The following is a 461373-nucleotide window of genomic DNA, read 5'->3' as shown; positions in this document are numbered from 1 at the left end:
CCACCTGCATCATTATAAAAATGATCACATGGGCTTTGGTGTAAGCTCTACCTTATGGGATCATGTATTTGGCACCATGTTCGATCTTAAAAAAGAAAAAGAGGACAAGGAAAAGGTAAAAGAACTGATGTTTAAATAATAAAGCGGAGCATTAAAAAGTATAACGGTATGTACGGTGTGTTTTTTCTAACTGGGCACCTGTAGCATGATGAATGGCCAGCATTTTTTCGTTAAAATCTCCCACCCATGCCAGTTCCACTTCTGTAATAGTATTACGGGGCATTACTTCAACCTTCAGCAGGTAGATCAGGGAACTTTCCAGGCCTTTATTCTGGTAATGTTTTTTTACGCCCATTACAATTACCCTTATACGGTTGACTTTAGTGGTTTTGCTGTACCACAGGTATTTTAATTTACCCCAAAGATCGAGCTTACCGCTGAGGTATTTAAGCACCTGGTTGGTATCGGGCAGGCATATCACAAAGGCAACCGGCTCGTTGTTGTGATAGGCAAACCAGATGATCTTTTCATCCACAATAGGTTTCATGCGTTCAAACGTATCGGCAATAGAATCGGAAGTGATGGGTGCAAAGCCTTCAAAATCCTGCCAGGCATCATTATAAACCTCTTTAAAATCTTCAGAAAAGGTCTTGAAGTCCTTTTTTTCAAAATGCTTAAAACGGTATTCCGGCTTTTTTACCACCCATTGGGCAATTTTTTCAAAGCGCTCAGGCACAGGTTTGGTCAGATCGATAACATTAGTAAGCTGGTCGTATGATTTTTGCCAGCCAAAATTTTCGAACAGCTGCTGGTAATAAGGCGGATTGTAGTTCATACCCATAGAAGGTGGCCGGAAACCCTGTACCAGCAAGCCCCACCAGTTATCATTCTCACCAAAATTGATGGGCCCTTCCATGGTCTGCATGCCTTTTTGCTTCAGCCAGTCAATGGCTGTGCTGAATAATGTATTGGCTGCTTCCTGGTTGTTGATGCACTCAAAAAAACCAATACCACCTGTAGGCGTACCCGAAGCATGTGCTTTTTCAAGATTCACAAAGGCTGCAATACGGCCCACCAGTTTTTTATCCTGGTATAAAAGCCAGCGAACGCAGTCGCCATGCCGGAAAAAAGAATTGGTTGCAGGGTTAAAGATCTTTTTGATATCATTTAGTAATGGCGCTACAAATAAGGGATCTTTCCTGTACAGTACCAGCGGCAGGTTAATGAATTCGTTCTCGTTTGCACTGGTAACTTCAGCTATATTGAACATAATTTGGTTGAATAAGGATAAACAAAATTACCATTTTTCTTCATTGTCATCTGCAGAAGGTTTGGCAGAAAATTGTTTTTTAAAGTTTTGTTTTTGCAATAACCTTTCAATGATAAGTAAGGCAATTACATTTCCTGTATCATCGCCCGCCTTACCGGCTAAATGCGATCGTAGCTTTGCTTCGTCAATATCAATTTTATATAAGAGTGATACCAGCGCTTCAAAATTATTTTTGATAAGATGATCGATGTGTGCAGCAAGCAGGGCCTGAGCTTCTTCAAAAGAAACCCTGTCCGGCAGCTGCAGGGCAAAAGAATGGTTCAGCTCGTGAACAACAGTATGGTCTATGGCGCTCATGGGTAACCAGGTTTTTCCATTACACCTGTTCCAAATAAAGCAAAATCGTACTTCACCGGGTCGGCGGCATCTAAAGTTCGTAAATAAGCGGTTAATTCCAAAGCGGTATCCCAGTTGGTCTTATCGGTTTGCAGCAACCGCAGCTGCCGCGCCACCCTTGCCACATGCACATCAATAGGTATGATCAGTTGCGAAGGCGCTATCTTTTTCCATATACCGAAATCAACTGCTTTATCGTCGCTGCGGACCATCCATCGTAAAAACATATTCAGTCTTTTGCACGAAGACTTTTTCTCGGGCGTGGCAATATGCTTTTTGGTGCGTTCCGGAACATAAGGCAGCGAAAAAAAATAATCATAAAAACCTTTCAGCCCGTTCTCCACCGTAATATCTGTTTGTTGCATGCCCCGTGTAAAAGCGCTTTCGAGCGAATTGTTCTTAGCATAATGCATTTTAAAGAATTCAACACAATACAAAAGATCAGTACTATTGAAAGTGCGATGTTTAAAACGTTCCAGCTTTTTAAGGTCTTTTTTACCATGATGCTGTATAAAACCATACGGGTCCATATCCATCAACTGCATCAGCTCGTTGCTTTTGTTGATAATGGTAGTACGGTTGCCCCATGCAAAAATGGCGGCAAAAAAACCGGCGATCTCAATATCTTGTTGCCTGCTGAACTGGTGTGGAACAGATACAGGATCGCTGGCAATAAAAGAAGGTTGATTATAAAAATCAACCTTGCTGTTCAAAAAATCTTTTAGTTCACTATCATTCATGATATCAACTATCCAATTGCTTTATCCAGGTCGTCAATAAGGTCATCAGCATCTTCAATACCCACACTTAATCTTATCAGTCCGTCGCTGAGACCATTTTTAATTCTTTCTTCTCTCGGTATACTGGCATGCGTCATAGTAGCAGGATGATTGATCAGGCTTTCCACACCACCTAAACTTTCTGCCAGCGAAAATAAATGGGTGGATGATAAAACCCTTTTTACTTCAGCATCGCTGCCATCCTTCAATTCAAAACTGATCATACCGCCAAAACCACGCATTTGTTTTTTAGCAACAGCATAACCGGCGCTGTCTTCAAAACCGGGCCAGTATACTTTGGCTACTTTGCTGTTGTTACGCAGCCAGTGTGCTATTTTTTCCCCGTTCTCACAATGCGCTTTCATGCGTATGCCGAGTGTCTTAATACCTCTTAAAACCAAAAAGCAATCCTGCGGGCCTGGTACAGCACCGCAGCTTTTTTGTATGAAGTATAATTTTTCCCGGAGGTCTTTATCATTCATCATCAGGCAACCCTGTATCACATCACTGTGGCCGCCCAAATATTTGGTGGCGCTGTGCATCACAATATCAGCGCCCATATCCAAAGGGTTCTGCAGGTAAGGCGAAGCAAAAGTATTATCAACACAAAGCCATGCGCCCGCCTGTTTGGCAATAGCAGCCACCGCTTCAATGTCGGTGATGTTCATTAAAGGGTTGGTAGGAGTTTCCACCCAGATCAATTTTGTTTTTGCAGTAACTGCCGCTTTTACATTGGCTGCATCCGTTGTATCAACATATACAAATTTGATATTGTAACGTTCCCATACTTTGGTGAACAAGCGGTAACTGCCGCCATACATATCATTGGCGGCTATCACTTCATCGCCGGGGTTCAGTAATTTGATCACGCTGTCAGTAGCGGCCACACCACTGCTGAAGGCCAGTGCATATTTACCATTTTCAATAATGGCATAAGCATCCTCCAAAGCTTTACGGGTGGGGTTTTGGCTGCGTGCATATTCATAACCTTTATTTACACCCGGCGCTTCCTGCACATAGGTACTGGTTTGGTAAATGGGCGTCATAATAGCACCGGTAGAAGGATCGGGTTCGGCACCCGCATGTATCAATTTTGTAGCAAGTTTCATTTTTAATGTGTTGTTTTTGTCAGCTTATGCTGACCGTAATGCAAAATTCCTTTAAACAGGCATGCAAAGATGGTTAAATTATCTGAGCGGCAGATAAATATCTCCAGTCGAAATTATTATCTGCATGCGCCGCCCTGGGTTCGGATGGTTTGTTTAAAACGGAAGAACGTAATATCCGGGAGTTTACCAGTTTCTTTTTTGCTTCGTGTATATAATCCTGCAGTATCGTGTTTTCCATCCATGCCTGTTGCGGTGGTTCGTAACCTGTTTTATCTTTCCGCCAGGTAATTTCATCGGGCAGGCGCTTATCCATTGTTTTACGCAGCAACCACTTCATCCAGCCGTCATGTATCTTTAAATGCGAGGGGAGCGAAAAAACAAATTCCACCAACGTATGATCGAGGAAGGGCAATCTTACTTCTCTTCCAAAGGCCATACTATTCCTGTCGGCAAAGCGCAATAATTCCTCCAGCCCCAGTTCAGCAACATTAAAATGCAGGATGTCGTTGAGTTTGGTAACAACAGGTTTATGTATGCCTTCCCATTCTTTTCCCTTGAGGATCTTTAAAAACTCCGGACTAATATCCGGCTGGTGCATGCTTTTATTGTATTCCATTCTTTCTAAAAGCATGGCTGCATGCATAGGAAGAAAAGCAGCAAAATAATTTTTCAGTGTCCAGTTAAAAGGCACTTTGTTTTTTAATAAAGCGGCTTTTTGTTTTTGTGCAGCGCCCACTTTGTTCCTGCTCACTACTTCCTGCAAATACCATTGCACATATTTATGATAACCGGCCAGCAGTTCATCCGCACCCTGGCCATCCAGTAAAACGGTTACCTGCTGCTGTGCAGCCATTTCAAAAACTTTGAACTGCGCATAAATGCTGGAAGAAGGAAACGGTTCTTCCTGGTGATAACATAATTTTTCAAAATCATTCACCAAACCATCAGCAGTGGGCGTGGTTTTATAATTAGGCACACCCAACTTACCCGTAAGCAGGTTGATATAATTTGATTCGTCTTTTTCAAAACCGGGGAAAACTGCAGAGAATGTTTTAATGCCTTCGGCCTTTGTTCTCAATTCGTGCATGTTCAACAGGATGGAAGAACTGTCCAGCCCGCCGCTTAAACTGGTGCCCACTGGTACATCACTCCGCAGGCGCCGGTTTACAGATGAAGTGAGCATGAGGTTGAATTTTTCTATAGCATCATCGGCAGCAATATCGATCCGTATTTCTTTATCGAGGCGCCAGTATTTTTTTAAACTGAATTTTTGTGTTTGAGGCTGGTACAGGAAGAAATGTGCAGGCGGTAGCGAAAAGATATCCTTAAAAAAAGTCTGTTCTTTATTAGCAGGATTCTGCACATGCCCCAGCGCAAGATAATTGAGCAACATCTTTTCATCCACTACCTTGTCAACACCTACGGCCCACAAGGCTTTCATTTCGCTGGCAAAAAACAAATACCGTTCGTTCTCGTAATAATAAAATGGCTTTTCACCAAAGCGGTCCCTGGCTGCAAAAAGCTGCTGTTCTTTTTCATCCCAGATAGCAAATGCAAACATGCCGTCGAAGTAGCGCAGGCAATCTTCTTTCCACAGATCGTAAGCGGCCAGTATCACTTCGGTATCAGATCTTGAATTAAAAGAATAACCCTTATCAGTTAACAGCTGCCTAAGCTCAATGTAATTGTAGATCTCGCCATTGTGTACAATGCTGTAGCGGTGCAGGTAATGCATGGGTTGTGCAGCGGCGTCGCTCAGGTCGATCACCGACAGGCGGCGATGGCCCAGCAATACATTGCCTGCTTCATTCTGCCATACAGCTTCGCCATCCGGCCCCCTGTGTGCAAGGGCCTGGGTCATTTTTTTTAAATGAACCGGTGGTATTTGTTCCGATGAGGTGGCTAATATGCCTGCAATGCCGCACATTTTGTAAATATCAATAAAAATACCGAGGGCAGGCGCAGTGCAAAAAAGTTTCTTTACTGCTCAAAAGAAAGTGGCAGTACGGCTTTTACATTATCCCATGCCATCAGCAAACCGGCGCCTTTGTCCAGCTGCTGAAAAACCATGGTGAAGAATTCAATATTCCTTTCAGAACGCTGTACCGGTATCTCGAACTTGGCAATATCCTTGGCAGTATCCGGGTGCAGCCCCCAGGAAAAAAGATTGGTATTTAAAACAATGGTCCAGGTATTTTCTAAAGGAATGCAATAGATGATGTAGCGGCCCTTAGGTATTTTTTTACCCTGTATGATAGCGGGCCTGAAAAATTCGATCTCGCTGGCTTCATTTGCTCCCAGGCGCCAGTAAGCACCGTATTGCTGTACACATTTAGGCGGCGCTTCGCTGCCAAAAACCACCCGGCCATTTTTTTGTGGCCTGCTGTAGATCACCCTTGCCATTAAACTGCCACTGTCGTTCCCGCTCATCAATTGCGTAGGATAATTCACCGGGTAATAACTGATATCCATTGGTGATTTATCCACCGCAGCATAAGGATTCGGCGGCTCAATCACCGGCTTTATAATTTCAGGATTGTTGACGGTAGGCGCAGAACTGCAGGAAAATAAAGCCACTGTAATTGCAACCGTTAAAAGCTGGATGTATCCTTTTTTATTTTGGAGCATAGCATCGAATATCAAATTAAAAAACAATCGGCAAACTTACTTTTACATCATCCCATGCAATTACCAGGTTAGTTCCGGTAGCTGATTTTTCAAAAGCCATGGCAAACGCTTCTGTGATCTCAGTTTGTTTTTGCACAGGTACATCCATTCTTACAATATCTTTTTTCATATCATACTTAAAAGAACCCCAGGTATCATTTTCTTTATTGATGATGATGGTCCATTTATCGGTATAAGGGATGCAGTACATGGTGTAACGGCCCTTTTTGATCTTTACATTATTCACTTTTACATTCTGGTAAAACTCTATCTCTGTGGCTTCATTAGCGCCCAGCCTCCAAACCTTTCCGTATTCCAGCAGATCGCCAAAAACCACACGGCCATTTTTTTGCGGGCGGCTGTAGATCACTCTTGCCATTAAAGGATCAGTAGCCTTATCCTGAATTTTGGATACCGGGTAACCATTGGGATAATAACTCATGTCCATCGGTGATTTATCTACCGGGGGTAATTTGGTTTGTGCAGAAGCTACACCAACAGCAAAACAAAAAAAGCTGAACGCCACCAACATTTTCTTCATAAAAAATTTTTTTCAAAGATAAATGAATCACGCATTTAATAATTCTTCCAAATGATGTGCGGCAAATTTTTTAACATCGGGGTAAAAGATGCTGTAAAGCGATTGCATGGTTGGGTAATGCCGGTTGAATAATTCAAAGGCGCCATCACTTTCCAAAAGATAGCGGGACCTTCTTACCAGGCCGTTAAAACTATTCTGTATGCCCTGCCTTGTGCTGTACATATAAAACCAGTCCTGCTGTTTCATATAGGGCAGCATTCTTTTAAAGCCTGCAGGCAGTACTTCAAAATTATCTTCCAGTACTTGATAGGTGCCGGCGGCAAATTTTTTCAGTTCGTTACTACCAGGAAACTCCGTGGTATCGTTGGCCAAAAAATGATCGTACACCACATCGGCAAAAGTGCCTGCATACAAACGGTATTGCGGCCGGAAGATCTCTTTTAATTGCCGGGTGGCTGCATGTGTATCGGTAAAATTATCAATGGCACGGTGCAATAAAATGCCTTTATGTATCGCATCGGGGTAATCATACTGGTGCCTGCCCTTTACAAAATCACTGATCATATTTCCGGTGACTATGGAAGGGTGGTTAAAAGAAAGCCGGGCATGGGCCAGGAAATTCATTTGTATGAATTTAGATGAACTATAAAGATAAACCATCTGCCACTCAGCACCTGTTATAAAGCCGTATTTACTTTTTAACACTACCAATACAAGTTTTAGGATTTTGTTAAGAAAAAACTGCCAGACCGCCACCAGCAAGGGTTACAGGGAAAACAGCACCAACAATCTTTCTATACGCCTTACCGCTCATACATGCCTTAACATTGCTTAACGCTATCGGTAAAGTACTGCTTTTGCATAACGGAAGCGCATACTACTTTTGACTTGTCATTAAAAACAAACCGGCAGCCATGAAGCCGGTAATATTAAACCAAAAAAAAGTATAGTTATGAAACAGTTAAAAACAATCGTTGCAGCAGCCACATTGCTGTTTGCAACCAGCGCCTTTGCAAAAGGCCCAGAAAAAGTATCTTCAACAGTAAAAGCAGAATTTGCAAAAAGCTTTACGGAAGCATCCAATGTAAAATGGGAAAAGAATGCCGATTTTTATTTTGCTTCTTTTGTGATCAATGAAACCGATGCCTCCGCAGCGTATAACGAAAAAGGCGAACTGGTGGGCTTTTCAAGAGTGATCGCCAATGACCAGTTACCACTGAATGTTTCTCTCGCCATTGCCGGTAAATACCAGGGTTATACTGTAGCAAAAACCGCTACCGAATTAACCTACGAAGACCAGACAAGTTATTACATCAGTGTAGAGAACGACAAACAGTTATTAAAACTGCAGTGCAGTGCCAACGGCGATATTACCGTAAAAGAAAAACTTAAAAAATAGTTTGTTAGGGTTTTGGGCTGTTAAGACCTCCGTTTTGCGGAGGTCTTATTTTTTGCGTATACCCGTTGATGTTATTTGATAAATTTTACCGGTTGGATACAGCCGGCACTACCGGCAAACTTTCGTTGCCTGCTTCATTTACTGATTGTACTGCAAAAAAATAATTATCCTTACTATAGGGCAGCGTTACGGCAGTGGCAGCAACAAATATCTTTTTTTGCCAAACGGCGCTGGTAGTTTCTCTTACCAGTACATAATAGCCTTTTGCTGTTCCGTATTTTGGTTTATCCCAAAAAAGAGAAGTGGAATTACCGAGCCTTTTTACATCCATCTTTACCGAATCGGGCATGCCCGGCGCTTTGGCAAGGCTGGCCAGGTTGCAAAGGTTCATAGCGGTATTCTTTCTCAGGTATTCGTAATCGATATGTTTTTCCAGGTCGCCGTAATCAATACCGTTCTCCGTACGTATGTTCTGGTGCTGGCGGGTATAATTCTCATTCATTTCGGTGATCCTTACGGCGGCGTATCCACGCTGCACATAAGGTGTGTGATCACCCCCTCTTAAAAAACGGTCGTTGCGGTATATCATTACCACCTGCAGGTTCTCCACATAGCGCTCACCGATCTCTTTTACATAACGGGCCAGTTGGCGGCTCTTGCCATCGTTCTCCAAACCCAGTGTGCGGATATTGACCGCATTTTTTTCTGTTTCAAAACCCGGCAGGCCTTCGCTGAATACCCTCACCCTTGTATTATCAATGATATTGGTTTCGTTGCTGTTGTTGCTGCCCATGATATCATTGTTCAGCACGGCTTCAATATTCCAGCCGGCTTTCTTTGCTTTTTCGCTCATGAATACGGCGCCCAGCAGGCCCTGCTCTTCGCCGCTTACGGCTACAAATATGATGGTGGCAGGAAACTGGTGTTTGCTCATTACCCTGGCGCATTCAATTACAGCGGCGGTACCACTGCCATCGTCGTTGGCGCCAGGCGCATCACCAATGCTGTCGGTGGGGCTGCTGCGCATATTATCCAGGTGGCCGCTGATAATAAATATACGGTTGTCGGCAGGGTCGGTGCCTTTGAGTGTGGCTACCACGTTGCCCAGCAACACGGGCCTGTCTACCCTGCGGCCATCGGGAGGTAAAGTGGTGGTGTCGATAAAGCAGCTCAGCCTGCCGCCGGATTGTTTGGCAAATTCCTGGTATTTACGCAATACCCAGTTACGGGCTGCGGCAATGCCCCGGGTATTGGTGCTTTGATTACTTAAAGTGTTGCGGGTACCCAGCGCCACCAGGGCTTTTATATAAGATTGCATGGAATCGGGCGATACTTCCCGTACCATGCTTTCGATCTCGGGATCTTTCTGAATAATGGTTTGAGCAAACAGGCAGGGGCAGCAAAGTAAAAGTGCGGCAATAAAAAATAGTCTCATAATTCAAAGTATTGCCTAAATATACTACTCAAATCAGGGTGCGGTGCGTTTGGCGGGGTTATTTTTTATGATTTACGGTCACCTGGTTAAACCTATGGCTGTTTAAGCAGTCTGACGCAGCCGGGCAGGGAACATAGCAATGATAATCAACTGAATGGAATGTGAATTAATGATTATGTATTATTATGTTTTACAGCCGGCCGTTGCAAAAAGGGGCAGTTTTTTAATTAAAAAAGCAATAAAATTATATTTTTATATAATATCAATTAAAAAAATCTGGAGATAACGATAATTTTATTTTGATATTAGCTTTTTTGTAGTAAATTTACATCCTGAAACAGACCTATTAGAAGTCCTACTAGGCTTACCTTATTTGAGATTCGCCATCCGTGCCAAAACCACACTCGTTCAATATTTCGTGCTAAAAGCCACGTGTCCCCCCAGATAATTTATTTGTTAAGTTATTAACTCTAAAATCACGCAATATGGGAACTAGATTTCTTTTGTTTTCTTTTTTGGTTTGTTTACTGTTTTGTATATCCTGTACGCCTACTAATAAGATAGCATATTTTCAAAATGCTAAGGATACAACATACAGGCAGTCGCTTAAAGTAATTGATGCGCCTTTACAGAATAATGATTTTATCAGCATATCTATCAGCAGCGCCAATGCAGAGGCATCCGCGGCTTTTAACCCGATCAGCAATGCGGCAGGTGAAAAAACCGGCGCCGGTGCGGTAAAGGGTGGATTTCAATATGTGGGCTACCTGATCAACAGTGATGGAAAAATTGAGCTGCCTATTTTAGGATATATACAGGCGGCAGGCTTAACCAAAAAACAACTGAAGGAAAATATTACCAATACACTTTTAAAAAGACAACTGCTGATAGACCCTATCGTGGATATCAAGTTCCTCAATTTTGAAGTGACCATTATGGGTGAAGTTGCCGGCCCAACGGTGATAAATGTACCCAGCGAAAAAATTTCGCTGATAAAGGCTCTTGCTATGGCAGGTGACCTTACTATTTATGGCAGAAGGGATAATGTAATGTTGATAAGAGAAGAAGATGGTGTGAGAAAGACAACACATATCAACCTTACTTCGGCTGACTTTTTAAATTCGGAATACTATTACCTGAGGCCCAATGACATTGTGTATGTTGAGCCTAACAAGAATAAAGTTGCGCAATCCGGAAGGGGACAACAGATATTGCCACTGGTAATAACAAGTGTTTCTTTCTTATTCCTTATTCTTGATAAAGTAATTAAATAACGGGGCAAATGTTACAGGTGGAAAACAATAATAACAAGTACGTAGAAAAGGAAGAGCAGGACTCTAATATGGGTCAGCAGCTGATATCAAAGTTTGTACCTTATTGGCCGCTATTGATCCTGTTTGTGTTGCTGGCATTGTCAGGCGCTTATGTGTACCTGCGCTATGTAACGCCGATGTACGAAGCCGGGGCGAAGATCATTATCAAAGGCGCTAAAGGAGCAGAACCTACCAAGAGCGATGCGATGCAGTCCATGATGATCATTGCAGCGAATAAAGAAGTGGAGAACGAGATCGAAGTGCTTACTTCAAGAGCGATGATGGAAAATGTGGTAAAGCAACTTTCTTTATACGCACCCGTATCGCAGATGGGCCAGGTTAAAAAAGGAGATGCTTACCTGGTATCGCCGATAACCATTGAACTGCGCAACCCGGATTCTTTGATAGAAGTAGAAAAAGTTGATTTTACTTATGATAAGAACACCCAGACCGTAACACTGGAAAATAAAGACCGGTATAAAGTAGGGGAGTATGTAAATACAGCTTATGGCGTATTAAGGTTTATGCCCAATAAATATTACAGGCCGTTCCTGGAATCAAAAAGGCAGTTATCATTTGCGCTGCAGGACCCAAGAGAAGTGGCAGTGGGATATTTAAGAGGGTTGAAAGTTACAGGTGGACAGCAATCAGCATTGGTAGATCTTACTTTCAGGGATGCATTGCCACAAAGAGCGGTGGATATTTTAAACTCACTGATCTCGATCTATGAAGAGAAATCGGTGGATGAAAAAAAAGTATTATCCCGCAATACGCTGGCCTTCATCAACGAGAATATGGCGATCCTGAAAAAAGATATTGATTCAATTGAACAAAATATCAAGGTGTTCAGGGCGAATAATGACGCGGTGAATATCAGTGGCCAGGGACAGGAATGGTTGACCCAGGTAGCTTCAACCGGTCAGGAAGCCGGAAAAGTGAGCAATAAACTGGCCGTGCTTAACCAGGTGGAAAAATCGGTGAACAGCAGATCGGGTGATGATGCAATAATGCCATCGGTATTGGGAGTAGAGGATCCGGCACTTTCAGGATTGATGGATAAATATTACTCCGCCAAACTGGAATATGATAAACTGAGCAAAACAGTAGGTGCGGCTAACCCGATCTTACTGGCCAAGGGTGAGGAGCTGAAGAAAATGAAACCGGCGATACTGGATAATATCCATAATCAAAAACTGAACCTGGAAGTAACACAGAGTAGTTTGTATTCGCAGATGGGAACGGCAAAAGCTAAATTAAATTCCGTTCCGGGTAAAGAAAAAGCGTTGCTGGAAATAAGCCGCGAATACCAGACCAAGAATGACCAGTATACCAGCCTGGCGGTGAAAAAGCAGGAAGCGGAACTGACCATTACTTCGGTGGAATCGAGCAGCAGAACAGTAGATACGGCGCTGGCCAACAAACAGCCGGTGAGCCCTAAAAAGAAAATGATCTATATGATGGCGCTGGCAGCAGCTTGTGGCTTGTTTGCAGGTACCATTATTTTAAAAGATGTTTTTACCGGTAAAGTAAAATACAGGGCAGAAATTGAGAAGATGACCTCTTTACCGATCATTGGTGAAATAGCGTTTGAAAAAACGAAGAGCCCGATCGTGATTGAAAAAGGCACCAGGAGTTTTGTTGCAGAAGAGTTCAGGAAATTAAGGATCTCCCTGTCTTTCCTGGGTATTGACAATGCACATAAAAAACTGTTGCTTACATCAAGCATCTCCGGCGAAGGAAAAAGCTTTATTGCAGCTAATCTTGCGGTAAGCCTTTCGCTGACGGGTAAAAAAGTAGTGCTGGTGGATCTTGATCTGAATAATCCTACATTGTCCAAGATGTTCAACGTGGATTATGAAGATGGTTCTACCGAGTATTTGACAGGCGAAAAAACTGCGGCAGAAATAATCAACAAGCTGGATTCGTACGAGAACCTGCACTTTATTTCAGCGGGCAGTTTGCCGGAAAACCCAACAGAATTGCTGGCCAACGGCAGGGTAAAATCCCTGATCGATTACCTGGAAAGCAACTATGATATGGTGGTGATCGATACTTCTCCGGCTGTACTGGTAACAGATGCTTACATCTTATCCGGTATGTGCGATGCTACTTTGTACGTGGTAAGACATGATTACACGCCAAAGATGCTGATCAGGAGAATTGATGAAAACAACCAGATCAACCCTATACACAATCCCGCCATTGTGTTCAACGGTGTAAAAACCAGGGGTGTTTTCAAAAACAATTATGGCTACGGTTATGATTATGTTTATGGAAACAAAGACAGAGGCGGAAAAACAAAAAAAGCATCCTGATAAAAACTTTAAATATTAAAACTCTAAATCCAATAGCAATGAAAAATAACCAAACTAACTCGATCATAATTTACTGTGACTGAGATAGGCGAAGCCCTGCTTCATTATCAATTGAGCTCCATATCCATTTAATAACTGACTGTTCCAAATATCTGACTAACTATCCTCTCCATTATCCGATTAACTGCACATTTCTAATTTTTAAAAAATGGTTATGCAGAAAAATTGGTACGTTCTTTACACAAGACCGCAATGCGAAAAGAAGGTTGCAACCTTGCTGGCAAAGAAAAAAGTAGAAAATTTTATTCCTCTGGTTAGTGCAGAAGCACAGAAATCATGGAGGCACAGGTCCTCTTTCAGGCCCTTATTTAAATCCTACGTGTTCATCCACGCTACGGAACAGGACGCAACCTTATTGGCTCATGCCGATGGCGTTATCAACCTGTTGCACTGGTTGGGTAAACCGGCTGTTATTAACGAGACAGAAATCAATGCTATACGTGAGTTTACAGACGATTACCAAAACATCGACCTGGAGAAACTTGCAGTGAACAGTAATGTTATTGAACGCAACATTTACCGCTCTTCTTACGAGATGGATGGTAATATCCTTGCTGTAAAGAACAAAACAATAAAGATCAACCTTCCGTCGTTAGGTTATGCAATGATCGCTAAACTTAAGGAAGACAGTATCTTTGTTAAGGAACGTTCAATGTTACAAAACTATTCATTCGCTCAGTCATGATGAATTTGGGAGACAAGATCTACGTTGCTGGTCACAGGGGACTGGTAGGATCAGCAATTGTAAGGGTACTGAAGGCAAAAGGTTTTACCAACCTGGTGTACAGGAGTTCGAAAGAACTGGACCTGCGCAGCCAGGAACAGGTAGCGGCCTTTTTTGAACAGGAAAAACCGAAATACGTTTTTCTTGCGGCAGCAAAGGTGGGCGGCATTGTAGCCAATAACACTTACAGGGCCGACTTTTTGTACGATAACCTGATGATCGTTTCGAATATTGTACACGCTGCCTATAACAACCAGGTAACCAAACTGCTTTTTTTAGGAAGTTCGTGTATCTATCCTAAAATGGCGCCTCAGCCCATTAAGGAAGAATATCTTTTAACAGGACCGCTGGAGTATACCAACGAACCTTATGCCATTGCAAAAATTGCGGGCATTAAACTCTGCGAAAGTTTCCGTGATCAGTATGGTGCGAATTATATCAGCGTAATGCCCACCAACCTGTATGGCATCAATGATAATTATCATCCGGAGAATTCGCATGTACTTCCCGCCCTTATCAGGAGATTTCATGAGGCAAAGACGAACGGGCTGGACAAGGTAACGATATGGGGTACCGGAAATCCCAAGAGGGAATTTTTATTTGCAGATGACCTGGCTGAAGCCTGCCTGTTCTTAATGAACACCTACAATGAAAAAGAAATTGTGAATATCGGCTGCGGTGAGGATATCAGCATTAAAGAGCTGGCAGCAGCAGTGAAAGAGGTAACCGGCTTTGATGGCGAACTGGCATTTGATACCACAAGACCCGACGGCACACCACGCAAACTACTCGATGTATCCAGGATACATGCATTAGGATGGCATCATACCACCACATTACAGAAAGGACTTGAAATAGCTTACCAGGATTTTTTAACCAAACAAGAATTACCTTCGTTAGCCTGAGGGCAAATTCCAAAAAAATTACAATGAAGACTGCTTTAATTACTGGTGTAACCGGACAAGATGGTGCTTACCTGGCCGAATTTCTTTTAGACAAAGGTTACACAGTACACGGGATAAAAAGACGTTCGTCGCTGATCAATACCGACCGTATCGATCACCTTTACCAGGACAGGCATGATGCCAAGCTGCGTTTTATGATGCACTATGGCGACCTGACCGACAGCACGAACCTTATCCGCATCATTCAGGAAACCCAACCAGATGAAATATATAACCTGGCCGCAATGAGCCATGTAAAAGTAAGTTTTGATACACCGGAATATACTGCCAATGCAGACGGTATCGGAACCTTACGATTGATGGAAGCGTTGCGCATTTTAGGTATGGAAAAAAAGACCCGTATCTACCAGGCTTCTACCTCCGAACTGTACGGTTTGGTACAGGAAGTGCCACAAAAAGAAACTACCCCGTTTTATCCAAGAAGTCCTTATGCCGTTGCAAAATTGTATGCGTACTGGATAGTTGTTAACTACCGTGAGGCTTATGGCATGTACGCATGCAATGGTATTTTGTTTAACCACGAAAGTCCGCTACGCGGCGAAACCTTTGTAACCCGCAAGATTACAATGGCGGTTGCCGCTATAGCTACCGGTACACAAAACGCATTGTACCTGGGTAACATGGATGCACAGAGAGACTGGGGCCATGCCAAGGATTATGTGGAAGCCATGTGGATGATATTACAGCAGGAAAAACCAGAAGATTTTGTGATCGCCACCGGTGTTACCACCAGCGTAAGGGAATTTGTGAAGATGGCATTTGGCGAAGTGGGTATTGAACTGAACTTTACCGGCGAGAATGAAAATGAAAAAGCTACTGTAGCTGCCTGCAATAATCCCGAGTACCAGTTACCGTTAGGTAAAGTGGTGGTGGCAGTTGACCCTGCGTATTACCGCCCTACCGAAGTGGACCTGTTGATCGGTGATGCTTCAAAAGCAAAGGCAAAACTGGGCTGGAAGCCTAAGTATGACCTTGCAGGACTGGTAAAGGAAATGGTGGCAAATGATGTGCATAAGGCCAAAGCCAACAAAAAGCTGAAGTAATTCCTGTAATGGGTTGAATAAATTTTATTACAAGAAAAATACCTTTACAATTGCAACCTCAAGGCACAGAAAACTTAAAATCAAAAGCGTTATCTGGCTCTATCTGGTCGCTGATTGAAACCTTTTCCACCCAGATCGTTCAGTTTATAGTAGGTGTGATACTGGCCAGGATACTGGGCCCTAAAGATTACGGATTAATTGCACTGACCGGGATATTTACAGCAGTATCCATGGCCATTACCGATGCAGGATTTGAGAAAACGCTGGTGCAGAAGAAGGACCTGACATCGATACAGACTACCACTATCTTTTATATCAATATTCTGCTGGGGCTATTTATAACATTGGTGTTTGTATTGTTAGCCCCGTTCATAGCAACTTTTTTTAACGAGCCAAAATTAACAACCGTCTTACAGGTTGTTTCCACAGGAATTTTAATCACTGCATTTGGCCAGACTCAGCAGGCTCTTTTGATCAAAGAGCTGCAGTTAAAAAAAATATCCTACTCTAAGATTGCCAGTTCACTTGTAAGCGCTGTTGTAGGGCTTGTATTAGCTTACAACGGGTTTGGTGTTTGGGCATTGGTTTTTTCGGGGTTATCGTACCAGGTAGTGAATGTGTTGTTTTTCTGGATACAGGCAACATGGTACCCGCAATTAAAATTTTCGTATGCTTCTGTAAAAGCAATGATACCTTATGGGATGAATATACTGGCCAGCAGTATCTTCTTCTTCCTGAACCAGCAGTTCAACAATTTTATTGTAGGAAAATATTATACTAAAGAACAACTGGGTTTATTCAACAGGGGCAATAAATTTCCCGACCTGATAGTGAGCGTGATACAAAGTGTGGTGCTGAAAATGACGCTGCCGCTTTTTGCCAAACTACAGGATGAACCCGAAAGGCTGAGAGAAGCGGTAAAAAAAACCGATAAAGTAATAGCATTTGTAAGCTTTCCGCTGCTGATATTATTACTGGTAAAGGCCGAAGATGTAACGATCTTTTTATTTACAGAAAAATGGAGAGGGTCGATCATATTCCTGCAATTGTTTTGTGTAGTAAAATTGTTTGAGCCTTTTATCACCGTGCAGCGGGAACTGTTGCTGTCGCAGGGCAAGGCCAAATTGCTGCTGAAAATATTTGTAGTAACCTCGCTGGCAGAAATGGCACTGATCTTTGCCGTGATCCGGTTTGACATAATTTATGTGGTACTGGCGTCGTTAATAAGCCGTGCAGGCCAATACCTCACTTACCTCATCCTCGCTTCCAAACGGCTGAACGCTAACTGGCTGGATGAAATGAAATGGTTAAGGCCCTATATTTTTATTACAGCTGTAATGAGCGGAGTGGTATTACTGGCCGATTATGCTTTGCATTTATCCGGCATCCATATTCCCCTGTTTGTAAAACTGGCTGTTGAATTAGGTTTAGGAGTGGCATCGTATGCCTTTCTTGCCTATAAATTTAAAATAGATGAAGTGTCATTGGTAAATGCGGCGATAGAAATGGTGCTGAAAAAATTTAAAAAATAACTGATCCCGGTATGTCGTTTAAAAAGTTTTTGTATTCGAGGTTCTATGCTGCAGTATGCAAAATAAACCCGGCCAGGTTTTGTAAAATAAAAAATGATAACAGGCCGGTATCGCCTTATAAACTGGTTTTCTTTTGCGGCAGAACCGGTACAGAATATTTGAATGCATCACTGGCTTCGGTATATAAAAGCTGGGACACTATTCCCGAAGTGATCATTACTACCGACGGAACACCGGCTGATGTGATACAGCAAAAGCTGATGAAGTGGCCGCAAAAAGTAGAGATACTGACCTGGGATTTTTGCGCTACTGCTTTAAAAGAAAATGGCAGGGGCGACCTGTATGAATATGCAGCCAAAGATGTGTGGGGTAAAAAACTGGTGGGTATTTGTTACTGCGCCGGAAAATTTCCGATACTGTATTCTGATACGGATATCTTATGGTTCAGATCGCCGGTGCTGGAAGACCTTACCGGTAAAACAATGGTAAAGATGTGCGTGGATGTGGATCATAATTACAGCCAGCCTTTGCTTGAAGCCATGCACCAGACAGATATGCTGAAGATAGCGCCACTAAATGCCGGTTTGATCTATGCCGGTGGCGATTTTTCAAAATTCCCGCAGTGGAATGAGCTGTGTAAGTATTTATCCGAAAAGCCCGACCACAGAACAGAACAAACTTCTTTTGCTATTTTAAATAATTACCTGAACCAGGGTAATTCATTTGCAACAGAAGAAATATTCATCCAGGTGGATGATATGTACAGCTTTAAATACACTAAAAAATACAAACCCAATATCTGGGCAAGGCATTATGTGAATTTAAAGGGCACCAGTTTCTGGCGTGATTTTATTTACCTGTTAATGGGCAGGTAAACAATTAATAAACAACCTCTGCTAACCAATTAAAATACTGTGCTGAGTTTTTGAAGATGACAAAAGTGGTGCAAATACAATTTTCGATGGAGTCGGGAGCACGCTCTGCATTAAGATTGCAGAACGCTTTTGTCAAAAATGATATTGCATCAAAGATCGTGTCGCTGCAGCAAGGCGCCAATGTGCCCAATGTTACTTACCTGGGTAAAAAGGCAAGACTGGTTTCCCGCTTGGACGAAAAACTGCAACTGCGGCGTTTAAAAAATACCAAAAAAGAATTCGGTTTATTTTCTTATCCCATACTGGGCACCGATATTTCGCAACTGCCCGAACTGCAGGAAGCAGATGTGATCTACATTCACTGGGTGTGGAATGGTTTTTTGAATTTTACATCGCTGGATAAAATTGCGGCGTTGAATAAACCAGTGGTGATCGTGATGCATGATATGTGGAATATTTCCGGAGGCTGTCACTATAGCTTTACCTGCGATAAATATATTTCGGGTTGCCATAACTGCCAGGTGTTCACTACCGGTAAAGAAAACGATCTTTCGGCAAAAGGATTTAAAAAGAAACTCAAACTATACTCGAAGTACAACAACCTTTATTTTGTATCGCCCAGTAAATGGCTGTACAATTGTGCAAAGGAAGCGCTGCTTACCAAAAACAAGCCTGTATTTTATATACCCAATGCTTTGGATAATACTTTGTTCAAACCTTTTGATAAAGCCACTGCAAAGCAGATACTGAATATCGATCCCAACGAAAAAGTGATCGCATTCGGCGCCACTTCGGTAAACAATCCTTACAAAGGCTGGCCTTATCTTTTAAAGGCGCTGGAAATATTCAAGCAGGATGCTGCCGCTTCAGAAAATGTATCGGTATTGATATTTGGCAGCGGGCATAGTAAACAAATTGCAGACAGCATTCCCTTTAAGGCAAAGTTCATGGGCTTTTTGGGCGATGAATACTCCACCATGCTGGTGTATAATGCAGCGGATGTTTTTATTGTTCCTTCCATGGCCGATAACCAGCCTACTACTGTGCAGGAAAGTTTGTGTTGCGGTACGCCGGTGGTTGGTTTTAATGTGGGTGGTATACCCGATATGATTGCACATAAAGAGAACGGGTACCTGGCGAATTACAAGGATGCAGAAGATATTTCGAATGGCATTAAGTACTGCCTTCAAAGTAACATGAAAGGATACATGCTGCCGGATTTTTATCCTGCAGTAACGATCAATAAACACAAGGAATTATTCAATTACATAAAACAAAATGCAGCCGTGCAGTAATGCAGGCAGCTTTCGGTAAACCTACAGGAAATTGAGCATACAGGTAAATATGAACAGGGCCATGTTGTACAGGCAACGGAAAATGAACGTTTCTGTAAGCAGGCAATTTGAAGAACTGACGCTTTCTAAAAAGAAACAGAAAAGCATCAACCTGTTCTTTTGGGGATTGTTGTTAAACTGTCTCAGTTACCTTACTGCGATTACCAGCAACCCGGTGTTTAGTCCGCCGGTGTGCCAGGGTTTCCAGGCAATAGCATTGGCAATGGTCATCTCATCGAGCATCGACCTGATGAAATTCAAGTTTGATGATAAATACCTCGAGTCGATCTTTCCCATATTCATATTCTATTGTGTAGGCATCATATTCCGCGACCCCGGCATGGATTATAATACGTGGAAAAGGGTGTTGTTCGATCCGGGTTATGGTATGATGGGTTACCTGGTGCCATTGGTAATATTGTTCCCGAGGAATCTCTATTTATACAAGCGGGTATTTTACATGCTCATGATATTCGGGGCATTGTTTATTGTGTACGTGATCGCTTATTATGATGTGGTACACAACCCCAGCTGGACCGATCAGTTGGCCCTTGCCTATACAGAGAATTTCTTTGGTGTATTGTCTTTTCCGACAGGGTTTATACTATTAACGTTCGTGTACCATAAGAAAAAAGTGAACCGCTATATACTGGCGCTTTTTATATTCACTTTATATCTTCTCATTTTCCGGGCAAGGCGGGGTGCTATGTTACTGAGTTTAACAACCCTTGCTGCAACAGGAATGATGTACCTGATCTATACCAAGCAAAGAGGATTACTGATCGCATTGTCTGTTTTCTTTGCCATGTTGAGTACCGTATCTGTATCCAACATCAAACTGCCGGGCATGTTCGACTTCTTAATGTCGAGGGGCGATGAAGATACCCGTACCGGTATGGAAGTGTACATGAAGGCGGATATGAATACCACCGAATGGTTATTCGGGAAAGGCATCAACGGAAAATATTATTGCCCGGTTTTGATAGATCCTATGGACCTGTCGGGCAAAAGAGATATTATAGAAACGGGCTACCTGCAAATGGCATTGAAGGGCGGTTATATCTACCTGGGGTTATACCTGGCGATACTGATTCCCGCATTGTACAGGGGGTTCTTTAAATCGAAGAACATGCTGGCGAAGGGGGCGGCCATGCATATATTGCTTTCGTTGGTATACATTTATCCCACCATTGTAGAAGGGTTCGGTTTTTTCTACCTTATACTCTGGATGTCAGCGGGAATCTGCTATTCCAAAAAGATTAGAAATATGTCTGATATCACAATAAAGACATATCTGCAACGTTTAAAGTAACCACCTAATTTCTGAAACCCAAATGTTAATCAATTTGAAAATAAGCTAATGTCTTTACCAAAGGTTTTAATCATTGGCCAACCTTTTACCAATAACAGCGGCGGCGGCATTACACAGTCAAATCTTTTTGGCGGATGGGATAAAGATAAAATAGCAGTGGTTTGCACCAGTCATATGTTTAATAATTTAAACACGGACCTGTGCGACACCTATTATCTTTTAGGTAATGAAGAATACAAATGGGTTTTCCCGTTGAATTTAATACAGCGCAGTACGGCGTCCGGTGGTGTTAAGCTGGATGCAGGTAAAGCCAACACGGTATCATCCACACCCTTGGGCAATATCAAAGTGCCGCTGAGGGCGAGGTTAATAAATAATTATTTCTACCCGTTCCTGGAATATGCAGGGTTGTATCACTGCATTTCTAAAATCGTATTATCGGATAAGTTTCGTAAATGGCTGGACGAATATAATGCTGATACGATCTATGCGCAGGCTTCCTCGAGGGAGACTGTTTTGTTTTGCATAGCGGTGCAGGAATACACTAAAAAGCCGATGGTGTTTCACATGATGGATGACTGGCCGTCGACCATCAGTGAGAAAGGGCCCTTTAAAAAATTCTGGCGCAACAATATTGATAAGCACTTCAGGCGCTTGCAGGAAAGGAGTACTGTTTTGCTGAGCATCAGTGATTTTATGGCGCAGGAATACAAACGCCGGTATGGTGGCAAAGATTGGGTCACCTTTCATAACCCGATAGATGTTGGGTTCTGGAAAAGCCACCAACGTAATAATTATCAATTGAACGGGTCGCCTGCATTGTTATATGCAGGCAGGATCGGTTTAGGTATAACGGCATCGCTGGAAACCATTGCAAAAGCAATTGACCAGATGAACAGCCGGCAGGAAAAACAACTGCAGTTTGTGTTACAGACAGAACAGTTGCCGGAGTGGGTAAGCAATTATAAATGCGTAAAGCATAAATCAATGGTGCCGTATAAAGAGTTGCCAAAGGTTTTTGCAGAAGCCGACCTGCTGATACTGCCGTATGATTTTTCGGATGAATCGATCAAGTTCATTCGTTATTCAATGCCTACAAAGGCTCCGGAGTATATGATGAGTGGTACACCGATCATTGTGTATGCACCGGAAGTAACCGCCATTGTAAAAGATGCGGAAAAGAACGGATGGGCCAAGCTGGTTACCGAACATAATGTGGAAGAATTGTCGAAAGCAATAGAGCAGTTGTTTACCAGCGAAGCGGAAAGAAAAGCCATTGCAGCTAATGCGATCGCCATTGCAGAAACAAAGTTCAATGCAGTAACAGTGCGCAACAGGTTCAGGGATATCATTGCATCGATGGTGCAAAGATGAACCACAGAATAAAAGAAACAAACCTTTAAATAGTAATGAACAGCCGGGGGCTGTAAAAAACGTAAACTTTATTTTAAAACTAGATTATGAAAAAGAAAAATGTTTTAGTATGCGGCGCCGGTGGTTTTATTGGCAGCCATTTAGTCAGGAAATTAAAAGAAGAAGGATGCTGGGTTCGTGGTGTGGATCTGAAGCACCCGGAATTCTCTCCAACAGCCGCAGATGAATTTATCATTGGCGATCTTACCGATCCGGGTCTTTGCAAACTGGTAGTACAGGGAGGCATAGACGAAATATACCAGCTGGCTGCAGACATGGGTGGTGCAGGCTATATTTTTACCGGCGATAATGATGCCAATGTAATGCATAATTCTGCTACCATTAATCTTAATATCCTGGATGCGATGCACAAGATCGGTGTGAAAAGAGTTTTCTATTCATCATCTGCCTGTATGTATCCTGAACATAACCAGCTGGATCCTGATAATCCAAAATGCAGCGAAGAGTCAGCATACCCTGCTAACCCTGATAGTGAATACGGATGGGAGAAATTATTCAGCGAACGTTTATACCTGGCATACCAGCGTAACCATGGTATTGAAGCCCGTGTGGCAAGGTTCCACAATATTTTTGGACCAGAAGGTACCTGGAGAGGCGGTAAAGAAAAATCTCCTGCAGCATTGTGCCGTAAAGTGGCCGAAGCACAGGATGGTGGCAGCATTGAAGTATGGGGCGACGGTAAACAAACCCGTTCATTCCTGTACATTGACGAATGCGTGGAAGGTATTTTAAAATTAACCCGTTCAGATTTCAGCGGCCCGGTGAATGTTGGTTCCGATGAAATGATCTCTATCAATAACCTGGCTGCAATGGTGGCTGAAATTTCTGGTAAAAAGATCAGCATCAATAATATCCCTGGTCCTTTAGGTGTAAGGGGAAGGAATTCTGATAACAAACTGATCAAAGAAAAATTAGACTGGGCACCATCAGTACCATTGAAAGTAGGTATTACCAAAACATACAACTGGATATCAGAACAGGTTAAGAAAGCCGCAAAATAAAAGCAACAGCACAATGAATGTATTGGTAGTGGATTCGGTGGATTTTCCTTTTGGCGGTGCACATAGTGTGCATGTTACTTTATTTATGAAGGGCCTGAAGGAAAACGGCGAAAACGCATTTTTGGTAATTCCTTACGGTAAAAAAAGAGAAGCGCTGTCGAAAACCAAAAACAAGTATGGTCATTTTGATGGTGTGCCGTATTATTTTGTTGGAGAAAGCAAGCCCATGAGTAAGGGGCTGCGCTTTATTGACAATTTTATGGCCGTGATCAAAACGACAGGGCTTATACGCAAAAGGAATAAAAAGAAAAAAGTAGACGCAGTTATCATCGGTGGTATAGTGGATATTTTGAGAGATGCACCGGTAATTCTTACCTGCTTCTTCAGAAGGATACCACTGTATTTCTGGCTGGTGGAAAAAGCATCTTTGAATGAAGATCATCGCGGCTTTACCGGTTACCTGAATTACAAGAGCCAGCAATTATCCGAATGGCTTTTTCCAAAGTTTGCTTCAGGCCTTATAGTGATCTCTAAAAACCTGAAAACGTTTTATAGTAAATCACTGCCGGAAAATAAGATACTGATCAACCCGATACTGGTTTCTGATCATAGTTTCAAAACTGTGGAACAATCATTTGAAGCTGTGAAACAAAAGCTGGAAGCCAAGTTCAAAGGAAAGCGCATGCTGGTGTACAGCGGCACGTTTGGCGAAAAGGATGGTCTTTTTTATTTGGTGGAAGCATTTGCGGAGATCGTAAAAAAATATCCTGACACTGTTTTTGTAATGACGGGTAAAGGCTTTGGCGATGACCTGATGAACAAGAATCAAGAACCATATCAAGAAATTTGGTGTGGAAGATAAAGTGGATATGGTGGGCTTTGTAAATGCAGATGAACTGCTGTGGTATAATTCCAATGCCAATGCTTTATTCGTTTGCAGAAGCAATAGCCCTTATGCCAATCATGGTTTTCCATGGAAGCTGGGTGAGTATTGCATGACGGGCAAGCCCATTATTGCAACAGATGTAACAGATATCAAAGATTATTTTGTGGATGGCGAATCACTTTTTATAGTTGAGCCTAACAACCCGATGGCGATAGCAAAAAAGAATCGAATACATTTTTGAGCACTACGAAGAAGCATTGCAGATAGGCGCCAGGAGTAAAGAAGTAGCGAGGAAGAAATTTAATTATGTAGAGAAGGCAACCGAGGTGGCAGATTTTATAAGGGCAACAAAAAGAAAAAAATAGTTTTCACTAACCAGGAAACAAATAATGGAATGAATTTTATTTCTTTCATATTCCAGGATTGGAAAGCTAACAGCGGCAATACTAAAGGAAGGCTGGTGTTATTTTGTTTCCGGATAGCGAATGGATGTTCCAAAAGAAGCTATTTAAAATACATTGGTATTCTTTACCTGGTGTGGTACCGGTTTTTTGTGGAATGGATCATGGGTATTGAATTGCCGTGGAATTTAAAGGCCGGAAAAAATCTAAGGCTGTTTCATGGCCAGGCATTGGTGATCAATAATAATTCGGTGATCGGTGAAAACTGTGTTTTCAGGCACAGCACCACACTGGGTAATTCGAGTGCCACATCTGGCTGCCCGGTGATTGAAGATAATGTGGATGTGGGCGCCAACGTGGTGATCATTGGCGGCATTGTAGTAGGAAGGAATACCACTATTGGTGCAGGCAGCGTGATCACGAAAAGCATTCCGCCCAATTCTATTGTGGTGGGTAACCCTGCAAGGGTGATACGCACAAAAGAAGAAGACAAGGTCTGACGCCCCGTCTGACCTTGTGGAAACGGATGTTTGTGAAGAGTGTGTAGTATGAGGAGAGAAAGACCAGGCGCAGGCGCCAGGTAAGACACGGTCAGACGAGGGCGTCAGACCGTGTACAAAAAAGAACAACAGCATGAAAATATTATTTGGTATACATGGTGTAACGCATACTGAAATTGCACAATCGGAAATAAAAGAATTTCAGCAACTGGGTGTTGAAACAGCAGTGTGTACTTATGGCAACTGGGGTTCGGCAAGCGGGCTGGTCGGCAGCATGAAGCTGGTGATCAAAAATGCCCGGGAACTAAAAAGAAAAGCGGCAGAGCAGGGAAGCGATATGGTGTACCTGAATACGGGCCTGGATTTTAAAACACTGGTAAGGGATTCCATCACCCTCTTTATTTTAAGAAGGTACAGGAAAGACCTTAAGATAGTGCTGAAGATACATGGATCACAAAGCAGGTTCATTTTTTCGAAAACCAACCTGCTGAATAAATACGTTTTTAACAAGGCAAGCCAGTTGCTGGTATTGTCGAAAGAAGAACGGCAGAATTTTTTATCCATTGGCTTACCTGGAAATAAAGTGCAGGTAACCGCCAACGTTATAGACAAGCGTTTGTATAAAGCAGATCCGGACTTTAAACAAAAGGCCGGAATTGCAGCACCAACCACTTTGTTGCTATTTGTAGGCCGCTTTATGTCTGAAAAAGGTATTTTAGATTTAATAGAGGCCTGTAAATTAATGAAGGAAAAGAGCGGTAATTTTAAACTGGTTTGCCTGGGTAACGGGCCACTGTTTGATGAAGCGGCAAAGAAAGTGAGCGAGTACGGTTTAAAAGAGTACGTGGAACTGAAAGGGCATATTCCCGAAGGAGAAGCAACGAATTATTATGCTAATTGCGATATACTGGTGTTGCCTACTTACCACGAAGAGGGTTTCCCGATGGCGGTGTTCCAGGCGGTGGGTGCAGGTAAACCGGTGATCACAACACAGATAAGGGGAGCGGCAGATCACATGGTGGAATACGAGAACTGTTTGTGGGTGGAGGCAAAGAACCCGACACAAATAAGCAGGCAGGTGATGAATCTTGTAAATGACAAGCCTTTACAGGAAAAAATGGGACGGAATAATTTAATTCTGGCAGAGCAATTCAGGGCAAAAAAAATTGTGGCGAACCTGCTGGAATGTTTTAAACTTATATAAACTGCTGATTCACGGCGGCAGTTTGAAAGAATACCTTCTGAAACAAACACTGATGAAAAAGAAATTGACATTCAATTTTCATGTGCACACCTCTTATTCAGAAGATGGCTATAATACCTTTAGCCAGTTATATAAGCATGCCCAAAAAAATCATATCGATGTGTTGGCGATAACCGATCACGACACAATTGATGGCGCGGTTGACCTTGCAAAATGGATCAAAGCAAAGAACAAAAAAGAATTACAGATCATTGCGGGTGAAGAAGTGACCTGTGCAGATGGTACGCATATCATTGGCTTATTTTTAAAGAACAATATCATAGGCAAAGCAGCCGGTAAAGCGCCGATAGATGTGGTAAAAGAAATAAAAGCACAGGGCGCTTTCGTTTATTTCCCACATCCAGACAGGAAAGATGGCATCTTAAATTCTGAAGGGTTTGAAAAGGTGTTGCCCTTCGGTGATTTTTACGAATATTTCAATGCCAAGATCAATAATGATTTTAATGAGAGCGCTGTCAGCAAACTGGCGGCCTATACGCATTTAAAACCATTGGGTGGCAGCGATGCCCATTACAATTATGATATAAGAAAATGCAAATGCACGTTGCTGGAAGAAGGCGATTCTTTTTCAAACACTGCAGGCATACCAGCAATCGGGACAGATAAAAATCGAAGGAGTGAAGAAATGGGGTTCCAACAATTACCTGCCCGGTTATTACAAAGTAAAAAACAAGTTGCAATTGCCCGGTTTTGTAAAGGCGGCTGCAAAAAAAATATTTCCTTATTATAAAAATTATAAAGACAAAAAACAGGCCGTGGTATTTGATACCATACTGGATACAATGAAGAATTGATGCCCTTGTTTTTTGCTGCATAAAAAAAGTACGATGGTAATTTCAAAAAATAGTAAGATCAACCTGCTTTTTAAAGCCTATGGATTATGGCTTTTTAAAAAGAAGCTGGCGCACACGCAACATGATTCCGTGGAGAAGTTCAAAGAATTTCAATTGAAGGAAGTGCGTAAAACTTTGATCGCTGCCAAAAATGTGCCTTACTATAAAGCGTTGTTTGCTGAAATTAATTTTAACCCGGAAACGGATTTCAAACAATTGTCCGACCTGGAAAAGATCCCGGTGCTGACGAAGGATATCATCCGCAAGGAATATAAAAACCTGATCAACCCGAATTATAAAGGCATCGCTATTGAATATGCCACCAGCGGCTCTACCGGACAGCCGCAGAAAATGCTGCTGACACCTTATATGGTGGCGATGGATAAAGCGATGATCTTCCGTCATCATAGCTGGAGCACTAATAAAAGCAGGCCCACTATTTTTTCTTTAAGAAGCTATGTATTGAAAGATGCTAACGCACCTTTGTTCAAATACAATTCGGTAGAAAAGACCTATTATTTTTCTGCATACAATTTAAATCACGATAACGCGGCTTATTATATCCAGGAATTGATAAAGATCAACCCTGATATTTTAAGAGGCTACCCTTCTTCCATCAATTTTTTGTGTGATTACTTAACTGCAGCTGATGTTGCAAAGCTCACCAACTTAAAAGGTATCTATACTTCTTCTGAAACACTGAGTGATGAGGAAAGAACCAAGATAGAAGGTTTGTTTGGCAAACGATTGTTTAACTGGTATGGGATGACAGAGCCGGCGATCATCATCAAAGAAGGACCGGATCATGATGGTATGCACTTGTGCCTGGAGTATGGTTATCCTGAATTTGGTGATACAGAAACCGGCAACATAAAAAAACTGATCACTACATCTTTCTATAATTCTGTAATGCCATTCATCCGTTACGATACGGGTGACCTGGTTGAAGTGGACAGTTCACTGAAACAAAATGCCGATATCCAATTACCGAAAGTAAGAACGGTACTGGGAAGAAAAGATGATTTCATTGTTGGATTGAATGGCGGTAAACTGCCATCAATCAACTTTTATACTTTATTCAGGGAGTTTGCCAAAATAAAAGCTTTCCAGATAGTACAATATTCAACACTCGAAGTCTTGGTATTGATACGCACGATTGAAAGTTTAAGTATAGATGAAATGGCTTCATTGAAAAAAGGAATGGAACTGAGGGTTGGCCCTGGTATCCCTATTTCTATTGAGGAAAGAGAAAAATTCTTTACCAATGCCGACGGTAAAACACTGGTGATCGTAAAGAAACCGGGCAGCTATAAACTGGCCAGTTACGATGCATACTCTTTATCTACACAAAAAGCCTGGGATAATTTCAGAAAAGATACTGTGTCTTATAAATTAGACTGGAATGAGGCGGATGAAGTAGCTAACCAGGATGTGCTGGATTATATACAGGGTTTATACAAAAAAGATAATTTCCTGAAATGGTACCCGGAAGCAGACCATAAAATGTTGCTGGAAAAATTAAGAACCTTTAATGGTTTGGATTCCACCAATAAATTATTGCTGGCGCATGGTTCGGATAATGCATTGCGTATGATACTGCAGGTGTTCACACACCAGAGCAAGTGCATGGTACTGTTGCCCACTTACGACAATTTCAGGGCGCAGGCGGAATCATTTGGTAATAATGTGATCGGTATACCGGTGGCTGATTCTTCTGATGCCAGCATTGATAATATCATCAGCGAGATCGTAAAGATCCAGCCACGATTAGTGTACATCACCAATCCAAACAACCCGATCGGTTACCAGATTGAAAGTGATGGACTGAAGAAAATCCTGGCAGCAGCCAAATCCATCAGTTCTTTGGTGATCGTTGACGAAGCATACTACGAATTTTCGAGAGAGAGTGCTTTGCCTTTGATGAAAGAATTCAATAACCTGCTGATCATCCGTACTTTTTCCAAAGCTTTTGGATTAGCGGGTATCCGTTTGGGTTACCTTATTGCCAATGAAGAGATCGTGGATGAGCTGAAGAAAGTGTACAATCCAAAGGATGTGACCATGCTGAGCGCTTCGGTGGGAGAATACATGCTGAATAATTTTGACAAGATAGATAAATATGTAGACGAAGTGAACAGCAATAAGGAAGTGTTTTACAAGTATTGTGAAGAACGTGGTATCAAGTACTATCCTTCCAAAGCCAACTTTGTTTCGTACGAAGTGGATAATGCCAAGAACTACATTGATTTTATGGCAGATAATAAAGTGTACCTGCGTGACAGGAAGAGCTATTTCAACGGCGAATTTGTAAGGGCTACTATCGGCGCTGCAGAATCGTTCAATGCTTTTTTAAATGCAGACAAAGCGTATCGTAATAAATAAAAAATAAGAATACAACGATTGAACCTTGCGGTAAAGAATTTTAAAACCAAACAAAATGCAACAGCTAATACAGAATTTTAAAACCGGTGAATTGTATGTTGATGAAGTGCCGATGCCTTCTATTTCGAGTGGAATGGTATTGGTGGAAAACGAATTTTCACTGATCAGTGCAGGTACTGAACGCGGTACTGTAAAAGTGGCCAAGGCCAGCCTGATCGGTAAAGCAAAGCAACGTCCTGACCTTGTAGCACAGGTGCTGCAGAATATTAAAAAGGAAGGTCTTGCAGCTACGATCAATAAAGTAAAAACAAAACTGGATTCTTTAAAAGCATTAGGTTACAGCACCGCTGGCGTTGTAGTGGCGTCAATGGATACCAATGGCGTTTTTAAAACCGGTGACCGTGTTGCCTGTGCAGGACAGGATTATGCATCGCATGCAGAAGTGGTGGCGATACCACAAAACCTGGTAACCAAGATACCTGATAATGTAAGTTCTGAAGAAGCATCATTCACCACATTGGGCGCTATTGCATTGCAGGGTGTGCGCCAGGCAGAGCCAAGACTGGGCGAAAGGGTTTGTGTGATCGGTTTGGGTTTGCTGGGACAGATCACCTGCCAGTTATTGAAAGCCAATGGCTGTGCTGTTTTTGGTATTGACCTGAATGCCGGTTTGGTAAAATTGGCCAATGAGAGTGGCGCTGCTGATAAAGCATTGAACAGGGGCGACTCAAATTTAGTGAGTGTGTGTAATGATTTTACCAATGGACAGGGTTTTGATTCTATCATTATAACAGCTGCTGCACCTTCCAACGATCCAATTGAATTGTCTGCAGAAATAACAAGGAAAAAAGGAAAGATAGTGGTAGTGGGTGCAGTTAAAATGGATATACCACGTGACCCTCATTTTTACAGGAAAGAATTAGACTTAAGAATGTCTTGTTCTTATGGTCCGGGCCGTTACGATGTGAATTACGAAGATAAAGGGCAGGATTATCCTTTTGCGTATGTAAGATGGACCGAGCAACGTAATATGGAAGCATTTCTTGATCTGCTGTCAAGAAAAGCGATCAACATCAAACCTTTGATCACACATACATTTGAAATTGGAGATGCAGAAAAGGCTTATGATATTGTATTGGGTAAAACACCCGAACCACATATCGGCATACTTTTAAAATATTCAGATAATAAAGCCAAAAGGCAAACTGTTGTTACTGTAAAGAATGATCCCATCAAAAAGATCAACGTTGGATTTATTGGAGCGGGAAGTTTTGCGCAGAGTTATTTAATACCCAATGCAAAAGCTTATGGTGCATCGCTGGATGGTGTGGTAACTTCAAAAGGGATCACTTCAAAAAATGTGGCAGATAAATTCAAATTCAATTTCTGCTCTGCCGAAGCGAACGATGTGTTGGGCAACAATAATATCAATACCATTTTTATTGCAACACCACATAATTCTCATGCGGAACTTGCAGGAAGATCGCTGGAAGCAGGCAAAGCGGTTTTTGTTGAGAAACCTTTGGCCATCAATATCGACCAACTGAATGAAGTGATCGCCTTAAGAGAAAAATTCAAACAGCCATTGATGGTGGGCTTTAACAGGCGTTTTGCTCCCATCAGCGTGGCTATTAAAAAAGAATTCGCCAGCGTATCAGAACCTATCGTGGTGAACATTCGTGTGAATGCCGGTTTGATACAAAAGGAACACTGGACACAGCAACCTGAAATTGGCGGCGGAAGAATTGTGGGAGAGGTTTGTCACTTTATAGACCTGATGCAATACTTTACCGGTGCGGAACCTGTGAATGTGTATGCAGCATCAGTAAATACTGCCAATGATAAAATTACACCGGAAGATAATATTGCGGTCGTGGTAAAATTCAGCAATGGCTCTGTGGGTAATCTTACTTACCTGGCCAATGGTGATAAATCAATGCCGAAAGAACTGATCGAAGTTTTTGGCGCCGGCAATATTGGTGTGATCAATGATTTCCGTGAAGGCACTTTCCACAAAGGCAATAAAGTAACCAAACTGAAATCATCCGGTAAAGGCCATAAAGAAGAAGTGGATGCATTTTTAAATGCCATTAATAACGGCAACGAAAGCCCGATCAGCTTCAGGTCTATCTGCCTTACCACTTTAACAACATTCAAGATACTGGATAGTTTATATACAGGTAATTCACAGGAAATAAGTTTAAATGTATAACACGATACTTGATTCATTTAACCGCCTGAAGAATTACTGCGAACAGGAAGAATATAAAGGGTACGATCCTTATGATGGGCTGAACAGCAAATTGCTGAATGCAATGCCTTCGTTCATTTCCAAGAACAGGATAGTGCGTTTGGCATGGATACAAACCTTTAAGCGTTCACCCATTAACATGCGTAAGATAACGGGTGTTAAAAAAGAATACAATCCTAAAGCATTGGGTTTGTTTCTTTCCAGTTATTGCAGTTTGTATGTAACCGATCCGCAGCAGGAGTATTTAGATAAGATCTATTTTTTTGCTGCAAGGTTACAGGAGTTGAAGAATACCAACTGGAGCGGTGCATGCTGGGGATATAATTTTGATTGGCAGGCAAGGGCATTTTTTCAGCCCAAGCACACGCCAACCGTGGTGGCTTCGGTTTTTATCGGCAGTGCTTTTTTAGATGCGTACGAAATAACCAAAGATGAAGCATTGCTGAAAACTGCAAGAAGCACCTGCGATTTTATTTTAAAGGATCTGAACAGGACAACTGATAGTGAAGGCAATTTTTCTTTTTCTTATTCACCATTGGATAAGAGCGTGGTGTTCAACGCATCATTGTTAGGTAGCAGGCTTTTGGCAAGGGTGTACAGTTTTACCGGCGAAAAGAAACTGATTGAAGAAGCAAAGAAGTCAGTAGAATTTTGTTGCAGGTACCAGCAAGAAGATGGATCATGGGGATATGGCACATTGCCTTTTCACCAGTGGATCGATAACTTCCACACAGGTTATAATTTAGAATGTATTGCCGACTATATGAAGTATTCAGGCGATCATGCTTATGAAAGTAATGTTGCAAAAGGTTTTGACTATTATATCAAAACATTTTTTACAACAGAAGGGATACCGAAATATTACAGCAACTCTGTTTACCCGATAGATGTACATGCCCCCGCACAAATGGTGATAACGGTGGCAAAACTGGGAAAATTCAAAGAGCAAAAAGCGGTAACAGATAAAGTGCTGGGCTGGACAATAAAAAATATGCAGTCGAGCAAAGGATATTTTTATTACCAGCAGAACAAATATTTTTCATCTAAAATTTCATATATGCGCTGGGCGCAGGCATGGATGTTTTATGCCTTAACTACTTACATAAAATCAGAAAAAAGTGAGCAGAATTAACATTTGTAATATTCCCGTTGATGCATACACGATGCAGGAAACAGTTGGACTGATCGACAAAGCCATTGCCGAGAACAGGGCCATTCATCACGTAGTGATCAATGCCGCTAAAGTGGTGAATGCGCAAAAGGATGAAGCGTTGCGGGAATCGATCGTAAGCTGCGATATCATTAATGCAGATGGCCAGGCCATTGTTTGGGCATCCCGTATTTTGAACCGCCCTTTACCGGAAAGGGTGGCGGGCATCGACCTGATGAGCAACCTGGTAAAGCTGGCACACGAAAAAAATTACCGCATCTTCTTTTTAGGCGCTAAGGAAAACGTGGTAAAGGATGTGGTGGATTATTATTCAAAAACTTATTCGCCGGATATAATTGCGGGTTACCGTAACGGTTACTTTAAAAAAGAAGAAGAACCTGATGTAGCCAGACAGATCGCTGATTCCAATGCAAAAATTCTTTTTGTGGCAATGAGCTCACCCAAAAAAGAGATCTTTTTAAATACATACAAACACCTGATACAAACACCTTTCATCATGGGTGTGGGCGGAAGTTTTGACGTGGTGTCGGGCCTTGTAAAAAGAGCGCCCTTGTGGATGCAGAAATGGGGACTGGAATGGTTTTACAGGGTATTGCAGGAACCCAAGCGGATGTGGAAACGCTATCTCTTTGGTAATTCCGAATTTATCTGGCTGGTGACAAAAGAAAAATGGAATCAGACTTTTAAACGAAATAAAAAGTAATTATAATACGTTATTTAAAGCAAAAAACCTTATCAAAACTTTACGGCAATGAATATTACTCTGGTAGCAGGCGCACGTCCTAATTTTATGAAGATCGCCCCGATGATAAAAGCCATCCAGGCGGCTCAAAAGGCAGGCAAAAATATACAGTACAGGCTGGTACATACCGGTCAGCACTACGATAAAAAAATGAGCGCCGACTTTTTTGAACAGCTCGGTATTCCTGAACCACATACCAACCTGGAATGTGGCGGTGGTACACAGGCCGAACAGACTGCTGCCATTATGGTAAAGTTTGAACAGGAACTGATGGCCAACAAGCCCGACCTGGTATTGGTGGTGGGAGATGTTACCTCTACCATGGCCTGCACCATTACTGCAAAAAAACTGTGCATTGATGCTGCACACGTAGAAGCGGGTATCCGTTCGGGTGATATGACCATGCCAGAAGAGATCAACCGTATTGTTACCGATTCGCTGTGTGATTATTTTTTTACCACCAGCGAACAGGCCAATAAGCAATTACAAAAAGCCGGTGTTGCAGATAAAGCAATATTCTTTGTAGGCAACACCATGATCGATACTTTATTCCAGAATATTGAAAGGATCAAACAACCTGATTTCTGGAGTGGCTATAAACTGGAAGCGGGCAAATACTTTTTGGTAACACTGCACCGCCCTTCTAATGTGGATGATCCTAAAAAACTGGAAGCTATATTAGCCGCCATTGAAGAAGCATCACTGGATTATCCCATCGTTTTCCCGGTACATCCCCGTACAAGGAATATCATTGATAAATTCAACATCAGTGAAAAAAAGATATTGATGATCGATCCGCAGCCTTACCTGGAATTTATGTATCTGGTAAAAAATGCGAAAGGCATTATCACCGATTCGGGTGGCATTACAGAAGAAGCGACCGTATTACACATACCTTGTTTAACACTGCGCAATTCAACCGAAAGGCCTGAAACCGTAACCATTGGTACCAATGAACTGATCGGCGACGAGATCCATAAATTAAAACCATCGCTTAAAAAGATCATTGATGGAGAATGGAAAAAAGGTGCAGTGCCTCCTTTCTGGGATGGACATACTTCAGAAAGGATCGTAGATGCGCTGGTGAAACTGTACCCTTAAAAACAAAGGAAAATAATTTTTGAAACAACTTACACGCAATAGGAGTTTATTGATATGAACCGCCAGTTTGAACGATACCTGCAAATGACCCTGGTTATACTGGACCTGTTTGTAATTACCATTGGCTATTTTTTATGCAAGGTGGTACTTACAGAAAGTATACCGGTTGATTACTGGAGTGTTTACTTCCAGTACTGGACCATTTCGGTGGCAGCATGGTTATTGCTTTCTTTCTTTTTAAGAACCTATGCCGGTAAAGTGATACTGGTGTTTGAGTTCTTTACCAAAAGAACCACGCAGGTATACCTGCTCTGGATCATCTGCATGCTTTTTTACCTTTACTTCAGCAGGGAGTTAAGGATATCGAGAAAGTTCATCATTTTCAGTATGGTGGCATTTGGTGTGGGATTGCTGGGCAACCGCTTCCTGTACCTTGGTATAAAAAAATATTTCAAGAACAGTCATTACCTTATTAAAAAGGTGATCATACTCGGCTATAATGATACGGCAAAAAAACTTGCAAAATATTTTGAAGAGGATGGTATCAATACACAGCTGTTAGGATTTATTGAAGATGATAAGAATGTGCACGAGCTTTCGCATTATCCTATCATTACAGATGTAAGCCGTGCGCTGGAAGTAGCGAAGGAGTTTGATGTGGCGGAGATATTTTCCACCATTACACCGGAACAGAACAAAGATATTTACGACCTGATGTACCAGTCGGAAAAAGAATGTATCCGTTTTAAGATCGTTCCCAATCTTTCTGTCTTCATTACAAGAGATGTTCATATCGAATATTTTGGAGAGCTGCCGATATTGTCTTTGCGCAGCGAACCATTGGATGATGTGGGTAACCGTATAAAGAAAAGAGCGCTGGATATTACGGTGAGTCTTTTAGTGATCGTGTTTGTATTATCATGGCTGGTGCCGATATTGGGCTTACTGATATTGCTCGAATCAAGAGGACCGATATTCTTTAAGCAATTACGTACCGGGAAAAATAAAAAATCTTTTTACTGTTATAAATTCCGCAGTATGCGGAAGAATAAAGATTCCGATCTTAAACAGGCTACTAAAAATGATGCCCGTGTTACCAAGATCGGAAAATTTATACGCAGGACGAGTTTGGATGAATTTCCGCAATTCATCAATGTATTCAAAGGCGAGATGAGTCTGGTGGGCCCAAGACCGCACATGCTGAAACACACTTCCGATTATTCAAAATTTGTGGATGAATACATGATACGCCAGTTTTTAAAACCGGGTATCACGGGATGGGCGCAGGTAAACGGATACAGGGGAGAGATCACCAATCCTGACCAGATCAAAATGCGGGTGAATAAAGATCTGTGGTACCTGGAGAACTGGACATTGTGGCTGGATCTGCAAATACTTTTTTTAACTGTTTATCAGGTATTTAAAGGAGATAAGAATGCTTTTTAATACAATTTTAATTCTCAAATAAAAAACAATCAGAATACAGATTATATATTTAGGCAATTAATTTAACCGAACTAACAATGAAAATTTTAATTACAGGTGTGGCTGGATTTATTGGCTCAAACCTCGCAAAAAAACTGCTGGAAAAGGGTCACACCGTGATGGGGATCGACAACCTTAACTATGGATTTTTACGGAACATTGATTTTATAAAAGAGCGTAAGAATTTTGAATTTATCAGTGGTGATATTGCAAACCCGCTGATGCTGAAAGATGTAAAAGCGGATATCATTGTTCACCTGGCTTCTCAAAAAATTCCCCGGTACACCAACGCATTAAGAACACTGGAAGAGAATTACCTGATGCTGCGCAATGTGGTGCACAAATGTGTAATGGATAAATCGAAGATACTTTTTGCATCCACATCTGATGTGTATGGAAAAAATCCGAACATACCATTTGCAGAAACTTCTGACCTGGTGATGGGGCCTACAACAGTAAAACGCTGGGCCTATGCACTGTCAAAAATGTATGGCGAACAATATATCATTGCCAACCATGACGAGTATGGACTAAAGTATACGATTACACGCTTTTTTGGATCATACGGTATTAACCAGAACCTTACCTGGTGGGGTGGTCCGCAATCTGTGTTCATTGAAAAAGCTTTTAAGAAAGAAACGATCGATATACATGGCGACGGTTCTCAAACAAGAACATTCACTTATGTAGATGATACGGTGAATGCACTGGTGGCCTGTATTGAAAATGATAAGTCGGATAACGAGATATTCAACACCGGCCCTAAATCAGATGCAGAGATCTCCATCAAAGAACTCGCCATACTGATATGGAAACTGGTGAATGGTAAAGACTCCGAACCTCAATTGAATTATATCCCTTACTCTACTTTTGGTAATTACGAAGATGTAATGAGAAGGGTGCCTGATATCACCAAACTTTGCACCACGCTTGATTTTAAACCCGAGTGGGATCTGGAAGATGGCCTGAAGAAAACCATCGAATGGCAAAAGCAGTTCATTAGTTTTTAATTATCCCAACTACCCAAATTAACAGCAATGCAAGCAGAAAAATGCGGAATAGTTGGCGGCGGCATTATGGGTATGACCCTTGCTTTGCGCCTGGCGCAGCAGGGAAAAAAAGTAACCCTTTTTGAAGCAGCACCCGAACTCGGCGGTTTAACGGCATCGTGGAAGATGAATGATGTGGAGTGGGATAAATTTTATCATGTAATTCTTTTATCAGATTTCGGTACAAGAGGTATACTGAAAGAAATAGGACTGGAAGATAAAATTGAATGGGTGGAAACCAAAACGGGTTTCTACATGAATGGCAAGCTGTACTCTATGTCGGATACGATTGAGTTCTTAAAATTCCCCACACTTAATCTTATTGATAAATTCCGCTTAGGACTTACCATATTGGTTGCGTCAAAGATCAAGAACTGGAAGAAGCTGGAAAAAGTACCGGTTACCGACTGGTTGAAAAAATGGTCGGGCAATAATACTTTCAATAAAATATGGCTGCCATTACTGAGGGCAAAACTGGGAGACAGTTATACAAAAACATCCGCAGTATTCATCTGGGCTACCATACAACGTTTATATGGTGCAAGAAAAAGCGGATTAAAGAAAGAGATGTTTGGCTATGTGCCCGGTGGTTATAAAAGGATCGTTGAAGCATTCAAACAAAAGTTGCTGGAAGTGGGTGTGGAAATAAAGACCAGCTATGTAGCTACGGAAATTAAAGATGCAGGTGGCAAACCACAGATATATTTCACCGATGGATTGATGGAGCAGTTTGATAAAGTGATCTCTACTTTGCCATCGAGCCTTTCTGCAAAATTGTGCAGCGGCCTTACCGAAACGGAAGTACAGAAATTGAATAACATCAATTACCTGGGCGTTATTTGTGTAGCGGTACTGCTGGATAAGCCGATCAGTAATTTTTACGTTACCAATATCACCGACTCATGGGTGCCTTTTACCGGGGTGATAGAAATGAGTGCACTGGTAGATAAAAAACATTTTGGTAATAATCATTTGGTTTATTTGCCGAAATATGTAAGCCCTTCCGATCCATTATTTAATTTTTCGGATGAAGAGATAAAGAAATTTTACCTGGATAATTTTAAAAAAATGTACCCGGACCTTACCGATGATAATATAAAGTTTGCCGGTGTAGCAAGGGCAAGACACGTGATCACTGTATTGACAAAGAATTATTCGGATAACCTGCCGGGCGTTAAAACCTCCATACCCAATGTATCGATCATCAACACATCGTACATACTGGACGGCACACTGAATGTGAACGAAACGATAAGAGTGGCAGAAACCAAACTAAAAGAGATATCAGCATAAAATGGCAAAGAAAAAGATACCTGCAAGTATTTCACTCGACCTGGATGACCAATGGTCGTATATGAAAGTGCATGGCGACGAAGGTTGGGAAACTTTTCCCTCTTACCTGGATATTGTGGTGCCGATATTTTTAGATGTATTTGACAGGCTGGATATAAAGATCACTTTTTTTGTAGTGGGGCAGGATGCAGCAATTGAAAAGAACCACAAAGTATTGCGCAGCATTATTGAAAGAGGGCACGAGATCGGTAACCACTCCTTTCACCACGAAAGCTGGTTAAAGACCTATTCGCCGGAAAAAATCAATGAAGAAATAAAAATAGCAGAAGAAGCCATACTAAATGCTACGGGTACACGAACTAATATGTTCCGCGGACCGGGCTTTAGCTGGAGCGTGGACCTGTTGGAAGTGCTACAAAAACGTAATTATATTTTTGATGCTTCTACATTGCCCACTTATATTTCCCCTCTGTTACGGAAATATTATTTTGCCAAGTCAAGCTTGTCAAAAGAAGAGAAAGAGAACAGGAAAGAATTGTTTGGCTCTTTTAAGGAAGGTTTTTATCCTTTAAAACCTTACCGTTGGAAATTGCCCAGCAAGAACAAATTGCTGGAGATACCGGTAACCACGATGCCGGTGTTTAAATTACCATTTCACCAGAGTTATCTTTTATATATCAGCGGCGTATCAAAATTCTTAATGAAATTTTACCTGCGCTTTGCCATTATGATGTGCAAGATCACCAAAACACCGCCCAGCTATTTATTGCATCCGCTGGACCTGATCGGTGGTGATGATGTGCCGCAACTGGCATTCTTCCCCGGCATGAGCATTAAGAGTGAAAAGAAAATGGAAGTATTTGAAACAGCTATGAAGATGCTGAAAAAACATTTTGATGTAATGCCGATGGGGGAATTTGCCAAACATTTCAATGGCGACCTGAAGGAGTTAGAACCTAAGCAAACCACTTAACAATGAAGATTTTTTCTATAGTAGGTGCAAGGCCGCAATTCATTAAACTGGCTCCTTTATCTGCAGCGCTTGCGGCAGGCAAACACCAGGAATTTATTGTACATACCGGCCAGCATTATGATTATGCCATGTCTGAAAAAATATTCATCGACCTGGGCATACGCAAACCGGATATTCACCTGGAAGTGGGCGCCGGTAATCAAACAGTGCAGATAACAGAAATGATGTTGAAGCTGGAGGCCGCCATGCTGGAAAAAAAACCTGACCTGGTGATCGTATTTGGTGATACCAATTCCACGCTTGCCGGAGCATTGATAGCAGCCAAACAAAATATTCCCATTGTACATATTGAAGCCGGTTTAAGAAGTTTTAACAGGACGATGCCGGAAGAGATCAACCGCATTACCACGGATCACCTGGCGCAATATCTTTTTGCACCCACACAAACGGCTGTCAATAATCTTACTAAAGAAGGCTGTGCGGACATCACTTATTTTACCGGTGATATCATGGTGGATACGATGAAGGATAATCTTGCAATAGCGCTCGAAAAATCCACCATCATCAGTGACCTGGGATTACAGGATACCAATTTTAATTTATTGACATTACACCGTCACTACAATGTAGATGATGCCGGTATAATGGAACATATACTTACGCAGCTGGGCAGTTTGGGGGAGGAGATCATTTTTCCGGTTCATCCAAGAACTAAAAAAATGCTGCCGGCTTCTTTTACAGTTCCATCACATATCAGGATGATAGAACCGCAGGGCTATCTTGATTTTATCGCGTTGGAACATGCCTGTAAAAGGATCATCTCCGATTCGGGAGGCATACAAAAAGAGGCGTACATATTGCGCAAGCCCTGCATCACTTTACGCTCCGAAACAGAATGGGTGGAAACAGTGGCCGAGCAATGGAACCTGCTGATAAACCCTGCAGATAAAGAAATTGCTTCAAAGATCGCTGCATTTAAAGTACCCGAAGTACAGCACAACGTTTTTGGAGAACATGTTACCCAAAAGATGGTGGATATTATTAACAACATCAAATAAAAGGATGCTGCATTATTGCAGTGTCTGTCCTTAAAACACGATCAGTAAAAAAATGAACGACCAGGCCACGGATATGGAAATTCCTTTGGTTGCCGATCTCGACGGCTCGCTGATCAATACTGACCTGTTGTTTGAAGCATTGGTGTTGCTGCTCAAAAAAAATCCCTTGTATTTTTTTGTCTGCCCTTTCTGGTTGTTAAAAGGCAAATCATTTTTTAAACAACGTGTTTTTGAAAAGGCAATTTTACAATACGATTGCCTGCCTTTTAATGAACATGTAACAGGTTTTTTAAAAGAAGAATTCAATAAAGGAAGAAAGATAGTGTTGGCAACCGCATCGCCCTTAAGCGCTGCGGAAGAAATTGCAAAAGTGCAGCCTGTATTCAGCGAAGTATATGGTACGGGTGATACTGTGAATTTAAAAGGCGCCAATAAATTAAGCCTGTTGCTGGAAAAATATGGTGCCCGTGGTTTTGATTACATTGGTAATTCTTCTGCTGACCTGGTGATATTTGCACAATGCAGGAATGCTTACCTGGTAAACGGCAGTGCATCAGTTGAAAGTAAAGCAAAACAAAACGGTAACCTCAAAAATGTATGGGCGGGTAAGCGCACTTCTGTAAAAGATTTTATCAAAGCGATAAGGGCTTATCAATGGATCAAGAACCTGTTGCTTTTTGTACCGCTGGTCACTTCGCATTCACTAGGATCATTGAACCTGGTGTTGCTGAGTTTTTTTGGATTCTGTACTTTCAGCCTGGTGGCTTCCGCAGGTTATTTATTGAACGACCTGCTGGATATTAATGGCGACCGTAAACATCCCCGTAAAAAATTCAGGCCGGTGGCTTCGGGTAAAATAAGTATACCCACTGCCTTTATAATTGCAGTATTGTTTTTAGCAGGCGGGTTGATCTTTGCAGCCACGCTGGGGCTTTGGTTCTTTTGTATCGTACTGTTTTATTTCTGCACTTCATTCAGCTATTCGCTGTTCCTTAAAAAAATTGTGCTGTACGATGTGTTCATACTGGCGCTGCTGTATTCGGTAAGGGTTTTTGCAGGCGCCATTGTAATTGATGTGGTATTATCATTCTGGCTCATTGCCTTTTCAACTTTTATTTTCTTAAGCCTTGCTTTTGTAAAAAGATATTCGGAACTGATGCAGGTGGAAGACAGCGGTAACTTAAAGAACCGCGGTAGAGGATACATTGTACAGGACCTGACGGTATTATTGATGATGGGTGTGGTAAGTGGCTTTTTGGCCGTGGTGGTATTTTCGCTGTATATCAACAGTCCCGAGGTTACAGAATTATATTCAAAACCCAGGATATTGTGGGCCATCAGTTTTTTATTCTTGTTCTGGATAAGCCGCATGTGGCTGTTTACCACCAGGGGCAAAATGACAGATGACCCAATTGTATTTGCATTAAAAGATGTTACCAGTTATTTTGTGTTTGCTATTACCGGCGTACTCATTGTACTGGCATCTTTATAAAAAATAGTTTAGTTCATATACCCTTAAAAAACCAGCTATTCAACAGTTCGCCTGCCAGGTGCTAACTATTTAAACTTTATCAAAAAAAATGAAACACATCAAATTAATTTGGGTGATTATCTTTTTACTTGGCGTGGGTGTAAGGAGTACAAAACTTATTCATGCAGTTGACACAGAATCCTGGAGGGAAGGGGATATGTCGACCATTGCTAAAAATTTTTATGAGAAAAAAACGGATATCCTTCATCCGCAGATAGCATGGGATGGTTCAGGCCCCGGTTATACCGAAGGGGAATTCCAAATCTACACTTATCTTATTGCCACTTCGTATAAGATATTTGGTTTTTGGGAGCCTACAGGCAGGGTGATCTCCTTTATTTTTTCCATACTCACCATGCTGGTGTTTGTAAAATTGTGCAGGTACCTGATGGATGAGAAAGAAGCATTGGCCGCATTTTTCTTTTTTGCGGTCAGTCCCATACTGATGGTGATGGCCAATGCCATTCAGCCGGAATCCACCATGTTCTTCTTTTATGTGTGCGCCGGTTATACTTTCCTGCGCTGGCTGGATAGTGCTTCGCAAAAATATTTCTGGCTGGCGGTGGTTTCAACGGCACTGGCATTGCTTTGTAAAGTAACATCGGCCAATATCGGTCTCATGTTCCTGATCATGATGATCTATAAAAAAGGCTGGAAATTCCTCTTTAAGCCACAACTCATCCTGTTTGGTGTACTTACCGTATTACCGGCAGCGCTGTGGTATTACTATTGCCATAAATTCTATTTACAATACGGCAACTCATTGGGTCTTTCCAATGAATATGCATGGATAGGAATGGATTTCTTCACCAGCCCGCGGTTTATTTTGGGCATTATTCATAACGAAGACCACCATGTATGGACAAAAGCCGGGCCTTTTATCGCGATACTCGGCCTGCTGTTCACTGATCTGCGTAAAAAAGAAAGTACGGTGTTATCCATTGCCTGGCTGACGGCCGCCTTAGCGTTTTATTTAATGGCGGTAAGAACCACTTCGGACGATTGGGCTTATTATTACCACATTTTCTCCATACCGGCTGCGGCAATTTTGATGGGTTCGGCAGTGGTGGCATTGTACAACAGGTATATGCCGGTATTAAAAGCGGGCGCCAATAAAGCATTGGCTGTAAAAGGCTGGCTGATAATGGGAGCTTTTGCCCTGTTGAGCTGCTATTTTCTACTGGCCACAGGCAAATATGCGCTGAAAATAAAACCGCTGAGTTTTCAAACGTCGGAGTATTACAGTTGTAAGGACAGCCTGGCGCAGCTGGTGCCGCAGGGCTCGATGATATTGACCAATGGCGGGCTTTGCTCCGATTACCAGGGGCGCCCCAAAGCATACAATAATCCCTACTTTTTTTACTGGCTGAACCGGAAGGGGTATAATATTTGTGTGGGCGACCTGTCGTTCAATAATATCAAAGCATATAAAGCAAAAGGGGTAGAATTCTTTTTGGCAGAACGCAAAGTGATCAAGGATATCCCGGGTTTTGAAGACGAGCTGAGGCATAACCTTACGCCTGTTTTTGAGTGCAACGGATGCATCCTGTTTAAATTGTGACCAGATACTAAATGAGATACTAAACCGCCTTAATTTTCGTTTATATTTGTTAATATCAAAAACTATCTTAATACCCTTATATTTTTGTGGAAATTTGTGCTAATGCTGACAGTTTTGCCTTCAACCTTTAAAAACCGCCTTCCGCGGACCATTCTGAGTTGTACGCATCACTCCGGTATTATATAAATTCAAAAAAACTGACTGTATGATGAACATGAACCAAAAGCCTTTCCTGAGTGTTGTTGCACCTTGCTATAATGAAGAGGCTATCCTTGAGATAAATATTGAGACAGTTAAAAAATATTTAGAGAGCGATAAAAATAAATACGATTGGGAGATCGTGATCATTAACGATGGCAGTAAAGATAAAACTGCAGAAATTGCCGATGCCCTGGTGGATAAATATCCCAACAGGGTAAGGGCCATTCACCACCCCACCAACCTTAACCTGGGTAATGCCATTAAAACCGGTTTTAAAAATTCCAGGGGCGAGGTGATCGTTGTAATAGATATTGACCTGAGCTACGCAGAAAATTATATTGTTGAAATGACCGACAAGCTCATTGAAACAAGCGCTGATGTAGTGATGGCTTCTCCTTATATGAAAGGCGGTAAAGTAACTGCGGTGCCTTTTTTCAGGCGTATCATGAGCAGCTGGGTAAACCGCTTTATGCGCATGGCTGCACAGGATAAATACCACACTTTTACCGGCATGGTAAGGGCTTACCGCAAAGAGTTTGTTCAAACACTCAATCTTAAAACAAAGGATTACGAGATCAATCCGGAGATCATTTACAAAGGCATGATCTTAAGGGCAAAGATGGTGGAGATACCTGCGCACCTGGACTGGACGGAGCAAAACAAATTTGCCGGTAAAAGAACTTCGAGCCTGCGGGTATTGAGGAGTTTTTTTTCAGGATTGATGTCGGGCTTCATTTTCAGGCCTTATATCTTCTTTATAGGCATAGGCGCCATATTGATGTTACTATCACTATACGAACTGCTGTGGTTGTTCTATGATGTATTGTCAGACCTCGCACAATCCAGCTCTGTATTATTGCCCGGCGAAGAAAGATCTTTTTCGCACAGTCTTGCTGCCGAGTTCAAACAAAACCCGCAATCATTTTTGGTGGGCGGTATCACCTTTATAATTTCCATACAATTCCTCAGCCTGGGCTTCCTGTCGCTTCAAAGTAAGCGGTATTTTGAAGAATTGTTCCACCTGGGTACTTCCATTAAAAAACAAACTGTTAACCAAAATATTTCCTGATAAAATTCCATTGTTTCTGCTATCACAGAAGCTGTTTTAACCAAAAGCCGATATGAACTATAATGTTTTAATAAAGAATCTTAAAAAAGATTTTTCTTCTCTTAAAAAAATAAAAATAGCTGTACTGGGTGATTCAGCCACGCAGATGCTGGTAAAAGCATTAAGAGCTTATGGTTATGAAAGAGGGTATGACTTTACTATTTTTGAAGCAGATTACGACCAGATAGAAAGACAGGTATTTGATCCGGGATCTGAGCTATTTGAGTTCAAGCCGGATTATGTGATCATTTACTATTCTTCCAAAAAGCTCATCAAAAAATTCTATAACCTGCCTACCGAACAAAAAGGCGGCTTTGCAGATAAAAAGATCAATGATATTGCCAGCATTTATGAAGCGGTTAACTCCAGCCTTAAATGCAAGACCATCCTCTTTAATTTTACGGAGATCAATGACAGCGTGTTTGGCAACTTTGCCAACAAAACCACGCATTCATTCACTTACCAGGTACGTAAGATAAATTTTGAACTGATGGGCCTGGCACAGCGCTACAAGAATTTATTCATTAACGATATCAGCGCATTGTCTGCCAAATACGGGTCGGATTTTTCAAACGATCCAAAGATGTTCATCAATGCGGATATACATACCAGCCTTGATTTTTTACCCATACTTGCAAAGAATATTACAGAGATCATCCTGTCTATTGCAGGCAGCTTTAAAAAATGTGTGATCCTGGATCTTGATAATACCCTTTGGGGTGGTATCATTGGCGATGATGGATATGAAAACATACAGGTAGGCGACCTGGGTATCGGTAAAGCATTTACCGAACTGCAGCGCTGGATAAAACAATTAAAACAAAGAGGGATCATACTGGCGGTGTGCAGTAAAAATTTTGAGCATGTGGCACAGGAAGCATTTGAAAAAAATCCTGACATGATCCTGAAGCTGGATGATATTGCTGTGTTTGTTGCCAACTGGGATAACAAGGCAGATAATATCAGGCATATACAAAGCATCCTGAATATCGGTTTCGATTCGATGGTGTTCTTTGATGATAATCCTTTTGAAAGGAATATTGTAAGAGAAAATATCCCGGATATAACTGTACCGGAGTTACCCGAAGACCCTGCCGAATATTTACCTTACCTGCAATCGCTGAATTTATTTGAAACAGCATCGTATACCGAAGAAGATGAACAGCGCACGCAGCAATATAAGGAAGAGGCCAAAAGAACTGAAGTGCAAAAACAATTTGCCAATGAGGATGAGTTTTTGCAGAGTTTGAATATGGTATCGGCCGTAAAACCTTTTGATAAATTCAATACACCCAGGGTGGCGCAGTTAACACAGCGCTCCAACCAGTTCAACCTGCGCACTGTGCGGTATACAGAAAACGAAGTACAGGAAGTGGGTAACTCAGCCGGTCATTTTCCATTGAGTTTTACACTGGAAGATAAGTTTGGTGATAATGGGTTGATCAGCGTGGTGATATTAAAAAAAGACACAGCCGAAAAATTATTTGTAGACACCTGGATCATGAGTTGCCGCGTATTGAAAAGAGGCATGGAAAACTTTGTGCTGAACAATGTAATGGAAGTGGCCGCAAAAAATGGATTTAAAGAAGTGGTGGGCGAATATATTGCCACTGCAAAGAATGGTATGGTAAAAGAACATTACCAACGACTGGGCTTTACTACCGACCCTGCCAATGAGAACCGCTTTAGTTTAAAAGTAGCTGATTATAAAAATTTAAAAACCTTTATAAATACCAAGTAAAATGGAAATGAACGAAATATTGAAGCAGGTAAATGAAATATTCATTGATGTGCTGGATGAAGAGGGCATTGTATTAACAGAAAGCACAACTGCGGCAGATGTGGAAGATTGGGATTCGCTCAGCCATATACAATTGGTGGTGGCTATCGAAAAACATTTTAAAACAAAATTCACTGTGGCGGAGATACAATCCTGGGAAAATGTAGGGCAGATGTGCAGTGCGATACAAAAGCGTCTTGGATAAGTAGCGCAGGTTGCGGGTTCCGGTAGGTGGGGACACCGACCAGGGAACAGGTGCCGTTCGGTGGAGACACCGACCGGGGAACACCGGATCATTAGCCATGGTCGGTGTCTTCACCGAACATGGTAACGACAGATATCCACCATGATCGGCGTCACTATTAACCATGCAGACCAAACAAAACAAACTATAACTAACCAGTCCATAAACCCCCTGATACATGCTCTTTAACTCATTCGGGTTTGTTATTTTTTTTGCTGTGGTGGCAATCGTACATTTTATACTGCCGGCTAAAGCCCGGTGGGTATGGTTGCTGCTGTCCAGTACATTCTTTTACATGTATGCCAGCCCGGTTTATATATGGGTTCCGGCGCTTATCATACTGGTAAGTTACCTGGGCGGTATACAAATAGAAAAAGCTTCCTCACCCAAAAAAGCCCAACGCAATTTTGTATTATGCCTTATTGCCAACATAGGGGTACTGGTATTTTTTAAATACACCAATTTTTTAACCACGCAGGTTTTAGAACTCGCCAATTTTATCAATACTAAACTATTGCATTCCGGCACAGTAAAAACAGATTCGCTGCTGGTGGATATTGCAGCGCCGCTGGGTATTTCCTACATCACTTTCCAGGCAATCGGTTATTTGATAGAAATAAAAAGAGGCAACCATAAAGCCGAAAGAAATATTGGCCACTTTGCCAGCTTTATTTTATTCTTTCCTAAAATAATTTCCGGCCCAATAGAAAGAGCGCACAACTTTCTGCCGCAATTAAAAAAAGCCCCGGGCTTTGACCTGGACAGGATCAGCGAAGCGCTGAAGATAATTTTGTGGGGCTTTTTTAAAAAAGTGGTGATAGCCGACAGGCTGAGTATTTATACCAACGCTGTTTTTAATAACTACCAGTTTCATAACGGTAACACTTTATTTGTTGCCAGTATTTTTTATACCATACAGTTATACGCCGATTTTTCCGGTTATACTGATATGGCTGTTGGTGTATCCAAATTGCTGGGCTTCGATATCATCCAAAACTTCAACCGGCCCTTCTTTGCAAAATCCGTTTCGGAATTCTGGAGAAGATGGCATATCTCATTATCCACCTGGTTTGCCGAGTATTTTTATACGCCGCTTGCTATGTCAAAAAGAGACTGGGGCAACTGGAGCGTTCCTTATGCGTCGCTGGTAACATTTGTGGTGCTGGGTTTCTGGCATGGCGCTAACTGGACCTTTATTGTGTTTGGAGCTTTGCAGGGCGTTGTATTATCGCTGGAGTTTTTTACCAAGAAGTCAAGGAAGAAAATGCGCAAAAAGATCCCGGCATTCATCAACGACTGGGGCGGCATCTTCCTCACTTTCATGTTCATCAATTTTGCCGAAATATTCTTCCGTGCCGATAGTGTTACACAGGCATTGGTCATTATAAAAAAGAATCGCTTCTTTCAGCGGCTCTTTATTTTACGAAGGACCTTCTATGCTGATATTCTCCTTCTTTGGTATCCTGTTCCTTTTTATGGCAGAATTCAAAATGGAATATTACAACGACAAATTCTCACTTTATAATAATAAGAACTGGATCATACGGGTGCTTACTTATGCGTTCCTCATAATGCTGATATTATTGATCGGTGTTTTTGATGGTGGACAGTTCATTTATTTTCAATTTTAATAACAGCGGCCAATGATAAAAGAAGAGATCAATACAACGGGTAAAAAAGGGAGAACCAATTTTTTTGTAAAGCTGCTGCTGTTACTGGTGGTGGTGTTTGCACTCGACTATGGTATTGGCGCAGCATTGAAGCAATATTATTTTAAACAACAGAGCGGGCAATTATACCGCACCACCTATTCGATGGAACAAACACAGGCCGATGTACTGGTGTTTGGTTCCTCAAGGGCCAACCATCATTACGACCCGGATGTTTTTGAAAAAGGACTTAATCTTTCTTATTATAATGTGGGCAGGGATGGCAACTATATTTTTTATCATTGCGCCGTGCTTAAATCGGTCTTAAAAAGATACCATCCCAAAATTGTGGTGCTGGATTTTATGAACAGCGAATTCACTACCAATAAGGAGGCATACGACCGTATCTCTTCCCTGCTGCCTTATTATAAAACACATCCCGAGATACAATCCATCGTGAATTTAAAAAGCAGGTTCGAAAAGATCAAACTGCTTTCTTCCATTTACCCATATAATTCGCTGCTATTTACCATTGCAGCCGGCAACTCAGAGTTCAACAAACAAAGGGTAAGTGATATAAAAGGTTATGTGCCATTGAAGAATGTAAGCACCGAACCGGCCAGGGTAAGGGATTATGAGACCAATTACGAGATCGACAGCGTAAAAGTGAATACCTACGAAGATTTTATAAAAGCATGCGCAGCAGCCAATGTAAAGCTGTACGTGGTGTGCTCGCCGGGCCTGCAGATAACCACTACCGAAGACCATTCTGTAGCCATTGGTAAAGATATTGCCAGGGCGCACCAGGTTAGTTTTATTGATTTTACATGGGATAGTTCCTTTTATAATAATCACCAGTTGTTCTCAGATTTTGTTCACCTGAATGATAAAGGCGCCAGGATATTTTCGCAGAAACTGGTGGATTCGATCAAATTAAGACCTTGAAAAAGAAAAGGATAAACGGTATAAAACGTTTAAACATTGTTTATATTTTTAATAAAAGATTGCAGTAATTTGCAAATCCATTAAACCGGAGGTAATCATGGCGGGAGTTGTTAGCAGCAACAATACGAAGACGATAAAAGATGTTTCTTTCATTGCATTTATTTTGGTGTACACGGCTGCATTGATCTTTTTATGCCTTCGGTTAAATGTTTCCAACGACGAGATCTTTTCATTAGATACCACTTCCAATAATCTTGCAGGCGTAATCAGGCAATCCTACAACTTTGAGGGACAGCCACCAGCGTATTTTATTTTATTATCACTGTGGCGCAAGATCAGCTTCGATGTTTTTTTTGCAAGATTATTCTCAGTGATGTTTGTGGCGCTGTCGGCTTTTGTGTTCAGCAAATTTGTAAAACTCATGTCCGGCGAGCCTTGCTCCAGGTGGCTCATCATCATTTTTCTTTTAAATCCTTATACCGTTTGGACGGCATTGGAAGTACGCCTTTATTCCTTTGTATTATTCATTTCGCTCACTTCGGTTTATTACCTGCTGCGGTATTACATCAGCAAAAAAAATAAGTATCTCTACATTTTTGTTTTCACCTGCCTGGTAGGGCTGTATACGCAATATTTGTATGTATACCTCGTGGCTTCACTGGCGGTGCCGGTATTGTTATTCAAAGGCTGGAAAGAATTTTTTAAATACTGCCTTTTTACATTGCCGGTAGGGCTTTTGTTGCTGCACAACTTATGGATCACTACCGATCCTATGTCGCTGGCCTATATCAACTCTGTATCCAACACACTTACAGAAAGGATGATGTTGGTATTCCACTCGCCGCAAAACCTGGTGCTGGGCATGCACATGCTGGTGGTGGCAAGGATATTGCGCTGGGTCTTTTTATTATTGTTCCTGGCATTGGCAGGCTACACTTACATCAAATGGTTCCGTGAAAAAAAACTTACCAATACCATTTATTTTAAAAGCCTGAACGGGGTATTGATATCGGGCGCTATCATGATCGCTATCAACAGCGTTTTCTTTGCTGTTACCAAGCTGGATTATCATGATCGTTATCTTACCATTGCATTCCCCTTGTTCATGTCGCCTTTTATTTTATTCCAGGTTTATCCATTAGTAAAAAGAAGCATCATTTTTGGAACAATGTCGGTATTGTATGCCGCAATGCTGCTGGTACAATACAGGTACCAGGTAAAAGAATACGATACCAGGTCGCTCACCAAATACATTGGCGTAATTGAACGCAAAAGCGAGCCGATACTTTTTTATCATAAAGTATTGTCGCTGCAATTCAAATATAATTATACCGGCCAAAATCCATTGGTACCATTGCCTGATGGTTTAAGATTCGACAGCAGTTATCTTTCCAAGATACAGGATACGATAGGATTGCGAAATGCGATAGAACAGGCCAACCCTGTATCACCTTCCTATTTACTCATTACCGACAGATCGGAACCCATTTTTGAAAATGACCCGGATATCAAGATACTCAACAGTTATCTTCCTACCCGTTACAACGTTACACTTGATACTATCTTTGCCGGTAATAACGAATACTTCCCTTTACGGATAAGAAGGCTCGAAAAAAAATAATAGCAATACAGTTAAAATATATCCATGCACGTTAGCAATAACGTGCATTTTTTATTGCTGCAATTTTCATTTCATCCCCCGCTTTTTTCAATTCATTCACTGGCGCTTTGCAGCAGCATTTGCCGGCAATTACCTTAGCCGCCATGAAAAAGATCATCCTTTCCTGCCTGCTTGCGGGTATATGTATCGCATTGCAGGCGCAACAAACCTGCGATAAATGTTTGCAAAGAAGCATCACTGTTTTTGATGCAACCGTAAAGATCCCAGCTCCAGCCGGGGGTTATTCCTGGGAATATGAGCAACTTTCCTGGCCCATGAAATTTGCCAGCGGTTACCTGTATAATAATGATCCCTCGCACAATTGCTGGTTCTTTATTGATAAAAATTTTATGAACGGGGCGCTTACCACCGGCGAAGTACCGGCGCCACCGGATAACAGCACGCCCAGTGGCAAACTGGTAAGCGAAGAACTGGATTACCTGGTTACTTCCACCGTTACAGGCAACGGCGAAAAAAATACCATGGTAATGGAAATACAGGGCGCTTGCGACCGCAAGACCATTGCCCGCAGTGAAGTAACTTTTAGCTGGCACGATGATCCTGCGGCATTGCAAAAAGCCGGCGAACAGGCAGCGGCGCAGCTGATGCCTGTAAGCGAGAAGATCATGAACTATGCAAAAGAAATGCGGGAAACAGATATGCGCTATATGCTGAGCGGCAGTGGCGGACAATTGAAAATAAAACCTAAAAAAACAAAACTGGGCATTGGCGAAGAAACAGAAGTGGAGGTACAGGCCATTGATTGCGATGGTTATTTACTAAAGAACCGGCGCATATCATTTAAAAGAGAAATGCTGAATGGTTTTGCAATTAACGGTGCAGAAGGCGGCGTGATAACTCCCTCCGTGGTAACCACCGATGCACAGGGAAAAGCAAAAGTAAAATTCAGGTTAACCCGTACCGATGGCAACGCTGTGATACACGGGCACTTTATTGGTTTTAACCCTTCCGGATGTAATGATGTGTTATTCGGCACCGCATACATTGGTATCGTACCTGTAAAGATCGAGCTGTCTTATATGTTCCACGATCATGAAGAAGTGGTGGCCAATCCCAAACTGCTGAAGCAGGTGCAAACCAATTTAAATCTTCGCGGTTATGGTTACAAACGCCATTCAATGGAATTGCTTTATTATCCCAAACTGCCATTGAAGAATGATTTTACATTGACCATTCCTGCAGAAGAGGATGAACCGAGCGGTAAAGCAGTTTACCTGAAAGATGAAGGGGTTTATCTTACAAGGGAAATTGCCACCGGTAACCTGGCATCGCTTGCCATGGATGGATCACTCGATATGGCCGGGGATCGCCGCCGCATACATTCGGGTAATGCAGATTCGGCCAACCATACAAAGATCAAACTCGACTGGAATTTTACCGATATGGCCGAACTGCAATTAGAATTCAATTATGTACCCAAGGGCGACGATTTTTTGAATGACCCGGCAAAAGACAGTTATTTTTTCCGCCATACACCGGGCTCAAAATTTGAAATGAACAAGGTAACTGATAAGGATAGCCCGTATAAGTGGGAATACCTCATCACATTTGACCGGCAAGACAAGATAACAGATAATAATACGATGAATACGATCATGAGTTATGGCGGCAAACAAAGCGAACTGGTAAAGTTGCGGATACTATCTCCCTACGAATAACAGCTAAGCAATTTCATGATGCCAACAGCAAAACTTTAATAAGGTTTTGCTGTTTTTGTATAGAGAAATGCAGTACGCCTTATAATTTTATAAATACAATAAAGGCCATTCAAATAATTGCGGGTTTTACATACTGGAATTACGGCATTTTTTTACTAAATTTAAATATAAAGGCCTTTTTATAAGACCTTTATCTGTAATACATAACCTTATTTTAAAACAATTGGCTGTTTATGCCGCTCCGGCTAACTACAAAGCAAACTTTTACGGCTGTTATCCTGTTGACCCTGCTGGCATTTGGTGCGATCTTTATTATTTACTACAAGCAGTCGCAGCACGAAAAAGACACGGCCACTTCCATTACCAATACACAGGACCTGTTGTTTTATACCGAAAGGATATCGGCCACTGCAGCCGAAATTGAGACCAGTGCAAGGGGTTACTTATTGACGGGGCAGGACCAATTTTTACAAACCTATCAAAAGGCAAAAAACGAAATGCCCGGCGAAGTGGACCGGTTGAAACAACTGGCATCGCTCACCACTTACCGGCAGCAGCATATTGATTCATTACTGCAGTATGTAAATTCCAGGATACTCTTTTCGGACAGTATCATTAACAACAGGAAAAATATCAGTGCCGAACAGGCCATACAGCTGGTGGCTAACGGCGGGGGCAGAATATATTTAGACAATGTACGGCGCCTGGTATTCCGTATGCAGGAAGATGAAAAAGCATTGCTGGAAGTGAATAAAAAAGAAAGTGCGCAGGAATTATTTGTAGAGCGGCTGGTATTGTTCTCCGTAGCTGGTATAATGCTGTTGTTACTGGTATTGCTTTTCTGGCAGGAGAAACAACGCATAGAAGACAAAGAAAGAAGAAAGGCCAGGAACGAACTGGAATTTCTTTCGCTGCAGGTAAACCAGGCACATGATGCCATTTACGTAGTGGATAAAGATCTTAAAATAAAAAGCTGGAATAAAGGTGCAGAAAAACTATACGGCTTTTCGGCGGAGGAAGTAATGAACCGGAACCCCAATGATGTTTTGCAAACTGCTATCACCAGTGCCGAAATAGACCTGGCTTTACAAAAGATCAATGCAGAAGATTACTGGACGGGAGAATTAAAAAGGGTAACAAAAAACGGCGAAAGTATTTATGTGCGCTCTTCCACTACCACTATCCGGAATGAAGAGCAGGTGGTAACAGGCTATGTGGCTGTAAGCTTTGATATTACCGGGCAAAAGCAATTACGGGAACAGGTAGGGCATTTGGCCAACCTGGTGGAACAATCTTCCGAAGCCATCATTTCAATCGGGCTGGATGAATGTATACGCAGCTGGAACAGCGGTGCGGAACAACTATTCGGCTATAAAAAAGAAGAAGCGATCGGCAGGTCATCTTCCGAACTCGGTTATATCAAATTATCGGGCAGCGAACTTTTTTTGATTGAAAAAGATATGGCTGAAAAAGGCATGTGGGTGAGCGAAAGGGATTTTTATCATAAAGATGGTACGCCTTTTTTTGGATCGGTAACGGGCAACCGCATCGCCAATGAAAATGGCGAGACCACTTCCATGGTGTTCATCATTAAAGACATGAGCCTGCGCAGGCAGCTGGAAGAACAACTTACCCGGTCAAATGAAGAACTGGAAGAAAAAGTACGGCAACGCACAGACGAAATAAAGGCCAGCGAAAAAAAATATCGCTATCTTTTTGAGAACAATCCCATGCCCATGTGGGTGATCGATCTCAAGACCTTCCGCTTTTTGGATGTAAACAAAATGGCGGTACTGCAGTATGGCTACAGCCGGCAGGAATTTTTGTCGATGACAGCTACTGATATCCGGCCGGATGAAGACAAAGAACTTTTTGTTAGGTCCGATCATGCATTTACCACCAATGCGGCCAATTACAACCGCGGCACCTGGCGGCATAAAAAGAAAGATGGTACTATCATAACAGTGGAGATCATTGCACACGAAATAATATTTGATGGCGTACCGGCACGCTTTATACTTTCCAACGATATTACCGAAAAGAAAAAAGTAGAAGAAAAATTAAGGGCCAGCGAAGAACAGTTCCGCCAATCAATGGACAATATGCTGGAAGGTGTACAGATCATCGATTTTGACTGGCGCTATATCTACGTAAACGAATCGATGGCCAAACATGGCCGGTACACCAAGGAGCAACTGATAGGGCATACTGTAATGGAGATGTATCCCGGCATTGAAGAAGCGCCTATTTATCAAACCTATCTTAAATGCTTTAACGAAAGAGCCACCATTCACCTGGAGAATGAGTTCGTATTCCCCGACGGCACATCCGCCTGGTTCGAACTGAGTTTTCAACCGGTGCCCGAAGGCATTTTTATTTTGTCGGTAGATATCACCGACCGTAAAAAGGCCGAAGAGCAGCTGCAGTTCAATGAAAAACGTTTTAGAACTTTGATCGAGGATAACCACGACATCATAACATTGATGGATAGACGATTTAAGGTATTTTACCGCAGCCCTTCCGCTGCACGTATCACCGGCTGGAGCGATGAGGAAATGGAAGAGTCGAGCGGCAACAATAAATTCACGATCCATCCTGATGATTGGGACAGGGCCGACGAAGTGATGAAAGAATGCCTTGCCAATCCCGGCAAACCGGTTTATGCTATTTACCGCAATAAACACAAGGAGGGCCATTATATCTGGCTGGAAGGAACAGTTACCAATTTGCTCAATAATCCCTATGTAAGTGCAGTGCTCTTCAACTTCAGGGATGTAACAAAACGTATCGAATCGGAAGAAAAAATATTGTCCAGCGAAGTACGCTTCAGATCATTGATAGAAAATATTTCGGATGCCATTGTATTGAACGATGAACAGACCAATATCATTTATCAAAGCCCTTCAGTAGAACGTATATTGGGTTATAGTGCAGAAGAGAGAAAAGGTAAAAAGGTGATCGATTATATTCATCCCGATAACAGGCCCGATATCATTCGCCTGTACGAAGAATTAAAAACGGTAAAGAACAAACCACTTTCATTCCAGTACCGTTTTTTGCAGAAGAATGGTAAATATATCTGGCTGGAAGGCGTGGTGACCAACCTGATGGATAACCCCGCAGTAAATGCCTATGTAGCCAATTACAGGGACATCACAGAAAGAAAAGAAACAGAAATAAGGATAAGGAATTTAAATGCAGAGCTGGAAGAAAGAGTAGTGAAACGTACCGAACAGTTAAGAAAAACAAATGAAGAGCTGGAAGCATTTTCTTATTCCGTATCGCACGACCTTCGAGCGCCACTGCGGGCCATCATTGGTTTCTCGGCCATACTGGAAGAAGATTACAGCAGCAAACTGGATGAAGAGGCAAAACGTATAACGGCTATCATAAAGAACAATACGTTGAAGATGGGGAGCCTTATTGACGACCTGCTTGCTTTTTCCCGCATGGGCCGCCAGGATATTATTACCGCACCGGTACACATGCCCGAGCTGGTGCAGGAGGTAATAGACAATGAGGACCGGAAAGATCATGGGCTTCCCGTTCAATGGATAGTACACCCTTTACCGATCGTAAAAGCAGATATCAATACCCTGCGGCAGGTGTGGATCAACCTGGTATCAAATGCAGTAAAATACTCGGGCAACGAAGCGGCGCCGGTGATAGAAATAGGCTCCTTTACCGCCACTAACGGGCAGCTAGCCTTTTTTGTAAAGGATAATGGCGTAGGTTTTGATGAGAAATATAAAAACAAACTGTTCAAAGTATTTCAGCGGCTGCACAGTTCAGAAGAATTTGAAGGAACCGGCATAGGCCTTGCAATAGTAGAGAAGATCATCTCCAAACATGGAGGGAATGTATGGGCAGAATCGGCACCCGGGCAGGGCGCCTGCTTTTATTTTAGCCTGCCGGCCAATTAAAATAACCAAACCAGTATTTACCTTAAAACAAAAACAATATAGATTATGAACCTGAACTCAGTAGACGTATTACTTGTGGAAGACAATATCAATGATGCAGAGCTGGCCATACGGGAATTAAAAAAACACAATCTTTCCAACAATCTTTATCATGTAAAAGATGGAGAAGAAGCAATTGATTTTATTTTTGCAGCAGGCAAGTTTGCCGAAACACGCAGTGTGAACAACCCACCCAAGCTGGTATTGCTGGATATACAGATGCCCAAGGTGAACGGTATTGAAGCATTGCAAAAAATAAAATCGGATGAAGGGGCAAGACTGATACCAGTAGTGATGCTGACTTCATCCAAAGAAGATCCAGATATAAAAAAATGTTATGCGCTGGGCGCCAACAGTTATATTGTAAAACCGGTAAATTTTGAAGGCTTTGCCGAAGCGATCAAGAACCTGGGATTTTACTGGTTATTATTAAACCAACCACCGGCATGATGATATGGTAATGGACGAGCTGAAAATATTGATACTGGAGGATAACGAAGCAGATGCTGAAATGATACAGCGGGTGCTTAAAAAAACCGGCGGCCACTTTAGTTTTAAAGTGGTGATGACGGATAGCGCTTATACCAAAGCGCTGCAGGAGTTTAAACCCGATGTGATCCTTTCGGATAATGCCCTGCCGCAGTTCAGCGCCTCCGAAGCCCTGCAGCTTTTAAAACAACAGGCGCTGCGGATACCTTTTATACTGGTTACCGGTACCGTATCCGAAGAGTTTGCAGCCGGTATTATAAAAGCGGGTGCAGATGATTATCTTTTAAAAGACAGGATGGCCAGGCTGCCGGCCGCAATTGAAGCTGCATTAAAACAAAAACAGACAGAGATACAAAAAGAAGAAGCAGAGCATAAGATCATTAAAGTGAACCGGCTGTATTTTTTTATCAGCCAGGTAAACCAGATGATCGTAAGGACCACTAACGAAAAAACACTTTTTAAAGATGCGTGTAAAATAGCCGTTGAAGTGGGCATGTTCCGGATGGCGTGGATTGGTATGATAGAAGAATCGACCCAAAGGCTGCTACCGGTGATGCATGCAGGGGAAGAACTGGATTTCCTGGCTGGCCTGAATATACTCACGATGAATGACAGTCCCGAAGGCATTGGCCCCATGGCAAACGAGTTTATGAAAGGGAATTACATCATCTGTAATGATATTGAAACCGATCCGCGGATGGAGCCGTGGAAAGAACAGGCCCTGAGCAGGGGTTATCTTTCAGCAATGGGCATTCCGCTCACCCGGTTTGGAAAAGTAGTGGGCGTTTTTTGTTTTTATGCCAGCGAAAAGAATTTTTTTGATGCAGAAGAGATCACTTTGCTGGTGGAAGCAGCAGGAGATGTTTCTTTTGCACTGGAGATATTTGGCAAAGAAGTACTGCGTAAAAAAGCAGAAGAAGAAGTACTGGAAAGTGAAAGGCGCTACCAGACATTGGCCGAAGTTTCGCCGGTAGGGATTTTCCATACTGACGCTGACGGGTACACGACGTATGTAAATCCCCGCTGGTGCCAGATGTCGGGCCTTACACCTGCCTTGGCCGAAGGCAATGGCTGGCTGAATGCGGTTCACCCCGACGACAGGAAAAGATTATTTGAAGGATGGGAAGCAGCCACCAATGCAAAAACAAGTTCTGTATCGGAATACCGTTTTGTACGTAATGATAACACGGTTACCTGGGTAATGGGCCAGGCCATACCCGAAAGAAATACAGATAATGTCATCATTGGCTATGTAGGCACTATTACAGATATTACAGAACGTAAGCTGGCGGAAGAACAGATCGTGAACGAAAAAAATCTTTCCGACAAGATCATCAACAGCCTGCCCGGTATATTTTACCTGGCCGATCAAACACCGCGTTTGCTGCGCTGGAACGGTGCGCTGGAAGAAATATCCGGCTACAATGAGGCAGAGATAGAAGTGATGACACCGATCACACTTTTTGACCCTGAAGATCATACAGCACTGCGAAAAGGCCTTGAAAGATCTTACCGCGAAGGCATGGCCGATGTGGAAGTGAACCTGCTTACCAAATCGGGCAAAAAAATACCGTTTTATTTTACAGGGGTGGGTGTGGAATACAAAGGCAAGCCTGCAGTGCTGGGTATCGGTATCGATATCAGCGAAAGAAAAAAAGCGCAGGACGAGATCATCAAAGAAAAAAATATTTCGGACTCCATCATCAACAGCCTGCCCGGTATATTTTACCTGTACGATAAGCAGGGACAGTTCCTACGCTGGAACAATAATTTTGAAAAAGTTACCCTGTATGATGCGGATGAAATAAAACACCTGCACCCGCTGCAGCTTTTTGATGAAGATGAAAAAGAATTACTTACCGAAAAGATATCCAACGTTTTTGTGGTGGGCGAAGATAATGTGCAGGCCAACCTGATGATAAAAACAAAAGAAAAGATACCCTACTATTTCACCGGTATTGCCATCGATTACGAAGGAGATAAATGCCTGATGGGCGTGGGTATCGATTTCTCAGAAAGAAAAAAGGCGCAGGAAGAGATCAAAGAAACCTCCGAAAAGCTACGGCAGCTTACAGCGCATTTGCTCAATGTGCGGGAAGAAGAACGCAAGCGTATCGGCAGGGAAATTCATGATGAACTGGGACAGCAGTTAACGGCCATTAAAATGGACGTGGCGTGGATAGACAAAAAGATAGAACCCGGTGCAGAACTGATCAAGACCAAGCTGAAAAATATCATCACATTGCTGGATGGCAGCAACCAATCCATCCGCAGGATATTGGCCGAACTGCGCCCCGGCATACTGGACGATTATGGCCTGATAGAGGCCCTGGAATGGCAAAACCGCCAGTTTACCGCAAATACCGGCATTCCTGTTAATTTTGTAACTGCAGAAAGGGAATTGAAGCTGCCTGAGCCGGTATCTACCTGTATTTTCAGGATATACCAGGAGGCATTTACTAATATTACAAGATATGCACATGCCAGCAGGGTTACCACATCCATAATTTTAGAAACTGGTGTAATTGTTGTAATTATAAAGGATGATGGTATTGGATTTGATACACAGGCAGTGCAGAGTAAAAAGTCTTTCGGGGTGCTGGGCATGAAGGAAAGGGTCTTTTCGCTGGGGGGTACTTTTGAGTTGGAAACCACTCCGGGGAAGGGAACAACAATAACGATACGTTTACCTTATCATATTTAAAACTACAACCATGAAACGGATACTATTAGCAGACGATCATAGCTTTATACGGCTGGGCCTTGTACAGATACTTAAAGACGAATATCCCGCAGTGGAGATCAAGCAGGTGGGAGATGGGGAAGCCCTGGTAAAAGAAGTGATCAAAGAAGACTGGGACCTGGTGATCAGCGACCTGGATATGCCCGGCCGCAGCGGGCTGGAAGCACTGGAGCAGATAAAACTGATAAAGCCCAACCTACCGGTGCTGATACTGAGCATTTATACAGAAGACCTTTATGCCGTAAGGGTACTCAAAGCGGGCGCCGCCGGGTACCTCAATAAAAATTCTGCTCCGGACGAACTGGTAACAGCAGTGCAGCGCATATCCCTCGGCAAAAAATATATCACACCCGAAATTGCCGAAAAATTACTGGCCAGCACCGACGATGGTAAAAAGCCGCATGAACTCTTGACCAATAGAGAATTTGAGATATTCAAATTACTGGCCATGGGCAAAACTGTAACGCAGATAGCCGAATCACTTTCGCTGGCGTTAACTACGATCAGCACTTATCGCGGCCGCATAATGGAAAAACTGAACCTGTCCACCAATTCAGATCTTACCCGTTATGCCATTGCCAACCATATAATCTCTGATATTGAGCAATAACATACACTTCATCTTATTTTTTAACTTATAGTATAACTACTACCAGCGTCAATATTATTCTACTACTCCAATATGACCGCTCTCTCTATTAGGCGGGCTGTTGTTTTTTAGGTTCTTTGTGTTTCGAAATACAACCTTAAAACAATGACAGTCTTAATCGTAGAAAGCTCCCTGCTTATCAGCGGAAGGATGAGAAATCTCCTGCTGGAATCGGCGCATGCAAAAGCGGTTCACCAGTCTGTCTCGCACAATAAAGCCGAATTGATTTTTGAAGAGATAAAACCCCAGGTGGTATTGATCGATACCAGCCTGCCCGGCCGCACCTCCATTGATTTGTTGAAAAAAATAAAACAGGCAGCTGTTCCTGCAGCTGTTATTGCGCTTGTAAACCGCGAAGACAGCCAGAAGCAAATGAAATGCACTGCTGCTGGTGCCGATTTTATTTTAGATAAATACCACGAGTTTGAAAAAATTCCCGGCATACTCGATACCATCAAAAGCAAAAGGAATAATACCGCTTCTGGTGACGCACCAAAACATCAGCCTGAAATTGCCTGATACCATCATTAACTAAGAAGAAAATAAGTATATGTTACGAATATTAATTGCAGATGATCATACAGTAGTAAGAAAAGGACTAAGGCAAATATTAATTGACCAGTTTGGTAATCCTTTTATTGAAGAAGTGGCTGATGCCGAAGCATTGGTGGCAAAGGTGATTGCCGAACAATGGGATGTGGTGATATCCGATATCAATATGCCCGGCAGAAGCGGCCTGGATGCATTGAAACAGATCAGGAGCATTTTACCCGAACTGCCTGTACTGATGCTGAGCATGAACCCAGAAGAACATTATGCATTAAGGGCATTAAAAGCCGGCGCCTCCGGATACCTGTGCAAAGAATCTGCGAGCGATGAACTGATCATCGCCGTGCAAAAAGTACTGGCAGGCAAAAAATATTTTTCGCCAGCAGTAATAGAACATCTTGCCAACAATATCGATTCTGATATGCACCGGTCGGCACACGATTATTTAAGCAACCGCGAACTGGAAGTAATGAAGTTGCTGGCATCAGGAAAATCAGTTTCTGAAATTGCAGAAAAACTTTCTTTAAGTGTTACCACTATCAGTACGTACCGCTCAAGGGTATTGATAAAAACAGGTCTTAAATCCAATTCAGATCTTACAAAATATGCAATTGAGAACCGCCTCATTTAATACGTTGTGTTTTAATGTATAGTTATAGTTGACTGTTTAATGGTAAAAGGGTTTCATTTTTGAAACCCTTTTTTATTGTTCAAGTATGCCATTCACAATTAACCCGCCATTACTTCGCCAGCAGGGATAAAATTATGTGCAGCAAAAAAAGCGGGCTGTGCAGGAGTAATGCCCAACCGGCCAAAGATGGGAAACAAAGTATTTTGTGCAAACTCCATGCAGGCCTCCTTCGATTCCCATACATCCACTACGCACCAGCTGTTATCTTTTTGAAAAGCCACATGCGAAAGACAACCGGCGGCAGGTAATTTACCGGTATTGTTCAGCTCACTTAAAATCGCATCATACTCTTTATAAGTAGTGCCGGGTACTTCTGTTATCATTACAATTTTACTCATTGTTATTATTTTTTTAAGATGAATGATCATTTGGTAAAAGCCTGCAGTTCATCTGCACTGTCAACATAAGCGAAAAAGGCGCTTATCTTTTCGTTCTCGATGGTAAATTCCATCAGGGTGTCGTGCGCAAAAGATCTGCCGGTAGCTTTAACAGTGGCGGCATGAAATACTTTGGCAAATACCTTGTTGCCGGTAGCATAAAACTCTTTCGGCTCAAAAGCCGTGTAGTCCACTGTTTCGGCAAGGGTGCTGAAAAATTTTGCAACACCGCTCTTTCCTTTAAAGGTGGTGGAATAAGGTACCTGCGGATGATACCAGGAAGCCCAGTTCACATTTTCGGTGCAGGTGTCGATAATGGCGGCAATATTACCGCTGCCAAAATTGGCAAAACCTTCCTGGGCAATTTCGATGTTTGATTTGGTTGCTGTTACTGTTTGCATTTTTTTAAATTTTAATGATAGGTATTTTAGTTGTTTAATTGCTGAATGATATTTTGCCAGTCTACCACGTTCCAGTGTTCTTTAAAGCGGCCATCTTCCAGGCGGATGATATCCATCACTTCCATCACTACTTTTTTTCCCGTGGCGGGTATGCCCATAAAGCTGGCGGAATGAGTGGCATAAAACTTTTTGTGCGTGGTCACTGTATCGCCTTCCGCCACCTGTTGAAGGATGTCTACTTTAAGGTCGCTGAAGGCAGGTTTTAAAAAATGCTGGAAGAAATACAGCACTCCTTCGGGGTCTTTGGGCATACCTTCAGGCGCTGTTTGATTGATGAAACCAGGTGCAATGATCTCGTTAAAAGCAGCCATATTGCCCTTTTCAATAAACTCCCGGTTAAAACGTTGTACAATTTCTTTGTTAGCGGATGTGTTATGCATAAAAATGATTGTATTGGAATGAAATGGTACCAGGGTAAGGCAAAAACGGTCCCCGCCGCATGCTATGCAGCAATTTTTAAGGGATATTTTTTAAAGAGAAAGTTTTATAAATAGGGTACTCGTTGCCGGTAGTTTTTAAAATTTCACGTACCGTTCCGTAAGTTGTTTATCAATGCCTTTTTCTTTTGCTTTTTTGGCCTGCTTGCGCAATATGAATTCAAAAATGCTCATCCAGCCGGGCAGGTTACTTTCGCTGATCTCGAACAACCAGGCCAGTGCCAGTTTATCTTTAGGGAAGCCATTCTTTTTGCAAAGCCCGTCTGACGCCAACCCGTACCCGATCTGTAAAGATTGCTCAAAACCCCTGCTGGCGGGCCTTAGCTCTACAGTAAACCTGCTGGGCACACCACTGCGGTTCTTAAAAAGATGGTTGATATTTGGGGAAGCTGTGGCAGATTCACCGGCATGGAGCACAGTAACATCTTTGCCCAGCTGTACCTGCACCTGCCCACTGATGCAGTTGAATTTTTCAGCGTAGGTTTTATGGTAATGCAAACCTACACCGCCACCATCGGCCAGCTCCACTTCCACCAAAGTGTACTCGCCATTCGTTTCAGCATGGGTCTTTAAAAAAGTAACACTGTCTCTTTGTATGGGGTTGTAAATTTTTCTTTCCATATCTATACCTACACACAAAGAGTAAATATGGATTTAAAAAAAGAAAAAAATTATGCGGCAATTTTTTTGCGCTGTATCAATGCCTTTACATAACCTCCATCTGCAGAGGTAGAAGTGATGGTATGATGGGTATTGAAAGGTATATCCAGGTAATCGCCGGCCTTCAGGTGAATGATGGTACCGCCAATATCGCACCTGCAGGTGCCTTCGAGTATAAAAAAACTTTCGGCAAATTCATCGGCATGGTGTTCGTCTTCATCCAGTGTGCCGGTGAGCCATGCCACGCAAAGCTGAAATTCGGGTGTATCTTTTAAAAAATGCACTTTGATATGATCATAATCTTTATCAGCTGTAATGGATGCAACCGCTTCCTGCCATTCGGCCAGGTAACTGTTACGGTCAATAAAAGGTGGGTTACTGATATCAATACTATGCTCTGCAGGTAAATGATCCAGCGCCGAAAATATATTTTGCTTTAAAGAAGGCCTTGGAGTAGTGCCTGCATAACGGACCAGGCTGGTTTCCATTTCGTGGATGCCCTGCTGCAGTTGCGGAAACTGTTTTGCAGCCTGTTGCATTGCTGCAGCATCGGCTTCGCTTAATAGCCCCAGGCAATATTCTTCCAGTAGCGGTATGTATTTTTCAATGCCTGTCATATCAGTTTTTCAATTGTTCTTTTAGTAATTGCAATGCCATCCTTGTTCTTGTCTTTACCGTACCCAGCGGAAGGTTTAATTTCTCTGCCACTTCCTGCTGGGTATATCCCCAGAAGTATATCAGGTTGATAACCGTTTTATGTTTGTCATCCAGTTTACATACCAGCTTATCAATGCCAATATGGTCCGTTGGCACCGGTGCAGCAATTAACTCTTCGGTACTTACACCATTTTCGGCATCCGGGATTTTTGTTTTGGCAGTATTTTCGCCCGAACGTAAAAAATTTAAAGCGGTATTGCGGCAGATGGTGATCAGCCAGGTAAAAAGCCGGCCCTTATTGCTGTCGTACCGGTGAATATTGTTCCAGATCTTAATAAAAGCATCCTGTAAAAGATTCTCTGCCTCATCCATATCATTCACAATAGTATTGATAACGCCCAGCATGGCGCTGCTGTAATGATCGTACAGGCTGGCAAAAGCCTGGTGGCTGCGGGCCTGCAGCCCATCTATCAACTCTTCTTCAGATAAGGTTGTATTCGGGTTCAAAGTTTGCCTTTTTACAATACAAATGAAAAGTCTTTAATCATAGATCCTTTCTACGGCAGCCTTATATTTTTCCATTATCACCTTGCGTTTTAGTTTAAGCGTTGGCGTTAGTTCCCCGCTGTCTATTGTCCATTCGTTGGGCAGCAGTTCAAATTTTTTAACCTGTTCCACATGGTTAAAGAATTTATTGAAAGAGTCGATCAGCTCACGATAAAGGTCTAAAACCTTGGGGTTGTGCACCGCATCTTCAACAGTGGTGAATTTGATCCCTTTATGCTGCATCCATTCTTTTAAATTCGGTACAGAAGGAACGATCAGTGCGCCCACAAATTTCTGTTCGGCACCCACCACCATCATCTGCTCTACAAAAGGCGATTCCTTCATTTTGTTTTCAATAGGCTGTGGCGCCACGTATTTACCGCCGCTGGTCTTGAACAGTTCTTTCTTACGGTCGGTGATCTTTAAATATTTACCGTCTTCAAAAATACCGATATCACCCGTGTGCAGCCAGCCATCAATAATGGTTTCGGCAGTAAGGTCGGGGCGTTTGTAATAACCCATCATCACGCTCGGGCCTTTTACACAGATCTCGCCATCGGCTTCCAATCTTACTTCCTGTCCTTCTATCACCAGGCCAACGGTGCCGAATTTAGTACCACCTTTTTTCTGGCAGTTCACGCTTATCACCGGGCTGTTCTCGGTAGGGCCGTAGCCTTCGTAAATAGGGATTTTTGCAGCATTAAAAATGCGCAGCAGTCTTACCTGGCAGGCTGCGCCGCCGGTAATGATGCATTCAATATTATTGCCCAGCGCTTCTCTCCATTTGGTGAACACCAGTTTATTGGCCAGCGCCAGCTGCATATTGTACCAGGCGCCGCCGCTTTTTATATTATCGTATTTGCCCGCAAGGCTCACCGACCAATCAAATAATTTTCTTTTGATACCCGTAAGCGCAGCGCCTTTTTCCATGATCTTTTCGTACACTTTTTCCAACAGCCTTGGCACAGTGGTAAACAGGTTGGGCTTTACTTCCCTTAAATTATCTGCAATGGTTTCAAGGTTTTCGGCATAGTAAATAGAAATACCGCTGTAGATGTAGATATACGAAACCATCCTTTCAAAAATATGGTTCAGCGGCAAAAAACTCAGGGCCTTACCCGAAGGGTTATCCGCAAAAGGGAAGGTGTTTTTGGAATGAATGACATTGCTTACAATATTCCGGTGACTGAGCATTACGCCTTTGGGTGTGCCGGTGGTACCCGAAGTATAAATGATGGTAGCGCAATGTTCCTGCTTAATACCTGCTTTTATGGTTTCTACTTTTGCAAGATCTTCAGCACTGATATTTTCAAACAGTTTTTTCCAGTGATCAACACCATGCAACTCGTCAAAACTGAATACATTTTTGATGCTGCTGACCTTACTGCGGATATTATTTACTTTTTCTAAAATATCGTGCCCGCTCACAAAAACATATTTTACCGCGGCATCATTAAAAATAAATTCCAGTTCGTTAATGTTGGTGGTGGGATAGATAGGGCATAATGCAGCGCCTATTTGCTGGCAGGCCATATCCAGTAACAACCATTCGGGGCGGTTCTTCGATATCAGGGCTATCTTGTCCTGGCGCTCAATGGTCATATCATTTCCACTTACACCCAGTTGCAAAAGGCCGGCGCTTAATTTATTTACGGTATCCTGAACTTCTGTAGTGCTGTAGGTTTTCCATATGCCATTTTCCTTTGCGGCAAACATGTCTGTTTTGGGAAATTTGCCCAGCTGGTATTGGATACAATCAAAGATCCTGTCTTTTTCATTCATATACAATCGTTATTACTCCAACCATTATCATATAGCTTAATGGCCCGGATCGGTTTAAGTTTTATATTAAAGAAGAGGGCAGCAAAGACTGCTGTTGCCCGGTAAGTGATATTACTGCAGCACCCATCTTCCATACGGTTATTTTAAAACAAGATAACGAAAAAATCAGCAAAAAACCATCGTAGTCTAGTGGTAGTATTGCCCTGTGGGGATCCTGAAGATGCGGCCTTTTTGAAAGCGGGCCAGTTCGTTGTATTCAGTGGCATTCAAGGTTATCCAGTTTTGATAGGCAGGCAGGTTTTGTGCCGCGGTAAATATCCATTGGTTATAGGCATCAAACATACCTTCCTGCAAATATTGGCGCTGCTGTTCAAAAAGCCTGGAAGGATATTTGGTGGCGTTGGGGCTGTTATACCAGTCCAGTATGAACCTTGTTCTCACCATCGTCATCGATTCGGCAGTAATGCCTGAAGAAACAAGATTACTCTGTTTGTTCATGATTTGTAAATAGGCCTGTACAAAAGCATTCTTTTCGGGATTGTTTTTTTCATTCTCCAGGTTGGGTTCGGCAAAAAGCCTTTTATACCCTTCCAGTATAATGTTCTTTACAATGGGGGCAGAAGCGCTGGCGGGTTCGATATTTAAAAATATTTCGCCGTAAATGATGTTCCACACTTTTTCGGTGGTAAGCGCATAATAGTTGCAGGCATTATAGTAATTCTTCGAAAAACCGGGATCCACTTCAATACCTTTTTCCCATTGCTTAATGGCGGTATAATCTTTTTGCTGCCATAATACTTCGCCCAGTTCGTTGTACAAGGCGCCGCTTTTAGGCAGCAGTTTCAGCCCTTTGCGGTATACTTTTTCACTTTCTTTGGGATTATTGAGCGCCTGGTAAATATCACCGGCTACCTGGAAACACTGGTCATCGGCATCTGCCCTTTCCAGGATGGGTTTATAAACATCCAGCGCCTTGTTATAATCCTTTGCAAAATAATAGTTGAGGCCCAGGTCTTTAGCAATTTCTAAGTCTTTGGGATCCAGCGCAATAGCCCTGTTCAGTACCAGTATGGCATTGGGATAATCGCCCTGCAGCATAAAAGATCGTGCAGTTTCATGCAGTTCTTTGGCAGTTTGAGCGGATGCAGCAACTGCCACAAAAAATACAGCGAGGCAAAAAATGAACTTCTTTATCATTGATTAAAGGTATGGCTAAAGTAAATACACGAAAAGTTAATAGATGCTGTTTAAGCCTCTTCCGTTGCATCTATCAGGTGCGTCAGCAGCCCGTCTCTTAATTTAGGTTCAAACCAGGTGCTTTTGGGCGGCATTACATTACCACTGTCTGCAATATCAAACAACTGCTGAATGGTAACCGGGTGCAGGCTGAAGGCAACGGCCATTTCGCCACTGTTCACCCTTTTTTCCAGCTCGGCCAAACCGCGGATGCCTCCCACAAAATCAATACGCTTATCGGTACGCTGGTCTTTAATGCCCAGCAAAGGATCCAGCAGGTTATCAGAAAGAATGGTCACATCCAGCACACCGATAGGATCGGTGGTAAATGTTTTTTCCTTAGCAGTGAGTTTGTACCACTGGTTATCCAGGTACATACCAAACTCGTGCAGCTTGGCAGGTGCTAAAGCATCTTTTATTTTTTCAACCGTGAATTTATCTTTTATCTTTTCGATGAATTCAGCCGCAGTTAAACCATTCAGATCTTTTACCACCCGGTTATAATCCATGATGTATAATTGATCCGATGGAAATAAAGTGGTGAGAAAATAATCGGAACCACCGGTGGCCAGGTCGCCCAAAGCCTTTCGTACTTTGGCAGCAGAGGCGGCGCGGTGATGCCCGTCGGCAATATAACTTACCGGCACACGGGTTTTGAACAAGTCGCTGATCTTATCAATCACTTTGGCATCATTGATGGTCCAGATGCTGTGCTGTATACCATCATCTGCAACAAAGTCATATACCGGGCTGCGTTCTTTTTTCCAGTCGTTGATCAACGCATCAATGGCTTCCACATTTTTATACGCTAAAAAAACATTACCTGTTTGAGCACAGGTGGTTTTAATATGATTGATCCTGTCCTGTTCTTTTTCGGGCCGGGTGAATTCGTGTTTTTTTATCAGGTCATTTTCATAATCATCCACGCTGCTGCCGCATACCAAACCGGTTTGGCTTTTGCCATTCATTACCAGCTGATAAATATAATAGCAGGGTTTGCTTTCGCGGAATAATATATTGCGGCTGATAAAAGCATCCAGGTTCTCTTTTGCTTTAAGGTATACTTCCTGCGAATGGATGTCTGTATTTTCAGGCAGATCGATCTCGCTTTTGGTAACGTGTAAAAAACTGGCAGGATTTCCCTGCGCCTCTACCTTGGCTTCTTTACTGTTCAGTACATCATAGGGTCTTGATGCAACCTGTTTGGCAAACTGGGCTTCGGGCCTTAGTGCTTTAAAGGGGGCTATTGTTATCATCTTGTAATTATAATCTGTGCAAATATAAATTTTATTCCGTCACTTCCTTTAACGCATTTTTTACAGCATGCCAACGGCTTTTAACAATAAAGGGAACAGGCTTTGAATCAATCGATAAAAACGACTATTATGAAAAAAATTTTCCTCTTTTCTTTTATTGCGCTTGTATTTTCCTCCTGTTCTTTTAAAACCAATATTTATAAACCTGCTGATTTTGACAGCAAAACCAATGGCATTAAAACAATTGCAGTGTTGCCCTTTAAAATAACTACTATTGGATACCCGCCCCGGTATATATCCCCCGAAGAGGTAGCTATGAACAACGAAAAGCTGGCTTATAGTTTCCAGGAATCATTGTACAATTATTTAGTGCTGCATAACAGCGAAAAAAATAAGACCCAGGTTAAATCATTTCAGCCTTTACAAAAAACCATTGCATTGCTGCGGCAACATCATATCAGTGCTGCAGATATTTATCAAAAACAACCCGAAGAAATTGCGCAATTACTGGGTGTGGATGCCGTGATATTAACCAATGTGGAAGAACATAAGAACTGGGATGATAAAACAAACTATAAAAATTCGCCTGCAGCGCCGCATACCAATGAAGATAAAGTATGGGATGCCGCAAAAATGAATTGCTATATCTACAGCAGTGATCAAAGTGAATTGCTTTGGCAAACTACCTGCAATGGCGATACCCGCTTAGCGGATGATACCGCATCACTGATAGAATATTTCACCAGCTGGGTGGGCAAGCATTTTCCTTTTCATGGCTGATGAAGCATAAAAGCAATTATTTATTCAGAGAGGCAAATTCCTGCATGGCTTTTACCAGCACTTCCACGCTGCTTAATGGCAAAGCATTGTACAAAGAAGCCCGGAAACCACCTGATAAGCGATGGCCTTTGATGCCCACAATGCCCTGTTGTTTGGCAAAGCTTAAAAATGCATCTTCCAGCGAAGTATCATGCATTACAAAGCATACATTCATTTTGCTGCGGTCTTCGATAGCAATGGTTCCCCTGAATAAAGGATTGCTGTCGATCTCGTTATATAAGAGGGCCGCTTTTGCATCATTTATTTTTTCAATGGCGGCAACACCACCCTGTGCTTTTAACCAGCGTAAAGTAAGCAGGCAAACATATACCGCAAAAACAGGAGGTGTGTTCAGCATGCTGCCTTCTTTAATGTGATTGCGGTAATCCATGATGGTGGGGATGGCACGTTTTATTTTACCGAGTATATTTTTATTTACCACCACCACGTTCACACCAGCAGCGCCGATATTTTTTTGTGCACCTGCGTAAATAAGCCCAAAGGCATTAAAATCCATCTGACGGCTTAGAATATCACTGCTCATATCAGCTATCAACACATTGCTGGTGGCAGGAATTTTATGCCACTGGCTGCCGTAAATAGTGTTGTTGGTGGTAATGTGAAAATATTTGGCATCATTGGGCACTGCAAAATCTTTTGGTATGGCAGTATAATTATTTTCCTTACCACTGCAAACCACTTCGGCCTTGCCAAATAATTTTGCTTCCTTGATCGCTTTGCTGCTCCAAACACCTGTATCAGAATAGGCAGCAGTTTCTTTATCATCCAGCAAGTTCATCGGTACCTGCATGAATTGTGTGCTGGCGCCGCCGTGTAAAAACAACACTTCGTGATCATCATCCAGCTGCATCAGTTCTTTCAAAAGCGCTCTTGCTTCATCCATTACCGCCTGGAAGGTAGCAGTACGGTGCCCGGTTTCCAATATGGATAAACCGGTATTGTTATAATTCAATATTGCCTGAGAAGCTTCTGCAAAAACTGTTGGAGGTAAAATAGACGGCCCTGCATTAAAATTGTGTACCACTTGCACTTGATTTATTGATCAGAAAATGATGAAGTGCAAAAGTAACAAAACCCGCAGGAAGATAATTTTGAAATATTAACAAAAAGTAACTAAGTACAGGTATCAATCTTCCTGTTTGCCCAGCATTTTATCTGCATTCTTCCATTTATTATCTAGGGCTTCAAATTCTTTCATATCCTGCTCACTGAACTTTTTATCAACCAGGGGTTTCAGGTCGGGCTGGCCTGCATTTACCCATGCGGTGTACCAGAAACTTGCAATGGCAAATATGGATTGCCGCATCCTTCTTTCGATCATGCCATCCAGTTTTTTATTAAAGGCAATGGTAAAGGCGGATGAATATTGCCGGATGATCTTTCCATTACGTTCTTCAAAAGCATATTTTTTATCGGCGCTAAATTGGTTTGTGAGTTCTTTTTCAAAACGTAATACACTATCAGCAGCTTTGGCGCTTTCCAGTACCCGCTTCCATATAAAATCACCGGGGTTTTTAATGTATTCGGCTTTGCCGATAAAAAAATCAAATTCCTTATCGGCCAATAACTCCGGCACACGGCTTTCCCAAAAACCATGAATGCCCCGCTGATTGGTGAACTGGCCATTGTGATTGCTGTTGGCATGCAACGGCACATGTGCGTCGCCGATATAATGACCGATCTCGGCGCTTGTCTTCATTATCTTACTGAAATCTTTTTCCTTAAAAGCATTGGTGAGGCGCTGCAGCATAAATTGTACCTGCCAGGGTACAATGCCATAAGCTCTTAAACTGTCCTCGCTAAATTTTGCAACGGCATCATTCCATTTACGGGGCAGGCTATCGAAAGGATATGCGCCGTAATGATCAATATCAATATAATGGCGGGCGCCTTCATTGGCTACTGCATATCTTCTTTTATCAGGATCAACAGCGTGTTCGCTCAGGAATGCAATGTTGGGTTTGTACAACACCATCATTTCGGGCGGCAATAAAAAAACGGCGGAATAATTAATTTTCTGATGGCCGAAAAATCCCCAGCAGTAACTCTTGCAATGAATAATTGATAATGCAATAATGAATAATACCTTTTTCATAAAACGTTTTTTGTTTTTAAAAAAGGTCTTTCGTCGGGAAGGTTTAAGAGTTGCTTTCGTCATCCACATCGGTAATGCCACCGCTTACTGCAAATTTCATGGTTTGCGCTGCGCTGATATTGGTGATGGGTTTTACTCTTGTTTTGGGAATAACATATACATTACCTGCAACAGAATACGCCATCGGTATATACACCGTTACATAATCTTTCAGATCAAATTCTTCCATATCCTCACGGGTAATAAAACCAAAACGCCACACATCATTATCATCCACATTGGCCAGCACATTTTTGGTGAACTTTTTTTTATCACCTGCAAAAGCTTCAAAAAAATCACGGGTGGTACTGTAAATATATTTAATGCCGGGCGTACGCTCCAGTAATTTATCTACAAAACTTACTACGCGGCCGGTAATGAAAAAGGAGCTGAAATAACCGATCACGATCAATGCAGCAATAATAATTACAAAGCCGATACCGTAGTTCTGCACCTGTACATTACCCTGCTGATCTTTGTAAGTAAAGATCGGCAACAGGCTGTCGATAGAAGTCACCACCCAGAATATAGCATAAGCAGTAATGGCCAACGGGGCCAGTATCAGCAATCCCTGTAAAAAGTATTGCAACAGCTTTTTGTAGTGGAACGGCTTCTTCATTGTAGTTAATTTTATAACCAAAGATAATTAAATACCATTAGCTGCAATTTAATGGTGCGCCCATCTTTTTATTAAGTAATTTTGAAAAAAATAAACCGCCTGCATGGGTAAGATTTTAATTGTTGATGATGAAGAAAAGCTGCGATCGCTGATGGCGAGGATCATTGGCCTGGAAGGATTTGAAGTATTGCAGGCCGGCGATATAAAAAGTGCACAAAAAAAACTGGAGCAGCAGGAAGTAGATGTGTTGCTGTGCGATGTAAAATTGCCGGATGGTAACGGGGTGGAATTTTCGAAAAGTGTAAAAGAAAAATTCCCGCTGGTGGAGATCATTTTGCTGACGGCTTATGGCAATATACCTGATGGTGTACAGGCTATCAAGAACGGCGCTTTTGATTATATCACCAAGGCAGATGATAATAATAAGATCATTCCGCTGCTGTACAGGGCAATGGAAAAAGTTACATTAGCAAAAAGGGTACAGCAGCTGGAAAAACAACTTTCTAAAAAATATTCGTTTGAAAGTATACTAGGCCATTCTAAAAACATACAGGCCGCTATTGAACTGGCAAAAAAAGTTGCCGTAACAGATACGGCGGTATTGCTTACGGGAGAAACCGGGACCGGCAAGGAAGTTTTTGCGCAAGCCACTCATCATGCCAGCGCCAGGAATAATAAAACTTTTGTGGCCATCAATTGTGCGGCCATCAGTAAAGACCTGATGGAAAGTGAAATGTTTGGCCATAAGGCTGGCGCTTTTACCGGTGCAGTAAAAGATACCCGCGGCTTTATGGAAGAAGCGAATAATGGTACGCTGTTTTTAGATGAGATCGGTGAAATGCCGCTCGACCTGCAGGCGAAATTGTTAAGGGTACTCGAATCGGGCGAATTGATAAAAGTGGGCGAAACAAAACCGGTAAAGATCAACATCCGTTTAATAACCGCCACCAACCGCGACCTGCAAAAAGAAATTGAAGCAGGTAATTTTCGGCAGGATCTTTTTTACCGCATAGCAGTGTTTCAAATTGCATTGCCCTCGTTGCGGGAAAGGGTGATGGATATTGAAGAGCTGGCCAATCATTTTGCAAAGATCGTTGCAGCAAAAACCACCAAAAAAGTACAACCACTTTCTAAAGAACTGCTAGAAGTTTTAAAACAGCAGCCATGGAATGGCAATATCCGTGAATTGAAAAATGTGATCGAAAGAGCGGTGATATTAATGACAGGAGAAGAAGTTGCCATAGAAGATCTGCCTGCAGCATTTCAGCAACCCGCTGCAAAAAATGGTAAACAACTATCTGCTTTCGACCTGGCGAGTGCCGAAAAGATCCATATACAAAAAGTATTGAATTATACTAACGGTAATAAAACCGAAACTGCCAAACTACTCAATATCGCTCTCACTACCCTGTACCGCAAACTGGAAGAGTATAAACTGTAATTCCTTCTCCCGATAAAATTTACATAACCATACAACCTTTATTTAGGGTTCTTCCATCTTGTATGTAAAAGTGTGTTATGTATAAAGTAACAAAAGAACGGGTGGACTTATTATCGTACGAAATAATCGGCGCAGCCATTGAAGTGCATAAACAACTGGGTCCTGGCTTGCTGGAGAGCGTTTACCACGCCTGTATGATCGAAGAATTTAAATACCAGGAAATTCTTACAACATCTGAGATGATGATCCCAGTAGAGTACAGGAAAGAAGAAATTGACGCACATTTAAGATGCGATTTTTTTGTGGACGACCTGATAGTGCTGGAAATAAAATCAGTAGAAAAAATTTTACCCATTCATGAGGCGCAGGTAATAACTTATATGAAGTTGTTAAAGGCACCCAAGAGCATACTCATCAATTTTAATGTTACTAATATTTTTAAAGAAGGGCAGAAGACTTTCCTAAGCGAATACTACAGGATATTACCGGATTTTTAAAACCACATAGGCACATAGGACACATAGAAAAGACAAGAAAGCCCCCTTTTGTTTTGCCTATGTGTCCTATGTCTTCTATGTGCCTATGTGGTAAACATGCCCTCAAAGAATACGAAGTACCCTTTCAAAATGCTAGCATCACCCTTTCATTTTGAAAGGGTTTTTTATTGCCCATTATTATATGTTTTCCTGCAAAGCCCTTACTGGTAAAGGATTACAGCGCTTCCTGTATTACAGGCATACCAATTGAAATATCCCTGGCACACCAAAAATATCAACCATGTTACTATTCATTCTCATTGTGGCAGGCATTGCAGGTTTTGCCATTTTTTATCAATCCATAAAATTCTTCGAAAAAATATAACACCATGACAGCATTATTCATCATAGCCATCGCAGTATTCGTTTACATGTGCTATGTACTTATTAAACCAGAAAAGTTTTAAATCATGAACACAGAGATCACAGGCATTGTCCTTATGTTTATCCTGGTTGCGGCAATGGCCATTCCGCTGGGAAAATACATCGGCAAAATATTCAGCAACGAAAAAACCTGGCTAGATAAAATTTTTAATCCCATCGACAGAATTTTTTACCGGCTCAGTGGTATTGATATATCCCGCCAGATGAACTGGAAACAACACTTACTGGCATTACTGGTCATTAACCTGCTATGGTTTTTACTGGCCATGTTTGTGCTGACCAATATGAGCTGGCTGCCGCTTAATCCCGATGCCAATCCATCCATGAGCGCCGACCTTGCTTTCAACACTGCCGTTAGTTTTATTTCCAACACCAACCTGCAGCATTATTCCGGCGAAACAGGTATGTCCTACCTAGGTCAACTGGTATTGATGCTCTTCCAGTTCATCAGCGCCGGTTGTGGTATGGCCATTTGTGCAGTGGTGTTTTTCGCCATGAAAGAAAGAACAACAGACAAGCTGGGCAACTTTTATTTCTACTTTGTAAGAAGCTGTACCAGGGTATTATTCCCGCTTTCGTTGATAGTGGCAGTAATGCTTTTACTCAATGGTACACCTATGACCTTTAAAGGAAAAGATACCATTACAACATTACAGGGCGATACGGTGCAGGTGAGTCGTGGCCCCGTAGCAGGCTTTGTTGCTATCAAGCAGCTGGGCACCAATGGCGGTGGTTTTTATGGCCCCAACTCTGCGCACCCGTTGGAAAATCCCAATTATTTTACCAATATGGTAGAAACCATTTCTATCATACTCATACCCATGGCAATGATATTTGCACTGGGCTATATTTTAAAAAGAAAAAAACTGGCCTGGGTAATATTTAGTGTAATGCTAACCGGTATGTTGCTGTTGTTAATACCAACGGTTATCAATGAGATGAAAGGAAATCCTGCGATCGCCAAACTGAGCATACAGCAGGGCATGGGTAGTATGGAAGGAAAAGAAGTGCGTTTTGGTGCAGCAGCATCGGCCTATTGGGCCATCAACACCACCTGTACCAGCAATGGTTCTGTAAACGCCATGCACGACAGCCTTACACCACTCTCCGGCATGTTTGCCATGCTCGGTATGATGGTGAATGCATTCTTTGGAGGCGTAGGGGTGGGCTTTTTAAACTTTTACATCTTTATTATACTTGCCGTTTTCATAAGCGGCTTGATGGTGGGCCGCACACCGGAATTTTTAGGTAAAAAGATCGAGGCAAAGGAAATGAAGATCGCCATGATCATTGCATTGCTACACCCGCTGCTGATACTGGCAGGCACTGCTATTGCAAGCCATCTCTATGCACATGATCCAACAGCCTATGCTGCATGGCTCAATAATCCCGGCTATCATGGTTTTGGAGAAATGCTGTACGAATTCACATCCTCCAGCGCCAATAACGGCAGCGGTTTTGAAGGATTGGGTGATAATACGCCCTTCTGGAATATTGCCTGCGGTATTGTGATGTTGCTGGCACGTTACCTGCCCATTATCGGACCTGTTGCCATTGCTGGCATTTTATCCAATAAAAAATATGTACCCGAAAGTGCAGGCACACTCAAAACAGATACCGGCACATTTGGCTTGATGGTATTTGCCGTGATAGCAATTGTTGCAGCATTATCATTCTTCCCGGCATTGGCATTAGGACCAATAGCAGAACATTTTTTATTAAAATAAGATCAACCATGTCAAATCAAAATAGCAATAAACTCTTTCAAAGCAGCCTGGTAAAGCAGGCGCTGAAAGATGCATTCATTAAACTCAGTCCTGTAAAAATGTTCAGGAACCCGGTGATGTTTACCGTATGGATCGGCACACTCGTTATGACCTGCGTTTGTATATGGATCGGTACCGGCGAACAAAGCCAGGGAAGCCTTACCTATAACATAATTGTTACTGCAGTACTATTACTCACATTACTGTTTGCCAATTTTGCAGAAGCCATTGCTGAAGCAAGAGGTAAGGCGCAGGCCGATTCACTAAGAAAGACAAGAGAAGATACTCCAGCAAAATTGATACAGGTAATAGGCGAAATGTATGTGAACGAAATAAAGATCGTGCCCTCCTCTCAATTAAGTAAAGGTGATATGTTCCTGTGCGAAGCAGGTGATATTATACCAATGGATGGTGAGATCATTGAAGGATTGGCCACCATTGACGAAAGTGCTATTACCGGCGAAAGTGCGCCGGTAATAAGAGAAGCAGGTGGTGATAAATCTTCTGTAACAGGTGGAACCAAAGTATTGTCTGATAAAATAAAAGTAAAAGTGACCACCGAACTCGGCGAAAGTTTTTTAGATAAAATGATCGCATTGGTGGAAGGCGCTTCCAGGCAAAAAACACCCAACGAAATTGCACTCACCATTTTACTCGCAGGGTTTACGCTGGTGTTCATCATTGTAACGGTTACACTAAAACCATTTGCTGATTATGCCACCACACCAATTACGATAGCAGCATTTATTTCATTGTTCGTTTGCCTGATACCGACTACCATCGGCGGTTTATTATCTGCCATCGGTATCGCAGGTATGGACAGGGCTTTGCGTGCCAACGTAATCACTAAAAGCGGTAAAGCAGTGGAAACCGCAGGCGATATTGATGTATTACTGCTGGACAAGACCGGTACCATCACAATCGGCAACCGTAAAGCCACCAATTTTTATCCTGCCGCAGGCGTTGATGAAAAACATTTTATCAAATGCACCGTATTAAGCTCCATGGCAGATGAAACACCGGAAGGAAAATCGATCATTGAATTAGCAGGCATCAATCCGGCACAATACAAGATCGAGCATCCAAGATTTATAAAATTCACTGCGGAAACAAGAAGTTCGGGTATCGACTTTGATACTGTAAGAATAAGAAAAGGCGCTGCCGATGCCATTAAAGCACTCACTGAAAAAGCAGACAATATTTTTCCTGCCGAAACTGCGGAAAAAGTAAAAACCATTTCCAGCAATGGCGGAACACCATTGGTGGTGGCAGAAAATGAAAAAGTGTTAGGGGTAATTGAACTACAGGATATCATCAAGCCTGGTATCAGTGAACGTTTTGAAAGATTAAGAAAGATGGGTATCAAAACCGTAATGGTTACAGGCGATAATCCTTTAACAGCAAAATTCATTGCAGAAAAAGCTGGCGTGGATGATTTTATTGCCGAAGCAAAACCGGAAGATAAAATGAACTACATCAAAAAAGAGCAGGCTGCTGGCCGGTTGGTGGCAATGATGGGAGATGGCACCAATGATGCACCGGCGCTGGCACAGGCAGATGTAGGTGTGGCTATGAACAGTGGTACACAGGCAGCAAAAGAAGCGGGTAATATGGTGGACCTGGATAATGATCCTACCAAACTGATAGAAGTAGTGGAAATAGGCAAACAGTTATTAATGACAAGAGGTACACTCACTACTTTCAGTATTGCCAACGACGTGGCAAAATATTTTGCAATAGTACCAGCATTATTCATCGCCTCTATTCCTGCATTGCAAAGATTAAATATCATGCACCTGCACAGTCCTGAAAGCGCTATTTTATCAGCAGTGATATTCAACGCCATCATTATTCCCCTACTGATACCATTGGCATTAAAAGGAGTGGCATACAAACCTATTGGCGCTTCAGCCTTATTAAGAAGAAATCTTTTTATCTACGGATTAGGCGGTGTCATCGTGCCATTCATTGGTATCAAGAATCATTGACCTTCTAATTCAAAACTTAATTTAAAAATACTTCTATGTTCCCTCTGTGCCTATGTGGTTTAAAAAAGACCACATAAAATTTAAACAGTATTCTTTCATAGTAATAAAATCATTTTTTATGAAACAAAATATTTTTCCCGCCATACGCCTCACACTGGTTTGTTTGGTATTCTTTATTGTCATTTACCCTGCAATTGTTTGGGGCATTGCGCAGTTAACCCCCAACAAAGGCCAGGGCGATACCATCACCGTAAATGGTAAAACTTATTATACCAACATTGCACAAAATTTTTCTGATGATAAATATTTTTCATCAAGACCTTCAGCAGTAGCATACAATGCAGCAGGTGCTGGCGGCAGCAACAAAGGTCCTTCTAATCCTGATTATTTAAAAGACATACAATCAAGGATCGATACATTTTTAGTACATAATCCTGGTATACAAAAAAGCGAGATACCCTCCGACTTGGTAACCGCAAGCGGTGCAGGTTTGGATCCTGATATTTCGGTACAGGCCGCCAACGTGCAGGTAAAACGCATTGCTGCAATACGCAAAATGGATGAAGCCTCGATCAGGGGGCTTATCGATAAACAAACTGAAAAGCCATTGCTTGGTATGCTGGGCACAGCAAAGGTGAATGTATTAAAACTGAATATAGCACTCGATAATTTAAAATAGAAAATAAAGAAAGATGAAAAAGATAACGCTGTTGATGGTAACAGCAATTATAAGCCAGGCAATATGGGGACAAACTGCAGATTCTGCTAAAGAAGGTAAACTGGTGATTTCAGGATCCGCAGATGCGTATTACAGGTATAATTTTAACAATGCAAAAGATTCCATGCATACCAATAATTTAACGAGTTTTACCAATTCTCAAAATTCCTTTGAGCTGGGTATGGCATCTGTAAAAGCGGATTACAGTATTGGAAGAACGGAAGCTGTTCTGGATCTTGGTTTTGGAAGAAGGGCAGAAGAATTTTCTTATAATGACAAAGGAACATTGGCAGCCATTAAACAAGCTTATATTTCTTATGCCCCATCAGGTAAAGTGAAATTTACATTCGGAAAATGGTCTACACATATAGGCTACGAAATGCTGGACGCATATCTTAACCGCAATTACAGTATGGATTATATGTTCTCTTACGGACCATTCTTTCATACCGGGATAAAGGCAGATATAACGGTGAATAAAAATTTTGCGTTTATGCTGGGTGTGATCAATCCAACAGATATGTCGACCGCCAGTTTTGCCAAAAAATCTTTCGTTGCGCAGCTGCATGGCATTACATCCAACAATAAAATAAATGCCTACCTGAATTACCTGGGCGGAAAAGACATTGCCGATGCTTCCGTTAACCAGGCGGATGTGATGCTTACAGCAACGGTCAGCAATAAATTCAGTATTGGTTACAACGGTACGGTAAAGTCAGTTAAACCCAAAAATAGCAATACAAATTCCTGGTGGGCGTCTGCATTGTACCTGAACTACGACCCGGTAAAATTATTTGGAGTAACACTAAGAGGAGAATATTTTGATGATAAAAAAATGGTGGCAGGTCTTGGCACTAATATCTATGAGTTTACTTTGTCGGGCAATATTCACCTGGACAACCTCACCATCATTCCCGAATTCAGGTTAGACGGAGCGAAGGACCCATTGTTTTATAAAAATGCGGATACCTTTTCTCCCTCTGCAAAGAACACGGGTTCTTTTATACTGGCAGCAACCTATCATTTTTAAAAATTTAAAATCAAACAATGCCGGGCGAAAAAGAAAATAACGTGCAGCATTTTCTCGACATGATCAAAAGATCACGCCGCGGAAAATTTAAAATATACATTGGTATGAGCGCCGGTGTGGGCAAAACTTACCGTATGCTGCAGGAGGCCCGTTCTTTATTAAAAAATGGTATTGATGTAAAGATCGGTTATATAGAAACGCATAACCGTAAAGAAACACACGAGCTGCTGGAAGGGTTACCTGTGATACCCAGGCGTAAACTATTCTACAAAGGCAAAGAACTGGAAGAACTGGATGTGCAGGCAGTGATATCCTTACGACCCGAAGTGGTGATCGTTGATGAACTGGCACACACTAATATTGAAGGCAGCAAAAATGAAAAACGCTGGCAGGATGTAATGGAAATTATTGAAGCAGGTATTAATGTGATAAGTGCGGTGAATATTCAGCACATTGAAAGCCTGAATGAAGAAGTGAAGGAAATAACCGGGGTAGAAGTAAAGGAACGGATACCGGATAGTGTATTGGCGCAGGCAGATGAAGTGGTGAACATAGATCTTACAGCAGATGAGTTGATACTCCGTTTAAAGGAAGGTAAAATATACCAGGCAGAAAAAATTGAATCAGCGCTGAAGAACTTTTTTAAAAACGATCATATACTGCAATTGCGGGAACTGGCATTAAAGGAAGTTGCCAGCCAGGTGGAAAGAAAAGTGGAAACGGAAGTAACAAGGGTTAATGCCATAAAGCATGAACGCTTTTTAGCCTGCATCAGCAGTAATGAAGTTACTGCTAAAACAGTGATACGTAAAACGGCGCGGCTGGCAAACTATTACCATAGTAAATGGTATTTGCTTTATGTACAAACCCCGGCCGAAAGCCTGGATAAGATACCACTGGATAAACAGCGCCACCTCATCAATCATTTTAAGCTGGCAACAGAGCTGGGTGCTGAAATAATCAAAGTAGAAAATAAAAAAGTGGCAAAAGCCATTATTGAGCAATGCGAGCAAAGGAATATCACTACGATCTGTATTGGCAAGCCTCATTTAAATTTATTAAAAGTAATTTTGGCCACAAATGTGTTCAATGAGCTGTTAAAAAAACTGTCATTGAACGATATTGACCTCGTAATTTTAAGCTGAATAAAAGATCATGTACTTCCCACTGCCTGGCTGATGGCTGAACCTATATAAATTTTAAAAGATGAAGATCAAAACAAAGCTTATTCTCGGTATCGGCGCCATGTTTGTAATGGTGGTGCTGATCACCGTGATCGGCACTATATACATCAATAAACTGTCCGCGGATACTAAAAATATCCTGGTGGACAATTACAACACCGTGGATTATTCCCGCCAGATGCTGATAGCACTGAATGAAAATGGATTTACCAATGAAAGCATCAGTAAGTTTGAGACCAACCTCAAAAAACAACAAAATAATATTACCGAAAATGGTGAACAGCAACTGACCGACGAACTGGCTGCTAATTTCAACAGGCTTAAAAATAATCCTTCCGACTCATTATTGTTTTCTACGGTACATAATAACCTTACTGATATTATGCTACTGAATATGCAGGCGATAGAACGCAAAAGTGCTGTCGCAAAGAAAACGGCCGGCAATGCCACCTTATGGATGGAAATGGTGGGAGCCTGCTGCTTTTTAATTGCATTTGTGTTATTGCTCAACCTGCCCGGTAATGTAGCCAACCCGTTAAAAGAACTTACTGCAAGTATAAAAGAGATCGCTGCATTAAATTATTCCAAGCGATTACATTTTGAAAAGCAAAATGAATTCGGTGAGCTGGCAGGGGCATTCAATACCATGGCGCAAAAGCTGGAGGAGTACAGGATGAGCAACCTGGAAAAACTGATGATGGAAAAGAAACGGATTGAAACCCTCATCAATAATATTAAAGACCCGGTGATAGGGCTGGACGCAAAAAAGCGCATCTTGTTCATGAATGATGTAGCGCTGAAGATCTCGGGGCTTAAAGCAGAAGACACCATCGGCAAGCTAATACAGGATGTTGCAGTGCATAACGATTTAGTACGCTCACTGATACAGGAGCTTTTTACGGCCAACGGAGAACAATCCCCGGTAAAGAGTGAACCCATTAAGATATACGCCGATAATAAAGAAAGTTATTTTGATAAACAGGTAATACCAATAAAGATCACACCCACCGGCGAGCAGGAAGAAAAATTTGTAGGCAATGTGATCATGCTGCAAAATATCACCCCTTTCAAAGAACTGGATTTTGCAAAAACTAATTTTATTGCAACGGTATCGCATGAATTGAAAACGCCGATCTCTTCCATTAAAATGAGCCTGCAGTTATTGGAGAATGAACAGATCGGCGCCATCAACGAAGAGCAAAAGAACCTGGTGAACAGTATAAAAGATGATGCGAACCGCCTTTTGAAAATTACCGGCGAATTGCTCAATATGACACAGGTGGAAAGCGGGCATATAGAAATATCAGCTATTGCAACGGACGTACACGAGATATTACAATACGCAGTAGATGCTAATAGAGTGGCGGCAGATCAAAAAAATATTAAACTTACAGTAACAGCACCCGCCAGCCTGCCCGCTGTATTTGCAGATAAAGACAAAACAGCCTGGGTGCTTACCAATCTTATCTCCAACGCTATCCGTTACTCCTACGATGATGCAACAGTATATATAGAGGCAAAAACCAACGCTAATAAAATTGAATTTTCGGTAACAGATAGCGGCCAGGGCATTGCACCCCAGTACAAAGAAAAAATATTCGACCGCTATTTCCGGGTACCGGGTACTAAAAAGGAAGGGACAGGCCTCGGGCTTTCCATCAGTAAAGAATTTATTGAAGCACAGGGTGGTAGCATACAGGTGGATAGTGATTTTGGGCGGGGCAGTAAATTTACTGTCAGCTTAAATGCAGTACCAGTATAGGTTACAACAGGAACCGGCACAATTTTTCAATGCAGCTTTAGGCTGCATTTTTTGTTGTCGGCAACATGAATTTAATGTTAAGCGGCAAAAAAATATGATGGAAACTTTGGCAACTTGAAAAGTTTCCATAGTTTTGCCCCTGATTTAAGCATAAGAAAATTGAAAGACAGAATAAAACAAAAGGCCCACGACCTGTTCATGCAATACGGTGTACGCAGCGTAACCATGGATGAGATTGCAGTGCAGATGGGGGTTAGCAAGAAAACAATTTACCAGTATTATGCCGATAAGGACGAGCTGGTGGATGCCGTGATGGTGGATGTGATAAAGCATAACCAGGATTGTTGTATGAAGGACAGGGACAGTGCCAAAGATGCTGTTCACGAAGTATTCCTGGCCATTGATATGATGCAGGAGATGTTCCAGAACATGAACCCGATCATATTATTTGAACTGGAGAAATATTATCCCAAATCCTTTGAAAAATTCAAGCAACACAAATATTCTTTTTTGTATAAAGTGATGCGGGAGAATATTGACCGGGGCATTGCCGAAGAAATATACCGCAATGATCTTGATATAGACGTGCTGATAAAACTAAGGCTGGAAACGATGATGATGCCGTTTAACCAGCTGATATTTCCCAAGAATAAATACAATATGCTGAAAGTAGAAATAGAACTCACCCTGAATTTTATATTCGGCATGGCAACCGTAAAAGGACATAAGTTAATTACCAAATATCAACAAGACAGAACTAAAAAGACGAACACTAATGAAAAAATTTTGGCTCACTAACTCCGCTGTATTAACTATGGTGTTGGTATCTGCGAGCGCTATGGCGCAGCAGAAAAATGAATTCAGTATCAAGCAATGTATAGAATATGCCAACAAGAATTCGGCAACTGTAAAAAATGCATTGCTGGCAGTACAAAAACAGGAGCAGGCAAACAGGCAGGTTACCGCTGCTGCATACCCACAGGTAAGTGCCAGTGCTAGTACTACACATTATTTTAATATCCCTGTTACCACTTTACCTGATTTTATCAGTCCTGCCACTTACCAGGTATTGATCGATAAAGGCGTAAAAGACGGTAATGGTCAGCCTATCACCATGCCTGCAGGTGGCTTTGGAAGCATACCGGCACAGTTTGGTACTTCCTGGAATGCGAGCGGCACACTTGATGTAAGTCAATTGTTGTTCGACGGACAGGTATTTATTGGGCTGATGGCCCGTGATGCTGTTTTGAATTATTATAAAAAAACGGCAGAAGTTACCGAAGAGCAGATAAAAGTGAATATTTACAAGATATACTACCAGCTGGTGGTGGGTAAAAAGCAGGTCGGCTCTATCGATGCAAATATTGAATTGCTGGAAAAATTGCTGAGCGATACAAAAGAGATATTCAAGAATGGATTTGCAGAAAGACTTGACGTGGATAAAACAACTGTACAGCTTAATAATCTCCGTACAGAAAAAATAAAATTTGAAAGCTCGTTACAGGTGGGTAATTCAGGCCTTAAATTCCTGATGGGTATGCCGCAGGCGGAAGAGCTGGTATTGACTGACTCCATTAATGAAGATGAATTAAAAGCGAACATACTGGACAGCAGTTACAATTTCAATGACCGTAAAGAAATGCAGTTGCTGAATATTGCAGAAAAACTGGGTTCTTATAATGTAAGGCGTTACCAGTTAAGCAAATTACCAACACTGGCAGCATTTGCGAGCTATGGAAAAAATGCACAGCGTAATAGCTTCAGCTTTTTTGAAAAAGGCGACTGGTATACTACTTCCCTGGTAGGATTTAAATTATCTGTTCCTATTTTTTCGGGCTTTTCAAAAAATGCACAGATACAACAGGCCAGGATAGAACTGAAACAAACGCAGAACAGCATCGACCAGTTGAAATTGAATATTGACGCGGATGTGGAACAGAGCCGTATTAAAATGAAGACGGCAATGGCAACAGTGGATAATCAAAAACGCAATATTGAACTGGCAGAAAAAGTATATAACACCACCAAGAAAAAATATGAGCAGGGCCTGGGCAGTAACCTGGAAATAAATAACGCACAAACAGATTTAAAGGTGGCCCAGAATAATTATTACAGCAGTTTATACGATGCCATCAATGCAAAAATAGACTGGTTAAAAGCCGCAGGAAAATTATAAATCATCATTCACACAAAGTATCAAAACTATAATATGAAACAGGTAAAAGTATTAGGATTAATTATTACAATGGCTGTAGTAACAGCAAGCTGTGGTGGCAGTGGTAAAAAAGAAGGCGATGCAGCATTGAATGATAAGAAAGCACAGCTGGAAAAACTTAAAGGCGAAAAAGATAAGAACGATGCGCAGATCGCAAAACTGCAGGAAGAACTGTCAAAACTGGATACGAGCAATGCTAACCCGGCCAAAATAAAATTGGTGGCAACTACACCGATCGTGCTGGAAAATTTTTCGCATTATATAGAATTGCAAGGCAAGGTAGACGCTGAGAATATTTCTTATATAGCGCCCAGGAGCTCAGGTTTGGGTGCTGGCGGAGTGGTAAAAGCTGTTTTGGTAAAACAAGGAGACTTTGTAAAAAAGGGGCAATTACTTTTAAGACTGGACGATGCTTTGCTGCGCCAGCAGGTGGCAGCAACACAACAGCAAATGGCAGGTGTTAAAACACAATTAAGCCTTGCAAAAAGTTTATACGAAAGACAAAATAATTTATGGCAGCAGGGCATAGGAACAGAAGTACAATTGCTCACTGCTAAAACAAATATGACATCACTGGAAAACCAGTTGGCAACTATTGGCGAACAGGTAAAAGTGGCGCAGGAACAAATGAGTACCGCCAATGTATATAGTGATGTTTCAGGCGTAGCAGATGTAGTGAATATTCGTGTAGGCGAAATGTTTACTGGTAGTACTGCTGCAGGACCACAGATCAAAATTGTAAATACCAGCCAGCTTAAGGCAGTGAGTAATATCCCGGAAAATTACCTGGGTACTGTGGGCAAGGGCACAGCAGTTATAGTTTCATTTCCGGATCTTAATAAAACCATTAATACAACAGTAAGTTTTATTGGCGCCTCTATCGATCTTATCAATCGGGGCTTTGTGGTAGAAGCAAGACTGGCACAGGACCCTGCTTTAAAACCCAACCAGATCGCATTGATGAAGATAAGGGATTACAATGCACCGAGCACGATCGCAATTCCATTAAAGACCTTGCAGAATGATGAAAAAGGAAAATTTGTGATGATCGCCAGCACAGAAAATGGTAAACTGGTAGCAAGAAAACGCCCTGTAAATATCGGTATGTTGAATGGCGATATCCTGGAAATTAAAACCGGGCTTAAAGCAGGCGAAGCACTGATCACTGACGGTTATGCAGGCTTATACGAAGGGCAGCAATTAAAAACAGATGCAACAAAATAGTATCTCTTCTAAATTATAATTCAAGTTATTGCCTTAAACCGGCAATAAAATAATATTCATTTACAAAACAATTGTATGAGCGTAGTTCAAAATATAAGAGAGAAATTTAAAGAATTTGGGCCTACATCGTGGAGCGTAAAAAACAAGACTTCTATTTACCTGATGATGTTATTTGTAACATTGGCAGGTTTATACCAATTTACAACCCTACCAAAAGAGCAGTTTCCCGAGATCGTTATTCCTACTATTTATGTACAGACGGTATATGTAGGAAATTCACCAAAAGATATCGAGAACCTTGTAACAAGACCGATTGAAAAACAGATCAAGGGTATTACAGGCGCAAAGATCAAAAAATTTACCAGCACATCACAACAGGATTACTCTGCTATAGTAGTGGAGTTTGATACGGAAGTAAAAACAGATATTGCCCTGCAAAAAGTAAAAGATGCGATAGATAAAGCCAAACAGGATCTTCCCAATGACCTTACACAGGAGCCAACAGCGCTGGAAGTGAACCTCAGCGATCAGCCGATCATGTATGTGAACCTGAGCGGAGATTATGATATGGCAAAGCTGAAAAAAATTGCCGACGATATGAAAGACAAACTGGAAGAAATTCCACAGATCAATCGTATCGATATAGTAGGAGCACCGGAACGTGAATTCCAGATAAATGTTGATAATAACCGCATGCAGGCAGCCGGAGTTACATTTGATGATATCACTGGTGCTGTACAGAGAGAGAACCTCGATATATCCGGCGGTTTGCTGGATGTGGGAAGCATGAAAAGGAACCTGCAGTTGAAAGGCCAGTTCCATACAGCATTTGATATTGAAAAAGTACTGATACGCAACACTGGCGGCTTCCCCATTTATTTAAAAGATATTGCGGTGATAAAAGATACCACTAAGGATGCAGAAAGTTTTGCCCGCCTGGATGGTAAAAACGTGGTTACACTTAATATCATAAAACGAAGCGGCGAGAATCTGATTGAAACAAGTGATGCGGTTAAAAAAGTGGTGGAAGAAAACAGGGGTGTGATATATCCTGAAAATCTGAAAGCAGTAGTTACAGGTGATCAGAGTATAAAAACAAGAACATCTTTTACTGATCTTGTTAACTCTATTGTGATAGGCTTTATCCTGGTATTGATCGTACTCATGTTCTTTATGGGAGTCGTCAACGCATTCTTTGTTGCACTAAGTGTGCCGTTGAGTATGTTTGTAGCATTCGTTTTCCTCCCCGGGGCCGACCTTATTATTGGCTCTCATGTAACGCTCAACTTTATTGTGCTCTTTGCCCTTCTTTTCGGGCTGGGTATTATTGTGGATGATGCCATTGTGGTAATTGAAAATACACACCGCATTTTTACTGAAGGTAAAGGAAAATTAACCGTACAGTCTGCTACTAAGATGGCCGCAGGTGAAGTATTTGTTCCGGTATTGGCAGGAACCCTTACTACACTGGCTCCCTTCTTCCCGCTGCTTTTCTGGCCGGGTATCATCGGGCGCTTCATGGTGTACCTGCCTACGATGCTTATTTTTACTTTGGCAGCATCGTTAGTAGTGGCATTTATTATGAACCCTGTTTTTGCGGTTGATTTCATGAACCACCCCGAAGGAGAAAAAGAACCTAAATCTGCCATATTCAAAAAACCTAGCTTTTGGATCGTGATAGGAATAGGACTGCTGCTTGATCTTGGAGGCTTTACTTTCCTCGGTAACCTGCTGATCTTTTTTATGCTGCTTGTATTGCTCAACAGGTATGTGTTAGATGACGCCATTCACAAATTCCAGAATAAAGTATTGCCATGGATCATGAGCCATTACGAAAACCTGTTGCGTTGGGCATTGAAAGGATGGCGCCCTGTTCATTTATTACTCGGCACTGTAGTCTTACTCTTTTTATCGGTGTTCTTATTTATGGTCAACGTAAAAAGTGGCAGGGTAGGCGTTGAGTTCTTTCCAAAAGCAGATCCCAACCAGATATATGTATATCTTAAATTACCGGTAGGTACAAGCGTGGAATACACCGATTCTGTTACGAGAACATTGGAAGAAAAAGTGAATAAGGTTTTAGGGATTGATTATGCAACAGGTAAAAAGAATCCAATAGTAGAAAGCGTGATCAGTAATGTTGCTATTGGTGCAAGCGACCCTGCTGCTGGTGATAGAAGTACAAGGAGTGAACTGGGCCGGGTACAGGTATCCTTTGTTGAATTTGAAAAACGGCACGGTGTAAATACCAGGCCATACCTTGACCAGATTCGTGCAGCCATTACCGGTATACCGGGTGCAGAGATCAGTGTGGACCAGGAAAGCGGCGGACCTCCAACCGATCCCCCCATCAATATTGAAGTAGCGAGCGAAGATTTTGATAACCTGGTTAAAACAGCTGTAAACCTCAAAAACTACCTGGATTCAATACAGGTGCCGGGCGTGGAAGAATTAAAAATGGATGTGGATCTGAATAATCCTGAGATCACCTTGACGGTTGACCGTGAACGTGCGTTGATCCAGGGTGTTTCATCAGCACAGGTAGGACAGGCGATACGTACCGCATTGTTTGGTAAGGAAGTATCGAAGATCAAGGAAGGTAAAGATGAATACAAGATACAATTGCGTAATAATGAATTACAGCGTAAAGATCTGTCGAGTATTTTAAACATGCGTATTTCCTTCCGTGATATGGCCAGTGGCGGCGCAGTTAAAAATATACCGATCAGCTCGCTGGTTTCTATTGAGCCTACCAGCACTTTCGGTAGCGTAAAAAGAAAGAACCAGAAAAGGTTGATCACATTACGTTCCAATGTATTGACTACACAGGGTTATAATGCAACAGGCGTGAACCAGGTAATAGCAACGCATATCGCATCATTCACTAAAAAGGCAGACGGTGTTACGATCAAACAAACCGGTGAAGGGGAACAACAGGCAGAAACAGGTGCGTTCCTTGGTAAAGCGTTGATGATCGCATTGGGATTGATCTTACTTACACTTGTTCTGCAATTCAATTCGGTAAGTAAATCAGTGATCATTCTTACTGAAATTCTATTCAGTGTGATCGGTGTGCTGCTGGGTATTTCAATTACAGGTATGACAGCTTCTGTATTAATGACCGGTTTAGGTATTGTGGGGCTTGCGGGTATCGTGGTGAAGAACGGTATCCTGGTGATAGAGTTTGCAGAAGAACTGAGAGGAAGAGGCATGAAGACAAGAGAAGCAGTTATTGCTGCAGGTAAAACACGTATCATTCCTGTGTTGCTTACGGCATTAGCAGCGATACTCGGATTTATCCCGATAGCAGTAGGCTTTAATATTAATTTCGTTACGTTATTCTCCGAATTGAATCCGCATATCTTCTTTGGTGGTGATAACGTGGCATTCTGGAAACCGTTAAGTTGGACGATCATCTTTGGTTTGGCCTTTGCATTCTTTATGACATTGATCATTGTGCCATCCATGTACCTGATCGCAGAAAGATTAAGGCGCCCGATGAGAAGAATGTACGGTGGAAAATGGATCAGCTTTATGGGAATCCCTCCATTGATCTTCCTCTTTATTCCTTTAATGATCGTTACTATGATCGTTCATCGTATTGAAGTAAGCAAAAGAAGAAAGAGAATGAAGAATAAAGATGAGGTTATAGCCGGCAGCTGGCTGTAAAAAGGTAAAATTGAAGAACCCTTTATATAAATTTGCTTATCGTGATGGAACCGGGCTAAAAGCCCGGTTCTTTTTTTATTTAAAACCTATACACAATTCCGTTGGAGAAATTATAATAGAATTTAAAGATCGGCACCACCGGTTTGGAATCGTACAAACTGCTGAACGCCATTGCAAGATCGAAATGCCGTGCAAAAGAAACAGCAAACTTAACGCTGGTGGCTACACGATATTGTTGTAAAAAGTGCTCAAAAGGAGCCTGGTAAAAAACAATAAAAGAAAACGTGCTGCTGGGCGAGGTCTTTCCTTCGATCTTTACATAATTGTTTGATTTCAATAAACTGGTTACCTGGTTTTGCGGTACCTGGGGTTTCAAAGCAGAGTCAACCGCCCGGTAGTTCCAGGTTTCTGTTTCATACATTATGCCCGAAGCGGCGCTCAACTCCCAATTGTGTTTATGCCAGAAACTGTAGCGGGCATTTTCTCCTGTAATAAACCGGTGCAGCATGCCCCTTGCTTCATCCCATTGATATTGCACATAGGTTTCAGGTTGCCATTTATTTTTATAACCATGCCTCCAGCGCAGGTGCACAAAACCTGAATTTAAAAAATCCTGTCCGCCATCATAGGTAAAACGATAGCTGGAAGCCAGTATCAGCAATTCCTTATAATGCTGTAATTGAAAATTAAAAGCATTGCTGGCATCCAGCAATAATACCTGTTGTTTATCACCTTCCAGTGAAAGGGAGAGGTCTGCATTGCAAATAGTTTTACGGGTATAATCAGCCGTATCGGTATTATCAATAGTTAATATCTGCGCCTGCACAAAATGTACCGAACAGCAGGTAACAATAAAGAAGAATAGTTTTTTCAAAACAGGAAGCAATTGATCGGTTAAGTATTTTTATAAAAGCGCCGCCAGCCCTGTCCACCCCGTTTGATGCGAAGCACCAATACCATGTGATGTTTCTCCGTGAAAATGTTCGTAAAACAAAATAAGGTCTTCAAAATATTTGGTTTGATAGATATTGGAAGAACCATGTATCGGCCTGTTGCCATCTTCCGCAGGTATGAACATGTTGATCAGCCGGTTGGATAACTCATTTGCTCCGTCTGCAAGTGTGATCGGTATGCCAGAAAAATAAAAACTGATCTCGTTCTTATAAAAACCTGCGAATATTTTTAAAGAACGAACGATCAGGTAATTCAACGGCATCCATACCGGGCCGCGCCAGTTGCTGTTGCCACCATACATGCCGGTGTCACTTTCGCCGGGCATATATTTTAAACCATAATCGGTGCCATCCACTTCAAATAAAAATCCTTCTTCGTATACCTTACTTACAGAACGTATACCGCCCGCTGATAACATTTCATGCTCACTGAATAAAACAGGCAGCAAAGATTTTAATTGCGCCGGCGTTAATAAGGAAAGTAAAGTTACTCCTTTCTCTGGCACATCATCAACGATCTGGTAACGCTCGTTGCCGTTCTCAAAATTGTACAACAGCTTTTTTAAACGCGGCGCATATTTTAACTGCTCTTTACTGATACAAAGTACAGCAAACAAGGGAATAATGCCTGCAATGGACCGCAACTTAACAGGGATACTTCTGCCATCGGGCAGTTGCAGCACATCATAAAAAAAACCATCATCATACGCATCAGTATCAGCCCATACTTTGGCGATCTGTTGCAGCGATCCTGCTATCTGTACAAAATGATCAAAGAAAGTTAAACAATCATCCTCGTATTTTTTATCAATGGCACAAAGCTGTAAAGCGATCTCCAGCATATTTAAACTGAACAGCGCCATCCACGCAGTGCCATCCGCCTGGTCCAGTCTGCCGCCCTCGGGCAAACCATGACTGCGGTCGAATACACTGATATTATCCAGACCTAAAAAGCCGCCTTCAAAAACATTGTTGTTATTGGCATCTTCCCTGCTCAGCCACCAGTTATAATTTTTTAACAGCAAAGGAAAAATGGTTTGCAAAAAAGAAAGGTCCGCTTTGCCAAAACGTTCTTTATCTATCCTGCAGATCTCCAGCGCTGCCAAAGCCTGCACCGGGGGATTCACATCACTGAAATTCCATTCATAGGCAGGCAATTGTCCATCTGCTGCAATATAATTTTCGCCGAATAATAACAGCAATTGCTTTTTTGCAAAATTGCTGTCCACACCCGCAATGGCAATAGTATGAAATGCAAGATCCCAGGCGGCAAACCAGGGATATTCCCATTTATCCGGCATGCTGATAATATCAGCCGCTTTAAAATTCATCCAGTTTGCATTGCGGCCATTCCATCTTTGCTGCGGGGGAACGGGCTGCATGGCATCGCCCTGCAACCAGGTGGCCACGTCGTAGTAATAAAACTGTTTACTCCATAACATTCCGGCCAAAGCCTGCCTGCGCACTGCGGCATGTTGCGAAGATTCGTTTTCTTTGATCAATCCCTTGTAAAAAATATCCGCTTCTTTTTTCCGCTGATCAAAGCAAGCAGTAAAAGCATCATCAAAAGGTTGCTGTAATTGTTTAGTAGTAAGCCTTAAATGAACAACCGTACTTGCTCCTCCTGCTACATCTAAAATATATAAAGGCGCCGCTTTTGTACCTTCTGTTTTATGCGCTAAAAAATCCAGGTCATTTTGTATGAGTGCATAATGAAAAGCATTCTTTCCTGCAGGGATGTTTATCAGCATTGCCCCACAATAATTTTTTGTTGTTCTTGTTTTCGGTAAATACAACTTTATCCGCCTGCTGAAAATAAAAATAATAGTCCTCCAGTTTTTCGTGCTGTGTTTTGATTGAAACGCCATCATCCTGTAAAGCCATGGATACTTTTTCTTTGGTAAGGCCAAACTTCCAGGTATTGCGGAACCATAAAGTGGGCAATAAATGAAGCGTGGCTGCTTCATCTGCACGGTTGCAAATGGTAATGCGGATTAAAATATCATCTGTGTCTGCTTTGGCATATTCAGTAGTGATATCGAAATATTTATTTTCATTAAAGATACCCGTATCCAATAGTTCGTATTCTGGTTCCAGTTTGCTGCGGCCTGCGTTTACAGTTAACAGATCATTATAAGGAAAAGCTGCCTGCGGATATTTGTACAGGTACTTCATATAACTGTGCGTGGGGGTATTATCCAGGTAGTAATACAATTCTTTCACGTCTTCACCATGATTGCCCTCGCCATTGGTGAGGCCAAACAATCGTTCTTTTAAAATAGGATCTTTTCCATTCCACATGCATAAAGCAAAACAGAGGTACTGCTGTTCGTCACTGATACCGGCAATGCCATCTTCTCCCCAGCGGTACACCCTGCTGATGGCCTGGTGATGCGGAAAGTAATTCCATGCATCACCACCGGCGCTGTAATCCTCCCGCACCGTGCCCCATTGCCGCTCGCTTAAATAACAGCCCCATTGCAGCCAGTTCTTTTTGCCGGCATTGTATTCATTCAATCTTTGTTGTTCTTCATTCATCGTGTATGAATAACAGTTAGTAATGAATATTATTTAAAAAAAGAAATATTTAGATCTATTGTTCTGTATAATGGTATGCCAGACCACCATCCACATAATAAGTACTACCCGTAACATACCTGGCATCATCACTTGCTAAAAAAGCCATTACATTCGCCACATCTTCCGGTTCGCCTAAGCGGTGTAAAGAAATATTATTCTGCAAAGGGCCCAGTAACTCCGGTTTGCTTAAAAGATCGGCATTGATGGGTGTACGTATAGCGCCTGGTGCAACATTGTTCACCCTGATGTTCAGCGGCGCCAGTTCCACTGCAAGGTTACGCATTACCATTTGCATAGCGCCCTTGCTGGCGCAGTAGGCTGTAAAATTCGGGAAGGGCAGCTCTTCATGCACACTGCTGTTGTTTACGATCACACCGGGGCGATTGGTATTTTTTAAATGATTTACAAAAGCCTGCGTTAAAAAGAACATGCCTTTTAAATTCACATTCATCACAATATCGTATTGCTGTTCGGTCACTTCCCAAAATGGCGCATGAATTTCCACGCCGGCATTGTTGATGAGGATATCAATCTGACCAAATGCCTGTACAGCCTGCGCCACCAATGCCTGTACATTTTCCACCTTGCTGATGTCGGCCTGTATAAATACTGCTTTGGCGCCTGTTGCCTGCACCTGCGCCACACTTTCCTTAGCATTATCATCATCCCGCAGGTCGTTCACGATCACATTCGCTCCTTCCTGACCAAACTTTACCGCAATAGCACGGCCGATACCACGGCCACTGCCGGTTATTAAAGCTGTTTTACCAGAGAATTTTCCCATAAATATTTTTTATTGAAGTTCGGCAAATATGCAATAGGCTTACCGGGTTTTTGGTAAAGCAACCGTTAATGGGGTCGTGATAAGCTGTCCAACCCTTGCAGCTACCATTCGTGAAAATTGATGTAATTCGTGCCCACACCATTTGCAATAGAATTATATTTACAAAAAATATAACCATGCCAACAGCACACGAAATTGATTACAAAATTTACGGGGAAGAATTACAGTTTGTAGAAATAGAACTGGACCCGAATGAAACAGCCATTGCAGAAAGCGGCGCTTTTATGATGATGGACAACGGAATAGAAATGCAGACCATTTTTGGCGACGGCAGCCAGCAACGCGATAACAGTTTACTCGGAAAATTATTCAGCGCCGGTAAAAGGCTGCTGGTGGGTGAAAGTTTGTTTATGACCGCATTCACCAATGTAGGACAAGGCAAAAAGCGGGTGAGTTTTGCAGCGCCTTACACCGGTAAGATCATTACATTCGATCTGAGCCAGCTCGGAGGTAAGATCATTGCACAAAAAGATGCTTTTCTCTGCGCAGCAAAAGGCGTAAGCATCGGCATTGAATTTCAGCGCAGGCTGGGTACCGGCATTTTTGGCGGTGAAGGTTTTATTATGGAAAAACTGGAAGGAGACGGCCTGGCATTTGCGCATGCGGGTGGATACGTGATACAAAAAGAATTACAGGCAGGAGAAATTTTAAAAGTAGATACCGGTTGCGTGGTGGCCTACACTGCCGGAATTGATTTTGATATTGAAATGGTACGGGGCATCAAGAACTGGATGTTCGGTGGCGAAGGTTTGTTCTTTGCAAAAATGACCGGCCCGGGTAAAGTATGGCTGCAATCGTTGCCTATCAGCCGCCTGGCGGGCCGCATTATGCAATACGGCACCTATAACCGTAAGGAAGAAGGCAGTATTTTGGGCGGATTAGGTAACCTGCTGGATGGCAGGGAATAATATTAAAAGATATACGAGCAAGGCCCGGGGTTAAAACCACGGGCCTTTTTATTGTAAATAAATTTGGCGGTGTGATTTCTTTTATCGTATATTTGCGATATAAGATTAAAAAATGGCCATCAACAAAAAAGAAGCGTTTACACAAAAGGAGCAGGATCTGGCAGCATTTGCAAAAGCCATGGCGCACCCTGCACGTATAGCCATACTGAAGATACTGGCACAGCGCAACGAATGCATCTGTGGCGAAATAGTGGATGTGTTGCCATTAGCACAAAGCACCGTAAGCCAGCATTTAAAAGAATTGAAACAGGCAGGGCTGATAGACGGTACAATAGATGGACCACGCAATTGCTATTGCATCAACTGGAAGGCTTTTGAAAAATTTATGAACGAATTCAGTTTTCTATTCAACAAACTGAAAGTGCAGAACGAAAAAGCCTGTTGCTGAAAAATTATTTTTTAACCATAAAACAGAATAGCCATGAACACAAATGCAAAAGACCCCGGAAACGGCGGATGCTGCGGCGGCCTGGAAGGAATGGGCTGCTGCTAAAAATTAAACCGTGTAGCCTTAGGCTACACGGTTTTTATCATTTAAAAACACCACCATGCTGATACAAACCATGCTTGCAACACATTGGCCTGCTGTTAAAAAGATCTATGAAGAAGGAATTGCCACCGGCAACGCTACATTTCAAACAGCTGCACCGGAATGGACAGAATGGGACGAAGGGCATGTAAGAACGCCGAGATTGGTAGCAGTTGAAAATGACGAAGTATTGGGCTGGGCAGCACTTACACCTGTGAGCGGCCGCTGTGTATATGCAGGAGTAGGAGAAGTAAGTGTATACGTGGCTACAGCTGAAAGAGGAAAAGGTATTGGTAAAAAATTATTGGAAGCATTGATAACCGGGAGCGAAAAAAATAATTTCTGGACCTTGCAGGCGGGCATCTTTCCAGAAAATACCGGCAGCATAAAGGTCCATGAGGACTGTGGTTTTAGAATTATCGGCCGAAGAGAAAAGATCGGAAAGATGAACGGCATTTGGCGGGATACTTTATTATTAGAAAGAAGAAGCACCATAACAGGAGTATGAAAAAAATAAAATTATTGTTTGTCTGTATCGAAAACAGCAACCGTTCTCAAATGAGCCAGGCATTTGCAAAAATGGCTGGTGGCGAAAATGTGGAAGCATACAGCGCCGGCAGCAAACCCAGCGGTATTGTGAATCCAAAGGCCATTGCTGCAATGAAGGAGCTGGGCTATGATCTTTCTCAACATGAAAGCAAAAGCCTGGACGAAGTAAAAGCATTTGCACCCTTTGATGCAGTAGTAACGATGGGCTGCGGCGATGCCTGCCCCTGGATGCCTGCCAGGCAATTCATCGACTGGCAGATACCCGACCCCAAAAACATGGAACCGGCAGCATTCAATGAAGTAAGGGATCTGATACAACAAAAAGTAAAAGCATTGATCGAAACATTGCAATAAAAAAGAGGTTCAGCAATGAACCTCTTTTTTATTATTCTTTATTGTACGTTTAGTTCCTGCTGTTAAGCTTGCTCAGCAAACGCAGTATCTCTAAATACAACCAAACAATAGTAACGAGTAAACCGAATGCGCCGTACCATTCCATGTACTTTGGAGCACCCATTGCAGCACCTTGCTCAATCATATCAAAATCTAAAATAAGATTGAGTGCAGCAATAGCTACTACGAATAATGAAAAGCCAATACCCAAAGCGCTTCCTTCATGCAGGAAGGTCATGTTATCAAAACCAAACATCCGCATCACCCAAACGATCAGGTAAAAAATAGCGATACCCATGGTTGCAGTGATGATAACAGATTTGAATTTTTCAGTGGCCTTTATCACTCTAAAACTATACAGCAAATACATTGCTACAGCAGTACCAAGTGTCAAGCCTACAGCATTAATGATAATATTCGGCGCCTTTGCTGCAAAAGCTGCACTGTAATAAGCAGATATTGCACCAACAAACAAACCTTCAAATAAAGCATAAGCAGGGGCCAGGTAAGGACTCCATTCTTTTTTAAAAGAAACTACCAACGCCACGATCAAACCGCCAATTGCACCGGTCAGTATCAACGGCATTACACTTCCTCCTTCTGCAAACTCTTTCCAGGAATAAAAAGAAGTACCCAGTACCATGATCATTAAAAAACCAAACTTCTGCAAAGTACCTTTTACGGTCATTGCATTTTCGTGTGTTACCACATCATCTAAAACTGTATCCCTGAACCTCTTTTCTGATAAGGCAGGATTACCGGATTCAAATAAAGCCATAGTTGTAAAATTTAGATAGTAAAATTAATCAATTTGCCCCAGATTTCATAGCAATTCCGCCTGAACCATCTTCGCTAAAATACTCACCACTCACCACTGACTACTCATGTCTCACGCTCTATGGTTCAGGTCGCTAGGAGCGTCTCGACCCAGGTTACTCAGTCTTCAATCCCGGGTACTTGCTCACCATCTCAAAATTGTACTCGTTCTTCGCTTTCAGCTTTTTAATGAATTCATGCAATTCACAAGAGTCTGTAGCATCGGCATATACCTGGTCGTGTGCCAGTATCACCAGGTGGCCCGGGGTTTTTGTTTTGGCATGTGTGAACATACTGTCTACCTGCTGCAGCATTTCATCGCTGTTGTTCATCAAGGTAAGCGATGGATTGTAATGCCATTCCAGGTCCCAGCCCACTTCGGTAAAACCGGCTTTGTGCAAACTATCTGCCGCCGGTTTGCTTTGCGTAATATCGGTGCTGGTAATGTTTGCCGTGCGCCAGATATTCCTTCCCGGTGTGCGGATGATATTGGCCGTTAAATGTAAACTGTCGGCGCAACGTACAAAGTCTTTCAAAGCGCTGTCGGGCACTGTATAGAACTTTGCAAACTTGTTCTCAAAAGCATGGGTAAAACTGTGGTTGGCAATTTCAAAATACCGGCACGCCACCAGGCTGTCGAAAGTAGCGGTTTGTTCTTTGCTGCCATACACATGCTGGCCAACAATAAAAAGGGTAACAGGTACCTGTTCTTCCTCAACAATATGCATCATCTTACGGGTGCCTTTGTTGGGGCCATCATCAAAAGTGAGGTAAATGGTTTTACTTTTCTTTTTGGGTAAAGACGTTGTTACTACTTGAGTTTTGTTGGTAGAGTCGGGTAAAGAAAACTGGATAGTGGATACGGAGGCTGTTGTTTCGGTTTTGTAATAATTGCAGGCGGTAAAAACAACAGTAATAAAAGTGGTTCTTAAAATTTGTGAAGCGGCTTGCTCAGCTTCAGCGTCAGGGTCCATAAAGTTTTTGGTTAAAAAATTAATTGATACAGTAAATATATCAGTGCACCGGGGCGGTTTCCAAATCCGGCTTGTTAAATATTGTATAATACCGGTAACAGCATAAAAAAACAGCGGAAGAATTCTTCCGCTGTTTTAATTATTTAAAGAGATCTTTTATTGTTTCTCTATCTTGACTGTTTGTTTAACCTGGCTGTTAAAGTACACCGTTACAAAGTAAGTGCCTTTTGAAAGATTGCCCAGGTTCAGGTTTTCTTTAATGGTGTAAGCGCCCGGTACCAGTTTTTTCTGGTAAACCATTTTGCCATTCATATCAGTAATAGTTGCTAAAACTGCAGTATTAAAAGTGGTTGATTTGATGTCCAGGGTAGTATTGCTCACAACAGGGTTTGGATAAACTTTCACCGCATTCTGATCAGGAGCAACCACCATGTCCACCGTTACATTCACAGTGTCTTTACCTGTTGCACCCTTGTTGTCCGTCACGGTCAGTTCCAGTTTATAAGAGCCTAAGATCAGGTTGCTTAAAACAGTTACTGCGCTGTTGGGTGAAGTAAGTTTATCTGCAGGGCCAGATATCTGCCTCCATTTGTAACTCACCACGGTACCATCCACATCCGTTCCGCTACCATTCAATGTAACAGTGCTGTTTGGCAAAGTAGCGAATTGGTCAGGACCTGCATTGGCCACCGGCGGAATGTTTTCAGGGTTAACAGTTACCTGTACCAGGTCGGTAGCAGTAGCGCCGTTATTATCGGTTACCCTTAACTGGTATACATATACACCGGCAACGGTGTAACCGGTTACGTTGGTTACTGCTGCAGCAGGGTTGCTGATAGTACCAGAGTTGGCCGGGCCGGAAACTTTGATCCAGCTGTAAGCAATGATAGTTCCATCCACATCATTACCACTGCCCGAAAGCGTAGTAAAGTTGGTAGGCAAAGTGATCGACTGATCCAAACCTGCATTGGCAGTAGGCGGAATATTTGGTGCAAATACCACTACCTGTACCGTATCCACATCAGTAGCACCATTATTATCAGTAACTTTTAATTCAAATTTGTAGATACCCGCTGTAAAACCGGTAGCAGTGGTAACCGCACTGTTAGGATTGGTAATAACAGGTGCACCAGCAGGGCCGGATATTTTTGTCCATAAATAAGCTACAACAGTTCCGTCAGCATCTGTACCACTACCATTCAGTGTGGCAGAGTTGGTAGGCAGTGTGATAGAGATATCCGTACCTGCATTGGCAACAGGCGGAATATTCGGAGCAGGATTTACAGTTACCTGCATGGTATCAGTATCGGTAGCACCGCTGTTATCAGTAACTCTTAAAACAAAACTGTACACACCTTGTGTTAAACCGGTAACGGTTGTACTTGCAGCAGTTGCATTGCTGATAGTACCGCCGGCAGGTCCGGAGATCTTGGTCCACAAATAACCGGTGATAGTACCGTCAGCATCTGTACCGCTACCATTCAGCGTAACTGAGTTGGTAGGCAGGGTGATGGTAATATCGTTGCCTGCATTGGCAACAGGCGGAACATTCGGAGCCGGGTTAACAGTAACCTGCATGGTATCAGTAGCGGTCAAGCCACCGTTATCAGTAACTTTCAATTCAAATTTATAAACACCCTGTACCAGCCCGGTTGCAGTGGTAGCAGCAGCTGTTGCATTGGTGATAGTACCAGCTGTTGGACCAGATATTTTTGTCCAGGCGTAAGAAACAATCGTACCATCAGGATCATTACCACTACCGCTAAGGCTTACACTATTGGTAGGTAAAGTGATCACCTGGTCGGCACCTGCATTGGCAGTAGGCGCTACGTTAGGAGCAGGGTTAACAATCACCTGCATCGTATCCCTTCCCACAGCGCCGCTGTTATCAGTAACTTTCAGTTCAAATTTATAAGTACCCTGCGCCATACCGGTTACAGTAGTGGCAGCAGCTGCAGCATTGGTAATAGTACCTGCAGTTGGGCCTGATATCTTTGTCCAGGCGTAAGAAACAATCGTGCCATCCGGATCATTACCACTACCGCTAAGGCTTACACTATTTGTGGGTAAAGTAATCGCTTGATCAGGACCTGCATTGGCAGTAGGCGCAATATTCGGATCGGGATTTACAGTTACCTGCATGGTATCCCTTCCTACAGCACCGCTGTTATCAGTAACTTTTAATTCAAATTTATATACACCCTGTACTAAACCTGTTACAGTGGTGGCAGCCGCAGCTGCATTGGTGATAGTACCAGCTGTTGGGCCTGATATCTTGGTCCATGCATAAGCAGCGATGGTGCCATCAGGATCGTTACCGCTACCGCTAAGGCTTACAGTGCTGGTAGGTAAAGTAATGGTTTGATCAGGACCTGCATTGGCAGTAGGGGCTACGTTTGGCGCAGCGTTAACAATCACCTGCATGGTATCCCTTCCCACAGCACCACCGTTATCAGTAACTTTCAATTCAAATTTATAAGTACCCTGTACCATACCTGTTACAGTGGTGGCAGCCGCTGCTGCATTGGTGATAGTGCCTGCAGTTGGACCTGATACTTTTGTCCAGGCATAAGAAACAACTGTACCATCAGGGTCAGTACCACTACCGCTAAGGCTTACACTATTAGTTGGTAAGGTAATGGCCTGGTCCGGTCCCGCATTAGCGGTGGGGGGCACGTTTGGGTCAGGATTTACAGTTACCTGCATAGTATCCCTTCCTACAGCATTATTATTATCCGTAACCTTTAATTCAAATTTATATACACCCTGCACCAAACCGGTAACCGTAGTGGCTGCCAGTGCAGAGTTGGTAATAGTACCTGCAGTTGGCCCGGATATTTTGGTCCAGGTATAAGATGCAATAGTTCCATCAGGGTCAGTACCGCTACCGCTAAGGCTTACAGTACTGGTAGGTAAAGTAATGGTTTGATCTGCACCTGCATTGGCAGTAGGCGCAATATTACCGGAAGCGCCGGTTTCAGCATAACCAATATCAGGATTGTTGCCGTTAAAAGGCAGTCCCACATTTACACCGGCATCGATCAAAGGCGAACCTAAAAGCAGTGTGTACAACAATGCATACAGCGGTGTAACGGTAAGGTTGCTGCTGTAGGTATAAGCCGAAGGCTGCGTACCCACAAAATTGGTGATCAGCGTATACCCGTAAAAGTTATTATTGGTAACTGCCAAACCATTTAAACCTACTGAACCGCCATGGCGCAGCATGTTGTTGGCATTACCTTCATTATTGTTCTTAAAATCAAAATGACTGAAAGAACCGCTGGAAGTATAAGGAAAGTCAACACCAAAGTTGGGTTTGTTCAGCAAATTACCCACCATGGTATTGTTCAGTATCTTGATGCTGTCGAACACCAGGCCTGCATCACCATTGCTCATGGTAATAAAATAACCACCGTTGATATTGCTCATCAGGTTTTTCTGGATGGTAACATTTTTAACGGTATCATTAGGGCGTGGCGTAAAGATGATACCATTCCTGTAATTGGTCATGGTATTATTTTCAACGATCGCATATTCAGTATGAAACTCCAGTGTAACAGCGCTTTCACCAAAACCGGAAAGGTTGTTCAGCTGCAGGTCGTTATCATGTATCCATACGCTGTAAGCATAGTTGCCTTTGCGCTGGTGGTTACAATCGATACCACCATCACGGATGGTATTGTGATCAATTTCCAAACCGCTTTCATCAAACAGTTCAATACAAAAATCCCAGTTATAACCACCATTGCCGTTGGCCAGTGGTTTTTTGGTCAATATATTATTGTAGATCCTTCCGCCACGGATAAAGCCATTCAGGTAACCTTTAATAGGCCAGCCGTTGTAGCCTTCGGGCCTGCTGTTCTGTGTAATGGTGTTGTTATAGATCTGTATACCCATCTGTCCGCCAATGTTTAGGCAACCTGCACCATAATCCCTGCTGTGATCATACTCTGCACAGTTGATAACCGTATTGTTATAAAAACTGTTGCCGGTTGCATACACTGTTGGAGGATTGTTGGTGTTATCCGTACGTCCGCTGAAGATGATACCGCGGTTGATATAGTTGGTGATATAACAGTCATGGATAGCTACGTTCTTACGGCCTATCACTTTGATGCCCTGGTAGGTGATCATCTGCCCGTCAAATTTCAGGTTGCTGATCTGCTGGTTACCATCCGTACCTTCTGCAGCTGAATACAGGGAAAGTACTTCGGCAAACTCGGTGTTGATAGCTGTTGAAGTAATGTAAGAACCGGTGCCTTCACCTTCAATGCTTACACCTACAGCAAGATTACAACGCTGTGTTTCGTTATAGGTACCCGCAGTAACATGGATGATATTGCCTACACCGGTAACCGTATTGCAGGCTTTGTACAATGTTTTCCAGGGATTTGTAATAGTACCGGTACCGGTGGCGTCATTGCCACTCGGACTGATATAATACGTCGTTGCGTTTGTGGTAACAGCCAATAAGAAGCTAAAGGCTAGTAAGATTAGTTTCATAGGATTTTTGATAAGATGTTATTGGATATAAAATTGCTTCTATCGTTTCTGTAACGACTAAGCAGTAGTCTTTATTGTTCATAGAAATCTTTGGGTATATATTGATTGCTCAAATTAGGAATATTAGATTTTAATTCAGCGTTTAACAAATACTATGCTAGTTTTTATTTTTCAACACCATGTTTATAACATGTTGGCATTTTTTAACAAAAAAAATACAGTGCTGGCGGGCATTTTATAAATATTATTAAATATCAGCATGTTGTGATTTTCATGCTAAAAAAATGATGCAAAAACTGCTAGTTTTTTTAGATTTGAGTGTATTTTTTCAAAAAAACAAGGCTTTTGAGTTGATAATTAATGCAATTAGTAATTGTGTTTTCACAAAAAAATCTAAGTAAGGGGCGAAAAAATAAAATATATAATTTTTCCTAATAAATAGTATAAATTCTACATTAAAAAAATAAATCAACAATATTATATCGGTGAATGAGTTATTACTATATTTATTATGTTTAAACCCAAACCATAAACCTTTTTTCTCTTTAAGTGCCCTGATGGTGATATGAAAAGAAGAAACTTTATTATTTCCGCTGCTGTAGTAGCAATAGGCCTGCCTGTTGCTTATTATTTTAAGAAACGCTATACAAGAAAAGATCCACTGGTATTTTCTGATATGCTCGCCAGTTTCTGTAATGAATCAGAACTGCGTGCCATTGGCGCCAAATACCGCGAAATGGTGCCTGCGGAGAATGACCGCAGTAAACTATCAAACCTGCTGCTTACCGACAGCAATAATAAAAAGATAGGCAGTTCTGATGCGGATGCTGTGGCGGCGCTTTTAACTCAAAAGATCCACAACGAGTTTGTTGCCAATAATACCCTCATCATCAAAGGCTGGTTCATTGCTGTTACAGAAGCACGCCAGTGTGCACTTTTATCATTAAAACCCAACACGTAATAATATGCATATCGATGCAAGGCAAATGGATGATCATTCCGTAATAGAAGGCGATATCTGTATCGTTGGTACGGGCGCTGCGGGCATTAGTATAGCGCTGCAATGGATGAATACCCCTTATAAAGTGATACTGCTGGAAGGCGGCGGTTTTGAATACGATGATAAAGTACAGGAACTGTACAATGGTAAACTTACCGGGCAACCTTACTTTCCGATGAAGGCCAGCAGGCTGCACTATTTTGGCGGCAGCACCGGCCACTGGGGTGGTATGTGCTCCACCTTTGATGCACTGGATTTTGAAAAGCGGGATTGGGTGGCCAACAGCGGCTGGCCCATCAAGCCAAAAGATATTGAACCCTTCTATCCCCGTGCCCATCCTATACTGGACCTGGGTCCCTGCGAGTGGGATGTAAAATACTGGTTGCAGAAGAATCCTGCATTAAAGTCATTACCACTGGATGAGAATGTGATCTGGAATAAAATGTGGCAGTTCAGCCCGCCAACCCGGTTTGGTACCAAGTATAAAGATACCATGGTAGGTGCAACTAACGTTCACCTGTACACGTACGCCAATGTAGTGGATATTGTGGCCAACGAAAATGTGGGCGAAATAAAAGAAGTGGTGGTAAAGAACTACGCCGGCAAACAGCATACGGTAAAGGCGAAATATTTTGTAATGGCCTGCTGCTCCATACAAAACTCCAGGATATTGCTGGCCTGTAACAAACAGGCGCCCAAAGGCCTGGGCAATGATAACGATATTGTAGGAAGGTATTTCATGGAGCATCCGCATATAGAATCGGGCGAGCTGTGGCTCACCAATTCCGATACGCTGGACCTGTATAAAATGGGTAAGGGTATTACCGAAAGGGCAGAGCTGGCCGTATCTGCAAAAAAACAGATCGAACTGAAGATAATGAACGGCACCATTTCGCTTACGCCGCTGGAGTTTACCAAGAACAGGATGTCGAATATAAAAATGTGGTCGGCAGATGATCCACGTACCAGCCTTGACTCGTTCAACAAACGCAACAGTACCGATAAGAGAGGATTTTTTGAAAGGCATTTCATGGCCTCGAGAATATATAAAACTTATGGCCTCACCACCAGGATGGAACAGGTGCCCAACCCCGACTCACGGGTACAGCTAAGCGAAGAAAAAGATTCGCTGGGTATGCCAAGGGCCAACCTGAACTGGGAAATGTCGCCACCGGATAAAGTAACGGTAACCAAGATAACAGAATTGTTTGCACAGCAGATCGGTATTTCCGGTATCGGACGGGTACGGATACCCGATTTTATGCTGGATGAAAAAGATACCAGCGTACCTTCTTCATTGGTAAGCGGTGGCTGGCACCACATGGGCACCACCCGTATGAGCGATGATCCCAAACAGGGCGTAGTGGATGCCAATTGCAAAGTGCATGGCATCAATAACCTATATGTGGCGGGTGCTTCCTGTTTTCCTACAGGCGGTGCGGTAAATCCTACTTTTATGGTAGTGGCATTGAGCCTGCGCCTGGCCGATCATTTAAAAGACCGCATCAAGACAACTTAAATAACTGGTTTATTGAACCGGGGCAACCACTGCAGACCTTCTGCGGTGGTTTTTTCTTTTCTTCCATTGATAAAAACCGATCACAGCAGTTGCAATAACCACCAGGTAACAGCCTGTATTTACAAGGTAGTTATTCATAAAATATAAACTGGCCGAAATAATGGCTGATGCGATCATCCAGTACCAGGCTTCAAATTTTTTATTTACCAAAAGCCAGGTGCCGGTAAAGAAAGTGGCTTCGGCCAGTGCGCCGGCCCATGTATAAGACAATGCTCCAAAACTCTTTTTAAAATATTGCATCAGTATAAAAAGCATTGCAAAAGATGCGGCAAAGATAGCGGCCTGTATCAACCAGTCTTTACCCGCCGAAGAAGTAACACGTACAATGCGGTGTTTTTTGCGGTCCCGCTTCAGCCATAGCTTCCAGCCATAGGTACACAGCAGCAGGTAGCAAAGGTTTACACCAATTGCCCCGTTCATCTCCTGGTCAAAACCAATGAAGAGCATGATAGCTTTATATATCATGAACAGGGGAAAGAAATATACATTCTCCCTGCTGCAAAGAAAGAAGGCCACTATCAATGCGGCCATTGCAATAAGATCCAGCACGCTGCTATTCATCACTTCGTAATACACAGGACGTATTATGCGCTGCGTAAGATTGAATGAGGCATTGGAGCCGGAAAAACTGCTGCGGGTATTTTTCCGGAATGTATAATTGGTAGGTATGCCCCTGGTAAAAAACGGGTTATTACCATTACCATTACCCGAAAATGTATTGCCCTCTACCAGCATAGTATCAATTACAAATGCAGGGTTGGCCGTAATAGCTGCCACGCTGAAATTTTTAAGGGTGTTGTTGAGTATTTTAATGTTATTGGCAAAAGTTGCCCCGGCAAAGCCGATACCATAATAAGGTTTGGCAGTTTCGCTGGCAAGGAATTTATTGTTATCCACCACAAAATTATTGATGAAGTAGCTCTGCCCGCCACTGATGAAATTGATGGCATAGCCATGCTGGCTTTTATCTGCCACACCAATATTTTCGCAGGTATTGTTCCTTATCTGTATATCGCTGATGATACAGCCTTCCCGTGGAGTAAAGTAAATGGGCGTGGCCACATTTTTTATTTGATTGTGTTCAATAATAACACTTTCGCTTTCATACTCCATGGTAATGCCGTTCTCGAACCTGGGCTGCAGGCTGGCGGGGCCAATGATATTATCGTGTATGTAAACGCTGAACCGGTAATCGTTCTTTACCTGGTGGTTGATATCAATAGCACCCACAATCGTATTATTGTATATCTCCAGTCCTGATTCATTGAAGAGTTCAATTGCAAAATCCCAGCTAATGCCATCATAGGCTTCTTTAATGATAGTATTGTTGTAGATCTTACAGCCTCTTAAATAACCACCGTTGTAATATTTGATAGGCCAGCCATTGGCGCCACGGGCCCTGCCGGTTTGCGTTATCTTATTGTTGTAGATCAGCATACCTTCCTGTCCGCCAATGTTCAGGCAGCCTCTGCCGTAATTATCATACTTGGCGCAGTTGGTAACCGTGTTGTTATAAAAACTGTTGCCGGTGGCGTATATCTTTGGTGGCCCTTCTTCATTGTCTTCCCTGCCGGTCCACACCACACCACGATCCTGGAAATTGCGGATGATGCAATCATGTATGCTCATATTCTTTCTGCCCCTTATTTCTATAGCCCACGATGTAGTGGCATTATTACCATCCAGTGTTAAATTGCTGATATGCTGGTTGCCATCCACGCCTTCGTCCGAAAACGCGATGATGATGGCCACAAACTCTTCTGTAAGGCTGGATTGTATCACAGATTTTTCTCCTTCGCCTTCTATGCTTACGCCCGCTGCCAGTTTGCAGCGCACGATCTCGTTATAATTCCCGGGCAGTACATGAATGATGTCGCCGGCATTGGTAACGGAGGATGTTGCTTTGTTCAAACTGCGCCAGGGGCTGCCTGCGCTGCCATTGCCATGGTCATCGTTACCGTTCGGGCTGATGTAATAAGTATTGGCATTGCCATATTGAAGCAGCAGTAAAAAAAATAAGGTGGATAAAAGTTTAAAGGTGCTTTTCTGCATAAAGTTTTGGTGTGTTGTATAGTAACGGCATTACAAATAACGGGTACCCGTTGCTGTTATACCGGTAGTTTATTAAGCTGTTTTTAAAACCAGGTCCAGGTCGTTCAGTACTTTATCGCCCAGCACTTCGCGAAACAGTATCCTGTTATCGGCATTGCTCAATGCCTCCAGGTGCCGGTGATGGTGCAGGTCGGTGCCAACGAGCGGTGCCAGGTCATTATCTAAAATAAACCTTGCAGCCTTTTGCGCCCGCTTGCCATAATAACCGGCCAGCGATAAAATATTTACCTGTAAAATAAAACCCATTTCCTTCAGCTGCTGGTAGCCGCTAAGGTTTTGCTGAAAATAATGATAGCGTTCCGGGTGGGCCAGTATGGGTACATAGCCTGCAGCGGTAATGCCGTTCAGTATCTCGTCCAGGTTTTCGGGAGTGGAAGTGTAGGAAATTTCTGTAAGGATAATGTTGTCCTGTATGGTCAATAAGGGTTCGTTGTTGCGCAGCAGCTCCAGGAAATAATCATCCAGCATGTATTCTGCCGCGGCCGATAATTCGATATGAATACCTGCATTGGCACAGGCTTCTTTTAATTTTTCCAGCGCTGCAAAAATGGTGCTGGCGTTGTTGCGGTACATATCGCCGATGATATGCGGTGTGGCGATTGATCTGCGGATACCGAGATCGTATAAGCCCTGCACTAATTGTAAGGATGTATCAATATCGGGCGAACCATCATCAATGCCCGGTAAAATATGGGAATGTATATCGGTAGAAAAGGGCAGGAGGCCCGGTATGATATCTTTCTCTTTCTTCTTAAAAAAATTAAACATGGTGTAATGCTAAAATGAAATGAACCCGGAATGCTGCACCTGATCTACATTCTTTCCGCGGCCACTTTTTCAAGATTTTTCTTATCAATTACTGTTATCAGCTGCAGCCCCATGCTTTCAATTTTAACACTGGCACGGTTACCCGAAATATTCAATAAAATACCATGGTAGTTCATCAATACTCCCTGCTTTATCTTTACGGTGGCATTTACTTCCAGCAGGCCTTCCACCACTTCCACCGAATCAAACTCTTTTAAAAATTTACGGATGGTGGCGATCTCGCTTTCGCGGATCCTGGCCGGCTTGCCCAGCCAGGTCACATAATTCAGCACACCATTGATCTTGAGCAGCTCCCATTTTTTGTCTTCCGGCACGTGTACAAACACATACGACTTGAATAAGGGTTCCAGTACGGTCTTCTTCCGGTCGCTCCACTGCTTTACCACTTTATTGAGCGGGCAGTAAAATTCAATGCCTTTTTCTTCCAGCTGCGCCGCTACCTTTTTTTCCCACCTAGGTTTGGTATACACCGCATGCCACCAGGTATTATTCTCCTTCATGGTACAATTTCTTTGGGGTACCTAATTACCAGCCGGGTAATTAAATAATACATAAATATACAAAGATTAAAGCATGTGAGCTTTCAGGTGGAAAACATCATCTTTTTATAACCTGTGGCAGGGCCAGAAATACCCGTTCATCTTGGTAAAAAAAATTACATTTGCAGCCTTAATTATATGATATGAACAAAGGACCTGTTTCTGATTTTATTGAGCACCATTACCGCCACTTTAACGCGGCTGCTTTAATGGATGCTGCCAAAGGATATGTGACCCACCTGGATGAAGGGGGCAAAATGATGATCACCCTTGCCGGTGCTATGAGTACGGCCGAACTGGGCCTGAGCCTGGCCGAAATGATCCGCCAGGACAAGGTTTCCATCATCAGCTGCACGGGCGCCAACCTGGAAGAGGATATTATGAACCTGGTGGCGCACAGCCATTATAAAAGGGTGCCCAATTACCGCGACCTGAGCCCGCAGGAAGAGTGGGACCTGCTTGAAAATCATTACAATCGTGTTACCGATACCTGCATACCGGAAGAAGAAGCTTTCAGGCGTTTGCAACAGCATATTCATAAAATATGGGCGGAAGCAGATGCAAAAGGCGAAAGATATTTTCCGCATGAGTACATGTACAAAATGCTGCTGAGTGGTGTATTGGAACAGTACTACGAAATTGACCCGAAGAACAGCTGGATGCTGGCTGCAGCACAAAAAAATATTCCTATCGTGGTGCCGGGCTGGGAAGACAGTACCATGGGCAACATTTTTGCATCTTACGTAATTAAGAACGAGATAAAAGCCACCACCATGAAGAGTGGTATTGAATACATGGTATGGCTGGCAGATTGGTACCGCAACAATTCATCGGGTAAGGGCGTGGGCTTTTTCCAGATCGGTGGTGGTATTGCAGGCGATTTCCCTATCTGCGTGGTACCAATGATGTACCAGGACCTGGAATGGCATGATGTGCCTTTCTGGAGTTATTTCTGCCAGATCAGTGATTCCACTACTTCTTATGGTTCGTACAGCGGTGCGGTGCCTAATGAAAAGATCACCTGGGGTAAACTGGATATCCACACCCCTAAATTCATTGTAGAGAGTGATGCTACGATCGTGGCGCCGTTGATCTTTGCATGGATACTGGGTTGGTAATTTTTTATTTCTTTTTAAAATAGTATAAAATAAATGAACCGGCTTTTATGGGCCGGTTTTTTTGTGGGGTTATTAGTTATAATGGTTTGGTGAATTTGCAGCTTCTTTTATATTCGAAGTATGTTCTTTTTTGCTTGCCCAAAAAAGAACCAAAAAAATCCCGCCTGGGGCGGGACCGCAAAGGATTACATCCACTTCGACGGTTGGTACCCTGATTGGGCTTTAATACTACTGTAGCTTCAGCATTTGTTCCCTGATCTTTGGCGAAGAATTGTACATAGATATGGTCCTCTTTAAAATTGGTACAAAAAATAAGGACACTTGCATCCCTGGTTCGAGTTGCCACCAGTGGTTGTCGTGGTGCCTCTTTTGAACCTTTCGAAAAAATTTGCTGCGCATTTTTTCGAAAGGTGCAAAAGTAGCACCTAAGACAACCACGCCGCCCCACCGGCGGAGGAGGTGAAGGCAACAGGCTAAAAAGAATTAGCTAAAGAAAATTTAGGCTGATATTTTTTTTATTAAAGCCTTACTATCTTTTGTTACTACTGTAGTCTCAGCATTTGTTCCCTGTTATGGAACTCGAAAAATCTTTGTGCTCCTTCGTGCCTTCATGTCTTTGTGGTTTTTGGGTTTTATCCGTGTTAATTCGTGTAATCCGTGGCCAAAAACTATCTGCCGCAAGGCAGGTAAACGCTTTACCATCAGTGTATTTTTTTATAGCTGAAATTTTTTCTACCTTACTTTTAGTTATTCTTTATAAACCTTGTTAGTATGAAGCAATTGTTTTTAGTGGCGGCCTGCAGTATCTGCAGTGGCCTGCTGATGGCGCAAACCAGTTTGCCGGTACCGGTAAATATCCAGAAAGCTTTTGATAAAGGCACCCGATCGGTCGATGGTAAGCCGGGAAAAAATTACTGGCAGAACCATGCGGTATACAATATTGAGGTGAATTTTAATCCCGGTACCAGGATGATCCGGGGTACAGAAACGATCCGCTATACCAATAACAGCAAGGATACTTTAAAGCAGATCGTATTTAAACTCTATCCCAATATTTATAAAAAAGGTGCACCAAGGCTGATGGATATTGAACCTGCTGATGCAAGTGATGGCGTTGCCATAGAAAAAATGGTAGCCAATGACGTAACATTACCCGAAAGAAATTACCGTATTGATGCCACCAATATGAATGTGAACATAAAACCACTGGCACCGGGTCAAACCATCAACTTTACTATCGGTTTTTCTTATACGCTGAACAAGCGATCCCATATCCGCACCGGCGAAATTGAAGAAGGCGCTTATTTCATCGCTTATTTTTTTCCAAGGATAGCGGTGTACGATGATATTGATGGCTGGAACCGCAACCCTTACCTGGGCACACAGGAATTTTACAACGACTTCTGCGATTTCACCACTTCTATTACTGTACCTGCGGCTTATACCGTTTGGGCCACCGGCAACCTTACCAACAGCGCCGCCATTTTTAATGATAAGTACCTGCAACGCATACACGATGCTGAAACGGCTGACGGCTATGTGAACATTATTGACAGTGCAGATATTGCCGAAGGAAAGATCACGAAGTCAACTTCTTCCAACACCTGGATATTTGAAGCAAAGAATGTAACCGATGCGGTATTTGCTTTAAGCGATCATTATTTATGGCAGAGCAGCAGCCTGGTGGTAGATAAAAGCACCGGCCGCAGAACCAGGGTGGACGCGGCTTTCAACCCAAGGCATAAAGATTATTTTAACGTGGTGAAAGATGCCCGCAAAACGGTAGAAGCGATGAGCTATAATTTTCCAAAATGGCCCTATCCTTACCCACACGAAACTGTTTTTGACGGGCTGGACCAGATGGAATACCCCATGATGGTGAACGATAACCCGCTGGATGACCGTGCTGAAAGTATTGAGTTGACAGACCACGAGATCTTTCATACCATGTTCCCTTTTTATATGGGTATTAATGAAACCAAGTACGGCTGGATGGATGAAGGCTGGGCCACCATTGGGGAATGGCTGGTGTCGCCGATGATTGATAGTACTATTGTGGATGAATATGGTGTGGTGCCGGTGGAAAGATCGGCCGGTACGGAAGTGGACCTACCTGTTACCACGCTCACTACACAGCTGTTCGGTACTTCCATGTTCATCAACAGCTATCCCAAACCTGCAATGGGTTATTTATTTGTAAAAGATATGCTGGGCGACGAGCTGTTCTTTAAAGCGCTGCACAATTATATCCGCAACTGGAATGGCAAGCATCCTATTCCGTATGATTTTTTCTATAGCATGAATGCGGGTTGTGGTAAAAACCTTAACTGGTTCTGGAAGCGCTGGTTCTTTGACGATGGAGTGCCCGACCTGGCCATTACAAAAGTGGCCGGCCGCTTGATCACCATACAGTCCAAAGGAACCAAGCCAGTGCCCATCGATCTTACCATCACTTTTGCCGATGGTACCACCCGTAAGGTACACCGCAGTATTGAAGTATGGGAAAAGGGTAATACCAGTGTAACCGTTCCCGTTACTTTTGCCGGCCCTATCAGTAAAGTGGAATTGGGCAGTACTTATGTGCCGGATGTGAATAAGGAGGATAATGTGTTTATAGTTAAATAGCGGGAGGGGAATGTTGAATGTCGAATGGCGAATGTGGAGGGTACAGGGATGAGTCGCCTTTAGAACGGCTTAATTGTATGGATGAGTGCAGATAACTACGGCGCATCCTTCCATTTGTTACAGTATAAGTACAGTATAGTAAATTCAGGGCAGGTCATTAAAATAAATATATCTAAAACAGTGGGCCGATAACTTTAACTGCAATAATATGCAAAGATTGTTTCTTATACTGTTGTTTATAATTGCCTGTAACAGGACGACTGCTCAGCATATTTGCAAACTGGAATAATGTATATGCAATAAAAAAGCGACCTTTCATCTCTTTGTTTGAAATGCGGAAATGAGGCCACCAGGAAAAACGGCAGTAAAAGGGTCAGCGATAATATATCCCGGTTACTTGTGAAAGTGATACCTGGTAAATCATCATCATTGCGCTGTATGTTATTGTGTTTATACTGTTAAGAGTAAATGGCACACTATGCTTCATCGGTTTTAATGCTTATCTTCAATAGCAACAAAACACACAGCAGGTACAGTTATATTTTAAAGTATGAAACTAAGAACCGTTGATGTTGTTATTCTTTTATTACTGGCAATGCTTTGTATTGCAAGAGCTACCTGGGGATTATTTAAAGATGTTTATGTTAACCTGCCGGATGCAAGAGCGGTTACAGGAAAAGTAATTTATGCATCGATCGACCAGGTGGAAGAGGCCACTTTCAGGTCGCGACAATATGCTACTGTTTTTGTTATAAGGCTGGACAATTCCAATCAGCATTTTGCTATCAAAAGGGGAAGTGATGTTTGTAAATACCTGGAAGATAATATCCGGGTTGGCGATACCATCAGCTTGCTATACCGGCTCAGCACAGCAGATGATAATTCTTTTGTGTTCCAGGTGGAAAAAGGAAGTAAAGTTTTAGCCGGTTACAGCGATTACCGGAAAAAAGAAATTAAAATGATCGTTCTTGCATATACTATCGGGTCGCTTATACTTGCTGTATTGTTTACCTGGTATATAAGAAAGAAAAGACAAAACGTAAATCACCCATAAATCGATATTTATATGACGGTACAGGCACAGATAAAAGAATATATTGCCAGCCAACCGGAGGCCAAGCAGGCTGATTTACAGGCACTGCACAAGCTTACATTGAAAGCAATGCCCAAATGCAAATTATGGTTTGATAATGGTAAGAACAGTGAGAATAAAACTGTTGCCAATCCTACTATCGGATATGGATTACAAACTATACAATATGCGGATGGAAAGACCCGGGATTTTTTCCAGGTGGGTATCAGCGGCAATGCTACCGGTATTTCTGTGTACATACTCGGTATTAAAGATAAGGCCTACCTGGCCAAAGCCTATGGAAAAAAACTGGGCAAGGCAAAAGTGACCGGTTACTGTATCCGTTTTAAAGCAGTAAAAGATATTGACATGGGGGTACTGGAAGCAGCTATAAAATATGGGGCAGCGGCTACAGCGAAAAAATAATACAATACACTAACACTATTCATGAAACTGCCTGTTAAACATATCACAATCCTGCCGGCGTTAATTTTCTTTTGTTATAACTTTTGTGTTGCGCAAAAAGACAGCACAAAGACCAGGCACTCTATTTTAAAAGTTGCGAGACAGGTATCCAGGGGCAAAACTGTTGACCGGGGACCTGTTGGCTTTTCTGCGACATTGACCAAACAGTTTGACAGATTCATTTTCTTATGGAACAATGCCACCGACAATGAGCTGGTTGCGCTGACCAATTATAAAAGTGCTGTGGTAAGGGCTTATGCTTTTGAAATATTGGTTTTAAAAGGGTATAGCGGGGTAAAGACAATTTTGAACCAGCATATTGCTGATAATGCGGTGATCCATATCCGTAGTGGTTGTATAAACTCAACAGCGCCTGTTAATTTTTACTTTTTGCAGCTGCTGACACCGGGCATGAATGATAAGAACCTATCGGTCAAATTAACTACTGTTGAAGTAGAAGCAATAAAGAGAAAAATGATGGAGGCAAAAGCAATGAAATGAAAACGGGATAATATATGCCCGAAACGGAGTGACGATAAAATTTTGACCTTGAAGCATACACAATATGAAAACTATACTGTTATTGTTATTGACCCTAAACTGTTTTACCAGTAAAGGCCAGGTCGGGTTTAATAAAAAATATTTCGAGAATACGGCGTGGGCTTCCAAAAATTCAGATAGCTTATTTTTTAAAGCAGATACCATTACAATCATCAAAACTACCGGTAGGTTGAATTCACCGGGTATGAAGGAGTATTTTAAGAATAGCAATTTTGTAACTTTTAATCCCGGCAAAGCTGGCAGGATGAAATTCTTTATGCATTATGAGCATGAACGGGTAACAATAACGTTGATCGGAACATATAAATGGAATTTTGATAAAGCCAGCCAGGTGTTGAATTTATTTTATAATGATGTAAGTATCGGATGTTTTGTTGCTATCTCAGAAACAGCCACTGTAATTCCATCTGTGTCAATTGGCGTACCTGATCTTAAAACAACAGCGGTCCTTCTTAAAAGAGTAAACGAAACGGGTAGTAAGTGAAACTGAAGTAAATTATTATCAGGTATGAAAAACAAATACAATTTACCCTTCTGGCAAAAATGTTCCAATATAGCTGCTGTAGTTTGCTTTTTGCTGTTGTTTATATTATGCTTTTTTAAAACCGCCATCAAAGGGTTTTTTATACCTTTTTTTATTGCGGGTATATTGGCAGTATCTTTTTTTATAGTCTCGGAGCTGATGAAGTTTTTTATAAAGAGAAAAATAAACGGTAACACTCCAGGTAATAAAGATGTACGGTAAGCCCCGCATGTTCTGATTTATAACGACCCTTTCTCTTTTTAGTGCGTCAAAATATTGCAGCAGGATGCAACCGCCCTGCTAAAATTATCTACTCTTTAATATAGTACTTATCACTTCCTGTATACAAGCAGGAAATATCGGGTATGTCAAATTTTAAAGCGTAATAATTAAGTAAGCAGATAAATATTTTGATGATGGAAAAAAATAAAAAGATGCATGTTCAGGGTATAGACATCATTCTGTATGAAGATAATCGAAAGGATTTTATTTCCCTTACAGATATTGCCCGGTATAAAGACGCAGGAAATACCGACGATATTATTAAAAACTGGCTGCGGAACAGGAATACTATTGAACTACTGGGTTTTTGGGAAACTATTTACAATCCTGATTTTAAACCCGTCGAATTCGACGGGTTTAGAAAACACGCGGGCTTGAACAGCTTTGTAATGACACCCAAACGCTGGATAGAAAGTACCCATGCTATTGGTATTATTTCAAAATCGGGCAGGTATGGAGGCACTTTTGCTCATAAGGATATTGCGCTGGAGTTTGCTTCGTGGATATCCGTTGAGTTTAAATTGTATATCATCAAAGAATTCCAGCGCCTGAAAGAGGAGGAAAATAACCGGCTACGATTGGAATGGAACCTGCAACGTGCCATTTCGAAAATAAATTACCACATACATACTGATGCCATTAAGGAAAATCTTATACCCAAAGAAATTACCCGGCAACAGGCGAGCTTTATTTATGCCAATGAAGCGGATCTATTGAATGTGGCCCTTTTTGGAATTACTGCCAAAGAATGGAGGATTAACAACCCCGGTAAAAATGGTAATATCAGGGATGAGGCAACGCTGGAACAATTAGTAGTGTTGAGCAATATGGAAAGCATCAATTCTTTGCTTATCCAGCAAAATTTACCACAAAATGAGAGATTGATACAATTGAACAAAGTTGCTATAGCACAAATGACATCTTTGATCCAAAATAAAACAGTTAAGCAATTAAAGTAAACAATAAACACTAAGGCCCGGCAGAATAAATTTTAGATTTCGGATTGGCGATTGTAGATTTTTAACGCCAACACGTGATCTTATTGAAAAAGCCGGCAACTTATATTACTCCTTTCTCCTCCTTTGCTGCCTGTAATTGCTTGGCATCTTTTAAAGGACGTATCAGGTTTACTAAAATAATGATGCGTACAATGATGCCGCCAAAAATAGCCTGTGCAACATTAAGGCCATCGCCATACATTACATTGGTTACAATTACAAGCAGCCAATGCGCCAAAAATAAACAAAGGCCAATGATGATGGCGGTATAAGGTTTTTTCTTTGTCCAAATACCCAGTATCACAAAACCAATTACAAAGGGCAGCAGGTACAGCATGGGCTCAATATCAAAATCACCTTCGGCCCTGGCAATGGCAATGATCTGCCATATCACCAGCAGCCCAGCGGTCCAGAACAGTGCATTCCTTGCTTTTTTTACACCCAGTTCATACCCTTCCAGTTCTATCTGGCGTATGTCATCGTGGTATTCAGCTACCAGGTCGGGTTTAATTTCTTCCTGCGGATTGTCTTGATTTGTTTCCATATTGTTGGTTTTAAAAGCTAATATAATAAACCATTGCGGATAAAAAAACCGCCCGGTTAAGGGCGGTTAGTATTTTTATCTTGTTCCCATGTTCAGGGGTGTATCCCGTTTCAGCATGGCATCACGGTTGGCCATTAACCAGCCGGTGTGGAATATCATGCGTACCCGTTTTTCGTACAGGTCCCAGGTTATTTTATCTACGGTATCAGTTGGCTTGTGATAATCAGCCTTCAGCATACCATCGTAAAAGAATAAAATAGGCACTCCTTTGCGTGCAAAATTGTAGTGGTCGCTGCGGAAATAAATACGGTTAGGATCATTGGGATCATCGAATTTATAATCAAGCGTAAGATGTGTGAAGTTATTATTAGCTGCTTCGTTTATAATGGGCAGGTCGCTGCTCAATTTATCATGACCGATCACGTAAACATAATTCATGGTGTCGGCAGTTTTACGTTCGGTATCAATGCGGCCCACCATATCGGTATTCAGGTCCACACTGGTTTTTTCCAATGGTACCAATGGATGATCACTGTAATATTCACTGCCCCATAATCCTTTTTCTTCGCCACTCACCGTCATAAAGATGATGCTTCTTCTCGGGCGGTGACCTTCGGCTGCTGCTTTTGTAAAAGCTTCGGCCATTTGTATCACGGCACAAGTACCGCTGCCATCATCATCGGCGCCATAATATATTTTACCATCGTGTTTGCCTAAGTGATCGTAGTGACCGGTAAGGAAAACGTATTCGTCTTTTTTATCTGTGCCTTCCAACATGCCCAGTACATTGCTGGCATTGGTGGTGGTGCGGTATTTATCAAAGCTGAAAGCGGTTTTAATCCCAGTTTCAAAAGAATGTATCTGTAACAACTCGCTTGCTTTGGCAGATTTTAGGTAAGAATCAAAATTAAAACTCTGCCCTACTATGCTTCTCGCAAATTCGTGCGATATCATGGCATAGTTAATAGCCTTGGCACCCGGTGTGGTTGCCCTGGGAAAATATACGCCGGTCTTTTTGCCATTTTCTACAGCACGGGGACTAAAGCTTTCCTGGTTGGGGCTGATGACCAAAGCACCAATGGCGCCTTTGGCAGCAGCAGCAGCCAGTTTTTTAGTAATGCCGGGAAAGGTCCACTCACTGCCACGGGTAGCCGAACCGCTGATGATGTATTTGCCATCCTGCTTAGGCTCTCCCAAAAAGAAGATCACCACTTTGCCTTTTACATTCACATCTTTATAATCCGTGTACTTTTCATCATCAATGCCATAGCCCACAAATACAATTTTCTTTCCTTTGAATTTGCCTGTTTCGTTGGTATTGAGCGGGGCTAAAAAATCTTTACCATACACAGCGTCTTTGCCATCCAGTTTTAAAGTAGCGGCAACAAGACTGTCCTGGTACAGCGGATAAAACTGCTGGTAACCACCATTCAGGCCGGGTACAGGCTTTAAACCCATTGCTTTAAACTGCGATTCAATATAGGCTGCAGCTTTACGCTGGCCTTCGGTGCCGGTCTCACGGCCTTCAAATTCATCGCTGGCAATTATGCTCAGGTGTTTCTGAAGATTGGACCCTGTAATAACCGATGCGTATTTCGCCGCAACATCCGTCTGCGCCATCGCCTGTATGCTCAACAGCACGGCGCAGGAAAAAAACAATTTTCTCATGATTTAAGTTTAAGTTTTAAAAATACGATAACTGTGTGCGTGGAAAAATAAAAAATGATAAATGGTTAAGGAGTTAAAAGTTATAAGTTGAAAGTTATAAGTCGGGGGGTAGGGATGAGGGGAAAGGTCTCAATTTTACAGGCGAGGAAAGGAGTTTACGTAAGGAGGAACCGCTATGTTCAATAGCAGGAAAATGGCAGGCAATGTAATAAGATATTAGCAGGCGATCTTATCTACCCTGTTGGCATGGCGGCCGCCTTCAAAAGCGGTGTTCATGAATGTGTCGAGCATTTTTTCGGCGTCACCATCACGTACAAATCGGGCTGGTATGCAAATCACATTGGCATCATTGTGCTTGCGGGCCAGTTCGGCCAACTCTTCACCCCAGCAAATGGCTGCCCGTATGCCCTGGTGCTTATTGGCTGTAATGGCCACACCATTGGCGCTGCCGCATAGCAATACGCCAAATGCCGCCTCGCCCTTTTCCACCGCACTGGCAACAGGATGTGCAAAATCAGGATAGTCAACAGAATCTTTGCTGAAAGTGCCGTAATCTTTAAAGGCTATTCCTTCTCCTTCCAGGAAAGAGATCAGCTCTTCCTTGCAGTCGAAACCTGCATGATCGCATCCGATGGCTATGGGGAGTTTTAAATTGAAAGGAGACATGGTATAATGAATAATTTAATAATGACTAATGAATAATGCTCTTGCAAAATTAGCATATATAGCACTTGCAGCAGCGGAAGGAATGAATAATTTAACAACTATAATGAATAGCAAAGAATCTATTAGCCTGCTCTTATTATTCATTATTAATTAAAGCATTATTCATTAACAGCTAGCTCCATTCTTTTTCTTCTTTTGCTTTTTGTTTGTCTACCCTTGATACCAGCAAGATGCTGATCCAGTACAGCAGTAATAAGGGCAGGGCCACAATGATCTGGCTGGTCATGTCGGGAGAAGGGGTGATGATGGCAGCAACCAGTAAAATGATCACAAACGCATACTTGGAATATTTTTTTAAGAAGCTGGCAGTGATCAACCCTATTTTAGCCAGTACATAAGCCAGTATCGGCAATTCGAAAGCGATGCCGCAACCGAGTATCAGGTTGGTAAGACTATCAATATAATCATTCACACTGGGCTGGTACTGTATGGCGCCGGATTTACCCAATGTAAAAGTGGCCAGGAAGTTAAAAGTGAAGGGCGCCAGTAAATAATAACCAAATGCAGCACCGGCAAAAAAACACAGCGATACCCAGAAGATACTGCCCCTGGCATATTTTTTTTCTTTGGCAGAAAGGGCCGGTTTTATAAAACGCCACAGTTCGTAAAAAATATAAGGGAAACCAACTATCACGCCACCCACCATGGCAATATTGATGGCCGATGTGAAGGTGCCGTTGACTTCGGTAACCAAAAATTTGATCTTTACCGGCGGCATACATAAACTATCGCCCACACCCAGCCAGTGGCCAAACCTGCACAAAGCGCCGTAGGTAACAAAATTCTCGCTGCTGGGGGCCAGTATCACGTTATCATATATCCAGTCGATAAAAACAAAAATGGTGATAGCAGCAGCCAGCCACACGATCACCGACCGCATGATATGCCAGCGCAATGCCTCCAGGTGATCCATAAAGGTCATCTCGCCCTGTTCGGTCTCTGCATCTGTTCCTTTACGGAGCCGCTTAAAAAATAATTTTCTTTCAGAAGTTGCTGTGGCCACTATTTAAATTTTTCACCCCTTTGGTTTAAACCTTTCCGGCGGGGATTGCAAAGGTAAAGCACTGAGCGCTATTTTAGGTTGATAGTTCATTAAAACTGCGTGACTTTAAGTGGCTGAAACCTGTTTTACATTACCCGTACGCTTTAGCACGCCCCAGCCCTGCAATTCGCCTTTAATAGCCTTATTGAACGATTTAATGAGTATATAGTACATCAGCTGCCGGTATACCAGCCGCTGCGGTATCATCCACAATAGTTTTTTATAGGACTCTTTTTCAAAGGCAAAGGCCAGTGCGGCACCCGCAATATCCACCAGCGAAAAAATGAGGTAATAAAAAATGATATGATTCAAACTGGCCGGCACTATGCCAAAACCCGCTGCCACCAGGCTCAGTACCAGTATCAGGTCGGCCAGGGGCGCTAAAAATGGCAGTATCATCTGGAACACAAGGATATTAGGTAATGCCACCATACCCAGGTTCTTGTATTTGGGATTGAATACCGCATCGCGGTGTTTCCAGAAGCATTGCATTACGCCAAAGCTCCAGCGGAAACGTTGTTTCATGAACTGCTTCATACTTTCGGGCGCCTCGGTATAGGACAGGGCTTCGTTGCAGTTCCTTACCTCGTAATTGTTCCGGTGCAGGCGCATGGTAAGGTCGCAATCTTCGGCCAGTGTATCGCTGGTAAAACCACCTGATCTGATAACGGCATCCCTTCTAAAAGCGCCGATGGCGCCGGGCACCACGGTAATACAATTCAGAAGATCGAAAGCCCTGCGGTCGAAGTTTTGCGAAGTGGTGTATTCAATGCTCTGCCAGCGGGTGATCAAATTGATCTCGTTGCCCACTTTTACATTGCCCGCAACGGCGCCCACTTTTTCGCTGGTGAATTGCTGCATCAGCTGCATTACCGCATCGGGCTTTAATTGTGTATCGGCATCAATACATACTACAAATTCCGTGTCTGCCAGGTTGATGCCATAATTCAATGCAGATGCTTTACCGCCATTCGGTTTCGTATGGGCCTGCACGTTAGGTACGTCATCAAAAGCCTCGCTTACAATTTTAAAGGTGTTATCCTTACTGCCATCATCCACAAAAATGATCTGTAAAGAGGGATAGGTTTGTTGTAACAGGTTGTTGATAGTGCGCTCGATATTCACCTGCTCGTTATAAGCCGGTACAATGATGGATACTTTGGGGAAAGAAGTGGGCACAACAGGTGGTGTAAGACTTGCCCTTCTTTTTTCCCTGTTCATCTGTATGGTAGCCAGCAGCGCCATAATGGTCATTCTGCCCACAGAGAGAAAGATGCCGATGATGAAGAGGGCGAAGAGGATATGCCCCATCCAGTAATAGGCATTTGCTGTAAACCAGTTCAGGCTGTTCTTCCAGTCGTGTTTAATAGCGGGCATCACATCATTCTTTGTTTTGCCCATCAGGTCGGCAATGGTGGTAAACTTACAGCCGCGTTTTTTAAAGTATTCAATAATTCTTGGCAGGGCGTCTACTGTGGGCTGTCTTGTTTTGCCACCGGCATCGTGCAGTAAAATAATATTAGCATCATTTTCTTCGGCAAATCTTATAGTGCGGTTTACAATACTATCGGCATTCATTTTATCATCCCAGTCGTTAGGGTCGATACTCTCGCCCACAGCAATGTAATTATCTTTTTTACTGCGTGCCAGCGGTTCTATTTCTTCATAGCTCTGTGGTTCGCTATCCGCATTGTATGGTGCACGGAATAAAATAGTGCTGTGCCCCGTGATACATTCTATCAAAGTACGGGTGGTCTTCATTTCCAGTTCCGCTCTTTCGGGGTTCATCTTTGCCACATTGCCGTGTGTGAATGTATGATTGCCTATTTCGTATCCGTCGTTGTAAATACGCTGCAGCAATGGTATATTACTTTCTGCATTGATGCCCACCACAAAAAAAGTAGCGGGTACTTTTTCCCGTTCAAGAATGTTTAAAATTTTAGGGGTGAATTCTGCACTGGGGCCATCATCAAAAGTAAGAATGATCTTATGACCCGGTCCCATCGGTGTTTTATCTTCTGCAAATTTTTCGTATACATAACCGGAAGGCAACTGCAGGTAAGTTTGTTCTGCTATCAGCATTTCGCTGCTGTCAATTTCAATTTTAATACTGCCGGGCTGTGGTGAGTATAGTACGTTGATCAATTCTCCCTCACCTGTTGAAGTGGGTTTTGCATTCAGGTCGATCGGTATTTCGAACATAGAACTGAAATCGAAGGGGTTGCTTTGTAAAGAAGCAAGGCTCAGGTCGCGGTTATAAAAATTCCAGATGCGGGGATCTTCTCCACCAATATGCCACAGTGCTGTGCCTGCTGTTTGATAATCGTCGCTGAAGCGCAGGATATTGAACGTGGTGGCCGCATCGGTGAACCATATATCGTGTTTTGTTTCTGATGAACTGTCGGTTTCCTGTTCGGTATAAGTATAATGAAGGTTATAACTATCGTTGCTGAAACTGATAGTGGCATTGGCGATCTTTGCCTGGTCAATGGCATTGCGGTAAGTAATATCATCTACCTGTATCTCTCTTTTACCCTGTTCATTTTCTACATCGATCCAGTCCCGTGCATAACCTGCCACACCTAAAATGATCTTGGATGCATCGATCTTATCATCTATTTTATCCAGCTGTTTCTCTATCCATTTTTGCGAACTGATGGGGCCTGGTCCTGTATTATCATTATACTCGTCATAAGCCATCAGTATCACATAATCATTATAAGCAGCCAGGCTTTTATAATCATAATCATCATTGTCCGGCGACACATCAATAGTAACCAGCATGCCTTTAGGATGCAATGCATTGTATAATTCCTGTTGAAAGGCAGTAAGCGCTTCATTACCCGGCTCGTTCAGTTCTTCAAAGTCTACATTTAAACCCTGCAGGCTGTAGTGTGTAAGGGTGTCTACAATCTGTTGAATAATATGTCTTCTTTTTTCCTCATTATTTAAGATCACATGCGCCAATTTAGGATCAAAATAGCCGGAATCCCTGCCATCGCTGGCTTTGTGCGTGTAGAAATTATCAAAAATGGGTTGAATACTTAGATTGTTTTGTTTCATTACTGCCAGGCCAGCGCTGTCAATCCTTGTTTGCAGTGTATAAGTAAGTGTATCAATAAAAAACCATTCAGGATAAATAGTATTGAGTTTATTCGCATTCTTTTTAAGATCCGGTAATGCAGTATTGCTCCACGGCGTATAAAATGCAGATCGTATCAGTGATGCTGCAACTGTACTGTGGTTATTTTTTTTATCCTGTTTTCTTTTATACAGAAGGTCTTTAAATCCTTTGTACTTTTTATTTTGCTCTGTACTGAGTGTAAAACCAGCATTGGGATCAAGCTTGTTCTGGAAATATTTACTTTTCTCTAGCTGGTTAGGCAATGAAGGATTACGGCCATTGATAATGGCAAGTGTTACCACAACAATAAGGAAAAGCGCAACGAACAACAATATTCTGAAGGTCCATTTAAAGCTTCGCCAGCGTGAAGGGCTATTGGTTTGAAATATTTGGGATTGTCCGGGTGACATAGCAGTACAAAGTTATCGCAATCAAAGATAGTGTTCAGTTAACCAATAGTAAAGAGAAATACCTATAAAAGAGAAGCCCCTGTAGAAACAGGGGCCGTTTACCAAAACTAACTGCTTATGAGAAAATTTTAAAAATATCTTTGTTCTTGTGTGTTCTGTTATTAATTACGCAAATCAGGTGCCAAAAGTTTTACTGTCACTGTTAAGAGTTTCTTAATACCTTTTTTACCCTTAACCCTCACTACCTGATAACGATGAAAAGAACTTTTTATTTTTTAAGAAATCCGTTTTAACAATGCTGTAAAAAACGCTTTCTTTATATATCAGACACAAAGTTATTTATTTAGTTTAATCCAAAATAAAAAAGCATCGCTACAGGGCGATGCTTTAACAATATCTTAATCTTTGCTATTTTACAAAACCTTTTATCAGGTCCATTAACCCTCCACCACCATTTTGCTGCTGCTGGTTTTGAGCGCCACCTGCCAATTGAGATACAATATCCATCAATCCGCCTCCACCACTGGTACCACCGCCTGTAAACTGGCCGATAAGATCCTGGAAATTAAAACCGCTGTTACCTGCTGCCTGCTGTTGCTCTGCCACCTGTGTGCTTTGTCCGCCGGTAATAGAGTGTAGTATTTTTTCGATACTGAATGTACTGTTGTTGGGATCATTGGTATTGCTGATCAGGTTGCTGAGTACGTTTGGTATCAAACTGCTGGCAACACTGTTGGCCTGGTTACCACCCAGGTTAAATTTTGTCATCAGCTTACTGGCGAAATGTCCTATCATCATATTTACAATAGGATTGCTTAAAAGGCTTTGGCTGCTTTGCTGACCATTATTGTTATTACCGCCGAATAAAGAAAGGATATTCTGCAAACCACCGCCGGCTACCATATTGCGCAGGCCCGACGCAACTGTGTTGGTGGCTTCTGCTATCACTTCATTATTCTGGGCATTGGGTACATCAGGATTATTTACTACAGCATCACCTGCTGAGTTCTTTACCAGGTTGAACAGTTCTTCTAACATGATTTAGTTGTTTAATTGTGGAAGGATAAATTTCATCAAGCAAGATAGCAGAAAGCTTAAAATGGTTGCAACCTGCTGCATTAATTCTGTGTTGCCAGTTTTTCGGCATTTTCCGCAAACTGTAGTGCATCGATAAATTCCTGTACTTCGCCGTTCAAAACTGTATCCAGGTTGTATACCGTCAATCCTATCCTGTGGTCGGTAACACGGCCCTGCGGAAAATTATAAGTGCGTATCTTGGCACTACGGTCACCGGTGCTTACAAGGCTCTTACGAACGTGCGCAATGGCTTCCTCCGCTTTTTTCACTTCAGCTTCATATAATTTTGTACGCAGCATTTCCATGGCTTTTTCCCTGTTGCCCAGCTGGCTGCGTTCGGTTTGGCAAACTACCACGATACCCGTTGGCTTATGTGTAAGGAATACCTTGGTCTCTACTTTATTTACATTCTGTCCGCCGGCGCCACCGCTTCGGGCGGTTTCCATTTTTACATCGCTTTCCTTCAGTTCAAAATCCACTTCTTCTGCTTCGGGCATTACGGCCACCGTTGCGGCGCTGGTATGTACACGGCCGCTGGCTTCGGTATCAGGCACCCTTTGCACCCGGTGCACACCACTTTCAAATTTTAAAGTACCGTATACATCATCGCCTATCACTTCTATCTGTACTTCTTTATAGCCACCTACGGTGCCTTCGCTTTCGCTGAGCAGGGCGGTCTTCCAGCCTTTCTTTTCGCAATACTTCAGGTACATCCTCAGCAGGTCGCCGGCAAATAAAGAGGCTTCATCACCGCCGGTACCCGCACGTATCTCCAGTATGGCATTCTTTTCATCAAAGGGATCTTTGGGTATCAGCATCTGGCGCAGGCCCGCTTCCATCTGCACTTTCTTTTCTTCCAGTTCGGGCAATTCCTGCTTGGCAAGGCTGCGCATTTCTTCATCGTCGCTGCTTAATACTTCTTTATTGAATTCAATATCTTCCAGCAGGCGCACGTATTCATCCCTGGCCTTTACAATTTTTTCCAGGCTGCGGTATTCTTTACTGATGGCAGCAAACTGCTTGTTATCGCTTACAATTTCCGGATTGGTAAGTGATACGCCCAGGTTGTCGAACCTTCCTTTTATAGCATCTAATTTGTCTAACATATACCCCTATCCCCTGAAGGGAATTTATTGTGTTTTATGAATAATGTTGTTACAGGCTCTTTCAACTGCATACCTTTGCCAAACTTTAATTTTGTTTTGCACGGAGCTATAACAGCCGGCAAATTTACAATTTATCAAGCAATCATTTTGTACAGAAAATTTACAGCCGGGCATATATTCAATGGGCATACCATGCTGCCGGCAGGCCATGTTTTAATAACCGATGAAAAAGGTGTAGTTGACAACATTGTAAGCATCGAAGATGCAGGTGATGGTATTGAAGTGCTGGATGGCATACTCAGTCCCGGTTTTATCAATGCGCACTGCCACCTGGAATTATCACATTTAAAAGGGCGCATACCACAGCATACCGGCCTGGTGGATTTCGTTTTTAAGATCATTACCGAAAGGCATTTTGCTGAGGAAGAGATATTGGCAGCTATTGCTACCGCCGAAGATGAAATGATACGCAACGGTATTGTGGCAGTGGGGGATATCTGCAATAACACTTTAACCATCGCTCAAAAAAAGCTGCAACGGCTGCTGTATCATAATTTTATTGAAGTGGCGGGGTTTGTGCCCCTTCTTGCAAACGAACGTTTTGAAAAGGCCCAGGCTATATTGAAGGAGTTCCAGGAAAATGTTCAATTTTCAATGTTCAACGTTCAACTTTCAACTATAAGCCCGCATGCGCCGTACTCGGTGTCGGGGGAATTGTTTGGGCTGATCAATGCTGCTACGGAAAAAAATATTGTCACCATTCATAACCAGGAGACGGTTGCTGAAGAAGAGTTTATAAAAAGCAAGCAGGGCGATTTTTTACGGTTGTATGAAAAACTGGGTGTTGACATTTCTTTTTTTGCACCCACCGGCAAAAGCAGCCTGCAAAGCTGGTACCCACACTTGAATAAAGATCAATCCATCATCCATGTACATAATGTAACGACCACAGCGGCAGATATCAGCTTTGCAAAACTTTCAACTTTCAACTTTCAACTTTCAACTTTTTTTTGCCTTTGTCCCAATGCCAATCTCTACATCACCAACAGCCTGCCGGATGTAAACATGCTGGTACAGCAGCAATGCAATATCGTGCTGGGTACCGACAGTCTTGCTTCCAATCATCAACTGGATATTCTGGCAGAAATAAAAACACTGCATACCAATTTTCCTGGTCTGCCTTTGGAAATGCTGCTGCAATGGGCCACCATCAACGGCGCCAGGGCTTTGCAAATGGATAATGTACTGGGTAGTTTTGAGAAGGGAAAGCAGCCGGGAATTGTTTTAATAAAGCATACCGATGGAATGCAATTAGGCGATGCTGCTAATTCAATCCGCATATTGTGAAATCAAAAAATCCGTGGCCAAAAATATTCGCCTTTGGCGAATGTCTGCTCTTCGCCACAGGCGAGGACCTACAACACCTCGTGCAACACCATCAACGTTTTCATCTGCCCGAATTCAGGGATGTGCAGGGCATAATAATCCTGGTAATCCAGCAATAACTGCCGCCGGGTAATATGGTTCAGGTTGAACTCTTCCAGTTCGTGGGGCTGCATTACTTTTAATAACTGCGAGGTAAGCTGCGCTCTTTCGCCTTGTATAAAATGCGGGTGCACCGGTTGATGATCTGTAAATATGCCTTCCTGCAGATCGATAAAATTATTGCCGCTGCTGTAATTATCTTCCATGCGGAATCCAAAAAAATGCGTTAGGTGCAGGGCAAAGAATAAAGGAAAATTGGCGGCCACTTTTTTACTGCAGCTATCCAGCTCCACCAACGCTTCTTCACAAAAATTAAAAAGATCGGTATTGGTCTCGGGTTGTTTGAGGCATTTGAACAACAGCTCCACCATGTAGGATGCAATACTGTTCTTGATCACATCGCTTAACACATTCTGATAAAGAAAGGCCCAGCTGAATTCTTTGATGCGCTGCATGGGCTTGTGCTCGCCGTGGTATACAATAAGGTCCAGTATGGCGGCGGGTTGCAGGTAACTGGCTTTGGCGCCTGTTTTTTTGGCACTGCGTACCCCATTTACCATATAGGTCTGCACCCCGAACAATTCGGTAAAAATGGTCACCACCAGGCTGGTTTCGCCGTACTTGATGGTGCGTAGTACAATGCCTTTTGTTTTGTGCGTCATATTACCACGGGCTACTTGTGGAAAATCTTATACAGTGGCCCATTCTTCTGCCAAAAATACCAAACATTCACCCGTTTAGGCCCTCAATTACGTTCAAATTGGTTTTCTTTGCACATCGTAATCTAACAATCATTAAATCTGAAATCGAGATGTGGCAACGCTTAGGAAGTTTTGTAGTTAAGAACAGGCTGGTACTTTTGATCGTTTTATTTGCTTTAACAGGAGTGATGGGCTATTATGCCAGCCAGGTAAAACTGAGCTACGAATTTGCGAGGGCTATACCTACTGATAACCCCAAGTACCTGGACTATAAAGCTTTTCAACAGCGTTTTGGCGATGATGGTAATGTATTGGTGATCGGTGTTAAGACCGATGATATTTTTAAACCGGCTACATTTTCGGCGTACAACAACTTACATAAGTCGCTTAAAAAAGTGGAGTATGTGGAAGAGATACTGAGTATTCCCGCAGCGATCGGCCTGCAAAAAGATACGGCTACGGGCAAACTAGTGCCTGCAAAGATATTTTCTGATTCGGTGGTGGAACAGGGATTACTGGATTCGGCCAAAAATGTTTTCCTGAACCTTTCTTTTTATAAATACAAATTATACAATCCACAGGAACATGCTTACCTGATGGCGGTGAGGATCAATAAAGCGGCGCTTAACTCAGCAAAGCGTACCAAGATAGTAGCGGATATTACCAAAGAGGTTACGGCTTTTGAAAACAATACAAAAATTGAAGCACATTTAAGTGGACTGCCTTTGATAAGAACCGTTGTGGGCGACCGGATCAAAAAAGAAATGGGCTTTTTCTTAATTGGTTCGCTGGTATTGAGTGCGTTGATATTATTGATATTCTTCCGCTCCATCAGTACCACCATACTTTCTTTGCTGGTGGTGCTTTTTGGCGTGGTGTGGAGCCTGGGTGTTTTGCAGCTATGCGGTTATAAAATAAGCCTGTTAACTGCTTTGATACCACCGCTGGTGGTGGTGATTGGCATTCCCAACTGTATCTACTTCATCAATAAATACCACACTTCTTACCTGAAGAATAATGATAAAACCAATGCCTTGGTGGATATGGTGAGCAAGATGGGTGTGGTAACTTTGTTCTGCAATATTACAGCTGCTATTGGCTTTGCTGTGTTTGCCCTAACTAAAAGCGCCATTTTAAATGAGTTTGGCGTGGTGGCAGGCATCAGCATTATGGTCATCTTTTTTATCTCTTTTATTTTACTGCCTTCGGCGCTGAGTTATTTACCTGCGCCTAATGCTGCACAAACCAAATACCTGAATAACCGTTGGCTTACCTCCTTTTTATTAAGAATAGAACGATGGGTGGTGCTGCATAAAAAGTTTGTGTACGCAGTTACTGCAGTAGTGCTTATTTTTTCTGTTGTTGGCATTTTTAAACTCAAGAGCGTTGCTTACATCGTTGACGATCTGCCCAAAACCGATAAGATCTACACCGATCTTAAATTCTTTGAAAAGAACTTTAAAGGTGTAATGCCGCTGGAAGTGGTACTGGATACCAAAAAGCCCAAGGGCATTCTTAAATCAACCGTTGATATTAATAAACTGGCTTTTTTCCAGGATTCGTTCTTGGCCAAACAAGCCAGTCTTGCCAAGCCGCTTTCGGTTATTGATGGTATTAAATTCACTTACCAGGCCATGAGCGAGGGCCAGGGCGACTCTACCTATACCTTACCGGCCTTTGGCAACCCGCTGAAGGACCTGCATGATAAACTGCGCCAGGTAGATGTGCGCAAAGAAAATAATGAAATGACGGGTGCTGATTCTGCTACGGTCAAGCTAGTGGGCTCTTTTGTTGACTCCACCGAACAATACCTGCGCATCAGCATGAGCATGGAGGATATTGGTACGGCCGACCTGCCGCCCGTGGTGGATTCTATTAAACGCAATGCCAACCGCATTTTGAACAGTATTGACAGTATTGATGTAAAAGATACGCTGAACCCGGTATATAAAGTAACCGTGACCGGAACCAGCAGTACTTTTTTAGAAGGCAGCCATTTTATAGTTAACGGGTTGAAAGAGAGTATTTTCTGGGCTTTTTTACTCATCGCCTGCTGTATGTTGTACCTGTTCAAATCGGCCCGTATACTGGTTTGTTCGCTTATCCCCAATCTTATTCCGCTGGTGATCACTGCGGGGGTGATGGGCTGGGCCGGTGTGCCTTTAAAGCCATCCACCGTACTCGTGTTCAGTGTGGCGCTGGGTATTGCCATTGATATTACCATCCGCTTTTTAGTTAACTATAAACAGGAGCTGCCGGTGTATAATAACGACGTAAATGAAACGGTAAGCGCCACCATACGCAATACCGGCTTAAGTATCGTGTATACTTCGCTGGTATTGATAGCAGGGTTCGTTATTTTCTGCTTCAGCGGTTTTGGTGGTACCAAGGCCCTGGGCTGGCTTACTTCCATTACTTTATTTGTTGCCACATTAACAAATCTTATACTATTACCTGTATTACTGCTCGCAATGGCACCCCGTAAAAAAATGTAGTATAACTTCTCTTTTTAAGTAGAATAATCAACCATAATCCGCTACTGTGGCGGATTCAAGCAGCTTTATGGGCAATAAACTTGTCCGTTCAGTTAGATTATTATAACATTGTTAATTATCTTTGTATTAACATTAAAAAACTAATATGCAAATGAGAAAATTGATCTTAGCCTTGTCGGCTGCATTTTTGATTTGTCTGAATGCTGCTGCACAAAACATTGCTGTTTCTGGTAAGGTTACCAGCGACAAAAATGTAGCCCTGGAAGGCGTAACGGTTGCTTCCGTTGATGGCAAGTATGCCACCCAAACTGATAAAGACGGTAAATACAGTCTTTCTTTACCTACTACAGTAAAAACTCTGATCTTTTCACTGGTGAGCTACCAAACGGTTAACAGGCCGGTTAGAGGCGGTGTTTTGAACATCAGCCTTACACCTTCTGACGTAAAACTGGAAGAAGTGGTAGTGGTGGGTTATGGTGTACAACAGCGTAAAGCCTTCACAGGCTCTTCTGCTAAAGTGGGTACCGGCGAAATTGCACAATTGGTTACTCCGTCTATCGATAAAGAACTGGCGGGCCGTGCGGCTGGTGTTAACGTAAATGTGAGCAGCGGCCAGGTAAATGCACCTGCACGTATCCGCATCAGGGGTACCAACTCCTTTAACCAGAACAGGTCTCCATTGGTGGTAGTGGATGGTTCTCCTATTTCTACCGGTAATCTGGGTCTTATTTCCAATACCAACGCATTGGGTGATATTAACCCTGATGATGTTGCTTCTATTGAAGTTTTAAAAGATGGTTCTGCAACTGCTATTTATGGTTCAAGGGGTGCAAATGGTGTTATCATGATCACCACTAAAAAAGGTAGCCGTGGTAAGAACAGCATCGCTTACAGCGGTATTGTTGGCTTTAGCAGCCCGGTTCAGAAATTTGACCTGCTGAATGCAAGCCAGTTTGTTACCATCGCAAATGAAAAATTTGTAAATGCCGGCCAGTTACCACCTGCAAGGATTGACCCGGCAGGTACCAACACCGACTGGCAGAATAACATCTTTGTAAATAATGCACTGGCCAATAGCCATACTGTTTCATTGAGCGGCGGATCGGACAGGGCATTGTATTATATGAGTATGAACTATTCCAACAACAATGGTATCGTTCGTACCAATAAAACAACTGCTTACAGGGTGAGGGCAAATTTAGAAGTACAGGCTAATAAGTGGTTGAAAATGGGCAACAGCCTTTCTGCTTCCCGCCAGAATGACTTTGACCAGAACAACAGTACCAACGGTTTGAGTGGTGCGATTGTAGGCGCTATCAGGGCTTTGCCTAATGTGCCTATCTACAGCACAACACATGCTACAGGTTATAACATTTCTCCTACTGTAAACTCTTTAGGCCAGGGTGTTAACCTGCGTGGTATTGATGATAACTATACCAATATTGCTTTTGTACTGGATAATAATAAATACAACTCTGACCAATACAGGATACTGGATAACCTTTTTGCTGAAGTATCGCTGGCAAAAGGATTAAAATTCCGTAGCCAGGTAGGTATAGATTATTATACTGATAACAGCTTACAGGCATGGGATCCACGCCATGGTGATGGTGCTTCAGGCAATGGCTACCTGTACCAGGGTCAGCAAAATATCATGAACACCAATATTCAGAACTACCTGAACTATAATGCTACATTTAATCATGATCACAGTGTTTTTGTAACTGTTGGTCACGAGTTACAGCAAACTACTTCAAGGTACTTCAGGGCTTCAGGTACCGGTATCTCTGATCTTTTTTATGCTAAAGAAAATATCATCAGCGGTACTATCGCAACACCAAGTATTGCCGGTAGCCTTGCAAAATCTGCTATTGAATCTTTATTCGGAAGGATAAATTACGATTACAAAGGAAAATACTTTGTACAGGCTTCTATCCGCAGGGATGGTCAGTCTTCATTGGCAAAAGGTAATAAATATGGTGTGTTCCCGGGTGCAAGTATAGGATGGAGGCCATCAGAAGAAGCATTCTGGAAGAGCACCGGTATTGAAAAAGTGGTTTCTGATCTTAAATTAAGAGCTTCTTATGCTAATGTAGGTAACCGCTTAAGTGGTTTCCCTTACTTAAGCACTTATGGCAGCAGCCCTTATGCAAATACAGGTGGTCTGGCTCCGAACCTTGCCGGTAATGCTTCATTACAATGGGAAGAAAGTAAAAAATACGATTTCGGTGCTGATCTTTCTTTATTTAAAGGCAAGGCCAATATCACTTTTGATTATTTTAAAAATGATCTTGATAAACTGGTATTGGATGTACCTACTCCTTATTCAACCGGTATACCTAATAACACTATCAGCCAGAATATTGGCCGCGTTCAAAACAAAGGTTTTGAAATATCAATCGATGCAACTGTTTACCAGAAAAAAGATTTCCGTTGGGGTATCACTGCTAACTACACGCATGTTACCAACAAGATCATCTCTTTATTTGATGTAGGTGGTGTTCCAACTACTTCACTGGTACGTACCAACTATAATGTTGATAGCGTTGGTTTACCTATCAGCTCAATCTTTGGATATGAATTTGCCGGTGTTAACAGCGGTAACGGTAACCCTGTTTATTATAACGCAGCAAGGCAACTGGTACAACGTAACGTAAGCAACGGTACTTATTATTTTGCTAACTCTATGAGCGACCCAACTTTAGGTGCGGTTACTACTTTAAGTGTTGCGGATAAAAGGATATTGGGAAGTTCTCAACCTACAGGTTATGGTGCTTTCATCAACTCTTTCAGCTATAAAGCTTTAACACTGGATGTAATGTTCCGTTACCAGTATGGTAATAAGATCATCAACATCACCCGCCAGGAAATATTGCTGAACCAGAAATTTGCCAATGGTGGTAAAGAGCTGTTAAGCAGGTGGACCACTCCGGGCCAGGTAACTGATGTACCTAAATTATGGTATGCCCAGGATGCGATTGTTAACCAGAATGGTGAAGCAATTTCAAGGTTTGTTGAAAATGGTAACTTCTTAAAATTGCAGAACATTTCTTTGAGCTATGATTTTAGCGGTAAAAAAATACAGGAATTAACCAAGTCTACAATTAAAGCTGCCCGTTTATACATCCAGGCTCAAAACATTTACACCTGGACCAAATACCGTGGTATAGATCCGGAAGCTTACAGTGAAGATGCACAGGACAACGCGGTATCTCCGCAGGTAAGGAATGTTTCTGTAGGTGTTAACGTGACTTTTTAATCTAATTAAAATTTGTAACAAAGAAATTATCTAAAATGAAAAGAATATATTTTATAATAACGCTTGCAATGACCCTTTTCTTTATGGGTTGTTCAAAACAAATTGACCTGGCGCCGTACACTTCTATCGCCAGCAATACTGCTTTTCTTACTGCAGACAGGTGTTTGCTTGTATTAAATGGTGTTTATGATGCTGCACAAAGCGGTATCTATGATCCGTTAAATGGTACCGCCAACTCGGTAAGGGGTTATCCTTTTGGTGCTGCTGCTGTAGAGCAGGAAGAAATGCGTGGCGAAGACATGGTGAACGTAGCTACTTTTTATGCAGTAACTTACGCTAATACCTGTACGCCGCTTACACCTAACAACGTAAACATGTGGAAAGAGTGCTATGCTCTTATCAACAAAGCTAATATTGCTATCAATGGTTTTACAACTGCCGGTTCAACTGGTGTACTTTCCAGCAGTGTTGCCAATGATTATATTGGCCAGTGTCTTTTCTTAAGGGCAATGGCGCATCATGAATTACTGTTGCATTTTGCTAAGCCTTATGCTGATAATAATGGTGCTTCTTTAGGTATTCCTTACCGCAATTTCCCGATTGAATCACAGGTTTCAGTTGACCTGGCTAAAACATTGCCAAGAGAAACTGTAGCTGCTTGTTACACCAAAATACTGGCAGACCTTGACCAGGCAGAAACTTTTTTACAAACTGGTACAGCTGGTTTAGGTGGCTATAATACTTACTATGCTACTAAAGCTGCAGCTATTGCATTAAAAATGAGGGTTAAATTGCACAAAGGCGATTGGGCTGGTGTGATCACAGAAGGAAATAAACTGGTACCAACCACAACCATTAATCCTCAGAACTGGACCAGCGTAGTAAGCCCGATCGGTGGCTGGAAACTGACATCTGCTGTTGATGGCGCTTTTACCAATAATATTTCTGAAGAAAGCATCTTCTCTATCAAGAACGATGCATTGGATAACCCGGGCACCAACGCAAGTTTGGCCAGGATGTTTGGTGTTAGCAGCACTGCAACCGGTGGCAGGGGATTATGTTCTATCAGTCCTATATTATGGAATATGCCCGAATGGACCTGCTCTGATAAAAGAAGGACCATTTTATACATCAATGGTTCTGATAATACCGGTGCAACTAATAAATTCACTTTAAAGTATAAAGATCCGGTTAACCAAAGCGATGGTACTCCTTATATCCGTTATGCGGAAGTGTTGTTGACACTTGCTGAAGCTGAAGCATGGAATGCTGCCAGCGTAGCAGTTGCCACCAGGTCGATCGATCTTTTAAATACAGTAAGGAACAGGGCATTGGCAGCACCACTGACTGATGCTTATACTGTTGCTTCTTTCGCTACTAAGAATGCATTGATCAATGCTATCTTAAAAGAAAGAAGGATAGAATTTGCTGCAGAGGGTAAGCGTTGGGGTGATATTCACCGTTATGCTACTAATGCTACTTTTGGTTTTAATGGTGTTCCTGATAAAATGATCAGCGGCTTTAACGTTATTTCATCTTTTGTATGTGGTGGTATTGTGCCTGCAACCGGTACTCCTGCTATCCCTTACTCTGATTATCGTTTCTTATGGCCAATTCCTCAACAGGAAAGGAATACCAATCCTATTGTAGCACAAAACCCAGGATATTAATCATCACCCAAAATTTTAAATCTAATGATCAAGAATATCATCCTTTTTTCAAGCGTTGCAATAGTTGCTTTCAGCAGTTGCAAAAAAGAAGCCAGCGAAGTTACTTCCGGAGCGGTAGAAACCTCGGTATCTCTAACGAATGCAAACGGTAGTGCAAAAACAGTGAACTTTTTTGTAAATGGCACCCAGGTAAACCAGGTTGCAAGTGTTGCTGCCAACGGAACCATCACCGGTACTTATATCGGCCTGGGTACAAGTTCTACAAGCAATACACTTTCTGTTAAAGATGCTACTGCTACCACTACAGAATATTATAGCGGTACTTTAACAACAGAAGTTGGTAAAGCATATACTTTTATTGCGTACGATACTTTGATATCAGGTAAATTCAAAGGCATCCTGTTGTCATCTGACAGAACTGTGCCAACTGATAATGTTTCTACTGCAAATGTGCGCTTCTTAAACCTGTCACCTAAATCCCCAAGTATGGACCTGGTGATGGTAAGAAGTATAGGATCAGTAGCTACGGATAGCGTAACTATCAGTGGCCTGCCTTATTTAGGTTCTGTTGCTACACCGGATGTTGCTGCTTTGTCTAAATTCACTTCAATCAAATCAAGTGAAGTAGCAGGCTCTATCAGCGCAACTTCTGCTGCCACCACTTATGTTATCAGGTTAAAATTAACCGGTGTTGGTACCATTGTTTCTTCTACTGCTGCCACCAGCATTATTCCAGGAAGGAACTATACCATCTTTGCAAGAGGTACTTATCCAAGTTCGGCTGTAACATTGTTACTGAACAACTAATACCGAAAGGAATATAATTAAAAGAGCTGCTAATTATTTAGCAGCTCTTTTTTTATTAGAAGGGTTATCTTTTATTTCAACACTTCCTCCAGTTTATTCATCAGCTCATTACCTCTCAGCGACATGGCCAGTATCTTTCCCTGCGGATCTATTAAAACATTAAAGGGAATGCCTTCGATGCCATACAAAGGAACAGCAGCGCTTTTCCAGTATTTCAGGTCGCTGATATGCTGCCAGGCCAATCCATCGTCGCTGATGGCTTTTAACCAGCTGGCTTTATCCTGGTCGAGCGATACACCCAGGACAGTAAAGTTTTTATTCCTGAATTTATTGTAAGCAGCTACCACGTTAGGATTTTCTTCGCGGCAGGGGTGGCACCAGCTCGCCCAAAAGTCTACCAACACATATTTGCCCCGCAGCTGGCTTAAAGAGAATGGTTTGTCATTCACATCATTCATGGTAATTTCCGGGGCAGTGGCGCCCACCTGGATAGCAGCATTGGGTGGCGCCTGCTGCAGCATCTGCTGCTGTTTACTGTTCAGTTCGTTCTTTGCAAAATTGGTGACAGCCACAATACCATTATGGCCCGGGAAACGCTGCGCCAGTTTTTGCAGGGGCAATTGTATCTGCTCCAGGTTCACAGGCGGTGCAATGGCGGTAAATAAAGCCAGTGCAGGATTCTTTACCGAATCAGAATATTTAAGGTTGAATTTTAAGGAGTTTTCTTTTAAGTTATTAAAGTTGGTTTCGGCAACTATCATCACACTATCGCTTGATTTGGCGCCGTTCTGCTTTAACTGGTCCACAGCTGTGTAGGCTTCCCTCAGTTTCTTCATCATACTGTCGTTTACAGCAATAAAATTATTGAGTGAAGCATTGGTGGCAGTGGAAAAAGCATACCCATTAAAACCAGTGTTCTTAATATCAGCTGTAAAAGTAAGATTGCTGGTATCGTTGATAAAGATATAACTATGATCATCCTTATCTAACCGTAACCTGTATACGCCGTTTTCCGCAGCACTGCCGGACACAACGAATTTACCGTTCTTAACATCTGCAGTATCTATCACTTCGGGGTCCTGCCCGGTAAAGTACAATTCTTCCAGGTATACTTTCTGGTCGGGCAGGTTTTTTACCTGGCCGTTCACCGTAAATCTTCCCTTGCTGTTTGAATTGTTGCACGACAGCAACACGGCAACAACAGACATACCCAACAATAGTTTTTTCATTGATCAGGAGTTTAATTTTTCGTTTAGTAGCTTGTTTACGATCTGCATATCGGCCTTGCCCTTGCTGAGTTTTTTTACTTCGCCGGCAAATAAGCCTATCAATCCTTTTTTACCGCTTTTATAATCTTTTACTTTATCGGGCATATTAGCGATCACTTCATCCACCCAAGATGCCACAGAACCGCTGTCGCTTTCCTGCAGCAGGTTCAGGTCTGTAGCCGCTTGCAAAGCATCCTTTTGCGGATCGGCGATCAATGCAGCCAATACTTTGGTGGAAGCATTACTGAAGTTGAGTTTTCCTTCATCCACCAGTTTTATGAGTGCGGCGATCTTTTCAGCCGGTAAAACAAAATCTTTGATCTCGGCCTGTTGATCGTTCAGGTAACTTTTTACAGGACCCAGTAACCAGTTGGCAGCGGCTTTGTAATTAGCCGTATGTTGTACCAGGGTTTCAAAATAATGCACCGTTTCTTTATCACTGCAGATAACACCTGCATCATAAGCAGGCAACTGCAATTCTTCCCGGTATTTTTGTTCCAAAGTTTCGGGCAAAGCAGGCAATGCTTCTTTTACCTCTTTTAAAAATTCGTCCGAAATATGAAATGGGGTAAGGTCGGGTTCAGGAAAATAACGATAATCATCCGCTTCTTCTTTAGCACGTAATGAAAAAGTGGTATTGTTATCTGCATCAAAGCTGCGGGTTTCCTGTATTATCTTATTGCCGCTTTCAGTAATAGCGATCAGCCTTTCCACTTCTATCTCTATCGCTTTTTTTACATTGCGGATGCTGTTCAGGTTCTTTACTTCTACACGGGTGCCCAGTTTTGTTTCGCCTTTTAAACGGATGGAAATGTTGGCATCGCAACGCATACTGCCTTCTTCCATATTACCATCGCAGATATCCAGCCAGCGTACCAGCTTTCTTAATTCGGTAACATAAGCAAATGCTTCATCGCTGCTGTGCAGGTTGGGTTCGCTTACAATTTCCAACAGGCATACACCGGCACGGTTCAGGTCGATAGAAGTAAAATGTTCCTCCACATCGTGCAGGCTTTTACCCGCATCTTCTTCAATATGTATACGGTTGAGTAAAATATTCCGGGTGCCTTCGGCCGTTTTAATAGTTACATAACCATTGCTGCAAATGGGTGTGGTATGCTGACTAACCTGGTAGCCTTTGGGCAGATCAGGATAAAAATAATTTTTGCGGGCAAAATAATTATGCTGTGCAATATCGCAGTGCAGGGCAAGGCCCAATCTTGTAGCATATTCAATAGCCTTACGGTTCATTTTGGGCAATGTGCCGGGATGCGCCAGTGTAATAGGGCTGATATGTGTATTGGGGTCGCCGCCAAATGCAGCACTGTCGCCGCAGAATAATTTGCTTTTGGTTAAAAGCTGGGCGTGCACTTCAAGGCCTATCACCACCTGGTATTTATCAGAATTTTTCACGGGGCAAAGGTAGGCTGAAAGTTAAAAGTTGAAAGTTAAAAGTTGAAGGTTGCTGGAAAAAAAATTGCTCCCCAATTGTTGGGGAGCAATCACCTTTGTTTAACGATGGCTTTATAAATTGGCAGTTTTTAATTTCTTCGGGATCTTGATATCAAAGCTCATTTCGCTGCCGTTGCGTTTTGCCTTGATGGTGTAAGCAGATTTCTCTGCATTTTCCTGCAGCTGGTCTCTTGCTTCGTCGGTATTGGCAACCTTTTGGCCGCCTATTTCTGTTACTACATCGCCTTCTTTTAACCCGGCTTTTTCAGCAGGTGAATCTTTTTCAGTACTCAATACTTTCACGCCATTGCCTTCTTCGGTATCCTGAATCTTCAGGCCCAGCTTTTGCTGGCGGTGCATGTTAAAGCCGTTGATAGTAGCAAGGTTGTCAAAATTCATGGCATCATCGCCCCCCCAAATCTGGGTCCTGGGCATTTGTATACCACCCTGCGCCATTGGTGTGCGGGGTAATGTAAAGGAACGCACTTTACCGTTAGGACCAGAGAAGGCATAAGCCATAGCAGACCTGTTTTCGCCCAGTACTGCTTTAGAAGAATTTTCCTTACCATCTCTTTTATAATACACGGTCACTTCATCTTTTGGTTTGAAAGAGGTAACTGCTTCCGATAATGATTCGGGGCCTTCCACTTTTTTATCATTGATCTTTGTGATCACATCGCCTTCTTTAAGGCCGGCTTTTTCTGCTGCGCTACCCTTGGTTACATCGGTGATCACTGCACCGGCGATCTTTTTGTCATCATCTTCATTGTTGGCTTCTGTAGTTACGCCTAAAAATGCGCCGCTGCCCCTGTTAAAGCTGCCATTTAAAGGGCCTTTAAAATAAATATCCATATTATCCGGAGAGAAAGAGAAGTTATTATGGCCGTCCCACACTTTTATATCCCTTTTATTGATGGTGATATCGCCATCTTTGAATTCGCTGATAGGTTTGCCGTTGATAGTCACATCATCACCTTTGATCTCCACGGTTATCTTGGTATCCTTATCGCCTTTTTTGCGGATAATGATCTCCTGGGTTTCTTTCTTTTCGGTCTTCTCTGCTTTTTCAGCTTTTTCCTTTTTTTCTTTCTTTTCTTTTTTCTCCGGTGCATCATCCTGCGCCTGGGCTGAGTAGCTAAGCGTTGTAAAACCCACCACAGCAGCAAATAATAGTAACTTCTTCATGACTTTATGATTTATGTACGAAATGTTTAGTAGGTCAAATGTAGGGAGATTTTTTGTATTACGAAATCTTTCGCAGATAAATTTTTTGCTTTAACATTTTTTTGGATTTTGGAGTTGGCCCGCAGATTTCGGGGAAGCCGCAGAAAAATGGCTTTTGCCTTCGGCAAAAGGTGGCCACGGATTGCACAGATTTACACGGATTTTTTGTTTTATCTGTGAAAATTCGTGTAATCCGTGGCTGAAAACCAAGCCGCAGGCTTGTGTATTTATTTAGGGTTACTGATGCTGAAGGTTTTTACCGGGCAGTTGTCGATGGTTTCGTCTTTGAGGAACTGCATACCTGTTTTTTGCAGTATCTGCAACGAAGCAGTGTTGTCAACATGGGCACGGCCGGTGATGGTCTTTATATTAAGCTCGTTCAAACCATAATCAATGGTGTGCTGTGCTGCTTCGAGTGCATAACCATGGCCCCAGGCTGTTTTTTTAAGGCGGTAGCCAAGGTCGATCTCCTCCAGTTCGGGCCGGTATTTTAAGCCACACCAGCCAATGAATTCGTTGTTGTGTTTGGTATGTATGGCCCAGCGGCCGAGGTTGTGTTCGTATTGTGGCAATATGATATCGCTTAATACTTTGGTGGCCTGTGCTTCTGTTTCAAGCAAGGGTTCGTGTAAGTATTTTAATACTTCTGGATCGCTGTTGAGTTGTAATATCAATGGTGCATCATCTAAAGTAAAGCGACGCAGCAGGAGCCGGGGCGTTTGAAAAATAATATGCATGTTGTTTCTGTAAATTAATCCTGCTTTCTTCTTTTATAAATAAATAAACCCAACAATACTACTGCAAGCAATCCAACAGCACCGAAAATCATATACTGTTTTCGCTTTCTTTCTTCTTCTCTTTTTTGTTCCTGTTCGCTGAAATAATTAAAGCCTTCTTTTAAAATAGAAGCCGCAGTTTTTATTTTGTCTTCGTTATTCACGGGCAAAATTTTATCCAGGTAGTAAACACCGGTTTGCGGTACTGTTTGATGGTATTTTTTAAAGTAAGGGATCAGCGCTTCTTTTTTAGCAGCCAGTTGCAGCACGTTGTTCCTGTCGTAATCCATTCCTATGGAATACATCAGGTAAGCTCCTTCTATAGAAACACTGTCAGCAAGAAAATCAGCAAATTCCTGCAACACTTTTGCCATTATCATATCGGGTGCAGGTGTAAAGGGTATACGTTCCTGTAACTGGTAACTTATTTCATCAGCAACCTCATCACCGCTTTTTTTAATGCTGTAGATATCCAAAATGTTCTGGCCTGCTATCTTATCTTCCGGGATATGCTTCAGTTTGTATTCTAATATCTTTATATGAAACCATTCGCTGCCTTCATGAGAACCAGGATTAATACTCACCGATTTTTTGATCAACTGCAATGCTTCTTTATTCTTTCCCTGTAATTCATACAGCGTGCCCAGGTTTACGTTGATGCTGTAATCGGCAGGATATTGTTGCTGTAGTTCCAGCAATAGTTTTTCTGCTTCTTCATACCTGCCCAGTTTTATATACTGTACCGCAATATCATTTTTAATACTGCGGTCATCATCTTTGGTTGTAACCGGCAAACCCATGAGAGTTTTTAATTTGCTTTCAATTGCAGAAACGTCATGTCCTTTATAAAAAGTTAAATTACTGAGGGTAAAATTGCCGGAAGTGCGTTTGCCGTTTTTGGTTACATGTTCTTCATTTAAGCAGGCTGATCCGGTAGTATGCAGCAGTACTAATACACTTATTAAAAGGGATTTCATTTGCAGGCGTTTTAATAAAGATAAAAAAATACCCGGCTTAAACCGGGTAATATTTTTTTACAACAAACCTTTCACTTTTTCTATCACCGCTTTTAAATTACTCACATCCTGCCCGCCTGCGGTAGCCAATGTTTTTTGTCCACCACCGCCGCCTTTTATCAGGGGTGCAATATGCTCTTTGATGATCTTGCCGGCGTCTAAATTTTTTGCTGCCACCACGGTATCACTGATACCCACGGCTACAAATGGTTTACCATCTATATTGGCGCAAAGCACGGCAAGGTGATCGTGTAATTTATTTTTAAGATCGAAGCACAATTTCTTTAACGCATCGGCACTGCTTACTTCCACTACCGCACCAAGGAATGTTACGTTGTTAATGATCTCGTCTTTTTGTAATAATTCATTTCTTATAATTACTAACTGCCTTGCTTCCAATGCTTCAATATGTTTTTTAAGAGAAGCATTTTCGCCCTGCAGGTTCTCAATGGCTTTACCGGTATCTGCAGGATTTTTTAAATGCGCTTTCACAGCATTCAGTTCCGCCATCATTTTATTTACATACATTTCTGCAGCAAGACCGCAAACCGCTTCTATCCTGCGTACACCGGCCGCCACAGCGCCTTCGCTTTTTATTTTGAAAAGGCCCAGCTCGCCGGTATGGCCCACATGTGTACCGCCGCACAGTTCAATAGAATATGCAGGATCCATGATCACCACCCTTACTGTATCGCCATATTTTTCGCCAAACAATGCCATTGCACCTAACGCCACTGCATCATCCTTTTTCATTTCCTTTATTACAACCGGAATATTTTCTCTTATCTTTTCATTCACCAGTTTTTCCACGGCTGCAATTTCTTCATCGGTCATTTTTGCAAAATGCGAAAAATCGAAACGCAGGTATTCGTCGTTGTTCAAACTGCCTTTTTGTGCCACATGTGTGCCTAATACGTTGCGCAGTGCAGCGTGCATTAAATGCGTAACGCTGTGGTGTACGGTAACATGGCTTCTTCTCACCGCATCCACCGAAGCAGTAATTTCCCCGCTCATATCCGCAGCAATCTTTTCAGCAAAATGAATGATAAGATCGTTTTCTTTTTTTGTGTCAACAATTATTAATTGTTCATTATTAATTATTAATTGACCATTGTCGCCAACCTGGCCGCCGCTTTCGGCATAGAAGGGTGTTGTATCTAAAACTATCTGGTACAATTCTTTTCCTTTACCGCTTACCTTGCGGTACTTCACCACTTTGCTTTTTGTTTCCAGGCTATCGTAGCCTACAAATTTTGAAGAGGGGATATCGTTTACTATAGTCCAGTCTCCAGTGTCCAAAGCTGTAGCAGCACGTGAGCGATTTTTTTGCTGCTCCATTTCCTTTTTAAAACCATCTTCATCCACCGATAAATTATTTTCAGCAGCGATCAACCTGGTAAGGTCGATCGGAAAACCAAATGTATCCAGCAATTCAAAAGCAGCCACACCACTGATCGTTTTTGTTTGCTGCGATTGTTTCACGATCTCATCAATATTCTTCAAACCCTTATCCAGCGTTCTTAAAAAAGCTTCTTCCTCTTCCTTGATCACTTTACTTACAAAATCCAGTTGCTGGTTCAATTCAGGAAAAACATTTTCAAACTGCTTTGCAATTACCGGTAACAACTGGTGTAACAGCGGCTGCTTATAATCAAGATAAGAATAATAATATCTTACTGCACGGCGCAGAATACGGCGAATAACATAACCTGCGCCGGTGTTGGAGGGCAACTGTCCGTCAGCAATACAAAAACTAATAGCACGTATATGATCAGCAATTACACGAAATGTAATTGCCTTTTTACTATCACTGAAGTCGTATTTCTTTCCGGTTATTTTTTCTGTTGCTGCAATAGTTCCTGTAAAAACATCCGTATCATAGTTAGATGTTTTTTGTTGTATAACCCTTACCAGGCGTTCAAACCCCATTCCTGTATCTACGTGTTGTGCAGGAAGCTTGTCAAGTTTTGTAAACTCAGTGATCTTTGCCGCTCTTTCTTTTTTGTCAGGATCAGGATTTGCTTTGGTCCATTCATCAAACGACTGTTTATCGGACCATACCCTGTTGAACTGCATGAATACATTGTTCCAGATCTCAATCACCTGCGGGTGATCATTATTCACCAGTGTTTTTCCGTCCACCGCTTTTCTTTCTTCGGCTGTTCTGCAGTCCACATGTATTTCTGTGCAGGGTCCGCAGGGGCCGGTATCGCCCATTTCCCAGAAATTATCTTTTTTGTTGCCCAATAAAATGCGGTCTTCGGCGATCACTTTTTTCCATTCGTTATACGCTTCTTCATCTTTAGGTAAACCTTCTTTTGCATCACCCTCAAAAATGGTCACATACAGGCGGTCTTTGTCCAGCTTGTACACTTCGGTCAGTAATTCCCAGCTCCAGGCAATGGCATCCTTTTTAAAATAATCGCCAAAGCTCCAGTTGCCCAGCATTTCAAACATGGTGTGATGATAGGTGTCCACACCTACTTCTTCCAGGTCGTTGTGCTTACCGCTTACCCTTAGGCATTTCTGGGTATCTGCCGCCCTGTTATAAGGCGCTGTTTTATTGCCTAAAAAATAGTCTTTGAACTGGTTCATTCCGGCATTGGTGAACAGGAGGGTAGGGTCGTTTTTTATTACGATCGGGGCCGAAGGCACGATGGTATGGCCTTTGGAAGCGAAAAAATCGAGGAACTGTTGTCTTATCTCAGCACTTGTTATCATTTTCCAATCTATTTATTTTGGGTTGATTTTTGTTGTGTAACGGGCTATATTTGTGCACTTTTGTGCAATGGCTGCAAAGGTAATAAAAAAGATGCCCCCTCCGCCCCCTGAAGACAGACCAATGCGGAGACCCAAATGAAGATCGAAATATATAAAACAAACTAAATCGGTTTAAAGCAAAACTGGGCAATAGGATGGAGGCGAAAGACGTTTTAAAAGCTTATAACCTCAATGAAAAACAGCATATCAAACATGTCCTCCTTTTGGGGATAGGGGCGTATGAAAAAAATTAAATATTTCTATAACACTAATACGCTCCGCTACGAGAAGCTGGTTACCCCTTTACGGGTAAAATTGCTGCGGATATTTGGTTTCCTTTCTGCGCTGGCCGTTAGTTGCCTTATCATTATCAGTTTATATACCAAATTCTTTCCCAAAGCTGCCGATAAAATGGTGCAGCTGAAATATGATAATTTAAAAGATAATTACGCTGTACTGGGCGATAAAGTAAAAGTGCTGCAGTTGCAGATGGCCGAACTGGAAAAAAGGGATAATGAAGTTTACCGTTCCATTTTTGAGGCCATGCCTTTAACCGACAGTGCCCGTACCAAGATGATCGAGCAGAAAAAAGAACTGGAAAAGATCAACCTGAAGAACGAGGACGAATTGGGTACAGATATTGCCAAAACACTCAATAATATTACGGCACGTGTGGCTTACCAGTTTGAAAGCTATGGTGTAATTGAAAAACTCATCAACAACCAGGAAAATAAGCTGGCCAGCATCCCTGCCATTCAGCCCGTTAGCAATAAAGAACTGACCAGGATCGCCAGTGGTTTTGGTTACCGTATACATCCTATTTATGGTATTGCTAAAATGCACAATGGCCTTGATTTTACGGCACCACAAGGCACACCTATCTATGCCACCGGCGATGGTACGGTTACCACGGCCGGTATGGGTACGGGTACGGGTAACCACGTGGTGATCAATCATGGTTATGGCTACGAGACGGTGTATATGCACATGGTACGTATAAAGGCGCGGGACGGGCAAAAGGTAAAACGTGGTGAAGTAATAGGATGGGTGGGCAGCACCGGCGCCAGTACAGGGCCGCATTGCCATTACGAAGTACATATCAATGGTTCGCCGGTTGACCCCGTATACTTTTTCTTTAATGATCTGAATGCCGAGCAATACGACCGGGTGCTTAAAATTGCTGCCACTGGCAGTGCCAAAAGTTTTGATTAATTTTACTGCATGCCACTTAACCAGATAGCTTTTGATTTTGATGCAGCACCGGTTGAAAAAGAACCGGAAATGGAACCTGTTGTGGTAACGGCAGTAAATACTATGGAGCCAAGTGCCACCATAATAGATCTTACCGAAGTAGAAGAGATCAGTGAAGTAAGTGTTGCAATAATTCCTAAAAAGACCAATAAAAAAACCACCCGTGGCCGCATGAGCCTGAAAGATATGGAAGCGGGAGTGGACCTTATTGAAGTGCCGGAAGATGAGGTGTTGTTTGAAAAAATGTATTACCCCATTGGTACTGTGGCGGAGATGTTCAAAGTGAACCAGAGCCTGGTGCGTTTTTGGGAAAATGAATTTGATATCTTAAAACCTAAAAAGAACGGCAAAGGCGACCGCCTGTTCAGGCCGGAAGATGTAAAGAATTTAAAACTCATTTATCATTTACTGCGGGAAAGAAAATATACCATTGAAGGCGCCAAGGAATTTTTAAAGAATAATAAAAAGGCAGACGAAAAATTTGCCATGATAGAATCACTGAAAAAATTAAAAGGATTTTTAAATGAATTAAAAGCAAACCTCTGATCCTTACCAGGCCTTCTTTCTTCATTTACCTTACCTTATTTTCAAAAAAATAATTATCAACGGATGAAATTTATAACAGCATTTTTGTTTTGCAGCATTATAGCCGGCAATGTACATGCGCAGGCCCAGTACGAATTGAGCAGCGACGAAAAACACCCGGAACAGCATGTGATGCGGGGGTTCATCAATAAATACCTGGTGCAGAATGATACATCGTACAAATGGTACGGCAGCAGCCAGGGGTATTATAAACCCGATACTGCAACGCTGAATGCATTTGAAAGAACAAAAAATAAAGTGCAATTCGTAGTATTCGGTGGCACCTGGTGTGAGGATACCCAGTTCATAATACCCAAGTTCTTCAAGCTGCAGGAAATGGGTGGCGTTGCCGATACAGCCATTACATTTTTTGGGGTGAACCGGGCCAAAAAATCATTGGGCAGCATTGCCGATGCATTCAATATAGTGAATGTGCCTACCATTATTGTGATGAAGGATGGGAAAGAAGCAGGCCGTGTAGTGGAATATGGTAAAACCGGCAAGTGGGATAAAGAATTAGCAGAGATACTAAACACTTTATAACTCCTATGGATATACTAACAAAAAAGCAGGAAAGTTTTTGCGAAAATGTGGGCCTGTTCGGCGTACTGATTTCCGGCGCCTGCCTTATTCAGCAACTTATACTGATGAATGAACACTGGATAAATTTCATCGTGTTTGGTGTATATATTCTCTGCATTACCGGTTTTGTTTTACTCATGAAAAAATCTACAACAGCTTCCATATTGCTTTTGATAGGCGGTATATTGGTTTTTTTACTGGAAGCATACATGATACTCAGTCTTACCTATTCGCTGGTGTTGCTGGTGTTACTGGTATACATGGTGATAGTGGTTACCCTGCTGTATATGGACGGCATAGAAAAACAACTGAAAAGAAATGATGCTGCAAAGAAAGCAGAAGCAGCAAAATGGGACAGGGTTGTGTGATCATTCTGCAGCAGCGGGTGGCTTGCTAATAAAATCCTCCGGCGTATAACTGTTGCTCATGGCCACTTTATTTTCCTCCAGTACTTTTTTTATAAAGAAGTAATAATTTTCCCGCAGCGATACAAAATCTTCCATGGTAACAGGATGCGTAAAGTATTCTGCCTTGATGATGTTGCCCGACTTATTGATCTCGGTAAGATGCACGGTGCAGGAAGTGATATGATCTGTATCGGCCATCATTTTTTCTTTAATGATGTTGATCACCGTTTGTATGGCGGCTGCTGAAGTGGTTGCTGCCAGCTCCAGCTTTATTTCTGCACGGCGGTGGGTGCGCATGCTCCAGTTGTCTACAATACTGTCCACCATTTGTTTATTGGGTACAGTAACCAAAGTTTTATCGCCGGTGCGTATACGGGTGCTGCGCAAGCCAATTTTTTCTACGGTGCCCGATACATCATTTACTTTTAAAGTGTCGCCTGCTGTAAAGGGCTTATCAAAAAATATGATGAAAGAAGCGATGAGATTTTCCAGGCTTTCTTTTGCAGCCAGTGCAACAGCAGCGCCCACAATACTTAAACTGGTAAGCAGGTTGCCAATGGGTTGATTGAAACAGGCTTTTATCAGCATCAGTAAACCAATGATGCCCACCACCACTTTTAAAAAATCGCGGAAAAAGAATCACGAGTTGATCATGTGCTTTATCGGGTGTAATGCTGGCGTTCTGTTCCAGTACCAATGCAATAAAATCTATCACCCGTAATAAAAATCTTGTAAAAGCAACGATGATGATGCCAATGCCTAGCCTGGTAAGTATATCATCAATAGCATGACCATATATTTTATATTGCCATTCCGCGGGAAAATTTAATTTATCGATGGCGAATACGGCTATCAGCAGCACCAGCAGCCATTCCAGCGGCTCCACCACCAGGTCAATAAAATTTTGTTTGGCTACGCCTTTCCACAGATTTTGAAAAATGCGGTACAATACAGCGGCAATGTAGCGGGAAAAATAACGCTTTAACAGCAGCATCACTAAAATAGTGCCTGCAACAATGCAATAACTCCGGATGGTATTGTCTAAAATGATCTTGTCTAAAAAATCCATGCAATAAAGGTAGAAAAAAAGTCAGGAGTTATAAGTGATGAGTTATGAGTTTTGTGAATTAGGGTAATGAAAATGGCGGAACGTGAGACGTGAGAAATTTTAGGATTGCAAGATACAAAGCTTTTGTAAACTTAAGAGCTGCCACTCACTATTGACCACTCACCACTCACTTTACAAGGTAGATATAAATGCCATCCTCTTTAAGCAAATATACTTTTCCATTACTGGCTTTAATAGCAGAATAGCCTTTAAAGAAAGCGGGCAGGCGATATTGTTTCAATGTAAAAGAGTTCAGTTCGTAGCTCAGCAGTTTGTTGTCGGTAAAGCCGTACATATTTTTTTCGGATACGGCAACATTGGTCCAGTTTAAAAAAGGCAGGCGGTTTTTGAAAGAGCCGTAATAATCAAAAATGTAAAACCCTTTGGCGGTATCGTAGAGGTAAACAAAATTTTCTTTGTCGGTTATCTGAATCGGCGCCGGCACCGAGTCGAACAACATCCTGAAGTCGGTGGTCTCCAACAGGGTGCTGCCATCCTCATCTATCTTTTTCAGTTTATAATTCTGTTCATCAAATAACCAGATATTGTTATCGTAAGAGGTAGAAATAGTACTGACAGAAAAAATATTCTTTTTACGAAAGTTGATGGTGTTGCGGATATTCAGGAACCGGTCTAAAACCACCAGCGTTGAAAAATTCTTGTAGTATAACAGGAGCTTTAAGGGATTGGTAACGTCAATGGACGAAAGTGTGCCGTAACGTTTTACATCATTGTACACGCCTACCGAATCGCCATTACCGTTTATTTTTTTTAATTGATTATTATCATTAATGAGATAAACATTATCAAGATTGTCCACGGCAAAATCTACAAATTTGCCTTTGATGGTCTTTACATAAGCAAAGGAAGAATCGCTTTGTGCATGCGTTACCTTGGCTGTAATGCAGCAAATTAAGGCGATTGATATGAATCTTTATTCTTTTCAAATCTGTTTTTTAGTCTTCTCCATTTTCCCCTTTAGGAAGTTGGAGTATAATATTTCAGTTCCAGGTTGTTGCCATCAAACACAGCATAGCTGTCGTACTTTATCCAGTCGCCTAAATTAATGTAAAGGCTGCCTCCGGGTAAGTTAAAATTTATAGGCAAATGCCGGTGACCAAAAATAAAAAAATCGTAGTGTTCTTTTTGTAAAACTTCTTTGCAGTAAATGATCAGCCATTCTTTTTCTTCGCCTAAAAATTTTTCATCCGTGTTGCCCGCCTTGGCCCGGCTTTTACGGCTGAAGTAATTGGCGGTGCCAATGCCTACCTGTGGAGGTACGATACCAAACAGCCATTGGCAGAATTTATTACGGAATATTTTTTTAATGAATTTATAACCATGATCACCGGGTCCCAGCCCATCACCATGACCCACTAAGAACTTTTTCCCGTTATATTCAAATGGTTTTGGCTCAAAGTAAACGGGTATGTTCAGTTCTTTTTGAAAATAATCTTTCATCCACATATCGTGGTTACCCACAAAAAAATGAACGGGTATACCACTGTCGGTAATTTCGGCCAGCTTGCCCAGTATGCGTACATAACCTTTGGGTACCACCAGCTTGTATTCGTACCAGAAATCAAAAAGGTCGCCTACGATGAATATTTCCGCCGCATCTTTTTTTATATCATCCAGGAACTGCACGATCTTTCTCTCCCGATCCAAACTTGATTTTGCATCAGGAACACCGAGGTGAAAGTCGGAGAGGAAGTAGACCTTTTTATCAGCTGGGATCTGCATCAGGCCTGTGGTTTATTTTTCTGCTGCATGTATTGTAAAATATCGCCGGAACTTACTTCGGGCAAGCCATCCACACTGCCATTGAACCAGTATATCCAGGCCGTGTATGCTGCTCCGTTACATTGTATGGTTGCCAGCTCTCTTTTATAGAGGGGCGTTTCTCCTGCTTCCACATTCAGGCCTTCATAATCATCCAGCTGGTAAATAGCATAATCGAATTCTGCAGCATTATTAATGCCATACAATTCGCCAATGATAGTATGATCTTCGGCAGCGATCGCAACCGGGTATTCGCCCATATCGTACAATTTACCTTGCACAGAAGCATTACCTATTAAATGAAAATACTTTGACAGGTACTGATAAACAGGATGCTGAAACCCGCTGCGGAGGGAGCCATATACAAACAGGTGATGGGTTTCGTTGTTCATTGTGCAGTAAAGGTAGCCGTTAAAAATTACGCTTCCACCAAAAAGCAATACACTTCTTTGGGCCCGTGTACGCCTGTAACCAGTGTTTTTTCAATATCTGCCGTACGGCTGGGGCCACTGGCAAAAGTGATGAGCGAAGGTATATTGCCCGCATATTTTTCTTTCATCAGCTGCAATGCATCTTTAATATCGTACACCAGCTGGTTGGTATAAGCAATACAGATATGTACCGGAGCATATACACTGGTGGTTCTGCCGCTTTGCTGAGCTGCGCTCATTACAATAGTACCGGTACGGGCCACTAAAAATTCGCAGCCGGTTACAGAAGCATCGCAGCCGGCCAGGTTAATGGTGTTGCTGAATGCAGCATTCCACTTATCCTCGCTGCAATAGATCTTGGTCCATTCTTTTTCGGTAATCAGTTTTTGCACCTGCTGCAGCATATCGTTCTCGTTGATGCAGAATGCAAACTTGCCCTGCAGGTTCACAAACTCGCCTGCAAACACCACTTCCAGGTCGTCGGGGGCGGAGGGAACACACTGTTATTGCCCTCGCTTTGCGGAAACGGCAAAGGCGCCGGATTACTCAGCGCCTGCCTTATTCTTTTTAAAATATTTTCTTTTGCCGGAGATACGGTCATAATATTACATCTGGTTGTTTATCGCATCAATATCTTTTATACCGGTAGTGGTATTGTCACTCACGCCATTTCTTGCTGCTTCTTCCTCAGTGATGTCCAATGGCTTTTTTTCTTCAAAAGGCCTTTTGCCTATCAAGGCTTCCACATCGCTCTTGAACAATACTTCTTTCTTCAGCAATTCTTTCGCCAGTTTTTCTACATCTGCTTTTTTCTCTGTCAACAGGTTCTTTGTTTTTACATACGCTTCATCTATCAGCTTACGTACTTCCTGGTCGATCATTTTACCGGTTTCCTCGCTGTAAGGTTTGGTAAAATAATTTTCCTGTGCAGGATCGTAAAAGCTGATATTACCCACTTTATCGTTCATACCATACACGGTAACCATGCTGTAAGCGATCTTGGTTATCTGCTGCAGATCATTGCTGGCGCCGGTGCTTATTTTACCAAAGAAGATATCTTCGCTGGCCCTTCCACCCAATGTCATACATATCTGGTCCATCAGCTGATCGGTATTGTAGAGGTACTGCTCTTTAGGCGTATACTGTGCATAACCCAATGCCGCACTGCCCCTTGGTACCACGGTCACCTTTAATAACGGGTACGCATGTTCGAGATACCAGCCACAGATAGCATGACCTGCTTCGTGGTATGCAATGATCTCTTTTTCTTCGGGAGATATGATCTTGTTCTTCTTTTCCAAACCACCTATCACCCTGTCTATCGCATCCTGGAAGTCGCTCATATCCACCGCCTCTTTATTTTTCCTGGCGGCTATCAGTGCAGCTTCGTTGCACACATTGGCAATATCTGCACCGGCAAAGCCTGGTGTCTGTTCGGCCAGTTTATGAATATCCAGTGTTTGCGAGATTTTAATTGGTTGCAGGTGCACTTTAAAAATAGCTTCCCTTCCCACCAGGTCGGGCCTGTCGATGGTGATCTGCCTGTCGAACCTGCCCGGGCGCAATAAAGCGCTGTCCAGTACATCGGGCCTGTTGGTGGCTGCAAGAATGATGATACCCAGGTCGGTACCAAAACCATCCATTTCCACCAAAAGCTGGTTCAGGGTGTTTTCTCTTTCGTCATTGCTCATCATCACATTTTTACCCCTTGCACGGCCAATAGCATCTATTTCATCAATGAAAATGATACAAGGCGCTTTCTCTCTTGCCTGTTTAAACAGGTCCCTTACACGGCTGGCACCCACACCCACAAACATTTCCACAAAATCGCTACCGCTTAAGCTGAAGAAAGGTACCTGTGCTTCGCCGGCCACTGCTTTTGCCAGCAATGTTTTACCGGTGCCCGGAGGACCTACCAGTAAAGCGCCTTTAGGGATCTTACCACCGAGGGCAGTATATTTTTTAGGATTCTTTAAAAAATCAACGATCTCCATTACTTCCACCTTGGCTTCATCCAGGCCGGCCACATCATTAAAGTTGATGTTGACACGGGTACCTTTTTCAAACAAAGTGGCTTTTGATTTGCCAATGTTGAAGATGCCGCCTGGTCCGCCACCACCGCCTGGTCCGCCTACTTTACGCATCATCAGTACAAACAACAGGCCTATCAGCAATATTGGTAATAAAGTGGTGATGATCTGCCCGAACAATTCTCCTTCGGTATCAAAACTGCTGGGCACTTTTACTACAGTAGGATTTGTTTTGTACAACTCATCATTCATCAGTGTTTCAAAAGTTTTTGGATCACCGATGGTAAAATATAACTGGGGCGCTTTTGCTTTTTTTATAGCATCGTATTTTTTAGCGGGTTCATCCAGTGCCACTGTTTTATAGAATGGCTCATTGGCTGCAATGCTTTCTGGTTTTACAAAGATCCTTACCAGTGCAGGGGTTTTATTGGATATAACGACGATCTTTTCCACGTCGCCCTGTTTCACCATTTCGTAAAACTTTAATTTATCGGTAGCTATACCATCTCCGCTTACACCACGTACCATATTCCAGGCTACAATGGCCACAAACAGGATCCCGTATATCCAGTAGATATTTACCCGGCTCTTCTTTTTAGGATCTTCGCCCGTTGGCGGAGTGTTCTCCGGTCCCATTTTTTTATTGGTATTTTGCTGGTTCATATTATTTGCCATGTTATTGAATTCTTGAACTTACTATTGATTACTTGCTATGTAGACGAACGTAAGTGGTTATTGTTTTAATTAAGCTGAACTATTTGCTGGCTAATTTAATCATTGTGTTCCATACCTGACGCATCGCTCCACATTTCTTCCAGCTGGTAAAATTTGCGGGGTTCGGGCAGCATTACATGTACTACAATGTCCACATAATCTATCAGTATCCATTGCTGCGCCTGCCTGCCCTCGTGCTTATAGGCTGCCTCACCGCATTTTTGCTTTACCTCTTCTTCTACAAAATCGGCAATGGCTTTTATTTGCGTATTACTGTTGGCCTGGCAGATGATGAAAAAATCAGCTACCGCTTCAGGTATTTTCCTGAGGTCGAGGCTGATGATATTTTCGCCTTTTTTATCCTGGATCGCCTTAATGATGGTTTTGAAAATTTTACTGTTGCGGGTAAGCCTTGTTACACTGGTTTTTTTCCGGGTATTTAAAACGTTAAGATGGTTCAAATGAAAATATATTTTTGATTTAATGCAGCAATAACGCCAATATTAAACTTTTGTTATTTACCTATCAGCGTGTAGCTTGCAAATAATAACAAAAGTAACAATTCTTTGTCATTTGATTTAGTATGACTAAACCTGGTTTTTTCAAAATATTGGACAGTGTTGACAGTACCAACAATTATGCCATGGCATTGGTTCGTGAAGGATTGGCAAGGCATGGTATGGCCTTTGCTGCCCGCGAGCAAACTGCAGGCAAGGGGCAAAGGGGCAAAAGCTGGCAAATGCAGCCTGGGCAAAGCATTGCAATGAGCCTTACTTTAAACACCGATAAGCTGAAAATAAACCAGCAGTTCTGCCTGAGCATGCTGGTGGCCCTGGCCGTGACCGATTTTTTTAAAAAATATGCCGGTAAAGAAACTTTTATAAAATGGCCTAACGACCTGTATTGGCGTGACAGAAAGGCAGGAGGTATTTTAATTGAAACGGTATACAAAGGCCCTGTGTGGAAATGGGCCGTGGTGGGTATTGGCATCAATATTAATCAAAGCAGCTTCCCGGGTTCGTTGCCCAACCCTGTTTCGTTACAGCAGGTAACCGGTAAAGAATATGATGCTATTGAACTGGCCGCCGAACTGCATGCGCTCCTGATGGAACGGGTGGATACATTTTCGGCCACTGCTGCAACTAAAATACTGAAAGAATACAACCGCCGCCTGTATAAAATAAATCAAACGGTAAAGCTTAAAAAAGCGAATGCGGTATTTAAAACAACGGTAAAAGGTGTTTCGGCGAACGGGCAGTTACTTACAGAAGATACGATGGAGCGGCAGTTTGAATTTGGCGAAGTGCAGTGGGTATTATAATTCTTCCGCAGCCCTGGCCTCCACTTCAAACTTATTGTTGTAGTAACCTTTTTTTACACTTTCCCACAGGTATTTAATGATAAAGCCGGCATACCCATGCTGTTTGAATTGTTGTACGTGGCAAAGTTCATGCTTTACCCACCTGCTGTTCTGTAAAAATTCCTCTTTAGTGGTATTGTACAGGTGAATAGTTTTGCCCAATACCATGGCAACACTATCGGTGCCCAGTTTTTTTGCGGCAACTTTTGCCAGCCAGGAGTTTTCCCTGATATGATATTCAGTTGCTGTCAAAATTATTTTTAGTTGTTTGGGGCGCCACTATCGATCCAGCAAATAAAGGCATTGATCTGCGGCTGAGTGATAGTACCGCTCTGCGGCATAATGCCCGCCAGTATCTGCGCCCTGATGCTGGCTTTTTTGGCATTCACTTCGGCATAGGTGGTCAATGGGCCGCCGGTGTTTGTACTGCCGCTTGCGTGGCAATTACTGTTGATAGAACAAACGGTATTGAGGATAGGTTGTACATCGGCAGTAAAAGAGGGTGTGATACCATTGCAGGAAAAAGTTATTCCTCCTGAACCACCTCCGCCTGTTGTATCCTTGCTTTTACTGCAGGCGGTAAAAATTGTAATGCCTGCAGCAATGGCTGCAGTAAGCAAAGCTGTTTTTTTCATTTGCAGAGGTTTGAAGCTTTACTTAGTTAACGCTTCTCCTGCTCAATAAGTTGCCATGCTTTTAATATTTCTTCGGTATGCTGCTTGTTCCGGGGCTTTAAAAATATTTTTTTAACAATTCCTTTTTCATCTATCAAAAAAGTAGTGCGGTGCAGGCCCATATAATGCCTGCCATACAATTGTTTTTCGCCCCATACGCCGTATTTATCAATGATACTGTGATCGGGGTCGGCTATTAAGGTAAAAGGCAGGTTGTATTTTGCCTCAAACTTTTTGTGTTTTTTTTCTTCATCAGGGCTTACACCCAGTACTACAATACCATTGCTCTTCAATAATCCAAAATTATCCCGCAGGTTACAGGCCTGCACGGTGCAGGTAGGTGTATCATCTTCTGGATAAAAATACAGCACCACTTTTTTGCCTTTAAAATCCGCCAGTGATACGGTATTACCGTTTTGATCTTTGCCTTTGAATGTGGGCGCTTTTGAACCTTCTGTTATTGATGTCATCTTTATATGTTAATTAGTTTATTTGTTAACTGGTTAATTGGGGGAAGATGCTTTACTAATAAACTGATCAACCAATTAACCAATAAACTATCTGGTAAAATGATAAACCTTCTCCATTATATTCCCCACCTGGTCGGTGGCAGTAATTTTTAATTCATGCTCGCCGGGTTGGCATTTGTCGTCGAAAATATAAACAAATGTTCTGCCTTTATCATTGGTAAAACGCAGCCAGTTGCCATCGAGCGTAGCGGTAAAATTCTCTATCTCTTCGGTGTTGTCCAGTACAACAAATTTCAGCGCTGTAAGTTTAGCTGCATTCATCCCGTCTTTAAAACCAACTGGTGTAATAGTGGGTGGTATGGTATCGATCATCAGCTGAAAATTGCCAAAATCCCTGGAAGCCCCTTCGTACCAGCCATTTTTTTCTGTTGCTTTAGCATAATCATCCTTGTTGTTATAAAAACGGTGCAGCACCATCTTATCCGGCAACGGTGAGGTAGCTTTTATTTTTACAGTAAAATAACTGTGCACCGGCACGCTGGTATTATGCAATTGAAAAATGGTATAGCCACCAGGCACAGGGGTTTCTTTGTACTGGAAATGAATGGAGTCGTACAAGGCATTTTCCGGCAGGTAAAAACTGATATTGCTGTTCTCAAAAAGATTGATGAAACCGGGCGCAAAGCTTCTTGCAAAGGGCGCATTATTTTCTTTAGGCTTTGCCACAAAAGCCGGGCTGCGGCTTACTTTAAATTCCAGCACCGAAGTGTTTTCATAAGCGTCTTTTACCACGATCTTTATATTGTGCACACTGTCATCTTCCAATGAAATAACACCATCACTTGCAAAATCTTTATAAATGCCCTTGGTATAGCCGGGCAATCTTGATAAGTGTTCAATAAAAGGTCCGCCGCTGCTTCTTAATTTATAATCGATATGTGCATTTAAATAACGGGTCTCGTCATACGAAATACTGTCTATCTGGAAACCGCTTACCGGTGTTTCATTATCATAGATCACAGCTTCATAAATACCATTGCGGTTGTTGGAAGCATTGTAACGGTCAAAAGCAGCAATGCCAAAACTCACCCGATCTGTATTAGTAACTATTGAATTGGGCGATATGCTGTAAACACCTTTTACTTTTTTTACGGCAAACATTTTAGCTGTTTGCTCATAAGTGCTGGTGCAGCGGTCGTACATCGCCAGTTTTAAAATATCCGGCGCTACATTATCCGGCAGCGGAAAACCGAATAAGGAAGGATTGAGTACTTTATCTGACCTGGTATCCCTTATCTCAAAATGAACATGCGGGCCCTGCGAGCCGCCGGTGCTGCCGCTGTAGGCAATAAAATCGCCTTTTTTTACCGGGAAAAGATCGGCAGGGATATCTAAAAAAACTTTCCAGCTTTTTAAACGGTACTGCTGTTCGGTTACATATTTTTCCAGGGCAGGATTAAAATTATTGAGGTGCGCATACAAAGTGGTCAACCCGTTGGGGTGATTGATATAGATGGCGCGGCCAAAACCAAAGGGCTCGATCTTTACTTTGGCAATATAACCATCGGCTGATGCCACCACCTGCAGGTTCTGTTTTTGATCGGTACGGCAATCCAGCCCCATGTGGTAGTGATTGGGCCGCAGCTCTCCAAAATTGGCCACAATACCCTTGGTAGCTATTACCACAGGCCATTCAAAATAATGCTGCGGGTATTTTTTAGGAGGAAAAGATTGTGCATGTACGGACGCCGAAACCAAACAAATCAACACGCATGCAACTGATTTACTGAAATTCATATCTACAATTATAGTGCAAATCTAATTTTTAAATCAATTGTAACAGCATGTCTTTGATATGTTCAGCAGAACGCCGGAGGCATGCGCCCCTGAAATAACCCTCGCTTTTAAAACAACGGTTAAACACCCCAAAGTGTGCTTATTATTTTGCACACTTTTTTTATTTACAGCATTTACAATTACTTTTGCACGCCCGAAAGAGGCGATACAGATATGCCAAAAGACAATTCCATTAAATCAGTACTTATTATCGGCAGCGGCCCCATCATTATCGGCCAGGCCTGCGAATTTGATTACAGCGGTACCCAGGCCGCCAGGAGCCTTAGAGAAGAAGGCATAGAAGTGATCCTTATCAACAGCAACCCGGCCACTATTATGACGGATCCCATGATGGCCGATAAAGTATACCTGCTGCCACTGACCGTGGAAAGTATTGAACAGATACTGGAAGAAAATAATATTGATGCAGTATTGCCCACCATGGGCGGACAAACAGCCCTCAACCTTTGTAAAGAGGTAGATGAACTGGGTATTTGGGAAAAACATAATGTAAGATTGATCGGGGTAGACATTAAAGCCATCGATAAGGCCGAGGACAGGGAAAAATTCCGTTTGTGGATGATAGAAATGGGCATACCCGTTTGCCCTGCAAAAATTGCCAACTCATTTTTAGAAGGAAAAGAATTTGCACAGGAAATAGGCTTTCCGCTGGTATTGCGCCCCTCGTTTACGCTGGGCGGTACAGGCGGTGGCATTGTATTTAAGAAAGAAGACCTGGATGTTGCCCTCAACAGGGCACTTACTGCCAGCCCTGTACATGAAGTGCTGGTGGAAAAAGCGGTACTGGGCTGGAAGGAATTTGAACTGGAATTACTGAGGGATGCTGCGGATAACGTGGCCATCATTTGTACGGTGGAAAATTTTGACCCGATGGGTGTGCATACCGGTGATTCTATCACGGTAGCACCGGCCATGACGCTGAGTGATACTGCATTTCAGCTGATGCGTAACACAGCCATCCGTATGATGAGGGCGCTGGGCAATTTTGCCGGCGGATGTAACGTACAATTTGCACTGAACCCGCAAACAGAAGAGATCATTGTGGTGGAGATCAACCCGAGGGTAAGCCGTTCATCGGCGCTGGCCAGCAAGGCAACCGGTTATCCCATTGCTAAAATAGCCGCTAAACTGGCGGTAGGTTATAACCTGGATGAATTAAAGAACCAGATCACACAGTCCACTTCGGCCTATTTTGAGCCGGTGCAGGATTATGTTATTGTTAAGATACCACGCTGGAATTTTGATAAATTCAAAGGTGCAGATGATACATTGGGTTTCCAGATGAAATCGGTAGGTGAGGTGATGGGCATCGGCAGAAGCTTTGCCGAAGCGGTGCAGAAAGCCTGCCAGAGCCTGGAAAATGAAGCAGTAGGTTTGGGCTATTATGGCAAAAGCCTGATGCATGCGGATGAATTGATAGAATACATCAAGATACCAAAGTGGGACAGGATCTTCCGTATCAAAGACGCACTGATGGCGGGTGCCAGCGTAAAACGCATTTGCGAAAGCACTAAAATCGATCGCTGGTTTGTGTACCAGATACAGAAGATATGTGACTGTGAAAAAGAAATTGCGAAATACGATCTTAAAACTTTGCCCGATGCTTTGCTGAAAGAAGCAAAACTGTTAGGCTTCAGCGACGAGCAGATCGTACGCATTATGAAGGAAGAAGATGCAGAACAGATCTATGAAAGAAGAAAAGCCATGGGCCTTACCCGTGTGTTTAAAATGGTGGATACCTGCTCTGCAGAGTTTGAAGCAAAAACACCTTATTTCTATTCCACATTCGAGAACAGGGCCGCAGGTGAAACAAGCGTTGCCAGCAACGAAAGCAAACTGAGTGGTAAAAAGAAGATCATTGTACTGGGTAGTGGTCCCAACCGTATTGGCCAGGGTATTGAGTTTGACTATTGCTGCGTGCATGGTTTGCTGGCCATTAAAGAATCAGGTTACGAAGCCATTATGGTGAACTGTAACCCTGAAACAGTTTCAACGGATTTTGATATTGCAGATAAATTATACTTCGAGCCCGTTTTCTGGGAACACCTGTGGGAAATAATTGAGTACGAGAAACCGGAAGGGGTTATTGTACAGTTGGGCGGACAAACAGCCTTGAAATTAGCCAAACGCTTACACGAAAAAGGGATCAAGATCATCGGTACTTCCTTCGACAGCATGGATATTGCCGAAGACCGCGGCCGCTTCAGCGATATGCTGAAAGAGCTGAACATTCCTTACCCGATGTATGGCACGGCTTACAATACAGATGAAGCTATTGAAGTGGCTAACAGGGTGGGCTACCCTGTTTTGATAAGGCCAAGTTATGTACTGGGCGGACAAAGAATGCGTATCGTTATCAACGACGAAGACCTGGAAAAAGGCGTGTTGAGTTTGATCAAGCACTTACCGGGTAATAAAATTCTGATCGATCACTTTTTGGACCGTTGCCAGGAAGCAGAGATAGATGCCATTTTTGACGGCACCGATTTTCATGTGATGGGTGTAATGGAACATATTGAACCGGCAGGTATACATAGTGGTGACAGCAATGCGGTACTGCCACAGTTCAACCTTACACCGCTGGTGGTGCATACTATGGAAGAATATGCGGAAAAAATAGCACGCTCACTGAATATAAAAGGGCTGATCAACATACAGTTTGCCATTAAAGATGGTAATGTGTATGTGATAGAAGCCAACCCTAGGGCGAGCCGTACCACGCCATTCATTGCAAAAGCCTACCAGATACCTTACCTGAATGTAGCTACCAAGGTAATGATCGGTATTGCAAAACTGAAAGACTTTACTTTCAAGAAAAAACTGACAGGTTTTGCTATTAAAGAGCCGGTATTCTCTTTCAATAAATTCCCCGGTGTAAATAAAGAGCTGGGCCCTGAAATGAAAAGCACCGGCGAAGCGATACGCTTTATCAAAGACCTGCGTGATCCTTACTTCAGGCAATTGTATAAGGAAAGGAGTATGCACTTAAGCAAATAAAAATTTTAAAAGATAAGGTACCGGGCACGCAGAAACGCTGCCCGGTTTTTTTCAACCATATCTTTAAAAAAAGGAAGCATTACCTTGGGCAATGCCCCAGCCCTTAAGAATACCCGTTTATAAAACGGCCCCCTTTGTACGATTGCTGCTGCCCTTTGTTACCGGTATAACAATTCAATGGTATGCACAGTTACCTTTCGTAAGCATATTATTGGCAGTTACAGGGTTTGGTGCCGCTATTATACTTTTCAAATTTCTCCCTTTATCATTTCGTTTTAAGTTGCAGGCAGTACAGGGCATACTTATCAATTTGTTGCTGATAGCTTTTGGGTTGTTCATTACCTGGCAGAAGGATATACGGCACAGCAACAACTGGTATGGTAATTATTACAATGACTCCGGTTATATAATTGCCCGCATTGATGAGCCGCTGGTAGAGAAAGTGAAATCGTATAAAGCCAATGCTGTTGCCGAAGCTTTTGTAACCGCAGATAGCACTATTGCCTGCACCGGAAATTTATTATTGTATTTTTCAAAAGACAGTGCTGCGCAGCAACTGCATTATGGCGACCGGGTATTGCTGAATAAAAAATTACAACCAATAAAAAATTCCGGTAATCCCGGTGCGTTTAATTATGAGCAGTATGCGGCTTTTCAGCAATTGTTCAACAACGCTTTTTTAAAAGAGAAAGACTGGATATTGCTGCCACAAAAAAATGTCAACGCATTTAAGCAATTCATTTATGCTGCAAGGGAAAATATTTTAAACAACCTGCGCAAAAATATCAACACCGGTAAAGATGAGCTGGGTATTGCCGAAGCATTGCTCATCGGCTATACCAACGACCTGGATAAAGACCTGGTACAGGCTTACAGCAATACCGGCGTGGTGCACATTATTGCTATATCAGGTATGCACCTGGGATTGATCTATGTATTACTGGTGTGGCTATTTGCAAGGATACCATTAGTAAACAGGTCGAAGTTATTGCAGGTGGTATTGATATTAAGTTGCCTTTGGTTATTCTCCTTGCTTACAGGTGCATCGGCATCGGTATTGCGCTCGGCAGTAATGTTCACTTTTATTACTATCGGGAACAATATTTCTAAAAAACCATCCATTTATAATTCACTGGCGGCCTCAGCATTCACGTTGCTTTGCTACGATCCTTATTTTTTATGGGATGTAGGTTTCCAGTTATCGTACCTGGCAGTAGTTGGGATCATTATTTTTCAAAAACCTATCTACAACCTTATTTACATAAAAAATAAATGGATCGATGCTGTATGGAAACTGGTGGCAGTTTCGTTGGCGGCACAAATACTCACGTTCCCGGTATGTATCTATTATTTTCACCAGTTCCCTAATTTGTTTTTGTTGACCAATATTGTTGCCGTACCGCTTTCCAGTATCATTCTATATGCAGAGATATTTTTGGTGGCTTTTTCGTGGATACCTTTTGTAGGTATATGGGCCGGAAAAATAACGGGCTGGCTGGTTGGGCTGATGAACAGAGATCATCCTTACCGTAAACCATCTTCCTTTTGCAGTGTGGGATCAATTACCTGCCAGTATCTTTTCTACTATACTGTTGTATACAATTGTAATTGCAACCAGTACATGGCTGATACATAAAAACAAACGCATGTTCCAATTGTCGCTTGCAGGCACCCTTGCGTTCAGCATGGTGATAGCTTATGGAAAATGGCAGGTAAAAAACCAGCACAAGATCATTGTTTATAATGTACAGCAGCACCAGGCTATTGATATTGTAAATGCCAACCAATACAACTTTATTGGCGACAGTGCTTTGCTGGTAGATGGCATGCTGCAGAATTTTCATCTTAAACCCGCCAGGGTGGCCCTGCAGCTGGAAGAAAGGACCGATTCAACAAAGAACTGTTGGAGTAAACCGCCTTTTTACCAGCTGGGTAATAAAAGAATACTGCTGATAGATCAACCGCTTGTTTTTGAACCGGGGCAGGAAAAGATCCACGTGGATATGATCCTTCTTTCCCGAAATCCCAAATTATACATACCACAACTGGCCACAGTTTTTGATTGTGATCAATATGTAGCGGATGCTTCTAACAGTTTGTGGAAAATTGAAAAATGGAAAAAAGACTGTGAACAACTACATTTGCACCTCCATTCAGTTGCCGAAAAAGGAGCATTTATTCTTGATTTTTGGTGAATGGTTCATTGCTAATGGCCCATGGTAAAAAGAGGTACTTAGCAAAATGATCACAAAACTTATTCATTCTATGGGTTCATAACCATTAACTATGAACCATTAACTATCAACTATGAGCCAAAGCAAGAAGATCCAATCAGCACTCATTTCAGTTTTTTATAAAGACGGACTGGAAAATATCATTAAAGAATTGCAGCAGCTGGGCGTGACTATTTACAGCACCGGCGGCACACAAAAATTCATTGAAGACCTGGGCGCTACCTGCGTACCGGTGGAATCACTCACCAGCTATCCTTCCATATTGGGAGGTCGTGTTAAAACATTACATCCATCCGTATTTGGCGGCATTTTAGGTAAAAGGGATGATGCACAACATGTGGCCGAAATGCAGCAATATAAAATTCCTGAAATCGACCTGGTGATCGTTGACCTGTATCCATTTGAAGAAACAGTAGCTTCTACAAAAGATGAAACACTGATCATTGAAAAGATAGATATCGGCGGACCGAGCATGATACGTGGCGCCGCAAAAAATCATAAAGATGTGGTAGTAGTGGCTGCAAAAAAAGATTATCATCTTTTAGAAGAAATTTTAAAAGAACAAAAAGGCGAGACCACGCTGGAACAACGCCGCATGTTTGCTATTAAAGCATTTGATGTGTGTACAGGATATGACCTGGCGATCTCCAATTATTTTAATCATACGGATTTTATCAATCCATTCAATAAAACAAAATCTGTTTTGCGTTACGGCGAAAATCCTCACCAGCAGGGTGTATTTTATGGTAACCAGGAAGAAGTGTTTCATAAACTGCATGGCAAGGAACTTTCGTATAACAACCTGGTGGATGTGGATGCCGCTTTGCAGATAATAGCAGAATTCAGCGAAACAACTTTTGCTATCATCAAGCATACCAACGTATGTGGTATTGCACAAAGAGCCACCGTTAAAGAAAGCTGGGATGCAGCGCTGGCCGGTGATCCGGAAAGTGCATTTGGCGGCGTACTGGTTTGCAATGGCGTGATCGATAAAGCCACTGCAGTTGCCATCAACGAAATTTTCTTTGAAGTATTGATCGCTCACGATTATGAAGGTGATGCATTGGATATACTGAAAACAAAAAAGAACAGGATACTCCTGCAACTCACGTCTCACGACGCACGTCTCACGACTCACCAACACCGCTCTATATTGAACGGCATTCTTACCCAGCAAAATGATGAAGGTAATTATACCGAATGGAAAGAAGTGGGCGGCGTACAAACAACCGATACTCAAAAAGCCGACCTGGCCTTTGCCAATATTGTATGCAAGCATTTAAAAAGTAATGCTATTGCACTGGTTAAAAATAAACAATTAGTAGGTAAGGGCTGCGGGCAAACATCCAGGGTGGATTCTTTGCGCCAGTCAATCATAAAAGCAAAGCAGTTCAATTTCGATCTGAATGGTGCAGTACTGGCAAGCGATGCATTTTTCCCTTTTGACGATTGTGTAAAGATAGCCCATGCTGCAGGTATTACTTCGTTTATACAACCCGGTGGTTCTATCCGTGATAATGATTCGATAGAATTTTGCCAGCAGCATGGCCTTGCTATGGTGATAACAGGATTGCGGCACTTTAAGCACTAATGCTAAGTGCATACTTGCTGCTTTTATAATGTAACTGAATGCTTTCATCTAAAACATCCAAACAAAAAGCGCTGCTTGCACTGGCATGGGTATGCTTTTTTTGGGGCACCACCTGGATCGGCTCTAAAGTCGGCGTAAAATACATGCCGGCATTGCAGTTGTGTGCTATCAGGCAATTACTGGGTGGTTCTGTATATGTTCTTTATTTTATTATCACAAAGCATCCCTGGCCCAAAGGCAAACAATGGGGCATCATCATTGTACTGAGTTTTTTAAATTTCATGCTGGCCAATGGGTTGAGCACCTGGGGTGTACATTATATTTCCAGCGGGTTGGGAGCCATCATCGGCGCTATATTTCCGCTGTGGATCGTGATCGTGGCATTGTTTGACGGCGACCGTATGCCGCAGAAAGCCGTGTTGGGTATGGTGCTGGGCTTTGGCGGCGTCTGTATCATTTTTTACGATCACCTGAAAAGATTTCTTGATCCCTGACTTCCGTTTCGGCATCATCATTTCGGTAATAGCCACTATTTCGTGGGCTATCGGTTCAGTATATACGAAAAAACATGCCGCTAATTTTAACCCTTATTTCAGTCTAGGTTTACAAATGCTAATTTCGAGCACCGCTTTATTTACAACACAAAAACTGGTCAGCGAAAGCAGCCTGGGTCAATCCACTAATCCATATATAGCAGCCTTAAAAATGATCCGCTTTTCAGACATTCCCGCCAATGCCTGGTGGGCCATATTGTACCTGGTGGTGATAGGCTCAGTGCTTACTTTTATTGCGTACATCTATTGCCTGCAACGCCTGCCCACATCCCTGGCATCTTTATATGCGTATATCAACCCGGTGGTGGCTGTATTACTGGGAGCTGTTATTTTTAATGAAAAATTAAATAATTACATTGCTGTTGGCGGGGCAATTGCTATAGCCGGAGTATACCTTGTCAACGATTCTTTCAAAAAGAAAGTATAGGTTATCTTGAAAGCACAATACACATATTTAGTTATACTGGCGGCGTCATTGGCGGGACCATTATTATTAAGCTTTGATAAAAAAGTAGCATTTTACAAAAACTGGCGCCATTGGTTTTATGCGGTTACGCTACCTGCACTGGTTTATATTGCCTGGGATGTTTATTTTACCGCCAAAGGCGTATGGGCCTTTAATCCTGTGTATGTAACCGGTATCTATATCATCAACCTGCCGTTGGAAGAAGTACTGTTCTTTTTTGTGGTGCCCTATTGCTGTGTATTTATTTATGAATGTATAAAGGCTTATTTTCCGCAGTTAAAAAATAAAGCTGCTGCGGATGTAATATTGATGTTGCTGGGATTATTACTGTGGATCACCGGTATCATTTTTTACCGGAAAGATTATACCAGCTGGACCTTTATCTCCAATGCTGTTTTTATCGGCATTGTTTATATGTTCAGGAATTATCTTAAAACATTTGATGCAACAGTTTTTTTAATATCATATTGCATCATGCTGATCCCTTTTTTAATTGTAAATGGATTTTTAACTTCGATACCGGTGGTATTGTACAACAATGCAGAAAACCTGGGCACCAGGCTGTACAGCATTCCCGTAGAAGATGTTTTTTACGGAATGCTGCTGATACTGGCCACGATAGTTATTTACGAGAAATTAAAAAGTGAAAGATAGTCTAACGATACCTAGATAAACTTATAGTTAATCCGTGAAAATCCGTGTAATCCGTGGCTAACCTGCAGCAGCTTCATCCAAAAACCAGAAAGTATTTTCTTTTGCTTTAACCATTGCAGCAGGCAATGATGCGCCGCTTTTAGAAAATATCTTTTTTACAATGGCAGCTTTGCTTTGCCCGCTTACAAGAAAGGCAATATTTTTTGCCTGGTTGATGAACGGCATTGTAAAACTGATACGGTCTATTTGTTTTTCTTCCACCCAGATATTTTTCACCTTATCTTTTTTATCAAAAAGCAAAGGACTATTGGGGAAGATAGAAGCGGTGTGCCCTTCTTCGCCAATACCCAGCAATATAAGATCGAAAGGGTGTTTGCTGCTGACATGTTTTTTTACAGCAGCTTCGTATAAAGCGGCAGATCGTGCCGGGGTAACTTTTACTGTTGGAACGATCAAAATATTCTTTTTAGGAACAGGTACCAGTTTCAGTAAAGTATCATTCGCCATTTTATAATTGCTCTCTTCACTGGCAGGCGGCACAAAGCGTTCATCACCGAAAGTGATGATCGTTTTGTGCCAGGGAATATTGTTTTTATAAGGCGCCTGCGCCAATAAGCTGAATAATAATTTGGGCGTGCTGCCACCGGATAATGCAAGGGTGAAAAATCCTTTTTCCGCAACTGCTTTATTACTTTCTGTTACTATTAAATTGGCGGCTGCATGGCTTAATGCGAGCGCATCGGGCCACACAGTTTTTACCAAGGTTGCTTTTGTACTCATTTAATACACTATTATTTTTTAGGAGCGGGCAATACCACCCATCTTTTTGCATAAGGTTTTAATAAACTGGTGGCAGCCTGTGGGCCCCAGGTTCCGGCAGCATATTTCAACAATTGTTTTTTAGGATATTTTTTCCAGGCATTGATAATGGGCATCACCACTTTCCATGCGGCTTCCACCTGGTCGCTGCGCATGAATAAGGTAGCGTCGCCATCCAATACATCCAGCAATAAAGTTTCATAAGCTTCTGGTGTGGCTTCTGTGTAAGACTCTTTGTAAGTGAAATCCATTTCCACGGGTTTTAGTTTCATCTGTACGCCCGGTATCTTACTTTCAAATAATAAACTGATCTCCTGGTCGGGTTGAATACTGATCAATAAACGGTTGGGCACGGTATCATCCTTAAATATTTTGTAAGGAGAATCCTTGAATTGTATCATGATAACAGAAGCCTGCTTAGGCAAAGATTTACCGGTAGCTAAAAAAAATGGTATGCCTTTCCATCTTTCATTATTGATCAGCACTTTTGCTGCAATAAAAGTTTCGGTAGTGGAAGTAGGCGGTATATTCTCTTCTTCCAGGTAACCCTGTTGTGGCTGACCATTGATAGTGCCGGCAGTGTATTGCGCCCTTACAATATTTTTAAATACATCAGCTTCGGTAAAGGGTTTTATCTTTTTTAGCACATTGGCTTTTGCATTACGGATGCTTTCTGCATCGTATTTGCCGGGGCATTCCATCGCCACCACACAAAGCAATTGCATCAGGTGATTTTGTATCATGTCCTTTAATGCGCCACTGCCATCGTAATAGCCGCCCCGTTTACCTACGCTTACCTGCTCCGAAAGTGATATCTGTACATGATCAATATACTTATTGTTCCATACCGGTGAAAAAATGGTATTCGCAAAACGGAAGGCCATAATGTTCTGCACCGTTTCTTTTCCTAAATAATGATCGATGCGGAAGAGCTGTTTTTCTGAAAAACGTTTTTGTAGGAACGCATTCAGTTTTTGCGCAGAAGCAAGATCGGTACCGAAAGGTTTTTCCACCACTATACGGTCGTTCTTTACCTGGTTGCAGATCTTGTTCTTATATAAACCTTCGGCAGAAGCTTCAATGAACTGGGGTGCAATAGCTAAATAAAAAGTACGCAGGCTGCGTTGTTTATTTTCTTTGTCAAATGCATCCAGCTGTTCTTTCAGCACAACAAAAGTGTTGTTGTCTAAAAAATTGCCCTGCTGGTAAAAGATATTACCGCTGAATATTTTCCAGTTATTGTCATCGGGTCTGCCGGTCCTTGAAAAAGCTGTAATGCCATCAAAAAGATCTTTCTTAAATTGTTCGGTTTTGTCTTCATTACGCCCCAGTAAAAGAATGCGGAATTTTTCCGGCATGTGTTTACTCAGGAAGAGATTATAAAATGCCGGTATCAGTTTCCTCTTGGTAAGATCGCCTGTGCCACCGAATATTACTATTGCTGCAGGTTGCTTTATGCTGCTGTGTTTTGCCATGTTGTTTTATTTTATTACACTAATTTTATCGAATTACACGAATTAAAAACAATTAGTGTAATTCATCCTAATTCGTGTTATTAATTACTCCCAGTTAGTATGAAAATTACCTTCCTTATCAATTCTTTCATAAGTATGTGCGCCAAAGAAATCCCGTTGCGCCTGTATCAGGTTAGAAGAGGATCTTCCGGTGCTGAACATATCAAAATAATTCAGGCTGCTGCTTAATACCGGTGTGCCGAGGTTATTATCCATCGCTGTTTTTAAAACGGTCACCAGCCCAGCTCTTTTTTGTACCAGTAAATTGTAAAAGGTTTTATCTAATAATAAGTTCTTTAATGCGGCATCATTTACATAAGCCTTGCGGATATCGTTCAGCATTACAGAACGGATGATGCAACCACCCTTCCAGATGCGTACCACTTCTGCAATATTGATCTCGTATTTATAAGTTTCCGAGGCGGCCTGCAATAAATGCAAACCCTGTATATAACTGATGGCCATGCCAAAATAAAGCGCATCATGTAAAGCAGCGATCAATTGTTCTTTATCCACTGTATTTTTTACAGCAGGGGCTGCAGTAAAGGCATCGATGAGCTCTCTTTCTTTTTTATAAGCAGAAAGATCCCTTGCTGCAACAGCCTCATCAATGGCGGGGGTGGGTATATGCAGTTCCAGGGCGCTTTCGCTGGTCCACATACCGGTGCCTTTTTGTGCCGCTCTGTCCAATATCACATCCACGAGCCTTTTAGACGCATCCACATCATCGGGCTGCAAGAATACTTTTGCGGTGATCTCCACCAAAAAAGATTGCAAGGCGCCCTGGTTCCAGTTGCTGAAGATCGCATGCAGTTCATCATTGCTGCAGCCGCCCACATTCCTTAATATGCCATATATTTCACTGATCAACTGCATTATCGCGTATTCAATACCGTTATGTACCATTTTGGTATAATGGCCGGCGCTGCCATTGCCTACAAATGTTACGCAGGGGCCGTCTTCTGTTTGTGCAGCTATCTTTTCCAAAATATTTTTCAGTTCGGCATAGCCATTTTTATTACCGCCCGGCATCATACTGGGGCCCAGGCGGGCACCGTCTTCGCCGCCGCTTACGCCCATGCCGGTAAAATGGATGCCGGTATCCTGCAGGCGTGCAATTCTCGCATCTGTATCAGTAAAATGCGAATTACCGCCGTCAATTAAAATATCACCTGCCTGTAAAAAAGGTTTTATCTCGTCTATCACTGCATCCACGATCTTTCCTGCTGGTACCAGCATCATAATGCGGCGGGGTGTTTCCAGGCTTTCTACAAAAGCCTGCATAGTTGCGGCCGCCTGCACCGGTTTACCTTTTCCTTCTTCCAAAAGACGTTTTTGCTGGTCGGTACTACGGTCGTAACCACTGATGGCAATACCATGATCCGCCATATTCAATACCAGGTTGCGGCCCATCGTACCCAAACCTATCATTCCAAATTGTGCTTTCTGCATCGTAAATATTTTATTCAATATTAAAATTAATATAATTGGTATGAAGTTAGTTTAATGTTAAGAGACTTTTGAAGATCTTTTTAATTCACTGCGTGAATTGGGGTAGCTACGGATTACACGAATTAACACGGATAAATCTATGTTTTGTTTTCGGCAAAATATTTACTGTTACCAGTACACATACAAAATAATCCGTGTAAATCTGTGTAATCCGTGGCCCGCATTGTGTAGATTTACAAAAAGATTTTTTATGGAATTCGGAAGGGTAACGGAACAGGAACTGGACGGCATTGATTTTTCGCTGCCCAAAGAACCTGCATTCAATAAAACAGTTTTAAAGGGCAAAAAGTTTAAAAATGCCAAAGTATATCTTGGCTGCGCCAAATGGGGCAGAACGGAATGGGTGGGAAAGATATATCCGCCCAAAACAAAGGAAAAGGATTTTTTAAAGCATTATGTACAGCATTATAACAGCATTGAGCTGAATGCCACACACTATAAAGTATATGGAGAAGGCGGAATAAAAAAATGGACAGCCAATGCTGCAGGAAGGGATTTTAAATTCTGCCCAAAAATGTACCAGGGCGTTACACACCGCGGCAGCCTTAACGGCAAACAATTCATCAGCAATGAATTCTTCCGCGGCATTGTTGCTTTTGAAGAATACCTGGGTCCCATATTTGTGCAGGTAAGCGATACCTTTTCACCTAAGCGAAAGGATGAACTGTTTGCGTATTTAAAAACGTTGCCCACCGATCTGCAGTTTTTTTTAGAAGTGCGGCATCCCGACTGGTTTAAAAAAGACGATATCCGCGAAGAGATGTTTACAACACTCAAAGAAATGAACATGGGCGCTGTGATCACTGATACTGCCGGAAGAAGGGACTGCGCACACATGCACCTTACCATTCCAAAAGCGTTTATCCGTTACGTTGGTAACAGCCTGCACGCTTCGGACTTTACCCGCTGTGATGCCTGGGTGGAACGCATGAAATACTGGATGGACAAGGGTTTGGAAGAACTGTATTTTTTCATGCACATGCATGATGAAGCCACATCGCCGGAACTTACTGTTTATTTAGTTGATAAGATGAATGCAGCAATGGGGCTGGATCTTATCAAACCAACATTTATTAAAGAAGAAGGCAAGCAAAAAGGATTGTTTGATTAAGGTGCAAATTTGCCGGTATATCAAGTGATCTCATACAATTCCGCCCACCGTGTGGTATAACGGGGGCTGCGCATTTCCATCCGCATCTTCCAGTCGCGTTTAGTGCCGGAAGCGGCAAATTTCAATACATCATCCCGCATGGAAAAATTTACATTGTCCACCATGCTCATCAGCATACGGTTGGCATTTTTAGTACCGGGCAAAAATAAATTGCCCTGTATGGTACTGTCGGGCACAATGCCGCTGAGCATTACGCCCGCTTTTTTATACAGTTTTCCTTTTTCGTATAATTGATCCACCAGTTGCACTGCAGGTTTTATCAGTTCGTTGGTGGCCGAAGTGGCCACGGGCAAAGTAATATAACTGCTGATAGTGGGCCCATGCCTGAAATAAGTATTATGACTTTGTTCTTTAGGCACCACAAACACACTGATGGTTCGGGCGGCGCCCTGCTGGCGGCGCAGTTTTTCTGCCGCACGGGAAGTGTAAGTAGCAATGGCTTCCTTGATATCGCTGATATTTTTAACCGGGCTGCCAAACATACGGGTGGTGGCGATCATTTTTTTGTTGATCAGTTCTTTTTCCATTTCATTCACCGGCTCGCCTTTTAATTCTTTTATTAAACGAACGCCCACCACGCCACCTAAATTTTTTTGCGCCCACTCTTCTGTTTTCCGGGTAAGGTCGTAAGCCGTGAACACAGCATTCATCTCCCGCAATTTTTCTGCGTATTGCCGGCCCACGCCCCATACTTCGCCTACCGGTGTATCCTGCAATGCTTTGGCTATTTTTTCTGCTGTATCCAGTACCACCACGCAGTCGGTAGCGATCTTATTTTTTTTAGCTAAATGATTGGCCACTTTAGATAAAACTTTTGTAGGCGCCACGCCTACAGAAACCTTGATGCCGGTCCATTGTTCCACCGTGGTACGAATGTCCATTGCCACCTGCTGCAGGCGTTCGGGTACGGCAGCATAAGCATCCAGGTTTAAAAAAGCTTCATCCACCGAGTACACTTCCACGTTATCTTTCCCGATCATGGTGCGCAGGGTTTCCATCACCCGCCAGCTCAGGTCGCCATACAAATTGTAATTAGAAGAGAAGGTGGCCACACCATGCTTTTCTATCAATGGTTTGGCTATAAAATAAGGCCCCGCCATTTGTACGCCCAGTTTTTTGGCTTCATCACTGCGGGATATGATGCAGCCATCATTATTACTCAATACCACTACCGGTTTATCATCCAGCTGCGGCTGAAAAAGTCTTTCGCAACTGCAGTAAAAACTGTTACAATCTACAATGGCTTTCATGGTAATAATTATTTGTAAGCACGTTTGGAGATATGGCTGCTGTAGCTGTTCTCTTTTGCACGGCCGCCATTGTTTAAAAAAGCCTGCAGGTTACCATCCATAATATGAATGACACAGGTAACCACGCCCCAGCACTGGTAGGTCATGAATTCGCCGATCTCTATGGGTTTGAATTTGTCGTTCTCGGCATGCAGCCATACCCGGTTCATGGTTTCGGAGTAGCGGCGCACCAGCATTTCGCCATCCACCACGGCCACAATTATTTTGCCGTTGGCGGCTTTTAACGAACGGTCCACGATCAGCACATCGCCCCGCTGAATGCCCGTGCCGCACATGGCATCGCCGTTCATGCGCAGGAAAAACGTGGCCGGTTTGTTCATGATCAGTTGTTCGTTCAGGTCAATGCCCCGTTCCATATAATCATCTGCGGCAGCGCCAAAACCGGTGGCGTTGGCCATGGGCACTTCCTGCTGGGTAAATTGTTTAGAGCCCCTGTAACCGCTGCCAAAAAAATATTCTTCTTCCATAAAATTATTTTTTGGTTAACTAAATTATTTAGTAAATTTATACTAAAATTATTAGCTAACAAATTTAGTAACACAAAATATTTTTCAACCATGAAAACATTAACAGGACCCATGGTACCGGGCTACCGCATATACGAGTACCTGCTGGTATTATCGCCACACGAAGAGCTGAAAAACAAGATATTAGCTGTAAAGAATGAGTTTTATCAAAAATACCAGGCAGAGACCGCTAAATGGGGTAAGCCGCATGTAACGCTGGTAAATTATGTGCAGTACGAACTGATGGAAGAGCGGATCATCAATCATTTAAAGACGATCGCTATGGGTTATCACCCGTTAAAAGTAGAGCTGAAGGATTACGGGAGTTTTCCATCGCATACCATCTATATCAATATTACCAGCAAAGTACCCATACAAAGCCTGGTAAAACAAATACGAACGGAAACACAGCGGCTGATGAAACTGAATGATGATCATAAACCGCATTTTATTTTAGAACCGCATTTAACCATTGCACGCAGGCTGCAGCCCTGGCAATATGAAAAGGGATGGCTCGAATACAGTCACCGCCATTTTACCGGCCGCTTTATTGCAGATGGTATGTTGTTATTAAAACGCCCCATCGGCGAATTGAAATACGAGATACTCCGCCGTTTTGAATTTCAGAATTTACCGGTGAATACGGTACAAGGAGATCTGTTTACCCCTGTCCCCTAAAGGGGAACTTAGAATGTTACGTTATTAAGAATTTTTAAAAGCATTAAATAAGTTAGTTGTTTTTAGCCCGTTTTTTTCTTGACCCTTGATCTTAATTGAACCTTTTGAATTAAAGAATAGAATTACCAATGCTGAAGCTACAGTAGTACAAAAGCTACATCAGGGAACTAACCCGAAATGGGGATGTAATCCATTTCGGGGCTCTTTTTTTGTTTCTTTTTTGGAGAAGCAAAAAAGAAAATCATCGGAGGGTAACGATAAACAAAAATGATCAATAAAAGTAAATCACTGCAATTTTTGAGAAGCAAAGAAAACATTCTTAAGAGAGTAGTGATAAATAAAAACTAAAAATATTATGGAAAATAAATTACCGCAGGATCATCATAAAGTATCCGCCAAACCGCAGGATGAATCCGTGCAATACCTTGCCGGCCGCGGTGCCCAGTTCAATACCAAAAACCGTTTTTTAAAAGATGAAAAAACACAGGAGCATATAGAAGGCATTGACGATTGGGAAATAACCAATGTACCCACACAGTACATTGAGCAAATGAGCAAGACCATTGTGAACAATGTAGAAAGTAAAGATGTAGGTATGAGTTACAGCATGAACCCCTATGCCGGCTGCGAACACGGCTGCATTTACTGCTATGCCCGAAATGTGCATGAATACTGGGGTTACAGTGCCGGGCTGGATTTTGAACAGAAGATCATTGTTAAAAAAAATGCACCGCAACTGCTCCGTAAATTTTTGATGCATCCTAAATGGGATGCCACGCCCATCATGCTTAGTGGTAATACAGATTGCTATCAACCTGCCGAACAAAAATACCGCTTAACGAGAGGGCTACTCGAAGTTTGTAACGAGTTCAATCAACCGGTGGGCATACTCACTAAAAATGCATGGATACTGAAAGATAAAGACGTGCTGCAGGAAATGGCGAAGAAGAATATTGTATCGGCCATGGTGTCCATCACTTCTTTTAATGAAGACCTGCGCAGAATGATGGAACCAAGAACCGTTACTGCTAAACAAAAATTAAAAGTGATCAATGAACTCAGCAGCGCCGGTGTACGCATGGGCATCATGATGGGGCCGATGATACCGGGACTGAATGAGCATGAGATGCAGCGCATCATGAAAGCGGCGGCTGATAACGGCGCCACATTTACTGCGTACACTTTTATCCGGTTGAATGGCGCCATTAAATTTTTATTTCACGACTGGTTGTACAAAAACTTTCCGAATCATGCCGACAAGGTTTGGCATTTGATAGAACAAAGTCATGATGGTAAAGTGAACGATACCCGCTGGGGTGTACGCATGCGGGGTGAAGGCAATATTGCGCAAATGGTGGCGCAGACCTATAAAAAATACGGCAAACTGTATAACATGAATGCAGAAGAATGGAGCCTGGACAGAAGCCAGTTTAGAGTACCGGGTGGACAAGGAAAATTATTTTAAATCAAAACATTTTATGAAAGGCATTACCAAAGAGTATCTCTTGTACGTGATCAACGATTGTATCAAGATCACCATTCATTACCGCAGGAAAACAGCTGACAGTTATTTTGCGAAAGAAATAACGGATGTAACAGAAGAAGAGCTGATCGATTTTATCACCGCCATCCCTTATTTTTCAAATGACCTGAAAGATTTTTTGCTGGGGCATCTTGCAGTACGCAGTATCATCATCAGCCAGGAATGGGAAAAGGATTTTGCTCGCAAAAGTGTAGCCTTTGCCACCGATCCTAAATGGACGGAAACGGATATGAGTTTTTTGGCGGAGAGCTTTAAGAATGTGGTGATAACAGATGCGTTGGAGATGCCGTATTGACGCTGTAAAACCAGCTTTTAAAAACCTGGAGCTTATTGCTCTTTCAACACATTGATCGTTTTGTAATTTTTCTTCTGAAAAATATTTTTTAAAATTTCTTCACAAAAATTTGGCACTTTCAAAAAAATAAATTCATCTTTGCAGTGCAAAACAAAATTAATAAACAACAAACATGTCACGCATACAATTACATATGGAAGCGACAAATTGGTTTAGTCCGAAAGGCTATGATTCCAATTGCGGGGCATGTTATGCTGTTGAATAGTACAAAAACTAATTCGCTATAACTCAAGCCCCGCCTGGATCAGCGGGGTTTTTTGTTGGGTGGTATTTAAAACATACAACGTTTTAAACAACTGCCGGCAATACCGGGTTGTGCGAAGCAAAAATATTTTTAAGTAAATCATGCTGATGCATTATCAACAGGAAAGTATCATACGAATAGCTGGATGTCGATTATTCACGAAAGGCAATACTTCGGGTATGCCTAAAGGTAATAGTGTGCCGTTTAGTGAAGATAGTAACAATAAAAACATAACACGACTGTGTGTACAGCGAACGAGTTAATGAATAACTTGTTGTGCAGGAGCCCGGTCGTACTAAAACGACCGGGCTTTTTGTTTAACAGCCCGGCTAAAAGAGGAGGGCATTATGAGCGCAGGAGCAATATTACACATCGTGATTTTTCTGATAAAATTGATCATAAAACTTGCTGAAAAAGAAAGTAAACGATCATAAAACTTAAAAACAGGCGGAACAATGAAATTTTTAATAGTGGTCTGGTTCATCAAAATAGTGATCACAACAGTGGATGACTGGTTGACCAGGATCAATGAAAAGGAAAATAAGGCGGTATAAAATATTAGTTGCAGAAGGAGGAGCAAAAGTTTTCCCCGTGAGATGCAGCGGGGAAACTTTTAAAATATAGTAGCATTCCAATTGGCTGGATACTCCGCCTGGACCGGAGAGGCTGCAGGTTCGAATCCTGCCTACTATACAACACATGGTCTGACGCCCTCGTCTGACCATGTGTAAAAAGGTCTGTTCGTCTAAGGGTTAAGGATACTAAGCTTTCTACTTAGTGATGTGAGTTCGAATCTCATACAGACTGCCAACCCTTGAAACAGTAGTGTGCAGCACTATATCAATAAGTGCTCCGCTACAATGGTTCGTTGGTGTAACGGCTAACATCACAGATTGTCGATCTGTTGTAACGGGTTCGATTCCCGTACGAACCGCAAAAATTGCCGGATGGTGCAATGGCAGCATATCAGAATCTGACTCTGTAGATGTTGGTTCGAGTCCAGCTCCGGTAACAAACAAAAGCAGTATAAGCGTTGGTGGTGGCCTGCAGGTCTTCTATTCAGCTTAAGAATACCGCACATAAAAATGTTGGCTTTAGCTTATCTGGTAAAGCATCCCGTTGTGAGCGGGAAGAACAAGGTTCGAGCCCTGAAGTCAACCCAAGCGGTTTAGTGTAACGGAAACATGGCCATCTTCCTCTTTTTCTAAGAGGTAAACATAGGATGGTAGTATCCGGTTCAAATCCGGAAACCGCTCAAACTGGTTTATAGTTCAATGGATAAGAATGCTGTGCTACGAACGCGGAGATACAAGTTCGAATCTTGTTAAACCAACAAAGATGGCCTGTAGCTTAATGGTGAAAGTAATTGCCTTATACGCAAAAGAGTAACAGTTCGATCCTGTTCAGGCCAACGATAAATGAACCTGTAGCCCAACGGCAGAGGCAATGGTTTTAAAAACTATCTAGTAACAGTTCGAATCTGTTCAGGTTTACCAATTGCGCCTTAGAGTAATGGTCAACTCAGAAGTCTCATAAGCTTCACATACAAGTTCGAATCTTGTAGGCGCAACCAGGATGATTTGATTCAACTGCGGTTTAATTCAACGGGAGAAATCTGCTTTTACATAGCAGAAGTTGCTGGTTCGAATCCGGCAGCCGCAACAAAATAGTTTCGTAGCTCAATGGTTAGATGCACCGAACTTTTAATTCGGGGGTTGAAGGTTCGAGTCCTTCCGGAACTACACGGATGAATAGCTCAACGGCAGAGCGTCCCGTTGTTAACGGGAGGGTTAAAAGTTCGAATCTTTTTTCATCCTCAAAAAGTGAGTGCGACGAAGACGGCGATTCGTAGCGGTCTGTAACACCGTTGTTCAAAAGACTTAGATGGTTCGAATCCATCCACTCACACCATGGAGAGAGTCCGGTTTGGTCAAGGATGCTGTCTTGAAAACAGTTGACCGTTACAGGTCCGGGGGTTCGAATCCCTCTCTCTCCGCTGAATGTTTTGGAGAGTTGTCAGAATGGTATTGTAACGGCCCGCTAAGCCGTCATCGTTAATTCGGTGTAAAGGTTCGAGTCCTTTACTCTCCGCAAGTGTCCTGCTGGCAGACATGGCGTATGCATTCGACTGCAAATCGAAAGAAAGAAGTTCGAGTCTTCTGCAGGACTCAAAAAATTGTTTGACACAGGTGAATTCGATAATGAGGAAATATGGATCAATCAAAAAATCTGTAGCAAACAAATGGACGAATAACTCAATAGGTAGAGTGCTGGTCTGAAGCGCCGGTAGTGCAGGTTCGAGTCCTGCTTTGTCCACAATAAAAATTATCAGTATGAGTTTTCCGCCAATGGCGGAGCGATTCCTTGTACTGATGCAAAAGATGAAGAATGTCGAAAATAATAATTCGTGCAATTCATGACTTTTAATTAGTGTAATAAAAATTAAACAATGGAAACAGACCAACAGCAGTGGAGGAAATTGAGCGGCGAAAAGATCCGCATTCCTTTAAAAGATGAAATAGAAAAAGTAATTGCGAACGAAAGGGCCATGGGGCATGAGCTGAAAGTGTGCATTGGTACCGATAGCCAGGTAAAGGGTAAAGAAACAGAGTTTGCCACCGTAATTGTTTTTTTACGGAAAGGCAAGGGCGGTTTTATGTATATACACAACGAAACCACCACGCAAAAAATGAGCATCAAGGAAAGGATGCTGGCGGAAGTAGCCAAAAGTATTGAAGTGGCTTACCCGTTGTGCAATATTTTCAGCCGCTACAGTGTGGATATGGAAGTGCACGTGGATATCAACACCAATCCCAACTTTAAAAGCAATGATGCTTTAAAAGAAGCGATGGGTTATATCATGGGAATGGGGTTTGTATTCAAAGCCAAACCGGATGCTTTTGCCAGCTCCAGCTGTGCCAATAAAATTGTGCATTAGTGTGCGCATAAAAAACTAAAGAAAAAATTTATAACGAATTAAAAAAATAACAATGAAAAAAATAAATAACCGTGATAATAATTGGATGAAAAGGAACCTGATCAAATGCAGAAAATTGTTTTCTGCAGGCAGTAAAATAAATTATCATGGCAAAGAAACATAAAACCGAAAGGGAAAAACAATTGCTTCAAACTGCGGCACAGGAAGCTGTGATCGCACAGGCATTGCAATTCTCAAGAAAAAGGTTTAAAAAATTTGAAGAGATCATTGAGCAATTATACCAGGGAAAAGACCTGAGTTTTTCATTTGCAGACAGGAGGATCTGGAAGATAAATGAATGCTTTTCCGGTTTTGCAGGAAAGACAAAGACAGCTGATAAAAAAGTATTTAAAGAAGTATTGATACAGCTGGATGCAAAGAGTGAATTGGTAAGCGACGAAAGTTTTATACAGGCCCTGTACAATATTGTTCAGTTTCGTGCATATTGGAAAAAGGACCTGTTTAAATGGAAACCGGAAGCGAAGCAGCCAGCGGCACAGGTAAAAGAATTGGCGACCTATCTTTTTTGTAAATATAAAATACCGGGTTTTTTATACCAGGGTTTGTATGAAACAAAGAACATGCAGTATATACAATGGCTGATCCATTTGGGCGAAGGAGGAAAAGTAAAGGAAATGAAAAACATTCCTATTCCCTTTACGCAAAAAATGGGACACTATTTTATCAATGCACCCACAAAGTTCTCTATTGCAGAATCGCTGCGATGGGCCCAGGTAAAAGGTTTAGGCGGAGAAGACAGGCTGGCGGAAAGGATCGCTTATTCCTGGATCGCAATAAAACCATACAGTGATGAAGTGTTCTGGGAAGGCTTTATACTGCTGGTAGTAAATGGCGGAATGTTTGACCTAAATAAACTGACGGAGCTGATTGACTATGTAAGAGAAGAAAGAAGAATAAACACCGGCTATAGTTTAAAAGGAAGAACATTATCGTCACTCTTTCGCCAGAGCGATGTATGGCACAGCCGCTTTCCAAAGAGTGGTAGTAACCAGGTATGGAGGCCAAGTGGCATACAGGGATACCGGGTAGAAAAAAGAACGGAAGTGATCGTACTGGAAGAATTGACGGAATCAAGAAAGTTAAGTGAGGAAGGCAAGGCAATGAAACACTGCGTGGGCTCTTATACTTTTTATTGTGCAAAAGGGAGGTCGGCTATTTTTTCGCTGCGTAAATATTCCGGGGGTGTATTACTGGATATTATGGCTACCATAGAAGTGAATCTTCAATTACAAAAAATTGTACAGGCAAAAGCAAAAATGAACAGGCCTATCAGCGACGAAGCAAAAAAATATATGGATCTGTGGGCAATGAATGAAGGACTGTCTTTGAATGCTTATTTGTAAAAAATTAAAAACAAAAAAATGGACAATATTGACCAGCAGAAAATAATGGATGCGAACAGCATTTTTGATGGTGGGTTTTTATACAGCAAATCACTGTACCTGTATTGCTTTAATAGTATACCCAGTGCTAATTATATTGGTTACATCGATGGCGAAAAAGCATTCAATGCAGTAAAAGAAAAATTCAGCCATTTGATAAGATCAGTTCACAAGTACAGGTATTATGATAGGCAGTTGAAAAGTTATGATTTCAACGAAACCTATATTATCATGCAGAATAATTGCATACTGGAATTTGATACCGGCTATTGCGAAATCTTTCATGATGGCAACCAGGATGATTTTATAAATGAATGCACGGCGCTGATGAAAGCATTTAAAGAAAGGCAGCGCAGGAAGCCATTGGAAATAAACCTTATCTGCAAAGGACAGACCGGGCTTGGGCTTAAACGGCTGGAAGTGAAACGTACTAAACTCGACCTGGATTCTTTTTTATGAGGATGATTTTAAAGAAGTGGATAGTGTGATCTGTAAAAGATTAAGTAAGGATAAAGATAAAGGCATTGTATTACTGCATGGGTTACCAGGTACCGGTAAAACAACCTACCTGCGTTACCTTATTGGTAAGATCAAAAAAAAGATATTGTTTGTATCACCAAGCCTTGCGGTAGATATTATGAACCCGGATTTTATCCAGTTACTGGTGAATAATCCTAATTGTGTTTTGATCATTGAAGATGCGGAAAATGTGATCATGGACAGGAAGATCAGCAGCAATGCATCCGTATCCAACCTGCTGAATATTTCGGACGGGTTGCTGGCAGATTTTTTAAATGTTCAATTGATCTGCACATTCAATAATTCACTCACCTTGGTAGATAGTGCATTAATGCGTAAGGGAAGATTGATAGCGAAATATGAATTTGGAAAATTGGGGATTGAAAAATCGCAACGCTTGTCAAACCATTTAGGTTTTACCAATGAGATCACCAGGCCCATGACCATTGCAGAGATCGCTAACCCCGATGAAAAAGAAACAGTGGTTGAAAGAACAGAAATATTCGGTTTCAGAAGGCAGGAAGTGCTGATGAATTAACCATTAAGAAATTAAGTCTTAACTATCCTTAACTTCTTAATGTTTCATAACACAACTATTCATACAGTTCGTGCATCAAACGCACTTTCCTTTTTATCTGCCGCACAATATTGTTAGGTGATAATACTTTAATGCCTTCGCCAAAACCGATCAGCTCCCGTTCCATTTCAAAATTGGGGATCACTTCGATGCTGAAATGAGTGCCACCCTTTACTTCTTCCACAATTTTTTGGGAAGGATGTAAGGGCTTGGTCTTGATATAGGGAGCATGATACTGGCTGGCCCAGAATACAACAGTGGTGGGGCTTTCCGCATAGTTGCGGGTAACACCGATAATGTTATCGAAATAAGTATGCGGATCAAAATGCTTATGCTGTATAAAAAGTTCTTTGTCCAGTAAATTAATGTTCTGTATCCGGTCCAGTGCAAAAGTGATGATCTCTTTGCCTTGCTTTTTCATACCGAGTATGAACCAGCGGTTCCGGTATTCTTTCAGCAGGTAAGGATAAAAAACAACATCGTTTGCAGCCCTAGCCTTAAAAGATTGATAAGAGAGTAACAAGGTGGTTTTGTTTACGATGGCTTTGTACAAAATATCCAGCCATTGAATACCGGTGAGTAATTCGTTCTTTTCAAAATCAATAACGGGCGCCTGCCGGTATTGTTCGCTGTGGATCTTGTCTTCCAGCCTGTTCACCATTTCGCTCACTTCGTTAAAGTGACTGAAACCTTTGAACTGGCGCAATAGGTCCGACACTTCCTGCAGTATGCCCAGGTCCTGCGTGGTCAGGGGGATGTTGGCAATAGAATAATCCGCATCCTCGTACGTGTAATATTTTTTGCTGATCACGACGATGGGGGCATTGTAACCCAGCGAATCGCTGCGCATGGCATTCAGGTCCAGGCGGATGGTACGCATGCTGATGTTACTATCCATGCCTTCATATTCGTACAGGGCTTCATTGCAGGCATCCATAAGGTCTTCAATGGTCCATTTGCGGCGGCGGTTCTGCAGGCATTTATCAATGGTGCGGTAACGGATCAGGGCATTACGGTTAACGGGCATAACAATATTTTTTTAAAAATACAGAAAATATTTTTTACTGTGCAAATAGATTGCACAGTTGCGAAAGAGGTTTGTATTGTCAAAGCAAATGACCAGTTCTTTACAAACGCTCTTTAGCATAAAAGGAAGTGCTGCGGTAAAATTAGCTTAGCCGCGGAGTGGCCGGAAAATGCCGTTCAGACTTTTCGTTTGAATGGACACAATTTACAGTGCACCGAAAATTTTACAACCAGTAGGGAAGCGTATTTACAGCCGGCCTGTTGCGAAAGCAAAGTATGAGTTCGAATCTCATAAGAGCGACAAAAAAATAAAAATAATTTTTACTGTGCAAATAGATTGCACAGTTGGGTTGGAAGTTTGTATCAACAAAACAAAAGGAGGTTTACAATGATGTTCAATTTAAAATTAAAAAGTAAAGCAAAGCAGACCGTGAATTACGAAGGAGAAAAAGCATTTGTATTAACTCCGCAGCTGGAATTGTACACTGCTGTGGCCACTGCTGCATTGAGCGACCAGTTTTATGAAAAAGCAGGTGATAAACTGGCCCGTATCCGTGAGTTGATCGCAAAGAATGATGCTGCTTTTGTTGCACGCCTGGCCGTGTATGCACGTGAACAGATGTACCTGCGCAGCATTCCATTGGTACTGGCGGTAGAATTGGCCAAACAGCACCGCGGTGATGCTATGGTAAGTAAATTGACCAATCGTGTGGTACAGCGTGCAGATGAAATTGCAGAATTGCTGGCGTACTACGCTTTGGCCAACGAACGTAAAGAGGTAAAGCAGTTGAATAAACTGAGCAAGCAGTTGCAGAAAGGTTTGGCAGCAGCCTTCAACAAATTTGATGAATACCAGTTCGCCAAATACAACAGGGATGCACAGGTAAAGCTGAAAGATGCTTTGTTCCTGGTACACCCAAAAGCAAAAGATGAAGTACAGCAGGCATTGTTCAATAAAATAGTAAAAGATGAATTGCAGACCCCATACACCTGGGAAGTAGAATTGAGTGCAGTGGGTCAGCAGAAATTTGATACTGCCGAATTGAAGAAAGCAGCTATAAAAGCAAAATGGGAAGAACTGATCTTAAGCAACAAGATGGGTTATATGGCCACTATGCGTAACCTGCGTAACATACTGGAAGCAGAAGTAAGCAAAGAAGCATTGAATAAAGTATGTGCGTACATCGCTGATGAAAAAGCAGTTGCCAACAGCAAACAGTTGCCTTTCCGTTTCTTGGCTGCTTACCGCGAATTGAAGGCGCTGAACAACGGTCGTGTAGGTAAAGTGCTGGATGCGCTGGAAGCTGCAGTATTGCAGAGCGCTGCCAACATAGCCGGTTATGATGAAGATACCAAAGTGGTGATTGCTGCTGACGTGAGCGGAAGCATGCAGACCGCTATCAGCCCAAAAAGTAAGGTGCTGAACTTTGATATCGGTTTAATGCTGGCCATGCTGTTGCAGAACCGTTGCGAAAATGCAGTGACCGGTATGTTTGGTGATACCTGGAAAATGATCAGTGTGGCAAAAAAGAACATACTGGCCAATGTACAGGAATTCTACAGCCGCGAAGGTGAAGTGGGATATAGCACCAATGGTTACCTGGTAATAAAAGACCTGTTAAAGCGTAACAAGGTAGTTGATAAAGTGATGATGTTCACCGACTGCCAGTTGTGGAACAGCAACAACAGTGGTGAGACCATTGCAGCATTATGGAAGCAGTATAAAAAGATCGCTCCCGGTGCAAAACTGTACCTGTTCGATTTGGCCGGTCATGGTAGCGTTCCATTGAATGTACAGCGTGATGATGTGTATTTGATAGCAGGATGGAGCGATAAGATCTTCAACGTGTTGAAAGCAATTGAAGAGGGAAGCAATGCAGTGAAAATAATAAACAGCATTGCCCTTTAACCCCAGTCCTCAAGGAGAGGTTGGGTGTAATAAACAAATAAGTATCCCGGGTATCCGGGATACTTTTAAAAAAAGTTCTTTGATTTTTTTGAAAGAGAGATTGAGCAAAGGAAGCACTTGCAGTGCTTACCCGGAAAGCTGATCTTTATGATGGTGATGATAGATGATGATCCCTCTGTGTAAATCATAAGCATCATAAAGATCCGTGTTCCAAAACAACTGCCGCAGGCAGTGATCGTATTTAAGAAAGTAAGGATGTCGTTAGAAGTGGGTTACTTCGTCTCCATTAAAGGGCCAAGGGTCTTCACGATAACATCGGGAGGAAGAGGTGCAAATCCTCAGCTTGACAGCGGCCATACCCATTCGTTTGTTACTCCTGAAATTTTTTGAAAGATGTCGTAGAGCAGTGATACTTCGGTTATAAGTTCGATTCTTATTCCCGCCTTAGGCGGGATAGCTCATTGGTAGAGCAAAGCACTGATCGCAAATTACTCTTTCATTAATGATTTAATGATGCCGTAAAGCAGGGTTACTTCGTAATTCAATTGGCTAGAATATCCCGCCCATGGCGGGAAAGCAGCAGGTTCAACTCCTGCCCTGTGCCTTGTTTGCCTGTTGCTCATTAAGGAAAGGTGCCGTAGGCAAGGCGTTACTTCGTGGCTCTGTTAGTTTAATGAGTAGAACCATGCGTAGCATGATATGGGTTCGATTCCCGTACAGAGAAAATAACGCGGCCGGAGATCGCCCTTTTTTAAAAAACTTATTCAGTGTGTCGTAGCATAGTGTTACTTCGTTCAAGGAAAAAAAACAGCACTACGTGATTGTTACCACTGATCTTTATACAATATTACAGGTGTCGTAGAAGAGAGATACTTCGTTCGAATTATTCGGTGCCGGTTCAAGTCCGGCTCCCTTCAACTTGTTGAAGGGATAGTTTAAGTGGCAGAACAAATAAGCAAGACTCTCTTTGAATTGTTACCCTGTTAAAAATATCCAGGTGTCGTAAAGTAGCGTTACTTCGATTGTCACTCGGCAGGTCGTGGGTTCAAATCCCACTCTCGTGCTACACGAGATAGTTCAGCGGTTAGAACAGCTTGTACGCTATTTGAATTGTTACCCTGTGTTTTTTAAAAACAGATGTTGGGGTATTAAAAAATTAGTTAAAAACAGCATTACAATGATCGAAACAATAATAAATAAGATACAGGCAGAAATTAAAACTGTATTTTATGACGTGGATGCATGGTTCAATGTAAATGAAAACATGGTAGTCTACGATCCGGCAAATGGCGGCTGGAATATCAGGAAGGTACTGGAACATATTTCTTTAACAAATCACTTCCTGTTGATTTTAATAAAGAAAGCAACGATCAAAGCCATTGAAAGAGCAAAAAAGGAAGATCATACAGCATTGCTTGTGGATTATAACCTGGATTGGGACAAACTAAATGATATTGGCAAACACCAATTATTTTATTGGAACCGGCCTGAACATATGGAACCAACAGGCATTGTTGATCTAACAAGTATAAAAGATAAATTGCACCAGCAGGTAGCGGAATGTATGGGTTACCTGGAGCAGCTGAAGAATGGGGAAGGTGTTCTGTACAAAACGACAATGTCGGTGAACGGGCTTGGAAAGATCGATGTGTACCATTATATTTTTTTTCTTGTGCAGCATGCAAAGAGGCATTTAACACAAATGGAAAAGATCAGGAAAGAATTTGAAAAAACTGAATTGAAATGACCAATATAAAAAACATACTAACCGAAATAGAACGGAAGAAAAATATCAAAATACTCTACGCCTGCGAAACAGGCAGCAGGGCATGGGGTTTTCCTTCGCCGGACAGTGATTATGATATACGCTTTATGTACATGCATGAGCGGGATTGGTATTTGTCATTAGGGATAAGAAAAGATACGGTGGAGATAATGGATGGCGACCTGGATATAACGGGCTGGGATCTGAAAAAATCCCTGGTCTTGCTGAAAAAATCAAATGCGCCACTGATAGAAAGATTCAACTCGCCGATAACATATTTTGCAGTACCGGGTTTTAAAGAAGCATTCAAAGAACTGGTAAGTGAATATTATTCACCGATAGCGGTTTTCTTTCATCATTATTCGCTGGCAAAAAAGTTTTGGGAAGAACTGAAGGACAAAGATGAATTTAAACTGAAAAGTTATTTTTACCTGGTAAGGTCACTGCTTTCCTGTAACTGGATCATAAAAGATAAGACCGTAGTGCCGATGCATATAGAAGGCTTGATGCACTATATAGATGAAGCGTATAAGAACAGGCTAAGGGATCTGATCGCCTTAAAAGCAACAGTTGGCGAAAGTTACCTGCATAAAAAAGATGACAGGTTGCACGAATGGATAATGGGCCTGGTGGAATATATAGAAACGGAGAAAAATGATCTGCCAGCCAGTAACGCAGACATGGCATCATTAAATGCCTTCTTTTTAAAAATGTTGTATGCAAAAGCTGACCATTGAGTGGATAAAGAATAGCGGGCTGCTGGTTTTTGAAGTAATAACCGGCAGCAGGTCTTATGGACTGGATACACCGACATCTGATACGGATATCAAGGGGGTGTTTGTATTACCCAAAGATATGTTCTATGGATTGGAATATACCGAACAGGTAAACAACGAAACCAATGATATCGTGTATTACGAACTGAAGCGTTTTGTGGAACTGCTGGCAAAGAACAATCCGAATATTTTAGAGATGCTGAATGTGCCGGCAAATTGCATACTGCAAAAACATCCTGTAATGGAAATGCTGCAGCCGGAAATGTTCCTGTCTAAACTTTGCGAGCAGAGTTTTGCCAATTATGCTTTTACTCAAATAAAAAAGGCTTACGGTTTGGAAAAGAAAATTGTGCAGCCGGTGGAGGAAAAACGAAGATCGGTACTGGATTTTTGTTTTGTACACGAAGTAAAAGATGCAGTGCCTTTGCAGCAATACCTGGCACAGAAAAACCTGGATCAAACTAAAATGGGTTTAACAGCAATACCACATTTAAAAGATTGCTATGACCTGTATTATTCTGAAAGGCATCCATATGCCGGAGTGGCTAAAAAAGAAAATGCCAACGAGGTGAGTTTAAGCAGTATACCCAAGGGAGAAATACCGATCGGCATGTTGTATTTTAATAAGGATGGTTACTCGGTTTACTGCAAACAGTACAAGGAATATTGGGATTGGGTGGCAAGGCGGAATGAAGAACGTTACAAAACAACGATGCAGCATGGTAAAAAGTACGATGCTAAAAATATGATGCATGTCTTTCGTTTGCTGCTCGTGGCAAAGGAAATAGCAACAGAAGGAAAAATAAATGTATTCAGAAAAGACCGTGATTTTTTACTGGATATAAAGGCCGGTAAATTTGAGTACGATGATCTGGTACAGAAAGCAGAAGAATTAAAAGCAACATTGCCATCGCTATACCAGCGATCTGGTTTAAAAGATGAACCGGATGTGGAAAGTATCAATAAGTTGCTGGTGAAAATGAGAGCGGCATATTATTTAAAATCTTAAAAACAAAACAATGAGTTATATTATAGTAGATGTTGAATCAGACGGGCCCATACCACATCAATATTCGATGGTATGCTTTGGCGCCGTGGTGCTGGAACCAACATTAAGCAAAACCTTTTACGGCAAAACAAAGCCCATATCTACGCAATGGATACCGGAAGCATTGGCCGTAAGCGGGATATCGAGAGCCGAGCATGAAAACTTTGAAGATCCTAAAAATGTAATGGAAGATTTTGCAAAATGGTTGTCGGCTAATTCAACAAACCGGCCCATCTTTATCAGTGATAACCCGGCATTTGACTGGCAATGGATCAACTGGTATTTTCATACGTATTTGGGCAAAAATCCATTTGGGTTTTCTGCAAGGCGCATCGGCGACCTCTATTGCGGTATGAAGATGGATGCAGGATTGAATAATGAATGGAAAAAATTATTCCGCAAGACCAAACACGATCATAACCCGGTGAACGATGCATTAGGCAATGCCGAAGCATTACTGGCCATGAAAGCAATGGGTTTAAAAATTCCAACACATTAATAAACTACAAAGATATAAAGCCTTGGAGTCTTGGTGTCTTTGTGGCAAAAAAAAATCAGCGCCCTCAGCGAGATCTGCGGGCTTATAAAAAATGAGTAAATTAAAATTAACCGGGAAACAGATCCGTGCTATCGGTTACGAAGAAGGACCGGTAGTAAGCGTGGCCATGCATACCATGTGCACCCACTTTAAACATTCCACTGAAGAAGAAGCCCTGAATATTTTAAAAGATATTTTAGCAGCGCCTGAAACTTACCTGGCCGATGAAGTGCTGGGTAAGATCGCAGAAAAATTAATTGCGGTGGAAGAAGAAACTGCCATTGAAATTCCTTTGAACGAAAAAGGCGTGGCATACAATGTATTTGGCGCTGCACATATTGAAGAGGGCGCTTTAACGCAAATGCAGACCGCTGCTAAATTACCCGTAGCTGTTGCCGGAGCTTTGATGCCCGATGCACACCAGGGTTATGGATTGCCGATCGGTGGTGTGCTGGCAACAGATAATGCCATCATACCTTATGCGGTAGGCGTGGATATCGGGTGCCGTATGTGCCTGAGCATTTTTGCCATCAACCCAGATGAACTGAAAAAGAAGGAAGCATATTTTCAAAGAGAATTAGTAGCGAATACTTTGTTTGGCGCAGGGAGGGAATTTGATGGAAGCAGGGATCATCCAGTAATTAACAGAAATGAATTTACTGATATCGCCTTCTTAAAAAATCTGCAGATCAAAGCCTTAAAGCAATTGGGTTCATCCGGAAGCGGGAACCACTTTGTGGAGTTTGGAAAAGTAGAGATAACAGACGCCAACAACCCGATGGGTTTGGCAGTGGGAAATTATGTTGGCTTATTAAGCCATAGCGGAAGCCGTGGCCTGGGTGCCAACATCGCCAATCATTATACACAAATTGCGATGCAGCAAACTGTATTGCCGAAAGAAGCGAAGCACTTAGCGTGGATGAGCCTGGATACGGAAGCAGGAATGGAATACTGGTTAGCCATGAATCTTGCAGGAGATTATGCAAGCGCCTGTCATCATACCATACATGATAAAATTGCAAAAGCCATTGGAGAAAAACCATTGGCGAGGGTGGAAAACCACCACAACTTTGCATGGAAAGAAGTCCTGAGCGGAGTCGAAGGGATAGAGGGCAAAGAAGTGATCGTTCATAGAAAAGGTGCTACACCGGCAGGTAAAAATGTATTGGGAATCATACCGGGTTCTATGACTGCGCCGGGCTTTATTGTAAAAGGTAAAGGCGAAGCGGCAGCATTAAATTCTGCCAGCCATGGCGCCGGAAGAAAAATGAGCCGCAGCAAAGCACTGGCCAATATTACACATGATGCACTAAAAAAGGAATTGAAAGAACATGGTGTAAAATTAATTGGCGGAGGTTTGGATGAAGCGCCATTTGCCTATAAGGATATCAATGAAGTGATGGCCTGCCAGAACACATTGGTGGATGTATTGGGAAAATTCTACCCGGCCATTGTGCAGATGGATGGAAGTGATCCTAAAAAATTCAGGAAGCGCAGGGATGAGATAATAGGTGAGTAATGGGATTTAAATGTAATGGCCATGATAAGTTGAGGAGCTTATCATGGCCATTTTTGTTTGCTTTAGTTTCCAGGGAAATTATATACTTACTGTAATGCCACAATTGGCATACAGCGAAAAATTATTGGGTAATAATTCCAGGTAGTTGATCACCTGGTAAATATTTTTCCTGTACATGCCGCCGGCAGTTGCCTGGAAGCGGGTGCGGTAACTGATAAAATAATTCCAGGTAGCAGCAGCGTATGCCTCCCCAAACCAGTTGGTTTGATCATTGGCATCCTGGTAACCTGCTTTTGTTTGCAGGTTGAAGTTGATAGTGGTTCTAGTGTTGGGATAAATAGCATGCTCATAAAATAGATCCACACCGGCCTGTTTTAGATCCGGCGATGATTTGGATTGCATACTAATAACACCTCCTGTATAATACCGGTCCGTGTAATCGATGCCGTTATAATTTGCGTATAAAGCAACGCCGTAATTATTTTGATGCACCAGGCTGGTAGGTATATATTTATTCAGGCCTACCGAAAACAATAGTGATCCTACAGTGGATAGTACCTGGTGTTTGTCTGCATTATTGTTCTGGGTGCCTTCGCTTTTATAATCATAAATGCCGGGCGTAAAACGGATGAATTTTTCTGTGCCCGACAAACGTGGAATATTATAAGCAAAGAACAGGATATCATTAAGATTGCTGAAATAATTGATATCGGTTTTACTTACCAATCCCTTTTGCTGCAGGTAATCATCCACCGTTTGCAAAATAAACCGGGTTCTCCTCCGGCCGTCCAGCACACGGGTATTATTCGCCATGGTAATACTGCGGCCCAACCCGTTCAGTTCTTCTGCTGAAAGAGATCGGGATAAACTTTTTTCCTGCTGTAATGATTTGGCTAACCACAAAGCGTTCTGCATATCGGTCACATTTTCAAGCCTGCCGATACCAATGCCGGTGTGCAGTAATAACTGGTACTGGTGCTGGCTGTTTTTTTGCACGGTGTTGGCGGCTGTTGTATACTTGCTGCCATAAGCTTCGCCATAGCCCGTAGCACCCAGTTCGGTAAAGAATTTTTTATGGAACCATTTATTCAGTATATCCACCTGCGGCGAAAAAGAATAAGCATTGCTTTTGTCTTTACCACCTGCATCTTTAGAAGTACCGGAACTGAAATTACCTCCTACTCCTGCCGATGCAGAATAGAGAATCCTGTCGGTACTTTTAGCAGTAAAATAATTTACAGAAGCTCCGCCACTACCATAGGCAGTTTTTCGGGGGCCTGCCCCGAATTCTGTTCTGTCATACGAACTGCTTCCCCCGGCGCTGAAATTAACGGCACGGTAATTACTGTTCCTGAATTTAAAAGTTTTCAAAAGGGAATCCTGCTGGCTGAATGCAGGGACTAAAAAAGCAAATAAGAAAATGATGAGTAAGGTTTGTTTCATACGGAGTAGTTTTGTTTGTTCGAAAATAACAGGGCAAGTTTGAATGTTCTGTTAAAGCGGTATACCAGGTTGTTAATAAAAATGGAAAGATTACAGCATACGCAGTACTATTAATGATATACGAAAACCTTCTGAATTAATATTCCGGTAACATTGTCGGCTTAATTTTGTGTAAGATGAATGAAAACTTAAGGCAAAGAAAAACGGATTTTGCTAAATACCTCCACGAAGAACTGCTTAAAAAACCTCCCTACTGGTGGCAGCAAAGTACGGCAGAATTCATACTGACGAAAGATGTGGGGGATACAAAAAATGACCACTTTCATTATTCGGAAGAAACGATCATAAAATTTGATTTTAAAAGAGCGCTTAATTCAAGCGCTCTTTTTTTTGCTATCAATTTGCTGCTGATGTTTTATATCTGGTTCAAAGGGAATGCACACGATATTAATTTATGGATAATGGTTGTTGTACTGATGGGGGTAATTGCTTACCCTTTACTCCAGCGATCCAATAAAGACGTGATCATACAATTGAACAGGGAGGGCTTCTTTATAAAAACAATGGAACATGCGGTAAGCTGGGATCATCTTGCGGCTTCCTATATCAAAAAAGATAACTCAGGAGAATCTACCCGCCACTATCTTATCATGGTCTATTATGATGAACTGAAAGATGAGTTTGTAAAAACAGAACATTATGTTGATGGGCTGGATATGCCGTACGAAACGATCGCTCTCTATATTGAATACTGGAAGATCAGAACAGGAAATACTACTACGGTTGTATAAATATCATTTCCACATAGATTGCTGCAGGATACTGTCCCAGGAATTGTCATGCACAAAATATACCAGCCTTATAAAATGGTATACTGCCAAAAAAATGGCCAGGCCATAAGCCAGTTTGCGGTTGTACAGCCAGCTGGTAAAATATTCTTTTTTAGTGATGAGCTCTGTGGTCAATACAATAATGGTGAGGAAAGAAAAAATGATCACGAAAGGGCCCAGGATATGATAGCTGATACTTTTATACCAATCGCCTTCGTAAAAATATACCAGCGATTTGGTGATGCCGCAACCGGGGCAGGGAAAACCCGTCAACAGTTTGAAAGGGCAAAAAGACTGGTCCGTTTCAAGATGGTGATCGTGATTGTTGAGGAATAAAAAAAATGGTATCACCAGCGTTATTGCAGCGCCGATGATACCGTATATTTTGCGTTTGTTACGGGTATTAGTTATATAACTTGTTAATATCACCCTGAACGATCATTGCAGCAGCAATAGGAAAAAATAATCCTAATACTATTAATAATGTAGATTGATCCTTTTGCAGTTCACCGGTTCTCTGGTAAACTTTTGGCAGCGCTTCTTTACCTGCCAGGTAATAAAAATAGATGTTGATCGGCATACAGCATCCCGCAAAAATTGCAATGGGCTGAGAGATAACTTCTCTTTCTGCAACTGCGTTAAATACTTCTGCCACCTTAATGTTCCAGTAAATAAGGTATAATCCGCAGGATAAGATACCAAATACCAAAACCATGATCGGGTCTACTTTAAATACCGGGATGGGGGTTTGATTGTTGAGGTTGTCTTGTAATGGTGCTTCCATAAATAGTAAGTGTTGGTTAAGTTGATACGAATATATAATAATAATCTGAAAAACACGGCGCTGCAACGATCCGGGCAACAACCGTTTCCGCAGTTGTACTAATGATTTTGGCACTGTGTTTTTTTAAGTTATTTTTACCCTTACAAAGCAAATTGATGAAAACCACCCCCGAAAGAATAAAAGAACTTTTTTCTTCCTATTGCAAAGACCCCATTACAGTTTTTGACAAACTGCCCCAGGCAGGCAGTGAACGGCATTATTTCCGGCTGCAGACGGTCGCAAAAAATTATATCGCCACTTATGGCGCCAACATCAAGGAAAATGAGACCTTCATTTATTTTTCCAATCATTTCAAAAAGAAAGCATTATCCACACCGGAAATACTTTGTGTAAATGCCGAAAAGGATATTTATATACAGGAAGATTTTGGAGATGTTTCACTGCTGAACAGACTGGAGGAACTGGGGTATACACAACCTGTGTACGACCTGTACAAAGAAAGCCTGCATCAATTGGCGCTGTTGCAAATCAAAGGGCATGAGGGCCTGGATTATAAAAAATGCCTGACCAACAGCTCGTTTGGCAAGGAAGCCATCATGGCCGACCTGCTGTATTTTAAATATTATTTTTTAGATGCCTTACGCAGGCCTTATGATAAGCAAAAACTGATCAAGGATTTTGAAGCGCTGAGCAATTACCTTTCGCATACCGAATATAAATTCTTTATGTTCCGCGATTTTCAAAGCAGGAACATTATGGTGAAGGATGATAACAGTGTGCACTTTATCGATTACCAGGGTGGCATGAAGGGCGCACCACAATACGATGTAGCCTCCTTATTATCACAGGCAAAAGCCAGCCTGCCCGAAGAATGGAAGCACAGTCTGCTGGAAGATTATATCAATTCGTTTGAAAGCATTGTGGAAGAAACGGTGGACAGGGATGTTTTCCGCAGTCAATACAATGGCTATGTGCTGATACGCCTGCTGCAGGTGCTGGGCGCTTATGGCTTTCGCGGTTTGTTTGAACGCAAAGCACATTTTTTAACCAGCATACCACTGGCGCTGCAGAATTTAAAATCATTCATCACACATCAGAGTATCGGTATTGCAGTAACAGAGTTTAAAAAAGTACTGGAGATCTGTATCAGTGATGAAGTGGTGGCAGAATTTACGCCTGTGCAGGCCACACCCGAAACGCCGTTAGTAGTTACCATCAATAGTTTTTCTTTTATAAAAACGGGTTATCCAAAAGATGAAACAACCAACGGTGGCGGATTTGTTTTTGATATGCGGGGCATCTTAAATCCCGGCAGGTTCAATGAGTACAAGCATTTATCAGGACTGGATAAACCGGTAAAAGATTTTTTAGAACAGCAAACCAAGATGCCCGACTTTTTAAACAGTGTGTACAGCATCATCGATATTTCTGTAGAGGACTATATTAAAAGAGGTTTTGAACATTTAACAGTGAACTTTGGCTGCACCGGTGGCCAACACCGCAGTGTATACGCAGCAGAAGCACTGGCAAGGCACCTGCGCAATAAATTCAAAGTAAAAATTGTATTGAATCATAACAATAAAGAAAATTGGAAAACGGAAGCAGAATCCCCAACTTCCTAATGGGGACTACCTTAAATTCATTTCAGTAATCAGCTCGGCAAGATCATTATAAATGAAAAATGATATTCGGTATAGTGCAAAAAATAACCAGGGTGAATAATAGAAGATATGGACAAAAAAATAAAAGAAGTTGAAAATAGCAGGAACCAAAGCTCCCCTTTAGGGGCGGGGGGGCGTTGTATAATATTCTCCGCCGGATTAGGAACAAGATTTAAACCATGGACTGACTCTCATCCTAAAGCACTGGCAATAGTAAATGGTAAATCATTACTGCAACGCAATATTGAATACCTGCAGCAGTATAATATAAAAGATGTAGTGGTGAATATTCATCACTTCCCGGACCAGATCATTGCCGCCATTAAAGAAAATAACGGCTGGGGAAGTAATGTCATCATCAGTGATGAAAGCGATATGGTATTGGAAACCGGCGGCGGTCTTGTTAAAGCGAGGCATTTGCTGGAAAGTGACCAGCCATTCTTTTCGTTGAATGTAGATATACTCACCAACCTGGACCTCAATAAACTGATGGCATTTCATCAGCAACATAAACCATTGGTTACATTTGGTGTGACCAACCGCAGATCTTCAAGGGTTTTATTGTTTGATAATGATAACCGCCTGTGCGGATGGAAGAATGTGCAGACAGGCGAAACAAAAATCGCTATTGATAAACCCGGGTTGGTTGAAAAAGCCTACAGCTGCGTGGTGATATATGAGCCACAAATATTTTCACTGATAAAAGAGCAGGGCAAATTTTCTATAATGGATAGCTACCTGAGCCTGGCGGCCGAACATGTGATACTGGGCTACGACCACAGCGGCGACAAACTGGTGGATGTAGGTAAACCGGAAAGCGTGGCGATAGCAGAAAAATTATTTCAGTGACCTATGCATGAGTTTAATATACGCAAGACATGGAAAAATCAATAAACACAGTCTTTAAGTGTGCCTATTATGGCTACATGATCATTCCACTATTTCTTGTTATAGCAGGCACCTATTCTTATTTTTCTGTTTTAAATACATTGGGTGAAGTGCCGGTTTACAATACGCAATTATATAACCTGGCAAAACAAAAAGGGGTAACCATAAATATATTGCCCTATGAATATGGAAAGATATTGGTTTACCTCATCATGTTTGGTGTTTACAGTTTCCTCTTTTTTATTTTGAGTAATTACGGGCTTCATTTAGTGACCGATAAAATTGTTTTTTATAAAAAACTTGCGGTCATTCTATTGATCGAATATGTTATTTTCTTTTTTGTAAATGCTCTGGACCCCTTTGGTGGCTGGTATATGAGATTTATACTGGATTAGGGAGATCAATTTTCCGAAGGGGCAGCACCAAAATTCTTATTCTCTTTAGGCTTGCTTAATCCAAAATTATAACGCAGTGTGATCCCTAATCTCCTCGTATCATTTACACGGGAACCGCTGGCAGTTACATTACCCTGTTGCAAACTGAAATCAACATGATTGGTACGCAGCGCATCATTTACAGAAAGAATGATATTGGCTTTTTTCTTCAGTACCGATTTATTCACCGAAAGAAATAAGCCACCAAAAGTTTTCAGTTCATAAAAATTCTGCAAACCTTTTGTACGCATAAAACCCTGCATAGTGAATAGTAATGTATTGGTCGCTTTATACTCCTGGTACATAAAGAACAACCAGCTGCCACGTTGATAATTCAACGGCTGGCCCTGGTAAAAACCATCGTATTTATTCAGGTTGTATTGTGCCCCGGTATAAAAAAAGTATTTACCACCCGGCGGTATACCGGCCACCACGCGGAAATAGAATTCCTTGTTCCTGCCAAGATTATCATAGGTGCGGTAAGCAATCTTTGTAACATCATCCTGGTAAGTAACATTGCTGAAAATATCTTTTGTATCATTCACACCAAATGCAAATACAGGAAAATCCTCGAACATCACATTGAACTCGTAGTTGGTGGTAAACTGCGGCTTTAAACGGGGATTGCCAATATCAAACAAATACTGATCTACATACTTTGGGTAGGGATTCAAAACTTCATAATACGGCCGACGGATGCTGCGCCGGTAAATAGCATTGCCCACCAGTTCGGTACCGAACATTTTAAACAGCTTATGCCTTAAATAAAGATAGGGGAACAGGTCCGTGCGTTTAATAGATAAGCTGGTATCTTTTGGGATCAGCTGGTGCCCGTCAATATTGGTGGTTTCCAACCGCAGCCCCGGTTTAACGGTGAAGCCAAAAAATGTTTTAGCCACTTGTATATAAGCAGCACTGATGACCTCTTTATATTTAAAAGTATTGGTTTGATACAGGTCGGGCCTTCTGCCGGTATTGGCAGAATCATAAAAATAAGCGGCGCTGTTATTGCTCGTGCTGGCTGTTAATTTAAAGCCTGCCTCAGCAGTGAGTTTTGCCGGTAGCTTTAATGTAAGATCGGTTTGAAAAGTAACAATATTTTTATTGGTCTTACTCTCACCATCGCCCAGTATCGTTGGCTTCACTGGCTGGTAATAATAATTGTTATAATCCTGTGTATTGTTGCTGTTGAAGTGATCATAATCCAATTCCGCCGTCCATTCGCTGCCCAGCGAATCGATCTTGTATTTGGAAGCCAAACTATTGCCCACAAAAAGTGAATTGCCCTTATTGTAAATATCCGATTCGTTTTTACCAATAGTGCCCGGTACAGCCGTTTTAAAAATATCAATACCGTTGATGGCATTGCTTTTACTGTTGTTATTGCTCAACCTGATATCATACGAAGCACTGAATTTTTTAGTGAAAGCAATATCCACCCCTGCACCAATATAATTATTCACCGAAGGATAAGTGGTATACGCTTTTTGCGCCAGCAGGGTAGAGTCTGTTTTTATAGCACGGTCAGAATTCAACTCTTCAAAATTCTTTCTTTGGGTAAATTGATAACTGAAATAACTGTTGATCTTCCCCGCGCTTTTATTGATATTAACACCACCTGTAACGGTGCTGTATACACCCTGGAAATAACCCAGGTTGGCGCTGCCGCTGCTGCCCAGTTTTACGCCTTTCTTCAATACAATATTTACGATGCCGCCGCTGCTGGCTGCATCATACTTGGCAGAAGGATTACGCAGTATCTCTATCTTGCTAACACTGCCGGCAGGTAAACTTTTTAATAAGGCAGCCAGATCGGTACTGCTCAGTTTCATTTCGCGGCCATTGATAAAAATAGTGGCAGGGCTCATGCTGCTTAAATACACATTGCCATCCTGGTCCACGATGGCGCCGGGTGTTTTTTCCACCACTTCGTAAGCATTGGTGCTGCTGTTGGCCAGCACGGTTGCATCCACTACGGTCTTATCATCTTCCTGTTTTACCAATGGTTTTTTAGAGGTAACCGTTACCGCCTGCATGCTGGTGGTGCTTCTTTTTAATGTTATAAAAGTTGTAACAGGCTTGTCGGTAATATTAATGGTCTTGTATTGTGTTTCAAAGCCAATGCAGGAAGCTTTGATAAGGTATTTAGAGAACTGCGTTACCGTAAAATTGTTGCCTGCTTTTACAAATACATGCGTGGATACAAGGCTGCTGTCGGGCAAAAGATACAATTGCAGCGTGGCATTGTTCACAGAATCACTCTTTGCAGATTGCAGGAACACTTTAAGCGTAGTGGTTTTATTTTGAGCGCAGGCATGCTGCGCAGCTATCAGCACCAGCAGTGCTGAAAAAATGAACGTTTTCAATATCAGGCTTACTTTATATGATGGTAGATTGATACAACCAATTGTACGTGGTAACGGTTAACCGTACACTTAAATAAAATAATATACCAGTAACAATAAAAGGCTATTTTTTCTCGTACAGCGATTTCTGGTCCACCACTTTTACTTTATCGCCCTCTTTTAAATTTTTACTCACCATATCATAAGGCCCGGTGATCACTTCGTCGCCAACTTTTAACCCACTTGTAATTTCAATGTGGTTAATGTCCTGGATATCCGTTTTTACTTTTACTTTTTTTACTTTGCCGTCTTTGTCAATAACAAACACCACCACTTCAAGATCGTCATAAGCAGTTGCAATGGAAGAAGTATTGCTGCTGCCTGTATTGGCGGCCGTTTTTGCATTCTTTGTACTATCGGCATTTTTATCACGGGTGGTAACGGCATTGATGGGCACGCTTAACACATTCGTGTGCGTTTTGGTCTGTATATCCGCATTGGCGCTCATGCCCGGTCTAAAGGGGAAAGTGCCTTTGCCTATCAGGTCAGTATAACTTTCGGGTAATAAACGCACATACACTTTGTATTGTGTAACATCAGTGCTGCTGCTGCTTGTAACACTTTGTGTGGCAGCGCCATTATTACTGCTGGCTATCTGTGTTACAACACCTTTAAATTTACGGTCGTTATAAGCATCTACGGTTATCACAGCGCTGTCGCCCAGCTTTACCTTAGGAATATCGCTCTCGCCTACATCCACCCTTACTTCTATTTTTTCCATATCGGCAATACGCATCATTTCGGTACCCACATTAAAACTATTACCGGCTACCTTCTCGCCTTTTTTTACATTCAGTAAAGAGATAACGCCATCGGTAGGAGCGATGATCACTGTTTTATCAAGATCCTTATTGGCTTTTTGTAAATTGGCCTGAGCACTTTGCACACTTGCCTGCCCACCGCGGATGCCCTGTACCGCTGCATTGTAATTTGCTTTGGCAGATTTATAATTCGACTCCGCCACATTAAATTCATTGCGGCTGATCACTTTATCATCATACAATTGTTTTTGCATGTTGTAAGTTTTCTCTGCCTGGTCCTGTTGCGCTTTTAAAGCATCGAGTGCCGCCTGCGAATTATTTACCTGCGCCTGGCTTACTGCCACACCGCTTGCTGCCTGGTTGCGCTGTATATCATAAATATCGGCATAGATACGGGCCAGTACCTGTCCTTTTTTTACGGTATCGCCTTCCTGTACATTCAGTTCGGTGATCTCACCGCTGATATCGGGACTTACTTTTACTTCTACTTCAGGATAAATTTTGCCCGTAGCATTTACAATTTCAGTAATGGTCCTGTTCTCCGCTTTTTCGGCGGTAACTTTCGGGCCTTCATCTTTACCGAATGCGCCTGTTTTAGAAAGCGCAAATAAACCTACCAGTAAAATACCGAGGCAGATCAATATCCATTTAAGCGTTTTGCTCATAAAAAATCAATTTATAAGAGGTGGTTTTTCTCTTGTAAGCGAAATGTATAATTATAATTTAAGACCGAGGCCTTTATAAAATTCCAGCACCTTCATTTTAAAAACATAGTCAAACTGGTTAGAGGCATACTCCAGTTTCGACCGGAATAAATTGTTCTGTGCAGTGATCAGGTCAAAAGTGCCCAGCATACCCACATTGAATCTTTTAATGGCATAGTCGTAGGTCTTTTGATTGGCCTGCATCGATTTTTCACTGGCGTTAAACTTTTCCATCGCTACCACGGCTGCATTATAGGCAGCATAAATATTCTGCTTCAGGGTCTGGTCATCCTGTGATTTCTGTAACTGAAGTGTAGTAACGTTCAATTTACTCCTTTCATAATTGGTACGCAGGCTGCTGCCATTAAAAATAGGCACATTCACACTCAATCCAACAGATTGACGGAAGTTGTCATTCAGCTGTGTGCCAAAAGCGTCTGACTTCGTGGTGCCGCTTCTGGTATAGCTATAACTGGGCGCCTGTATTAAATAGTCCACGCCACCCACCGTTACTTTAGAACCATTGGGAACAAAACCGTTTAATACCGGTACATAAGCAGGATTATTGGCTGCTATATAATTACTTCCCAGGCTGCCATACAAACTAAATGTAGGATACATAGAACCCCGGGCCGAAGCGGCAAATTTTTCTGCGGCTTTTAATTTAAAATCATCATAATGCTGCAAAGGCTGGTTGGCCATTGCCAGCTGGTACACAGCAGCGGGCTGCAGATCGGCAATGGGCTCTAAAGGGATAGACGCAACCGGTGGAGTGTCTACCTCAAAAGCGGAGGCAGCATCAATGTTCATGTAAGATTTTAAGGTAAGAATGGCCTGTGTAACATTGCCCCTGGCAGTAAAGTAATTTACACTATCGGTAGCCAGTTGTGCCTCCAGCTGCGATGCATTTAATTCCGGCAATGAACCGGCAGCCACCAGCTTTTTGGTATTGGAAAGCTGTGCCTGGGTCTGCTCTACCTGTACCAATGCAATTTGCTGTTGCTGCATGGCCAGCAAAATCTGCAGGTAAGCATTGGCAGCAGTTAACGCGATATCATTCTTTGTTTTTTCTGTATTGGCTTTTGCAGCTTCCACTTCCCATTGATTGGCAACGATGGAATTTCTTTTGCTGTAAAAATTAAAGATCTGTGCACTGCTCTGCAACTGCAGGCCGGCGGATATATAAGTTTGCGTGATACGGGTAAAAGTAGTGGGGTCCTGGTTGCTACCACTGTTGAAACCGGTATTACCACTAAAAGTAAGATTGGGATACTGCGATAATTTACTTTGGTTATATACCAATCCCGAAATTTTTGCCTGCACTTCGGAGAGCTTTACCCCGATATTATTAGCCATAGCATAATCTACTATGGAACGGAGGTTCCATTTTTGGGCATTTAATTGAATACCAGTTGTTATAAACAGCAGCAGGATGGGGAATTTGTAGCGCATGCAACAAAAATATAACATCTGTTTGAGAACTGGGAATGCCTTTTTTATGGCCGGTTCCACATTTATTTAACTCATATTTAACTAAACCGATTGCAACTTCTGCGTTATTCCCTTGTCTTATATCACAGTATAGCCAACTTGTTTATGATTATCACGCAAGATTACTTTCAGCATGTCACTGAAGGTATTAAACCTATTAACGACGGGAAGAACCGTGTGTATTACGGTGAAGTATATGAATTCTTCAGTACCGAAGCTTTCCGGAATTTCAGTATCAAACTTACATTGCAGGGTTCTATTCATTATAAAACGCAAAGCCAGGAATACCGGCTCGGCCCCAATAATTTTTTACTCACCAGCAGGCAACAGGGTAGTGTGCTGGTAGATTCTTCCACCATGGTAAAAGGGGTGTTCATTGATATACAACAGGAAACGATCAACGAAGCCTATAACGTGATCGCCGCAGATAATGATTATGATTTTGAAGACCTGCAGGCGGGTTATTTTTTTTCGCCCGATTTTTTTGAGAACATCTATGCATTAAAGAACAGTGCGCTGGACAGGGAATTGAAGGCCCTGGTAAGTGGCCTGGTTAATAACAGTATTCATTTTACGGAAGAAACATTTTTAAGCCTGGCCGAAAAAGTGGTGCTGCATGAATTGGGAAATTATAAAAGCCTCAATAATTTAAAATCCGTACGGGCTTCCACCAAAAAAGAATTACTGAAACGTTTGTTGCAGGGCAGGGATTTTATGGAAGATAATTTTTTGAAGAACCCCGGCATTGCCGATATCGTAAAGCACTGCAACATGTCAGCCTTTCATTTTTTCAGGAGTTTTAAACAGGCCTTTGGAGATTCGCCTTACCAGTATATTATCAATAAAAGACTGGAGTATGCAAAAACACTCATCCGTACCGATCAATCATTTACTTCCATAGCCGGGCAATGTGGCTTTGCCGATCTTTTCACCTTTAGCAAAGCGTTTAAAAAATTGTACGGTATTTCTCCTTCCGAATATAAATCACGGTCGCTGCAAAAGATCAGCGCCTGATAATTTTCATTACAATAAATAAGCAGGAAAAGTATGCACGCAAAAAAGGGCGGGTAGTAAAAACAACCTGCCGTTATGTAAACTTATTGTTCACATGAGAAGCTCTTATGTATAAGGTATAAAACTGTAATCATTCACTTAGTTGAATAAAATTACAGCTTAGTTGGTTTGTTAGTTGTATCATTTTACCCAACCGGTAAAATGATGTAATGAAACGTTGCTGAAAATCAATGGTAATTTCTTTTGGCATGTTTCGACATGCTTTTTAATTCCCTTCTATCCATTCTTTCAGTCTTGAAAATTTTTGCTGGTTAATATCTATATGCAATGAATCCACTGCATCAATGATTATTTCAAACCTGCCTTCATCCAGTTGTTTTATTTTATTGATATACTTCCTGTTGATCAACGATTGCCGGTTGGCCCTGAAAAAAAGTTTGGCGCTCAGCTGGCTTTCCAGTTCTATCAATGTGGACTGTATCAAAAACCTGCTGCCATTATTATTATAGGCAAAGGTTAATTTATTGTCGGTATAGAACATCGTGATATCATCGGTATTGATGAGCTGGAATTCTTTGCCTTTTTTTATCAGGAAAGTTTTTGAGCCATTACCGTTTATCTCATCACTGATAGTTGCATGCGGCATATTTTTTTTCTCGAAATGACTTTTAATGATCTCGATCTTCTTCAGTGTTTTCTCGATCTTTTTAAAATTGAACGGCAGGTGGATCGTGTCGAAAACCACGTTGTGAAAGGGTTTCAGCTCAATGCTGTCGTCGGAAAAAACGATGAGCGGTACGTTGACCGTATTCTTTTTATCTTCCAGTTCGGCAAACGAAACCTGGTCAATCACAATAAAATCAACGGTATCTGTATCGGCAACGGCAGCGCTGAAGGTAGCAGCAGGATAATAAGTTTGTATCAGTATCATTCTCAGTGATATCTCATCAAACGCGGTCTTAATGGTCTCAATATTCTTTGCATTACATGCAATAATAGAAAATCTCAACGCAGATGTCAAGGTGTTTTCAGGCATATGGTTCTTAGTTATGTTTTTCTGGCATTGCAAAACTATTTCAAACAATTTTGCAACACTTACCGTTCGAGTAATTTAACATGATGTTAAACGCAATAGTTTTTACATAAATTTTTCCAGGTTTTTTAATTGCGTTTTAATGAAGACGATTTTCGTTTATAAAAAGTATATGTCAAAAAATGCTTGCTTTTACTCTCAGTTATTTTTATTTATTGTTTAACAGCTGCTTTTATTTCGTCGGTTTTTTACCCGTTTTCGCGAAGCATCTTATTAATTAATTAGCATGCCCTTAATGATTGTTTAAAGTAATCTTCATGATATTTTAAACCATTTAAAACAATAACTATACAATTAATGACTATGCGAAAAATTAAACTACTGCTGCTGTTGTTGTTCTTTAACCTTGCCGGTGCACTTGCACAAAATACCCATGTGGTAACGGGTAAGGTGGTGGATAAGGATGGTGCTGCAGTGCCCTTTGCTTCTATTATTATAAGCGGGGCCAAAACAGGCGTTAATGCCGATGCGAATGGTGCTTACAGCATCAGGGTAAAAGATGGTACGCTGTTGCTTATTTCTGCAACAGGGTATAAAGAAGTAACGGTAAATGTTGGTTCACAAACAACTATCATTACCACGATCGAAAAAAATGATACCAACCTGAAAGAAGTGGTGGTAACAGGCGCATTCAATACCAAAAGAACTGCGAGGAGTACAGCTTCGGGCGTACAGACCGTTAGTTCCGAGCAACTGAATGTAGCCAGGGTAGCCAATGTGAACAATGCCATTGCAGGTAAAGTGGCAGGCGTACAGGTACGCAGCCAGTCGGGCGCTGCGCTGGGCAAAGCACCCGTGGTGCGTTTGCGTGGCGAGAATGGTTTATTACCAGGCGCCGGCGCTTTGTACGTGGTGGATGGTACCATTATGACGGAATCAACTGATATCATTGCAGATGATGTGGAAGATATTACGGTATTGCAGGGCCCTGCTGCTTCTGCATTGTTTGGCCCACAGGGTAAAAATGGTGCGATAGTAATTACTTCTAAAAAAGGTAAGAAGAATAATGGTGTTGGTATTGAAGTGAATACCGGTGTAAAGTTTGATAATGTATATATATTACCCGATTATCAAAACTCGTACGCAGGTGGTGGTACTGCTGTTTTAAATAAATATACTTATAAAGCAGGCGATCCTGAAGGATGGAAAGCGCTGGATGGTAAATACTATCCTGATTACGAAGATGATGCCAGCTGGGGACCACGCATGAATGGCCAGGAATACATTCCATGGTATGCATGGTATGGCGGCCACGAGCGTTCATTTAAAACTGCCAGCTTAACTGCGCAGCCCAATAACGCAAGGGATTTTTACCAGACAGGTGTTACCAAAACCAATAACATCAACTTTTCAAAAGCCGGCGATAATTTTAATATCCGTGCATCATATACCAACCTGGATATTAAAGGTGTGGTGCCCAACAGTTATTTAAAAAGAAATTCGTTTGGATTAAATACTACTGTTGACCTCAGTTCTAAATGGACCCTGAATGCCAATGTAAATTACCTGGCGCAGTTAACCAACTCCGAAGATGATGATGGATATGGTAACCAAACCACCGGTAGCTTCAACTCCTGGTTCCACAGGGACCTGGATATGGGTATCCTGAAAGAATTAAGGAACCTGCGTTCTCCGGACGGATCTGTACTGGCATCCTGGAACCTGCACAATCCTGCAGCGTATGATGCCACCAATCCCAATGCAACTTACAGAGCCAACTACTGGTACAATTTCTTTTCTTTCCAGGATAATATGTCCAACCCATTCCGTAAAGACAGGCTATCGGGTGATGTAGGGCTTACTTATAAATTCAATAACGAATTCAAGATAAGGGCTACTTACCGTAAGAACCAGGTAACCACTTTTGGAGAAAGTATTTATAAGCAAATACTGGAAAACAGTGGTGTGCAAACATCTGTAACACCGTACGAACTGAACAGCAATAAAGCTGCGTATGGTACCACCAGCAGTTTCAGCAACCGCCAGAACTATGAATTGCTGGCTACTTACAGCAAAAAGATCAAAGATTTTGCAGTGAATGCGAATGCAGGTATCGATATCCTTAAAACACAATTAAAACAATTCCAGGCTAATACCATGGGCGGCCTCAGCTATCCTGATCTGTACTCCCTGGAAAACTCTGTGAATTCTATCGCCAACTCATTGCGTGCAGACGGTGCTAAGGATTACAAAGAACAATCCAACCAGAGAGGCATGTTTGTAAGGGCTGATGTGGGTTATCACAATTTCGCCTTCCTGGAAGGATCTTACAGGAGAGATTACTTATCTACACAACCTGCATCGAATCCTTATATCGATTCAAAATCATTCGGTGCATCATTTGTATTCAGCGACCTGATCAAGAACAAAGGTATTTTGAGTTTTGGAAAGGTAAGGGCATCATGGGGTGAAGTGGTGGAAGATCTTGCGATCTACCGTTTAGGTACTTACTATACTTTAGGTACACAATGGCTGGGTAATATATTAATGAGCGAACCGAACTCAATTGTATCACCTTCTTTAACAGGTGCGGTAAACACTGAAAAAGAAATCGGTATCGACCTGCGTTTCCTCAAGAACAGGATCGGTGTAAGCGCTACATACTGGGATAGGACCAACAAGAACTTCCCTGTAACTGTAAGCACTTCACAAACCGGCGGCTATACCAGCTTTGTTACCAATGCGGGTGAAATTGCAAAGAAAGGTGTTGAACTTACTTTCAATGCAAAACCTGTAATGGCTAAAAACTTTCAATGGGAGATCAATGCCACCTGGGGCAGGCTGATCAAGAATGAAGTGGTATCTATTTACCCAGGTATTCCAAGGCTTACCGGATCATCAGGTTCTTATGCAGGCAGCTACGCCGCTTACCTGGTGAACGAACCGGGTAAACCATGGGGTGAAATATTCGGCGCCGGTATCAAAAAAATAAATGGTGTTCCGCAACTGGATGCAAATGGTTTATTTGTAAGGCAGGCCGATGTTGACTTTGGAAGTTCATTACCTGATTATACCGGTGGTGTTCAGAATACCATTACCGCGTTTAAGAATTTTGTATTCAGCTTCAATATTGATTATTCTCATGGCGGTAAATTCTTCTCGCTGTCTGATTTCTGGGGAACCCAATCAGGCCTGCTGGCAAAAACAGCTTCACTGAACGATAAAGGAAATTCTGTAAGGGATGCTGTGGAAGACGGTGGTGGTGTACACGTATTTGGTGTGGATGCACAGGGTAAGCCAGTAGATAAATATGTGGATGCCTTTACTTACTATCACCAGTTTGTAAACAACCAGATCAATGAGGCCAGCATCTACGATCTTACTTTCGTTAAATTAAGGGAAGTAAGCATCGGGTACAGGATACCGGTAGAACGTATCGGGCTGGGCAAGTACATTAAAAACGCCACTTTCTCACTGGTTTCCAATAATACCTGGCTGATCTATGCCAAACAAAAAGGATTTGATCCTTCTGAGATCAGCAATACTTATGGTGAGAACGGTCAGTACCCGGGCACAAGGTCGCTTGGTGTGAACCTGAAAGTTGGGTTTTAAGTAAAATGATCTGTAAATAAAATATAACAAGCAGGCGTACCCTGGCAATAGATAAGCATACAATGCCAGGGTACATGCTCCCGGAGAAGCGGGGTAAAACAAAAAATTAAACTCATGAAAAAAACACAACGACTTCGTAATATTGCGCTGATTGGTATATCAACAGCAGTGATTGCAACCAGTTGTAATAAAGTGGATGATTTTGGCAATACCAATGTTAATCCCAATGGCGCTACACAACCCATCACCGGGGCGCTTTTAACCACGGTGGAATCGCAGATAGGGCATATCAATGCGATCGATAACTTTTTCAACTTTGGGGCGCTTTACACGCAATACACAGCACAAACCCAGTATGGAGATAAGGCACGCTACGGTATACCGCAGGTGGAATACAGTATGACCGCATATAATGAAAGTGGTACCGGCGCCACTATCGGCCTCTATTCAGGACCCATGGCTGATTGCCAGACCATCATCAATAAAAATACGGACCCTTCCACATCGGGCTTTGCCGGTCAATCGGGTTCTAATGTTAACCAGATAGCAATCGCTAAGATACTGAAGTCGTATATCATCTGGACGGTTACTGACCGCTGGGGTGATGTACCTTATTCAGAAGCGTTAACAGCCAATGTTACCAATAACGTTACACCTAAATACGATGCACAGCAGGATATTTACCTGAAGATGTTTGCCGATCTTAAAAGTGCGGTAAGCTCTTTTGATGTAAATGGTGCGGCTATAAAAGGCGATATCATTTTTGGCGGCGATATTGCTAAATGGAAAAAGACAGCGAATTCACTGCGTATGTTAATGGCATTGCGTTTAAGCAAGGTCTATCCCAATGCAGGAGATGTGGCAGCAAAAGAATTTGCAGATGCAGATGCAGCAGGTGGCATTGTTACCAATGCAGATAATTTTCAATTGACCTATGCAGGCGGTAACCTGAAGAATCCATACTTCGCTATGTACGATGGAAGATCTGACTATGGCGAGTGCAAAACCTTTTATGATATACTGGCAGGTTTGGGAGATACCAGGCAATCTGCATTCGGTACTTCATCCACTGCTTTTCCTTATGGTATGACGGATGATGCTTCCCGTGCATTTGGAACAGCTAATCCCGGTTATTCAAAAAACCTGGCGGCTTCTTTCAGAACAGCCACTTCATCCATAGTGATCATTCCTGCATCCATCGTTTTACTGGCAAGGGCCGAAGCTATTGAAAGAAACTGGATCACCGGTACAGGCCGTACCAATTACGAAGCAGCCATCACTGCATCATTTGCGCAATGGGGATTAACCGTACCTGCGGGTTATATGTCTTCTTCCACTGTTGACTACGACCTGGGTACCGGTGTTACCACGCCTGTAGGACAAAGCTCCGCCAACACCATACCTGCCACTTCAAAAGCAGTTACCGCCAATAAAATTGACCGCATTGCATTGCAGCGTTATATCGCTTTGTATCCTGATGGCGGACAATCCTGGAGCGAATGGAGAAGGACCGGTATACCACAACTGCAGCCTACTACAGAATCGCTGGGCAAGCCCATTCCTAGAAGGTATGTTTACCCTGTTAATGAAAGAGCATACAATCCTAACTCTGTTGCTACTGCAGTAACCAAAATGCCTTACTCCGGTAAGGATGACCAGGACAGCAGGGTTTGGTGGGACAAGCCTTAATGCAGGACTATTCTTCATAACAATATTTTAAAAAAATTCGATACATACACAATCATTTTTTATGAATTATATACCATCAAAAAAAGCCCTGCTCCCGTTGCTGCTTTGCGGTTTTGTTTTCAATGCCTGTAAAAAAGTAGAAACGCCGGAACCGATCGGTACAGGCGGGCAGAAGATATTCAGCATCATGGATTACGGAGGCACAGGGGATAATTATGGCAACAGCGCCCTTATTTTTTCTGATCCCAGTTCTACCAGCGAACCATTGGATTTTCAGATCGACTACTCCACACCGGTAGTGTCTGATAAAGACATCACTATCACAGTAGGCGTGGATGCAGCTGCAGTTGCTAAATACAATACAGCAAACCCTACTGGTCCGCAATACCAGTTGCTGCCCACCAATGCTTATGTGTTAACAACCGCCACAGGAAAAATACCGGCTAAACAAACGGTATCTGAAGCATTCACCATTACTTTTAATCCCAGTGTGATAGACGTTACAAAAAACTATATGTTGCCCATTACCATTAAAACGGCTGATGGAGCGCCTGCAGACGCCAAGGCTGCATCGGGTACCGGCACAGCTTATTTTCACCTGATCGGTAATCCACTGGCAGGTGTGTATACTGTTACGGGTACACGCTATAACTACACCGGTACAGTATCATGGAGCGGCCCACCGGCGCCATTCCCTGCAGGCGGAACGGCGAGTGCGATCCCAACTTCAAAACTGGCCGTGCCTGTTGACGGGCAAACAGTGAGCCTGGAATTTGCTGCACTGAGTGCACTGGGTTATTACTACCAGGTAACCGGTGATGCAACTTTTGCACACATCTCTGTAGACTTTAGCCAGGACCTGCTGAACGCCAGTTCTTCAAGAGAAGTGTTTATAAAGGATTATGTGCCACCATCCCCTACACAAAAGGCACATTTCCATATATACACGCATTACAATAATGTTGCGGGAGGCGGAGGAAACGACAGGATAATAGATGAAGAATTTACACAGCAGTAATGCAAATTGAGGGATATGCAAAGGGAGCCGATGGGCTCCCTTTTTTATAAGATATAGGAAAATAATAACTCAATAAAATGCAAACAGCAGGCTTTGTTGAAGCCTGCTGTTTTTTGTAAATGAATACCTTAATTATTTTGTGACCCCTCAGGGGCTCGAACCCTGGACCTACTGATTAAGAGTCAGTAGCTCTAACCAACTGAGCTAAGGAGTCATCCTTTAACGGGGGTGCAATTTACGGATTTTTACTGTTCCGTTTTAAAAAGAAAAGCTAATATGCAGCATGCCCTTTGTTTTCAGTTCGGTTTGGCCCGATGCAAAATGCTGGCTGGCAGGTACCTGTACGTTGGCTCCCACCGTGATCTTTTTAAAACTTACTTCCAACCCTGCAGCAGCCGCCAGTAAATTACCACCGGTTTGTTCCACTGCCTGTTTATCCAGTTTATTGGCAGCCGTATTTTCGTACAGCAGCCCGGCATTGGGTATAAAACTGATCTTGGTTTTTTCAATGGCATAGGATACAAAAGAGCTGGCGGAAAACTTATTGCCAAAATGATACTGATCGCTGTTGGCCGTATTGAGTTTATAAGAAGCCCCGGTGTTGATGCTTAGCTTATTCAGTTTTATACTGTACAAAGTATTGAGCATAAAATCGGTGCTGGCAGAGCCCGCCTGTGTGTTGGCAATAGAAGCAATGGCCGGGTCAGCAGCATCGATATTGAATTTGCCGGTAGGCGCTTTAATGCCGGCGCCGATCCACCATTGTTGCGTGGTGCGGCCTTTTGTATGATCGAGTAAATTATAATTGGCCATTACAGCAATGTCGCCGATGCCATTATTATTCACCACACCGTCGTCTGATACCTGGTGAATAAAATTATAGGGCAATATGGCCAGCAACTGCCATTTTTTTCCCATATTCCAGCCGGCCCAAATTTCCATTGTTTTGTAATAATCCCTGCTGTATTGGCCGGGATCATTGGCCACCTGGCTTTTAAAGCTGCTGTATTGATAACGCAGCCCGATGAACTTATGATTGAACTGCGGTAATAAACCTATATAATAATTGCCGAGCCCGCAACCGCAAAATTCGCAGGCATTACTATTGGTTGTACAACAAAATACAATTGATATGATCAGTATAGTCTTTTTCATTTTTTATTATTTAACGGAAGAATAGAATTGAATGGCCAATACTACCACAGCAGTAATGACGATGGCAAGAAGAACCTGCACCAGCAGCCTTACCCTTGTAAAACTTTTACCGTTTTCGGGTTTACGCAGCCAGGCGCTTTCTTCCATGCCTTTTTTAATAAGCGACATGGTAAAAGTTTTAGTGATGAATTAAAAAATAAAACGGGATGGATCAAGCCTGTGGCGGATGAAAAAAAGAATAACTAATATCACAGAGTGGATACGCTATTTCTATAGCAGGCGATTGGTCAATAAAACTAAAGGGCCTGTTTTGTGTGCTGTAAAAAAACGATTTGGAGGAGAGTACGTTTGTTTTACCGGCATATTTTCTTTCGGTATTATCCTGTTCCTTCTTTTCTTCTTCCTGCATTTTTTTCATTGCCTGGCATTTACCATTGCAATGCAGTTTAGGGCGGGCTTTGTTGATACAGTTTTTTGCATAGGCCGCAGTATTGGCATAATAATCCAGCCGTATCAATGACCCCGTAAATGTTTGCGCCAAGAAAGCAGTTAATAAGAATATAGCCGTAAACTGTTTGAACATTGCTGCGAAGTTAACCTGTTACAACCTTCCTGCAAAAGGATGAGGGTTTAATATTTATTCTTTAGACGCATTTTCCGCTTCTTCCCTTCGTTGCGGCGGCAATATAAATTTGCCGTATCTTCAAAGCATGACAGCAAAGACCACTAATAAGCTCAATCTTTTTGATTTTACCATGATCGTGGTAAGCCTTGTTATAGGCATGGGCATTTTTCGCACCCCTGCCAATGTAGCCAAAGCCTCGCCGGATACTTTTTTATTTTTCACGGCCTGGCTCGCCGGTGGTATTGTAGCGCTTTGCGGTGCACTCACCTATGCTGAGATCGGCAGCAGGTTACCGGTTACCGGCGGCTATTATAAAGTGTTCTCTTATGCCTATCATCCTTCTGTTGCATTTGCCATCAATTGCGTGATACTGGTTTCCAATGCAGCTTCGCTGGCGGGTGTGGCGCTGGTGGGCGGTGAGTATATTACCGGCATTTTTATCCCTTTATCTAAAGATGCAGCATGGATAAAGATTGCTGCCAATGCCAGCTATATTCAAAGCATACATATCATTATTGCGATTGCCGCCATCATCATTTTTTACGGGGTTAACCTGGCGGGTTTAAAAATGAGCGCCAAAACACAAAATGTACTTACAATAATTAAGATCATACTGATATTGTTATTGATCACCCCTTTATTTTTTTCGGGCAACAGCGATGTAATAAACCCGGCCAAAACCGCGGCCACTTCTCCTGCATTAAGAGAATATATCAAAGCTTTTGGTATTGGTTTGGTGGCCGTAAGTTTTACTTATGGCGGTTACCAGCAAACCATCAATTTTGGTGCGGAGGTAAATAATGCTGCAAAAAATATTCCCCGTGGTATTTTCCTGGGCATCGCCATCATTGTTAGCTTATACCTTACCATTAACTATGCCTATATTAAAGTGATCGGTTTCGATACTTTGCATCAACCCGAAACAAAGAATATTGCAGCGATAATGGCTTCAAAGATATTTGGCATTAATGCAGAAAGGGTTTTATCCGGGTTCCTGTTCTTAAGTGTATTGGCTTATGTAAATGTTCTGCTTATGAGCAATCCCCGGGTAATGTATGCGATGAGTGAAGATAAGATACTGCCGGCCGTATTTAAAAACAGGAACACCAAAACAGATGTACTCACTGTTTCCTTATCTGTTTTTGCTGCGATCTGTATCGTGGTTATTTTTTGGGCAAAGGAATTTGACAGGATATTAAGCTTTTCTATTTTTTTAGATTGCTTTGGCATGATACTGTCTGCAGCAACTATTTTTATCCTGAGAAAGAAAACGAAGCATTTAGATGATACCGGTATTTATAAAATGAAATTATTTCCTTTAATGCCGGTTATTTTTATAGCTGCTTATGTGTTTGTGGCCATCAGCATTGCATTAGAACCTGTTAAACCCGGCGAAACGAATGCAGCCATTACCGGGCTGATCGTTATGGCAGCGTTTACAGCATTGTATTTTATACTGGCTCAAATTAAAAAGAGCGATCAAACCATCCATAACAAATAACTGACCATGGACATTTCTTATATCATCAATGAATTTGCAGAAGAACGGGAGCATTATTTCAACGCGGTTGCTCCTCCTATCATGCAAACCAGCAATTTTGTTTTTAATACGGTGGATGCCATGCGCAAAGCCTTTGCTGATGAATACTCCACTTATTTATACAGCCGCGGCCGTAACCCTACGGTAGATATTTTAAGAAAAAAATTAGCGGCACTGGATGGTGCGGAAGATTGCCTGGTTTTTAACAATGGCGCTGCCGCCACTTTTGCAGCCATACTGGCCAATGTAAAAAGCGGCGATCATATTGTATGTGTAGACAAGCCTTATACCTGGACGCAGAAGATGTGCAATGATATTCTGCCCCGCTTTAATGTAAGCACCACGTATATTGATGGCACCAGTATTGAGAATTTTGAACGGGCTATTTTGCCTAACACCACCTTAATTTACCTGGAAAGCCCCAACAGCTGGGATTATAAACTGCAGGACCTGAAAGCTGTTGCAGAGCTGGCAAAGGCAGAAGGTATCACCACCATTATCGACAACAGTTACTGCACGCCTTTATTTCAAAAACCGATCGAGTACGGCATTGACCTTGCGATGCAGACAGCCACCAAGTATATCAGTGGCCACAGTGATACTTTGGGTGGCGTACTGAGTGGTAAAAAAGAAATGATCGAACGCATTTTCAACAGCGAGTACATGAATATCGGCAGCGGTATACAACCTTTCAATGCCTGGCTTTTATTAAGAGGATTGAGGACATTGCCTGCAAGACTGGATCGTATCACGGTTTCTACGAACAAAGTTGTGACTTATTTAAAATCACATCCTACAGTAGAGAAAGTGATCTTTCCTTTTGATGAAGATTTTCCGCAGTATCAATTAGCCAAACAACAAATGAGCGGCGCCTGCGGCTTATTTACATTTATTATAAAAGCAGACAACATTTTGCAGATAGAAAAATTCTGCGAAAGCCTGCAACATTTTTTTATGGCGGTAAGCTGGGGCGGCCATGAAAGCCTCATTATACCTAAATGCTCCGGCATCCAACACGAAGATTTTGACAGCAGCAATAAAGAGCACCGCATGCTGCGCATTTATGTTGGCCTGGAAGATGCTGATTATTTGATAAAAGACCTGGCACAGGCTTTTGAAAAAATGCAAGGGGATAATATTTAAAAGATCGCCGGCCAGGAGGCGTATTCCCACCCAAAAAATCCGTATTTCCACGCTATGATATCATTTTTAAAAATAATAGGTTTGTAATAACCAAAACCTTTCCCATGCGTTGGTTTATCAGGGGATGCATCGAAGTGCTGACGATCATCCTGCAAGTATTAAGCAACAATTTCCTGAATGTGATCTCCCTGCTGCTGATCTATTTTATCATCGGCGTATCCGACCAGGGGCAGGATATGATGATCAATCTCAACCTCCGTTTCGGCGGGCCGCTCAGTTTGTATTTTTTATTGGGTATCATGTCGCTGGTGCATTGGCAGTTCCCCAAGTTTTTCAGCGACAGGGCACTTAAACTACCCCGGTGGACCGACCTGTTCAAGGGTGAATTCTCATCCCCGGTGCATGGCCCGGTTTATGAAAGGATCGTTCCGCGGCTATTTGGTGTGCTTACCTGGTTCCTGCCGGCTTATGGCATCATCAAAGCCATGAATAAATACAATGTGTATGTGGAAGGTGCCAATGACTGGTACCGCTATAATCCTAACGCTACCGCGTACCTGCTTTGTACAACCGGGCTGGTAGGTATTGCTTTGTGGAACGACTGGTTCCTGCGTTTTTATCAATGGTTGCTCAAAAGCCCCAAAGGTAACTGGGCCTATGCCATCATTTGCGGGTTCCTTGCTTTATTGCCTTTTATTTTCTGGCCTTTTAACTATGGGCTGCCTTCCAGCCAGTTCTTTATATGGCTGGGCTTTACCAGCTACGGGCTGCTTTTTGCCATGCTTACCAGCACCCGCTGGCTCATAGTGGAGCAATCGCATGTAAAACTGATCTGCTGGCTTTTCAGTGATAAAACGATCAACAGGCTGGTATGGATACTGGCGGGCATTGCAGCGCTGGTGTTTATTGTAATGATGATCTGCAACGGTTTCAATATTGTTTTTGCAGCATCTTACCGCTATACGCTTTCCATAGTTTTTTGCGGGGTTACTTTTTATGTAGTGATACTCACACTGGTGCGTTACATGAGCAAGCGCCATCAGCGGAATTATATGGCCGTTGCACTGCTGGTAATGCTGGCGTTGGTGCACTGGAACCCGGAATATTTTCACCGGGTACAAAAGATCACCCCGGCGCAAAATGCACAGCCTGCGCCAACACTAAGAACATATATGGCGGGATGGTTGCGCTCCCGGCAGGCCGCATTGCAGGGAGATACCGCCAAGGCCTACCCGATAATATTGATCAACTCCTATGGTGGTGGTATACGTGCGGCTGCTTGGACCTGCCTGCTGGTAAACCGGCTGGATTCCCTGACCGGTGGCGCTTTTCAGCAGCATGTTTTTTGTTATTCCGGCGCTTCAGGCGGCACGATCGGCTCATCGGTACTTTGTGCCAATGGATTTAATGAACAGTTCAAAGCGATCACTTCATACAGGGAAAAAGACCTGAAATACCATGATTTCTTTTCGGATTATGATTACCTCACAGCCGACCTGGTGGGTCTGCTGGGCAATGATGTGCTGTACAGTGTAATTCCGGGTAACCGTTTCCGTGACCGTGCTGTATTGCAGACCACCTGTTGGGAAAAAGCTTATGAGAACTGTTTTGGATCGCCGGTGTATGGACAGGATTTTTTTGCTACCTGGAGTGATCCTGCCAACAGTTACAAAACACCTTTATTATTTTCCAACTCTTCCGAGACCACGCATGGCAATAAAGGCATTATTGCACCGGTAGAATTGAGTTCGGTAGATTTTATGGGCGATGAACTGGTGAAAAGACTGATGGAACCCGGTACCAGTATGAAGCTGAGCACAGCAGCCTTTATGAGCGCCCGTTTTCCTTATGTAAGCCCTGCAGGCGAGGTAGGAGTAAGCGGCCGTTATTTTGTGGATGGGGGCGTAAAAGAAAATTCCGGCGCAGAAACGAATTTTGCTGTAAAAACCCTGCTGGACCGGGTGATACAGGATTCGCTGGGAGGCAATAAGGGGCAGTTTCCCATTATCTGCATATCAATTAAAAATACACCGGTAACCAATAAAATAGTGGAAGAGCGGAAAACAGTGAACCAGTTAACAGCGCCTGTAAATATGGTGATCAATGCAGGGCTTGCCGGGGCTACTGCCAAAGCCGACTCGATCAACCGGTTTGCATTCGGATCTAAATATTTTTTATTTTATCCGCAGGCTACAAAATTCAGTGAAACCGGTACGAATATTTTTGGAGTAGATCGTACCGAACCCGTTAATCCTGTGCTGCCGTTGGGCTGGCAGATATCGGGGCTGGCACTGCATTATATGGAAAAAGCAATTGATGATAACAACCAGTTGAAGCCTGGTGAAAATAATATTCCTGCTTTTTTACGGGCTTTCAATGATCTCAGTCACAGGTAATGATTAAAAAACAGGCAGGATTATTGCCCTGTGTGTGTCAAAGCAGTGGAGGCTACCCGCAATGATTGCCGGCGGTGCAAGGGTAAGCCGCTGCTTTATTTTGTACGCTTAAATTCAATATCTTCGCCTGCGCTTAAAAATTTTATTCATGTCAGCAATTCCGATACTGGTTCTGCATGTTGACGACGACCAGGATGACCGTACCTTATTTTCCCGGGCAATGCATAAAGCCGGCATTGATGCCAACATTGTGCATGCTGCAGATGGCGCTGAATGTTTACGTAAACTGGAAACCATTACTCCCGAAATTATTTTCCTGGATATCAATATGGCCGGTATGAATGGCAAAGAATGCCTCAAAAACATCAGGGCAGAACAACGTTTTGACAGCATCCCGGTAATAATGCTCAGCACTTCCGATCATGTGTCGGATATAGAAGAAACTTTTGAGTCGGGGGCCAGCCTGTTCACCGTCAAACCTTTTCGTACGGACGACCTGGTGGTATTGCTGAAAAATATTTTTACAGGCAACTGGAGGCAGCACCTGTTGCAACGGAACCGGGCATCTTATGTAAGAACAGTCGTATAGTTTTAAGTTGGCGTATCTTTATTGTACCAGGCAATAAGGCATGAAGCATATAAACAAAAAAGAAATTCCTTTTGAACGGGTATTGTTCTTCAGCGATGCAATAGTTGCAATTGCCATTACATTGCTGGCGCTCGACCTGAGGCTGAATCTTCCTGAAGGACATCATCTTACTTTTAACGACCTGCTGCTGCCCTGGAAAAATTATATTTCCTTCATTCTTTCCTTTATCAATATTGCCAGCTTCTGGCGCACCCATCACCAGATGTATACGTATATACATAAGATGACGGACCGCACGATGAGTTATAATATTGCCTGGGTATTCTTTATTGTTACGCTGCCATTTGCCACCAGCCTCTTAGGTACACACTTTGGCGACCCTGCTGCAGTGTTTTTATACAGCCTCAATATTTTTGCTTTATCAGTTTGCCAGAATGCCATCTGGGACAGTGCAGATATAAAGCCTGATTTTATTGATACAGAAAAATTACCGGATGAGGAACGCCAGCGCTTCCGCATCATGTTCAACCTGGATATGATCAATGGTTTGCTGTGCATTGTATTGAGTTTTTTTGTACCTAAAATTGCTTTCTTCCTGTTGTTTTTTAAAGTGCCTGTTTTCTTTTTTGCCACCATTTATGTTGCAAGACAAAGGCATAAAGATGTAAAGGCAAAAAGAAATAACGATGCTAATGAAAATACCGTAAACCAATAAACCAATAAACTTCAATGCATAAGCATTATTTTATAACCATCACCCTCTTATTTGTTTTTTGCTTTAAAAGTGTTGGGCAAACGGAAGAAAATGAGCTGCAGGGCAAATGGTACATGTTCTCCCGGAACAGGGTGGTGGGGTTAGAATTTTCCAAAGACAGGATCATTACAAAACAACTTAACTGGGACCTTAGTGAGAGAGAACCGGGTAGGGAGCAGGTGCAACGTATAACGCATTCAGCAAAGGCGAATGGCAATACCTATGTATGCCTGCGAACGGACGATGATACTGCGAATCAAATACGGGTGAATACTTTCAGGATAGTGCGACCGGGTAAAGAAATGCTCTTTGTGATCAACTCAACTGAAAAACTATTCACAAATATGGATAGTGTGCAGCAATACATTGATCATGATGTTACGGATAAGTACGGATTTAATTTGTATAGCCAGGCAGAGATGGAGCAATTTAAAAAACTCAAGAAGATCAATACAATGACAGCGCCGGATTTTGAGATATATGTCGGCAAGATCATTCATCTACGCTCGGTAGAAGATAGTCTGTCAAAGCAATTGGCCGATCCGGAACCATCCGGGATAATTTATTATGGCTATTCAATGCTCAGGGTCTTTTTTTTAGAGATCGGTTATGATCCGTTGGTGACCACTAAAGAGTTGGACGATCTATTCAAACGTTTTGCAGATACCCCGGCAGCCAAAAAGTTGCTGGGAGGGCATTGAACAATAAAACCGTTTTCAACCTGTCAGAATGCAAATATCTTTTCCAGTTCAATAACATGTTTTCCCTCTTGTAAAACTTTCGGTGCCTTTGCCATTTTTTCAGCAAGCGTAGCAGTGGGCATGGGCCTGAACTTTTTGAACAAACCGATATTGTTTACAAATTTTAAAATGCCTGCAATGCGGCGTTCACCAGCACGGTCGGTATTGGTGCGGAGCAGCAGCCCCGGTTTGAATATGATAAAGGAAGGAAATGCAAGTTCGCCGATTGTATCTTCCAGCTCGCCTTTTATTTTAGAATAAAATACCCTGCTGCTGGCCGCAGCACCATAAGCAGACAGCAGTACTGCACAGGGAATGCCGTTTTGTTTGGCGATGGTTGCAAACTGTAAGGGGATCTCGTAATCGATATGCCGCTGTTTTTCTTTGGAGCCGGCTGTTTTTAAAGTAGTGCCCAGACAGGAGAACCAAACAGCACCATTGATGAACGGCGACACTTCTTCGAGGTTGTCAAAATCAGCAATGATCTCCTGCAATTTGGGATGAGAGATCCCTGCAGAGCGGCGTACAAATAGCACAACAGTGGTGTATTGCGGGTCCTGCAACAAAACGTTTATGAGGTCTTTACCGGTAGCACCGGTGGCTCCAATGATCAGCGCTTTCATGGTTGTTTTTTTAATTACCAGGTAAACATAATTATACTTTACAAACTTTAAAATGAAGTGCGGTATTAATTTTTTGATCTGCCTGTTCTTTGTTCTTATTACTGCAAAGCTGCAGATTAAATGAGTGGCGCACCTGGCACAAATATGTCAAAAGATCACTGGTGGGCTAATTTTTGCCGGATGCGGGTGAGTGTTTGTCTTTCTATACCGAGGAAACTGCAAAGTTGCGAAAGGGAAACCCGGTTGAATAAAGTGGGATGCTGTTCCACAAAATCAAGATAGCGTTCTTCAGCGGTTTGAAATATAAAACTTTCAATACGTGCCTGCTGCCTTTTTAAGATCTCTTCGGCAACCAGGCGGCCGTATTTTTCAAAACCCGGTAACTGTTGGTACACCCATTGCATGTCTTCAAATGAAAGGCAGATCATGGTGGTAGGCTCCAGGCATTGAATGGAATAGCGGCTGGGTTGTTGCGTGATGAACGCGGCATAATGTGTGGCATAATCCGCCTCAGCATAAAAACCCACGGTTATTTCATTGCCTTCATCATCAATAAAAAAAGAACGCACCAAACCCTTTGCAATAAACCCGATCGCTTTTTGCACTTTTCCTGCCTGCAGAAAAAGCTCTTTCTTTTTTAATTCTTTAGAATTGGTTTTTAAAGCAAACTGCGCAAGTTCAGCATCAGCAATGCCGGGGCAAATGGATTTTACCGACGCTGTAAAAATTGCTGTGCCAGGATCAGATACCGGCTTGTCAGTGATCTTTGCCATATTGTAATAAACAAATGCTTATTGTTGACAAATATAAGTATTCATTGCCGCCCGTTACAGAACATTTCGTTCAGTGATAAAGCAACTCCATTCACAATTGTTGAACTCAAGGGAAACTTGGCATGTACTTTTGTACCTTTAAGATATACACAATAAGCAACCAGCAATGAATAATGTAGAAATAGGGATGTACTGTTTTTGGGCTGGTCTTATTATGACAGCTGTGGTAACTATATTTTCAACCTTGTATCATAAGTATAAGAAGATACATTCTTTTACACTTGTTCTTTCAGAAAATAAAGTGATCCTGCAAAAGAACCGCTTTACAGCTATTATGTCTTCAACAAATTATTTTTTTATTCTGACCTGCTTTACATTTTTTATAGGTACAAATAAATATGATCCTGCACTTCAATTAACGGGAATCTATTTTATCTGCCTTGTGCTTGCAGCATTGAATTATTGGACAAGAATAAAATTCAGGGTGCAATTTGATCTTGTAAATAGAACGGTATTGAAAAAGGCTGCACAATACTCTTTTGAAGGCTGTACTTTAGAAGCCAGCAACAGGAATTACTGGATAACCGATGATATCACCTCTTATGGATTGTACCTGGTAGACAGCCAAAAAAAATACCGGCTTATATATGGTTACTCTGTTTACACAGACATTGAAAAACTCCGGCAGGAGCTGGCGCATTTACTGAACATGGCGTAACCGCTCCCATTCCTTTTTATTTTACTGATAATTATCATCTTCCCATTTGACGGTCGTCATTGTTCCACAGCTATTGTATTGCCATCTTTGAGCTATAAAAATCGGCACAATGGAAAACTATTATGAGCTGGACCATGCCACCTACCAATTGTTCAGCATGGAAAATAAAAGCTGGCAAAGCAGTATCAGCCAGCAGGTGAGTGAAATACCGGTGTGGAAAGACATGCTGATGGCAGGAGGCAGCTGCATAAGCGAACAACGCCAACAAAACGAAAATAATGGCAGGGATATATTGTACAGCCAGTTGTATCACCAGCAAATGCAGATGACAAAACTGGAAGAAGACATTAAAGCCCAGCAGCAAAGGCTTACCAATAGTTTTCAGCAAAAGCATACCGATGATATTGAATCCCTTTGCATACAGGATATCCTGCGGCACCGCATTGGCGCCATTGAAAAAACCTATATCGATCTAAAATGCAATTTTCTGCAGTACCTGTCAAAAAGAATTTAACGGAGGGGCGAATCCGGAAACAGATAAAGACAGTGTTCAATAGTTTCTATCTAAAGCCACCGGGTAGTCTTGCCATGGTGGCTGCTTTTAATTAAAATCAATCAATATAAAAACGATCACATCCATACCAATACAATGCTACCACTGCGGTGATAACTGCAGCGATGAGGATATTGTTTTGAATGATAAACATTTTTGCTGCGAAGGTTGCAAGCAGGTATTCCTGCTGCTGAATGAAAATGATCTTTGCGTGTATTATGACATAGATCAAAATCCGGGAATAAAAGCCAAAGGTAAATTTATCAGCGACCGCTTTGCCTACCTGGATGATGATGAAGTGCAGCAAAAACTGGTGCAGTTCAGCAGTGCCACACAGATCAATATTGTTTTTTCGTTGCCACAGATGCATTGCTCTTCCTGCATTTTTTTACTGGAAAATTTACATCGCATTGATGCAGGTATCATACGTTCGCAAACCAATTTTCAGCGTAAAGAAGTATTCATTGTATTTGACCCGCAAAAGATATCGCTGCGCAAAGTAGTGGAACTGCTGGCCTTTATTGGTTACGAGCCTTCCATTAGTTTAAAAGATACCGTTGAAAAAAAGAGCAACGGTTTTAACAGGCAACGCATTTATAAAATTGGCATTGCAGGCTTTTGTTTTGCCAATATCATGATGCTGAGTTTCCCGGAATACTTTTCTTCGGGACACATTGAACAAAAAGGGTTAAAAGAAACATTTACCTGGCTCAACTTATTTTTATCGCTGCCGGTATTACTGTACAGCGCTTCCGGTTTTTTTATTGCTGCATGGAAGGGTATCCGCCAAAAGTTTTTGAATATCGATGCGCCTATTGCATTGGCCATACTGGTTACTTATGCACGCAGTTATTACGAGATCATCAGCGGCAGGGGAGCCGGCTACCTCGATTCCGGTACCGGTATCGTGTTCTTTATGCTGATAGGCCGGTGGTTCCAGGATAAGACCTATGATTCTTTTTCATTCGACAGGGACTATCTTTCTTATTTTCCATTAGGCGTTAGTGTGGTAAAGAATGGGACTGAAAAAAGTATTCCTGTAACACAATTGCAAAAAGGCGACCGCATTATTATACGCCATGGCGAAATGATACCTGCCGACAGTGTTTTATTGAACGGCGCAGCCAATATTGATTACAGTTTTGTAAGTGGCGAAAATATACCCGTGCAAAAGCAGGAAGGCGACTTATTGTATGCTGGTGGTAAACAAATGGGCGGCGCCATAGAATTGCGGGTGGCAGGCGCAGCATCGCAAAGCTATATCACGCAATTATGGAATAACGATGTTTTTCATAATAAAAAAAATAAGGAACGCTCTTTCATTCATCCCTGGAGCCGGTATTTTACACTGGCGCTGTTTACAGTTGCCATTGGTACACTGATCTTTTGGTGGATCAATGATCCTGCAAAAATATTGCCCGCAGTTTCTTCCGTACTCATTGTTGCGTGCCCTTGTTCTTTATTACTTTCCGCCACATTTACTTATGGTAATATGCTGCGCATTTTTGGAAAAAATAAAATGTACCTGAAAAATGCAGCTGTTATAGAATCGCTGGCGAAAATTGATACCATTGTTTTTGACAAGACCGGCACCATCACGCAAAACCATGCTGCAGGCATTAGTTATAAAGGCACGATGCTATCAGGAAAAGAGCAGGCCGTTGTTCAAACCGCAGCCGCACAATCATCGCACCCGCTGAGCAAGATGATCGCTGCATGGCTGCAGGTAAAAAGCAGTAATAAAGTGCAGGCTTTTAAAGAACACACCGGTAAAGGGTTACATGCTACGATAGATGGAATGGATATTAAAATGGGCGCTGCGGATTTTATGGATAATGATAATGCAGTGCATGATACAGGAACCCATGTGCATGTAATGCTGAACAATGTTTACAAAGGGAAATTCGGCATCAACAACAAATACCGCGACGGGATAACAAAGCTTATTCAAAACCTGGATCGCCGGAATTTTAAAATGGCAGTATTATCCGGCGATAATGCTGCAGAAAAAAATAACCTGCAGCAATTATTCGGCAATAATGTGCCCTTGCTTTTTAACCGGTCGCCACAACAAAAACTGGAATACATACAAAAACTGCAATTACGGCAACACAATAATAAAAACAGCAAAGTATTGATGCTGGGAGATGGACTGAATGATGCCGGCGCATTGATGCAAAGTGATGTGGGCATTGCTGTAAGTGATAATGCCGCTCAATTCTCACCCGCCTGCGATGCGATACTGGAGGGTGAAAAACTATGCTTACTGGATCAATTCATTGCCTATGCCCGTTCCGGAAAAAAGATCGTTACAGCAAGCTTTATACTGTCTGTACTGTACAATATCGTTGGATTATCTTTCGCTGTACAGGGCCTTCTCTCGCCCATGGTGGCAGCCATTTTAATGCCGGCAAGCAGCATCAGCATTGTATTGCTGGTAACCCTTTGCTCCGGTATCAGCGCCCGCTTAAAAGGGTTCAACTGATCACTATCATATACCCGCTTGACGTACATCAGTTTTTAAAAAAGCAACTGCGGCTACTTTTGAAATGTATAAAAAAATCAACGCTTGAGCGCATTATTCATATTGATCGGTATCAGCATTGTAGTGGCAGGCGGCTTTCTCACCGCTTTTTTATGGAGTGTGCGGTCTGGCCAGTTTGATGACGATTATACACCTTCTGTAAGAATGCTTTTTGACGATACGAAAACCAACAATACTTCCGGCAGTGACCAGGATCTAACTCAAACCAAAAAATAAATTATGCAGGTAGAAAAATTTTATTACGACAATAAGATAGTGAGAAATTTTGCTTACGCCACAGTGGTATGGGGAGCCGTGGGAATGCTGGTAGGCCTGTGGGTGGCATTGCAACTGGTTTTTCCGGCGTTGAACATTACACAATACTTTTCTTTCGGGAGGATACGCCCGCTGCACACCAACGCCGTGATCTTTGCCTTTGTAGGCAATGGCCTTTTTATGGGCGTGTACTATTCGCTGCAGCGGCTGTGCAAAGCAAGAATGTTCAGCGATAAGCTGAGTTATATCCATTTCTGGGGATGGCAACTGATCATTGTTGCCGCAGCTATTACATTGCCATTGGGTTTATCGCAGGGTGCAGAATATGCGGAGCTGATATGGCCGATAGATCTTGCGATCACAGTTATCTGGGTGATATTTGGATGGAACATGTTTGGCACCATCATTAAAAGAAGGGAGAAGCACTTATATGTTGCCATCTGGTTTTACATTGCCACATTTGTTACGGTTGCAGTATTGCATTTAGTACGTTCCGGCGAATTGCCTTATACCTGGTTAAAAAGTTACAGCTGGTATTCCGGTGTGCAGGATGCACTGGTGCAATGGTGGTACGGGCACAATGCGGTGGCCTTCTTTTTAACCACACCATACCTCGGCCTGATGTATTACTTTATGCCTAAAGCTGCCAACAGGCCTGTGTATTCTTACCGGCTTTCTATCATTCACTTTTGGGCGCTGATATTCTTATACATCTGGGCTGGGCCGCACCATTTGTTATACACTGCATTGCCCAACTGGGCGCAATCACTGGGCGTGGTATTCTCCTTTATGCTCATCTTCCCCAGCTGGGGCGGAATGATCAACGGCTTGCTTACACTGCGGGGCGCATGGGACAGGGTACGCGACGACGTTATATTAAAATTTATGGTAGTGGCAGTAACCTGCTATGGCATGGCCACTTTTGAAGGACCGATGCTGTCGCTGAAATCTGTAAGCGCCATTGCACATTACACCGACTGGATCATTGCCCATGTGCATGTAGGCGCTTTGGGATGGAATGGTATGCTCACCTTTGGCGTGCTGTACTGGATCATACCAAGGATATTTAAAACTGACCTGCACTCTAAAAAAATGGCGAACCAGCATTTCTGGTTGGGTACACTCGGCATTTTATTTTATGCAGTACCCATGTACTGGGCGGGCTTTCAGCAAAGCGCCATGTGGAAACAGTTTACTGAAGCAGGCCAGTTGAAATATACCTTCCTGGAAACGGTTACTTACATGAGACCATTTTACGCCATGCGTTCATTGGGCGGTACGCTATACCTGGTGGGTGTGGTGCTGATGATGGTGAATCTTTATAAAACAGTAAAAGCAGGAAGACTGGTAGCCAACGAAGAAACAGAAGCCGCTCCATTGGTAAAAGAATATGTGCCGCACAAAGGAGAGCACTGGCATCGATGGATAGAAAGAAAACCGGTACAACTGATGATACTGAGCCTGGTGGTGATACTGATCGGTGGATTGATAGAACTGGTGCCAACATTTTTGGTGCAATCCAATGTGCCCACAATCAGCAGCGTACAACCTTATACACCACTTGAACTGGAAGGCAGGGATATTTATGTAAGGGAAGGATGCTACACCTGTCACTCGCAAATGATACGCCCCTTCCGCAGCGAAACAGAACGCTATGGAGAATATTCCAAAGCAGGAGAGTTTGTATATGATCATCCTTTTCAATGGGGCAGCAAACGTACCGGTCCCGACCTTGCGAGAGAAGGAACCGGTAACCTAAAAAAGACCAATGGCTGGCATTTCCGTCATTTCCGGGAGCCATCATCTATGAGCGAAGGTTCGGTGATGCCTGCATATCCTTTCTTATTGGAGAACGACCTGGATGTTTCTAATACCGCTGCAAAAATAAATGCCATGCGCAAACTGGGAGTGCCTTATGAAAAAGGTTTTGAGAATACTGCACTGGCAGACCTGAAGACACAATCGGAACAGATCGCCAACAGCCTGGTGAGTGACAGCATCCGCATCTCTTCCAAAAAAGAAGTGATCGCCCTGATCGCTTATATACAGCGCCTGGGAACTGATATCAATAAAAATAAAACCGCCACCACTAATAACTAAACCATGTACAAATTCATCAAGCAATACACCGAAACCATGACTAACGCTAATGTATATCCTATGATATCCTTATTCATCTTCCTGGTATTTTTTATCGTGCTGCTGGTATTGGTAAAAAAAATGGGCAAGGATAGGGTGGAGGAATTGTCCAGTATACCTTTTGATAAAGATGAACCTGCTAACTCAACCTTATAAAATTAATTGTATGTGTTTTACCCGTTTCTTCAATAAAAAAATATTCCTGCTTTGTACAATGCTCCCAGTAATTACAACCGCTATGGCGCAGGATGCCACAGCAACAGAAAAAACAACCACTTCCGGTTATAATATGCTGGCCATACTTTTAGTGGTGATGACGGTGGTACTGGCATTTGTGCTGTGGGGCCTTGGCCAGGTACTGATTGTACTGAGCAGGCAGTTGCTGGAAAAAAGTAAAGCCGGTACAAAGATCATTACCACTGTGCTGGTATTGTTACTGGCATTTAGCGCCAGCAATGCTTCGGCGCAGGATGCTGTAAAAGAAGCCGCAACCGTAGTGCCTAATTACGGCGGCCTATCTTCCACTACCTTTTACATGTTTGTTACAGTGATCGTGACCGAAGTGCTGGCTATCCTGTTTCTCGCATTTTCTATCCGCCGGGTATATATTGAACTATTGCCGGAAAAGAAAACCGTTGCAAAAACGGCCGGCCTTAAAAAATGGTGGGCCAACCTGGATAAGAAAATATTCACTAAGGCAATTCCGGTAGAGCAGGAAGCTGATTTTGTACTGGATCATGACTACGACGGCATCAAAGAACTCGACAATGCTTTACCACCCTGGTGGAAGTATGGATTTTATATCACGGTCGTGGTAGCTTTTATTTACCTGCTCAATTTTCACGTATTAGGAAATGGTAAAAACCCAACACAGGAATATATAGCGGAGATGGAAGCAGCAAGGATACAAAAAGAAATTTTTGAAGCGGCCAATAAAGATAAGATCGATGAGAATAACGTGCCGATGGCCAATGCTGCAGGGCTTGCCAATGCCAAAGAAATTTTTACCACCAAATGCTGGCCCTGTCATGGTAAACTCGGTGAAGGCGGCGCTGGTCCCAATCTTACCGATGATTACTGGCTGCATAAAGGATCGCTGAATGATATTTTTCACAGCATCAAAAATGGTTATCCCGATAAAGGCATGCAATCCTGGGCCAATGATTTTACACCTAAGGAGATCAGTTTTTTAGCCAGTTATGTTAAAACATTACATGGCAGCAATCCCCCAAATGCAAAAGCGCCACAGGGAGAATTGTTTACAGAAGCTGTTGCAGATACTATAAAAACAATAGTAAAAGATACTGCTGTTATAAAAAAATAAGCAGGCGTTATGGAAGAAACTATTACACAGGACAAACAGGGCAGCTTTCGTGATTCGGTAGCCACCATCAGCAGGGAAGGTAAAAGAAATTTTATCAGTCCTAAAAAACCGAAAGGAAGATTATACAACCTGCGCACAAGGTTCAGTATACTTTACCTGGTAATTTTCTTTACGCTGCCATTTATAAAACTGCATGGCGAGCCATTGCTGATGCTGAATATAATCGAGCGGAAATTCATCTTATTTGGCATGGTGTTCTGGCCGCAGGATTTTTTCATTTTCGGTATTGCCATGCTGGCCTTTGTGGTTTTCGTGATCGTATTTACGGTGGTGTTTGGCCGCATATTCTGTGGCTGGGCCTGTCCGCAAACCATTTTTATGGAAATGGTATTCCGTAAAATAGAATACTGGATAGACGGTGATGCAGCAAAGCAAAAGCAACTGAAGGCAATGCCCTGGAATGCAGAAAAGATCCGGAAGCGGGCAGTTAAGTTCATTATCTTTTTTGCTTTATCGTTCATCATTGCCAATTTTTTCCTGGCCTACCTGATCAGTATGGACGAATTGATGGGCTATTTACAAACACCTGCAGCTCATATTGGTACCCTGGTATCCCTATTGATCTTTACCACTGTTTTTTTCTTTGTATACTGGTGGTTCCGGGAGCAGGCCTGCATTGTTGTTTGCCCTTACGGAAGATTGCAGGGTGTATTGCTGGATAAGAACTCTATTGTTGTGGCGTACGATCATAAACGCGGTGAGCCAAGGGGTAAATTAAAAAAGAAGAACGACCACGACTGCAAATGCGTGGACTGCAAGGAAGAGGGTGCCTGTAAAAGTATCACAGCAAAATTTGAAGCCATGATCCCGCAGGGCGATTGCATTGATTGTGCGGCCTGCGTAAGGGTGTGCCCAACAGGCATCGATATACGAAATGGTACGCAGCTGGAATGTATCAACTGTACCGCCTGTATCGATGCCTGCGATGCGATCATGAAAAGTATTGATAAACCTGCAGGACTGATCCGATATGCGTCTGAGAACAGCATTGCCAAAGGAGTGCAGCTGAAATTCACTACCAGGATAAAAGCATACACAGCCGTATTAAGCCTGTTGCTGGCATTGTTGGTGTTTTTACTGGTAAGCCGCACCGACCTGGATGCAAGACTGATGCGTACAGCGGGCATGACCTACACTTCGCTGCCGGATGGGCGCATCAGCAACCTGTACAATTTAAAGCTGGCCAATAAAACACATGCTGATATACCCTTTGATCTGAAACTGGAAAATATCAATGGCGAGATCGAATACGTAGGTAGTAGTACGCTGCTGGTAAAAAAAGAAGACTATTCCCACCTGCAGTTTTTTGTAAAACTCAATCGCAGTGATGTTAAAAGCTGGAAGACCGAACTGAAGATAGGCATGTATGAAAAAGGAAAGAAAATAAAGACCATCACAGCCAAATTCATTGGTCCTGAAATTTATAACTGATAAAATAATTATTTATGAACTGGGGATATAAAATATTTACCGTGTATGGGGTTTTTGTTGCCGGCATTTCTTTTATGGTATTCAAATCATCCAGCCAGCAAATGGACCTTGTTACTACCGATTACTATGCCAAAGAACTAAAATACCAGGAAAAAATTGATGAGGCTGAACGGACTGCAGGTTTATCTGGCAGTATCAGTTACCAGGTCAATAACAACGAACTGCAGGTTGTTTTTCCGAAAGATTTTCAGTCAAATAAAGTAACAGGAACGATTACACTATATTGTCCGGCAGATGAACACAGGGACCAGCAGAAAGATTTTACAGTACAGGATCAACCGGCAGTACTACTGCTTGCGGGAACTGCCAAAGGCCAATATGAATTACAGGTGCAGTGTGTAGTGAATAACAAGAGTTATTATTTTAAGAAAAGAATTTTTATTGAATAATGATACAACTGCTAACAGCCGCCATGGCAATGGGTTTGCTGGGAAGCTTTCACTGCATAGGCATGTGTGGCCCGCTGGCATTATCGTTACCACTGCGCAGTGATAGCTACAGCGCTAAATTTTTCGGCGCATTTTTATACAATAGCGGCCGCGTGGTTACTTACACCGTGCTGGGGCTTTTGTTGGGTACAATTGGTAAAACGGCGGGCTTGTTGGGCGTGCAGCAATGGCTTTCTGTGGTATTGGGAGTAGTGATCATTGTTTTTATTGTGCTACCTAAAAAAACAAGCTTCTTCAAAAAGAATAATTATGTACAGCAGTTTTTTGCAAACATACGCCACCAGTTGGGACAGTTATTTTTAAAACAGCATTACAGTTCTTTATTTGCCACGGGTTTGCTGAATGGTTTACTGCCCTGCGGCCTGGTGTATATGGCGGCTGCTGTAGCTGTTGCCACCGGCGGATTGTTGCAAAGCGCCTTATTTATGGCATTCTTTGGCCTGGGCACACTGCCATTGATGTGGGCGCTGGCATTTTTTGGAAACTTCATCAGCATCGGCATACGGCAGAAGATCAGGAAAGCATACCCGCTGCTAATGCTGTTAATGGCCTGCCTGCTGATAATAAGGGGCATGGGATTGGGCATAACCTATATAAGCCCGAAAATGAATAATGAAAAAGTAATGATGCAAAATTGCTATGCAGTACCGGGAACGATCAATAAAAAATGAATTACCTGCCGTTATGATGACCAATAGTTATACATCGGGATACGATCAGCACAGGCAGGAATACCTGTCGTGGAGCCGGTTGCTGGAAACGCTCGGGCAGGAATCGGCTTTTTTAAAAACACGGTTATCGGAAGCAGTGGACCGGGGGATTGATAAAGAAGCGCTGGCATTGGCAGAACATTTTCAAAACCAGTTCATCATTAAAGATGATTGTATCAACGAATTGAAACAGGATATACAAATTGCCAATAATAATATGCCCGTAATAATGCAGGAAGCCAAACAAAATAAACTGCGAAACGAGATCAGGTATTTTGAAAAAAGCTTTTACGAACTAAAGAACGAGTTTGATAAATTCCTGCTGTCAGTTTCCGGCGCTTAATTCAGTAAAGCGGCCAGTTTTTTTTCATTGATGATGGTGATCAGCCCGTCTTTGATCTCCACCAGTTTTTCCTGTTTAAAATCACCCAGTGTTCTTATCAGGGATTCTGTGGCAGTGCCGGCAATATTGGCCAGGTCTTCGCGGGATATCTGTATAGAAAAATGTTTATCAGTTTCTTTTTTATACTTGTTCTGTAAAGTCATCAGCGCATCGGCCACTCTTTTGCGCAGCGAATTGTAAGCAAGGTGCAGTAATTGTTCTTCCTTTTCAGCCACATCTTTTGCTAACATCCGGATGAATTTTTTTTGCAGCGCAGCATCCGCATGCAGTAATTTTTCAAAATCCTCTTTGGGTATCAAAACTATTTCTGCATCTTCAATAGCTTCTGCAGTTTCTTTATACACCGATCCTTCAAATAATGCAGTATAACCAAAAAAATCCCCTTCATTAAAAAGCCCGATGGTGAGTTCCTTGCCATCATCGTTGGTCTTGAAGGTTTTTACCTTGCCCTTTTCAATATAAAAAAGACGCAGCGGATGATTGCCCTCGTTGTAGATCGCCTGTTTCTTTTTAAAATTATTGGTATTGCCGTTCAGTAGCAGGTCCTGTAAAGAATATGCTGTTGTTTCAGCCGCGGTATCATTCGTATTGCCCGACTGGTATTCTTTTTTCAACAGGTCGATTTTTGCCAGTCTTTTTTCAATGGCATTCAGCAATTCAATATCGCTGAAAGGTTTGGTGATATAATCATCGGCGCCCATTTCCATCCCTTTCCTGAAATCATTTCTTTCAGCTTTAGCCGTTAAAAAAATAAAAGGGATACCGGCCAGCCCGGGATTTTTATTGATCAGGTGCAGCACACCATAACCATCCAGCACCGGCATCATTACATCGCATACAATAAGGTCGGGCTTTTTCTGCAATGCAGTCTCCACGCCCTTTTTGCCGTTCTCCGCGGTACTTACTTCATATCCGGCCAGCTGCAGTATCTCTGCAGTGTTCTCCCTTATTTCATCATTATCTTCTATCAGTAGCAAATGCTTCATATAACTTGATCATTACTTGCGGTAAATTTAATCACAAACTCGCTGCCTTTTTCCAGTTCGCCCGAATAGGATACCTGGCCATTCATCAGTTCCATATACTTTGCCACAATATGCAGCCCCAGCCCGGTGCCCGAAATATTCGTGGCATTGGCACCCCTGAAAAAACGTTCAAAAAGATGCTCCTGGTCTTCGGCAGAAATACCAATGCCGCTGTCTTTTACCCTCACAACAATTTCTTTAGTGTTGTTCGTGCTGCTGATGTCGATCACACCATTATCAGGAGAAAATTTAATAGCATTGGACAGGAGATTTAAAATGATATTCCTCAACAGCGAAGGGTCCAGGTTTACAGCTTCGTCTCCGCTATGCCGGTAGTGTATCTGCTGACCGGGTTTTACCAGCGTTTCCATTTCGGTGCAAATGTTCTGCAGTAATTCTTTAATATTGAAATGGCTGTAGTGCGCCCTGATCTTACCGTCTTCAATTTTGCCGATGGATAAGAATTCATTTAGCAGGTCGGTAAGGTTATTGACGGAATTCTTAATGCGGTTAATATGTTTGTTCCTGTTTTCCTGCTGGTCGCCTTCAGTATATTTTGCCACCAGCGATGCAGAAGAAAGGATCGTACTCAACGGAGTGCGGAACTCGTGCGAAGCCATAGAAACAAAACGGCTTTTAAGATCGCTCAGTTCTTTTTCTTTATTCAGTGCATTGGTAAGTACTTCTTTGGATCGTTCCAGCTGGTGCATGGCATCGGTGAGTTCCCTGGTGCGCTGTTCTACTGTGGCTTCCAGTTCATCATTCAGTTTGGCTATCTCGGCCTCTGCTTTTTTTCGCACCGAAATATCACTGATAAAAGCGATCACGTACGATTCACCGTTGCTTTCATAATTGCCCAGGCTTACTTCCACGGCCAGCTCTGTACCATTTTTAGTAACGGCAAAAAGGTCCATACCCACGCCCATGGGCCGGCTTTTGGGGTGCTGGATATAATTATCCCTGTGTGCCACATGTTTGTGATGGTAACGGGAGGGGATGAGCTGCTCGATGGGTTTATGGATCAGTTCATCGGGTGTATACCCAAAAAGCCGGAGGGCAAAGGGGTTTACGGTGATGATAAGCCCTTTACTATTAACCACTACAATGCCCATGGAAGCATGGTTAAAAAGCGCCTGGTCAATATTTTCCGCAGTCTGCATGGTGTAAAATTATGCTGTAGCCTGCAAAGTTAACCCGCAGCCGCTTTACCTGCGGGGCCGGTTTTATATATTTATTTAACAACTCCGCCCTTTTTTAACCTTTGGAGTTTGATAAATAAAAGAAAAGCAGGTAACTTTGTCCTCCCTTAACAGGTAACTGTTTTGAAATTGCCCGATAGTGTAACGGTAGCACCTCAGATTCTGATTCTGCTTGTCTTGGTTCGAATCCAGGTCGGGTAACTTAACTAAAATGGATGAAACCTTGTCGGGTACAACTGGATATGGTTTCATCCTTTTCATTTAGTAACGTTTTAGTAACGGTTTTGAATATTTTGCTTGGTTAAATATGCAATACTAAGTACCAAAGAGTTTTTGAGATATAGAAATTTATTTTTTCCTTTTCTTTCCTTTAATACAGTTAATAACATACCTTAATAAATAATATTATTTTATTGTTGTTTTTTGGTTGATATTTGATTCTAACCTTAAAATAAGCACCAGTGATAAACGATAATCTCAAATCTTACTTATCAATTGGGTCAAGACAATCGCAAAATTGTTTATTTCATGGAGATAATTTAAATGTCCTCAAGTCTTTAGAAAAACGTTTTACAGGTAAAGTCAAACTGATATACATTGACCCTCCTTATAATACTCAACAAGTATTCGATCATTATAATGATGAGTTAACTCATAGTGCATGGCTTTTGATGATGAGAGAACGGTTAATTGCAATGGTTCCACTATTAAGCGAAGATGGCTCAATTTGGATTTCAATTGATGAAAATGAAGTGCACTATTTAAAAGTGTTATGCGATGAAATATTTGGAAGAAAAAATTTTATATCCTCCATAATTTGGGAAAAAAAATACTCCCCAAGCAATGATACCAAATATATATCCAATACACATGACTATATATTAGTGTATGCTAAACAAAAAACAAAGTGGAGAGCAAACTTGTTACCTCGTACTGAAGCGGTAAACAAAAGATATAAAAACCTCGATAATGACCCACGAGGGAATTGGACTTCAAGTGACCTTACAGTTAAAACGCCTTCTCCCAATTACATATACGAAATTAAAACTCCATCAGGACGAAAGTGTTTACCAGCAAAAAGTAGAAGCTGGTCAATTCCCAAAAGTACATTTCTAAAACTCAAAGCTGAGAATAGGATTTGGTTTGGAAAAGCAGGGAATAGCATGCCAAGACTAAAACGTTTTTTAAAAGAGGTTCAAGATGGGATAGTGGCAAAATCGATTTGGCTTAGGGATGAAGTTGGCGATAATCAAGAAGCAAAAAAGGAAGTAAAGCAAATCAATAAAGAGCAAGTATTTACTACACCGAAGCCAGAAAGATTATTAGAGAAAATTATAAAATTAGCAACAAATGAAGGTGATTGGGTACTGGATGCCTTCGCAGGTTCGGGAACAACCGGTGCTGTAGCTCATAAATTAAAACGCAAGTGGGTAATGATAGAAATCAATGGTTCATGTGAAGGTCATTGTTTGCCCAGAATGAAAGGGATTGTTATGGGGAAGGATAAGATAGGTGTATCAAAAATTACTAAGTCCTCAGGAGGAGGATTTAAATATTTTCAAACATAAAACTTACTTACAATGCCCTTAATTTGCAGCGGTGATGTGCAATATGTTAATTGCTGTTATACAAGAGGAAAAAGAACGTTAGCTGGCGAACGAGGTAATGCAAAGCGAACAGACCCATCTTTTGAATTGCATTCAGATACTGGTATCCAAGAAATTCAATTGAAAATTATTGATATTCTACCTGAGGATATGTACGCAAAGCCGAAAGAGCATGTGGATATTTATATACTTAGCCAAGGGGCAAACATATTAAAACAAGGGCTTGAAACGATTTTGCCGATAATAACAGCGGCCATTACCTTAGACCGTGGAAACCGTGACCCACGAGACCCAACCCAAACTTATGAAAATACAGGAGTTGCTTTAGAAATTGATAGCATGGAGGCTTGGATAAAAATATCCTCCATCAAAGCTTATTTTTCACCAGATAATTATTACTTAGAGTCAATCAAGACAACCGGTGTTAAATTGCCAAGACTAAATATTGATGTAGAAAAAAGTAAATCAAGATTGCATATAGGTGTAGAAATTGATTGGCAAAAGGTTGACCAAAAAACTACCGCTAATTATATAGAAATTAATATCCCTTGGTCTGAATGCGGTCATTTGCTACAAGCACTTAATAGTGTGATAACAAAAGTAAAATGATAAGTATGGTATTCCCAGTCCCACCTATTTCTTCGCTTTCAAGTTTTGCTTTAGAAAGATATGTGGCAAGTATATTTCAAGCACACGGATATTTTGTAAAACGTGATCTTTTGTGGGACGAAAACTTAGTTTTAGACACTTCCCGTTCTGTTAATATTCTACAAGCAGATGGGTTAGCATATTTATTTGCACCTTTGGGTGAAAGTAAAATTCTAATTGAATGCAAAGGAGGTGGCACGTTTACAGACTTTTTTAAATTTTCGGGTATCGCAAATCTTGTTAGACCTGACTCTTCATTTTTTGTTTGTAACAATTCACCCAATTTTGATGAGATACATAAGTTGGGTGAGAAATTGAATATTACAGTCCTACAACCAAACAATATAATAAGCAGATTTAGTATTCCTGGTATTGTAGATGAAATTAATTATTGGTTTTGGGCAAATGAAATCCAAGATTTTCTATTTCAAAAGGAGCGATTGATTGAAGCTATTACTGGCATAACTGCTTTTTCTTCAGACCAAACCGCTGCTTATTCCGAGATTAAAAAGTACAACGCTTCACTTTCTAAAGTTTGGACAGAATTTAAGCCAAATGACCAAGCGAACTCAATAGCAAAATATTTTGAAGACAATAGAGATTTTGTTCGGAAAATATGGAGATTACAAGGATTAAGAAAGGCTCCTGAAGCTGAAATTGCAACAAGTCAAAACATACTTTGTGAGAGTGCTGCCAATATAGTCTTAAAGCACAAAGTTGAATATTTGATTACAGCAGTTAGATGTGCTATTGCTACATTAACTTCAACTGATCCTACTTTCCTTGAAACAATTTCAGATGATACATTTAGGGCAGTTGTTCAAAAGATGATTGATTCAATTCAAGTTGCTTGCAGACTGCCACAATTTTTACAAGTTTGGATTTACCAATTTGGAGGAATTTTAAATTTGAACAATAATGAAGTTTCTGTTATTGCAAAATTGATTAATGAAAGGGATGAAACAATTAAATTATTTATTGATTTATTGGAAGATATTTTTAGAGTGGTTGGCAGTATCAATTGGGGTATTAGTAAGACAGCGGGAATTTTAGAATTCAAAGGTGTACCTGAGTCAATAAGAGGGTACGGGATTTGGGTTAGACAAAAAAAAGGTATTGATATTTCCACTTTTGTATTTAAAGAACAATGGATACGCAGATTGAAATTAATCACTGGTTATTCATAAGCTAATTATTAGTAAACATGAACATTGTATTTGGGTTTTCTACTTTTAATTTTTTATTTGTCACTAATAAGTACGGTTTGACCAAATTCTAACTCGATTAGTTTATGGCTACTGCCTGTTTGTTCATAGGTAAAAGAGTTGTTCTTTTCCGTTATTACCATTCCTTTTGTAAATGCTAAAGCTCCATCGTCTTTGTATAGATTATCGGTGAACTCTAAAGTGCAATCAAAAATAATTTTTTTGGTTTGGTGAATCTCTGTTGATATTTTTTTGACTTCGATATTTTTAACCCTTGCTTTATTTTGTAGCATTCCCGTTAAATCAGATTTAATTTGGCTTTCAATGCTACTGTTAGAGTTACAAGAATGCAACAAAAACAAGGCAAATATCAATATCAACTGTTTCAGCTTTTTCATTTAAAATTTTCTCTTAATTCAATTATTTTATTATCAATAAATGGATAAAATGCCCCCTTATCTTTACCTGTTAACTCCCATTCTGTTATTGCCCAGTTTCCATCCAATTTGCGCACTTGGTAAACAATATTCTGCGTTTCTCCATTTTTGTCGATACAAACCAACGTAACGCTTGATTCCTTACAATCCTTGCATCCCATTTTTACCCATCGGCTCTCTTGTATTTCAGCAACATTAATTTCTTTGATTTCTTTTATTTGTTTCATTTCAGGTGGCCCCCCAATCATATTGGGGTCTACTTTAGTCCATTTCTCTACCAAAGATTTGATTTCTGATGAATCACCACCACCAAAAGAACAAGAGAAAAGAAAAGCCGAACAAAGGCTAAAAAGGAGTATAATATTTTTCATAAACTTAGTCATATATAGGCTTAAAGATAGGGAGAATGTAGGTATTTACATCGCCTATATATGCCTAAGGATAAAAAAACTGATATTGAACAATACGTTATCAATCGGGTAAAGGAAATCCGTATTGAAAAAGGATTGACCCAACTCGATATTTCTATAATGTTGAGCAAATCAAAAGGCTTTGTAGGCCAAATCGAAAGCTATATACATCCGGCTAAGTATAACCTCAATCATTTGAACATTTTGGCAATAGAATTAGGCGTATCTCCGAAAGATTTTTTACCGGAAAAGGGATTGTCGGAAAGTAAAAAGAAGAAAGGCAAATAAAAATAAACTATAAGCAATTCTAAGACATAAAAATTTGTGTTTCTAAGGACGTACAGCTAAATCCTCATTATTTAATTGCCAATCATAAATCAAGCCGTAATTGTTTTATTTCAAGCTTCATATTATTTGGTTTGAATTCTTTGGCTGCTTCAAGTATTTCATCTTGTAAAATTGTTTAGCAAATTCACTAAGACAATAAAATAATAAGGAAGCAGACATAAGAGCAATTTTAAGCTGCTAAATTTGTTGTTTCTATCTTAAAATCAACAAATATTACAAGCAACAATTTATTTGGCTTATTTCAGCTTAAAATTGCTTTTTTATTATCCGGTGTATCTGGTTGTAATTTTCAAGATACATTTCTGCAACCTTTTCATTAAGTTCCAAAATAATATTCTTAAAATCAAACTTCGTATTATCACTCATTACTTCCCTCAGCTGTTTTAACTTCTTGCTTTTATCATCAGCGGTCAAACTACCATTTTTCAAAGCATTATTGAACATAGCCTCAATCCCTGTCCATCCCAAATGCTCTACATAGTACCTGTAAATAAATCTATCAACATCCTTTCTTCCCTTCATTTTACTGGGGAATACCATAAGTGCTCTTTTTTCAATGTCGCAATATTTAGAATACCAATCATCCAACAGTTTCTTATAAAAAGATGTGCTATACAAATGAACAGTTTTAATCTTTCGCATTCCAAGTGCTTTTGCTGCTCTTTCCTGTATCTGCACTTCATATCGTAACAGGTTTTTATAGCCCAATATTTCACCAATTTCTTTGTCCCTGTAGTTTTTGCTTCCAATTTCTGCAAGTTTATCATAAAAAAGCAGCTGAATATTTTCCTGATTGCTCATAAAACGAAGTGTTGTTTCTCTGTTGTGTATACGCTGATAAAAACGCAGATAATTTAGTTCTGGGAAATACTCAGGAACGGGCTGGTCAAGCTCAATATTACAGGCGGTGTCAATCCTTAACAATGTACCTCTTTCAATTGGTAACCCTAATTCATGGGATAGCATTTTTATTGCAGGCTTAACAAACTTCCAATCAAAATTATCAACATTATTACCATTAAAGTATTTTGCAAGACTACCTTCAATTACTAAGCAGTTATTGTTTCCAGTAACACTAAAAGTGCCTCTAACAAAACCAAGAGGATTAAAACGCCTACGGCGAAATTTATCAAACGGCTCAAGCCGTTGCTTTAGTTCTGTTATATCCCAAGTACATTTCAGTTCTTTGGGCAACAACAATATTTTAATTGTGTCAGTCATTTTCGGTTTTCTGTTTAAGTTATTATATATTCTCTCTTTTGGGATAATTAGTACGCTTTTTATAGAGGTTTTTCAAAATGTTGTTTAGAAAGTATCAGAATATCGATTTGTTTAGCGTTCAAAAACCTCATTAAAAGCAATATCAAATAGTTGCTATTCGATATTGGCTATCTTTTGCTTTTTCTTTTTTCCAAAATCTCTGTAATAGATGTTTTTTCCAATGATGGGTTGCTAAGCAGCCAATCATCAATTTCTGTTCTTTTGAAATAAAGTTTTTTACCAGTGGGTTTAGAACACTTTAGTAACCCAGCGGATGTTAATTTATAAATCCAGCTTTTGGTAATTCCTGCATAAACAGCTAATTCTTCTACTGTAAGGAAATTTTTTTGACTTAACAATAAAGCGTTTTGCTTTTGCAGGATAATTTTATGGCTTAGCAATACAGCGTTTTGCTTTTGTAAGATAATTTTAATGTCTTTAAAAATTTGTAGCACTGATTCGGCTTTCATAGTCTTTTATTTTTGTGTTGTTGAAAATATTGGAAGTGTATTTATTGCATTTAGTTTTAAGGTTGGGCTTGTCCTCACATATCGCATAGTGTGCTTTAAACTTTTATGACCTAACAGTCTTGCTGTAACAGATATATCTACACCATTTTCCACCAGGTTTGACCCGAAAGAATGGCGGGCTGTATGAAAAGTTATGTGTTTATCTATTTCAGCGTTCTTTACCCATTTACAAATAGATTTTAAACAACCAGTATGCGAAGGAAGACAGAAAATTTTTTCACTGGGTGCTTTTTTCTTGCCCATGCATCTTATAGCAGTAGGGTGTAGGGGCATACTCACTGGTTCATTGGTTTTGTGCTGTATAAAGCTTAAATTATTATCCGTAATGTTCTTCCACGTTAAAAGGTTTATATCAACAAAACGTAAACCGGTATATAAAGCAAATATAAACGAGTTCTTAACTTGGATATTTGGACATTGAGCACTTATGAGCAATTCAATTTCCTTTTGAGTAAGTATATCTTTACTTCTTGTTTCATTTATCTTTACTTGTATACCCATAGACGGGTCTGTTCTGAATAGATTTTCCTTCGTAGCTAATCTTATTACTTTGCGAAGCTTTTTAAAATATGTTAGCGGTGTCTCATAATTTAAGTTTGCTTCTAAATATTTCAAAAACCTTCTTAAATACGCCTCATCAATTTCAAAGGCAAATACTCGTGACTTACCAGCAAATCTTTTAAACCAATTGTACATTGAAGTATAAATGCGTGCATCGTTTTTACTGGGGTAGTTTTTTATGTAGTTTTCTAAATACGCAATAAAATCTTCTTTATTGGTAGTTTTTTGGATTATTTCATAGTCGCCCATCAGCAGTTTCAATTCCTTTTCTTTTACTATTCTTTGAAGTAGCTGTTTCTTCTCTTTAGCATCATGCTTTTCTACAAGAGTAAGGTTTTGACCCGCTTTGTATTTTAAATGTGTTAAGGTTTCTGTCCATCTTTTGCCTTCGTAATGATAATCAAGGTAGGGAGTAACATAACCGTTTTTCCCGTTCCGGTATCTTTTTGTAATTGCCATTTTTTAGTGTTTTTGGTTCAAGGGGGTAATAACCCAGAGCAATTGCGTTTTGAGCCTTTTTTTGGCTAATTGCAGACTGTTAACATAATTTTAACAGTTTGGTAGGTCTTTATGGGGGAATGGAAAATAGTAACGGTTTACTAACGGATAAGGAGAAGGTTAATACTAACCAGATGCAAGCAAATGAAATATGGATTTTGTTAGTTACAATGTAAGAGCGAAAATTATGGGGGATTTTTCCAACGTTAACTTTTAGGTCGGGTAACAAGAAAGGCCTTTGAATTATCAAAGGCCTTTTTTATTTTGGAAAATTAATTATGATTTAGGATATCAGTTCATGTAGTCTTGACGGTGAAGACATGGAACATAGAAGAAAGTCCTAAGATTGGAGACAGTGATTCTTCATTGAATATTTCTGAAACTCTGAAGCAAACTACGATCAATCCATAAGCTTCATAGGTTAATGACAAACCCATTGCCCTTGCGAATTTTTATGGCAATGAGCATGTAGGGGAGCAATATTTTCATGATCGTTGCCTGCAGAGGCAACAACCAGGAAATCTGCTGTATTTATTTGCACAGTAAGATTATGGGATTGAAAATGTTCCTTGATCTGGCTATTGAATACAGTTAGCATTTCCTGTAATTTTTGATTAATTTCAGTAGTATTCATAAACTGTTTTTAAAGTTGAACGGTTACAATTTTTAAGTTTGGGATAGCACCTGAAGTAAGAACTGCTCCGGCGCTATTGGTTATAGCTGCCAAAGAACCTCCTGCCTGATTAAGTTCATTAATATAATGTAAAAATGCTGCGGCTTCAGTGACAGTTTCAAATTTTAATTCAATACTATTTACACGGAGTTTATTCACGCCTTGGGCAATCTGGAAAACTTTTGGTCTCACGTCATTAGCAATAATCAATGGAGCCGGTACTTTATTGGTAACAATATTTTGATTAAAAGGCACATTTCCGTGTCGGTAGGTTACTTTTTGCCTTGCCTCAGGCAGATGGCGGTTTCCATGGTTAACCTGCCTGTACAGAAATGAATAATTCAGTTCGCCGGAGATATCATTTATTATATCTGGAAATATAACGGTAAGAAATTTTGGGGTAAGGCCTGCAGCTGCTAAAGGAGTATGGGTGCCGGCGTTGTAAAGCTCCTTATATTTAGTAAACTGTACCGGAGATGCCCAATCGTCTGTAAGAGCATATTCGATAGAAACAACAACGTTTCCGCTAAGATCAATTCCCGGTCCTCCTTCCTGTCGCAAAAGAATTTTATCCGGAGCAAGAGTCCCTGATAACTTTAAGATTTGCGACGTGAGGTCCAGCGATGTTTCGTATTTATCAGTAAAACCAACTGTAGCGTTTCCTCCTAATTCTGCAGAAGCCTTTGTACCATTAGTTTTATTGTCAGTTCCTTTATCGCTTGAGACTAATTGGAAACCGTTTCCAGTGGTGGAAGAACCGGATTCTCCTGTATTTACAAGTGTCACTGTACCATTTGATGTATTGCTGCTAGTCCCTTCAGTAGTATTACTTCCTGTGAAAGAAGTTTCACCGCTACCCTTTGCAGCAAGACTAAGAGAAGCATTCCAGTTTTGGGCTGAACTTACTTTACCAAGATTTAAAGTCAGACGGTCGCTGACAAATCTGTCCCAGGAATTAAATACAGCATGACTTGCAGTGGTAAGATGTACATTTAATTCGAGGTAGGCTATTCTGTCCCCCAGGTTATTGAATATTGTCTTTGCTTTGGTTGCTGGAATTCCAGGAGCTGCGGGAGTTGCTGGTACGTATTGGTATTGTAGACGATCAATTGTAAAAATAAGCGTCTTCTTAATTGTTTTGGGAATGATTTTGATACTGGGCTTATCTTCTTTGGAAAATTCAAAATTTGAATTCAGCAGCGCCATCAACTGAGCTGGTGTAGTTGACATTTGCGAAGCTGCAGTAATAAATGCTTCCTGTCCTTTATCGGAAAGGCTGAGGACGTTATAGTTGATCTCTTTTGCCGGAGTTTCATTGAGCAAAGTAGTATGAAGGTCAACCTGGACAAACGCCTGAGGATCGGAAGATAAACCGAAGGTGTTGCTGTTCCAATGATTATTATAACGTTTTGCAAGGTTTTTATCGCGAAATATGCCGCAGGATGAAAAGGAAATTGTAAAAATCAAAACATATAGAATTAGACGTTTTCCCATAAATAAGAATTTAAGATGATTAAAAGATTAATCGGAAAATAGAGATAAGGAAGCGTTTTACAAGGGTTGGGACGTTTCTGTACACTTAAAAGATGCACAGGCAGGTGTGAGTTAAAATAATAATTAAATATAGACTTAGTTTGAAAACGATAAATAGGTATTTTCCACGTTTTATATTAGGTGTTTTTACCTGTTTTGTTCGGCAAAATATATTATTAATGCTATTACAGTATCTCTATATTACTAAAAATTTATCGCTCACGGTATAACTTTCTCGTTTCTGTTCCGTGTTCTTTAAATAAATCATCTAATAACATCTTATATAGGTTTTTACAGGAAATAACATACTTATATTTATTTTAATTATGGGAAATATTTTCTTTTTAAGGAAAGTGGTGATAAACTAGAAGAAAATTCTTTAAGAGTAGTTAGTAAAAACAAAGTTACTGTTATATGACTGAAGGATATTCAATCAAATTATGGCCCGACTCTTTATTGTATTAAATGTAAAGTCTTTTCTTGTCAAGAAGCACAATTAGTATTTTAATAATCTTGTAAAGTTGTCTGACAAATAATTTTTCATAACGAATGTTATTCACTTAAAAGATTCGCAAGACGCTTCAAATCAGGCACAAATTGGTTCGAAAATTGTCCAACATACGTAACAACTCCGGACAAATCGAATTTTTCCTCGATTTGTCCGTTTTTTTTGCAGAAACCTCAGCCTCCGTTAAAAGTATAAGATGATAAAAAACAAATGCTCTTGTTTATAAAGTTCTATAGGGGCAGCGGGGTTTCGGATAGCTGGTTAGTGGGAAGTATTGCTTTTCACTCAAGAATAATAAACCAGGCTTTAGCTTCGGATTCCTTTCGTCTTGATATGGGTATTTCAATTCCATTTTTTAAAACAAAATGACCGGCTTGTAATGCTTTAATAGGATACCTGTTAACCAGGTAAGAGCGATGGCATCTGAAAAAATTTTTATCAATCAGTATGTCTTCAAAATATGCCAGGTTTTTAGAAGACAACTCCCGGGAACCGTTTGATAAATGAATATAACTGTAGTTACGCTCTCCTTCAATATGTGTGATCTGTTTTAATGGTAACCGCAACATTCCGCTTTGTGTGGATAACAGCAGTTTTTGATCTTCAGCTGATCTTGACCCAAGGTTGGCTAATGCATGCTTAACTTCAATATTATTACCCGCCCGTTTCAGCAATCGCTGTATTGCTTCATCAAGTTCATTTTCTTTAATTGGTTTGATGAGATAATCCAAAGCGTTGAACCGGAATGCCCTGATGGCATAGTGACTGTGCGATGTGGTAAAAATAGTTTGAAAATTAATTTTATCTAACTGCTGAAGCAGCTCAAAGCCTGTCATATCAGGCAATTCAATATCCAGGAAAACAACGTCGGGCTTTGTGGAAGCGATCAACTTTAATGCCTGTCTACCAGTGTTAGCTACATCCACCAAAGCAATATACGTTGCATGCTCCTTAAGCAGATCGCACAACACTGTTGCCATAAAGGTATTGTCTTCAACTATTAAAGCTTTTACAGGTTTCATAAATAAAACTTGAAGTAAATATACAGTACTAATTAAAACCGTTTGATAATTATAGCTACCTTATGATAACTCAACCATTGTACCTGCGGATTTTATACCATAGCTTTAATCAACCATAATTAACCATAGATGCGTCCAACCAGATTTTTATTACTCCTCTTATTGTTTTTAACCGCCGGATTATTTTTTACTTCCATAACCTTCGGACAAACCAAATCGGATGCTGAGCTATTTGCAATATGGAAAGATAAATCGAAACCTGATACAGTAAGGTTAGAAGCACTATGGGAGAGATTTGATATGGATTCCCTGCCCAGCCAGGAACCGGAATGGTGGAAGAAATGGGATAAGGAAATGAAAGAAGCCATTGACCTGGCTATAAAAAACAACAAGAAGGGTTACCTGCCACTATTGTATATGGCTACGCTGGAATCTTATAAAGGTAACACTGATAGCATCTGTATTACTGCAAAAAAGGTAATCGAAACTGCAAAAGTGGCAAATGCTTCCAAAACACCATTTGTTTTTTATGCATACCTGGGTTTATATTATAATCACTGCGATGAAGAGGTGAAAGATGAAGATGTGCTCAATGAATTCAATAAGGTAAAAAGCAGGATTTCGAATACTCCTGCCGATATTAAAGAACTCCGGGAAACAACTTTTGCTATAGGAGAATGGTTTTCGATCCAACAAAAATATCCAAAAGCGTTAACCTATCTCCTGGAAAGCCTTCGTTTATCGGAACAATCGAAATTAATAGACATTTCTTATGCCAGAACCACCGAAAGGCTTGGAGGTATTCATACCGAAATAGGGAATTATAAAGAAGCAGAAAAGTACATAAACAAAAGCCTGGAGGTTGCTCATGCGCAAAAAGATACGTTCCAGCTGGGAAGCAGCTATCTAAGCAAATCTAATTTAATGATAAGATCAAAAGATGAAGTTAAGGCACAACGCTATATAGATTCTGCCCTGTACGTGATGAAAAACGTTAAACATTGTGAACCTTGTTATAATGTGGCTAAAACATTAGATGCAGGTATTAAGAATCTATCAAAAAACTATGCAGGAGCATTGGCAGAATTGAATGAGGTAGAAGCATTTTTTAATGGAGAAAGCAAAGGGGAAAAGCTTGAACCTTTTTTTTATACAGAAAAAGCAAGAGCTTACCTGGGGTTGAAAAAATATGATAGTACTATTGTAACGATCAACACTGTGAAAGTAGAAAAGGGAAAGTATAATAAAGTCGTTTCAGACAACTATGAATTACTTTCCCAGGCTTATGAGGGTATAGGGGATTACAATAATGCACTGAAGAATTATAAATTACATGTGGAGACTGAAGATACATTAGCCGTATGGAGAAATAGCAGTGAAGTAACCAGGCTGGAATTAGAGAATCAATTTACGCAGCAACAGCTAAAATCCAAATTGGATTTTCAATCCCAACTCAATAAACAAAAGTCCACCAGAAACTGGATTATTATATTAGGTATTTCAGTCTTGTTGCTTGCCGTGGGATTGTATGCCAGGCTGAGGTTTACCCGGAGAACGCAAAAACTATTGCAACAAAAGAACGAGATCATTGAAGCTGAAAAACTAAAAGCCGAAGCAAGTGAAAAAGCCAAACACCAGTTCCTTGCCAATATGAGCCATGAGATACGTACACCCATGAATGCGATAAAAGGCATGACCGATATTTTAATAAGACGCAATCCTAAAGAAGATCAAAAGGAATACCTGGAAGGCATTAAACAATCTTCCGATTCGCTATTGGTTGTCATTAACGACATTCTCGATATTTCAAAAATTGAGGCCGGCAAAGTTGAACTGGAGCATGAACCATTCTCTGTAAATGAATTACTGAACAATGTACACACGATCATGCAGTTTAAAGCAGAAGAAAAAGGGCTCGAACTTAAAAAAGATATTTCGCTGGAAGGACTTATTGTAAAAGGTGATATCAACAGGTTGCGACAGATCCTCATCAACCTGGTCGGCAATGCGATCAAGTTTACCGAAAAGGGATTGGTTACAACTTCTGTACAATCAGCACAGGACGAAGGAAAGCTGAATCTGCACTTTATCATTTCCGATACCGGTATTGGTATTGATGAAGATAGAATGGGCAAAATATTTGAATCATTCGAGCAGGCTTACAGCGATACCAGCAGGAAATTTGGCGGCACCGGGTTAGGGTTAAGCATTTCTAAAAAGCTGGTAGAATTGCATCATGGTAAGATTTGGGTAGAAAGTGAAAAAGGTAAGGGCAGCCGGTTCCATTTTACAATTGCTTATGAAATAGCAGCCGGAAAAGCTGAAGAAAGCAATACTGAAAGTACCAATACCAATATCGCTGAAGATCTGAAAGGTATTGCAATATTGCTTGCAGAAGACAATCAATTTAATGCAGTGGTAGCACAGGAGGAATTGGAAGATGCCATTGAAGGCGTTAAAGTTGAAGTGGCTGAAAATGGAGCTATAGCTGTTGAAAAATTAAGATCATCCGGCTTTGATATTATTCTGATGGATGTACAAATGCCAACTATGAATGGTTACGAAGCTACCAAAGCAATAAGAGCCTTCAATAACGAAAAAGCCGGTACACCCATCATTGCTATGACGGCCAATGTGCTTAAAGAAGAAGTTGATCTTTGCTACCAGGTCGGCATGAATGATTTTATTGGGAAACCTTTTGATACCATCGAATTGATACAAAAGATATATACCTTAATTAATAAAAAGTCATGATGAAAAACAAACCACTCATTTTTATTGTAGATGATGAGCCATTACTATCCGAAATGCTGACGGATTATTTGCAGGAACAACACACCGGTTTCAACATTCGGTCTTTTGCAACCGGCGAAGCCTGTTTGCAAAGTTTAGATGAACAGCCCGATGCGGTAGTGCTGGATTATCATCTTAACTCAAAAGAAAAAGATGCGGCCAATGGCATTGATATACTGAGGGAAATAAAAAAGCAAAAGAAGGCTTTGCCGGTCATTATACTATCCAGCCAGGAAAGTTATGGAACGGCTGCAAAAACTATCATGCATGGCGCAGTGCATTATGTTATTAAAAGCCAGGATGCTTTTAAAGAAATTTTTGAACTGATCAAAGCCAATGTATAAATGACAGACCTTGCCTTTTTAAGAAACTTCACTAAAGACGATCCCCTGAAAATGAAACGCTACATTTCGTTATACCTTGATGTAGCCCCAAAAACCTTTGAGGAAATGAAACGTAATCTCGATAATGGAGATTGGGAGCAATTACGTATCAATGCTCATTCCTTAAAGCCACAAGCCGATTTTATGGGGATTGACAGTTTAAAAGAGGAACTCATTAAAATTGAAGAAGCTGTGAAAACAAAAAATTTTGATATTCTTGATAACCTGTTTACTACATCGCTTAACATAGCTATAAACGCTGAGATTATGCTTAAAGAGATGTTGGATCAATTATAAAATGTGCCTTACAGCATGTGAAGACATTTCGGGCAAAAAAACTTTAGTTTACTTCAAACAAATTTGTCCGACAAATAAGTTTTGTAACTTATTGTTATTCAATAAAAAGATTTGCCAGCCTTTTTAAGTCAGCTATAAAATTACTGGATGGACTGATCATACATTAAGATACCTGTGTTTTTAATGTGGGCGGTGTCTCAACTGTCCACAACATAAAATCCAAACCTCAAGTACAAGAAATCTTCAGGAAAGCACATGATGCCCAACCTGTTTAGAATACCTATCCTTGCTTTTCTTCACCTAAAAACGATTGTATGGCTTGCTTACGTTTCTTATTGGTACCCTTGTTTGGTATTATGTTCTGCATGAGTGTTCATGCACAAAAAAAGACAAAGATTGCTTCAGAAAAAAATATGGCGGCTTACCTGATGGTATATTTTAAAGATGATACGCATGGATTGTACTTTGCGCTGAGTAAAGACGGATACAGTTTTACCGATGTAAACAATGCCACACCAATATTTGGAAGTGATACCCTTGCCGAACAAAAAGGTATACGTGATCCGTATATCATGCGTGGCCCCGATGGCATGTTTTATATGGCACTCACCGATCTGCATATCTATGCGCAAAAAGCAGGTTACAGAACAACAGAATGGGAAAGGGAACGGGCACAATATGGCTGGGGCAATAACCACGGTATTGTTTTAATGAAATCTCGTGATCTGATAAATTGGTCACATACTGTTTTACGGGTAGACAAAGCATTTCCTGCACTGGCTGATATCGGTTGTGCATGGGCGCCCGAACTGATCTATGATGCGGTACAGCAAAAGATCATGATCTATTTTTCTATGCGCTTTGGCAACGGGAAAGAAAAAGTGTATTACGCCTATATGAATAAAGATTTTACACAACTGGAAACGATGCCCAAGCCAATTTTTGAGTATCCCAAAAACTTTGCTTACATAGATGCTGATATTACTAAAGTGGGGGATAAATATCATATGTTCTATTGCTCACATGATGGTACAGCAGGCATTAAGCAGGCCATATCGGATTCGATCAATACCGGCTATGTGTACGATTCAACATGGATCGATCCGGAAAAAGGCGGTTGCGAAGCGCCTACTATATTCAAGCGTATTGGCGAAAATAAATGGGTATTGATATATGATATCTACAGCATAAAGCCACACAATTTTGGCTTTATGGAAACTACTGACTTTACCCACTTTACACCATTGGGGCATTTTAATGAAGGGGTGATGAAAATGACTAATTTTTCAATACCCAAACATCCTGCAGTTATCCAGGTCACCAAAAAAGAAGCCCAACGGATTGCCGACTATTGGAAACTCGACATGAAATTCTGATCATTCAATAAAATAAACCATGCGATTTTTAAAACTGCGTGTTTTCATTGCCGTTATACTGTTAACTTTTTCTGCAAGAGCTCAATCAGGCTATCCCAAACTAATGCTTCCCGGAGATTATGCTGATCCCTCTATCATCAGGGATGGTAAGGATTATTATATGACCCATTCCCCATTCTTCTATACTCCGGGTTACCTTATCTGGCATTCTACAGACTTATTGCATTGGGAACCTGTTGCCCGTGCCATGACAGGCCCTGCACAGGGATTACCCATGGCGCCAGACCTGGTAAAATACAAGGATACTTTTTATATCTATTTTCCATCAGCCAAAACCAATTGGGTAATTTGGGCCACCAACATTAAAGGCCCGTGGAGTGAACCTGTTGATCTGAAAGTAGCGAAGATAGATCCCGGCCATGCTGTAGGCGAAGATGGTAAACGTTACCTGTTTGTTTCAGGTGGGGGTATGGTTCCCTTAACTGCAAATGGCCTTGCTGCAGCAACAAGCGATATCAAACATGTTTATGACGGGTGGGATTACCCGAAAGAATGGATAACAGAATGCAAATGCCTCGAATCTCCGAAAATCATTAAACGGGGCGAATATTTTTATATGGTTACCGCCGAAGGAGGCACAGCAGGCCCGCCCACCAGCCATATGGCTATTGCTGCAAGATCGAAAAGCATTTTGGGACCCTGGGAAAATTCACCTTATAATCCAATTGTGCATACTTACACAGCAAATGAGCATTGGTGGTCAAAAGGCCATGGTACTTTAATAGATGATGTGAACGGTAATTGGTGGATGGTATACCATGCCTATGAAAATGGTTATCATACATTGGGGCGGCAAACTTTAATAGAGCCCATTGAATGGACCAGTGATGGCTGGTTTAAAGCAACAGAAAGGCCGATAAAAGAATTGTCGCCATCTAAGCTAAAAAAAAGTGGCTTTGATCTTTCTGATGATCTCACCAATAATACATTGGGCTTGCAATGGACTTACTGGAAAAAATATGACAGCTTTGCTGTACATCCCGCTGCAAAAGGGCTTTCAATTAAAGGTAAAGGCAATTCCCCGGCAGATGGCCAGCTACTGCTTTGCACAGCGCAGGATACCAGTTACCAGGTAGATGTAACGGTACAAGCTACAGGCAACAGCCGTGGCGGACTTATTCTTTTTTACAACGAAAAAGCTTTCACAGGAATATTGGCAGACAAAAAAAAGATAACGGTGTATGATACTGCCAGGACTGAAACGCAGATCGAAATGATGAACAACGGTAAATGGATCTTAAGAATTAAAAACGAACGGAATAAATGTAGTTTTTATGCCAGCAAAGATGGAAAACAATGGACGCTGTTGCGAAAGGACATCAATGTGTCTGCTCTTAACCATAACAACTACCGCAATTTCCTGGCGTTAAGGATCGGGTTGCTGGTAACGGGGGAAGGGAATGCAACCTTTAACCGGTTTGTCTATAAAAAATTGAGCAGCCATTAAATACGGCAAATTCAAAAGTCACTTTTGTTTTTCCCATGGCCGGTGGGGACACCGACCATGGGGACCCATTGAATTAATGTTTCCTTATCAGGCTTGCTACCAGCATTTCATTTTCCATGGCTTTGTGTTTGGCTTCATAGGCAAGCAAAGATTGGTTCAGCACTTTCTGCAGGTTCATTTTTACCTTGCGTTTGTTAGGGCGGATCACCACGCCATCTACATTTTCTTTATACACCAGTTCGTTATCGTCGTTATAGAAGTAAACAATATTGTTTTTGGGCTGGTGGGTATTGGTCTCAATTACCCAGTAACCTTTTTCGGGTGCCCATTTAGGACCTTGTTGTGCAATACCTGCAATTGAAAATAAACTAAGGGCGACGATGATGATTGTTCTTTTTCATGATAGATTGTTTTTTGTTTTGATTGATGCTGTAAAATTATTGCCGCTAAGAGGGCTTTTTTACACAAGTAGATGGACTGCATGTCCGGGGCTGCATACGATATTGCCAGGGCAACCAACAACATTCAGGAAGGATGGATGCAGTTCGGCGACGAAATCGAACGGTTTGTCTATAAACGGGGGATAATGTTTGCGCCCTTTACGGAATGCTGTAATTTTAAGGAACAAACATTTTTATGAAAGCTATTCTGGATAACCGCGTAATACAGCATTGCATTTTCTGGTGCTTTTATTTATTGATCTATACCGGTAATTATTTAACCGGCAATGATTACTGGCCTACTTTTCTGGCAACGATGTTGTTCCTGCCGGTCCAAATGATCTTTACTTATACACAGCTGTATGTGCTGATACCGCGGTTCCTGCTGCAGCGCAGGATCGCTGCTTATATCATATACACTTTGTTGTTCACCCAGCTGATGTATGATCTGAACCTGATGTTCTATAGCTTCGTTGTGTTCCCGATAAAAACCGGGCTGGCCTGCACTTATTTTAAATGGAATAAGTTATGGACCTTTGATCCGATAGAGCTGCGTACTGTTTTTTCCTTTTTTATGATCTGCGGGATCGCTGTGGCCGTAAAGCTGTTGAAAAAATGGTACCAGGAAAACAACCGCAATCAAAAGATAGAAAAAGAAAAACTGTCGATGGAACTGGATATGCTCAAAGCGCAGGTGCATCCGCATTTTTTGTTCAATACTTTGAATAATTTATACGGTTTGACGCTCACCAAATCAGAAAGAGCGCCGCTGGCGGTATCGCACCTGGCAGATATGCTGCGGTATATGCTGTATGAATGCAACGAAAGGGAAGTGCCGCTGGAAAAGGAAATAACCGTGCTGAAAAAATATATGGAACTGGAAAAACTCCGGTATGGTAAGAGGATAGAACTGTCATTTTCCTGTACAGGAGATATACAGCACCTTAAAATTGCGCCGCTGATCCTGCTGCCATTCGTGGAAAACAGTTTTAAACACGGGGTAAGCGAACAGCTGGAACAGTGCTGGGTGAACCTGCAAATGCATGCTGAAAGAAATAGCTTTACACTGAACCTGAGTAACAGCCGCAATGCGGAGCCGGTGAAAACAAATGCGGGGGGTATTGGCCTGCAGAATATCCGCAAACGGCTGGACCTGATGTACCCCGGCAACTATACTATGACGATAAATGAAGAACCAGAAATATATGCAGTGAAATTGCAGATGAAATTAGCTGCAATACCTGCAGTAACAGTTACGCATACACGACTGGAGCCATATATATCAACAATACCTGCAATGGCATGAAGATGAATTGCCTGATAGTAGATGATGAGCCCCTGGCCGTAAGCGTACTGGAAACGCATCTTGCCAATATGCCTGCTTTACGGTTGGCAGCAAGCTGCTCCAATGCTTTTGAGGCGATGGAGGCATTAAAGGCACACCAGATAGACCTGATGTTCCTGGATATCCGCATGCCCAAACTGATGGGGCAGGAATTCCTGCGCACCCTGCGCAATCCCCCTAAAGTAATTTTTACTACGGCTTACAAAGAGTATGCGCTGGACGCTTTTGAACTGGATGCAGTTGATTACCTGCTGAAGCCCGTTACGCTGGAACGCCTTGTGAGGGCCGTTAATAAAATGACGGCGGTTGGCATACCGGAGGTAAAACCCGAAGCAGTGGTGGAAAACGAAGGCTTTGTGTATTTCAGGGCCGACAGGAAAATGGTGAAAGTGGCTTATAATGATATTGTGTATGTAGAAAGCATGAAAGATTACGTGAAGATAGTGCGCACGGGCGAAAAACCCTTACTGGTAAAGCAATCCATCACCGCACTGGAAGACCTTTTGCCGGACCAGCTTTTTGTAAGGGTGCACCGTTCTTATATCGTAGCCATTAATAAAATTGCGGCTTTCACCAATCATGATGTGGAGATCAGTAATATGGAGATTCCCATTGGCCGCCTGTATGCCCACCAGCTGGAGAAAATAGCCCGGTCATCCAACCTTTGATAGAAAACACACTAAGCTTTTTCACAAAAGATATCAGCGTATACATATCCCTGTTAGTTTTACAGTTTTACAAATTTTATACGTGATTGCCTGGTACCATCTGTAAGCTGTATAGTATATATCCCTTTACCAAGTTTAGAAATATCTTCCTGCAATAAGTTTTGATTGGTGAGCTTTTTTACCAACACCGCCCTGCCCAACTGGTCGAAAATGGTTAATGTAACAGTTTTTTGATCACTGGCATACTGCAGGGTGATTATTTTTTCTGCGGGATTGGGATATACATTCAGTTCCACATCGCTATTATTAAACACTACTTTCGCTACAGCGCTATATGTATAACGACCATCCTTGTCCAGCAACTTCAGGCGATAATAATTGATGCCTTTTGCAGGTGTATTATCTGTAAAACTGTAATTGTGTACTGTGCTGTTACCCGCAGCTGTAATGCTGCCGATCTTTTCAAAAACAATTCCATCAAAGCTGCGTTCTGTTTCAAAATGAGATGTATTGATCTCGTCGGTTGTTTGCCATTGCAGCAGTGCACTGTTGCCTTGCTTATAAGCACTAAAAGAAAGCAGGTGCAGTGGTAATGTACCTGCAGTGCCCAATATATATTCTGTACTTTGCCCGGTAAGGGTTAAGGTATTCGCATTCATATCCAGGGTGGCTGTGCCATTGGCCCAGGTGGTAACTGAATTGTCAGCCCGTTTGTACAAAGCCAGTGAGCTTTCATTACCGGCGGTAACATCGGGGTTACCGGTATAATTATATACCGCATTGTATTGTGGCGAAGTACCACCCACCTGGAAAACACCGAAATATTTATTCATAGCACCCAAACTAACGGTACCGCTTAGGGTATTGGGTTGTTCATCTACCCGGTACACCTGTATGCCATCGGGATTACCAGTTGCAGAAGTGACTGTAAAAGTTTCACCGCTGGCATGACTGATACTGGCTGTTTTAATGGCATTTACATAATCGTGTGCTGCAGCATCACCAACAGGAGCACCACTGATAAACCTTGTGCCGAGATTTAAGAAGCCATTATTATTAGTTTTTGCATCCACCACTGCCGAACCTAAAGTTTCATTGAATTGATAATAAGCAACCAGGTTGTTGTACAGGCCATCGCTGCTGGTTGTTTTTTTGCACATGCGGTCTCTTAGTTGTGTTTGGGTTAATGCTGCATCCCATACCCTGAATTCGTCAATGCTGGCACCGGCGGGAGAGCCGTTGGAACAACAGGAGTTGAGCATACCAATACGCCAGGGTCTTGCAGCAGTTTGTAATGTACCACCTGCGGTGCTGATACTTCCCGGCAACAACATACCATCTACATATAATACCATATTCGTACCATCGCTTACGGTGGCTACATGATGCCATTTATCATCATTGATGGTTTTAGTTGTTTGCAACGCCTGGTCGCCACAACTGCAGATGCCGCTCCAAACGCCTATTTGACCATTATTTAGGGTGATACCAAAATCCCCATCAGGAGTGGAAGGGTTTGCATTACCCACAAGTGCAGGGTTTAACCAGTAGGTTGGATTGGAAGAGTTATCAGTGGTCTTTACCCAAAAATCAACGGTAAAAATATTGGTGCCGTCCAGCAGGGAAGGGAGCTGCACAAAATATTGACCGGATGTTCCATCAAGATATATGGCACTGCCACTGCCGGGGTTGTTATAAGTTATTCCGGCAGCATATTCGGTGTTAATTTGCTGGGCTGTAAGGGCGCCATCATAAATTTTTATATCATCCAGGGCACCGTCCATCGGAAAATTGGGACTATTGTTTTCCAACGCTGTGCCTATATACATTTTATTATTATCGTAGCCAATAGTACTGTTGAAGGTATTGGTAGATTTTAAAATACCATCTATGTACAACTTATGCAGCTTGCTCGTATTGTCAAATGTGGTAACCACATAATGCCAGTCTCCTAAATAAGCCGGTGAGGTGATCTGTGAGCCGGTGGCAGCACCCGGGTCATTAAATATCCAGGAGGAATAAGAGAAACTTGCACCCGGCGCTACACCAAAATGCCAGCTATCTGATATGCCGGTGCCTAAGGGTTTGTCAACAATTGTTTTTATATTATTGGAATTTCCTGTTTGCTTTACCCATGCTGCAATGGTAAGGCTGGTTGTATGCAGTAAAGGATTGTCATCCACCTCCACCCGGTGCGCTGTATTATCGAAAAACTGGATAGCGCTGTTAGCATTGCCAAACCTGTCTGTTACAAATGCGGGGGAACCAATAATGGTGCCATTCAGGTTATTCCCGCTTACATCATTCGCATTGCCATTAAAGGGGTAACTGGCGATGATATTTTGTGCACCCGCACTTTGAAAAATAAAAGACAGGAACAGGACCCCCAAAAAGGAAGGCAGCATTTGCTTTTTCATATCGAACAAATTTTGTCAGCTTAAAAGAACGCCCGTTCTTTTAAGGATCAGTATAAAAATTTCTATTGGTATTATTGACCCTGTAAAAATAGCCAGGCCATCAAGCGGGGGCAATCGTTAAAAAAGATGATTTTATACCCGTCCTCCGTAAAATGCCGGTTTTAGATCTTCAAAAAAGCGGTCTTGTAAAACTGAGTTGACAAAGAGGCCTTTACTAATTCAATACCTCCTGCACGTTCTTTCCGCTTCCCGCTGGAAAAGCAGGCCAGTCTTGCTTTTGAATCAATATAACCATCCGCCCGGAATTAGAATTTCACCGAACGACTACGTGAAAAAGAGACGGTTTTCTACAAGGCCGTCTTGACTGTCACATTAGTTTTGTCTTTAATTAGGGAAATAGTTATATATTTTCTTATCAATATCCTGACATTAAAACCAATATCATCATGAAGACCAGCTATGGCCTGTTCGTCCTGTTATTCTTCTTCAGCATACAGGCAAAATCACAAAACAATTATGCAGTTTCATTCAATGGCTTATCATCAGCCGATTGTGGCACCTCTCCCGGATTTAATATGTCCGGTACATCACTTACAGTAGAAGCGTGGATCTATCCTACTGTTTTTGCAACCAATTACTGGGAGGGTAGTATCATTTCAAAAGACGCACAGAATAATACCGGTTATGTATTGCGTTGTGGCGCCTTAGGTAAATTGAGTTTTGTGATCGCTCTTGCAGGTAATGTTTGGGCAGAAGTGATCAGCGCCGATAATACGCTGGCATTAAATAAATGGCAGCATGTGGCCGGTGTATATAACGGTAGCCAGCTACTGTTATATCGCGATGGTGTGTTGGTAGCTTCTGGTGCTGAAACACACACGTTGCTGCAGGATGCATCTTACCCGGTTAAGATAGGAGGATCACCCGGTACATGGGTGCCGGCCAGGAATTTTACAGGCGGCATTGATGAAGCCCGTGTATGGAATGTTGCCAAAACAGCAGCACAATTAAAATACAATATGTTCCGTGGTGTAACCACCGGTACAGGCCTGGTGGCATCTTATCAAATGACCAATGGCAGTGGTACTTCCATTACAGATAACAGTGGTAATGGTAATACGGCAACCATCAGTACAGGTGGCGGCTGGCTTACAAGCCCGGTTCGTTTTGCAGCCAATGCATTATCTTTTGATGGTATCGACGACCAGGTAACAGTACCTTATAATAGTTCTTTGGATATCAGTACCAATATCACGCTTGAGGCATGGGTGTACGCCACCAAGAATTCGGGTATACAGAACGTGATCAGCAAATCCAGCTTTACTACTAATACCGGTTATATTTTTCCACGTACCAATGACGGCTGGAACACCGTTTCATTTTACCTGTTCATTGCAGGCGGATGGAGGAATGTTTCGGTAGCGTATCCTTCTTTAAATGCATGGCATCACCTTGCGGCCACTTACGACGGCAGTTATATGCGGATCTATATTGATGGTGTGCAGGCAACAGCAGTTGCACAAACCGGCGCCATTGCCACCAATTCCAACATACTTACGCTTGGCAGCCAGTTTGGTTATGTCAACGAATTTTTTGGCGGCAACGCAGATGAATTCAGGATATGGAATGTGGCCAGAACTCCGGCACAGATAGCCGCCGGGATGAATACCGAACTGGACCCTACTGCACAAACCGGCCTGGTGAGTTATTACAACCTTAACCAGGGTATTGCTTCAGGTGCCAATGCGGGCCTCATAACAGTGATCGATCAATCCGGTTCTAATAACGGTACGCTCAGCAATTTTATATTAAGTGGCCTTGGATCAAATTTTGTTACGCAAGGCAGCGGCATGGTGGTGTTACCGGTGCAGGGGCTCACTTTTACCGCACAGCAACAGGCTGGAAAGGGCTTATTGAAATGGAGCACCGCAACAGAACAAAACTCAAAGGAATTTATCATTCAGCGCAGCAGCAATGGCAGCGACTGGACAGATATCGGGAGTATAACGGCGGCGGGTACCAGCAGTACCACAAAACAATACAGCTTTACAGATCCTGCTGTTTTAAAAGGCACTTATTATTACCGGTTAATACAAAAAGATATGGATGGCCGTGCCGCTTACAGCGAGATACGTTACATAAAATTCAGTGAGAAAAGCCAGCTTTTCGCCGTGCTTACCAACCCTGTAGCCAATGGACAACTGGCTGTACAAGTGAACAGTGACCCTGTTGAATTATCATTGTACGACCCTGCAGGCAGGCTGACCTGGAAAAAACAATTCAATACCGGTAAAACAACCGTGAATGTTGCCAACCTTTCTAAAGGAATTTACCTGTTAAAAGCTGGTGAAAAGGCTGAAAAAATAGTGATACAGTAAGAAATGTCTGCTACATCTTTTAAATGTAGCAATAAGATAAAAGCCCCTCTTAAACGATTATTACTCGGGAGGAGGAAATTGCTGCAAAATTTAATAAACCGGCATAGATTCAGCTATGCCGGTTTATAGTTTAAACAAGTTTTATATATCCCTGGTTCTCATACATTATCCAGTCTATCCATTTGCACAGCCGCATTACAATAAGCGCCCTTTTTTATACTCCCGGTTCCCGTAGCCTTTCAACAGGTAGTCAGTTCCACATCATTTATTTTATCATTGTAACAATTACCCGCCGAAATTTGATAAAACAAAAAACATACAGGCATATCATTTAGCGAAATACAGGATATTTACATTGTTGCAACAAAAGATATGAATAAGGCAATAGTAGAACGGGTATTTTTGTAACAAATACGCATTGGTATATGAAACAGTTTCGCGGTATAATAACACTGGCATTACTATCCATTTCTTTTATAAAAGCCGATGGACAATTAATTTCAGTAAAGCCATCAGGTTTTAACCTGGCCAATGCGGTTATATACACGGATGATAAAGATGAGGTACTGGTAAAACGATCCGCAGCATTACTGCAACAGGATATTGAAGCAGTAACCGGCACAAAACCCACCATTATCAACAGCATGGATGCAGCACAAAAAAATATCATTGTTGTGGGCAGTATACATGGCAATGGTTTTATAAAGGAACTGCAGGATAAAAAAATGATCGACCTGTATGCAATTACCGGTAAATGGGAGGCGTATCATATCCAGATGATCAACGATGCAAAAAGCGGCCAGCGCTTATTGGTAATAGCAGGCAGCGACAGAAGAGGCACTGCTTATGGCGTATTTGAACTATCTAAGCAAATAGGCGTATCTCCCTGGTACTGGTGGGCAGATGTACCGGTGAAAAAACAAAAAAATGTTTACATCAATGCAACCATAAATGTATCAGATGCGCCTAAAGTAAAATACCGGGGCTTTTTTATCAATGATGAAGCTCCTTGTCTTAGCGGCTGGACCAAAGAAAAATTCGGTGGCTTCAATCATCTCTTTTACGAAAAGGTTTTTGAATTACTGCTGCGCAACAAAGCCAATTACCTGTGGCCTGCCATGTGGGGCAGCGCTTTTAATACAGATGATACATTAAACCCTGTTCTGGCAGATGAATATGGCATTGTGATGGGCACATCGCATCACGAACCTATGCTGCGGGCGCAACAGGAATGGAAAAAATTTGGCAACGGTGCATGGGATTATACTAAAAATGATACGGTATTAAGACAGTTCTGGAAAAAAGGTATTGAGCACATGGGCAGGCACGAGAGCATTGTAACCGTGGGCATGCGGGGAGATGGCGATATGCCTATGATGCAGGGTACCGCAACAGAATTGCTGGAAAGAATTGTGAGCAATCAAAGAAAGATACTGGAAGAAGTAACACAAAAACCAGCCGCAGCAACACCCCAGTTGTGGGCCTTGTATAAAGAAGTGCAGGATTATTACGATAAAGGCATGCGGGTACCGGATGATGTGACCCTGCTGCTGTGCGATGATAACTGGGGAAATATAAGAAAACTACCACGCATACACGAAAAGGAACGTAAGGGCGGCTATGGCATTTATTACCATTTTGATTATGTGGGCGGCCCCAGGAACTATAAATGGCTTAATACAAACCCACTGCCGAGGATATGGGAACAAATGCACCTGGCCTGGGAATATGATGTACGACAGATATGGGTGGTAAATGTGGGCGACATCAAACCAATGGAATTTCCCATATCTTTTTTCCTGGATTATGCCTGGAACCCCGAAAAGATCAAAGCAGCAGATATACATGCATACGGCACGCAATGGGCGGCAGCGCAATTTGGCCCGCAGTATGCCAGTGACATAGCGGATATATTGGAAAAATATGCTAAATACAATGGCCGCTGCAAACCCGAACTGCTGGATGCCAACACTTATAGTTTTAATTATGGAGAATGGCGTACGGTGGTGGAAGATTACAATGCGCTGCTGAAAAAGACAACATATATTAATGATCTTTTACCGCAGCAATATAAAGATGCTTATTTTCAACTGGTGCTGCACCCGGTAAAAGCCTGCGCCAATTTAAACGAAATGTATTATAATGCAGCATTGAATAAGGATGCTTACGATAAAAGCTGGCTTTCTGCCAATGAATATGCTGATAAAGTAAAGCAACTGTATTTGAACGATTCGCTGATAACATTACAGTACCATCAGCTGAATAATGGTAAATGGAATTATATGATGAGCCAGAAACATATCGGTTACAGTGGCTGGCAGGAGCCCGCCTTTCAAACTATGCCCGATATAAAATACATAGCTGCAAGTGACGCAAAAACTGAATATGACTCAACTGCACTGGATAAAAAAGCCAGGTATCCTTTAAAAAGAACCCATCCGCAGTTCTTCGAAAAAGAGCTGTATGTTTCCATAGAAGCTGATCACTTTTCAAAGGCAATCAATAGTAACGGAATTGTATGGACGAAGTTACCTGATCATGGAAAAACGGGTTCGGCTGTTACCGGATTCCCGGTTACAGCTAAGGGACAAAAACCCGGGACCGGCGCTCCGCACCTCGAATATGAATTTTACACTTATAGTAAGGGAAGTTTTACTGTCAGCAGTTTTTTTTCGCCTACGCTTAATTTTAATAATACACCAGAAGGGCTGCAATATGCCATATCTGTGGACGATGAGCAGCCACAGCTGATCAGCATTAATAAAGAGCAACAAAATGCTATTGGTGATGGCTGGAGAAAATGGGTGGCAGAAAATATCATCATTAAAAACACCCGGCATAATATCAGCAAACCCGGGAAACATATCCTTAAATACTGGATGGTAAACAGTGGGGTAGTGCTGCAAAAATTAATACTGGATTTCGGGGGAGTAAAACAGAGTTATCTTGGCCCACCGGAAACAATGGCGAAATAATTAATTAAAAATACAACCATGCAACAAAAAAAATTATGGCTGTTGGCCTGTTCAGTAACCCTGCTGGCAATAGCCTGTTCTTCTTCTAAAAAAAATAATCCGGGTGGTACTATACCTTCATTGAAGGGAGTATATAAAAAGGATTTTACTATTGGCACAGCGCTCAACAGTACGCAGATAGAAGAAAAAGACCCACAGGCAGCTTTGCTGATACCGCAGCAGTTCAACACTGCCACACCGGAAAATATCATGAAGGCGGAGATCATTCACCCGCAATGGGATGTATACAATTTTGATATGGCAGATAAGATGGTGGCTTATTGCGCTAAAAATAATATGCTGGTAAATGCACATACATTGATATGGCATAGCCAGTTGCCCCCATTTGTGCGCCAGATACAAAGTGTTGATTCTTTCAGAACTTTTTTTACCAACCATATCAAAACCGTTGCAGGCCGTTATGATGGCAAAGTGTATTCCTGGGATGTGGTGAATGAGGCATTGAATGAAGACGGCACCCTGCGCAAATCAGTTTTTTCTCAAAAGCTGGGCGACGATTTTGTAACAGAAGCATTCCGGCTGGCACAGGCCGCAGCGCCTAACACCCATTTATATTATAATGATTACAATAATGAGCAACCAGCTAAACGTGCCGGATGTATTGCATTGATAAAAAAGATACAGGCTGCAGGTGTACGGATAGATGGTGTGGGTATACAGGGGCACTGGCATTTAGGTAAATTGCCGCTAAAGGAAATAGAAGAAAGTATTGAACAATATGCGGCATTAGGAATTAAAGTAATGATCACCGAACTGGATATTGAAGTGCTGCCGCGCAACTTCCAGGGAGCGGATGTTAACCAGCGGATGAAGGCAGATCCCACTATGGATCCATATAAAAATGGATTACCCGACAGTATTCAGCAAAAATTAGCGGATGATTACCGATCTTTATTTAAATTGTTTTTGAAACATAAAGATAAAATTGCAAGGGTTACTTTTTGGGGCGTTAACGATGGGCAAAGCTGGCTGAACGGTTGGCCGGTACCAGGAAGAACCAATTACCCATTACTATTCGACAGGAACTTTAAACCAAAGCCTGCCTTTGATGCGGTGATAGCAATTGGAAAAAAGCAATAAAACCAAAATCAGTATAATGCTAAGTTCACAAAAATTATCTGTAGTAGAAAAGATAGGCTACAGCCTGGGCGATCTTGCCGCCAACCTGGTATTTCAAACATTGGTAACCTGGATCTCTTATTACTATTTGAACATTTACGGCTTAAAGCCAGAGCATGCTTCCATGTTAACGCTTGTGGTGGGCCTTATTGCCGCATTTGTATTTAACCCTGTAATGGGCGCTATTGCAGACAGAACAAATTCCAAATGGGGTAAGTTCAGGCCATGGATATTGTGGACGGCAGTACCGCTGGGCGTAGTATCCCTGCTGGCCTTTAAAACACCCGGATTTTCTTACCAGGGAAAAGTGATGTATGCGGTTGTAACTTATGCGTTACTGTTACTGTTGTATGCAGCCAACAATTTACCCTATGGTGCATTAAGCGGTGTGATCACCGGCGACATGAAAGAGCGCAACAGTTTAAGCTCTTACCGTTTTGTTGCTGTAATGTTTGCACAATGTTTTGTACAGGTATTCATGTACAACTTTATAATAAAAGCAGGTGGAGGAGATTCCGTAGAAGCAAAAGCAATCGGCATATCCAAAGTAATGACCGTGCTTTCCATCATTGGTACTATTATGCTGGTGATCTGTTTTTTAACCACCAAAGAAAGGATCATTCCCAAGCCGGAACAGAAATCAACCGTAAAAGAAGACCTGGGCGACCTGGTAAAAAATAAACCCTGGCTGATCATACTCGTTGTAACAACATTGATCTTTATCACGCTGGCCATGAAGGGAGGTTCTTATGTTTACTATTTTGAAAATTATGTAGACAAAGCAGCGCTCACTTCTTTCCTGGAGCCCTTTAAAAAATTCCTGCCCACGTTTGAAAATGATACTTCATTAGGACTGGGTGTATTTAATGGTGGTGGTATTATAGTGGGATTGATCGGTATCATGATATCACAATGGTTCTCCAATAAATACGGTAAGCGCAATGTGTTCATGGCTTCTTTATTTATTTCAACTTTATTCCTGTTATTGTTTTATATATTCCCTCCTAAGTCGATCGGGATCATTTTTGCTACACAGGTATTGCATGGATTTTTCTATGGTATCAGTACACCTATATTGTGGGCAATGATCGCTGATGTGGCTGATTATAGTGAGTGGAAAAATAACCGCCGTGCTACTGCCATCATCTTTTCTGCCATGATGGTGGGATTGAAAGCCGGACTAAGTATCGGCAGCTCACTGGTATCATGGATACTGGGGCAATATAATTATATACCACAAAGCACTACCGGCCAAACGGAAACAGCCATCAACGGTACTAAAATGCTGGTAAGTATTTATCCGGCCATTCCATTTTTGATCGCTGTAGCATTACTGTTCTTTTATGAGATCAATAAGAAAATGGAAGTGCAGATCGAATCCGATCTTAAACAACGCCGCAATTAATAATTCATAACTCATTCTAAAAATGCCAGAAGATTCCATCGCCCATATCAATTTTGATGCGCTGAACGAAAGAGCCATTTCTCAACCGCTCGTAAAACATATTTACACAGCCGATCCTTCGGCCCATGTATTTGAAGGAAAGATCTATATCTATCCTTCGCATGATATTGATGCAGGAGATGCCTTTGACGACCTGGGCAGTCATTTTGCAATGGAGGACTATCATGTACTGAGCATGAACAGCCCGGCAGATACTGAAGCCACCGATAATGGCATTGCCCTGCATGTAAACGATGTGCCCTGGGCCGAAAAGCAAATGTGGGCACCCGATGCAGCAGAAAAGAACGGGCAGTATTATTTATACTTTCCTGCAAAGGGATATGATGGCATATTTCGTATAGGTGTAGCAGTTAGTAAGTCGCCGGCAGGGCCATTTATTCCGCAACCGGAAGCGATGAAAGATAGTTTTTCTATCGATCCGGCAGTATTTAAAGATGAGGATGGGAGTTGTTATATGTATTTCGGAGGTATCTGGGGCGGCCAGTTACAGCGTTGGAAAAACGGAGTGTTTAATGCAGATGAACCACAAAGCCCCTTTGCACATTTACCATTGGATAGTGAACCGGCCTTATGTCCCAAGGTTGCAAAACTTACAGGAGACATGCTGGAATTTGCAGAAACGCCCACGGATATTATTATTACAGATGAAAACGGGCAGCCGCTTTTGCAGGGCGACAATGACAGGCGTTTTTTTGAAGCCTCCTGGATGCATAAGTACAATGGAAAATATTATTTTTCTTACAGCACCGGGGATACACATTATTTATGCTATGCAATAGGTGATAACCCTTACGGACCTTTCACTTATGGAGGAAGGATACTGGAACCGGTAGTAGGATGGACCTCCCATCATTCCATCTGCGCATTCAATGGCAAATGGTATTTGTTTTACCACGACAGCAGCCTGAGCAAAGGCGTTACACACCTGCGCAGCGTAAAAGTAACAGAACTGGTACATGATGATAACGGGGCTATTCAAACAATAACTCCATACCGGCAATAGGAATAACAAGGATTATTTTTTGCAGTATCTTTTTTCCTTGGTCCTTTTATTAACCTGCTGTTATTTTAGTTAGGATAATTTTATTTAGTCTGCTACTATAACCGCACCGGGATCATTTTTTAACGCAGGCTTTCCTTCCGGCAGCAGGTATAACATAAGGCTTACCAAAGCAACACAAACCAGTATCGCAATAATACCGGCAGTATAGGCTACCTGCCAGCCCTGGCGGGAAAAGTAAAAGAAAATACCACCAATGATACTTACACCCAATGCCGAAGCTGTTTGCTGAAAAGTGGAATACACGCCGGCAGCGCCACCTGCATATTGTATCGGAACGCTTTTAAGAGCAATGTTCAGCAATGATGGTAATACGGCGCCATTGCCTAATCCCCATGCACTCATTAAAGCTATGATAACCCAGCTGTTGGCACCGGGCAATAAAAATTTTATCTGGAGCAGAAAAGCAATGAACATGAATAATGCGCCCACCTGCAATACACGCTTACCGAAACGCAACATTAACCTGGAGGCCCATACAGATGATACAACAAATAATATTCCGGGAAGAATAAAATATAATCCGCAATCGAGGGCAGATACACCCAATCCATTTTGCAGGTACACGGCACTCAATAATAAGTAAGCAGTATGCAGCATGAAATGAAACAACACTGCTAAAAGGCCGATATTGAAATCTTTAAAGCTGAATAAACGTACATCAACCAAAGGGTTTTTATTCCTGGCCAGTTTTTGTTTTTGATCAGCCAGGAAATAAGTAAATATTACGAATGATACCACCAGCAATAAAATGCTCCACAAAGGCCATCCTTTTTCCCGTCCCTCTATCAGCGGCAGTATCAGGCAAACCAATGCTGCAGTAAGGATAACAATACCGGAATAGTCGAATTTGTTGCTTTGATTAGTTGCGGTTTCATTTACATATTTATAGGTGGCCCAAAGGGTGACGGCGCCGATCGGTACATTGATAAAAAAGATCAGCCTCCAGCCCTCAATAGCAAAATGCGAAGCTGAAAGATAACCTCCCAGCACCTGCCCGATAGTGGCAGCAGAACCGAGCGTGATACCAAACAGGCTGATGGCTTTTGCACGTTCTTTAGGTTCGGGAAATAATACCTGGATAAAGGCGATGGTTTGCGGTACCATAAACGACGCACTAAAACCCTGGATGAACCGGGTGATATTCAGTTGCAGCGGGGTTGTAGATAAACCGCAAAGTGCTGAGGCAACCGTAAAGGCAAACATGCCCCAGAAGAAAACTTTTTTCCGGCCATACTGGTCACCGGCGCGGCCACCGGTAATTAAAAAGGCCGCATAGCCCAACAGGTATGCAGCTATCACCAGTTGTATCTCCGCATCATTTGCATGCACCCCTTTCTTAATGGAAGGTATGGCTATGTTAACGATAAATACATCAATAACAGATAGTAACGGTGCCGATAACACGATGATCAGCTCCAGCCATTTATTTTTTGTAGGTTTCATTATAATAGTTTTTGAATTATTTTTTTTGCAGCCTGCAGATCGTCCGCTTCCTTAAATACAGATGCTGCAACAACTCCTCCTTCCACCATCAGGAAAATAGTTTCGGTCAATTCTTTATCAGTGAGTATTTTTTTGTGGCCGGACTGTGCTACCAGTTTTGCGATAAAATTTTTAAGGCGCTGTTTGGCCAATTGTATCTCGGCCAGTATTTTCGGGTCAGTCGTGCCGGCTTCGTCATTCGCTTTTACAAACGGGCAACCACCAAACTCCCTGATCTGCTGCCGGTTGATATTGTGATCAAAGATGGCGAGTAACTTTTTTTGCGGATCGGTTACTTTCTCCACTGCCTCTTCTAGTCGCTGGTACCAACCCAGGTGAAAACGTTGCAGGTAAGCCACCATCAGGTCTGTCTTGGATTCAAAATGTTTGTACAGGGAAGCTTTGGCAATATCTGCCTCTTCTATCACCTGGTTGATACCCGTATTGGAATAGCCTTGTGTATAAAAGAGCTTTTCCGCTGTATCGAGTATTTTATCGACTACAATTTGTCCTCTTTGCTTTTTCATAGAACAAAACTAGGGTAAATTATTTAAATAGACAAGTCTGTCTATTTAAATAATTCTTAAAAAACTGTAAATGAGCTTGAAGAGGCTTGTAACCCTTTACAAAACAGTGCGAAAAACGCCAACGAGGATAAATAAAAAAGGGAACATTGTACAACGTTCCCTTTTTTATTCGATTAAAATATTGTGCGCCCTGCATCCCGGCAGGAGCTTCTGATACATCGCCTGATCACTTTACAGGTTATCTTTTGCTATCACACTCCAGTCATCAGCACCATGCCCCTTTGCGATCCAGCTATCCATATCAGCAGCAATAGCCGGTATAAGGTTGAGTTTTACCCCTTCTTCATTTGCGATGTGCATCATTAGGCCGGCATCTTTGCGGGCCATATTCAATTCCCACGAAGGTTTACTGAAATCACCTTTCGCTATCCTGCTGAACCTTGCCGGCATACCAGCGCCGGGGTTCCACGACTCAAACAGTGCAGAGATATCTGCAGGTGCAATGTTCAAAGCTTTAGCTAATGCAAGCGTATCCGACAATCCTGCAGTAAGTGTTAACAAAAAAAGATTACCGATCAGTTTTATGCTGGATGCTTTGCCCACTTCGGCGCCCAGGTTCAACAGTTTACCTGTCATTGCTGATAATTGCGGCGTCAGGCTGTTGATCAGGTCCTGGTCGCCGGATACCAGCATATTGCCGCTGCTTTCCAGCGCATTGGCCGGGCCCATGAATACAGGCGCATGCAGGTAAGTAAATCCTTTGGCTTTCCATTCAGCTGTTCTTTCAACAGCGCCTTTTACGGATGTGGTGGTATGATCAATAATTATTACACCGGGTTTAAAACCTGTGCTGGCTGCTTTTAGTATTTCATTTACACTGTCATCATCTTTAAGGGTAAGATGAATGATAGCAGCGCCTTTTACTGCATCCACAATATCATCAAATGCTTTGGCGCCATCTTTTTCGAGTGCCTTCGCTTTTGAAGCTGTCCTGTTCCATACCTGTACGGCATCTCCTTTACGGAGCATCGCTTTAACAAAATTGGAGCCTAAAAGACCCATTCCCAGAAATGCTTTCATAAAACTGTTTTATTTATTGGTAAAGTTAACAACTTGATAAATTGTTTGTTTAAAGAAATAAATGTTGGAATGCTGCAGCTATAGATGATATAATTAAGTTAAAAGAATGGTCACTTTTCATTTTATAAGAAATATAACAACGATAATTTCAGCCACCAAAAATAAGCAGCGTCCTTTGTACAATTAACATCATTTTTATAGTCTACTATTTTGGTAGACAATTAAAATACCATTATTTTCGCAGGTAAGAAACAGATTTTAAAAAAGGCATTCAATAAACCAAAACAGATGATCAGTACAATTTCACCGGTAAGCAGGTTTTCGAACAGGGCTGAAAACTATGCGAAGTACCGCCCGGGTTATCCCGCAGCATTATTTGATTTTATAGAACATAATATACGTCTTAATCCTGCTGCAACTATTGCAGATATTGGATCCGGCACAGGCTTGTTTGCAGAGCCTTTGCTGAACAGGGGTTATAAAGTAGTGTGCATTGAACCCAACGAAGCCATGCGCAAAGCCGGGGAAGAGCGGTTGAAAAAATATCCATTATTTCAAACCATCCGGTCAACTGCAGAAGATACCGGATTGCCGGAAGAAAGTGCGGACCTGATCACAGTGGCACAAACTTTTCACTGGCTGGATACGGTGGCAGCGAAAATAGAATGCAAGCGCATTATAAAACCACGTGGACAGGTGGTGTTGGCCTGGAACCGTCAACGGAATCAAACAGAATTTGAAAAAAAGTATACAGCGCTACGCGACAAGTACCGTATCGGGGAGAAGGGACCGGTGCAGATAGAACCGGAATTGATCGCTGATTTTTTTGAGACGGAAATTCCGGAAACGAAAATATTCAGCAATACACAATTGCTCGATTTTGAAGCGCTGAAGGGACAACTGTTATCAAAGTCGTACATACCATTGCCGGGCCACGAATCATACGATGCTATGATAACAGAACTGATACAATTGTTCGTTGCTAAAAACGAGAACGGGTTGGTAAGAATTGATTATGAGACCGTGGTTTATTGGGGGCATATGGCAGTATAAAAAATTAAATTATATTTTATGAAAGCAGCTGTAATGATCTCGCTCTTTTTTGGTTTTTCTTTTACCGGTACAAAAAAACAATTGCCTGCAGTGGAGTTGCAGGGTGTGATACAGGATGCTGCAACAGGGCTTCCGGTAAGCAATGTATATATCTACTCGGTAAAAGGAGAAGAAGAAGCGGTGACGGATAAGAAAGGCGCCTTCAAAATTATTTCCTGGCAGTCGCTACCTGTTTCGCTAACGCTTTCGCATAAAGAATATGAAGAAAAAAAGTTGCAGGTGAGTGATGCTGCTAAAACAATTTTGGTGAAGCTTAAAAAAAGATAGATCTATTGCGTTTTCTTCGAAGAGCAACGTTCGATCAAAGTGGTTTTTAATACAGTGGAATTGGGCACCACAAATTTGGGATCATTTATTTTATTGAGCAGGAGATGCACACAGGTCTCCGCCATTTTTTCCAGCGGTTGTTCCAGCGTAGTCAAAGAGGGCTCGATAATTTCCGAACGGGAATCATTGCTGAAGCCAACAATGCCCAACTCGGGCCCAACTTTTATACCTTTTGCTTTTGCTTCAATGATCAGTTGAATGGCCGCAGGATCGTTAATAGCAAACACGGCATCCATTTCCAAAGGATTTTCCAGTAAAGCCTTCACACATTTTTTTGCACCATCGGTAGTAAGATCGTGGTAAAAGATCCAGTTATGATTTAACTCCAGCCCGTATTTTTCCAATGCATCGCTATAACCATTAAAACGATCCTTGCTGATCTGTAAATTCTTAGGCCCGCCGATATGCCCGATCTTGCTGTAACCGTTTTTGATCAAATGTTCCACGCCCGCAAAAGCGCCCTGGTAATCGTCGGCCATTACTTTCGGCAGGCCGGTACGGTTCTTTACCCTGTTGAATAATATCACCGGTATGCCTGCATCCTGGAAAGGTTGTAAATGTTCCAGCGACTTTGTTTCACCGCTCAGCGATAAAATAATGCCATCCACCTGGTAAGCAAATAATCTTTTCAGTACATCCATTTCATTACTGAAACTTTCGTTGGAGTGGCAGATGATCACTTCATATCCCGCAAGCGATGCCGCTTTTTGCGCAATGATAATGAACTGCGAAAAAAAATTGGTGATCAGTTCCGGCACCACGATACCGATGGAATAACTTTTTCTTCTTACTAAACTGGAAGCGAAATAATTGGGTACATAATTGAGCTTACGTGCAATTTTTAAAACCGCATCCCTTGTTTCCTGGTTGATATCATTGCTGTTTCTTAGTGCACGGGAAACGGTTGACTTGGATATTTTTAATTGCTTGGCAATATCCAGTATAGTGGCATGATGGCTGGCGGCAGTAGCGGCCACAGCAGGAGAAGATGATTGCAGCGTAAAATAATAATCGCAGTGCCGGCAATAATAACGCTGCTTTTCCCTTACCTGCCCGGCTTTGGCAATACCACTTACCTCGTTGCATTTAACGCATTTTATCATCGCAAAAGTTTAGAGAACAGGTTTAAATTTATTGGAAATTAAACAAAATTGAGAACACCCTGCTATGCCATCCGTATTTTTAACGCAACACTTAACAAAAATGCCCTCACAGTAATAAATGACTTTATACGTAACGGGAACGCTGCATATCGGGAACGATACCGAAATCGTTCCCGATACATATTGTAGCAGCCGTCCGTTTTCCAAATACTTAACAATCTTAATTTAGCATGGCTTGCATGAAATTGTTCAACGCAAAAAATTTACTTATCTAACGATTGACTGTTTATGAAAAAAAGAAAATCACATCTGCTAAAAAAAATCCGCTTCTTCCTGGCTTTTTTTGTTTTCCTGTGCTGCACAGCAGCGGCAACAGCGCAAACTAAGACCATTAAAGGCGTTATCATCAACGACAAAGGACAGCCGGTTGCCGGTGCCACCATTCGGGAGAAGGGTACACAGCAAACCACCATTTCTGCCGCTGATGGTAGCTATACGCTTACAGTAAAGAACGGTGCGGTCATCATTATCAGCTATACCGGTTTTGCCGAAAGGGAGATCAGTACTCAGGGCGATGATTATAAAAGCGTGGAGCTGAAAAACCTGAACACCAAACTGGATGAAGTGGTGGTGGTGGGTTATGGCTCCCGGAAAAAATCGGAGGTTACCGGTGCCATCACATCCGTAAAAGCATCCGAACTGTTGCAATCGCCGGTGGTGAATGTGGCGCAGGGCCTGCAGGGCAGGGTGCCCGGTTTGCAGATCACACAAAATAATGCTGCGCCTGGTGGTAGTATTAGTGTACGCCTAAGGGGTACCAACTCTATCAACGGATCGTCGGAACCTTTATATATCATAGATGGTGTTCAGATACAGAATAGTACGGCTGCGGGTGTTTCCGGTCCGGCTACGCTGGGTAATATCAGCGGTGTGGGCAGTTTTTCCAACCAGGTAAGTTCCTTATCTTTTTTAAATCCTAATGATATTGAATCGGTGGAAGTGTTGAAAGATGCATCTGCAGCAGCCATCTACGGATCGCAGGCTGCCAATGGTGTGATCATCATTACCACCAAAAAAGGAAAAGCGGGTACGTCTAATGTAAGCTACGACGGTTATTTTGGTACACAGGAAGTATCCCGTAAAATTCCTATGCTGAATGCCAACCAGTTTGCAAAAATTGAAAATGAGATATATGGTGTGAACAGGTATAACAACCCCGATTCATTCGGTGTGGGTACCAACTGGCAGGATGTGCTTTTCCGCAAAGCGCCCATGCAGAGCCATCAGATAACATTTTCCGGAGGCAATGCCAAAACACAAGCATTGGTTTCGCTGAATTATTTTGGGCAGGAAGGTATCGTGCTGAAATCTAAATTCGATCGTTACTCCGTAAGGATGAACCTGGAGCATACGGTGAATAACTGGCTGAAGATCGGAACTAATACTACGTTTACCCGTTCTATCAATAACAGGGTGCAGACAGGATCGGTGAATAATGATGGCGGCGGTCTTACACAATCATTGATCGGCGCTATATTGAGTGCGCCACCTACACTCAATCCTTACAATGCAGATGGTACCATTGCCCAATGGAAAGATCAACCTTATGGATCTTATTATACGGAATTAAGAAATCCATTGCTGGGCACTTTGGCAACAGATATCACTACCACCAATACCGTGTTAAGCAATATCTATATCGATCTTGCGCTTGCAAAAGGTTTAAAGTACCGGTTGAACCTAAGTGCCAACACCAATAATTCATTGAACGATTATTATTTCCCCTCCACCGCATTTACGCCGGGCGAAATAACACTGGCCGGTGGCCTGGGTGGTTATGGTATGAAGCTGAATAATAATTTTATGAGGCTGATGCAGGAACACATTCTTACTTATGATAAGTCGATCGGCGACCACGCATTAAGATTTACAGGTGTGTTCAGCACTTTGGAAAATAACAGCAATTACAACTACGCTATTGGTTATGGTTTTGTAAATGATGCCACTACCAATGAAGCATTGCAGCTGGCAAAGAATTTTTCTGTTAACTCCGGCAGAACAAAAGATGATCTTGTTTCTTACTTAGGAAGGATCAACTACAGTTACAAGGGCAAATATTATCTCGATCTTACCGGCCGTGTGGATGGTAGCAGTAAGTTCGGTAAAAATAATAAATATGGTTTCTTCCCTGCGGCATCTGCAGCATGGAATGTAAAAAGGGAAGATTTTATGTCCGGTATCAACGCGGTTAGCAATTTAAAGCTGAGAGCAAGTGTAGGTAAAACGGGTAACCAGGCAGCGGTTGATCCTTACCAGTCATTAGCAATTGTTGGTGCAGGTAACGATTATATATTCAATAACACCTTAACCAAAGCGATCCTGCCAACCGGCGTTCCTAATCCCGATCTGAAATGGGAAACATCCGTACAAACAGATATCGGTTTGGAAGCAGATTTCTTTAATAACCGTTTGAATTTTGTAGCGGATTATTACCTGAAAAAAACAACTGACCTGATCTATAAAAAGAATCTTCCTTTATCATCCGGCTATGATGCAGTGGTAGGCAATTTTGCATCTATTCAGAATAAAGGTATAGAGTTGTCATTAGGCGGCGATATCATCCGCAATAAAGACTGGAGATGGAATGTAAGCACCAACTTTACCATTAACCGCAATAAGCTGTTAAGGTTGGCTGATGACTCTACAAAAGAAGTAGCGATCAATAACTATAATGTACTGCGTGTAGGCGAACCACTGGGTTTGTTTAAAACTTATGTGTATGACGGATTGTTCCAGACCGGTGACCCGATCATTTCCGGTCAGCCGGTAACCAAGCCACGTCCCGGTGCACAAAGGGTAAAAGATGTGAATGGGGATGGTATCATTTCTGCAGCCGACCAGGTGATCACCGGTAACGCCAATCCAAAATTCATTTATGGGTTCTCTACCACACTTACTTACAAACAATTTGATTTTGCTGCATTCTTCTCCGGCGTATCCGGCAATAAGATATTCAATCTTGCCCGCTGGTCGCTGGAAAACCCTATTGGTGGCAGGAATGTATTGGCAGGTGCAGCCAACCGCTGGACCACGACCAATACCTCCGGTGATTTCCAGGTGGCAGCAGGCAGCCAGGGCGGAAGATTGCCTTTATCAGATCGCTATCTTGAGAACGGATCCTTCCTGCGTTGCAAGAATATTTCCTTAGGGTACACGTTCTCGTTAAAATATGTTTCTAAAACCAGGGTTTATGTAAGTGCCAATAACCTGTTCACCATTACAGATTATACAGGCTTTGATCCGGAAGTGGGATCATTCGGCAGCTCCAACACACAATTTGGTGTAGACAATATTGTGTACCCTGCCTCACGTTCATTCCTTTTTGGTTTACAAATAACTCTTTAAATTTTTTTTATGAAACGATTGACCTATATCACAATAATAATAATGGTTTTCAGCGGGTGTAAAAAAGCATTGGAAGAAACGCCTTATTCCAATATGTACACCCAGAATTTTTATTCCAACGCTGCAGAAGCGGAAGCGGCTATATCAGCTGTATATGGAAATCTCTATGGCATGTACAACAGCGGTGCGCCGTTGTTTGCAGCAGAATGGTCGGCCGACCAGATGTTTCCCCGCAACGTGGTGGGAAGGAACACACTGACCAGTTTTTTGTATGAGCCTTCTTATTCGGCACAGAACGGTTTTGGCCGCAGCAACGAATCACCACAGGAAATATGGAAAAGGGCCTACATCACCATTGAAAGTGCCAACTGGGTAATTGAAAAAGTGCCTAACACACCAATGGATGCGGTAAGGCGTGATAATATTGTGGGCGAAGCATATTTTATGAGGGCGTTCTGCCACTGGATGCTTACCAAGAATTTCGGCAGCATCGTGGTAAAAATAACTGCTACCAATTCTATCGACAATGCAACTGTAGGCAAGTCAACTATCGATGAGGGATATGCGCAGATATTTGCAGACTGCGTAAAAGCAGAACAGCTGTTGCCAGATTATACCGCATCACTGGTAAAAGGCCGGGTGACAAAACAGGCTGCTTATCTTTTACATGCAAAAGCAGCATTGTATAATAGTAAATGGGATGTGGCGCTGGCCAGTGCAAAAGCAGTGATCAGCTCCAATAAGTATGCACTGGTTCCGTCTGTAGCAGATTTGTTCACTGCAGCTAAAAAAGACCTGGCACGCCAGGAAGTGATGTTTGCAGTAGAACTGAATGCAACCACCAACCCGATCCGTCAATCGCAGATACATTATTTCTGTGCACCCAATGGCGTATCCAATTACAATAAAGGTGGCGCAGGAGCAATGTATGTGTACAGTTCATTTTATAATTCGTACAGCAATGCAGATAAAAGAAAAGCTTTACTGGATACCAATTATATCAATGGATCGAATGTAACAGTTACAAGGGTGAACATTGATACAAGGCTGGCCACCAAAGACCTTGTGCTGATGGGTAAATACAAAGATCCCAATGCTGTGGGCGCTTATGGCAACAACAATATTTATATACTACGTTTGGCAGATGCATTCTTAATTGCTGCAGAAGCACAGGCCCGTTTAGGAGCACCGGCAACAGAATCGTACTCTTATATGGATTCTGTAAGGATACGTGCAGGCTTGCCCATACTTACACGAGGTCTTTCTCAAACTGCCTTTATCGATTCTGTATTGCAGGAAAGATCCTGGGAGTTTATTGGCGAAGGCGACCGTTGGTACGATCTTACCCGTACCAATAAATTCCTTACCGTGATACCAACAGCGGTAAATGCTGATTATCCAACAAGGGTAGTAGCGGCAAAAAATAAATATTTCCCTATACCACAGGTAGAGATCAATGCAAATCCATTGCTTACACAAAATGATGACTGGAAGTAATGTTCTGTTTTGAATTTGGTTGGCACATATTAAACATCATTTAAGAACTGAAGCATGATATTGAACGAAGGCGGCAGCTCAAGAGATCTTTTTTCGGAACAGATCGATGCAGACCTGGTGATAGTGGGCGGCGGTGTAAGCGGCGTATGCTGCGCCGTAACAGCTGCAAGAGAAGGGTTGAAGGTGGTATTGGTACAGGACAGGCCGGTGCTGGGCGGCAATGCCTCCAGCGAAGTAAGGTTATGGATACTGGGCGCTACATCGCACATGGGTAATAATAACCGCTGGGCACGGGAAGGTGGTGTGATAGATGAGCTGCTGGTGGAGAATACTTACCGTAATCCCGAAGGCAACCCGGTGATATTCGATTATATTTTACTGGAAAAGATAACAGAAGAAAAAAATATCCGCCTTTTTTTGAACACTGCAGTATACGAAGTAGAAAAAGAAGGAGCAGATACTATTAAAGCGGTAAAGGGGATTTGCAGCCAGAACCAGACGGAGTACACATTTAAAGCGCCTTTGTTTTGTGATGCATCAGGTGATGGTGTTATTGCATTTTTATCCGGCGCTTCCTTCAGGATGGGTGCTGAATCGAGAGAAGAGTTCAACGAAAAATTTGCACCCTCAAAAGAATACGGCGAATTGCTGGGGCACAGCCTTTATTTTTATTCAAAGGATACGGGCAAGCCGGTGCAATATATTCCTCCATCATTTGCATTGAATGATATTAAAACGATACCACGTTATAAAACATTCAACCTGCAGGAACAGGGCTGTAAACTGTGGTGGATAGAATATGGGGGAAGACTGGATACCGTAAAAGAAACAGAGACCATTAAATGGGAATTATGGAAAGTGGTGTACGGCGTATGGGATTATATCAAGAACAGCGGCAATTTTCCGGAAGCGGCTAACTATACATTGGAATGGGTGGGTGCCATACCCGGCAAAAGAGAAAGCCGCAGGTTTTGCGGCGATTATATGCTGGTGCAGCAGGATATTGTGGAACAACGGCAACACATAGACGCAGTTTCATTTGGCGGCTGGTCCATCGATCTGCACCCTGCAGATGGAGTGTTCAGTGAATTGCCCGGCTGTAATCAATGGCACAGCAAAGGGATTTTCCAGATCCCTTACCGCTGCATGTACAGTAAAAATATCAGCAATCTTTTTTTAACCGGCAGGATCATCAGCGCCTCGCATGTTGCCTTTGCATCTACAAGAGTAATGGGCACTTCTGCATACAATGCGCAGGCCGTTGCAATTGCTGCTGCAATAGCAACGGAACAAAAGATATTGCCAAGGCAGGTATCCGCTCACATACAAGCATTACAGCAGCGCTTAGTAAAAGCAGGGCAGTTCATACCCGGTATTAAAAACGAAGATACCGGAGACCTGGTGCAACAGGCAACTGTAACAGCCAGTAGCGAATACAGTTTATCTACCTTACCGGAAAGTGGTAAATTATATCCCTTGCAAACCGGCATAGCACAATTGATACCGGTATCGCCGGGCAAATTGCCATTGATGCGTTTTCATTTAGAAGCAATGGGAAAAACAGAACTGCCTGTGCATTTGGCAGTTTGCAGTCGCAAAGCGAGTTATACGCCCGATCTTATTGTAGAAGAAAAATTATTACAACTGGAACCGGGCCGCAATTGTATAGAACTGGAATGGCAAACTGTATTTACAGAAAACCAATATGCGTTCATTATTTTCCGTAAAAATGAAAGCGTGTCTGCGTACCTGTCAGGCACCAGGCTTACAGGGTTGCTATCGCTCTTCCAGGCAGAGAATAAAGCTGTATCCAATACCGGTGTGCAAACACCACCTGAAGATATTGGCGTGGATGCATTTGAATTCTGGACACCAAGGCGCAGACCGGCGGGAGAGAATATGGCCATTAATTTTTCCCAACCATTATTTACCTACAGGGCGGATAATATAAAGAACGGATACGCACGCCCTTATCTTGCAGCCAATGCATGGGTGGCAGCATTAAATGATGTTGATCCGCAACTGGTCATTAAATGGAATAAAGCAGTAACTGTAAACAATATCCAGTTAACTTTTGATACAGACATGGATCACCCGATGGAATCTGTATTGATGGGGCACCCGGAAAATATCATGCCTTTCTGTACGAGAAATTATAGTATTTATGATGGCGCAGGCAATCTTATAAAAAATATAACAGGGAATCATCAAACAAGAAATAATATTGTACTGGAAGAACCATTGGTTACCGATACCTTAGTGGTAAAATGCGAACATCCTGCTGCCAATATACCCGCAGCAATTTTTGAGATAAGATGTTATTAAAATAAGTATGACAAAACTTGATTTTGGAGTAATGAGCATATTCGCCATTTTAATGGTGATCATTGGCTTGGTGTTTACAGTACAAAGCAGCAAAAGTTCCAAATCATTTTTTGAAGCAGGCGGGCAAACGCCCTGGTGGATCAACAGTCTCTCTCTTTTTATCTCTTATTTTTCTGCAGCTACATTCGTGGTATGGGGTTCTATAGCATACCGTTACGGACTGGTGGCAAATGCCATACAATTCACGATGTGCTTAAGTGGTTTTGTCACCGCCATTTTCATTGCGGGTCGATGGAAAAAAACAGGCGCCGCCACAGCCGCCGAATACCTGGGCAAACGCTTTGGAAAAACTGCCAAACAATATTATAGTTATATGGTGCTGCTGTATAGTTTAGTGAGCACCGCGGCCATATTGTATGCGGTGGGAAAGATCGTGTATGTGGCCACACCATTTTCGCTGGAAGCCTGTATCATTGCTATCGGCGTTACAATTATCATTTATACAACGGGCGGAGGATTATGGGGTGTGCTTGCCACTGATGTGGTGCAGTTTGTGATCCTCTCTGCATCCGTTATCATCATCATTCCATTATCATTGACCGATGTAGGTGGCATGCAGAATTTTTTACAAAAAGCACCCGGTAAATTCTTCGAACCATTCAACCAGGAATACAGTGTAGGTTTTATGCTGGCCTTTTTTGTGTACCAGGTAGTGTATGTGGGCGGCAACTGGAGTTATGTGCAGCGGTATACATCCGTGTCAACAACAAAGAACGCAAAAAAAGTAGCCTATCTTTTTGGAGCATTGTACCTGGTAGCGCCCATTATCTGGATGCTGCCGCCGATGATCTATCGTGTTATCAACCCGGGCTTACAAGGAACAGAAGCTGAAGGCGCTTATATGATGTTGTGCCAAAAGATATTACCTGCTGGCTTGATCGGTTTAGTATTATCAGGCATGATAGCAGCTACAGCAAGTAAAGCAAATACCACCATCAATACAGCTGCCGTAATTTTTGCACAGGATATTTATAAAGATATTTTTTTTAAGAACAGTTCCGAAAAAAGGACCATACTCATAGCAAGGATATTTACAGTGTTGTTTGGCGCCGCTACAGTGTTTTTAGCCATACTGGTGCCGGCGGTAGGAGGTATTGTGAAAGTGGTGCTGAGTACAGCGAACATTGCAGGCGGCAGTTTATTTGCACCGGTCATTTATTCGCTGTTTTCAAAAAGGCAGACTTCGTTTTCGTTGATCTTTATTTCTGTAACATCACTAGCGGTGAGTTTATTCTTTAAAGTACTCAGTCCGAAATTACTGGATATCACCCTTTCCCTCACAATGGAAACGTTGCTGGGCGTGTGTTTTCCGATTTTGCTGTTATTGGTATTTGAATTATATGCGTATGTTACCAAAAAGGAAATACCTTACCTGCAAATCGTTACAGATAACAGCAATGCAGCCCGCAGTGCAGAAGCGATCAAACAAAATATTTTTGGCATAAGGGTAATAGCTCTTAGCACCATATTTGTAGGATTAGGAATTGCGATATTGGGTGCAGTGGCAGAGAACGGGGCAATGGCATGTGCAATAGGGATCATAATTATGGCAATTGCAGGAAGCATTCTTATAAAGCAACGGATGAACGCCACTAAAAATGCGGCAGTAAATACGGTATAAAGCAATTATTAACAGAAAGCATTATGATGAAGCATGTGCGTATAGGAGGAAAATTATTTTGCTATAGATCAATGTGCACATTTCTTTTTATACTGATGTTTTTATGTAACGTACCAGCACAAAAATATTACCGCGGCGATGCACACACCAGTTTTAAATGGCGCTATGGTTACAGCGAATTTCCTTTACCCGATAGTTCGGCCAAAGCACAGGAAGATGCACTGCAAGGAAAATTTGGCTGGTATGATGGTGCATTGTGGACACAGACCTATAAAAATTTTGAGAACAGTACCATACAGGGTGTTCAGTTATTGTTCAGAGGCGGATCACCTTATGCAAGGGAAGTAAAATGTACCAGTGAAATAATCCCTTTAGCTGCATCCGGCACACCGGTATCTTTTTTGATCCCTTTCCAGTACAGCATCGGTTCCGAAGAAAGCATTGCTTTTTCATTGCGTATAAAAGGCAGCGATGAAGAAACGATTGTTTGTAAACTACGCCCTGAACTGGAAACCTCTTTTACAGGCGGTCTGTTCAGAATAAATTTCATTACGCAAAAAATAGTCACGCCACCAGGCACAAAACCATTGGTGACCGTATCAGGTATGATGCATATCCGGGTGTATCCGCAAATGGTATCTTACGGCAATACAATGGAATTTATTTTCAGTTCCGTAACACATCACATGGATGTGGAGTCGTCATTGGTACTCGGTTCTGTTTACAAGGATATGTCTCAAACGGACCCTTATGCAATTATTCCTCAACTTTCTGCTGATACTATTGCAAAAGCATTGAATGAACATGATATAAAGCTGCAGGAATGGAAAATATCAACTGCTGCCATTGCAGAAAAACTGCAGCAGAAAGGAACAATCGAAGTTTTTTGCCAGGGGCCTGTTGAAAAACGGGACAGGGGAGAACTAAGGGTAATGGCTTATTCCGGCAACCCGGTAAAAGATTTCCAGTATGGATCCCCCTCTGCGCAAATGATGGAAATGGCACAAGCGGTAACAACAGCAATGGGTAAACGCTTTTCAGTATTTCGGTACCAGCATCATAACCTGCCCTGGAAAATAACTGATCCAACACAAATGGATCCCGCCGAAGTACCTTATTTAACGCAATGGTTACAACTGGCTGCAGCCAACAGCGATACTGTGATGCTCGACCTGCAGTTATCGCCCATTGTAAAATTATATAAGCAATACAGCCAGGCGGGCCAGTTGCCTTTGCCGGCAGCTGGTATACCCGGTGCAGAATGGGAGCAGGTACGTAAAGGATATCTTACCACGCTTCGCTTTGCAAAAAAGGTTTGTCCTGCATTGCGCATTATTCAAATGCCTTATGAACTGGATAATATGACCAGTACACCTGCATTGGCAGATGCACACTATAATTTTTTTAAATGCCTGTACGAAGCGGTGAACTTATTCAATGCACAGCAACCTAAAAAAGATCAAATAAAAATAGCTGGGTTGGGAAGCAATAATCCTAACAGCCGCTGGGAATTTATCAATGGTTTTTTACAGCGCTACAGCAGCGACGCATCTGCTGCAAAAAGACTGGATTATATCACCTGGCATACTTATTTATTCCCGGGCAATTATCCTTCTATGATAAAAGGAGTGGCGGATAGTTTAAAAAACCTGTTGCAAAAAAATAACCTGAACACCAATTTGCCGGTAATAGTGGATGAAATGGGGTTGGCAGAACCTTCCACCATCGAAGACCTGGGCGATCTGCAGGGCGCCATGAAAAAAGAAGCGGCCATGGCCAATTTTACAGCTGCACTGCAGGAATATTACGAAAATGAAAAAGCAAACTTTTTACCTATCAGTGGTGCAGGATGGCATTTTGTATTGCTAACTTATGGTAAACAACATATTTTATCAACCTATGCAAAAGGTTTATTGCTGCGTAGCAAACTGGGGGATGCAAAAATTCCGGTAACAGCAACACCAACCGATGCACAGGGTTATGGGCTTCATGCGGTTGCCACCAAAGAGAATAAAAAAATAAGTGTACTGGTCTATTGCACTTCCCCCTCTATATTTTACAGCAATGCAAAGCCACTCAACTATTCCGGTATCGAATTGCAGTTAAAAGACCTGCCAGAAAATTTTAAGAATACTCACCTTAAAAATTACACAGTGGTACAGTAGCCCGGAAGATGCGGATATAAAAGCCATATTGTCGAAAGATAAATACCAGACATTGCCATTAACAAGAGGAGCGGATCGATACGAAAAAGATTTTACCACAGAAGAAGTAAAACAATTGAATGCAATCAAAACAACAACAGCAACAATAAAAAGTGATAAAAATATTTTGAGTTTACCGGTAAGTATGGATGCGTACGGAATGCGGCTGATAGAAATTGAACCGGTACCAAAAAAATGAACTGATGCAAATATTATTTTTAAAAAAGAGGAACAGGAGGCTATTAGCAAAAAGAAGGGTGAATAATCTTTATACGCTCATTGCATTGCTATTGGTGTGTGATGGCTGCAAACGCACAACCAGTTATTCAGAATAAATATTTTACAGTACAGCCTGCTGGCAATTTTCAACAATCGCCGGCGCTTATAATAACACATAAGGCAAACAACCTCAAACGCACTATTATACCTAAGTTGCAATTGATATTTACGGAAGAACAACCCGAAATACTTCCTGCATTAATGGATGGACAACAGGGGACAGTGGCATGGAAAACAAAGGGCGGTCAAACACAGAATATTCAGCAACTGGGCAATACTGAATTGATTGCACAGGCTTACCAGGTTAAAAATAACCAGCTTGTCTTTTCATTTAAGGAAAATACGGCTGCCAAAGTATCACTTATCATAAAATTTGTCGGCGATCAACAGATGCCGGTATTTGAACTGGGGTTGGAAGCGTATAAAAAAGGCAATTATGCGATCGGTTTTGATGGCATGCCAATGGTAGATTCTTCTGCACTTGATTTTGTATACCAGCCGCTCACCTGGAGCTGGAAAAGATTTCCCAGCCATTTTGCATTAACGGAAGAAGCCTATGCCAATACCGCTGCGGTATTTACCAATCATGATGGGTACAGCGAAGGGCTGGCGGTATCGTTATCGTCTATTCCATATCGGTATGCACTGGCAGCACAATGGAACCATGCCGGGAAACCTGATAATAAATTCTGGGGCAGTATTTCCGGCTGATGGGCCGAAAGGTAACAGCCTGTTTGGAATGACCATACGTAATACTTTGGGGAAAGCGCAGCCCAGCATATATGCGCCATTGCCCGGTACGGAACGATCCAGGTTAAATAAGGGAGAAAAATTCAGTATCGATCTCGTTTATTTTTTTCATCCCGGCGATTGGCAAAAAGGAACTTCGCAATTGCTTGCTTCTGTTTTTCATTACCGATCCGAAAGAGAAAATGTAAAAGGTTCTTTGAACAATACACTGGATAATATGCTGGGCTTTGCGATGAATGATGTGTACAGTGGCTGGAATGAAACATTGAAAGCATCCAATTACCAGTTTGATGTGCCCGGTGCAGTAAAAAATGTTTCGGCCTTGCATCCCTTAAGTCTTGCATTGCTTACCGGCAACCAGGATATTTTGAAACGCAGGGCAATACCCATGATAGAATATGTAATGAGCCGGGAAAAATTCTTATTCTCGTCCAGCGACAGCGCAGGCCAGGCACAAGGCCCCTCGCATTTGCTGAACGGCCCTTGCGTGGATATTGGTGAATTAGTGGCATTGAATGAATTGACCAATGGATATACCACTGCTTTTTCATTGGAAGCAGATCGCATTTTTGGAAAGAACCGGAAACTGAATATGGATACGGAAACCGGTGGCGGCAGCTGGCAGGATTACCTGGCTAAATATAGATTGTATGGTAATGCTGCCGACCTGCAAAAAGCAATAGACGGGGCAAAAGAATATTTACAGCAGGTATATGATAATTACTCGCACACATTTTTTGACTCACCAGGATTAAGAGACAAGGGTGCCGGCTTTACTACGGATTATGGTTACCGTATGTACGACCTGTTTGAATTATTCCTGGAAACAAAAGACAGTTTGTATTTAAATGCTGCCTCAACAGGAGCTAAACAATTTTTATTGTGGACAAGAAGTAATCCTGCACCGCCTGTAACCAATATTACTGTGAATAAGAACAACGAAGTAAAAGGCATATTCCCCGGCCGCCGCACCAGTGCGCTGGAAGGCTCATCGTTTGTAAAAATGGATGAAGTAGCGGCGATACCACAGCAGGAAGTTCCTGCATGGCAAACATCATTGAACGGATTGATACCGGAAGCACCCAACACGTATATGTTTGGCCCGGTAATGCTGGCACACCATGCAGCATGGTTGCTGCAACTGGCGTATTATACAAAAGATACATTGTTAAGGAATGCTGCTTACAATGCAGTTATTGGCCGCTATGCTAATTTCCCCGGTTATTATTTCACATCGCTGCATACCAATATTTACCAGCAGGCAGATTATCCTATGCACCCGTTTTACGATGTAAAATATAATGCGATTTTTTATAATCATGTATGGCCGCATATTGCTTTGCTGGTGGATTTTTTAGTATCTGACTTTAATTACCGCAGTAATGGAAAAATTCAATTTCCCGGAACTTTTGCTCCCGGTTATGCCTTTTTGAGCAGCCAGGTATATGGAGCAAAGAAAGGAACTGTAATGGGTAATAACAATGTGCAACTCTGGATGCCTTCGCATGCGTTGCAAAGCGATGGCGTTGCGTTCAATTATTTAATGGGCTATACAGAAAAAGATCTTTTTATAGCTTTTGCCAATACAGCCAAGAAAAAAGTTACGGAGCATATCCGCTTAAGTAAAGATGTTATCGAATGGGAGAAGGACAGATTGTATGATGTGGTATTATATGATGATAAAGGAAAGAATTCAAAGGCTGTGATGAAGAATGGCTTGCTGACAATAACGCTTTCACCGGGCAATTATAATTGTATACAGGTAAAAGGGCTGCATCCAAAAGTACAGGTAGCAGTGGATAATGATAAAGCCATAGAACGAAACAGTACAACTAAATTCCTGCGTTATGCAGCCAATGAAGACAGTACAGCAACAGCTACAGCAATGATCATTCAGCCGAATGATACGATGGCGATATTTTATGTTTATTGCAACAAAACAGAAAAAGACTGGAAAGAATGCAGGCTTCGTTATAAAATAAATAACAGCGAAGCATGGACAACCGTTACTGATGCAGCCTATCCGTTTGAGTTTGATTTACCCCTTGCAAAAACAGGCGATACAGTTATGTTTGAGATAACAGCTGTTAAAAAGGATGGCAGCAGCATCAGTTTCCCGGTAAAGCGCATCAACAACTGAAAGAACAATGAAAAGAAAATATAGTAACAGCGTAAAGATTGTAATGGCATGTTTGCTACTGCTGCAGGTTACAGCCTGTTCTGTAGATAAAAAAATGACGGGCAAAAAACACCAGGCATTCACCATACTGGGGCTGGGCGATTCGATTACAGAAGGCGGCCCTGATTTTTTTTCCTATTTATTTCCTTTGGATTCCATATTGAAACAAAATGGGTACCAGGCAAATTTCATTGGTCCCCGTTCCTCTGTTTTGCAGGGAGATACCATACATCATTCCGGTTTCAGCGGTAAAACGGCGGAGTTTTTGGCAAAAACCATCGACAGCATCTATGCTTTATATCCTGCAGATATTGTGCTGCTGCATTCAGGACATAATCATTTTGTGGAAGAGCATCCGGTTAATGGTATCATACAGGCACAGCAAAAAATAATTCATAGTATCAAACAAAAAAATCCACATGCTATAATATTTGTGGCGGCTGTTATCACGAGCGGTAAGCTGCCCAAGTACGAATATATTCCCGCATTGAATGCAGCGATCAGGAATATGGTAGCCGATATGAAAGACCCCTCTATAATTTTTGTAGATCAGCAGCAGCATTGGGACTGGAACATACATACTATTACAGATAAAGTACATCCCAATAAAACGGGCGCACAAATAATTGCGGCAAACTGGTTCAATGCAATTAATAAAGAGATGAATAAAAAATAGTGAACATGAAGGAGCTTAAAAAGAATAAATGGATAATAATATTTTGCCTGCTGGCAATGCCGATAGCTTTACAGGCACAGCAGGATTCACTGCTGGCAGCTAAGGAATTTACACCCAGGGGAGGGTTGCCGAATTTTTTTGCAAAAATAAAAGCAGGCAAGCCTGTTAAGATAGCATTTTTGGGCGGCAGTATCACAAGAGCGGGTAATGGTTACCGTGATCAAATACAAACCTGGTTCAAAGCACAATACCCGGCGGTACAATTTGAGGAAATTATGGCAGCGGTAAGTGGCACCGGCTCCGACTTTGGAGCCTGTCGAGTAAAAAAGCAAGTGATCGATCACCAACCGGACCTTGTATTTGTAGAGTTTGCAGTAAACGACAACCGTGTGCCCATGCTCTTCGTACGGGAAAGAATAGAAGGTATTGTGCGGCAGATATGGAAAGCGGGTAAACACACAGATATTTGTTTCATCTACACTTTTGCAGCTGAAAATCTGCCACTGCTGCAACAACATATTTTTCCAACATCGGTAACAGCAATGGAAACGATTGCGGACCATTATAATATCCCTTCTATACACATGGGGCTTGCTGTAATAGAGGAGATCGATAAAGGAAAATTGCTGATGTCGGGAAAAAGAGAGGAACAAACAAGCGTACCACTGTTTTCAATTGATGGCGTACACCCGTTACCGGAAACCGGGCATAAGATATACACACAGGTATTAAGTAAATACCTGTTGATGATGCAGGATAATATAGCTGCAGTAAAACATGTACTTCCCGAAGCAGTTGAAAAGAACAACTGGAGCAACGCAGGGATGATCAGTTTTAATAAACGCAGTGCCCGTTTTACAGGCGCATGGAACCAGGTAGATTCTATAACGAAAGGTAAAGAATATTACCCCTTGCAACCGCAGGTATATGCAACAGCAGCAGCAGATGCAAGTCTTACAGTGAAATTCAAAGGCACCCGTTTTGGCCTTGCAGATATAATGGGGCCGGGTACTGCTGCTATTGAGATCACTATCGATGATCAGCAACCAAGAGTGATCAACCGCTTTGATGCATTCAGCACTTATTACCGGCTCAATTATTTTATTATTTCCAATCTTAAAAAAGGTAAACACAAAGCCACCATCCGGTTAGCGCCGGGAAAAATTGACAAGGAAGCCATACTTAAAACACGCAATACAGTAGTGAAAGACTGGGCGCCTTATCAAACAAACACAATGTATGTAGGGGCTGTTTTATATTAAAAACAATTTTATGAAGCATAGAATTATTGTAAAGTACAAAATCTTATTAGTTGCACTGGCCATAAGTCTCGTAGCTACAACCAATGCACAGCAAACTTATACTGCGGACTGGAACTCGCTGGATGCAAGGCCGGTACCGCAATGGTTTACCGATGCCAAGCTGGGCATCTTTATTCACTGGGGCGTGTACTCGGTACCGTCATGGGCACCTGTTGGAAAAGACTATGCTACTTATTCCAAATATTCGGAATGGTACTGGAACCGGATGGTAACAGACAGTTCCAAAGTAGGCAACGCATTCAGGGACTTTCATAATAAAAGTTATGGCCCCAATTTTAAATACCAGGATTTTGCACCGGAATTCAAAGCAGAATTATTCAATCCCGATCAGTGGGCCGAAGTTTTTAAAAATGCGGGTGCACAATATGTAGTGCTCACATCAAAACATCACGATGGATTTGCATTATGGCCCAGCGCCCAGTCGTGGAACTGGAATGCGGTGGATGTGGGTCCTCACCGTGACCTTGCAGGGGACCTTACCAAAGCAGTAAAGGCAAAAGGTTTGCACATGGGTTTTTATTATTCGTTGTACGAGTGGTTCAATCCATTATATAAAAGCAACGTAGATAAATATGTTGCCGAACACATGATACCACAATTGAAAGACCTGGTGAACCGCTACCAGCCAGATATCATCTGGCCCGATGGGGAATGGGAGTACCCAAGCGATACCTGGAAGAGTAAAGAATTTTTATCGTGGTTGTACAACGAGAGCTCTGTAAAGAATACTGTAGTGGTAAACGACCGCTGGGGAAAAGAAACGAGGAGTAAACATGGTGGCTACTACACAACGGAATATGATATTGTACACAACGAAAATGCAGCCAATAAAAAATTTGAACATCCCTGGGAAGAATGCCGTGGCATTGGCGGGTCATTCGGTTACAACAGGAATGAGAACCTGGCTGATTATGAAACATCGGATGCGCTGGTAAAAATGCTGGTACAGAAAGTATCGAGAGGAGGAAACCTGTTACTGGATATAGGTCCTGCCGCAGATGGTACTATTCCTGTAATAATGCAGCAGCGCCTTGCCGACCTGGGCGCCTGGTTAAAAATTAATGGTGAAGCGATCTACGGAACAAATGCAGGAGACCAGGCATTGGGCAAAGATATTTTTAGTACCAAAAATAACGGTAACGTATACCTGATAATTACTGCGCCGCAAAATACACCGATTATACTCGATGTGCCCAATAAACCATCCAAAGTAACCTTAATAGGGGCAGATAAAATAATAAAGCAATCTTACAAAAATGGCAAATTAACCATACAACCGATTGATTCTCTATCCCAACCTGCCTTCCGGTGGTTATGCATGGGTGGTTAAGATCCACATGGTCTGACGCCCTCGTCTGACCATGTGGATCCCCGGTCGGTGTGAACACCGACCGGAACCTCCTACATGTTCGCCTCGCTCAGCCAATGAAATTGCTTTAAACTAATAATAGGGGATAACTATCAAATTTATATTATGGGTAAATTCAAAAAAGCCGCGGGCAAATATTAGTAGCCGAATAGGATGACAGTACCTGATCTGAAGTTGGCGGCACAGGCTGACTAAATAAAAATTATCTTCTATTGAGCCTTGACAATACTATAGTTCGGCTGCTAAATCGCTAAAGATGTAAATGTTATAATCAATTTCCTGTATACAAAAGGTATAGCACCTGGTATTTTAAAATTAAAAATATTCCTGATTTGGTATAAGTAAATTTTGCAACCATCCAGCAAAATAAAATTCACATACGTAAAAAGCGAAAAAAAATCAGGTAAATACCGAATGAGGAATGTCAATTTATAAATCTACTTTGCTTTAAGAAGGCTTTGGATAGCTGGTTTGTTGTAGTATATAGAAATTTTATGCTCGGTGTAAATTTACTTCTTTAGACGATATAGATGATTTCCCCGAGGTAAATTAAAAGATGTACTTTGATGAATTGGGTTTTACGATAGCCTTTTAAATAGTCCGGTCTATTATCGTTGTTTCGTACATCTCCTTTAACGATAATTATTTCTGTTCAAGCTCAAAAATTATTTTTCGTTGTGTAATTGAAGGTACACCTTCTTGAATTATACAATGTAGGTTTTTATTTGTAAGTAAATAAGTCTTTAAAATGAATAGAAAAACAACAACATCGTTAGAATTGTGGCAGGTTACCGGTAACTGGTTAACACAGATGGGGAATCGTCCTGATTTTAACTTTTGCAGGGAAGAAATTACTACTCATCCAGATTATCCTGCAATAACTGCAGTCACAGATTTTTTGGACTCTGGTGGAATGGAATATAATACTGTTCAGGCCGACGCATCTTTTATTAATGAATTCAAATATCCATTGCTGGCACATATACGCCAACCGGCACAGGAATTCATGCACATTATAAAAGAAAGTTCTGAATGGGATAAACAAAAAGAAATTACTCAGCACTGGTCGGGTATTGTAATCTATCCGGGTATGAATTGCCGGTGGCAGAATGTACAAAATGATACTAGTCGAAACGAGACCTTTAAAAATAAAGCCATCGTTATTATAATGATGGCTGCAGGTATATTGTTACTATTAGCGGCATCAGCAAGGTACTTTAATATTTCAGCCATTTTATTCAACTTTCTTTCTTTAACAGGCTTGGTTATTAGTACGGCCTTGTTGGGTGCAGAATGGGGGTATCAAAGTAACATTGTAAAACAGGTTTGTGGCACTGTAAGTGCCGGAGGTTGCGAAAAAGTTTTAAAAAGTAGGTATGCAAATGGTGTTTTGGGAATTACTCCTGCCGGAGCTGCTGTTGCTTACTTTGGTGCACAGTTTGTTTTATGTCTGTTGTCAATTTTTTTACCGCTATTATCACCGGGGATGTTCTTGTTGACCTGTTTAGGTGTGCCTGTTGCAGTATGGAGTATTTATACTCAGTGGATTAAATTAAAGCAGTGGTGTGCTCTTTGTATAGGGATATGCATTACTTTAACCATGCAGGCAATACTGCTATTGTTTTTTTCGAAGGGTACAGTACTTAATAATGATACAATACTATCTACGGCAATATTCCTGGGTCTGGCTGCTTTTTTCCATTTAGCAATAGCGCCATTTAAAAAACTTATACAGGCTAACAGGAGTAATAAACAAAAACTGGCAGAGCTGAAAAAATGGAAAACAGATACAGACTTATTTATTACACAGTGGCAGCAAGGAGTACAGGTGGATACTGCAATTTGGAAGAACGATATTGTTTTAGGGAAAAGCGAAGCTACATTATTAATAACTGTTGCTTGTAACCCTTATTGTAACCCCTGTGCCAAAGCACATGAGAAACTGGATGCTTTACTTAACAGGTTTCCTGGTAAAGTAAAAATACAAATGAGGCTGATGTGTAAAAGCAATAATGAAAATGACAAACGAACCATTGCTGTAAAAGCAATCTTAGAAAAAGCGCAGGAAATAACTGATAATAAGGAACTGCAGCAAATGCTTACCGATTGGTTTGGATGGACTGACTTCGAAAAGTGGAATGCTAAGTGGAATGCAAAAGGCAACGTCGATGTTAAAGAAAGTCTTGTAGCTCACGCTAACTGGATCATTAATAATGCGGTACAATTTACCCCCACTTTTTTTATCAATGGACACAAGCTTCCGGGGAGATACAGCCTGGATGATATGGAGGCACTTATTCCAAGACTGTCAGATATTTTAAATGAACAACTAGTAAAATAATTCTGTGATTTATACAGTGCACAGTATAAATAGTTACCACAGGATAAACCATTTAACGATGCGGTTTGTAACTACTGCATTAACAACAAATAAACTATATAAAAATGAAAAAATTATCTAGGGATGAAATGCGAAATGTAATGGGCGGTGTTTCTTCGCTTAACCCCGCTTACAAATGGACATGCGAAGTCTTTGACGGGTCATCATGGGTATCCGTTAACGCTTTTTGTTTTCTGCCTGATCACGACCCTTCAGCCGAGTGCTTATATACCAGAAACTGTACACGCTCTAATGTAGAGTGTACGGAACAAGAAGGTGTTTGTTATAATTTTTAAATAAGTTTCAAATAAAGCTGGATTCTGACAAAAAGAACCCGGCTTTATTTTGAATGAATTCCCGGTAATCTGAAAACTGATTTTTAATAAGTATAGAAAAAGTATCTCTAAATGTCATCATTCCCCTTTTTGCAACAGCGTAATCAAATGGACTGTGGTCCCACTTCGCTGTACATGATCAGCAGGTATTATGGCCGCAGTTTTAATATTGAAAAACTAAGGGCAATAACAGAAATGGGTAAAGAAGGAGTGAATATGCTGGGTATTCATAACGCAGCTGAAAAAATAGGCTATCATACTAATGCAGTGCAACTAAACATAGCAGAACTGAGAAACGTAAAACTCCCTTGCATTTTACACTGGCAACAAAATCATTTTGTAGTACTGTACAAAATTAAAAGAAATTTTTTTTTTATTGCCGATCCTGCTATAGGCTTAATGAAATTAAATGAAGCCTCATTTGAGAAAAGATGGATATCTTATAATGCTAAAAATGAAAAAGCAGGAATAACTTTATTACTTGAACCACAGCCTGTATTTTCATCAACTACATTGCATAATGGATTGACAGCGCCCAAAGGCGGATCATTCAAAAGCATGCTGCAATACCTTCATCCTTACAAAAAACTGATCTTTCAACTGCTGCTTGGTTTATTATTGGGCAGCTTTTTTCAATTACTTCTACCATTGCTGACACAGAGTATGGTTGATTTTGGGATAAGCGCAGGAAACTTGGGGTTTATCCATATAATACTGTTCGCGCAATTGGCATTGTTTGCCGGGCGCCTGTCGGTTGATTTTATAAGGAGCTGGATATTATACCATGTAAGTAATCGTATTAATATAAGCATCCTTACAGATTTTTTAATTAAGCTTATGAATCTGCCGGTAAGCTATTTTGACAGCAGGAAAACGGGAGATATTATGCAACGCATGAATGATCATCAGCGTATTCAGAACTTTCTTACGGGCACTTCTTTAACTACTCTTTTTTCTGTATTTAATTTAGTGATGTTTTCTGTAATACTTATTTTATATAACTTTTCCATTTTTTTGGTTTTTGTAACTGCCAGCTTTATATATGTACTCTGGATATTTCTTTTTCTAAAAAAAAGGAGGCAGCTGGATTACAAACAATTTGATGTAAAGGCAGGTGAGCAAGGTAATGCGATACAGATCATTCAAGGTATGCAGGAGATAAAATTGCAGGGTTGCGAAAATAAGAAACGCTGGGAATGGGAAAAATTACAGGCGCAAAATTTTAAACTAGGCATGAAGGGCCTTGCTTTGAATCAATGGCAACAAACCGGGGCATTCTTCATCAACGAAATTAAGAATATTCTGATCACTTTTTTGGCGGCACAAGCTGCAATTAATGTAACAGGGGGAATGACTTTGGGAAAAATGCTGGCCATTCAATACATAATTGGGCAATTAAATGGTCCGGTGGAACAAATGATAGGGTTCTTTCAAAACTTGCAATTGGCAAGGATAAGTTTAGATCGTTTGAATGAGGTACATATGATACCTGATGAGGAACCTGAAGAGAAAATATTTGAAAGAAAAATACCGGACGATAAAACGATTAGCTTAAATAATATATCATTCACTTACCCTGGTGCCGGTAATGAAGCAGTATTAAAAAATGTATGCCTTACTATCCCGAATGGAAAAATTACGGCGATAGTTGGCACAAGCGGAAGCGGTAAGACCAGCCTTCTTAAATTATTATTGAAATTTTATGAACGATATAATGGTAATATACAAATTGGCGAAAAAAACATTGCAAATATTAGTCATAAGGAATGGCGTAAAAATATTGGAATAGTAATGCAGGAAAGTTTCATATTTAGTGACAGCATTGCTTCAAATATAGCAGTAGGTGACGAAACTATTGATTTGCAAAAACTGAAAGAGGCGGCAAATGTTGCCAATATTCTTGACTTTATCAATGGCCTTCCATTAAGGTTTGATACAAAAATCGGGGCAGAAGGAGTCGCACTAAGTACAGGACAAAAACAACGTTTATTGATTGCAAGAGCAGTGTACAAAGACCCGGATTATATTTTTTTCGACGAAGCAACAAACAGTCTGGACGCAAATAACGAAACAATTATTATGAAAAACCTGGATGAGTTTTTTAAAAATAAAACAGTTGTTGTGGTAGCTCACAGGTTAAGTACAGTAAAAAATGCAGATCAGATCATAGTGCTGAGTAAAGGTGCCGTTGTTGAATGTGGAACACATGAGGAATTGGTTGCTTTAAAAGGAGAGTATCATTTTCTTATCAAAAATCAACTGGAACTGAGCGATTAAATTCATATTCGATGCAAAAGATTAAGAAAAATAATGCTAAATTATTATCACCTGAATTACAGGAGATAGTTTTTAGTAAGCCTCATTGGATATTACGAAACGGTATTTCGATATTTTTAGTAATAATGCTTATTTTGGTAGTTTCAACTTTCTTTATCCGCTATTCACAACGAATAGCTGGTAGAGGAGAAATTATCTCAGTAATTAATAAAAAAGGAACAAGGGATTATTTTATTGAGGCGAATATACCACTCGTAAAAGATATTCAGAAGATCAAAATTGGACAAAAAGTGTTGATTGAGCTAAAAAAATATGCTGGCCAACAATCCTGCACCCTAAAAGGCGAATTAGATTCTATATACAATTGCAACATCAAACCAAGCTACGTAGTTAAGATTGTTCTTACTAATGGCTTGTTTACTAAACAGGGAGGAGTGGTAGAATTTTATAATGGAGCATCAGCTCAAATACAAATTATTGCAGAAGGCGATAAATTATCTACGCGACTAATAGAGAAACTAAATCCTTTCAAAAATTGTTTCTAAATACGTACGGTCTCCCTGGATTAATAACAAATTTACTTTACGATTTAGACAACTTTAGCTGTAAAGCAATTAAATCCAACCGAGAACTATCTATTGTTAATCCTGACCACTATTCACATTTCTCATAAAAAATCATAATCATCCTAAAAATCTGGGACCTCTCAAAGACGTCATAGGCGGCCTTTTCCCACATGGTCAGACGAGGGCGTCAGACGATGTGGACATCGGTCGGTGTCCAGACCGACCGGGGAAGCAGTTCTACCTGTTTGCCTCACTCAGCCAATGAAATTGCCTTTCTGCCAATTGAAAATGCCTGGCCGATCTTTTCAATTCAATAAAAACAGAATCGTTGCGGCGCTGTCCATATAATTGTAAAGTATTACTATCCCGCCGTAGGTAATGCAGCGAAAAAAGATCCGCCTCATCACCGGCCCTTTTTTGAAAATGAATGACCGGTTGTAAAGTATCTACAGTAAAATTAAAATAAGAACGACCATAACGTTTTCTGAACATCGTATCCATCGTATGGATACTACCCGAACCATTATTTTCAATAATAACATCTTTCCATCGCAGAGAGTCGGTGATCAAAGGAGGCAACGTGTCTTTATTCACCACGTAAGTAATAACATCATACACACCCGGTGTAAAATCTTTGGGATTGCTGATGGTATTGCGCTGATGATAATATTGCAGCGCTTCGTAAAATGATTTGCACAATAAAAACACAACCCCCAGTTTAATTACCAGCCGGGTAATGCGCATCCATTTTTTAGTAAGCGGGTAATCGTACACACTGCAGGCAGCGGCCGTTTTGTTCAACCAAAAAAAGCAACTGATGCGGCGGTATTCATTGGCAGCCAGGTACAGGCAAAGCAGTACCAGGTTCATGCTGAATAATTTTACAGGGATATCATAACACAGGTTCAGCATCATTACATTGATAAAAACTGCAGTGCCGATCAGTACCCCCATAGTAGCAGTGCGCCTGTACAACAGCAATGCAGTAACCACCACTTCCATAACACCCGAAAAAACCTGGTAGGGAGTGGAGTAACCGATAAACAGCCACGAAAGCCGCATGGGCAGCAGATCACCCAAAGGTGTTGCCAGCTGGCTGGTAGAAGGAAAAGGCATTTGCAAGGCAAATATTTTTTGTATGCCATAACCAAACGAAATAATTGCAAGGGAATATCTTACAAAAAGACAGAGCAGGTAATTCAGTTGGCGGTAGCTTTTTCGTTTACGGTCTATCAGCGACCAAACAACAGCGCCAATAACACCCAGCACCAGCAAAAGATAATTGTAGGCCCAGTCGAAAGAAGTATCGCCGCTGCCGTTAAAAACCTGTTGCACATGTTTTACGCCAAACACACGAAAAAAATGTTCGTTGCATTGTATCACCAACCACACAATAGCATTATCCAAAAGGTCGGTAATATAATGCACGCCGGGAATAGCACTCAGTGTATCCCAAGGGCTAGTGAACAAAACGAAATAAATAAAAAAGAAACGGAACAGTATTTTTTGAGCAAAATTCCAGGGGTTGTTTTGCGGCACAACTAAATCGGTCATAAGAAAAGTTTTGGTAGAATAAATGTATTAAAACTTTGCAACAGGCCAAATTCACGTTGTTCCGCAACGTCATTCTCTATGCAAAAGCCTCACATGGTCAGACGAGGGCGTCAGACCATGTGCTCCCTGTTCCGTAGGAACATCTCATTGGTAGAAAACAAACGCAGTTTGTTTTAGCGTTCCATCGGAACGCATGATGCCCTACATGGTCTGACGCCCTCGTCTGACCATGTATTTCCCCGGTCGGTGTCCCTACCGAGCGGAATATACCGTCCCCTCCCTCTCAAATAAATTATCATTAACTAAACACCAATCTCCCTACATTTGCAGCAGATTTGGTTTCCGGCATCAAAACCGGGATTAAAAGGGAATCCTGTTAAAGTCAGGAGCTATCCCCGTAGCTGTAAAGCCTGTGAGTTCAATCGTAAGCCGTCAGTTGCCAATCGTGAGCACCACTCACGACTCACCACTCACGACTCACGTTCACGATGTTGAAACTTCATACCACTGTTCCGCCCGGGCGCAACGGGAAGGTGTTCAACACAAGCTGAGCCAGAAGACCTGCCAGGTCCATCAACAACATTTAGCTTTCGGGTGAAAGGCTTGAAGTGTAAAAGCTAACAGCGTTTATATTTCTTTCCCATGGTTGGTGTACACACCAAACCTTCATTTCTCGGAAGCAGTCACAACAAAAATTTTTTCAAAAAATGAAAAAGAGAATTTTTATTGCGGCTGCTGTAATTATCAGCAGTCAGCTGCAGGCACAAGACAGTACCAGCAGAACTTTGAACCAGGTAATTATTACCGCCAACAAAACACCGCAAAAACAAAGCACAACAGGTAAAGTAATTACTGTGATTGGTAAAGACCAGATAGAAAAAGCTGTTGGTAAATCTGTAGGCCAGTTATTGAACGAACAGGCAGGACTAACCATCAATGGCGCATTGAATAATATGGGCAGCAACCAGTCATTATACATGCGTGGTGCAGGAAGCGGCCGCACATTGGTACTGGTAGATGGTATTCCTGTAAGCGATCCTTCTTTGATCAATAATGAATTTGACCTCAATTTAATTTCACTGAATGATGTGGAACGCATTGAGATATGCAAAGGCGCACAAAGCACTTTATATGGCAGTGATGCAATTGCAGGTGTGATAAACATTATTACAGTAAAGAGCGATATCAATAAACCATTCAATGCAAAGCTTACGCTGGATGCCGGTAATTTAAATACCTTTAAAGGCAATGCACAGGTATTTGGTAAAGCAAAAGGGCTTACTTATGTGGTGCGTTATGGTAAATTGAAAACAGATGGCTTTTCTGCCGCCAACGATAAAACCGGTACCGGTAATTTTGATAAAGATGGTTATAACAGCGATGTGGCAAGCGGGTTATTAAAATACGAGATCAATAAAAACCTGTCAGTAAAAACTTACCTGCAATACAGTAAATATAAAACCGACCTGGATGCAGGTGTATTTGCAGACAGTAAAGATTACACCAGCAAAAACAAAAGTCTGATGGCAGGCGCAGGGCTGCAATACAAAAATGATTTTGTAACAATTACCGGTAATTATCAATACAGCGATATTACCCGCAACCTGCTGGATGACAGTACCGATAATCCCGGCTATTTATCCCGCAATGATTATTTCGGTAAATCACAGTTTGTGGAACTGTATTCGAGCATCAAACTAAGTAAGAATTTTACTTTACTGCAGGGTGCCGATTACAGGAATAATAATATGAACATGGTGTCTTTTGGTACTTATCCTGCATCAATATACGGCCCTGCCGGTACGTATGGTAGTAAGATGGATAGCACCATTGGCCAGGCATCGTTGTATGCTTCGGTAATGTACAACGGCTTGAAAGAAAAACTGAATATCGATCTTGGAGGAAGGCTGAATGTAAACTCCCGTTACGGAAGCAACAGAACTTATTCATTTAACCCTTCCTACAAAATAAATGAACATGTACGTTTACTGGGCAGCATTTCCACTGCTTATAAAACGCCTACCATTTACCAGTTGTATTCTGCTTATGGTAACAGGAACCTGAAAGTGGAAGAATCAAAATCGTACGAATTGGGTGTACAGGTTGATTGCAACAAGATCAACAACAGGCTGGTTTATTTTTACCGCGATATTACGAATGGTATTGATTATAACAACATTACCAATAAGTACTTTAACATCAACAGCCAGATAGTACGTGGCCTGGAATATGAAGTAAGATACAGGCCTACTGAAAAACTGAGCATTAGCGGTAATTATACTTTTATTTCAGCTAACGAATACTCGCAGAGCAGGATCAATTTTAAGGATACTGCCTATAATTATTTGCTGCGCAGGCCAAAGCACAGCCTGAATATTACAGTAGGCTACCAGTTTACCCCTAAACTGTATGTAAGTATAGCAGGTAAATATGTAAGCAAAAGAAATGATGTGGGCGGTTATAAAACAGCCGATATTTCTTTGCCGGATTATTTTATCATGAATGCCTATGCATCTTATGCCATCAACAAACAATTCACTGTTTTTGCAGATGCACAAAATTTAACGGATAGAAAATTCTTTGATATCAATGGGTATAATTCCATACCATTATTGTTTAATGGAGGTATTACCTTTAAATTATAACTTTAACGGCCTCCTGCTAACCAGGAGGCCTTTTTTATATCATTCACCATGTATAAGCACGAAGAAAAAAAATGCCCCCGCTGCAATAACAGCTTCGAGTGCAAAGTGGGGGATATAGGTAACTGCCATTGCAGTACGGTAAAATTAACGGTGCAGGAAATGAATTTTGTGCAGGAAAGGTATAACGATTGCCTTTGCAATAATTGCCTGCTCGAATTGAAGAATAAATACATATTGTTCAGGGAAAAATATTTCTCCTGACCTCCCTCCCGCGCTGCTTTGCAGCAGCTTTAATCTCCTGATAAATATTTTAAAACACTCCCCGCAAACTTTATCTTTGCAAAAATCTGGTTTATGGAATGGGGCGTGTTCAATATTAAGCAACTGCTGACTGTTACATTTACTTTATTTGCAGTGATAGATGTGGTGGGCTCAGTGCCCGTACTGGCATCACTGCGGGCAAAAATGGGCGGGCATATCAAATCCACCCAGGCAACATTGGTAAGCGGCGGCCTGATGGTATTGTTCTTATTTGTAGGCACCGAGTTTTTAGGCATACTGGGTGTGGATGTACCCAGTTTTGCGGTAGCGGGCAGCATCGTAATATTTATACTGGGACTGGAAATGGTGCTGGGTATGGAGTTCTTTAAACCGGATAATAACAATGTAAAAAGCGGCAGCGTGGTACCCATTGCATTTCCGTTAATTGCCGGCAGCGGAACATTAACAACCGTAATGAGTTTAAAAGCGGATTATTACAATATCAATATCCTGCTCGCAATATTGATCAACTGTATAATAATCTATATAGTACTGAAATCGTTAAAGTGGATAGAAAAGTTCTTGGGTCCCAATGGCATGGCGGTAATAAGAAAATTTTTTGGTGTAATATTGCTCGCCATTGCAGTAAAAATATTCGGAACGAATATTGTAAAATTTGGCAAATAAAATAGTTAACTCGTTTATTTGTTTATTGGTGTACTAGTAAATATTAAGTTGAAAAGACGATACTAATTAACCAGTAAACCAATAAACAAAGCTGGCCTTGTAGTACAATGGATAGTATAAGAGTTTCCGAAGCTCCAGATCCAGGTTCGATTCCTGGCAAGGCCACACTACAGTTATAAAATGCTAAATTGGTTAAATAGCTCCACGTACTAATTAACCAATTAACTAATAAACTAATTCGATCTCCCCTGCGGTTTATTTATCTTTTTAAACTATTTTCACGCACTTAAAAAACAGGTATGTTTGTTATTAACACAGTTAATGGTGTCGATTTTGAAAAAGTGGTATTGCGGGATGAAAACACCGGTACGGTGGTGGAAATTGTTCCTTCCTGCGGTGCATTGCTGCATGTATTTGCCGTGCAGCACAACGGCAGTCTGCTGAATGTAATTGACAGCTATACCGACAAAGAAGATTTTAAGCAGAATGTGGAAAGCAAAGGCTTCCGCAGCAGTAAATTAACGCCCTTCGCCTGTCGTATCAATAATGCCAGCTATAATTTTGGCGGGCAGCAATATACCATCGAAAAATTTATTTTAAATGGCAGTGCGCTGCATGGCTTGTTATACGATGCAGTATTTACCGTAACAGAAACAACAGCCAATGAAGAAAGTGCAAAACTTATTGTGGAACATCGATATAAGGGTACTGACAAAGGTTATCCATTTAAATTTACCTGTACCGTAGTGTTTGAATTGAAAACCGGCAACCGCTTATCTGTAAGTACTACGATCACTAACAATAGCGGTGGACTGATACCCGTACAGGATGGATGGCATCCTTATTTTGGATTTGGCGGCAGTATCAACGAGTTGCAACTCGAATTTCAGAGTAAAGAGAAAGTAGAATTTAATGATGCATTGATACCCACGGGTAAAATGTTCCCTTACCAGGAATTCGGGGCACTTAAAAAAATAGGCGATGCTGAATTTGACAATTGCTTTACACTCAATTTTGCAGAATGTCAGCCGCTGTGTGTATTGAGAGACCCCGCAAAAAAACTGCAGGTGGAAATTCACCCTGGCGCATCTTATCCTTACCTGCAGGTATACACGCCGCCGCATCGCAACAGTATTGCCATCGAAAATCTCAGCGCCATACCCGACGCTTTCAATAATCATATCGGGTTGCAGGTGTTGGAAGCAGGCGCCGCAGCTCATTTTACAACCACTTATATCATCACTTCATTATAGCAATTGCATGAACCAGATCGCAAAAGAAATTTCGGATATCTTCCTGCAGAAGTTTGCAACAGTACCCAACCTGTATTATTCGCCGGGCCGTATTAATTTAATCGGCGAACATATTGATTATAACGATGGCTATGTAATGCCGGCTTCCATTGATAAAGGGGTGTACTATGCTGTTGCTGCAAACGGGACCAACACACTCAATTTTTTTGCAGCCGATCTTAATGAAGCGCTTTCTATAGATATTACTGGTGTAAAAAAACTGGACAACTGGAGAAACTATGTGCTGAGTGTAGTAAATGAATTTTTATTATTGCAAAAACCCGTTACGGGATTTGATTGTGTTTTTGGCGGTGATATTCCCCGTGGCTCCGGCATGAGTTCTTCTGCTGCAGTGGAAGGCGGACTGGCTTATGCCATAAACGAAATTTTTAACTGTGGGATGAACAGGGTGGAACTGGCGTTGCTTTGCCAGCGTGCCGAACATAATTATCCCGGCGTTAATTGTGGTATCATGGATATGTATGCCAGTATCAATGGAAAAAAAGATTGTGTGATACTGCTGGATTGCAAAAACATTACACACGAGTATTTTCCGTTAAAGCTGGATGGGTATAAAATTGTCTTGCTCAATACCAAAGTACATCACACATTGGCCAGCGGCGAATACAATATCAGGAGAAAACGTTGTGAAGAAGGTATGGTGGTACTGAAGCAAGAGCTGGGAGTAACTTCATTCCGCGATATAAAAAGTGCAGCAGATGTGGAACTGCATAAAGATAAAATGAGTACCGAGGTTTTCAACTGCTGCAAATTTGTGGTGGAAGAAATTGCCCGTACTCAAAAAGCTGCTGAACTGCTGCAGCAAAACGACCTGGCAGGTTTTGGCCAGTTGATGTATGCAGGGCATTGGGGGTTAAGCAAGTTGTATGATGTAAGTTGCCCCGAATCGGATTTTTTAGTGACGCTGGCTGCCGCCGATAAAAATGTATTGGGCGCCAGGCAGATGGGCGGTGGGTTTGGCGGTTGCACCATTAATATTATAAAAGAAGAAGCGATAGAAAAATTTATTGCCGAAACAACCGTGGATTATAAAAAGCAATTCAGTATTGAGCTGGAAGCCTATGTAATGGCGATCAGTGATGGTGTGTACAGGATCGTAGAATAATAAATACTATGGCATGGTGCTCTAAAGCCGGATACTACATAAAAAAAACCGCACAATAAATAGACAGCCGGTAAAAATAAGCTGTATGATAGTTTTGCTGCCGCAACAAAATCATACATCAAATAAATTTCCCGGTCATGTTAAAAACAATTTTTACAGTCTTTTTATTCTCATTTATCACATTGTGCGCAACTGCACAAAAGCTGGAGAGTTTTACAGCAACATTACAACCTAAAGATGGCGCTAACAGCTACTTAAGTATCTCCCATAAAAAAGTATATACACCCGAAGAGGCAAAGAGCAATAAAGCCGCTACTGACCTGGCGCTGGTGATCACCAACAGCAATAACAGGCAGGTAATGGAATGGTATAACCTGAGTGGTAAAGACGATAAGATACCAACTGAATTAAGAGGCACCGCAGTAGGTATCAGCGGGCTCGGTTTCGACAAAGACCAGTTTGAAAAATGCAATACTGCGCAGGACCTGCAGAGAATGGCCGGTTATATTACCAATACTTCATTTGCACATTACGGATCTATTACCGATGACCTGGATGCTGGCGTTAAATATCACTGTTTTCTTATCCTGCTGGAAAATGGGAAAAGGGCTGTATTGTGGCTGGAAGCTGTTGATGCAAATAATTATAAGGTAACGGTGAAGATGTGATAACTATATCATATTCCTATTTCATTCAAAAAATCATTTTTATAATTACTGCCAATAGGGATCTCTTTTTTACCGATTAAAACCACGTTTCCTTCAATGTAAGAAATGCTGGATTTGTTAATGATAAAAGAACGGTGAATGCGGAAAAAAAGAGACCTGGGCAGTAATTCTTCCACAGCAGTAAATGTCATGCTGGTAAGCAACTGGCTTTGAGCGGTAACTATTTTTGTATAGTTACCATTCGCTTCGGCAAATAAAATATCGGTAAAAAAAACTTTGTAGATCTTGCCGTCTGCTTTTATAAAAACATAGCTGTCATTGATCAGATCAGCATTGGCGGGTGCTACGCCGTTGTTCACCTGTAGTTTTTCCAGTGCTTTATCTACGGCAATAATGAAGCGCTCCAGCGAAAAGGGTTTCAATAAATAATCGCAGGCAGAAAGGTCAAAAGCGTCTGTTGCATATTCTTTATAAGCTGTAGTAAATATTACCTGTGGTGGATTTTTTAATGTTTTTAAAAAAGCGACACCATCCAGCACCGGCATATTTACATCCAGGAAAAGAATATCTACCTGGCTGGATTGTAAGATCGCCTTTGCTTCCAATGCGTTGGCACAACTACCCAATACATGCAGCATTGATAAGTGATTGCAGTAGGTTTCAATGATCTGTCTTGCAATAGGCTCGTCATCTACAATTAGACAGTTAATGGTATGGCCGGGTTTACTTTGCATTTATCCTGAGCATTACCGTAAAGATATTTTTATTTTCCTCTATTTTCAAATCATGCTCATTCGGGTACAGTAACTCCAGCCTCTTTTTTACATTGGTCAAACCCAAACCGCTGGCATGCGAAGTTTCAAAAAATTCTTTACTGTGCATATTGTAGGAATTGATGCAGGAGAATAAAATGGAATTACCCCATATCTTCAGCGTAATATCGATATGTATCTTTTGCTCCTGGCTGTTCTTGGAATGTTTAAAAGCATTTTCAACAAATACAATCAGCAGCATGGGGGCAATTTTAATATTTGTGCCCGGGGCAATGTCGAAGTCTGTTGTTAATTCCAGTCTTTCACCAATCCTTATCTTTTCAAAATCCATGTAATTTTTTAAGTAAGCCAGTTCATCCTGTAATGGTACATAAGTTTCTTTGGCATCGTAAACAGCATACCGCAGCAATTCTGATAGTTTTAATAAAAGCGCCGGCAGTTTCTGGTGTTCGGCAATGGAAAGCCCGTATAAATTATTGAGTGTATTAAATAAAAAATGCGGGCTTAATTGCGATTGCAGCAATTGCAGCTCCGTTTCGCTGTTCACAGCCTTGATCTCTGCATTCTCAATTCTCGACCTGATGCGTTCCCTGATCAGTTTTGCAAACATACCGATGGCAACATTCATTAAAAAAAAGAAGGTAAAAAGTAATAACAGGTAAGAGGCTTCAAAGTGCTTATAAAGCATCCGGATAAAAAAAATAACGAAAAGGCCCGCCACAATACAGATCATCGGGATAAAGAGCAGTAACCAGTTCTGTAAAGTAGATCGGCTGTTGATCCATAGCAGTGAAATATACCTGCCTGTATAAAGACCGGCAACAAAACACAGGGCTATAACAAGCGCCGTTTGCGCATCACCCTGTTTATTAAAGTTGCCGGCAATTTCCAGCGCTACCAAAAAAACGGGAATGGCCGCACCCATAACTATAGCAAATGGGGTTAAATGCTTTAAGATGTTTTTCCCTAAAAAAGTTTCTAAATCCTTCATACGAATTCCTGCAAAATTTAAACAAAATTGAGGGGTTATGTAATTTAAGTAAAATAAAGCTGTTGAAACCCTATCGCAGACTGACAGAATGTGTTTTATGGGTGACCAATATATCCGAATGCCCAAATGCTTTTTCTGTCCGGCAATAAGGGTTGTTCGTCCTTAAAATTTTACCTGCAGCATTCTCACGCCAATATTTGCATGAAATTAAAAGCCATGCAAAAATTATCAGCCTTTTTATTATGTATGTTCATTACTGCGCAGCTATTGGCGCAAAACAAACCTAAAATCATTTCCGGAATAATTAAGAATACTCAAAACGAATTTGCAGCTGGGGCAACGGTAAAGCTGATGAGATCAACAGATTCCGTTTTGATTAAAACAACAGTTGTGAATGATAACGGCAGATTCCAGTTTAAGAATTTGTCCAGCGATATTTATTTTTTGGTCATATCTGGTAATGCGTATAAAGCTTACAAGAGTGTGCATATTACAGTAGATGAAAAACACAATGAGACCAGTTTACCGGTGATCATTTTACAGCCTGCCATGGGCACTCCTTTAAAAGAAGTGGTAGTGGTTGCAAAACGCCCTTTGCTGGAACAGGATATAGACAGGACTATTGTAAACGTAGATGCGATGATCAGTGCAGCTGCAAACAATACCCTGGAAGTACTGGAAAAAACGCCGGGCGTAACAGTGGATAACAATGGCAACATCAGTCTGAAAGGGAAGAGTGGTGTACTGGTATTAATAGACGGCCGGCCCACCTACATGAGCGGCCAGGACCTGGCTATTTATCTCCGGTCGTTACCCGGGGGTATACTGGATAAACTGGAGTTGATGGAAAATCCTCCTGCAAAATATGATGCCGCCGGTGGAGCTATCATTAATATAAAATTAAAGCGAAACAGGAACCCGGGTATAACAGGTAGCATTGCTTCTTCTTACAGCCAGGGAGTTAAACCGGGTATTTACCAGGCATTCAACTTAAATTATAATCATAAAAAAATAAATTGGTATGGTGGGGTTACATACAACTACAATGGCCAATATGGTAATGATTTTTATGATAGAAAATTCTACTCCGGTAATGGAGAACTTACATCACAGGTTTTATTAGAAAATAAAATGGTGAATAAGACCAGCGGATTTGCTGAACGGATCGGCCTGGATTACGCCATCACAAAAAAGACAACGATCGGCTTTTTGTTAGGTGTTCAATCGCAACCCAGGAAAAGCAATTTTGATTTTAAAAGCAATTCTTATAACGATGTTTTTGTGTTGGATTCCAGTAGTGCAGGCAGCAGCAATAACAGCTTTAAATGGAACCGGTTCAGCAGTAATCTTAATTTTACACACAAATTCAATGATAAAGGCAAGGAGTTATCAGGTGATGTAAATTACCTTACGTATCATTCTCCGGGCAATCAATATTTCAATAATCCCAACAGCAATAACTTTCAATATGACCAGGAGAGTACGATCGACATTTTTAATATCAAAGCCGATTATACACAATCATTCAAAAATAAAATGAATCTCGAACTCGGTATAAAATCTTCTTTGGTAACCAACGACAATGATTCGAAATATTTTGATGCTGCTTATTCGCAGGTGTACTACAGATCCAATCATTTTATTTTTGATGAAAATATAAACTCGGCGTATGTCAACACCAGGAAGAACTGGAAACGGTTAGGCCTGCAATTGGGCATGCGCATGGAAAATACACATCTTAAAGGACACCAGTTAGGCAATGCTGCCGTTACAGAAACTTATTTCACGCAGCATTTCACCGATGTGTTTCCAACAGTATTTGCCAGTTATAAATTAGATAGTACGGGAAAAAATACACTCACGCTTAATTTCGGGCAAAGGGTAAATCGGCCAAACTACCAGCAATTCAATCCTTTTATAGTATACAAGGATAATTATTCTTACAGTACCGGCAATCCCTTATTAAAACCACAATACAACAGCCAGTTAAGAATTGCTTACCAGCATGGACAGTTGTTAAATATAGCACTGGCCTACAACAGCGTTAATGATCTCATCTTTCAAACCACCGAAGTGATCAATAATATATATGTAACCAAAAGCAATAATGCCGGAAGAGGATATATGGTGGTATTGGGTATTAATTTAAATGTAAGCCCTTATAAATGGTGGCGGATGAATAATAATATACAGGTGGCGCACCTGGAGGCAAATGGCATGATAGGCACCGAACCATTTCATCCGAAAACGGAATCGGCCCGGTTGAATTTTTCAAACCAGTTTACAATTAATAAGAGCTGGTCGGCAGAATTATCGGCTTATTATACTGCAAGAGATATTGGCGGACAAAGTATTACCAGTGCACGGTATAGGGTTTGGGCTGCTGTGCAAAAAAAGATCTTAAAGAATAAAGGGTCATTAAAATTGAATGTCGAAGATATCTTTCATTCATGGATAACAGAAGACAACAGCCTCGCCCTTAAACAATCATCATTTTACCGGCATAGTGAAAATGATACCCGCAGGATCGGCATCGCATTCTCTTACAGTTTTGGCAAAGAGATCTTTGCACGTAAAAGAAAGCATACTGATAATGCTGCTGATGCGGAAAAGACGAGGGTGGAATAATTTTATTACAGCAAACACAGTTTTCCGGTGGCCGGTGTCTGCACCGGCCACGGTGAAAATGTGAGAACGTGGTTTAACTGTATTTCATTTTGTGCCAACGTTAGGAAATGGCCTTTTCCCAAAAAGCAATCTAAATCTGATCCTTATATTGCCATTGATCTTTACCTATTTCTGTAAATTCAGAACACCAAAATGTTTCCTGTGTTGCTGTTCCATTATTTTCTGCAACAGCCATATAACTGCTTTTATCTTTTATCGTTACAATTTCATTTTTGATATCTTTGTAGCAGGTCAAAGTACCGAAACTATCATTTCCGGCAACCCAATAATTAGAATAAGAGCAGAAAATACAGGTGTGGATCTTCATGTATTGAGGTAATAATCTTTGTAATTGTATCATTTGAGTTTCGAACCACATTTCACTCTCACCCCCTTTTTGAAGGTCAAATATTTCATTGCCAACTGTCAATGAAAAAAACCTTGTCTTGGGATGTTGGGTATTTTCGAGTACAATTTCAATGTTTAAAATTGCCGTTAAGATATCTGAATTACAGGTGAGTTTAATAGGAATATTCACCTGGAAAACACAGTTAGTAAGACAATTGTATTCATCAAGAGAAAATCCGCCACTATTGATTTCTTCGGGGGGCTTTAATGATAACGATTCAAAACTTCCGCCAGTAAATGTAAAGCGCCGCAGTCGAATAGTTAAAGATGTGCCATCACTTATAAATGAAGCATCTTCTTTTCCAGAATCGTCAATATAAATTACAGGATAAACTACCATAAATAAAAGCAGCATGAAACATCAAAAATGATTCGAGTAAAGAGTTTATACTCGGATATATATCTTCTTTCTATCCAGCAACCATGCTAAAAACCACATCATGGCAATAAAGCATAAAGCATAGATCAACGAACCTATATTGGGTTGAGAAGGAAAGATAGGTTTACAGGCATGTTCGTAAAACCAGCCGAAAGGAGTGAGGTAATTTTGTTTGCCATTAACACCCATAGCACCGGGTATCCTGATCAATGCCAGGCCTTTGGGTAATATAGCGCTCATTGCAAAAATGAATAAGGCGTTTTTACCAAATACATCGAAGAAGCGGCTCCATACACCTTTTTTATTTTTAAATTCTATCAGGTAGATAAAAACAGATAGTATTAATAATGCAAGCCCTGTTGTGTAAATGGTATAACTGCTGGTCCATATTTTTTTATTGATAGGGAAAATCATATCCCAGAAAAAACCGGCGCCTATTAATACACAACCCGCCACAAACAGACCATTCAGCATCTCGGGTGTTTTTCCCTTTTGGATAATATAATTGCCCACTAAATAGCCCAGCACTACCTGTACTATGGCGGCAAATGTGTTCATCAAACCTTCGGGATCAAAAGCAATGCCTTCACCATGATACATATGATTCTCACCAAGAACAGCCTTGTCGATATTGGTACCAAACCAACCATTAATGCTGAAAGGATCGGCGGGATGAGCCGCCACGCACAGGAACCAATAGAATAGCAAGATGAATGCACTGGCAACAAAAGATCCCCTTACCTTAAAATAATGCACAATAACGGAAGCAAAAAAATAACTGAGTGCAATACGTTGTAACACGCCAAAGATGCGCAGGTTCTCAAATGGTTTGCCGGTTATATTACCTGCATCATTGTATCGAATAAAAGGGAACCAGTTTAAAAATAATCCTATCAAAAAAATAAGTGCAGTTCGCGTGATCACTTTTTTCCAGAAAGCCGCTTCTCCCGCTGCTTCCAGCTTGGGCATTACAAAAGCCATGGCATTACCCACCGCAAATAAAAAGAAAGGGAATACCAGGTCGGTAGGCGTACAGCCATGCCACGCAGCATGATCCAGCGGCGGAAAAATGTGACTCCAGCTGCCGGGGTTATTTACCAATATCATCAGCGCCACAGTGGCACCGCGAAAAACATCGAGTGAATAAAAGCGCTGGTTCATGTGTTTTTATTAAATGGATTCTTTTTAGGATTTTTCCTGGTATCGATCATATTAATTACAGCAATCTTATTTCCATTAAGCCGGTAATATATCCTGTTATGTTTAGAGACTAAAATACTCCGTGTGTTCTTTATAGCGGTAATCTTACCAGCTGTCGGGCGCGACTTAATGAGTCCTATTTTTTCTTCCAGCTTATCCAGGTATTCGTTTGCCACAGTATTGTTCCATTCCTTTTCCAAATAAACAAGCAGCTTTTCCAACTTATTCAGGAATCTCTTTTTGTAGATAATCTCTTCCGCCATTTTTGAATATGTTGTGAAAACTCTTTTTCAGTAATAGTGTCTTTATCAAAATCTTCTGCGGCAAGTTCTTCCAGCTCAGCCCTGTCTTCTGGTGACAGATCAGAAAGGTCATCAAAATCAGCTTTAGTCTTGGTTTGATAAGCCACAATATCTTCCTTAACCATATTCAACAGTGCTTCATCTTCCATATTATCGATCAGTTTGTGCAACTCTTTTTTTAATTCTTCTTTGCCCATACAAAGCATTTTATCAAATTTACTAAAAAGCTTTGTAAACAAAGAAGCCGGGTTATCCCCGGCTATTGTATCAACAAAACAGTTTATTTATAAAACTCACTATTCACCACTCACCACTCACGCTTCACATCCGCTCACTCAATTCCAGCCACCGCATTTCCTTTTCATCCAGCAAAGAAACTATCTCTCCAATTCTTGCAGCCGCCTTCTGCAGTTCTTCAAACCCAAGACTGCCACTGTTCATTTTTTCTTCCAGCTGTGCTTTTTCGTTTTGCAGCGCCGGTAATTCTTTTTCAATGGTCTCAAACTCATGCTTCTCTTTGAACGAGAGTTTTACGTTACGGGTTACGGGTTGCTGAATACTCTTGCTCTTTTCCTCTTCACTAACGTTCTTCAACTCGTTACTCGTAACAGCCTTAACTTCGTAACCTGTAAACTTTTCATTGGCAACCGCCTCTCGGTACTGCGTATAATTACCCGGAAAATCTTTTATCACACCATCCCCTTCAAATGCAAATAAATGATCCACCATTCGATCCATAAAATAACGGTCGTGGCTTACTATTAAAATGCAACCGGGATATTCCAGTAAAAATTCTTCCAGTGTTCTTAATGTCTGCAGGTCAAGATCGTTGGTAGGTTCATCCAGTATTAAAAAGTTAGGATTCACGAAAAGCACGCTCAATAAATGTAATCTTCTCTTTTCACCACCACTTAATTTACTCAACGGCGTGTATTGCTGCTCGGCAGTAAAACCAAATTTCTCCATAAACTGTGATGCAGATATCTTGCTGCCATCAGCCAGTGGAAAAAATTCTGCCAGGTTCTTCACATATTCAATGGCCCGTTTATCTTCTTTGTATTTTAAACCTTCCTGGTCAAAGTTGCCAAATACCACGGTATCACCATGATTGATCTTACCACTGTCGGGTAATTCCTGCTGCAAAGCGATCTTTAAAAAAGTGGATTTACCTACCCCATTCTTACCTACAATACCTACACGCTCGCCTCTTTTAAAAGTATAATCAAAACCTTTTATCAAAACCTTATCGCCATAGCTTTTATAGATCTTTTTCATCTCCAGTATCTTGCCACCCAGCCTGGTCATTTTAACCTGCAGGCTCACTTCAGCAGTTTCTTTTTTCTGGCTTACCCTATCTTCCACTTCGGCAAAAGCATCCTGGCGGCTCTTGCTTTTAGTGGTACGGGCTTTGGGTTGCTTGCGCATCCATTCCAGTTCCTTGCGGTAAATATTTTTGTCTTTCTGCAGCTCGCTGGCCTGTACTTCCTGTCGCAGGCTTTTTTGTTCTAAAAAATAATCGTAATCGCCTTTGTAAGTAAATATCTTCTCCTCGTCCATTTCCAGTATCTCGTTGCAAACAGCGTCTAAAAAATACCGGTCGTGCGTTACCAGCAATAAAGTTACTTTTTGAGCGCCCAAGTAATCTTCCAGCCATTCTATCATGCTTACATCCAGGTGGTTCGTAGGTTCATCCAGTATCAGCAGGCATTTGCCTTCGTGCAGCTGCATTTCTATCAGCGCCTGTGCCAATGCCACTCTTTTACGCTGGCCGCCGCTCAGGTTTTTTACCGGTTCATTCAAATGGTGCAGGTTCAACTTGCCCAATATCTGCTTCAGTTCACTTTCAAAATTCCAGGCATTATTTTCATCCACCAGCGCCATCAGGTGGGTCAGTTTATCAATATCATCAGGGGTTTCTTCCAGGCATAGCTCGTATTCCTTTACCACTTTTACAACGGGGTTGTCCATACGCAGCACATTATCCCAAATGCTTTTATTTTCATCAAAAGGGGTATCCTGCTGCAGCATGATCACTTTTATATCCTTGTGCACCCACACCGTACCCGAATCAGGCGTATCAAGCCCTGCTATGATCTTTAAAAGGGTGGATTTACCACTGCCGTTGCGGGCCACAAAAGCGATCTTATCACCTTCTTCCACATGAAAGCTGATATTCTTAAAAAGCGTACGGATACCAAACGACCTGCTGATATTTTCTATTGAAGCATAATGCATAGGCCGCAAAGGTACTATGGTTTACTGTAAACAGGTGATGGCTTTATAAAGCGATTGGTTATTTTTGTGTTGCAGGCCCGCCGATGGTTACCTGCAGCCATCAATGATCAACACAATAGCTGAAAATAAGAACAGGCTGGTAGTAAACTTTATGTCATTGAGTTTTCAGCAAGGCATCACCATCCTGTTTCCCTTGCTCATTCTGCCTTATCTGCTTCGGGTGCTGGGCATCAGCGGTTTTGGTGTTTATACATTGATACAAACGGGCATACAATACTTCGACCTGCTGATAACCTTTGGTTTTGGATTAACGGCCACCCATCGTATTGCCAAAGCAGGAAATGATACCGCTTTACAAAAAAACATCATCGAATCGGTGTATGGCATCAAGATAATGCTGTTTGCTGCAAGCCTTGCAGCAATACTCATCTGTTCCTTATTCATTCCCTACCTGCAGCACAATATTTTGATTGTGTTGGCATCCGCTGTTTACCTGGCAGGCAACCTGTTGTTCCCCGATTGGTTCTTTCAGGGCATACAACAAATGAAGAATTGCACCCTGGTAACATTTATATCGCGGTTGCTCTCATTCATACTCATTATTGCATGGGTAAAACAACCCGGCGATATTGATAAAGCATTCTTTGCATTGGCAACAGGCAATGTACTGGCCGGTTTTACAGGTTTGTTATTGTTGTTGCGTAAAATAAAGATCAGTTTCAGGATACCTGGTAAAGCTTTTATGCTTGAAATGTTCAAAGAAAGCGGCTATGTTTTTATCAGCATCATACTGGTGCCGCTGTATTCCACCATCAATATATTTATCCTGCAATTATTTGCCAATCCATTCGTGGTGGGTTGTTATTCCATTGCGCAAAAGATATTCCAGGCAGCCAGCATGGTTACTAATGTAGTAAACAATACTTTTTTCCCTTACCTCTCTAAATTATACCTCGAGTCTGTTACGGAGTATAAAAAACGGTTGAACAGCCTTTTATTATTGTTGGGCGCAGGATTTTTTATTGCGGCAGTAATACAATTCTTCGGCGCATCATTCATTATTGAATTGCTGGCAGGAAAAAATAAAGCCGAAGACAGCACTTATGCAGTAACGCTTTTAAAGATCACCAGTTTTGCTTTATTGTTCACCCCCTTTGTATCTTTCTTTTTCCAGCAAATGATATTGCAGGGGCAGGAAAAACAATCCATCAAAAACATTGTGATCACTGTTATTGTGAATTTACTATGCGCCACACTGCTGGGCTATTATTCTGGAGGGGAAGGGATGGCTGTAAATACCGGCTTGATAACTGCATTGATAGCTGGTTTAAATGGGTATTCGGTGTACAAAAAATTACGATCAATTTAAATTATTGCAGTGACTGAAACCAGCAGAAAAATAAAACTATTAATACTTACTCCCACACTGCAATGCGGCGGATCGGAAAGATATGTATCCATATTGTGCAATAATATCGATACGCAAAAATTTGAAATACTATTGGCAGTATTGAACAATGAAACACCCTTTTACAATATCCATAAAAATATTACTGTAATTGACCTGCAGGTAAAGCAGGTGCGGCATTCCTTTTTTAAAATAAGAAAGCTGGTAAAAGAACAGCAACCTGATATTATATATTCAACCGCCAATCACCTGAACATTTACCTGGCCTTATTTAAAAAAATGCTGTTTAAAAATACCATCATGGTCGCGAGAGAATCCAGCGTGGTAAGCATCAATACACAGCATTCAAAATCCCCTGCATTTTACAATGGCCTCATAAAAAAATATTACAACCGCTTCGATCGCATCATCTGCCAGTCGCAGTACATGCAGCAGGACCTGGTAAAAAATTATAACGTACCGTTACAAAAGACGATCGTTCTCCATAACCCCGTGCAGGAACCAACCGGTAAAGTAGTTGCAGCAAAGCCCGGAAAATTCATAACAGTAGCAAGGCTTTCTTCCGAAAAAGGCATTGACAGGCTGATAAAAGCAATAGCGCTCCTTACAATTGATTTTACCTGGTATATAATCGGCGAAGGACCGCAACACCAGCAATTACAGCAACTGGTTAATGAACTGCAGCTGCAAAAAAAAGTGGTTTTCATGGGCCAAAAAACAACCCCTTTTGATGGCATGGAAGATGCAGTATTGTTTTTGATGGGATCACATTATGAGGGCTTTCCCAACGCATTGCTGGAAGCAGCTGCATTGGGCATACCTGCAATAGCATTTGATGTGCCGGGAGGTATAAATGAAATAATAACCGACGGGGCTAATGGACACCTTGTAAAAGATGGAGATGTAAAAGCATTTGCTGCAGCAATTGAAAAAGCAACACAACAAGATTATAACAGACCATCCATTGCAGCTGATATAAATAACAGGTTCTCAGTCGCTAAAATAATACCAACCACCGAACAATTGTTCGTGCAGCTCATCAAACATTCTTCAGTAAGTTGAAAAAATAACGCATATTTGCTATTCCTCTTTAGCCGAATAAATGAAAACAAATGAACGGAATAAGGCCAAAACTTTTAATATTTATAAACACTTTGCAATCGGGCGGCGCAGAAAGAGTGGTCTCACTTTTACTGGAGCATTTAAGAGGCGATTTTGAAATTCACCTGGCACTATATACCAACATTGTTGATTATGCCATACCTGCCGATGTAAAAATGCTCGATCTTAAACAACCGCTGAAACAAAATAAGCTGCTAAGGTTTTTAAAAATGCCATATCAATCTTATAAAATATACAGTTACTGTAAAAAGAATGGTATTAAAATATCGGTGGCATTTTTATACCGGCCCTGTTATGTAAATGCGCTGATGAAAAGTCTCTGGGGTTATAAAGGCAAAGTGATCATGTGCGAAAGAACCCATCAAACCACCATGCAGCAAAGCCATTCTGCCATTTACAGGATGTTCTCCAAGTTCATGGTAATGTTCTCGTATAAAAGGGCCGACCTGGTGCTGGCCAACTCCTATGCCATGCAAACCGACCTGGTAGAGAATTTTAAAATAAAAACCCCTGTAAAGGTCATTTATAATCCCATCGATCTCGGTTTTATCCGCACCCATACCGATGAGGAACCGGCCTATACTTTCGACAGGAATAGTTTTTATTTTATCAACGTAGGGGGCTTTAGAAAAGAAAAAAATCATTTGTTGTTGCTGCAGGCTTTTTTTATTTTAAAGAACCTGCCTTGCAAATTATTAGTAGTGGGTGGCGGCATAATGGAAGAAGAATTGAAGCAAAAGGCGGCAGATTTCGGCATAAAAGATAAAGTGATCTTTTGCGGTTGGGAAAATAATCCATTCAAGTATGTAAGCCGGGCTGATTGCTTTGTATTAAGCTCCGATGTGGAGGGTTTTCCCAATGTATTGATAGAAGCACTGGCTTGTGGCAAAGCGGTCATTTCCACCGACTGCAGCAGCGGCCCCCGGGAATTACTGGCCCCGGCCACCGACCTGCACTATAAAGCCATCAACAGCTACGAAATTGGAGAATATGGCATATTAACCCCGGTAAACGATGTAACGGCATTGGCCGGTGCCATGAAAAAAATGTACGAGGATACCGCCCTTCGCAAAAGATTTGAGGAAAAAGCCAAGTCCAGGGCTGAGCAATTTGACGTGAACGAAATAAAAGAGTATTTCCACGCAGCTTTTACCGCATTATAGGAGTATAAACAGGCTTTTAAAATCTGCCCGCCGGGCTGCAACCCTTTGGCTAATAATAGCTATTTTTGCCCCGAAAATATATAAAATAAATGCATACGATTTTACTTACAGGAGGAGCAGGATTTATAGGATCGCATTTAACACGCTTGTTTGTTACTAAATACCCGCAATACAAGATCGTAAACCTGGATAAACTTACCTACGCCGGCAACCTGGAGAACCTGAAGGATATAGAGGATCAACCGAATTACAGTTTTGTAAAAGGTGATATTACTAACCTGGATCTATTACGCAGTCTTTTTAGTGAACATAATTTTACAGCAGTATTGCATTGTGCTGCCGAAAGCCATGTAGACAGGTCTATTACCGACCCCCTGGCCTTTATTCATACGAATGTATTGGGCACCGCTTCGCTGCTGCAGGCGGCTAAAGAATACTGGTCCGGCAACCTGGAAGGAAAAATATTCTACCATATTTCTACCGATGAGGTATATGGCTCACTGGGAGAAACAGGCTTTTTTACAGAAGAAACTGCGTATGATCCCCGGAGCCCTTATTCAGCCTCCAAAGCATCCTCCGATCATATTGTAAGGGCATTTTACCATACATATAAGCTGCCCGTAAAGATCAGCAACTGCAGCAATAATTACGGGCCTTATCATTTTCCCGAAAAACTGATACCACTTTGCATTCATAATATCGTCCACAATAAACCATTGCCTATTTACGGCAAAGGGGAAAATGTGCGTGACTGGCTTTTTGTAAAAGACCATACCCGTGCTATTGATGTTATTTTTCATCAGGGAAAAGTGGGCGAAACCTACAATATAGGCGGACATAATGAATGGACAAATATTGCGCTGGTAAAAGAACTCTGCCGCCAGATGGATGAAAAACTGGGCAGGGAAAAAGGCAGTTCGGAAAAACTGATCACTTATGTAAAGGACAGGGCAGGGCATGATATGCGGTATGCCATCGACGCTTCTAAATTAAAGAATGAATTGGGCTGGGTGCCATCATTACAATTTGAAGAAGGCATCAGTGAAACAATTGACTGGTATTTGAATAACAAAGAGTGGTTGAACGACGTAACAAGTGGTAATTATCAAAATTATTACGAACAACAATATCATAAAAGATAAGGCATGAAGGGAATTATCCTTGCGGGGGGCTCCGGTACAAGATTATATCCAATTACCATGGGTATCAGTAAGCAATTGATGCCTATTTATGATAAGCCGATGATCTATTACCCGCTCAGTACTTTAATGCTTGCAGGTATAAAAGAAATATTGGTGATCACCACCCCGGAAGACCAGGCACAGTTTAAAAGATTACTGGGCGATGGCAGCCAGTGGGGATGCGCAATACAATATGCAAAACAGGAAGTGCCTAATGGCCTTGCCCAGGCATTTGTGATAGGAGAAGAATTTATAGGGAAAGACAGTGTGGCGCTTGTATTGGGGGATAATATATTTTATGGTAGCGGTTTCAGCAAAGTATTACAGGAAAGCAGCAATACCAGCGACGCGGTTATTTTTGCTTACCCGGTAAGCGACCCGGAACGTTATGGAGTGGTTGAGTTTGATGCTAATTTTAAAGCAGTAAGCATAGAAGAAAAACCTGAAAAACCGAAAAGCCATTACGCAGTACCCGGCCTGTATTTTTATAATAACGAGGTGGTGGAGATCGCTAAAACCATTCAGCCCAGTGCCAGGGGGGAATATGAAATAACCACCGTGAATGATACCTACCTGCAACGTAAAAAACTAAAAGTGGCGGTGCTGGACAGGGGCTTTGCCTGGCTGGATACCGGCACATTTGAATCGCTGAATGATGCCAGTGAATACGTAAGGGTGATAGAAAAAAGGCAGGGCTTTAAAATAGGCTGCCCCGAGGAAATTGCTTACCGCATGAAGTATATTAGCAAAGAACAATTGCTGCAGCTGGCCGAAGGATTAAAAAAGAGCGGCTACGGCGAATACCTTAAAAAAATAGCACAACAATACTAACGCATGTCATACTTCGCTCATCCATCAGCTATAATAGACGATAATTGTACCATTGGAGATGGTACCAAGATCTGGCATTTTTCTCATGTAATGACTGGTGCAGTGATCGGCAATAACTGCAACCTGGGTCAGAATGTCGTGGTGTCTCCCAAAGTGGTACTGGGCAATAATGTAAGGGTTCAGAACAATGTAAGTATCTACGAAGGGGTGATTTGTGAAGATGATGTGTTCCTGGGTCCCAGCATGGTTTTAACCAATGTGATCAATCCCAGGAGTGCTGTGAGCAGAAAAAATGAGTTCAAAACAACTTTAATTCAAAAAGGAGCGTCTATTGGGGCAAACGCAACAATAGTTTGTGGTAATACCATTGGCAGTTATGCTTTTATTGGCGCTGGTACGGTAGTAACCAAAAATGTTCCTGCATACGCTTTAATAGTGGGCAATCCCGGCAGGCAAACCGGGTGGATGAGTGAATACGGGCATAAATTAAAGTTCAACGAAAATAATATTGCCGTGTGCGAAGAAAGCCGGCAGGAATATTTATTGGAAAATAATACCGTAAAACGAGTAAAATAATGAAAAATTTTGCCCTGATAGGCGCCGGTGGTTATATAGCACCCCGTCATATGAAAGCCATAAAAGATACCGGTAATAATTTATTATCGGCGCTGGACAAACATGATTCTGTTGGTATACTGGACAGCTATTTTCCTGCTGCCAATTTCTTTACCGAATTTGAGCGTTTTGACCGGCACCTGGAAAAATTAAAACGCCAGGGCACCGCAATAGATTATGTGAGCGTATGCAGCCCTAATTACCTGCACGACGCACATATCCGTTTTGGGTTGCGTATAGGCGCCGACGTTATATGTGAAAAACCGGTGGTATTGAATCCCTGGAATATTGACGCCCTGCTGGAAATAGAAAAAGAGACGGGTAAAAATATCTATACCATTTTGCAATTAAGGCTGCACCCGGCCATCATTGCATTAAAAGAAAAAGTAGCGGCAGCACCGGCCAATAAAAGATATGCGATCAACCTGCAATACATCACTTCCCGCGGCAACTGGTACCATGCCAGCTGGAAGGGAGACCTGCAAAAAAGCGGGGGGATAGCCACTAATATTGGGGTGCATTTCTTTGACATGTTAATGTGGATATTTGGGCCGGTAAAGGAAAATCATGTAACCCTGCATACAGCAGATACTGCCAAAGGAAATTTAGTGCTGGAAAAGGCCAATATCAGCTGGATGCTGAGCATAGATGCCAATACTTTACCCGAAGCAGTGAAAGCTACCGGCAAACGCACTTATAGAACGTTGAGTATAGATGGGGATGAGTTTGAGTTCAGTGAGGGGTTTACGGAATTGCATACAAAGAGTTATGAGGAGATCATTGGAGGAAAGGGCTTCAGGATACAGGAAACAAGGGCGGCGATTGAGTTGGTGCACAACATCAGAAATGCAAAGTAATAACATCGGTAGGGAAAGGTATTGTATGAGGTTTAAATTTATTTTACTGTAATAATTAGATCGAATAGCAAAGAAGTTAATGAACAAATCTGATAACACAAATGGGAGCAATTCGACGACCGAAAGGATAAAAGTTCTTTTCTTTATCGAACAAAGTATACCAAGTAGATTTTACGAAGCATATTTCCAGGAATTTGCAGAGCATGGAAATTTTGAATTTTATATTTTTAACCTCCAGTTTTCTCCGGAGGTTGAACTTCACTTAAAACCCTACATTAAAGATTTCTATTCGCTAAAAAAAAACGCAACATATAACAGGTGTCTTCCTGTTATATGTAAAACCATAAAAAAAATTGCGCCGGATATAATACATGCACAGGAAACAATACCGGCATTCTATGGTTCTATAGCTAATTTATTAACAGGGTCAAAAGCGAAAGTATTATATCATAGGCATCATAGCTTTTATCATAATTATAAAAAAAGGATTATGGATCATGTGGCTTTTTTGCTTTGCAAGAAAGTAATCTGTGTTTCAGAATTCAGTAAAGCCCAGGCGGCAAAAGAACATCCCATTTTAAAGTATAAATTGATCCGGGTTTATAATGGTGTAAAACTAACAAATGATGAAGCGCTAATAGATGAAATGGAATGCATCGAAAAAATTAAGCTGGACAGTAATTATAAAATTCTTTTTTTGGCAAGATTAAAGCCCCGTAAAGGGCACCTGTTGGCTATAGACGTGATAAAGGAAATTATTATAACAAATCCCAGGATATCACTTTTTATTGCTGGTGATGGAGAACTGAGAGAGCAAATTGGGAATTATATAAAAGAAAAAGGAGTCGAAGATAATGTTAAACTTACAGGCTCTCTATCATCAGTTAAATTATTGCTATCTGCAGTGGATATGGTAATATTGCCTAGCGAAAGCGAAGCTTTTAGCCTTACTGTTTTAGAAACTTTGTGTGCAGGGAAACTATTACTGGCATCCGATTTGCCAAGTATCAGAGAAATAATTACGCATGAAAAAAATGCAATTTTAATATATCCCTATAATAAAAAAGACTGGGTTAATAATATATGTTTTTACATGAACAATAAAGCAGAGGCAGAGCAAATAGCTTTAAATGGTAAGGCCCTTTTTGAGAACAATTTTATGATGCAAACTATGGCAGAAAATATGAGGAGTATATATAGCAACAATGCTACCAGAGGATAATTTAATTATTGCTACAAGAATAAACAACGTTATTATTTTACACAACAAAAAAAAATGAGAAAATTCCGGATTAGTAAATTACCTGTATATTTTAAAACAGTGTTTAACCAAAAACATCCGTTTTTATTTCTGCTCTGCTAATTTTATGATGATTACTGGGCTTAACAAGTATAAAAAATTTAAATTCGATGGATACAAAATCGCTTTTTCAAAATCTGCGATGTGTCTTAATCTTTTTATGGACCCTAGGGATAGGGAAGAAGAGGGTAAATTTCTGAAAGATTTTTTGAATATCGATGATATAGTTATAGATGCGGGAGCCAATATCGGTACAATAACTATTCCAGCCTCTTTGATTTGTAGCAAGGGCAGGGTGATAAGCATTGAAGCGCACCCAATAACCTATGGATTTCTTAAAGAGAATATTGCTTTAAATAACATTAAAAATGTTGTAACGATAAATAAAGCGCTAGGTAATAAAGATGGATATGTAAACTTTTCTGATGTTTCGAGTGATGATCAAAATAAGATAACGACCAATAGTGAGGGTATGGAAGTGCCTGCAACTACTCTTGATAATTTACTGGTGGAATATAATATCAATGAAATAGCATTACTTAAAATAGATGTAGAAGGGTTTGAAAAATTTGTTTTGGAAGGCGCGGGTAAAAGTTTAGACAAAACCAATACAGTGTATTTTGAAGTTTGGCAAAAAAGCTTCGAGTATTATAACTACAGTTTTACAGATATATTTACCATTCTTAAAGAAAAAGGCTTTGGAATATTTAAGTTCAACGATGGCGTCAGCCTAACTGAGGTAGATGAAAGCTTTAGAGCAGATGTATGCCAGAATTTACTTGCAATAAGATCTGTGGAAGGGTTTAGTGCCCGTACAGGCTACAATGTTCAACCACAACAAGGTAAATAATTTATTCTATAAAAAGATGACAACTTTAATATCAATTGTAATACCAACATATAACCGTGCAAATCTTATTGGAAAAACGATCACCTCTTTTCTTAATCAGAATTATCCATCCTTTGAGATAATTATTGTTGATGACGGTAGTACTGATGATACAGAAGCGGCTGTTTCGGTTTTTACCGACCCAAGAGTAAACTATTATAAAAAAAACAATGCAGAACGTGGGGCTGCGAGGAATTTCGGAACAAAACATTCAAACGGCAGCTATGTTAATTTTTTTGATTCTGATGATCTGGCCTTGCCTGATCATATTTCAACAGCAGTTGCAACTATTGAAAAATATAATCATCCTGAAGTTTTTACCTTGGGATATAATTTGGTAATGGAAAAAAAAGTACTTAAAGAAGTAAAGATTAACGGCCCCGCAAATATTTTGTTGCAAAAACAAAGCCCTTTAGGATGTAATTCGGTTTTTATTAGAAAAGATATTGCAGTAAAATATCCTTTTTCTGAAAATAGAGAAATAGCTGTTTCTGAAGACCTGCTTTTATGGTTAACACTATCTGCCAGGTATACTTTTCACGGTATACCAATAATTACATCTTCTCTAGTACAACATGATCAAAGAAGTATGTTAACAGATGCACCTGAAAAAATATTAAAACGCATGAATATACTGGTAGGCGAACTACAAAAAGATGAACAGTATATGACAACATATGGGAGAAAATATCTTCCTTATGTAAAATCGGAAAAAATATCCCTGGCGGCATTAAACTATGCTTTAAGGGGGCAAAAAATACAGTCTGTTACTACTTTATTCAGGGCCATAAAGATTACTCCTTCCTTACTATTTTCCAGGAGGTTTCTTGCAGTAGTAAAGTATTTACTAATAAAATGGTGATTTTCTATTTTTTCTTAATTGATAATAGAACATCCTGGTAGGATTGCAGTATTAGTTTTTTGTAAACAATGCCCATAAATACAATGATGGCGATAAATTGCAGTATGGCTGTTGTCCTGTAAGCAACGTAACCGGCGTTGGCCAGCCACCAACAAAACAAAATAAGCAAAATAAGCATTGCCAGTGTGGTATAGTTACTCTTTTTGAAAGAAATGGAAAAGGAACGTCTTGCAAAATATATACTGCTTATTGCACCAATTAATTTTGTTAATACACTTGTTACTACAGCACCCCAAATACCATACGGAGGAATAAGCACTGCATTAAGTGATATATTTGTAAACAGAACAATGATGCCGAAATAAATAAAGTAATGGGATTTTTTGGCATAAATGATCTGCAGACTGAATAAATAAGTGACGGCAGAAAATATATAGCCAATTGTCATTACAGGCAAATATTTTACAATTTCCAGGTAACCCTTATTGCTGATCAGTAAGTCTAAGTTTGAGCCAGCCATAATAATAAAAGATGCAAGGCAAGTTGACAATAAAAGAAACAACCTGTAAAGATGGTGTGATTTTTCTTTGTTTTCGACTTTAAAGAAATCAAAAACAAAAGGTTGTAAAGCAGCGCCTAATGCAAGAAATCCCATTTCGGTTAAGGAGCTTATGGTAGATAGAAAACTATATATACCCAGTGATTTCATATCAATAAAACGCTCAATTAAAAAACGGTCTCCATAACTGCTTAACCAGGCTATTAATGAAGAAGGTATTGTGTTGATGGAATATTTTAAAGACGGTTTTATAAACTTACCAAAATCAATATGAAAAAACAAATACCTGTAATGGCACAATAGTACAAGTAAAAAACAAGCAAATGCAACAATTACCCTTGCAGTTAAAGCGCCTGTGATACCGAGTTTAAGATAAACAATGAAAACGTATTGCATTGCAGTGTTTAATACAAACTGTATAATGCTGATCCACGCAAAACGAAAAACATTTTTCTCATATTTTAAAAAGAAAAGATACCCGGTTATGATATTAGTAAGTAGGCCATAACTAACAGTAAGCAGGCCATCGGGAAAGTAATTAATATGCTCTTTAAAGATAAGACTGAACAACCGGTTGCCAAAAATGCATGTTAACAAGAGTAAACCAATATTAAAAACGGTAGCGAATGAAAGCACGTTACCTACATAACGGTTAAGTTCAAACTTGTCTGAATAGCTGGAATAAAACGCAATAATTGCATGTATAATACTTAAACCTCCCAGGATAGTAAAAAGAATGTTCAGGTTATTGAGTATGGAAAAAATACCATATTGTGATTCTGAAAAATATTTAGTATAAACAGGCAGTAATATAAAATTGGATAAGGGTTGTAAAACAGATAAAAAAGTATACACAACTGAGGCTAAAAATATCTGTTTTTTCATCTTTTATATAAATGAATAGTAAATGACAAAAATACTATTTCTGCGGTTTAAATCTGCGCTTTTATACGTACTTTTACGTGTCCGGTATTTATGGCAAATTTATATTAACTAGCCTCCCTGTAATTTGATATGGATCCACTATTGAAGATGAAAAATATTTATGAACGGTGTTGCTCTGAACTTCGGGGTTTTGAAATATGGAATGGGTATTATTCTATGCGATACGAGGAGTTTGTTAAATTTTATAACTATTTTCCTGAAAAGCATTTTTCTAGTGCACTCGAGATAGGTTGTGGTATAGGATACCAGTCGGCATTTTTGTCTGTAATCAGTGACCATTTGGTTGCGAGTGATATAGACTTTGGCAGTATGATAAAGCATTCCCGGGGGCTTGAACTTACAAGAGATTTTATAGAGCAAGTGGGTGTTACCAATGTAACTGTGGTTAACGCAAATGCGGAGAAACTTCCCTTTCCTGATAACTCGTTTGATATGATATATAGCTCCTATGCGTTTCAGTATGTTCCCAATAAACCTGAAGCGTTGGCTGAGATAAAAAGGGTGTTGCGCCCCGGCGGATATTTTTTCTGTATACTGCCATCTACAGGTAATCGTATCACTACAACAAAAAACTATTATAAAGCGGCTTGTAAAAAAATGTTGAACTGGCCTTTTCAAAAAAAGAATTCAACTTCAAAGAAAGATGCCACAGTATCAGGGGAAATGAATACAAAAAAAAGTAGCCATACCAGGTTACTGCCACCCCCGGATGATGAAGCAAACAGCTTTATGAAAGAGCTGCTGATCTATTCTCCGGCAAAATGGACTAAACTTTTTGCAGATAATAAGCATGAAATTGTAGTAAAAATACACTCTTCAATAATTGAAAATAACAAAGCCTCTCAGGGTTTTTTGAGTAATTTAAGAGACCAGTTCAAATCTAATGGCTTTATTATAATAACACGAAAATGATTTTATGGGGCTTAAACAAAATTTGGGAAAAGTATACAGGTGGGGCTTACGCACTTTTATTTATAACGATATAAATAGCGCCCTGTTTTTCAAAAACGGATACCGCAAAAAAATTAATGATAAGAAAATTTTGGTGCCATTCAAATTCAGTTGGGTTTATCCTAACGAGTATGAAGTTGATAAAACAGATTTTATCAAAATACACTGCAAAGAAGGAAATGTTGTTTTTGATATTGGTGCTCATATGGGGGTGTTTTCCTATTTTCTGGCATGCCAGGTAGGAAAAACGGGCAAGGTATTTAGTTTTGAGCCTGCACCACTTACCTATAAAATGTTGCAGCATACAATAGCCTATAATCACTTGGAAAATACAGTTGAAGCTAATCAGATGGCAATGGCCGAGAAGGCAGGAGAACTAACTTTTTATATTTATAGTAATTCAAAAATTTCCAGTGGTAACAGCCTGTCTCCACTTAATCCCGCAGGAACTTCCCACGGCATTACTGTAAAAACGGTAACGCTGGACGATTTTTTTGAAGAAAAAAAATTAAGCAGGCTGGACTTTATAAAAATTGATGCAGAAGGAGCAGAGTTGGAAATATTGAAAGGGGGCCAAAAAACGATCAGGCAATATAAACCTTACATAACGTTAGAAGTTCACCCAAGAGTTTTTGTGCCGTCTGATAAAATAATGATAGAGTTATTTGATTTAATTGTATCTATGGGTTATACCATTAGTAAAAACAAAAAAATAATTGACGAGCGCGAATTTTGCAATCATATTGATTGTTTTGAGGTGGTTTTAACTCCCTGAAAAGCCGGGGATTTTAATGAAAAGCACAAATGATCGTGTTGTTTTAAAGGACTAAATCAATAAAATCTCCCATCTATAAATTTTGGGTATGAAAATTTTGATAATATCTGTTATTTTACAGGGGTGTTTTTTTTTAGCAAGGTCTCAAAATGAGTTGCCCAATGCTCAAAATATAATTGCTGATGTTACTGATCTTGCAACATTCTCTGTTAAATCTGCCACTTCAATTTTTATACAAAATAATTTAAGGGGTGGGCAGTTTTCTTTATATAACGGGCCAGACAGCGTGGATAATGGTATGATATTTAAGGATGGCCTTAACAGGAAATGGATAAGAAAAGCAGATAACAATGTGGTCAATGTACAATGGTATGGTATACGTCCTTATGTTGTAGGCCTGTCTAAACAAGTAAATGATAGTTATACGAAATTTATGGCAGCAGTAAAATACGTGTATGCCCATAAACAATTTAATACAGTATATATTCCGTATGTAAACAGCGATTATAAACAGTACTACTTCTTATCTACTATTACACTTGATAAAGACATAAAGATTGTGGGAGATGGAACTGCCAATAATCCTAAAACGGTATTGCTTTTTCCTCCTAATACAAAGGGTTTTAGTTTGCAATCTTCTGTAGCTACACATATAAGTCTGGAGAATTTATTTATTCAGCAGGAAACAATTCAAGGTGAAATTGATTCTACCGCACATGCTATAGAAACAGGAGTATTTACCTACTTACACAATATTTATGCTTACAATATAGCAGGAGATGGAGTGCATATTGCAGCCTGTGCTACACCAGGAAGCCGGATTGAGGGGAATGCAGATCAAAGTATACTTGAAGGAGTACAGACTTACAATTGTATGAATGGACTATCTATTGAAGGGTGCGATGCTAATGTGATAGATATCAATAATTGTTCGTTTGTAAACAATAAACGATGGGGAGTATACGATAATGGTTTGTTGGGTAATTTATACAGGAATTGTCATTTCAGCAATAACGGAAAACAGGGCGGCGTGGTGGTAACGTATAACAATAACTATTACGCTCCTGTTGATAAATTAAATAATACGGGTAAAAGGCCTGATCAAAATCCAGCTTATTGGTATAAAATTGCTCCTGTAGGCGGGGCTGTTTCCTGGGAGCCTTCAAAAAAATACTGGAGCGGTGGAGTTGCAATTATTGCTAATCCCAATGCCTACAGCAGATTTGATCATTGCTATACGGAGAGTTTTCAGCCCCCTGTAATACTAAATAACAGGTCGTCTTACGAGGGAGGAGATATTGGTTCAGAAGTAATGGGAGGTATTTTAGTGCGGGTTTTAAATGGAACTTACATAATTTACGGCAGCGATAAGGCAGGTACCCAGGTAGATAAATTAGGGGTGGGCGAAAGCCCATCAACCTTTTCTATAAGCGCTACCGGCACTAACCATCAATTAATGAGGCTAACATCCCCATCCATATTTACTGAATTAAGGATGGCCAATACCAACAGCAACTACGGAGGCGTTACTTACTACGATTCATTAATGCTGATGATTTCTAATGGTAATTATACTACTGCTGCATCCGGCAAATCTTTTTATCCTTATAGAGGAGATAATATGATGGATTTGGGCAAAACAACTCAAAGATGGGCTAACATTTATGGAAACAATCTTTTGAGTAACAGGGTGGGTATTGGCACAACAAATCCTGCATCTGCATTACAGGTAAATGGATCCTTTGCTACTGCATATATAGCTGTAACCGCTAATTATTCTATAGGCGAAAACGATTACACTATTGATTGTACACAAAATTCGTTTTCAGTAATTTTACCTTCAGCAGAAGGTATAATTGGGCGGATGTATGTAATAGTAAATAGCGGGTTGGGTAAAATTACAATCATCTCTTCAAACCGGCAGACAATCGGTAATTCTGTTAACGACCAGGCGCAGCAAACTTTGAGTGCAGGAAGTTCAGTTACAATTCAATCGACCGGAAAAAAATGGAGAATTCTATAAGGAAAATACCTTTAAAATACAGCGTAAATAAAGTTATAGTAACTTTGCAAACATTTCACAAGTTTAAAATAAACTGAAGAGGAAAATAATAAAAAGAAAATGGGGCTTAAAAATCTATTAAAAAGTACATACTATTATTTTAATCCTGCAAAATTCCCAAAGGAGATCACACTCAAACTTGGCTTTGTTTTTCATACGGAAGAAATATTTAATCCTGCAATACATAACACACTTATACGGTTTTGTAAAGAATATATTGCCATAACCGGAACAAAGTGTATTTGCGTTACGATGACGCCTCCAAACAAAAGAGTGGAAAAGGGGATGCGGCTGTTTAATTGCACTAACCAGGAGTATATCAACCGTATGCAGGAACTTAGCGAGGTTGCACACATTGGCTTTCACGGGCACTTTTGGCATGATCCGGAAAAATTTGAGAACAATGATTATTGCATTCGAAAGGATAATGATAAGTACAATTATGATGTGTTGTATAAACAATTTACTGATCAGATAAACTGGTTCAAGGAAAACAATGTATCGCACAACAATACCTATTCAGGCGGCTGGTGGTTTATCAACAAAGATATTATTGAATTACTTTTGGCCAATAACATTATGTATGATTATACGATCTCCAAATCTCCCAATTTATGGAACCCGTTTACAATTGAAATGACGAAAAAAAACGGGATAAAGTATGGAGAATCTTTTTATACATCCCTTAATGATAAAAAACTGCTGCATATCCAAAATCTTCATTGCGGACTTGATACGCCCTTCCCTTATGATGCAACAAGGTTTATGAATACGCTTTTAGATAAAGATTATCCCTGTATTACAGGAGTTTTAAACAGTCATGATTATTGCCTGGATTATGAATATACCCTAAACTGGATGCGGTATTTAAAGCAACTGCCCCAAGTAGAGTTTTTTAATCATGAACAACTAATAAGTCATCAGCTTGAGAATGCAAAGACTATATTTGTTTAAAAAATAAAATCATCAAAATGTCGAATACAGCATTTACAGCAACCAATAGTGAGTACCTGAATATTAACCCAACCTGGCATATTGAAGATTCGGCCTGGAAAGCCACGCAAATATTGAAAATGCTAGAGAGGAATAAACTGCAGCCAAAAACTGTTGTTGAAATTGGCTGTGGGGCAGGGGAAATACTGAATCAGTTACACGGAAGAATAAACGACAAATCAATTGAATTTTCAGGATATGAAATTGCTCCCGATGCCTTCAAGCTGTGCCTGGAACGACAAAAAGAAAGATTGGTTTTTTACCAGGAAGACCTGCTGCAGACTTCTAATAAGTATGATTTGTTACTAATGATTGATGTATTTGAACACGTGGATGATTATTTAGGTTTTATAAAGAAAGCCGGCCAAAAAGCTACTTACAAAATATATCATATCCCTTTAGATATGTCGGTATACTCTATCCTAATAAATAACTTCAAACATGTAAGAAAGCCTGGGGGCCATATTCATTACTATAACCAGTTTACTGCTTTGGCAACTCTAAAAGACTCAGGGCAGGAAGTAATTGATTGGTTTTATACCAAAACTGCCCTGGAAGTACATAATAAAAATATCTCCTTATTTACCAGGTTTATGAATTTTTTGCGCCGCATAGGGTTTAAAATAAAACCCGACTTTACTGTTAAAACTCTCGGTGGTTTTTCACTAATGGTTTTAACTAAAGAGGCCTAAATCTCTGTTCTGCCTTTTATACAATGACAGTGTAAATTCAGTCAAGCATATCCACGAATGATAGACACACAGCATAAAAATCTGCAACTTATTCAAATGTTGAGGGGTATAGCCAGTTTGTTAGTGGTGCTGTTGCATATTACGATCAATTATTCTGAAAACCTTCCTGGTGCCTTCCTCTTCAATATCTTTAAGTTTGGAGGAAGTGGGGTAGACATTTTTTTTGTACTGAGTGGGTTTATTATTACTTATTCCAGTGCAGGAAATATCGCAAAATCCGGAGCCTTCCTTACTTTTATTAAAAGAAGGATAATACGGATATTCCCCATATACTGGATTACAATTAGTATTTTCCTGCTTATACAAATTATTTTTTTCTCTTTTTATAAAACACACTTTGATCTTACATTTACCAATATTTGCAGCACTTACTTACTGTTCCCTAACCATATCATGATAAATGGCGTAAGCTGGTCTTTAACCAATGAACTCTTTTTTTACTTACTTTTTTCAGTAGCGGTTTTAATACCTTATAAAAAAATAACGCTGTACCTGATGGTAGCCTACTCTTTAGTGTTGATAGTATCGGGAGTTCTGAATTTATTTGATTTAGCCAGCATGAACAGTTTTGTCGCCTTGCTACTATTTCCTATGAATATGGAGTTTTTTTTAGGGGTACTAGTAGCCTTAATAGTGCATCGCTTTCCTTCAAAATGGATATATCCTTTTTTAATAACAGGGCTGCTGCTTTTTTTAGCCGGAGCTGCCAATATGGGATATTTTTCCGGAATGACAAAGAATGGCACTGAAAGAGTTTTATTTTTTGGAGTGCCTTCTTTTTTAGTGATACTCTCGCTGGTAAAATGGGAGCTAACAAAGAAAGTTAATATTGCTAAGATATTCGTTGACCTGGGCAATGCCTCTTATTCAATTTATTTGATTCATCTGCCTGTGGTAGCTGCATTTTATAAAGTAGTTGTCAGGTTAAATTTTTCAAGTACATTTATATTGCAGACTTTAAGCTTGGCTCTTCTGATCATTGTTAGTATACTAGGTATAGTGGTTTACAAAAAAGTAGAAAAACCTTTGATCAAAAAATTAAACTCATTTTTCAGATAATAATATAAAGGATGATAAAAGTCTTACATGTGGCTTACTCGGGTCTTGGGGGGCATGGAAATGTTTTTTTTTCGATGGTTGATGCAGATGAAACAAGGCATTTTGAATATGAAGTAATTTTTTTTGGTGTAGAAGACGTTCGAAATTTATATATAGAAAAGGCAACGGAAAAAAATATACCTTGGTATTTTGTAAAGAAAAAACCGGGGATAGATATAGCTGCGTATAAAAAAATTAAGGATATTATTAAAAAAACTAAGCCGGATATAATCTTTTTACACTCCAGTGCATATATATTCCCGGCAAAATGGGCTACAGCTACAACTTCTAAAAAGATGAAAATAATTGTACGGGAAACACAGGCTAATCATCTTAAAACAAAGCAGGAATGGCTAGGGTTATCATTCGCACTTTTATTTGCAACAAAGGTGGTTTTTCTAAGTAATGAGTATAATGATACTATACAAAAAAAATTACGCTTCTTTTATTCTCATAAACGAACAAAAGTAATACCCAATGGTATCGATTTTAAAATATACCATCCAACAACTTCGCAGGAAAATAATAGTATAGTGGTGGGTATGCAAAGCCGGCTTATTGCTATTAAAGATCATAAAACTTTATTAAAGGCCTTTAAAATAGTACTTGATAAAAATATAACAGGAAAGCCTATGCAGTTAATAATTGCAGGAGATGGCGATTGCAGACAGGCACTTGAAACGCAGGCTGAAAATGAAGGAATAGAAAAGCAGGTAACCTTTCTTGGTATGCTGGAAGAAAAAGCATTACCGGCCTTCATTAATTCACTGAATATTTATGTGCACGCTACCCTCGGCGAAACTATGAGTACTGCAATAATGCAGGTTATGGCTTGTAAAAAACCGGTAGTTGCATCTGATGTTTTAGGAGTTAACAATATGATAAAAGATAATGAAACTGGATTGCTAATACCCCCAGAAAATGCAATTGCAATGGCTGATGCTATTCTATCGCTTATCAATAATCCGGGCAAGGCGTCCGAGATCTCGGTTCGGGCTTATGATTTTGCCCAGGATAATTATAGTAGTAAGCGTATGTTTCAACAATATAAAACGGTATTTGAAGAATAGTGCCGTGTCAAAAAAAATGAATTTACTTATATGAATACAATATTGGTTACAGGATGTGCTGGCTTTATCGGAAGCCATGTTTGCAGCTTATTATTAGCTAAAGGTTTTAGAGTGATTGGCGTTGATAATTTTGACCTGTTTTACGAAAGATCGGTTAAAGAAAAAAACATGGAATCTTTTATCTCCCATCATAATTTCGTGTTTTATGAAGCCGATATTTGCGATGGACTTGGCCAGGTAAAAGAAAAAAATATCGATGCGGTCATCCACCTGGCTGCAAAGGCCGGGGTAAGGCCCAGCATTGATGACCCGGAAGGCTATATTCGATGCAATATAACCGGCACTCAGCAGGTACATGATTTTATGAAGAGCCAAGATATCCATAAAATGGTTTTCGCATCTTCATCATCAGTATATGGTAATAACATTAAAACTCCATTCAGCGAAACAGACAATGTTGATAACCCTATCTCACCTTATGCGTTTACAAAAAAGGCTTGCGAACTGATGAATTATACTTTTCATCACCTGTACAAAAAAGACATAATTAACCTGCGCTTTTTTACGGTATATGGCCCCAGGCAAAGGCCCGATCTTGCCATTCATAAATTTGTTCATAAAATTTCAAAAGACGAACCCCTACACCTTTTTGGGGATGGAAAAACTGCCAGGGATTATACTTTTATTGATGATACAGTAACAGGCATAATCAATGCGTTAACCTATTGTTTAAATAATAGTAACTTATATGAAACATTGAATCTTGGTAATAACAGGCCAGTTACATTGAAAGAACTTGTTTCAATTATTTATAAAGAAATGGATAAAAAAGAAAATGTTGTATACGAAGAAATGCAGCCCGGCGATGTAGAAATAACCTATGCCGATATAACATCAGCAAATAAACTGATCAATTATAACCCCAGGATAGATATTAATGACGGTATTAAGAGGTTTGTTCACTGGTACTATTCAGAAAATAAGAGTGAATAAAACACCGTATTATTTAAAACGAACTCTTTGTAATGAAAGTTTTGCATCTTATATATTCAAAGCAGGTAGCCGGAGCAGAAAAATACCTGTTGGATCTTTTACCCGGTCTTAAAAATTCTGGAATAAACTGTGAGCTTATTTGTGTAACACCAGAAGCAGACCAATACAAATTTCATCCTTTTTGCGAAGAATTGATCCAGCATGGAGTAAATACGCAGTTGCTTGCCGCAAAAACGAGCAACCTGCTATCAACTGCAAAGCGAATTGCTGTATATGCAAGCGATGCAGGGGTTGATTATATACATGCGCATCTTTTTAAAGCAGATGCGATTGCTGTTTTAGTGAAAATGTTTTTCAAAAAAAAGATACTCATTATTTCAACTAAACATGGCTACCAGGAAAGTTATTTTAAAAAGAATATTACTCCTCCATGGAAAATTCAATATAACCTGTATTATTTTATTTCCCGTTTTATAAATTCAAGAATAGATTATCAAATTACAATTTCAAACGCAATGGCGGAATTGTACCAGGCACTGGGTTTTACCAAAAAGAAAATGCCATTCATACATCATGGAATTAGGATAGACAAGCCTGCTGCCGAACAACCAAAAGTTTCTCAACAATTGATAATGCTTGGCCGGATAGAAGAAATAAAGGGGCATATTTATTTTTTTAAAGCAATGCCCGAAATAATTAAAAAATTCCCGAAAGTAAAGTTACTTATATTGGGCAATGGTACCGAAAAAGAAAATTTGCAAAGAGTGGCTAACAAACTGGGTATAACCAAATATATTGAGTTCCTTGGTTTTCAATCAAAGCCTGCTAATTACCTTATTCAGTCAGAAATTATTATTCTGCCTTCCTTATTTGAACCATTTGGATTAGTATATATTGAGTCGTTTGCATTAAAAGTGCCTGTTGTTGCATTTGATGTAAAAGCCTGCAATGAAATAATTACACACAATGAAACTGGGATACTGGTGCCAGCTTTTGATAGTAAATCACTGGCTGAAAAGGTTATTTATTTGCTGGAAAATACTGCAGAAAGAGAGCGTATTGTCAACAACGCTTTTCATAAATATCAAACCTATTTTAATACTGGCAGAATGCTAAAAGAAACAGTGGAGTGGTACAGGTCAATTGGGTTTAACAAGCAGTAGTTTTTGTTCTCTGTACCTGGTGAAAATACTGGTTAGTAAAAATGCATAAAACGGCAGAACAGGTATCCTGTAGCGCACCATTGTACCAAAGTTAAATGTGCTGAATCCGATTATAGCACTAAGTATAACAATAAAGATCAGCGAAAATAAAAGTATAGGGTCTTCAAAGATGTAGCTGAAAAATTTTAAAAAACGTAACTTAAATAAAAGAAATATCAGCGCAAATAAAGCCACGAGCGATTCGAGGCTTGAAAACAACATCATCAGGTTCTTAATTTCCCAAATAAACGGCCTGAATAAAACAGTAAATACTACTCCGGGGCTTCTTAGCAAGATGCTTGTTGGTGTAAAATCAATATCCTTCATATTTGAAAATCCGCTACCCGCATCTCCCATTGCATCTAAATTTTCGTAAGCATTTTTAAAGGAGTCAATAGTGGTTTGAGAGTCCTCCAAAATACTTTTCAGGTATTCAGAAACCACTAAATTAAGAATAATCATGCCACCTATGGTTATTAATATAAAATAAACCCATTTTTCAATTATATTTTTCCGGCTTTTTATAAAATGGCTTATAAAGAAAACTAAAAAACTTAAGAGGAATGTGGCTGCGATGTAACTTTTAATAACTATCAACAGGTATAAACTAATGGCGGCATAAATAAAATTACCCGGCTTTATTTTTTTTCTGATGAAAAAGCCATAAAAAATATTCATCAGCAATCCCAGACAACCAATACAAATAGAATCTTTCATTAAACCACTTCCCCAAAACCAGATAGAGGGTGTATATAATATTGTAAATGCAAGTATTTTTTGTGCTTTGTCTTGTAATGCATCATTAAAGCAAAGAAAGAGATTCCACAAACCAATGAATGAAAAAAAACCAAAAAAAATGCTAATGATAAGATACTTATTAAAGCAAAGAAGTGAAAACGCTGCACTAATCTTTATCACCATCAGGTTCGAATCATTACTAATTATAGAACCAATTACATTATCCCCAGTTTCAGAACTCAAAAACAGGTCTGATAGCTTTTTGGCAGGGTAAAAAAAATATTTTAGCGTAAATTCCTCCTTGGTAAGATCAGTGATAAAAGTGCTGCCTCTAAAAAACCCTAGGGAATCACCATAACCATAATAATATTGAATCACCATTGCATACAATACAGCACCAATCATATGCAGAAAAAAAGCAGTAACAAAAAATTTATCAAGCCCCACCTCTCTGTATTTACTTTTTTTTGCCTTTATTATCAGGAAGAAAAGTGATATATATATAGGCAATAAAAGGTAATCAATAATAGAGATATACTTCATAAACAATTTTAAAAACTCACAGCGTACACATTCAAAGATTGTACATTTTAATTTACTGCATGTTCCGCTGAGAATTGAACTTAATTATATATACACAAAACTATTGGGTTTAAATGGCTTTAAAAAACTTGTTTTAAAAGCTATTAATGCGGCTTACCAAGTATGTACTGCCAAACTGTTGGCTGGTAATACATTTTACCTTTTGTGTCATTAGTTAAAACAGTATAGTTATTTTCCACTACCTGCTGTAAAACTTCTTTAAGAGCCGTAATTCCTGTAGCAACCTGTAAAACCGGGTAAGTTGTAAAATTATCACCAAGGAATGGCTTGGAGAATACGTGTTTTAACACTACACCGGTATCTACCCCAACATCCACAAAGTGTATGGTAGTACCGAAATTTTCAGCATCATTATTATACAGGGCCCAGTAACCGCCATGGCTGCCCCGGTACCAGGGCGTAATGCCCACATGCATATTGATAAAAACGGCATTGGTGCATTGTAATATCTTTTTGCTGATGATACGGGTGCCATTCACCACAACAATATCAGGCTGTAGCTGCTCCAGTAATTGTTTGCAGGCAGTATCATTAACGGAACTGACATGGTGTGTGGAGTTATTATCAAAAGGCGCATCGTTCAACTGGTATTGCGCTATCAATTCATTTTTCCGGTTGCGGGCTTTTTTTCTTAAAAAAGGTACTATCAAAACTGAAAACATGACCTGCCCCATCACTTTAAAAAAACCGATCCTCTTAATGCGGCCCTTGAATAAAGTTTTTTTGGAAATGGGCTGCTCGATGATGGCTGCGGAAATAATAAAATCTTTTATAATGGCATTATACACCCACCGGGAAGATTCGCAATCGGATGCAAGAAAAACGATTTTTTTATTTTGCATGGGGGAACAGGGAATATAATTATTTGCAGGTGCAAAGGTACAACAATCAAGGGCTATAAACCCGCAGCTTCCTTCATAGTAAGGTTAACAAAACCATACTTTTGCTGCAGTTGTTTATAATGATCCAGTATGATAGTAAGATTGTTCATATTTTCTGCAATGTTCACACCAAAATTGTGGGGATGCCACCACAAATGATATAGCTCATTTTTCTGCGCCGCCCTTGTCATTTCATTCATGATCCTTTTCAACTTCAGTTTTTCCAGCCAGGCAAGGCTTTTATTATAAGGTTTTAAAAAACGGCTGGCAGGTACGTTTACAGGCAATCCTTCCTCTTTGGCTATTATATGTGTATTATAACCCGAAACAGGCAGGTAAGTATCCAACAGGCGGCACAGCCTTATAAAAGGTAATTCAGCAGCAAATTTCCGGGGCTTATATATCCACGAAGTAGGGTTGCCCCGGTAAACAGGGATACCATTATCCTGTAATACAGGAAGATAATCTTCATTCACCTGGTTACGCGGAAACACAATACTGTAAAGCTGTATGTTATTATCAAGCGCTATCTTTTTTGCCGCCCTCACGTCAGCTTCAAATTCTTCGGCGCTTTGTCCTTCTTCCAGGCAATAATAATGGCAAAAAGTATGGGTGCCTATTTCGTGCTGAGTATCTAACAACTGGCGAAAAAGAGAATAACCATAGTGATAGGCGTCATCGGTTTCGTCCCGGCCCACCAAGGGCAGTTCTTTTTCGTAAACATTGTAATTACTGTTGCTGTAAGCGGGTTTTACCGCAGGCAGGCTGGCCATTAATTCCTCCCTGTTTTTGGCAAATAAAAAACCTACAGTGGCAAAAGTGGCTTTAAAATCATAGCGTTTAAACAGGTCGATAAGCCCCGGAATGACCTGCTTTACCCCCAAAATATGCTGCCCATATTTCTCCTTGGTGGTAACATCCCATACCCCCCAGAGTAATTCAAAATCCAGGGAAATGACAAATACACCCTTATTATTGCTTGTAATATCCATTAAAATTTAAACAGCCGGAATAGTAGTTGGCGTGAAATTAATTGTTTTATTTTAAATGGGTTAAATATAATACCAGCCTGCAAAAATCAGGTAAGCAGGCTTTGGAATGTTATAAAAAATGATAATATCTTAAGGCCGACACAATAAATAGATCACAGTGCCGTTATAATTCAGATATTTTCTAAAACCAAGCAATCCAATACACATGAACCAAGCCATTTCATTAGTAAACCCGTTTACTAAAACCCCACTCCAAAAATCGGCCAACGGCCTTTTAGACAATCTTTCAACCCTTTTTCCTTACAAAGGTGGCGCTTACCGTATAGTGCAGGATGACAACTATACCCAGAACTTTGGCTACCAGTGGAACAAGTTTGCCGCTACGCAGATAGACCGGGAACAAAAAAACTCGAAGCTGAGCTTTACCCGTTTTTTTGCAGTAACCGGTTGGGATAAGGAAAACCTGGAAGATAAAAATATCCTGGAAGTGGGCAGTGGCGCCGGCAGGTTCTCCCAGATTGTACTGGATTATACAAAAGCTAATTTATACAGTGTGGATTACAGCAATGCTGTAGAAGCCAACTTTAAAAATAACGGACATCATCAAAACAGGCTGCAGTTGTTCCAGGCAAGTGTGTACGAAATGCCCTTTGATAAAGGACAGTTTGACAAAGTGTTTTGCCTGGGCGTGATACAGCACACACCAGATGTACAAAAAACCGTGCAGTCATTGATAGAAATGGCAAAGCCGGGTGCAGAAGTGGTGGTGGATTTTTATTGTGTAAATGGCTGGTGGACCAAGGTACAGGCCAAATACATCTTCAGGCCTATCACCAAAAAATGGAGCAACGAAAAACTGTTGCGTAAAATAGAAAAGAATGTAGATTGGATGATTGCAGCCACTACTTTCTTCAATAAGATCGGTATCGGTAAATTCGTGAACCGTTTTATTCCCATCTGCGATATTAAAGGAACCTTGCCTGAAGGGTTAACCAAACAGGAATTAAGGGAATGGTGTGTGCTAGACACTTTCGATATGTTCAGCCCGCAATACGATCAGCCACAAAAAGTATCCACCGTAAAAAAATGGTTTGAACAGAGCGGTATGGAAAAAGTTTGGGGCGGTGTGATCCGTTTTGATAACTCCACCTCTTATGTAGTTAAAGGGATTAAAAAATAATACCAGTTCTTGCAACTGCGCTATTGTTTTATTGTTCACCCTAACGAATAATAACCCGGTAACGATTATGAGAAAAAAGATCATTCACTTTATTTTTAACTTGGGCCGTGGTGGCGCCGAAACCATGGTGGTAAGGGTAATAAAAGAATTACCTGAATACGATCACGTGGTGGTAACACTTTTCCCCATGAACCACTGGGGCAGCGAACTGCAATGCAGTAAACTGATCTGCCTCAATCTTTCTTCTTTATTTGCTTTGCCGCTTGCGATCTTTAAGTTCCGTAAGCTGGTAAAAAAAGAAGACCCGGCCATTATACATACGCATCTTTTTTGGCCTACTGTAATTGCAAGGCTATCGGTGCCCCGTAAATATCCCATCGTAACTACAATACATGCTTTTATCACCACTTCTATTGAATACAAGAACTGGCATGTACGCTTTTTAGATAAGCTTACTTATAAATTAAGGAAGAGCACGATCATAGGTGTTGCAAGAGGCGCCACCAACGAATATTTTTCCTTTTTACATTTAAAACCTTACCATGCACATACGCTATACACTTTTGTGGATGTGAACCGTTTTGGTACAGGTAATACAAAACCTGCTGCCGAAACAAAAACTTTCCGGGTAGTTTCGGTAGGCGCTTTAAGGCTGCAGAAAAATTACCTGTGGGCAGTTAAAGCATTCGAAAAGATAAAAGATAAGAACATTGAACTGCATATTTATGGCGTAGGCAATATGCAGCAGGAAATTCAGCAACAGATAGAGGCCACAGGTGCAAAAGTGATCCTGAAAGGAGAGGTTTCCAATATAGAAGAGATCATACCGCAATACGATCTGTATTTAATGTCCTCTTCTTACGAAGGCTTTTCGTTGAGCGTGCTGGAGGCGATGGCTACGGGTATGCCTTTACTGCTGAGTGATATAGCTTCCTTCAGGGAACAGGGAGAAGACACGGCCGCCTACTTCTCGCTCTCCGACGAAAATGACCTGCCGGCCAAACTGGTTAACTTCAGCCAGAAATCCCCGGAGGAATTAAAGGCCATGGCCGAAAAAGGAAGGCAACGGGCACTCCAGTATTTTACTTTACCCCAGCATGTAACCGGCCTGCGTAAAATTTATACAGAAGCATTGGGCACTGCGGTAGCATAGGCGTGTTTAAAGGTTTTTAAGCACATATACTTACCTTTGCCATCATACCATAAAATCACTATAACATGTGCGGCATTTCAGGTTTTGTAGATTTTAATAAAAAGACCCCAAGAGAAACACTCGAAAAAATGAACCGCATCATGGCACACCGTGGCCCTGATGGAGAAGGTTATGAAATATATAATGATGATTCGGCTACTGTTGGCCTGGGTCATTTACGCCTCAGCATCATCGATCTTACCGAAGGCGGTAAGCAGCCCATGAACTATAAGCACCTGCATATTACCTTCAACGGTGAAGTATACAATTATGCAGAAATTAAAAAAACACTCGAAGCAAAAGGGCATCAATTCCAAAGCCACAGCGATACAGAAGTAATATTACATGCTTATGCAGAATGGGGCAGTGCTGCGTTACAGCAGTTCATCGGCATGTTTGCATTTGCTATTTATGACGAAGCCAATCATAAAATATTTGCCTGCAGGGACAGGGCAGGCGTAAAGCCTCTATTCTATTATTATAAGGATGGGGTGTTTTTATTTTCTTCAGAACTAAAAGCAATTATGCAGCATCCTGATTTTGTAAAAGAAATAAATACTGATGCTGTAGCTATGTATATGCAATATGGCTATATCCCTACACCTCACTGTATTTTTAAAAATATACGAAAACTTGATCCGGGGCACTTTATAGAATTAAGCCTTCAAAATAAAGAGCTTGCTAGTAGCCAATACTGGAACGTATATGATGCTTATAATACTGATCCTCTAAAAATAGATCTGCCTGATGCAATTACCGAAACTGAAAAATTGCTTATAAGTGCTTTTCAATATAGGATGGTAAGTGATGTACCTGTTGGTGTGTTTTTAAGTGGTGGATACGATAGTACTTGCGTAACAGCATTACTTCAGGCCAATAATACGCAAAAAATAAAAACATTTACAATAGGGGTTGCAGATGATGGTTTGAACGAAGCTCCTTTTGCGAAAGAAACTGCAAAACACCTGGGTACTGACCATACTGAATATTATTGTACAGAAAAAGAGGCGTTGGAAATTGTGCCTATGCTGCCATTTTTTTATGACGAACCATTTGCTGACAGCAGTGCGATACCAACTACGCTGGTAAGCCGAATCGCAAGGGAAAAAGTGACAGTGGCTTTATCAGCCGACGGAGGGGATGAAATATTTGCTGGATATAACAGGTATGATTACGTAATGAAATATGGGAATAAGATAAAAAATATACCTGGTTTTATGCGCAAGTCGGCTGCAGTACTCATGGATGCTGTACCTGCAGATAGTATACCATTTTTTAAAACCAAGTACCTTTTTCATAGCCGTTATGAAAAAGTAAAATCCATATTACAAAATTCAGATAAAAAAAATATTTTCCTCAATCTTACTGAACATTTTAGTTTTAAAGATGTTTCGCAGCTGTTTCAAAAACCTGTGGGTAAACTGGTTACAGCTTTTGAAAGTACGGAGTTAAAGGAAGAATACTATTCCCTTATCAATTATATGATGGCAATAGACTATCAAACCTACCTTTTGGATGATATCCTTCAAAAGGTAGATAGGGCCACAATGAGTGTTAGCCTTGAAGGTAGGGAGCCATTTCTCGATCATCGGATTATAGAATGGGCTGCAAAATTACCAATGGAATATAAATATAACAACGGCAGCAAAAAGTTTATTATCAAAGAAATTGTGCATAAATACATTCCAAAAGAAATGATGGACAGGCCTAAAAAAGGTTTTGGAATTCCCATAAGTCATTGGTTGGAGAATGAGCTAAAGCCATTTGTAAATGCCTATTTTGATGAAAGCTTTGTGCAAAAGCAAGGCATATTTAACAACGAAGAAGTACAAAAAATGCGCACCTCATTTTATATGGGTAAGAAAGAGAAAGCAGAGAAAATCTGGTTTTTCCTTATGTTCCAGATGTGGTACGACAAGTGGATGAACAATAACTAAAACACATGGCTGCAATTATAAACCTGGTAAAGACTGCAACTAAAAATCCTGCTTATAAGTCAGTAGCCACTTACATTTTCACCAATTTTTTTTCCAAAGGCATATCACTGCTGTTGGTGCCTGTTTTTACCGATCCCCGGTTTTTAAAACCAGAAGATAACGGTATTCTGAGCCTTTTTTCCAGTAACCTGATGCTCATGGGCCCCTTTGTTTCGCTGGGAATGATACAATCAGCAGGTGCAGATTTTTTTAAAAAATCAAAAGAAGAATTCAGCAGAAGCTTTACTTCCAACTTCATCATTTCTTTTTTACTTACACTGATCGGTACCGCTGTTTTATTTTTATTCAGGGAACCATTACAGCAAAGATTTCAGCTACCACCTTCATTTGTTTACATCATACCTTTTCTTGCATTTTTGATCTTCGCCAGTGAGCAATTGTTTGCATTGGTACGCAACCGCAACGAAGTAAACCGTTTTCGCAATTTTGGTATCGGCAAAGCGCTTATTGAGTACAGTGTGTCGGTTGTGCTGATCGTTTTCTTTTTAAAAGGATGGGAAGGAAGGGTATGGGGCATTGCCATATCATTGATCGTAAGTAACCTGGTCGGTTTTTTTTATTACGCCAAAAACGGTTACCTGCAATTCTCACTAACAGTACAGCATATTATCGATGAGATAAAATTCGGCATACCGGTTATTACCTTTCAGCTCTGCGTATTTATGCTGGGCACCACCAACAAACTTTTCCTGGCTTATTTTAAGGTAGATACCCGCGAGTTGGGTATATATGCTATTGCATGTGTGTTTGGCACGCTGGTAGGTTACCTGGGACAAAGCATTTTTTTATATGTGCAGCCTAAAGTATATAAATCTATCAGCGATGGCAGCGCTACTATCGAATCTTTAAAAAGAGAATTCTTCCATTATTTTAAAATGCTGATCGCGGTGGGTGTGCCCTGCATTTTATTTGTACTCTTTTTATATTACTATGTTATCAATAAAATATACTTACCGGGCATACATCTTTTTTTACTGGTAAGTCTTTCTTCCTTCATCTGGCAACTGAATAATTATTTCTTTCTTTTTTTATTATATTACAAAGCCAAGAAAAAGATATTTACTGTGGCAGCGATCTCTGTTGTAGTTTCTGTAATAGTGAATACGCTGATGGTAAAGAATTTTATGATTTTGGGAGATGCATTGGCGAGTCTCATTAATACCTGCATCTTTACATTACTTGTTTGCCTTTTTATCCGCAAACTAGTGGCAGAAAAATTTAAAAAGAAAATACCGGCAGCGGTCACAACATAAAACCTATTATCCTCTCAACACATGAAATCAACCTTAGCCCCCATCGTTTTTTTTGCTTACAACCGGCCCGATCATACACGCCAGGTGCTGGAATCACTCAGCAGGAACAAACTTGCCAGTGAATCTTCTTTATTTATTTATATCGACGGGCCCAAGCCAGATGCAACTGCTGAAACCAGGGCGGCAATTGAAGCAGTAAAAAAAGTAGCTGCTGAAAAGCAGTGGTGTAAAGAAGTACACATAACAGCTGCGGAAGCAAATAAAGGATTGATAAAATCGAATGTGGAGGGGGTTACAAAAATGGTGAACCAGTTTGGAAAAGTAATTGCCATGGAAGATGATGGTATATTATCTCCGGGCTTTTTACAATACATGAATGATGCGCTGAATTTTTATGAAGATAATCCACAGGTAATGCATGTGGCCGCTTTTTCCCGCCCCGACCTGAAAGCTTATGATATTGATGAGCCTACTTATTTCTTTTATCACACTACCACGTGGGGCTGGGCAACCTGGAAACGGGCCTGGGATAAATTCAAACTCGACCCGATGGCTGTAAGGGAAGCGGCAAAGAAAAAGGGCAATATCAAAAGACTCAATATGGATAATACTTTTGAGTTTTACTGGGGATTAAAGGCTGTGGCACAGGGTAAATTAAGAAGCTGGAATGCTATCTGGCACTCTACCGTTTTTTTAAATGATGGTTTATGTTTGTACCCGAAAAAATCATTGGTCTCCAATATCGGGCACGATGGCAGCGGTACCAACTGTGAACCAGATGACCGTTTTAAAATAGACGATAATGCACTGGCTGCCGAAATACCGGTTACCAAAATACCGCTTCAAAATAACGAGGTCATCAGGAAAAGATATATCGCACTGCATTCGTTCAAATACAGGTTTGTTTTTATTGCAAAACACTACCTAAGGTATATATTTAAATAAGCAGTTTTCGATCAATCACATTTGCTAACCTTATAAGTTTATTACACTGGCCAAAACTAAAAATATACTCTTCATTTCTTATGATGGAATGACCGATCCGCTGGGGCAGAGCCAGGTGATCCCTTATTTACAGGGATTAACAGCGGATGGTTATCACATTTTTTTATTAAGCTGCGAAAAACCTGCTGCTTTTGCTGCCAACGAATCATTGGTACAAAACCTGCTGGCGCCTTACAATATTACCTGGGTACCTATTAAATATACCAAGAACCCGCCTGTACTCTCTACCGTAATGGATATTATGAAACTGCGGAAAGAAGCGAAAAATATCCATAAAAAATACGGGCTTGATATGGTGCACACACGGGCAGGCGTACCCGCAATTGTAGGCCTGTGGCTGAAAAAGAAATTTGGCATCAAATTCATGAATGATATAAGGGAATTTTATGCCGATAGCAGGGTGGAAGGCGATATGTGGAATTTAAAAAATCCATTGTACAAAGCTGTATATAAATATTTCAGGAAACAGGAAAAGGAGCAAATGGAGCATAGCGATGGTATTGTATGCCTTACGTATGCGGCGGAAAAGATCATTAAAACCTGGCCGGAATACCGCAGCAATATTCCCTTACAGGTGATACCCTGCAGCGCCGACCTGGAACTTTTTGACCCCGCTTCGATCAATGAAAAAGAAAAAGTTGAACTGCAAAAGGAACTTAACATTGCAGCTACAGATGTCATTGTAAGTTACCTGGGTTCTATTGGCGGATGGTACCTTACCGATGAAATGATGCGCTTTTGCAAAGTGCTGAGTGATAAAAACCCGGCCGTTAAATTCCTGTTCATTTCTCCGCATCGTCACGAAGAGATCATTGCAGCCGCGACTAAACAAAATATTGCTGCAGAAAAAATTCTGGCTAAAAAAGCTTCCCGCAAACAGGTGCCGCTGCTGCTTTCGCTCAGCAGTTATTCTATGTTCTTTATCAAACCCTGCTATTCCAAACAATCATCTTCGCCCACAAAGCATGGAGAAATAATGGCAATGGGCATACCTTTGGTAACCAACAGCGGTGTGGGCGATGTGGAAATGATAGTGGAACAATATAAAGCAGGCTTGATTGTGCACGATTTTAATGAAACAGCATACGCTGCGGTGGCAGACAATATCAATACCGGTATTGTTTTTAACCGGGAGCAGATAAGAACAGGTGCAAAGGAATTTTATTCATTGGCATCGGCAGTAGAAAAATATAAAACTATTTACAGGAATATACTGGGATAATATAACAACCTCATCGATGAAAAAATATTTAATAGCAGGCGCAGGATTTTCAGGAGCCGTACTGGCCAATCAACTGAGTAAAAATATTGATTGCGTGATTGATATCTGGGACGAACGGGATCATATTGCCGGCAACTGCCATACTAAAAGAGATGAGGAAACAGGTGTGATGATACACCAGTATGGACCACATATTTTTAATACCGATAAAAAAGAGATATGGGATTTTGTGAACAGCATTGTGGAGTTCAAACCTTTTATTAACAGGGTAAAGGCAAAATACAAAGGCAATATTTACTCGCTGCCTGTTAACCTGCATACCATTAACCAATTCTTCAATAAATCATTTAACCCTGCAGAAGCAAAAGATTTTATCAATGAACAGGCAGATAAAACCATTGACGAACCGCAATCTTTTGAAGAGCAGGCCATGAAATTCATAGGCAAAGATCTTTATAAAGCTTTTTTTTACGGCTATACAAAAAAGCAATGGGGCTGCGAACCTTCAGAATTACCTGCTTCTATTTTAAAGCGTTTACCCGTACGGTTTAACTACGATGATAATTATTATAACAATCCTTACCAGGGTATACCCGTAAATGGTTATACCGAACTGGTGGAAAAATTACTCGATCATCCAAAGATCACGGTAACATTGAATAAAAAATTTCATTTTAGCGAGGAGCTGTTACAGCAATACGATCATATTTTTTATACGGGTCCTATTGATGCCTTCTTCAATTATCAATTTGGAAAACTGGGTTACCGTACCGTTACTTTTGAAAAACATACTGCCGATGGCGACCACCAGGGCAATGCAGTAATAAATTATTGTGATGATAATGTGCCTTATACAAGGGTACACGAACACAAACATTTCACCCCTTGGGAGCAACACGATAAGACCGTTTATTTTAAAGAATTCAGTAAAGAAACCACTGAACAAGATATCCCCTATTATCCCAAAAGATTACAGCAGGATAAGACCATGCTGCTGCAGTATCGCGAAGCTGCCGGTAGCACAGAAAAAATATCTTTCCTCGGCCGCCTGGCCACTTACCGCTATATGGATATGCACCATGTGATAGGCGAAGCGCTCGATTTTTCCAAAGCCTTTATACAAGCGGGTTTGGCCGGAACCAGGCCTCCTGTTTTCCCCAACACAGAGAACTGATAACTCCTTTAATAGCTCCTTTAAAGGTCGGTTTACAACGTATAAATACGTAGTAAAATAACTAATTTTTTGTCCTGTTTTTTCGTATAAAAACTGTTGCAAATCAGCGAATTATATTTTTTTTAACGGTGGTGCAATAATCGATTTTATGCCCCGTTATAACCTTGTCCAAATCTATTAAAAACCAAAATTTCCACCTATGGAAAAGGTAATAGCTGTGGTTGTGACTTACAACCGGGTGGCTTTGTTGTCAGAATGTATAACTGCTTTACGTAATCAAACCCGTAAACCCGATGCCATTTTAATTGTGAACAATGGCAGTACCGATAACACCGAGCAATGGCTGGCCCAACAGCCCGATCTGCTGGTGATCAATCAAAAAAATTTAGGCGGCGCCGGTGGCTTCAGCACTGCAATAGAAGCAGGCTACAGGAAGGGCTATGAATGGATATGGTGTATGGATGATGATGGTGCACCTAAAGAAGATGCATTGGAAAAATTACTGGCAGTGGAATGCAACGATCTTAAGTTGCTGAACTGCGCTGTGATCAATAAAGACGATAAAAGATCTTTTGTATGGAATACCGGCGGCCATAAATCGCTGGATGAAGTACAGGGCAATATCATTGAAGGCATTGGACACCCGTTCAATGGTACTTTCATTAACCGCCGTATAGTAGAGAGAGTGGGCGTGCCTAAAGCAAAATTCTTTTTGTGGGGCGATGAGACCGAATATTACTACAGGATCGTGAAAAGAAATAATATACCTGTGTGCACCATTGCAGACAGTATTCATTATCACCCTGCGGCTACATTTTCATTCAAGCAGGATTGGGATTATAAATCAGCCTGGAAAATGTATTTCTATATCCGCAACCGCCTGCACATTCACAAGGCAAAATTCAACAACAAAGCATTGGTTTTTGTAAATTACTGTTGCTTCCTGGCTGCATTAGCAGGCGTGGTGCTATTTTATCAAAAAACAAATAAATTAAAAAAACTGTCCTTTATTTTCTGGCCGGCAACAGATGCTTTTGTAAACAACTTTAACGCAACACCTTCTTTGATACTGGAAAAATTAAAATTAAAATCTGAGAACAGCTTTAACAGCAATTTTGCTCAGTCTGTAAAAAATATATGGGCCATGCTTTTCACTCCATCAGCAATGGTGAAAAGACTACAGACCCGCTAACCTCATTGACCTCTGGAAACTACACATCTGCCTGCTTAGTATTAAGCAGGCTTTCTTTTTTTATCCTGGCGGCATCTTCAATTAAAAAAATAGCGATCACAAAGAAGGGCATACAGGGAATTTTGTACCGGCATAAGCTGCCGAAATTGAGCGTGGTAGCACCAACGAATAAAGCAAATATCATTGAGAACAGGAAGCAATACATTGCCAGCGGATTTTTGGTAAGGGTTTGAAAAACCGTTTTGATACCCGCCTTAAAAAATATCATAATGGTAAAATACATCAACGCCATACCTTCAAAAGAAGACAGAAGCGTGGAGACCTTTCTCGATTCCCATAAAAAAGGCCGGAAAAAAGTGGTACCTATAAAGACCGGCGCCATTTTAACGAGACCGGTTACACTACCATCAAACTCTGTTCCGTAAGAGAACATGGAGGTATTTTCACTGTTCTGGTTCTCATAAGCCTCATTCATGTTCTTTACATTTTTGGTAATGCTGCCCATGGCATACTGCCCCATTTCTTCCTGCAGGTTGGTCATGATCTGCGAAAAAGCCACCACGCAACCAATAATGAGTACAGGCGCCAGCACCAGTTTTACTGCCCTGTTGTTTAAAAAACTTACGTTCTTTAAAATAAGGTACAGCATAAAGAAAGGTACATAAGAGATAAGGATATAAGGTTTAATGATCCACAACAGGTAACCAAACAATAGTATCAGCAATACACTTTTTAGTACCTCCGATCGCCTGATGAATATCTGGTAAAGCGAGTACGTGATCCACCCGATGGCAGCCACACAAATACTGTCTTTTAAAATACCCGAGCTCCAGAACACGAATGTAGGCAGGTATAAAATTGCAATAGCAAACTTGCGGTGTAAGTGCGGGTATTGTTCATAAAAGAACAGGAACAGCTTCCAGGCGCCGGTAAAGGCCAGTAAAGAAAAAACGAGGTTGGTAAGCAGGTATTTTCCCAGCGTAAAAAAGGAGATCACCGTTACAAACCGCACCACCATAAAATTGGCCTCGCCCATCAGGTATCCTTTATTCCAGGGATCTCTTAATAATGATTCATCAAAATCATGGCCGGGCATCAGCAGCCACTTGATATTGGAAGTATTCTTGAGGATCATATCATAGATATTCTTGCCCTCTGTCTGGTATAATACAAATGAATCTCCTTTGGATAACTTCCAGTTAAAAAGCGCAAATATCAATACCACCAGTGTTTTTATCCAGAAACCCTGGCGGTGATAATATTTTAATATATCATCGTCATATTTTTTTCTGGCAGCTTTAAAGACGAAATAAAAGAACGCAACGTAAAAAGGATATAAAGCGAGTTCAAAGATGCCCATGAAGATGAGGTTTATTAAAAAGCCGGGTTAACAGAAATAGTTGCGTTGTTACAGGTTCAAATTTATCTTAAATTCTAATTTTTCTTTCAATAATATGCCTTTATTTTTGAGATTAATTAAATAAACATTCATTGCTTTAATAAAACCATTGAAGGAAAATACCACTCATAAAAAACTCATCCGCATTACCACAGTCCCAATGGCATTGCGGTATTTATTGCCGGGCCAGATGCAGTTCATGCAGCAGAATGGTTTTGAAGTGATCATGATAAGCGCCGACGGTCCCGAATTGCAGGAGGTGATCCAAAACGAACAATGCAGGCATATCATAGTGCCCATGACGAGAAAGATAACGCCGCTGCAGGACCTTAAATGCCTCTGGCAACTAATAAAGATCTTTCGCAAAGAAAAGCCTGATATTGTACACAGTCATACGCCCAAGGCAGGGCTGCTGGGCATGCTGGCCGCTAAAATAAGCGGTGTAAAAATAAGGATACACACCGTTGCGGGTATGCCGTTGATGGTGGAAAAAGGAGCTAAACTCAGCCTGTTGAAATTCATAGAAAAATTGACTTACAGTGCCGCAAAGCAGGTATGGCCCAACAGCAATTCGTTGTACCAATACATTGTGGACCATAAATTTACTGCTCCTGAAAAACTGCATGTTATTGGCAAGGGCTCAACCAATGGTATCAATACCAATCGTTTTAACAGGGCTGTACTGCAGCAGAATATATTGCAGGAAGTAAAAGCCAGCATTGGCTACGATCCGCAAAATACTTACCTGCTTTGTATCGGCAGGCTGGTGGCCGATAAGGGCATTGTGGAACTCGTGAATGTTTTTTTATCACTGCAGCAAAACAATCCTGCTTTAAGGCTGGTGCTGGTGGGTGATTACGAAGAAGAACTGGACCCGTTGCCTGCCGCAACCATGGAACAGGTAAAGAACAACAGCAACATCCTGCACATACGATGGACACAGCAGGTGGAATATTTTATGGCTACGGCCAATTATTTTATTTTTCCTTCTCACCGCGAAGGTTTCCCCAATGTGTTGTTACAGGCAGGCGCCATGCAGTTACCCATCATCTGCAGCCGCATTGCGGGCAACGTGGATATTGTAACACATCAGCAAACAGGGTTGATATTTGATACGGCCAACGAAACACAAATGAAAGAACTGGCAACATTCGCACTGAATGATCCCGGTAAAATGCAAAGTATGGCAGATAGCCTGCACCAGCAGATCGTAAATAATTACCAGCGGGAAAATATGTGGCAAAATATTCTTTCGGCATATAAATCGTTGCTAAATTTAAACCACTAATTATACAGTAATGATATTGATCGGTTACTCAGGACATGCTTTTGTTGTGTACGGTATATTTTCTGCCGCAGGCAAAAAAGTAACCGGTTACTGCGATAATGAAGAAAAACAAAACAACCCCTTTTCACTGGCATACCTGGGCAGGGAAAGCAGCGATACAGCCGTTGCGGCATTTAAGCAAGAGGGCTTTTTTATTGCCATTGGCGATAATAAAATTAGAGAAAAGATATACCACTCATTGGAGATGCAGCAATTGTTACCAGCCAATGCCATTCACCCATCTGCTGTAATAGATCCATCGGCCACCATTGCGGCAAACGGCGTGATGATCGCTGCAAGGGCAGTCATCAATCCACTGGCAATGATCGGTACCGGCGCCATCTGCAACACCGGCAGTATTATTGAACACGAATGCGTGGTGGGCAATTTTGCACATATTGCACCGGGTGCGGTTTTATGCGGCAATGTAAAAGTGGGCAGCAATAGCTTTGTGGGTGCCAATGCTGTAATAAAACAGGGCGTTACCATTGGCAATAATGTAATGATAGGGGCCGGCTCGGTGGTACTGAAAGATATACCTGATAATGTGACCGTAGTGGGTGTTCCGGCACAAACAAAATAAAAACACAGGTTTGTCGTTTTTAGACTGCAATCTGCAATTGTAATACTTACCTTTGCCTCGCAAAAAAATACATTTACTTATGAAAGTTTTAGTTACAGGCGGAGCCGGATATATTGGCTCTGTTTTAGTTCGCCAGTTATTGAGCAAAGGGTATAGTGTACGTGCCCTGGATAATCTGAATTTTGGTGGTGATGCATTGTATGATGTAATGCTGAACCCCAATTTTGAATTTTTGAAAGGTGATGTAAGAAATGAAGCGGATGTAAAAAAAGCCATTGATGGTGTTGATGCCATTGCCCACCTGGCTGCAATTGTAGGCGATCCTGCCTGCAAAAAATTCAGCGATGATGCTAATAGCACCAACTGGGATGGAAGCGTGGCTTTATTTGAAGCAGCTGAAAAAGCAGGCATCAAACGTTTTGTATTTGCCAGCACCTGCAGCAACTATGGTAAAATGCCCGACCCGGATTCTTTCGTTACCGAAACATCAGAACTGAACCCGGTAAGCCTTTATGCCGAACTGAAAGTAAAGTTTGAAAATTATATCATGCACGATAGAAAAGATACTAAAATGTGCAGCACTGCATTGCGTTTTAGTACCGTGTATGGTTTTTCTCCCCGCATACGTTTCGATCTTACTGTAAATGAATTTACCCGCAATGCTGCCGAAAAAGGTGTGCAGGAAATATGGGGTGCACAATTCTGGAGGCCTTACTGCCATGTGGATGACCTGGCAAGAGCCGTGGTATTGGTACTGGAAAGTCCTGAAGCAAAAGTAAAATCCAACGTATTCAACGTAGGCAGCACCGAAGAGAATTATAACAAAGGAATGATCATTGAAGAAGTGTGCAAAGTGGTGCCTAACGTAACGGTAAACTACGTGGAAATGAATGAAGACCCGAGAGACTACCGTGTGAACTTTGATAAAATTAAAAACGAACTGGGCTTTACCATTACCAAAACGGTGCCCGATGGCGTAAAAGAGATATACACTTTGATGAAGACCGGCATCATACAGGATGCTTACGGTCCTAAGTACAGGAATATATAAAGCTGTTTACTGCAATAAACTTTGCAGCAGTTATAAACCTTATCATGCCAAATCCCGAACAGAAATTAATATTACCCAATATTAAATACCTGCATATTGTTCGGGGTTTGGCAGCTTTTTTAGTGGTGGTGTTCCATGCAAAATTTGTTTTTTGGGTGGGCGGTACTATCTATAAAAAAGAAATGGGGCTGCATGGCATTTTAGATTACATTTTGTTTGGGCTGGATATGCTTTCCTCCTGCGGTAAGGAATGCGTGGTGGTGTTTTTTATTTTGTCAGCCTTTGTTATCAAACATTCTTTTTCCAGCCATCATTACAGCTGGGGTAATTTTTATAAGCTCAGGCTGATAAGGATCTACTGGCCGTTTTTATGTTCACTCGTATTGTCTATCGCCGTGCTGGTAATTTGTGTACGGTATATCAATCCCAATATCTACAGCAATTTCAGGGAATACAATACCCGGCTAAGCGATGCTTACAATAATCTTTCTTTTACACAGGTTGTAAAAACGATTCTTTTTTATAGATAAGGGAGAATTTGCCGGTTTCAATTATGCCTACTGGTCATTGGGGCATGAGTTGATATTTTACCTGCTGTTTCCCCTGTACAATAAGCTGAATAAATATGCTGCCATTGCATTGGCTGTAATTTTTGCCGTATTATTTATCGTAACCAAGAATGAGATCTTTTATTACCAGGTATTCTTTTTAGCAGGGTTATTGTTGTACGATTATTTTTTCAACCACTCCACCGGCGCCGTAATTAAAAACAAAATATTCTACGCTATCATACTGGCGGGATTATTTGTAGCAGTCAATCTTTCCAATAAAATGATCTCCGAAAAATGTTCGGATATGGTTACCCTGGTGGCCGCCTTTTTTATTTTTGATTACGTACTGCATTATGTCCGCCAAAAAAATAAATGGCTGATGAAGCTGGGAGATATCAGTTACAGTCTTTACTTAAATCACCTCAGCATTCTTTTGCTGGTATATACCCTGCTCACCCTTTACACAGGCAAACTGGTTTTTTACAGCCGCCTGCCTTATTACTCCGGCGTATTGATAGCCGTACTGGTTACCATACCACTGTATAGTATCATGGAAAAGCCATCCATCAAGTATCTTAAAAAATTGCGGAAATAAAAGTCTTTCGTTAACTATAGCGGTTCATTGTTTTCCAGTATTTATCCTTATAAATAGAATAGGATAATTGCAGTTTGTTGCCCTGCTCTTTTATAAGCCGGTGAGCGATCCGGGAGCATTCACGGAATTCTTTACAGGCAAAATAAGTGGTTCGTTCGTTATTATACGTTTCTCTTCCCAGGAAAAGATAACCATTGGCGGCAGTAAGTTTTTCTGCAAGGCGGTCTTCAAATTCATACATCACTTGCAACGTTTTTTCATCGGGCATGCCGGTGGCGCTGCCTTTATAAGCAATGTCGATATTCAGTATCCACGGATGAGAAGCCTTCGCATCCCATGCAAGCAGCTCCTGGTCTACAGTGGCAATAATGGGCAGGTCATTTTTATCTTTGGCTTCCATAATGGCCAATTCATCGCTGGTACTTTCATAACGGGTATATTCATATTTCTCTACAAATTCCTTTTCTCTCCATACCAGGTAATCCTTTAATTTCTTTATGGGTATCAGTTCTTCCGTCACTTCATCCGGTGCATCAAAATAAATATCATCTACCAGGGTTGCTAAAAGTATCTCGCCGATCAGGTTGTCCAGGTAAATGAGCGAGCCCGAGGCAATTTCCTTATGGAAGTCTTTTTTATAATCCTTATGAACAATATGTATCTCTATTTCATCGGGTGTTGCGGCATCATTCACAGCAAAAAAACTGATCTTCTCACTACTGAACTCCATATCATACATATCAATGGACATATCAGCAATGGGTACAGCAGGTTTTAATGCCGTAATCTTCCACCCGGCCATTTGTGGGGCGGCCTTTGCAATGTCTTCTGCAAAAACAATATTCTTTACATCACCATCGGGCGTAATGATCAGTTCTGCCGTTGCATCATCATACATGCCCAGCAACGCAAATAGGCCGGGATTCAGCTGCTGCAGGTTTGCAATTACTTTATCCAGGCTGGCCATCGCATTTTGCTGGTTTTTTACAGCATTGAAGATGCTTTTTTCTTCTTTTATAAACCAATCCCAAAATTCACCCGGTGTATTAATTACAGGTTGCTTATTACCGGATCCAAATATTTTTTTCAAAAAACTCATACAAATACAACTGTTTTGAACGTTTTAGTGACTAAAGATAGCGGTATAAAATGTAAAACAGGTCAGCTAAAACTAACTTCTCTTTTTACTAACTTCGCCGTGCATTTTTAAATTTTAAACCCAAAGAAAATGTTATTACTCAGCGGCCCCAATATGGCGGGCAACGAATTGAAATATGTTACCGAATGCATTACCACCGGCTGGGTTAGCAGCGTGGGGGCTTATGTGGACCAATTTGAAAAAATGAGCGCCGAATTTGCGGGCACCAAATATGCAGTGGCCACCAGCAGTGGTACCACCGCATTACATATTTGCCTGGTGATGATGGGTGTTAACAGCGATGACTATGTAATTACACCCAACATCACTTTTATTGCAACCTGCAATTCTATTAAATACACCGGCGCCGATCCTATTTTTATAGATACCGATGTAAACAGCTGGCAAATGGACCTTGACCTGCTGGAAGAATTTTTAACCAACGAAACAGAACAACGCAACGGCGTTTGTCATTATAAAAAAAATGGCAGAAGAATACCGGTGATAATGCCCGTGCATGTACTGGGGAATATCTGCGATATGGACCGTTTGCTGGCCCTTGCAAAAAAACATAACCTTACCGTAATTGAAGACAGCACCGAAGCGCTGGGCAGCTATTACAAAGGTAAACATGCCGGCAGCTTTGGGTTGATGGGCACTTTCAGTTACAATGGTAATAAGATCATCACCACAGGTGGTGGCGGTATGATTGTTACGGATGATGAAGCGCTGGCAAAAAAAGCAAAGCACCTTACCACACAGGCCAAAAGCGATCCCTTTGAATATATACATGACGAAATAGGCTACAACTACCGCCTGGTGAATGTTGCAGCAGCAATGGGCGTGGCGCAGATGGAACAATTGCCCGGCTTTATAAAACGTAAATACGAGATCATTGATTTTTATAAAAAAGAATTAAGCGGTATTGGCGATATTAAATTTCAGCAGGTAAGTGATGATGTAAAACCCAACTGGTGGTTGCCTACTATCATGACAGAAAAGCAAAGAGATGTATTAAAAATACTCAACGATAATAAAATGCAGAGCCGCCCGTTCTGGGTGCCGATGAACCAGCTCCGGATGTTTAAGGATGATATTTATTTCAATCATACCGATCGCTCCAACTTTGTTTACCAGCATTGTTTAAGTATTCCCTGCAGCACTTACATCACCGACGAACAATTAAAATCTGTGACGGATAAAATAAAAGAATGTTATTAAGTTAATAGTTAAAAGTTAAAAGTTCAAAGTTGAAAATGAGGATACTTTTCATTGGGCTTTGAACTTTCAACTTTCAACCTTCAACCATTACTAATGTATAAATTCACCAAGCGCCTCATCGATATCATACTGGCCACTATTGCAATGATTTTGCTTTCGCCATTACTGGTACCATCCATCATCATTTTATTATTCACCGGCGAGCACGAAGTTTTTTATTTTCAGCGGAGGGTGGGCTATAAGAATAAGATGTTTGATATCTGGAAGTTTGCCACCATGTTGAAGAACAGTCCGAATATAGGCACAGGAGAAATTACTTTGCGCAATGACCCGAGGGTAACCAGGTTCGGCAAGATATTACGCATCACCAAGATCAACGAGTTGCCGCAGATCATCAATGTGTTTAAAGGCGATATGAGCCTGGTAGGGCCAAGGCCATTGATGGAAGTAAGCGTAAAATTATATCCCGAAGAGATCCGCAATAAAATATACAATTGCAAGCCGGGCATGACGGGTATCGGCTCGCTGATATTCCGCGATGAAGAAAAAATAGTATCCGATGCCGCCGACCCCAAGGCCATGTATGCACAGATATATCCCTACAAAGGCCAGCTGGAAATGTGGTACCAGCAGCACGCCTCGCTGTACACCGATTTTATGATCATTTTTTTGACCGCCTGGTCCATCGTTTCCCCTCAAACCAAGCTGGTTAACAAGGTGTTCAAAGACCTGCCGCAAAGGAATTTTTAATTTTGTTTACTTTTTTTGGCAATTCATTAAACAAATCCTTTTTTTGTTTGTAATGCAAAATGTAAGTGTTTGTTATGAATTCATTTACCATAAAAGACCTCGAAAATTTGACGGGCATCAAGGCCCACACTATCCGTATCTGGGAGCAGCGCTATTCGTTCATTAAACCCGAGCGGACAGGAACCAATATCCGTTATTACAGTTCGGAAGAGTTGAAAATGATACTCAATGTATCCCTGTTGAATAAATACGGCTATAAAATTTCCCATATCGATAAGATGAATGAGGGTGAGATCAAGGAACGCATCCTCTCGCTCAGCCAGCTGGAGGCCCTGCAGGAACGTATCATTAACGAGTTGATACAGAGCATGGTAGATATAGATATTGAAAAGCTGGAAATGGTATTGGACAAATACATCCAGGCAAAAGGCATAGAAAAAGCCATTGTACAGATCATCTTCCCTTTTTTAGAAAGGATCGGCATTTTATGGCTCACCAATCATATTAACCCGGCGCAGGAACACCTGGTTAGCAATGTGATACGACGCAAACTGCTGGTGGGCATTGATGGCATTGTTACCTCTCTGAAAGTAAATAAGACCGTATTGCTGTTCTTACCAGAAGGTGAATATCACGAACTCGGCCTGTTGTTCATGGATTACCTTTTAAAAAGCAGGGGCGTTACTACCGTGTACCTCGGCTGCAGCGTACCCATGAAAGACCTGGAATACGTGGTAAAATTAAAAAAGCCCGATTACCTCTATTCTCACCTGACCACGGTGGGCCAGAATTTTAATTTCGACCGGTTTTTGGTGAACATTACCAGCCGCTTTGCCCATATACCGGTGATACTATCCGGCAAATTGACCTGCACCTATCAAAAAAAGATACAGCCACCCTTTAACTTCAAGACATCTTTTGCCGAAGCCATGGACTTTGTGGCCGGTTTTTCCAAAAATACCTTCTAGTTCCCGCTTAAAAGAGCTGTTAACCACTTGTAAAACCTTGCAAAAAAATTGGGTTTTTCTAAAAACACTGTTTAACTTTATGTATTAATTATTAAACAAAATGTCCACCATAGAATTCAGCCAGGTGATCATTAATAATTCCGAATACCTGAAGCCTTTTGCGATAAGCCTCACCAAAGACAGCGAAAGGGCCAAAGATCTTCTACAGGAAACAATGTTCAGGGCACTGGCCAACAAAGAAAAATACAATACCGGCACCAACATCAAGGCATGGTTGTACACCATCATGCGCAATATCTTCATCAACGATTACCGGCGCAAGGCAAAGCAACAAACAGTGCTTGACAGCAGTATCAACGAGTTTTTGCTCAACAGCAATCAACTGGCTGTTGCCAATACTGCCGAAAGTAATTTAAAGATGAAGGAGATCATGCAGGCCGTGTATAAACTGCCCGATATATTCCGCAATCCTTTTATGCTGTATTTTGATGGCTATAAGTACAACGAAATTTCGGCTATGCTGAAAGAACCATTGGGTACTATCAAAAGCCGCATACACTTTGCACGTAAATTATTGAAGGAGCAGCTTACCAGGTTTTAAAATGGGCAATAGTTTATCCCGTTTTAAATTTCAATATTCCTAAATTTAGTTCTTGAAAAAGATAGTGATTATAGGAAGCGGCTTTGCTGGTTTATCGTGTGCCTGTTTTTTAGCAAATGCCGGTTACGAAGTAACGGTGCTGGAAAAACAATCCACACCCGGTGGCCGGGCAAGGCAGTTGAAGGAACAGGGTTTTAGTTTTGATATGGGCCCCAGCTGGTACTGGATGCCCGAAGTATTCGATCGCTTTTTTAATTGCTTTGGAAAAAACACTTTTGATTATTACCACCTGCAAAGGCTGGATCCCTCTTATACCGTTTACTGGCCCGATGAAATAACGCATATCCCAGCCCGTTATGACGAACTGAAAAAGTTATTTGAAAGCATTGAACCAGGTAGTGCCGCACAGCTGGACAGGTTTTTGGCAGAAGCGGAATATAAATACAATGTGGGCATCAATAAACTGGTGCATAAGCCAGGCCGATCTGTTACGGAATTTCTTGATGCGGATGTAATAAAAGGCGTATTTAAACTGGATGTGTTCACCAATATGAAAAAGCACATTGGTAAATACTTTAAACATGCCATGCTGCAGCAGCTAATGGAATTTCCCGTACTGTTCCTGGGGGCTTTGCCGCAGCATACGCCTGCCCTGTACAGCCTGATGAATTATGCCGATATAAAACTCGGTACCTGGTATCCGCAGGGCGGTATGTATAAGATTGTGGAAGCCATGTACAGCCTTGCAACAGAACTGGGCGTGCAGTTCCACTTTGATTGCAACGCAACAGCAATAAATATTCAAGATAAAAAAGCTATCAGTGTAACCGCACAGCAACTAAATACCAAAACTGATCAACCCGCAACCCATAACCCGCAACCCGTAACCTTTAAAACAGATGCAGTAGTAGGCGCCGCAGATTATCATTTCATTGAAAAAGCGTTACTGTCGAACGAATACCAAACTTATAGCGAAGAATACTGGAACAAAAGATTGATGGCGCCATCTTGTTTATTATATTACATTGGTTTGGATAAAAAGCTGGATAACGTATCGCATCATGCTCTTTTTTTTGACACCGATTTTGAAGTGCATGGCAAAGAGATCTATACAACGCCGCAATGGCCGGCCGATCCATTATTTTATGTAAGCATTACATCGGTAACCGATAATACGGTGGCACCGGAGGGCAAGGAAAATTTATTTTTTTTGATACCCGTGGCAGCAGGGCTGCAGGGCGATACAGAAGCATTGAGAGACCGTTATTTTGAACAGATCATTACCCGGTTTGAAAAAAGAACAGGGCAGGAGATAAGGGAAAATATCGTGTATAAAAAATCCTATTCTGTAAGCAACTTCGTAGATGATTATAATTCGTTTAAGGGCAATGCTTACGGACTGGCGAATACGCTGATGCAGACGGCAGTTTTAAAGCCTTCCTGCAAGAGCAAAAAAGTAAAGAATCTTTTTTATACCGGCCAGTTAACAGTGCCGGGCCCGGGCGTACCGCCCAGTTTGATAAGTGGCGAAGTGGTGGCAAAAGAAGTGATAAAACAGTTGAATAAATAAAAAATATTGGCAGCGCAACCGTATGATGCAACTTTTTCATAGCACCAGTCAGCAATGCAGTAAGGTAACTACAGAAACCTACAGCACCTCTTTCAGCAGCGCCATAAAGCTGTTGCATAAAGACCTGCGCAAACCTATCTATAATATTTATGGTTTTGTTCGTTTTGCGGATGAGATAGTGGATACTTTTCACAATTTTGATAAACAACAATTACTGGCAGAATTCAAAACAGAAACTTATCATGCTATTGACAGGGGCATCAGCCTGAACCCTGTGCTGCATAGTTTCCAATTAACGGTTAATGCCTATAAAATTGAAAGAAATTTAGTGGATGCTTTTTTTAAAAGCATGGAATGGGATCTGAGCAAAGCTGCCTATGATGCGGAAGGCTATGCGGCTTATATCTATGGCAGCGCTGAAGTGGTGGGCCTGATGTGCCTCTACGTTTTTTGTGAAGGCGACCGGCAGCTGTACGAACAATTGAAACCGGCGGCACAATCATTGGGCGCCGCATTCCAGAAAGTGAATTTTTTACGGGATGTAAAAGCAGACTACCAGCAGCTGAACCGGACTTATTTTCCCAATATGGATTTTAAGAATTTTACAACAGCCATGAAGCTGCAGATAGAAAAAGAAATTGCCGAAGATTTTGCAAAAGCATACCAGGGCATTTTGCAATTGCCGGTAAAAGCAAGATTTGGCGTGTATGTGGCTTATAAATACTACCTGTCACTGTTCAGAAAGATAAAAAAAGTGCAGCCCGCCAAAATACTGGAGCAGCGCATCCGCATACCCAATTACTCAAAAGCATTTATTTTAGCCAAAGCGGGTATCAGAACCCAATTTAATATTTTATAATTTCGTACCTCAAAAAGTCCCGATAATTTGAACAGGTTAATATTAGTTGACGAGCAGGATACAGCATTGGGTACTGCCGAAAAGATGGAGGCACACGAAAAGGCTTTGCTGCACCGTGCCTTCAGCGTTTTTATTTTTAACAGTAAAGGAGAAATGCTATTACAGCAACGGGCACACGAAAAATATCACAGCGCCGGCTTGTGGACCAATGCCTGCTGCAGCCATCCTTACCAGGGCCAGGATACACAGGTAGCCGCAGAGAAAAGATTACAGGAAGAAATGGGTTTTACCACCGCACTTACAAAAGCATTTGAATTTATTTATAAAGCCGCATTTGAGAATGGGTTGACTGAATATGAATATGATCATGTATTTGTTGGTAAATATGACGGCCCGGTTATACCCGATAAAGAAGAAGTGGCCGGTTTTTGCTTTAAAAGCATGGAACAGGTAGAAGCTGTCGTGAAACAATATCCTGAACAGTATACGGCCTGGTTTAAAATTGCTTTACCAAAACTGGAAGCTTATCTTGCAAAGCAGCAATAAAGCATTTTCAAAACCTGTAACAATTAATAACCCGCCTTACACCGAATGACCGCCGCCACACATAATGAAAAAGTTATTATCATCGGAGCAGGAGTGGCGGGTATGGCCACTGCAATACGGTTGGCAGTACAAGGTTGTGAAGTACATGTGTATGAAAAAAATGACCGGCCCGGTGGCAAGTTAACTGCTTTTGAAAAAGATGGATTTCATTTTGATGCCGGCCCATCCTTATTTACACAGCCTGCCAATATAGAAGCTCTGTTTGAATTAGCTGAAGAACCCATTGCCGATCATTTTCATTACCAACCTGTAGCTATTGCCTGTAAGTATTTTTATGAGAATGGAAAAGTGGTGAATGCTTTTACTGACGCTGCAAACTTTGCGGAAGAAATGGCTGCACAACTAAATGAGCCTGCCGAAGCAGTAACAGGCTACCTGCAACGATCAAAAGAATTGTATGAAAAGATCGGAACAATATTTTTAGATCATTCCCTGCATAAAAGAAGCACCTGGTTCAATAAAAAGATCATCAAAACGCTGGGAGCAGTAAAATACGGGTATCTTTTTAATACCCTGCACCAGCACAATACTTCAAAATTTGCATCAGAAGAAGCAGTACAATTGTTCAACCGCTATGCTACGTATAATGGCAGCAATCCTTATAAAGCGCCGGGTATGTTGAGTTTAATACCACACCTGGAATATGGGCAAGGCGTGTTTTACCCTGCCGGCGGCATGATCAGTATTACCAATGCATTGTATAGCCTGGCCATTAAAAAGGGGGTACAGTTTCATTTTAACAGTGTGGTGCAAAATATCATTTATACCGAAGGAAAAGTGAAAGGTGTGGTGGTGGATAATGAGAACCAGGAAGCGGATATTGTTGTGAGTAACATGGATGTTTATTTTACTTATAAAAACCTGCTGAACGACCAGGCGAAAGCAAAAGATATTTTAAAACAGGAGCGAAGCAGCAGTGCGCTGGTTTTTTACTGGGGTATAAAAAAACAATTCAAAGAACTGGAGCTGCATAATATTTTCTTTAGTAAAAATTACAAAGAAGAATTTGATCATCTTTTCGAAAAAAAGCAATTGTACAGCGATCCCACCATCTATATTAATATCACAGCTAAGATGGAACCTGCACATGCACCAGCGGGCAAAGAAAACTGGTTTGTGATGATCAATGCGCCGGCCAATACCGGCCAGGATGTTGGATTACCACAGCAACAGGCCCGCCAACAGGTAATTGAAAAACTGAACCGTATGCTGCAAACCGATATAGAAGCAGTAATTGAAACGGAAGAGATATTGGACCCCGCTATAATTGAACAAAAGACCGCCTCGTTCCAGGGGTCGTTGTACGGAACCAGTTCCAATTCAAAGCTGGCGGCCTTTTTAAGGCATCCGAATTTCAGCGGTATAAAAAATTTGTATTGCTGCGGTGGTAGTGTGCATCCCGGTGGTGGCATACCTTTGTGTTTAAAGAGCGCAGCAATTGTGAGTGATCTAATTAAAAAACAAAAACGTGGCCACTAAAATTTCCAGGTACCAGGTTGCTACAGCAATAGCAGTGTTATTTCACTGCGTGGGATTTGTGGGCATTGTGTTTTTTAAGAGCGATCTTATTCTGCAATCCACCGTCATCAATCTTTTGCTGATGTTTGTATTGTTGCTATGGACACAGCAAAACAAGAATGCAGCTTTCTGGATATTTTTATTATTAACAGCGGCTATCGGCATTGTAGTAGAAATGATCGGTGTGAATACAAAGCTGTTGTTTGGATCGTACAGCTATGGAAAAGTACTGGGCTACCAGTACAGGAATGTGCCACTGGTGATCGGCATCAACTGGTTCATTATTATTTACTGTTGTGGTATCAGCATCAATACATTGTTAACAAAAGCCATTGATAAACTGGCAGCTGAAACGGCAACGCCACCTTTAAAATTAAAAATGCTGTCGGTAATTGTAGATGGCGCCACGCTGGCTGTATTGTTCGACTGGTTGATGGAGCCCGCTGCTGTACAACTTGGTTACTGGAAATGGGAAGGCGAGATACCTTTTTATAATTACCTGTGCTGGTTTATTGTAAGTATGTTATTGATGCTGCTGTTCCATTTTTCAGCATTCCATAAGCGAAACAAATTCGCAGTACATTTGTTAATGATACAGGTGATGTTTTTTTTATTGTTAAGAACATTTTTAACTGACTGATGAACTGGTTTCTTTTCATATTCATTATACTGCTCACTTTCGCTTTAATGGAAGGGATCACCTGGCTAACGCACCGGTTTGTGATGCACGGCTTTCTTTGGTATTTACACGAAGATCATCATAAACCTACAGGCCATGTATTTGAAAAAAATGATGCTTTCTTTTTGATCTTTGCTATACCCAGTTGGCTGTGTATTATGCTGGGCCTGCAAAATAAGGTATACTGGGTGGCAGCCATTGGTTTTGGTATTGCACTTTATGGCCTTGCTTATTTTATTGTGCATGAAGTGATCATACACCAGCGCTTTAAATGGTTTACCCGCAGCAATAATACCTATGTAAAAACCATCCGCTGGGCGCACAAAATGCACCATAAACATTTAGATAAACATGATGGAGAAAGCTTTGGCATGTTGCTGGTGGCAAAAAAATACTGGAATAAAGTAAAGGCGGATAAGAAAGTACAAAGTACAAAGTGATGAGTACAAAGTGTAAAGTACAAAGTAACGGGCACCCGGATTCACCACTCACAATTTACCACTCACTTTTTCTACAAATTTTTCATATACCTCTTTCCATCCTTTAAACATTTTATCGGTGCCTAAGAAATTATTGTGCCAGATGGTGCTTAAAGTGCCGTTTACTTGTTTGCAGGCAGTATAGTAATGCATCAGCTCTTCATAAGCCTGTGCAGCGGTAAGTTTTTGTTCGTAAAAAGCATTGGCATCCATAAAGCAAAAAGGATGAATGCGTAATTCAGTCTGTTCTTCCTTTTGCAGATTGTACCAAAAAAAAGAACTGGCCACCGATGCCCTGAAACCATTGATGCTGCCATATCCCATGCTGTAGTCGTCGGTAATACCGGCATCAATTAATCTCCGGTAGCCTTCTGGCAAATTAAAACGAATATAATGCTGCCTGCTCCGGGTCGGGACGCTTTCAGCGGCCTGAACCATTTCTCCGCTTTGGGTCGGAACGCTTTTAGCGGCCTGAACCATCTCCCCCAGCAATTCCATCTCCGCATGCAGCAACGCAACATCATCACCGCTCTGCCAGCTTGGATGAATACCCACGGTATATTTTTTTGAATGTTGCTTTACCAGTTGCCACATCACTTCTTTATGCGGTAAAATATTTTTATCATACAACGCATTTTTTTCCGCCACTAAAAAAAAGTAAACAGGGTGCAATTTGTATTGCTGGTGTAATTGGTGCAACCAGCTGTAACTGTCAAACGGATCTTTTTGCAAACCCAGCAAAACCTTTAATCTTTCTAAAGAAAAGGACTTTAAAAAACCACCTACATTTCTTATCAATCCCTTGTACTTATAACTATAGGCAATATCAATATCATAAGTTGGTAAAAACCTGAAAGTTGAATATTGAGGATTGAACATTGAAAATTTCTTCTTCAATCCCAACGCAAATGCCTGTACCCAAATATTAACCAACGGCATTTCTAAAAATCCTTCTTTAAAAGCCAGTGAATTTTCATGCGCATACCTGCCATACATGTCTTTTGTATGCGGTAAATATTCTTCGTAGCGGCTGATGAGATAAAAACTGGCAGCAAAAATGTCAAAGGGATTATCGGCGCCTTCGGTTTTAAAAAATGCCTTATGATCGTTTATGTTAAAACAGGAGATATTTTGTGCCTGTATGCCTTCTTCAAATAGTAAGGAAACATTTTGTATCCTTATTTCCTGTTCTTTTATTTTATTGCCGGAATAGTTAATGCAAATGCCTTCATAGTTTTTAAACTCTTCCGAATCTATTGTTATAGAAAAATCTATACCCAGCAATTCTTTAAAAATAAAATTGCAGGTATACTGCAAACGTTGAGAAGTGATATGGGAATAAATTAAAACCATTGGTTACACAAAATAAAAAAGTTCCAGCAAGTGGAACTAATTATTAATTTTTAATTACTCATTATTAATTGTTATTTCTTATATCGTTCCTTCCACATTTCATTGAACGTTTTCTGGCTGAAATCCAGGTCACTACGGTTTTCTTTCCAGCCTTTGAAAAGGCCATTCACCACTTTGTTCTTTAGTTTACCATTGCCTAAGTTCATAAAACCTCTTTTGAGCGATGCGATCTTCCACATTTTCCAGGCCATTTTTTCGCTGAAGGGAGCAAGCCCTTCTTCCACACTTTCCTTGCGGTTCTCTAAAAGCAATTCATGCAAATTTATTTTCACCGCACATACTTCGGTGCAGTTGCCACAAAGTGAAGAAGCATAGCTCAGGTGCTTATAATCCGCCATGCTTTGCAGGTTGGGCGTAATAACGCTGCCGATAGGGCCGCTGTAAGTAACACCATAGGCATGGCCGCCGATATTTTTATATACCGGGCAGGCGTTTAAACAGGCGCCGCAACGGATACAGTATAAACTTTCTCTTTGTTTGGGATTCTTTAAAATATTAGTGCGGCCATTATCTAATAGTATCACATACATTTCTTCCGGTCCATCCACTTCACCTTCCTGGCGGGGGCCGGTAACAATAGTATTGTACACCGTAACTTTTTGCCCCGTACCAAATGTAGAAAGCAGTGGCCAGAACAATCCCAGGTCAGTAATGGAAGGGATCATTTTTTCAATACCAACAATGGCAATATGTGTTTTCGGAAAAGCACAGCTCAGCCTTGCATTGCCTTCATTTTCTGTAACGGCAATACCGCCAATATCACTGATGATAAAATTGGCACCGGTAACACCCACTTCGGCAGTAACATATTTTTCCCGCAAAATTTCCCTGGCTTTTAAAGTAAGCTGCTGTGGCGTATAGTTGAGCGGTGTGCCCAGTTTTTGATTAAATAGTTTGGCAACATCTTCCTTGCTCTTATGCATGGCCGGCGTTACAATATGGTAAGGCGGTTCATCATCCAGTTGCTGAATATATTCCCCCAGGTCGGTCTCCACACTATCAATACCATTTGCCTGCAAAGCCTTGTTCAAATGAATTTCTTCGGTAACCATGCTCTTGCTCTTTACCAAAGTTTTGCAGTTTTTTTCTTTGCAGATCTTCAATATCTCTTCAATGGCTTGCTCAGTATTTTCAGCCCATATCACTTTACCGCCGCGTTTGGTAAAATTCATTTCAAATTCTTCCAGCTGCTGATCGAGTGTTTCAATGGCACGCCATTTAATATTCTTGGCCCGCTCTCTTACCAGGTGTACATCCGCAAATTGTTCCTTGCCCTTAGGTACCACAGCATTGTAGCGGCCAATATTAAAATTGATCTTACGGCGGTGCTCCAGGTCGGCCGCCTTTATCTTGCTTTTAGCTATGAATGTGCTCGATGTTTCTGACATATTTATTTTTTTGAGACCAGCTGCTGCATTTCTATTCATCTTCATCGTCCCCTCTCAAAGCGGGACCCGATTCAACAGCGGTAATACTTATCATCTTTTACTACAGCAAAGATAAAGTATTGTGGGTTTGGATAAACCTTAAAAATGTCGGATGTGTGAATGTCGAATGTGCGAATATCGAATGTGTAAATGTTGTTGCGTAAAAAATAACATTCGATATTCGCCATTTATATATTCGCCATTCAACCGGGCTTTTATAACTTTGTTGCAAGTCGCTATACTATATGAGTTTTCTGCAGATCATCAGCTATACCGGTATCTTTATTTTTGCCATTACCGGCGCTCTAAAAGCACGTGCCTATAAAATGGATGTGTTTGGCGGCATCGTGCTGGCCTTTGTTACAGCTTATGGTGGAGGAACTTTAAGAGATATCTTAATCGGCGTACGACCGGTGAACTGGGTGAATGATAACCTGGCATTGGCATTGGTTTTTTCCGGAACGGTGTTCACTTTCTTTCTTAAACAAAACCTGCGCAACTTTAATAAGTTCATCTTTTTTACCGATGCCATCGGCCTGGGGCTTTTTACTGCCACAGGTATCAAAGTAGCATTGCTGAACGACCTGAATGAGACCTATGCACTCATCATGGGTGTTATTACTGCTACATTCGGCGGTCTTATAGCAGACATACTCTGCAATGCGGTGCCTAATTTATTAAAGCGGGGAGAATTGTATGCAACGGCCTGCGCTATTGGCGGCGCCGTATATCTTTTGATCAGCCGTTTTTTTGATACCAAGGACCTGAACCTTTTTCTCTGCGTGATCATCGTGGTGGCGCTTCGTATCTATTCTAAAAGAAAACGATTGATGCTGCCGGAAATTTAAAATATTAAAAAAGGCAGAACTTAAATTCTGCCTTTTAATTTATTTTATCACCCCCAGTTCCTTCCCCACCTTTGTAAATGCTTCAATGGCTTTATCTAAATGCCGTTGTTCGTGTGCGGCGCTCAATTGCACCCTGATCCTTGCCTGGCCCTTCGCCACCACCGGAAAGAAAAAGCCGATCACATAAATACCTTGCTCCAATAATTTAGCAGCAAAATTTTGTGCCACCACTGCATCGTACAACATAATGGGAACGATCGGATGATCGCCGGGTTTGATGTCGAAACCGGCAGCGGTCATTTTATTGCGGAAATATTTGGTATTGAATTCGAGTTTATCTCTCAGTTCAGTTGTTTCGCTCAGCATATCCAGTACGGCAATACTGGCGCCCACAATGCTGGGTGCAACCGTATTGCTGAATAAATAAGGACGGCTGCGCTGGCGCAACATTTCAATGATCTCTTTTTTGCCTGATGTAAAACCGCCACTGGCGCCACCGAGGGCCTTGCCCAATGTACCGGTAATGATGTCAATACGGCCCATCACGTTCCTGTATTCATGCGTACCCCTGCCTGTTTTACCAAGAAAACCGGAAGAGTGACATTCGTCGATCATTACAATGGCATCGTATTTATCTGCCAGGTCACAAATTTTATCTAATTGGGCGATGGTGCCATCCATGCTGAAACTGCCATCGGTAACAATGATCCGACTGCGTAAAGAAGCGGTCTCTTTTAGTTTTGCTTCCAGGTCATCCATATTATTATGTTCGTAGCGGAATCGTTGTGCCTTGCACAAACGCACACCATCAATAATGCTGGCATGGTTCAGCGCATCGCTGATGATGGCATCCTGTTCGCCAAACAAAGGTTCAAACACACCGCCATTGGCATCAAAAGCGGCGGCGTATAAAATGGTGTCTTCTGTGCCTAAAAAATCGGCGATCTTTTTTTCCAGTTCTTTATGAATGTCCTGCGTACCGCAGATAAAGCGCACGCTGCTCATACCATATCCCCGCAGATCGATGTATTTTTTGGCCGCGGCCAGCACTTTGGGATGGCTGGACAGGCCCAGGTAATTATTGGCGCAAAAATTCAAAACGGTCTTACCGCCTACAATTATTTCGGCACCCTGCTCGCTGGCAATAATGCGTTCTTTTTTATACAGACCGGCGCTCTCAATTTCGGCAAGCTCGGCAGCAATACGTTGTACAAAATTCTGATTCATATGCAGTAGTTTAGTAAGGGCAAATTTAGGGGAAAAGAACTGAGCCGGGAACTGGTATTATCCAGCTTATTCATTGGTGTAAGAAAATGTAAAAGGTATCGCCACATCTTTATCTAATAAGTTTGTAACTATTACCTCACCGCTGCCTGATATCAACCCTTTGTCGGCATCATAATAAGTGATGGTCGCATCCCCATTTTTTGACAGATCGAAAACCTGGTACCCGTTCAATGTCTTTAATTTTACTCTTACTTCTTTAACCTTATAAGCTGATACAGAAAGGGATTTAACTTTTATAAGGGCCTCGTAATTATAATTTTCAATATGATATTCTGTCATTCCGCTTTTTACCGATTTAGTAGTGTCTGTATGTTGCTTTTGAGTTTGCGTAACTGATATTTCAAAACCTGCTTTTACTAATGAGTCATGGGTAGCAATTTGCTGAGGAGAATAGGAAATAAAGCCCGCAAGAAATTTAGTTAATATCAAATAGTCATTTTTCAGCGAGGAGTTACCTCTTGAAGTATAAGTTAGCGTGGTCATATCATTTGGCGATATGTGATTGCAGGTTATTGTTGATATTGCGAGTTTTTTATTCTTATCTATTAAAATAACTCCCATACATAAAAAGCCATTAATTTTTGATGGGGCTGTATCATAACTTAAAATTGAGAAATCTTTGCTTTTTACATTTTTAAAATCTTTCGTCCCGGCTTGCATTAAACTATCCAGCATGGCCTCGGTAATATACTGACCATTATTTGTTTCAGGTTTTATATGTATCCTTGTTTTGGAGGTCTTATCATTTTTTAAAGTAAAATCATAAGCTTCTGTTTTATAAAATGAGTTGCTGTACCGTTCACCCAACTTAAAATAATTGCTGTCATAAGAGATGGCGATATTAGGTTCTACAAATTGATAGGCATTGTATTGCTGCGCTTTTAAATTCTGGACAAAACCAATGCTCAAAATAAATATTATAAAAAACATGTATATGAATGCCCGCATCCTAAATAATTTGCCCAAAACTAACTGATTGAGGTAAAAACCCTGCCTCTTGCTGTACAAATTCCCCTTTTAAATTTTTTCTGCTTCCTCTGTAACATTTTATTACTGACCTTCGTATCATACAAAAGCCAACTTTACCAACCACCTTGTATGACTGAGAGAGAGTACAATGAATGTGTAAACCTGTATGCAGATAATGTGTACCGATTCATCCTCAAAAATTTGAGGCATGAAGAGGATGCCCGTGATGTGGTACAGGGCGCATTTGAAAAAATGTGGGTCAACAGGGCTACAGTGGACAATGAAAGGAGCAAGAGCTTCCTTTTTACCGTTGCGTATAACCAGATGATCGATCATATCAGGAAGAACAAAAGGATCAGTTTAAAAGAAGAATTCAACGAGAACGACCGGGGAGTTGCTGCGCCAAAACACGATACCAAACGTATCCTGAACGAGGCGCTGGGCAAACTGAGCGAATTGCAACGCAGCCTGGTAATGCTGAAGGATTACGAAGGATACAGCTATGAAGAAATAGGACAGATCACTAACCTGAACGAAAGCCAGGTAAAAGTATATTTACACCGGGCAAGATTGCAGTTAAGGGAGTATATTGTAAAAGTGGAAAACGTTATTTAGTTAATAGTTCATAGTTGATGGTTCATAGAAGGCCATCAACCATGAACCATCAACCATGAACAATGAGCATCAACCGTCATAATTACGAAGCGTTTTTTTTACTGTACGTGGATAATGAATTATCTGCTGCGGACAGGAATGCCGTGGAGTTATTTGTACAGCAAAATGCCGACCTGCAGGAAGAATTATCCGTCCTGCAGCAAACCGTAATTAAACCCGATAAGCTGATTTTTGATAACAAGAGCAGCTTATTTAAGGAAGAGCATCCAACGCTGCAGGAAAATCTGTTACTATATATAGATGGGGAATTAGGTAAGGCTGATGAACTGCATGTTAAAAAACTGGTGGAACAGGATGATGTAGCCGCAAAGGAACTGGCCATATTGCAGCAAACCAAACTGCAACCTGAAACTATTGTGTTTGCAGATAAGCAATCGCTGTACAGGAAAGAAGGTGGAAGAGTGGTTGCATTTCCGTGGAAGAGAATTGCTGTTGCAGCCATATTGCTGGGCTTTGGTACCTGGGGCACTGTATCTGTACTTAATAAAAATAACGGAACAACTGAAACCGGTGCCGGATCTGTAGCATCGGGTACGCAAACAAAAACAACTGCACCGGTAACTGTTGCACCGGAAAAAAATACCACTGCACCTGTTATACCAACACCACAACAAACCGTAACCAATACCAATAGTACCAATGTTGCCGTTGTTAATCCTGCAACTGTAATAAAATCAACAACAGAAAAAAATAATCAACCTGTTACCAATAAAATACAGCAACCTAAAACTACCGCACCTAAAGAAGATAATAAAGATGTTGCTGTAGAACAACCTGAAATAAAAGCACCGAGCAATAACTTACCTAAACCTGATTATAATAATTTTAACAATACCAACCGTAACAAAGCAGACTACGCAAACGTACAATCTATAAACACACCAGCTGATAAACTAAACTCCGGAAACAGGCCTTCAGTTGATGTGCAGAATAACGGACTCAGCAATAATACGGTGGTTAATGGATATGCATTAAATACCAACTTTACCGAAGGCGATAACGACAATACTTCTGCCGATGATGAAAAGGCGAAGAAATCCAAACTGGGCGGCTTATTCCGCAAAGTAAAAAGGCTGGTGGAAAGAACCACCAACGTTAAAACCGGTAACGGCATCAAGATAGCCGGGTTCGACATCGCAATTAAATAATTTTTTTAAAATTTGAAACATGAAACAGCTAATTACATTTTTAGCAGCAGCAATCATTTGCTCAGCGGCAACAGCACAAACAGACAGTACTAAAAAACAAAAGTCAGACACGATACGCATCGGCGGTATCATCATCGTTAAGAACGGCAAAAAAGATAAAGATGTAAATATCACCATGGGCCGTAAGAACAACGAAAAGAAAAAGAACTCCAATGTAAGCACCAACTGGTGGATACTGGACCTTGGTTTTGCTAATTACAACGATCAAACCAATTACACTACTGCTACAGCAGACGGTTACCTGAAAAACAGGCCTGGTTACCCTGGTTTAGATAAAAATGATTTTAAACTGCGTACAGGCAAGAGCGTTAATGTGAATATCTGGTTCTTTATGCAGCGCCTGAACGTGATAAAACATTACGTAAACTTAAAATACGGTTTTGGACTGGAGCTGAATAACTATCGTTATAAATCTTCTGTAAGCTATAAAGAAGGCGGTTATATTCCTTACACTGCCGGTACACAAACCAATGCACCATTCATCTTCAGGGATTCCATTTCGTTTACAAAGAACAAACTGGCAGCCGATTACCTCACCGTACCTTTTATGCTGAACTTTACCACTAATCCCGGCAGCCACAAAAAAGGCATCAGTATCAGCGCAGGCGTTAGTGCAGGCTACCTTTACAGCCAACGCAATAAACAAAAAAGCGGCGAACGCGGTAAAGACCGTAACAAAGGTGATTATGATATGGAGCGTTTTAAATTCAGCTATGTGGGTGAACTGGGTCTTGGTCCTGTACACTTTTACGGTAGCTACAGTCCAAAATCAATGTACGAACACAGCCTGGATATAAGACCTTATACCGTGGGCTTACGTTTCAGCAACTGGTAAAAAGCTCTCTCACTCATTCCCAAGCCTGTTGAACCCCGGGTGTAAACAGGCGAGGGGTTGAGTTCAACATATATCCCTGCCAAGGCAGGGATTTTTTATGCACAATAACCAATGATTTACAAATGGCTTTATCTATTGCACGTATAATAATTTTGATTTTAATTATTGATCGTGCTGCGTAGTTTTACTTGTACAGGTAAGTGCAGCAACCGTATTGTACGGTAGTAATTTTTCCACATTCCATATAATTTGTTAATGTTATTCACATGATTGAAATAAATTTACGTGGCATGGCGTTTGAGTAATAGCACTACAAATTAATTTAAGTATGAAAACCGTTCGTTTTAATCACTTTCTTTTATTGTTTTCGCTGGTAGCACTGGTTTCTTTTACAACAGACAAGACCAAGAAAAGAAAATCCAGTTTTTCTGCTAAACCCCGTACCGCTAAACTTCCCAAAAAAACGACCGCTGCCGATACTGCCGAAAATCCCTATTATATTATTGTTGACAAAAGTGATTACGAACTGAAAGTGTACGACGACGAAGGATGGTACGCCACTTACCCTATTGTTTTTGGCAGCAAAGACCTGAGCGATAAACAAAAAGAAGGGGACAGGCGCACCCCCGACGGAAAATTTAAAGTGATCCTTAAGAAGATACATCCAAAATGGGGGCCGGAACTTTTGCTGGACTACCCCAATGATGACAGCTATAAAAAATTCAACGACCGCATGGCCAAAGGTATCATCCCCAAGACGGCTAAAATTGGTAATGGCATAGCCATACACGCTACCCGCCCCGATGAAGAGTGGACCGTGGATAATTTTTATAACTGGACGGACGGTTGTGTTTCAGTTAAATATACTGAAATAAAGGACCTCTTTAGTTATATCCCCGTAGGCACGCCGGTTACTATTCAGCAGTAGGCTTAACCAAAGGTAAAGGTTGATCACCCGTTATTTTTCTCCTGAAAATATACTTGGTTTCAGTAAATGATCCTTGCGAGGTTATGGGTATGACGGTCACTATCGCCCATGATTGTTTAGCGAGGTAATTTAAAGCTGCAGATTCTGATCTGAACTTAACGGTATGCCCCGTACTGTCATAAACAGGGTCAGTAGGATCAAGATAATCTTTTCCCTGTGCAGTACTGTAATCAACATACAATACATAGCTGTTGTTTAAACCTCTCCTTACAGTCCGGGCTGTTAAATATTCTTCCTTGTCGGTGTTTTGAGCGTTGACGCTAATCGTTGTAATGAACAATAGCAAAAGTGTAAAGATCGTTTTCATATTTTTTAATTTTCTATGAAATTAAAAACAGTGGGCCAGTAAATATCTTTCTTAAAAATGTTTGTTGAAAATTTAACACGAGCAGTTACTATTCTATAAATAACAGGCTCCCATCGCCATAACTTAAAAAACGGAAATCATTTTCTAAAGCGTAGTTATAAATCTCTCTCCAATTATTACCAATTGCTGCAGCAACCAGCAGCAGCAGTGTTGATTGCGGCTGGTGAAAATTGGTGACAATAGCTTTTGCTATCCTGAATTGGTAACCCGGTGCAATAAGTATTTGCGTTTGCGTAAATAATTGCGTCAGCTCATTTTTTTGCAGCCAGGCAATTAAAGCTTCCAAAGCTTCTTTCGAAGTAATGTTTTGACCAGGTGCCAGCAGTTCGTAAGCATCCCATTGTTTAATATCCAGCTGTGTGGATGCAGGCTGCAGCAATGCTTTAACCCCCATCCAGTAAAGGGTTTCAATTGTTCGCAGCGAAGTTGTGCCAACGGCAACTATTGTATCATCCAGTTTTGCAATGATCTCTTGAATAGTGGTTATGCTCACATCGATCCACTCGGCATGCATTTCATGCGCAGCCATTTTTTCGGCCTTTACAGGTTTAAAGGTGCCGGCGCCCACATGCAGTGTAACAAAACTGCGGCGGATATTTTTAGCTGCTAATTTTTCAAAAACAGTTTCGGTAAAATGCAAACCGGCAGTGGGTGCAGCCACCGAACCATCGTGCGCTGCGTAAATGGTCTGGTAACGGTCTTTATCTGCTTCATCCACCTTTCTTTTAATGTAGGGTGGTAAGGGAATATTACCGGCCTGCTCCACTATCTCTGCAAAAGAAATATTGTTGTTCCAATTGAACTCCACCACATAAGCGTCCGTTAATTTCTCCACCAGGCTTGCCCGCAATTCACTTTCTTCTAATTTCATCAACAATTCTTTTTCCTTCCATTTGCTGGCACCGCCGATCAGGCATTTCCATTGGCAGCTGGCGGTTGCAGTTAATGTTTTCGTATAATCTGTACCGTAAGGCTCCAGTAAGAATATTTCAATAACGGCACCTGTTGGTTTGGTGAATAATATCCTTGCTTTGATTACTTTGGTATTATTAAACACCAGTAAACTGCCGGCCGGCAGGTATTGATCAATACTGCTGTATACATTGGTGCTGATATTCCCATCTTTATAGATCAGCAATTTTGAGTGATCTCTTTGCTGTAATGGGTGTACCGCAATTTTTTCTTCGGGAAGATCATAAGTAAAATCGAGTATAGAAATATCTTTTGGGTGCATGGAGAAAAGGTATTGGAAAATTATTTTAAAAAATCAGCGACTTCCTGCAGCCATTTTTCAGCTTCTTTTTTACAAAGACTTTCATGAGCGGCATTATCGTACACTACTAATTTTTTTGCAGTATGGATATTGGCGTAAATATTATCGATCTCGTTCCTGGATACCCGGAGATCATTTTTGCCCCATTGCAGTAATACCGGGCATTCAATTTTTTTTGCAAATTGTACCGGCTTCATATTAAATGCCCAGAAGCCATGCTCCACGCCGCCCCAAAAGGTGATCAGCCTTGCCAGTGGTTCGGCTGGTAGTCCCATCATCTTTATCCTTCCTTCAGCAGCTTCGGTGATGGAGCCATAAGGCATTTCTAAAATAATTCTGGCAGGCTTTATCGTTGCATAATCGTTAACGGCTTTGGTAATAGCTGCGGCACCCATGGAGATACCCCATAACAGGATATTTTTTTCGCCTTTGCTTTGTATAAAATCATAGGCAAGTTTTACGTCCTCGCTTTCATTGTAACCAATGGTGCAGGTATTGCCTTCGCTGTTGCCATGCGCCCTGAAGTCGAGCTGAAATGTATTAAACCCCAGCTGCCGGAATACTGCAGCTTCCCTGTTAGTACCGCTCTTGGTGCCGCCATGCCCATGGAATAAACAAACTGTTCCTTTTGCATTGGCAACTGCTGTATACCAGCCTTCCAGTTTTAAGGAGTCGGCTGTGGTCAGGATCACTTTTTCGTAACTGGTATCGGGTACTGCATTTTTTTGCTTGTATGCGTTGATACCGAAAAAGATAGCTGCTGTTTTATTTTGCGTAGCTGCTTCATCTGCATTATAAAAATGTGTGAATTTATAGGCATGAAAAGCCGTGATGATATTCAGCAGTACAAATAGTACCAACAGGCATCGCAATAAAATTTTCCCGATCTTTTTCATAGATAAAAACAAAGTTTTTCAAAGGTAAACTAATAATATTGGTGCAACGGTAAATTTAACCGGCGGAATCAGTATTTTAGCCCCTCATTTTCAATTAAAACAAATTATAGCATGAGAACATTAAAACAACTGTTTTTTGTAATGCTGCTGGCCTGCACCGCCACTGCATTTGCACAAACCGGCAAGTACGAATGGAAGGAAGCAACTGCCGGTGGTTACACCTATAAATATGTGACCAACGACCGTTCCAAAACGAGGTTTTATACTTTAAAGAACGGGCTTACAGTAATATTAAGCCCTACCAACAAAGATCCCCGCATTCAGTGCTATGTGGCCACCAAGGCCGGTAGCAAGACCGATCCGGCTGATCATACCGGCCTGGCGCACTACCTGGAGCACATGCTGTTTAAGGGCACGGATAAATTTGGTTCCTTAGACTGGGCCAAAGAAAAACCTGAACTGGATAAGATCGATGCTTTGTACGAAGAATACAATCATACTACTGATCCTGAAAAACGTAAAGCGATTTATCACCGTATCGATTCAGTTTCCGGCGTGGCTTCAAAATATGCTATTGCCAACGAGTATGATAAAATGATGAGTTCGATGGGGGCACAGGGCACTAATGCTTCTACTTCTTTTGAACAAACTATTTACACAGACGATGTTCCTTCCAACGCTATTGATAAATACCTGGCAGTGCAGAGCGAACGTTTCCGCAATCCCATCCTCCGTATTTTTCATACCGAACTAGAAGCAGTGTACGAAGAAAAGAACCGTGGACTGGATAATGACGGCAGAAAAGTTTTTGAAAAATTATTTGCAGAGCTTTTCAAGAACCATAATTACGGAAAGCAAACCACCATCGGTACCATTGAGCATTTAAAGAATCCATCGCTCACCGAGATCAGGAAATATTTCAACACGTATTACGTGCCTAATAATATGGGTATTGTTATGAGTGGTGATTTTAATCCGGATGAAATGATCAAAAAAGTAGATGCTGCTTTTTCTTACATGCAGAACAAACCAGTACCAAAATATACTTTTGAAGCAGAGCAACCTATTACAGCTCCCATTGCAGCTGAAGTGATAGGACCGGATGCAGAAAGTGTAACCATCGGTTTCCGCCTGCCCGGTAATAAAGATAAAGATGTATTACTTGCTGATCTTGTAGGGCAGATATTAACGAATGGTAAAGCTGGTTTGATGGACCTGAACCTGGTTAAAAAACAAAAATTATTAAGGGCATCTGCATCTGCATTTACGCTGATCGATTATGGTGTTTTGTTTATGCAGGGTTCGCCAACACTGGGCCAGTCGCTGGATGATGTAAAAGCATTGATGCTGGGTGAGATCGATAATTTGAAAAAAGGAAATTTTGATGAAAGCCTGATCACGTCTATTGTTAATAATCAAAAGAAGAATAAGATACTGGCTACTGAATCTTATGGCAGCCGCGCCGGCGACCTGGTGGATGCCTTTAGTTCTGAACTGGACTGGAAAGACCAGGTGGCTTATACGGACCAGTTATCAAAACTTACTAAAAAAGATATTGTTGATTTTGCCAACAAATATTTTAAAGATAATTACGTGTATATCTACAAACGTAAAGGTGAAGATAAGAACGTAGTGAAAGTGGAAAAACCACCTATCACTCCTGTAGAAACCAACCGTGATGCACAATCAGCATTTGTAAAAAAGGTAAATGATATGCCTGCCAGCGTAGTAAAACCTGTTTGGCTGGATTATAACAAAAACCTGCAGAAATCAAAAATTGGCCCTGCCGAAGTGTTGTATGTACAGAATAAAGACAACAGCATTTTCCGCCTGCGTTACCGCTTTGATATGGGTACCTGGAACAATAGAAAACTGAGTCTTGCAGCACAATACCTGCAGTTTTTAGGCACCGATAAAATGAGTGCAGAAGATATTACCAAGGCTTTCTACCAGATCGCCTGTAGCTTTAATGTGGCTGCTACTGCTGAATTCACCACTGTTACCATTGAAGGATTGCAGGAGAATTTTACCAAAGCGGTTACCTTATTTGAAGATGTATTGAAGAATTGCAAAGCAGATGAAGCTGCCTTAAAAGCGCTGAAGGCCAGGATATCAAAATCAAGAACAGACGCCAAAGCCAACAAAGCGGCTATCATGAGCGGACTGGTTGCTTATGCAAGGTTTGGTAGTAAAAATCCTTTCAATTATGTGTTAAGCGATGATGAATTGAAAAACACTACTGCTGATGAACTGGTGGACCTGTTGCATGGTCTTAACAGCTATTCGCACAAGGTATTGTATTATGGTCCGCAACCATTGGCACAATTGACAACCGGTTTAAAAACCGTGCACGTTATTCCTGCAGCATTTAAAGCAGCCGATGCAAAAATGAAATTCCCCACCATTGAACAAACCAAGAACCAGGTATACTTTGCCGATTATAATATGGTGCAGAGCGAGATTCGCTGGGTGAGGAACACCGCACCGTACAGTGCTGATAAGGAACCGGTGATCGACATTTTTAATAATTATTTTGGTGGTGGTATGGGAGCATTGGTATTCCAGACCATCAGGGAGAGTAAGGCCCTGGCTTATTCTACTTTTGCTTTTTATGCAAAGCCTGATAAAAAAGAAGATCCGTTTTATACACTGGCTTATGTAGGTTGCCAGGCCGATAAGTTCAACGAATCCATTGTGGCGATGAATGAATTACTGAACGATCTGCCCAATGTTGCCGCCAATGTTACGTTTGCCCGTGATGGTATCAAAAAAGATATCGAAACACAACGTATCACACAGGATGGTATCATTTTTAATTACCTGACCGCACAGCAAAAAGGATTGAGTACCGATATCCGTAAAACAACGTATGCTGCTGTTGATAAGATCGGGTATAACGAATTGAAAAAATTCCATGGAGAATATATTGCCAATAAACCTTACACCTATTGCGTAGTAGCTTCTGATAAAAAGGTGACAGAAGACGCGATGAAAAAATATGGTGAGTTGAAAAGGCTGACGCTGGAAGAATTATTCGGGTATTGATAATTCATCAACATGATCTTAATGCCGGGCGTAAAGCCCGGCATTTTTTATTTATTGTTTCCCCAAACCCTCTTTTATTCGAACCATCGTATCTAAAGAAATATTTGTAATAACTTCTTTGGTTTGTTTGGCAGTAGGCCATTGAATGGTTATTTGTTCAATGGAAACCGCTTTGCCCAATCCAGCCTGCACTATTAATGTTTGTGAACCAAAACTACCGCCGCTGGAAACGGTGTGGTAAAAATGTTGTGTGCTGCCATCCGGCATTTTTACAACGATATCCACCCTGGCACCAATAGCGCACCGGTTAGCGGTAACTCCTTCCAGCTTTAATTTTAACCAATGATTACCGGTAACAGAAGTGTTTTCAAACAATACATTACGAAAACGATCACCTTCCACCGCACCGCCCATCACTTCATAAATATCCTGGTCGCCATCATTATCAATATCTGCAAAAGCAACTCCATGGCCTTTTTGAATATGCCCCGTATTGGTGGCATAGGTGATATCCTCAAATTTTTTACCGTTGATATTATGGTACAATTTATTCGGGATGATGCTGGTGTACTCCGGTGCACCGGTACCCAAATAATAATCGGGCCAGCCATCATTATCAATATCTCCAAAATTGCAGCCCATCGCATAATTCACATGATTAACGCCATACGCCGCACTAACGTCACTAAAAGTATTATTGCCATTATTATGATACAATCGCGGTAATTCCGCCACCGCTGGCATATTCAGCATATCACGTGCTGCATCTTCTGCTACAAATGAAAAACGTTTGGTATCATAACCCGACACAAAAAGAATCATCGAAACCATCATTGTCAAAATCAAAAAAGAAAGCAGGAAAACTATATAAAGGTTCTTCAATACCTGCAGCTTTGCTGATGTCTTCAAATTTTCTTTGGCCGGCAATGGCACCGGGTTTATTAATCCATAATTTATTAGGCGCACCCAGTGTAGAGAGAAATAAGTCGGGATAACCATCATTATTGATATCACCCCATACACATCCTTTCACATAGGCAGTGATGTTCAAGCCATATTGCGCTGATACTTCTTTAAACTTTCCTTTCTCATTCAAAAATAACTGGCAGGGATAATTTTCGTGCGCTACAAAAAGATCGAGCCAGCCATCATTATTAAAATCACCCCAGGCCGCAGTTTGTGTAGGTGCAGGAGAATACAGGCCATCTTCAAAAGTTACATCCTCAAAAGTATTGTTGCCATTATTCTTTAAAAGCGAAAAAGGGAAGCGGGCATTTTTGCCCCACCAGCCGCCACGCAACACAACAATATCTGCAAAGCCATCATTATTATAATCAGCATGTATAAGATTTAACCCCCCGGTAATACCGACTAACCCGGACGAAAGTGTTTCATTCTTAAAAGTTCCATCTTTTTGCTGGTGCATATAGCGTAACTGGTCGTTAAGACCATAGGAAGATGCCATGATATCCAGCAATCCGTCATTATCCAGGTCTTCTACCACACAACCACCCGAAATACCATTCATATCCACATCTTTTTTGGCGCTGATATCTTTTAAAATGATATTGCTGGTTTTGTTTTGTGTGAATACACCCGATTCGATCAGCCACTGTTTGGGCACTTCGTTGGGATATTTACCCAGTGTCATATACGCAATATTGAGTAAATATCTTGATTGCAGGTCGTCGGGAAATTTGGTGAGAATGGTTTTGTATACTTCAATAGCTGATGAGGAGCCGGAAGTTAATTTGTGAATGCCATCGCCCTGTATGGGTATGATGCAACTCTGCGGATTGTGATTGACGGCGCAATTTTCCAACTCACCTTTACGCATGTACGCAATAGCCAAAAGATCATATAAAGGTTTGTATGCAGGAGTAAGGTTATCTACAGTTATTTTCATAGCTGCGATCAGCTGCTTCAATACATTAATGGCTTCATCTGTATTGCCGGCATTCAGCGATTCCTGTGCGTACTGGAAATAAAGTATAAGTCTTTTATTAGGATCAGTTTCTGTTTCTGACCTTTTCCTGAAGAGTATTCCACGCTGTGTATTCATTACCAGGAAATCTTCCGGGTTGGCGTGACGGTTAATACTGTCCAGCAGGGCCACCATTTTTAATGTGCCCTTTGTTTGTGGCACCGATGAAATCAGCACTGTGCCATCTCCGTCACAGGTACTTTTCATCTGCGCAGCGCAAGTAAAACAATCAGCAGTAAAGCAGATCCATGCGATACTGATCAAACGTAATGCCCCTCTTGTCATATAAAGCCAGGATGCAAGGCTAGCAGGACCTCTTCTTTTTTGTAATGAACATTTAATTAAAGTTTGCCGATCCCTTCTTTGATATTTATTATAGTGTCCATCGCAATAGCGGTAACGATGTCTTTAGTTTGTTTTTGATTGGGCCATTGCACTTCTATTTCCTCAATAGCTGCGGCATTGCCCAGGCCGGCCTCAATTCTTAACGGGCGGGAACCAAAACTGCCCCCATTATTTACCGTATGATAAAAATTCTGCGTTGTACCATCTGCCATTTTCACTTTTATCCTCACCCTTGCACCAATAGCTGAACGGTTGGCAGTAACACCTTCCAATTTTATTTTTATCCAGTGGTTATTGTTAACAGAGCTGTTCTCAAAAAGTACGTTGCGGAACTGGTCGCCTTCGTAAGCGCCGCCCATCACTTCATAAATATCCTGGTCGCCATCATTATCAATATCTGCAAAAGCAACACCGTGCCCTTTTTGAATATGACCGGTGTTAGTAGCATACGTGATGTCCTCAAATTTTTTGCCGCCAAGATTGTGGTACAATCTATTGGGAACAATACTTGCAAACGCCGGTGCTCCTGTACCTAAATAATAATCGAGCCATCCATCATTATCAATATCACCAAAATTGCAGCCCATGGTATACGCCACATGATCAATATCGCAAGCCCTGCTTACATCAGTAAAAGTATTGTTGCCATTGTTATGATAAAGATGGGGTGTTTCTGAAAAAGGCGCCAGCTTCAGCATATCGGTTGCAGCATCTTCTGCGGCTAATTTTTTTGCTTCATTACGGGTACCATAACCGGAAACGAAAATATCATTGAAGCCATCGTTGTCATAATCAAAAATAAAAGTGGGGAAGCTCACGATGGGTTCCTGCACGCCGGCTGCTTTACCAATTTCTTCAAAAGCTCTTTCGCCGGGTGTGGCGCCGGGTTTGTTGATCCATAATTTATTCGGCTCACCAAATATAGAAACGTATAAATCCGGGTATCCATCATTATTAATATCGCCCCATATACAGCCTTTTACAAAGTTGGTAGTGTTCAATCCATATTGCGGTGCAACATCCCTGAACTTTCCTTTCTCATTAATGAATAACTGCGCCGGGTAATCCTCATGTGCCACATACAGGTCGATCCATCCGTCGTTATTAAAATCCACCCAGGTGGCTGACTGTGTAGGTGCAGGAGAATACAAACCACTTTCAATAGTTACATCTTCAAAAGTATTATTACCATTGTTCTTTAAAAGCGAAAAAGGAAACCGTGCATTTTTACCCCACCATGCTCCACGCAGTACAACGATGTCGGCAAATCCATCATTATTATAATCTGCATGAATTAAATTCAATCCACCGGTTATGCCAACTAATCCTGAAGCAAGCGTTTCGTTCTTAAAACTGCCGTCTTTTTGCTGGTGCAAATACCTTACCTGGTCGTTGATACCATAAGAGGAGGCCATAATATCCAGCAAGCCATCATTGTCCAGGTCTTCCACCACGCAACCCCCTGCGATGCCATTCATGTCCACATTCTTTTTTGCCGCCACATCTTTTAAAATAATATTGCTGGTCTTGTTCTCAGTGAAAACACCCGATGCGATCAGCCATTGCGGCGGCACTGCTGCAGGGTATTTGCCCAATGTCATGTAGGCAACATTCAATAGATATCTTGATTGCAGATCGTTGGGAAATTTGGTAAGAATGGTCTTATATACTTCGATCGCCTGCTCCGACCCGGACGTGAGCTTATGAACGCCATTGCCTTGTATGGGGATGATGCAGCTTTGCGGGTTGTGATTGGCAGCGCAGTTCTCCAACTCACCTTTACGCATATACGCAATTGCCAGTTGATCAAAGAGAGGCTTATTTTCTGCAGTGACATTTTGCCCCGTGGCACCGAGAGCAGTCATTACCTGCTTTAGCACATTAATGGCTTCATCCGTATTGCCGGCGTTCAGCGACTCATTTGCATATTGAAAATAAAGGTTCACCCTTTTGTTGGCATCTTTCTCTGTGAGCAGCTTTTTTTTGATAAGGTCAACTTTTTCTGCATTCATCACCATAAAATCCTCGGGATTGGCAACACGGTTCATGCTGTCCAGGATATGCGCCATGCGCAACGTGCCTGCAGTTTGTTTCACGGTGGAAAGCAATTTAATATCCTGCGGATCGCAGGTGCTTTTCATTTGTGCGTGAACCGCACAGGAACCAAGGCTATATACAACCGACAAGCAAAATAAACGATAAAAACTTCTCATATACTCGTGAACAAAACAATTAGTATATAAAAATATTGAGATTAGATCAAAACAATTAACCGTTCCTACAATTTTCCATCCTTTATTTCGTCCACTACAGCGGGGTCCAGCAGGGTAGAGGTATCGCCCAGGCTAGAGGTCTCACCTTCCGCGATCTTTCTCAATATCCTGCGCATGATCTTTCCGCTGCGGGTCTTGGGCAGGCCGCTCACAAACTGTATCTTATCGGGCTTGGCAATAGCGCCAATGATACGGGTCACAGTCTGCAGGATGTCTTTCCGTTTCAGGTCATCATCCATTTTGTTGGATGATTTGGACGCATCTGCCACCACGTAAGCATAAATTCCCTGTCCTTTTATATCATGCGGGTAGCCCACCACGGCGCTTTCCACCACGCCGGCGTGCATGTTAATGGCGTTCTCCACTTCGGCAGTGCCAATGCGGTGACCGCTCACATTCAATACATCATCCACCCTGCCGGTAATGCGGTAAAAACCATTTTCATCTTTTAAAGCGCCGTCGCCGGTAAAATATAATTCAGGATAAGTTGCAAAATAATTGGTGCGGCAGCGTTCATGATCGCCATAGGTAGTTCTGATAATAGATGGCCAGGGCGCTTTAATGCAAAGGTTGCCTTTGAGTAAACCATGTTCATCTTTTTGGGTTACCTCTTTTCCATTCTCATCCACCAGCAACGGCTGTACACCCGGCAAGGGTAAAGTGGCCCATCCCGGTCTTGATGGGGTAACACCCGCCAGGTTAGATATGAGGATACCACCGTTTTCTGTTTGCCACCAGGTATCTACAATGGGGCATTTTTTCTTGCCGATATTTTCATCGTACCAATGCCATGCTTCTTCATTGATGGGTTCGCCAACGGTACCGAGTATTTTTAAAGAAGAAAGATCTTTGCCTTTTAAAGGGTCTAAACCAAAACCCATCAAACTGCGTATAGCCGTAGGCGCTGTGTACAGTATATTTACCTTGTGTTTATCTACAATATCCCAGAATCTTCCTGCATCGGGAAATGTAGGAATACCTTCAAACATTAAAGAAGTACCACCGGCGCTTAAAGGCCCGTATACAATATAACTGTGACCGGTTATCCAGCCAATGTCGGCCGTACAAAAATGTATTTGCCCCGGCTGGTATTGAAATACATTTACAAAAGTGTAGTTGGTCCACACCATATAACCTCCTGAGCTGTGCACCACGCCTTTTGGTTTGCCCGTGCTGCCCGAAGTGTATAAAATAAACAAGGGATCTTCTGCATCCATTTCTTCTGCCGGAAAACTCACCACACCATCTTTTTCCACCTGTGTTTCAGCATATTCCATTTCATCTTCCCACCATACATCACGGCCTTTTATCATTGATACGGGGGTTCTTGTTCTTGTATAAACAATCACACGTTTCACTGTTTTATTACCAACCAGTGCATCATCAATAATACTTTTTAAAGGAATATCTTTTCCGCCGCGGTAAGCGCCATCGCAGGTAACAATAAATTCGGCTTGTGCATCTTCCAACCTGTCAGCAATACTTTGTGCGCTGAAGCCGCCGAATATCACGCTGTGTATGGCGCCAATGCGGGCACACCCTAAAATTGCATAGGCCAACTCGGGCACCATGCCCATATAAATACAAACACGGTCGCCTTTTTTTACGCCATTGTTCTTTAATACCTGTGCAAACTGGCAAACCCTTTTATGCAGTCGTGCATAAGTCACCACTCTTACCCTTTCTTCAGGATTATTTGGCTCCCAGATGATGGCGGGTTGGTCGCCCATTTTTTCCAGGTGCCTGTCAATGCAATTCTCTGTGATATTTAGTTTACTGCCCCTGAACCATTCCACTTTTGGCTGGGTAAAATTCCATTCCAGCACTTTATCCCATTTTTTGCGCCATAAAAAATTGTCTGCAACATCTGCCCAAAAACCTTCGGGGTCTTCCACCGCTTTTTTATAGGCCGCATTATAATCGTCGAATGATTTTACCTGATAAGGATATGACATGATAGTGATTTAACTCCTCCAAAATTATAGATACCAATTGATTTAATGGTATTAAAAAAGAATTTTGTACATATTTTTTTGCTGCAACAACATTACAGGACGGTTGCGTTAAAAAACGATGTATCTTCCCAGTCAATTGTTTTACTATATGGCAACTGCAAACTCTACCAAAGGAATTGGCAAGGTTATCTTCTCATCTTCACTGGGCACTTTAATTGAATGGTACGATTTTTACATTTTTGGCATGCTGGCTAAAACCATCTCCACACAGTTCTTTCCCGAAGGCAATGATACGGCGGCCCTGCTGAGCACGCTGGCCATTTTTGCTGCGGGCTTTTTGGTAAGGCCATTCGGTGCACTGGTATTTGGCCGGTTGGGCGATCTTATTGGCCGGAAATATACTTTTTTGTTAACGCTGGTATTAATGGGCGGTTCTACTTTTTTAATAGGGTTAGTGCCATCTTATAAAACCATTGGCATGGCGGCGCCATTGCTGGTATTGTTATTAAGATTGATACAGGGCCTTGCGCTCGGTGGTGAATACGGCGGTGCAGCTACTTATGTGGCAGAACATGCACCCGAAGGCCGCCGCGGTTATTTTACCGCATGGATACAAACCACGGCCACACTGGGTTTGTTTGTGGCATTGGGAGTTATTATGGGGGTAAGAAAAATAGTGAACGACGATGCGGCATTCAATGCAGAATGGGGCGGCTGGCGCTATCCTTTCTGGATGTCTATTTTGCTGGTGGGGGTTTCTATTTATATCCGTTTAAAGATGAATGAATCGCCGGTATTTGCAAAACTGAAGGCGGAGAAAAAAACATCCACGAATCCACTAAAAGAAAGCTTTGGCCACAAAGCCAATTTTAAAATGGTATTGCTGGCATTGTTTGGTGCGGTAATGGGGCAGGGCGTTATATGGTACACCGGCCAGTTCTATGCACAATCATTTTTAGAAAATACGGTGAAGCTGGAGTTTATGCAGAACCGTGAGATATTGTTATGGGCCATTGCTTTGGCAACGCCTTTCTTTCTGGTATTTGGCGCATTGAGTGACAAGATCGGCAGAAAGTGGATCATGCTTGCAGGTATGTTACTGGGCGTGGTTTTTTACCGGCCGATATTTAAAACGCTGTTGAAAGATGCGGATGCAAAAGAGTGGATGGATAAAAATGAAGGTATGCGTTATGTAAGTATGCACCAGGCAAACCCTTCCATAAAAATGGATACAGTAGTGCAGAAGAATGGCGACACCACTTTGCTGAAACATGTAAAAGGCGTATGGCAATTAACTGAAGGCATACAATTCACCGAAACCTATGTAGATACATTAGGACTTGGAAAAGAGGGCGGTGCCTGGGAAAATAAAGATAAAAAGCACACGTATTCTGATAAGATATTGACCAGTGGATTAAAATGGAAATTCATTGGGCTGGTATGGATCATGATCATTTTTGTAACGATGGTATACGGACCAGTGGCGGCGTTTTTGGTGGAATTGTTCCCGACAAAAATTCGGTACACATCCATGAGTTTACCTTACCATATCGGCAATGGTGTATTTGGCGGATTGGTGCCCTTTATTGCCACCTTATTATCGGCTACATTTACCAGCGATCCGTTAGTAGGATTATGGTATCCTATTGGTGTGGCGGCATTGTGTTTTGTGATCGGCGCCCTGTACCTCAATAATAAAATTGATAAAGAAGTAAACGATTAAAGAACCTGCTAAAAATATTTTATGGACCAGTTAAAAAAAATAATGGGTATTGTATGGATGATCATTGCACCTGTGGTGATCTATTTTTTAATTACGGGTGCAGTGCATAATATCGGCAATGGCACAAAGGATATCAATAAACCTATTCCATGGATCATTATCATCACCATATTCACACCCATTGCAATAGGGTTGATGATATTTGGCTACTACGCACTAAAAGGTGAATACGATAAGCTGCCCGAAAATTCAGAAGAGTTAAGTTAACATTACACTAATTAAAACGAATTACGCGAATTTTATTTTCGCTGATTCGTGTAATTCGTTCCAATTCGTGTAATAAAAAAAATAAATCCCTGTAACAAAAATGCCCTCTGCACGTTTTAAAAAAATTATGCGGAAAACTTTATTGTACAGCCTTACACTGCTGGCGCTATGGATATTACTGGCGCAATGTTTTATTATGCGCAACCGCTGGAGTGATAGCAAAGCTTACGGCGTATTTAAATCCAAACAAGTACCGTTGGTGATCCATGATACATTGATCAACGAAAGGCACCTGCATTATGCAGTATGCGGTCCTGATAGTTTGCCCACACTGGTGTTTATACACGGCAGCCCCGGCAGTTGGATGAATTACATGAAGTATATGTGGGATTCGGCCATGCGGCAGAAATTCCGGATAGTAGCTATTGACCGGCCGGGTTTTGGGTACAGCGATTTTGGAAAAGCCATGCACCTGCAGGATCAGTGTAAAATGATATTACCCGTACTGGAAAAATTAAAGACCAACCACCCGATGTTTTTGGCAGGGCATAGTTTGGGCGGGCCTGTGGTGGTAAAGCTGGCTGCCGATAATCCTTCGTTGTTTAAAACCATCGTGATCATTGCAGGCGCCATCGATATCAGCCAGGAAGCAAAAGAAACCTGGCGGCATATTATGAATGTGCGGCCATTATATTGGTTATTGCCCGGCGCATTTGGTCCCAGCAATACGGAACTGTTATATTTAAAGAAAGACCTGCTGCCCTTGCAGGAAGATTTTAAAAAGGTTACCTGCAATGTTTTATTTGTACATGGCGATAAAGATACCTGGGTGCCGATAAAAAATATTGCTTATGGCACAAAGATGATGGTACATGCAGCTTCCATACAAGCCGATACCATTCCCGGCGCCGATCATCAAATACCCTGGAAGAACAGGGACAGGCTGAAAGAAATTTTATTGGGCTTACAGTAACAGTATCATTGAGTTAGCGCCACGATTCTCAAAAAACAAAGAGCCTCTTTGTGTAATCAGCAGCCGGATATTATCTTTATATAAATATTTACCCGGGCGCCAATGAAACTACTGCCAAACCTTATTCTCATCGCGATCTTTTGCTTTATCCATTCCGGAACCAATGCCCAATACACCCAGCACAACTGGCCATTGAACCAGCTTACTTACGATAACTTTCAATGGGGCGGCAGGTACCAGTATCTTTTAGCAAAAATTAAAAAATCGGGTAAGGATACAAAAGCTGTATTGTTCAATTCTATCGATAATAATTCCAACACACCCATCGGACCGGAGGGTATTGCCACCAGTACTTATTTTCAGAGTTTTTATTCCAGCGGTATTGCTGTTTTACGCAACAACCAATATGGTTTTTCACAATGGATACAAACGATTGGCGCTGCCACCTGTTACGCTAAAGATCTTGAAATAGATACCAGTGAGAATATGATCGTGCTGGCAGATGTGAATGGTACTACCTGGGATACAGCCTATCATTATCCCCTGCTTAGTAATTACAGGGATAGTACGCAATTGCTCGTGTATAAAATGGATAGCACCGGTAAAGTGCAGTGGTTTAAATTTTATGGAGGTAACAGTGCCGAGTATGCGAAATGTATCAAACGCACTAAAGATAATAATTATTTACTGCTGGCATCCACGCAATCATCTGATGGTGATGTAACGGGCTACCAGGGTGGCAAAGATATCTGGCTGGTAAAGATCAGCGGAGTAGACGGCAGCATCATCTGGCAAAAGACCTATGGCACTGCTTTGGATGAAGTGCCCACCGATATGGAATTGCTGGACGATGAGAGTATTGTAATATCCGGCACGGCGCCCAACAGCAGTTTCTTTCCCGACGGGCATTTGAGCGCCAACGCTTTTTTGATGAAACTGGATAAGAATGGAGCTGTGAGCTGGAAAAAAGCATTCGGGGGTAACCAAACCGATATGGTGAGGAATTTTATAACCGTGAATGATGGTGGTTTTGTTTGTATCGGCAATACCAATTCTATTGATGGCGACCTGCCCGGTGGTTTTGGCGGCACAGATATTTTCATCAGCAAACATAAATCAGATGGCAGCCTGCAATGGGTAAAAAGATATGGTAATGCCGATAATGATGTGGCAGGCGATATTGTGTACAGCAGCTGCGACTCCACCATCTTTGCATCCTATGCCAAAGAATTCAACAACAACATTTATTATCCCGGCTATCCAAGATTTATCCAGTATACCGGTGTGGAAGTAGGCTTGTATAACAATGGCAACCAGTTTCATTACCACGAAAATAATTTCCAGTTTCCAGCTTCCACCTCTTTGTATAATGAAGGATTCAACCTGTCGATGGTACCTAATACAAGAGGCGGATTTTTAGGTGCCAGTATCACGCACAAGAACTGGCAGTCTTTCGAAGTATCTTATGGTTATTTATACACCCGAAGTTTTGAATTTATTGAATACGGTGCAAGACTGAAAAAAGATAATTACGACACCAGTATCTGCAGCGGTACCCCCGTGCTGGGCCATGTATTTACCAAAGACACTGTTTTTATTGACACTTTAAGAAATGCCTGCGGTATTGACACCTTGATCAGCAAATATGTGGTGCATGTTACTACGCCTGCTGACAGCCTTATTGCAAAAGACAGTACCGTATGTTATGGACAATTGTATGATGGTGTTCCGGTGTTCGCCCCATTTTTTGATAAGGATACGGCTTATCTTACTACCAGTTGCGGCAACAAACGTATCATAACTACTACGCATGTACTATTATCCGACCTTTTTTTAAATGTGAACCATGTGGTGGGGTTTACGCCCGGTGTTGCTGTTACCTTATCACCACAAACTAACGGCACTATTACCTGGCAATCGCATCCTACATTAAGTTGTAGCTTATGCCAAACAGCTGTAGCTACGCCCACACAAACCACCACGTATTATTTATCGGCTAAAAAAGGGGCCTGCACATTGCAGGATACGATACGGCTGGAGAAGAATGGCTATTATTTTTATGTACCCACCGCCTTTACACCCAATGGAGATGGTTTGAATGATACTTTTAACGCATGGGCATCGGGCATCAGCGATTATGATATGCGGGTATTCAACCGCTGGGGGCAAATGATCTTTCATACCACCAGCCTCAGTTCGGGTTGGAATGGAAAATTCCGCGGCGCCGATCAGCCCATTGGCGGCTACACCTATATGATCACCTATAAAGATCCCAACAACCAGCAGCAACTGGTACACGGCACATTCACTTTAATAAGAAGATGATATTGTATAACCACCTGCGGTGGTTGATTTAGAACGCAGATTTTTAAGATGATTATGATTAAATAAGATTTATCTGTGGAATTCCCGATAATCCTGAAAATCCGTGTTCCGTTTTCAATCGCCGAAGGCGATTATAATCCCATCGCTTTGTAAATGGCTTCATGAATTTTTGGCCGCACATTCATGTTGAGTAATTTTTTATTTACATCTCCGCCATCAGGATTAACGCGGTTGCTCAGGAAAATAAAGATGAGGTTCTTTGCAGGATCGGCCCACACGCAGGTGCCGGTATAGCCAGTATGCCCAAAGGTTTGCGCCGATGCAGATAAGCAGGGATAAGGCTCAGGCCTGGTGGCATTATCTTTTTCGGGTTTATCAAAACCATAACCACGGCGGCTGGTGGCGCTGTGATAAGCAGTGAATAATTCCACCGTTTCTTTATTCAGGTATTTTTTCCCGTTAAAACTGCCGCCATTCAGCAGCATCTGCATAATAACTGCGAGGTCGTATGCGTCGCTGAACAAACCAGCATGACCGGCTACACCACCAAACATGGCGGCACCGGGATCATGCACATCGCCCCGTAATAATTGCAGGCGGAAAGTTTTTTCCTGCTCCGTCGGGATAATGCGGCTGAGATTAAAACGGTTACGGGGTTTAAAACCTGCTGTGGATAAAGCCAGCGGATTGTAAAATTCTTTCTGTACATACTCATTCAAAGGCATACCACTAACGGCTTCCACGATCTTGCCTAAAAAAATAAAATCGTTATCGCTGTAAATGTATTTACCGGTTTCACCCAACGGGCTTTGCAGAATTCTTTTGTACAGCGTATCTCTCCAGTCGTTGCGCATGTACATATTTTCCGCTACACGAATGCTGAAAGAATCGGTTGGTTTGGTGGAATAGAATTTTGCCAATGGTTTACCTTCCGCATCAATGGTCTCTTTGTAAAAAGGGATATAAGCCACGAGGCCGGCCTGGTGCAGTAAAACATTTTCCAGTAATAAATATTCTTTGTTAGTACCTCTTACCCAGGGAAGATAATCGCCCAGTGTTTTTTTTATATCGATCTTGCCCTCGTCATACAATTTCATTACGCTGATGGTGGTGGCGCATATCTTGGTAACAGAAGCCATATCAAAAATCGATTCCAGTTTTACAGGCTCTGTTTTATCATAAGTGTAATAACCGTATGCTTTGTGATAAGCGATCTTGCCATCTTTAACCACCAGCACCACGCCGCCGGGTGTTGCACCTTTGGCTATAGCATCATTCACAATAGAATCTACATCATTCAGTCTTACAGGATCTAAGCCTGCTTCGTCGGGGTTAATGCGGGGTAAAAAAAAACCGGTGGTGGCAATGCCGCTGCCAAATTTAAATGCATCGCAAACAGTTACTGGCAATTTTCCTTTTGCACCGATCCTGCCTTCTAAAAGATCCGCTGCCGTGTTCTGAATGATATCATCATCTTCGTAGCAAACAACGATATTTTTTGCATTGCACCAGTTTTTAACCGCGTAGCAATTACCAAACACAAAAGTGATGGCATTGGTTTGCTGTTGTATCTGCGTAACAAGGTCAACCGCAGTTTTGGAAAGGCCAAAATTATTTTGTGGCGCACGGGCAAAATTGTGAATGCCGATGATCACTTTTTTGTAACTCTTTTTCAATTGATCCACCAATGCGGATACAGTAGAGCTATCCTGTGTGTAAGCAAAATAAAAAACATCTGCAGAATAATCAGTGCGCAGGCGTTTGGCAAAAGTATTATCTATGGTGTTGCCAATGCTTACATAAGCCACATCTCCTGCAACTGGTTTATCCATTGTTTGCAGCGGAAAGAAAATGTCATCTGTTTTACGCAATACGGTCAGCGCATTTTCAGCTACCAATTTACGCATGGCAGGCACCTGGCTGTTCAGATCGATAGTAAGATTATCGGTATTGATCGGTTTCCATTCTGTTAAACCATATTGATATTTTGCCAGTAATACTTTTTTGCAATGCGCTTCAATATCATCCCAGCTTATTTTTTTGCTCTTGATGGCTTTCTTAATTTTTTCGATGGCTAAAGGAATATCACCGGGCAGGCAAAGCATGTCGTTGCCGGCTATCAGCGATTCCACCGAAGCAGCGCCATCAGGATAGAATTTTTTTACACCCTGCATTTCCAATGCATCAGTAAAGGTTAAACCATTATAACCCAGTTCATCCCGCATTAAACCGGTCACATTTTTTTTAGAAATGGAAGTAGGTTTATTGGGTGTGTTATCAATAGCAGGAATAGAAAGGTGAGCGATCATCACACTGCCGATACCCGCTTTAAATATCTCCCGGAAAGGATACAGTTCGAGTGAATCCAGTTGCTCCATCGATTTATTGATGATGGGCAGATCTAAATGCGAATCCACCGCTACATCACCATGGCCGGGAAAATGTTTGGCGCAAGCCATTACACCATTATCCTGCATACCTTTCATGTATTGAATACCATATTGCGCCACTTTGTATTTATCCTCGCCAAAACTGCGGTCGTTGATCACAGGGTTGTTAGGATTATTATTCACATCCACCACCGGTGCATAGTTAACCTGTATGCCTACACGCTTACATTGTTCCGCAACGATCTTTCCGTACTGATAAATAATATTGGGATCGGAAATGGCACCCAGCATCATTTGTTTGGGCAGGGGCAGCACACTATCGATCATGCGCATGCCCAAGCCCCATTCGGCATCCACGCACATTAAGATGGGTGTTTTGGCCTGTGCCTGCAAACTGTTAATGATATTGGCCTGCTTTACCGGGCTGCCCTGGAAAACACAGATACCACCGATATTGTACTTTTTAATCAGCACCGAAACCAGCGAATCGAAGAAAGTAACGGTTTTAGTACGTCCGTCATAAGTAGATAAACGCACCACCATTAATTGGGCAATGCGTTCTTCTTTAGACAGTGTTTTGTACACACTGTCAACCCATGCATCGGCAGCCTTGTTCTGGGCCTGCGAAACGGTACTGCAAATAACAAAAGAAAGTAGGAGTAAGTAGTGCCTGATCATATCTATAAAAATACTTAATAATGACAAATATCCGTGATTTTAAAGGCTTTAGACTGTGAAAAAGTTTTTTTAACTTTACAATAGAGGAATAAAAAGACACTACAGGCCATAAAGTATATATTCCCGCTGACTGATAAGTTTTTACCTCCTTTAAATCAGAAAATTTCGCGACTTTTGCCAACTAAATCAAAGAGGAGGATTCTTGCCCGATATTATTCAATTATTGCCCGATAACATTGCCAACCAGATCGCTGCAGGTGAAGTGATCCAGCGGCCGGCCAGCGCCGTAAAGGAGCTGCTGGAAAACGCCGTGGATGCAGGCGCCACCGAGATCAGGCTCATTATTGCCGATGCCGGTAAATCGCTGATACAGGTTATTGATAACGGCAAGGGTATGAGCGAGACCGATGCCCGCATGGCTTTTGAGCGACACGCCACTTCCAAGATCAGTAATATTGATGACCTTTTCAGGATCAAGACCATGGGCTTTCGTGGAGAAGCATTGGCCAGTATTGCGGCCGTAGCGCAGGTGGAACTAAAGACCAAGAGAGCGGATGATGAAACAGGGGTTTACCTGGAAATAGAGAACAGCCTTGTTGTAAAACAGGAACCTATTGCTGCCACTACCGGTACCAGCATTGCCATGAAGAATCTTTTTTTCAATGTGCCGGCAAGAAGGAATTTTTTAAAAAGCAACCCGGCAGAATTAAGGCATATTGTAGATGAATTTATAAGAGTGGCCATGTCGTTCCCCGACATCTTTTTTTCACTTACCAGCAATGGCCAGCAGGTGTTTCATTTAGATAAAGGCACTTTAAAGCAACGCATTGTACAGATACTGGGCAATAACTATAACGCCAAACTGGTAAGCGTACACGAAAATACTGACTACATGAACATCTACGGGTTTGTAGGCAAACCCGAAACGGCCAAAAAAACAAGGGGTGATCAATACTTTTTTGTGAACAACCGTTTTATCAAAAGTGCTTATCTCAATCATGCGGTAATGAGCGCTTTTGACGAGATGATCGCCAAAGACAGTTTCCCCATGTATGCGCTGTTCATTGACCTGGATCCATCACAGGTGGACATCAATGTGCATCCCACCAAGCAGGAAATAAAATTTGAAGACGAAAAGATCGTATATGCCTTTGTGCAGTCGGCTGTAAAGCATGCGCTGGCGCAATTCAGCATTACACCCACCCTCGATTTTGACCTGGATGTTTCCATACAGCAACTGGATGCGGTGAGCAAACCATTTACCGATGAAAAAAAATCATCGGCCACTTCGTCTTCTCTTTACAATACTTTCACACAAAAAAATCAATCGCATTTTATTGAAAGTAAAAGTGAATTGAAGCACTGGAAAGATTTCTATGAACCAGCTAATAAAACTGCTGCTGATAAACCATCATTAACAGAAGCGCCACAACATATACAACAGGCGCTGCATACAAGTACTAAACAGGCAGTAGATACAGACCGATTGATGCAACTGCAAAACAGTTATATCGTTTTACAAACGGGCAGAGGCTATTATCTTATACACCAGCAAAATGCACATGAAAGGATATTGTACGAACAGTTTGCCACTGCGGTGGAGGGAAAACCAATGCCCACGCAACGCATTTTGTTCCCGGTTACTTTAGAACTTTCTGTAGCCGACGCGGTGTTGCTGAATGAACTATTGCCCGATCTCAATCAACTGGGTTATTTACTGGAACCTTTTGGTAATAATACTTTTGTGATACAGGGCTCGCCTGCAGGTATTGCCGATGGCAACGAAAAAATCGCCGTGGAAAAAATGCTGGAACAGTACAAGCATTTCAGCAGCGACCTTAAATATACCCGCCGCGAAAAACTGCTGCGCTCAATGGCTTTACAGCAATCCATAAAAGCGGGGGTCACACTTAGTAATGAGGAGTTAAAAACTTTGGTGGAAGAATTGTTCAACTGTAATACGCCTAATATTACACCCAACGGTAAACCTACTTACCTGGAGTTTAAAAAAGATGAACTGGATAAAATGTTTGGAAGGTAAAATGCTCTCGACTGAAAAATAATTAATCGGAATCTTTATCATCATGCGCTGTTACTGCAACAGGCTTTTTCTCTTCGTCTAAAATATACAGCAACCTGCCCAGCATTTCCTTGTATTGAGCCGTTTTGCCATGCTGTGTTTCAATATTGATATAGCGCCTGTTCAGCTCACCATAATAAACGCTTAAGCTGCCATCCCTGTTCACATTCACATTGTCCTGCAGAATGCTGTTATACCCAAATGAAGACATTTTTGAATAGAGGTCTTCATCCGTAGTAAAAGCAATATCATCAGCATCCTGCCAGTTATCGGCATATACTGATTTGGCATCCGTTTGTCTTTTACCACCGGGCTGGTATGTTTTTACCGAAAAATCACCATCCGTGTTATTGTGCAATGCAATTACACAGGAGATGCTGTCGGGTATCATTTCCAGTATATGTGCAGCAAATCTTTCCACTTCATCAATGGCCAGCGGATTGATCCTTCCATTGGCAGTAAGGGTAAGGCTGATACCTTTGCGGGAAAAGATCCTGTTGGGATCGAACATATAATTAAGACCCTTGAATTTAAAACGGATCATGCGTTGTGCATTGTTCTCTATCTTGATGATGACACCGCCTTTATCTTCTAAAATAGCACGGGCAGCCTGTACCGCAGTGCTTTCATCATCGTGCAGATTGATGCAGCAGGTGCCGGTAGCAGGTCCGTACTGTATCATTTTGAGGTTGATCATCCTGTCGCCCAATTTGTAGGACATCACCTTTTCTGCAGGCATAAAAGCCGGCGTATGAGGAGGCAAAACTGTTGTGGGGAGTGGTTTAGTTACAGCAACCGACAACGAAAGGAATAAGGCTAGCCAAGGCATCAGGGTTTAATTTCCGATAAATATATTCAGAAATTTTCAGCTGCGAAAAATAAATAAATCAACAGGGTGTTTATAAACTCGCTTCGGGCAAGCGTTTGAGAGGGAAAACGGTATTTTTTAAAATGGCATTGTCATTAAAAAAAGACCCCGCAACTATATGTTGCAGGGCCTCTTTTTCTATTATCATGAAACCAGAGTACTATAGTTTGGTAAACCTGGCATAGCAGGTTTTGCCCCCGTAAACTAATTTGATATTGTATAATCCCGGTGTAAGATCATTGATATTGATGCTTACCAGGTTGTTGCCGGTAATGCCCGCCTGGTGCTTTTCTTTCACCAGCATGTTCATGGCATTATAGATATAAGCGTCTATCATTCCAGGTTGTGTAAGCGTAACATTTACGTTCACCACGTTGCTGGCAGGGTTAGGATAAGCCTGCAACTCACAGGTTGAATTCACCACCTGTTCGATATGGATTACGTGACAGTATTCTTTTATACAACCACCCAGCATCACTGCTTTTAAGCAAACATTGTAGTAACCGGTATCGTGAAATACATATACCGGGTTGTTCTGGTGCAGTATCACCGGTGGTGTGGTGGCAGGGCTTAACCTTGTAATCGTCCAGGTTTGATCCAGTATCGTGTAATTGGCGTTGGCATAGAAATAGATCTTGTTAGGTACAAACGGATCTTTCTGGTATGTATAGCTTACATGAATGCTATCGCAATTGATCTGTGGCAACACTTTAATTTCCTTGCAGGTGGTGCTGGCACAATTAGGACCACGCCATGCAGTTAAGCAGGCAATATAAGTGCCGGGCTGTGCATAGTGATGCAGTACGATCGGGTCATGACTGCCGGTGCCATCGCCAAAGGTCCAGGTGTACACGATATCATTGCTGAGATAATCAGGAGTGAATTTGTACAGCTGGTTATCAACAGGCGATTTTTCGTATTTGAATTTAGAGATCTCCAGGCAGGATGGTGTTGCAGGAATAACAATGGTATCACATTTATCCCTGATGCAGGTGGCCGATAACTGTACCGTTAAGCAAACCACGTAAGTACCCGGTTGTGCATAGGTATGATCTGCATTCCAGGTAGTGGCATAAGTCCCATCACCAAAACTCCATTTAACAATAGCATTAGCCGAAGTGGTAACAGTAAGATTGGTAAAATAAACTTTGCGTGGAATAAGTGAATCCCTGTGCATGCTGAAGTTTACCTGGAAGTTGCAAGGGGAAGTAACCACCACTGTTTTGCAGATCTCTCTTACGCAAGGGGTGGTGCCGGCAGCATTGCCGTTCTTTTTTACTCTTAAACAAACTGTATAAGTGCCTGGTTGTGCATATTCGTGAACAGGGTTGGCAACAGCAGGGTTACCCTGTATGCCATTGAGAACAGTACCATCACCAAAGGTCCATCTTACAGAATCGGCTGTGCCAATAGGCGCAGTAAGATTGGTGAACAGGATACGCTGCGGGTGCAATGAATCGGGGTGAGAACTGAAGTTGGCAGTAAAGTTACAAGGAATGGTAACCGTAACTGTTTTACACAATTCCCTTACACAAGGCGTGCTGCTGGTGTTATTATTTTTCTTGATCCTGATACAAACATTGTAAGTGCCTGCATTGGCATATACATGTACCGGTGCAGAAAGTGTACCCACCAAACCATTGATGATGGTGCCATCACCAAAATTCCAGCGGATGGAATCAGTCGGATCAAATGGTTGTGATTGATTTAAAAAGTGAATGGAAATAACATTCAGCGAATCGGTATACCATGTAAACGCAGCGGTCAGGTTGCAGGGATTAGGTGCAGTAACTGCTACAGTTTTACAAATCTCACTTACGCAGGGCGTACCGGTAGTGTTATTATTTTTCTTTACGCGGATACATACATTATAGGTACCTGCATTGGCGTATACATGCGAAGGGGTGGAAAGTGTGCCCACTAAACCATTGATGATAGTACCATCGCCAAAATTCCAGCGGATGGAATCACTGGCTTCGTAAGGCTGCGATTGATTTTGAAAATGCACCGTATTCCAGCTGGTGGAATCAACATGCCAGGTAAAATACGATTGCAGGTTACATACAGTGGTGCCCTGTATCACAACAGTTTTATTGATCGTGTCGCTGCAGGTAGCGCCATTTACATACCTTACAATAGAGTGCCCCACCACGTAAGTGCCGGGAGCGCTGTAAGTATGCGTGGGAGAAGTTACATTACCAGCATAACTATTATCGCCAAAGCTCCAGTTGTGATAAGTATTGAAAGAATCACCTGGTTGTACCGGTACAAATTTTACCGTATTACCGTTGATGAATTGCACGGTAAAATCGGCATTGCAGGTGAGTGTACCCTGGGCAGCGGAGCGGTAACTAAATGCTGAGAGTACGATCAGCAATAGGGTAATAAATTTTTTCATAACAAACATTTTTTAAAAAGGGTAATTTGGTTTTTCGTTCTGTTTAAGGTAGATACCCCCTTTTTAGATTGTGTTGCCTGAAAAAAAATAAATGCCTAATATTTTTCCCGTAGTTGTTCTACAAACCGTTCTACAGCACGGCGTATGGGCGTGGCGCCGGTAATATAATTATTGGCTAATATGGAGAATAAAAACAGTTTACCTTTTTTAGTGATCAAATACCCGCTTAAAGCGCAATTATTGCTTAAAGTGCCTGTTTTAGCATATATAAAACCTGCATCTTTTTTATAATAAGAAGACAGGGTGCCTTCACCACCGGTAGCCAGTATCGTTTTCATGCGTTCCAGGCCAAAATCATTTTTCATTTTATTCAGTATATAAATAAAATCCTGCGGTGTAAATAAATTATAACGGCTCAGCCCGCTGCCATCCACCCATTTGGGCCTTTGCGGAACATCTTTTAAGTCTTTATTTAAAATAGTATCAATGATCTTTTCATCATTCATATAACCTAAGTGTTCGTTGCTCGCCATTAACAAGGTCTGCTCCGCAAAAAAATTATCGCTGCGGTGCATCATGGGTTTAAAGAGAGAGTCGGTGGGTTGGGAGTGGATAGTAAATGTCTTTATCGGGGTCGTATAATTGTCTTTCAAAAAACCGATACTTTTTTTTATAGTATCTTCTAATAAATGAAAGGAAAGACTTTCTGAAGTATGAAAAGGTATCTGGATTTTATTAGGTTGATTTCCACCCAATGTAATAGCAAAAATATTTTGATTGATGTCCCTTTGAACTTTAGTGATAAATTCACCTTCAGCGTTCACGTTGTCGAATCTGAAATTTTCTATTTTGCTCACCTTGGGATAGAATTGAATGCTTTCTTTCTTACCAGAAAACGTTACCAGGTTCCCATAAATCGGAAGTGCAGAACGTTCAGCCATATAATCGCTGTTGTAGTCATCCCATGCCCATCCTCTACCTAAATGATTGGCTTGCCAATCACTCGGTATACTCCATATATATTTTGAAGTAGAAGTTAAATATTTGTAAAGTGGTTGAAAAGGATATTCGCTATTTAAAAATGTTGGATCGCCTGTAGCTTTCACATCAACCTCGTCTGCATATTCAATAATCTGTGCACCAGGCAAACTATCCCCCAAATATTTCATCCCCGCATACAACGTAAACAACTTGGTATTACTTGCCGGTATAAAATAATGCGAACTATTATAGTCGTATAAATACTTATTGGCAACAGGATCATAAATACTGATACCGATATGGCCGGTACTTACAGCGCTATCCTTTAATAAAATGGTATTGGCTTGCTTTGCAATTTGCCTGGATACGGAACAGGAGGAGAAAATAATGAATAATGAACAATGGATAATGAATAATGTTGTAAGGCTGTTACCCTTCATGTTTTTAGTTATTGTTTTCAAAACAGAAAAACTATTTAAGCACAATTGCTCTTACTTGAACATTGCACATTGAGCATTGAAAATTGAACATTTCCTATCCGCTAACAAAACAAACCCGTAACAAAAACAACCCGTAACCTAATTCCTCTCCTGCGCCCTCAGCCACCTTTCGGGTATTTCGTTATGGCTGGCCAAAGTATAATCCTTATAACTGCTGGCAATATATTTTTTATTGGGCAGCTGCATCCACCAGCGGCCGGTTTTTTTGCTTTGTAAAAAAGTGGTCTCCACTTCGGTAAAATGGCAATGGTATTCATTAAAGTTACTGCGGTCTTCAATAGCCGCTTCGTGTTTCAGGCGGTTGCGGCCATCAATAAAATACCACAACATCTGTGCAATTTGTTTGGCGGTAAGTTCCTGCACATCGTGCTGCGGCAGGTAACCATAAATACCAAAACTGCTCAGGTTATTGCTCATGCCGGCATAGCGGGTAAGCATGCAGGCTTCTTCGCCGGTAAAGCCATTGGGGCTTTGGAAAGAAGCGGGAGCATCACCATATTTAATGGCACTCATATCAAAGCTCAGTAAATTGGTATTGCGTATCACGGGCTCCATCTCATCCATATTCTCTTTGGCTATGCCCAGCCGGAAACAGTCAAAACGCAGTTTATCCATCGTTTCCAGCATACGGGGATGTACAAAATAACTCTGGAAGCCGATATGATTATAATGCTTCACCAGGTTGGGTTCGCCAGTAAGCATTTCCATTAAAAAATTCTCACTGCGTTCGGGGCTTTCGCCTCTTAAATTAATATTGGCATCAATGCAGGTAGCTTCCACCACTTTCTTTAATTCCACATAAGCAAAATACTGGGCCAGGGTAATATCATGGCTGCCACCCAGTATCACCACGGTCTTATTCATGCGCAGCAGTTCGGCCAGCACGGTTTTAACAGCGGCATAGCTATCGCTTAAATTGGCGCCTGTCTTAATATTGCCGATATCTGCAATGCTTACTTCTTTGTGCCAGTAATGTAACTGGTACAATTGCTTGCGGATGGCATCCGGTGCAGAAGCAGTGGGATTAAAGATGCCGGCGCCCCTGGTTTCCGTTACACCCACCAATACAATATCAATCTCAGTAATGTCGGGCATCTCCGTTTCAAATACCGCAATATGCTTGGCAAACTGTCCGTCGTTATAACCATTATCCTCGTTAAAGGAACTCACCGAAACCGGCTCCAGGAAATCATGCAGGTCGTACATCTAAAAAATTTGGGCAAACCTAATTTAATAATCCCAGATTGTGCAAACGTTACCGTAAAAAGTGCAAAAATATCAGGCATTAAAAAGTGTAAACCATTAACTTCGTTTCCACAATTTTAATAACGATGGGCTATACAGAAGAAGTTCTCAAAGATGTAGTAATAAAATTTGCCGGCGATAGCGGAGATGGTATGCAGCTGACCGGTAACCAGTTTACCAATAATACCGCTTTAATGGGTATTGACCTGGCCACTTTCCCCGATTTTCCTGCAGAGATACGTGCCCCGATCGGTACCTTACCGGGAGTGAGCGGTTACCAGCTGCGTTTTAGCAGCGACCGTGTGTTTACCCCCGGTGATGCCTGCGATGTACTGGTGGCCATGAATGCAGCGGCATTAAAAACAAACCTGAAAGCATTGAAGCCCGGCGGTAAGATCATTGCCAATGTAGATGGCTTTGATGCAAAGAACCTGCGCCTGGCCAATTACCCCGAAGGAGTAAATCCGCTGGAAGATAACAGCCTGGGCAATTTTGAAGTGATAAAGATAGATGTTACTAAAATGACCCGGGAGGCATTGAAGGACATCACCATGGGCGTAAAGGAAAAAGACCGTGCAAAGAATATGTTTGTACTGGGCTTTTTGTACTGGATGTACAACCGCGACATGGAAAATACTATCGGCTTTATAAAAGAAAAATTCGGAAAAAAACCAGAGATATTTGAAAGTAATGTAAGAGCGCTGCAGGCAGGCTTTAATTATGGCGATACCACCGAAACTTTTACCACAAGATTCAAAGTGGAAAAAGCAAAAATGGAACCTGGTACTTACCGTTCCATCATGGGCAACCAGGCGGTGGCCTATGGATTGATAGCGGCATCGCAAAAAAGCGGGCTGCCATTATTCCTGGGCAGCTATCCCATTACACCTGCAAGCGATATCCTGCATGAATTAAGTAAGTATAAAAATTTTGCTGTAAAGACCTTCCAGGCAGAAGATGAGATAGCAGCGGTAACTTCGGCTATTGGTGCCAGTTATGGTGGTGCACTGGGCATTACTACCAGCAGCGGACCGGGTATTGCATTAAAAGCAGAAGCAATGGGCCTTGCAGTAATGCTGGAAATACCCCTGCTGATCATAAACATACAGCGTGGCGGACCATCAACCGGTTTGCCCACCAAAACAGAACAGAGCGACCTGATGCAGGCATATTATGGCCGCAATGGGGAATGCCCGATGCCGATAATAGCATCCAGCACGCCGAGCGATTGCTTCAGTGCGGTATATGAAGCAGTGAGGATCGCTGTAACACACATGACACCTGTAATGTTCTTAAGCGATGGTTATATTGCCAATGGCGCCGAGCCCTGGAAATTTCCGAAAGCAGATGACCTGCCTGCCATCACTGTAAAATTTGCATCAGCTGATAATATTGTGGATGGAAAATTCATGCCTTACCAGCGGGATGAAAAACTGGCAAGGCCCTGGGCCATACCGGGCACTGCAGGCCTGGAACACAGGGTGGGCGGTTTGGAAAAACAGGATATCACCGGTAACATCAGTTACGATAGTGATAACCACCAGCACATGGTAAAAACAAGGCAGGAAAAAGTAGACAGGATCGCAAATTATATTCCTGAGCAAAAACTCGACAGCGGACCGGAAAAAGGAAAAGTACTGGTATTGGGCTGGGGCAGTACCTATGGAGCTATAAAAAGCGCCTGCACGGTATTACAGGCCGAAGGCCATGCAGTAAGTCATGCGCACTTACGCTATATACGTCCCTTCCCTAAAAACCTGGGAGCGATATTGAAGAATTTTGATACGGTACTGGTACCAGAGATCAATAACGGGCAATTGGTAAAGATCATCAGGGATGTATATTTTGTAGATGCTAAAGGCTATAATAAAATAATGGGCGTGCCCATTACAAAAGGCGAACTGGTGGATGCAATAAAAACAATGCTGTAAATAATTCCTGCACAGCAGGTTAATAGGATCCCGGCGCAATGCCGGGATTTTTTTATTGCAGTATATTAAGAATGGCATTGATATTGCAGCAATAGAAGCCTTAAACCTTTTATCCAACACAGCTGTCTATGAAAAATATTCCGTTCGCCTTTCTCATTTTTTCATCTACATTATTTTTTAGTTCCTGTAGTAAACAGGATGATGTGATAACGCCAGCTCCCGAGCCGGAAGTTGCCGGATCTTTGATCAGTTTTAAGCAGGATACCATTGCTGTTGCACTTACAATTACCACAGCAAGAAAAGAAAATGTAGGCAGCTTATACACCACTGCTATTGAAGGAAAAATGCCCGACAGTACAGTACGTAAAAATAATCTGATCATCAGGGTTACAGGTGATAGCGCCCGTGCTTACAATAACACAGAGATATTCGCCAGCTATACAGATTCGTTGGGTGTTACTTATGCCAATGCAGTTGCCGATACTGCTAATAAAGTAACCGTTACCAAACTGCAGAAAAAGAAAGGCGGCATTACAGAAGGTGTTTTTACTATCAGGGTTAGTAATTCTACCAAAACAAAAACATTATTGCTCAACGCCGGAAAGTTTTCAACCAGTTTTTTAGACTATTAAGATATTTGGCAGATTATTTGTTAAATGATCTGCGTCATAAACCAAACCCTTTTCATCCTTACACCTCAGCAGAATTGATTACTGAATTGACCCTTACTGTTTGTAATAGCTGTTAAACCTATATCCAATCAATATGAATGAAACGCTGCTGACCAAGGCAACTGTACAACAACACGTGCATACTGCGGATAAAATTTTTTTTGGCCCATTAACCGAAGGCCTGCAGGAATATACCGGTACATGGGATACGGCACAGGTAGTACATCTTTTAAAAAGAACATTGTTTGGTGCAAAACTGAAAGATGTACAATATTTTAAAACAAAGACCATGCAGCAGGCCGTGGATGAATTGCTGCAACCCACTGCTGCTCCATCAACTGTTCCTTTAAATAATTATAGTGTGGATGGTTATACCGATCCCACCGGTGTGGCGCTTTGGCAAACATGGATCAATACCGGGATTGCTGTTGCAGATAAAGAACTGAATGAAAAACGCATCAGCTCCTTCAAAACCTGGTGGCTGGGCCAGGCAGTGAATGCGCAACGTTCTATACACGAAAAATTAACGGTATGCTGGCACAATCATTTTGCCACCAACACCGGCACTTCCACCGATAAAATAAAAGCAAGGTTCTGGTACGATCATTATCTTACCCTGCGCCAAAATGCACTGGGCAATTTTAAAACAATGGCAAAAGCCATTACTATCGATCCGGCAATGCTGTACTTCCTGAATGGTGATAGTAATATCAAAGGATCGCCGAACGAGAATTATGCACGGGAACTGCAGGAATTATATACCGCTGGGAAAGGCCCCAATTCAAAATACACGGAAGATGATGTAAAGGCGGCGGCACTGGTATTAACAGGGCACACTGTAAGCCCTACCACCTTCACCTATTTTTTCGACGCTGGTAAACATGATGCCACCAATAAAGAATTCTCCAATTTTTACGGCAATAAGATCATCACAGGTTTTAGTGGTGCCAATGGTGCTACCGAAGTGGATGCGCTGCTGGATATGATCTTTTCAACCGAAGAAGTATCCAAACATATCTGCCGTAAGCTCTACCGCTTTTTTATTTATTATAAGATCGACAGCAATATCGAGCAAACCATCATTACACCGCTGGCGCAGATATTCCGCAGCAACAATTACAATATTCAGCCCGTGCTGGCCACGCTTTTCAAGAGCAAACATTTTTACGATATGGTGTACTCCTCTGCCTGTATCATCAAAAGCCCGCTGGATTTTGTGCTGGACTTGTGCAATGAATACAATGTACAAATGCCCGACAGCAGCAATAACGAAGCTACTTATGCCGTATGGCAAAGCATACAATACGAAGCGGCCGAAATGCAGCAGGAGCTGGGTGCCATACCGGAAGTGGCCGGCTGGTACGCTTACTACCAGGAGCCTGCCTTTCACGAACTATGGGTTAATACAGCAACGTATACACGAAGAAATATTTTTACCGACCGAATGATAGCTGATGGGGTAATGAGCAATAATCAAAACATACTCATCGATCCATTGGCATTTGCCGGTCAGCTGGCCAATCCCGGCGATCCCAATTTACTCATTGATCAGTCACTGGAAATATTATTGCGCTATCCATTATCCGGCAGCGGAAAAGAATTTATCAAGCGATCCATTTTATTAAGCGGCCAGCTGCAGGATTATTACTGGACCAATGCCTGGGATGCCTACAAAGCCAATCCATCCGATGCAGGTGCAAAAGCCATTGTGCTCAGCAGGCTGCGTTCCCTGTATAAATACATCATGAACCTGCCCGAATATCATTTGTGTTAAACCATCCAATTCTACTGCTATGCAAAGACGTTCCTTTTTAAAACAAACTATACAGGGTGCCTTACTGCCTTCCTTACTGGGAGGGCTATCCGTAAAAGCATTCGGTAATTCTGCTTTCCTGCAATCACTGGGTGCAGTGGATAACGATCATGTGCTGGTACTGATCCAGTTATCAGGCGGCAATGATGGTTTGAACACGATCATACCACTCGAATTCTATAGTGACTATAACCGCATACGCACCAATATTGCTATACCGGAAGATAAAGTGCTGAAGCTGAATAATAATCTTAAATCAGGTTTGCATCCTTCTATGACCGGTATGCAGCAACTGTACAATGATGAACAGTTATGTGCTATACAGGCTGTGGGTTATCCTTCTGCCAATGGTTCGCATTTCCGTTCCATGGATATATGGCTGACCGGTGCCGATGCTGAACAATACCTGTCAACAGGCTGGACAGGAAGGTATCTGAATTACCAGTTCCCTAATTATCCTGTAGGTTTTCCGAACGATGCGATGCCCGATCCATTGGCATTGCAGATAGGCTCGGTATTATCACCCGTGTTCTTAAGCCCCACAGGTTTTGATGCACTCGCCATTGACGAAAGCTTGAATTTTTATAATCTCATCGATGCAATACAGGATCCTACACCCAATACACCGAGCGGTGTGGAACTGACTTACCTGCGCACCATCGCAAAGCAAACCAATAAATATGCAGAAGTGATCAAAGCAGCTGCAGCAAAAGTTACACAACAGTCGCCTTACCCTGCTGATAATTATTTAGCTGCCCAATTAAAAGCTGTGGCAAGATTGGTGGCGGGCGGATTAAAAACAAAAGTGTACATGGTAGGCATGGGTGGGTTTGATACGCATGCGGGCCAGGTAAATGGCGGCAATACACTTACCGGCAGTCATAGTGCATTATTAAAACAGGTATCCGAAGCCATCACTGCATTTACAAAAGACCTGAAATTTTTAGGTGTATCACAAAGAGTGCTGGGCATGACCTTTTCTGAATTCGGAAGACGCATGCAAAGCAACGGCAGTTTAGGAACAGATCACGGTGCCGCACAACCGGTGTTTTTATTTGGCGAAAGTGTGAAGCAGGGCATACTCGGAAAAAATCCTGCCATACCTGCTACAGGGCAGGCGGTAGATAATGTGCCGATGCAATACGATTTCAGATCCGTTTACTCAACCATATTAAGGGACTGGTTCTGCCTGCCGCCGCAGGATGTAGATACAGTATTGCTGAAAAATTATCAATACCTGCCGGTGATAAAATCAACTGCCTGCAATATGGATATGCAGACGCTGAATCAATTAGGCGATAACCTGATCATCAATACACCCAATCCTTTTACAACATCTACCAATATTACTTTTAAAACAGCGGGAGGCCACACATTGGTGCAGGTATTTGATACGATGGGCCGCCGTATCACCACACTGGTAGATAAAGTATATACCGCCGGAACTTACACGGTTACTTTTAAAGCCGAAGGGTTACCTAGTGGTGTTTATTATGCAAGGCTGCAGAATGATTCGTTGCAACAGGTGAGACCCATGCTTAAAGTAAGAGGATAAAATTTAAAACCAATACCCTGCTGTTAAAAATAAACCCCATAATGAAGCGCTTACTTACAGTCATATTTTTTTGTACACTGGTCTTTGTTGCTAAAAGATCGGCGGCACAGGTAAATTATATCATACAGCACAGCACCACCTGCGCTGGCACATCGGTAACGTTCAACTCTACAGTTTTTGAAACAGCGCAATTCCCTTCCACCATACTCTGGAATTTTGGCGATCCTGCGAGTGGATTACTCAATACAGCAAAAGACATTCAGCAGCCGCTGCACACCTTTAATACGCCGGGCACTTACATCATTACACTGCATGTGGAAGATGGGGGCGCAGGCACGATCGATCTTACAGATACGATTGATTTTATTTTGCCGGTGGCGTATAATTTTGGCCCCGATGTTTTTTTATGCGGAGATACGGGAACGTATATACTCAATGCGCCGTTGATACCCAATGCCACTTACGAATGGAATGATGATACTGCAACACTGGGCCCTGTGTTGGCAGTAAAAGAAAGCGGCGCTTACACCGTAAAAATAAATGGCTGCGAGGTAACAGATACCATCGGTGTATTTTTTACCAGGGAACCTAAACTCGATCTTGGCAGGGATCATACACTTTGCCAGGGAGAAAATCTTACATTGGATGCTTCCAGCGAAAATGCTGTTTATAAATGGCGGCATAACGGAACCGTATTGAATTTTACACAGGCGCAATTACCTGTAACAGCGCCGGGCGGGCAATACATAGTGGATATTGATGTGCCGGGTTGTGGCGCTTATAGTGATACTGTAAATATCAATTTCAATAATTATCCTGCACCACCGTTTTCGCTTGGGCCCGATACCTTGCTTTGCCCCAAAGAAATATTTACATTAACAGCGCATGTGCCCGGCGCCACCAGCTATGCCTGGAGCAGCAAAGGGCTGAATGTGTATGATGATGTGGCTTACAATATAGATATGGATTCCACTATCACAATTACAGGTGGGGGCCGGTACTGGGCGTTTGTAACAGTAGCCAAACAATGCGAAGTGGTGGACACAATGATCGTACGTTACCGTGGAGACAAACAATTAAATTTTAATGATACGGCTATTTGCCAGGGCAATACATTGGTGCTGGATGCCGACTTTGGTACCGGTATCTATAAATGGGAATCCATTCCGCCACAGCGGGATGATCAGAATAATACCAATCAATCCACTTACTATGTTTACAAACCCGGCTTTTATACAGTAACAGCCATGGTGGGGCATTGCGTATTCCGGGATAGCCTGAACGTAGTGTTCAATGATACACTGCAATTGAAATTGCCAAAAGATACTACTTTGTGCAGGGGCGAGCCCTATACTATTGTACCCATTGCCAATGCACCTGATTATGTATGGCAGGATGGTACAGTAGGCGGTTACTTCAGTGCTACAACAACAGGCATATACCGTATCATCGGGCAAAATGGTTGCGGAAGGGATACGGCAGCAACCAAAGTTGTTTTTGAGGATTGTCCCTGTACTCTGTTATTACCAAATGCGTTTACGCCTAACAGTGATAGACTGAATGATGTATTCCGGCCCCTGCATCCCTGTGATATGTCCAATTACAGCATGACGATCTTTAACCGCTACGGCGAAAAAATATTTTTCAGCAACGACCCACTGGAAGGATGGGATGGAACACTCAATGATAAGAAACTGAATATGGGCGCTTATGTATGGACAGTTATCTATACCAAACCCAGTAACAGGCAGCAGGTACAAAAACAAGGCACGGTGTTGCTGCTGCGATAAAAGAAATTAGTTTTGTCTGGATAAAGAAAAAGGCTTCCGTTTACGAGAAGCCTTTTCTTATAAATATTGTATAGGTATCAATGCCTGCGTATCCTTTCCCTTCCAAATATCAAACCTACTTTAAGGTTGAAAGTAAAATAAGCATCATTGTTCTTGGAGTTGCCGCGTTGGTCGCCATCACTGGTAATGTGTGTAGGATCCAGTTCGTACTGACGGTCGTTCAGCAATAATGCATTGGTAAGTTTGGTACCGGTAAAATAATTGGAATAAACAGTCGGATCAATATAGGTAGTGCTTACATCATCCAGGTAATCGGTGCTTAAAATGCGGTACACACATTCCGCCCTCAGGTTGATCATGGGCGACAGCTCGTACTTAACACCCACACCCACCGGAATACTAATTTGATGAAGTGAATATTGTTTACGGTTGGGATATTCTGCAAAGCCCTGGCCTTCGGTGCTCAGCGGCTGCAGGTCTACCCACCTGTTTTGCAATTTTGCCTGCGGGTTAAAAGAAAAGAAACCCACACCTGCCACCGCATAGGGCGAAAACCTGGGCAACTGGTCATTCTCGTCATATTTTTTAAAGATATACAGCGGATGAAATTCTGCCACCGCCATAAATTCGGTGATATTGCTGCGGAAACTCAGGTTCCTTTCATAACGGCCATAAGTGGATGTTTTTACTTTACGCAGGATGCTGTCGTAAGCCTGCACCTGGCCAAAAGTGCCTTCCAGCCTTAAAGCCACAGCATTTTTGTAAATGGCGCTCAGGTAAACACTGCCCGCCAGCTGAGTGTTACCGAAATTAAGATCCTTAATGAATTTTTTACCGATACCTTTTTTACCCCCTAAGTCTGTAAGGCAGTTCATGATACCAATGGAACCACCCAGTTCAAATACCATCGGGTTATCGTAGTAATTGTTATCGTAAAAATAATATTGGGCATGGGTCGTTCGGGCCGAAAAAGTAAAGAGAAAGAGGAGCGGGGCGATAAGGTGCAGTTTTTTCATGTAAATAAATATCCTTTTGTTAATAATTGGCGGGGCTTCAAAGGGATATAGAGAATAGGATACAAATAAAGCAATAATTGTGCAATAAATATCCTGTATTTACAGAATTCAAGATACTTAATATTTAGTATTTGCTGCACAAAGCCCCGATTTTATTGATTAACAATGACAATTAAAATACCACCCCGATCTTGAAATTGAGGGAAAAATAGGCATCATTATTATTAGGGTTGCCCCTTATATCATTTGGATTGGCAAACTGGCCGGTTTTAAGCTCCGATTGCCGGTCCTGCAGGGCCAGCACTTTTGTAAGCTGGTCACCTGTAAAATATTTCTGGAACAGGCTCCTGTTCACATACCGGGTACTCACATCATCCAGGTAATCCGTCATTAAAAAGCGGTATACAAATTCGGTACTGAAATTTATTTCATCCGTAAGCTTGAATTTCAATCCCCCGCCCACCGGAAAGTTGATCTGTTTCAGTTTATATATTTTCCGGTCGGGGTATTCTTCAAATCCCTGCCCCTCAGTATTTAATGGGCGCAGGTCTTCCCAAACACCGTTCAGCCTTGCGCGGGGATTAAAGGTAAAATAACCAATGCCTCCCAACAGGTAAGGCGATATGGTCGGCAATTTTTCATTGAGGGAATAGGTTTTGAAATATCGTGGATGTATCTCGGTTACCAGCGACAATTCAAAAATAGGGCTCCTGAAACTCAGGTTGCGTTCATAACGGCCACCCGTGGTCTCTTTCACTTTTTTAAGTACGCCATCACTGGCCCTCACAATTCCCCAGGTCATTTCGGCCCTTAGGGCAAGTGCATTCTTATAAAGGCCCGTAAAATAAATGCTGCCCGCAGGCTCGGTACTGCCGATGTTAAGATCTTTAATGAATTTTTTACCGATACCCTTACCACCTCCCAAATCGGTAAGGCAGTTCATCATACCCAGCGACCCTCCGATCTCTACCGTGAAATTGTTGTAATAATAAGGATCGTCCGAATACCTGGTTTGAGAAAAAGAAGGTTGTATACCACAGGCTAACAGGATGCTGATGCCCAGGATGGAGAATGATTTTCGCATGAAATAAGGTTTCCTTTGTTAAAGATGTGGGGGTCGTTTAAAAGGATACCAGGAAATTTCACAATTGAATATCTGATTTTTTTCTAATGCGGACAAATTTACAGACAGATTTTAATCCGCAGTCGCTGCATTTGGGGTTGCGGGCCGTGCAAACATAGCGGCCATGCAGTATCAACCAATGGTGTGCCTGGTGGATATATTCCTTCGGAAAATTTGCAATCAACTGTTTTTCAGCAGCTAAAGGGGTGGTGGCATTAGTGGTAAGCCCGATCCGGGCGCTTACACGAAAAACATGGGTGTCCACCGCCATATTCGGCTGCTGGTCCACTACCGAAGTGATCACATTGGCTGTTTTGCGGCCCACACCCGGCAATTCCACCAACTCTTCAACGGTCATCGGCACTTCGCCATTGAATTTTTCCTCCAGCATTTTGGCCATGCCGATCAGGTGCTTGGTTTTATTATTGGGGTAAGAGATGCTTTTTATAAAAGGGAACAGCTCTTCAAAACTGGCCTTGCTCAGGCTTTTTGAATCGGGATATTTTTCAAAAATGAAAGGGGTGGTAAGGTTCACCCTTTTATCGGTACACTGCGCAGAAAGTATAACGGCAACGAGTAACTGAAACGGGCTATCGAATATCAGTTCTGTCTCGGCATTGGGGGCGTGTGCTAAAAAATAATCAATTACAAACTGGTAACGTTCCTTCTTGGTCATAAAAAAATCCCACCTGTGGGGCGGGACTAAATTACGTTAAAAAAAGAACGATTAAACAGAAGCTGAAAGTTCGCTCACAGCTTTTTCTGCATAATTCAGAATGTTGTCAATCGTTTGTTGGCTTGGTGACATTTTCAGTGTTTCAAGTTTGCTTTGTGCAGCGGTGATCACTTCAAATTTCTCACGCAGGCTCCAGTCATTTTCCAAAGCAGCTTTTATGGCAGCTGTTTGTGCTGGGGAAGTTTCATTATACAAATACAGTAATAAATCTTCCGGGGTAAAATTTTGCATAGCAAATAAGTGGCTTGTGTTAAAAAATTAAATATCCATTATCCGTGTATTTAAACGGTAATTTTACGGAGATATTGTATTTTCCCGCAAAATTATTTGCTTTCTGAGGGGCTTTTTACAATGAAAAGATCTTCATTATCTTTTTTCATCATATAATTTTCCCGGGCATATTTTTCAATCGTCCGGGGGTTCGTTTTCAATAAGTTAAGGTCTTTGGTGGTTTCAGCGATCAATTTTGTAAGATGCTGTTCACTTTTCTGCAGTTTGTTGTAGGTATCTATGCGGTTTATACTGGATGGGATATCTTTTGGATCAAAGAAAAAAATCCATACCAGGAAGGCAACTCCCGTGATCAGGTACTTGTTTTTAAGCCAGGATGGTATGTGGGATAAAACTTTCAAATTCAAGTATTAAAAAAGTTACGAGTTATAAAGTTACGAGTTACGGGTTTTATTAACACGCAACTCGTAACCCGTAACAAATATCTTATTTACCAAATTTAATCTTTCCTTTCGGATAAATGGCGCTTTCGCTCAACATTTCTTCAATGCGGATCAATTGGTTGTACTTGGCCATACGATCTGTACGGGAAGCAGAACCGGTCTTGATCTGTCCGCAATTCAAAGCAACTGCCAGGTCGGCAATAGTGGTATCTTCTGTTTCGCCGCTGCGGTGGCTCATGATAGTGTTGTAGCCAGCCTGCTGCGCCATGCTTACAGCATTGATGGTTTCTGTTACGGTACCGATCTGGTTTACTTTTACCAATAAGCCATTGCCGATACCTTCCTTGATACCTCTTTCCAGCCTGGTAACATTGGTCACAAAAAGATCGTCACCTACCAGCTGGCATTTATCGCCTACTGCTTCGGTCAGCATTTTCCAGCCCTTCCAGTCATCTTCTGCCATACCATCTTCAATACTGCAGATAGGATATTGTTTTACCCAGCTGGCCCAGTAAGCCACCAGTTGTTCGCTGGTCATTTTTTTACCATCGCTTTTATGGAAGATGTATTTCTTTTCTTTAGCATTCCACAGTTCGCTGTTGGCAGCATCCATCGCGATCATGATCTGGCTGCCGGTTTTAAAGCCTGCTGCCTGTATAGCGGTCAATACAGTTTCAATCGCTTCTTCATTGCTCTGGATATTAGGAGCAAAACCACCTTCATCACCTACGTTGGTACTGAACCCTTTTTTCTTCAATACGGTTTTTAAAGCATGGAAAATCTCCACACCCCAGCGCAAACCTTCGCTGAATGAAGTAGCACCTACCGGCATTACCATAAATTCCTGGAAGTCGATCTTGTTATCAGCATGAGCGCCACCATTCAGGATATTCATCATGGGGATGGGCAATATTTTTGCGTTGGTGCCGCCAATGTAGCGGTACAGCGGCAGATTGGCTTCCAGTGCAGCAGCTTTTGCAACAGCCATACTCACGGCCAGCATGGCATTGGCGCCCAGCTTGCCTTTATTGGCAGTGCCATCCAGTGCTATCAAAGCAGCGTCAATACCGGTTTGATCGGCAACATCCCAACCCAGTAAATTATCGGCAATAATGGTATTTACATTCTTTACTGCTTTTAAAACGCCCTTACCACCATACAGTTTTTTATTATCGTCCCTTAGTTCCACCGCTTCATGTATTCCTGTGCTGGCACCACTGGGTACAGCCGCACGGCCTAAATGTTCGTTCTCAGTTAAAATGTCAACTTCTACAGTTGGATTGCCGCGACTGTCTAAAATCTGGCGGGCATGAATGGATGCGATGTAACTCATTTTCTTTGTTGATTTTAATTGTTAATTACCTGAAGTTAAATTTCTGAATATATCTTCTAAGCTGTTGCTTTCGCTTTGCAAAGAAACAATGTTCCAGTTATTCTGCAAACTCAGTTCCAGCAATTGTTTTCTCACACTTTCGGGATTGGTGGTGGAAAGCTGAAAGCCGGAAGTTGAAAGTTGATTGATGTTGGATACCTGTTTTATTTTATTCAACTCATTTATAGGAACATTTTCTTTGAATTGTACCAGTACCACATGCGCTGTATCTTTTCCTTGTTTGATATTGCTCAGTTTATCATCGGCCACAATATTGCCTTTATTGATAATAATCACCCTGTCGCAGATGGCTTCCACTTCCTGCATGATATGCGAAGAGAATAAAACGGTTTTCTCTTTACCCAGTTCTTTGATCACTTCCCTTATTTCAACGATCTGGTTGGGGTCAAGTCCGCTGGTGGGCTCATCCAGTATCAATACATCGGGATTGTGTATCAGCGCAGCGGCTAACCCTACCCGTTGTTTATAACCTTTACTCAACTGGCCGATCTTTTTATTGGCTTCCACCTGTAGGCCAACGGTGGCGATCACTTTTTCCACCTGCTCTTTAAGTCCGGCCACCTTATGCACATTGCCTACAAAATCCAGGTATTCCCTCACGTACATATCATAATACAACGGGTTCGCTTCGGGAAGGTAACCGATCTTCTTCTTGGTTTCATTGCTGTTCTCATCCACCGTTAAACCGCATACCACGGCATTGCCGCCATCCGCCTTGATGTAACCGGTAATGATCTTCATGGTGGTGGACTTACCGGCGCCATTGGGCCCCAGGAAACCTACGATCTCACCTTTGCCGATGCTGAATGAAATATTATTAACGGCTTTTTGAGCGCCGTAATTTTTGGAGAGGTTATTTACTGTAATGGACATGTATAACAAATTAGTCGCAATAAAATATTGTAAAGAAGGTAAGGGGCTTTTATTTTACTGCAATTACTGCGAAAATACAAAATATAATGCTTGTAAAACATTGCGTAAAAAACGAAGCTAAATATCAACAGATTATTTATTTTTACCGGGATGGAATACAAACCCGGCAAACATCTTATTGCTACACTGCAAACTGGTACCAATGAGGTCATCCAAAAATATGCTGGTTTCCGAGACCTTATCAACCGGCTTGTTGATGAATACAAACTGGTTAAGCTGGGAGAAGTGTACCATGATTTTTCTCCCGGCGGCTTTACCGCAGTCATCTGCCTCAGCGAAAGCCATATCTCCATACACACCTGGCCGGAACATCAACTGATCAATGTGGATGTTTATCTCAGCAATTTTCAACGCAATAATGATGATACAGTAAAGGCGATCTTTGAAAATATTGTTCACTGTTTTAACGCCACCATTCTTTCGGAACAAACTATTACCAGGTAGTGAATCAGCCACGTACTATATTACAATGTCCTGCATGTGCTGCAATGGTGGCATTTGAATGGACATCATCCAATTTAAAAGAATGCACTTGTGGCAGGGTGCTGGTAAAAAATAATAATACACTTACTGCCGAAAACAGGCTGAATGCTGTAACTGTTAAAGGATACCAGATAAAGCCCGGTACCACGGGAGAATGGGATGATAAAACTTTTAGTGTGCTTGGTAAAATGGGTGTGTGGTTCGAAGAATCGTTTTTCAGTTACTGGTTCATTGTATTCAGTAACGGAACAACCGGTTTCCTGGCAGAGGGTTATGGTTTATACTCCATTCTTCAGCCCGAAAAAAATGAAGTGCTGAATAAAACGAATCTTGCAGTAAGCTCCATTGGCAAAACAGTGAATGCCACTAATATGCAATTGCAAAAGAAGAACAGCTGCTATTACTGGGAGGTGGAAGGAGAGATACAAGTGGATGATTTCAGTACTTATTTTGATGTATACGAATATGCAACCACGGGTGGAATGCTGTATACGATGTTTCATTGGAAAGAGAACAACATAGATACTTTTATCAATTACCCTGTTTCATTTGATGAACTGAAACTTAAAAATATACAGCAGAAAAATCCTTTTGGTAAAGAATTGCAATGCCCGCAATGTTCCAAAGCTATAAAATTGGTTACATACCCGCTTGCTCAAAGCTGTACCTGCAGCAATTGTGGTAATTTTTATGCGATAGAAAAAAGTGCGCCTGTTAAAAAAGGGAATACTAAGAATAAGCAGCTTGATCCACTTTTGGCTATTGGTTCAAAAGGCATCTTAAAAGATATACCTTACGAGGTGGTTGGCTTTACACAAAAGCAGGAACAGAATGCATATAAAGCAAAATGGAGGGAATATGTTCTGTTCAATCCAACATACGGCTTTGCTTTTTTAAGTGAATTTGATGGGCACTGGATTTATGTAAAAGAAACGCTTAGTTCGCCGGTGATCCTTAATGATAATACCAAGGCATTTGAACTGGATAAGACGGTTTTCAGGTTATTCAATTCCTATTCGTACATTGTTATTGATGCCAAAGGCGAATTTCCTTATAATGCCTTTGATAACAAGAATGCCCAGGTAAAAGAATATATTGCTCCGCCCGAAATATGGATAAAGGAAAAAGACAGCAGCGAAGGTATCAGTTGGTTTTTTGGCAAACATATCGATAAGGGAACAATTGAAAAGGCATTTACTCCAAAGGGCCCGATGCCTTATAAACGTGGGGTGGGGGCTGTTCAGCCAACAGGCCATATCAAACCCGCAAGATTAATAACTGCGACCTTGATTGGTATACTTGCTTTGATGTTGATCCAGGTATTGCTTTTAGCTAACAAGGAAGAAAGGGTGATCAGCGAGGGTAATTATTATTTTAGTGATACAGTATATACGCAAAAAATTGTAACAGAGAAGTTTGATCTTGATAAATGGAGAAGCACGGTTGCCTTTAATATCAATGCCCCGGTAAGCAATACCTGGTTTGAACTGAACGCCACATTGGTGAATGTAGAAACGGGTAAGGAATATAGTATGGAACAAGGGGTGGAATTTTATTCGGGATATACAGATGGTGAAAACTGGTCGGAAGGCGGGCAAAATGAAACAGGATACATTACGGGTATACCTGCCGGAAAATATTTTTTGGAAATGGTAGGAACAAGAGAGAACAGCAGTTCCAGTACGCTCAGGGGATTTAGTGTAAAAGCTGTTTATGATGAAAACAGCTACAGGAATTTTTGGTTTGCTGTATTATTATTGCTGATCTGGCCTGCAGCAAATTATTTTACTAACAGGTATAAAGAACAGGCCCGCTGGCAGGACAGCGCTTATGCAAACTATAACAGCGATTAAAAATATTATACAATGAAATTTGATCTTTTTAATAACCGGTCGCCATTTTTTAAATTCAGGTGGTTTATCCTAAGTTTTGTTATAGTGGCCGCAATAATGCTCTATTATGATTTTTCCGGGAAAAGAATGTTTTCTTTTTCTAACCAGCAGCAATGGAGCAGCAGCGGCCCGGGTAGCCACAAATAAAATTCATAAATATGTCACAAGCAATCATCAATTCCGTCCTGTATTCTTTTTTAGGCATTGCAATCCTTGCAGTGTCATTTATTTTGCTGGAGGTTTTAACGCCCAGGCATAACCTGCGTAAAGAAATACTGGAAAATAAAAATATTGCCCTGGCCATACTGGCGGGCTTTTTTATGCTGGCAGTCTCTATCATCGTTGCTTCGGCTATACATTAAGATGACGACAAAAAAAGAAAACGGTGCACAGTGGATATTGCTGATAGCAGTATTTTGTATTGCCACCTGCGGTTTGATATATGAACTGGTGGCGGGAACACTGGCCAGTTATTTACTGGGTGATAGTGTTACGCAGTTCAGTACCATTATCGGCACTTACCTTTTTGCAATGGGCATTGGGTCCTTCTTTTCCAAATACTTCAATAACGATATTTTAAAATGGTTCATTAAGATAGAAATACTGATAGGCCTCATCGGTGGTTTCAGTTCTGCCACTTTGTTCTTATTATTCCCGTTGGTGGTTTCATTCAGGCTGGTGTTATACGTAATGGTACTGATCACCGGCGTGCTGGTGGGATTGGAAATTCCACTACTGATGCGGATATTGAAAGACAAGATCGAATTTAAAGACCTGGTGAGCAAGGTTTTTTCCTTTGATTATATCGGTGCCTTACTCGCTTCTCTTATTTTTCCTTTGATACTGGTGCCGCATCTCGGATTGATACGTACCTCTTTATTCTTTGGTATCATTAATATTGCTGTTGGCTGGTACCTGGCACATTATTTTACTGCACAGATAAAACAGGCCGGCCTCATTAAAGCAATAGCGATACTGGCATTACTGGTGGAAGTGGTGGCATTTGTTTTTTCCGATAACATCATGTCGTACAGCGAAAGCCTTACTTACCGGGATAATGTAGTGTATGCAACCTCTTCTCCTTATCAACGCATCGTTATCACAAAAAATAAACGGGAACTGCGGCTGCACCTTAATGGCAACCTGCAATTCAGTTCGGCGGATGAATACCGTTACCACGAAGCACTGGTGCATCCTGCCTTATCATCTGTAACAGATCTTAAAAATGTATTGGTGCTTGGTGGTGGTGATGGATTGGCAGTAAGGGAAATTTTAAAATATCCCTCCGTGGAAAAGATACAACTGGTGGACCTTGATGCAGTAATGACCAAACTTTTTTCAACCCAGGAAATACTGGTAAAACTTAACGAAGGTTCATTAAGCAATAAAAAAGTAACGGTAAAAAATGAAGATGCATTTTTGTGGCTTACCAACTGCAAACAAAAGTACGATGCAGTGGTAGTGGATTTCCCGGACCCATCCAATTTTTCGATCGGCAAATTGTACAGCACCATGTTCTACGATCTTTTAAAAAAAGTGATCAATCCCGGTGGCGTGGCGGTAATACAAAGTACTTCTCCTTATGTGGCGCCTAAAAGTTTCTGGTGCATCAATAATACCATACGTGCGGCAGGTTTTTTTACCATGCCTTATCACAATTACGTGCCTTCATTTGGCGAATGGGGATATATAATTGCAAGCGCCGATTCAGATAGGCACTGGTTTGTCAACTACCCGGCCGGTTTAAAATTTCTTAACCCGGCTGTAATGCAACAGATGTTTGTTTTTCCGCAGGATATGCAGTATAACAAACCGGTTCCTGCCAATAAATTAAATAACCAGGTGCTGGTAGGTTATTTTGAAGAAGAATGGGATAAATACCTGGACTGATAGCATGAACAGGAAAGAATTCATACAAATAGTTTTAGGATCTGCAACAGTTGCGGCCACGGCTTCATCCTGTAAAAAAAAGAACCTAATTAAAGGAACGATCATTGGCGCATCATCCAATATCGGTCACCTGTTGCGTACGGCAAACAACAATGCCGTAGCCGAAACTATTAAAAGCAAAGTGGTAATAATAGGAGGAGGGATAAGCGGCCTGTCTGCAGCAAGACACCTGAGCTCTAATGATCTTACAGATTTTATTTTACTCGATCTCTGAAAAAGAAGTAGGTGGTAATGCAAAGAGCGGTGCAAATGAGATATCCGCTTTTCCATGGGGCGCTCACTATGTACCCATACCTAATAACGATCTTACAGCGTACATTGATTTTTTAGACGAGTGCGGTATTATAAAAAGCAGGGGCGAAAATAACCTGCCGGAATACAAAGAAGAATATTTGTGTTTCGATCCGGAAGAAAGATTATTCATTAATGGAAGATGGCAGGATGGGCTGGTACCGCATTTTGGATTGCCTGCAAAGGATATTGCACAGATAGATACTTTTTTAAAACAAATGAATGTATACCGGTATACAACAGGGGCGGATGGAAAAGATGCTTTTGCCATACCTGTAAATGCATCCAGTACGGATACGGTATTTACAACACTGGACAATATTACCATGAAGCAGTGGATGCTGAACAACCATTATGAAAGCAATTACCTGCACAATTACGTGAACTATTGTACTAAGGATGATTTTGGAACACCGCATGATAAAATAAGCGCCTGGGCTGGCATACATTATTTTGCTGCACGAAAAGGAAAAGCGGTCAATGCCACTTACAGTGATGTGATCACCTGGCCCGAAGGGAATGGGTTTTTAGTGAACCAATTAAAAAAAATTTGTAAAGCGCAAACCAAAACCAATTGTCTTGCAACTAAAATAATTGCGCAACAGGATAAAGTAATTGTGGAATGCTTTGATGCAGCCAATAAAAAATATTTTGCTGTTGAGGCAGATCAGTGCATTGTGGCAGCACCGCAATTTGTTGCCGGCCGTTTATTAAATAATAATGAAAGGATGGCTGCTGTAAAAAATAATTTTAACTATGCGCCGTGGATGGTGGCTAATATAAAAGTGAACGAACTAAAGCAAAAGGAAGGAGCGCCTTTATCGTGGGACAATGTGATCTACGACAGCACATCGCTCGGGTATATCGACGCCACGCATCAGCAGTTGCAACTGTATAAAACTAAACGCAATCTTACTTACTATATGCCATTATGCGCCACCGATGCCGTTACAGAAAGGCAGCAGGCACAGCAGAAAAAACATGAGGACTGGGTGGATGTCATCTTTAGGGACCTGGAAAAGATACACGAGGATATTGAAGAAAAGACAGAAGAGATCAACGTTATGGTATGGGGTCATGCTATGATACAGCCCTTACCCGGCTTTATTACAGGCGAAGCAAGAAAGGAAATGGCAAGGTCAATAAACGACAATATTCATTTTGCCCATACCGATATAGCAGGTATCTCCATTTTTGAAGAAGCATTTTACCAGGGGCTGAACGCAGCAAAAAAAATAATGGCAAAACAAATTTAAAATTATGCAACCGCAACCCTGGATAGGAAACAGAACCACCGATGTGTTGTTTATCCTGCTGCCGCCATTTATAAGCCTGCTGGTGATCTTTCTTTTCCCGGGTCTATTTCAGAACGTTAAAAGTATGTCTGACGCAGGTTGGGTGATACTGATATTACTGGTAGATGTGGCGCATGTGTACACTACCTTGTTCCGTACCTATTTTGATAAGAATGCTTTTAAGCGCCAGCGTTTCATTCTCTCTGCTATCCCATTCATAGGTTTTATATTGGGAATTATTGCATACGCTATCAGTAATATCCTTTTCTGGAGATTACTGGCCTATGTAGCGGTCTTTCATTTTGTTCGCCAGCAATATGGATTCATGCGGGTATACAGCAGAAAGGAAAATGCAGGTTACTACAGCCGCCTCATCGATAAAATAACTATTTACTACGCTACACTGTACCCCATTTTATACTGGCACTTAAAAGGGCCACGCAACTTCAACTGGTTTACTGATAATGATTTTGTTTATTTCAACGCCAATGGTTTGCTTATCTTTTTTACAGCATTATATTATATAACTGTAATTGTTTTTGTTGTAAAAGAAATTTATCAATGTATCAAAGCCAAAAGCATTAATATTCCTAAGGCTGCAGTAATTGCGGGCACATTGATATCCTGGTATTTTGGTATCATTTATTTTAATGGCGATATGGCGTTTACAATTTTAAATGTGGTAAGTCACGGCATTCCATATATGGCATTGGTGTGGATCTATGGTAAAAAGAATTACCGGCAACCACAAAAGGGTAACCGCTTTTTACAAATAGTATTCAGCAGGTATGGGGTACTTATTTTTTTAGCGCTCATATTTTTATTTGCATTTGTAGAGGAAGGCCTTTGGGATTTTATGGTATGGAAAGAGCACGGCCTTGTATTTAATTTCAATCACCTGCCTGCAGTAAACATCAGCGATAAGGCATTGACCTTTATTATCCCCTTATTGGCCCTGCCCCAGGTAACGCATTATATCCTCGACGGATTTATCTGGAAAATAAAAGAAGATAATTTTAAATGGAATAACGAAACAGGACAATTAAAAACGCCGGGATAACCCGGCGTTTCAATTTATTTTTTTTCCCTGTTATCAGGTTTACCACTGTTCGGTCTTTGTTGATTTTGTCCACCCCTGTTTGGTTGCTGCGGTTTCTGTTGATTTTGCCCGCCGCGGTTTTGCTGGTTGAGATTCGGACGCTGTTGATTTTGTCCACCACCCCTGTTCTGTTGCTGTGGTTTCTGTTGATTTTGCCCGCCCCGGTTCTGCTGGTTGCCACCCTGCTGGCCACCACCGCGATTTTGTTGGTTACCACCGCCGCCCTGCTGGCGGTTGCCCTGTTGCGGACGATTATCTCCCTGGCGGTTACGGTTATTACCCTGTTGCTGGTTCCTTTCGTTCTCTCTTCTTTTGCGACTGGTCTTTTCCAGGCTTTTCAGGCTGATCTGTCCCACAACATCTGCATACACCGGTTCAATTTCTTTTGGCTTGCTGCTCACCACTTCCACCGGTTCCAGTTCTTCAGGTTTAATGCCCTGGCGGTTCAGTTCTTTTATCTTTCTTACTCTTTCAATAGTAAGCGGGTATTGCTTGTTACTGTCGGGCATGGTATACCACATCAGGTTCTTAAAAATATCTTTCTTTACCAAAAAAGCACGGCTCCTGGCAGTTTCAATACTGTCGGCATCATCCGGAAAGAACTGCAGTGCATCCATATAAGTATCCAGTTCGTAATTCAAACAGCATTTTAAACGGCCGCACTGGCCACTCAACTTGGTTTGATTGATACTTAAATTCTGGTAACGGGCCGCATTGGTGTTCACACTCTTAAAATCAGTGAGCCAGCTGCTGCAGCACAATTCACGGCCACAACTGCCGATACCACCTACTTTACCCGCTTCCTGTCGGGCGCCTATCTGGCGCATTTCCACCTTTACTTTAAACTCGGCGGCGTATAATTTTATCAACTCACGAAAATCCACCCTGTCATCGGCAATATAAAAATAAGTGGCTTTACGGCCATCCGCCTGTATCTCCACTTCGGCCATTTTCATATCCAGGTTCAGCTGGCGGGCAATGGCGCGGCTGCGGATGAGCATCTGTGCTTCGCGGGCCTTGCTTTCCTTCATTTTATTAATGTCGGCTTCACCGGCGCGGCGCAATACTTTTTTAATATCCGGGCTTTTTTCATCCACCTCATGCTTCTTCATCTGCAAACGTACCAGCTCGCCGGTAATGTTCACCATACCCACGTCAAACCCGCTGATGCCTTCCACGGCAACCATATCACCCTTTTCAAAATATTGTAAAGTAGTATTCCTGAAAAAATCTTTGCGGCTGCCGTTATTGAAACTCACTTCAATAACACGGCAATTGCTTTCAGGGTCGCTGAAAGGCAAATTAGCCAGCCAATCGTGTACGTTCATGCGGTTACAACCACCGGTACTGCAGCTGCCATGATCCTGGCAACCCCCGGGTGCACCATTTTTAGTACCGCATCCTCCGCTTCCACATCCCATATCTTAATAATTGATAATTGGTTAATTGATAATTTAAAATGAATTATCCTGTTCTATAACGTGGAACAGGTAATAACATTTTTTAGAGAGGGATTTTTTTTGAACCCGGCGGGAGCATTACTATGGTGCTTCATTGGCTGAGTTTATCCCGAAAGCATCCGGGACACTCTTCAACTATATATCTCTGTTGGGCATCCACATAAATAAATGCCATAAAAAATAAACGCCTCGTATTGACTAGAGATTATATGCTGATAACAAAATAATCGTGCCTGTTAGTATGCTATCCACTGGTTCAACCCCTCAATTCACCAAAATTACTGATTTGTTGCTAATAATATGATATAACCTGATAGAAAGGGCGTGGAAGAGCATTTTGCCGTTGGCATTGCGCTCAATATAATAACTGGCCTTATCCAGTTCGTTGATGATGGCTTCCTGCTGGCCAATGCCGCAGATCTTATTCAGCCGCAGCGCAAAGTCATGATCAGCAGAGGGTTGTCCATTGGCAGGCTCGTCCATGGCTCTTAACCGTATAGCCTGTTCCAGCAGGTGAATGAAGTATTTAAGGAACTGCTTTTGCTTTTCCCTACCCAGTTTGGCGGTTTCTTCTATCCATTTTACCTGGGCTACAGGGCCGGTCTTTAAAACTGCGTTCAGCCATTCCCGCAGCATACCCTGCCAGTCGTCTTCGGCATGCTGCAATAACTGCAGCGCTTCCCGGTAATTGCCCTCGGCCAGTGCGGCTACCTGCGCTGCCTTTGTAATGTTCACCCCTTCTTTCAGTTCCAGCGCCGCTTCCAGTTCCTGGTTGCTGAGCAATGGGATCTTTACTAACTGCGTGCGGGACAAAATGGTGGGTAGTATCAGCCCGTCGTTCTCGGCCACAAAAACAAAGAGCGTATTGGGTGGAGGTTCCTCTATTAGCTTTAAAAGCTTGTTGCCCTCTTTGCCCAAAAATTCCGGCATCCACATGATCAGGATCTTGTATTCGCTTTCAAAACTTTTCAGGCTCATAGTGCGGTTAATATCATTGCACTTCGCTGGCAGTGATATTACCCTGCTTGTTTTCTGCACCGATGAACTGCAGCCAGTCGTAAATATTACCGTAAGGGCTTTGCGATACAAACTCCCGCCATTCTTTTATAAAATCGGCACTCACCGGTTTTTCACCGGCCTTTTTTGTAATAACAGGATAAGAAAAATGTATATCGGGATGGATCAGTTCCGCTGCTTTTTTGCAGGCCGCACATTCCCCACACGAATCGGAGAAAGTTGAAGGTTGAAGGTTGATGGTTGAAGGTTCGGGTTCTCCAAATAAAGAAGGTTCTGCTGCAGCTTTGGTTTGCTTGCCATTTACTTTTTCGCAAACAATGTATTGTGCAAAAGCCATGGCCAGTTGCAAAGCGCCACTGCCTTCTTTGCCTAAAAACAATAAAGCATGGCTCAGCCTGTTGTGCTGTATCATTTGTACCAGGTGTTCCTTGGTATCTTTCTGGCCGGCGATGGATTGGAATTGCATGGGTGCAAAGATAAAAGAAGGGGAGTGGAAAAGCAGCGCTAAAATGTCCAGAAGCGTTTTCTTTTAAAATCGATCCACGCATAAGGATCTCCGCTTTTATTTGATAGTTCGGTGGGTTTTTCTTTTGCATTAGAAACGATCAGCCATTTACCAGAACGGTGTTTATAAAGTAAACCTTCTTCATACAGTTCTCCTTCTTTGATGCCGGTTAAACCATCTGGTGCATATACCCATATCTTGGTTCCTTTGATCACCACTTTACATTTGGCGATACAGTGGTTGTACTCCATATCGCAATAATTATAAGTGTAAGTGCCGCTTTTGGGAATTTGGGCAAAAGATAATTGTGTAAATAAAAGGAAGAAAATTAAAAGATGGATTCTCATTTCAATTTCATTTGAGCAAAATAAGGATGATCGGGATTTACAATTAATTCTCTTCTGTAAGGATGAATAACAACATCCATGTCTTCTAAGGGGATGGCACCTAATAAAAGTTCATTATCCCCCGGTATCACCATTGCATCAACCACGCAACGGCGGTTTTTAAAGCGGACTTCTATAGGACCCACCACATCATATTCAACAACGCTGCCATAGGCAAGCTGGCCTTTGCGTTTTTCAACTACACTTAACTGTAATTGTTCCTGCACAGTTTCGTTGATACACATATACACGCTGCCGGTATCTACCAGCATGTTCACATGTATCCTTTTTATTTCTTCTTCTCCAATAATGTGTTTTCTGGCAAGAGCTAGATCATCACCATTGATCAATTCAAATTCTGCGTATATCAGTCCCATTTGCATCTTATAAAGTTAATAAAAAAAGTTTTCTGTCTTTAATCAAGATAGCTGAAACGCAGTTTGGGTTGCATATATAAAAAAGGGTGCAATAATTAATTGCACCCTTTTTATCAAGATTGATTGATCATTATATCTTACTTGTCAGTTCCTCGCTCATCGGCTCTACCTTACTTGGGAAATAAGCCAGTAATTTGCCATTTTCATCCAGTAAGAATTTACCAAAATTCCATTTGATCTCTGCATCCAACACACCATTCTGGTCTTTGCTGCAAAGCCATTTAAAAATAGGTGCTGTATCTTCTCCCTTTACAGATACTTTAGCTGCCATCGGGAAAGTAACACCATAATTCTTTTTACAGAACTCTTTTATTTCGGTGTTGGTACCAGGCTCCTGGCCACCAAAATTGTTGGCCGGAAAACCAACGATCACCAGTTTATCTTTATATTTTTCGTACAGTTTTTCCAGTCCTTCATATTGTGGTGTGTAACCACATTTGGAAGCCGTGTTCACCACCAGTATCTTTTTGCCTTTGTACTGCGAAAAATCGATGGTGCCGCCATCCAGGCCTTCCACTTTAAATTCATAAATGGATTTTGCCGCAACAGTCGGGCGTGTTGCAACGGTATCATTATGGATCACCGTAGGGTTGTTTACCTGCGTTGCGCAAACCAGTGCTGCCGCAATTACTACTGCTTTTATCATATTAGTTAAGATTTATTTTTTATAACGTTTTTATTGCAAATTTGTTCCGGCAATTTTACTGCCAATTACAATAAGTATGCTTACCATTTATGTAAAATAATATTGCCTTATTGCTTTTCGTAACAACCCAAATCGGGTAAACCAACGTTCCGGTTGCCATTGTCCAGGTCTTTTGTATAAACGGTAGCAACTCCTTTATTAATGCCCGGCGCTGCAGGGCTGGATATCCTGAAATTAAAGATGCGCTTCACCACATCAATGCTATCGAACACGGGGTCCTGGTTGCGGATATTGCTGGTCAGGGTGCTGTTGGCCGGATCGGCGCCACGGTAAAGATTTTTTTCGAACAATACATTAAAAGTGGTGCTGCCCTGTTTGCTCACCACTACTTCATCATTTACAAAGCCGGTGTTATCAGCCCAGAAAATACAGTTGCGGAACACCGCATTCAGGTTGGCCAGTACAGTGGAGCCGCCCTGCGTAGCAAAATTGCTTACAGACAATACCGGGTTTTTATGAACAATATAATTGGTGGAGTAGGTTGCGGCAGTACAATTGGTAAAAGTATAATCGCCGCCATATATCAATGCAATATTACTGCCGCAGTTGCTGATAAGGCTGTTATTGGCCTGCAGGCTGCTGTTGGCAGCCAGTATACCGGCATCGTAGGCATTATCAATGATGCATTGCTGCAATACGATCTTGGGATTGGCGTTGATGGAAGGGCCCGTGGTTACCAGCGCCTGGTAAGCATTTTTAATAATAGCAAACTGTAAAGAATTATTCTTGCTGTTGCCGCGGAAGTAAATGCCGGGCCAGCCTGCCGGCAGATCTTTATAATAATAGTCCAGCCTGTCGCCTGCAAATACCACTTCGTTGTTTTTAGTGCCGTTGATGGTAAGCGTACCGTCTACAATAAATGGCGCATCGGCATGGCTGTATATTTTTGTTCCTGCCTGAATAGTGAGGGTGGCGGTAGTATCAATACGTACACTGCCCAGTATTACATAAGGTAGTGTATTCGTCCACGTTATATTGCTGGTTAGTACTTTATTGCGTAAAAAATTGGCATTCTGCCCCCAGGCCTCCAGTTGCACAAAACGGTCGTTACCATTATAATTGATCAATATACTGTCGCTTAAAATAAATGGAAGATTGGCCGCATTGGGATTTACAGTTACCGATGCAAAAACATAAATACTGTCATTGGCGGCTATCTCTACATTGTCCATTTCAGGGCCAGGATTGCCATTGATATTTATTTTAAAAGCCGATGCAGCGCCGCCCATTAATTTTACTTTGCTTAACCGTAGTTTCTGGCTGTTCTCATTAATGATCTTGAAAGATTTGGTGATAGAACCGGTACTGGTAAAAACGGTATCATATTTTAAAGAGTCTGCAGTAATGGTCAATCTTGCTTCTGCACTGGTAATAAAAAAATCTTTTTTGCAGGAGGGAAGCATATAGCTGAAAGCAAAAAGCAAAAAGCATAAGGCTGGAAGCTGAACGTAGCGATAGTACTTATTCATACATCAAATGTAAATCAAAACTATTTAGTAGCGTAGGCCAATGTGGCAATATATAATTTTGTGCCGGGCACCTGCAATATTGTACTGCCGCAAGCCTCCAGCGTGGCGCCGGTGGTAACCACATCGTCTACCAGTAAAATCTTTTTTCCCTGCAGCACCGTGGGATCATTTACTACAAAACTGCCTTCCACATTTTCCCATCTTTCAGTACGGTGTTTACGGGTCTGGGTTTCGGTAAAGCGGCGGCGTACCACATTATCATTCAATACCGGTACCTGCATTATTTCAGAGATGCCTTTGCAAATTACCGCTGCCTGGTTATAGCCTCTTTTGCGTTCTTTATCGGGATATAGTGGTAGCGGTACCAGGTAATCCAACTGGCTGAAGCGGCCACTCTGCAAAAGGGAGTTGCCCATCATTTCGCCCAGGTAAATGCCGATATCCGTATTGTTCTTATACTTCAGCTGGTGAATGAGGTGCTGCAGCAATGTTTCTTTTGCAAAATAAAATTCGCTGTGGGCAGCTGTTACAGGTATGCGTGCCCAGAATATTTTTTCAATGGGATTGTTTGCAAACTGTGCAAAGTTGGTATGCGGCAGATCGTTGATGCAATAAACGCACAACTGGTTACCCTGCGGCAACAGATCGCTGCCGCAACCCGTGCATATATGCGGGTAGAAAAGGTGGAGAGTGTCATATAATATGTTGGTGAATGACCTCAAGTATTTTTACCGCTATTTATTTTGTATAAATATAAATTCCCTTCCAGGAAGCAGACGGATCTGCTGGATCGGACCAAACAACAGTCTTGGGATATGCCCAACTATTATAAATATAAGCATATTTTTCTGTGGAAGCAGAGCCTGTTACCGGGGTTGTTACTGATTCCAGCGGGTTGTTCTTTTGATCGTATAAAAATCCGCTTGGGTTGTTGTTGATCATTACTGGGTAATTGATGTTTCCCATATTGAAGGGATTAATGTGGGTGTCATACTGGTATGTAACCCGGTTTATTTCCCTGTAACCGGTGGGTTCATCTATATAATAAATTTCCTTTACGATATTACTACCTGACCTGGTTATGGCATGCTTGAATTTATTGATCACTTCACTTGCAAGAGAGTAAGTATAATTCCTGTTATTCTCAATAATGCTATCGGCATAAATGGTATAAGCTGAGGTACTGGTTATAGTATCTGTAACACCAGTTGTAAAGTTATTAAAGAAGTAAATGCTGGAGTCTCTTATCACTACCTGGTTACTGTTAGTGGTAAAGAAGGTTACTATTGAGTCCCTGATATCGACTTCATCGTAAAATACATCGATCACTTTATTTGCAATAGTATCGCTTCCATTATAATAATAGAACAGCCTTTCATAATCATCTGCATAATATGGAACACCATTCATGTATTCTACGGTGGTCTCCGTGGTTAACCTGTGCAGGTTGTCGTATTCAAAAGTGGTTTTGGCGAGTGTATCTGTAATACCGCTTAACGTATCCAGGTAAACAAATTCTTTTAATATAGTGCTGTCATTATTAGTTCCGGCCGGAGGTGGTGTTGGATTTGCATTTTCCAGGGAAAGTTCTTTTTGACAGGCAGAAAGAAAGATAATAGCGATCAGCAGGGTAAATAAATAGTTAGTTTTCATAAAGCGAAATTAAATAATTAAGCGCAATTTCAATAGCACATTACTTTAAAACAAATACTGGTACACTTCTTCCACCTTGCCCAATGCTATTACTTCAATATTGGTTTTTTGCTTGGGTAAACTTTTGGCGTTGTACTTGCTGACGATGATTTTTTCGAAGCCCAGCTTTTCGGCTTCGGCTATACGCTGTTCGATACGGTTTACCGCCCTTATCTCGCCCGCTAAGGCCCACTTCGCCGGCAAAACAAATATGCTGCGGCAAGGCCACATCTTCATAACTGCTGAGCAGGGCGCACACAATGGCCAGGTCCAGTGAAGGATCTTCTATCTTTAATCCCCCGGCAATATTTACAAATACATCTTTAACACCGAAATGAAAACCGCCCCGCTTTTCCAGCACGGCTAATAATAATTGCAAACGCCGCAGGTCGAAACCACTTACCGTGCGTTGCGGCGTGCCGTATACACTTTGTGTAACCAGGGCCTGTGCTTCTATCAATAAAGGGCGCATGCCTTCCATGGTGGCGGCAATGGCAATACCGCTTAAAGCATCTTCTTTTTGTGTGATGAGAATTTCGCTGGGGTTAGTTACTGCACGCATGCCTTCGCTGCCCATTTCGTAAATGCCCAGCTCGGCAGTGGAACCAAAGCGGTTCTTTAAAGTGCGCAGGATGCGGTAAGCATAATGACGGTCGCCTTCAAACTGCAATACGGTATCCACCATGTGCTCCAGTATCTTGGGCCCGGCAATGTTGCCATCTTTGGTAATATGGCCGATCAGGAACACCGGCGTGTTGGTCTCTTTTGCAAAGCGCTGCAGTTCTGCAGCGGTTTCTCTTATCTGGCTGATGCTGCCCGGTCCACTCTCTACAAATGGCGATTGCAATGTTTGAATGGAATCGACGATGACCAGTTGCGGTTTCAGTTTTTTTATTTCGTGAAAGATGGTCTTGGTATCTGTTTCAGTCAACAGGTAAAAATTTTCGTTTTTAATACCGATCCTGTCGGCACGCATTTTTATCTGCTGTTCACTTTCTTCCCCACTTATATATAATGTAACCACGTCTTTCAACTGCAAACCAATTTGTAAAAACAAAGTGGATTTACCAATACCCGGTTCGCCGGCCACCAGTACAATACTGCCGCTTACAATGCCGCCACCCAGCACACGGTTCAGTTCTGCATCCTGTGACAGTATTCTTTTTTCTTCGGCGCTGCTGACTTCATTGATGGAAATGGTTTTTAATTTACCATCCCTTTTATATTCCGCCCATTCATCTTTTTCTTTTTTATCGCTGCCTTTAACAATTACTTCTTCTACAAATGTGTTCCAGTTATTGCACGATGGACATTTACCCAACCACTTTGCACTTTCGTAACCACAGCTCTGGCAAAAAAATGCCGATTTAGTTTTACTCATGTTGTAAAGATAATGGCGATTGCAGATTTTAGATTGTCGATTTTAGATTGCTGATGCAATCGTTAAACGGTTTTTAAAAAAGAAAAGTTGAAATTTTTTTGCAGAAGGTTGTATCAACGGAACAAAATAAAGCGGGTGATTTCAGGAACTTTTTAAAGTAAAAGGGCTATCATTTCTGATAGCCCTTTGTACTTACTAACCCATTAAATTCTATTGCTAAATTACAATTTACGGCCACATAAAAAAATATATTTTGAGGCATGTTGATAAGTTTTGGAGGTGTTTTTGGCCAGAATACGACAAATAGACCTGATTATAATATGATAATTATCAGCTACTTATGGGCCTGTTTTGCCACCTTAAAGTGTAGCCGAAAATCAGGTTAAGAAAAAATTATTTCTTCAAAAATATTTGGTTTATAAAATAAACTACTTTAATATTGTGACAAATTTACTGTGATGAATAAAACCTTTACTATACTATTAATACTGGCGGTTATGGCGGCAAAGGGGCAGGTGAAAATAAGCGGTAAAGTGGTTGATAATAAGAACAAACCGCTGCGGGGCATCAGCGTTGTTTTAAAAGATACCTACGATGGCGCCACCACCGACTCGCTGGGCAATTTTTCTTTTACCACTTCCGAAAAGGGCGACCAGGTGATCGAGATCACGGCATCCGGTTTTAAGTCTTTTGAGCAAAAAATAACCATTGCGGGCGCCAATATCACCGTTCCGGTGGCTTTAAAGGAGCAGGTTACCGACCTGAAGGCGGTGGTGATATCGGCCGGCTCGTTCGAGGCCAGCGATAAAAAGAAAGGGGCTGTTTTGACCGATATTGATATTGTTACCACCCCCAGCGCCAACGGCGATGTTACCTCGGCGCTTAAATCATTACCCGGTACCCAGCAGGTGGGGGAAAGTGAAGGCCTGTTTGTAAGGGGCGGTACGGCCACCGAAAGCAAGATCTTTATTGACGGCACCCAGGTAAATAACTTTTTTTACAGCGGCACCCCCGGCATTGCACAAAGGGGCCGGTTCAATCCTTTTCTTTTTAAAGGCACGGTGTTCAGCACCGGCGGTTACTCGGCTTTGTATGGCCAGGCGCTTTCTTCGGCACTTATCCTGGAGAGCAAGGACCTGCCAGAAAAAAGCGAAGCCGATGTGGGCGTGAGCGTAGTGGGCGTGGGCGGCGGCTTGCAGCACCTGTCGAAAGATAAAAAATCCAGCTGGGGCATCAATGCCAACTATGTAAACCTTTGGCTGGCTTTTAATGTGATCAAACAAAAGCAGGATTATTTTAAGATACCCGTGGTGTTTGATGGCGATGTGAACTTCCGTTTTAAAACAAAGGGCGGCGGTATGGTTAAATTCTATTCTTATATAAGCTCCACTACTTTGGGCAGCCGCACGGCGGATATTGATTCGGTGGTGATGAAAGATGCTTTTACACTCAGTAATTTTAACCAGTACCATAATGTGAACTGGAAACAACCGCTGAAAAATAAATGGAAACTGAATGTGGGAGCCTCTTACAGCACCAACAGGGATAATATCAGCAACGAAATGCAAAATGCCTCGAATGTAAAGCAGGTGATCACTACGCCGATGTTCTATGCATATAAAAATTTCGATTTGATCTCAACCGGCCATTTTTTCCAGAACAGGATCATGCTGGATAAAAAACTAAGTGGCTTAAGTGCTATACGTTTTGGAACAGAGTTAAGCATCAGTAGTGAAAAAGGCGCTTATACTTTATATGACGGCACAAAATACAGCAGCACTGTAAAGGAAACCATGATAGCAGGTTTTGGCGAGTCCGATATTTATATCACCAATGCACTGGCTGCAAAACTGGGGGTGCGTACCGAGCACTCGCAATTGCTGGATAAATGGAATGTGGTACCCAGGGCTTCGCTGGCCTACCAACTGGGTAAATACAGTTCTGCAGGATTTGCTTATGGCATTTTTTACCAGAATCCTGAAACAAAATATATGCCTTCCAGCAGTTTGCTGAATTTTTCCAAAGCAACGCATTATATACTGCAGTACCAGAAGTTGACAGGTTTGCAAACACTGCGTATGGAATTGTTCTATAAAAAATACGAGGACCTGTATAAGACCGGTTATAATACCAACAGCCGCGAAGTGGCCATCAACAACAATGGTACCGGTTATGCAAAAGGTTTTGAAGCTTTCTGGAGAGATAAGAAAACGATCCCTACGGTTGACTACTGGATATCTTATTCGTACCTGGATACCAAAAGGGATTTTTTAAATTTCCCTTCGCTGATACAGCCTTCGTTTGCTGCAAAACATACTGCTGCGTTTGTATTTAAGAAGTTTATCATGAAATGGAAAACACAGTTTAACCTGAGCTATAATTTTGCCAGCGGACGACCTTACTATCGCATTGCTTATGATAATGTACAGCAGAAGAATGTGTTTACCGATATGGGTACAACTATTAATTATAACAGTTGCAGTTTTAGTGTAAATTACCTGCCCACCATTGGCAGAAAGGATACGAAAAACTTTGCCGTATGGGTGCTGGGCATCAATAATGTATTTGGACAGAAACAGGTGTACACTTACAACTATACCAATGACGGCAGCCGTAAAGAAGCGGTAACACCACCCAGTAAAAGATTTGTGTTTATTGGTTGTTTCTTAAGTTTTGGTACCGACAGAACACAGGATGCTATTAATAATAATTTATAACCTTCTTTCTTATTAAGGAAAGACCAAAATTAAAATTATGTCAAACTATCGCCAGCCTGCACCCGAAGGTAAGAACCCCGAACTTTGGGAGATAGCGCAAAAAAGAGTGAGCTTTAAAAATCATGCTGTAATTTATCTTATCATCAATGCTTTTTTATGGGGTATATGGTTTTTTACGGGTAACCAGCACCGTGGTTTTGATATGGATATTATGAATAACTTTCAGTATAAATATCCATGGCCTATCTGGACAACGATGGGCTGGGGTATTGGTCTTGCTTTTCATTTTGCAGGCGCTTATATTTTTCCCCGTACTAATTCAGTGGAAAATGAATACCAGAAATTAAAAAATCAACAATACAAATAAACTCAACCATTTTAAAAATACAACAATGAAAAAGTCTCTTATCGTTGCCGTTTTATTATTCGCATCGTTTGTATCTTTTGCACAAAGCGATCGTTATGCTGCCGCTATGAAAAAAAACCTGGCGGGGCTGGATTCTGCTTTTAAGAACCCGGCGGATCTTTTAACGCTGGCCAATAATTTTGAAAGAATAGCATTGGCTGAAAAGAACCAGTGGCTGGCTTTTTACTGGGCAGCTTTTTGCCAGGTGAATTATGCTTTTATGGAAAAGGATAAAGATAAAACGGACGGGCTTGCTGATAAAGCTACCGACCTGATCAACAAGGCGGATTCTTTAATGCCCAAAAATTCAGAGATATCCTGCATCAAGAGTATGATCGCCAGTTGCCACATGCTGGTAAACCCGATGCAACGCTGGCAGGAGTATGGCCCTGAAAGCAGCGGTAATATGGATAAAGCCATGGAGCAGGACCCAACTAATCCAAGGCCTTACTACCTGAAAGGACAGGGGCTTATTTATACGCCTGAACAATTTGGCGGCGGCTGTAAAACGGCCAAGCCGGTACTGCAAACAGCGATGGATAAATACCTGGCCTTTAAACCTGCCAGTGAACTGCATCCCGACTGGGGCAAGGCACAGGTGGAAAATTTACTGGCTGGCTGTAAATAATTTATTGAAGGGTCTGGAAATATTTCCGGGCCCTTCTTTATATATAATCAACTTTAAAACCTGGCAAATGACAGAAGAAAATTTTTCACCGCAGGAAAGTTTGCAGCTGATACAATCAATGATTGCTAAAACCCGCCGCGATATGGGGGATAACAGCAGTTATTTTTTGCTTTGGGGATGGGTAACTTTTGTTGCCTGCACCGGGCAGTTTATTTTAAAGAACCTGTTTAATTACGAAAAGCATTACCTGGTATGGTTGCTTTGCTTTCCGGCAGCGGCCATCAGCGCTTACTGGGGATTTAAAGAAGGCAAGAAGAAAGAAGCCACCACTTATATCGGCGACAGCATGAAGTATTTATGGATGGGCATGGGTATCAGCTATTTTGTACTGAGTATGATACTGAGCCGTATGGGGTGGAACACCAATGTATTTCCCTTCTTTATATTATTGTATGGCCTGGGCACATTTATATCGGGCATGCTGTTGCAATTTAAACCATTGATAGCGGGCGGCATCATTGCATGGGTGCTGGCGGTGGTTTCCACTTATTTCAATTACGATTACCAGATGCTGTTTGGTGCAGGGGCTATTTTGTGCAGTTATATTATACCGGCGTACCTGCTGCGCAGTAAAGACAAAGCAGTAAAAAAATAATTGTTGATGTTTAAAGAACTCGATCCCATATTACATTCCCAATTGCGGCTGGCGGTTATCAGTTTGCTGATAAGCGTAAAGGAAGCGGAGTTTACTTTTTTAAAAGAAAAAACAAACTCCACAGCGGGTAACCTCAGTGTGCAGATCAATAAATTAAAAGACGCCGGTTATATTGATGTGACCAAGCAGTTCAGTAATAATTATCCTCAAACCATTTGCAAAATAACACCCAAAGGCATAGACGCTTTTGAACAATATGTAAAAGCGCTGCAGACCTATATGAACCCTAACGGAAAATAAAAAGCCCCTTCCTTTGCAGGAAAGAGCCTTTATCTGTGCTTGGTTATCAAAACATCTTTATATCATTTCCAGATCAATAATTTTGAAGTGAAGGTTTCGTTGTTGGCAATTAAACGAACGGTATAGAATCCTTCACTGAGTGTGGTAACATTATTCAGTACAATGGTATTAATGCCCGCCTGTAAGGAGGCCTGCTGATTCAATACCAACCGGCCGTTGCGATCAAAAACTTTAATATCGCCGGTGCATGCTTTGGTTATTTTCATTTTTACCTGTGCACTGGTGCTGGATGGGTTGGGCGAAATACTCATTTCACTATTTTTTATCTCATCCGTTTTTACCAGTACGGTACTGCTCAGTTTCATGCTGTGGTCCAGGTCCACGATCCTTATCCTGTAATAAATATATTTTGAATTGATGCCGGTAACATCATCCACAATACCGTAATGCTGTACAGAACTGAGGTTGTTGGCTTTTACATTGCCTGCTATTTCAAAACTCTTTCCGTCAAAGCTTCTTTGCACTTCATAGCTTTCCAGGTTGTTCTCCTGCAGGCTGGTCCAGGTTACATCTACTTTACCAGCATTGTATACCGCACCTACATTTACCAACGAAACCGGCAAAGGCCCTGCAACCGGTAATGTAAAGCAGCCCATGGCGGTACCGAAATCCCTTACAGGTTGAATGCTGGTGCCGTTGCATGTAGCGGGCGCTTTATAATTGTAACCGAGTCGGAAAGTAACAGCGGTCTGGCGGTCGTAAAAAGTAGATTTCTGCATTACTTCACCACAGGCTGCAACACCATTCCTGTCTGTGTTACTGCCATAGGTCAATAGCCAGCCACTATTATTGTAACCTGCATCAGCAAGTTCGGAAGCTGCCGCTTTATAATTGATGATGGACTGGCTGGGGCTTTTAATATAAAATACCTCTTTAAAAGATCCGTCGGTGCCCACTGCAAAACCATCTATATCGTATTGTAAAACATTCAGGTTGTTCACTGCCATTTCTGTACCGTTGGCTGGGGCGGTGTTACCGGTAAAATGTGTATAGAACTTTACTGTAAATTCAATATAACCACTACGGTTGCTGCAGGAAAGTTTTTGATCGGGCATGATGCGTGGAGCAAACAATGCAGCCTGTGTACCGGCAACCCCGGTTTCATTAACAGCTGCATCATCATCAATATAATGATCGAATAATGCATTCACCATAGTATCGATACTAACCACCGCATCCAGGTGTAAGGAAGGGATGGCATTGCTGAATTTATATTTAGCGCCTGTTGTTAAAGCATTTCCTGTACCGCTGATCTGTACTGCATTCCTGAAATCGGAGCTAACGCCGGAGGATGCAAAGCAGGCATCGAGCGTGGAGGGTGTACATACCTGTGCATACGAAGCGGGTAAAGCAGCAAGCAAAAATAAAAGGGTAAAGATCTTCCTCATCTTTTGTGGTTTGGTATAAATATTTTATTAAGGGCTGATTGATCCAATCAATAAGCTGCTGCACCATATACAATTATATACAGTACATTATCCTGCGCATAACACAAAGTGTTATCATCAAAATTCAGATCTTCTGTCTGTGGGGATGTGTGGTTGAATCAAGAATACGGGTAAGAGGTAATTAAGCGGGACAAACATAGACAGTTTTTTGATGCCATGCAAGTTTTTTCAATTGTTTTTTGATGGGCTGCTGTACTTTTGCATACAAACAGTGCTAAACCCTTTTTAGTTCTGCCCAATAATATATTATGCCGGCACTTATCCGCGTTCAACATCTTACCAAAAAATTTAAGGACCTTACCGCCGTGGATGACCTGTCGTTTACTGTGAATGAGGGAGATATATATGGCTTTTTGGGACAGAACGGCGCCGGTAAATCCACTACCATCCGCATGCTGCTGTCGCTGATACGGCCAACATCTGGCGAAATAACCATATTTGATAAAAATTTATTTACGCATCGTGGAGAGATACTGCAACAGGCAGGCGCCGTGATAGAAAAGCCCGACCTGTATAAATATCTTTCAGCTTACCAGAACCTTTACCTGTTTGCCAAACTGAGCGGCATAAAAGTGAACCGCAATATTATTATGGAGCAGCTGGAGATGGTGGGCCTTGCGCAGCGTGCTGAAAGTAAAGTAAAAACATTCAGCCAGGGAATGAAACAGCGTTTAGGCATTGCCGTTGCATTGATACATAACCCTAAACTGATCGTGCTGGATGAGCCGACCAATGGTTTGGACCCACAGGGCATTGCCGATATGCGCAACCTTATTTTAAGGCTGAGCAGGGAAATGGGTAAAACAGTAGTGGTATCATCGCACCTGCTGAGCGAAATTGAAATTGTGGCCAATCGTATACTCATTATTAATAAAGGAAGGAAAATAGTGGAAGGCAACGCATCGGAGCTGCTGGACCCGGCAAAAACGGTGGTACAGATAGATACGTTGAATAATAATGATGCAAAAGAGAAAATTGCAACTTCAAAATGGGCTTACTGTTTATTGCCATCTTCCCAGAATATTAAAATGCAAATGAACAGAGCGGATATACCGCTGCTGGCAAGCGATCTAACTGAAATGAAAATTGGCATACTGTCTATCCAGCCAAGGCATTCGCTCGAAGATTATTTTTTATCACTCACAACCCAGCAACCGTATGTGGACACTACTGCAAATTGAGTTGTACAAAATATCGAAGCGTCCACGCACTTATATTGCTTTTGCAGCCATTGGCGCTATTGCCTTTATATTTCAGTTTGCGTTTAAGGCAGATGGCCAGAACTATATGGATATGATGCTGCAGAGCGTAAAAGATACTTTTGAGTTTGAAAGGGTAAAAGCCATCAATGGTTATTTCATGTGTTATATCATATTGAATACCTTATTGATCCAGGTACCCATATTAGTGGCACTTATTGCAGCAGACTCTATTTCCGGCGAAGCAAATATGGGAACGCTGCGCCTTTTAATGACCAAACCAATCAGCCGCACCCAATTAATATTAGTAAAGTTTGCTGCTGCCACCATATTTACAATATTATTGTTGTTGTGGATGGCGGTGACCTCATTATTATTCAGTATGATGATCTTTGGGGTAGATGATATGATGATCTTCCGGTCGAAAGGGGAAGAATCGCAGATATTACTGATAACAAAAGACGATATTGTATGGAGGTATCTTGCTGCTTTTGCTTATGCCACAGTAGCGCTTACCGTAATTGCAGCACTCTCTTTGTTTCTTTCCATTTTTGCAGAAAATTCTATCGGTCCAATCATTTCCACAGTATGTATAGTAGTGGTATGCACCATTGTATCAAATATTAATGTGCCCATAATAGACAAAAATGTAAAACCTTATTTGTTCACCTCTTACCTGGTAGGGTGGAAGGGTTTTTTCTATATTAACACAACCGAAGATGGGGAAACGATAAAAGGAAGTATTGAAAACTGGGGTGCTATAAGGAACAGCCTGCTTATTCTACTGGGCCATATTGTTGTACTGGTATCTGCATCTGTAATGGTTTTTAAAAGAAAAGATATTTTATCTTAAAAAGAAATATGAAAAAGAAATTGCTGTTGTTGTTATTGTTTGTTGCTGTGCATACTGCAGATCTACTGGCACAGGATGTAAATACCCTGGTACAAAAAGTAAAAGCAAAGATTCGAAAAAGTAAATGACTATGAAGCCAGCGGTAAAATGAAGACCAATGTTACCTTTTTAAAAATACCGGTGGCAACAGTAAAGATATTTTTTAAGAAGCCGAATAAACTTAAAATAAAAAATGAAAAAGGTATTTCGTTTGTACCCAAAGGAGCGGTTAATATCAACCTGAATAACATTTTGACAAGCGGAAAGTTTACAATCATTGATGCAGGAGTTGATAAAATAAACAATACAGCGGTAAGAGTGGTTAAATTGTTACCCGAGGATGATAATGCAGATGTTGTGTTATCCACTTTATATATCGACGAAACAAACCTGGTGATACGGAAAGCAAAAACCACTACCCGTGAAAATGGCAGCTACGAGCTGGAGATGAGTTATGGAAAATATACTGATTACGGATTGCCCGACAAGATCATCTTTTCATTTAATACAAAAGACTATAAATTGCCCAAAGGTGTAACTTTTGATTTTGATGACGGCAGCGATGCAAAAAAAGCGGAAGACAAGGCTAAAAATAAAAAGGGCAAAGCAGAGATATCGATCAGCTCTTATATTATCAACAAAGGAATTGCGGATACCGTCTTTCAATAAAAGATGATAGTTAAAGACCTCCAACTTTGAACCTTTAACTATCAACTTTCAACTATATTAATCTTCAGTGATCTTTTCATCCACTGCACGGGCCAGCATGCCTGCGCTCATTTTCTTCAGCGGGTTCCTGTATTGTTCCGCATATTCCCGCCGGCTGGCAATGATGTCCACACATTTAAAAATGGCTTCCCTGAATGATGCTTCATCTGCCTTTCCCTTACCGGCAATATCAAATGCCACACCATGGTCGGGCGAGGTTCTTACACCATTCAGTCCTGCAGTATAATTAACGCCTTCGCCGATGGCCAGTGATTTGAAAGGTATCAGTCCCTGGTCGTGGTACATGGCCAGTACGCCATCAAATTTTTCATATTGCCCTCTTGCAAAAAAAGCATCGGCGGGGTAGGGGCCAAAGCAAAAGATATCTTTTTGTTTGGCATCTTTTACTGCGGGCTTTATGATCTCTTCGTCTTCCTTACCGATCAGCCCCTCATCGCCTGCATGCGGGTTGAGGCCCAGTACAGCAATTTTGGGTTTGCTGATGCCAAAATCTTTTTTAAGCGAATTATTGATGATCTGCAGTTTGCTGATGATATTTTCTTTGGTGATGTATTGCGCAATATCTTTTACGGCCACATGTTCTGTAAGCAAGGCCACCCGGATATTTTCCGCCACCATGAACATGGCCACATCCGCTGCACCAAAAAGGGCTTTTAGATAAGGGGTATGCCCGGTGTAGTTGAACTGCTGGCCCTGGATATTTTTTTTATGTATCGGGGCTGTTACCAGGCCGTCGATCTTGCCTTCTTTTAATGCCTGTGCAGCAATGGTGAGGCTTTTAATGGCGTAGCTGCCACCGGCATCGGTGAGTGAGCCGGGGGTGATATTCATTTCCTCTTCCCAGCAGTTAAAAAGGTTTACCTGCTTGTGATTTACGCGGTTCAATTCTTTTATACTGATGAAATTGATATTTACATCCGGTATGCTTTTGCGGTAAAAGTTGATGACCTTATTGTTGGCAAATATCAGGGGGGTGCAGATATCCAGTATCCGGCTATCGCCCAGTGTTTTTATGATTAATTCGATACCAATGCCGTTGATATCGCCGCAGCTGATACCGATAACGGGTTTATTTTCTGTAGAAGCACTCATATAATTGATCTGTTAGAACTGTAAAAATACAATTTATTGATGGAACGGCTTGCAGGCATTGTAAACCGGTAAAACGGGGGTAGTAAATGTTCGATTATTGCGTCAAAAAAAGGGCTTATAATAATATATAGTGCATGCTGAAATTACTGCGAATTATGTGCATCAAAATATCACCAACCGCCAGGTGGCCGATCAGCATTTTGGGACACAACGCAGTGCCTCCCAAAAAATTGTAGCTGAAATTTTATCTTTTATGACAACTGTTTTTCTACGCATGTGCGGGACAGTTAGCTCGAATTTTGTAGGACTATTATTACAAAGCTTTGTAGAAGAAAATACAGCGTAGTACTAAAAATAATTGATTACTAACTCAATAAAAAATAATAGTTGTCGTTTTAACTATCTGTAATCGTAATTATACTTAGTGTATTTTCATGAGTAGGGTAGTAAAAAAATGACAGCAATTGTAATAGAAAATACAATTTATTCTATTTCTTTACGTTTTCAGCAGTGTTCCAATATCCATTTAAACCTAACAACAATATCCAATTAATGAAAAAATGCTACCCTTTCCTGGCTTTGCTGGTCCTTTTATGCAAAGTTTCCGGAGCCCAAACCCAACAACCGGCGAAATTTATTCCGTCGAGCCCGTTTGCAGCCAGCAATGCGTTGAATAAATACGCTGCGGGTACCCATCATAACTCATTACCGGCTTCCAGTGTTACCATATCACCTGAAGCAACTTATTTCAACAAGAAATCTAGCCAGGAAGCTTTTGAAGCTTATTGTGGCCAGTCAGAAGCGCTGGTACCCAGCACCGGGTTGGATTATGATGTAAAGTATTACCGTATTGAGTTAAGGATCAATCCTGATACTTCGGTAGGTAACTACGTAAAAGGAAAGGTGACCACTTATTTTAAAACAACCGCAGCAAATTTCGCAGCCATTAACCTTGATATGGTGAGTGCGCTGATCTGCGATTCTGTATATTATCACGGTGCTAAAGTAGCAGCAGGTAATATTACCAGGCCAACTGACCTGGTAAAGATCGTTATACCAAACATTCCTTCTGCAGGTACGCTTGATTCTGTGAGCGTGTATTACAAAGGTGTACCACCAGCAGTACCGGGTATGGCCGGAACGGGTTATGTAACCACTACACACAGTTCAGGCCCGGTTAGAAATTATGTGTATACTTTATCTGAACCTTATTCTGCTTATACCTGGTGGCCTTGTAAATCATTTATAGTAAGTGATAAGGCTGACTCTATGGATATGTATGTAAGCACGCCAACCGGTTTTAAAGCAGCCGGTAATGGTAAGCTGATGTATGAAACCACTGCCGGTGGTAGTGTGAATACTTACTGGAAAGAACGTTACCCGATCTCTTCTTACCAGGTTTGTGTAGCGGTTGCCAACTATGTACAGTATCCAACTGTAGCTGATACCGTAACATTAAGCGGCGTTAAAATGCCGGTGTACAACTATATCTTCCCAGAAACCAATACTGCGGCAGCGCAAACATCACTGAATCGTGTACCCCTTATGGTTACCACGTATAGTGCACTGTATGGCGATTATCCATTCAAGAATGAAAAATATGGTAACTACAGTTTTGGATTTGGCGGCGGTATGGAGCATAATACATTCAGCGGCGAAAGCACCAGTGGTGTGTATACAGCAGCCGGCAACTGGGATGTACTGGCGCATGAGCTGGCGCACCAGTGGTGGGGCGATAATGTGACCTGCGGCAGCTGGCATGATATATGGCTGAACGAAAGCTTTGCCGATTTCAGTGAAGCGATATTGTTAGAGTATGCTCCTACAATTGCCACTTCGGTAGGTAAAACTGCTGTGAGCTGGAGAGCAACCAAGAAGACCAATTCTATCAGTGCTTCTTACCAGGCTAAAACAACTTATGTAACAGATACCTCTGATATCTTAACCATATTTACTCCATCAGTATATATCTACGACAGGGGTGGTATGATCATCAGTATGCTGCGTACTTTGATGGGTGATACAAAGTTCTTCCAGGGATTAAAAAACTACCAGAGCGATCCATTGCTGAAACTGGGTAATGGTTTTACTGCAGATATCAAACGCAACCTGGAAAATGCTTCGGGTCTTGATCTCACCAGTTTCTTTAGCCAATGGTTGTACAATACCGGTTATGCAAAATACAATGGCGCTCAGTGGAACAACTCCGGTAATAATATCGTATTGAAACTTCCGCAAACCATCCAGAGCTCGAGTGTTACGCACTTTGATATGCCTGTAGTGGTACGTATACAGGGAAGTGTTCCTGCTACACAGGATACTACCGTGATCGTGTATGATAATAATAATATTCTTTTTTATGATAACAATGGTGTGCTCACCAGCACAGGTACCAACCTGATCAACTATCGTTTATCGTTTACACCGGTTACCATTTCATTTGATGCGAACAGCCAGACATTGTCATCATCAACCGGCTTTACAAAAAATACAGGTTTGCCTGTAACATTATTGGCAACGCAGGTGATCACTTTCAATGGTGTTAAAGAAAATAATACTGCTAAATTATCCTGGAGCATTGATAACTCTGTGGATTATTCATCATTCGAAATTCAGAGAAGTGCAGATGGTATCAACTTCCAGACAATCGGTTCTCTTAGGTCAACTGATTTCCCGATCAATACGACCAGCTTCAGCTTTACCGATCCGAATATTTTACCGGGTAATGGTTATTACAGGATCAATATCCTGGAAAAGAATGGTAATAATATTTATACCAAGATCATCGTGATCAGTAACAAAGCGGATAACTATTACACTATTTCTCCAAACCCGGCAAGCAAGTACTTCGTAATTAACAGCAACACTGTAGTGAAAGAAATTGTGGACATCAATATTTACGATGCTTCGGGAAGGAAAGTGAAATCATTACTGAAACAAACTTTAAATATCAACAGCAGCCTGCAGGTATCTGTAGAAGACCTGGGTATCGGCAACTACTTCGTAGAAGTATTAAGGCCAAATGCAAGCCGCTTTACAAAACAAATATCTGTTATCCGCTAAGGGATAACAGATATTTTAACAAGATTAAAATCCTGTACAATGAAAAATCTTTACTCTGTAACCAAAAGAGCAGCCTGCATCCTAACATGCATGGTTATCCTGCTATCTACTTTTGTTACTACGGCCTCTGCCCAAAAAGCTACGGTAGCAGTACCAGTGGCTATTGGTACCACTTGTGGAGCCACTGGTTCTACAAAGGACTCGGTTAAGTATTTTAATTTCAGTGCCACTACCAATATACTTAACAAGCGTTACCTGTGCCAGCCATCACTGGCTGCTCCGGGCTTTAGCGAAAACCTGGCTACCACTACCTTCAACCCTTATGATGGTTACCTCTATTTTATGCAGATCGCATCCAGCAGTGGTATCTACAATACCTACACCTACAGGTGGTTGCCTACAACATGTCCTACAGGTTCACAGGCGGTATACCGTACTTTCTTAAACCAGTTTGTTGCGGGTGTGGAATTTGATCCTGCAACAGGTTTAGGTTACCAGATCAACTTTGTGGATACAACAGGTTGGGCGCCGAATGCTATTGATGCAACAGGTAATGTGGGTCAGTATACTTCTCATGCTACTATTAATGGTAACCCTGCGGTTGCCTATTTTGATGTAACCAACTCCGATCTTAAATATATACGTGCCAATGAAAATTCTGGTACTTCATGGGCTACTGCCGTTACAGTTACTTCTGCCGGTGGTATCGGCCAGTTTCCTTCATTAACTACTGTAAATGGCAACCCCGCTATTGCTTACTATGATGTAACCAATGGTGACCTGAAATATGTGCGTGCAAATGATGTGAATGGTGCTACCTGGGGCACACCGGTTACTGTTGAGTCTGCCAATACTATTGGCCAGTATGCTTCTCTTGCAGTAGTGAATGGTAACCCTGCCATTGCCTTTTATGACCTTACCAATGGTGACTTAAGATATATCCGTTCATCAGATGCTAATGGTACTACATGGACCGGCGGTATGGTGGTGGAAGGAACCAATAACGTGGGCCAGTTTTCCAAACTGGTGGTGGTGAATGGTAATCCTGCGATTGCATTTTTTGATGTAACCAATAACGACTTAAGGTATATCCGTGCAACCAACGCCACAGGTTCTACCTGGGGTACAGGTGTTGCAGTGGAAACTGCCAACCAGGTAGGGCAGTATTGCTCTATGTCAATTGTAAGCGGTAACCCTGCTATTTCTTTTTATGATAATACCAATGGTGACTTAAGATATATCCGCTCTGCAGATGTGAATGGTGCTGCATGGAGTGGAGGTATCGCAGTAACCAGCACCAATAATATCGGCCAGTACACATCAATGGAGATCGTGAATGGTAACCCCGGTATCTCTTACTACGATGTTACCAATAAAGATCTGCGTTTTGTTCGTGCAACCAATGCCACTGGTTCTGCATGGGGTACACCTGTTGCAGTGGAAACCACCAATGATGTGGGTATGTACGGTTCCATGATCATCAGCAATGGCAATCCTTCTATTTCTTATTATGATAATACCAATGGTGATCTGCGTTTTATAAGGGCTTATGATGCCAATGGTACGTTGTGGTATAAGAACAGTGGTGTTTACAATATGGAATTGCAGCAGGTGAATTTTACTACCGGCGCTTTGAATAATTCTTATCCATTGGATTTTGGTGGAAGAAAAATTTATAAACAAACAGGTGATATGGTGATGACACCAAGCGGTAACCTGCTGGCGGTGTACAATAACAAATATTTTAAAGTAAACTGGAAAGATTATGGTACTGCCACTCCACTGGTAGCTACTTATATTGATACACTCATACTGGGTACCAATAATGACCTGGTGGGTCTTTCTTATTCGGATGGTAAACTGGTAGGCGCTATCAGCACTGCCTCTTGTCCTAACAACTATAAAGAACTGGATATATTAACGGGTGCTATGTCAGCCGTTACTTACGGTGACGGTGGTACGATATTCAACTCTACTGATATGACCAATATCACATCGGGTGTGGGTGCTGCTAAAAAACTGATATCTGCAGTGGAGGTTGCTCCTTCCGGTTCCAAGATATATGATGTGGTCTACGAGGTCGTCATCAAGAACTATGGTAATACGCCTGTTACCAACGTGCAGGCTTACGATACATTGAATAAGATCAATGGTGCTGCCAATGTGATCAGCGGCAGTATCAGTTCCTTCTCTGCACCGGCGGGTATTACGCAAAATGGCTCTTACGATGGTAAAACTGTATTCAGCCTGTTAACACCGGGCGGTACCCTGTCGAATATTGCAGGACAGAATACGATCACTTTACGTATCAGCTGCCGTTTATCGAATATACAAACTGGTATTGTTTATAATAACCAGGCATTTGTTACTGGTACAGGTTTATTGGGTGATGCATTAAGAGATTCATCTACTAATGGCAGCACACCCGATCTTAACCAGAATGATAAACCGGATGATGTCGGTGAAAGTCAGCCAACACCATTGCTGATCGCTATTACACCACAAACACCTCCATGTTCTGCATTGACCAACGTTTTGTATACACAGGACTTTGGATCAGGTACTGGTCTTGTAACAGCAATCCCTGCTCCAACTTTAGGAACAGGTGTAACACTGGGTAGCGGTACAACTTCTTATACCGGTTCTACCACACAGCCTATAGCCAATGAAACGTATACGATAACGAACCAGGCCAATAATGCCAATACATCCAGGTTTATATCGCTTACCGATCATACTAATAATACCAACGGCCGTATGCTGATAGTGAATGCGGATGCCGCCAGTACAATAATGTACAGGGCCGCCTTTACAAAATCGCTTTGTGCCAACCAGGAATACTCATTGTCATTCTACGCAGCATTTTTGGGTAACTCCAGTTATCAAACTGTGTGTGATGCGTTTGGCGGATTTGTGTATCCTAAAATTAAAATGAGTGTAATTGACGCGGTGTCGGGTTCAATTATATCCCAGGTTTCTACAAGTGATATTACCAGCACCAGCTGGCAGCAATACGGATTTAAATTTGTAACACCTACATCGTTCACCAGTATAATAATAGAACTGACGAATGATGCAGCGGGTGGTTGCGGTAATGATATTGCGCTGGATGATATCCAGTTCGGTACCTGCGACGCCTTGCCAACTGTAAGTGTGGGTGTGGGTTCTGTAGGTTGTATGGGTTCATCCACCACCTTCAGTTCTGCATTGAGCGATCCAAGTGCTATTTCCGGTACTATTGCTTATCAATGGCAGATATCCACTGCACTGGCAGGTCCGTATGTTGATATCGTAGGTGCCACTTCATCTACTTATACCATCGCATCATTGTCTGCTCTGGATACCGGTAAATACTACCGTGTTATTGTAGCTGCATCCGGCAATATCGGAACCACCGGTTGTCAATATATATCTCCGGGTATTCAATTGCACGGTTTAGTGCCATCAACAGCGCCAACCAGTATATCTGCAAGTTCTGCCACTATCTGTAGCGGTTCATCTGTTACCTTAACTGCCAATGGCGGTACAGCGGTATCGGGTGCCAACTACCAATGGGGTACCGGTTCTACTGTAGGTACTAATCCTATAGCAGGCGCTACCAGTTCAACTTATTCGGTCTCGCCTACATCCACCACCACGTACTGGGTAAGGATAGAAAACAGTCCTTCACCCTGTTCGGCCACTACAGGTGGTGTAACCACAACTGTTACAGTAAACCAACCGTCTACTGCACCAAGCAGCATAACGGGAGCGGATATCTGTAATGGATCATCCACTACATTAACAGCTGTGGGCGGTGCATTGGGCACCGGTGCTAACTATCAATGGGGTACCGGCTCTGTAGTAGGTACTAACCCGATAGCAGGCGCTACTGCTGCAACCTATACTGCATCACCTACCACCAGTACCACGTACTGGGTAAGGATACAGAATACCACTGCCCCATGTAGTGCTACCACCAGTGGTTTAACTAAATTAATTACTGTTAACCAGCCTTCAACGGCTCCATCAAGTATATCAGCGCCATCTACCACTATCTGTAGCGGATCATCAGTTACATTAACTGCCAATGGTGCTACCCTGGGTACAGGTGCCAACTACCAGTGGGGTACAGGTTCTACCGTAGGTACTAATCCTATCGGCGGTGCAACTGCTTCTACCTATTCCGTGTCTCCAACATCTACCACCACTTACTGGGTACGTGTTGAAAATACTTCATCACCATGTACTGCTACAACAGGCGGTGCTACGGTAACTGTTACAGTGAACCAGCCATCTACTGCACCAAGCAGTATAACAGGTGCGGATATCTGTAACGGATCATCTACTACATTAACTGCAGTGGGTGGTACATTGGGTACAGGCGCTAATTACCAGTGGGGTACCGGTTCAACTGTTGGTACCAGCCCGATTGCTGGTGCTACAGCTTCAACCTATACCGTGTCTCCAACAACGAGCACTACATACTGGGTGCGTATAGAAAACACCACTTCTCCATGTACTTCATTGACCAGTGGTTTAACTAAATTGATTACTGTTAGCCAGCCATCAACGGCTCCGGCAAGTATATCGGCTCCGTCAACAACTATCTGTAACGGATCATCAGTTACTTTAACTGCCAATGGCGCTACATTGGGTACCGGTGCTAATTACCAATGGGGTACCGGTTCTACCGTAGGTACCAGCCCGATCGCCGGTGCAACCAGTTCAACTTATTCTGTATCTCCAACATCCACCACTACTTACTGGGTGCGTGTAGAGAATACGGCTTCACCATGTGCTGCTACAACAGGTGGTACTACTGTAACTATTAATGTTAATCAACCTTCAACTGCACCAAGCAGCATAACGGGAGCGGATATCTGTAATGGATCATCTACCACATTAACTGCTGTGGGTGGTACATTGGGTACAGGCGCTAACTATCAATGGGGTACCGGCTCAACTGTAGGTACCAGCCCGATTGCCGGCGCTACAGGTTCTACCTATACTGTATCTCCAACAACGAGCACTACTTACTGGGTGCGTATTGAAAACACTACGTCACCATGTACAGCATTGACCAGTGGTTTAACTAAATTAATTACTGTTACGCAGCCATCAACGGCTCCGTCAAGCATAACAGCTCCTTCCACTACTATCTGTAATGGATCCTCTGTTACTTTAACAGCAGCGGGTGGTTCCTTAGGAACAGGAGCCAACTATCAATGGGGTACAGGATCCACTGTAGGTACAAGTCCTATCGCTGGTGCAACCGGTTCTACCTATTCAGTGTCTCCTACTTCAACCACTACTTATTGGGTAAGGATAGAGAATACTACATCGCCATGTGCTGCTACAACCGGTGGTACAACTGTAACTGTTACAGTAAACCAACCTTCTACTGCACCGAGCAGTGTAACGGGTGCGAATATCTGTAATGGTTCATCAACCACATTAACTGCGGTAGGTGGAACCCTGGGTACAGGTGCTAACTACCAGTGGGGTACCGGCTCAACTGTAGGTACCAGCCCGATCGCTGGCGCTACCAGTTCAACCTATACAGTTTCTCCAACCACCACTACTACTTACTGGGTACGCATTGAAAATACCACTTCACCTTGTACTTCGCTGACCAGTGGATTGACCAAAGTGATCACTGTTACGCAGCCATCAACGGCTCCGTCAAGTATATCAGCTCCGTCAACTACTATCTGTAACGGATCGTCTGTTACTTTAACAGCAGCGGGCGGTGCTTTAGGTACAGGTGCAAATTATCAATGGGGTACCGGCTCAACTGTGGGTACCAGCCCGATCGCTGGTGCAACCGGTTCTACTTATTCGGTGTCTCCAACATCTACCACTACTTACTGGGTAAGAATAGAAAATACTTCTTCACCATGTACTGCTACAACCGGTGGTACAACAGTAACTGTTACTGTGAACCAGCCTTCTACTGCACCTAGCAGTGTAACCGGTTCAAATATCTGTAGCGGTTCATCCACTACATTAACAGCTGTGGGTGGTACATTGGGTACCGGTGCTAATTATCAATGGGGTACTGGTTCTACTGTAGGTACCAATCCTATTGTAGGTGCTACAGGTTCAACCTATACACCATCACCAACCACCACTACCACGTACTGGGTGCGTATTGAAAATACCACTTCACCTTGTACAGCATTGACCAGTGGTTTAACCAAAGTAATTACTGTTACGCAGCCTTCAACAGCTCCGTCAAGTATAACAGCTCCTTCCACTACTGTTTGTAACGGATCATCTGTCACTTTAACAGCAGCAGGCGGTGCTTTAGGTACCGGTGCTAATTACCAATGGGGTACCGGCTCAACCGTGGGTACAAGTCCTATCGTTGGTGCTACCGGTTCTACCTATACGGTGTCTCCTGGTTCAACTACTACTTACTGGGTACGTATCGAAAATACCTCTTCACCATGTACAGCTACAACCGGTGGTACCACAGTTACTGTTACTGTTACCACACCATCTACTGCGCCGAGCAGTGTAACAGGTGCGAATATCTGTAGCGGGGCATCTACTACTTTAACAGCTGTAGGCGGTGTATTAGGTGCAGGTGCCAACTACCAGTGGGGTACCGGCTCAACCGTAGGTACTAACCCGATCTCTGGCGCTACCAGCTCCACACTAACGGTGTCGCCTACATCAACTACTACTTACTGGGTACGTATAGAAAATACTACTTCGCCTTGTACTTCCAATACCAGTGGTTTGACCAAGGTGATCACAGTAAGCCAGTTATCAGTAGCTGCAACCAGTGCAAGTAAGAACAAGAATAATATCTGTCCGGGTATCTCTGTAAGCCTGAGCGCTGTAGGTGGTACACTGGGTACCGGCGCCAGCTGGAAATGGTATACCGGCAGTCCCGGCGGCACATTAGTAGGTACCGGTGCAACCATTTCGGTTACACCTGCTGTTACCACTACTTACTATGTAAGGGCCGAAGGTAGCTGTAACACCACTACCGACCAGTCTGTAACCGTATTCATCTCCTGCGATATTGATAAGGATAAAGATGGTATTGCAGACTTCGTGGAAAGCGCTATGCCTGCTGCATTCGCTGATGCCAACAGTAATGGTGTGATCAACGCATACGATGTAACCTACGCAGGTTATGTAGATAATAACAATGATTTTATAAACGATAATTTTCAAGCAGATGGTGACTCAGATAACGATGGTATTCCTAACTATCTTGATACAACGTTCCCTGGCCGTGTGGATAGCAATGGCGACGGAATTGATGACCGATTTGATGCAGATAAAGACGGCATAATCAATATGCTGGACCTGGATAGTGATAACGATGGTATCCCCGATACGGTGGAAGCCTATGGTGTGGATACCGATGGTGACGGTAAGATAGATGGATTTACCGATACAGACGGTGATGGTCTGTCGCAGAACGTAGATAACAACAACACCGGCGCATACAATACCGGTTTAGGTTTGGGTAATATTGATATGGATGGTGATGGCGTACCTAACTTTGTAGACCTGGATAGTGATGCCGATGGTATACCGGATGTAATAGAAGCAGGCGGACCTGATACAAATAACGATGGTATGGCCGACGGATTCGTGGATGCGAACGGTGATGGTCTGAACGACGCTTACATTAATGGTACAGCCCTGCTTAAAACCGGTGCAGATGCCAACAATGATGGTAAAGCAGACAGCTATCCTAACAAGAACCTGGACCAGGATTTCCGCCCGAATGCGTATGATATTGACAGTGATGGCGATGGTATTGTGGATGTGATAGAAGCCGGCTTACCGGATGCTAACCTGGATGGTAAAGCAGATGGTACGATCGGTACCAATGGATGGTCTGGTACAGTATCTGCAATGGCAGCACTTAATTTAAGGAATACCGATGGTGTGGGTAACCCTGATTACCTGGATATAGACAGTGATGATGATGGTATACCTGATAATATTGAAGGACAGCCAACAGCCAGCTACAAACTGCCGGTATCTACAGATACCGATGGCGATGGCCTGGTGAATACTTACGACAACGTTTCAGGCTTTGGTGGTTCCGGTATATTTGTTTGGGACCAGGATGGTGACGGTATACCTGATTACAGGGACCTGGATACTGACGGTGACGGACAACCGGATATCATAGAAGGTAACGACTTTAACCTGAACGGTAAAGGAGATGACCTGGTAACATTGACCGGCCTTGATACCGATGGTGATGGTCTGGATAACCGCTTTGATTCATTGAACTCGACCACCAACTTAAAAGGAACATCTTACATGATGGGTACCAATGGTAGTCTTACAGGTGATGCAACACCAGGTACAAGATCTCCTGTACAGAAGAAAACACCGGGACAGATAGACAGGGACTGGCGTTTTGTGGGATCGGTATTACCGGTACAGTTCCTGAACTTTGCAGGCACACCGCAGAATACACAGGTAATGCTGAACTGGACGATACTGGCAGCTAAAGCAGTGGATCATTTTGAAATAGAGCGCAGCCTTGATAATGCAACGTACACGAAAGTGGGATCCGTAAATGATCCGGTGAAACTGAACGAGCAGCAAAGCTTTAACTATACAGATGATATCAGCGGCATACGCAGCGAGATCATTTACTACAGGCTTAAAGTGATCGGTAAGGAAGGAGAGATCAAGTACAGTGGTGTATTGGTGGTACGACTGAACCAGGTGAAAACACCGGTAAGCATCTCGCCAAACCCTGCCAACGATTATGTAACGGTAAGGTTCTTTGCAGAAAAAGAATCGGAAGTAACACTGCGGTTGGTGGATAACCTTGGTAAAACAGTGATACTGCAAAAACAAAAAGTACTGAAAGGTAATAATGTATTGCAGCTTACCGGCCTGGGCAAATTCAGTGCAGCTATTTATACACTGCAGGTACTGGTAAATGACGAGATCGTAACGAAGAAGATCATCCTGGAAAGATAATTTTCAGCTGATGCAGAATATTTAAAGCCCCCGTTAATGCGGGGGCTTTTTGTGTAGTGCATATTGTGATCGTGATAACTTATTCTTGAAGCAGGTAATAAGTAAACAGATCTGTATTGGAAAAATTACTGAAACCGGCCTGGCGCAACATTGTTACCAACTGTCCACGATGATACGTAGCATGATTGATAAAATGAAGAAACGTTTTCGAAAATTCCAGTTGTGCTGTTCTTCCATTTGGATACCTGATCCTGATCGGTTGCTGGTAATTTTCTTCAGGATATAGTTCGATCATTTCCTTTAGATCGGCAGATGCTTTTTCCCAGATCCCGATCAACTCGTTTTTTGTACCATTGAATCCGGCAGATAAATAGACGGGATTGGCTGCATTTGTCCAGAAATCGATCCAGATCTTTTTGGCACTCACCATATGAATAGCGGTTTGCCTGATACTGCTGAAGCTGCTTGTAATAGGTTGTTCCCATTGTTCATCAGAGAGCTGTTTCAGCCATTCAATAATGATATGATCTGTCCAGTTACTGTAACCGGCCAGCTCCAGAAAATACTTCTTTGTCATGTTGTTTTTATGTTTAAAATTCAACACAAAAATAGAATGCAGGCATGCTGCGGTACTGTAGCTAACCGGTCAAAAACTATCGGGAAACGATCAGATGTTGTTGTTGAAACTCTTTAGGGCTGATGCCGTAGAGCTTTTTAAAAGATTGGGAAAAACTGGAGTGGTTCTCATATCCTGCTTTGTAAAAAACCTCAGCCGGGTTTTCGTTTTGTAATAGTAATGACTTTGCTATTTCCATTTTTCGCTGCAGGAAATACTGGCTGGGAGTTTCATTATAGATCTTTATGAATTTCCGTTTAAAAGTAGCAGCGCTTGTATGGCACAAAAAAGCTAGTTCTTCCAATGTAAGATTGTTAGTTATGTTTAACTCAACTGCCTTCCTGATCTCAAACTCACCATACTCCTCCTGGCTTTTTGCCTGGAATGAAAGGATTTCATCCGGGTGTTTTTCAAGAAGATGCAGCATTAGTTCTTCAAATTTCAGCGCTATTATTTTTTGAGAAAAGGAGGCTGGTTTTAACTGTATGAGTTGAAGGGAAGTGATGAAATTTTTAATGAACACATCCTTTTCAAATACCAGGAAAGGTTGTTCTGCTTTGCCGGGCTTCGCGGAAATCTTATCAATAACAGAAGCATATTTTATAAAAAAATCAGTGAGCGCTTTATTGTCAAAAGACAACATGGTGCTTCGGTAACTGTTATTTACCGGAAGTTTTTCGGTTGTTATACAATTACCTGACGAAAGCAGGGCAAACTGTCTGTCTGTAATAGTTGTTTTATTACTGGCATAATGCACAACCTTTTCTCCTTGCTCCAAAAAAGAAACCAGGTTGTGCGGAAGAAAAATCTTACTTCTTGGCGCCTGCCGATCAGAAATATAAGTATATATATTGAAAGCTTCCATTTGGATAAGTAATAAAAATGAAGGTTATACTTCATCCTGTTAACCGGTAGCTGCAAATGCAATATTATACAATCTGCTTTACTTGAAATTTATTCTGCAAAGTTCTTGAATAGGCCCGGTCCCATTAATATAATAGAAAATTGATTTTATTGTTTTCGGTGTTCCACAATTTAAAACATCCGTCAATGAAATTTTATACGGCTTGGGTTTTAAAAACTTTTGTTCTTTCAGGTAAGTGCCCATTAGTTCATCAGCCTTTCCGTCTGTGTCAGTAAATTCAGAGATTAAATAAGTATGAATACACGGTGCACACTGCGTATCGGTAAAATACTCCACCTCTAAAGTATCTGTCGCTTTGATATCTTTTATGGATACAGTATACAAATGTACTTTATTGTATTTTCTATCATCCATTGAATCATAAATCAACTTTCCGTTTAGTTTTACAGTCCAGTAATCAATAAAATCATTAAAAGAAAAGAGCGGGACAGACAATGCAAGGATAATTGCTGTGCTAAAAAAAGTCTTCATGTTATACGATGTTTAAAGGTTACTATTTTAAATGTTGCTGCTGGTAGTTTTATCATTTTGAGTCGTTATCATAATAAGATCTTGCAGCACCTCCATTTTTATTTAACTCAGCCCGCTTTGAATCATATAGATCCCTGTACCGGGCTGCGATAGCAGGTTGACCTGATCTTTTAAACAGTTGTTCAGACACATAATAGAAGTCCAGTAAATTCAGCCAATGCACTTCTGGATCAGTGGCCAATTTTTCTGCTTCCTGTTGATGCATCCTGGCTTTGTCAAATTCTTTTAATTTGGTGAACAGGTTCGTCAACATGGTTTGCAAACCTAAAATCCGCAGGTTATTTTTTACCGAATTCCAATATGCCAAAGGGGTATTACAGTAATAGATAGCAGAGTCTGGTTTGTTTTCAAATTCATACACACGGCTCAGGTCAAATTGCGAAACGGCTACACCCCAGGCCGCATTTTTTGATTGAAATAAATCAATAGCTGCATGTATATCGTTTTTGGCTTTTGCAAAATCACCCAGCCGCCCAAACAGGTAACCCCTGAACTTTAAATTATTGGCAACATTCAAAGTGTCGTGTAAAGAAGTGAAGATGTCGATGGCCTTACTGATAAATGGCAACGACCCTTTGTAATCATGAGTTCCTTCATCGAGGTTTTGTCCGTAATTCTGTATCACATAACTTTTTGCCCTCAATTCTTTTACTTCATCCGGTGTTATTGTAGCAGCTTTGGCTTTATTTAAAAGTAATTCAATTGTAGAGTCATTAGATTCGGCGTTTGTGCACAGCATAAAATAGTCGGAAAGGATAAGCAAAGTATGACAAGTAGTTTCATCATCATAAATATTTCTTTAGAGGCCATCGGACTCCTGTGGTAACCAATGTTTATATTTTTCTCTATAAAAATTCCTGTTTTCAGTGTCTTTAAGTATGAGGTCCATGCCTCCATCATAAGGTGCCACTATAAGGTTATTGTCAATTGAAACAAAAAATGCTCTTAAACTTTCGTTTGCAATGTCTTTAAGTATATTGTCAAAATTATTTGGCTGCCAAACCTGTTCACTGATCATCGGTTTATACAAATGCCCTGGTTCATACATGGTGGGATTTAGTTTATAAAGATTGATCTCATCGATTAAAACAAAAGGGATCTTTGCAATCGAATCTACAGCTGCAATGGGATGTAATTCTGTATAACCTTCCTGCTCAGAATCGCCTGTTACTAAAACAAAAGTCGAGTGGTTACCCAAAAGATCAGTTATGATCTCATTCTGCCGGCCAAGTAAAATTTCCCATTCCCGTTTATTATCAGGGTAGCGTTTTGATCCCGGCAGACTATGAATCCTGAACCATCTGTCCGGGTAATCATGCCTGAAGTAATGCTGAATTGGAATGGTGTCAGCAAAATTTGAAGCCCAAAATATGTTGAATTGTTCTGCTGTCATAGAGTAACTTGAATATACGCTGATGCAGTACTGCCGGTTAAATTAATAATTTTTTTTTAAGACCAGCTTTTTTAACCACAGCTACATAAAAAAACTTCCGGGGTATTTCCCCGGAAGTAATATGATTCATTCTCATGCGAATCAATTATAATTGTTTCTGGAACTTCGTCTCACACTGAATATTCGCTCCCGTAATGTGCAGGAAGTAAGTGCCTGCTGCCAGCTTGCCCAGGCTCACCGGTAATTGATTATTACCTTTCTTCAACATTGCGGTACCGGATAATAAAGTTCTGCCGGTGATATCGATCACACTCCATTCGGCGCGGCCATCGGCAGGTGCCAGTACCAGTGCATTCATTTTATCGGTGGCCGGGTTGGGCGATACCGTAACATTGCCTGCAAACGAAGGCAGCGTAACACTGATGGTATTGGAATATTTGAACGCACCATTCTGATCATATACTTTAATGCGGTAGTACAGCACAGGGCTGAAATCGTTCACCAGGTTATTATCGCGGAAGTTGTAAGTGCTGCTGTTGCTGGTATTGCCAATGGCCACCACGCTGCCGATAGGGCTGAAGTTTTGTCCATTCAAACTCTTCTCCACAATATAATGCGATACACTGTTCTCGTTCTCTGTTTTCCATTGCAGCGGCACGGTACCGGCATCGTATCTACCCGTAAGGGTGATCTGGTCTAAAGGCAATACCAATGCAGATCCTGCAAAATAGAAAGTAGAAAATCCTGTAACGCTAACCGTTAGTACATAATCGCCGTTGAAATTTTTGCTCACTGCGCCTGATGGAGTAATAGCTGTAGGCGCCGTTGTCATGGTAGTACCATTGGCATCGGAATTTTTATACACCTGCACATTATTAATACCGGTAACATTACTGCCCGGTGCAGCTACCAATGCTGCCAGTTCCGCCGCAGTTAAATACAACCGTACATTCACAGCAGTGGAAGGCGGTGTTTGTACCGAAATAGTGATACTCCTGTCTGCATAAGGTGTACCGGCGTACGTGGTTCTTATAGCGCCGCTGTTCTTGTATAATGTAGAAGTGATATTGCCCAGGTTATTACCATTGGCATCAATTTCAGCAATGATATTTCCTAAAGAGTCTGTAACAGGTACCCACAAATTACTGTTATCAACCGAGCTGATAGAAGTAGCTGTACCATTGGTCAGCTGGTTATTCATACCTGGTGCAATAGGAATATTGGTGGAAATAGTACTGGCACCGGATGCATCATCATAACCCAAAAAAGTATAGCGCTGTAAACAGCCACGACAGGCGCTTACAGAAGGATTGGCAGTAGTTGGGCCCGAGGTGGTGGAACTGCTGTCGATCACGGTATAGATATTTCTGCCATCGGGAGAAATAGCCATATCGCGGAAACGGTTCACGCTGCGGAAGTAAGTAACCGTATCAGCGCCATCGGTAGGTACTACTGCAGTACCGGCTGTATTTAATTTAGTTCGCATAATGCGGCCGCCTTTTAAACAGGCTGCCAGTAAGGAGTTTCGCCAACCGGGTATCAGGCTCTTCGTATAAATATCTAATCCCGATATGGCTTCCGAATACCAGTTGATGTTGGCATTCTGTGCGCCCGACACATCATTGTAAATATATTGTATAGACCAGGCGGTACTGGTATTACCGGCAGGTACCGGGTAAAAGGAATAGAGTGTATTCTTATACGTGGTACCATTGGCTGCACCTCTTACGTTGATGGTATCCAGCACGCTCGATCTTTCAGTAAATATCAGGGGCAGGCTGCTGGAAATAGGACCGGCTTTTGCATTGTTATAATTACCATCCGAACTGTCACCTATCACCAACGGGTGCCCGTAATTACGGTTGGGTTCAATAATATTGAATTCGTCATCGCTGAAAGGCCCGTGCGAAGCGCCATACAAAAGATCCAGCGCAGCGTTATAAGCAAAGCCCTGGTTGTTGCGTATGCCCGTACTCCATACTGCACTCTGCACACCCAGTATAGTATTGAATGGATTGTTATTCGGTATCCATTGATCGTATGAACCTGCATCACCGTCGGTCTCCAGGTTAAAGCGCAATATCTTTCCTTCGTAAGAATTATTTAATTGTGCTTTTTCGGTACGGTTGATATTATCGAACTGACCGGCGCCCATATCACCTAATGCATAGAACAGGTAAGGCACGCCACCCACCGGTTTAATGATCAGGCGGCCGCTGTTATGATCATTGCTGCCACGGATGGTATCGCACAATGCAACTGGACTTACCAGGTTGGTGCCATCATAAGTAAAGCGCACCAGCCATGTTTCAAACACGTATCCTTTCACTGCCTCACCGGCATAGTTGGTAACCTGGTTAGGTGCAGAGCCGGAACTAACCGGGATGAATTTATTTACATAAGCGATGTACACATATTTTTTAGGCGAAACGGGGGCATTAAAATCAGGATGGATCGCAAGGCCCATCATGCCACCCTGCGGCCAGGGGTTTTGCGTAATGGCAAACTGCCTGCGGAAGGTGGAAGGTGTAAAGCTGCCGCCGGAGCCTGCATCACTCAGGTCGAGAATGGTGCGTTGGCCGCCATCTACCGGGTTGATCTTTTTTACTTTATAACCTTTTGCTTCTGTAACCCAAAGCGAATCATCGGGGCCATAAGTAACTTCCCAGGGATCGTACAGGCGGTTGCTGGCAGGTGAAGTAGCATTGGATACCAGCAAGGTTTGCTTGAACACTTCATTTGTTCTGCCGCCTTTAAAAATAGGACTGTATACACAAATGTCAAAGGTCCAGCTGCTGGTAGGCGTTGCCGTTGGGTTGGTCTTTACATATACCCTTGTATAATATACAGTACCAACAGACAGGCCGCTGATGACCTGTGTGCTGGCAGCCGTTTGGCAACCTAAAGATGTAAGGCCACCGCAGGCGCCACTAAAAGTTTCAATATAAGTATTGGCTGCGGTTACATTGCTGCCCAGGTTGCTCAGCGAAATATTTTCAACGGTGGCAGTGGCGGTAAATTTAAACCACACATCGTAAGTGGTAGTGTTGGTAGCCGTGCAACCTGCCGGCGCTGCGCTATTGGCATTCTGCAGGTTGGCCGTCATGCTGCTGCAGCTCAATCCCGCTGTCAATGTTACCGCATTCGCACAGGTATTATTGATACCGGCCGTTAATGGATGTGTAACACAAATAGTAAAACCTGCTGTAGAAGTATGCGAATTCCAGAGATTGGAAACACGGATATAATAAGTATTGCCAATGGTAAGACCGGTGGGGCTTACACTAACAGATCCATTGGTAACGGTACTGCTGCAGGCAAGATACCCCGTAGCAACCGAAGGGCAGGAGCTGTACACCTGCAATTCCTGGCTCCAGAAGTTTGCTTCAAAATTGCTGATGGTAATAGTATGCGTAGTAGCCACGGCTACAAATTTGTACCAAACATCGTAGTTAGTAGACCATGCCGTACAGGTGCTTCCCGAAGTAGGCGTGATGGATGGAGTAGCATTGGCAATAGTACCGGTAGTACCCGAGCAGGAAATATTTGAAGTTAATAAAATAGCGTTCGCACAATTATCATTCGAGGGCGCCTGCGCCTTAACCCATATATGCGTGGTAATTGCAATAAATAAAAGAAAGAAGGTTTTTTTTAAAAAACGCAGCATAGTATTGGATTTTATAGGAGGTTTAATAAAAATAACTTACATAATATTTATTCACTAATATGTAGTTGTTATACTATATCCCGACATACATAAACTGCTAAAACGATAAAATATTGTAGTAACCGGCAAATCGTTTTATATATAAAAAGGCTGGATATGTTGCCGGAGATTTATATATGATATAATTTTTACATGACAATAAAAAGCTGAGATTTTCGTTTTTATAGTGTAATTACTACGCCTTTGTAGAAATCGTACTACATGCAATTGAGGATTAACAGGTTGCGTGTAGGCATCCATTATTCTTGTTAAACCAAATAAATCTGTTCTATGAGATTTTTGTACATTGTAAAGTCGATTCACAGAAAGATTTTCATTTTAATAGGTCTTAGTTTCTTTCTTTCCGCAACAGTTATTGCGCAGGCTCCTGCCAACGATAACTGTGCAGGCGCCATCACATTAACTTCCAGCACCGTAACCTGTTCCAACCCTGTAAACGGTACCATCGATAATGCCACCCGTTCTATCGGA

Annotated in this window: 390 protein-coding genes, 18 tRNA genes and 1 riboswitch (2 of these 409 only partly in view); of the genes, 261 read left to right on the top strand and 147 right to left on the bottom strand. The window is 41.6% G+C overall.

Going from position 1 to position 461373, the window contains the following annotated elements; translation table 11 throughout:
• Positions 1–139 carry the final stretch of a sterol desaturase family protein gene (locus QM738_RS04595; RefSeq protein ID WP_462275496.1) on the top strand. It extends 536 nt beyond the left edge of the window, so only the last 139 of its 675 coding nucleotides appear in the window; its start codon lies beyond the left edge, outside the window; it ends in the stop codon at positions 137–139.
• Between the two features lie 12 nt (positions 140–151).
• Here QM738_RS04595 and QM738_RS04590 read toward each other — a convergent pair whose 3' ends face one another.
• The 8 genes from QM738_RS04590 to QM738_RS04555 form a co-directional block, all read right to left on the bottom strand.
• Positions 152–1270 carry a GNAT family N-acetyltransferase gene (locus tag QM738_RS04590; RefSeq protein WP_462275495.1) on the bottom strand — a complete coding sequence of 373 codons (1119 nt, stop codon included), beginning with the start codon at positions 1268–1270 and terminating at the stop codon, positions 152–154.
• A 27-nt stretch (positions 1271–1297) separates the two neighbouring features.
• Positions 1298–1627, bottom strand: coding sequence for a hypothetical protein (locus QM738_RS04585; protein ID WP_462275494.1), 330 nt, complete (start codon positions 1625–1627; stop codon positions 1298–1300).
• Positions 1624–2406 carry a TIGR02757 family protein gene (locus QM738_RS04580; RefSeq protein ID WP_462275493.1) on the bottom strand — a complete coding sequence of 261 codons (783 nt, stop codon included), beginning with the start codon at positions 2404–2406 and terminating at the stop codon, positions 1624–1626. The genes QM738_RS04585 and QM738_RS04580 overlap by 4 nt, the downstream gene beginning before the upstream one ends.
• Positions 2407–2414: 8 nt before the next feature.
• On the bottom strand, positions 2415–3554 hold the full coding sequence (locus QM738_RS04575; protein WP_462275492.1) for a cystathionine gamma-synthase: 1140 nt from the start codon (positions 3552–3554) through the stop codon (positions 2415–2417).
• A gap of 73 nt (positions 3555–3627) precedes the next feature.
• Positions 3628–5481 carry an asparagine synthase (glutamine-hydrolyzing) gene (gene asnB / locus QM738_RS04570; protein ID WP_462275491.1) on the bottom strand — a complete coding sequence of 618 codons (1854 nt, stop codon included), beginning with the start codon at positions 5479–5481 and terminating at the stop codon, positions 3628–3630.
• A gap of 53 nt (positions 5482–5534) precedes the next feature.
• On the bottom strand, positions 5535–6182 hold the full coding sequence (locus QM738_RS04565) for a DUF2911 domain-containing protein (protein WP_462275490.1): 648 nt from the start codon (positions 6180–6182) through the stop codon (positions 5535–5537).
• A 16-nt stretch (positions 6183–6198) separates the two neighbouring features.
• On the bottom strand, positions 6199–6762 hold the full coding sequence (locus QM738_RS04560; RefSeq protein ID WP_462275489.1) for a DUF2911 domain-containing protein: 564 nt from the start codon (positions 6760–6762) through the stop codon (positions 6199–6201).
• A 27-nt stretch (positions 6763–6789) separates the two neighbouring features.
• A complete protein-coding gene (locus QM738_RS04555; RefSeq protein ID WP_462275488.1) occupies positions 6790–7386 on the bottom strand; it encodes an acyl carrier protein phosphodiesterase in 597 nt (198 codons plus the stop codon).
• A 328-nt stretch (positions 7387–7714) separates the two neighbouring features.
• Here QM738_RS04555 and QM738_RS04550 point away from each other — a divergent pair, with 328 nt between their 5' ends.
• Positions 7715–8161, top strand: coding sequence for a hypothetical protein (locus tag QM738_RS04550; RefSeq protein ID WP_462275487.1), 447 nt, complete (start codon positions 7715–7717; stop codon positions 8159–8161).
• A gap of 85 nt (positions 8162–8246) precedes the next feature.
• Here QM738_RS04550 and QM738_RS04545 read toward each other — a convergent pair whose 3' ends face one another.
• Positions 8247–9596, bottom strand: coding sequence for a M20/M25/M40 family metallo-hydrolase (locus QM738_RS04545; protein ID WP_462275486.1), 1350 nt, complete (start codon positions 9594–9596; stop codon positions 8247–8249).
• Between the two features lie 485 nt (positions 9597–10081).
• On the opposite strand from QM738_RS04545, the gene QM738_RS04540 reads away from it, so the two are divergent.
• The 41 genes from QM738_RS04540 to QM738_RS04340 all read left to right on the top strand — a co-directional run bounded on the left by QM738_RS04540 (position 10082) and on the right by QM738_RS04340 (position 62274).
• Entirely contained in the window at positions 10082–10870 is a 789-nt protein-coding gene (locus tag QM738_RS04540) for a polysaccharide biosynthesis/export family protein (protein WP_462275485.1), read from the top strand.
• Positions 10871–10878: 8 nt separating this feature from the next.
• Positions 10879–13224, top strand: a complete 2346-nt coding sequence (locus tag QM738_RS04535; protein ID WP_462275484.1) for a GumC family protein — start codon at positions 10879–10881, stop codon at positions 13222–13224.
• A gap of 214 nt (positions 13225–13438) precedes the next feature.
• The gene (locus tag QM738_RS04530) at positions 13439–13969 is read left to right on the top strand and encodes a transcription termination/antitermination NusG family protein (protein WP_462275483.1); all 531 of its coding nucleotides are present in this window, start codon (positions 13439–13441) and stop codon (positions 13967–13969) included.
• Positions 13966–14913 carry a GDP-L-fucose synthase gene (gene fcl, locus QM738_RS04525; RefSeq protein WP_462275482.1) on the top strand — a complete coding sequence of 316 codons (948 nt, stop codon included), beginning with the start codon at positions 13966–13968 and terminating at the stop codon, positions 14911–14913. The genes QM738_RS04530 and fcl overlap by 4 nt, the downstream gene beginning before the upstream one ends.
• A gap of 23 nt (positions 14914–14936) precedes the next feature.
• On the top strand, positions 14937–16016 hold the full coding sequence (gene gmd, locus QM738_RS04520) for a GDP-mannose 4,6-dehydratase (RefSeq protein ID WP_462275481.1): 1080 nt from the start codon (positions 14937–14939) through the stop codon (positions 16014–16016).
• A 50-nt stretch (positions 16017–16066) separates the two neighbouring features.
• Positions 16067–17548 (top strand): lipopolysaccharide biosynthesis protein, encoded by a 1482-nt coding sequence (locus QM738_RS04515; protein WP_462275480.1) that lies wholly within the window; start codon positions 16067–16069, stop codon positions 17546–17548.
• Between the two features lie 11 nt (positions 17549–17559).
• Positions 17560–18423, top strand: a complete 864-nt coding sequence (locus QM738_RS04510) for a hypothetical protein (RefSeq protein WP_462275479.1) — start codon at positions 17560–17562, stop codon at positions 18421–18423.
• Between the two features lie 56 nt (positions 18424–18479).
• A complete protein-coding gene (locus QM738_RS04505; protein WP_462276698.1) occupies positions 18480–19718 on the top strand; it encodes a glycosyltransferase in 1239 nt (412 codons plus the stop codon).
• A gap of 31 nt (positions 19719–19749) precedes the next feature.
• Positions 19750–21069, top strand: a complete 1320-nt coding sequence (locus QM738_RS04500) for a hypothetical protein (protein ID WP_462275478.1) — start codon at positions 19750–19752, stop codon at positions 21067–21069.
• Positions 21070–21117: 48 nt separating this feature from the next.
• Positions 21118–22443 carry a glycosyltransferase gene (locus QM738_RS04495; protein WP_462275477.1) on the top strand — a complete coding sequence of 442 codons (1326 nt, stop codon included), beginning with the start codon at positions 21118–21120 and terminating at the stop codon, positions 22441–22443.
• 86 nt (positions 22444–22529) lie between these two features.
• On the top strand, positions 22530–23504 hold the full coding sequence (locus QM738_RS04490) for an NAD-dependent epimerase/dehydratase family protein (RefSeq protein ID WP_462275476.1): 975 nt from the start codon (positions 22530–22532) through the stop codon (positions 23502–23504).
• 13 nt (positions 23505–23517) lie between these two features.
• Entirely contained in the window at positions 23518–24366 is an 849-nt protein-coding gene (locus QM738_RS04485; RefSeq protein WP_462275475.1) for a glycosyltransferase family protein, read from the top strand.
• Complete coding sequence (locus QM738_RS04480) at positions 24356–24631, top strand: glycosyltransferase (RefSeq protein WP_462275474.1); 276 nt, start codon at positions 24356–24358, stop codon at positions 24629–24631. The genes QM738_RS04485 and QM738_RS04480 overlap by 11 nt, the downstream gene beginning before the upstream one ends.
• 153 nt (positions 24632–24784) lie before the next feature.
• Positions 24785–25291 carry a DapH/DapD/GlmU-related protein gene (locus QM738_RS04475; protein WP_462275473.1) on the top strand — a complete coding sequence of 169 codons (507 nt, stop codon included), beginning with the start codon at positions 24785–24787 and terminating at the stop codon, positions 25289–25291.
• Between the two features lie 133 nt (positions 25292–25424).
• Complete coding sequence (locus QM738_RS04470; RefSeq protein WP_462275472.1) at positions 25425–26495, top strand: glycosyltransferase family 4 protein; 1071 nt, start codon at positions 25425–25427, stop codon at positions 26493–26495.
• Between the two features lie 52 nt (positions 26496–26547).
• Positions 26548–27285: a PHP domain-containing protein gene (locus tag QM738_RS04465; RefSeq protein WP_462275471.1), complete on the top strand. Its 738-nt coding sequence runs from the start codon at positions 26548–26550 to the stop codon at positions 27283–27285.
• Positions 27286–27382: 97 nt separating this feature from the next.
• A complete protein-coding gene (locus QM738_RS04460) occupies positions 27383–29770 on the top strand; it encodes an aminotransferase class I/II-fold pyridoxal phosphate-dependent enzyme (RefSeq protein WP_462275470.1) in 2388 nt (795 codons plus the stop codon).
• A 55-nt stretch (positions 29771–29825) separates the two neighbouring features.
• On the top strand, positions 29826–31982 hold the full coding sequence (locus tag QM738_RS04455) for a bi-domain-containing oxidoreductase (protein ID WP_462275469.1): 2157 nt from the start codon (positions 29826–29828) through the stop codon (positions 31980–31982).
• Complete coding sequence (locus QM738_RS04450; RefSeq protein WP_462275468.1) at positions 31975–33153, top strand: pectate lyase; 1179 nt, start codon at positions 31975–31977, stop codon at positions 33151–33153. Before QM738_RS04455 ends, QM738_RS04450 begins: the two co-directional genes overlap by 8 nt.
• The gene (locus QM738_RS04445) at positions 33140–33895 is read left to right on the top strand and encodes a WecB/TagA/CpsF family glycosyltransferase (RefSeq protein WP_462275467.1); all 756 of its coding nucleotides are present in this window, start codon (positions 33140–33142) and stop codon (positions 33893–33895) included. The genes QM738_RS04450 and QM738_RS04445 overlap by 14 nt, the downstream gene beginning before the upstream one ends.
• A gap of 48 nt (positions 33896–33943) precedes the next feature.
• Positions 33944–35035 (top strand): non-hydrolyzing UDP-N-acetylglucosamine 2-epimerase, encoded by a 1092-nt coding sequence (gene wecB / locus QM738_RS04440; RefSeq protein WP_462275466.1) that lies wholly within the window; start codon positions 33944–33946, stop codon positions 35033–35035.
• A gap of 54 nt (positions 35036–35089) precedes the next feature.
• Positions 35090–36481 (top strand): undecaprenyl-phosphate glucose phosphotransferase, encoded by a 1392-nt coding sequence (locus tag QM738_RS04435; RefSeq protein WP_462275465.1) that lies wholly within the window; start codon positions 35090–35092, stop codon positions 36479–36481.
• 77 nt (positions 36482–36558) lie between these two features.
• Positions 36559–37530 carry an NAD-dependent epimerase/dehydratase family protein gene (locus QM738_RS04430; RefSeq protein WP_462275464.1) on the top strand — a complete coding sequence of 324 codons (972 nt, stop codon included), beginning with the start codon at positions 36559–36561 and terminating at the stop codon, positions 37528–37530.
• Between the two features lie 27 nt (positions 37531–37557).
• Positions 37558–38862: an NAD(P)/FAD-dependent oxidoreductase gene (locus QM738_RS04425; RefSeq protein WP_462275463.1), complete on the top strand. Its 1305-nt coding sequence runs from the start codon at positions 37558–37560 to the stop codon at positions 38860–38862.
• 1 nt (position 38863) lies between these two features.
• On the top strand, positions 38864–39835 hold the full coding sequence (locus tag QM738_RS04420) for a polysaccharide deacetylase family protein (protein ID WP_462275462.1): 972 nt from the start codon (positions 38864–38866) through the stop codon (positions 39833–39835).
• A 2-nt stretch (positions 39836–39837) separates the two neighbouring features.
• Entirely contained in the window at positions 39838–40893 is a 1056-nt protein-coding gene (gene wecB, locus QM738_RS04415; protein WP_462275461.1) for a non-hydrolyzing UDP-N-acetylglucosamine 2-epimerase, read from the top strand.
• 52 nt (positions 40894–40945) lie between these two features.
• Positions 40946–42385, top strand: a complete 1440-nt coding sequence (locus QM738_RS04410; RefSeq protein WP_462275460.1) for a UbiA family prenyltransferase — start codon at positions 40946–40948, stop codon at positions 42383–42385.
• Between the two features lie 88 nt (positions 42386–42473).
• Entirely contained in the window at positions 42474–43985 is a 1512-nt protein-coding gene (locus tag QM738_RS04405) for an ArnT family glycosyltransferase (protein ID WP_462275459.1), read from the top strand.
• A 205-nt stretch (positions 43986–44190) separates the two neighbouring features.
• Positions 44191–45255 (top strand): glycosyltransferase family 2 protein, encoded by a 1065-nt coding sequence (locus QM738_RS04400; protein WP_462275458.1) that lies wholly within the window; start codon positions 44191–44193, stop codon positions 45253–45255.
• 52 nt (positions 45256–45307) lie between these two features.
• On the top strand, positions 45308–47035 hold the full coding sequence (locus tag QM738_RS04395) for an HAD-IIIC family phosphatase (RefSeq protein WP_462275457.1): 1728 nt from the start codon (positions 45308–45310) through the stop codon (positions 47033–47035).
• A gap of 1 nt (position 47036) precedes the next feature.
• Positions 47037–47279, top strand: a complete 243-nt coding sequence (locus QM738_RS04390) for an acyl carrier protein (protein ID WP_462275456.1) — start codon at positions 47037–47039, stop codon at positions 47277–47279.
• Between the two features lie 217 nt (positions 47280–47496).
• Positions 47497–48843, top strand: a complete 1347-nt coding sequence (locus QM738_RS04385) for an MBOAT family O-acyltransferase (protein ID WP_462275455.1) — start codon at positions 47497–47499, stop codon at positions 48841–48843.
• Between the two features lie 118 nt (positions 48844–48961).
• Positions 48962–49912, top strand: coding sequence for a hypothetical protein (locus QM738_RS04380; protein WP_462275454.1), 951 nt, complete (start codon positions 48962–48964; stop codon positions 49910–49912).
• A gap of 97 nt (positions 49913–50009) precedes the next feature.
• The gene (locus tag QM738_RS04375) at positions 50010–51533 is read left to right on the top strand and encodes a hypothetical protein (RefSeq protein WP_462275453.1); all 1524 of its coding nucleotides are present in this window, start codon (positions 50010–50012) and stop codon (positions 51531–51533) included.
• 143 nt (positions 51534–51676) lie between these two features.
• Positions 51677–53251 (top strand): hypothetical protein, encoded by a 1575-nt coding sequence (locus tag QM738_RS04370; protein WP_462275452.1) that lies wholly within the window; start codon positions 51677–51679, stop codon positions 53249–53251.
• Positions 53252–53484: 233 nt separating this feature from the next.
• Complete coding sequence (locus tag QM738_RS04365; protein WP_462275451.1) at positions 53485–57174, top strand: PAS domain S-box protein; 3690 nt, start codon at positions 53485–53487, stop codon at positions 57172–57174.
• Positions 57175–57219: 45 nt separating this feature from the next.
• Positions 57220–57663: a response regulator gene (locus QM738_RS04360; protein ID WP_462275450.1), complete on the top strand. Its 444-nt coding sequence runs from the start codon at positions 57220–57222 to the stop codon at positions 57661–57663.
• A gap of 4 nt (positions 57664–57667) precedes the next feature.
• A complete protein-coding gene (locus QM738_RS04355; protein WP_462275449.1) occupies positions 57668–60406 on the top strand; it encodes a PAS domain S-box protein in 2739 nt (912 codons plus the stop codon).
• Between the two features lie 10 nt (positions 60407–60416).
• Complete coding sequence (locus tag QM738_RS04350; RefSeq protein ID WP_462275448.1) at positions 60417–61055, top strand: response regulator; 639 nt, start codon at positions 60417–60419, stop codon at positions 61053–61055.
• 144 nt (positions 61056–61199) lie between these two features.
• On the top strand, positions 61200–61613 hold the full coding sequence (locus QM738_RS04345) for a response regulator (protein WP_462275447.1): 414 nt from the start codon (positions 61200–61202) through the stop codon (positions 61611–61613).
• A 31-nt stretch (positions 61614–61644) separates the two neighbouring features.
• The gene (locus QM738_RS04340) at positions 61645–62274 is read left to right on the top strand and encodes a response regulator (RefSeq protein ID WP_462275446.1); all 630 of its coding nucleotides are present in this window, start codon (positions 61645–61647) and stop codon (positions 62272–62274) included.
• Positions 62275–62372: 98 nt separating this feature from the next.
• Here the strand turns inward: QM738_RS04340 and QM738_RS04335 are convergent, their stop codons facing one another.
• From QM738_RS04335 to QM738_RS04295, 9 genes are all read right to left on the bottom strand, one after another.
• A complete protein-coding gene (locus QM738_RS04335) occupies positions 62373–62672 on the bottom strand; it encodes a hypothetical protein (protein ID WP_462275445.1) in 300 nt (99 codons plus the stop codon).
• 26 nt (positions 62673–62698) lie between these two features.
• Positions 62699–63112, bottom strand: a complete 414-nt coding sequence (locus QM738_RS04330) for a nuclear transport factor 2 family protein (protein ID WP_462275444.1) — start codon at positions 63110–63112, stop codon at positions 62699–62701.
• Positions 63113–63138: 26 nt separating this feature from the next.
• A complete protein-coding gene (locus QM738_RS04325; protein WP_462275443.1) occupies positions 63139–63552 on the bottom strand; it encodes an ester cyclase in 414 nt (137 codons plus the stop codon).
• Positions 63553–63687: 135 nt separating this feature from the next.
• Positions 63688–64230 (bottom strand): cupin domain-containing protein, encoded by a 543-nt coding sequence (locus tag QM738_RS04320; RefSeq protein WP_462275442.1) that lies wholly within the window; start codon positions 64228–64230, stop codon positions 63688–63690.
• Between the two features lie 50 nt (positions 64231–64280).
• Entirely contained in the window at positions 64281–64886 is a 606-nt protein-coding gene (locus tag QM738_RS04315) for a cupin domain-containing protein (protein WP_462275441.1), read from the bottom strand.
• 1 nt (position 64887) lies between these two features.
• Complete coding sequence (locus QM738_RS04310) at positions 64888–65433, bottom strand: RNA polymerase sigma factor (protein WP_462275440.1); 546 nt, start codon at positions 65431–65433, stop codon at positions 64888–64890.
• Between the two features lie 33 nt (positions 65434–65466).
• Complete coding sequence (locus tag QM738_RS04305; RefSeq protein WP_462275439.1) at positions 65467–67254, bottom strand: AMP-dependent synthetase/ligase; 1788 nt, start codon at positions 67252–67254, stop codon at positions 65467–65469.
• A gap of 186 nt (positions 67255–67440) precedes the next feature.
• The gene (locus tag QM738_RS04300) at positions 67441–68451 is read right to left on the bottom strand and encodes a tetratricopeptide repeat protein (protein ID WP_462275438.1); all 1011 of its coding nucleotides are present in this window, start codon (positions 68449–68451) and stop codon (positions 67441–67443) included.
• Positions 68452–68501: 50 nt separating this feature from the next.
• Positions 68502–69746 (bottom strand): DUF1015 domain-containing protein, encoded by a 1245-nt coding sequence (locus QM738_RS04295; RefSeq protein ID WP_462275437.1) that lies wholly within the window; start codon positions 69744–69746, stop codon positions 68502–68504.
• Between the two features lie 129 nt (positions 69747–69875).
• On the opposite strand from QM738_RS04295, the gene QM738_RS04290 reads away from it, so the two are divergent.
• Positions 69876–70526 carry a hypothetical protein gene (locus tag QM738_RS04290; RefSeq protein WP_462275436.1) on the top strand — a complete coding sequence of 217 codons (651 nt, stop codon included), beginning with the start codon at positions 69876–69878 and terminating at the stop codon, positions 70524–70526.
• A gap of 16 nt (positions 70527–70542) precedes the next feature.
• Here the strand turns inward: QM738_RS04290 and serC are convergent, their stop codons facing one another.
• The 3 genes from serC to QM738_RS04275 form a co-directional block, all read right to left on the bottom strand.
• Positions 70543–71610, bottom strand: coding sequence for a 3-phosphoserine/phosphohydroxythreonine transaminase (gene serC / locus QM738_RS04285; protein ID WP_462275435.1), 1068 nt, complete (start codon positions 71608–71610; stop codon positions 70543–70545).
• A gap of 102 nt (positions 71611–71712) precedes the next feature.
• Complete coding sequence (locus QM738_RS04280; protein ID WP_462275434.1) at positions 71713–72681, bottom strand: zinc dependent phospholipase C family protein; 969 nt, start codon at positions 72679–72681, stop codon at positions 71713–71715.
• 43 nt (positions 72682–72724) lie between these two features.
• Positions 72725–73339, bottom strand: coding sequence for a DUF502 domain-containing protein (locus QM738_RS04275; protein WP_462275433.1), 615 nt, complete (start codon positions 73337–73339; stop codon positions 72725–72727).
• A 103-nt stretch (positions 73340–73442) separates the two neighbouring features.
• Here QM738_RS04275 and QM738_RS04270 point away from each other — a divergent pair, with 103 nt between their 5' ends.
• The 13 genes from QM738_RS04270 to QM738_RS04210 all read left to right on the top strand — a co-directional run bounded on the left by QM738_RS04270 (position 73443) and on the right by QM738_RS04210 (position 91256).
• Positions 73443–74780: a sigma-54-dependent transcriptional regulator gene (locus tag QM738_RS04270; RefSeq protein ID WP_462275432.1), complete on the top strand. Its 1338-nt coding sequence runs from the start codon at positions 73443–73445 to the stop codon at positions 74778–74780.
• A gap of 77 nt (positions 74781–74857) precedes the next feature.
• Positions 74858–75277, top strand: a complete 420-nt coding sequence (locus QM738_RS04265; protein ID WP_462275431.1) for a GxxExxY protein — start codon at positions 74858–74860, stop codon at positions 75275–75277.
• A gap of 368 nt (positions 75278–75645) precedes the next feature.
• Positions 75646–75723 carry a K(+)-transporting ATPase subunit F gene (gene kdpF, locus QM738_RS04260; RefSeq protein ID WP_462276697.1) on the top strand — a complete coding sequence of 26 codons (78 nt, stop codon included), beginning with the start codon at positions 75646–75648 and terminating at the stop codon, positions 75721–75723.
• Between the two features lie 3 nt (positions 75724–75726).
• Positions 75727–77427: a potassium-transporting ATPase subunit KdpA gene (gene kdpA / locus QM738_RS04255; protein WP_462275430.1), complete on the top strand. Its 1701-nt coding sequence runs from the start codon at positions 75727–75729 to the stop codon at positions 77425–77427.
• A gap of 8 nt (positions 77428–77435) precedes the next feature.
• Positions 77436–79454: a potassium-transporting ATPase subunit KdpB gene (kdpB, locus tag QM738_RS04250; RefSeq protein ID WP_462275429.1), complete on the top strand. Its 2019-nt coding sequence runs from the start codon at positions 77436–77438 to the stop codon at positions 79452–79454.
• A 118-nt stretch (positions 79455–79572) separates the two neighbouring features.
• The gene (locus tag QM738_RS04245) at positions 79573–80133 is read left to right on the top strand and encodes a K(+)-transporting ATPase subunit C (RefSeq protein WP_462275428.1); all 561 of its coding nucleotides are present in this window, start codon (positions 79573–79575) and stop codon (positions 80131–80133) included.
• Between the two features lie 13 nt (positions 80134–80146).
• Positions 80147–81202, top strand: a complete 1056-nt coding sequence (locus QM738_RS04240; RefSeq protein ID WP_462275427.1) for an outer membrane beta-barrel protein — start codon at positions 80147–80149, stop codon at positions 81200–81202.
• Between the two features lie 17 nt (positions 81203–81219).
• Positions 81220–82347, top strand: a complete 1128-nt coding sequence (locus QM738_RS04235; RefSeq protein ID WP_462275426.1) for a sensor protein KdpD — start codon at positions 81220–81222, stop codon at positions 82345–82347.
• A gap of 61 nt (positions 82348–82408) precedes the next feature.
• Entirely contained in the window at positions 82409–84148 is a 1740-nt protein-coding gene (locus QM738_RS04230) for an ATP-binding protein (RefSeq protein WP_462275425.1), read from the top strand.
• A gap of 159 nt (positions 84149–84307) precedes the next feature.
• A complete protein-coding gene (locus QM738_RS04225; RefSeq protein WP_462275424.1) occupies positions 84308–84946 on the top strand; it encodes a TetR/AcrR family transcriptional regulator in 639 nt (212 codons plus the stop codon).
• Positions 84924–86324, top strand: a complete 1401-nt coding sequence (locus QM738_RS04220) for a TolC family protein (protein WP_462275423.1) — start codon at positions 84924–84926, stop codon at positions 86322–86324. Before QM738_RS04225 ends, QM738_RS04220 begins: the two co-directional genes overlap by 23 nt.
• Positions 86325–86357: 33 nt before the next feature.
• On the top strand, positions 86358–87587 hold the full coding sequence (locus QM738_RS04215) for an efflux RND transporter periplasmic adaptor subunit (RefSeq protein WP_462275422.1): 1230 nt from the start codon (positions 86358–86360) through the stop codon (positions 87585–87587).
• A gap of 75 nt (positions 87588–87662) precedes the next feature.
• Entirely contained in the window at positions 87663–91256 is a 3594-nt protein-coding gene (locus QM738_RS04210) for an efflux RND transporter permease subunit (RefSeq protein WP_462275421.1), read from the top strand.
• Positions 91257–91335: 79 nt separating this feature from the next.
• Here QM738_RS04210 and QM738_RS04205 read toward each other — a convergent pair whose 3' ends face one another.
• Genes QM738_RS04205 through QM738_RS04190 form a run of 4 tightly spaced genes read right to left on the bottom strand, consistent with a single transcriptional unit; the run spans position 91336 to position 95573 of the window.
• On the bottom strand, positions 91336–92130 hold the full coding sequence (locus tag QM738_RS04205) for a DUF481 domain-containing protein (RefSeq protein ID WP_462275420.1): 795 nt from the start codon (positions 92128–92130) through the stop codon (positions 91336–91338).
• 30 nt (positions 92131–92160) lie between these two features.
• Entirely contained in the window at positions 92161–93960 is a 1800-nt protein-coding gene (locus QM738_RS04200; protein WP_462275419.1) for an MGH1-like glycoside hydrolase domain-containing protein, read from the bottom strand.
• Positions 93902–94747: a hypothetical protein gene (locus tag QM738_RS04195; RefSeq protein ID WP_462275418.1), complete on the bottom strand. Its 846-nt coding sequence runs from the start codon at positions 94745–94747 to the stop codon at positions 93902–93904. The genes QM738_RS04200 and QM738_RS04195 overlap by 59 nt, the downstream gene beginning before the upstream one ends.
• A gap of 55 nt (positions 94748–94802) precedes the next feature.
• Complete coding sequence (locus QM738_RS04190) at positions 94803–95573, bottom strand: SDR family NAD(P)-dependent oxidoreductase (RefSeq protein WP_462275417.1); 771 nt, start codon at positions 95571–95573, stop codon at positions 94803–94805.
• A gap of 176 nt (positions 95574–95749) precedes the next feature.
• Here QM738_RS04190 and QM738_RS04185 point away from each other — a divergent pair, with 176 nt between their 5' ends.
• The 4 genes from QM738_RS04185 to QM738_RS04170 all read left to right on the top strand — a co-directional run bounded on the left by QM738_RS04185 (position 95750) and on the right by QM738_RS04170 (position 98033).
• A complete protein-coding gene (locus tag QM738_RS04185; RefSeq protein ID WP_462275416.1) occupies positions 95750–96541 on the top strand; it encodes a TIGR00266 family protein in 792 nt (263 codons plus the stop codon).
• Positions 96542–96653: 112 nt separating this feature from the next.
• Positions 96654–96989 carry an ArsR/SmtB family transcription factor gene (locus tag QM738_RS04180; protein WP_462275415.1) on the top strand — a complete coding sequence of 112 codons (336 nt, stop codon included), beginning with the start codon at positions 96654–96656 and terminating at the stop codon, positions 96987–96989.
• Between the two features lie 160 nt (positions 96990–97149).
• Positions 97150–97638: an N-acetyltransferase family protein gene (locus QM738_RS04175; RefSeq protein WP_462275414.1), complete on the top strand. Its 489-nt coding sequence runs from the start codon at positions 97150–97152 to the stop codon at positions 97636–97638.
• Entirely contained in the window at positions 97635–98033 is a 399-nt protein-coding gene (locus QM738_RS04170; protein WP_462275413.1) for an arsenate reductase ArsC, read from the top strand. The genes QM738_RS04175 and QM738_RS04170 overlap by 4 nt, the downstream gene beginning before the upstream one ends.
• 49 nt (positions 98034–98082) lie before the next feature.
• Here QM738_RS04170 and QM738_RS04165 read toward each other — a convergent pair whose 3' ends face one another.
• From QM738_RS04165 to QM738_RS04155, 3 genes are all read right to left on the bottom strand, one after another.
• Positions 98083–98850, bottom strand: a complete 768-nt coding sequence (locus tag QM738_RS04165) for a Bax inhibitor-1/YccA family protein (protein WP_462275412.1) — start codon at positions 98848–98850, stop codon at positions 98083–98085.
• Between the two features lie 154 nt (positions 98851–99004).
• Positions 99005–99862: a polysaccharide deacetylase family protein gene (locus tag QM738_RS04160; RefSeq protein WP_462275411.1), complete on the bottom strand. Its 858-nt coding sequence runs from the start codon at positions 99860–99862 to the stop codon at positions 99005–99007.
• 156 nt (positions 99863–100018) lie between these two features.
• Positions 100019–104365, bottom strand: coding sequence for a PKD domain-containing protein (locus QM738_RS04155; RefSeq protein ID WP_462275410.1), 4347 nt, complete (start codon positions 104363–104365; stop codon positions 100019–100021).
• Positions 104366–104930: 565 nt separating this feature from the next.
• On the opposite strand from QM738_RS04155, the gene QM738_RS04150 reads away from it, so the two are divergent.
• Entirely contained in the window at positions 104931–105326 is a 396-nt protein-coding gene (locus tag QM738_RS04150; RefSeq protein WP_462275409.1) for a hypothetical protein, read from the top strand.
• Positions 105327–105330: 4 nt separating this feature from the next.
• Positions 105331–106884, top strand: coding sequence for a GMC oxidoreductase (locus QM738_RS04145; protein ID WP_462275408.1), 1554 nt, complete (start codon positions 105331–105333; stop codon positions 106882–106884).
• Positions 106885–106893: 9 nt separating this feature from the next.
• Here QM738_RS04145 and pnuC read toward each other — a convergent pair whose 3' ends face one another.
• The 3 genes from pnuC to QM738_RS04130 form a co-directional block, all read right to left on the bottom strand.
• Complete coding sequence (gene pnuC / locus QM738_RS04140) at positions 106894–108996, bottom strand: nicotinamide riboside transporter PnuC (RefSeq protein WP_462275407.1); 2103 nt, start codon at positions 108994–108996, stop codon at positions 106894–106896.
• A 72-nt stretch (positions 108997–109068) separates the two neighbouring features.
• The gene (locus tag QM738_RS04135) at positions 109069–109824 is read right to left on the bottom strand and encodes a tyrosine-protein phosphatase (protein WP_462275406.1); all 756 of its coding nucleotides are present in this window, start codon (positions 109822–109824) and stop codon (positions 109069–109071) included.
• Between the two features lie 44 nt (positions 109825–109868).
• Complete coding sequence (locus QM738_RS04130; RefSeq protein WP_462275405.1) at positions 109869–110384, bottom strand: UpxY family transcription antiterminator; 516 nt, start codon at positions 110382–110384, stop codon at positions 109869–109871.
• Positions 110385–110566: 182 nt separating this feature from the next.
• Between QM738_RS04130 and QM738_RS04125 the strand changes: the two genes are divergently transcribed.
• The 7 genes from QM738_RS04125 (at position 110567) to QM738_RS04095 (ending at position 118028) form a co-directional block, all read left to right on the top strand.
• Positions 110567–111541, top strand: coding sequence for a deoxyhypusine synthase family protein (locus QM738_RS04125; RefSeq protein ID WP_462275404.1), 975 nt, complete (start codon positions 110567–110569; stop codon positions 111539–111541).
• Between the two features lie 771 nt (positions 111542–112312).
• A complete protein-coding gene (locus QM738_RS04120) occupies positions 112313–114166 on the top strand; it encodes a M1 family metallopeptidase (RefSeq protein WP_462275403.1) in 1854 nt (617 codons plus the stop codon).
• 550 nt (positions 114167–114716) lie between these two features.
• On the top strand, positions 114717–115220 hold the full coding sequence (locus tag QM738_RS04115) for a hypothetical protein (protein WP_462275402.1): 504 nt from the start codon (positions 114717–114719) through the stop codon (positions 115218–115220).
• A gap of 12 nt (positions 115221–115232) precedes the next feature.
• Positions 115233–115664 carry a DUF1801 domain-containing protein gene (locus QM738_RS04110; RefSeq protein WP_462275401.1) on the top strand — a complete coding sequence of 144 codons (432 nt, stop codon included), beginning with the start codon at positions 115233–115235 and terminating at the stop codon, positions 115662–115664.
• A 21-nt stretch (positions 115665–115685) separates the two neighbouring features.
• Positions 115686–116204 (top strand): hypothetical protein, encoded by a 519-nt coding sequence (locus QM738_RS04105; RefSeq protein WP_462275400.1) that lies wholly within the window; start codon positions 115686–115688, stop codon positions 116202–116204.
• Between the two features lie 64 nt (positions 116205–116268).
• On the top strand, positions 116269–116748 hold the full coding sequence (locus QM738_RS04100) for a hypothetical protein (RefSeq protein ID WP_462275399.1): 480 nt from the start codon (positions 116269–116271) through the stop codon (positions 116746–116748).
• 473 nt (positions 116749–117221) lie between these two features.
• Positions 117222–118028, top strand: a complete 807-nt coding sequence (locus tag QM738_RS04095; protein WP_462275398.1) for a KilA-N domain-containing protein — start codon at positions 117222–117224, stop codon at positions 118026–118028.
• A gap of 100 nt (positions 118029–118128) precedes the next feature.
• Here the strand turns inward: QM738_RS04095 and QM738_RS04090 are convergent, their stop codons facing one another.
• The 3 genes from QM738_RS04090 to rpiB all read right to left on the bottom strand — a co-directional run bounded on the left by QM738_RS04090 (position 118129) and on the right by rpiB (position 120945).
• Entirely contained in the window at positions 118129–118611 is a 483-nt protein-coding gene (locus QM738_RS04090) for a hypothetical protein (RefSeq protein ID WP_462275397.1), read from the bottom strand.
• A gap of 75 nt (positions 118612–118686) precedes the next feature.
• Positions 118687–120279, bottom strand: a complete 1593-nt coding sequence (locus QM738_RS04085; protein WP_462275396.1) for a M28 family peptidase — start codon at positions 120277–120279, stop codon at positions 118687–118689.
• A 216-nt stretch (positions 120280–120495) separates the two neighbouring features.
• Positions 120496–120945, bottom strand: coding sequence for a ribose 5-phosphate isomerase B (rpiB, locus tag QM738_RS04080; RefSeq protein ID WP_462275395.1), 450 nt, complete (start codon positions 120943–120945; stop codon positions 120496–120498).
• Positions 120946–120973: 28 nt separating this feature from the next.
• Between rpiB and QM738_RS04075 the strand changes: the two genes are divergently transcribed.
• Positions 120974–121099 carry a hypothetical protein gene (locus QM738_RS04075; RefSeq protein ID WP_462275394.1) on the top strand — a complete coding sequence of 42 codons (126 nt, stop codon included), beginning with the start codon at positions 120974–120976 and terminating at the stop codon, positions 121097–121099.
• An 18-nt stretch (positions 121100–121117) separates the two neighbouring features.
• Here QM738_RS04075 and tatC read toward each other — a convergent pair whose 3' ends face one another.
• The 4 genes from tatC to prfA all read right to left on the bottom strand — a co-directional run bounded on the left by tatC (position 121118) and on the right by prfA (position 127764).
• The gene (gene tatC / locus QM738_RS04070; RefSeq protein ID WP_462275393.1) at positions 121118–122008 is read right to left on the bottom strand and encodes a twin-arginine translocase subunit TatC; all 891 of its coding nucleotides are present in this window, start codon (positions 122006–122008) and stop codon (positions 121118–121120) included.
• A 105-nt stretch (positions 122009–122113) separates the two neighbouring features.
• Positions 122114–125581 (bottom strand): glycosyltransferase, encoded by a 3468-nt coding sequence (locus tag QM738_RS04065; protein WP_462275392.1) that lies wholly within the window; start codon positions 125579–125581, stop codon positions 122114–122116.
• Between the two features lie 408 nt (positions 125582–125989).
• A complete protein-coding gene (locus QM738_RS04060; RefSeq protein WP_462275391.1) occupies positions 125990–126619 on the bottom strand; it encodes a hypothetical protein in 630 nt (209 codons plus the stop codon).
• Positions 126620–126699: 80 nt separating this feature from the next.
• Positions 126700–127764 carry a peptide chain release factor 1 gene (gene prfA / locus QM738_RS04055; protein ID WP_462275390.1) on the bottom strand — a complete coding sequence of 355 codons (1065 nt, stop codon included), beginning with the start codon at positions 127762–127764 and terminating at the stop codon, positions 126700–126702.
• A 147-nt stretch (positions 127765–127911) separates the two neighbouring features.
• Here prfA and QM738_RS04050 point away from each other — a divergent pair, with 147 nt between their 5' ends.
• On the top strand, positions 127912–129111 hold the full coding sequence (locus QM738_RS04050; RefSeq protein ID WP_462275389.1) for an amidohydrolase family protein: 1200 nt from the start codon (positions 127912–127914) through the stop codon (positions 129109–129111).
• Positions 129112–129179: 68 nt separating this feature from the next.
• Here the strand turns inward: QM738_RS04050 and recO are convergent, their stop codons facing one another.
• Positions 129180–129911, bottom strand: a complete 732-nt coding sequence (gene recO / locus QM738_RS04045) for a DNA repair protein RecO (protein WP_462275388.1) — start codon at positions 129909–129911, stop codon at positions 129180–129182.
• 149 nt (positions 129912–130060) lie between these two features.
• On the opposite strand from recO, the gene QM738_RS04040 reads away from it, so the two are divergent.
• From QM738_RS04040 to QM738_RS04025, 4 genes are all read left to right on the top strand, one after another.
• Entirely contained in the window at positions 130061–132445 is a 2385-nt protein-coding gene (locus tag QM738_RS04040) for an efflux RND transporter permease subunit (RefSeq protein WP_462275387.1), read from the top strand.
• A gap of 151 nt (positions 132446–132596) precedes the next feature.
• Complete coding sequence (locus QM738_RS04035; protein ID WP_462275386.1) at positions 132597–135704, top strand: SusC/RagA family TonB-linked outer membrane protein; 3108 nt, start codon at positions 132597–132599, stop codon at positions 135702–135704.
• 35 nt (positions 135705–135739) lie between these two features.
• Positions 135740–137374 carry a RagB/SusD family nutrient uptake outer membrane protein gene (locus tag QM738_RS04030; protein WP_462275385.1) on the top strand — a complete coding sequence of 545 codons (1635 nt, stop codon included), beginning with the start codon at positions 135740–135742 and terminating at the stop codon, positions 137372–137374.
• A gap of 24 nt (positions 137375–137398) precedes the next feature.
• Positions 137399–138181 (top strand): DUF4397 domain-containing protein, encoded by a 783-nt coding sequence (locus tag QM738_RS04025; RefSeq protein ID WP_462275384.1) that lies wholly within the window; start codon positions 137399–137401, stop codon positions 138179–138181.
• A 71-nt stretch (positions 138182–138252) separates the two neighbouring features.
• On the opposite strand, the gene QM738_RS04020 is transcribed toward QM738_RS04025, so the two are convergent.
• From QM738_RS04020 to alaS, 6 genes are all read right to left on the bottom strand, one after another.
• A complete protein-coding gene (locus QM738_RS04020; RefSeq protein ID WP_462275383.1) occupies positions 138253–139410 on the bottom strand; it encodes a redoxin domain-containing protein in 1158 nt (385 codons plus the stop codon).
• Positions 139411–139413: 3 nt separating this feature from the next.
• Positions 139414–140862 carry an Asp-tRNA(Asn)/Glu-tRNA(Gln) amidotransferase subunit GatB gene (gatB, locus tag QM738_RS04015; RefSeq protein WP_462275382.1) on the bottom strand — a complete coding sequence of 483 codons (1449 nt, stop codon included), beginning with the start codon at positions 140860–140862 and terminating at the stop codon, positions 139414–139416.
• Between the two features lie 111 nt (positions 140863–140973).
• Positions 140974–142086 carry a PDZ domain-containing protein gene (locus QM738_RS04010; RefSeq protein ID WP_462275381.1) on the bottom strand — a complete coding sequence of 371 codons (1113 nt, stop codon included), beginning with the start codon at positions 142084–142086 and terminating at the stop codon, positions 140974–140976.
• 266 nt (positions 142087–142352) lie between these two features.
• The gene (locus QM738_RS04005; RefSeq protein ID WP_462275380.1) at positions 142353–142862 is read right to left on the bottom strand and encodes a GNAT family N-acetyltransferase; all 510 of its coding nucleotides are present in this window, start codon (positions 142860–142862) and stop codon (positions 142353–142355) included.
• A 14-nt stretch (positions 142863–142876) separates the two neighbouring features.
• Positions 142877–143878: a tetratricopeptide repeat protein gene (locus QM738_RS04000; protein WP_462275379.1), complete on the bottom strand. Its 1002-nt coding sequence runs from the start codon at positions 143876–143878 to the stop codon at positions 142877–142879.
• 57 nt (positions 143879–143935) lie between these two features.
• Entirely contained in the window at positions 143936–146638 is a 2703-nt protein-coding gene (gene alaS, locus QM738_RS03995; RefSeq protein WP_462275378.1) for an alanine--tRNA ligase, read from the bottom strand.
• Between the two features lie 279 nt (positions 146639–146917).
• On the opposite strand from alaS, the gene QM738_RS03990 reads away from it, so the two are divergent.
• From QM738_RS03990 to QM738_RS03975, 4 genes are all read left to right on the top strand, one after another.
• The gene (locus QM738_RS03990) at positions 146918–147889 is read left to right on the top strand and encodes a M23 family metallopeptidase (protein WP_462275377.1); all 972 of its coding nucleotides are present in this window, start codon (positions 146918–146920) and stop codon (positions 147887–147889) included.
• A gap of 9 nt (positions 147890–147898) precedes the next feature.
• Entirely contained in the window at positions 147899–148474 is a 576-nt protein-coding gene (locus QM738_RS03985; RefSeq protein ID WP_462275376.1) for a MerR family transcriptional regulator, read from the top strand.
• A gap of 63 nt (positions 148475–148537) precedes the next feature.
• A complete protein-coding gene (locus QM738_RS03980) occupies positions 148538–149056 on the top strand; it encodes a TlpA family protein disulfide reductase (RefSeq protein WP_462275375.1) in 519 nt (172 codons plus the stop codon).
• Between the two features lie 5 nt (positions 149057–149061).
• Positions 149062–149463: a hypothetical protein gene (locus tag QM738_RS03975; RefSeq protein ID WP_462275374.1), complete on the top strand. Its 402-nt coding sequence runs from the start codon at positions 149062–149064 to the stop codon at positions 149461–149463.
• Here QM738_RS03975 and QM738_RS03970 read toward each other — a convergent pair whose 3' ends face one another.
• The 8 genes from QM738_RS03970 to rsfS all read right to left on the bottom strand — a co-directional run bounded on the left by QM738_RS03970 (position 149464) and on the right by rsfS (position 156028).
• Positions 149464–150030: a mechanosensitive ion channel family protein gene (locus tag QM738_RS03970; RefSeq protein ID WP_462276696.1), complete on the bottom strand. Its 567-nt coding sequence runs from the start codon at positions 150028–150030 to the stop codon at positions 149464–149466.
• Positions 149957–150571 (bottom strand): hypothetical protein, encoded by a 615-nt coding sequence (locus QM738_RS03965; protein WP_462275373.1) that lies wholly within the window; start codon positions 150569–150571, stop codon positions 149957–149959. Before QM738_RS03965 ends, QM738_RS03970 begins: the two co-directional genes overlap by 74 nt.
• A gap of 166 nt (positions 150572–150737) precedes the next feature.
• Positions 150738–151430, bottom strand: coding sequence for a hypothetical protein (locus QM738_RS03960; RefSeq protein WP_462275372.1), 693 nt, complete (start codon positions 151428–151430; stop codon positions 150738–150740).
• A gap of 158 nt (positions 151431–151588) precedes the next feature.
• Positions 151589–152353, bottom strand: a complete 765-nt coding sequence (locus QM738_RS03955; RefSeq protein WP_462275371.1) for a UDP-2,3-diacylglucosamine diphosphatase — start codon at positions 152351–152353, stop codon at positions 151589–151591.
• Positions 152353–152784, bottom strand: coding sequence for a gamma-glutamylcyclotransferase family protein (locus QM738_RS03950; RefSeq protein WP_462275370.1), 432 nt, complete (start codon positions 152782–152784; stop codon positions 152353–152355). The genes QM738_RS03955 and QM738_RS03950 overlap by 1 nt, the downstream gene beginning before the upstream one ends.
• Before the next feature lie 26 nt (positions 152785–152810).
• Positions 152811–153290: a LutC/YkgG family protein gene (locus tag QM738_RS03945; protein ID WP_462275369.1), complete on the bottom strand. Its 480-nt coding sequence runs from the start codon at positions 153288–153290 to the stop codon at positions 152811–152813.
• Between the two features lie 138 nt (positions 153291–153428).
• On the bottom strand, positions 153429–155528 hold the full coding sequence (gene ftsH / locus QM738_RS03940) for an ATP-dependent zinc metalloprotease FtsH (RefSeq protein WP_462275368.1): 2100 nt from the start codon (positions 155526–155528) through the stop codon (positions 153429–153431).
• Positions 155529–155623: 95 nt separating this feature from the next.
• Positions 155624–156028 (bottom strand): ribosome silencing factor, encoded by a 405-nt coding sequence (gene rsfS / locus QM738_RS03935; RefSeq protein ID WP_462275367.1) that lies wholly within the window; start codon positions 156026–156028, stop codon positions 155624–155626.
• A gap of 122 nt (positions 156029–156150) precedes the next feature.
• On the opposite strand from rsfS, the gene QM738_RS03930 reads away from it, so the two are divergent.
• Entirely contained in the window at positions 156151–156888 is a 738-nt protein-coding gene (locus QM738_RS03930; RefSeq protein WP_462275366.1) for a biotin--[acetyl-CoA-carboxylase] ligase, read from the top strand.
• On the opposite strand, the gene QM738_RS03925 is transcribed toward QM738_RS03930, so the two are convergent.
• The 4 genes from QM738_RS03925 to QM738_RS03910 form a co-directional block, all read right to left on the bottom strand.
• Positions 156883–157179 carry a DUF4157 domain-containing protein gene (locus tag QM738_RS03925; protein WP_462275365.1) on the bottom strand — a complete coding sequence of 99 codons (297 nt, stop codon included), beginning with the start codon at positions 157177–157179 and terminating at the stop codon, positions 156883–156885. The two genes, QM738_RS03930 and QM738_RS03925, sit on opposite strands and share 6 nt — an antisense overlap.
• Before the next feature lie 8 nt (positions 157180–157187).
• The gene (locus QM738_RS03920) at positions 157188–157562 is read right to left on the bottom strand and encodes a hypothetical protein (RefSeq protein WP_462275364.1); all 375 of its coding nucleotides are present in this window, start codon (positions 157560–157562) and stop codon (positions 157188–157190) included.
• 26 nt (positions 157563–157588) lie between these two features.
• Positions 157589–158071, bottom strand: coding sequence for a thioredoxin-dependent thiol peroxidase (gene bcp, locus QM738_RS03915; protein WP_462275363.1), 483 nt, complete (start codon positions 158069–158071; stop codon positions 157589–157591).
• 87 nt (positions 158072–158158) lie between these two features.
• A complete protein-coding gene (locus tag QM738_RS03910) occupies positions 158159–159868 on the bottom strand; it encodes a M23 family metallopeptidase (RefSeq protein ID WP_462275362.1) in 1710 nt (569 codons plus the stop codon).
• Positions 159869–160003: 135 nt separating this feature from the next.
• Here QM738_RS03910 and carB point away from each other — a divergent pair, with 135 nt between their 5' ends.
• From carB to QM738_RS03875, 7 genes are all read left to right on the top strand, one after another.
• On the top strand, positions 160004–162925 hold the full coding sequence (carB, locus tag QM738_RS03905) for a carbamoyl-phosphate synthase large subunit (protein WP_462275361.1): 2922 nt from the start codon (positions 160004–160006) through the stop codon (positions 162923–162925).
• Between the two features lie 91 nt (positions 162926–163016).
• Entirely contained in the window at positions 163017–164561 is a 1545-nt protein-coding gene (locus QM738_RS03900) for a ComEC/Rec2 family competence protein (protein ID WP_462275360.1), read from the top strand.
• Positions 164562–164571: 10 nt separating this feature from the next.
• Entirely contained in the window at positions 164572–165120 is a 549-nt protein-coding gene (locus QM738_RS03895; protein ID WP_462275359.1) for a hypothetical protein, read from the top strand.
• Positions 165121–165232: 112 nt separating this feature from the next.
• On the top strand, positions 165233–166750 hold the full coding sequence (purH, locus tag QM738_RS03890; RefSeq protein ID WP_462275358.1) for a bifunctional phosphoribosylaminoimidazolecarboxamide formyltransferase/IMP cyclohydrolase: 1518 nt from the start codon (positions 165233–165235) through the stop codon (positions 166748–166750).
• Between the two features lie 38 nt (positions 166751–166788).
• The gene (locus tag QM738_RS03885) at positions 166789–167244 is read left to right on the top strand and encodes a DMT family transporter (RefSeq protein ID WP_462275357.1); all 456 of its coding nucleotides are present in this window, start codon (positions 166789–166791) and stop codon (positions 167242–167244) included.
• Positions 167234–167731: a DMT family transporter gene (locus QM738_RS03880; protein ID WP_462275356.1), complete on the top strand. Its 498-nt coding sequence runs from the start codon at positions 167234–167236 to the stop codon at positions 167729–167731. Before QM738_RS03885 ends, QM738_RS03880 begins: the two co-directional genes overlap by 11 nt.
• A 6-nt stretch (positions 167732–167737) precedes the next feature.
• Complete coding sequence (locus QM738_RS03875) at positions 167738–168424, top strand: lycopene cyclase domain-containing protein (RefSeq protein ID WP_462275355.1); 687 nt, start codon at positions 167738–167740, stop codon at positions 168422–168424.
• Between the two features lie 57 nt (positions 168425–168481).
• Here QM738_RS03875 and pgl read toward each other — a convergent pair whose 3' ends face one another.
• From pgl to gndA, 3 genes are all read right to left on the bottom strand, one after another.
• Positions 168482–169204: a 6-phosphogluconolactonase gene (pgl, locus tag QM738_RS03870; RefSeq protein WP_462275354.1), complete on the bottom strand. Its 723-nt coding sequence runs from the start codon at positions 169202–169204 to the stop codon at positions 168482–168484.
• 11 nt (positions 169205–169215) lie between these two features.
• Positions 169216–170718 carry a glucose-6-phosphate dehydrogenase gene (gene zwf, locus QM738_RS03865; protein ID WP_462275353.1) on the bottom strand — a complete coding sequence of 501 codons (1503 nt, stop codon included), beginning with the start codon at positions 170716–170718 and terminating at the stop codon, positions 169216–169218.
• An 84-nt stretch (positions 170719–170802) separates the two neighbouring features.
• Positions 170803–172209: an NADP-dependent phosphogluconate dehydrogenase gene (gene gndA, locus QM738_RS03860; protein WP_462275352.1), complete on the bottom strand. Its 1407-nt coding sequence runs from the start codon at positions 172207–172209 to the stop codon at positions 170803–170805.
• 250 nt (positions 172210–172459) lie between these two features.
• Between gndA and QM738_RS03855 the strand changes: the two genes are divergently transcribed.
• A complete protein-coding gene (locus tag QM738_RS03855) occupies positions 172460–173380 on the top strand; it encodes a DUF72 domain-containing protein (RefSeq protein ID WP_462275351.1) in 921 nt (306 codons plus the stop codon).
• A 20-nt stretch (positions 173381–173400) separates the two neighbouring features.
• Here the strand turns inward: QM738_RS03855 and QM738_RS03850 are convergent, their stop codons facing one another.
• Both QM738_RS03850 and QM738_RS03845 read right to left on the bottom strand, forming a co-directional pair.
• Positions 173401–174690 carry a Y-family DNA polymerase gene (locus tag QM738_RS03850; protein ID WP_462275350.1) on the bottom strand — a complete coding sequence of 430 codons (1290 nt, stop codon included), beginning with the start codon at positions 174688–174690 and terminating at the stop codon, positions 173401–173403.
• Between the two features lie 8 nt (positions 174691–174698).
• Positions 174699–175217: a LexA family protein gene (locus QM738_RS03845; protein ID WP_462275349.1), complete on the bottom strand. Its 519-nt coding sequence runs from the start codon at positions 175215–175217 to the stop codon at positions 174699–174701.
• 90 nt (positions 175218–175307) lie between these two features.
• On the opposite strand from QM738_RS03845, the gene QM738_RS03840 reads away from it, so the two are divergent.
• The 22 genes from QM738_RS03840 to QM738_RS03735 all read left to right on the top strand — a co-directional run bounded on the left by QM738_RS03840 (position 175308) and on the right by QM738_RS03735 (position 183513).
• Complete coding sequence (locus tag QM738_RS03840; protein ID WP_462275348.1) at positions 175308–175934, top strand: 2'-5' RNA ligase family protein; 627 nt, start codon at positions 175308–175310, stop codon at positions 175932–175934.
• 355 nt (positions 175935–176289) lie between these two features.
• Positions 176290–177399 carry a PA0069 family radical SAM protein gene (locus QM738_RS03835; RefSeq protein WP_462275347.1) on the top strand — a complete coding sequence of 370 codons (1110 nt, stop codon included), beginning with the start codon at positions 176290–176292 and terminating at the stop codon, positions 177397–177399.
• Entirely contained in the window at positions 177332–177772 is a 441-nt protein-coding gene (locus QM738_RS03830; RefSeq protein WP_462276716.1) for a hypothetical protein, read from the top strand. The genes QM738_RS03835 and QM738_RS03830 overlap by 68 nt, the downstream gene beginning before the upstream one ends.
• Before the next feature lie 924 nt (positions 177773–178696).
• Positions 178697–178769: transfer RNA gene (locus tag QM738_RS03825), tRNA-Pro, on the top strand.
• 41 nt (positions 178770–178810) lie between these two features.
• Positions 178811–178886 (top strand) — tRNA-Glu (locus QM738_RS03820).
• A gap of 52 nt (positions 178887–178938) precedes the next feature.
• Positions 178939–179010 (top strand) — tRNA-Asp (locus tag QM738_RS03815).
• 7 nt (positions 179011–179017) lie between these two features.
• Positions 179018–179088 (top strand) — tRNA-Gln (locus QM738_RS03810).
• Between the two features lie 248 nt (positions 179089–179336).
• Positions 179337–179409: transfer RNA gene (locus QM738_RS03805), tRNA-Arg, on the top strand.
• A 6-nt stretch (positions 179410–179415) separates the two neighbouring features.
• Positions 179416–179488 (top strand) — tRNA-Ile (locus tag QM738_RS03800).
• 8 nt (positions 179489–179496) lie between these two features.
• Positions 179497–179572, top strand: a tRNA-Leu gene (locus tag QM738_RS03795).
• Positions 179573–179574: 2 nt separating this feature from the next.
• Positions 179575–179649: transfer RNA gene (locus QM738_RS03790), tRNA-Met, on the top strand.
• Positions 179650–179666: 17 nt separating this feature from the next.
• Positions 179667–179738 (top strand) — tRNA-Val (locus QM738_RS03785).
• Positions 179739–179744: 6 nt separating this feature from the next.
• A tRNA-Lys gene (locus tag QM738_RS03780) sits at positions 179745–179818 on the top strand.
• Between the two features lie 3 nt (positions 179819–179821).
• A tRNA-Asn gene (locus tag QM738_RS03775) sits at positions 179822–179893 on the top strand.
• Positions 179894–179899: 6 nt separating this feature from the next.
• A tRNA-Tyr gene (locus QM738_RS03770) sits at positions 179900–179987 on the top strand.
• A 1-nt stretch (position 179988) separates the two neighbouring features.
• A tRNA-Ser gene (locus QM738_RS03765) sits at positions 179989–180072 on the top strand.
• A gap of 11 nt (positions 180073–180083) precedes the next feature.
• Positions 180084–180167 (top strand) — tRNA-Ser (locus tag QM738_RS03760).
• Positions 180168–180320: 153 nt separating this feature from the next.
• Positions 180321–180392: transfer RNA gene (locus tag QM738_RS03755), tRNA-Phe, on the top strand.
• Between the two features lie 133 nt (positions 180393–180525).
• A complete protein-coding gene (locus QM738_RS03750) occupies positions 180526–181014 on the top strand; it encodes a ribonuclease H-like YkuK family protein (RefSeq protein ID WP_462275346.1) in 489 nt (162 codons plus the stop codon).
• A 146-nt stretch (positions 181015–181160) separates the two neighbouring features.
• Complete coding sequence (locus tag QM738_RS03745; RefSeq protein WP_462275345.1) at positions 181161–182417, top strand: PcfJ domain-containing protein; 1257 nt, start codon at positions 181161–181163, stop codon at positions 182415–182417.
• Positions 182418–182435: 18 nt separating this feature from the next.
• On the top strand, positions 182436–182915 hold the full coding sequence (locus QM738_RS03740; RefSeq protein ID WP_462275344.1) for a hypothetical protein: 480 nt from the start codon (positions 182436–182438) through the stop codon (positions 182913–182915).
• A gap of 25 nt (positions 182916–182940) precedes the next feature.
• A complete protein-coding gene (locus QM738_RS03735; RefSeq protein ID WP_462275343.1) occupies positions 182941–183513 on the top strand; it encodes an AAA family ATPase in 573 nt (190 codons plus the stop codon).
• 55 nt (positions 183514–183568) lie between these two features.
• Here the strand turns inward: QM738_RS03735 and QM738_RS03730 are convergent, their stop codons facing one another.
• Positions 183569–184579, bottom strand: a complete 1011-nt coding sequence (locus QM738_RS03730) for a helix-turn-helix transcriptional regulator (protein WP_462275342.1) — start codon at positions 184577–184579, stop codon at positions 183569–183571.
• 387 nt (positions 184580–184966) lie between these two features.
• Between QM738_RS03730 and QM738_RS03725 the strand changes: the two genes are divergently transcribed.
• From QM738_RS03725 to QM738_RS03700, 6 genes are all read left to right on the top strand, one after another.
• Positions 184967–186487 (top strand): TROVE domain-containing protein, encoded by a 1521-nt coding sequence (locus QM738_RS03725; protein ID WP_462275341.1) that lies wholly within the window; start codon positions 184967–184969, stop codon positions 186485–186487.
• 1177 nt (positions 186488–187664) lie between these two features.
• Entirely contained in the window at positions 187665–188234 is a 570-nt protein-coding gene (locus tag QM738_RS03720; RefSeq protein ID WP_462275340.1) for a DinB family protein, read from the top strand.
• The gene (locus QM738_RS03715; protein ID WP_462275339.1) at positions 188231–188989 is read left to right on the top strand and encodes a nucleotidyltransferase domain-containing protein; all 759 of its coding nucleotides are present in this window, start codon (positions 188231–188233) and stop codon (positions 188987–188989) included. Before QM738_RS03720 ends, QM738_RS03715 begins: the two co-directional genes overlap by 4 nt.
• On the top strand, positions 188970–190037 hold the full coding sequence (locus QM738_RS03710) for a nucleotidyltransferase domain-containing protein (RefSeq protein WP_462275338.1): 1068 nt from the start codon (positions 188970–188972) through the stop codon (positions 190035–190037). Before QM738_RS03715 ends, QM738_RS03710 begins: the two co-directional genes overlap by 20 nt.
• 10 nt (positions 190038–190047) lie before the next feature.
• Complete coding sequence (locus QM738_RS03705) at positions 190048–190575, top strand: 3'-5' exonuclease (protein WP_462275337.1); 528 nt, start codon at positions 190048–190050, stop codon at positions 190573–190575.
• 91 nt (positions 190576–190666) lie between these two features.
• On the top strand, positions 190667–192133 hold the full coding sequence (locus tag QM738_RS03700) for an RtcB family protein (RefSeq protein WP_462275336.1): 1467 nt from the start codon (positions 190667–190669) through the stop codon (positions 192131–192133).
• Between the two features lie 78 nt (positions 192134–192211).
• Here the strand turns inward: QM738_RS03700 and QM738_RS03695 are convergent, their stop codons facing one another.
• Positions 192212–193576, bottom strand: a complete 1365-nt coding sequence (locus QM738_RS03695) for a hypothetical protein (protein ID WP_462275335.1) — start codon at positions 193574–193576, stop codon at positions 192212–192214.
• Positions 193577–193752: 176 nt separating this feature from the next.
• Between QM738_RS03695 and QM738_RS03690 the strand changes: the two genes are divergently transcribed.
• Positions 193753–194367 (top strand): hypothetical protein, encoded by a 615-nt coding sequence (locus QM738_RS03690; RefSeq protein ID WP_462275334.1) that lies wholly within the window; start codon positions 193753–193755, stop codon positions 194365–194367.
• A 3-nt stretch (positions 194368–194370) separates the two neighbouring features.
• Here QM738_RS03690 and QM738_RS03685 read toward each other — a convergent pair whose 3' ends face one another.
• Positions 194371–194835: a DUF2752 domain-containing protein gene (locus QM738_RS03685; RefSeq protein WP_462275333.1), complete on the bottom strand. Its 465-nt coding sequence runs from the start codon at positions 194833–194835 to the stop codon at positions 194371–194373.
• Entirely contained in the window at positions 194810–195304 is a 495-nt protein-coding gene (locus QM738_RS03680; RefSeq protein WP_462275332.1) for a DUF4234 domain-containing protein, read from the bottom strand. Before QM738_RS03680 ends, QM738_RS03685 begins: the two co-directional genes overlap by 26 nt.
• 41 nt (positions 195305–195345) lie before the next feature.
• Between QM738_RS03680 and QM738_RS03675 the strand changes: the two genes are divergently transcribed.
• From QM738_RS03675 to QM738_RS03665, 3 genes are all read left to right on the top strand, one after another.
• Positions 195346–196812, top strand: a complete 1467-nt coding sequence (locus QM738_RS03675) for a RapZ C-terminal domain-containing protein (protein WP_462275331.1) — start codon at positions 195346–195348, stop codon at positions 196810–196812.
• 108 nt (positions 196813–196920) lie between these two features.
• Positions 196921–197700: a sugar phosphate nucleotidyltransferase gene (locus tag QM738_RS03670; RefSeq protein ID WP_462275330.1), complete on the top strand. Its 780-nt coding sequence runs from the start codon at positions 196921–196923 to the stop codon at positions 197698–197700.
• 29 nt (positions 197701–197729) lie between these two features.
• On the top strand, positions 197730–198134 hold the full coding sequence (locus QM738_RS03665; protein ID WP_462275329.1) for a hypothetical protein: 405 nt from the start codon (positions 197730–197732) through the stop codon (positions 198132–198134).
• A gap of 5 nt (positions 198135–198139) precedes the next feature.
• Here the strand turns inward: QM738_RS03665 and QM738_RS03660 are convergent, their stop codons facing one another.
• The 3 genes from QM738_RS03660 to QM738_RS03650 form a co-directional block, all read right to left on the bottom strand.
• Positions 198140–200539, bottom strand: coding sequence for a TonB-dependent receptor (locus QM738_RS03660; protein ID WP_462275328.1), 2400 nt, complete (start codon positions 200537–200539; stop codon positions 198140–198142).
• A 103-nt stretch (positions 200540–200642) separates the two neighbouring features.
• Complete coding sequence (locus QM738_RS03655) at positions 200643–202004, bottom strand: efflux RND transporter periplasmic adaptor subunit (RefSeq protein WP_462275327.1); 1362 nt, start codon at positions 202002–202004, stop codon at positions 200643–200645.
• A 51-nt stretch (positions 202005–202055) separates the two neighbouring features.
• Positions 202056–203495, bottom strand: coding sequence for a TolC family protein (locus QM738_RS03650; protein WP_462275326.1), 1440 nt, complete (start codon positions 203493–203495; stop codon positions 202056–202058).
• 144 nt (positions 203496–203639) lie between these two features.
• Here QM738_RS03650 and QM738_RS03645 point away from each other — a divergent pair, with 144 nt between their 5' ends.
• Positions 203640–204548, top strand: a complete 909-nt coding sequence (locus QM738_RS03645; RefSeq protein WP_462275325.1) for an AraC family transcriptional regulator — start codon at positions 203640–203642, stop codon at positions 204546–204548.
• Between the two features lie 265 nt (positions 204549–204813).
• Here QM738_RS03645 and QM738_RS03640 read toward each other — a convergent pair whose 3' ends face one another.
• Positions 204814–205584 carry a LytR/AlgR family response regulator transcription factor gene (locus tag QM738_RS03640; protein WP_462275324.1) on the bottom strand — a complete coding sequence of 257 codons (771 nt, stop codon included), beginning with the start codon at positions 205582–205584 and terminating at the stop codon, positions 204814–204816.
• Between the two features lie 360 nt (positions 205585–205944).
• On the opposite strand from QM738_RS03640, the gene QM738_RS03635 reads away from it, so the two are divergent.
• The 3 genes from QM738_RS03635 to QM738_RS03625 all read left to right on the top strand — a co-directional run bounded on the left by QM738_RS03635 (position 205945) and on the right by QM738_RS03625 (position 211900).
• Positions 205945–209193: a SusC/RagA family TonB-linked outer membrane protein gene (locus QM738_RS03635; RefSeq protein WP_462275323.1), complete on the top strand. Its 3249-nt coding sequence runs from the start codon at positions 205945–205947 to the stop codon at positions 209191–209193.
• 114 nt (positions 209194–209307) lie between these two features.
• Complete coding sequence (locus QM738_RS03630; RefSeq protein WP_462275322.1) at positions 209308–210882, top strand: SusD/RagB family nutrient-binding outer membrane lipoprotein; 1575 nt, start codon at positions 209308–209310, stop codon at positions 210880–210882.
• A 61-nt stretch (positions 210883–210943) separates the two neighbouring features.
• Positions 210944–211900, top strand: coding sequence for a DUF1735 domain-containing protein (locus tag QM738_RS03625; protein WP_462275321.1), 957 nt, complete (start codon positions 210944–210946; stop codon positions 211898–211900).
• Positions 211901–212040: 140 nt separating this feature from the next.
• On the opposite strand, the gene QM738_RS03620 is transcribed toward QM738_RS03625, so the two are convergent.
• The 4 genes from QM738_RS03620 to QM738_RS03605 all read right to left on the bottom strand — a co-directional run bounded on the left by QM738_RS03620 (position 212041) and on the right by QM738_RS03605 (position 213638).
• Positions 212041–212114 (bottom strand) — tRNA-Lys (locus QM738_RS03620).
• Between the two features lie 44 nt (positions 212115–212158).
• Positions 212159–213055, bottom strand: a complete 897-nt coding sequence (locus tag QM738_RS03615) for a transporter family protein (RefSeq protein ID WP_462275320.1) — start codon at positions 213053–213055, stop codon at positions 212159–212161.
• A 6-nt stretch (positions 213056–213061) separates the two neighbouring features.
• Entirely contained in the window at positions 213062–213223 is a 162-nt protein-coding gene (locus QM738_RS03610; protein WP_462275319.1) for a hypothetical protein, read from the bottom strand.
• A gap of 43 nt (positions 213224–213266) precedes the next feature.
• The gene (locus QM738_RS03605) at positions 213267–213638 is read right to left on the bottom strand and encodes a hypothetical protein (RefSeq protein ID WP_462275318.1); all 372 of its coding nucleotides are present in this window, start codon (positions 213636–213638) and stop codon (positions 213267–213269) included.
• Positions 213639–213765: 127 nt separating this feature from the next.
• On the opposite strand from QM738_RS03605, the gene QM738_RS03600 reads away from it, so the two are divergent.
• From QM738_RS03600 to QM738_RS03575, 6 genes are all read left to right on the top strand, one after another.
• Positions 213766–215181 carry an APC family permease gene (locus tag QM738_RS03600; RefSeq protein WP_462275317.1) on the top strand — a complete coding sequence of 472 codons (1416 nt, stop codon included), beginning with the start codon at positions 213766–213768 and terminating at the stop codon, positions 215179–215181.
• 6 nt (positions 215182–215187) lie between these two features.
• Positions 215188–216363 (top strand): trans-sulfuration enzyme family protein, encoded by a 1176-nt coding sequence (locus QM738_RS03595; RefSeq protein WP_462275316.1) that lies wholly within the window; start codon positions 215188–215190, stop codon positions 216361–216363.
• A 104-nt stretch (positions 216364–216467) separates the two neighbouring features.
• Entirely contained in the window at positions 216468–218759 is a 2292-nt protein-coding gene (locus QM738_RS03590; RefSeq protein ID WP_462275315.1) for a patatin-like phospholipase family protein, read from the top strand.
• Positions 218760–218907: 148 nt separating this feature from the next.
• A complete protein-coding gene (locus QM738_RS03585; RefSeq protein ID WP_462275314.1) occupies positions 218908–219348 on the top strand; it encodes a response regulator in 441 nt (146 codons plus the stop codon).
• A 40-nt stretch (positions 219349–219388) separates the two neighbouring features.
• Positions 219389–220063 (top strand): TMEM175 family protein, encoded by a 675-nt coding sequence (locus tag QM738_RS03580; protein ID WP_462275313.1) that lies wholly within the window; start codon positions 219389–219391, stop codon positions 220061–220063.
• A 14-nt stretch (positions 220064–220077) separates the two neighbouring features.
• Positions 220078–220803, top strand: coding sequence for a hypothetical protein (locus tag QM738_RS03575; protein WP_462275312.1), 726 nt, complete (start codon positions 220078–220080; stop codon positions 220801–220803).
• 23 nt (positions 220804–220826) lie between these two features.
• Here the strand turns inward: QM738_RS03575 and QM738_RS03570 are convergent, their stop codons facing one another.
• On the bottom strand, positions 220827–221465 hold the full coding sequence (locus tag QM738_RS03570) for an NAD(P)H-binding protein (protein ID WP_462275311.1): 639 nt from the start codon (positions 221463–221465) through the stop codon (positions 220827–220829).
• Positions 221466–221620: 155 nt separating this feature from the next.
• Positions 221621–222238: a Crp/Fnr family transcriptional regulator gene (locus tag QM738_RS03565; protein ID WP_462275310.1), complete on the bottom strand. Its 618-nt coding sequence runs from the start codon at positions 222236–222238 to the stop codon at positions 221621–221623.
• A 166-nt stretch (positions 222239–222404) separates the two neighbouring features.
• On the opposite strand from QM738_RS03565, the gene QM738_RS03560 reads away from it, so the two are divergent.
• From QM738_RS03560 to QM738_RS03510, 11 genes are all read left to right on the top strand, one after another.
• The gene (locus QM738_RS03560) at positions 222405–222956 is read left to right on the top strand and encodes a hypothetical protein (RefSeq protein WP_462275309.1); all 552 of its coding nucleotides are present in this window, start codon (positions 222405–222407) and stop codon (positions 222954–222956) included.
• Positions 222957–223065: 109 nt separating this feature from the next.
• Entirely contained in the window at positions 223066–223470 is a 405-nt protein-coding gene (locus tag QM738_RS03555) for a hypothetical protein (RefSeq protein ID WP_462275308.1), read from the top strand.
• A gap of 100 nt (positions 223471–223570) precedes the next feature.
• Positions 223571–225994 carry a heavy metal translocating P-type ATPase gene (locus QM738_RS03550; RefSeq protein WP_462276695.1) on the top strand — a complete coding sequence of 808 codons (2424 nt, stop codon included), beginning with the start codon at positions 223571–223573 and terminating at the stop codon, positions 225992–225994.
• Between the two features lie 84 nt (positions 225995–226078).
• Positions 226079–226270 carry a cbb3-type cytochrome oxidase assembly protein CcoS gene (ccoS, locus tag QM738_RS03545; RefSeq protein ID WP_462275307.1) on the top strand — a complete coding sequence of 64 codons (192 nt, stop codon included), beginning with the start codon at positions 226079–226081 and terminating at the stop codon, positions 226268–226270.
• A 3-nt stretch (positions 226271–226273) separates the two neighbouring features.
• Positions 226274–228409 carry a cytochrome-c oxidase, cbb3-type subunit I gene (gene ccoN, locus QM738_RS03540; RefSeq protein ID WP_462275306.1) on the top strand — a complete coding sequence of 712 codons (2136 nt, stop codon included), beginning with the start codon at positions 226274–226276 and terminating at the stop codon, positions 228407–228409.
• A gap of 3 nt (positions 228410–228412) precedes the next feature.
• On the top strand, positions 228413–228604 hold the full coding sequence (locus tag QM738_RS03535) for a CcoQ/FixQ family Cbb3-type cytochrome c oxidase assembly chaperone (protein WP_462275305.1): 192 nt from the start codon (positions 228413–228415) through the stop codon (positions 228602–228604).
• Between the two features lie 58 nt (positions 228605–228662).
• Positions 228663–229772, top strand: coding sequence for a cbb3-type cytochrome c oxidase N-terminal domain-containing protein (locus QM738_RS03530; protein WP_462275304.1), 1110 nt, complete (start codon positions 228663–228665; stop codon positions 229770–229772).
• A gap of 9 nt (positions 229773–229781) precedes the next feature.
• On the top strand, positions 229782–231263 hold the full coding sequence (gene ccoG / locus QM738_RS03525; protein ID WP_462275303.1) for a cytochrome c oxidase accessory protein CcoG: 1482 nt from the start codon (positions 229782–229784) through the stop codon (positions 231261–231263).
• A gap of 14 nt (positions 231264–231277) precedes the next feature.
• A complete protein-coding gene (locus tag QM738_RS03520; protein ID WP_462275302.1) occupies positions 231278–231712 on the top strand; it encodes a FixH family protein in 435 nt (144 codons plus the stop codon).
• Positions 231712–232443, top strand: coding sequence for a sulfite exporter TauE/SafE family protein (locus QM738_RS03515; RefSeq protein WP_462275301.1), 732 nt, complete (start codon positions 231712–231714; stop codon positions 232441–232443). Before QM738_RS03520 ends, QM738_RS03515 begins: the two co-directional genes overlap by 1 nt.
• Positions 232412–232825 (top strand): hypothetical protein, encoded by a 414-nt coding sequence (locus tag QM738_RS03510; protein ID WP_462276715.1) that lies wholly within the window; start codon positions 232412–232414, stop codon positions 232823–232825. The genes QM738_RS03515 and QM738_RS03510 overlap by 32 nt, the downstream gene beginning before the upstream one ends.
• Here the strand turns inward: QM738_RS03510 and QM738_RS03505 are convergent.
• On the bottom strand, positions 232822–233871 hold the full coding sequence (locus QM738_RS03505; protein ID WP_462275300.1) for a response regulator: 1050 nt from the start codon (positions 233869–233871) through the stop codon (positions 232822–232824). The two genes, QM738_RS03510 and QM738_RS03505, sit on opposite strands and share 4 nt — an antisense overlap.
• Complete coding sequence (locus QM738_RS03500) at positions 233868–235070, bottom strand: PAS domain-containing sensor histidine kinase (RefSeq protein ID WP_462275299.1); 1203 nt, start codon at positions 235068–235070, stop codon at positions 233868–233870. The genes QM738_RS03505 and QM738_RS03500 overlap by 4 nt, the downstream gene beginning before the upstream one ends.
• 169 nt (positions 235071–235239) lie before the next feature.
• On the opposite strand from QM738_RS03500, the gene QM738_RS03495 reads away from it, so the two are divergent.
• The 4 genes from QM738_RS03495 (at position 235240) to QM738_RS03480 (ending at position 238551) form a co-directional block, all read left to right on the top strand.
• Positions 235240–235310, top strand: a tRNA-Gln gene (locus QM738_RS03495).
• Positions 235311–235570: 260 nt separating this feature from the next.
• Positions 235571–236677, top strand: coding sequence for a site-specific DNA-methyltransferase (locus tag QM738_RS03490; RefSeq protein ID WP_462275298.1), 1107 nt, complete (start codon positions 235571–235573; stop codon positions 236675–236677).
• Between the two features lie 12 nt (positions 236678–236689).
• The gene (locus QM738_RS03485) at positions 236690–237325 is read left to right on the top strand and encodes a hypothetical protein (protein ID WP_462275297.1); all 636 of its coding nucleotides are present in this window, start codon (positions 236690–236692) and stop codon (positions 237323–237325) included.
• Between the two features lie 5 nt (positions 237326–237330).
• Entirely contained in the window at positions 237331–238551 is a 1221-nt protein-coding gene (locus tag QM738_RS03480; RefSeq protein ID WP_462275296.1) for a hypothetical protein, read from the top strand.
• Positions 238552–238604: 53 nt separating this feature from the next.
• Here QM738_RS03480 and QM738_RS03475 read toward each other — a convergent pair whose 3' ends face one another.
• Both QM738_RS03475 and QM738_RS03470 read right to left on the bottom strand, forming a co-directional pair.
• Positions 238605–238967: a hypothetical protein gene (locus QM738_RS03475; protein WP_462275295.1), complete on the bottom strand. Its 363-nt coding sequence runs from the start codon at positions 238965–238967 to the stop codon at positions 238605–238607.
• Positions 238964–239377 carry a hypothetical protein gene (locus QM738_RS03470; protein ID WP_462275294.1) on the bottom strand — a complete coding sequence of 138 codons (414 nt, stop codon included), beginning with the start codon at positions 239375–239377 and terminating at the stop codon, positions 238964–238966. The genes QM738_RS03475 and QM738_RS03470 overlap by 4 nt, the downstream gene beginning before the upstream one ends.
• A 60-nt stretch (positions 239378–239437) precedes the next feature.
• On the opposite strand from QM738_RS03470, the gene QM738_RS03465 reads away from it, so the two are divergent.
• Positions 239438–239704 carry a helix-turn-helix domain-containing protein gene (locus QM738_RS03465; RefSeq protein ID WP_462275293.1) on the top strand — a complete coding sequence of 89 codons (267 nt, stop codon included), beginning with the start codon at positions 239438–239440 and terminating at the stop codon, positions 239702–239704.
• A gap of 306 nt (positions 239705–240010) precedes the next feature.
• Here the strand turns inward: QM738_RS03465 and QM738_RS03460 are convergent, their stop codons facing one another.
• From QM738_RS03460 to QM738_RS03435, 6 genes are all read right to left on the bottom strand, one after another.
• Positions 240011–240985: a phage/plasmid replication domain-containing protein gene (locus QM738_RS03460; RefSeq protein WP_462275292.1), complete on the bottom strand. Its 975-nt coding sequence runs from the start codon at positions 240983–240985 to the stop codon at positions 240011–240013.
• 167 nt (positions 240986–241152) lie between these two features.
• Entirely contained in the window at positions 241153–241494 is a 342-nt protein-coding gene (locus QM738_RS03455) for a helix-turn-helix domain-containing protein (protein ID WP_462275291.1), read from the bottom strand.
• Between the two features lie 6 nt (positions 241495–241500).
• Positions 241501–242574, bottom strand: a complete 1074-nt coding sequence (locus tag QM738_RS03450) for a tyrosine-type recombinase/integrase (RefSeq protein ID WP_462275290.1) — start codon at positions 242572–242574, stop codon at positions 241501–241503.
• Positions 242575–243034: 460 nt separating this feature from the next.
• Complete coding sequence (locus tag QM738_RS03445; protein WP_462275289.1) at positions 243035–243247, bottom strand: hypothetical protein; 213 nt, start codon at positions 243245–243247, stop codon at positions 243035–243037.
• Positions 243248–243256: 9 nt separating this feature from the next.
• Positions 243257–244780, bottom strand: a complete 1524-nt coding sequence (locus tag QM738_RS03440) for a hypothetical protein (RefSeq protein WP_462275288.1) — start codon at positions 244778–244780, stop codon at positions 243257–243259.
• Positions 244781–245608: 828 nt separating this feature from the next.
• Entirely contained in the window at positions 245609–246349 is a 741-nt protein-coding gene (locus tag QM738_RS03435) for a LytR/AlgR family response regulator transcription factor (protein ID WP_462275287.1), read from the bottom strand.
• 129 nt (positions 246350–246478) lie between these two features.
• Between QM738_RS03435 and QM738_RS03430 the strand changes: the two genes are divergently transcribed.
• The 5 genes from QM738_RS03430 to QM738_RS03410 all read left to right on the top strand — a co-directional run bounded on the left by QM738_RS03430 (position 246479) and on the right by QM738_RS03410 (position 252705).
• Positions 246479–249103: an ATP-binding protein gene (locus QM738_RS03430; RefSeq protein WP_462275286.1), complete on the top strand. Its 2625-nt coding sequence runs from the start codon at positions 246479–246481 to the stop codon at positions 249101–249103.
• On the top strand, positions 249100–249486 hold the full coding sequence (locus tag QM738_RS03425; RefSeq protein ID WP_462275285.1) for a response regulator: 387 nt from the start codon (positions 249100–249102) through the stop codon (positions 249484–249486). Before QM738_RS03430 ends, QM738_RS03425 begins: the two co-directional genes overlap by 4 nt.
• Positions 249487–249822: an Hpt domain-containing protein gene (locus QM738_RS03420; protein WP_462275284.1), complete on the top strand. Its 336-nt coding sequence runs from the start codon at positions 249487–249489 to the stop codon at positions 249820–249822.
• 314 nt (positions 249823–250136) lie between these two features.
• Positions 250137–251198, top strand: coding sequence for a glycoside hydrolase family 43 protein (locus tag QM738_RS03415; protein ID WP_462275283.1), 1062 nt, complete (start codon positions 250137–250139; stop codon positions 251196–251198).
• 19 nt (positions 251199–251217) lie between these two features.
• The gene (locus QM738_RS03410) at positions 251218–252705 is read left to right on the top strand and encodes a family 43 glycosylhydrolase (protein ID WP_462275282.1); all 1488 of its coding nucleotides are present in this window, start codon (positions 251218–251220) and stop codon (positions 252703–252705) included.
• Positions 252706–252778: 73 nt separating this feature from the next.
• On the opposite strand, the gene QM738_RS03405 is transcribed toward QM738_RS03410, so the two are convergent.
• Positions 252779–252940 (bottom strand): hypothetical protein, encoded by a 162-nt coding sequence (locus QM738_RS03405; RefSeq protein WP_462275281.1) that lies wholly within the window; start codon positions 252938–252940, stop codon positions 252779–252781.
• Between the two features lie 401 nt (positions 252941–253341).
• Here QM738_RS03405 and QM738_RS03400 point away from each other — a divergent pair, with 401 nt between their 5' ends.
• Together QM738_RS03400 and QM738_RS03395 are read left to right on the top strand one after the other, a co-directional pair.
• Entirely contained in the window at positions 253342–254451 is a 1110-nt protein-coding gene (locus QM738_RS03400) for a sensor histidine kinase (protein ID WP_462275280.1), read from the top strand.
• Positions 254448–255158 carry a LytR/AlgR family response regulator transcription factor gene (locus tag QM738_RS03395; RefSeq protein WP_462275279.1) on the top strand — a complete coding sequence of 237 codons (711 nt, stop codon included), beginning with the start codon at positions 254448–254450 and terminating at the stop codon, positions 255156–255158. Before QM738_RS03400 ends, QM738_RS03395 begins: the two co-directional genes overlap by 4 nt.
• 59 nt (positions 255159–255217) lie before the next feature.
• On the opposite strand, the gene QM738_RS03390 is transcribed toward QM738_RS03395, so the two are convergent.
• Positions 255218–257575: a LamG-like jellyroll fold domain-containing protein gene (locus QM738_RS03390; protein ID WP_462275278.1), complete on the bottom strand. Its 2358-nt coding sequence runs from the start codon at positions 257573–257575 to the stop codon at positions 255218–255220.
• Positions 257576–258021: 446 nt separating this feature from the next.
• On the opposite strand from QM738_RS03390, the gene QM738_RS03385 reads away from it, so the two are divergent.
• The 5 genes from QM738_RS03385 to QM738_RS03365 all read left to right on the top strand — a co-directional run bounded on the left by QM738_RS03385 (position 258022) and on the right by QM738_RS03365 (position 266575).
• Entirely contained in the window at positions 258022–259953 is a 1932-nt protein-coding gene (locus QM738_RS03385; protein WP_462275277.1) for a LamG-like jellyroll fold domain-containing protein, read from the top strand.
• Positions 259954–260378: 425 nt separating this feature from the next.
• Positions 260379–262928 carry a glycosyl hydrolase 115 family protein gene (locus tag QM738_RS03380; RefSeq protein ID WP_462275276.1) on the top strand — a complete coding sequence of 850 codons (2550 nt, stop codon included), beginning with the start codon at positions 260379–260381 and terminating at the stop codon, positions 262926–262928.
• 18 nt (positions 262929–262946) lie between these two features.
• The gene (locus QM738_RS03375) at positions 262947–264068 is read left to right on the top strand and encodes an endo-1,4-beta-xylanase (RefSeq protein WP_462275275.1); all 1122 of its coding nucleotides are present in this window, start codon (positions 262947–262949) and stop codon (positions 264066–264068) included.
• Positions 264069–264084: 16 nt separating this feature from the next.
• Positions 264085–265512, top strand: coding sequence for an MFS transporter (locus QM738_RS03370; protein ID WP_462275274.1), 1428 nt, complete (start codon positions 264085–264087; stop codon positions 265510–265512).
• Positions 265513–265534: 22 nt separating this feature from the next.
• Entirely contained in the window at positions 265535–266575 is a 1041-nt protein-coding gene (locus QM738_RS03365) for a glycoside hydrolase family 43 protein (protein ID WP_462275273.1), read from the top strand.
• 84 nt (positions 266576–266659) lie between these two features.
• Here the strand turns inward: QM738_RS03365 and QM738_RS03360 are convergent, their stop codons facing one another.
• From QM738_RS03360 to QM738_RS03350, 3 genes are all read right to left on the bottom strand, one after another.
• On the bottom strand, positions 266660–268078 hold the full coding sequence (locus QM738_RS03360) for an MFS transporter (RefSeq protein ID WP_462275272.1): 1419 nt from the start codon (positions 268076–268078) through the stop codon (positions 266660–266662).
• Positions 268078–268644, bottom strand: a complete 567-nt coding sequence (locus QM738_RS03355; RefSeq protein ID WP_462275271.1) for a TetR/AcrR family transcriptional regulator — start codon at positions 268642–268644, stop codon at positions 268078–268080. Before QM738_RS03355 ends, QM738_RS03360 begins: the two co-directional genes overlap by 1 nt.
• A gap of 231 nt (positions 268645–268875) precedes the next feature.
• A complete protein-coding gene (locus QM738_RS03350; protein WP_462275270.1) occupies positions 268876–269724 on the bottom strand; it encodes an NAD(P)-dependent oxidoreductase in 849 nt (282 codons plus the stop codon).
• 288 nt (positions 269725–270012) lie between these two features.
• Between QM738_RS03350 and QM738_RS03345 the strand changes: the two genes are divergently transcribed.
• Both QM738_RS03345 and QM738_RS03340 read left to right on the top strand, forming a co-directional pair.
• A complete protein-coding gene (locus QM738_RS03345) occupies positions 270013–270777 on the top strand; it encodes a class I SAM-dependent methyltransferase (RefSeq protein WP_462275269.1) in 765 nt (254 codons plus the stop codon).
• A gap of 18 nt (positions 270778–270795) precedes the next feature.
• The gene (locus tag QM738_RS03340; RefSeq protein WP_462275268.1) at positions 270796–271104 is read left to right on the top strand and encodes a carboxypeptidase-like regulatory domain-containing protein; all 309 of its coding nucleotides are present in this window, start codon (positions 270796–270798) and stop codon (positions 271102–271104) included.
• Between the two features lie 2 nt (positions 271105–271106).
• On the opposite strand, the gene QM738_RS03335 is transcribed toward QM738_RS03340, so the two are convergent.
• The gene (locus QM738_RS03335) at positions 271107–272267 is read right to left on the bottom strand and encodes a LacI family DNA-binding transcriptional regulator (RefSeq protein ID WP_462275267.1); all 1161 of its coding nucleotides are present in this window, start codon (positions 272265–272267) and stop codon (positions 271107–271109) included.
• Between the two features lie 288 nt (positions 272268–272555).
• Between QM738_RS03335 and QM738_RS03330 the strand changes: the two genes are divergently transcribed.
• The 14 genes from QM738_RS03330 (at position 272556) to QM738_RS03265 (ending at position 295491) form a co-directional block, all read left to right on the top strand.
• On the top strand, positions 272556–275672 hold the full coding sequence (locus QM738_RS03330; protein WP_462275266.1) for a SusC/RagA family TonB-linked outer membrane protein: 3117 nt from the start codon (positions 272556–272558) through the stop codon (positions 275670–275672).
• Between the two features lie 9 nt (positions 275673–275681).
• Complete coding sequence (locus QM738_RS03325) at positions 275682–277169, top strand: RagB/SusD family nutrient uptake outer membrane protein (RefSeq protein ID WP_462275265.1); 1488 nt, start codon at positions 275682–275684, stop codon at positions 277167–277169.
• A 54-nt stretch (positions 277170–277223) separates the two neighbouring features.
• Positions 277224–279494 (top strand): FAD-dependent oxidoreductase, encoded by a 2271-nt coding sequence (locus QM738_RS03320; RefSeq protein WP_462275264.1) that lies wholly within the window; start codon positions 277224–277226, stop codon positions 279492–279494.
• A 7-nt stretch (positions 279495–279501) separates the two neighbouring features.
• Positions 279502–281175 carry a sodium:solute symporter family transporter gene (locus QM738_RS03315; protein WP_462275263.1) on the top strand — a complete coding sequence of 558 codons (1674 nt, stop codon included), beginning with the start codon at positions 279502–279504 and terminating at the stop codon, positions 281173–281175.
• A gap of 95 nt (positions 281176–281270) precedes the next feature.
• Positions 281271–283340: a hypothetical protein gene (locus QM738_RS03310; protein WP_462275262.1), complete on the top strand. Its 2070-nt coding sequence runs from the start codon at positions 281271–281273 to the stop codon at positions 283338–283340.
• 28 nt (positions 283341–283368) lie between these two features.
• Positions 283369–283578, top strand: coding sequence for a hypothetical protein (locus QM738_RS03305; protein WP_462275261.1), 210 nt, complete (start codon positions 283369–283371; stop codon positions 283576–283578).
• A 101-nt stretch (positions 283579–283679) separates the two neighbouring features.
• Positions 283680–284369: a hypothetical protein gene (locus QM738_RS03300; protein ID WP_462275260.1), complete on the top strand. Its 690-nt coding sequence runs from the start codon at positions 283680–283682 to the stop codon at positions 284367–284369.
• Positions 284370–284397: 28 nt separating this feature from the next.
• Positions 284398–286548, top strand: a complete 2151-nt coding sequence (locus tag QM738_RS03295) for a hypothetical protein (RefSeq protein ID WP_462275259.1) — start codon at positions 284398–284400, stop codon at positions 286546–286548.
• A 7-nt stretch (positions 286549–286555) separates the two neighbouring features.
• Entirely contained in the window at positions 286556–287263 is a 708-nt protein-coding gene (locus QM738_RS03290) for a GDSL-type esterase/lipase family protein (RefSeq protein WP_462275258.1), read from the top strand.
• Positions 287264–287268: 5 nt separating this feature from the next.
• Positions 287269–288525 carry an SGNH/GDSL hydrolase family protein gene (locus QM738_RS03285; RefSeq protein ID WP_462275257.1) on the top strand — a complete coding sequence of 419 codons (1257 nt, stop codon included), beginning with the start codon at positions 287269–287271 and terminating at the stop codon, positions 288523–288525.
• 10 nt (positions 288526–288535) lie between these two features.
• The gene (locus QM738_RS03280) at positions 288536–289915 is read left to right on the top strand and encodes an alpha-L-fucosidase (protein ID WP_462275256.1); all 1380 of its coding nucleotides are present in this window, start codon (positions 288536–288538) and stop codon (positions 289913–289915) included.
• Positions 289916–290702: 787 nt separating this feature from the next.
• Positions 290703–292295, top strand: a complete 1593-nt coding sequence (locus QM738_RS03275) for a vitamin K epoxide reductase family protein (protein ID WP_462275255.1) — start codon at positions 290703–290705, stop codon at positions 292293–292295.
• A gap of 446 nt (positions 292296–292741) precedes the next feature.
• Entirely contained in the window at positions 292742–294946 is a 2205-nt protein-coding gene (locus tag QM738_RS03270) for a peptidase domain-containing ABC transporter (protein WP_462275254.1), read from the top strand.
• Positions 294947–294957: 11 nt separating this feature from the next.
• Complete coding sequence (locus QM738_RS03265; RefSeq protein WP_462275253.1) at positions 294958–295491, top strand: hypothetical protein; 534 nt, start codon at positions 294958–294960, stop codon at positions 295489–295491.
• A gap of 258 nt (positions 295492–295749) precedes the next feature.
• On the opposite strand, the gene QM738_RS03260 is transcribed toward QM738_RS03265, so the two are convergent.
• On the bottom strand, positions 295750–297066 hold the full coding sequence (locus QM738_RS03260; RefSeq protein WP_462275252.1) for a hypothetical protein: 1317 nt from the start codon (positions 297064–297066) through the stop codon (positions 295750–295752).
• Positions 297067–297385: 319 nt separating this feature from the next.
• Positions 297386–297649, top strand: a riboswitch (cobalamin riboswitch).
• Between the two features lie 124 nt (positions 297650–297773).
• Here QM738_RS03260 and QM738_RS03255 point away from each other — a divergent pair.
• From QM738_RS03255 to QM738_RS03225, 7 genes are all read left to right on the top strand, one after another.
• The gene (locus QM738_RS03255) at positions 297774–299711 is read left to right on the top strand and encodes a TonB-dependent receptor plug domain-containing protein (RefSeq protein WP_462275251.1); all 1938 of its coding nucleotides are present in this window, start codon (positions 297774–297776) and stop codon (positions 299709–299711) included.
• Positions 299712–299759: 48 nt separating this feature from the next.
• Positions 299760–299972, top strand: a complete 213-nt coding sequence (locus tag QM738_RS03250) for a cysteine-rich CWC family protein (RefSeq protein WP_462275250.1) — start codon at positions 299760–299762, stop codon at positions 299970–299972.
• A 93-nt stretch (positions 299973–300065) separates the two neighbouring features.
• Entirely contained in the window at positions 300066–300659 is a 594-nt protein-coding gene (locus tag QM738_RS03245) for a MarC family protein (protein ID WP_462275249.1), read from the top strand.
• Between the two features lie 93 nt (positions 300660–300752).
• A tRNA-Arg gene (locus QM738_RS03240) sits at positions 300753–300824 on the top strand.
• Between the two features lie 134 nt (positions 300825–300958).
• Positions 300959–301912 carry an aldose epimerase family protein gene (locus QM738_RS03235; protein ID WP_462275248.1) on the top strand — a complete coding sequence of 318 codons (954 nt, stop codon included), beginning with the start codon at positions 300959–300961 and terminating at the stop codon, positions 301910–301912.
• A 7-nt stretch (positions 301913–301919) separates the two neighbouring features.
• The gene (galK, locus tag QM738_RS03230; protein WP_462275247.1) at positions 301920–303077 is read left to right on the top strand and encodes a galactokinase; all 1158 of its coding nucleotides are present in this window, start codon (positions 301920–301922) and stop codon (positions 303075–303077) included.
• Positions 303078–303214: 137 nt separating this feature from the next.
• A complete protein-coding gene (locus QM738_RS03225; protein ID WP_462275246.1) occupies positions 303215–303745 on the top strand; it encodes a hypothetical protein in 531 nt (176 codons plus the stop codon).
• A gap of 8 nt (positions 303746–303753) precedes the next feature.
• Here the strand turns inward: QM738_RS03225 and QM738_RS03220 are convergent, their stop codons facing one another.
• Positions 303754–304479: a LytR/AlgR family response regulator transcription factor gene (locus tag QM738_RS03220; RefSeq protein ID WP_462275245.1), complete on the bottom strand. Its 726-nt coding sequence runs from the start codon at positions 304477–304479 to the stop codon at positions 303754–303756.
• On the bottom strand, positions 304469–305509 hold the full coding sequence (locus QM738_RS03215; protein WP_462275244.1) for a sensor histidine kinase: 1041 nt from the start codon (positions 305507–305509) through the stop codon (positions 304469–304471). The genes QM738_RS03220 and QM738_RS03215 overlap by 11 nt, the downstream gene beginning before the upstream one ends.
• Before the next feature lie 216 nt (positions 305510–305725).
• Here QM738_RS03215 and QM738_RS03210 point away from each other — a divergent pair, with 216 nt between their 5' ends.
• Positions 305726–308137 carry an outer membrane beta-barrel protein gene (locus tag QM738_RS03210; protein ID WP_462275243.1) on the top strand — a complete coding sequence of 804 codons (2412 nt, stop codon included), beginning with the start codon at positions 305726–305728 and terminating at the stop codon, positions 308135–308137.
• Positions 308138–308267: 130 nt separating this feature from the next.
• Here QM738_RS03210 and QM738_RS03205 read toward each other — a convergent pair whose 3' ends face one another.
• From QM738_RS03205 to QM738_RS03185, 5 genes are all read right to left on the bottom strand, one after another.
• A complete protein-coding gene (locus QM738_RS03205; RefSeq protein ID WP_462275242.1) occupies positions 308268–308939 on the bottom strand; it encodes a DUF6304 family protein in 672 nt (223 codons plus the stop codon).
• Positions 308940–308969: 30 nt separating this feature from the next.
• A complete protein-coding gene (locus tag QM738_RS03200) occupies positions 308970–310124 on the bottom strand; it encodes an acyltransferase family protein (protein ID WP_462275241.1) in 1155 nt (384 codons plus the stop codon).
• Complete coding sequence (locus QM738_RS03195) at positions 310121–310426, bottom strand: type II toxin-antitoxin system RelE/ParE family toxin (RefSeq protein WP_462275240.1); 306 nt, start codon at positions 310424–310426, stop codon at positions 310121–310123. The genes QM738_RS03200 and QM738_RS03195 overlap by 4 nt, the downstream gene beginning before the upstream one ends.
• The gene (locus tag QM738_RS03190; protein WP_462275239.1) at positions 310390–310662 is read right to left on the bottom strand and encodes a hypothetical protein; all 273 of its coding nucleotides are present in this window, start codon (positions 310660–310662) and stop codon (positions 310390–310392) included. Before QM738_RS03190 ends, QM738_RS03195 begins: the two co-directional genes overlap by 37 nt.
• 124 nt (positions 310663–310786) lie before the next feature.
• Positions 310787–312700: an ABC-F family ATP-binding cassette domain-containing protein gene (locus QM738_RS03185; RefSeq protein ID WP_462275238.1), complete on the bottom strand. Its 1914-nt coding sequence runs from the start codon at positions 312698–312700 to the stop codon at positions 310787–310789.
• A gap of 103 nt (positions 312701–312803) precedes the next feature.
• On the opposite strand from QM738_RS03185, the gene QM738_RS03180 reads away from it, so the two are divergent.
• From QM738_RS03180 to QM738_RS03135, 10 genes are all read left to right on the top strand, one after another.
• Positions 312804–314069: an oligosaccharide flippase family protein gene (locus QM738_RS03180; protein WP_462275237.1), complete on the top strand. Its 1266-nt coding sequence runs from the start codon at positions 312804–312806 to the stop codon at positions 314067–314069.
• A 9-nt stretch (positions 314070–314078) separates the two neighbouring features.
• Positions 314079–315170, top strand: coding sequence for a glycosyltransferase (locus tag QM738_RS03175; protein ID WP_462275236.1), 1092 nt, complete (start codon positions 314079–314081; stop codon positions 315168–315170).
• A 50-nt stretch (positions 315171–315220) separates the two neighbouring features.
• The gene (locus tag QM738_RS03170; RefSeq protein WP_462275235.1) at positions 315221–316393 is read left to right on the top strand and encodes a glycosyltransferase; all 1173 of its coding nucleotides are present in this window, start codon (positions 315221–315223) and stop codon (positions 316391–316393) included.
• Between the two features lie 89 nt (positions 316394–316482).
• Positions 316483–317535 (top strand): dTDP-glucose 4,6-dehydratase, encoded by a 1053-nt coding sequence (rfbB, locus tag QM738_RS03165; protein ID WP_462275234.1) that lies wholly within the window; start codon positions 316483–316485, stop codon positions 317533–317535.
• Positions 317536–317538: 3 nt separating this feature from the next.
• A complete protein-coding gene (rfbA, locus tag QM738_RS03160; RefSeq protein ID WP_462275233.1) occupies positions 317539–318405 on the top strand; it encodes a glucose-1-phosphate thymidylyltransferase RfbA in 867 nt (288 codons plus the stop codon).
• A 3-nt stretch (positions 318406–318408) separates the two neighbouring features.
• On the top strand, positions 318409–318981 hold the full coding sequence (locus QM738_RS03155) for an acyltransferase (RefSeq protein WP_462275232.1): 573 nt from the start codon (positions 318409–318411) through the stop codon (positions 318979–318981).
• Positions 318981–319877, top strand: a complete 897-nt coding sequence (locus tag QM738_RS03150) for a Gfo/Idh/MocA family oxidoreductase (protein WP_462275231.1) — start codon at positions 318981–318983, stop codon at positions 319875–319877. Before QM738_RS03155 ends, QM738_RS03150 begins: the two co-directional genes overlap by 1 nt.
• A gap of 79 nt (positions 319878–319956) precedes the next feature.
• Positions 319957–321099, top strand: a complete 1143-nt coding sequence (locus QM738_RS03145) for a glycosyltransferase family 4 protein (RefSeq protein WP_462275230.1) — start codon at positions 319957–319959, stop codon at positions 321097–321099.
• A gap of 145 nt (positions 321100–321244) precedes the next feature.
• A complete protein-coding gene (locus tag QM738_RS03140) occupies positions 321245–322027 on the top strand; it encodes an FkbM family methyltransferase (RefSeq protein ID WP_462275229.1) in 783 nt (260 codons plus the stop codon).
• Between the two features lie 16 nt (positions 322028–322043).
• Positions 322044–322928: a glycosyltransferase family 2 protein gene (locus QM738_RS03135; RefSeq protein WP_462275228.1), complete on the top strand. Its 885-nt coding sequence runs from the start codon at positions 322044–322046 to the stop codon at positions 322926–322928.
• 4 nt (positions 322929–322932) lie between these two features.
• Here QM738_RS03135 and QM738_RS03130 read toward each other — a convergent pair whose 3' ends face one another.
• Positions 322933–324372 (bottom strand): lipopolysaccharide biosynthesis protein, encoded by a 1440-nt coding sequence (locus QM738_RS03130; protein WP_462275227.1) that lies wholly within the window; start codon positions 324370–324372, stop codon positions 322933–322935.
• Between the two features lie 129 nt (positions 324373–324501).
• On the opposite strand from QM738_RS03130, the gene QM738_RS03125 reads away from it, so the two are divergent.
• The 9 genes from QM738_RS03125 to QM738_RS03085 all read left to right on the top strand — a co-directional run bounded on the left by QM738_RS03125 (position 324502) and on the right by QM738_RS03085 (position 334289).
• Positions 324502–325344: a class I SAM-dependent methyltransferase gene (locus tag QM738_RS03125; RefSeq protein WP_462275226.1), complete on the top strand. Its 843-nt coding sequence runs from the start codon at positions 324502–324504 to the stop codon at positions 325342–325344.
• 4 nt (positions 325345–325348) lie between these two features.
• Complete coding sequence (locus QM738_RS03120) at positions 325349–326158, top strand: FkbM family methyltransferase (RefSeq protein ID WP_462275225.1); 810 nt, start codon at positions 325349–325351, stop codon at positions 326156–326158.
• 88 nt (positions 326159–326246) lie between these two features.
• On the top strand, positions 326247–328181 hold the full coding sequence (locus QM738_RS03115; protein ID WP_462275224.1) for a hypothetical protein: 1935 nt from the start codon (positions 326247–326249) through the stop codon (positions 328179–328181).
• 291 nt (positions 328182–328472) lie between these two features.
• Positions 328473–329174 carry a hypothetical protein gene (locus QM738_RS03110; RefSeq protein ID WP_462275223.1) on the top strand — a complete coding sequence of 234 codons (702 nt, stop codon included), beginning with the start codon at positions 328473–328475 and terminating at the stop codon, positions 329172–329174.
• A gap of 17 nt (positions 329175–329191) precedes the next feature.
• Positions 329192–329905: a class I SAM-dependent methyltransferase gene (locus QM738_RS03105; protein ID WP_462275222.1), complete on the top strand. Its 714-nt coding sequence runs from the start codon at positions 329192–329194 to the stop codon at positions 329903–329905.
• 57 nt (positions 329906–329962) lie between these two features.
• Entirely contained in the window at positions 329963–331024 is a 1062-nt protein-coding gene (locus tag QM738_RS03100) for an acyltransferase family protein (RefSeq protein WP_462275221.1), read from the top strand.
• A gap of 11 nt (positions 331025–331035) precedes the next feature.
• Entirely contained in the window at positions 331036–332133 is a 1098-nt protein-coding gene (locus QM738_RS03095; RefSeq protein WP_462275220.1) for a glycosyltransferase family 4 protein, read from the top strand.
• A 30-nt stretch (positions 332134–332163) separates the two neighbouring features.
• Positions 332164–333126: a GDP-mannose 4,6-dehydratase gene (locus QM738_RS03090; protein WP_462275219.1), complete on the top strand. Its 963-nt coding sequence runs from the start codon at positions 332164–332166 to the stop codon at positions 333124–333126.
• 32 nt (positions 333127–333158) lie between these two features.
• Positions 333159–334289, top strand: coding sequence for a glycosyltransferase (locus QM738_RS03085; protein ID WP_462275218.1), 1131 nt, complete (start codon positions 333159–333161; stop codon positions 334287–334289).
• Here the strand turns inward: QM738_RS03085 and QM738_RS03080 are convergent.
• From QM738_RS03080 to QM738_RS03070, 3 genes are all read right to left on the bottom strand, one after another.
• Positions 334266–335609, bottom strand: coding sequence for a hypothetical protein (locus QM738_RS03080; RefSeq protein ID WP_462275217.1), 1344 nt, complete (start codon positions 335607–335609; stop codon positions 334266–334268). The genes QM738_RS03085 and QM738_RS03080 overlap by 24 nt on opposite strands.
• A 143-nt stretch (positions 335610–335752) precedes the next feature.
• Positions 335753–336511, bottom strand: coding sequence for a formyltransferase family protein (locus QM738_RS03075; protein ID WP_462275216.1), 759 nt, complete (start codon positions 336509–336511; stop codon positions 335753–335755).
• A gap of 53 nt (positions 336512–336564) precedes the next feature.
• Positions 336565–337542, bottom strand: a complete 978-nt coding sequence (locus tag QM738_RS03070; protein WP_462275215.1) for a polysaccharide deacetylase family protein — start codon at positions 337540–337542, stop codon at positions 336565–336567.
• A gap of 205 nt (positions 337543–337747) precedes the next feature.
• Here QM738_RS03070 and QM738_RS03065 point away from each other — a divergent pair, with 205 nt between their 5' ends.
• The 8 genes from QM738_RS03065 to QM738_RS03030 all read left to right on the top strand — a co-directional run bounded on the left by QM738_RS03065 (position 337748) and on the right by QM738_RS03030 (position 347757).
• Complete coding sequence (locus tag QM738_RS03065) at positions 337748–338722, top strand: class I SAM-dependent methyltransferase (RefSeq protein ID WP_462275214.1); 975 nt, start codon at positions 337748–337750, stop codon at positions 338720–338722.
• Between the two features lie 67 nt (positions 338723–338789).
• On the top strand, positions 338790–339875 hold the full coding sequence (locus QM738_RS03060) for a glycosyltransferase (RefSeq protein ID WP_462275213.1): 1086 nt from the start codon (positions 338790–338792) through the stop codon (positions 339873–339875).
• Between the two features lie 65 nt (positions 339876–339940).
• Complete coding sequence (asnB, locus tag QM738_RS03055) at positions 339941–341851, top strand: asparagine synthase (glutamine-hydrolyzing) (RefSeq protein ID WP_462275212.1); 1911 nt, start codon at positions 339941–339943, stop codon at positions 341849–341851.
• A 5-nt stretch (positions 341852–341856) separates the two neighbouring features.
• Positions 341857–343164: a lipopolysaccharide biosynthesis protein gene (locus QM738_RS03050; protein WP_462275211.1), complete on the top strand. Its 1308-nt coding sequence runs from the start codon at positions 341857–341859 to the stop codon at positions 343162–343164.
• A 21-nt stretch (positions 343165–343185) separates the two neighbouring features.
• Entirely contained in the window at positions 343186–344109 is a 924-nt protein-coding gene (locus QM738_RS03045; RefSeq protein ID WP_462275210.1) for a glycosyltransferase family protein, read from the top strand.
• An 88-nt stretch (positions 344110–344197) separates the two neighbouring features.
• Positions 344198–345391, top strand: a complete 1194-nt coding sequence (locus tag QM738_RS03040) for a glycosyltransferase (protein WP_462275209.1) — start codon at positions 344198–344200, stop codon at positions 345389–345391.
• A gap of 16 nt (positions 345392–345407) precedes the next feature.
• On the top strand, positions 345408–346565 hold the full coding sequence (gene glf, locus QM738_RS03035) for a UDP-galactopyranose mutase (RefSeq protein ID WP_462275208.1): 1158 nt from the start codon (positions 345408–345410) through the stop codon (positions 346563–346565).
• A gap of 199 nt (positions 346566–346764) precedes the next feature.
• Positions 346765–347757, top strand: a complete 993-nt coding sequence (locus QM738_RS03030; protein WP_462275207.1) for a glycosyltransferase family 2 protein — start codon at positions 346765–346767, stop codon at positions 347755–347757.
• Positions 347758–347776: 19 nt separating this feature from the next.
• On the opposite strand, the gene QM738_RS03025 is transcribed toward QM738_RS03030, so the two are convergent.
• Positions 347777–349117, bottom strand: coding sequence for a hypothetical protein (locus tag QM738_RS03025; RefSeq protein WP_462275206.1), 1341 nt, complete (start codon positions 349115–349117; stop codon positions 347777–347779).
• Between the two features lie 148 nt (positions 349118–349265).
• On the opposite strand from QM738_RS03025, the gene QM738_RS03020 reads away from it, so the two are divergent.
• The 5 genes from QM738_RS03020 (at position 349266) to QM738_RS03000 (ending at position 353263) form a co-directional block, all read left to right on the top strand.
• Entirely contained in the window at positions 349266–350444 is a 1179-nt protein-coding gene (locus QM738_RS03020) for a glycosyltransferase family 4 protein (RefSeq protein ID WP_462275205.1), read from the top strand.
• A gap of 10 nt (positions 350445–350454) precedes the next feature.
• Positions 350455–351066: an acetyltransferase gene (locus QM738_RS03015; RefSeq protein WP_462275204.1), complete on the top strand. Its 612-nt coding sequence runs from the start codon at positions 350455–350457 to the stop codon at positions 351064–351066.
• 79 nt (positions 351067–351145) lie between these two features.
• Positions 351146–352117 carry an NAD-dependent epimerase/dehydratase family protein gene (locus QM738_RS03010; protein WP_462275203.1) on the top strand — a complete coding sequence of 324 codons (972 nt, stop codon included), beginning with the start codon at positions 351146–351148 and terminating at the stop codon, positions 352115–352117.
• 44 nt (positions 352118–352161) lie between these two features.
• Positions 352162–352647: an acyltransferase family protein gene (locus QM738_RS03005; RefSeq protein WP_462275202.1), complete on the top strand. Its 486-nt coding sequence runs from the start codon at positions 352162–352164 to the stop codon at positions 352645–352647.
• Positions 352640–353263: an acyltransferase family protein gene (locus QM738_RS03000; protein ID WP_462276694.1), complete on the top strand. Its 624-nt coding sequence runs from the start codon at positions 352640–352642 to the stop codon at positions 353261–353263. Before QM738_RS03005 ends, QM738_RS03000 begins: the two co-directional genes overlap by 8 nt.
• Positions 353264–353273: 10 nt before the next feature.
• Here the strand turns inward: QM738_RS03000 and QM738_RS02995 are convergent, their stop codons facing one another.
• Positions 353274–354362: a DUF695 domain-containing protein gene (locus QM738_RS02995; RefSeq protein ID WP_462275201.1), complete on the bottom strand. Its 1089-nt coding sequence runs from the start codon at positions 354360–354362 to the stop codon at positions 353274–353276.
• A gap of 129 nt (positions 354363–354491) precedes the next feature.
• On the opposite strand from QM738_RS02995, the gene QM738_RS02990 reads away from it, so the two are divergent.
• The 10 genes from QM738_RS02990 to QM738_RS02945 all read left to right on the top strand — a co-directional run bounded on the left by QM738_RS02990 (position 354492) and on the right by QM738_RS02945 (position 363613).
• On the top strand, positions 354492–355622 hold the full coding sequence (locus QM738_RS02990; RefSeq protein WP_462275200.1) for a LegC family aminotransferase: 1131 nt from the start codon (positions 354492–354494) through the stop codon (positions 355620–355622).
• 93 nt (positions 355623–355715) lie between these two features.
• Positions 355716–356372 carry a sugar transferase gene (locus QM738_RS02985; protein ID WP_462275199.1) on the top strand — a complete coding sequence of 219 codons (657 nt, stop codon included), beginning with the start codon at positions 355716–355718 and terminating at the stop codon, positions 356370–356372.
• 74 nt (positions 356373–356446) lie between these two features.
• A complete protein-coding gene (locus tag QM738_RS02980; RefSeq protein ID WP_462275198.1) occupies positions 356447–357340 on the top strand; it encodes a MerR family transcriptional regulator in 894 nt (297 codons plus the stop codon).
• 100 nt (positions 357341–357440) lie between these two features.
• On the top strand, positions 357441–357941 hold the full coding sequence (locus tag QM738_RS02975; protein WP_462275197.1) for an RNA polymerase sigma factor: 501 nt from the start codon (positions 357441–357443) through the stop codon (positions 357939–357941).
• A gap of 52 nt (positions 357942–357993) precedes the next feature.
• A complete protein-coding gene (locus tag QM738_RS02970; RefSeq protein ID WP_462275196.1) occupies positions 357994–359511 on the top strand; it encodes a phytoene desaturase family protein in 1518 nt (505 codons plus the stop codon).
• A 22-nt stretch (positions 359512–359533) separates the two neighbouring features.
• Positions 359534–360370: a phytoene/squalene synthase family protein gene (locus QM738_RS02965; RefSeq protein ID WP_462275195.1), complete on the top strand. Its 837-nt coding sequence runs from the start codon at positions 359534–359536 to the stop codon at positions 360368–360370.
• Between the two features lie 27 nt (positions 360371–360397).
• Entirely contained in the window at positions 360398–360916 is a 519-nt protein-coding gene (idi, locus tag QM738_RS02960) for an isopentenyl-diphosphate Delta-isomerase (protein WP_462275194.1), read from the top strand.
• A gap of 45 nt (positions 360917–360961) precedes the next feature.
• Positions 360962–362455 (top strand): 1-hydroxycarotenoid 3,4-desaturase CrtD, encoded by a 1494-nt coding sequence (crtD, locus tag QM738_RS02955; RefSeq protein WP_462275193.1) that lies wholly within the window; start codon positions 360962–360964, stop codon positions 362453–362455.
• Positions 362445–363134, top strand: coding sequence for a carotenoid biosynthesis protein (locus QM738_RS02950; protein WP_462275192.1), 690 nt, complete (start codon positions 362445–362447; stop codon positions 363132–363134). The genes crtD and QM738_RS02950 overlap by 11 nt, the downstream gene beginning before the upstream one ends.
• A complete protein-coding gene (locus QM738_RS02945; protein ID WP_462275191.1) occupies positions 363134–363613 on the top strand; it encodes a sterol desaturase family protein in 480 nt (159 codons plus the stop codon). The genes QM738_RS02950 and QM738_RS02945 overlap by 1 nt, the downstream gene beginning before the upstream one ends.
• A gap of 48 nt (positions 363614–363661) precedes the next feature.
• Here the strand turns inward: QM738_RS02945 and QM738_RS02940 are convergent, their stop codons facing one another.
• Both QM738_RS02940 and QM738_RS02935 read right to left on the bottom strand, forming a co-directional pair.
• On the bottom strand, positions 363662–365005 hold the full coding sequence (locus QM738_RS02940; RefSeq protein ID WP_462275190.1) for a polysaccharide deacetylase family protein: 1344 nt from the start codon (positions 365003–365005) through the stop codon (positions 363662–363664).
• Between the two features lie 71 nt (positions 365006–365076).
• Positions 365077–366453 carry a LutB/LldF family L-lactate oxidation iron-sulfur protein gene (locus tag QM738_RS02935; RefSeq protein WP_462275189.1) on the bottom strand — a complete coding sequence of 459 codons (1377 nt, stop codon included), beginning with the start codon at positions 366451–366453 and terminating at the stop codon, positions 365077–365079.
• A 284-nt stretch (positions 366454–366737) separates the two neighbouring features.
• Here QM738_RS02935 and QM738_RS02930 point away from each other — a divergent pair, with 284 nt between their 5' ends.
• A complete protein-coding gene (locus tag QM738_RS02930; protein WP_462275188.1) occupies positions 366738–367340 on the top strand; it encodes a trimeric intracellular cation channel family protein in 603 nt (200 codons plus the stop codon).
• A 39-nt stretch (positions 367341–367379) separates the two neighbouring features.
• Here QM738_RS02930 and kbl read toward each other — a convergent pair whose 3' ends face one another.
• Positions 367380–368567 carry a glycine C-acetyltransferase gene (kbl, locus tag QM738_RS02925; RefSeq protein WP_462275187.1) on the bottom strand — a complete coding sequence of 396 codons (1188 nt, stop codon included), beginning with the start codon at positions 368565–368567 and terminating at the stop codon, positions 367380–367382.
• A 66-nt stretch (positions 368568–368633) separates the two neighbouring features.
• A complete protein-coding gene (locus tag QM738_RS02920; protein WP_462275186.1) occupies positions 368634–369536 on the bottom strand; it encodes a hypothetical protein in 903 nt (300 codons plus the stop codon).
• Positions 369537–369725: 189 nt separating this feature from the next.
• Here QM738_RS02920 and QM738_RS02915 point away from each other — a divergent pair, with 189 nt between their 5' ends.
• The 4 genes from QM738_RS02915 (at position 369726) to QM738_RS02900 (ending at position 373242) form a co-directional block, all read left to right on the top strand.
• Complete coding sequence (locus tag QM738_RS02915; RefSeq protein ID WP_462275185.1) at positions 369726–370211, top strand: RNA polymerase sigma factor; 486 nt, start codon at positions 369726–369728, stop codon at positions 370209–370211.
• Positions 370212–370273: 62 nt separating this feature from the next.
• The gene (locus tag QM738_RS02910) at positions 370274–371419 is read left to right on the top strand and encodes an anti-sigma factor family protein (protein ID WP_462275184.1); all 1146 of its coding nucleotides are present in this window, start codon (positions 370274–370276) and stop codon (positions 371417–371419) included.
• A 19-nt stretch (positions 371420–371438) separates the two neighbouring features.
• On the top strand, positions 371439–372314 hold the full coding sequence (locus QM738_RS02905) for an outer membrane beta-barrel protein (protein WP_462275183.1): 876 nt from the start codon (positions 371439–371441) through the stop codon (positions 372312–372314).
• Between the two features lie 328 nt (positions 372315–372642).
• Positions 372643–373242 (top strand): L,D-transpeptidase family protein, encoded by a 600-nt coding sequence (locus QM738_RS02900; RefSeq protein ID WP_462275182.1) that lies wholly within the window; start codon positions 372643–372645, stop codon positions 373240–373242.
• Here QM738_RS02900 and QM738_RS02895 read toward each other — a convergent pair.
• The 3 genes from QM738_RS02895 to QM738_RS02885 all read right to left on the bottom strand — a co-directional run bounded on the left by QM738_RS02895 (position 373229) and on the right by QM738_RS02885 (position 375838).
• Positions 373229–373609 carry a hypothetical protein gene (locus tag QM738_RS02895; RefSeq protein WP_462275181.1) on the bottom strand — a complete coding sequence of 127 codons (381 nt, stop codon included), beginning with the start codon at positions 373607–373609 and terminating at the stop codon, positions 373229–373231. The two genes, QM738_RS02900 and QM738_RS02895, sit on opposite strands and share 14 nt — an antisense overlap.
• An 88-nt stretch (positions 373610–373697) precedes the next feature.
• On the bottom strand, positions 373698–374903 hold the full coding sequence (locus tag QM738_RS02890; RefSeq protein WP_462275180.1) for an S-adenosylmethionine:tRNA ribosyltransferase-isomerase: 1206 nt from the start codon (positions 374901–374903) through the stop codon (positions 373698–373700).
• A gap of 20 nt (positions 374904–374923) precedes the next feature.
• Positions 374924–375838: an alpha/beta hydrolase gene (locus tag QM738_RS02885; RefSeq protein WP_462275179.1), complete on the bottom strand. Its 915-nt coding sequence runs from the start codon at positions 375836–375838 to the stop codon at positions 374924–374926.
• A 111-nt stretch (positions 375839–375949) separates the two neighbouring features.
• On the opposite strand from QM738_RS02885, the gene QM738_RS02880 reads away from it, so the two are divergent.
• Complete coding sequence (locus QM738_RS02880) at positions 375950–378883, top strand: M16 family metallopeptidase (protein ID WP_462275178.1); 2934 nt, start codon at positions 375950–375952, stop codon at positions 378881–378883.
• Between the two features lie 51 nt (positions 378884–378934).
• Here the strand turns inward: QM738_RS02880 and QM738_RS02875 are convergent, their stop codons facing one another.
• The 4 genes from QM738_RS02875 to acs form a co-directional block, all read right to left on the bottom strand.
• The gene (locus QM738_RS02875; RefSeq protein ID WP_462275177.1) at positions 378935–379717 is read right to left on the bottom strand and encodes a CRTAC1 family protein; all 783 of its coding nucleotides are present in this window, start codon (positions 379715–379717) and stop codon (positions 378935–378937) included.
• Positions 379680–381074 (bottom strand): FG-GAP-like repeat-containing protein, encoded by a 1395-nt coding sequence (locus tag QM738_RS02870; RefSeq protein ID WP_462275176.1) that lies wholly within the window; start codon positions 381072–381074, stop codon positions 379680–379682. The genes QM738_RS02875 and QM738_RS02870 overlap by 38 nt, the downstream gene beginning before the upstream one ends.
• Before the next feature lie 134 nt (positions 381075–381208).
• A complete protein-coding gene (locus tag QM738_RS02865; protein WP_462275175.1) occupies positions 381209–383353 on the bottom strand; it encodes an FG-GAP-like repeat-containing protein in 2145 nt (714 codons plus the stop codon).
• Between the two features lie 137 nt (positions 383354–383490).
• The gene (acs, locus tag QM738_RS02860; protein ID WP_462275174.1) at positions 383491–385440 is read right to left on the bottom strand and encodes an acetate--CoA ligase; all 1950 of its coding nucleotides are present in this window, start codon (positions 385438–385440) and stop codon (positions 383491–383493) included.
• Between the two features lie 148 nt (positions 385441–385588).
• Here acs and QM738_RS02855 point away from each other — a divergent pair, with 148 nt between their 5' ends.
• The 4 genes from QM738_RS02855 (at position 385589) to QM738_RS02840 (ending at position 390728) form a co-directional block, all read left to right on the top strand.
• A complete protein-coding gene (locus QM738_RS02855) occupies positions 385589–387163 on the top strand; it encodes an MFS transporter (RefSeq protein ID WP_462275173.1) in 1575 nt (524 codons plus the stop codon).
• A 21-nt stretch (positions 387164–387184) separates the two neighbouring features.
• Positions 387185–387430, top strand: coding sequence for a DUF6814 family protein (locus QM738_RS02850; protein WP_462275172.1), 246 nt, complete (start codon positions 387185–387187; stop codon positions 387428–387430).
• A gap of 127 nt (positions 387431–387557) precedes the next feature.
• Positions 387558–388403: an alpha/beta fold hydrolase gene (locus QM738_RS02845; protein WP_462275171.1), complete on the top strand. Its 846-nt coding sequence runs from the start codon at positions 387558–387560 to the stop codon at positions 388401–388403.
• A 102-nt stretch (positions 388404–388505) separates the two neighbouring features.
• On the top strand, positions 388506–390728 hold the full coding sequence (locus QM738_RS02840; protein WP_462275170.1) for a gliding motility-associated C-terminal domain-containing protein: 2223 nt from the start codon (positions 388506–388508) through the stop codon (positions 390726–390728).
• 131 nt (positions 390729–390859) lie between these two features.
• Here the strand turns inward: QM738_RS02840 and QM738_RS02835 are convergent, their stop codons facing one another.
• Positions 390860–393823 (bottom strand): glycoside hydrolase family 3 N-terminal domain-containing protein, encoded by a 2964-nt coding sequence (locus QM738_RS02835; RefSeq protein ID WP_462275169.1) that lies wholly within the window; start codon positions 393821–393823, stop codon positions 390860–390862.
• 175 nt (positions 393824–393998) lie between these two features.
• Between QM738_RS02835 and mutL the strand changes: the two genes are divergently transcribed.
• Positions 393999–395837 carry a DNA mismatch repair endonuclease MutL gene (gene mutL, locus QM738_RS02830; RefSeq protein ID WP_462275168.1) on the top strand — a complete coding sequence of 613 codons (1839 nt, stop codon included), beginning with the start codon at positions 393999–394001 and terminating at the stop codon, positions 395835–395837.
• Positions 395838–395859: 22 nt separating this feature from the next.
• Here mutL and QM738_RS02825 read toward each other — a convergent pair whose 3' ends face one another.
• The 4 genes from QM738_RS02825 to QM738_RS02810 form a co-directional block, all read right to left on the bottom strand.
• Entirely contained in the window at positions 395860–396615 is a 756-nt protein-coding gene (locus QM738_RS02825) for a hypothetical protein (RefSeq protein WP_462275167.1), read from the bottom strand.
• A 289-nt stretch (positions 396616–396904) separates the two neighbouring features.
• Positions 396905–399142: a PKD domain-containing protein gene (locus tag QM738_RS02820; RefSeq protein WP_462275166.1), complete on the bottom strand. Its 2238-nt coding sequence runs from the start codon at positions 399140–399142 to the stop codon at positions 396905–396907.
• Positions 399143–399237: 95 nt separating this feature from the next.
• Entirely contained in the window at positions 399238–400563 is a 1326-nt protein-coding gene (locus QM738_RS02815; RefSeq protein WP_462275165.1) for a D-alanyl-D-alanine carboxypeptidase/D-alanyl-D-alanine-endopeptidase, read from the bottom strand.
• A gap of 138 nt (positions 400564–400701) precedes the next feature.
• The gene (locus QM738_RS02810; protein WP_462275164.1) at positions 400702–401829 is read right to left on the bottom strand and encodes a formimidoylglutamase; all 1128 of its coding nucleotides are present in this window, start codon (positions 401827–401829) and stop codon (positions 400702–400704) included.
• A gap of 125 nt (positions 401830–401954) precedes the next feature.
• Here QM738_RS02810 and QM738_RS02805 point away from each other — a divergent pair, with 125 nt between their 5' ends.
• The 5 genes from QM738_RS02805 to QM738_RS02785 all read left to right on the top strand — a co-directional run bounded on the left by QM738_RS02805 (position 401955) and on the right by QM738_RS02785 (position 409628).
• A complete protein-coding gene (locus QM738_RS02805) occupies positions 401955–403799 on the top strand; it encodes a 2-oxoacid:acceptor oxidoreductase subunit alpha (RefSeq protein ID WP_462275163.1) in 1845 nt (614 codons plus the stop codon).
• A 203-nt stretch (positions 403800–404002) separates the two neighbouring features.
• On the top strand, positions 404003–404431 hold the full coding sequence (locus QM738_RS02800) for a hypothetical protein (protein ID WP_462275162.1): 429 nt from the start codon (positions 404003–404005) through the stop codon (positions 404429–404431).
• Positions 404432–404564: 133 nt separating this feature from the next.
• Entirely contained in the window at positions 404565–406244 is a 1680-nt protein-coding gene (locus QM738_RS02795; RefSeq protein ID WP_462275161.1) for a DUF1800 domain-containing protein, read from the top strand.
• 19 nt (positions 406245–406263) lie between these two features.
• A complete protein-coding gene (locus QM738_RS02790; RefSeq protein WP_462275160.1) occupies positions 406264–407838 on the top strand; it encodes a DUF1501 domain-containing protein in 1575 nt (524 codons plus the stop codon).
• Between the two features lie 41 nt (positions 407839–407879).
• Entirely contained in the window at positions 407880–409628 is a 1749-nt protein-coding gene (locus tag QM738_RS02785) for a T9SS type B sorting domain-containing protein (protein ID WP_462275159.1), read from the top strand.
• Between the two features lie 77 nt (positions 409629–409705).
• Here the strand turns inward: QM738_RS02785 and QM738_RS02780 are convergent, their stop codons facing one another.
• The 7 genes from QM738_RS02780 to gldA form a co-directional block, all read right to left on the bottom strand.
• On the bottom strand, positions 409706–410644 hold the full coding sequence (locus tag QM738_RS02780; protein WP_462275158.1) for a hypothetical protein: 939 nt from the start codon (positions 410642–410644) through the stop codon (positions 409706–409708).
• 172 nt (positions 410645–410816) lie between these two features.
• On the bottom strand, positions 410817–411728 hold the full coding sequence (locus QM738_RS02775) for a hypothetical protein (RefSeq protein WP_462275157.1): 912 nt from the start codon (positions 411726–411728) through the stop codon (positions 410817–410819).
• Between the two features lie 58 nt (positions 411729–411786).
• Positions 411787–412443, bottom strand: coding sequence for an endonuclease III (nth, locus tag QM738_RS02770; protein ID WP_462275156.1), 657 nt, complete (start codon positions 412441–412443; stop codon positions 411787–411789).
• Positions 412444–412494: 51 nt separating this feature from the next.
• Positions 412495–412734: a hypothetical protein gene (locus QM738_RS02765; RefSeq protein WP_462275155.1), complete on the bottom strand. Its 240-nt coding sequence runs from the start codon at positions 412732–412734 to the stop codon at positions 412495–412497.
• A 92-nt stretch (positions 412735–412826) separates the two neighbouring features.
• Positions 412827–413135, bottom strand: coding sequence for an FtsB family cell division protein (locus QM738_RS02760; protein WP_462275154.1), 309 nt, complete (start codon positions 413133–413135; stop codon positions 412827–412829).
• An 85-nt stretch (positions 413136–413220) separates the two neighbouring features.
• Positions 413221–414510: a phosphopyruvate hydratase gene (gene eno / locus QM738_RS02755; RefSeq protein ID WP_462275153.1), complete on the bottom strand. Its 1290-nt coding sequence runs from the start codon at positions 414508–414510 to the stop codon at positions 413221–413223.
• 21 nt (positions 414511–414531) lie between these two features.
• On the bottom strand, positions 414532–415443 hold the full coding sequence (gene gldA, locus QM738_RS02750) for a gliding motility-associated ABC transporter ATP-binding subunit GldA (RefSeq protein ID WP_462275152.1): 912 nt from the start codon (positions 415441–415443) through the stop codon (positions 414532–414534).
• A 150-nt stretch (positions 415444–415593) separates the two neighbouring features.
• Between gldA and QM738_RS02745 the strand changes: the two genes are divergently transcribed.
• The 8 genes from QM738_RS02745 to QM738_RS02710 are packed head-to-tail and all read left to right on the top strand — an operon-like array spanning position 415594 to position 422474.
• Complete coding sequence (locus QM738_RS02745) at positions 415594–415947, top strand: S-adenosylmethionine decarboxylase family protein (RefSeq protein ID WP_462275151.1); 354 nt, start codon at positions 415594–415596, stop codon at positions 415945–415947.
• A complete protein-coding gene (locus QM738_RS02740) occupies positions 415947–417839 on the top strand; it encodes a DUF4178 domain-containing protein (protein WP_462275150.1) in 1893 nt (630 codons plus the stop codon). The genes QM738_RS02745 and QM738_RS02740 overlap by 1 nt, the downstream gene beginning before the upstream one ends.
• 12 nt (positions 417840–417851) lie before the next feature.
• Positions 417852–418025: a hypothetical protein gene (locus QM738_RS02735; protein ID WP_462275149.1), complete on the top strand. Its 174-nt coding sequence runs from the start codon at positions 417852–417854 to the stop codon at positions 418023–418025.
• An 11-nt stretch (positions 418026–418036) separates the two neighbouring features.
• On the top strand, positions 418037–418240 hold the full coding sequence (locus tag QM738_RS02730; RefSeq protein ID WP_462275148.1) for a DUF350 domain-containing protein: 204 nt from the start codon (positions 418037–418039) through the stop codon (positions 418238–418240).
• Position 418241: 1 nt separating this feature from the next.
• Positions 418242–419768: a polyamine aminopropyltransferase gene (locus QM738_RS02725; protein ID WP_462275147.1), complete on the top strand. Its 1527-nt coding sequence runs from the start codon at positions 418242–418244 to the stop codon at positions 419766–419768.
• A 4-nt stretch (positions 419769–419772) separates the two neighbouring features.
• Positions 419773–420042: a hypothetical protein gene (locus QM738_RS02720; protein ID WP_462275146.1), complete on the top strand. Its 270-nt coding sequence runs from the start codon at positions 419773–419775 to the stop codon at positions 420040–420042.
• A complete protein-coding gene (locus QM738_RS02715; protein ID WP_462275145.1) occupies positions 420008–421375 on the top strand; it encodes an FAD-dependent oxidoreductase in 1368 nt (455 codons plus the stop codon). Before QM738_RS02720 ends, QM738_RS02715 begins: the two co-directional genes overlap by 35 nt.
• 4 nt (positions 421376–421379) lie before the next feature.
• Positions 421380–422474, top strand: a complete 1095-nt coding sequence (locus tag QM738_RS02710) for a hypothetical protein (protein ID WP_462275144.1) — start codon at positions 421380–421382, stop codon at positions 422472–422474.
• 14 nt (positions 422475–422488) lie between these two features.
• Here the strand turns inward: QM738_RS02710 and QM738_RS02705 are convergent, their stop codons facing one another.
• The 10 genes from QM738_RS02705 to radA form a co-directional block, all read right to left on the bottom strand.
• Positions 422489–423934 (bottom strand): PSP1 domain-containing protein, encoded by a 1446-nt coding sequence (locus QM738_RS02705; protein WP_462275143.1) that lies wholly within the window; start codon positions 423932–423934, stop codon positions 422489–422491.
• Positions 423935–424237: 303 nt separating this feature from the next.
• A complete protein-coding gene (locus tag QM738_RS02700) occupies positions 424238–424951 on the bottom strand; it encodes a DNA polymerase III subunit (RefSeq protein WP_462275142.1) in 714 nt (237 codons plus the stop codon).
• A gap of 13 nt (positions 424952–424964) precedes the next feature.
• Positions 424965–425456, bottom strand: coding sequence for a hypothetical protein (locus tag QM738_RS02695; RefSeq protein ID WP_462275141.1), 492 nt, complete (start codon positions 425454–425456; stop codon positions 424965–424967).
• 38 nt (positions 425457–425494) lie between these two features.
• Positions 425495–425842 (bottom strand): hypothetical protein, encoded by a 348-nt coding sequence (locus tag QM738_RS02690; RefSeq protein ID WP_462275140.1) that lies wholly within the window; start codon positions 425840–425842, stop codon positions 425495–425497.
• Positions 425839–426258 (bottom strand): aspartyl protease family protein, encoded by a 420-nt coding sequence (locus QM738_RS02685; protein WP_462275139.1) that lies wholly within the window; start codon positions 426256–426258, stop codon positions 425839–425841. Before QM738_RS02685 ends, QM738_RS02690 begins: the two co-directional genes overlap by 4 nt.
• Positions 426259–426388: 130 nt before the next feature.
• Positions 426389–426964 (bottom strand): glutathione peroxidase, encoded by a 576-nt coding sequence (locus QM738_RS02680; RefSeq protein ID WP_462275138.1) that lies wholly within the window; start codon positions 426962–426964, stop codon positions 426389–426391.
• A 107-nt stretch (positions 426965–427071) separates the two neighbouring features.
• On the bottom strand, positions 427072–428493 hold the full coding sequence (locus QM738_RS02675; RefSeq protein WP_462275137.1) for a hypothetical protein: 1422 nt from the start codon (positions 428491–428493) through the stop codon (positions 427072–427074).
• Between the two features lie 20 nt (positions 428494–428513).
• Entirely contained in the window at positions 428514–429215 is a 702-nt protein-coding gene (locus tag QM738_RS02670; RefSeq protein WP_462275136.1) for a ComF family protein, read from the bottom strand.
• A gap of 16 nt (positions 429216–429231) precedes the next feature.
• Positions 429232–430146 carry a hypothetical protein gene (locus QM738_RS02665; protein ID WP_462275135.1) on the bottom strand — a complete coding sequence of 305 codons (915 nt, stop codon included), beginning with the start codon at positions 430144–430146 and terminating at the stop codon, positions 429232–429234.
• Between the two features lie 94 nt (positions 430147–430240).
• On the bottom strand, positions 430241–431566 hold the full coding sequence (radA, locus tag QM738_RS02660; protein WP_462275134.1) for a DNA repair protein RadA: 1326 nt from the start codon (positions 431564–431566) through the stop codon (positions 430241–430243).
• Positions 431567–432024: 458 nt separating this feature from the next.
• Between radA and QM738_RS02655 the strand changes: the two genes are divergently transcribed.
• The 5 genes from QM738_RS02655 (at position 432025) to QM738_RS02635 (ending at position 436272) form a co-directional block, all read left to right on the top strand.
• Positions 432025–434283 (top strand): TonB-dependent receptor, encoded by a 2259-nt coding sequence (locus tag QM738_RS02655; RefSeq protein ID WP_462275133.1) that lies wholly within the window; start codon positions 432025–432027, stop codon positions 434281–434283.
• A 37-nt stretch (positions 434284–434320) separates the two neighbouring features.
• Positions 434321–434650, top strand: coding sequence for a 2TM domain-containing protein (locus QM738_RS02650; protein ID WP_462275132.1), 330 nt, complete (start codon positions 434321–434323; stop codon positions 434648–434650).
• A 25-nt stretch (positions 434651–434675) separates the two neighbouring features.
• Positions 434676–435317 (top strand): hypothetical protein, encoded by a 642-nt coding sequence (locus QM738_RS02645; protein WP_462275131.1) that lies wholly within the window; start codon positions 434676–434678, stop codon positions 435315–435317.
• Positions 435318–435384: 67 nt separating this feature from the next.
• Positions 435385–435972: a hypothetical protein gene (locus QM738_RS02640; protein WP_462275130.1), complete on the top strand. Its 588-nt coding sequence runs from the start codon at positions 435385–435387 to the stop codon at positions 435970–435972.
• Positions 435973–435978: 6 nt separating this feature from the next.
• A complete protein-coding gene (locus QM738_RS02635; RefSeq protein WP_462275129.1) occupies positions 435979–436272 on the top strand; it encodes a winged helix-turn-helix domain-containing protein in 294 nt (97 codons plus the stop codon).
• Positions 436273–436334: 62 nt separating this feature from the next.
• Here the strand turns inward: QM738_RS02635 and QM738_RS02630 are convergent, their stop codons facing one another.
• Complete coding sequence (locus QM738_RS02630; RefSeq protein WP_462275128.1) at positions 436335–437720, bottom strand: T9SS type A sorting domain-containing protein; 1386 nt, start codon at positions 437718–437720, stop codon at positions 436335–436337.
• A gap of 308 nt (positions 437721–438028) precedes the next feature.
• On the opposite strand from QM738_RS02630, the gene QM738_RS02625 reads away from it, so the two are divergent.
• The 3 genes from QM738_RS02625 to QM738_RS02615 all read left to right on the top strand — a co-directional run bounded on the left by QM738_RS02625 (position 438029) and on the right by QM738_RS02615 (position 440540).
• Entirely contained in the window at positions 438029–438961 is a 933-nt protein-coding gene (locus tag QM738_RS02625) for an ABC transporter ATP-binding protein (protein ID WP_462275127.1), read from the top strand.
• Positions 438939–439832, top strand: coding sequence for an ABC transporter permease (locus tag QM738_RS02620; protein ID WP_462275126.1), 894 nt, complete (start codon positions 438939–438941; stop codon positions 439830–439832). The genes QM738_RS02625 and QM738_RS02620 overlap by 23 nt, the downstream gene beginning before the upstream one ends.
• 147 nt (positions 439833–439979) lie before the next feature.
• Entirely contained in the window at positions 439980–440540 is a 561-nt protein-coding gene (locus tag QM738_RS02615) for a hypothetical protein (RefSeq protein ID WP_462275125.1), read from the top strand.
• 57 nt (positions 440541–440597) lie between these two features.
• On the opposite strand, the gene pdxA is transcribed toward QM738_RS02615, so the two are convergent.
• A complete protein-coding gene (pdxA, locus tag QM738_RS02610) occupies positions 440598–441692 on the bottom strand; it encodes a 4-hydroxythreonine-4-phosphate dehydrogenase PdxA (RefSeq protein WP_462275124.1) in 1095 nt (364 codons plus the stop codon).
• A gap of 130 nt (positions 441693–441822) precedes the next feature.
• On the opposite strand from pdxA, the gene QM738_RS02605 reads away from it, so the two are divergent.
• The 3 genes from QM738_RS02605 (at position 441823) to QM738_RS02595 (ending at position 453710) form a co-directional block, all read left to right on the top strand.
• Positions 441823–442038, top strand: a complete 216-nt coding sequence (locus QM738_RS02605; protein ID WP_462275123.1) for a hypothetical protein — start codon at positions 441823–441825, stop codon at positions 442036–442038.
• A gap of 206 nt (positions 442039–442244) precedes the next feature.
• Complete coding sequence (locus tag QM738_RS02600; protein ID WP_462275122.1) at positions 442245–444755, top strand: M1 family aminopeptidase; 2511 nt, start codon at positions 442245–442247, stop codon at positions 444753–444755.
• Between the two features lie 39 nt (positions 444756–444794).
• On the top strand, positions 444795–453710 hold the full coding sequence (locus QM738_RS02595) for a T9SS type A sorting domain-containing protein (protein WP_462275121.1): 8916 nt from the start codon (positions 444795–444797) through the stop codon (positions 453708–453710).
• Between the two features lie 79 nt (positions 453711–453789).
• Here the strand turns inward: QM738_RS02595 and QM738_RS02590 are convergent, their stop codons facing one another.
• The 6 genes from QM738_RS02590 to QM738_RS02565 form a co-directional block, all read right to left on the bottom strand.
• A complete protein-coding gene (locus QM738_RS02590; RefSeq protein ID WP_462275120.1) occupies positions 453790–454287 on the bottom strand; it encodes a DinB family protein in 498 nt (165 codons plus the stop codon).
• 76 nt (positions 454288–454363) lie between these two features.
• Positions 454364–455191: a helix-turn-helix transcriptional regulator gene (locus tag QM738_RS02585; protein ID WP_462275119.1), complete on the bottom strand. Its 828-nt coding sequence runs from the start codon at positions 455189–455191 to the stop codon at positions 454364–454366.
• A 78-nt stretch (positions 455192–455269) separates the two neighbouring features.
• Positions 455270–455722, bottom strand: coding sequence for a hypothetical protein (locus QM738_RS02580; RefSeq protein ID WP_462275118.1), 453 nt, complete (start codon positions 455720–455722; stop codon positions 455270–455272).
• 52 nt (positions 455723–455774) lie between these two features.
• Positions 455775–456521 (bottom strand): hypothetical protein, encoded by a 747-nt coding sequence (locus QM738_RS02575; RefSeq protein WP_462275117.1) that lies wholly within the window; start codon positions 456519–456521, stop codon positions 455775–455777.
• A gap of 60 nt (positions 456522–456581) precedes the next feature.
• The gene (locus QM738_RS02570) at positions 456582–457175 is read right to left on the bottom strand and encodes a DUF3885 domain-containing protein (RefSeq protein WP_462275116.1); all 594 of its coding nucleotides are present in this window, start codon (positions 457173–457175) and stop codon (positions 456582–456584) included.
• 145 nt (positions 457176–457320) lie between these two features.
• A complete protein-coding gene (locus QM738_RS02565; protein ID WP_462275115.1) occupies positions 457321–460842 on the bottom strand; it encodes a PQQ-dependent sugar dehydrogenase in 3522 nt (1173 codons plus the stop codon).
• A 330-nt stretch (positions 460843–461172) separates the two neighbouring features.
• Between QM738_RS02565 and QM738_RS02560 the strand changes: the two genes are divergently transcribed.
• Positions 461173–461373, top strand: the start of a protein-coding gene (locus QM738_RS02560; protein WP_462275114.1) for a T9SS type A sorting domain-containing protein. 5217 nt of this gene lie beyond the right edge of the window; only the first 201 of its 5418 coding nucleotides appear in the window; the start codon lies at positions 461173–461175; the stop codon falls past the right edge of the window.

The organism is Ferruginibacter sp. (assembly GCF_049840995.1).
Taxonomy (GTDB): Bacteria; Bacteroidota; Bacteroidia; order Chitinophagales; family Chitinophagaceae; genus Ferruginibacter.
This window is presented reverse-complemented; position numbering and strand designations above follow the sequence as displayed.

Excerpts from the sequence above, each read along its gene's own strand:
- QM738_RS04590 (WP_462275495.1), bottom strand. The coding sequence starts at position 1,270 with ATGTTCAATATAGCTGAAGTTACCAGTGCAAACGAGAACGAATTCATT.
- QM738_RS04585 (WP_462275494.1), bottom strand. The coding sequence starts at position 1,627 with ATGAGCGCCATAGACCATACTGTTGTTCACGAGCTGAACCATTCTTTT.
- QM738_RS04580 (WP_462275493.1), bottom strand. The coding sequence starts at position 2,406 with ATGAATGATAGTGAACTAAAAGATTTTTTGAACAGCAAGGTTGATTTT.
- QM738_RS04575 (WP_462275492.1), bottom strand. The coding sequence starts at position 3,554 with ATGAAACTTGCTACAAAATTGATACATGCGGGTGCCGAACCCGATCCT.
- asnB (WP_462275491.1), bottom strand. The coding sequence starts at position 5,481 with ATGTGCGGCATTGCAGGCATATTAGCCACCTCATCGGAACAAATACCA.
- QM738_RS04565 (WP_462275490.1), bottom strand. The coding sequence starts at position 6,182 with ATGCTCCAAAATAAAAAAGGATACATCCAGCTTTTAACGGTTGCAATT.
- QM738_RS04560 (WP_462275489.1), bottom strand. The coding sequence starts at position 6,762 with ATGAAGAAAATGTTGGTGGCGTTCAGCTTTTTTTGTTTTGCTGTTGGT.
- QM738_RS04555 (WP_462275488.1), bottom strand. The coding sequence starts at position 7,386 with ATGAATTTCCTGGCCCATGCCCGGCTTTCTTTTAACCACCCTTCCATA.
- QM738_RS04550 (WP_462275487.1), top strand. The coding sequence starts at position 7,715 with ATGAAACAGTTAAAAACAATCGTTGCAGCAGCCACATTGCTGTTTGCA.
- QM738_RS04545 (WP_462275486.1), bottom strand. The coding sequence starts at position 9,596 with ATGAGACTATTTTTTATTGCCGCACTTTTACTTTGCTGCCCCTGCCTG.
- QM738_RS04540 (WP_462275485.1), top strand. The coding sequence starts at position 10,082 with ATGGGAACTAGATTTCTTTTGTTTTCTTTTTTGGTTTGTTTACTGTTT.
- QM738_RS04535 (WP_462275484.1), top strand. The coding sequence starts at position 10,879 with ATGTTACAGGTGGAAAACAATAATAACAAGTACGTAGAAAAGGAAGAG.
- QM738_RS04530 (WP_462275483.1), top strand. The coding sequence starts at position 13,439 with ATGCAGAAAAATTGGTACGTTCTTTACACAAGACCGCAATGCGAAAAG.
- fcl (WP_462275482.1), top strand. The coding sequence starts at position 13,966 with ATGATGAATTTGGGAGACAAGATCTACGTTGCTGGTCACAGGGGACTG.
- gmd (WP_462275481.1), top strand. The coding sequence starts at position 14,937 with ATGAAGACTGCTTTAATTACTGGTGTAACCGGACAAGATGGTGCTTAC.
- QM738_RS04510 (WP_462275479.1), top strand. The coding sequence starts at position 17,560 with ATGTCGTTTAAAAAGTTTTTGTATTCGAGGTTCTATGCTGCAGTATGC.
- QM738_RS04505 (WP_462276698.1), top strand. The coding sequence starts at position 18,480 with ATGACAAAAGTGGTGCAAATACAATTTTCGATGGAGTCGGGAGCACGC.
- QM738_RS04495 (WP_462275477.1), top strand. The coding sequence starts at position 21,118 with ATGTCTTTACCAAAGGTTTTAATCATTGGCCAACCTTTTACCAATAAC.
- QM738_RS04490 (WP_462275476.1), top strand. The coding sequence starts at position 22,530 with ATGAAAAAGAAAAATGTTTTAGTATGCGGCGCCGGTGGTTTTATTGGC.
- QM738_RS04485 (WP_462275475.1), top strand. The coding sequence starts at position 23,518 with ATGAATGTATTGGTAGTGGATTCGGTGGATTTTCCTTTTGGCGGTGCA.
- QM738_RS04475 (WP_462275473.1), top strand. The coding sequence starts at position 24,785 with ATGAATTTTATTTCTTTCATATTCCAGGATTGGAAAGCTAACAGCGGC.
- QM738_RS04470 (WP_462275472.1), top strand. The coding sequence starts at position 25,425 with ATGAAAATATTATTTGGTATACATGGTGTAACGCATACTGAAATTGCA.
- QM738_RS04465 (WP_462275471.1), top strand. The coding sequence starts at position 26,548 with ATGAAAAAGAAATTGACATTCAATTTTCATGTGCACACCTCTTATTCA.
- QM738_RS04460 (WP_462275470.1), top strand. The coding sequence starts at position 27,383 with ATGGTAATTTCAAAAAATAGTAAGATCAACCTGCTTTTTAAAGCCTAT.
- QM738_RS04455 (WP_462275469.1), top strand. The coding sequence starts at position 29,826 with ATGCAACAGCTAATACAGAATTTTAAAACCGGTGAATTGTATGTTGAT.
- QM738_RS04450 (WP_462275468.1), top strand. The coding sequence starts at position 31,975 with ATGTATAACACGATACTTGATTCATTTAACCGCCTGAAGAATTACTGC.
- wecB (WP_462275466.1), top strand. The coding sequence starts at position 33,944 with ATGAATATTACTCTGGTAGCAGGCGCACGTCCTAATTTTATGAAGATC.
- QM738_RS04435 (WP_462275465.1), top strand. The coding sequence starts at position 35,090 with ATGAACCGCCAGTTTGAACGATACCTGCAAATGACCCTGGTTATACTG.
- QM738_RS04430 (WP_462275464.1), top strand. The coding sequence starts at position 36,559 with ATGAAAATTTTAATTACAGGTGTGGCTGGATTTATTGGCTCAAACCTC.
- QM738_RS04425 (WP_462275463.1), top strand. The coding sequence starts at position 37,558 with ATGCAAGCAGAAAAATGCGGAATAGTTGGCGGCGGCATTATGGGTATG.
- QM738_RS04420 (WP_462275462.1), top strand. The coding sequence starts at position 38,864 with ATGGCAAAGAAAAAGATACCTGCAAGTATTTCACTCGACCTGGATGAC.
- wecB (WP_462275461.1), top strand. The coding sequence starts at position 39,838 with ATGAAGATTTTTTCTATAGTAGGTGCAAGGCCGCAATTCATTAAACTG.
- QM738_RS04410 (WP_462275460.1), top strand. The coding sequence starts at position 40,946 with ATGAACGACCAGGCCACGGATATGGAAATTCCTTTGGTTGCCGATCTC.
- QM738_RS04405 (WP_462275459.1), top strand. The coding sequence starts at position 42,474 with ATGAAACACATCAAATTAATTTGGGTGATTATCTTTTTACTTGGCGTG.
- QM738_RS04400 (WP_462275458.1), top strand. The coding sequence starts at position 44,191 with ATGATGAACATGAACCAAAAGCCTTTCCTGAGTGTTGTTGCACCTTGC.
- QM738_RS04395 (WP_462275457.1), top strand. The coding sequence starts at position 45,308 with ATGAACTATAATGTTTTAATAAAGAATCTTAAAAAAGATTTTTCTTCT.
- QM738_RS04390 (WP_462275456.1), top strand. The coding sequence starts at position 47,037 with ATGGAAATGAACGAAATATTGAAGCAGGTAAATGAAATATTCATTGAT.
- QM738_RS04385 (WP_462275455.1), top strand. The coding sequence starts at position 47,497 with ATGCTCTTTAACTCATTCGGGTTTGTTATTTTTTTTGCTGTGGTGGCA.
- QM738_RS04380 (WP_462275454.1), top strand. The coding sequence starts at position 48,962 with ATGATAAAAGAAGAGATCAATACAACGGGTAAAAAAGGGAGAACCAAT.
- QM738_RS04375 (WP_462275453.1), top strand. The coding sequence starts at position 50,010 with ATGGCGGGAGTTGTTAGCAGCAACAATACGAAGACGATAAAAGATGTT.
- QM738_RS04370 (WP_462275452.1), top strand. The coding sequence starts at position 51,677 with ATGAAAAAGATCATCCTTTCCTGCCTGCTTGCGGGTATATGTATCGCA.
- QM738_RS04365 (WP_462275451.1), top strand. The coding sequence starts at position 53,485 with ATGCCGCTCCGGCTAACTACAAAGCAAACTTTTACGGCTGTTATCCTG.
- QM738_RS04360 (WP_462275450.1), top strand. The coding sequence starts at position 57,220 with ATGAACCTGAACTCAGTAGACGTATTACTTGTGGAAGACAATATCAAT.
- QM738_RS04355 (WP_462275449.1), top strand. The coding sequence starts at position 57,668 with ATGGTAATGGACGAGCTGAAAATATTGATACTGGAGGATAACGAAGCA.
- QM738_RS04350 (WP_462275448.1), top strand. The coding sequence starts at position 60,417 with ATGAAACGGATACTATTAGCAGACGATCATAGCTTTATACGGCTGGGC.
- QM738_RS04345 (WP_462275447.1), top strand. The coding sequence starts at position 61,200 with ATGACAGTCTTAATCGTAGAAAGCTCCCTGCTTATCAGCGGAAGGATG.
- QM738_RS04340 (WP_462275446.1), top strand. The coding sequence starts at position 61,645 with ATGTTACGAATATTAATTGCAGATGATCATACAGTAGTAAGAAAAGGA.
- QM738_RS04335 (WP_462275445.1), bottom strand. The coding sequence starts at position 62,672 with ATGAGTAAAATTGTAATGATAACAGAAGTACCCGGCACTACTTATAAA.
- QM738_RS04330 (WP_462275444.1), bottom strand. The coding sequence starts at position 63,112 with ATGCAAACAGTAACAGCAACCAAATCAAACATCGAAATTGCCCAGGAA.
- QM738_RS04325 (WP_462275443.1), bottom strand. The coding sequence starts at position 63,552 with ATGCATAACACATCCGCTAACAAAGAAATTGTACAACGTTTTAACCGG.
- QM738_RS04320 (WP_462275442.1), bottom strand. The coding sequence starts at position 64,230 with ATGGAAAGAAAAATTTACAACCCCATACAAAGAGACAGTGTTACTTTT.
- QM738_RS04315 (WP_462275441.1), bottom strand. The coding sequence starts at position 64,886 with ATGACAGGCATTGAAAAATACATACCGCTACTGGAAGAATATTGCCTG.
- QM738_RS04305 (WP_462275439.1), bottom strand. The coding sequence starts at position 67,254 with ATGAATGAAAAAGACAGGATCTTTGATTGTATCCAATACCAGCTGGGC.
- QM738_RS04300 (WP_462275438.1), bottom strand. The coding sequence starts at position 68,451 with ATGATAAAGAAGTTCATTTTTTGCCTCGCTGTATTTTTTGTGGCAGTT.
- QM738_RS04295 (WP_462275437.1), bottom strand. The coding sequence starts at position 69,746 with ATGATAACAATAGCCCCCTTTAAAGCACTAAGGCCCGAAGCCCAGTTT.
- QM738_RS04290 (WP_462275436.1), top strand. The coding sequence starts at position 69,876 with ATGAAAAAAATTTTCCTCTTTTCTTTTATTGCGCTTGTATTTTCCTCC.
- QM738_RS04280 (WP_462275434.1), bottom strand. The coding sequence starts at position 72,681 with ATGAAAAAGGTATTATTCATTATTGCATTATCAATTATTCATTGCAAG.
- QM738_RS04275 (WP_462275433.1), bottom strand. The coding sequence starts at position 73,339 with ATGAAGAAGCCGTTCCACTACAAAAAGCTGTTGCAATACTTTTTACAG.
- QM738_RS04270 (WP_462275432.1), top strand. The coding sequence starts at position 73,443 with ATGGGTAAGATTTTAATTGTTGATGATGAAGAAAAGCTGCGATCGCTG.
- QM738_RS04265 (WP_462275431.1), top strand. The coding sequence starts at position 74,858 with ATGTATAAAGTAACAAAAGAACGGGTGGACTTATTATCGTACGAAATA.
- kdpF (WP_462276697.1), top strand. The coding sequence starts at position 75,646 with ATGACAGCATTATTCATCATAGCCATCGCAGTATTCGTTTACATGTGC.
- kdpA (WP_462275430.1), top strand. The coding sequence starts at position 75,727 with ATGAACACAGAGATCACAGGCATTGTCCTTATGTTTATCCTGGTTGCG.
- kdpB (WP_462275429.1), top strand. The coding sequence starts at position 77,436 with ATGTCAAATCAAAATAGCAATAAACTCTTTCAAAGCAGCCTGGTAAAG.
- QM738_RS04245 (WP_462275428.1), top strand. The coding sequence starts at position 79,573 with ATGAAACAAAATATTTTTCCCGCCATACGCCTCACACTGGTTTGTTTG.
- QM738_RS04240 (WP_462275427.1), top strand. The coding sequence starts at position 80,147 with ATGAAAAAGATAACGCTGTTGATGGTAACAGCAATTATAAGCCAGGCA.
- QM738_RS04235 (WP_462275426.1), top strand. The coding sequence starts at position 81,220 with ATGCCGGGCGAAAAAGAAAATAACGTGCAGCATTTTCTCGACATGATC.
- QM738_RS04230 (WP_462275425.1), top strand. The coding sequence starts at position 82,409 with ATGAAGATCAAAACAAAGCTTATTCTCGGTATCGGCGCCATGTTTGTA.
- QM738_RS04220 (WP_462275423.1), top strand. The coding sequence starts at position 84,924 with ATGAAAAAATTTTGGCTCACTAACTCCGCTGTATTAACTATGGTGTTG.
- QM738_RS04215 (WP_462275422.1), top strand. The coding sequence starts at position 86,358 with ATGAAACAGGTAAAAGTATTAGGATTAATTATTACAATGGCTGTAGTA.
- QM738_RS04210 (WP_462275421.1), top strand. The coding sequence starts at position 87,663 with ATGAGCGTAGTTCAAAATATAAGAGAGAAATTTAAAGAATTTGGGCCT.
- QM738_RS04200 (WP_462275419.1), bottom strand. The coding sequence starts at position 93,960 with ATGCTGATAAACATCCCTGCAGGAAAGAATGCTTTTCATTATGCACTC.
- QM738_RS04195 (WP_462275418.1), bottom strand. The coding sequence starts at position 94,747 with ATGAATGAAGAACAACAAAGATTGAATGAATACAATGCCGGCAAAAAG.
- QM738_RS04190 (WP_462275417.1), bottom strand. The coding sequence starts at position 95,573 with ATGGGAAAATTCTCTGGTAAAACAGCTTTAATAACCGGCAGTGGCCGT.
- QM738_RS04185 (WP_462275416.1), top strand. The coding sequence starts at position 95,750 with ATGCCAACAGCACACGAAATTGATTACAAAATTTACGGGGAAGAATTA.
- QM738_RS04180 (WP_462275415.1), top strand. The coding sequence starts at position 96,654 with ATGGCCATCAACAAAAAAGAAGCGTTTACACAAAAGGAGCAGGATCTG.
- QM738_RS04175 (WP_462275414.1), top strand. The coding sequence starts at position 97,150 with ATGCTGATACAAACCATGCTTGCAACACATTGGCCTGCTGTTAAAAAG.
- QM738_RS04170 (WP_462275413.1), top strand. The coding sequence starts at position 97,635 with ATGAAAAAAATAAAATTATTGTTTGTCTGTATCGAAAACAGCAACCGT.
- QM738_RS04165 (WP_462275412.1), bottom strand. The coding sequence starts at position 98,850 with ATGGCTTTATTTGAATCCGGTAATCCTGCCTTATCAGAAAAGAGGTTC.
- QM738_RS04160 (WP_462275411.1), bottom strand. The coding sequence starts at position 99,862 with ATGGACCCTGACGCTGAAGCTGAGCAAGCCGCTTCACAAATTTTAAGA.
- QM738_RS04155 (WP_462275410.1), bottom strand. The coding sequence starts at position 104,365 with ATGAAACTAATCTTACTAGCCTTTAGCTTCTTATTGGCTGTTACCACA.
- QM738_RS04150 (WP_462275409.1), top strand. The coding sequence starts at position 104,931 with ATGAAAAGAAGAAACTTTATTATTTCCGCTGCTGTAGTAGCAATAGGC.
- QM738_RS04145 (WP_462275408.1), top strand. The coding sequence starts at position 105,331 with ATGCATATCGATGCAAGGCAAATGGATGATCATTCCGTAATAGAAGGC.
- pnuC (WP_462275407.1), bottom strand. The coding sequence starts at position 108,996 with ATGCAGAAAAGCACCTTTAAACTTTTATCCACCTTATTTTTTTTACTG.
- QM738_RS04135 (WP_462275406.1), bottom strand. The coding sequence starts at position 109,824 with ATGTTTAATTTTTTTAAGAAGAAAGAGAAAGATATCATACCGGGCCTC.
- QM738_RS04130 (WP_462275405.1), bottom strand. The coding sequence starts at position 110,384 with ATGAAGGAGAATAATACCTGGTGGCATGCGGTGTATACCAAACCTAGG.
- QM738_RS04125 (WP_462275404.1), top strand. The coding sequence starts at position 110,567 with ATGAACAAAGGACCTGTTTCTGATTTTATTGAGCACCATTACCGCCAC.
- QM738_RS04120 (WP_462275403.1), top strand. The coding sequence starts at position 112,313 with ATGAAGCAATTGTTTTTAGTGGCGGCCTGCAGTATCTGCAGTGGCCTG.
- QM738_RS04115 (WP_462275402.1), top strand. The coding sequence starts at position 114,717 with ATGAAACTAAGAACCGTTGATGTTGTTATTCTTTTATTACTGGCAATG.
- QM738_RS04110 (WP_462275401.1), top strand. The coding sequence starts at position 115,233 with ATGACGGTACAGGCACAGATAAAAGAATATATTGCCAGCCAACCGGAG.
- QM738_RS04105 (WP_462275400.1), top strand. The coding sequence starts at position 115,686 with ATGAAACTGCCTGTTAAACATATCACAATCCTGCCGGCGTTAATTTTC.
- QM738_RS04100 (WP_462275399.1), top strand. The coding sequence starts at position 116,269 with ATGAAAACTATACTGTTATTGTTATTGACCCTAAACTGTTTTACCAGT.
- QM738_RS04095 (WP_462275398.1), top strand. The coding sequence starts at position 117,222 with ATGCATGTTCAGGGTATAGACATCATTCTGTATGAAGATAATCGAAAG.
- QM738_RS04090 (WP_462275397.1), bottom strand. The coding sequence starts at position 118,611 with ATGGAAACAAATCAAGACAATCCGCAGGAAGAAATTAAACCCGACCTG.
- QM738_RS04085 (WP_462275396.1), bottom strand. The coding sequence starts at position 120,279 with ATGAGAAAATTGTTTTTTTCCTGCGCCGTGCTGTTGAGCATACAGGCG.
- rpiB (WP_462275395.1), bottom strand. The coding sequence starts at position 120,945 with ATGTCTCCTTTCAATTTAAAACTCCCCATAGCCATCGGATGCGATCAT.
- QM738_RS04075 (WP_462275394.1), top strand. The coding sequence starts at position 120,974 with ATGAATAATGCTCTTGCAAAATTAGCATATATAGCACTTGCAGCAGCG.
- QM738_RS04065 (WP_462275392.1), bottom strand. The coding sequence starts at position 125,581 with ATGTCACCCGGACAATCCCAAATATTTCAAACCAATAGCCCTTCACGC.
- QM738_RS04060 (WP_462275391.1), bottom strand. The coding sequence starts at position 126,619 with ATGTTAGAAGAACTGTTCAACCTGGTAAAGAACTCAGCAGGTGATGCT.
- prfA (WP_462275390.1), bottom strand. The coding sequence starts at position 127,764 with ATGTTAGACAAATTAGATGCTATAAAAGGAAGGTTCGACAACCTGGGC.
- recO (WP_462275388.1), bottom strand. The coding sequence starts at position 129,911 with ATGACGCACAAAACAAAAGGCATTGTACTACGCACCATCAAGTACGGC.
- QM738_RS04040 (WP_462275387.1), top strand. The coding sequence starts at position 130,061 with ATGTGGCAACGCTTAGGAAGTTTTGTAGTTAAGAACAGGCTGGTACTT.
- QM738_RS04035 (WP_462275386.1), top strand. The coding sequence starts at position 132,597 with ATGAGAAAATTGATCTTAGCCTTGTCGGCTGCATTTTTGATTTGTCTG.
- QM738_RS04030 (WP_462275385.1), top strand. The coding sequence starts at position 135,740 with ATGAAAAGAATATATTTTATAATAACGCTTGCAATGACCCTTTTCTTT.
- QM738_RS04025 (WP_462275384.1), top strand. The coding sequence starts at position 137,399 with ATGATCAAGAATATCATCCTTTTTTCAAGCGTTGCAATAGTTGCTTTC.
- QM738_RS04020 (WP_462275383.1), bottom strand. The coding sequence starts at position 139,410 with ATGAAAAAACTATTGTTGGGTATGTCTGTTGTTGCCGTGTTGCTGTCG.
- QM738_RS04010 (WP_462275381.1), bottom strand. The coding sequence starts at position 142,086 with ATGAAGAAGTTACTATTATTTGCTGCTGTGGTGGGTTTTACAACGCTT.
- QM738_RS04005 (WP_462275380.1), bottom strand. The coding sequence starts at position 142,862 with ATGCATATTATTTTTCAAACGCCCCGGCTCCTGCTGCGTCGCTTTACT.
- QM738_RS04000 (WP_462275379.1), bottom strand. The coding sequence starts at position 143,878 with ATGAAATCCCTTTTAATAAGTGTATTAGTACTGCTGCATACTACCGGA.
- alaS (WP_462275378.1), bottom strand. The coding sequence starts at position 146,638 with ATGATAACAAGTGCTGAGATAAGACAACAGTTCCTCGATTTTTTCGCT.
- QM738_RS03990 (WP_462275377.1), top strand. The coding sequence starts at position 146,918 with ATGAAAAAAATTAAATATTTCTATAACACTAATACGCTCCGCTACGAG.
- QM738_RS03985 (WP_462275376.1), top strand. The coding sequence starts at position 147,899 with ATGCCACTTAACCAGATAGCTTTTGATTTTGATGCAGCACCGGTTGAA.
- QM738_RS03980 (WP_462275375.1), top strand. The coding sequence starts at position 148,538 with ATGAAATTTATAACAGCATTTTTGTTTTGCAGCATTATAGCCGGCAAT.
- QM738_RS03975 (WP_462275374.1), top strand. The coding sequence starts at position 149,062 with ATGGATATACTAACAAAAAAGCAGGAAAGTTTTTGCGAAAATGTGGGC.
- QM738_RS03965 (WP_462275373.1), bottom strand. The coding sequence starts at position 150,571 with ATGGATTTTTTAGACAAGATCATTTTAGACAATACCATCCGGAGTTAT.
- QM738_RS03955 (WP_462275371.1), bottom strand. The coding sequence starts at position 152,353 with ATGCAGATCCCAGCTGATAAAAAGGTCTACTTCCTCTCCGACTTTCAC.
- QM738_RS03950 (WP_462275370.1), bottom strand. The coding sequence starts at position 152,784 with ATGAACAACGAAACCCATCACCTGTTTGTATATGGCTCCCTCCGCAGC.
- ftsH (WP_462275368.1), bottom strand. The coding sequence starts at position 155,528 with ATGGCAAATAATATGAACCAGCAAAATACCAATAAAAAAATGGGACCG.
- QM738_RS03930 (WP_462275366.1), top strand. The coding sequence starts at position 156,151 with ATGACTAAACCTGGTTTTTTCAAAATATTGGACAGTGTTGACAGTACC.
- QM738_RS03920 (WP_462275364.1), bottom strand. The coding sequence starts at position 157,562 with ATGAAAAAAACAGCTTTGCTTACTGCAGCCATTGCTGCAGGCATTACA.
- bcp (WP_462275363.1), bottom strand. The coding sequence starts at position 158,071 with ATGACATCAATAACAGAAGGTTCAAAAGCGCCCACATTCAAAGGCAAA.
- QM738_RS03910 (WP_462275362.1), bottom strand. The coding sequence starts at position 159,868 with ATGAATTTCAGTAAATCAGTTGCATGCGTGTTGATTTGTTTGGTTTCG.
- QM738_RS03900 (WP_462275360.1), top strand. The coding sequence starts at position 163,017 with ATGCCCCAGCCCTTAAGAATACCCGTTTATAAAACGGCCCCCTTTGTA.
- QM738_RS03895 (WP_462275359.1), top strand. The coding sequence starts at position 164,572 with ATGTTCCAATTGTCGCTTGCAGGCACCCTTGCGTTCAGCATGGTGATA.
- purH (WP_462275358.1), top strand. The coding sequence starts at position 165,233 with ATGAGCCAAAGCAAGAAGATCCAATCAGCACTCATTTCAGTTTTTTAT.
- QM738_RS03885 (WP_462275357.1), top strand. The coding sequence starts at position 166,789 with ATGCTTTCATCTAAAACATCCAAACAAAAAGCGCTGCTTGCACTGGCA.
- pgl (WP_462275354.1), bottom strand. The coding sequence starts at position 169,204 with ATGAGTACAAAAGCAACCTTGGTAAAAACTGTGTGGCCCGATGCGCTC.
- zwf (WP_462275353.1), bottom strand. The coding sequence starts at position 170,718 with ATGGCAAAACACAGCAGCATAAAGCAACCTGCAGCAATAGTAATATTC.
- gndA (WP_462275352.1), bottom strand. The coding sequence starts at position 172,209 with ATGCAGAAAGCACAATTTGGAATGATAGGTTTGGGTACGATGGGCCGC.
- QM738_RS03855 (WP_462275351.1), top strand. The coding sequence starts at position 172,460 with ATGGAATTCGGAAGGGTAACGGAACAGGAACTGGACGGCATTGATTTT.
- QM738_RS03850 (WP_462275350.1), bottom strand. The coding sequence starts at position 174,690 with ATGAAAGCCATTGTAGATTGTAACAGTTTTTACTGCAGTTGCGAAAGA.
- QM738_RS03845 (WP_462275349.1), bottom strand. The coding sequence starts at position 175,217 with ATGGAAGAAGAATATTTTTTTGGCAGCGGTTACAGGGGCTCTAAACAA.
- QM738_RS03840 (WP_462275348.1), top strand. The coding sequence starts at position 175,308 with ATGAAAACATTAACAGGACCCATGGTACCGGGCTACCGCATATACGAG.
- QM738_RS03835 (WP_462275347.1), top strand. The coding sequence starts at position 176,290 with ATGGAAAATAAATTACCGCAGGATCATCATAAAGTATCCGCCAAACCG.
- QM738_RS03830 (WP_462276716.1), top strand. The coding sequence starts at position 177,332 with ATGCAGAAGAATGGAGCCTGGACAGAAGCCAGTTTAGAGTACCGGGTG.
- QM738_RS03750 (WP_462275346.1), top strand. The coding sequence starts at position 180,526 with ATGGAAACAGACCAACAGCAGTGGAGGAAATTGAGCGGCGAAAAGATC.
- QM738_RS03745 (WP_462275345.1), top strand. The coding sequence starts at position 181,161 with ATGGCAAAGAAACATAAAACCGAAAGGGAAAAACAATTGCTTCAAACT.
- QM738_RS03740 (WP_462275344.1), top strand. The coding sequence starts at position 182,436 with ATGGACAATATTGACCAGCAGAAAATAATGGATGCGAACAGCATTTTT.
- QM738_RS03730 (WP_462275342.1), bottom strand. The coding sequence starts at position 184,579 with ATGCCCGTTAACCGTAATGCCCTGATCCGTTACCGCACCATTGATAAA.
- QM738_RS03725 (WP_462275341.1), top strand. The coding sequence starts at position 184,967 with ATGATGTTCAATTTAAAATTAAAAAGTAAAGCAAAGCAGACCGTGAAT.
- QM738_RS03720 (WP_462275340.1), top strand. The coding sequence starts at position 187,665 with ATGATCGAAACAATAATAAATAAGATACAGGCAGAAATTAAAACTGTA.
- QM738_RS03715 (WP_462275339.1), top strand. The coding sequence starts at position 188,231 with ATGACCAATATAAAAAACATACTAACCGAAATAGAACGGAAGAAAAAT.
- QM738_RS03710 (WP_462275338.1), top strand. The coding sequence starts at position 188,970 with ATGCAAAAGCTGACCATTGAGTGGATAAAGAATAGCGGGCTGCTGGTT.
- QM738_RS03705 (WP_462275337.1), top strand. The coding sequence starts at position 190,048 with ATGAGTTATATTATAGTAGATGTTGAATCAGACGGGCCCATACCACAT.
- QM738_RS03700 (WP_462275336.1), top strand. The coding sequence starts at position 190,667 with ATGAGTAAATTAAAATTAACCGGGAAACAGATCCGTGCTATCGGTTAC.
- QM738_RS03695 (WP_462275335.1), bottom strand. The coding sequence starts at position 193,576 with ATGAAACAAACCTTACTCATCATTTTCTTATTTGCTTTTTTAGTCCCT.
- QM738_RS03690 (WP_462275334.1), top strand. The coding sequence starts at position 193,753 with ATGAATGAAAACTTAAGGCAAAGAAAAACGGATTTTGCTAAATACCTC.
- QM738_RS03675 (WP_462275331.1), top strand. The coding sequence starts at position 195,346 with ATGAAAACCACCCCCGAAAGAATAAAAGAACTTTTTTCTTCCTATTGC.
- QM738_RS03670 (WP_462275330.1), top strand. The coding sequence starts at position 196,921 with ATGGACAAAAAAATAAAAGAAGTTGAAAATAGCAGGAACCAAAGCTCC.
- QM738_RS03665 (WP_462275329.1), top strand. The coding sequence starts at position 197,730 with ATGGAAAAATCAATAAACACAGTCTTTAAGTGTGCCTATTATGGCTAC.
- QM738_RS03655 (WP_462275327.1), bottom strand. The coding sequence starts at position 202,004 with ATGAGCAAAACGCTTAAATGGATATTGATCTGCCTCGGTATTTTACTG.
- QM738_RS03650 (WP_462275326.1), bottom strand. The coding sequence starts at position 203,495 with ATGCGCTACAAATTCCCCATCCTGCTGCTGTTTATAACAACTGGTATT.
- QM738_RS03645 (WP_462275325.1), top strand. The coding sequence starts at position 203,640 with ATGATTATCACGCAAGATTACTTTCAGCATGTCACTGAAGGTATTAAA.
- QM738_RS03640 (WP_462275324.1), bottom strand. The coding sequence starts at position 205,584 with ATGCCTGAAAACACCTTGACATCTGCGTTGAGATTTTCTATTATTGCA.
- QM738_RS03635 (WP_462275323.1), top strand. The coding sequence starts at position 205,945 with ATGCGAAAAATTAAACTACTGCTGCTGTTGTTGTTCTTTAACCTTGCC.
- QM738_RS03630 (WP_462275322.1), top strand. The coding sequence starts at position 209,308 with ATGAAAAAAACACAACGACTTCGTAATATTGCGCTGATTGGTATATCA.
- QM738_RS03625 (WP_462275321.1), top strand. The coding sequence starts at position 210,944 with ATGAATTATATACCATCAAAAAAAGCCCTGCTCCCGTTGCTGCTTTGC.
- QM738_RS03615 (WP_462275320.1), bottom strand. The coding sequence starts at position 213,055 with ATGAAAAAGACTATACTGATCATATCAATTGTATTTTGTTGTACAACC.
- QM738_RS03610 (WP_462275319.1), bottom strand. The coding sequence starts at position 213,223 with ATGTCGCTTATTAAAAAAGGCATGGAAGAAAGCGCCTGGCTGCGTAAA.
- QM738_RS03605 (WP_462275318.1), bottom strand. The coding sequence starts at position 213,638 with ATGTTCAAACAGTTTACGGCTATATTCTTATTAACTGCTTTCTTGGCG.
- QM738_RS03600 (WP_462275317.1), top strand. The coding sequence starts at position 213,766 with ATGACAGCAAAGACCACTAATAAGCTCAATCTTTTTGATTTTACCATG.
- QM738_RS03595 (WP_462275316.1), top strand. The coding sequence starts at position 215,188 with ATGGACATTTCTTATATCATCAATGAATTTGCAGAAGAACGGGAGCAT.
- QM738_RS03590 (WP_462275315.1), top strand. The coding sequence starts at position 216,468 with ATGCGTTGGTTTATCAGGGGATGCATCGAAGTGCTGACGATCATCCTG.
- QM738_RS03585 (WP_462275314.1), top strand. The coding sequence starts at position 218,908 with ATGTCAGCAATTCCGATACTGGTTCTGCATGTTGACGACGACCAGGAT.
- QM738_RS03580 (WP_462275313.1), top strand. The coding sequence starts at position 219,389 with ATGAAGCATATAAACAAAAAAGAAATTCCTTTTGAACGGGTATTGTTC.
- QM738_RS03575 (WP_462275312.1), top strand. The coding sequence starts at position 220,078 with ATGCATAAGCATTATTTTATAACCATCACCCTCTTATTTGTTTTTTGC.
- QM738_RS03570 (WP_462275311.1), bottom strand. The coding sequence starts at position 221,465 with ATGAAAGCGCTGATCATTGGAGCCACCGGTGCTACCGGTAAAGACCTC.
- QM738_RS03565 (WP_462275310.1), bottom strand. The coding sequence starts at position 222,238 with ATGGCAAAGATCACTGACAAGCCGGTATCTGATCCTGGCACAGCAATT.
- QM738_RS03560 (WP_462275309.1), top strand. The coding sequence starts at position 222,405 with ATGAATAATGTAGAAATAGGGATGTACTGTTTTTGGGCTGGTCTTATT.
- QM738_RS03555 (WP_462275308.1), top strand. The coding sequence starts at position 223,066 with ATGGAAAACTATTATGAGCTGGACCATGCCACCTACCAATTGTTCAGC.
- ccoN (WP_462275306.1), top strand. The coding sequence starts at position 226,274 with ATGCAGGTAGAAAAATTTTATTACGACAATAAGATAGTGAGAAATTTT.
- QM738_RS03535 (WP_462275305.1), top strand. The coding sequence starts at position 228,413 with ATGTACAAATTCATCAAGCAATACACCGAAACCATGACTAACGCTAAT.
- QM738_RS03530 (WP_462275304.1), top strand. The coding sequence starts at position 228,663 with ATGCTCCCAGTAATTACAACCGCTATGGCGCAGGATGCCACAGCAACA.
- ccoG (WP_462275303.1), top strand. The coding sequence starts at position 229,782 with ATGGAAGAAACTATTACACAGGACAAACAGGGCAGCTTTCGTGATTCG.
- QM738_RS03520 (WP_462275302.1), top strand. The coding sequence starts at position 231,278 with ATGAACTGGGGATATAAAATATTTACCGTGTATGGGGTTTTTGTTGCC.
- QM738_RS03515 (WP_462275301.1), top strand. The coding sequence starts at position 231,712 with ATGATACAACTGCTAACAGCCGCCATGGCAATGGGTTTGCTGGGAAGC.
- QM738_RS03510 (WP_462276715.1), top strand. The coding sequence starts at position 232,412 with ATGCAGTACCGGGAACGATCAATAAAAAATGAATTACCTGCCGTTATG.
- QM738_RS03505 (WP_462275300.1), bottom strand. The coding sequence starts at position 233,871 with ATGAAGCATTTGCTACTGATAGAAGATAATGATGAAATAAGGGAGAAC.
- QM738_RS03500 (WP_462275299.1), bottom strand. The coding sequence starts at position 235,070 with ATGCAGACTGCGGAAAATATTGACCAGGCGCTTTTTAACCATGCTTCC.
- QM738_RS03485 (WP_462275297.1), top strand. The coding sequence starts at position 236,690 with ATGCCCTTAATTTGCAGCGGTGATGTGCAATATGTTAATTGCTGTTAT.
- QM738_RS03480 (WP_462275296.1), top strand. The coding sequence starts at position 237,331 with ATGGTATTCCCAGTCCCACCTATTTCTTCGCTTTCAAGTTTTGCTTTA.
- QM738_RS03475 (WP_462275295.1), bottom strand. The coding sequence starts at position 238,967 with ATGAAAAAGCTGAAACAGTTGATATTGATATTTGCCTTGTTTTTGTTG.
- QM738_RS03470 (WP_462275294.1), bottom strand. The coding sequence starts at position 239,377 with ATGAAAAATATTATACTCCTTTTTAGCCTTTGTTCGGCTTTTCTTTTC.
- QM738_RS03465 (WP_462275293.1), top strand. The coding sequence starts at position 239,438 with ATGCCTAAGGATAAAAAAACTGATATTGAACAATACGTTATCAATCGG.
- QM738_RS03460 (WP_462275292.1), bottom strand. The coding sequence starts at position 240,985 with ATGACTGACACAATTAAAATATTGTTGTTGCCCAAAGAACTGAAATGT.
- QM738_RS03455 (WP_462275291.1), bottom strand. The coding sequence starts at position 241,494 with ATGAAAGCCGAATCAGTGCTACAAATTTTTAAAGACATTAAAATTATC.
- QM738_RS03450 (WP_462275290.1), bottom strand. The coding sequence starts at position 242,574 with ATGGCAATTACAAAAAGATACCGGAACGGGAAAAACGGTTATGTTACT.
- QM738_RS03445 (WP_462275289.1), bottom strand. The coding sequence starts at position 243,247 with ATGAATACTACTGAAATTAATCAAAAATTACAGGAAATGCTAACTGTA.
- QM738_RS03440 (WP_462275288.1), bottom strand. The coding sequence starts at position 244,780 with ATGGGAAAACGTCTAATTCTATATGTTTTGATTTTTACAATTTCCTTT.
- QM738_RS03435 (WP_462275287.1), bottom strand. The coding sequence starts at position 246,349 with ATGAAACCTGTAAAAGCTTTAATAGTTGAAGACAATACCTTTATGGCA.
- QM738_RS03430 (WP_462275286.1), top strand. The coding sequence starts at position 246,479 with ATGCGTCCAACCAGATTTTTATTACTCCTCTTATTGTTTTTAACCGCC.
- QM738_RS03425 (WP_462275285.1), top strand. The coding sequence starts at position 249,100 with ATGATGAAAAACAAACCACTCATTTTTATTGTAGATGATGAGCCATTA.
- QM738_RS03420 (WP_462275284.1), top strand. The coding sequence starts at position 249,487 with ATGACAGACCTTGCCTTTTTAAGAAACTTCACTAAAGACGATCCCCTG.
- QM738_RS03415 (WP_462275283.1), top strand. The coding sequence starts at position 250,137 with ATGGCTTGCTTACGTTTCTTATTGGTACCCTTGTTTGGTATTATGTTC.
- QM738_RS03410 (WP_462275282.1), top strand. The coding sequence starts at position 251,218 with ATGCGATTTTTAAAACTGCGTGTTTTCATTGCCGTTATACTGTTAACT.
- QM738_RS03400 (WP_462275280.1), top strand. The coding sequence starts at position 253,342 with ATGAAAGCTATTCTGGATAACCGCGTAATACAGCATTGCATTTTCTGG.
- QM738_RS03395 (WP_462275279.1), top strand. The coding sequence starts at position 254,448 with ATGAAGATGAATTGCCTGATAGTAGATGATGAGCCCCTGGCCGTAAGC.
- QM738_RS03390 (WP_462275278.1), bottom strand. The coding sequence starts at position 257,575 with ATGAAAAAGCAAATGCTGCCTTCCTTTTTGGGGGTCCTGTTCCTGTCT.
- QM738_RS03385 (WP_462275277.1), top strand. The coding sequence starts at position 258,022 with ATGAAGACCAGCTATGGCCTGTTCGTCCTGTTATTCTTCTTCAGCATA.
- QM738_RS03380 (WP_462275276.1), top strand. The coding sequence starts at position 260,379 with ATGAAACAGTTTCGCGGTATAATAACACTGGCATTACTATCCATTTCT.
- QM738_RS03375 (WP_462275275.1), top strand. The coding sequence starts at position 262,947 with ATGCAACAAAAAAAATTATGGCTGTTGGCCTGTTCAGTAACCCTGCTG.
- QM738_RS03370 (WP_462275274.1), top strand. The coding sequence starts at position 264,085 with ATGCTAAGTTCACAAAAATTATCTGTAGTAGAAAAGATAGGCTACAGC.
- QM738_RS03365 (WP_462275273.1), top strand. The coding sequence starts at position 265,535 with ATGCCAGAAGATTCCATCGCCCATATCAATTTTGATGCGCTGAACGAA.
- QM738_RS03360 (WP_462275272.1), bottom strand. The coding sequence starts at position 268,078 with ATGAAACCTACAAAAAATAAATGGCTGGAGCTGATCATCGTGTTATCG.
- QM738_RS03355 (WP_462275271.1), bottom strand. The coding sequence starts at position 268,644 with ATGAAAAAGCAAAGAGGACAAATTGTAGTCGATAAAATACTCGATACA.
- QM738_RS03350 (WP_462275270.1), bottom strand. The coding sequence starts at position 269,724 with ATGAAAGCATTTCTGGGAATGGGTCTTTTAGGCTCCAATTTTGTTAAA.
- QM738_RS03345 (WP_462275269.1), top strand. The coding sequence starts at position 270,013 with ATGATCAGTACAATTTCACCGGTAAGCAGGTTTTCGAACAGGGCTGAA.
- QM738_RS03340 (WP_462275268.1), top strand. The coding sequence starts at position 270,796 with ATGAAAGCAGCTGTAATGATCTCGCTCTTTTTTGGTTTTTCTTTTACC.
- QM738_RS03335 (WP_462275267.1), bottom strand. The coding sequence starts at position 272,267 with ATGATAAAATGCGTTAAATGCAACGAGGTAAGTGGTATTGCCAAAGCC.
- QM738_RS03330 (WP_462275266.1), top strand. The coding sequence starts at position 272,556 with ATGAAAAAAAGAAAATCACATCTGCTAAAAAAAATCCGCTTCTTCCTG.
- QM738_RS03325 (WP_462275265.1), top strand. The coding sequence starts at position 275,682 with ATGAAACGATTGACCTATATCACAATAATAATAATGGTTTTCAGCGGG.
- QM738_RS03320 (WP_462275264.1), top strand. The coding sequence starts at position 277,224 with ATGATATTGAACGAAGGCGGCAGCTCAAGAGATCTTTTTTCGGAACAG.
- QM738_RS03315 (WP_462275263.1), top strand. The coding sequence starts at position 279,502 with ATGACAAAACTTGATTTTGGAGTAATGAGCATATTCGCCATTTTAATG.
- QM738_RS03310 (WP_462275262.1), top strand. The coding sequence starts at position 281,271 with ATGTTTTTATGTAACGTACCAGCACAAAAATATTACCGCGGCGATGCA.
- QM738_RS03300 (WP_462275260.1), top strand. The coding sequence starts at position 283,680 with ATGGCTGCAAACGCACAACCAGTTATTCAGAATAAATATTTTACAGTA.
- QM738_RS03295 (WP_462275259.1), top strand. The coding sequence starts at position 284,398 with ATGACCATACGTAATACTTTGGGGAAAGCGCAGCCCAGCATATATGCG.
- QM738_RS03290 (WP_462275258.1), top strand. The coding sequence starts at position 286,556 with ATGAAAAGAAAATATAGTAACAGCGTAAAGATTGTAATGGCATGTTTG.
- QM738_RS03285 (WP_462275257.1), top strand. The coding sequence starts at position 287,269 with ATGAAGGAGCTTAAAAAGAATAAATGGATAATAATATTTTGCCTGCTG.
- QM738_RS03280 (WP_462275256.1), top strand. The coding sequence starts at position 288,536 with ATGAAGCATAGAATTATTGTAAAGTACAAAATCTTATTAGTTGCACTG.
- QM738_RS03275 (WP_462275255.1), top strand. The coding sequence starts at position 290,703 with ATGAATAGAAAAACAACAACATCGTTAGAATTGTGGCAGGTTACCGGT.
- QM738_RS03270 (WP_462275254.1), top strand. The coding sequence starts at position 292,742 with ATGTCATCATTCCCCTTTTTGCAACAGCGTAATCAAATGGACTGTGGT.
- QM738_RS03265 (WP_462275253.1), top strand. The coding sequence starts at position 294,958 with ATGCAAAAGATTAAGAAAAATAATGCTAAATTATTATCACCTGAATTA.
- QM738_RS03260 (WP_462275252.1), bottom strand. The coding sequence starts at position 297,066 with ATGACCGATTTAGTTGTGCCGCAAAACAACCCCTGGAATTTTGCTCAA.
- QM738_RS03255 (WP_462275251.1), top strand. The coding sequence starts at position 297,774 with ATGAAAAAGAGAATTTTTATTGCGGCTGCTGTAATTATCAGCAGTCAG.
- QM738_RS03250 (WP_462275250.1), top strand. The coding sequence starts at position 299,760 with ATGTATAAGCACGAAGAAAAAAAATGCCCCCGCTGCAATAACAGCTTC.
- QM738_RS03245 (WP_462275249.1), top strand. The coding sequence starts at position 300,066 with ATGGAATGGGGCGTGTTCAATATTAAGCAACTGCTGACTGTTACATTT.
- QM738_RS03235 (WP_462275248.1), top strand. The coding sequence starts at position 300,959 with ATGTTTGTTATTAACACAGTTAATGGTGTCGATTTTGAAAAAGTGGTA.
- galK (WP_462275247.1), top strand. The coding sequence starts at position 301,920 with ATGAACCAGATCGCAAAAGAAATTTCGGATATCTTCCTGCAGAAGTTT.
- QM738_RS03225 (WP_462275246.1), top strand. The coding sequence starts at position 303,215 with ATGTTAAAAACAATTTTTACAGTCTTTTTATTCTCATTTATCACATTG.
- QM738_RS03220 (WP_462275245.1), bottom strand. The coding sequence starts at position 304,479 with ATGCAAAGTAAACCCGGCCATACCATTAACTGTCTAATTGTAGATGAC.
- QM738_RS03215 (WP_462275244.1), bottom strand. The coding sequence starts at position 305,509 with ATGAAGGATTTAGAAACTTTTTTAGGGAAAAACATCTTAAAGCATTTA.
- QM738_RS03210 (WP_462275243.1), top strand. The coding sequence starts at position 305,726 with ATGCAAAAATTATCAGCCTTTTTATTATGTATGTTCATTACTGCGCAG.
- QM738_RS03205 (WP_462275242.1), bottom strand. The coding sequence starts at position 308,939 with ATGCTGCTTTTATTTATGGTAGTTTATCCTGTAATTTATATTGACGAT.
- QM738_RS03200 (WP_462275241.1), bottom strand. The coding sequence starts at position 310,124 with ATGAACCAGCGCTTTTATTCACTCGATGTTTTTCGCGGTGCCACTGTG.
- QM738_RS03195 (WP_462275240.1), bottom strand. The coding sequence starts at position 310,426 with ATGGCGGAAGAGATTATCTACAAAAAGAGATTCCTGAATAAGTTGGAA.
- QM738_RS03190 (WP_462275239.1), bottom strand. The coding sequence starts at position 310,662 with ATGGGCAAAGAAGAATTAAAAAAAGAGTTGCACAAACTGATCGATAAT.
- QM738_RS03185 (WP_462275238.1), bottom strand. The coding sequence starts at position 312,700 with ATGCATTATGCTTCAATAGAAAATATCAGCAGGTCGTTTGGTATCCGT.
- QM738_RS03180 (WP_462275237.1), top strand. The coding sequence starts at position 312,804 with ATGATCAACACAATAGCTGAAAATAAGAACAGGCTGGTAGTAAACTTT.
- QM738_RS03170 (WP_462275235.1), top strand. The coding sequence starts at position 315,221 with ATGAACGGAATAAGGCCAAAACTTTTAATATTTATAAACACTTTGCAA.
- rfbB (WP_462275234.1), top strand. The coding sequence starts at position 316,483 with ATGCATACGATTTTACTTACAGGAGGAGCAGGATTTATAGGATCGCAT.
- rfbA (WP_462275233.1), top strand. The coding sequence starts at position 317,539 with ATGAAGGGAATTATCCTTGCGGGGGGCTCCGGTACAAGATTATATCCA.
- QM738_RS03155 (WP_462275232.1), top strand. The coding sequence starts at position 318,409 with ATGTCATACTTCGCTCATCCATCAGCTATAATAGACGATAATTGTACC.
- QM738_RS03150 (WP_462275231.1), top strand. The coding sequence starts at position 318,981 with ATGAAAAATTTTGCCCTGATAGGCGCCGGTGGTTATATAGCACCCCGT.
- QM738_RS03145 (WP_462275230.1), top strand. The coding sequence starts at position 319,957 with ATGAACAAATCTGATAACACAAATGGGAGCAATTCGACGACCGAAAGG.
- QM738_RS03140 (WP_462275229.1), top strand. The coding sequence starts at position 321,245 with ATGATGATTACTGGGCTTAACAAGTATAAAAAATTTAAATTCGATGGA.
- QM738_RS03135 (WP_462275228.1), top strand. The coding sequence starts at position 322,044 with ATGACAACTTTAATATCAATTGTAATACCAACATATAACCGTGCAAAT.
- QM738_RS03130 (WP_462275227.1), bottom strand. The coding sequence starts at position 324,372 with ATGAAAAAACAGATATTTTTAGCCTCAGTTGTGTATACTTTTTTATCT.
- QM738_RS03125 (WP_462275226.1), top strand. The coding sequence starts at position 324,502 with ATGGATCCACTATTGAAGATGAAAAATATTTATGAACGGTGTTGCTCT.
- QM738_RS03120 (WP_462275225.1), top strand. The coding sequence starts at position 325,349 with ATGGGGCTTAAACAAAATTTGGGAAAAGTATACAGGTGGGGCTTACGC.
- QM738_RS03115 (WP_462275224.1), top strand. The coding sequence starts at position 326,247 with ATGAAAATTTTGATAATATCTGTTATTTTACAGGGGTGTTTTTTTTTA.
- QM738_RS03110 (WP_462275223.1), top strand. The coding sequence starts at position 328,473 with ATGACGCCTCCAAACAAAAGAGTGGAAAAGGGGATGCGGCTGTTTAAT.
- QM738_RS03105 (WP_462275222.1), top strand. The coding sequence starts at position 329,192 with ATGTCGAATACAGCATTTACAGCAACCAATAGTGAGTACCTGAATATT.
- QM738_RS03100 (WP_462275221.1), top strand. The coding sequence starts at position 329,963 with ATGATAGACACACAGCATAAAAATCTGCAACTTATTCAAATGTTGAGG.
- QM738_RS03095 (WP_462275220.1), top strand. The coding sequence starts at position 331,036 with ATGATAAAAGTCTTACATGTGGCTTACTCGGGTCTTGGGGGGCATGGA.
- QM738_RS03090 (WP_462275219.1), top strand. The coding sequence starts at position 332,164 with ATGAATACAATATTGGTTACAGGATGTGCTGGCTTTATCGGAAGCCAT.
- QM738_RS03085 (WP_462275218.1), top strand. The coding sequence starts at position 333,159 with ATGAAAGTTTTGCATCTTATATATTCAAAGCAGGTAGCCGGAGCAGAA.
- QM738_RS03080 (WP_462275217.1), bottom strand. The coding sequence starts at position 335,609 with ATGAAGTATATCTCTATTATTGATTACCTTTTATTGCCTATATATATA.
- QM738_RS03075 (WP_462275216.1), bottom strand. The coding sequence starts at position 336,511 with ATGCAAAATAAAAAAATCGTTTTTCTTGCATCCGATTGCGAATCTTCC.
- QM738_RS03070 (WP_462275215.1), bottom strand. The coding sequence starts at position 337,542 with ATGGATATTACAAGCAATAATAAGGGTGTATTTGTCATTTCCCTGGAT.
- QM738_RS03065 (WP_462275214.1), top strand. The coding sequence starts at position 337,748 with ATGAACCAAGCCATTTCATTAGTAAACCCGTTTACTAAAACCCCACTC.
- QM738_RS03060 (WP_462275213.1), top strand. The coding sequence starts at position 338,790 with ATGAGAAAAAAGATCATTCACTTTATTTTTAACTTGGGCCGTGGTGGC.
- asnB (WP_462275212.1), top strand. The coding sequence starts at position 339,941 with ATGTGCGGCATTTCAGGTTTTGTAGATTTTAATAAAAAGACCCCAAGA.
- QM738_RS03050 (WP_462275211.1), top strand. The coding sequence starts at position 341,857 with ATGGCTGCAATTATAAACCTGGTAAAGACTGCAACTAAAAATCCTGCT.
- QM738_RS03045 (WP_462275210.1), top strand. The coding sequence starts at position 343,186 with ATGAAATCAACCTTAGCCCCCATCGTTTTTTTTGCTTACAACCGGCCC.
- QM738_RS03040 (WP_462275209.1), top strand. The coding sequence starts at position 344,198 with ATGACCGATCCGCTGGGGCAGAGCCAGGTGATCCCTTATTTACAGGGA.
- glf (WP_462275208.1), top strand. The coding sequence starts at position 345,408 with ATGAAAAAATATTTAATAGCAGGCGCAGGATTTTCAGGAGCCGTACTG.
- QM738_RS03030 (WP_462275207.1), top strand. The coding sequence starts at position 346,765 with ATGGAAAAGGTAATAGCTGTGGTTGTGACTTACAACCGGGTGGCTTTG.
- QM738_RS03025 (WP_462275206.1), bottom strand. The coding sequence starts at position 349,117 with ATGGGCATCTTTGAACTCGCTTTATATCCTTTTTACGTTGCGTTCTTT.
- QM738_RS03015 (WP_462275204.1), top strand. The coding sequence starts at position 350,455 with ATGATATTGATCGGTTACTCAGGACATGCTTTTGTTGTGTACGGTATA.
- QM738_RS03010 (WP_462275203.1), top strand. The coding sequence starts at position 351,146 with ATGAAAGTTTTAGTTACAGGCGGAGCCGGATATATTGGCTCTGTTTTA.
- QM738_RS03005 (WP_462275202.1), top strand. The coding sequence starts at position 352,162 with ATGCCAAATCCCGAACAGAAATTAATATTACCCAATATTAAATACCTG.
- QM738_RS02995 (WP_462275201.1), bottom strand. The coding sequence starts at position 354,362 with ATGAGTTTTTTGAAAAAAATATTTGGATCCGGTAATAAGCAACCTGTA.
- QM738_RS02990 (WP_462275200.1), top strand. The coding sequence starts at position 354,492 with ATGTTATTACTCAGCGGCCCCAATATGGCGGGCAACGAATTGAAATAT.
- QM738_RS02985 (WP_462275199.1), top strand. The coding sequence starts at position 355,716 with ATGTATAAATTCACCAAGCGCCTCATCGATATCATACTGGCCACTATT.
- QM738_RS02980 (WP_462275198.1), top strand. The coding sequence starts at position 356,447 with ATGAATTCATTTACCATAAAAGACCTCGAAAATTTGACGGGCATCAAG.
- QM738_RS02975 (WP_462275197.1), top strand. The coding sequence starts at position 357,441 with ATGTCCACCATAGAATTCAGCCAGGTGATCATTAATAATTCCGAATAC.
- QM738_RS02965 (WP_462275195.1), top strand. The coding sequence starts at position 359,534 with ATGATGCAACTTTTTCATAGCACCAGTCAGCAATGCAGTAAGGTAACT.
- crtD (WP_462275193.1), top strand. The coding sequence starts at position 360,962 with ATGACCGCCGCCACACATAATGAAAAAGTTATTATCATCGGAGCAGGA.
- QM738_RS02945 (WP_462275191.1), top strand. The coding sequence starts at position 363,134 with ATGAACTGGTTTCTTTTCATATTCATTATACTGCTCACTTTCGCTTTA.
- QM738_RS02940 (WP_462275190.1), bottom strand. The coding sequence starts at position 365,005 with ATGGTTTTAATTTATTCCCATATCACTTCTCAACGTTTGCAGTATACC.
- QM738_RS02935 (WP_462275189.1), bottom strand. The coding sequence starts at position 366,453 with ATGTCAGAAACATCGAGCACATTCATAGCTAAAAGCAAGATAAAGGCG.
- QM738_RS02930 (WP_462275188.1), top strand. The coding sequence starts at position 366,738 with ATGAGTTTTCTGCAGATCATCAGCTATACCGGTATCTTTATTTTTGCC.
- kbl (WP_462275187.1), bottom strand. The coding sequence starts at position 368,567 with ATGAATCAGAATTTTGTACAACGTATTGCTGCCGAGCTTGCCGAAATT.
- QM738_RS02915 (WP_462275185.1), top strand. The coding sequence starts at position 369,726 with ATGACTGAGAGAGAGTACAATGAATGTGTAAACCTGTATGCAGATAAT.
- QM738_RS02910 (WP_462275184.1), top strand. The coding sequence starts at position 370,274 with ATGAGCATCAACCGTCATAATTACGAAGCGTTTTTTTTACTGTACGTG.
- QM738_RS02905 (WP_462275183.1), top strand. The coding sequence starts at position 371,439 with ATGAAACAGCTAATTACATTTTTAGCAGCAGCAATCATTTGCTCAGCG.
- QM738_RS02900 (WP_462275182.1), top strand. The coding sequence starts at position 372,643 with ATGAAAACCGTTCGTTTTAATCACTTTCTTTTATTGTTTTCGCTGGTA.
- QM738_RS02895 (WP_462275181.1), bottom strand. The coding sequence starts at position 373,609 with ATGAAAACGATCTTTACACTTTTGCTATTGTTCATTACAACGATTAGC.
- QM738_RS02890 (WP_462275180.1), bottom strand. The coding sequence starts at position 374,903 with ATGCACCCAAAAGATATTTCTATACTCGATTTTACTTATGATCTTCCC.
- QM738_RS02885 (WP_462275179.1), bottom strand. The coding sequence starts at position 375,838 with ATGAAAAAGATCGGGAAAATTTTATTGCGATGCCTGTTGGTACTATTT.
- QM738_RS02880 (WP_462275178.1), top strand. The coding sequence starts at position 375,950 with ATGAGAACATTAAAACAACTGTTTTTTGTAATGCTGCTGGCCTGCACC.
- QM738_RS02875 (WP_462275177.1), bottom strand. The coding sequence starts at position 379,717 with ATGATGGTTTCGATGATTCTTTTTGTGTCGGGTTATGATACCAAACGT.
- QM738_RS02870 (WP_462275176.1), bottom strand. The coding sequence starts at position 381,074 with ATGAAAAGTACCTGTGACGGAGATGGCACAGTGCTGATTTCATCGGTG.
- QM738_RS02865 (WP_462275175.1), bottom strand. The coding sequence starts at position 383,353 with ATGAAAAGCACCTGCGATCCGCAGGATATTAAATTGCTTTCCACCGTG.
- acs (WP_462275174.1), bottom strand. The coding sequence starts at position 385,440 with ATGTCATATCCTTATCAGGTAAAATCATTCGACGATTATAATGCGGCC.
- QM738_RS02855 (WP_462275173.1), top strand. The coding sequence starts at position 385,589 with ATGGCAACTGCAAACTCTACCAAAGGAATTGGCAAGGTTATCTTCTCA.
- QM738_RS02850 (WP_462275172.1), top strand. The coding sequence starts at position 387,185 with ATGGACCAGTTAAAAAAAATAATGGGTATTGTATGGATGATCATTGCA.
- QM738_RS02845 (WP_462275171.1), top strand. The coding sequence starts at position 387,558 with ATGCGGAAAACTTTATTGTACAGCCTTACACTGCTGGCGCTATGGATA.
- QM738_RS02840 (WP_462275170.1), top strand. The coding sequence starts at position 388,506 with ATGAAACTACTGCCAAACCTTATTCTCATCGCGATCTTTTGCTTTATC.
- QM738_RS02825 (WP_462275167.1), bottom strand. The coding sequence starts at position 396,615 with ATGCCTGCAGAAAAGGTGATGTCCTACAAATTGGGCGACAGGATGATC.
- QM738_RS02820 (WP_462275166.1), bottom strand. The coding sequence starts at position 399,142 with ATGAAAAAATTTATTACCCTATTGCTGATCGTACTCTCAGCATTTAGT.
- QM738_RS02815 (WP_462275165.1), bottom strand. The coding sequence starts at position 400,563 with ATGAAGGGTAACAGCCTTACAACATTATTCATTATCCATTGTTCATTA.
- QM738_RS02810 (WP_462275164.1), bottom strand. The coding sequence starts at position 401,829 with ATGTACGACCTGCATGATTTCCTGGAGCCGGTTTCGGTGAGTTCCTTT.
- QM738_RS02805 (WP_462275163.1), top strand. The coding sequence starts at position 401,955 with ATGGGCTATACAGAAGAAGTTCTCAAAGATGTAGTAATAAAATTTGCC.
- QM738_RS02795 (WP_462275161.1), top strand. The coding sequence starts at position 404,565 with ATGAATGAAACGCTGCTGACCAAGGCAACTGTACAACAACACGTGCAT.
- QM738_RS02790 (WP_462275160.1), top strand. The coding sequence starts at position 406,264 with ATGCAAAGACGTTCCTTTTTAAAACAAACTATACAGGGTGCCTTACTG.
- QM738_RS02785 (WP_462275159.1), top strand. The coding sequence starts at position 407,880 with ATGAAGCGCTTACTTACAGTCATATTTTTTTGTACACTGGTCTTTGTT.
- QM738_RS02780 (WP_462275158.1), bottom strand. The coding sequence starts at position 410,644 with ATGAAAAAACTGCACCTTATCGCCCCGCTCCTCTTTCTCTTTACTTTT.
- QM738_RS02775 (WP_462275157.1), bottom strand. The coding sequence starts at position 411,728 with ATGCGAAAATCATTCTCCATCCTGGGCATCAGCATCCTGTTAGCCTGT.
- nth (WP_462275156.1), bottom strand. The coding sequence starts at position 412,443 with ATGACCAAGAAGGAACGTTACCAGTTTGTAATTGATTATTTTTTAGCA.
- QM738_RS02765 (WP_462275155.1), bottom strand. The coding sequence starts at position 412,734 with ATGCAAAATTTTACCCCGGAAGATTTATTACTGTATTTGTATAATGAA.
- eno (WP_462275153.1), bottom strand. The coding sequence starts at position 414,510 with ATGAGTTACATCGCATCCATTCATGCCCGCCAGATTTTAGACAGTCGC.
- gldA (WP_462275152.1), bottom strand. The coding sequence starts at position 415,443 with ATGTCCATTACAGTAAATAACCTCTCCAAAAATTACGGCGCTCAAAAA.
- QM738_RS02745 (WP_462275151.1), top strand. The coding sequence starts at position 415,594 with ATGGAATACAAACCCGGCAAACATCTTATTGCTACACTGCAAACTGGT.
- QM738_RS02735 (WP_462275149.1), top strand. The coding sequence starts at position 417,852 with ATGAAATTTGATCTTTTTAATAACCGGTCGCCATTTTTTAAATTCAGG.
- QM738_RS02730 (WP_462275148.1), top strand. The coding sequence starts at position 418,037 with ATGTCACAAGCAATCATCAATTCCGTCCTGTATTCTTTTTTAGGCATT.
- QM738_RS02725 (WP_462275147.1), top strand. The coding sequence starts at position 418,242 with ATGACGACAAAAAAAGAAAACGGTGCACAGTGGATATTGCTGATAGCA.
- QM738_RS02720 (WP_462275146.1), top strand. The coding sequence starts at position 419,773 with ATGAACAGGAAAGAATTCATACAAATAGTTTTAGGATCTGCAACAGTT.
- QM738_RS02715 (WP_462275145.1), top strand. The coding sequence starts at position 420,008 with ATGATCTTACAGATTTTATTTTACTCGATCTCTGAAAAAGAAGTAGGT.
- QM738_RS02710 (WP_462275144.1), top strand. The coding sequence starts at position 421,380 with ATGCAACCGCAACCCTGGATAGGAAACAGAACCACCGATGTGTTGTTT.
- QM738_RS02705 (WP_462275143.1), bottom strand. The coding sequence starts at position 423,934 with ATGGGATGTGGAAGCGGAGGATGCGGTACTAAAAATGGTGCACCCGGG.
- QM738_RS02700 (WP_462275142.1), bottom strand. The coding sequence starts at position 424,951 with ATGAGCCTGAAAAGTTTTGAAAGCGAATACAAGATCCTGATCATGTGG.
- QM738_RS02695 (WP_462275141.1), bottom strand. The coding sequence starts at position 425,456 with ATGCAATTCCAATCCATCGCCGGCCAGAAAGATACCAAGGAACACCTG.
- QM738_RS02690 (WP_462275140.1), bottom strand. The coding sequence starts at position 425,842 with ATGAGAATCCATCTTTTAATTTTCTTCCTTTTATTTACACAATTATCT.
- QM738_RS02685 (WP_462275139.1), bottom strand. The coding sequence starts at position 426,258 with ATGGGACTGATATACGCAGAATTTGAATTGATCAATGGTGATGATCTA.
- QM738_RS02680 (WP_462275138.1), bottom strand. The coding sequence starts at position 426,964 with ATGATAAAAGCAGTAGTAATTGCGGCAGCACTGGTTTGCGCAACGCAG.
- QM738_RS02675 (WP_462275137.1), bottom strand. The coding sequence starts at position 428,493 with ATGAATAAGTACTATCGCTACGTTCAGCTTCCAGCCTTATGCTTTTTG.
- QM738_RS02665 (WP_462275135.1), bottom strand. The coding sequence starts at position 430,146 with ATGAAAACTAACTATTTATTTACCCTGCTGATCGCTATTATCTTTCTT.
- radA (WP_462275134.1), bottom strand. The coding sequence starts at position 431,566 with ATGAGTAAAACTAAATCGGCATTTTTTTGCCAGAGCTGTGGTTACGAA.
- QM738_RS02655 (WP_462275133.1), top strand. The coding sequence starts at position 432,025 with ATGAATAAAACCTTTACTATACTATTAATACTGGCGGTTATGGCGGCA.
- QM738_RS02650 (WP_462275132.1), top strand. The coding sequence starts at position 434,321 with ATGTCAAACTATCGCCAGCCTGCACCCGAAGGTAAGAACCCCGAACTT.
- QM738_RS02645 (WP_462275131.1), top strand. The coding sequence starts at position 434,676 with ATGAAAAAGTCTCTTATCGTTGCCGTTTTATTATTCGCATCGTTTGTA.
- QM738_RS02640 (WP_462275130.1), top strand. The coding sequence starts at position 435,385 with ATGACAGAAGAAAATTTTTCACCGCAGGAAAGTTTGCAGCTGATACAA.
- QM738_RS02635 (WP_462275129.1), top strand. The coding sequence starts at position 435,979 with ATGTTTAAAGAACTCGATCCCATATTACATTCCCAATTGCGGCTGGCG.
- QM738_RS02630 (WP_462275128.1), bottom strand. The coding sequence starts at position 437,720 with ATGAGGAAGATCTTTACCCTTTTATTTTTGCTTGCTGCTTTACCCGCT.
- QM738_RS02625 (WP_462275127.1), top strand. The coding sequence starts at position 438,029 with ATGCCGGCACTTATCCGCGTTCAACATCTTACCAAAAAATTTAAGGAC.
- QM738_RS02620 (WP_462275126.1), top strand. The coding sequence starts at position 438,939 with ATGTGGACACTACTGCAAATTGAGTTGTACAAAATATCGAAGCGTCCA.
- QM738_RS02615 (WP_462275125.1), top strand. The coding sequence starts at position 439,980 with ATGAAGACCAATGTTACCTTTTTAAAAATACCGGTGGCAACAGTAAAG.
- pdxA (WP_462275124.1), bottom strand. The coding sequence starts at position 441,692 with ATGAGTGCTTCTACAGAAAATAAACCCGTTATCGGTATCAGCTGCGGC.
- QM738_RS02600 (WP_462275122.1), top strand. The coding sequence starts at position 442,245 with ATGAAAAAATGCTACCCTTTCCTGGCTTTGCTGGTCCTTTTATGCAAA.
- QM738_RS02595 (WP_462275121.1), top strand. The coding sequence starts at position 444,795 with ATGAAAAATCTTTACTCTGTAACCAAAAGAGCAGCCTGCATCCTAACA.
- QM738_RS02590 (WP_462275120.1), bottom strand. The coding sequence starts at position 454,287 with ATGACAAAGAAGTATTTTCTGGAGCTGGCCGGTTACAGTAACTGGACA.
- QM738_RS02585 (WP_462275119.1), bottom strand. The coding sequence starts at position 455,191 with ATGGAAGCTTTCAATATATATACTTATATTTCTGATCGGCAGGCGCCA.
- QM738_RS02580 (WP_462275118.1), bottom strand. The coding sequence starts at position 455,722 with ATGAAGACTTTTTTTAGCACAGCAATTATCCTTGCATTGTCTGTCCCG.
- QM738_RS02575 (WP_462275117.1), bottom strand. The coding sequence starts at position 456,521 with ATGCTGTGCACAAACGCCGAATCTAATGACTCTACAATTGAATTACTT.
- QM738_RS02570 (WP_462275116.1), bottom strand. The coding sequence starts at position 457,175 with ATGACAGCAGAACAATTCAACATATTTTGGGCTTCAAATTTTGCTGAC.
- QM738_RS02565 (WP_462275115.1), bottom strand. The coding sequence starts at position 460,842 with ATGCTGCGTTTTTTAAAAAAAACCTTCTTTCTTTTATTTATTGCAATT.